This window comes from Methylophilus glucosoxydans, assembly GCF_042676145.1.
GTDB lineage: Bacteria > Pseudomonadota > Gammaproteobacteria > Burkholderiales > Methylophilaceae > Methylophilus > Methylophilus glucosoxydans.
Genome location: NZ_JBHTJW010000002.1, coordinates 576716 through 1030391, shown reverse-complemented (window position 1 = coordinate 1030391; position 453676 = coordinate 576716). Strand labels below are relative to the sequence as shown.

General features: G+C 51.9%; 459 protein-coding genes, 10 tRNA genes and 3 pseudogenes (1 of these 472 only partly in view). 180 read left to right on the top strand and 292 right to left on the bottom strand.

Going from position 1 to position 453676, the window contains the following annotated elements; translation table 11 throughout:
- Positions 1-144, top strand: the 3' portion of a protein-coding gene (locus ACFQ1T_RS07575) for a VF530 family protein (protein ID WP_379075361.1). The gene continues 78 nt to the left of window position 1, outside the view; 144 of the gene's 222 nt are visible here — the last part of the coding sequence; its start codon lies off the left edge, out of view; its stop codon occupies positions 142-144.
- Between the two features lie 121 nt (positions 145-265).
- Here ACFQ1T_RS07575 and ACFQ1T_RS07570 read toward each other — a convergent pair whose 3' ends face one another.
- The 5 genes from ACFQ1T_RS07570 to ACFQ1T_RS07550 all read right to left on the bottom strand — a co-directional run bounded on the left by ACFQ1T_RS07570 (position 266) and on the right by ACFQ1T_RS07550 (position 3247).
- Positions 266-709, bottom strand: a complete 444-nt coding sequence (locus ACFQ1T_RS07570; protein ID WP_313986456.1) for a copper chaperone PCu(A)C — start codon at positions 707-709, stop codon at positions 266-268.
- A gap of 19 nt (positions 710-728) precedes the next feature.
- On the bottom strand, positions 729-920 hold the full coding sequence (locus ACFQ1T_RS07565) for a DNA gyrase inhibitor YacG (RefSeq protein ID WP_194748258.1): 192 nt from the start codon (positions 918-920) through the stop codon (positions 729-731).
- Positions 917-1690, bottom strand: coding sequence for a cell division protein ZapD (zapD, locus tag ACFQ1T_RS07560; protein WP_275355925.1), 774 nt, complete (start codon positions 1688-1690; stop codon positions 917-919). The genes ACFQ1T_RS07565 and zapD overlap by 4 nt, the downstream gene beginning before the upstream one ends.
- Before the next feature lie 69 nt (positions 1691-1759).
- Entirely contained in the window at positions 1760-2362 is a 603-nt protein-coding gene (gene coaE / locus ACFQ1T_RS07555) for a dephospho-CoA kinase (protein WP_379075356.1), read from the bottom strand.
- Between the two features lie 12 nt (positions 2363-2374).
- Positions 2375-3247, bottom strand: a complete 873-nt coding sequence (locus ACFQ1T_RS07550) for a prepilin peptidase (protein ID WP_379075353.1) — start codon at positions 3245-3247, stop codon at positions 2375-2377.
- A 214-nt stretch (positions 3248-3461) separates the two neighbouring features.
- On the opposite strand from ACFQ1T_RS07550, the gene ACFQ1T_RS07545 reads away from it, so the two are divergent.
- Positions 3462-3860: a hypothetical protein gene (locus tag ACFQ1T_RS07545; RefSeq protein WP_194748262.1), complete on the top strand. Its 399-nt coding sequence runs from the start codon at positions 3462-3464 to the stop codon at positions 3858-3860.
- A 63-nt stretch (positions 3861-3923) separates the two neighbouring features.
- Here ACFQ1T_RS07545 and ACFQ1T_RS07540 read toward each other — a convergent pair whose 3' ends face one another.
- The 7 genes from ACFQ1T_RS07540 to recA form a co-directional block, all read right to left on the bottom strand.
- Positions 3924-4853, bottom strand: coding sequence for a polyprenyl synthetase family protein (locus ACFQ1T_RS07540; protein WP_379076890.1), 930 nt, complete (start codon positions 4851-4853; stop codon positions 3924-3926).
- Positions 4854-5068: 215 nt separating this feature from the next.
- Positions 5069-5145, bottom strand: a tRNA-Arg gene (locus tag ACFQ1T_RS07535).
- 120 nt (positions 5146-5265) lie between these two features.
- Positions 5266-5359: transfer RNA gene (locus ACFQ1T_RS07530), tRNA-Ser, on the bottom strand.
- Between the two features lie 157 nt (positions 5360-5516).
- Positions 5517-6746 carry an aspartate kinase gene (locus tag ACFQ1T_RS07525; protein ID WP_194748263.1) on the bottom strand — a complete coding sequence of 410 codons (1230 nt, stop codon included), beginning with the start codon at positions 6744-6746 and terminating at the stop codon, positions 5517-5519.
- Positions 6747-6771: 25 nt separating this feature from the next.
- On the bottom strand, positions 6772-9408 hold the full coding sequence (gene alaS / locus ACFQ1T_RS07520; protein ID WP_379075350.1) for an alanine--tRNA ligase: 2637 nt from the start codon (positions 9406-9408) through the stop codon (positions 6772-6774).
- Complete coding sequence (gene recX / locus ACFQ1T_RS07515) at positions 9398-9853, bottom strand: recombination regulator RecX (protein WP_379075347.1); 456 nt, start codon at positions 9851-9853, stop codon at positions 9398-9400. Before recX ends, alaS begins: the two co-directional genes overlap by 11 nt.
- Before the next feature lie 83 nt (positions 9854-9936).
- Complete coding sequence (gene recA / locus ACFQ1T_RS07510; protein ID WP_275355935.1) at positions 9937-10965, bottom strand: recombinase RecA; 1029 nt, start codon at positions 10963-10965, stop codon at positions 9937-9939.
- 245 nt (positions 10966-11210) lie between these two features.
- Between recA and ACFQ1T_RS07505 the strand changes: the two genes are divergently transcribed.
- Positions 11211-11573 carry a hypothetical protein gene (locus tag ACFQ1T_RS07505; protein WP_194748267.1) on the top strand — a complete coding sequence of 121 codons (363 nt, stop codon included), beginning with the start codon at positions 11211-11213 and terminating at the stop codon, positions 11571-11573.
- Positions 11574-11577: 4 nt separating this feature from the next.
- Here the strand turns inward: ACFQ1T_RS07505 and ACFQ1T_RS07500 are convergent, their stop codons facing one another.
- From ACFQ1T_RS07500 to mog, 5 genes are read right to left on the bottom strand one after another with little or no spacing between them, the layout of a single operon-like run.
- On the bottom strand, positions 11578-12078 hold the full coding sequence (locus ACFQ1T_RS07500; protein WP_379075343.1) for a CinA family protein: 501 nt from the start codon (positions 12076-12078) through the stop codon (positions 11578-11580).
- Positions 12078-12581 carry a phosphatidylglycerophosphatase A family protein gene (locus ACFQ1T_RS07495; RefSeq protein WP_379076887.1) on the bottom strand — a complete coding sequence of 168 codons (504 nt, stop codon included), beginning with the start codon at positions 12579-12581 and terminating at the stop codon, positions 12078-12080. The genes ACFQ1T_RS07500 and ACFQ1T_RS07495 overlap by 1 nt, the downstream gene beginning before the upstream one ends.
- Positions 12565-13509, bottom strand: coding sequence for a thiamine-phosphate kinase (gene thiL / locus ACFQ1T_RS07490; protein WP_379075340.1), 945 nt, complete (start codon positions 13507-13509; stop codon positions 12565-12567). Before thiL ends, ACFQ1T_RS07495 begins: the two co-directional genes overlap by 17 nt.
- The gene (locus ACFQ1T_RS07485; RefSeq protein ID WP_379075337.1) at positions 13502-13858 is read right to left on the bottom strand and encodes a hypothetical protein; all 357 of its coding nucleotides are present in this window, start codon (positions 13856-13858) and stop codon (positions 13502-13504) included. The genes thiL and ACFQ1T_RS07485 overlap by 8 nt, the downstream gene beginning before the upstream one ends.
- A 26-nt stretch (positions 13859-13884) precedes the next feature.
- Positions 13885-14490 (bottom strand): molybdopterin adenylyltransferase, encoded by a 606-nt coding sequence (gene mog / locus ACFQ1T_RS07480; RefSeq protein ID WP_379075334.1) that lies wholly within the window; start codon positions 14488-14490, stop codon positions 13885-13887.
- A 150-nt stretch (positions 14491-14640) separates the two neighbouring features.
- On the opposite strand from mog, the gene ACFQ1T_RS07475 reads away from it, so the two are divergent.
- Complete coding sequence (locus ACFQ1T_RS07475) at positions 14641-15366, top strand: PDZ domain-containing protein (protein ID WP_379075331.1); 726 nt, start codon at positions 14641-14643, stop codon at positions 15364-15366.
- A 51-nt stretch (positions 15367-15417) separates the two neighbouring features.
- On the top strand, positions 15418-17397 hold the full coding sequence (locus ACFQ1T_RS07470) for a site-specific recombinase (RefSeq protein ID WP_379075328.1): 1980 nt from the start codon (positions 15418-15420) through the stop codon (positions 17395-17397).
- A gap of 72 nt (positions 17398-17469) precedes the next feature.
- Here ACFQ1T_RS07470 and ACFQ1T_RS07465 read toward each other — a convergent pair whose 3' ends face one another.
- Together ACFQ1T_RS07465 and yjgA are read right to left on the bottom strand one after the other, a co-directional pair.
- Positions 17470-17724: a sulfurtransferase TusA family protein gene (locus ACFQ1T_RS07465; protein WP_194748274.1), complete on the bottom strand. Its 255-nt coding sequence runs from the start codon at positions 17722-17724 to the stop codon at positions 17470-17472.
- Between the two features lie 69 nt (positions 17725-17793).
- A complete protein-coding gene (yjgA, locus tag ACFQ1T_RS07460; protein ID WP_275355949.1) occupies positions 17794-18354 on the bottom strand; it encodes a ribosome biogenesis factor YjgA in 561 nt (186 codons plus the stop codon).
- 73 nt (positions 18355-18427) lie between these two features.
- On the opposite strand from yjgA, the gene pmbA reads away from it, so the two are divergent.
- Positions 18428-19750 carry a metalloprotease PmbA gene (gene pmbA / locus ACFQ1T_RS07455; RefSeq protein ID WP_379076884.1) on the top strand — a complete coding sequence of 441 codons (1323 nt, stop codon included), beginning with the start codon at positions 18428-18430 and terminating at the stop codon, positions 19748-19750.
- Between the two features lie 96 nt (positions 19751-19846).
- Here pmbA and ACFQ1T_RS07450 read toward each other — a convergent pair whose 3' ends face one another.
- The 6 genes from ACFQ1T_RS07450 to panC all read right to left on the bottom strand — a co-directional run bounded on the left by ACFQ1T_RS07450 (position 19847) and on the right by panC (position 24816).
- The gene (locus ACFQ1T_RS07450; protein ID WP_379075323.1) at positions 19847-20908 is read right to left on the bottom strand and encodes an MlaA family lipoprotein; all 1062 of its coding nucleotides are present in this window, start codon (positions 20906-20908) and stop codon (positions 19847-19849) included.
- Between the two features lie 245 nt (positions 20909-21153).
- Positions 21154-22587 carry a cryptochrome/photolyase family protein gene (locus ACFQ1T_RS07445; RefSeq protein WP_379075320.1) on the bottom strand — a complete coding sequence of 478 codons (1434 nt, stop codon included), beginning with the start codon at positions 22585-22587 and terminating at the stop codon, positions 21154-21156.
- 2 nt (positions 22588-22589) lie between these two features.
- Positions 22590-23057 carry a 23S rRNA (pseudouridine(1915)-N(3))-methyltransferase RlmH gene (gene rlmH / locus ACFQ1T_RS07440; protein ID WP_379075317.1) on the bottom strand — a complete coding sequence of 156 codons (468 nt, stop codon included), beginning with the start codon at positions 23055-23057 and terminating at the stop codon, positions 22590-22592.
- 31 nt (positions 23058-23088) lie between these two features.
- Positions 23089-23460 (bottom strand): ribosome silencing factor, encoded by a 372-nt coding sequence (rsfS, locus tag ACFQ1T_RS07435; protein ID WP_275355952.1) that lies wholly within the window; start codon positions 23458-23460, stop codon positions 23089-23091.
- A 14-nt stretch (positions 23461-23474) separates the two neighbouring features.
- Positions 23475-23855, bottom strand: a complete 381-nt coding sequence (gene panD / locus ACFQ1T_RS07430; protein WP_194748281.1) for an aspartate 1-decarboxylase — start codon at positions 23853-23855, stop codon at positions 23475-23477.
- A gap of 106 nt (positions 23856-23961) precedes the next feature.
- Entirely contained in the window at positions 23962-24816 is an 855-nt protein-coding gene (gene panC, locus ACFQ1T_RS07425) for a pantoate--beta-alanine ligase (protein WP_379075312.1), read from the bottom strand.
- Between the two features lie 344 nt (positions 24817-25160).
- Here panC and mscL point away from each other — a divergent pair, with 344 nt between their 5' ends.
- Complete coding sequence (gene mscL, locus ACFQ1T_RS07420; protein ID WP_379075309.1) at positions 25161-25580, top strand: large conductance mechanosensitive channel protein MscL; 420 nt, start codon at positions 25161-25163, stop codon at positions 25578-25580.
- A gap of 78 nt (positions 25581-25658) precedes the next feature.
- Here the strand turns inward: mscL and ACFQ1T_RS07415 are convergent, their stop codons facing one another.
- Both ACFQ1T_RS07415 and ACFQ1T_RS07410 read right to left on the bottom strand, forming a co-directional pair.
- A complete protein-coding gene (locus ACFQ1T_RS07415) occupies positions 25659-26072 on the bottom strand; it encodes a hypothetical protein (protein ID WP_275355956.1) in 414 nt (137 codons plus the stop codon).
- 92 nt (positions 26073-26164) lie between these two features.
- Positions 26165-27025 (bottom strand): HlyC/CorC family transporter, encoded by an 861-nt coding sequence (locus ACFQ1T_RS07410; RefSeq protein ID WP_379075305.1) that lies wholly within the window; start codon positions 27023-27025, stop codon positions 26165-26167.
- Between the two features lie 165 nt (positions 27026-27190).
- On the opposite strand from ACFQ1T_RS07410, the gene ACFQ1T_RS07405 reads away from it, so the two are divergent.
- A complete protein-coding gene (locus ACFQ1T_RS07405) occupies positions 27191-30859 on the top strand; it encodes a DUF748 domain-containing protein (protein WP_379075302.1) in 3669 nt (1222 codons plus the stop codon).
- A gap of 192 nt (positions 30860-31051) precedes the next feature.
- On the opposite strand, the gene ACFQ1T_RS07400 is transcribed toward ACFQ1T_RS07405, so the two are convergent.
- The 3 genes from ACFQ1T_RS07400 to ACFQ1T_RS07390 are packed head-to-tail and all read right to left on the bottom strand — an operon-like array spanning position 31052 to position 33184.
- The gene (locus ACFQ1T_RS07400) at positions 31052-31693 is read right to left on the bottom strand and encodes a site-2 protease family protein (protein WP_194748286.1); all 642 of its coding nucleotides are present in this window, start codon (positions 31691-31693) and stop codon (positions 31052-31054) included.
- A 21-nt stretch (positions 31694-31714) separates the two neighbouring features.
- Entirely contained in the window at positions 31715-32326 is a 612-nt protein-coding gene (locus tag ACFQ1T_RS07395) for an L-threonylcarbamoyladenylate synthase (protein ID WP_275355962.1), read from the bottom strand.
- A gap of 6 nt (positions 32327-32332) precedes the next feature.
- Positions 32333-33184, bottom strand: coding sequence for a 3',5'-nucleoside bisphosphate phosphatase (locus ACFQ1T_RS07390; protein ID WP_379075298.1), 852 nt, complete (start codon positions 33182-33184; stop codon positions 32333-32335).
- 129 nt (positions 33185-33313) lie between these two features.
- Here ACFQ1T_RS07390 and ACFQ1T_RS07385 point away from each other — a divergent pair, with 129 nt between their 5' ends.
- The 14 genes from ACFQ1T_RS07385 (at position 33314) to ACFQ1T_RS07320 (ending at position 47332) form a co-directional block, all read left to right on the top strand.
- Positions 33314-33859 carry a septation protein A gene (locus tag ACFQ1T_RS07385; protein WP_194748289.1) on the top strand — a complete coding sequence of 182 codons (546 nt, stop codon included), beginning with the start codon at positions 33314-33316 and terminating at the stop codon, positions 33857-33859.
- Positions 33860-33909: 50 nt separating this feature from the next.
- Positions 33910-34209 carry a YciI family protein gene (locus ACFQ1T_RS07380; RefSeq protein ID WP_194748290.1) on the top strand — a complete coding sequence of 100 codons (300 nt, stop codon included), beginning with the start codon at positions 33910-33912 and terminating at the stop codon, positions 34207-34209.
- Complete coding sequence (locus ACFQ1T_RS07375; protein WP_194748291.1) at positions 34209-34472, top strand: BolA family protein; 264 nt, start codon at positions 34209-34211, stop codon at positions 34470-34472. The genes ACFQ1T_RS07380 and ACFQ1T_RS07375 overlap by 1 nt, the downstream gene beginning before the upstream one ends.
- 57 nt (positions 34473-34529) lie before the next feature.
- Positions 34530-35339: a peptidylprolyl isomerase gene (locus ACFQ1T_RS07370; RefSeq protein ID WP_194748292.1), complete on the top strand. Its 810-nt coding sequence runs from the start codon at positions 34530-34532 to the stop codon at positions 35337-35339.
- A gap of 165 nt (positions 35340-35504) precedes the next feature.
- Positions 35505-35753: a FeoA family protein gene (locus tag ACFQ1T_RS07365; protein ID WP_194748293.1), complete on the top strand. Its 249-nt coding sequence runs from the start codon at positions 35505-35507 to the stop codon at positions 35751-35753.
- Positions 35750-37540, top strand: a complete 1791-nt coding sequence (feoB, locus tag ACFQ1T_RS07360; RefSeq protein ID WP_379075292.1) for a ferrous iron transport protein B — start codon at positions 35750-35752, stop codon at positions 37538-37540. The genes ACFQ1T_RS07365 and feoB overlap by 4 nt, the downstream gene beginning before the upstream one ends.
- 83 nt (positions 37541-37623) lie before the next feature.
- Positions 37624-38133 (top strand): PepSY domain-containing protein, encoded by a 510-nt coding sequence (locus ACFQ1T_RS07355; protein WP_379075289.1) that lies wholly within the window; start codon positions 37624-37626, stop codon positions 38131-38133.
- Positions 38134-38276: 143 nt separating this feature from the next.
- Complete coding sequence (purL, locus tag ACFQ1T_RS07350) at positions 38277-42188, top strand: phosphoribosylformylglycinamidine synthase (protein ID WP_379075286.1); 3912 nt, start codon at positions 38277-38279, stop codon at positions 42186-42188.
- A gap of 88 nt (positions 42189-42276) precedes the next feature.
- Complete coding sequence (locus ACFQ1T_RS07345; protein ID WP_194748297.1) at positions 42277-42762, top strand: ankyrin repeat domain-containing protein; 486 nt, start codon at positions 42277-42279, stop codon at positions 42760-42762.
- Positions 42763-42944: 182 nt separating this feature from the next.
- Complete coding sequence (locus tag ACFQ1T_RS07340) at positions 42945-43295, top strand: c-type cytochrome (RefSeq protein WP_194748298.1); 351 nt, start codon at positions 42945-42947, stop codon at positions 43293-43295.
- Positions 43295-44587 carry an FCSD flavin-binding domain-containing protein gene (locus ACFQ1T_RS07335; protein ID WP_379075282.1) on the top strand — a complete coding sequence of 431 codons (1293 nt, stop codon included), beginning with the start codon at positions 43295-43297 and terminating at the stop codon, positions 44585-44587. The genes ACFQ1T_RS07340 and ACFQ1T_RS07335 overlap by 1 nt, the downstream gene beginning before the upstream one ends.
- On the top strand, positions 44584-45795 hold the full coding sequence (locus ACFQ1T_RS07330) for a PQQ-dependent sugar dehydrogenase (RefSeq protein WP_379075279.1): 1212 nt from the start codon (positions 44584-44586) through the stop codon (positions 45793-45795). Before ACFQ1T_RS07335 ends, ACFQ1T_RS07330 begins: the two co-directional genes overlap by 4 nt.
- A 58-nt stretch (positions 45796-45853) precedes the next feature.
- Positions 45854-46438: a hypothetical protein gene (locus ACFQ1T_RS07325; protein WP_194748300.1), complete on the top strand. Its 585-nt coding sequence runs from the start codon at positions 45854-45856 to the stop codon at positions 46436-46438.
- Positions 46439-46447: 9 nt separating this feature from the next.
- Positions 46448-47332 carry an SMP-30/gluconolactonase/LRE family protein gene (locus ACFQ1T_RS07320; protein WP_313986521.1) on the top strand — a complete coding sequence of 295 codons (885 nt, stop codon included), beginning with the start codon at positions 46448-46450 and terminating at the stop codon, positions 47330-47332.
- A 156-nt stretch (positions 47333-47488) separates the two neighbouring features.
- On the opposite strand, the gene ACFQ1T_RS07315 is transcribed toward ACFQ1T_RS07320, so the two are convergent.
- Entirely contained in the window at positions 47489-47683 is a 195-nt protein-coding gene (locus tag ACFQ1T_RS07315) for a hypothetical protein (RefSeq protein WP_379075274.1), read from the bottom strand.
- A gap of 199 nt (positions 47684-47882) precedes the next feature.
- On the opposite strand from ACFQ1T_RS07315, the gene ACFQ1T_RS07310 reads away from it, so the two are divergent.
- The 4 genes from ACFQ1T_RS07310 (at position 47883) to ACFQ1T_RS07295 (ending at position 51762) form a co-directional block, all read left to right on the top strand.
- A complete protein-coding gene (locus ACFQ1T_RS07310) occupies positions 47883-48563 on the top strand; it encodes a response regulator (RefSeq protein ID WP_194748303.1) in 681 nt (226 codons plus the stop codon).
- Positions 48564-48577: 14 nt separating this feature from the next.
- Entirely contained in the window at positions 48578-50044 is a 1467-nt protein-coding gene (locus ACFQ1T_RS07305; RefSeq protein WP_379075271.1) for a sensor histidine kinase, read from the top strand.
- Positions 49971-50786 (top strand): ferritin-like domain-containing protein, encoded by an 816-nt coding sequence (locus ACFQ1T_RS07300; protein WP_194748304.1) that lies wholly within the window; start codon positions 49971-49973, stop codon positions 50784-50786. The genes ACFQ1T_RS07305 and ACFQ1T_RS07300 overlap by 74 nt, the downstream gene beginning before the upstream one ends.
- Before the next feature lie 262 nt (positions 50787-51048).
- Positions 51049-51762: an EAL domain-containing protein gene (locus tag ACFQ1T_RS07295; RefSeq protein WP_379075268.1), complete on the top strand. Its 714-nt coding sequence runs from the start codon at positions 51049-51051 to the stop codon at positions 51760-51762.
- Between the two features lie 89 nt (positions 51763-51851).
- On the opposite strand, the gene ACFQ1T_RS07290 is transcribed toward ACFQ1T_RS07295, so the two are convergent.
- The 3 genes from ACFQ1T_RS07290 to ACFQ1T_RS07280 all read right to left on the bottom strand — a co-directional run bounded on the left by ACFQ1T_RS07290 (position 51852) and on the right by ACFQ1T_RS07280 (position 56266).
- Positions 51852-54404 carry a YbcC family protein gene (locus ACFQ1T_RS07290; protein ID WP_379075265.1) on the bottom strand — a complete coding sequence of 851 codons (2553 nt, stop codon included), beginning with the start codon at positions 54402-54404 and terminating at the stop codon, positions 51852-51854.
- Positions 54405-54440: 36 nt separating this feature from the next.
- Positions 54441-55976, bottom strand: coding sequence for an NADH-quinone oxidoreductase subunit L (locus tag ACFQ1T_RS07285; RefSeq protein WP_379075262.1), 1536 nt, complete (start codon positions 55974-55976; stop codon positions 54441-54443).
- 74 nt (positions 55977-56050) lie between these two features.
- The gene (locus ACFQ1T_RS07280) at positions 56051-56266 is read right to left on the bottom strand and encodes a hypothetical protein (RefSeq protein WP_194748308.1); all 216 of its coding nucleotides are present in this window, start codon (positions 56264-56266) and stop codon (positions 56051-56053) included.
- Between the two features lie 120 nt (positions 56267-56386).
- Between ACFQ1T_RS07280 and ACFQ1T_RS07275 the strand changes: the two genes are divergently transcribed.
- From ACFQ1T_RS07275 to groL (ACFQ1T_RS07265), 3 genes are all read left to right on the top strand, one after another.
- Entirely contained in the window at positions 56387-57280 is an 894-nt protein-coding gene (locus tag ACFQ1T_RS07275) for a LysR family transcriptional regulator (protein WP_194748309.1), read from the top strand.
- Positions 57281-57431: 151 nt separating this feature from the next.
- Positions 57432-57749, top strand: a complete 318-nt coding sequence (locus tag ACFQ1T_RS07270) for a co-chaperone GroES (RefSeq protein ID WP_313986538.1) — start codon at positions 57432-57434, stop codon at positions 57747-57749.
- A 36-nt stretch (positions 57750-57785) separates the two neighbouring features.
- Positions 57786-59405 carry a chaperonin GroEL gene (gene groL / locus ACFQ1T_RS07265; protein WP_275355999.1) on the top strand — a complete coding sequence of 540 codons (1620 nt, stop codon included), beginning with the start codon at positions 57786-57788 and terminating at the stop codon, positions 59403-59405.
- A gap of 100 nt (positions 59406-59505) precedes the next feature.
- Here the strand turns inward: groL (ACFQ1T_RS07265) and infA (ACFQ1T_RS07260) are convergent, their stop codons facing one another.
- The 3 genes from infA (ACFQ1T_RS07260) to serB all read right to left on the bottom strand — a co-directional run bounded on the left by infA (ACFQ1T_RS07260) (position 59506) and on the right by serB (position 61248).
- Positions 59506-59742 carry a translation initiation factor IF-1 gene (gene infA, locus ACFQ1T_RS07260; RefSeq protein WP_018985872.1) on the bottom strand — a complete coding sequence of 79 codons (237 nt, stop codon included), beginning with the start codon at positions 59740-59742 and terminating at the stop codon, positions 59506-59508.
- A gap of 70 nt (positions 59743-59812) precedes the next feature.
- The gene (locus tag ACFQ1T_RS07255) at positions 59813-60019 is read right to left on the bottom strand and encodes a cold-shock protein (protein WP_194748312.1); all 207 of its coding nucleotides are present in this window, start codon (positions 60017-60019) and stop codon (positions 59813-59815) included.
- A 389-nt stretch (positions 60020-60408) separates the two neighbouring features.
- Entirely contained in the window at positions 60409-61248 is an 840-nt protein-coding gene (serB, locus tag ACFQ1T_RS07250) for a phosphoserine phosphatase SerB (protein ID WP_379075255.1), read from the bottom strand.
- Positions 61249-61408: 160 nt separating this feature from the next.
- Here serB and ACFQ1T_RS07245 point away from each other — a divergent pair, with 160 nt between their 5' ends.
- The 7 genes from ACFQ1T_RS07245 (at position 61409) to ACFQ1T_RS07215 (ending at position 67879) form a co-directional block, all read left to right on the top strand.
- A complete protein-coding gene (locus tag ACFQ1T_RS07245) occupies positions 61409-62179 on the top strand; it encodes an elongation factor-1 alpha (RefSeq protein ID WP_194748314.1) in 771 nt (256 codons plus the stop codon).
- A gap of 140 nt (positions 62180-62319) precedes the next feature.
- Positions 62320-63489 carry an ADP-forming succinate--CoA ligase subunit beta gene (gene sucC / locus ACFQ1T_RS07240; RefSeq protein ID WP_194748315.1) on the top strand — a complete coding sequence of 390 codons (1170 nt, stop codon included), beginning with the start codon at positions 62320-62322 and terminating at the stop codon, positions 63487-63489.
- A gap of 2 nt (positions 63490-63491) precedes the next feature.
- On the top strand, positions 63492-64373 hold the full coding sequence (gene sucD / locus ACFQ1T_RS07235) for a succinate--CoA ligase subunit alpha (RefSeq protein WP_379075251.1): 882 nt from the start codon (positions 63492-63494) through the stop codon (positions 64371-64373).
- 10 nt (positions 64374-64383) lie between these two features.
- Positions 64384-65406: an ankyrin repeat domain-containing protein gene (locus ACFQ1T_RS07230; RefSeq protein ID WP_379075248.1), complete on the top strand. Its 1023-nt coding sequence runs from the start codon at positions 64384-64386 to the stop codon at positions 65404-65406.
- Positions 65407-65436: 30 nt separating this feature from the next.
- The gene (locus ACFQ1T_RS07225; RefSeq protein ID WP_379075245.1) at positions 65437-67038 is read left to right on the top strand and encodes an NAD+ synthase; all 1602 of its coding nucleotides are present in this window, start codon (positions 65437-65439) and stop codon (positions 67036-67038) included.
- 100 nt (positions 67039-67138) lie between these two features.
- The gene (locus ACFQ1T_RS07220; protein ID WP_194748319.1) at positions 67139-67477 is read left to right on the top strand and encodes a P-II family nitrogen regulator; all 339 of its coding nucleotides are present in this window, start codon (positions 67139-67141) and stop codon (positions 67475-67477) included.
- Positions 67478-67534: 57 nt separating this feature from the next.
- Positions 67535-67879 carry a DMT family protein gene (locus ACFQ1T_RS07215; protein ID WP_379075242.1) on the top strand — a complete coding sequence of 115 codons (345 nt, stop codon included), beginning with the start codon at positions 67535-67537 and terminating at the stop codon, positions 67877-67879.
- Positions 67880-67958: 79 nt separating this feature from the next.
- On the opposite strand, the gene kdsB is transcribed toward ACFQ1T_RS07215, so the two are convergent.
- The 9 genes from kdsB to ACFQ1T_RS07170 all read right to left on the bottom strand — a co-directional run bounded on the left by kdsB (position 67959) and on the right by ACFQ1T_RS07170 (position 77361).
- Positions 67959-68705, bottom strand: a complete 747-nt coding sequence (gene kdsB, locus ACFQ1T_RS07210; RefSeq protein WP_379075239.1) for a 3-deoxy-manno-octulosonate cytidylyltransferase — start codon at positions 68703-68705, stop codon at positions 67959-67961.
- A gap of 2 nt (positions 68706-68707) precedes the next feature.
- The gene (locus ACFQ1T_RS07205) at positions 68708-68890 is read right to left on the bottom strand and encodes a Trm112 family protein (RefSeq protein WP_194748322.1); all 183 of its coding nucleotides are present in this window, start codon (positions 68888-68890) and stop codon (positions 68708-68710) included.
- Complete coding sequence (gene lpxK / locus ACFQ1T_RS07200) at positions 68880-69905, bottom strand: tetraacyldisaccharide 4'-kinase (protein ID WP_379075236.1); 1026 nt, start codon at positions 69903-69905, stop codon at positions 68880-68882. The genes ACFQ1T_RS07205 and lpxK overlap by 11 nt, the downstream gene beginning before the upstream one ends.
- A complete protein-coding gene (gene msbA / locus ACFQ1T_RS07195) occupies positions 69905-71659 on the bottom strand; it encodes a lipid A export permease/ATP-binding protein MsbA (protein ID WP_379075233.1) in 1755 nt (584 codons plus the stop codon). The genes lpxK and msbA overlap by 1 nt, the downstream gene beginning before the upstream one ends.
- 95 nt (positions 71660-71754) lie before the next feature.
- On the bottom strand, positions 71755-72183 hold the full coding sequence (locus ACFQ1T_RS07190; protein ID WP_194748325.1) for an ExbD/TolR family protein: 429 nt from the start codon (positions 72181-72183) through the stop codon (positions 71755-71757).
- Positions 72184-72216: 33 nt separating this feature from the next.
- Positions 72217-72822 (bottom strand): MotA/TolQ/ExbB proton channel family protein, encoded by a 606-nt coding sequence (locus ACFQ1T_RS07185; RefSeq protein WP_194748326.1) that lies wholly within the window; start codon positions 72820-72822, stop codon positions 72217-72219.
- Positions 72823-72951: 129 nt separating this feature from the next.
- On the bottom strand, positions 72952-75360 hold the full coding sequence (locus tag ACFQ1T_RS07180; RefSeq protein WP_379075229.1) for a DNA internalization-related competence protein ComEC/Rec2: 2409 nt from the start codon (positions 75358-75360) through the stop codon (positions 72952-72954).
- A gap of 5 nt (positions 75361-75365) precedes the next feature.
- Positions 75366-76070, bottom strand: a complete 705-nt coding sequence (lolD, locus tag ACFQ1T_RS07175) for a lipoprotein-releasing ABC transporter ATP-binding protein LolD (protein WP_379075226.1) — start codon at positions 76068-76070, stop codon at positions 75366-75368.
- Positions 76063-77361 carry a lipoprotein-releasing ABC transporter permease subunit gene (locus ACFQ1T_RS07170; RefSeq protein WP_338654932.1) on the bottom strand — a complete coding sequence of 433 codons (1299 nt, stop codon included), beginning with the start codon at positions 77359-77361 and terminating at the stop codon, positions 76063-76065. The genes lolD and ACFQ1T_RS07170 overlap by 8 nt, the downstream gene beginning before the upstream one ends.
- A 226-nt stretch (positions 77362-77587) precedes the next feature.
- Here ACFQ1T_RS07170 and ACFQ1T_RS07165 point away from each other — a divergent pair, with 226 nt between their 5' ends.
- On the top strand, positions 77588-77791 hold the full coding sequence (locus ACFQ1T_RS07165) for a CsbD family protein (RefSeq protein WP_194748330.1): 204 nt from the start codon (positions 77588-77590) through the stop codon (positions 77789-77791).
- 119 nt (positions 77792-77910) lie between these two features.
- Here ACFQ1T_RS07165 and ppc read toward each other — a convergent pair whose 3' ends face one another.
- Positions 77911-80691: a phosphoenolpyruvate carboxylase gene (ppc, locus tag ACFQ1T_RS07160; RefSeq protein WP_275356027.1), complete on the bottom strand. Its 2781-nt coding sequence runs from the start codon at positions 80689-80691 to the stop codon at positions 77911-77913.
- A 323-nt stretch (positions 80692-81014) separates the two neighbouring features.
- Between ppc and ACFQ1T_RS07155 the strand changes: the two genes are divergently transcribed.
- Positions 81015-81236 carry a hypothetical protein gene (locus tag ACFQ1T_RS07155; protein ID WP_379075221.1) on the top strand — a complete coding sequence of 74 codons (222 nt, stop codon included), beginning with the start codon at positions 81015-81017 and terminating at the stop codon, positions 81234-81236.
- 7 nt (positions 81237-81243) lie between these two features.
- On the opposite strand, the gene ACFQ1T_RS07150 is transcribed toward ACFQ1T_RS07155, so the two are convergent.
- Genes ACFQ1T_RS07150 through rsmD form a run of 5 tightly spaced genes read right to left on the bottom strand, consistent with a single transcriptional unit; the run spans position 81244 to position 83353 of the window.
- Positions 81244-81498, bottom strand: a complete 255-nt coding sequence (locus ACFQ1T_RS07150) for a hypothetical protein (protein ID WP_379075218.1) — start codon at positions 81496-81498, stop codon at positions 81244-81246.
- Positions 81491-81898 carry a lactoylglutathione lyase gene (gloA, locus tag ACFQ1T_RS07145; protein WP_313986571.1) on the bottom strand — a complete coding sequence of 136 codons (408 nt, stop codon included), beginning with the start codon at positions 81896-81898 and terminating at the stop codon, positions 81491-81493. Before gloA ends, ACFQ1T_RS07150 begins: the two co-directional genes overlap by 8 nt.
- 60 nt (positions 81899-81958) lie before the next feature.
- On the bottom strand, positions 81959-82213 hold the full coding sequence (locus tag ACFQ1T_RS07140) for a YfhL family 4Fe-4S dicluster ferredoxin (RefSeq protein WP_275356035.1): 255 nt from the start codon (positions 82211-82213) through the stop codon (positions 81959-81961).
- 34 nt (positions 82214-82247) lie between these two features.
- Positions 82248-82736, bottom strand: a complete 489-nt coding sequence (gene coaD, locus ACFQ1T_RS07135) for a pantetheine-phosphate adenylyltransferase (protein ID WP_275356037.1) — start codon at positions 82734-82736, stop codon at positions 82248-82250.
- 56 nt (positions 82737-82792) lie between these two features.
- Positions 82793-83353, bottom strand: coding sequence for a 16S rRNA (guanine(966)-N(2))-methyltransferase RsmD (gene rsmD / locus ACFQ1T_RS07130; RefSeq protein ID WP_313986578.1), 561 nt, complete (start codon positions 83351-83353; stop codon positions 82793-82795).
- A gap of 136 nt (positions 83354-83489) precedes the next feature.
- Between rsmD and ACFQ1T_RS07125 the strand changes: the two genes are divergently transcribed.
- Positions 83490-83687 carry a PLDc N-terminal domain-containing protein gene (locus tag ACFQ1T_RS07125; RefSeq protein ID WP_194748338.1) on the top strand — a complete coding sequence of 66 codons (198 nt, stop codon included), beginning with the start codon at positions 83490-83492 and terminating at the stop codon, positions 83685-83687.
- Between the two features lie 61 nt (positions 83688-83748).
- Here the strand turns inward: ACFQ1T_RS07125 and ACFQ1T_RS07120 are convergent, their stop codons facing one another.
- Both ACFQ1T_RS07120 and ACFQ1T_RS07115 read right to left on the bottom strand, forming a co-directional pair.
- A complete protein-coding gene (locus ACFQ1T_RS07120) occupies positions 83749-85074 on the bottom strand; it encodes a M16 family metallopeptidase (protein WP_379075212.1) in 1326 nt (441 codons plus the stop codon).
- A 32-nt stretch (positions 85075-85106) separates the two neighbouring features.
- Positions 85107-86507 (bottom strand): M16 family metallopeptidase, encoded by a 1401-nt coding sequence (locus tag ACFQ1T_RS07115; RefSeq protein WP_379075209.1) that lies wholly within the window; start codon positions 86505-86507, stop codon positions 85107-85109.
- A gap of 174 nt (positions 86508-86681) precedes the next feature.
- Between ACFQ1T_RS07115 and ftsY the strand changes: the two genes are divergently transcribed.
- The 3 genes from ftsY to ftsX are packed head-to-tail and all read left to right on the top strand — an operon-like array spanning position 86682 to position 89249.
- Positions 86682-87668 carry a signal recognition particle-docking protein FtsY gene (ftsY, locus tag ACFQ1T_RS07110; RefSeq protein ID WP_379075206.1) on the top strand — a complete coding sequence of 329 codons (987 nt, stop codon included), beginning with the start codon at positions 86682-86684 and terminating at the stop codon, positions 87666-87668.
- A gap of 2 nt (positions 87669-87670) precedes the next feature.
- The gene (gene ftsE, locus ACFQ1T_RS07105) at positions 87671-88348 is read left to right on the top strand and encodes a cell division ATP-binding protein FtsE (protein WP_194748342.1); all 678 of its coding nucleotides are present in this window, start codon (positions 87671-87673) and stop codon (positions 88346-88348) included.
- A 10-nt stretch (positions 88349-88358) separates the two neighbouring features.
- Positions 88359-89249 (top strand): permease-like cell division protein FtsX, encoded by an 891-nt coding sequence (gene ftsX / locus ACFQ1T_RS07100; protein ID WP_379075202.1) that lies wholly within the window; start codon positions 88359-88361, stop codon positions 89247-89249.
- Between the two features lie 857 nt (positions 89250-90106).
- Here ftsX and ACFQ1T_RS07095 read toward each other — a convergent pair.
- Together ACFQ1T_RS07095 and ACFQ1T_RS07090 are read right to left on the bottom strand one after the other, a co-directional pair.
- Positions 90107-91753 (bottom strand): electron transfer flavoprotein-ubiquinone oxidoreductase, encoded by a 1647-nt coding sequence (locus tag ACFQ1T_RS07095; protein ID WP_379075199.1) that lies wholly within the window; start codon positions 91751-91753, stop codon positions 90107-90109.
- Positions 91754-91766: 13 nt separating this feature from the next.
- The gene (locus tag ACFQ1T_RS07090; protein ID WP_194748345.1) at positions 91767-92705 is read right to left on the bottom strand and encodes a LysR family transcriptional regulator; all 939 of its coding nucleotides are present in this window, start codon (positions 92703-92705) and stop codon (positions 91767-91769) included.
- A 149-nt stretch (positions 92706-92854) separates the two neighbouring features.
- Here ACFQ1T_RS07090 and ACFQ1T_RS07085 point away from each other — a divergent pair, with 149 nt between their 5' ends.
- The 4 genes from ACFQ1T_RS07085 to ACFQ1T_RS07070 are packed head-to-tail and all read left to right on the top strand — an operon-like array spanning position 92855 to position 95869.
- Positions 92855-93607, top strand: coding sequence for an electron transfer flavoprotein subunit beta/FixA family protein (locus ACFQ1T_RS07085; protein WP_194748346.1), 753 nt, complete (start codon positions 92855-92857; stop codon positions 93605-93607).
- On the top strand, positions 93604-94533 hold the full coding sequence (locus tag ACFQ1T_RS07080; RefSeq protein ID WP_275356052.1) for an FAD-binding protein: 930 nt from the start codon (positions 93604-93606) through the stop codon (positions 94531-94533). The genes ACFQ1T_RS07085 and ACFQ1T_RS07080 overlap by 4 nt, the downstream gene beginning before the upstream one ends.
- A 48-nt stretch (positions 94534-94581) precedes the next feature.
- Positions 94582-95361, top strand: a complete 780-nt coding sequence (locus ACFQ1T_RS07075; RefSeq protein ID WP_313986601.1) for a ferredoxin--NADP reductase — start codon at positions 94582-94584, stop codon at positions 95359-95361.
- Positions 95362-95407: 46 nt separating this feature from the next.
- Positions 95408-95869 carry a GNAT family N-acetyltransferase gene (locus ACFQ1T_RS07070; protein ID WP_379075194.1) on the top strand — a complete coding sequence of 154 codons (462 nt, stop codon included), beginning with the start codon at positions 95408-95410 and terminating at the stop codon, positions 95867-95869.
- Between the two features lie 12 nt (positions 95870-95881).
- Here the strand turns inward: ACFQ1T_RS07070 and ACFQ1T_RS07065 are convergent, their stop codons facing one another.
- Positions 95882-97300, bottom strand: a complete 1419-nt coding sequence (locus tag ACFQ1T_RS07065; protein WP_379075191.1) for a DHA2 family efflux MFS transporter permease subunit — start codon at positions 97298-97300, stop codon at positions 95882-95884.
- 253 nt (positions 97301-97553) lie between these two features.
- Here ACFQ1T_RS07065 and ACFQ1T_RS07060 point away from each other — a divergent pair, with 253 nt between their 5' ends.
- Positions 97554-98204 carry a hypothetical protein gene (locus tag ACFQ1T_RS07060; protein ID WP_379075188.1) on the top strand — a complete coding sequence of 217 codons (651 nt, stop codon included), beginning with the start codon at positions 97554-97556 and terminating at the stop codon, positions 98202-98204.
- 35 nt (positions 98205-98239) lie between these two features.
- Positions 98240-98794 carry an outer membrane protein gene (locus tag ACFQ1T_RS07055; protein ID WP_379075185.1) on the top strand — a complete coding sequence of 185 codons (555 nt, stop codon included), beginning with the start codon at positions 98240-98242 and terminating at the stop codon, positions 98792-98794.
- Between the two features lie 47 nt (positions 98795-98841).
- Here the strand turns inward: ACFQ1T_RS07055 and ACFQ1T_RS07050 are convergent, their stop codons facing one another.
- Together ACFQ1T_RS07050 and ACFQ1T_RS07045 are read right to left on the bottom strand one after the other, a co-directional pair.
- The gene (locus ACFQ1T_RS07050) at positions 98842-99774 is read right to left on the bottom strand and encodes a response regulator (protein WP_379075182.1); all 933 of its coding nucleotides are present in this window, start codon (positions 99772-99774) and stop codon (positions 98842-98844) included.
- The gene (locus ACFQ1T_RS07045; RefSeq protein ID WP_379075179.1) at positions 99771-103238 is read right to left on the bottom strand and encodes a hybrid sensor histidine kinase/response regulator; all 3468 of its coding nucleotides are present in this window, start codon (positions 103236-103238) and stop codon (positions 99771-99773) included. Before ACFQ1T_RS07045 ends, ACFQ1T_RS07050 begins: the two co-directional genes overlap by 4 nt.
- Positions 103239-103489: 251 nt before the next feature.
- On the opposite strand from ACFQ1T_RS07045, the pseudogene ACFQ1T_RS07040 reads away from it, so the two are divergent.
- The 3 genes and pseudogenes from ACFQ1T_RS07040 to vapC all read left to right on the top strand — a co-directional run.
- Positions 103490-103711: pseudogene (locus ACFQ1T_RS07040) on the top strand (hypothetical protein); the annotation flags it as partial.
- 218 nt (positions 103712-103929) lie between these two features.
- A complete protein-coding gene (vapB, locus tag ACFQ1T_RS07035; RefSeq protein WP_379075176.1) occupies positions 103930-104160 on the top strand; it encodes a type II toxin-antitoxin system antitoxin VapB in 231 nt (76 codons plus the stop codon).
- A complete protein-coding gene (gene vapC, locus ACFQ1T_RS07030) occupies positions 104160-104564 on the top strand; it encodes a type II toxin-antitoxin system tRNA(fMet)-specific endonuclease VapC (protein ID WP_379075173.1) in 405 nt (134 codons plus the stop codon). The genes vapB and vapC overlap by 1 nt, the downstream gene beginning before the upstream one ends.
- A 9-nt stretch (positions 104565-104573) precedes the next feature.
- Here the strand turns inward: vapC and ACFQ1T_RS07025 are convergent, their stop codons facing one another.
- From ACFQ1T_RS07025 to ACFQ1T_RS07015, 3 genes are all read right to left on the bottom strand, one after another.
- Entirely contained in the window at positions 104574-104816 is a 243-nt protein-coding gene (locus ACFQ1T_RS07025) for a type II toxin-antitoxin system ParD family antitoxin (RefSeq protein ID WP_194748356.1), read from the bottom strand.
- Positions 104817-104841: 25 nt separating this feature from the next.
- Complete coding sequence (locus ACFQ1T_RS07020; protein WP_194748357.1) at positions 104842-105144, bottom strand: HigA family addiction module antitoxin; 303 nt, start codon at positions 105142-105144, stop codon at positions 104842-104844.
- A 113-nt stretch (positions 105145-105257) separates the two neighbouring features.
- Complete coding sequence (locus ACFQ1T_RS07015; protein WP_379075169.1) at positions 105258-106499, bottom strand: leucine-rich repeat-containing protein kinase family protein; 1242 nt, start codon at positions 106497-106499, stop codon at positions 105258-105260.
- Positions 106500-106689: 190 nt separating this feature from the next.
- Between ACFQ1T_RS07015 and ACFQ1T_RS07010 the strand changes: the two genes are divergently transcribed.
- Positions 106690-106911, top strand: coding sequence for an antitoxin (locus tag ACFQ1T_RS07010; RefSeq protein WP_275356071.1), 222 nt, complete (start codon positions 106690-106692; stop codon positions 106909-106911).
- Between the two features lie 10 nt (positions 106912-106921).
- Here the strand turns inward: ACFQ1T_RS07010 and ACFQ1T_RS07005 are convergent, their stop codons facing one another.
- From ACFQ1T_RS07005 to ACFQ1T_RS06930, 16 genes are all read right to left on the bottom strand, one after another.
- Positions 106922-107485 (bottom strand): HupE/UreJ family protein, encoded by a 564-nt coding sequence (locus ACFQ1T_RS07005; protein WP_379075165.1) that lies wholly within the window; start codon positions 107483-107485, stop codon positions 106922-106924.
- 169 nt (positions 107486-107654) lie between these two features.
- On the bottom strand, positions 107655-108308 hold the full coding sequence (ureG, locus tag ACFQ1T_RS07000) for an urease accessory protein UreG (RefSeq protein ID WP_194748484.1): 654 nt from the start codon (positions 108306-108308) through the stop codon (positions 107655-107657).
- A gap of 29 nt (positions 108309-108337) precedes the next feature.
- Positions 108338-109036: an urease accessory protein UreF gene (locus ACFQ1T_RS06995; protein WP_275356074.1), complete on the bottom strand. Its 699-nt coding sequence runs from the start codon at positions 109034-109036 to the stop codon at positions 108338-108340.
- Positions 109033-109533 carry an urease accessory protein UreE gene (gene ureE, locus ACFQ1T_RS06990; protein ID WP_275356076.1) on the bottom strand — a complete coding sequence of 167 codons (501 nt, stop codon included), beginning with the start codon at positions 109531-109533 and terminating at the stop codon, positions 109033-109035. The genes ACFQ1T_RS06995 and ureE overlap by 4 nt, the downstream gene beginning before the upstream one ends.
- A 174-nt stretch (positions 109534-109707) precedes the next feature.
- A complete protein-coding gene (gene ureC, locus ACFQ1T_RS06985; protein ID WP_379075161.1) occupies positions 109708-111411 on the bottom strand; it encodes an urease subunit alpha in 1704 nt (567 codons plus the stop codon).
- Between the two features lie 9 nt (positions 111412-111420).
- On the bottom strand, positions 111421-111729 hold the full coding sequence (locus tag ACFQ1T_RS06980) for an urease subunit beta (protein ID WP_275356077.1): 309 nt from the start codon (positions 111727-111729) through the stop codon (positions 111421-111423).
- Between the two features lie 201 nt (positions 111730-111930).
- Positions 111931-112233 (bottom strand): urease subunit gamma, encoded by a 303-nt coding sequence (gene ureA / locus ACFQ1T_RS06975; protein ID WP_018985924.1) that lies wholly within the window; start codon positions 112231-112233, stop codon positions 111931-111933.
- 36 nt (positions 112234-112269) lie between these two features.
- Positions 112270-113136, bottom strand: a complete 867-nt coding sequence (locus ACFQ1T_RS06970; RefSeq protein WP_379075156.1) for an urease accessory protein UreD — start codon at positions 113134-113136, stop codon at positions 112270-112272.
- Positions 113137-113266: 130 nt separating this feature from the next.
- Positions 113267-113956 (bottom strand): urea ABC transporter ATP-binding subunit UrtE, encoded by a 690-nt coding sequence (gene urtE / locus ACFQ1T_RS06965; RefSeq protein ID WP_194748366.1) that lies wholly within the window; start codon positions 113954-113956, stop codon positions 113267-113269.
- Between the two features lie 28 nt (positions 113957-113984).
- Complete coding sequence (gene urtD, locus ACFQ1T_RS06960; RefSeq protein WP_194748367.1) at positions 113985-114728, bottom strand: urea ABC transporter ATP-binding protein UrtD; 744 nt, start codon at positions 114726-114728, stop codon at positions 113985-113987.
- Complete coding sequence (urtC, locus tag ACFQ1T_RS06955) at positions 114725-116014, bottom strand: urea ABC transporter permease subunit UrtC (RefSeq protein WP_194748368.1); 1290 nt, start codon at positions 116012-116014, stop codon at positions 114725-114727. The genes urtD and urtC overlap by 4 nt, the downstream gene beginning before the upstream one ends.
- Before the next feature lie 112 nt (positions 116015-116126).
- Complete coding sequence (gene urtB / locus ACFQ1T_RS06950) at positions 116127-117044, bottom strand: urea ABC transporter permease subunit UrtB (RefSeq protein ID WP_194748369.1); 918 nt, start codon at positions 117042-117044, stop codon at positions 116127-116129.
- Between the two features lie 130 nt (positions 117045-117174).
- A complete protein-coding gene (gene urtA / locus ACFQ1T_RS06945; RefSeq protein ID WP_194748370.1) occupies positions 117175-118413 on the bottom strand; it encodes an urea ABC transporter substrate-binding protein in 1239 nt (412 codons plus the stop codon).
- 61 nt (positions 118414-118474) lie between these two features.
- Positions 118475-118813: an FmdB family zinc ribbon protein gene (locus ACFQ1T_RS06940; protein WP_275356083.1), complete on the bottom strand. Its 339-nt coding sequence runs from the start codon at positions 118811-118813 to the stop codon at positions 118475-118477.
- 54 nt (positions 118814-118867) lie between these two features.
- Positions 118868-120091 carry a formamidase gene (gene fmdA, locus ACFQ1T_RS06935; RefSeq protein WP_194748372.1) on the bottom strand — a complete coding sequence of 408 codons (1224 nt, stop codon included), beginning with the start codon at positions 120089-120091 and terminating at the stop codon, positions 118868-118870.
- 41 nt (positions 120092-120132) lie between these two features.
- Positions 120133-121317 (bottom strand): porin, encoded by a 1185-nt coding sequence (locus tag ACFQ1T_RS06930; RefSeq protein WP_194748373.1) that lies wholly within the window; start codon positions 121315-121317, stop codon positions 120133-120135.
- A 158-nt stretch (positions 121318-121475) separates the two neighbouring features.
- Here ACFQ1T_RS06930 and ACFQ1T_RS06925 point away from each other — a divergent pair, with 158 nt between their 5' ends.
- From ACFQ1T_RS06925 to rpoH, 3 genes are all read left to right on the top strand, one after another.
- A complete protein-coding gene (locus ACFQ1T_RS06925; RefSeq protein WP_379075149.1) occupies positions 121476-122102 on the top strand; it encodes a hypothetical protein in 627 nt (208 codons plus the stop codon).
- A gap of 357 nt (positions 122103-122459) precedes the next feature.
- Positions 122460-122909 carry a hypothetical protein gene (locus ACFQ1T_RS06920; protein WP_194748375.1) on the top strand — a complete coding sequence of 150 codons (450 nt, stop codon included), beginning with the start codon at positions 122460-122462 and terminating at the stop codon, positions 122907-122909.
- 545 nt (positions 122910-123454) lie between these two features.
- On the top strand, positions 123455-124309 hold the full coding sequence (gene rpoH / locus ACFQ1T_RS06915; RefSeq protein ID WP_379076880.1) for an RNA polymerase sigma factor RpoH: 855 nt from the start codon (positions 123455-123457) through the stop codon (positions 124307-124309).
- A gap of 88 nt (positions 124310-124397) precedes the next feature.
- On the opposite strand, the pseudogene ACFQ1T_RS06910 reads toward rpoH, so the two are convergent.
- Positions 124398-126354, bottom strand: a pseudogene (locus tag ACFQ1T_RS06910) (dynamin family protein).
- A gap of 230 nt (positions 126355-126584) precedes the next feature.
- Here ACFQ1T_RS06910 and ACFQ1T_RS06905 point away from each other — a divergent pair.
- From ACFQ1T_RS06905 to ACFQ1T_RS06875, 7 genes are all read left to right on the top strand, one after another.
- On the top strand, positions 126585-126980 hold the full coding sequence (locus tag ACFQ1T_RS06905; protein WP_194748377.1) for a gamma-butyrobetaine hydroxylase-like domain-containing protein: 396 nt from the start codon (positions 126585-126587) through the stop codon (positions 126978-126980).
- Positions 126964-127731 (top strand): bifunctional demethylmenaquinone methyltransferase/2-methoxy-6-polyprenyl-1,4-benzoquinol methylase UbiE, encoded by a 768-nt coding sequence (ubiE, locus tag ACFQ1T_RS06900; RefSeq protein ID WP_194748378.1) that lies wholly within the window; start codon positions 126964-126966, stop codon positions 127729-127731. The genes ACFQ1T_RS06905 and ubiE overlap by 17 nt, the downstream gene beginning before the upstream one ends.
- A 4-nt stretch (positions 127732-127735) precedes the next feature.
- Positions 127736-128332 carry a ubiquinone biosynthesis accessory factor UbiJ gene (locus ACFQ1T_RS06895; RefSeq protein WP_379075144.1) on the top strand — a complete coding sequence of 199 codons (597 nt, stop codon included), beginning with the start codon at positions 127736-127738 and terminating at the stop codon, positions 128330-128332.
- Positions 128332-129879 carry a ubiquinone biosynthesis regulatory protein kinase UbiB gene (ubiB, locus tag ACFQ1T_RS06890; RefSeq protein WP_194748380.1) on the top strand — a complete coding sequence of 516 codons (1548 nt, stop codon included), beginning with the start codon at positions 128332-128334 and terminating at the stop codon, positions 129877-129879. The genes ACFQ1T_RS06895 and ubiB overlap by 1 nt, the downstream gene beginning before the upstream one ends.
- An 11-nt stretch (positions 129880-129890) precedes the next feature.
- A complete protein-coding gene (locus ACFQ1T_RS06885) occupies positions 129891-130334 on the top strand; it encodes a DUF2147 domain-containing protein (RefSeq protein WP_194748381.1) in 444 nt (147 codons plus the stop codon).
- 137 nt (positions 130335-130471) lie between these two features.
- Positions 130472-131938 carry a sodium:solute symporter family protein gene (locus ACFQ1T_RS06880; RefSeq protein WP_194748382.1) on the top strand — a complete coding sequence of 489 codons (1467 nt, stop codon included), beginning with the start codon at positions 130472-130474 and terminating at the stop codon, positions 131936-131938.
- A gap of 155 nt (positions 131939-132093) precedes the next feature.
- Positions 132094-133545, top strand: a complete 1452-nt coding sequence (locus ACFQ1T_RS06875; protein ID WP_194748383.1) for a sensor domain-containing diguanylate cyclase — start codon at positions 132094-132096, stop codon at positions 133543-133545.
- 10 nt (positions 133546-133555) lie between these two features.
- Here ACFQ1T_RS06875 and mutM read toward each other — a convergent pair whose 3' ends face one another.
- The 5 genes from mutM to ACFQ1T_RS06850 are packed head-to-tail and all read right to left on the bottom strand — an operon-like array spanning position 133556 to position 138474.
- Positions 133556-134410: a bifunctional DNA-formamidopyrimidine glycosylase/DNA-(apurinic or apyrimidinic site) lyase gene (gene mutM, locus ACFQ1T_RS06870; RefSeq protein WP_275356094.1), complete on the bottom strand. Its 855-nt coding sequence runs from the start codon at positions 134408-134410 to the stop codon at positions 133556-133558.
- Between the two features lies 1 nt (position 134411).
- Positions 134412-135308, bottom strand: a complete 897-nt coding sequence (locus ACFQ1T_RS06865; protein WP_194748385.1) for a DUF4340 domain-containing protein — start codon at positions 135306-135308, stop codon at positions 134412-134414.
- A 33-nt stretch (positions 135309-135341) separates the two neighbouring features.
- A complete protein-coding gene (locus ACFQ1T_RS06860) occupies positions 135342-136736 on the bottom strand; it encodes a GldG family protein (RefSeq protein ID WP_194748386.1) in 1395 nt (464 codons plus the stop codon).
- 30 nt (positions 136737-136766) lie between these two features.
- Positions 136767-137510 (bottom strand): ABC transporter permease, encoded by a 744-nt coding sequence (locus ACFQ1T_RS06855; RefSeq protein WP_194748387.1) that lies wholly within the window; start codon positions 137508-137510, stop codon positions 136767-136769.
- Positions 137511-137532: 22 nt separating this feature from the next.
- On the bottom strand, positions 137533-138474 hold the full coding sequence (locus tag ACFQ1T_RS06850; RefSeq protein WP_313986673.1) for an ABC transporter ATP-binding protein: 942 nt from the start codon (positions 138472-138474) through the stop codon (positions 137533-137535).
- A gap of 284 nt (positions 138475-138758) precedes the next feature.
- Between ACFQ1T_RS06850 and ACFQ1T_RS06845 the strand changes: the two genes are divergently transcribed.
- From ACFQ1T_RS06845 to pth, 8 genes are all read left to right on the top strand, one after another.
- Positions 138759-140465 carry a tetratricopeptide repeat protein gene (locus ACFQ1T_RS06845; RefSeq protein ID WP_379075135.1) on the top strand — a complete coding sequence of 569 codons (1707 nt, stop codon included), beginning with the start codon at positions 138759-138761 and terminating at the stop codon, positions 140463-140465.
- A 7-nt stretch (positions 140466-140472) separates the two neighbouring features.
- Entirely contained in the window at positions 140473-141099 is a 627-nt protein-coding gene (gene lolB / locus ACFQ1T_RS06840; RefSeq protein ID WP_313986679.1) for a lipoprotein insertase outer membrane protein LolB, read from the top strand.
- Between the two features lie 116 nt (positions 141100-141215).
- The gene (locus tag ACFQ1T_RS06835) at positions 141216-142649 is read left to right on the top strand and encodes a carbonic anhydrase (protein WP_379075132.1); all 1434 of its coding nucleotides are present in this window, start codon (positions 141216-141218) and stop codon (positions 142647-142649) included.
- Between the two features lie 38 nt (positions 142650-142687).
- Entirely contained in the window at positions 142688-143590 is a 903-nt protein-coding gene (ispE, locus tag ACFQ1T_RS06830; RefSeq protein WP_379075129.1) for a 4-(cytidine 5'-diphospho)-2-C-methyl-D-erythritol kinase, read from the top strand.
- A 12-nt stretch (positions 143591-143602) separates the two neighbouring features.
- A tRNA-Gln gene (locus ACFQ1T_RS06825) sits at positions 143603-143679 on the top strand.
- A 124-nt stretch (positions 143680-143803) separates the two neighbouring features.
- The gene (locus tag ACFQ1T_RS06820; protein ID WP_194748486.1) at positions 143804-144739 is read left to right on the top strand and encodes a ribose-phosphate pyrophosphokinase; all 936 of its coding nucleotides are present in this window, start codon (positions 143804-143806) and stop codon (positions 144737-144739) included.
- A 112-nt stretch (positions 144740-144851) separates the two neighbouring features.
- The gene (locus ACFQ1T_RS06815; RefSeq protein ID WP_194748393.1) at positions 144852-145460 is read left to right on the top strand and encodes a 50S ribosomal protein L25/general stress protein Ctc; all 609 of its coding nucleotides are present in this window, start codon (positions 144852-144854) and stop codon (positions 145458-145460) included.
- A 96-nt stretch (positions 145461-145556) separates the two neighbouring features.
- The gene (gene pth / locus ACFQ1T_RS06810; protein ID WP_379075125.1) at positions 145557-146129 is read left to right on the top strand and encodes an aminoacyl-tRNA hydrolase; all 573 of its coding nucleotides are present in this window, start codon (positions 145557-145559) and stop codon (positions 146127-146129) included.
- Positions 146130-146142: 13 nt separating this feature from the next.
- Here pth and ACFQ1T_RS06805 read toward each other — a convergent pair whose 3' ends face one another.
- On the bottom strand, positions 146143-148917 hold the full coding sequence (locus ACFQ1T_RS06805; RefSeq protein WP_379075122.1) for a bifunctional diguanylate cyclase/phosphodiesterase: 2775 nt from the start codon (positions 148915-148917) through the stop codon (positions 146143-146145).
- 217 nt (positions 148918-149134) lie between these two features.
- On the opposite strand from ACFQ1T_RS06805, the gene ychF reads away from it, so the two are divergent.
- Positions 149135-150220 (top strand): redox-regulated ATPase YchF, encoded by a 1086-nt coding sequence (gene ychF / locus ACFQ1T_RS06800; protein ID WP_194748399.1) that lies wholly within the window; start codon positions 149135-149137, stop codon positions 150218-150220.
- 54 nt (positions 150221-150274) lie between these two features.
- Here ychF and ACFQ1T_RS06795 read toward each other — a convergent pair whose 3' ends face one another.
- A complete protein-coding gene (locus tag ACFQ1T_RS06795; RefSeq protein ID WP_228518773.1) occupies positions 150275-150925 on the bottom strand; it encodes an HD-GYP domain-containing protein in 651 nt (216 codons plus the stop codon).
- A 124-nt stretch (positions 150926-151049) separates the two neighbouring features.
- Between ACFQ1T_RS06795 and ACFQ1T_RS06790 the strand changes: the two genes are divergently transcribed.
- The 3 genes from ACFQ1T_RS06790 to ACFQ1T_RS06780 all read left to right on the top strand — a co-directional run bounded on the left by ACFQ1T_RS06790 (position 151050) and on the right by ACFQ1T_RS06780 (position 153699).
- A tRNA-Met gene (locus ACFQ1T_RS06790) sits at positions 151050-151126 on the top strand.
- A 152-nt stretch (positions 151127-151278) separates the two neighbouring features.
- Entirely contained in the window at positions 151279-151713 is a 435-nt protein-coding gene (locus tag ACFQ1T_RS06785) for a GlcG/HbpS family heme-binding protein (RefSeq protein ID WP_275356106.1), read from the top strand.
- Between the two features lie 228 nt (positions 151714-151941).
- The gene (locus ACFQ1T_RS06780) at positions 151942-153699 is read left to right on the top strand and encodes an AIPR family protein (RefSeq protein ID WP_379075117.1); all 1758 of its coding nucleotides are present in this window, start codon (positions 151942-151944) and stop codon (positions 153697-153699) included.
- Positions 153700-153799: 100 nt separating this feature from the next.
- Here the strand turns inward: ACFQ1T_RS06780 and ACFQ1T_RS06775 are convergent, their stop codons facing one another.
- On the bottom strand, positions 153800-154702 hold the full coding sequence (locus ACFQ1T_RS06775; protein WP_379075115.1) for a LysR family transcriptional regulator: 903 nt from the start codon (positions 154700-154702) through the stop codon (positions 153800-153802).
- Between the two features lie 91 nt (positions 154703-154793).
- Here ACFQ1T_RS06775 and ACFQ1T_RS06770 point away from each other — a divergent pair, with 91 nt between their 5' ends.
- Positions 154794-155807 carry an MBL fold metallo-hydrolase gene (locus tag ACFQ1T_RS06770; protein ID WP_379075113.1) on the top strand — a complete coding sequence of 338 codons (1014 nt, stop codon included), beginning with the start codon at positions 154794-154796 and terminating at the stop codon, positions 155805-155807.
- Between the two features lie 60 nt (positions 155808-155867).
- Here ACFQ1T_RS06770 and ACFQ1T_RS06765 read toward each other — a convergent pair whose 3' ends face one another.
- The 7 genes from ACFQ1T_RS06765 to pqqA (ACFQ1T_RS06735) form a co-directional block, all read right to left on the bottom strand.
- A complete protein-coding gene (locus ACFQ1T_RS06765) occupies positions 155868-156017 on the bottom strand; it encodes an SDR family oxidoreductase (protein ID WP_379076877.1) in 150 nt (49 codons plus the stop codon).
- Positions 156018-156040: 23 nt separating this feature from the next.
- A complete protein-coding gene (locus ACFQ1T_RS06760) occupies positions 156041-156346 on the bottom strand; it encodes a hypothetical protein (RefSeq protein WP_379075111.1) in 306 nt (101 codons plus the stop codon).
- The gene (locus ACFQ1T_RS06755) at positions 156325-157050 is read right to left on the bottom strand and encodes a hypothetical protein (RefSeq protein ID WP_379075109.1); all 726 of its coding nucleotides are present in this window, start codon (positions 157048-157050) and stop codon (positions 156325-156327) included. The genes ACFQ1T_RS06760 and ACFQ1T_RS06755 overlap by 22 nt, the downstream gene beginning before the upstream one ends.
- A 271-nt stretch (positions 157051-157321) precedes the next feature.
- Positions 157322-157393: a pyrroloquinoline quinone precursor peptide PqqA gene (gene pqqA, locus ACFQ1T_RS06750; RefSeq protein WP_081624291.1), complete on the bottom strand. Its 72-nt coding sequence runs from the start codon at positions 157391-157393 to the stop codon at positions 157322-157324.
- Between the two features lie 129 nt (positions 157394-157522).
- A complete protein-coding gene (locus tag ACFQ1T_RS06745; RefSeq protein ID WP_379075107.1) occupies positions 157523-157876 on the bottom strand; it encodes an HVO_A0114 family putative DNA-binding protein in 354 nt (117 codons plus the stop codon).
- The gene (locus tag ACFQ1T_RS06740; RefSeq protein ID WP_379075104.1) at positions 157873-158232 is read right to left on the bottom strand and encodes a toxin-antitoxin system TumE family protein; all 360 of its coding nucleotides are present in this window, start codon (positions 158230-158232) and stop codon (positions 157873-157875) included. Before ACFQ1T_RS06740 ends, ACFQ1T_RS06745 begins: the two co-directional genes overlap by 4 nt.
- A gap of 156 nt (positions 158233-158388) precedes the next feature.
- Positions 158389-158460: a pyrroloquinoline quinone precursor peptide PqqA gene (gene pqqA / locus ACFQ1T_RS06735; RefSeq protein ID WP_081624291.1), complete on the bottom strand. Its 72-nt coding sequence runs from the start codon at positions 158458-158460 to the stop codon at positions 158389-158391.
- Between the two features lie 257 nt (positions 158461-158717).
- Between pqqA (ACFQ1T_RS06735) and ACFQ1T_RS06730 the strand changes: the two genes are divergently transcribed.
- On the top strand, positions 158718-160853 hold the full coding sequence (locus ACFQ1T_RS06730) for a TonB-dependent receptor (protein WP_379075101.1): 2136 nt from the start codon (positions 158718-158720) through the stop codon (positions 160851-160853).
- 65 nt (positions 160854-160918) lie between these two features.
- On the opposite strand, the gene pqqA (ACFQ1T_RS06725) is transcribed toward ACFQ1T_RS06730, so the two are convergent.
- The 3 genes from pqqA (ACFQ1T_RS06725) to ACFQ1T_RS06715 all read right to left on the bottom strand — a co-directional run bounded on the left by pqqA (ACFQ1T_RS06725) (position 160919) and on the right by ACFQ1T_RS06715 (position 163200).
- Entirely contained in the window at positions 160919-160990 is a 72-nt protein-coding gene (pqqA, locus tag ACFQ1T_RS06725) for a pyrroloquinoline quinone precursor peptide PqqA (protein ID WP_081624291.1), read from the bottom strand.
- A gap of 133 nt (positions 160991-161123) precedes the next feature.
- A complete protein-coding gene (locus ACFQ1T_RS06720) occupies positions 161124-161990 on the bottom strand; it encodes a mechanosensitive ion channel family protein (RefSeq protein WP_379075098.1) in 867 nt (288 codons plus the stop codon).
- A 418-nt stretch (positions 161991-162408) separates the two neighbouring features.
- Positions 162409-163200, bottom strand: coding sequence for an alpha/beta fold hydrolase (locus ACFQ1T_RS06715; RefSeq protein ID WP_379075095.1), 792 nt, complete (start codon positions 163198-163200; stop codon positions 162409-162411).
- Positions 163201-163361: 161 nt separating this feature from the next.
- On the opposite strand from ACFQ1T_RS06715, the gene ACFQ1T_RS06710 reads away from it, so the two are divergent.
- Positions 163362-163670 carry a BON domain-containing protein gene (locus tag ACFQ1T_RS06710; RefSeq protein WP_194748498.1) on the top strand — a complete coding sequence of 103 codons (309 nt, stop codon included), beginning with the start codon at positions 163362-163364 and terminating at the stop codon, positions 163668-163670.
- 159 nt (positions 163671-163829) lie between these two features.
- Here the strand turns inward: ACFQ1T_RS06710 and ACFQ1T_RS06705 are convergent, their stop codons facing one another.
- Together ACFQ1T_RS06705 and ACFQ1T_RS06700 are read right to left on the bottom strand one after the other, a co-directional pair.
- Positions 163830-164132, bottom strand: coding sequence for a hypothetical protein (locus tag ACFQ1T_RS06705; RefSeq protein ID WP_313986739.1), 303 nt, complete (start codon positions 164130-164132; stop codon positions 163830-163832).
- A gap of 116 nt (positions 164133-164248) precedes the next feature.
- On the bottom strand, positions 164249-164833 hold the full coding sequence (locus ACFQ1T_RS06700) for a c-type cytochrome (protein WP_379076874.1): 585 nt from the start codon (positions 164831-164833) through the stop codon (positions 164249-164251).
- Between the two features lie 456 nt (positions 164834-165289).
- Between ACFQ1T_RS06700 and ACFQ1T_RS06695 the strand changes: the two genes are divergently transcribed.
- From ACFQ1T_RS06695 to ACFQ1T_RS06685, 3 genes are all read left to right on the top strand, one after another.
- Positions 165290-166567: a class I SAM-dependent methyltransferase gene (locus ACFQ1T_RS06695; protein WP_379075090.1), complete on the top strand. Its 1278-nt coding sequence runs from the start codon at positions 165290-165292 to the stop codon at positions 166565-166567.
- A 74-nt stretch (positions 166568-166641) separates the two neighbouring features.
- A complete protein-coding gene (locus ACFQ1T_RS06690; protein ID WP_194748501.1) occupies positions 166642-168054 on the top strand; it encodes a PQQ-dependent sugar dehydrogenase in 1413 nt (470 codons plus the stop codon).
- A 92-nt stretch (positions 168055-168146) separates the two neighbouring features.
- Positions 168147-168854 carry a LuxR C-terminal-related transcriptional regulator gene (locus ACFQ1T_RS06685; protein ID WP_379075086.1) on the top strand — a complete coding sequence of 236 codons (708 nt, stop codon included), beginning with the start codon at positions 168147-168149 and terminating at the stop codon, positions 168852-168854.
- On the opposite strand, the gene ACFQ1T_RS06680 is transcribed toward ACFQ1T_RS06685, so the two are convergent.
- The gene (locus tag ACFQ1T_RS06680; RefSeq protein ID WP_379075083.1) at positions 168841-169446 is read right to left on the bottom strand and encodes a Yip1 family protein; all 606 of its coding nucleotides are present in this window, start codon (positions 169444-169446) and stop codon (positions 168841-168843) included. The genes ACFQ1T_RS06685 and ACFQ1T_RS06680 overlap by 14 nt on opposite strands.
- A 282-nt stretch (positions 169447-169728) precedes the next feature.
- On the opposite strand from ACFQ1T_RS06680, the gene ACFQ1T_RS06675 reads away from it, so the two are divergent.
- Positions 169729-170196 (top strand): PA2169 family four-helix-bundle protein, encoded by a 468-nt coding sequence (locus ACFQ1T_RS06675; protein WP_194748504.1) that lies wholly within the window; start codon positions 169729-169731, stop codon positions 170194-170196.
- Positions 170197-170397: 201 nt separating this feature from the next.
- Here the strand turns inward: ACFQ1T_RS06675 and ACFQ1T_RS06670 are convergent, their stop codons facing one another.
- A complete protein-coding gene (locus tag ACFQ1T_RS06670; protein ID WP_194748505.1) occupies positions 170398-170634 on the bottom strand; it encodes a DUF2171 domain-containing protein in 237 nt (78 codons plus the stop codon).
- A 297-nt stretch (positions 170635-170931) separates the two neighbouring features.
- Between ACFQ1T_RS06670 and ACFQ1T_RS06665 the strand changes: the two genes are divergently transcribed.
- On the top strand, positions 170932-171135 hold the full coding sequence (locus tag ACFQ1T_RS06665; protein WP_194748506.1) for a hypothetical protein: 204 nt from the start codon (positions 170932-170934) through the stop codon (positions 171133-171135).
- A 117-nt stretch (positions 171136-171252) separates the two neighbouring features.
- On the opposite strand, the gene pqqA (ACFQ1T_RS06660) is transcribed toward ACFQ1T_RS06665, so the two are convergent.
- The 5 genes from pqqA (ACFQ1T_RS06660) to ACFQ1T_RS06640 form a co-directional block, all read right to left on the bottom strand.
- Complete coding sequence (pqqA, locus tag ACFQ1T_RS06660) at positions 171253-171324, bottom strand: pyrroloquinoline quinone precursor peptide PqqA (RefSeq protein ID WP_081624291.1); 72 nt, start codon at positions 171322-171324, stop codon at positions 171253-171255.
- 138 nt (positions 171325-171462) lie between these two features.
- On the bottom strand, positions 171463-172620 hold the full coding sequence (nhaA, locus tag ACFQ1T_RS06655; RefSeq protein WP_379075078.1) for a Na+/H+ antiporter NhaA: 1158 nt from the start codon (positions 172618-172620) through the stop codon (positions 171463-171465).
- Between the two features lie 43 nt (positions 172621-172663).
- The gene (locus ACFQ1T_RS06650; RefSeq protein WP_194748508.1) at positions 172664-173779 is read right to left on the bottom strand and encodes a phospholipase A; all 1116 of its coding nucleotides are present in this window, start codon (positions 173777-173779) and stop codon (positions 172664-172666) included.
- Positions 173780-173805: 26 nt separating this feature from the next.
- On the bottom strand, positions 173806-174864 hold the full coding sequence (locus ACFQ1T_RS06645; RefSeq protein ID WP_379075074.1) for an aldo/keto reductase: 1059 nt from the start codon (positions 174862-174864) through the stop codon (positions 173806-173808).
- Positions 174864-175421, bottom strand: coding sequence for a hypothetical protein (locus ACFQ1T_RS06640; protein WP_194748510.1), 558 nt, complete (start codon positions 175419-175421; stop codon positions 174864-174866). Before ACFQ1T_RS06640 ends, ACFQ1T_RS06645 begins: the two co-directional genes overlap by 1 nt.
- 297 nt (positions 175422-175718) lie before the next feature.
- Between ACFQ1T_RS06640 and ACFQ1T_RS06635 the strand changes: the two genes are divergently transcribed.
- The 4 genes from ACFQ1T_RS06635 to ACFQ1T_RS06620 all read left to right on the top strand — a co-directional run bounded on the left by ACFQ1T_RS06635 (position 175719) and on the right by ACFQ1T_RS06620 (position 179267).
- A complete protein-coding gene (locus ACFQ1T_RS06635; RefSeq protein WP_379075071.1) occupies positions 175719-177155 on the top strand; it encodes a sensor domain-containing diguanylate cyclase in 1437 nt (478 codons plus the stop codon).
- A 116-nt stretch (positions 177156-177271) separates the two neighbouring features.
- Positions 177272-177709 carry a hypothetical protein gene (locus ACFQ1T_RS06630; protein WP_379075068.1) on the top strand — a complete coding sequence of 146 codons (438 nt, stop codon included), beginning with the start codon at positions 177272-177274 and terminating at the stop codon, positions 177707-177709.
- Positions 177710-177718: 9 nt separating this feature from the next.
- Positions 177719-178246: a YMGG-like glycine zipper-containing protein gene (locus tag ACFQ1T_RS06625; protein WP_275356129.1), complete on the top strand. Its 528-nt coding sequence runs from the start codon at positions 177719-177721 to the stop codon at positions 178244-178246.
- A gap of 163 nt (positions 178247-178409) precedes the next feature.
- Positions 178410-179267 (top strand): DUF6279 family lipoprotein, encoded by an 858-nt coding sequence (locus tag ACFQ1T_RS06620; protein WP_379075065.1) that lies wholly within the window; start codon positions 178410-178412, stop codon positions 179265-179267.
- A 199-nt stretch (positions 179268-179466) separates the two neighbouring features.
- Here the strand turns inward: ACFQ1T_RS06620 and ACFQ1T_RS06615 are convergent, their stop codons facing one another.
- From ACFQ1T_RS06615 to ACFQ1T_RS06460, 32 genes are all read right to left on the bottom strand, one after another.
- Positions 179467-183231: a TonB-dependent receptor domain-containing protein gene (locus tag ACFQ1T_RS06615; protein ID WP_379075063.1), complete on the bottom strand. Its 3765-nt coding sequence runs from the start codon at positions 183229-183231 to the stop codon at positions 179467-179469.
- A gap of 90 nt (positions 183232-183321) precedes the next feature.
- Positions 183322-184302: a FecR family protein gene (locus tag ACFQ1T_RS06610; protein WP_379075060.1), complete on the bottom strand. Its 981-nt coding sequence runs from the start codon at positions 184300-184302 to the stop codon at positions 183322-183324.
- The gene (locus tag ACFQ1T_RS06605; RefSeq protein WP_379075057.1) at positions 184302-184823 is read right to left on the bottom strand and encodes an RNA polymerase sigma factor; all 522 of its coding nucleotides are present in this window, start codon (positions 184821-184823) and stop codon (positions 184302-184304) included. The genes ACFQ1T_RS06610 and ACFQ1T_RS06605 overlap by 1 nt, the downstream gene beginning before the upstream one ends.
- A 122-nt stretch (positions 184824-184945) precedes the next feature.
- The gene (locus tag ACFQ1T_RS06600) at positions 184946-185542 is read right to left on the bottom strand and encodes a hypothetical protein (protein ID WP_379075054.1); all 597 of its coding nucleotides are present in this window, start codon (positions 185540-185542) and stop codon (positions 184946-184948) included.
- Between the two features lie 9 nt (positions 185543-185551).
- Entirely contained in the window at positions 185552-186145 is a 594-nt protein-coding gene (locus tag ACFQ1T_RS06595) for a hypothetical protein (protein WP_379075051.1), read from the bottom strand.
- A gap of 212 nt (positions 186146-186357) precedes the next feature.
- Positions 186358-187176, bottom strand: coding sequence for an energy transducer TonB (locus tag ACFQ1T_RS06590; protein WP_379075048.1), 819 nt, complete (start codon positions 187174-187176; stop codon positions 186358-186360).
- A gap of 6 nt (positions 187177-187182) precedes the next feature.
- Positions 187183-187596, bottom strand: a complete 414-nt coding sequence (locus ACFQ1T_RS06585; RefSeq protein WP_194748521.1) for an ExbD/TolR family protein — start codon at positions 187594-187596, stop codon at positions 187183-187185.
- 4 nt (positions 187597-187600) lie between these two features.
- Positions 187601-188239: a MotA/TolQ/ExbB proton channel family protein gene (locus ACFQ1T_RS06580; protein ID WP_313986782.1), complete on the bottom strand. Its 639-nt coding sequence runs from the start codon at positions 188237-188239 to the stop codon at positions 187601-187603.
- A 235-nt stretch (positions 188240-188474) separates the two neighbouring features.
- On the bottom strand, positions 188475-191987 hold the full coding sequence (locus ACFQ1T_RS06575; protein WP_379075044.1) for a TonB-dependent receptor domain-containing protein: 3513 nt from the start codon (positions 191985-191987) through the stop codon (positions 188475-188477).
- A 159-nt stretch (positions 191988-192146) separates the two neighbouring features.
- The gene (locus ACFQ1T_RS06570; RefSeq protein WP_379075041.1) at positions 192147-193124 is read right to left on the bottom strand and encodes a FecR domain-containing protein; all 978 of its coding nucleotides are present in this window, start codon (positions 193122-193124) and stop codon (positions 192147-192149) included.
- Positions 193114-193638 (bottom strand): sigma-70 family RNA polymerase sigma factor, encoded by a 525-nt coding sequence (locus ACFQ1T_RS06565; protein WP_379075038.1) that lies wholly within the window; start codon positions 193636-193638, stop codon positions 193114-193116. Before ACFQ1T_RS06565 ends, ACFQ1T_RS06570 begins: the two co-directional genes overlap by 11 nt.
- A 169-nt stretch (positions 193639-193807) precedes the next feature.
- Entirely contained in the window at positions 193808-194296 is a 489-nt protein-coding gene (locus tag ACFQ1T_RS06560; protein ID WP_379075036.1) for a type II secretion system protein, read from the bottom strand.
- Complete coding sequence (locus tag ACFQ1T_RS06555) at positions 194283-194654, bottom strand: type II secretion system protein (RefSeq protein WP_379075034.1); 372 nt, start codon at positions 194652-194654, stop codon at positions 194283-194285. Before ACFQ1T_RS06555 ends, ACFQ1T_RS06560 begins: the two co-directional genes overlap by 14 nt.
- A 3-nt stretch (positions 194655-194657) precedes the next feature.
- Positions 194658-195164, bottom strand: coding sequence for a prepilin-type N-terminal cleavage/methylation domain-containing protein (locus tag ACFQ1T_RS06550; protein ID WP_313986796.1), 507 nt, complete (start codon positions 195162-195164; stop codon positions 194658-194660).
- A gap of 21 nt (positions 195165-195185) precedes the next feature.
- Positions 195186-197138 (bottom strand): tetratricopeptide repeat protein, encoded by a 1953-nt coding sequence (locus tag ACFQ1T_RS06545; protein WP_379075030.1) that lies wholly within the window; start codon positions 197136-197138, stop codon positions 195186-195188.
- Positions 197139-197146: 8 nt separating this feature from the next.
- Positions 197147-197716, bottom strand: coding sequence for a hypothetical protein (locus tag ACFQ1T_RS06540; protein WP_379075027.1), 570 nt, complete (start codon positions 197714-197716; stop codon positions 197147-197149).
- Positions 197713-198315, bottom strand: coding sequence for a hypothetical protein (locus ACFQ1T_RS06535; RefSeq protein WP_379075024.1), 603 nt, complete (start codon positions 198313-198315; stop codon positions 197713-197715). The genes ACFQ1T_RS06540 and ACFQ1T_RS06535 overlap by 4 nt, the downstream gene beginning before the upstream one ends.
- Entirely contained in the window at positions 198303-198815 is a 513-nt protein-coding gene (locus ACFQ1T_RS06530; protein ID WP_379075022.1) for a hypothetical protein, read from the bottom strand. Before ACFQ1T_RS06530 ends, ACFQ1T_RS06535 begins: the two co-directional genes overlap by 13 nt.
- A gap of 11 nt (positions 198816-198826) precedes the next feature.
- On the bottom strand, positions 198827-199735 hold the full coding sequence (locus tag ACFQ1T_RS06525; RefSeq protein ID WP_379075019.1) for a hypothetical protein: 909 nt from the start codon (positions 199733-199735) through the stop codon (positions 198827-198829).
- Positions 199716-201425, bottom strand: coding sequence for a GspE/PulE family protein (locus ACFQ1T_RS06520; RefSeq protein WP_379075016.1), 1710 nt, complete (start codon positions 201423-201425; stop codon positions 199716-199718). The genes ACFQ1T_RS06525 and ACFQ1T_RS06520 overlap by 20 nt, the downstream gene beginning before the upstream one ends.
- Before the next feature lie 109 nt (positions 201426-201534).
- Positions 201535-202728: a type II secretion system F family protein gene (locus ACFQ1T_RS06515; RefSeq protein ID WP_379075013.1), complete on the bottom strand. Its 1194-nt coding sequence runs from the start codon at positions 202726-202728 to the stop codon at positions 201535-201537.
- A 15-nt stretch (positions 202729-202743) separates the two neighbouring features.
- The gene (gspG, locus tag ACFQ1T_RS06510) at positions 202744-203199 is read right to left on the bottom strand and encodes a type II secretion system major pseudopilin GspG (protein WP_379075010.1); all 456 of its coding nucleotides are present in this window, start codon (positions 203197-203199) and stop codon (positions 202744-202746) included.
- A gap of 13 nt (positions 203200-203212) precedes the next feature.
- Positions 203213-204505 (bottom strand): TolC family outer membrane protein, encoded by a 1293-nt coding sequence (locus ACFQ1T_RS06505; protein ID WP_379075007.1) that lies wholly within the window; start codon positions 204503-204505, stop codon positions 203213-203215.
- A gap of 233 nt (positions 204506-204738) precedes the next feature.
- On the bottom strand, positions 204739-206088 hold the full coding sequence (locus ACFQ1T_RS06500) for an HlyD family type I secretion periplasmic adaptor subunit (protein WP_313986822.1): 1350 nt from the start codon (positions 206086-206088) through the stop codon (positions 204739-204741).
- 2 nt (positions 206089-206090) lie between these two features.
- The gene (locus ACFQ1T_RS06495; protein WP_379075004.1) at positions 206091-207827 is read right to left on the bottom strand and encodes a type I secretion system permease/ATPase; all 1737 of its coding nucleotides are present in this window, start codon (positions 207825-207827) and stop codon (positions 206091-206093) included.
- Positions 207824-209539 (bottom strand): type I secretion system permease/ATPase, encoded by a 1716-nt coding sequence (locus ACFQ1T_RS06490; protein WP_379075001.1) that lies wholly within the window; start codon positions 209537-209539, stop codon positions 207824-207826. The genes ACFQ1T_RS06495 and ACFQ1T_RS06490 overlap by 4 nt, the downstream gene beginning before the upstream one ends.
- A 66-nt stretch (positions 209540-209605) precedes the next feature.
- Positions 209606-211828 (bottom strand): calcium-binding protein, encoded by a 2223-nt coding sequence (locus tag ACFQ1T_RS06485; RefSeq protein ID WP_379074997.1) that lies wholly within the window; start codon positions 211826-211828, stop codon positions 209606-209608.
- A gap of 77 nt (positions 211829-211905) precedes the next feature.
- Positions 211906-212826, bottom strand: a complete 921-nt coding sequence (locus ACFQ1T_RS06480) for a hypothetical protein (RefSeq protein ID WP_379074994.1) — start codon at positions 212824-212826, stop codon at positions 211906-211908.
- 241 nt (positions 212827-213067) lie between these two features.
- On the bottom strand, positions 213068-215065 hold the full coding sequence (locus ACFQ1T_RS06475; protein ID WP_379074991.1) for a TonB-dependent receptor domain-containing protein: 1998 nt from the start codon (positions 215063-215065) through the stop codon (positions 213068-213070).
- Positions 214992-216620 (bottom strand): TonB-dependent receptor plug domain-containing protein, encoded by a 1629-nt coding sequence (locus ACFQ1T_RS06470; RefSeq protein WP_379074988.1) that lies wholly within the window; start codon positions 216618-216620, stop codon positions 214992-214994. The genes ACFQ1T_RS06475 and ACFQ1T_RS06470 overlap by 74 nt, the downstream gene beginning before the upstream one ends.
- 346 nt (positions 216621-216966) lie before the next feature.
- Complete coding sequence (locus ACFQ1T_RS06465; protein WP_379074985.1) at positions 216967-218019, bottom strand: FecR family protein; 1053 nt, start codon at positions 218017-218019, stop codon at positions 216967-216969.
- A 25-nt stretch (positions 218020-218044) separates the two neighbouring features.
- Complete coding sequence (locus tag ACFQ1T_RS06460) at positions 218045-218548, bottom strand: RNA polymerase sigma factor (protein WP_379074982.1); 504 nt, start codon at positions 218546-218548, stop codon at positions 218045-218047.
- Between the two features lie 575 nt (positions 218549-219123).
- On the opposite strand from ACFQ1T_RS06460, the gene ACFQ1T_RS06455 reads away from it, so the two are divergent.
- Both ACFQ1T_RS06455 and ACFQ1T_RS06450 read left to right on the top strand, forming a co-directional pair.
- Entirely contained in the window at positions 219124-220266 is a 1143-nt protein-coding gene (locus tag ACFQ1T_RS06455; protein WP_379074979.1) for a GGDEF domain-containing protein, read from the top strand.
- Positions 220267-220592: 326 nt separating this feature from the next.
- Positions 220593-221774: an EAL domain-containing response regulator gene (locus ACFQ1T_RS06450; protein ID WP_379074976.1), complete on the top strand. Its 1182-nt coding sequence runs from the start codon at positions 220593-220595 to the stop codon at positions 221772-221774.
- Between the two features lie 53 nt (positions 221775-221827).
- On the opposite strand, the gene ACFQ1T_RS06445 is transcribed toward ACFQ1T_RS06450, so the two are convergent.
- The gene (locus tag ACFQ1T_RS06445; RefSeq protein WP_379074973.1) at positions 221828-223735 is read right to left on the bottom strand and encodes a putative bifunctional diguanylate cyclase/phosphodiesterase; all 1908 of its coding nucleotides are present in this window, start codon (positions 223733-223735) and stop codon (positions 221828-221830) included.
- Between the two features lie 498 nt (positions 223736-224233).
- Between ACFQ1T_RS06445 and ACFQ1T_RS06440 the strand changes: the two genes are divergently transcribed.
- The 8 genes and pseudogenes from ACFQ1T_RS06440 to ACFQ1T_RS06405 all read left to right on the top strand — a co-directional run bounded on the left by ACFQ1T_RS06440 (position 224234) and on the right by ACFQ1T_RS06405 (position 231161).
- A complete protein-coding gene (locus ACFQ1T_RS06440; protein ID WP_313986852.1) occupies positions 224234-224932 on the top strand; it encodes a GntR family transcriptional regulator in 699 nt (232 codons plus the stop codon).
- Between the two features lie 66 nt (positions 224933-224998).
- On the top strand, positions 224999-225247 hold the full coding sequence (locus ACFQ1T_RS06435) for a hypothetical protein (protein ID WP_379074970.1): 249 nt from the start codon (positions 224999-225001) through the stop codon (positions 225245-225247).
- 5 nt (positions 225248-225252) lie between these two features.
- The gene (locus ACFQ1T_RS06430) at positions 225253-226602 is read left to right on the top strand and encodes an AtzE family amidohydrolase (RefSeq protein ID WP_379074967.1); all 1350 of its coding nucleotides are present in this window, start codon (positions 225253-225255) and stop codon (positions 226600-226602) included.
- Between the two features lie 14 nt (positions 226603-226616).
- A complete protein-coding gene (gene hpxZ, locus ACFQ1T_RS06425) occupies positions 226617-226985 on the top strand; it encodes an oxalurate catabolism protein HpxZ (RefSeq protein WP_313986860.1) in 369 nt (122 codons plus the stop codon).
- A 161-nt stretch (positions 226986-227146) separates the two neighbouring features.
- The gene (locus tag ACFQ1T_RS06420; RefSeq protein ID WP_379074964.1) at positions 227147-227854 is read left to right on the top strand and encodes a cysteine hydrolase family protein; all 708 of its coding nucleotides are present in this window, start codon (positions 227147-227149) and stop codon (positions 227852-227854) included.
- A gap of 34 nt (positions 227855-227888) precedes the next feature.
- Entirely contained in the window at positions 227889-229451 is a 1563-nt protein-coding gene (locus ACFQ1T_RS06415) for a hypothetical protein (RefSeq protein WP_379074961.1), read from the top strand.
- The gene (atzF, locus tag ACFQ1T_RS06410; RefSeq protein WP_379074958.1) at positions 229405-230823 is read left to right on the top strand and encodes an allophanate hydrolase; all 1419 of its coding nucleotides are present in this window, start codon (positions 229405-229407) and stop codon (positions 230821-230823) included. Before ACFQ1T_RS06415 ends, atzF begins: the two co-directional genes overlap by 47 nt.
- 28 nt (positions 230824-230851) lie before the next feature.
- Positions 230852-231161, top strand: a pseudogene (locus ACFQ1T_RS06405) (allophanate hydrolase-related protein).
- A 107-nt stretch (positions 231162-231268) separates the two neighbouring features.
- On the opposite strand, the gene ACFQ1T_RS06400 reads toward ACFQ1T_RS06405, so the two are convergent.
- From ACFQ1T_RS06400 to ACFQ1T_RS06345, 12 genes are all read right to left on the bottom strand, one after another.
- Entirely contained in the window at positions 231269-231487 is a 219-nt protein-coding gene (locus tag ACFQ1T_RS06400; protein ID WP_194748551.1) for a hypothetical protein, read from the bottom strand.
- Positions 231488-231625: 138 nt separating this feature from the next.
- Positions 231626-231829: a hypothetical protein gene (locus ACFQ1T_RS06395; protein ID WP_194748552.1), complete on the bottom strand. Its 204-nt coding sequence runs from the start codon at positions 231827-231829 to the stop codon at positions 231626-231628.
- A 116-nt stretch (positions 231830-231945) separates the two neighbouring features.
- Complete coding sequence (locus tag ACFQ1T_RS06390) at positions 231946-232110, bottom strand: hypothetical protein (protein WP_379074954.1); 165 nt, start codon at positions 232108-232110, stop codon at positions 231946-231948.
- Between the two features lie 364 nt (positions 232111-232474).
- Positions 232475-232645 carry a hypothetical protein gene (locus ACFQ1T_RS06385; protein ID WP_379074951.1) on the bottom strand — a complete coding sequence of 57 codons (171 nt, stop codon included), beginning with the start codon at positions 232643-232645 and terminating at the stop codon, positions 232475-232477.
- Between the two features lie 52 nt (positions 232646-232697).
- On the bottom strand, positions 232698-232883 hold the full coding sequence (locus ACFQ1T_RS06380; protein WP_379074948.1) for a hypothetical protein: 186 nt from the start codon (positions 232881-232883) through the stop codon (positions 232698-232700).
- A gap of 3 nt (positions 232884-232886) precedes the next feature.
- Positions 232887-233588, bottom strand: a complete 702-nt coding sequence (locus ACFQ1T_RS06375) for a helix-turn-helix transcriptional regulator (protein ID WP_379074945.1) — start codon at positions 233586-233588, stop codon at positions 232887-232889.
- Positions 233589-233590: 2 nt separating this feature from the next.
- Complete coding sequence (locus ACFQ1T_RS06370; RefSeq protein ID WP_379074942.1) at positions 233591-234523, bottom strand: NAD(P)-dependent alcohol dehydrogenase; 933 nt, start codon at positions 234521-234523, stop codon at positions 233591-233593.
- Between the two features lie 201 nt (positions 234524-234724).
- Positions 234725-235600 (bottom strand): alpha/beta fold hydrolase, encoded by an 876-nt coding sequence (locus tag ACFQ1T_RS06365; protein ID WP_379074939.1) that lies wholly within the window; start codon positions 235598-235600, stop codon positions 234725-234727.
- Between the two features lie 89 nt (positions 235601-235689).
- The gene (gene fabF, locus ACFQ1T_RS06360; protein ID WP_379074936.1) at positions 235690-236964 is read right to left on the bottom strand and encodes a beta-ketoacyl-ACP synthase II; all 1275 of its coding nucleotides are present in this window, start codon (positions 236962-236964) and stop codon (positions 235690-235692) included.
- A gap of 16 nt (positions 236965-236980) precedes the next feature.
- Entirely contained in the window at positions 236981-238396 is a 1416-nt protein-coding gene (locus tag ACFQ1T_RS06355; protein ID WP_379074933.1) for a DHA2 family efflux MFS transporter permease subunit, read from the bottom strand.
- A gap of 75 nt (positions 238397-238471) precedes the next feature.
- Positions 238472-239377 (bottom strand): alpha/beta fold hydrolase, encoded by a 906-nt coding sequence (locus ACFQ1T_RS06350; protein ID WP_194748558.1) that lies wholly within the window; start codon positions 239375-239377, stop codon positions 238472-238474.
- 48 nt (positions 239378-239425) lie between these two features.
- Positions 239426-240223 carry an SDR family NAD(P)-dependent oxidoreductase gene (locus tag ACFQ1T_RS06345; protein WP_313986945.1) on the bottom strand — a complete coding sequence of 266 codons (798 nt, stop codon included), beginning with the start codon at positions 240221-240223 and terminating at the stop codon, positions 239426-239428.
- A gap of 141 nt (positions 240224-240364) precedes the next feature.
- Between ACFQ1T_RS06345 and ACFQ1T_RS06340 the strand changes: the two genes are divergently transcribed.
- The 6 genes from ACFQ1T_RS06340 (at position 240365) to ACFQ1T_RS06315 (ending at position 245876) form a co-directional block, all read left to right on the top strand.
- Positions 240365-240973 (top strand): TetR/AcrR family transcriptional regulator, encoded by a 609-nt coding sequence (locus tag ACFQ1T_RS06340; protein ID WP_379074929.1) that lies wholly within the window; start codon positions 240365-240367, stop codon positions 240971-240973.
- A gap of 458 nt (positions 240974-241431) precedes the next feature.
- Positions 241432-242061: a hypothetical protein gene (locus ACFQ1T_RS06335; protein WP_275356175.1), complete on the top strand. Its 630-nt coding sequence runs from the start codon at positions 241432-241434 to the stop codon at positions 242059-242061.
- Between the two features lie 348 nt (positions 242062-242409).
- Entirely contained in the window at positions 242410-242697 is a 288-nt protein-coding gene (locus tag ACFQ1T_RS06330; protein WP_194748562.1) for a co-chaperone GroES, read from the top strand.
- A 46-nt stretch (positions 242698-242743) separates the two neighbouring features.
- Positions 242744-244384: a chaperonin GroEL gene (gene groL, locus ACFQ1T_RS06325; RefSeq protein WP_194748563.1), complete on the top strand. Its 1641-nt coding sequence runs from the start codon at positions 242744-242746 to the stop codon at positions 244382-244384.
- Between the two features lie 309 nt (positions 244385-244693).
- Entirely contained in the window at positions 244694-245305 is a 612-nt protein-coding gene (locus tag ACFQ1T_RS06320) for an FKBP-type peptidyl-prolyl cis-trans isomerase (protein ID WP_275356176.1), read from the top strand.
- A gap of 148 nt (positions 245306-245453) precedes the next feature.
- On the top strand, positions 245454-245876 hold the full coding sequence (locus ACFQ1T_RS06315) for a cupin domain-containing protein (RefSeq protein WP_379074926.1): 423 nt from the start codon (positions 245454-245456) through the stop codon (positions 245874-245876).
- A gap of 20 nt (positions 245877-245896) precedes the next feature.
- Here ACFQ1T_RS06315 and ACFQ1T_RS06310 read toward each other — a convergent pair whose 3' ends face one another.
- The 4 genes from ACFQ1T_RS06310 to ACFQ1T_RS06295 all read right to left on the bottom strand — a co-directional run bounded on the left by ACFQ1T_RS06310 (position 245897) and on the right by ACFQ1T_RS06295 (position 248211).
- Positions 245897-246889 carry an NAD(P)H-dependent glycerol-3-phosphate dehydrogenase gene (locus ACFQ1T_RS06310; RefSeq protein ID WP_379074924.1) on the bottom strand — a complete coding sequence of 331 codons (993 nt, stop codon included), beginning with the start codon at positions 246887-246889 and terminating at the stop codon, positions 245897-245899.
- A gap of 61 nt (positions 246890-246950) precedes the next feature.
- On the bottom strand, positions 246951-247427 hold the full coding sequence (gene secB, locus ACFQ1T_RS06305) for a protein-export chaperone SecB (protein ID WP_194748568.1): 477 nt from the start codon (positions 247425-247427) through the stop codon (positions 246951-246953).
- 95 nt (positions 247428-247522) lie between these two features.
- Complete coding sequence (grxC, locus tag ACFQ1T_RS06300; protein WP_194748569.1) at positions 247523-247780, bottom strand: glutaredoxin 3; 258 nt, start codon at positions 247778-247780, stop codon at positions 247523-247525.
- A gap of 11 nt (positions 247781-247791) precedes the next feature.
- The gene (locus ACFQ1T_RS06295; RefSeq protein WP_194748570.1) at positions 247792-248211 is read right to left on the bottom strand and encodes a rhodanese-like domain-containing protein; all 420 of its coding nucleotides are present in this window, start codon (positions 248209-248211) and stop codon (positions 247792-247794) included.
- A gap of 146 nt (positions 248212-248357) precedes the next feature.
- Between ACFQ1T_RS06295 and gpmI the strand changes: the two genes are divergently transcribed.
- Together gpmI and ACFQ1T_RS06285 are read left to right on the top strand one after the other, a co-directional pair.
- On the top strand, positions 248358-249908 hold the full coding sequence (gene gpmI, locus ACFQ1T_RS06290) for a 2,3-bisphosphoglycerate-independent phosphoglycerate mutase (protein ID WP_379074920.1): 1551 nt from the start codon (positions 248358-248360) through the stop codon (positions 249906-249908).
- A 16-nt stretch (positions 249909-249924) separates the two neighbouring features.
- A complete protein-coding gene (locus tag ACFQ1T_RS06285; RefSeq protein WP_379074918.1) occupies positions 249925-251304 on the top strand; it encodes a murein hydrolase activator EnvC family protein in 1380 nt (459 codons plus the stop codon).
- Positions 251305-251351: 47 nt separating this feature from the next.
- Here ACFQ1T_RS06285 and ACFQ1T_RS06280 read toward each other — a convergent pair whose 3' ends face one another.
- From ACFQ1T_RS06280 to ACFQ1T_RS06260, 5 genes are all read right to left on the bottom strand, one after another.
- Entirely contained in the window at positions 251352-251651 is a 300-nt protein-coding gene (locus ACFQ1T_RS06280) for a hypothetical protein (RefSeq protein WP_379074916.1), read from the bottom strand.
- A 35-nt stretch (positions 251652-251686) separates the two neighbouring features.
- Entirely contained in the window at positions 251687-252106 is a 420-nt protein-coding gene (locus tag ACFQ1T_RS06275; protein ID WP_194740530.1) for a secondary thiamine-phosphate synthase enzyme YjbQ, read from the bottom strand.
- Between the two features lie 30 nt (positions 252107-252136).
- The gene (locus tag ACFQ1T_RS06270) at positions 252137-252673 is read right to left on the bottom strand and encodes a hypothetical protein (RefSeq protein ID WP_194748574.1); all 537 of its coding nucleotides are present in this window, start codon (positions 252671-252673) and stop codon (positions 252137-252139) included.
- Between the two features lie 122 nt (positions 252674-252795).
- Positions 252796-255378: an ATP-dependent chaperone ClpB gene (clpB, locus tag ACFQ1T_RS06265; protein WP_338655148.1), complete on the bottom strand. Its 2583-nt coding sequence runs from the start codon at positions 255376-255378 to the stop codon at positions 252796-252798.
- A 117-nt stretch (positions 255379-255495) separates the two neighbouring features.
- On the bottom strand, positions 255496-256653 hold the full coding sequence (locus ACFQ1T_RS06260; protein WP_379074912.1) for an exo-alpha-sialidase: 1158 nt from the start codon (positions 256651-256653) through the stop codon (positions 255496-255498).
- 170 nt (positions 256654-256823) lie between these two features.
- Here ACFQ1T_RS06260 and ACFQ1T_RS06255 point away from each other — a divergent pair, with 170 nt between their 5' ends.
- Together ACFQ1T_RS06255 and ACFQ1T_RS06250 are read left to right on the top strand one after the other, a co-directional pair.
- Entirely contained in the window at positions 256824-259763 is a 2940-nt protein-coding gene (locus ACFQ1T_RS06255; RefSeq protein ID WP_379074909.1) for an EAL domain-containing protein, read from the top strand.
- On the top strand, positions 259756-261033 hold the full coding sequence (locus tag ACFQ1T_RS06250; protein WP_313987350.1) for an HD-GYP domain-containing protein: 1278 nt from the start codon (positions 259756-259758) through the stop codon (positions 261031-261033). The genes ACFQ1T_RS06255 and ACFQ1T_RS06250 overlap by 8 nt, the downstream gene beginning before the upstream one ends.
- Positions 261034-261071: 38 nt before the next feature.
- On the opposite strand, the gene ACFQ1T_RS06245 is transcribed toward ACFQ1T_RS06250, so the two are convergent.
- The 6 genes from ACFQ1T_RS06245 to ACFQ1T_RS06220 form a co-directional block, all read right to left on the bottom strand.
- Positions 261072-263423: a TonB-dependent receptor gene (locus ACFQ1T_RS06245; protein WP_379074906.1), complete on the bottom strand. Its 2352-nt coding sequence runs from the start codon at positions 263421-263423 to the stop codon at positions 261072-261074.
- Positions 263424-263453: 30 nt separating this feature from the next.
- A complete protein-coding gene (locus ACFQ1T_RS06240; RefSeq protein WP_379074903.1) occupies positions 263454-265718 on the bottom strand; it encodes a TonB-dependent receptor in 2265 nt (754 codons plus the stop codon).
- A gap of 62 nt (positions 265719-265780) precedes the next feature.
- Positions 265781-266500 carry a PEP-CTERM sorting domain-containing protein gene (locus ACFQ1T_RS06235; RefSeq protein ID WP_379074900.1) on the bottom strand — a complete coding sequence of 240 codons (720 nt, stop codon included), beginning with the start codon at positions 266498-266500 and terminating at the stop codon, positions 265781-265783.
- Between the two features lie 63 nt (positions 266501-266563).
- The gene (locus ACFQ1T_RS06230) at positions 266564-267313 is read right to left on the bottom strand and encodes an FxDxF family PEP-CTERM protein (protein WP_379074897.1); all 750 of its coding nucleotides are present in this window, start codon (positions 267311-267313) and stop codon (positions 266564-266566) included.
- 77 nt (positions 267314-267390) lie between these two features.
- The gene (locus ACFQ1T_RS06225) at positions 267391-267639 is read right to left on the bottom strand and encodes a helix-turn-helix domain-containing protein (protein ID WP_194748582.1); all 249 of its coding nucleotides are present in this window, start codon (positions 267637-267639) and stop codon (positions 267391-267393) included.
- A 64-nt stretch (positions 267640-267703) separates the two neighbouring features.
- Positions 267704-268141, bottom strand: coding sequence for a DUF2946 domain-containing protein (locus ACFQ1T_RS06220; RefSeq protein ID WP_379074894.1), 438 nt, complete (start codon positions 268139-268141; stop codon positions 267704-267706).
- Between the two features lie 64 nt (positions 268142-268205).
- Between ACFQ1T_RS06220 and ACFQ1T_RS06215 the strand changes: the two genes are divergently transcribed.
- Entirely contained in the window at positions 268206-269102 is an 897-nt protein-coding gene (locus tag ACFQ1T_RS06215) for a DUF808 domain-containing protein (RefSeq protein WP_379074892.1), read from the top strand.
- A gap of 132 nt (positions 269103-269234) precedes the next feature.
- The gene (locus ACFQ1T_RS06210) at positions 269235-271448 is read left to right on the top strand and encodes a putative bifunctional diguanylate cyclase/phosphodiesterase (protein WP_313987373.1); all 2214 of its coding nucleotides are present in this window, start codon (positions 269235-269237) and stop codon (positions 271446-271448) included.
- A 24-nt stretch (positions 271449-271472) separates the two neighbouring features.
- Here the strand turns inward: ACFQ1T_RS06210 and ACFQ1T_RS06205 are convergent, their stop codons facing one another.
- The 5 genes from ACFQ1T_RS06205 to murJ all read right to left on the bottom strand — a co-directional run bounded on the left by ACFQ1T_RS06205 (position 271473) and on the right by murJ (position 277749).
- Entirely contained in the window at positions 271473-271832 is a 360-nt protein-coding gene (locus ACFQ1T_RS06205) for a DUF1905 domain-containing protein (protein WP_379074888.1), read from the bottom strand.
- Between the two features lie 45 nt (positions 271833-271877).
- Complete coding sequence (gene lspA / locus ACFQ1T_RS06200; protein ID WP_379074885.1) at positions 271878-272357, bottom strand: signal peptidase II; 480 nt, start codon at positions 272355-272357, stop codon at positions 271878-271880.
- The gene (gene ileS, locus ACFQ1T_RS06195) at positions 272350-275208 is read right to left on the bottom strand and encodes an isoleucine--tRNA ligase (protein WP_379074882.1); all 2859 of its coding nucleotides are present in this window, start codon (positions 275206-275208) and stop codon (positions 272350-272352) included. The genes lspA and ileS overlap by 8 nt, the downstream gene beginning before the upstream one ends.
- Before the next feature lie 94 nt (positions 275209-275302).
- Positions 275303-276205 (bottom strand): bifunctional riboflavin kinase/FAD synthetase, encoded by a 903-nt coding sequence (locus ACFQ1T_RS06190; protein ID WP_379074879.1) that lies wholly within the window; start codon positions 276203-276205, stop codon positions 275303-275305.
- Positions 276205-277749 (bottom strand): murein biosynthesis integral membrane protein MurJ, encoded by a 1545-nt coding sequence (gene murJ / locus ACFQ1T_RS06185; RefSeq protein WP_379074876.1) that lies wholly within the window; start codon positions 277747-277749, stop codon positions 276205-276207. The genes ACFQ1T_RS06190 and murJ overlap by 1 nt, the downstream gene beginning before the upstream one ends.
- Positions 277750-277957: 208 nt before the next feature.
- Here murJ and rpsT point away from each other — a divergent pair, with 208 nt between their 5' ends.
- Together rpsT and ACFQ1T_RS06175 are read left to right on the top strand one after the other, a co-directional pair.
- Complete coding sequence (rpsT, locus tag ACFQ1T_RS06180; protein ID WP_194748589.1) at positions 277958-278329, top strand: 30S ribosomal protein S20; 372 nt, start codon at positions 277958-277960, stop codon at positions 278327-278329.
- A 151-nt stretch (positions 278330-278480) separates the two neighbouring features.
- On the top strand, positions 278481-278945 hold the full coding sequence (locus tag ACFQ1T_RS06175; protein WP_379074872.1) for a PH domain-containing protein: 465 nt from the start codon (positions 278481-278483) through the stop codon (positions 278943-278945).
- 65 nt (positions 278946-279010) lie between these two features.
- On the opposite strand, the gene ACFQ1T_RS06170 is transcribed toward ACFQ1T_RS06175, so the two are convergent.
- The 7 genes from ACFQ1T_RS06170 to ACFQ1T_RS06140 all read right to left on the bottom strand — a co-directional run bounded on the left by ACFQ1T_RS06170 (position 279011) and on the right by ACFQ1T_RS06140 (position 284208).
- On the bottom strand, positions 279011-280159 hold the full coding sequence (locus tag ACFQ1T_RS06170) for a 5-(carboxyamino)imidazole ribonucleotide synthase (RefSeq protein ID WP_379074866.1): 1149 nt from the start codon (positions 280157-280159) through the stop codon (positions 279011-279013).
- A complete protein-coding gene (gene purE / locus ACFQ1T_RS06165; protein WP_379074863.1) occupies positions 280156-280650 on the bottom strand; it encodes a 5-(carboxyamino)imidazole ribonucleotide mutase in 495 nt (164 codons plus the stop codon). The genes ACFQ1T_RS06170 and purE overlap by 4 nt, the downstream gene beginning before the upstream one ends.
- 68 nt (positions 280651-280718) lie before the next feature.
- Entirely contained in the window at positions 280719-281840 is a 1122-nt protein-coding gene (proB, locus tag ACFQ1T_RS06160) for a glutamate 5-kinase (protein WP_379074860.1), read from the bottom strand.
- A 4-nt stretch (positions 281841-281844) separates the two neighbouring features.
- Positions 281845-282897, bottom strand: a complete 1053-nt coding sequence (cgtA, locus tag ACFQ1T_RS06155) for an Obg family GTPase CgtA (protein ID WP_379074857.1) — start codon at positions 282895-282897, stop codon at positions 281845-281847.
- Positions 282898-283109: 212 nt separating this feature from the next.
- Entirely contained in the window at positions 283110-283367 is a 258-nt protein-coding gene (gene rpmA / locus ACFQ1T_RS06150) for a 50S ribosomal protein L27 (protein WP_049637894.1), read from the bottom strand.
- A 47-nt stretch (positions 283368-283414) separates the two neighbouring features.
- Positions 283415-283729, bottom strand: a complete 315-nt coding sequence (gene rplU / locus ACFQ1T_RS06145; RefSeq protein ID WP_018986099.1) for a 50S ribosomal protein L21 — start codon at positions 283727-283729, stop codon at positions 283415-283417.
- A gap of 134 nt (positions 283730-283863) precedes the next feature.
- The gene (locus ACFQ1T_RS06140; RefSeq protein ID WP_379074853.1) at positions 283864-284208 is read right to left on the bottom strand and encodes a hypothetical protein; all 345 of its coding nucleotides are present in this window, start codon (positions 284206-284208) and stop codon (positions 283864-283866) included.
- Positions 284209-284320: 112 nt separating this feature from the next.
- Between ACFQ1T_RS06140 and ACFQ1T_RS06135 the strand changes: the two genes are divergently transcribed.
- Together ACFQ1T_RS06135 and ccoG are read left to right on the top strand one after the other, a co-directional pair.
- The gene (locus ACFQ1T_RS06135) at positions 284321-285724 is read left to right on the top strand and encodes an aminotransferase-like domain-containing protein (RefSeq protein ID WP_275356204.1); all 1404 of its coding nucleotides are present in this window, start codon (positions 284321-284323) and stop codon (positions 285722-285724) included.
- A 112-nt stretch (positions 285725-285836) separates the two neighbouring features.
- Positions 285837-287246 carry a cytochrome c oxidase accessory protein CcoG gene (gene ccoG, locus ACFQ1T_RS06130; RefSeq protein WP_379074849.1) on the top strand — a complete coding sequence of 470 codons (1410 nt, stop codon included), beginning with the start codon at positions 285837-285839 and terminating at the stop codon, positions 287244-287246.
- A 45-nt stretch (positions 287247-287291) separates the two neighbouring features.
- Here the strand turns inward: ccoG and ACFQ1T_RS06125 are convergent, their stop codons facing one another.
- Positions 287292-288683 (bottom strand): 3'-5' exonuclease family protein, encoded by a 1392-nt coding sequence (locus ACFQ1T_RS06125; protein ID WP_338655201.1) that lies wholly within the window; start codon positions 288681-288683, stop codon positions 287292-287294.
- A gap of 306 nt (positions 288684-288989) precedes the next feature.
- Here ACFQ1T_RS06125 and ACFQ1T_RS06120 point away from each other — a divergent pair, with 306 nt between their 5' ends.
- Complete coding sequence (locus tag ACFQ1T_RS06120; protein WP_228518828.1) at positions 288990-289364, top strand: MarR family winged helix-turn-helix transcriptional regulator; 375 nt, start codon at positions 288990-288992, stop codon at positions 289362-289364.
- Positions 289365-289445: 81 nt separating this feature from the next.
- Here the strand turns inward: ACFQ1T_RS06120 and ACFQ1T_RS06115 are convergent, their stop codons facing one another.
- From ACFQ1T_RS06115 to ACFQ1T_RS06100, 4 genes are all read right to left on the bottom strand, one after another.
- Entirely contained in the window at positions 289446-289673 is a 228-nt protein-coding gene (locus ACFQ1T_RS06115; protein WP_194748600.1) for a hypothetical protein, read from the bottom strand.
- Between the two features lie 60 nt (positions 289674-289733).
- The gene (locus ACFQ1T_RS06110) at positions 289734-290006 is read right to left on the bottom strand and encodes a hypothetical protein (protein WP_275356208.1); all 273 of its coding nucleotides are present in this window, start codon (positions 290004-290006) and stop codon (positions 289734-289736) included.
- 15 nt (positions 290007-290021) lie between these two features.
- Positions 290022-290231, bottom strand: a complete 210-nt coding sequence (locus tag ACFQ1T_RS06105) for a hypothetical protein (protein ID WP_194748602.1) — start codon at positions 290229-290231, stop codon at positions 290022-290024.
- A gap of 121 nt (positions 290232-290352) precedes the next feature.
- Positions 290353-292791, bottom strand: coding sequence for an EAL domain-containing protein (locus ACFQ1T_RS06100; protein ID WP_379074843.1), 2439 nt, complete (start codon positions 292789-292791; stop codon positions 290353-290355).
- A 399-nt stretch (positions 292792-293190) separates the two neighbouring features.
- Here ACFQ1T_RS06100 and ACFQ1T_RS06095 point away from each other — a divergent pair, with 399 nt between their 5' ends.
- On the top strand, positions 293191-293427 hold the full coding sequence (locus ACFQ1T_RS06095; RefSeq protein ID WP_313987427.1) for a hypothetical protein: 237 nt from the start codon (positions 293191-293193) through the stop codon (positions 293425-293427).
- A gap of 72 nt (positions 293428-293499) precedes the next feature.
- On the opposite strand, the gene ACFQ1T_RS06090 is transcribed toward ACFQ1T_RS06095, so the two are convergent.
- The 3 genes from ACFQ1T_RS06090 to ACFQ1T_RS06080 all read right to left on the bottom strand — a co-directional run bounded on the left by ACFQ1T_RS06090 (position 293500) and on the right by ACFQ1T_RS06080 (position 295176).
- Positions 293500-293841 (bottom strand): PilZ domain-containing protein, encoded by a 342-nt coding sequence (locus ACFQ1T_RS06090; RefSeq protein ID WP_379074840.1) that lies wholly within the window; start codon positions 293839-293841, stop codon positions 293500-293502.
- 153 nt (positions 293842-293994) lie between these two features.
- Positions 293995-294225, bottom strand: a complete 231-nt coding sequence (locus tag ACFQ1T_RS06085; RefSeq protein WP_379074837.1) for a hypothetical protein — start codon at positions 294223-294225, stop codon at positions 293995-293997.
- 213 nt (positions 294226-294438) lie between these two features.
- Positions 294439-295176 (bottom strand): hypothetical protein, encoded by a 738-nt coding sequence (locus ACFQ1T_RS06080; RefSeq protein ID WP_379074834.1) that lies wholly within the window; start codon positions 295174-295176, stop codon positions 294439-294441.
- Positions 295177-295642: 466 nt separating this feature from the next.
- Here ACFQ1T_RS06080 and ACFQ1T_RS06075 point away from each other — a divergent pair, with 466 nt between their 5' ends.
- Together ACFQ1T_RS06075 and ACFQ1T_RS06070 are read left to right on the top strand one after the other, a co-directional pair.
- Positions 295643-296173 (top strand): hypothetical protein, encoded by a 531-nt coding sequence (locus tag ACFQ1T_RS06075; protein ID WP_379074831.1) that lies wholly within the window; start codon positions 295643-295645, stop codon positions 296171-296173.
- A gap of 361 nt (positions 296174-296534) precedes the next feature.
- Positions 296535-297587: a hypothetical protein gene (locus tag ACFQ1T_RS06070; protein WP_379074828.1), complete on the top strand. Its 1053-nt coding sequence runs from the start codon at positions 296535-296537 to the stop codon at positions 297585-297587.
- A gap of 77 nt (positions 297588-297664) precedes the next feature.
- On the opposite strand, the gene ACFQ1T_RS06065 is transcribed toward ACFQ1T_RS06070, so the two are convergent.
- Both ACFQ1T_RS06065 and ffh read right to left on the bottom strand, forming a co-directional pair.
- Positions 297665-297740, bottom strand: a tRNA-Lys gene (locus ACFQ1T_RS06065).
- Between the two features lie 139 nt (positions 297741-297879).
- Positions 297880-299241, bottom strand: coding sequence for a signal recognition particle protein (gene ffh, locus ACFQ1T_RS06060; protein WP_379076868.1), 1362 nt, complete (start codon positions 299239-299241; stop codon positions 297880-297882).
- Between the two features lie 138 nt (positions 299242-299379).
- Between ffh and ACFQ1T_RS06055 the strand changes: the two genes are divergently transcribed.
- Positions 299380-300213: a cytochrome C assembly family protein gene (locus tag ACFQ1T_RS06055; protein WP_313985825.1), complete on the top strand. Its 834-nt coding sequence runs from the start codon at positions 299380-299382 to the stop codon at positions 300211-300213.
- A 33-nt stretch (positions 300214-300246) separates the two neighbouring features.
- Here ACFQ1T_RS06055 and ACFQ1T_RS06050 read toward each other — a convergent pair whose 3' ends face one another.
- The 4 genes from ACFQ1T_RS06050 to pssA all read right to left on the bottom strand — a co-directional run bounded on the left by ACFQ1T_RS06050 (position 300247) and on the right by pssA (position 304367).
- Positions 300247-300918, bottom strand: coding sequence for a histidinol-phosphatase (locus tag ACFQ1T_RS06050; protein ID WP_379074826.1), 672 nt, complete (start codon positions 300916-300918; stop codon positions 300247-300249).
- A gap of 24 nt (positions 300919-300942) precedes the next feature.
- Positions 300943-301836 carry a drug/metabolite exporter YedA gene (yedA, locus tag ACFQ1T_RS06045; RefSeq protein ID WP_379074823.1) on the bottom strand — a complete coding sequence of 298 codons (894 nt, stop codon included), beginning with the start codon at positions 301834-301836 and terminating at the stop codon, positions 300943-300945.
- 84 nt (positions 301837-301920) lie between these two features.
- Positions 301921-303453: a 2-isopropylmalate synthase gene (locus tag ACFQ1T_RS06040; RefSeq protein WP_379074820.1), complete on the bottom strand. Its 1533-nt coding sequence runs from the start codon at positions 303451-303453 to the stop codon at positions 301921-301923.
- Positions 303454-303578: 125 nt separating this feature from the next.
- Positions 303579-304367, bottom strand: coding sequence for a CDP-diacylglycerol--serine O-phosphatidyltransferase (pssA, locus tag ACFQ1T_RS06035; RefSeq protein WP_313985745.1), 789 nt, complete (start codon positions 304365-304367; stop codon positions 303579-303581).
- 156 nt (positions 304368-304523) lie between these two features.
- On the opposite strand from pssA, the gene ACFQ1T_RS06030 reads away from it, so the two are divergent.
- From ACFQ1T_RS06030 to ACFQ1T_RS05975, 12 genes are all read left to right on the top strand, one after another.
- Entirely contained in the window at positions 304524-305714 is a 1191-nt protein-coding gene (locus tag ACFQ1T_RS06030) for a tRNA guanosine(34) transglycosylase Tgt (RefSeq protein WP_379074817.1), read from the top strand.
- 445 nt (positions 305715-306159) lie between these two features.
- A complete protein-coding gene (gene yajC / locus ACFQ1T_RS06025; protein WP_194748613.1) occupies positions 306160-306474 on the top strand; it encodes a preprotein translocase subunit YajC in 315 nt (104 codons plus the stop codon).
- Between the two features lie 60 nt (positions 306475-306534).
- Positions 306535-308364: a protein translocase subunit SecD gene (gene secD / locus ACFQ1T_RS06020; protein ID WP_194748614.1), complete on the top strand. Its 1830-nt coding sequence runs from the start codon at positions 306535-306537 to the stop codon at positions 308362-308364.
- A 44-nt stretch (positions 308365-308408) separates the two neighbouring features.
- Entirely contained in the window at positions 308409-309353 is a 945-nt protein-coding gene (gene secF, locus ACFQ1T_RS06015; RefSeq protein ID WP_194748615.1) for a protein translocase subunit SecF, read from the top strand.
- An 81-nt stretch (positions 309354-309434) separates the two neighbouring features.
- The gene (locus ACFQ1T_RS06010; RefSeq protein ID WP_313985737.1) at positions 309435-310706 is read left to right on the top strand and encodes an HlyC/CorC family transporter; all 1272 of its coding nucleotides are present in this window, start codon (positions 309435-309437) and stop codon (positions 310704-310706) included.
- Positions 310707-310787: 81 nt separating this feature from the next.
- Positions 310788-311099 carry an ATP-dependent Clp protease adapter ClpS gene (clpS, locus tag ACFQ1T_RS06005; RefSeq protein ID WP_194748617.1) on the top strand — a complete coding sequence of 104 codons (312 nt, stop codon included), beginning with the start codon at positions 310788-310790 and terminating at the stop codon, positions 311097-311099.
- A 274-nt stretch (positions 311100-311373) separates the two neighbouring features.
- On the top strand, positions 311374-313629 hold the full coding sequence (gene clpA, locus ACFQ1T_RS06000) for an ATP-dependent Clp protease ATP-binding subunit ClpA (RefSeq protein ID WP_379074812.1): 2256 nt from the start codon (positions 311374-311376) through the stop codon (positions 313627-313629).
- A gap of 220 nt (positions 313630-313849) precedes the next feature.
- Positions 313850-314203, top strand: coding sequence for a hypothetical protein (locus tag ACFQ1T_RS05995; protein WP_194748619.1), 354 nt, complete (start codon positions 313850-313852; stop codon positions 314201-314203).
- 93 nt (positions 314204-314296) lie between these two features.
- On the top strand, positions 314297-315541 hold the full coding sequence (locus tag ACFQ1T_RS05990; protein ID WP_194748620.1) for a TolC family protein: 1245 nt from the start codon (positions 314297-314299) through the stop codon (positions 315539-315541).
- A 10-nt stretch (positions 315542-315551) separates the two neighbouring features.
- On the top strand, positions 315552-316703 hold the full coding sequence (locus ACFQ1T_RS05985; RefSeq protein WP_275356277.1) for an efflux RND transporter periplasmic adaptor subunit: 1152 nt from the start codon (positions 315552-315554) through the stop codon (positions 316701-316703).
- A gap of 3 nt (positions 316704-316706) precedes the next feature.
- Complete coding sequence (locus tag ACFQ1T_RS05980; protein WP_194748622.1) at positions 316707-319808, top strand: efflux RND transporter permease subunit; 3102 nt, start codon at positions 316707-316709, stop codon at positions 319806-319808.
- A gap of 45 nt (positions 319809-319853) precedes the next feature.
- Positions 319854-320186, top strand: a complete 333-nt coding sequence (locus ACFQ1T_RS05975) for a P-II family nitrogen regulator (RefSeq protein WP_275356279.1) — start codon at positions 319854-319856, stop codon at positions 320184-320186.
- A gap of 43 nt (positions 320187-320229) precedes the next feature.
- On the opposite strand, the gene ACFQ1T_RS05970 is transcribed toward ACFQ1T_RS05975, so the two are convergent.
- The 3 genes from ACFQ1T_RS05970 to dapA are packed head-to-tail and all read right to left on the bottom strand — an operon-like array spanning position 320230 to position 323187.
- Positions 320230-320997 (bottom strand): MBL fold metallo-hydrolase, encoded by a 768-nt coding sequence (locus tag ACFQ1T_RS05970; RefSeq protein ID WP_379074806.1) that lies wholly within the window; start codon positions 320995-320997, stop codon positions 320230-320232.
- A gap of 12 nt (positions 320998-321009) precedes the next feature.
- Positions 321010-322266 carry an outer membrane protein assembly factor BamC gene (bamC, locus tag ACFQ1T_RS05965; protein WP_194748625.1) on the bottom strand — a complete coding sequence of 419 codons (1257 nt, stop codon included), beginning with the start codon at positions 322264-322266 and terminating at the stop codon, positions 321010-321012.
- 39 nt (positions 322267-322305) lie between these two features.
- On the bottom strand, positions 322306-323187 hold the full coding sequence (gene dapA, locus ACFQ1T_RS05960; RefSeq protein WP_194748626.1) for a 4-hydroxy-tetrahydrodipicolinate synthase: 882 nt from the start codon (positions 323185-323187) through the stop codon (positions 322306-322308).
- Between the two features lie 200 nt (positions 323188-323387).
- On the opposite strand from dapA, the gene rsxB reads away from it, so the two are divergent.
- From rsxB to ACFQ1T_RS05910, 10 genes are all read left to right on the top strand, one after another.
- Positions 323388-324107, top strand: a complete 720-nt coding sequence (gene rsxB, locus ACFQ1T_RS05955; RefSeq protein ID WP_379074802.1) for an electron transport complex subunit RsxB — start codon at positions 323388-323390, stop codon at positions 324105-324107.
- A gap of 27 nt (positions 324108-324134) precedes the next feature.
- Positions 324135-324794 (top strand): endonuclease III, encoded by a 660-nt coding sequence (gene nth, locus ACFQ1T_RS05950; RefSeq protein WP_379074799.1) that lies wholly within the window; start codon positions 324135-324137, stop codon positions 324792-324794.
- 2 nt (positions 324795-324796) lie between these two features.
- Positions 324797-325246, top strand: coding sequence for a DUF1841 family protein (locus ACFQ1T_RS05945; RefSeq protein WP_275356285.1), 450 nt, complete (start codon positions 324797-324799; stop codon positions 325244-325246).
- A gap of 105 nt (positions 325247-325351) precedes the next feature.
- Entirely contained in the window at positions 325352-325999 is a 648-nt protein-coding gene (locus tag ACFQ1T_RS05940; RefSeq protein ID WP_379074796.1) for an MOSC domain-containing protein, read from the top strand.
- Between the two features lie 83 nt (positions 326000-326082).
- A complete protein-coding gene (locus tag ACFQ1T_RS05935) occupies positions 326083-326625 on the top strand; it encodes a sigma-70 family RNA polymerase sigma factor (protein ID WP_379074793.1) in 543 nt (180 codons plus the stop codon).
- Positions 326626-326647: 22 nt separating this feature from the next.
- On the top strand, positions 326648-326896 hold the full coding sequence (locus ACFQ1T_RS05930; RefSeq protein ID WP_194748632.1) for a zf-HC2 domain-containing protein: 249 nt from the start codon (positions 326648-326650) through the stop codon (positions 326894-326896).
- 36 nt (positions 326897-326932) lie between these two features.
- Positions 326933-327280, top strand: coding sequence for a hypothetical protein (locus ACFQ1T_RS05925; protein WP_379074790.1), 348 nt, complete (start codon positions 326933-326935; stop codon positions 327278-327280).
- Positions 327281-327294: 14 nt separating this feature from the next.
- Complete coding sequence (locus tag ACFQ1T_RS05920; RefSeq protein WP_379074787.1) at positions 327295-328173, top strand: HvfB family MNIO-type RiPP peptide maturase; 879 nt, start codon at positions 327295-327297, stop codon at positions 328171-328173.
- Positions 328173-328925, top strand: a complete 753-nt coding sequence (locus tag ACFQ1T_RS05915; RefSeq protein WP_379074784.1) for an HvfC family RiPP maturation protein — start codon at positions 328173-328175, stop codon at positions 328923-328925. The genes ACFQ1T_RS05920 and ACFQ1T_RS05915 overlap by 1 nt, the downstream gene beginning before the upstream one ends.
- A 196-nt stretch (positions 328926-329121) precedes the next feature.
- Positions 329122-329589, top strand: a complete 468-nt coding sequence (locus ACFQ1T_RS05910) for a MarR family winged helix-turn-helix transcriptional regulator (protein WP_379074781.1) — start codon at positions 329122-329124, stop codon at positions 329587-329589.
- A gap of 163 nt (positions 329590-329752) precedes the next feature.
- Here ACFQ1T_RS05910 and ACFQ1T_RS05905 read toward each other — a convergent pair whose 3' ends face one another.
- The 3 genes from ACFQ1T_RS05905 to ACFQ1T_RS05895 all read right to left on the bottom strand — a co-directional run bounded on the left by ACFQ1T_RS05905 (position 329753) and on the right by ACFQ1T_RS05895 (position 333698).
- Positions 329753-329938 (bottom strand): DUF1289 domain-containing protein, encoded by a 186-nt coding sequence (locus tag ACFQ1T_RS05905; protein WP_194748637.1) that lies wholly within the window; start codon positions 329936-329938, stop codon positions 329753-329755.
- A gap of 23 nt (positions 329939-329961) precedes the next feature.
- Entirely contained in the window at positions 329962-332694 is a 2733-nt protein-coding gene (gene secA, locus ACFQ1T_RS05900) for a preprotein translocase subunit SecA (RefSeq protein WP_379074776.1), read from the bottom strand.
- Positions 332695-332795: 101 nt separating this feature from the next.
- Positions 332796-333698 carry a M23 family metallopeptidase gene (locus ACFQ1T_RS05895; RefSeq protein ID WP_194748639.1) on the bottom strand — a complete coding sequence of 301 codons (903 nt, stop codon included), beginning with the start codon at positions 333696-333698 and terminating at the stop codon, positions 332796-332798.
- Positions 333699-333740: 42 nt separating this feature from the next.
- Between ACFQ1T_RS05895 and ACFQ1T_RS05890 the strand changes: the two genes are divergently transcribed.
- Both ACFQ1T_RS05890 and ACFQ1T_RS05885 read left to right on the top strand, forming a co-directional pair.
- Positions 333741-334241: a DUF721 domain-containing protein gene (locus tag ACFQ1T_RS05890; protein WP_228518830.1), complete on the top strand. Its 501-nt coding sequence runs from the start codon at positions 333741-333743 to the stop codon at positions 334239-334241.
- Positions 334242-334437: 196 nt separating this feature from the next.
- Positions 334438-336468: a sodium-translocating pyrophosphatase gene (locus ACFQ1T_RS05885; protein ID WP_379074773.1), complete on the top strand. Its 2031-nt coding sequence runs from the start codon at positions 334438-334440 to the stop codon at positions 336466-336468.
- Between the two features lie 92 nt (positions 336469-336560).
- Here the strand turns inward: ACFQ1T_RS05885 and ppa are convergent, their stop codons facing one another.
- The 4 genes from ppa to gap (ACFQ1T_RS05865) form a co-directional block, all read right to left on the bottom strand.
- Positions 336561-337109, bottom strand: coding sequence for an inorganic diphosphatase (ppa, locus tag ACFQ1T_RS05880; protein WP_194748641.1), 549 nt, complete (start codon positions 337107-337109; stop codon positions 336561-336563).
- Positions 337110-337181: 72 nt separating this feature from the next.
- Positions 337182-337478: a YkvA family protein gene (locus ACFQ1T_RS05875; RefSeq protein WP_194748642.1), complete on the bottom strand. Its 297-nt coding sequence runs from the start codon at positions 337476-337478 to the stop codon at positions 337182-337184.
- Positions 337479-337499: 21 nt separating this feature from the next.
- A complete protein-coding gene (locus ACFQ1T_RS05870; RefSeq protein ID WP_275356295.1) occupies positions 337500-338399 on the bottom strand; it encodes a phosphoribosylaminoimidazolesuccinocarboxamide synthase in 900 nt (299 codons plus the stop codon).
- Positions 338400-338503: 104 nt separating this feature from the next.
- The gene (gene gap, locus ACFQ1T_RS05865) at positions 338504-339565 is read right to left on the bottom strand and encodes a type I glyceraldehyde-3-phosphate dehydrogenase (RefSeq protein WP_379074768.1); all 1062 of its coding nucleotides are present in this window, start codon (positions 339563-339565) and stop codon (positions 338504-338506) included.
- 155 nt (positions 339566-339720) lie between these two features.
- Here gap (ACFQ1T_RS05865) and ACFQ1T_RS05860 point away from each other — a divergent pair, with 155 nt between their 5' ends.
- Positions 339721-340713, top strand: a complete 993-nt coding sequence (locus tag ACFQ1T_RS05860; protein ID WP_379074765.1) for a sensor domain-containing diguanylate cyclase — start codon at positions 339721-339723, stop codon at positions 340711-340713.
- Positions 340714-340761: 48 nt separating this feature from the next.
- Here ACFQ1T_RS05860 and ACFQ1T_RS05855 read toward each other — a convergent pair whose 3' ends face one another.
- Together ACFQ1T_RS05855 and gap (ACFQ1T_RS05850) are read right to left on the bottom strand one after the other, a co-directional pair.
- Entirely contained in the window at positions 340762-341955 is a 1194-nt protein-coding gene (locus ACFQ1T_RS05855; protein WP_313985672.1) for a phosphoglycerate kinase, read from the bottom strand.
- A 99-nt stretch (positions 341956-342054) separates the two neighbouring features.
- Positions 342055-343056, bottom strand: coding sequence for a type I glyceraldehyde-3-phosphate dehydrogenase (gene gap / locus ACFQ1T_RS05850; RefSeq protein ID WP_379074761.1), 1002 nt, complete (start codon positions 343054-343056; stop codon positions 342055-342057).
- Positions 343057-343219: 163 nt separating this feature from the next.
- Between gap (ACFQ1T_RS05850) and msrA the strand changes: the two genes are divergently transcribed.
- Complete coding sequence (gene msrA, locus ACFQ1T_RS05845; protein ID WP_194748648.1) at positions 343220-343735, top strand: peptide-methionine (S)-S-oxide reductase MsrA; 516 nt, start codon at positions 343220-343222, stop codon at positions 343733-343735.
- A gap of 14 nt (positions 343736-343749) precedes the next feature.
- Here msrA and ACFQ1T_RS05840 read toward each other — a convergent pair whose 3' ends face one another.
- Positions 343750-344298 carry an RNA pyrophosphohydrolase gene (locus tag ACFQ1T_RS05840; protein ID WP_379074757.1) on the bottom strand — a complete coding sequence of 183 codons (549 nt, stop codon included), beginning with the start codon at positions 344296-344298 and terminating at the stop codon, positions 343750-343752.
- A 147-nt stretch (positions 344299-344445) separates the two neighbouring features.
- Here ACFQ1T_RS05840 and ACFQ1T_RS05835 point away from each other — a divergent pair, with 147 nt between their 5' ends.
- The 9 genes from ACFQ1T_RS05835 (at position 344446) to folE2 (ending at position 352151) form a co-directional block, all read left to right on the top strand.
- Positions 344446-345495: a YVTN family beta-propeller repeat protein gene (locus ACFQ1T_RS05835; protein WP_379074754.1), complete on the top strand. Its 1050-nt coding sequence runs from the start codon at positions 344446-344448 to the stop codon at positions 345493-345495.
- A 198-nt stretch (positions 345496-345693) separates the two neighbouring features.
- Positions 345694-346239 carry an SRPBCC family protein gene (locus ACFQ1T_RS05830; RefSeq protein WP_379074751.1) on the top strand — a complete coding sequence of 182 codons (546 nt, stop codon included), beginning with the start codon at positions 345694-345696 and terminating at the stop codon, positions 346237-346239.
- Between the two features lie 448 nt (positions 346240-346687).
- Positions 346688-347035, top strand: a complete 348-nt coding sequence (locus ACFQ1T_RS05825; protein ID WP_379076864.1) for a pilin — start codon at positions 346688-346690, stop codon at positions 347033-347035.
- A gap of 67 nt (positions 347036-347102) precedes the next feature.
- Positions 347103-347462: a pilin gene (locus tag ACFQ1T_RS05820; RefSeq protein WP_379074748.1), complete on the top strand. Its 360-nt coding sequence runs from the start codon at positions 347103-347105 to the stop codon at positions 347460-347462.
- 95 nt (positions 347463-347557) lie between these two features.
- Positions 347558-348211 carry an alpha/beta hydrolase gene (locus ACFQ1T_RS05815; RefSeq protein WP_379074745.1) on the top strand — a complete coding sequence of 218 codons (654 nt, stop codon included), beginning with the start codon at positions 347558-347560 and terminating at the stop codon, positions 348209-348211.
- A gap of 74 nt (positions 348212-348285) precedes the next feature.
- The gene (locus ACFQ1T_RS05810) at positions 348286-348531 is read left to right on the top strand and encodes an exodeoxyribonuclease VII small subunit (RefSeq protein ID WP_194748651.1); all 246 of its coding nucleotides are present in this window, start codon (positions 348286-348288) and stop codon (positions 348529-348531) included.
- Between the two features lie 26 nt (positions 348532-348557).
- Positions 348558-349448, top strand: a complete 891-nt coding sequence (locus ACFQ1T_RS05805; protein ID WP_379074742.1) for a polyprenyl synthetase family protein — start codon at positions 348558-348560, stop codon at positions 349446-349448.
- A gap of 2 nt (positions 349449-349450) precedes the next feature.
- On the top strand, positions 349451-351295 hold the full coding sequence (gene dxs, locus ACFQ1T_RS05800) for a 1-deoxy-D-xylulose-5-phosphate synthase (RefSeq protein ID WP_379074739.1): 1845 nt from the start codon (positions 349451-349453) through the stop codon (positions 351293-351295).
- Positions 351296-351344: 49 nt separating this feature from the next.
- A complete protein-coding gene (gene folE2 / locus ACFQ1T_RS05795; RefSeq protein WP_194748654.1) occupies positions 351345-352151 on the top strand; it encodes a GTP cyclohydrolase FolE2 in 807 nt (268 codons plus the stop codon).
- Between the two features lie 199 nt (positions 352152-352350).
- Here folE2 and ACFQ1T_RS05790 read toward each other — a convergent pair whose 3' ends face one another.
- Both ACFQ1T_RS05790 and aroC read right to left on the bottom strand, forming a co-directional pair.
- On the bottom strand, positions 352351-353523 hold the full coding sequence (locus ACFQ1T_RS05790) for an MFS transporter (protein WP_379074735.1): 1173 nt from the start codon (positions 353521-353523) through the stop codon (positions 352351-352353).
- A gap of 55 nt (positions 353524-353578) precedes the next feature.
- Positions 353579-354670: a chorismate synthase gene (gene aroC, locus ACFQ1T_RS05785; RefSeq protein WP_313985634.1), complete on the bottom strand. Its 1092-nt coding sequence runs from the start codon at positions 354668-354670 to the stop codon at positions 353579-353581.
- 119 nt (positions 354671-354789) lie between these two features.
- Between aroC and corA the strand changes: the two genes are divergently transcribed.
- Positions 354790-355878 (top strand): magnesium/cobalt transporter CorA, encoded by a 1089-nt coding sequence (corA, locus tag ACFQ1T_RS05780; protein ID WP_313985819.1) that lies wholly within the window; start codon positions 354790-354792, stop codon positions 355876-355878.
- A 6-nt stretch (positions 355879-355884) separates the two neighbouring features.
- Here corA and ACFQ1T_RS05775 read toward each other — a convergent pair whose 3' ends face one another.
- The 4 genes from ACFQ1T_RS05775 to grpE form a co-directional block, all read right to left on the bottom strand.
- Positions 355885-356679, bottom strand: coding sequence for a ParA family protein (locus ACFQ1T_RS05775; RefSeq protein WP_379074732.1), 795 nt, complete (start codon positions 356677-356679; stop codon positions 355885-355887).
- Between the two features lie 496 nt (positions 356680-357175).
- On the bottom strand, positions 357176-358306 hold the full coding sequence (dnaJ, locus tag ACFQ1T_RS05770; RefSeq protein ID WP_194748658.1) for a molecular chaperone DnaJ: 1131 nt from the start codon (positions 358304-358306) through the stop codon (positions 357176-357178).
- A gap of 94 nt (positions 358307-358400) precedes the next feature.
- Positions 358401-360317 carry a molecular chaperone DnaK gene (gene dnaK / locus ACFQ1T_RS05765; RefSeq protein ID WP_379074729.1) on the bottom strand — a complete coding sequence of 639 codons (1917 nt, stop codon included), beginning with the start codon at positions 360315-360317 and terminating at the stop codon, positions 358401-358403.
- Between the two features lie 100 nt (positions 360318-360417).
- Entirely contained in the window at positions 360418-360954 is a 537-nt protein-coding gene (grpE, locus tag ACFQ1T_RS05760; protein ID WP_275356311.1) for a nucleotide exchange factor GrpE, read from the bottom strand.
- Positions 360955-361204: 250 nt separating this feature from the next.
- Here grpE and ACFQ1T_RS05755 point away from each other — a divergent pair, with 250 nt between their 5' ends.
- A complete protein-coding gene (locus ACFQ1T_RS05755; protein WP_313985624.1) occupies positions 361205-361711 on the top strand; it encodes a type II secretion system protein in 507 nt (168 codons plus the stop codon).
- A 39-nt stretch (positions 361712-361750) separates the two neighbouring features.
- Here the strand turns inward: ACFQ1T_RS05755 and waaC are convergent, their stop codons facing one another.
- A complete protein-coding gene (gene waaC, locus ACFQ1T_RS05750; protein WP_338655294.1) occupies positions 361751-362701 on the bottom strand; it encodes a lipopolysaccharide heptosyltransferase I in 951 nt (316 codons plus the stop codon).
- Positions 362702-362731: 30 nt separating this feature from the next.
- On the opposite strand from waaC, the gene ACFQ1T_RS05745 reads away from it, so the two are divergent.
- The gene (locus ACFQ1T_RS05745) at positions 362732-363862 is read left to right on the top strand and encodes a glycosyltransferase family 4 protein (RefSeq protein WP_379074725.1); all 1131 of its coding nucleotides are present in this window, start codon (positions 362732-362734) and stop codon (positions 363860-363862) included.
- A 4-nt stretch (positions 363863-363866) separates the two neighbouring features.
- Here ACFQ1T_RS05745 and ACFQ1T_RS05740 read toward each other — a convergent pair whose 3' ends face one another.
- The 6 genes from ACFQ1T_RS05740 to bioB are packed head-to-tail and all read right to left on the bottom strand — an operon-like array spanning position 363867 to position 369447.
- The gene (locus tag ACFQ1T_RS05740; RefSeq protein WP_379074723.1) at positions 363867-364919 is read right to left on the bottom strand and encodes a rhomboid family intramembrane serine protease; all 1053 of its coding nucleotides are present in this window, start codon (positions 364917-364919) and stop codon (positions 363867-363869) included.
- A complete protein-coding gene (gene bioD / locus ACFQ1T_RS05735) occupies positions 364920-365564 on the bottom strand; it encodes a dethiobiotin synthase (RefSeq protein ID WP_313985816.1) in 645 nt (214 codons plus the stop codon). It lies immediately after the preceding gene.
- Positions 365564-366442 carry a malonyl-ACP O-methyltransferase BioC gene (gene bioC / locus ACFQ1T_RS05730; protein WP_379074721.1) on the bottom strand — a complete coding sequence of 293 codons (879 nt, stop codon included), beginning with the start codon at positions 366440-366442 and terminating at the stop codon, positions 365564-365566. Before bioC ends, bioD begins: the two co-directional genes overlap by 1 nt.
- A complete protein-coding gene (bioH, locus tag ACFQ1T_RS05725; protein WP_379074718.1) occupies positions 366443-367234 on the bottom strand; it encodes a pimeloyl-ACP methyl ester esterase BioH in 792 nt (263 codons plus the stop codon).
- Positions 367231-368415, bottom strand: coding sequence for an 8-amino-7-oxononanoate synthase (gene bioF, locus ACFQ1T_RS05720; protein ID WP_379074715.1), 1185 nt, complete (start codon positions 368413-368415; stop codon positions 367231-367233). The genes bioH and bioF overlap by 4 nt, the downstream gene beginning before the upstream one ends.
- The gene (bioB, locus tag ACFQ1T_RS05715; protein WP_379074712.1) at positions 368416-369447 is read right to left on the bottom strand and encodes a biotin synthase BioB; all 1032 of its coding nucleotides are present in this window, start codon (positions 369445-369447) and stop codon (positions 368416-368418) included. It abuts the gene before it with no gap.
- Between the two features lie 64 nt (positions 369448-369511).
- Between bioB and ACFQ1T_RS05710 the strand changes: the two genes are divergently transcribed.
- Positions 369512-370291 (top strand): ComF family protein, encoded by a 780-nt coding sequence (locus ACFQ1T_RS05710; RefSeq protein ID WP_379074710.1) that lies wholly within the window; start codon positions 369512-369514, stop codon positions 370289-370291.
- A 10-nt stretch (positions 370292-370301) separates the two neighbouring features.
- Here ACFQ1T_RS05710 and ACFQ1T_RS05705 read toward each other — a convergent pair whose 3' ends face one another.
- The 15 genes from ACFQ1T_RS05705 to ACFQ1T_RS05635 form a co-directional block, all read right to left on the bottom strand.
- Positions 370302-371486, bottom strand: coding sequence for a tetratricopeptide repeat protein (locus ACFQ1T_RS05705; protein WP_379074707.1), 1185 nt, complete (start codon positions 371484-371486; stop codon positions 370302-370304).
- Between the two features lie 19 nt (positions 371487-371505).
- Positions 371506-372396 (bottom strand): ExeA family protein, encoded by an 891-nt coding sequence (locus tag ACFQ1T_RS05700; protein ID WP_194748670.1) that lies wholly within the window; start codon positions 372394-372396, stop codon positions 371506-371508.
- Between the two features lie 8 nt (positions 372397-372404).
- Positions 372405-374183, bottom strand: a complete 1779-nt coding sequence (gene mshL / locus ACFQ1T_RS05695; protein ID WP_379074704.1) for a pilus (MSHA type) biogenesis protein MshL — start codon at positions 374181-374183, stop codon at positions 372405-372407.
- 61 nt (positions 374184-374244) lie between these two features.
- On the bottom strand, positions 374245-374616 hold the full coding sequence (locus tag ACFQ1T_RS05690; protein WP_379074701.1) for a hypothetical protein: 372 nt from the start codon (positions 374614-374616) through the stop codon (positions 374245-374247).
- 13 nt (positions 374617-374629) lie between these two features.
- Entirely contained in the window at positions 374630-375343 is a 714-nt protein-coding gene (gene gspM / locus ACFQ1T_RS05685) for a type II secretion system protein GspM (RefSeq protein ID WP_275356322.1), read from the bottom strand.
- A gap of 3 nt (positions 375344-375346) precedes the next feature.
- Positions 375347-376231 (bottom strand): PilN domain-containing protein, encoded by an 885-nt coding sequence (locus ACFQ1T_RS05680; RefSeq protein ID WP_379074698.1) that lies wholly within the window; start codon positions 376229-376231, stop codon positions 375347-375349.
- Positions 376228-377166, bottom strand: a complete 939-nt coding sequence (locus ACFQ1T_RS05675; RefSeq protein WP_194748675.1) for a hypothetical protein — start codon at positions 377164-377166, stop codon at positions 376228-376230. The genes ACFQ1T_RS05680 and ACFQ1T_RS05675 overlap by 4 nt, the downstream gene beginning before the upstream one ends.
- A gap of 277 nt (positions 377167-377443) precedes the next feature.
- Positions 377444-380503, bottom strand: coding sequence for a DUF6701 domain-containing protein (locus ACFQ1T_RS05670; RefSeq protein WP_379074695.1), 3060 nt, complete (start codon positions 380501-380503; stop codon positions 377444-377446).
- Between the two features lie 6 nt (positions 380504-380509).
- Positions 380510-380926, bottom strand: coding sequence for a hypothetical protein (locus tag ACFQ1T_RS05665; protein ID WP_194749102.1), 417 nt, complete (start codon positions 380924-380926; stop codon positions 380510-380512).
- Positions 380927-380955: 29 nt separating this feature from the next.
- Positions 380956-381747 carry a prepilin-type N-terminal cleavage/methylation domain-containing protein gene (locus tag ACFQ1T_RS05660; protein WP_194748676.1) on the bottom strand — a complete coding sequence of 264 codons (792 nt, stop codon included), beginning with the start codon at positions 381745-381747 and terminating at the stop codon, positions 380956-380958.
- Positions 381731-382306: a type IV pilus modification PilV family protein gene (locus ACFQ1T_RS05655; RefSeq protein WP_379074691.1), complete on the bottom strand. Its 576-nt coding sequence runs from the start codon at positions 382304-382306 to the stop codon at positions 381731-381733. Before ACFQ1T_RS05655 ends, ACFQ1T_RS05660 begins: the two co-directional genes overlap by 17 nt.
- A gap of 80 nt (positions 382307-382386) precedes the next feature.
- Complete coding sequence (locus ACFQ1T_RS05650) at positions 382387-382845, bottom strand: pilus assembly FimT family protein (protein WP_379074688.1); 459 nt, start codon at positions 382843-382845, stop codon at positions 382387-382389.
- Between the two features lie 12 nt (positions 382846-382857).
- Positions 382858-383301, bottom strand: coding sequence for a type II secretion system protein (locus ACFQ1T_RS05645; protein ID WP_194748678.1), 444 nt, complete (start codon positions 383299-383301; stop codon positions 382858-382860).
- Between the two features lie 122 nt (positions 383302-383423).
- Positions 383424-384638, bottom strand: coding sequence for a type II secretion system F family protein (locus ACFQ1T_RS05640; protein WP_379074685.1), 1215 nt, complete (start codon positions 384636-384638; stop codon positions 383424-383426).
- Positions 384639-384643: 5 nt separating this feature from the next.
- Positions 384644-386296: a GspE/PulE family protein gene (locus tag ACFQ1T_RS05635; protein WP_338655325.1), complete on the bottom strand. Its 1653-nt coding sequence runs from the start codon at positions 386294-386296 to the stop codon at positions 384644-384646.
- Positions 386297-386437: 141 nt separating this feature from the next.
- Between ACFQ1T_RS05635 and trmL the strand changes: the two genes are divergently transcribed.
- From trmL to ACFQ1T_RS05620, 3 genes are all read left to right on the top strand, one after another.
- Entirely contained in the window at positions 386438-386902 is a 465-nt protein-coding gene (gene trmL / locus ACFQ1T_RS05630) for a tRNA (uridine(34)/cytosine(34)/5-carboxymethylaminomethyluridine(34)-2'-O)-methyltransferase TrmL (RefSeq protein ID WP_194748681.1), read from the top strand.
- A gap of 245 nt (positions 386903-387147) precedes the next feature.
- The gene (gene uvrD / locus ACFQ1T_RS05625) at positions 387148-389328 is read left to right on the top strand and encodes a DNA helicase II (RefSeq protein WP_194748682.1); all 2181 of its coding nucleotides are present in this window, start codon (positions 387148-387150) and stop codon (positions 389326-389328) included.
- A 206-nt stretch (positions 389329-389534) separates the two neighbouring features.
- Complete coding sequence (locus ACFQ1T_RS05620; RefSeq protein ID WP_194748683.1) at positions 389535-391304, top strand: GGDEF domain-containing protein; 1770 nt, start codon at positions 389535-389537, stop codon at positions 391302-391304.
- A gap of 19 nt (positions 391305-391323) precedes the next feature.
- Here the strand turns inward: ACFQ1T_RS05620 and ACFQ1T_RS05615 are convergent, their stop codons facing one another.
- The 4 genes from ACFQ1T_RS05615 to ACFQ1T_RS05600 all read right to left on the bottom strand — a co-directional run bounded on the left by ACFQ1T_RS05615 (position 391324) and on the right by ACFQ1T_RS05600 (position 394285).
- On the bottom strand, positions 391324-392121 hold the full coding sequence (locus ACFQ1T_RS05615; RefSeq protein ID WP_379074680.1) for a BPSS1780 family membrane protein: 798 nt from the start codon (positions 392119-392121) through the stop codon (positions 391324-391326).
- 22 nt (positions 392122-392143) lie between these two features.
- A complete protein-coding gene (locus ACFQ1T_RS05610; RefSeq protein ID WP_379074677.1) occupies positions 392144-393070 on the bottom strand; it encodes a homoserine kinase in 927 nt (308 codons plus the stop codon).
- A 40-nt stretch (positions 393071-393110) separates the two neighbouring features.
- Complete coding sequence (locus tag ACFQ1T_RS05605) at positions 393111-393455, bottom strand: DUF2782 domain-containing protein (protein ID WP_194748686.1); 345 nt, start codon at positions 393453-393455, stop codon at positions 393111-393113.
- Between the two features lie 104 nt (positions 393456-393559).
- Positions 393560-394285 (bottom strand): LOG family protein, encoded by a 726-nt coding sequence (locus ACFQ1T_RS05600; protein ID WP_194749104.1) that lies wholly within the window; start codon positions 394283-394285, stop codon positions 393560-393562.
- A 96-nt stretch (positions 394286-394381) separates the two neighbouring features.
- Between ACFQ1T_RS05600 and polA the strand changes: the two genes are divergently transcribed.
- From polA to ACFQ1T_RS05585, 3 genes are all read left to right on the top strand, one after another.
- Positions 394382-397147 carry a DNA polymerase I gene (gene polA, locus ACFQ1T_RS05595; protein ID WP_379074674.1) on the top strand — a complete coding sequence of 922 codons (2766 nt, stop codon included), beginning with the start codon at positions 394382-394384 and terminating at the stop codon, positions 397145-397147.
- A 58-nt stretch (positions 397148-397205) separates the two neighbouring features.
- Positions 397206-397424: a hypothetical protein gene (locus ACFQ1T_RS05590; protein ID WP_228518837.1), complete on the top strand. Its 219-nt coding sequence runs from the start codon at positions 397206-397208 to the stop codon at positions 397422-397424.
- A gap of 151 nt (positions 397425-397575) precedes the next feature.
- Positions 397576-397815: a GlsB/YeaQ/YmgE family stress response membrane protein gene (locus tag ACFQ1T_RS05585; RefSeq protein WP_194748688.1), complete on the top strand. Its 240-nt coding sequence runs from the start codon at positions 397576-397578 to the stop codon at positions 397813-397815.
- Positions 397816-397844: 29 nt separating this feature from the next.
- Here ACFQ1T_RS05585 and ACFQ1T_RS05580 read toward each other — a convergent pair whose 3' ends face one another.
- Positions 397845-399518 carry an MHYT domain-containing protein gene (locus tag ACFQ1T_RS05580; RefSeq protein WP_379074670.1) on the bottom strand — a complete coding sequence of 558 codons (1674 nt, stop codon included), beginning with the start codon at positions 399516-399518 and terminating at the stop codon, positions 397845-397847.
- Positions 399519-399730: 212 nt separating this feature from the next.
- Between ACFQ1T_RS05580 and ACFQ1T_RS05575 the strand changes: the two genes are divergently transcribed.
- Both ACFQ1T_RS05575 and ACFQ1T_RS05570 read left to right on the top strand, forming a co-directional pair.
- Entirely contained in the window at positions 399731-400471 is a 741-nt protein-coding gene (locus ACFQ1T_RS05575) for a competence/damage-inducible protein A (RefSeq protein ID WP_379074667.1), read from the top strand.
- A 6-nt stretch (positions 400472-400477) separates the two neighbouring features.
- Positions 400478-400750: a YkgJ family cysteine cluster protein gene (locus ACFQ1T_RS05570; RefSeq protein WP_379074664.1), complete on the top strand. Its 273-nt coding sequence runs from the start codon at positions 400478-400480 to the stop codon at positions 400748-400750.
- Positions 400751-400763: 13 nt separating this feature from the next.
- Here the strand turns inward: ACFQ1T_RS05570 and lgt are convergent, their stop codons facing one another.
- The 5 genes from lgt to ACFQ1T_RS05545 all read right to left on the bottom strand — a co-directional run bounded on the left by lgt (position 400764) and on the right by ACFQ1T_RS05545 (position 408887).
- Positions 400764-401555, bottom strand: a complete 792-nt coding sequence (gene lgt / locus ACFQ1T_RS05565; RefSeq protein WP_379074661.1) for a prolipoprotein diacylglyceryl transferase — start codon at positions 401553-401555, stop codon at positions 400764-400766.
- 99 nt (positions 401556-401654) lie between these two features.
- Positions 401655-402920 (bottom strand): MFS transporter, encoded by a 1266-nt coding sequence (locus tag ACFQ1T_RS05560; RefSeq protein WP_379074658.1) that lies wholly within the window; start codon positions 402918-402920, stop codon positions 401655-401657.
- A 111-nt stretch (positions 402921-403031) separates the two neighbouring features.
- On the bottom strand, positions 403032-404492 hold the full coding sequence (locus tag ACFQ1T_RS05555; RefSeq protein WP_275356342.1) for an efflux transporter outer membrane subunit: 1461 nt from the start codon (positions 404490-404492) through the stop codon (positions 403032-403034).
- On the bottom strand, positions 404489-407626 hold the full coding sequence (locus tag ACFQ1T_RS05550) for an efflux RND transporter permease subunit (protein ID WP_379074654.1): 3138 nt from the start codon (positions 407624-407626) through the stop codon (positions 404489-404491). The genes ACFQ1T_RS05555 and ACFQ1T_RS05550 overlap by 4 nt, the downstream gene beginning before the upstream one ends.
- A gap of 82 nt (positions 407627-407708) precedes the next feature.
- On the bottom strand, positions 407709-408887 hold the full coding sequence (locus ACFQ1T_RS05545; protein WP_275356344.1) for an efflux RND transporter periplasmic adaptor subunit: 1179 nt from the start codon (positions 408885-408887) through the stop codon (positions 407709-407711).
- 198 nt (positions 408888-409085) lie between these two features.
- On the opposite strand from ACFQ1T_RS05545, the gene ACFQ1T_RS05540 reads away from it, so the two are divergent.
- The 8 genes from ACFQ1T_RS05540 to ACFQ1T_RS05505 all read left to right on the top strand — a co-directional run bounded on the left by ACFQ1T_RS05540 (position 409086) and on the right by ACFQ1T_RS05505 (position 417837).
- Positions 409086-409712 (top strand): TetR family transcriptional regulator, encoded by a 627-nt coding sequence (locus tag ACFQ1T_RS05540; protein ID WP_194748696.1) that lies wholly within the window; start codon positions 409086-409088, stop codon positions 409710-409712.
- 79 nt (positions 409713-409791) lie between these two features.
- Positions 409792-410835: a tRNA dihydrouridine synthase DusB gene (gene dusB / locus ACFQ1T_RS05535; RefSeq protein WP_275356345.1), complete on the top strand. Its 1044-nt coding sequence runs from the start codon at positions 409792-409794 to the stop codon at positions 410833-410835.
- Positions 410835-411071 (top strand): helix-turn-helix domain-containing protein, encoded by a 237-nt coding sequence (locus ACFQ1T_RS05530; RefSeq protein ID WP_194748698.1) that lies wholly within the window; start codon positions 410835-410837, stop codon positions 411069-411071. The genes dusB and ACFQ1T_RS05530 overlap by 1 nt, the downstream gene beginning before the upstream one ends.
- A 92-nt stretch (positions 411072-411163) precedes the next feature.
- Positions 411164-412768: a bifunctional phosphoribosylaminoimidazolecarboxamide formyltransferase/IMP cyclohydrolase gene (gene purH / locus ACFQ1T_RS05525; protein ID WP_194748699.1), complete on the top strand. Its 1605-nt coding sequence runs from the start codon at positions 411164-411166 to the stop codon at positions 412766-412768.
- A gap of 110 nt (positions 412769-412878) precedes the next feature.
- Positions 412879-414147 (top strand): phosphoribosylamine--glycine ligase, encoded by a 1269-nt coding sequence (gene purD, locus ACFQ1T_RS05520; protein ID WP_194748700.1) that lies wholly within the window; start codon positions 412879-412881, stop codon positions 414145-414147.
- Between the two features lie 6 nt (positions 414148-414153).
- Positions 414154-415068: an oxygen-dependent coproporphyrinogen oxidase gene (hemF, locus tag ACFQ1T_RS05515; RefSeq protein ID WP_194748701.1), complete on the top strand. Its 915-nt coding sequence runs from the start codon at positions 414154-414156 to the stop codon at positions 415066-415068.
- Position 415069: 1 nt separating this feature from the next.
- On the top strand, positions 415070-416374 hold the full coding sequence (locus ACFQ1T_RS05510) for a M18 family aminopeptidase (RefSeq protein WP_379074646.1): 1305 nt from the start codon (positions 415070-415072) through the stop codon (positions 416372-416374).
- Positions 416375-416442: 68 nt separating this feature from the next.
- Positions 416443-417837: an amino acid permease gene (locus ACFQ1T_RS05505; protein WP_275356348.1), complete on the top strand. Its 1395-nt coding sequence runs from the start codon at positions 416443-416445 to the stop codon at positions 417835-417837.
- Between the two features lie 75 nt (positions 417838-417912).
- On the opposite strand, the gene ACFQ1T_RS05500 is transcribed toward ACFQ1T_RS05505, so the two are convergent.
- The 6 genes from ACFQ1T_RS05500 to ACFQ1T_RS05475 all read right to left on the bottom strand — a co-directional run bounded on the left by ACFQ1T_RS05500 (position 417913) and on the right by ACFQ1T_RS05475 (position 423848).
- Positions 417913-418236, bottom strand: a complete 324-nt coding sequence (locus ACFQ1T_RS05500; RefSeq protein WP_194748704.1) for a c-type cytochrome — start codon at positions 418234-418236, stop codon at positions 417913-417915.
- A 204-nt stretch (positions 418237-418440) separates the two neighbouring features.
- The gene (locus ACFQ1T_RS05495; protein ID WP_194748705.1) at positions 418441-419376 is read right to left on the bottom strand and encodes a D-hexose-6-phosphate mutarotase; all 936 of its coding nucleotides are present in this window, start codon (positions 419374-419376) and stop codon (positions 418441-418443) included.
- Positions 419376-421232 (bottom strand): dihydroxy-acid dehydratase, encoded by a 1857-nt coding sequence (ilvD, locus tag ACFQ1T_RS05490; protein WP_194748706.1) that lies wholly within the window; start codon positions 421230-421232, stop codon positions 419376-419378. Before ilvD ends, ACFQ1T_RS05495 begins: the two co-directional genes overlap by 1 nt.
- Positions 421233-421335: 103 nt before the next feature.
- On the bottom strand, positions 421336-421620 hold the full coding sequence (locus tag ACFQ1T_RS05485) for a TIGR03643 family protein (protein ID WP_228518839.1): 285 nt from the start codon (positions 421618-421620) through the stop codon (positions 421336-421338).
- A complete protein-coding gene (locus ACFQ1T_RS05480; RefSeq protein WP_379074640.1) occupies positions 421593-421781 on the bottom strand; it encodes a YbdD/YjiX family protein in 189 nt (62 codons plus the stop codon). The genes ACFQ1T_RS05485 and ACFQ1T_RS05480 overlap by 28 nt, the downstream gene beginning before the upstream one ends.
- Before the next feature lie 12 nt (positions 421782-421793).
- On the bottom strand, positions 421794-423848 hold the full coding sequence (locus tag ACFQ1T_RS05475; protein ID WP_379074637.1) for a carbon starvation CstA family protein: 2055 nt from the start codon (positions 423846-423848) through the stop codon (positions 421794-421796).
- Positions 423849-424134: 286 nt separating this feature from the next.
- Here ACFQ1T_RS05475 and ACFQ1T_RS05470 point away from each other — a divergent pair, with 286 nt between their 5' ends.
- Positions 424135-424335, top strand: coding sequence for an ANTAR domain-containing protein (locus ACFQ1T_RS05470; protein ID WP_228518840.1), 201 nt, complete (start codon positions 424135-424137; stop codon positions 424333-424335).
- A gap of 147 nt (positions 424336-424482) precedes the next feature.
- Positions 424483-424558: transfer RNA gene (locus ACFQ1T_RS05465), tRNA-Val, on the top strand.
- Positions 424559-424582: 24 nt separating this feature from the next.
- Here ACFQ1T_RS05465 and radC read toward each other — a convergent pair.
- The gene (gene radC / locus ACFQ1T_RS05460) at positions 424583-425257 is read right to left on the bottom strand and encodes a RadC family protein (protein WP_275356352.1); all 675 of its coding nucleotides are present in this window, start codon (positions 425255-425257) and stop codon (positions 424583-424585) included.
- Between the two features lie 18 nt (positions 425258-425275).
- A complete protein-coding gene (locus tag ACFQ1T_RS05455; protein WP_275356353.1) occupies positions 425276-426043 on the bottom strand; it encodes a hypothetical protein in 768 nt (255 codons plus the stop codon).
- A 100-nt stretch (positions 426044-426143) separates the two neighbouring features.
- On the opposite strand from ACFQ1T_RS05455, the gene coaBC reads away from it, so the two are divergent.
- From coaBC to rpmG, 5 genes are all read left to right on the top strand, one after another.
- A complete protein-coding gene (gene coaBC, locus ACFQ1T_RS05450) occupies positions 426144-427340 on the top strand; it encodes a bifunctional phosphopantothenoylcysteine decarboxylase/phosphopantothenate--cysteine ligase CoaBC (protein ID WP_379074633.1) in 1197 nt (398 codons plus the stop codon).
- A 102-nt stretch (positions 427341-427442) separates the two neighbouring features.
- On the top strand, positions 427443-429515 hold the full coding sequence (locus ACFQ1T_RS05445) for a TonB-dependent receptor family protein (RefSeq protein WP_379074630.1): 2073 nt from the start codon (positions 427443-427445) through the stop codon (positions 429513-429515).
- A gap of 122 nt (positions 429516-429637) precedes the next feature.
- Complete coding sequence (dut, locus tag ACFQ1T_RS05440; protein WP_194748713.1) at positions 429638-430090, top strand: dUTP diphosphatase; 453 nt, start codon at positions 429638-429640, stop codon at positions 430088-430090.
- A gap of 95 nt (positions 430091-430185) precedes the next feature.
- The gene (gene rpmB / locus ACFQ1T_RS05435; protein ID WP_018986249.1) at positions 430186-430422 is read left to right on the top strand and encodes a 50S ribosomal protein L28; all 237 of its coding nucleotides are present in this window, start codon (positions 430186-430188) and stop codon (positions 430420-430422) included.
- 31 nt (positions 430423-430453) lie between these two features.
- The gene (gene rpmG / locus ACFQ1T_RS05430) at positions 430454-430609 is read left to right on the top strand and encodes a 50S ribosomal protein L33 (RefSeq protein WP_013441158.1); all 156 of its coding nucleotides are present in this window, start codon (positions 430454-430456) and stop codon (positions 430607-430609) included.
- Between the two features lie 68 nt (positions 430610-430677).
- On the opposite strand, the gene ACFQ1T_RS05425 is transcribed toward rpmG, so the two are convergent.
- Together ACFQ1T_RS05425 and mgtE are read right to left on the bottom strand one after the other, a co-directional pair.
- Positions 430678-431970 (bottom strand): mechanosensitive ion channel family protein, encoded by a 1293-nt coding sequence (locus ACFQ1T_RS05425; protein ID WP_379074625.1) that lies wholly within the window; start codon positions 431968-431970, stop codon positions 430678-430680.
- Between the two features lie 10 nt (positions 431971-431980).
- Positions 431981-433438, bottom strand: coding sequence for a magnesium transporter (gene mgtE, locus ACFQ1T_RS05420; protein WP_194748715.1), 1458 nt, complete (start codon positions 433436-433438; stop codon positions 431981-431983).
- Positions 433439-433516: 78 nt separating this feature from the next.
- Here mgtE and ACFQ1T_RS05415 point away from each other — a divergent pair, with 78 nt between their 5' ends.
- Positions 433517-433765, top strand: coding sequence for a glutaredoxin family protein (locus ACFQ1T_RS05415; RefSeq protein WP_194748716.1), 249 nt, complete (start codon positions 433517-433519; stop codon positions 433763-433765).
- Positions 433766-433807: 42 nt separating this feature from the next.
- Here the strand turns inward: ACFQ1T_RS05415 and rplQ are convergent, their stop codons facing one another.
- From rplQ to petA, 39 genes are all read right to left on the bottom strand, one after another.
- On the bottom strand, positions 433808-434194 hold the full coding sequence (gene rplQ, locus ACFQ1T_RS05410) for a 50S ribosomal protein L17 (RefSeq protein ID WP_194748717.1): 387 nt from the start codon (positions 434192-434194) through the stop codon (positions 433808-433810).
- Positions 434195-434227: 33 nt separating this feature from the next.
- Complete coding sequence (locus tag ACFQ1T_RS05405) at positions 434228-435214, bottom strand: DNA-directed RNA polymerase subunit alpha (RefSeq protein ID WP_194748718.1); 987 nt, start codon at positions 435212-435214, stop codon at positions 434228-434230.
- 56 nt (positions 435215-435270) lie between these two features.
- Complete coding sequence (gene rpsD / locus ACFQ1T_RS05400) at positions 435271-435900, bottom strand: 30S ribosomal protein S4 (RefSeq protein WP_194748719.1); 630 nt, start codon at positions 435898-435900, stop codon at positions 435271-435273.
- Positions 435901-435947: 47 nt separating this feature from the next.
- Positions 435948-436337 (bottom strand): 30S ribosomal protein S11, encoded by a 390-nt coding sequence (rpsK, locus tag ACFQ1T_RS05395; RefSeq protein ID WP_018986256.1) that lies wholly within the window; start codon positions 436335-436337, stop codon positions 435948-435950.
- 39 nt (positions 436338-436376) lie between these two features.
- Positions 436377-436739, bottom strand: coding sequence for a 30S ribosomal protein S13 (gene rpsM / locus ACFQ1T_RS05390; RefSeq protein WP_194748720.1), 363 nt, complete (start codon positions 436737-436739; stop codon positions 436377-436379).
- 108 nt (positions 436740-436847) lie between these two features.
- The gene (gene rpmJ, locus ACFQ1T_RS05385) at positions 436848-436961 is read right to left on the bottom strand and encodes a 50S ribosomal protein L36 (protein WP_081620790.1); all 114 of its coding nucleotides are present in this window, start codon (positions 436959-436961) and stop codon (positions 436848-436850) included.
- Positions 436962-436985: 24 nt separating this feature from the next.
- Positions 436986-437204, bottom strand: a complete 219-nt coding sequence (gene infA / locus ACFQ1T_RS05380; RefSeq protein ID WP_194748721.1) for a translation initiation factor IF-1 — start codon at positions 437202-437204, stop codon at positions 436986-436988.
- A 3-nt stretch (positions 437205-437207) separates the two neighbouring features.
- Entirely contained in the window at positions 437208-438521 is a 1314-nt protein-coding gene (gene secY / locus ACFQ1T_RS05375) for a preprotein translocase subunit SecY (protein ID WP_018986259.1), read from the bottom strand.
- Between the two features lie 24 nt (positions 438522-438545).
- The gene (gene rplO, locus ACFQ1T_RS05370; protein ID WP_275356358.1) at positions 438546-438983 is read right to left on the bottom strand and encodes a 50S ribosomal protein L15; all 438 of its coding nucleotides are present in this window, start codon (positions 438981-438983) and stop codon (positions 438546-438548) included.
- Positions 438984-438985: 2 nt separating this feature from the next.
- Positions 438986-439180 (bottom strand): 50S ribosomal protein L30, encoded by a 195-nt coding sequence (rpmD, locus tag ACFQ1T_RS05365; protein ID WP_019881237.1) that lies wholly within the window; start codon positions 439178-439180, stop codon positions 438986-438988.
- 2 nt (positions 439181-439182) lie between these two features.
- Positions 439183-439692 carry a 30S ribosomal protein S5 gene (rpsE, locus tag ACFQ1T_RS05360; protein WP_018986262.1) on the bottom strand — a complete coding sequence of 170 codons (510 nt, stop codon included), beginning with the start codon at positions 439690-439692 and terminating at the stop codon, positions 439183-439185.
- 14 nt (positions 439693-439706) lie between these two features.
- On the bottom strand, positions 439707-440060 hold the full coding sequence (gene rplR / locus ACFQ1T_RS05355; protein WP_194748723.1) for a 50S ribosomal protein L18: 354 nt from the start codon (positions 440058-440060) through the stop codon (positions 439707-439709).
- A gap of 74 nt (positions 440061-440134) precedes the next feature.
- Positions 440135-440668, bottom strand: a complete 534-nt coding sequence (gene rplF, locus ACFQ1T_RS05350) for a 50S ribosomal protein L6 (protein ID WP_379074613.1) — start codon at positions 440666-440668, stop codon at positions 440135-440137.
- Positions 440669-440679: 11 nt separating this feature from the next.
- Positions 440680-441075: a 30S ribosomal protein S8 gene (gene rpsH, locus ACFQ1T_RS05345; RefSeq protein ID WP_194748725.1), complete on the bottom strand. Its 396-nt coding sequence runs from the start codon at positions 441073-441075 to the stop codon at positions 440680-440682.
- 14 nt (positions 441076-441089) lie between these two features.
- A complete protein-coding gene (rpsN, locus tag ACFQ1T_RS05340) occupies positions 441090-441395 on the bottom strand; it encodes a 30S ribosomal protein S14 (protein WP_379074610.1) in 306 nt (101 codons plus the stop codon).
- 3 nt (positions 441396-441398) lie between these two features.
- The gene (rplE, locus tag ACFQ1T_RS05335) at positions 441399-441938 is read right to left on the bottom strand and encodes a 50S ribosomal protein L5 (protein WP_194748727.1); all 540 of its coding nucleotides are present in this window, start codon (positions 441936-441938) and stop codon (positions 441399-441401) included.
- A gap of 8 nt (positions 441939-441946) precedes the next feature.
- Positions 441947-442264, bottom strand: a complete 318-nt coding sequence (rplX, locus tag ACFQ1T_RS05330) for a 50S ribosomal protein L24 (protein ID WP_194748728.1) — start codon at positions 442262-442264, stop codon at positions 441947-441949.
- A 17-nt stretch (positions 442265-442281) separates the two neighbouring features.
- Entirely contained in the window at positions 442282-442650 is a 369-nt protein-coding gene (gene rplN, locus ACFQ1T_RS05325) for a 50S ribosomal protein L14 (protein ID WP_018986269.1), read from the bottom strand.
- Between the two features lie 211 nt (positions 442651-442861).
- Complete coding sequence (gene rpsQ, locus ACFQ1T_RS05320) at positions 442862-443119, bottom strand: 30S ribosomal protein S17 (RefSeq protein WP_275356359.1); 258 nt, start codon at positions 443117-443119, stop codon at positions 442862-442864.
- The gene (rpmC, locus tag ACFQ1T_RS05315) at positions 443116-443310 is read right to left on the bottom strand and encodes a 50S ribosomal protein L29 (RefSeq protein ID WP_194748729.1); all 195 of its coding nucleotides are present in this window, start codon (positions 443308-443310) and stop codon (positions 443116-443118) included. The genes rpsQ and rpmC overlap by 4 nt, the downstream gene beginning before the upstream one ends.
- Before the next feature lie 11 nt (positions 443311-443321).
- Entirely contained in the window at positions 443322-443738 is a 417-nt protein-coding gene (gene rplP / locus ACFQ1T_RS05310) for a 50S ribosomal protein L16 (protein WP_055827127.1), read from the bottom strand.
- On the bottom strand, positions 443722-444438 hold the full coding sequence (gene rpsC / locus ACFQ1T_RS05305; RefSeq protein WP_194748730.1) for a 30S ribosomal protein S3: 717 nt from the start codon (positions 444436-444438) through the stop codon (positions 443722-443724). The genes rplP and rpsC overlap by 17 nt, the downstream gene beginning before the upstream one ends.
- Position 444439: 1 nt before the next feature.
- Entirely contained in the window at positions 444440-444778 is a 339-nt protein-coding gene (rplV, locus tag ACFQ1T_RS05300) for a 50S ribosomal protein L22 (protein WP_194748731.1), read from the bottom strand.
- 10 nt (positions 444779-444788) lie between these two features.
- On the bottom strand, positions 444789-445064 hold the full coding sequence (gene rpsS, locus ACFQ1T_RS05295) for a 30S ribosomal protein S19 (RefSeq protein WP_018986275.1): 276 nt from the start codon (positions 445062-445064) through the stop codon (positions 444789-444791).
- Positions 445065-445069: 5 nt separating this feature from the next.
- Positions 445070-445903, bottom strand: a complete 834-nt coding sequence (gene rplB, locus ACFQ1T_RS05290) for a 50S ribosomal protein L2 (protein WP_194748732.1) — start codon at positions 445901-445903, stop codon at positions 445070-445072.
- 11 nt (positions 445904-445914) lie between these two features.
- Entirely contained in the window at positions 445915-446229 is a 315-nt protein-coding gene (gene rplW / locus ACFQ1T_RS05285; protein ID WP_018986277.1) for a 50S ribosomal protein L23, read from the bottom strand.
- Positions 446226-446852, bottom strand: coding sequence for a 50S ribosomal protein L4 (gene rplD, locus ACFQ1T_RS05280; RefSeq protein WP_194748733.1), 627 nt, complete (start codon positions 446850-446852; stop codon positions 446226-446228). The genes rplW and rplD overlap by 4 nt, the downstream gene beginning before the upstream one ends.
- Complete coding sequence (gene rplC, locus ACFQ1T_RS05275) at positions 446852-447502, bottom strand: 50S ribosomal protein L3 (protein ID WP_049637763.1); 651 nt, start codon at positions 447500-447502, stop codon at positions 446852-446854. Before rplC ends, rplD begins: the two co-directional genes overlap by 1 nt.
- Positions 447503-447639: 137 nt before the next feature.
- Positions 447640-447948 (bottom strand): 30S ribosomal protein S10, encoded by a 309-nt coding sequence (gene rpsJ, locus ACFQ1T_RS05270; protein ID WP_018986280.1) that lies wholly within the window; start codon positions 447946-447948, stop codon positions 447640-447642.
- A gap of 58 nt (positions 447949-448006) precedes the next feature.
- A complete protein-coding gene (gene tuf, locus ACFQ1T_RS05265) occupies positions 448007-449197 on the bottom strand; it encodes an elongation factor Tu (protein WP_194748734.1) in 1191 nt (396 codons plus the stop codon).
- Positions 449198-449319: 122 nt separating this feature from the next.
- Positions 449320-449394 (bottom strand) — tRNA-Thr (locus ACFQ1T_RS05260).
- Positions 449395-449414: 20 nt separating this feature from the next.
- Positions 449415-449490, bottom strand: a tRNA-Gly gene (locus ACFQ1T_RS05255).
- 70 nt (positions 449491-449560) lie between these two features.
- Positions 449561-449645 (bottom strand) — tRNA-Tyr (locus tag ACFQ1T_RS05250).
- Positions 449646-449707: 62 nt separating this feature from the next.
- Positions 449708-449783 (bottom strand) — tRNA-Thr (locus tag ACFQ1T_RS05245).
- Positions 449784-449911: 128 nt separating this feature from the next.
- Entirely contained in the window at positions 449912-450319 is a 408-nt protein-coding gene (locus tag ACFQ1T_RS05240; RefSeq protein WP_194748745.1) for a ClpXP protease specificity-enhancing factor, read from the bottom strand.
- 61 nt (positions 450320-450380) lie between these two features.
- Entirely contained in the window at positions 450381-450980 is a 600-nt protein-coding gene (locus ACFQ1T_RS05235) for a glutathione S-transferase N-terminal domain-containing protein (protein ID WP_194748746.1), read from the bottom strand.
- Between the two features lie 65 nt (positions 450981-451045).
- A complete protein-coding gene (locus ACFQ1T_RS05230) occupies positions 451046-451756 on the bottom strand; it encodes a cytochrome c1 (RefSeq protein WP_313985429.1) in 711 nt (236 codons plus the stop codon).
- A complete protein-coding gene (locus ACFQ1T_RS05225; RefSeq protein WP_275357632.1) occupies positions 451756-453042 on the bottom strand; it encodes a cytochrome b in 1287 nt (428 codons plus the stop codon). Before ACFQ1T_RS05225 ends, ACFQ1T_RS05230 begins: the two co-directional genes overlap by 1 nt.
- Positions 453043-453047: 5 nt before the next feature.
- On the bottom strand, positions 453048-453668 hold the full coding sequence (petA, locus tag ACFQ1T_RS05220) for a ubiquinol-cytochrome c reductase iron-sulfur subunit (protein WP_194748749.1): 621 nt from the start codon (positions 453666-453668) through the stop codon (positions 453048-453050).
- Between the last annotated feature and the right edge of the window lie 8 nt (positions 453669-453676).

Below are 453676 nucleotides of genomic sequence, written 5' to 3'. Positions count from 1 at the left end.
GGCTGGGAGGCGCTGGCGACAAGGGTTAATATCAACTGTTTTAAAAATGACCCTTCCATCAAGTCTAGCTTGAAGTTTTTGCGCAGAACGCCTTGGGCAAGGGCTGAGGTGGAGGCGTTGTTTTTGCGGACGTTTTCAAACTAAATCTGGCACTGCTCTGCCGAGATATTTGCAATTTGCGCGCGCCCATCTTCCTATCGTATAAAACAAAACAGCCAGCAGATGCTGACTGTTGCGGGTAGTTCAATGATCGACAAGAAAGTGATTATGGGACGGCCTTGACCGGCATGGTAATAAATTGATCAGTGATTTTTCCCTGCTTATCTTTAAAGCACAGTCTGAATTTCACCTGCTCGCCAGCTTTAAATGGCGTGGGCAATTCAAACAGCATCAAATGCAATCCACCTGGCGCCAGCTTGACGGGCTTGCCCGCAGGGACAGGCAACGCTTCCATACTGCGCATTTTCATGACACCGTTTTGCATGGTCATGCTGTGCATTTCTACGCTCTCTGCACGCTCGGTTTCAATATAAACCAGAGTGACGTCTTGCGGGCTGGTGAGCGTGAGGTAGGCGGCTCCGACGGACTGGCCTGGATTGGAGGCACGTACCCAGGCATCGGTGAGTTTGACTTCTGCATGTGCAAAGGCCGTGGAGGCTAACAGGCACAAGCTCGCGAGCAGTTTCAGGCAGAGGTATTTTGTTTGCATACTTAAATCCAGTCTCAGATTATTCTGGCTCGTATAAGTCTGGCGGCGTGCTATCGGGGATGCGAAACTTTTCCGAAGCCCAGTCGCCCAGGTCCATCAGTTTGCAGCGTTCGCTACAAAAAGGCCGGAATGGATTTTTAGGGGAATACTCGGTGGTTTCTCCGCAGGCGGGACAGGCCACCTTGCGCGGTTTGACTACTGCTTGCGTCAATTGTGACTGGCTCCGGTAAAGTTGCAGACGATCATCTTGAATGGGATATCCTGTTCACAGCCTTTGGGGCGTTGCACAAAGTCCAGCTTTTGAAAGCGGATGTTGATCGCATATTTGTTGGCACTGACTTCCGGGAAGCATTCTTCATGGTCAATTTCAATGCGCAATAACTGGGCAGGTTTGTGTCCGGAAAGCTGTTGCTGATAGGCGCCATGGTGGGCAACCAGGGATAACACCTGGCCACTGCCACGCAACAACTGCATAATCAGGCTGATGGCTTCGTACATCGGCATCAAGCGGGATAACCACTGCGTAAAATCTTGTTTGCGGCGCTCTACACTCAGGTAGAGCCAGTGGCGGTATGAGGGCAAGTCAAACTCGCAGACCCCGCCTGGAATACTGGTCCGCTGCTTGACGCTCATGAGCCAGTCATTGTCGCGCAAGGTTTGGCCGAGCTTTTGATGATCGGCTCGCAGGGTGGTGGCGCAACGGTCCAGATTGTTTACGGTGCTTTCGAGCGCCTCTTGGTCGATATTGGGATTATGTTGCAGCAGGGAAAGCTGGACTTTATGACGGTCCAGCTCTTGCAGCAAATCGACCTTGAGATCACCACGATCAATGACATCCAACACTTGCAGCATGGAAATCAGCGCCACATGATGACTGACCTCGTGACCAATGGCAATGTGATGCAGCATCTTGTTGAACAGGTCTTCAAGACGAAGATAGGTTCTGATGCGCTCGTTAAATGGAAATTCGTAGCTCGACACGGCAGCCTTTTCTGTCAGCTGATACTTGAAAAGTATGCAATAAAAGTTTGATTATGAAACCCTTTTAACTCAGAGGCAAGTTTTAGAGAAATTTTTGTGAAATTGCAGCACTTTTTGCTGTAAATCGGCGAGTGTCAGCTGGTTTTCTATCACGGTATCCGCAATCGCCAGCCGCGCCTCTCGCGGACTTTGCGACGCCATGATGGCTTGTGCCATTTCGGCAGAGAGCTGACTGCGTTGCATGACCCGCTGCAATTGCGTCTCCTCATCGCAATCGATCACCAGCACATGATCTATCATGGACCAATCCTCGCGGCTCTCGACCAGTAATGGGATCGCCAGAATCACATACGGATGACTGGCATACTGGGCAATTTGCTGTACGGCCTCAGCACGGATCGCCGGGTGCATGATCTGATTCAGTTGTTCGAGGGCTTCTGGGTGCTCAAACACGTGCGCGCGCAGTGTTGCCCGGCTGAGACGTCCATCTGCCTCAAACATGTGGTCACCAAAAGCCGCCCGCACCGCTAGCATGGCCGGACTACCGGGTTCACTCATTGCGTGCGCAATGTGGTCCAGATCCACCACAGGCACGCCTAAGGCAGAAAATGCTGCACACGCCTCGCTTTTACCACTGCCGATACCGCCGGTCACGGCCACCACTTTTGCCATGTGCTGCTCCCGTTAAGGCACCAAATAATAAGCGGCCAGAGTTTGCCCATAAAACAGGGCGGCGATGCCGCCCAGGGCTAAAAAGGGACCAAAAGGAATCGCGGTTTGGCGGGTTTTGCCTTTGAGCAGAATCAAGCCGATGCCGATCACACTGCCAACCACCGAGCTCAATAAAATGACCGCTGGCAGCAGTTGCCAGCCGAACCAGGCACCGATCGCAGCCAGCAGCTTGAAATCACCGTACCCCATGCCCTCCTTGCCTGTCACCAGTTTAAACAGCCAGTAGACCGCCCACAACACCAGATAACCGGCCATGGCACCGATCACGGCTGACGAGAGATCGGTAAACCCATCTTTAAGGTTAAGCAACAGCCCCAGCCACAACAGCGGCAAGGTAATGTCATCAGGCAACAGTTGTGTATCAAAATCAATAAAGGTCAATGCGACCAGCGCAAATACAAATGCCAGTGCAAACAAGGTCAAATGGCTATAGCCATATTGCACAGCCACCGCAACCGACAGGCCGCCGGTCAGCAATTCAACCAATGGATAACGCATTGAAATCGGCGCATGACAGCCTTTACACCGTCCGCGTAAGAACAGATAGCTGATCACAGGAATATTCTCGAGTGCCGTAATCTGGTGTCCGCAATGCGGGCAGGCCGAACGCGGCACCACAAGATTGTATTTGGGTTGATCAGGCACCTCTTGCCCTTGTAAATCCAGGCAACTGGCCTGCCATTCACGCTCCATCATTTTGGGCAGCCGATGAATCACTACATTGAGAAAGCTGCCAACCAGCAAACCAAAGACCAGACAGGCGGCTTGCAGGGCATGAGGCTGCGTGCGCAGCAGACTTAAAACAGGTTCAAGGATTTCGTGCATGATGCCGATAACAAAGATAAGGTTGCTGCATCATCTCATCGTTGATGCCCATAGGCAAGGCTGACAAAGTGCAAAACTGCTTTAAAAGCGCATTCTTCTGGCTTGAAAACTGTTTGCAAGTCACCATTTATGTGTAAGATGGTCATGACACAGCAACTTTAGTGGTTTGCGTCTGTGTGAAGTGGCATCTGTTATCTATAGAAGGAAGTTGCCTATGTCTGATCAAATCAAATTTACATCGCCAACCGAAGTTGAGTTGAACGAGGTTGAGCATCCTGCCTGGGATGAGCCAGTGATTTGTCGAGTAGAAGTCGATTTACCTGGATGGCTCACCAAACTGACCGGACAATCACACTGGGAAGTCTACAGTGAAGAAGAAGAGGAAAACTGCGTAAGCTTTGCGATGCGCTCTTCGAATCATCATCGTTTGCAAAAAGCGATGGCGTCAGCAGAGAGCGACCTGCAGGCAGAGGTGACCTTGTATCACAACGGCTATGCCGTCGTCGATGTCAATGGAAAATCCTTGTTTGATGGTGCATTGACCCATGCGACCAACGACTGCGCGCGACTCAGCTACTACCACATGAGTGGCGAGCCTATCGCCCTGAATTAACCCGGTGTTTGGTTCAGCCGGTATCTTTTAGGTGTTGTCGCCTGCGTACAAGCAGGCGACACCTTAATGTTGCCGGTTGACCGAAAACTGGGCCAAATCCAGCAAAGCCTGTTTGGCGGGCGTCAGTGCAAAAATGGCCAGTGCTTCACAGGCCTGTTCTGCTTCTTTTTGCGCCACGGCGCGTACATAATCAAATGCCTTCACGGCATGCAAAATCTCCAGCACGGCATCTAGCTGGGTGACCTGCCCTTCTAACAAGGCCTGCTTGACCAAGTCCGCTTGCGCGGTTGGCGCTTGCTGGATGGCATACAACATTGGTAAGGTCACTTTTCCCTCGGCCAGGTCATTGCCCAGGGTTTTGCCAATTTTTTCGCTGTCACCGGTTAAATCCAGCACATCATCTATGAGCTGAAAGGCCGTACCCAAGTGCATGCCATACTTGGCCAGTCCCTCTTCTTGCGCGACGCTGGCCTGACACTGCACCGCTCCCAGGCGGGTCGCCGCTTCAAACAGCTTGGCGGTTTTAAAATGAATGACCTGCAAGTAATCCTGCTCGCTAACACCAATATTGCGCACATTGAGCAACTGTAGCACTTCGCCTTCGGAAATCACATTGGTGGCATCTGCCAGGATTTCCATCACACGCATGTTTTGCAGCCTGACCATCATCTGAAAGGAACGTGAATACAGAAAATCGCCGACCAGCACGCTGGCAGGATTGCCATACACATGATTGGCGGTAGATTTGCCTCGACGCAGTTCAGAAGCATCAACCACATCATCATGCAATAAAGTGGCTGTATGAATAAATTCGACAATGGCTGCCAGAGCATGGTGGTCCGGTGTTACACGCCCGGCCAGATCAGCTGCCATCAACACCAATGTCGGACGCAAGCGTTTGCCACCACTATGAATGATGTATTCCGAAATTTGATTAATCAGCGGAACTTGGGATGACAAAGACTGGCGAATAACGGCATCCACCTGCTGCATATCGCCTGTAATCCGCGCCAAACAAGCCTGAAGAGACACTGAAACACCAATTAAATGAAAAGCTGAAGCATATCATACCGCCAACATCATCGCTATGTTCAGCGCGTATCAGCGATGTATCAACGCACTGATGAGCTTTAAGAAATGTAATGTTGGACGGGGATCACTAAAAGAAAAAAGCCCTGTTTCTCGGAAAGAAACAAGGCTTTTATTTTTGGCGCGCCCGGAGCGATTCGAACGCCCGACCCTTTGGTTCGTAGCCAAATACTCTATCCAACTGAGCTACGGGCGCCAAGGTTTGTTGCTTTGCAACAAAAACAGCATTATAACATAAGTTTCAGCTTTGTGGAGGGGTCCAAGTAACGATGACACCCTAATTTACCAAACCCTTGAATCGTTAAACCCAGGTATTTGGCGGTGAGCGAGGGATTCGAACCCTCGATACAGGTTTAAGCCCGTATGCTTCCTTAGCAGGGAAGTGCCTTCGACCACTCGGCCAGCTCACCTTATTAAAACAATGACGCCTTAATAATACCAACACAGCTGATGCTGTTTTCTTTGCAGTATTGCTACTGCATTGAAGGGCGCCATACTACGTGAAAACCCTTCAAAAATCAACGCAAAAAAGAAGAATGTTTTATTTCTTTATTCGTGCGTTTGCGATTATGCGTTTTCCAGGCCAAACGCCTTATGTAACACGCGCACAGCCAGTTCCATATACTTCTCTTCGATCACCACTGCGATCTTGATTTCACTGGTAGAGATCATTTGAATATTGATGCCCTCTTCGGCCAATGTGCGGAACATCTGGCTGGCGATACCCACATGCGAACGCATGCCCACACCGACTACAGACACTTTTGCAATCTTGTCATCGCCAGTCACTTCACGTGCCTGGATATGGCCTTGAACCTTATCGCGCAGAATTGTCAGCGCCTTGTTCATTTCGTTTTTGTGTACGGTAAACGTGAAGTCTGTCGTGCCGTCTGCGCCCACGTTCTGGATAATCATATCCACATCAATGTTGGCATCGGCGACAGGACCAAGAATCTGATAAGCAATCCCTGGCTTGTCAGGCACGCCTGCTACGGTAATTTTCGCCTCATCGCGGTTAAAAGCGATGCCGGAGATAATTGGATCTTCCATGTTTTCCTCATTTTCTTCGAATGTAATCAGCGTGCCGTCACCCTCTTCTTCAAAGCTGGAGAGCACACGTAACTTAACCTTGTATTTGCCAGCAAACTCAACCGAGCGGATTTGCAGTACTTTGGAGCCTTGCGAGGCCAGTTCGAGCATTTCTTCAAAGGTGATTTTTTCCAGCCGGCGCGCTTCTGGCACCACACGCGGGTCAGTGGTATACACACCATCCACATCGGTATAAATCTGGCATTCATCGGCCTTGAGCGCTGCTGCCAACGCTACACCTGTCGTATCGGAGCCGCCACGGCCCAGCGTGGTGATATTGCCATGGGCATCCACGCCCTGAAAACCGGCGACCACACAGACATAGCCGTCATCGAGGTCTTGTTTCAGGTTATGCTGGTCAATGTCCAGAATACGCGCTTTGGTAAACGCATCATCCGTGAGGATTTTCACCTGGGTGCCGGTATAGCTCTTGGCCTTGATGCCAAGCTCCATCAGTGCCAGAGCGGTCATACCTATGGTGACCTGCTCACCGGTAGACACCATCACATCCAGCTCACGCGGATCTGGATCCGGCATGATTTCCTTGGCCAGTGAAATCAGGCGATTGGTTTCACCTGACATGGCTGACACCACGACCACCACTTGATGGCCCATGGCCTTGTAACGTGCCACACGACGCGCCACATTGCGGATACGCTCGGGATTGGCGACTGAGGTGCCACCATATTTTTGTACGATTAATGCCATTATTTTGCTCTGTTAATCAATTGAGTTAATTTAGTTTAGCTTCTGCCCAGGCTTGGACACTCGCCAGTGCCTGCGGCAGATTTGCGGGTTCAGTGCCGCCAGCCATCGCCATATCTGGCTTGCCACCACCCTTGCCACCCACCTGGCCTGCAACATGATTCACCAGCTCGCCCGCCTTGACTTTGCCAGTCAAGTCAGCAGTCACGCCCGCAGCCAGACTGACCTTGCTCTCTGCCACGCTCGCCAAAACAATGACGGCAGATTTGAGTTTATCCTTGAGTTTATCCATGGTCTCGCGCAAGGCATTGGCATCTGCACCGTCCAAGGCAGCAGCCAATACTTTAACGCCATTGACTTCCAGGGCTTGCGTCGCCAGATCGTCGCCTTGTGAAGAGGCGAGTTTGGATTTCAAACGCGCCAACTCTTTTTCGAGTGACTTAACGTGATCCATCACTTGCGCAATTTTGGCTGGGACTTCATGTGCAGGGGCTTTGAGCTCGCCTGCCACCTGGTTAATCAGCGATTGCTGGGATTGCACCAGCTTCAACGCGCCCTCGCCCGTGGTGGCTTCGACACGGCGTACGCCTGCCGCCACGCCACTCTCGGAGGTAATTTTAAACAGACCAATATCGCCAGTGCGGCTGACATGGGTACCGCCACACAACTCGCGCGAAGATCCGACATCCAGCACGCGCACTTCATCGCCATATTTCTCGCCAAACAGCATCATGGCGCCCGTTTTTTGCGCAGACTCAATATCCATCAAGCGTGCTTCTGTCGCCGCATTGGCCAAAATCTCAGCATTGACCAACGCTTCTACCCTGGCAATCTCGGCATCAGTCATCGGCGCATTATGCACAAAGTCAAAACGGGTTTTTTCCGTATCGACCAGGCTGCCTTTTTGCTGCACATGCTCACCCAGCACTTCACGCAAGGCCTTATGCATCAGATGCGTTGCCGAGTGATTACGCATGGTGCTGGCGCGCGCCTGCAGATTGACTTTAGCCGCCAACGCATCTCCCACAGACAAAGACCCGGTTTTGAGTACGCCATGATGGCCGAACACGGCTGCCTGAATTTTTTGTGTATCTTCTACGGCAAAAATACCGTTGGCAGACTTGAGCTCTCCGCTATCGCCAATCTGGCCACCGGATTCAGCATAGAACGGTGTATGGTCCAGCACGACCACACCCAAATCGCCTTCATTCAGCGTTTGTACAGCACTGCCGTCTTTATATAACGCCAGGACTTTGGCAGCGGTTTCCAGCTTGTCATAACCGTGGAATGTGGTCGCAGCGCCATCATATTCAAGATTGAGCGCCATTTTGAACTTGCCCGCCGCGCGCGCTTGTTCTTTTTGGCGCGCCATGGCCGCATCAAAGCCAGCGGTATCCACCGTCACGCCACGTTCGCGGCAGATGTCGGCGGTGAGGTCCAGCGGGAAACCAAAGGTATCGTGCAGTTTGAAGGCGAGATCGCCGTTGAACACGGCAGGCTTGGTCGCCAGTTCGGCTTCCAGAATCTGCATGCCGTTCTCTATCGTTTCGAAGAAACGGTCTTCCTCCTGCTTGAGCACCTCGGCCACTCGCGCCTGGTTGCTGGTCAACTCCGGGTAAGCCTCACCCATTTCAGCCACCAAATCTGGCACCAGCCTATGGAAGAAAGCAGCACGACAACCCAGTTTGTATCCATGACGAATCGCGCGGCGAATAATGCGGCGCAACACATAGCCACGGCCTTCATTGCCTGGGATCACGCCATCGGCGATCAGGAAGCTACAGGCGCGGATATGGTCCGCCAGCACCTTGAGTGATGGGCTCTCCAGATCAGCTGTATTGGTTTCGCGCGCGGCGGCTTTAATCAACGCCTGGAATAGATCAATTTCGTAGTTGGCATGCACGCCTTGCAGTACCGCAGAAATACGCTCCAAGCCCATGCCGGTATCGACCGATGGCTTAGGCAACGGATGCATCACCCCCGCTTCGTCGCGGTTGAACTGCATGAACACGTTATTCCAGATTTCAATAAAGCGGTCACCATCTTCATCCGGGGAGCCTGGCGGCCCGCCAGGAATATGCGCACCGTGGTCATAGAAAATCTCGGTACAGGGGCCACAAGGACCGGTATCGCCCATCATCCAGAAGTTATCTGAGGCATAACGCGCGCCCTTGTTGTCCCCAATACGAACAATCTTGTCAGCAGGGACGCCCACTTCTTTGTTCCAGATATCGTAGGCTTCATCATCCTCAGCATACACGGTGACCATCAAGCGTTCTTTGGGTAAAGCGTAGACTTCAGTCAACAGTTCCCAGGCAAAGGTAATGGCATCGCGCTTGAAGTAATCCCCAAAACTGAAGTTACCCAGCATCTCGAAGAAGGTATGGTGACGCGCGGTATAGCCCACATTCTCAAGATCGTTGTGCTTACCACCGGCGCGCACACATTTTTGTGCGGTCGCCGCACGCGTATAGGCACGCTTGTCAAAGCCGAGGAACACATCTTTAAACTGGTTCATGCCTGCGTTGGTAAACAGCAAGGTGGGGTCACCATGCGGCACCAGTGAACTAGAAGCTACCACTTGGTGGCCTTTTGAAGCAAAGAAATCCAGGAAGGCCTGGCGGATTTGTTTGCTGGAAGGTTTTTGCCCGTACTTAACTGTCATCTTCTGCGTGTCTATTCAAAATGTGTTTAATTACATCAAACGTAAAACCCCGACTCTGTAAGAAGCGGGCCTGTTTTGCCCACTCCTCGCGTGTTATCGGGGCCGCTTTAAATTTTTTGCGCCAGACTTCGCTGGCGCGTGCAACTTCATTGTCCTGCAGGCCTGCAACGGCTTCTGCTATCAAGGTATCGTCTACCCCTTTTTCACGTAGCTCGTTGGCGACATGCGCACTGCCAAATTTGGCTTTACGGGCATGGACCAATTGCTCGGTGAATCTGGCGTCACTCAACCAGCCGCGCTGTTTAAAATCATCCAACAAAGCCGGGAGGTCGTCCGCTTCTTCGGCATAGGCCTTTAGCTTTTGCCCCAACTCCGTGTATGAATACTCACGCTTGGCCAAGTATTCTAAAGCGCGTTGGCGTAAGGTTTTTTCCAGATTAGCCATTGAATTTTAGGCCACAGTGCGTACAGCGCTCAAAGAGAAAAACCAAACGTCAAAAGCGCGCCTCACTCAGGCTCGCAAAAACCTTAATCATCCTCGCCGCGCGCTGAAGGCAGAATATCTGCCAGCACTTTGGCATTGGCGCGAATTTTCGCTTCAATTTCCGCTGCGATTTCTGGATGCTCACGCAAGAACTCTTTGGCGTTTTCTTTGCCTTGGCCGATTTTTTCGCCGTTATAGCTAAACCATGCACCGGCTTTTTCCACCATTTTCAGGTTCACGCCCAACTCAATAATCTCACCCAACCGCGAGATGCCTTCGCCATACATAATGTCAAACTCGGCTTGTTTAAATGGTGGCGCGACTTTGTTTTTAATCACTTTGACTTTGGTTTCGGAGCCAATGACTTCGTCACCTTTCTTGATCGCGCCTGTGCGGCGGATATCCAGTCGCACAGAAGCGTAGAATTTAAGCGCGTTACCGCCGGTGGTCGTTTCCGGGTTGCCAAACATGACACCAATTTTCATCCGAATCTGGTTAATGAAGATGACCAGCGTATTGGTACGTTTGATATTGCCGGTGAGTTTACGCAAGGCTTGTGACATCAAGCGCGCCTGCAAACCCATGTGGCTGTCGCCCATTTCCCCTTCAATCTCAGCGCGTGGCGTCAACGCTGCAACCGAGTCGACCACCACAATATCCACTGAGCCGGAACGCACCAGCATGTCGGCAATTTCCAAGGCTTGTTCGCCAGTATCGGGTTGCGAAATCAACAAATCAGGGACATTCACGCCTAATTTAGAGGCGTATTGCGGGTCTAGCGCATGCTCCGCATCAATAAAAGCAGCGGTGCCACCTAATTTTTGCATTTCGGCAATCACTTGCAGGGTCAAGGTGGTTTTACCGGAAGACTCCGGGCCATAAATCTCCACAATTCGGCCGCGTGGCAATCCACCTACGCCGAGTGCGATATCCAGACCCAATGAACCGGTGGAAACGACTTGCAGGTCTTCGCCGATATCAGCATCGCCCATGCGCATAATGGAGCCTTTGCCGAACTGCTTTTCAATTTGAGAGAGTGCGGCGGCGAGCGCTTTGCTTTTGTTGTCATCCATGCTGATTACCTTCTTTTAGCGATAAAATGCGTTGCTTGCACAAACGCGATATAATCCAAACAATAACCTCTAATTATTTCATAAATCGACCATCAGTGAAATGGCGTTGCCATGAATAAATGCCCAGCCATTCTGGCCTGAGGCAATTGCGTAGCTGCATGCGTGAATGGTGCTGTCAACCGCGGCCCGGCAACTGCGTTAATAGATCAGGGAGCATGCATTTGTTTTCCGCTAGAGGAGCATTTATGAAAGTCTTTAAACTGATTCTGACGTTGGCGCTGGCAAGTATCGCGGCAGTCAGCGCGCAAGCACAAGATAACTGGTCGGTGGGCGTGGTGGTAGGCAACCCTTACCCACCCGCTTACTACGCGCCGCCTGCCGTGGTTTATGCACCGCCGCCAGTGGTCATTTACCCACATCCACAAAGCCGTTACTACTATAGCCCCCCTGCAGTGACCTATTCTGCACCAGTACCGCCACCAGGTCCTGGGTTTATTCAGTTCTCTTATGGCAATGGTGGCTACGGCGGTTACAACTATGGCCCGCGCAACTACTATGGTGGCGGATGGGGACGTGGTCACCACCACCATCACCACCACGACGATTAATTGATCACACTTCTGACGTCACACTACGTAACAGGGCCGTCAATAAATAACTGGCGGCCTGTTCACGTATCTGCTGGCGATCGCCGGTAAAATATTGGGTGTGCACCAGCACATGAGGCGGCCCCGGCTGCCGGATAGCCCAGGCAAAACACACCATCCCCACCGGCTTGTAAGCAGACCCACCGCCCGGCCCGGCAATGCCAGTTACCGCACCACTGATATTGGCCAAACTGTGTTCTAACGCACCGACGGCCATGGCCTGTGCCACCGCTTCGCTGACAGCACCATGTTCGTCTATCAATTCAGCCGGGACGCCCAACATGTCGGTTTTGGCAGCGTTGCTGTAGGTAACAAAACCGCGGTCAAACCAGGCTGAGCTTCCGGCAATTGCCGTTATCGATTGTGCAATCAGGCCACCAGTACAAGACTCGGCCAGCGCCAATTGCCACCCTCTGGCCTGCAAGGCAGGCCCCAGGCTTGCGCTGAGTTCCAGCAGGGATGGCATTACATTATCCCTTTTAACCATTGCAGTACCACTATTGCCATGAACGCGGCCAGCACATCATCCAGCATGACCCCCAGGCCGCCTTTCACGCGCTGATCCACCCAGCTGATCGGAAACGGCTTCCAGATATCAAACAGTCGAAACAGTGCAAATGCAGCCGCTCCCCAGCCGAACCCCGAGGGGACTGTGACCAAAACCGCAGCCATAGCCACAACTTCATCCCAGACAATCGCACCGTGGTCACTGACCCCGAGCGCACGTCCGGTAAACGCGCAGCACCAGACGCCCAGCAAGAAAAGTGCGGCCAAAGCAAGCCATTGCTGGGTTAAAGGTAAATGCATCAACAGCCAGTACAAGGGAAAGCCCAGCAGCGTGCCCACGGTACCAGGTGCTTTGGGTGACAAACCCGTGCCCAGACCCAAACTCAGACAATGCAGCGGGTGTGACCACAGCAGCCGCCAACTCGGTAACGATGACTGACTATGCTTAGCCAAAATGCTGATATCCTTTCTTTGCAATATCCAGAGCCACGTTGCCGTTCATCACGGTTAAACCAGGGCTCGCAGTGGTTTTACCAATGCGACTCAGCGGCAGATTCAATTGCTGCGACAGGGCCAGCAGCGCCTCCCGGTGCTGGGGAGCGGCAGTAAAACATAATTCATAATCATCCCCGCCTGCCAGCACGGCTTTCTGCATTGTCTCTTCTTCTATTGGCGTTTGCAGTCGTGGCAACGGCAACGCGCGCCAATCCAGTTCAGCGCCAACCCTGGAGGCCTGCAAAATATGGTCCAAATCGGCCAGCAAACCATCCGAAATATCGAGTGCAGCGCTTGCCATGCCACGCAAGGCCAAGCCCAGACGCACTCTTGGCTGCGGATGATGCATGGCAGTGGCGAGCATCGCAATATCATCGGCATGCAGAGGCAGATGCCCTAAACGGTTTTGTAGCCATAGTGCCGCCTGCCCTAAACAACCACTGACCCAGATATCCTCCCCCGCCCTGGCGCCATTACGTTGCAAGGCCTGGCCACGAGGCACTTCACCCAGGATGTTAATGGCGATATTGAGTGGGCCGCGGGTGGTATCGCCGCCGATCAAGGCAACCTCAAAGGCATCCGCACAGGCAAACAGGCCGTCACTGAATTGGCGTAACCACGGATGATCCACCCCGGGCAATGCGATGGACAGCGTGGCCCATTTAGGCTCAGCCCCCATCGCCGCCATATCACTGATATTCACTGCCATCGACTTCCAGCCAATGGCAAAGGGCTGTGCCTCGGCAAAAAAATGTGTGCCTGAAACCGACATATCGGCAGAAACCGCCAATTGATAGCCTGGACGCACGCTAACCAGCGCAGCGTCATCCCCTACTCCCAGATCAACCGCTGCTTGCCTGGTGAAATATTGGGCAATCAGATCAAATTCAGCCACGGCGATGCTGCCACCAGCGCAGACACAAGATGACAACGCCCCATGCCAGCAAGATACCCACGCTATCAGCCAGCCAGTCATAGACGCTGGGCTGACGGGTCACGGTGAGCAGACCCTGTAGCACCTCCATGAGACCGCCATAAATCAACAAGCCGAGCATCAGCCATTGTTGCCGGGCGGGATAGGCCAATCCTGCCCAAAAAGTGACACCGCCAAACGCGACGATGTGCTGTAACTTGTCCAGATAAGGAAAGCGCTGCTCGGCAGGCGCCATTTCTATCAGCAACAGGTAAGTCAGTAGTGCCAAGCAGGCAATAAAGATAATTTTGGCAATCAGAGAAAAACGCATGAGTATCCTGAATGAAGATGAAGAGATCAAGCCTGGGGCTTGAGCGCCGACTTGGGCCGGAACGCCTGAACCACGCGTGCATCTGTTTCCAGATAAGGCATGGGTGCATCAGGGGTCGCCAGCAAGTCCAGGCAATATGGCACCGCCGCAAAGATGCCTGGCACTATTGTTTTACCTTCGCCATCCTTGAGGCCTTCCAGCGTTTCCTGAATAGACTTTGGTTGCCCGGGCAAATTGATAATCAGGCATTGCTTACGGATCACTGCCACTTGCCGCGACAAAATCGCCGTAGGCACAAACCTCAGACTGATCTGGCGCATTTGTTCGCCAAAGCCCGGCATCTCACGATCAGCGACCGATAAGGTCGCTTCAGGTGTGACATCTCGCATGGCCGGACCCGTGCCACCGGTAGTCAAAATCAGGTGGCAGGCTTCTTCATCCACCAATTGCCTGAGCGTCTCGACAATGGTGGCCTGCTCATCGGCAATCAGCCTGGGGATGACGTGGTAAGGCGAAGTCAGCGCCTGTTGCAACCACGCGGTCAGCGATGGAATGCCCTTATCCTCATAAATGCCCTGTGAAGCGCGATCACTGATGGAAACAAGTCCAACACGCGTGAATTGTTGTTGCATAACGTGGTCTATCAGAAGTTGGTCTGTGTTAATGTACCAATACATCATAACATTACAATGTGACAATCGATCATGGAGAACGAGATGAACCAAGCGCATGCAAGCAGGCATTCCCCCCCCTTAAAACGTCCGCTCATCCTAGGCGGACTCATGTGGTTGTCCATGTGTTTGGCCCTCGCCTGTATGCTCACGAGTCAACGCGTCTCTGCCGAAGAAAACCCCTACGTCACACATTACCAGGCACAAAACCAGGGGAACCTGCACTCCTTGCAAGCCAATCCTGAGCCGCAGTTGCTCAGTGGCGTGCGCCGGGATGACGACAACATCAGAATGCTCGAAGATGGTTATGACTTGATGGGCTTTAGCAGTTTTGAAGCTGGGGAAGTCCCGCCAGAACTGGCACTAGACCATGGCCGCAGCCTCCAAGCCGATAGCATTCTGGTCTATGTGAAAAAAGCGGGCAACACTTCGCCAGCCTCCAAGATGGAGATGATCAAGGAAGCCGTGAAAAAAGGTCAGTCTCTGACGGAAAAAGACATGGCTGCCAGCCCGGGCAAATATCGTTATTACGCAAGTTTCTGGGCAAAACTGCCGCCTCCTTTACTAGGCATCCATGTGATCAAACTGGTGCAAAAACAATCTGGTGGTGAGAGTGAACGCATGCCTACCCCCGGCGTGCGCGTGATTGCCGTGATTCATGGCTCGTCTGCCGAAAAAGCAGGCCTGCAACGTGGCGATCAGCTACTCAGCATCAACCAGGAAAAAGTAGAAGATGCAGCCACGCTCTCCACCCTCGTGCGCAAATACCGCGGCAAAGCGGTTAAGTTAGAGATGGAACGTCAAAGTGAACCCCTCTCGCTAGAGGCGCAGCTCTAAACGTTTGGCGTGTTATCCTTGCCAAATCAAGCATCCAAGAAAGCGCTTTACATGTTTCAACCGATTTTTGACCACCAGGCCGCCCGCGAAGCGGCCGGTGATATTGACGATATTCAGTTTATTCGAGCGTTGTTCGACAATATCCGGCCCAAGGACTCCTCGGATATTGAAAGTGCGAGCAATGCCTTGCAGGCCTTGTGCTTCCTGCTGCAACAGCATCCACAGTTTGCCTTGTTATTGCGCAACAGCGTGCTGAGACTGCTCAACGAAAAGAGCGTGATATCGCTGTATTCAGACCACGGCATTCAATCAGACCTCGGCTTTTTTACCGAAACTTATCGTCGGCTTTCGCATAAAATCCTGCCAGACGTACCGGACCCTAAATATCTCAAGGATATCTTTGGCCAGATTTTTCATCAAAACGATGATGCTGACTGGGTCACCGGCATGCCCGACCAGGTCTGGCGTGACTTTATGCAGACATTGGACATCAGCCGAGGCGACTGGCAATTGCAGCAAAACAGCATCCAGGAGCTCAAGGATGCCCTGCAAGTGCTGTCTTTCAGGCTCTCGGCATCTGGCTTGGATCCCGAGCTGATTTTGCAGCATGAAGATCTCGAATCAAACAGCTCGCCCTTTATCACGCAAAATATTGAAATTCAAAAGTTTTTGGCGCTGGGCAGCATCCAGGCTGAAGATGTGCAACATCTCTACAGTGTGCTCAAGCGTTGCGAGCAACTGACCTATGAAATCCGCAAGGCGAATGCCAAAACCGGCACCAGCATCTCGCTGACGGCGCTGATGCAAAGAATTTTGCAACAGATTCAGCGCATGCAACTGGTGGTAGACATTCTGCATGGGCTCATTCTCAAGCATGATGTGAGCCAGGCAATCACCAGCTTGCTGAAACAGCTGGTGGATGCCGAATGCAAGAAAAATAACCTGTCGGATTACTGGCGCCAAAATACGGAATTGCTGGCCTTGCGCGTCACTGAAAATGCCAGCCATACCGGCGAGCATTACATTGCGCAACATCGCGGTGAATATTTCAAGCTCATGGGCTCAGCCATGGGCGCGGGCCTCATCATTGCCTTTATGGCGATGTTTAAAATCATGATTGCCAGCTATCACCTGCCACCGCTGACCGAGGCCATTTTGTTTAGCCTCAATTATGGCCTGGGCTTTGTCATCATTCACCTGTTGCACTTCACGGTGGCCACCAAGCAGCCGGCGATGACCGCTGCGACCATTGCTTCAACCATAGATGACCATGGCCATGACAGCAAAAACATCCACAATCTGATCAATATCGTGGCACAAACCACGAGCAGCCAGACGATTGCGATTTTAGGCAACGTGGTGGTGGTGATTCCGGTGGCCATACTGATTGACTGGCTGTTTATGCAAAGCACTGGCCATCACTTTATTGGCAGCGAAAAAGCACATAGCCTGCTGGACAACAACAACCCGCTGATCAGCCTGACCGCACTTTATGCGGCAGTCGCCGGGGTATGTTTGTTTTTGTCAGGCCTGATTGCCGGCTACCACGACAACCTGGCCGCCTACAACCGGATTCCAGAACGCCTGCAACATTTGGGCTGGTTGCAGTCCTTGCTGGGCAAAGAACGTCTGGGGCGCATTACCGACTATATTCGTCATAACCTGGGCGCACTGGCGGGGAATTTTTACTTTGGTTGCCTGTTGGGATTTGCCTCAGGGCTGGGGGTCATGCTGGGATTGCCGCTCGACATCCGTCACGTGACCTTTGTTGCGGCTTTTGCCGGTTACTCGTTCCCGGCGCTTGATTTTCAGGTCAGCCAATACATTGTGGGCACCACCATTTTGGGCATTGCCCTGGTCGGCACCATCAACCTCATTACCAGTTTCGGCCTGGCAATCTACGTTGCAATGAAGTCACGAAAAGTGCGCTATCGCCACTGGAAGGCTTTTTGGCTGGAATTGTTAAGTGCACTGTATCGCCAGCCAGGCAAGTTCTTGTTACCCCCTAAGAAAACCAATACAGATCATTAAACACACGGCGCGCGCCGTGTGTTGGAGCGGGTCAGCCGAAGCCCGGAGCCCAAGGCCACACCCGCTCAGTGACTAGTCAGCCGCCAGAGTGGTTTCTTTCTGGATCAAAAAGTGAAAGACACCGCCTTCTTTGTGCACAGACAACAACTTGACCGGGTGATGATTAATCACGTTGCGGATATTCTGTTCGCTGCCCGCAGAGGTCGTTTTCACGGACAACACCTGACCAGGCAACAACTCCTCCAGTTTTTCGATGGTTTTCAGCATGGGCAATGGACTGTCCAGGCCCATCAGGTCGAGTTCTATATCTATTGGTGTGGTGTGCATACTTGTCCCCCTTTTCAAAAGCTGCTGATGTCAGCATGATCAAGCTGTGTTGGCGACCGCCAATCACGTTCAATCTTCATCCAACTCGTCTTCCTCAGTACCCGCTATCGCCTGCAAGTCATCCTCTACCGCTACACCTTCCATCAATTCGCGGATTATTTTAAATAATTCGCGGCTGCTTTTAGGCGGCTTGCCGGCAGCATGCTCCTTATTCGCATTACGGATCAAGGTACGCATTTGCTGCACAGGGGTCTGCGGATATTCAGCAATAAATAATTCGATGGCCTTGCTGTCTTCGAGCAAGCGTGACCGCCACCGTTCCATTTGGTGAAAGCGGGCATTTTCTTCCTGATGCTTGCCTTCCCACTTTTGCAACTGCTCAACAATCGGGGCCAAATCTGTTTCACGCATCAGGCGCCCGATATATTGCATTTGACGACGGATGGCACCATTCGAGGTAATACGCTTGGCTTCGGCAATCGCATCCATCAGGGATTCTTCCAGCGCCAGTTTTTTCAATTTATCCTTGGGGAGCGCCACCAGTTGTCGGCCAATGTCCTGCGCGGCATCCGCCTCAGCCTTGAGGCGGGTTTTACTGGGTTGGGAATCATCAAAGGTTTCAGATGTCATGTTAAAAGCAATCTCTGCCAAATCACGGTATGATAACAGCTTTAATCGCCAAGCTAAAAACAAGCAAGCCAGCATGCAAGCAGACCAACTACAACAAATCGCCCAAGACATTATTCGTTTGACGCAAACAGCCGGTGCCAGCAGCGCCGAAACCGAAGTCAGTTTTGGCATGGGTCAGAGTGTGTCTGTGCGCCAGGGCGAGACTGAGAATATTGAGTACAACCGCGATAAGGGCTGCTCGGTCACGGTCTATTTTGGTCAGCAAAAAGGCTATGCCAGCACCTCAGACCTGAGTCCGCAAGCCTTGCGTGATACGGTCGAAGCGGCCTGCAATATCGCCAAGTATACGGCGCAGGACCCCTTCTGTGGCCTGGCTGACGCTGACTTGATGGCAACCTCGTTTCCTGACCTGTCTCTGCATCATCCCTGGCAAGTCGATGTCGATGCAGCGCTGGCGCTGGCCAAACGTTGCGAAAGCGCGGCACTGGCAGTAGATCACAGAATCAGTAACAGCGAGGGAGCCAGTGTCTATACGCAAAGCGGCGCCTTCGCCTATGCCAACAGTCACGGGTTTATCGGGGGCTATGCCAGTTCACGTCATAGTATCAGTTGCTCGGTGATTGCCGAGGCCGATGGCCTGATGCAACGCGACTACTGGTATAGCAGTGCCCGCGATGCACTAGACTTGGCCAGCCCTGAACAGGTGGGCCAGATCGCTGGTGAACGCACCGCCAGGCGACTGGGTGCGCGCCCGATCAAAACCGGGCAATACCCGGTACTGTTTGAAGCACCGCTGGCCAGTGGCCTGATTGGTACACTCATGAGTGCGATTTCTGGTGGCAACCTGTATCGAAAATCCTCTTTCCTGCTTGATAGCCTGGGCCAAACCATCGCCAGCCCGTTGTTACAGATTGAAGATCATCCATTTCTGCTCAAAGGGGCGGCCAGCAGTGCCTTTGATAGCGAAGGTGTCGCTTGCCAAACCAGAACACTGGTTGAAAATGGCGTCCTGCAAGGCTATTTATTGGGCAGCTACTCCGCCCGCAAGCTGGGGCTCAAAACGACAGGCAATGCCGGTGGCGCGCACAATATTCTGGTCCGATCCACTGGTCAGTCCTTTGAACAGCTGCTGCAAACACTGGGCACGGGGCTGCTGGTGACGGAGTTACTGGGGCATGGCCTGAATATGGTCACTGGCGACTACTCACGCGGTGCGTCTGGCTATTGGGTTGAGAACGGCGTCATTGTGCACCCGGTCGAAGAAATCACCATCGCCAGCAACATGAAAGACATGCTGAAAAGTATCGTCGCCATTGGTAATGACGTGATTCCCAACAGTTCAAAACTGACGGGTTCTATTTTGATAGAGCGCATGACCGTCGCCTCATCCGAATAAACTTGTTCGCTCATCCCAATTACCATCAGTAAACAAGTTGTCACCAATAAAAAAGGCTTTGCAAATGCAAAGCCTTTTTTATATTTCCAGACAGGATTACTGTGGTGCAGTCTCAGCCGGTAATGCCATCAGCGTTTCATCTATGGCAGCCACGACCTCTGCCGCCTCTTTTTCAACCACAGGCATTTCGTCGCCAGTTTCGCTCGTTTGCTCGAGTAATGGCGGCAAAACATCTTCAGGTTGCGCAGTCGCCTCAAAGGCTAAGGCGTCGACCTCATCCAATGTCGGTGCAGCGATTGATTCTACGGCTTGACTCTCAGACACGACGACCGCAGCCATATTGCCGGGCTCAGCCTTATCCACAGAGGTAACTGACTGCAGCAATACGGTTTCACCATTGTTAGAGGAAGACGCCGCTGGTTTGGCCGGCACATCTTCGTCAGCGGGCTCAAACTCGTCTTGCAGCAATTCCTGAGGCACCAAGCCATCCTGAATCAAGCTGGCACGGCGCTGCAAATAAGCATCACGCATGAAGGCATAAGGATCAATCGACGCATTATCGACGAGATCAGTCGCATCAAGCAATTGTGTACGCTTATCCAGCAACTGCACCGCACGCACCTGATAATAAGTACGAACCTGGCCAATATTGTGCAAATATTGAATCGGGTCAGAAGTCACGGTATCAATCGCCAACCCGCTGGCATCCCGCACCGTACTTGGCCCCAAAATTGGCAGCACCAGATAGGCACCCGACCCCATGCCCCAATAGCCCAGGGTTTGACCAAAATCTTCCTGGTGTTTGGGAATATTGTCCATACTGGCCACATCAATCAAGCCAACCACCCCAAAGGTGGTATTGATCACAAAGCGACCTGCATCACTGAATGCCTGGGCAAACTTCAATTGCAACAGATCATTGACCACCGTGGTCAAGGTGCCCAGGTTACTGAAGAAGTTGCTGATGCCAGTACGTACCGGCGAAGGGGCGATGGCTTTGTAGGCTTTCGCCACCGGCTTCATCGCATAGCGATCCGCAACATCATTAAATTTGTAGATGCCACGGTTGAGGCCTTCAAGCGGATCTTTATTGGTTGTTGCACAGCCAGACACACTTGCCAGTGTTGCAATCAGTACTATCGCTCTTAATTTTTTCATATTCGTCATTATTTCAGAAGCTGTTCAGGCGTATTAAATTTTTTGTATCCCCAACACTGCATGTTTTTTATCTTGCAATAGCATTTAATCACCAAGCAATGCTTATTCTTAACGGAATCACTTTTTAAAAACTAAAGCGCGTTTGACAAAGATATCTGAGATACAGCCACCACTTGGCTGTGTTTTGCCTTGATCCAGACTCCGCCCCAATCCCGATTAAAATGTTCTTCATTCTACCTCAAATGTCATTTGGGCTTCACATTATTTTTGTATAGGCGCAACGCCTGTTCCCACTGTATTGCGTGATCTACAACAGGCCGAGGATAATTCAATGCAACGCCTTGATTAAATAAGCTTTGCTTGTGATATTTCGCTGCCCATGGCGCATGAATTTGATCATCATTCAGGTGTGCCAATTCTGGCACATATTTGCGGATAAATTTGCCTTGCGGATCAAACTTTTCAGATTGCGACTGTGGATTGAAGATCCTGAAATACGGTTGCGCATCGCAACCGGTGGAGGCCGCCCACTGCCAGCCACCGTTGTTGGCCGCAAAATCAAAATCGATCAGCTTTTGTGCGAAATATTGCTCACCCCATCGCCAGTCGATGAGCAAATCCTTGACCAGAAAACTGGCGACAATCATACGTAACCGGTTATGCATATAGCCGGTCTGGTTCAACTGCCGCATGGCCGCATCCACGATCGGGAAACCGGTTTGGCCAGCGCACCAGGCCTCAAACCAGGGCTGGTGATTGAGGAAAGCCAACCCCTCATATTCAGCCTTGAAAGCCGTGCCCTGCTGCAAGTCTGGCCGATGATACAAAACCTGGAAATAAAAATCGCGCCAGATGAGCTCATTGAGCCAGATGGCCGCGCCTTCATTGCCGGTCTGCGTCAATTGCCAGGCCGCATGCGCCAATTGGCGGATTGAAATGGTGCCAAAACGCAAATGTACCGACAGGTAAGACACGCCCTTGATGGCAGGAAAATTGCGCGCATCGTGATACTGGCTGATCCGCTGCAGAAAGTCATTAAACAGCTGCTGCGCACCAGCCATCCCGGTCGGCAAACGCATGGCTTTCAGATTAGTCTCCTCAAACCCCAGTGAGGTCAAAGCGGGCATTGCTTGCGGCGGCAGTGGCGCCAGTTGACCGAGATACTTTTCAGTTGGATACGCTTGCAAATAAAAAGGGCTGAGTTTTGCCAGGTGGGCATTCTTGTAGGGTGTAAAGACGCCATAAGGCTTACCAGCCTGTGTCAGGATCTCGTCTTGTTCAAACAAGACCTGATCTTTAAACAAAAACAGTGACTGACCTAAAGCCGCCAGGGATTGTCTGACGGCCTCATCACGCGCAATCGCGGTGGGCTCATAATCACGATTTGCATAGACGGCAGAGACTTTCAGGCGTGTTGCCAAGGCAGGAATCTCTTCCCTGGCAGCGCCATGCAACACAATCAGATCCGCACCTCTTGCTTGCAGCGCCTGCTTGAGTTCACGTGCGCTTTCCCAGATAAACTCGACCCGGCGGTCGGCTTTATCGGTCAGGGCATCCAGGATTTCAGTATCAAAAACAAATGCGAGATAGACTTGCGCATGTTGTTTGAGTGCGTGGTAGAGGGCAGCATGATCATGGTCGCGCAAATCGCGACGCAGCCAGACCAGGGCATTGGACATTCTTATTCTCGGTGGTAAGGATGATTGCTTAGAACCGTATGCGCACGATAAAGTTGCTCGGTCAGCATCACTCTGACCATGCCATGCGGCATCGTGAGCTTGGATAGACTAAATAACCATTGCGCCTGAGTTTTCAATTGCGGATGCAAACCGTCAGCACCGCCTATGACCAAAGCCACATCGCGCCCCATTTCCTGCCAGGATTTGAGTTTATCGGCCAGTTGCAAGGTGGTGACAGCCTGCCCACGCTCATCCAGTGCCACCAGATAGTCTTTACCGACTACGTCGAGAATGCGCTTGGCTTCAGCTTCTTGGACCGCTTCACTGTTTTTACCCGAAGCGCGCTTGTCAGGCTTAATTTCAATGATGCGCGTCTCAAGTTCGCGCGGCATGCGCTTAAGGTATTCCGCGCAGGCAGACTCCACCCAGTCGGGCATTTTGTGGCCGACCGAGATGATATTGAGTTTCATGCGGGATAAAAAGAATGACCTTGCGTCAGAATCAGGCGGCCGAGGCGGCGCGGCGAGACTGTGACTCGCTCCACAGCTGCTCGATATTGTAATAGGCACGTGTAGCAGGCACCATCACATGCACGACAATGTCGCCCAAGTCGACCAGCACCCATTCACCTTCTTTTTCGCCTTCAATGCCACGCGCATCCATGCCTTTTTCTTTGAGCTTTTCGCGCACATTGTCCGCAATGGCTTTGCATTGGCGGGTGGAATTACCGCTGGCGACGATCATGTAACTGGTCATGGCGGTCATGTCGCGCACGTCCATCACCGTGATATCAAAGGCTTTGATGTCTTCCAGCGCGTCAACAACGGCCAGTTTCATGTCTTCAAGAGACATTAATGAAGTATTTGGTTGCATAGAGGGTTTCAAATTCAGGCAGCTTGCGCTGGAATATGGTTTTTCTGTTGGACGATGCGGTTCTGCGCATCGACATAAACCAGTTGTGGATGGTAATTTGCCAATTCAGCTTCTGTATATTGCGAGTAGCTGGCAATAATAATCAAGTCGTCAGGATCGGCTTTGTGGGCCGCCGCGCCATTGACAGAGATCACGCCGGAATGGCGCTCGGCACGAATCGCATAGGTAGTAAAACGCTCACCATTGTTGATGTTGTAAATCTGGATTTGCTCATACTCATGAATATTGGCCGCTTCCAGCAAGGCCTCATCAATCGCACAGCTGCCTTCATAGTGCAACTCGCTATGCGTCACACGTACCCGATGCAGCTTTGATTTCAACATGGTTCTTTGCATTGCGTTCCTTAACTCGAACACCCGCTCGCGCGGAAAAGGACGTAATTATAAAGTTATCAAGGGCTTAGCGCAAAATAAATTTATGGTTAGAAGCAGCGCATTTGGTCTACAGACTCACTTCGCAATTATCAATCAGGCGCGTACCACCAAGCCTGGCAGCCGCCAGAACCACCCAGGCCTGGTCATTCGCATCGGGCAAGGTCAGGTCTGTTTGCCTGCGAATGTCTACATAATCGACCTGCCAGCCTTGCTGGTTTAACCCAGCCACCGCCTGTTTACACAAGCTTGCATAATCCCGCTGGCCTGCCAGCAACGCCTGTTTAATGCGCTGCAGTTGCTGATAAAGTTGCGCTGCCTGTGTTTTTTCTGTGGCAGAAAGATAGCCATTGCGAGAACTCATGGCCAGGCCAGAAGGCTCGCGCACAGTCTCGCCCGCCAAAATCTCGACGTTAAAATTGAGTTGCCGCACCAGCGCGCGGATCACCATCAATTGCTGGTAATCTTTTTTGCCGAACACGGCCACCTGCGGCTGCACCATATTAAACAGCTTGGCGACCACCGTTGCCACGCCGACAAAATGCCCGGGCCGGCTGGCCCCGCATAATTCATTGGCCAGTGCGGGCGGTTGTATCACAACGGCTTGCCGCAAATCCTGCCCATCAAAATCCGGGTACATTTCAGTGACGGTAGGCGCAAATACCACGTCCGCCCCTACCGCTTCCAACTGTTCACAGTCTGCCGCCAAGGTGCGTGGATAGCTGCCAAAATCTTCGTTCACCCCAAACTGCAAGGGATTGACAAAGATACTCACCACCACAATCTCCGCGAGCTGCTTGGCCTGCGTCACTAATTGGCAATGTCCTGCATGCAAATTACCCATCGTCGGGACAAAGCCCACCTTTGCTTGCGGATGATGGGCTAAAAAAGCGCGTAACTCGCGCACACTGTGACACACTTGCATCAATCATTCATCCAACAAAAACACAATTCCGGCAATATATCACAGGCCTCTCGCACCAGCGGCCCATCACCTGGCGTTTAACCCAAGCATTGACAAGCACATCCCTCATTGCCTATAGTCGCTTTAGGGCACTTCTATAAATTCAATTAGCGAGCCTGCGTTTCACGCGGGGCCTCTTGAAACCACTAACATCTTCATATGGTGTTGTTTATAAAAAAATATCCTGCCCTCGCAACCAGAGACTGCATCTCCTTTTTTAATCGCACCTCGTCTTGCTTTGCGACTTGAATTTATAAAAGTGCCCTTTACAATCTTAATCTTTAATAACAATGGTGGGAGAAGTCATGAGCGTCATTTCAGAATTCAAGCAGTTCGCCCTTAAAGGCAATGTCATGGACCTGGCAGTCGGTGTCATTATTGGTGGGGCCTTTGGCAAAATTGTGGCCTCGCTGGTAGATGATGTCATCATGCCCGTGGTCGGCAAGATTTTTGGCGGCTTTGATTTCAGCAATTTATATGTGCCCCTTAACGGCCAATCGGCTGACCTGGCATTGGCAGAAGCCAAAAAACTGGGTGCAGTGCTGGCCTACGGCAACTTTCTGACCATCGTGCTCAACTTTATTATCCTGGCATTTATTATTTTCCAGATGGTGAAATTCATGAACCACCTGAAAACTGCGGATGAACCGGCACCTGCCGCACCTGCGCCGACCCCGGAAGATATTGTGCTACTGCGCGAAATCCGTGATAGCCTGAAAAAATAATCAATTAAATCAGGGGTATCGGGGTTAAAAAACAAAGGGCGCCTGAGCGCCCTTTGTGTTTGATCCCGCAATAAAGAATTAAATGCCTGCCGGATTGGGATTGGGCACTTCGTAGGTTTGACCACTGCTGGCGTCAGACCCATCATTATTCAAAAACACCACCACGCTGACCTGGTCTTCCACAATATCCAGCTCGGTCGTTGGGTAGTAAGCCCCCTTCGCATCCTTGTTGATGTTGTGATAATGCCAGATAGAGGCAACCACCCGTCCACTATCCTTGAGCTTCACATCTTCTGCGCGGGCAGGTTCGCCCAGCAATGCAATCAATTCGGCCCGGCTCATCTTGCCGACTTTATCCACAAAGGCCTGCTCGTCTTCTGGAATCGCTCCAGTTGTAGCGGTCCCTGGCGTCGCCCCTGCCCATAATGCACTGCTCACTGATAACAATCCAACTGCCAACACCCCGTGCAACCAAGTTTGTGCTCTCATCATCACTCTCCTTATGTTCAAACACTCAGGCAATCAAAACGATCATTAGGTTCCATTTGCAGCCGCTACGCATAGGCTGGCGGCGGCGCTGTGGTCTAGACCGACTCAATAGGATAGGCTTCTTCTGGCAATAGCTCTACCAATAACACATGGACACGACGGCTGTCAGCATGCACCACGGTCACACTCAGGTTTTGAATGCGGATATGCTCGCCGCGCTTGGGCAAATGACCAAAATGGTTGACCACCAGCCCACCCACGGTTGAAAACTCTTCGTCACTAAACGTGGTGCCAATGGCTTCATTAAACTCAGGGATTTCAGTCAAGGCTTTGACACGGTATTTACCCGGCGCCTGCTGGATAATATTGCCCTCGCCTTCGTCATCATCATATTCGTCTTCAATATCCCCAACAATCTGCTCCAGCACGTCTTCAATGGTCACCATGCCCGCCACACCGCCGTATTCATCCACCACAATGGCAATATGATTGCGATTGCTGCGAAACTCCTTGAGCAATACATTCAGGCGCTTGGATTCGGGGATAAACACGGCCGGACGCAACATGTCGCGCAGTTCAAACGACTCGTTTGCATAGTAACGAAGCAGGTCTTTGGCCAGCAGGATGCCGATCACATCATTCTTGTTGTCTTCAATCACGGGGAAGCGGGAGTGTGCCGTTTCAATCACAAACGGCAGGAAACTGTCTGGCGGTTGAGCGATATCAATCACATCCATTTGCGAACGCGGAATCATGATGTCGCGCACTTGCATTTCACTGACTTGCAAAACACCTTCGATCATGGCCAGTGAATCGCCATCCATCAGGTGGTTTTCATAAGCGCCATGCAGCAATTCAACAAGCTGCTCTCGATCTTCTGGCTCACGCAGCAGAAAATGACTTAATCGTTCTAAAAGAGAGGGTTTATGAGATAACTTATCCGGCTCCGAAGCCATATTTACTGCTGAAAACAGCATCCTGTATAACGAGATGACTTAAGCATACATGAAAACAGATGACCATGTCACCTTCACCTCACCAGCCCTCTGATTTGGCGCAAGATTTGCCCAGGCCAGTCGCGATCACGCTATAAACATTTAAATTCTGCTAAATTATCGCCTATGCTCAATCGCTTGCGTTCCTATTCTTCTCGTTTTCGCCTGTCTCATTCGGGCCGACTGGCGCAAATCGCATTATCAGTACCGTTGAGGATCGTCGCCGGACTGGTGGTTTTTTACCTGCTGTTTGCCTGGCTGGCTGTGAACCCGCTGGCCAAATGGCTGTTGCCCTGGGTTGCCGAAACACAGCTGGCCAGCAAAGCTAGCGTCGACAAGGTCACGTTTGACCCCTTCAGCCTGACCACCACCATCGAAAAACTCTCACTGACTGATCAGCAAGGCGCGCCCCTGGCTGCGTTTGACCGACTGGTAGTCGATCTTGACGCCAGCGGGCTGTTTAAATGGGCATGGAAGCTCAAGCAGATCCAGTTGACAGGCCCGCATGTGAATGTGATGGTCTCCAAACAAGGTAAACTCAACTGGGCAGACCTGATCGCCAAACTCAATGAAAATCCCTCGCCGCCAGATCAGGACCTGCCCCGAGTCATCATTGAAAAAATCATCCTGAGCCAGGGCAATATTGAATACCTGGATGCACAGCACGACCAGCCTTTGCGCGCCTCCCTCAAGCCGCTGGATTTTGAACTGGAAGGCTTTTCTACCCTGCCCCAAGACCGCGGCGACTACCTGATCGCGGCAAAACTGCCCTATCAGGGCGGCACCGTGAAGTGGAAAGGTAATTTCGGCGTCAATCCCCTCGCATCGCAAGGGCAACTGGCGATTGAGGCGTTACAAATTGCCAAGGTGATGCAGTGGGTCAACACAGCGGCGCTGCCCGTTAAAGTTGAGACCGGCGCTTTTTCTGGTCAGTTGAACTATGCATTTTCCATGCATCAGCAACAACCAAAACTGCAGCTCAGTGATGTCCAGCTACGCATTGAGGACTTGGGGGCGACAATGGCGCCAGCGGACAAACTTACCTGGGCCTCATTCACGGTTACCACCAAACAGCTGACGCTACTCCCTGCTGCGCAACTCAGCCTGCAGGGTCATGGTATCGACATGACCCTGAATCAGCTCAAGCTACAAAAGCCGCAAGCGGTCGTCTCAATGGCCAGCAGCCAGCTGTCACTGCCCAGTCTCAGTTTCACGCTGGATAAACAAGCACAGCTTCAGTTTGAAAATCTGGATGTTCATCTGCAACAGGCGCAGGTACAGCATGGCCAGCAAACCTTGCTCAGCCTGCCCGAACTGGCACTGGAACACGCCAGTTTCAACCTGGCTGACCGTCGTGCGAAGATCGGGCTCGTCCATCTCAATCAGGGACAATTATCTGCCACGCAACTTGCCTCTGGCTTGCTGGATTGGCAACAGAGCTTCGAACCAGCCGTCGCAAAAAATACGTCAACCACCCAACACACAGCCGAGCAAACAGCTCAAACAACTGAAAGCAAGCCGTTCCATTTGAGCATTGACGAAATAGCTCTCGCGCACTGGCACCTGACCTATACCAACCACCAATTTGCCAAACCGCTGCAGGCAACGGTAGGCGACATGAATCTGCAATTGGCCTTGGATCATGCTGAAGACCTGACGCTCAGCAACATGCAACTGGATGCCAGCCAACTCGCGCTGCAATCGGATAAACAAACGCTGGCACAACTCGGCAAGCTATCGGTAGGCAAAGTACATCTGGCGCTGGCGCAACAAAAAGCTGAGGTCGCGGCGATCCAGTTAAGCGGTCTGAAAACCTCGGTGATTCGCCAGGCCGACCAGCGCTTGAACTGGCAAACACTGCTTGCAATACCCTCGGCAGAAGCCCCCAAGAATACGGCGACTTCACATACCGCGACAACGCAGAAAACTGTATGGACCTATAGTCTCAAACAGCTAGCCTTGCAGCAGGCTGAGGTGCATATTGAGGATCAATCGACCTCAAGCCCCATGATCCTGGATGTGACCGATGGTCAACTCTCGCTGACTGACTTGACCCAGAATCTGACACGCTGGCTCCCGGTCAAGGCTGGCTTCAAGGTCAAACAAGGCGGCCAATTGAATCTGCAAGGCAAGATCGCGGCGGCCCCGTTTAAAGCAGACCTGCAAACACAGCTCGGTCAGTTATCTTTAAAACCCTTTGCGCCCTACCTAGCACAAGTCGCCTTACTCAAACTGGAAGATGGCGCAGTCGGTTTAGAAGGCAGGTTACAACAATCCACGCAAGGCTCAACCCGCTTTGATGGCGGCTTCACCGTCAACCAGCTCTCGATTATTGAGGAAGAAAGCCAGCAACCATTCTTGCGCTGGCAAACCTTACAGGCAGACGGTGTATCGCTATCAGTGGCACCGAACAAATTGCAAATCGACACCTTGAGTGTGAACCAACCGCAGACCAAGTTTATGATTGCTGCCGATCGCAGCCTGAACGTAAGCAAGCTCATGCGTACTGCGCCCGCTTCTGACCATCCGCCTGCAAGCAATGCAACAACATCGACCAGTACAAGCGCAGCACCCACGGTGGCAAACGCAAGTAAACAGAGTGATTTTCCGGTCAATATAGACAGTGTGCGAATCAACAATGCCGAACTGGACTTTGCCGATTTGTCATTGCCGCAACCGTTTGGCACGCATATTAACAATCTGAGCGGAGTGATTAACGGCATTTCGAGCAATCCTTCCTCTACAGCTCAGGTGGAGATGGATGGCAAGGTGGATGACTATGGCGCTGCCCGCATCCGTGGCAGCTTGCAGCCATTTAACACCGGCGAATTTACCGACCTTAAACTGGCGTTCACCAATCTAGAAATGAACCGGCTAACCCCCTATTCCGGCAAATTTGCCGGGCGCAAGATCACCTCAGGCAAGCTGTCTGTCGATCTCGAATACAAGATCAAGCAGCGCAAGCTGGCCGGAGAAAACAAATTCGTTATTCACAAACTGACCTTGGGCGAGCGCGTAGACAGCAAGGATGCCGCCAACCTGCCCCTGGATCTGGCGATTGCCATTCTTGAAGACAGCAATGGCGTCATTGACCTCGACCTGCCAGTCAGTGGCAGCCTGGATGACCCCAAGTTCAGCATAGGCGGGATTGTCTGGAAAGCCTTTACCAATATCCTGACCAAAATCGTAACAGCGCCATTTAGCGCCTTGGGCAAGCTGTTTGGCAGCAGTGAAAAGCTGGAGGCCATTGTGTTTGATCCCGGAACGGCGGCTTTATCCCCGCCTGAGCAGGAAAAACTGCAGGCAGTGAGCAGCGCACTTAACAAACGCCAGCAATTGAAGCTGGGGGTGGTGCCTGCTTACGATATCGCTGCAGATACGCGCGCCCTGCAGGAAAGCAGCCTGCGTAAGCAAGTGGCTGCGGAAATGGGCATCGTACTGAAGGCAGACCAGACACCCGGACCGATAGACCTCAACAACCCCAAAGTGCAATCTGCGCTCAAGGCCTTGCATGACCGCTTAACCAACAAAGGCCTGCTAAAGCGGCTTGCTTCAAAGCTGGAAAAAACACCGGCCGGATTTTATGAACAGGCACAAGAGACCTTGACGACCAGTATCCCGGTTTCAGAAGCGGACTTACAGGCCTTAGCCAAATCACGGGCAAACGCAATTCAGCAGCAATTGCTGGCCGCAGGCCTAAGCCAGGATCGCATCGCCCTCGCACCGCCAGTGGCCGCAAAAGCAGAGCGCGCTTTGGTACCAACCAAGCTAACGCTGGACGCGATCAAGCATTAATGTGAGCGGTGTCATGACGGCTGAAACGTTGAATTTACTCCCAAAGCGAGTCGATTTGGCTATTGTGCCCTCTGAGTCCAATGTGGCTTAAAAATATAGCCAAGATTAATGATCAATACCTGATTTAACTCAGGCTTGAAAGGCAGAGGCAGCGACTCAAGCCGCAACGAATCAACCAAGTTGGGCTCGCTGTTAGAACACCAACACAGTGAGCAAATGCTGAAAAAAGCGCAGTACCGGCGACAGCACTATCCCCAAAATACCGGTAAACAGGAGTGCAATCAGTATCAGCATGCCGTAACGCTCGAGCTGGGCAAATTTGATGGCCGCGGACATGGGCAATAAGCTCACTGCAATGCGGCCACCGTCCAGCGGTGGCAGTGGAAACAGGTTAAGCACCAGCAACACCAGATTGATTTGTACGCCCGCAAGACTCATTTGCGACACGTATGCCTGGGCTGCGTCTGGAAATTGTCCCACTCTCGCCAACACCAAGCCCCAAAGCAATGCCATGACAAAATTGGACGCGGGGCCGGCTAGGGCCACCCATAGCATATCCTGCTTGGGACGGCGTAACTGGCCAAAATTCACGGGCACCGGTTTTGCCCAGCCAAACAGGATACCGCCAAATATAATGCTGATGGCGGGCAATAAAATGGTGCCGATAGGGTCAATATGTTTGAAGGGATTAAGCGTAATCCTGCCCATGCGCTCGGCGGTCAAGTCGCCAAAATATTTGGCGGCGTAACCATGGGCAGCTTCATGCACGGTAATCGCAAACAGGATAGGCAGTGCGTAGGCAGCAATTTTTTGTACGACGGTCAGTTCTTCCATGCAAATAGCTTTCAGACAACATTAAGGCCAGGGCGCGACACCTGCCCGGACCAGTGACGGCGGATCTTCGGTCAAATCCAGCACCGTGGTGGGACCCACGTGCACGATATCACTGTCAATCACCGCATCAATCTGGTGTTCCAGCGCTTCCCGAATCTCCCATCCGACCGAGAGGGGCGCCTCGTCACCGGGTAATTGCAAGGTCATGCTCAGCATGGGGCAATCCAGCGCGTCCAGCAAGGTTTGCGTCACAACATGCTTGGGCACGCGCAAACCGATGGTGCTGCGTTTGGGGTGATGCAGGCGGCGCGGCACTTCTCTGCTAGCCTCAAGCAAAAAGGTATAAGCGCCAGGGGTCAAGGCTTTCAGTAGCCGAAACTGGCTATTGTTCACTTTGGCATAGGTGCCAATCTCGGCTAGATCACGGCAGATCAGCGTAAAGGGGTGATCATCATCCACACCACGCAACCGGCGGATGCGTGTTTGCGCGTCCTTGAACTCCATCAGGCACACCAAGGCATAACTGGAGTCAGTCGGACAAGCCAGAATACCGCCCTGCTTCAACAGCTGTACCGCTTGTTGAATCAACCGCGCCTGCGGGTTTTGCGCATGAATAATAAAGTACTGGGCCATAAAGCACTACTGCAGCAGACTGGCCTCTGGCCAATCCTGCCAGAGGGGGACACAATTGGCCGGTAAGGCGGGCAAGCGGCCCATTTCCATGAACGAAAGTCCTGGGCCATGATAGTCAGAGCCTTGAGATGCCTTCAAGTCAAAGCGATGGGCCAGTTTTGCGAACTGATCGAACTGCGGCGGCTGATGGCTACCAGTCACGACTTCTATGGCCTGTCCGCCGTAGCCCCTGAACTCGTGCAATAGCAAATGCATATTGACGAAGCCCAGGTCATAACGGCCAGGGTGTGCCAGCACGGCGACACCGCCAGCCTGCCGAATCAAGGTCACTGCTTGTTCCAGACTCATCCACTCATGGTTGACGAACCCTGGCTTGCCTTTGACCATATATTTTTTAAAGACAGACTTGATGTTTTTAGCATGCCCTTGTTTGACGATAAACTGGGCAAAATGACTGCGCGTCATTACACTATTGCCCGCAATCTGCTTCGCACCTTCGTAGGCGCCAGCAATACCAGCCTTGGCCAGGCCTTCGGCCATTTGCCGGGCACGCGTATCGCGCGCCGCATGTACTTGCTGAAAGGTGGTGATTAATTGCGGGTCGCTCGCATCAATGCGCAAGCCAACGATATGCAAGGTCCGCTTTTTCCAGGTCACCGAGATTTCGACGCCATTGACTAGGGTAATGCCATGCTGTTCAGCGGCAGTCCGTGCGCGCGCCAGGCCGCCGACTTCGTCATGGTCCGTCAGCGCCAGCACTCGCACACCTTTGCTTGCGGCGTGTGCAACCAACTCCTCAGGCGAGAGCAGGCCATCTGAGAGCGTGGAGTGGCAATGCAAATCTATCGGAACGGACATATTGACAGAGAGAGACTACGCTGTTGTGCGGGGACAGGATTGTCTACATATAAACTTTACTTTATGACAAGAATCATAGCAAAATAGTGCCCTCACAGATAGCAAGAATTCAGTGTACTGAAGCCAAGCATGCAAATCATCACCGATTTACTCCCCGTCATCCTGTTCTTTATCGCTTATAAAAAAGCAGGCATCTTTGCAGCCACTGCGGTCGCCATGATTAGTACGCTCTTGCTGATCGGCGTGATCTGGCTCAAACGCGGCAAAATAGACAAGATGCTGGCCATCAATGGTGCGGTGATTACCGTTCTCGGCGGCATTACCTTGTTGTTACATGACAAAACCTACATCATGTGGAAGCCGACTGCCATCTATTGGATTGGGGCACTGGCCCTGCTTTTCAGCCGCTATGCCTTCAAACGCAACCTGATTGAGCGCATGCTGGGCAAAATGATGACGCCGCCTGCCGCCACCTGGGACAAGCTAAACCTCTACTGGATTGCCTTTTTAATCGGCATGGGCATATTGAACCTCTACGTTGCCTTTCACTACAGCGAAGACGACTGGGTCAACTTCAAGTTGTTTGGGGCCACCAGCCTTATGTTTATCTTTATGATCGTGCAAGTCTTTGCGCTAAGAGCGCATTGGGTTGAACAAAATCAGCCGCCCGCCTGACTAAACGTTTAGCCAGACTTTATCGACTGCCGCAGCGAAAGAACGCCACCATGCTTTACATGATTTACGCACAGGACACCACGAACAGCTTGCCATTGCGGCTGCAGCATCGCCCGCCGCATCTGGCCAGATTGCAACAATTGCAAAACGAGGGCCGCCTGGTTTTAGCAGGCCCGTTGCCAGCCATAGACAGCGTAGACCCTGGTGAAGCAGGCTTTAGTGGCAGCCTGATTGTCGCTGAATTTGACTCATTGCAGGCGGCCACAGACTGGGCCAATGACGATCCGTTTGTGCATGCAGGCGTCTATGGCCAAGTGACCGTCAAACCGTTTAGAAAGACTTTGCCGTGATGCTGCGCGCTGAAATAGAGCAGCGCCTGCAGAGCCTGACACCGGAACACATCGAGATTCAGGATGACAGTGATTTGCACCGCGGACATGCAGGAAATACTGGCGGCGGACACTTTACCATCACGGTAAAAAGCTCGCTATTTTCAGGAAAATCACAGATAATGCGCCATCGCATGGTATATCAATGTTTGCAAGATTTAATGCCTCATCGCATCCACGCGCTCAGTATTACGGCCTTATCGACCGATGAGTCATTTATTTGAAACAATCCTGTTTTTTAATATCGCACCTAATTCAAAACGTTATTTTAAGGATATTGCATGAAATTTTTGAAAGTATTGTTGGCAATTGCTTGCTTAAGCGCAATGCCACATGTGTATGCGGCGGATGCCGACGCGGTAGCCACCGTCAATGGCAAACCGATCAAGAAATCCTGGGTAGAGTTTATCCTCAAGGATGCTGAAGCGCGTACAGGCCAAAAAGCCAACGATGGCATGAAAGCAGCCGTGGTGAATGAACTGGTTGGCTCTGAGTTGGCCTATCAGGAAGCGCAAAAAGCCGGTATTGATAAATTGCCTGACTTTGTGGTCAGTGAAGAATTGGCTCGTCGCAAGTTACTAGTGAATGCTTTCCTGGGAGATTTCATCAAGAAAAATCCTGTGACCGATGCCGAGAAAAAAGAAGCTTACGAGCAATACAAAAAAGAACTGGGTGACAAAGAGTACAACGCCCGCCACATCTTGGTGAAAACAGAAGCCGAAGCCAAAGCCATTATTGCTGACCTGAAAAAAGGGACTGACTTTGCCAAAGTGGCCAAGGAAAAATCTTTGGACCCAGGCTCCAAAGACAAAGGGGGCGATCTGGGCTGGTTCTCACCAGCTGGCATGGTCAAGCCTTTTGCTGAAGCCTTGGTTGCCCTGAAAAAAGGTGAAACCACACCTGAGCCAGTGCAGTCACAGTTTGGCTGGCATGTGATCAAGCTGGTAGACACCCGTGCACTGCAAGCACCGGCCTATGATAAAGTTCAGGAAGGTATTGAGCGTACCATTCAACAACGTAAGCTCGAAAAATACATGTTGAGCCTCAAAGACAAAGCCAAAATTGACGTGAGCGGCCTTGAGAAAAAATAAGCCGGATTCGTTTTGAGCCTGCAAAAAGCCAGCCGTTGCTGGCTTTTTTGTTGGCTGTGATGGATACCGCGATTGAACGCGCAACTTGAGAAAAGATCGAATGAACAATTTCTTTCATTGTCATTCTAAGCTACAATCAAGAATTATTCTCATTTGAACGCAACCATGCATCTAGACGCACTGAAACCAGGGCAGACTGCCATCGTAGACCGCATTCATGCAGAGCAAGCACTGGCCCAACGCCTGAATGCCCTTGGATTTCGTAGCGGTAAGCGCATAGAGGTGATCAGACAGGCCTCGTTTAATGGGCCGTTACATGTCCGTATCGGCTCCACGGATGTGATCATTCGTCTGCACGATGCCAGTGCCATTCATTTACACCCCGTTGACCTGTTAGACTCCCCTGCCGTATGAAACGTGTCGCCTTACTTGGGATGCCGAATACCGGCAAATCCACCCTGTTTAACCGCCTGAGTGGTGCGTCTGCGCGCGTCGGCAACTGGCCTGGCATCACGGTCGACCTGATGAGTGCCAAGCTGCTGCTGGGGGGACATATTGCCGAGCTCATCGATTTACCCGGCCTGTATGATTTGCACGGCTTTTCTGATGATGAACACGTGGTCAGGCATTTCCTGAGCCATCACCAGATTGACCTGGTGCTGATTATCCTCAACAGTGCGCAAATCGACCGACAGCTTTCACTCGCCTTGCAAATCCGCGCCTTGGGCTTGCCTGCAGTCCTGTTGCTCAATATGGAGGATGAGGCCAAACGGGCCGGCATCACCATCAACACCCAGGCCATGAGCAAACAGTTAGGCATGCCGGTGCGTACCATTAGCGCCAAGTACGGGCAAGGCTGCCCAGAAGCGCTACAGCTGGCGGCAGAGACCATGCTGCAGCACCCTAATCTGACCTCGCCTGACAGTATTGCCCGCAAGCTCGAACTCGAAAATGCCATTGAGCAGGAAATGCACCAGATTATCGATCAGAGCGTGCAGTTTCCTATTCAACTGAACCACACACTCACCGACCGCCTGGATAAGATATTGCTCCATCCCTGGTTTGGGCTGCCGCTGTTTTTGCTGTCCGTATTTTTGCTGTTCCAGTTTATTTTCAGCGTAGGCGCACCCTTGCAAGAAGGCATGGGCTGGCTGTTTGACACGCTGCGTAGCCAGGCGCTGGAACCAGCTTTGGCCTTCTTGCCGGGCTGGCTCAACGGGCTGTTGCTGGACGGCTTGTATACCGGGTTTAGTACGGTGGCCGCTTTTGTACCCATCATTGTGCTATTTTTCCTGGTCATGAGCATGGTGGAAGACAGCGGCTATCTCTCACGCGCGGCTTTTCTGATGGATACGCTGATGGCCAAAATGGGACTGGATGGCCGTGGCTTTGTCATGATGCTGATGGGGTTTGGCTGCAATGTGCCCGCACTCATGGGCACTCGCGTCATGCGCAGCCGCCCCATGCGTTTACTGACCATGCTGACGATACCGCTGTCACTGTGCTCAGCCAGATTACAGGTATTTTTATTTATCATCGCCATTCTGTTCCCGCCGTCACAAGCCGCGTTGGTCCTGTTTTCGCTGTATCTGGTCAGTTTTGCCACCATTTTTATCACGGCGGTCCTGTTCAAACGCAGCTTTCAAAGCCGCGAGCCCTTTGTGCTTGAGCTGCCGCCTTATCGCTTCCCTACCCCACAACAAATCTGGATGCGTGGCTGGCAAGAGGTGAAACACTTTTTGGCACGCGCCACCAAGTTTATTGTGATTGGGGTGGTGCTGGTCTGGCTACTCACGCATTTACCTTTTTCTGCCACGCCAGCCAGCCCTGAAACCTGGGCCGGGAGCATAGGCCGCTTTTTCGCGCCCGTGCTGGACCCCATTGGCATTGACACCCAACTGGCGATTGCCCTGATTTTTGGTTTTGTTGCCAAAGAAATCGTGGTCGGCTCGCTGGCCGTGATTTATGGCCTGCAAGGGGATGCGCTCAGCCAACAAATTGCCAGCAATATCGACTGGGTACAAGGCATGAGCTTTATGCTGTTTACACTGATTTATACGCCCTGCCTGTCGACCATCGCCACACTTAAATCCGAAAGTAAAAGCAGCGGTTTTATGTGGCTGTCTTTGGCTTGGTCCCTGATGCTGGCCTGGCTGGTCAGCTTTGCGTTTTACCAAACGGCTCGTGCACTCGGCTATTGAAATTTCTTGATTTCAAACAGAAACAGGAAAATATAATCTATGTTAAAGTGAATCTTCCACTTAAAAATAAGGAGACTCCATCCATGAACAAGTCTTTAGTGATTGCAGCCGTTGCCACTTTATTCAGCTTGTCTGCACAGGCTAACAACCACAGCCATAATGGCCCGATGGAAAAATGCATGAAAGCCGCATTGGCCAAACATCCGGGCAAAGTCGTCTCACTGGAAGCCGAGATTGAAAAAGGCCGTGGTGCCATTTATGAGTTCGACATTGTCGGCACAGATGGCAAAGAATGGGAAGTAGAATGTGAAGCCAAAACTGGCAAGGTATTTGAAGAAGAAGTGGATGTTGACCCTAACAGCGACGAATTCAAATCCAAAGCCAAAGTGACGATGGAACAAGCCAAAAAAACTGCGCTGGACAAATATCCAGGTGACGTGGAAAGCATCGAATATGAGCTGGAAAACGGCAATCCTGTCTACGAATTTGATATCAAGCAAGCCAACGGCAAGGAAATCGAAGTCGAAGTCGATGCAGTGACCGGCAAAATTGGGGAAACCGAAGAAGAAGTCTACGAAATCGGCAAAGACTAATTTTTTATCGTCCCCGCAGTCAGTCAAACAGCAACCGCATGGTTGCTGTTTTTATTTGGGCAGGCGCTTTGGCGCATTCGATATCAGACGCGCTTTCTGTTAAAATGGCGGTTTGAATTTTCATTGAAAAATCCAACCGCCTCATGTCTAGTCAAGCGCAATTCCTTAGCCTGCGCGGCAGCGCCGCCCTCTCTCAATTCCGTCTCGATAAACTGTATCGCGCCCTCAAAGCCAGCGCACCGAATATCGCCCATATTTACACCGAATTCGTGCACTTTGCGTTTAGCGAGTCCGCCTTGAGCGTGAGCGAGCAAGACACCCTGCGCCAGATTCTGACTTACGGTCCGCACACGGATATCGAGTCCCCGACAGGCGAGTTGCTGCTGGTGATTCCGAGGATAGGCACGATTTCGCCCTGGGCCTCACGCGCGACGGATATTGCACATAACTGTGGCCTTGGTCATCTGCTGCGTCTGGAGCGCGGCATTGCCTATTACGTGACAACTGCGAACGGCCAAGCCTTGACCGAAGCCGAGAAGCAAGCCTTGCGCACCGCCATCCAGGACCGCATGACAGAAACGGTGGTCTACCAGCTGGCGGATGCAGAAAAACTCTACCACCATGCCGATCCTAAACCTTTATCCAGTGTGGATATTTTAGCTGGCGGCAAAGCGGCGCTTGAGGCGGCCAACAGCGAGATGGGCTTAGCCCTGTCGCCAGATGAGGTGGACTACCTGCTGGAAAACTACCGCAAAATGGGCCGCAACCCGACCGATGTCGAACTCATGATGTTTGCCCAAGCCAACTCCGAGCATTGTCGCCACAAGATTTTCAATGCCGACTGGGTGATTGATGGCGTACAGCAAGAGCTGTCGCTGTTCAACATGATCCGCAACACGCACAAACTCAATCCTGGCAACACCGTGGTTGCCTACTCTGACAACAGCTCAATTGTACAAGGCCAGAAAACCAAGCGTTTTTATCCGGCAGCCGATCACAGCTACCAGTTTGTCGAAGACGACATGCATTATCTGATGAAGGTGGAAACGCATAACCACCCCACTGCCATTTCACCCTTTGCCGGGGCTGCGACTGGGGCAGGCGGTGAAATCCGTGATGAAGGTGCCACCGGCATAGGCTCTAAGCCGAAAGCAGGCTTGACCGGCTTCTCGGTCTCTAACTTGAACCTGCCTGACTTTAAACAGCCTTGGGAAACCAATTACGGCAAACCTGGCCGTATCGCTAGCCCGTTGCAAATCATGATAGACGGTCCTTTAGGCGGGGCCGCTTATAACAACGAATTTGGCCGCCCCAATATTGCCGGTTACTTCCGTACCTTTGAACTCGAAACGCCTACTGCCGATGGCAAGCGCGAAATGCGTGGCTATCACAAACCGATCATGCTGGCGGGTGGGGTCGGCAATATCTCTGACAGCCACAGCCATAAAAACAGCATTCCCCCTGGCTCAGCCCTGATTCAGCTGGGCGGCCCGGCCATGTTGATTGGCCTTGGCGGCGGCGCGGCCTCTAGTATGGATACTGGCGCCAACACGGAAAATCTGGACTTTGACTCTGTGCAACGCGGCAACCCGGAGTTGCAACGCCGTGCGCAAGAGGTGATTGATCGTTGCTGGCAAATGGGCGATAACAACCCGATTTTGAGCATACACGACGTGGGTGCCGGTGGTATTTCCAACGCCTTCCCTGAGTTGGTCAATGATGCCAAAGTCGGCGCCGTGTTCCAGTTGCGTGATGTACATAATGAAGAGCCTGGCATGAGTCCGCGCGAACTGTGGAGCAACGAAGCGCAAGAGCGCTATGTTCTCGCCGTTACGCAAGACCAGTTGCCCTTATTTGAAGCAATTTGTGAACGCGAACGTTGTCCGTTTGCCGTCGTCGGCGTCACCACGGAAGAACGTCATCTGACGGTGGAAGACCGTCATTTTGACAACAAGCCGGTGGATATGGATCTGTCTGTTCTGCTGGGCAAACCCCCAAAAATGCTGCGTGATGTCAAATCCGTGAATAAGACGCTGCCAGCGTTTGATACCGGCAACGTGGTATTGCATGATGCCGTGTCACGTGTACTGCGCTTACCAGGTGTGGCAGATAAAACCTTCCTGATTACCATTGGTGACCGTAGCGTGACCGGCCTCATCGCCCGCGACCAAATGGTCGGCCCGTGGCAAGTGCCCGTCAGCAACGTGGCGGTGACCTGTGCCGGGTTTGAAACCAATATCGGCGAAGCATTTGCCATCGGTGAAAAGGCGCCCTTAGCGCTGATCGACGCACCGGCTTCCGGCCGCATGGCCATTGGTGAAGCCATCACCAACATTGCCGCCGCCGCAATCAGTGACATTGGCAACCTCAAACTGTCCGCTAACTGGATGGCACCTGCCGGTCATGCCGGTGAAGATGCCGCGCTGTATGCCACCGTGAAAACCGTGGGCATGGAATTATGTCCGGCGCTCGGCATCAGCATCCCGGTCGGCAAAGACTCCATGAGTATGAAAACGGTCTGGCAAGATCAAGGTGAAAACAAAGCAGTCACAGCCCCCATCTCACTGGTAATCTCTGCCTTTGCCAACACGCCAGATGTGCGTAAAACCCTGACGCCGCAACTGCGCACTGATCTCGGCGACAGTCAGCTGATCCTGATCGACCTGGGCAATGGCAAAAACCGCATGGGCGGCTCGGCTTTGGCTCAAGTCTATCAACAGTTAGGCAACAGCGTGCCCGATGTCGACCAACCAGCACAACTGAAAGCATTTTTTGCCGCGATCCAGCAACTGAATCACGAAGGCAAACTACTGGCTTATCATGACCGCTCAGATGGTGGCCTGTTTGTCACACTGGCAGAAATGGCGTTTGCCGGTCATTGTGGCCTCAATCTTGACCTCAGCGCCCTGGCTGGCGACAACATTGCCCTGCTGTTTAACGAAGAATTGGGGGCAGTACTGCAAGTGCGTGCCAGCGATACGGCAACCATCGTCCAGCAATTGCAACAGCAGTTGGGTGACTGTGTGCACGCCATCGGCCACGTCACTGCCGGCCAGGACATTGTCATCGCGCTTAAACAGGCACGCTACCAGGCATCACGCATCGACCTGCACCGCATGTGGTCTGAAACCACTTACCGCATGCAGAGCCTGCGTGATAACCCGGTCTGTGCCCAGCAGGAATATGACCGCATCCTGAATGCCGACGATGCCGGCTTGCATGCGCAGCTGACTTTTGACCTCAATGACAATATTGCAGCACCGTATATCAACACCGGCAAACGCCCCAACATGGCGATTTTGCGTGAGCAAGGTGTCAACGGCCAAACCGAAATGGCGGCTGCGTTTGACCGCGCAGGTTTTAACAGCGTCGATGTGCATATGAGCGACATCATCAGCGGCCGTGTGGCACTCAAGGATTTCGCAGGCTTGGTGGCTTGCGGCGGCTTCTCTTATGGGGACGTACTTGGTGCAGGCGAAGGCTGGGCCAAGTCCATCCTGTTCAACGCGCGTGCACGCGATGAATTTAGCGCCTTCTTTAACCGTGCAGACACCTTTGCACTGGGCGTCTGTAATGGTTGCCAGATGATGAGTAACCTGCACAGCATTATTCCAGGCGCCGCGCACTGGCCGCACTTTGTGCGCAACAAGTCCGAACAGTTTGAAGCACGCGTTGCCCTGGTCGAGATTCTGGCCTCGCCGTCTATCTTCTTTGACGGCATGGCAGGCAGCCGCATGCCGATTGCTGTGGCACATGGCGAAGGGTTTACGGAATTTACTGATGCGGGCGCGGTCACAAGTGTGCTACAACAGCAACTGGCAACCGTGCGTTATGTGGACCATGCTGCGCAAGCGACCGAAGTTTACCCGTTTAACCCGAATGGTTCGCCTCAGGGCTTGACCGGGTTTACTACGCAAGATGGTCGTTTCAGCATCATGATGCCACATCCTGAACGTGTGTTTAGAGCGGTACAGCATTCCTGGCGGCCAGATGGCTGGCAGGAAGATGGTCCCTGGATGCGCATGTTCAGAAACGCACGCAAGTTTGTAGGTTAAGCGGAGTCGACCGGCCCTTACCGGCGACTTCACGAGGCCCAAAAAGTGGTTATTTTTAAAAAATGAAAATCAGGTGTTTGGAGAGATTATGAAATCAATTAAGTTTTTACTGGCCTTGTGTTCACTGTCATTTGCCTTGCAAGCGTTTGCATTGACCGATGATGAATATATGGAGTTTACCGAGGCGCTGACGGGTGGCAATATCAAAGTCGTGAAAAAGTTTGTCGAAGCTGACCCTTCATTGGTCAACCAGAAGTTCTTTGCCTGGGAACCCCTGCAAATGTCCGCATCCAAAGGCAAGCTGGATGTGGTGAAATACCTGGTTTCCAAAGGGGCGGATCTGAACTATGTGCATCCGGCCAGCCGCAATACCGCGTTTCATATGGCCGCATTTATTGGCGATACTGAAACCATGAAATATCTGGCCTCTGCAGGCGCAGATGTAAACAAGAAACTCAAAGGCGATGTTTCGTTGATTCGTTACTTCAGAGAAGAAAATAACCAGAAAATGGTAGATTTACTGACCCAGTTAGGCACCAAAGATGATGGCTGCCAGGAAGAAAAATGCTTCTAATCCTCGAACTGGCGAGGGGGTGTTGATAAAAACGGTCATGAGTTTCATGGCCGTTTTTTTGTTTGCGGGTCAGGTGCCAGTATGGGTGATCGTTGCATCCACTGTGTAACCGCAGTCACTCACATCACCATGCCCATTCAGAATAATGTGAGCTCAAATTCATCATGTGTGACGGGGGTAGCATGAAGTCATTATTCAGCAGTGTGTTTTTCATTTATCTTGCCTGCGCCGGCCTCTGCGCGCATGCGCAAGACCCGCAGGCGATTCGAACGCTGGCAGCATCTTGTGCCGCCTGCCATGGCCCGGCCGGCAACAGCCTGGGCGGCACAGCGACACTGGCTGCGCTCAATCAAGCCTATTTTATCCAGCGCATGCAGGGCTTTAAAGACGGCTCTGTCAGCGCGACGGTGATGCACCATCATGCCAAAGGACTCACAACAGAAGAGATTGCGGACTTGGCGGCCTATTTTGCACAACAACCCAGACAGACGCCTCCCGCCTTGCCCAAGCAATCTTTTTTGGGGAGACAGTGATGACCGCCGCATTTGAACACCCCCCCCTGACGCCCAATGGCCGCAGACAATTTGTACGTTCCATCGTCTATGGCGGTCTGGCCTTTTATGGTCTGCCTGCGTTTGCACGCGCGAGCAAACCACCGCTTGGCCATGTCGTCGTGGTTGGTGCAGGCTTTGCAGGGCTCACGGCCGCCAAATATTTACGCGACTGGAGCATGGGCAATCTTAAAGTCACTGTGATCGAACCGAATCCACAGTTCATTTCTTGCCCGCAAAGCAATCTGGTCTTGGGCGGCAGCCGCACACTGGACGACTTGAGTTTTAGCTATGCGTTGTCACGCAAACAGCATGGCATCGACTGGGTACAAGACACGGTCACCAGTGTTGATCTAACCAACAAACAAGTACAGCTGACGCGCGGTCATCTGCATTATGACCGCCTGGTTCTGGCCCCCGGCGTTGACTTCAATTACGCAAGCATCACCGGCATGACCACGCCAGTGACCGACATCCCTCATGCCTGGAAAGCTGGCCTGCAAACTTTGCAATTACGGCAGCAACTGGAGCAGATGCCGGATGGCGGCGTATTTGTGATGACCATCCCGCCCGGCCCTTATCGCTGCCCGCCCGGCCCCTATGAGCGCGCTTGCCAGGTGGCGCATTACTTCAAACAACAAAAACCGCGTAGCAAAGTCGTTATTCTGGATGCCAATGCCGATATCGTGTCGAAAAAAGGCTTGTTTTTGCAGAGTTTTCAGGGCGCATACAAAGACCTGATTGAATACCACAACAACAGTACCATTCTGCAGCTGGATCCGGTGAGCAAAACAGTCAAAACTGACTTTGAATCGGTCAAGGCCGATGTCCTGAATGTCATCCCGCCGCAGCTGGCAGGCAAGGTTACGCAAGTGGCTGGGCTGGTCAATGTGGATCAGCGCTGGTGTGAGGTGGACTTTGTCACCTATGCCTCTACGCTGCAACCGGACGTGCATATTATCGGTGACAGTATTTCTGCTGGCTTGCCCAAATCCGCCCATATGGCGACCTCACATGCAAAGGTGTGTGCCGCAGCCATCATCGCCATGCAAACCGGTCACGCGCCCAATCCACTGCCGGTGTTTGCCAATACCTGCTACAGCTTTGTCGATGACCAGCAGGCCATGCATGTCGCCAATGTTTATCGTTATGACCCTGTTAAGAAAAGCATGGTGTCTGCAGAGGGCGGCGGCGTTTCAGCCAAGGCCAGCGTTCAGGAAGGGGAATATGCCCAGGCCTGGGCGCAGAATATCTGGGCAGATACGTTGACATGATGACTGCCGTGCTCAGTGCTGTCAGAGAACAGCAGTCACTATTGGCTGGCCTGATGCTGATCGGCCTGGGCATGGCAACCGGTTTGCATACTGCCACCGCGCAACCTCTGGCGACAGACGCCCTGCGCAATCTCAAGGCGCCTGCCGGACTGCAAATTGAGCGCTTTAGTGATGTGAGCGCCTGGGGCATGCCTCGCATGCTGGCGCTGGATCCGCAAGGTCAGTTACTGGTGAGTCTGGCGGACACTGGCCGTATTCTGAGGCTAGACCAAACGGGTCATGCCGAGGTGATTGCACAAGGACTCAATGCTCCGCAAGGCCTCACCCTGCTAGGAAAAGACCTGCTGGTTGCGGAGCAAACCGGCGTGGTGAAATTGCCCTGGCAAGACAGCCATTGGGGGCCGCCACAGCCGTTTATCCGCCACTTGCCCAGTGGCGGCCACCCCCTCAAAACGGTCAAGGTGTCGCCAGATGGCTATGTCTTTGTCAACGTGGGCTCCAGCTGTAATGTCTGTGTGGAAGACAACCCGCTACGCGCAACATTACTGCGCTTTACCGCAGATGGCCGCCCTGCCGGCACGCTGGTCACGCTGGGCTGGCATGCCCAAAGCGCGGTCTGGGCGACGGGACTGCGTAACACACAGGGGTTCACCTGGCATCCACAAACAGGTGCGCTGTTTGCCACCAACAATGGTGCCGACAATCGCAGCAGCCAGGCTCATGGCGCCGTTGATGATGACCTGCCACCTGAGCACTTGAACCAGATTGAAGGCGGAAAATCCTATGGCTGGCCCTATTGCTGGGGCGATCCGGCACAACCAGGCAAGCTGTTTGCAGACCCAAATATGCCAGGCGCCGCAGGAACCTGCCAACAATCGCAGGCGCCCGCCCTGCTACTCCCCGCCCACAGCACACCGATAGGCATCACTTTTTTGCAGCACAGCCAGCTTCCCGCAGAAATGCGTGAGGATGCCATTGTCGCGCTGCACGGTTCATGGAACCGCAAACAGCCCAGCGGCTACGCCTTGCTGCGTGTACAATTCAGGAACCAACAACCTGTCGCAACCGTCCCATTCATTGAGGGTTGGCTACAAGACAATCAGGCCTGGGGCCGACCGGTAGACGTGATCGTCGGCACGGATGGCTGGCTCTATGTGAGTGATGACCTGACCGGCTGGATTTACCGTATCCGTGAGAAAACGCTGTAATAAAAGATTTATGCCACAGACCCGTTCTGGTCTGGGTGAATTGTTTGAGGAGATTGAAATGAAACGTCTTTTAACGTACTTAAGCGGCGCCCTGTGCCTGGCTTTGACGCCTGTTACCCAGGCAGGTGCCCAGCCTTCATTGGTCATTCAGGTGCCAGAGTCTTTTTACCAGCATCCGGTGCGTTTGCTCAACCCCTATTTAGTTTACTGGCACAATCGCGCTGAAATTGCAGAGTCGGTTGGCTTGAACAGCTTTCAGGCACAACATTACACCACATCCAGCTGCCAAGCCGAAGCACAAGGCCAGGCATTGGTCGTGATCGAACCGAATATGTTTTACAACCCGCAAACTGGGGTGTTTTATAGCGAGATTACGGCCAGAGTTTATAACACCCCGGCTGCGGATAGCGCGCTAGGCAAACCACTGATGACGGTGAAAGGCGAAGGCCAGTCGCGTGGCTGGCTGACCTACAATGTAGAGAATTTTGCCCGACAGTCCTACCAGCAGGCATTTGAGCAAGTGATCCAGAAAATCCAGCAAAACCCGGCTTATGAGCCCTCTGTCGTAGCCGCGCCCGTTCAAACCTACCAAGCCTTGTGCAACAGCATTGATACGCTGTCACAACCTAAGGCGCTGTTCTAGAAAGAAAATATGCAATCATTCATCTCGAACACACCGTCATGGATACAATGGCTGTTGGCCAGCAGCCTAACCCTGACCAGCCTGGCCAGCCATGCGCACCCCCTGGAGCCGGTCAAAGGTCTGCTGACGCCCGAGTCCGTCGTACAAGCGGCCGATGGCAAAATTTATGTGTCAGAAATCAATGGCTTTGGCCAGGATGGCGACGGGCAAATCCGTGTACTGGACCATGGTCAGTCCTCCGTCCTGGTGCAAGGGCTGGATGACCCCAAAGGCCTGGTGATCATTGCCAATGACTTGTATATTGCGGACAAAACGCGGGTACTGCGCGTCGCGCTCAATCAGCCAGGCGCGGTTGCAGAAGTGTTTTTATCTGCCAACGAGTTCACCAAACCGCCACAATTCCTCAACGATCTGGCGGCAGATGCCAATGGCAATCTGTATATCAGCGATAGCGGCGACATTTTGGGCACAGGAAAAGGTGGTGCCGTTTACAAAGTGACCCCGCAACGCCAGGTGACTCTGCTGCTGGATGGCAAGATCGATGAGCGCATTTTGGCGCCAAATGGTTTGCTGGCCGATGCCAAGGGCGAACACCTGCTGTTGGTCGACTTTACCTCTGGGGTGCTATACAGCTACGATCTGGCAGGCAAATCACTGCAAGAGATGGCACGCGGATTTGGCGGCGGCGATGGCCTGGTCAGGCAAGCCAATGGTACGATTTATGTCAGCGACTGGAAATCCGGCAAGATTTTCAAGGTGGATGCACAACATAAAGTCACCTTGATCAAACAAGGTTACCAATCTGCAGCCGACATCGCGCTTAGCCAGGATGACCATCATCTGCTAGTGCCGGATATGAAAGCAGGCGAACTGGATATTCTGCCTTTGCGCTAATCAGCACGGATGCCAGGCCGTGGCCTGGCATATTTGTGGCTTGTAACAGGCAAAAAAAACCACGCAGAGCGTGGTTAAAGTGAGAGGATACACACGAAACCGCTGATTGCCTAAACGACGCTGCAGGGAATTCAGCGCGCTTAGGCAACTTCACAGTTACTTGGTTTGCGCAGTTTTTTTGTCAATCTCCTTTTGGGAACTGACCGCTGGCTGCGCACCAGCGTGTTTGGCGACTTTCAGATGCCTTTGCATTTCTACCTGATCATGTGGTGAGGGATTTGTCCCCGCCCACACGGGCATCGAAAGTAAATATCCTGTCATTCCTATGATCAGCAACACGCGTTTTTTCATGATCACTCCTTATCAGGTTCCAACCCGTTGATCCTTAGTGTTTCTTGGTCAGCGTCTTTACTTCTGCGCTGTCAACGATTCACACGATACGCCTCGGGCCTTACAGCTAACTTACGCGCGCCTTGCACCAAGCTTACAACCCGTCAATCCGGCTTGCATTGAGGTAAACTGAGCGTATTCAAACCAGCAGGTGAAAGCGATGCGTCTATTAATAGTGGAAGATGATTTGGTGATTGCAAACGGTCTGGTACGTGCATTGACGCAAGCGGAATATGCCGTGGACCATGTGACAGACGGCAAGCAAGCCTTACGGGCAATTAATGATGATGTATATGATTTGGTGATTCTGGATTTAGGCTTGCCCACCATGGACGGGATGACGATATTGTCGCACCTGCGCCAGCAAGCCAACCCGATTGCCGTCCTCATTTTAACCGCGCGAGAAGATGTCGCGACACGCGTACAAGCGCTCGATATCGGCGCCGATGATTTTCTCACCAAGCCGTTCCACCTTGAAGAACTCGAAGCGCGGGTGCGTGCCCTGATCCGCCGCAGCAAGCTGGGCAATAACCTGCCACTGCAATGCGGTAACTTGAAACTGGATGTCGCCAACAAACTGGCGACCATCAATGACCAACCAGTCACCCTGTCTGCACGCGAACTGCATTTGCTAGAAACGTTGATGATGCGCATGGGTAAGATCATTGCCAAAGAGCAGATCATGGAATCGTTATGCAACTGGGATGAGACACTGGGCGATAATGCCATTGAAGTGTATATCCATCGCCTGCGCAAAAAAATTGAGCCCAGTGGCGCCAATATTCGCACAGTGCGCGGCTTGGGCTATATGCTGGAAGCCGAACAACATGCGCAGTCCTAAAGGGTGAGCAGACCATGATGCCCCCGCTTTCGCTCAAAAGCCAGCTGCGCTTGTGGCTGTTGCTGCCCATGCTGGTTGTGCTGGGCGTTTCTGCCGCCTTGTCTTACTCACGCGCCCTGCTCTATGCCACACAGGCCTACGACCAGGCCTTGTTGCGGACCGTGCTCGCGCTGGCAGATGAGGTGATTATTGATAGCCACAATCAAGTCAAAATTGAGATCCCCGAGGTCGCCAGCCATTTGCTCAGCTATAACGAAGGCGATCACATTTACATCAAAATCAGCGACCCCAAGGGTAAACTGGTGTTTGGCGAAGCGCATTTACCCTTACCCAAGCAACTGCCTGCGGGCAACCAGCAGGTTTACTATAACAGCCACTACAAGGGCGAAGCGATCCGCGCCGTGACCTTTGGCCTGCCAGAGAGCGAGGCGGCCAATGCGCGCAACATTCTGATCAGCATGGCCGAGACCACGGGCAAACGGGATGCCATGGTCGCCGAAATGGTCGAAGAAATGCTGTTGCCGCAAGTGCTCATGATGTTATTGGCCGCCATTGTGATTGAATTGGGTATTTATTTTGCCCTCAAACCCTTGCAAGACCTCAGGGAATCTTTGCACCAACGCTCTTACCGCGACTTGAGCGCGCTGGATACGCAAGCGACGCCAAACGAACTGCAACCCTTGCTGCAAGCGATGAATGCGCTACTCGCACGGGTCAAGGCAGGCTTGCAACAGCAGCAGCAATTTATTGCCGATGCCTCACACCAGCTGCGCACACCGATTGCCGGGCTGCAAACCCAGGCTGAACTCGCCTTGCGCAGCCAGCCGCCAGAAGCCATTCAAGAGCCGCTCAATTACATGCTGCGCAGTACCACCCGCTTGTCACACCTGATACAGCGGCTGTTGACCATGGCCAGAACCGATGCCGCTGTTTCGCAACTGCAATTTCAGCCGGTGTCACTCACCAAAATCATTTCAGATGAATGCGCGCGCTGGATTGGGCCAGCCAGCAACAAACAGTTAGAGCTCGATGTCATGATTGAAACCCAGCAGGATCAAGTGCTAGGCGATGCGCTCATGCTCTCTGAACTCTTAAACAATCTGCTGGAAAACGCCATTCAATACACCCCCCAACAAGGCCTGTTGCAGATCCGATTATCGCAAGCGGGCAAATTCCTGGTGCTGGAAGTGGCAGACAGTGGCATTGGCATTCCTGCCGATCAAACCACCCTGGTTTTTGAGCGCTTTCACCGGCTTGACCCGAATCAGGGCAATGGCTGCGGCCTGGGGCTCGCTATCGTGGCCGAAATTGCCGAACATCATAACGCCAGCATCACAGTCACTCCGGGGCTGGCACATCCTGTCAGTGGTCACATTGGCAGCCAATTCACGGTAAAATTCGAACGCTATGACGAACGACTGCCTGAGAACCCGCGCCCTGCAAACCCTGACCCTAAGGGACCCGCAACAAAAATGTCTTGAGGTCGCTGCCCTGTGGCAAGCCTGCCTCACTGGCGCGCTGAAAATCCGGCCACAGCAGGCATTATCCGCAGACGACCAGAGTATTCCCGGCCGGCCTGAGCGCCCGGCCTTAGTGGCACCGGCCAAAGTGCAGCGCCGAGCCATGAACACGGCCGAAGGCCGCGCCGCCTTGATTCATGCATTGGCGCATATCGAATTTAATGCCATCAACCTGGCGCTGGATGCGGTCTGGCGCTTTGCCGACATGCCTGAAGCGTATTACCGCGACTGGCTGCAAGTGGCCAAAGAAGAGGCTTATCATTTTTCGCTACTGCGCCAACATCTGCAGCAGCTGGGCTTTGATTATGGCAATTTTGATGGTCACAACAGCCTGTGGGAGATGGTCGAAAAAACCCAGGCCGATGTCCTGGCCCGCATGGCGCTCGTCCCACGCACCATGGAAGCCCGTGGCCTGGATGCCACCCCACCCCTCAAGCAAAAACTGTTACAAGCTGGCGACCAGGCCGCCGCCGCCATCCTCGATATTATCCTGCGCGATGAAATCGGCCATGTCGCGATTGGCAACCGCTGGTTTGGCTATTTGTGTGATCAACGCCAGCTCGACCTGGTGGATACCTTTGAACAATTGCGCCAACAATATCATGCGCCCAAACTGCGCCCACCCTTCAATCTTGCAGCACGCAAGCTTGCCGGCTTCACCGATATTGAGCTCGCCTATTTGAATGGGGATTGCAGTGCGTAGGAATTATCGTGAGTGGATCAACACAGCATACATGAACATGCTTTGTTGAATTATATGAGCATCAAATATAATGCTTTTCAACTGATCAAGCTGCAACGGTGCGTATTACTATCCCTAAAGTATTAAATTTATTTTTGAGTTTCATCGCCTAGCTGGCATGACCGCATCCCATAAGGTAGCAAGAAGCTGGTGACTGCGTACAGGAGAACCCTAAATGCAATGTGGAAAATGTAATCCTCAACACCTGGGGATAGACTTTTCAATGGCGTTTCAACCCATTATTGCCTTCGAGCACAAACAGATTTGGGGATATGAAACACTGGTACGTGGCCTGGAAAACCAGCCAGCGGCGTTCATTCTGGATCAAATTGACGCCTCCAGTATTCATCGCTTTGATCAAACCATCCGCTCAAAAGCCATCAGGCTCGCCAATCAGTTACATTTTGACCAGATTCTGTCCATCAATTTTTTACCAAACGCAGTCTACAACCCTGAAAACTGTATTCAATCCACGCTCGCCGTGTGTGATGAACTCGGTTTTGATAAAAAGCGCATCATGTTTGAGGTGACCGAGGCAGAGAAAATCACCGATCATGCGCATTTAAAAAACATTTTTACCGAATACAAAAAACATCAATTTCTGACCGCGATTGATGATTTTGGCGCGGGTTATTCTGGCCTGAACTTACTGGCTGAATGGCAGCCAGACATTATCAAGCTGGACATGAACCTGATCCGCGACATAGACCAGAATAAAACCAAACAACTGATTGTGAAAAGCATCCTGGATGTGTGTCGCGGACTCAATATCGAGGTGATTTCAGAGGGCGTCGAGACCCGCGCTGAACTCACGGTACTGGTCGATTTTGGCATCGACCTGTTTCAAGGCTATTATTTTGCCAAGCCCTTGTTTGAAGGACTGCCAACCGTGGCTGAAGACTGTTTTAGCCTGGCTAGCTCACCTGACCCAAGATAGCTAAAAAGCCACTCACTTGCCAGCATGCATCCATGACCGGTCTTTAGTAAACGACCTCAGGCATGCACACTGACAAGATGATGACAGACTCAAACGGGCTGCGTCATTTCAGCAAAATCCAGTGCCTGCCATTGCCCTGCAACATACCGCCAACGTTGCCCATCCTCTTCACACCACAGGTGTAACCAGCCATGGTTGACCAGATGGCTGATGACCGCATGCCTGTCGATAATCTGGTCAATCTGTCTGCGGCTTGCCACAATGACCACCGTCAAGCGGAGCGGTTCATGCATCCACTGCTGGCCATCATGCAATGACTGTTTGGAGAGACCGATTCTGAGGTCACCGCCGTTGCCCTCAAACACGCCGATGCGGCCACCAACAACGTTGTGTAACAGCTTGTTTCCGCTCCCAAGCTTGACTGGCTCACAGGTCGAGGCATGGTACTGCCAGTTAATCCAGTGCGTCACCAGCATGGGGGCCGTCATCAGTTGCTCCAATAACGCCCCTTCAATATCCGCCGCCGCATCATACTCATGCAAAAATGCCCGCCCGGCCAAATTCAAATGTCTGGTACGCGCCCGGGGGGCCAGAATAAATGCCGCATTGTTGGCCAAGCCCCATTCCGGCCGGGTCTGCGCAGCGTCATTGGCACGCTGGCGAAAAGCTTTGAACAAACGGCCGGCATCGATGGCTTTTGTTGACTGCATTGAGGTAGAGGCTAACTGTGCCCGCACAACTTCACCAGCAGCGGTAAACAGCTCAGCCGCCTGCTGCCAGCGAGTGTGCGTTGCGGCTGGCAGCAGATCAAGATCAAAGCCTTGCAACGCTTGTGTGGTAGTGTTGTGCAAGGCGGCAACAAACCAGGTTTCGGCGGGGATCGCCATGCCCATACTTGCCAGCTGCGCCCTCACCTCGACATCATTGAGCACGGCAGCCAAGGCACGCGTGTTTACCTCACCAGACTGTCCGCAACATGCGCCGCAATCGAGGCTGGAGGCATGCGCATTGTTTTTGCTCTGGCTGGCATGCCCCACCAGTATTACCAGCGGCGCCAATCCGCTGGTCAGGCCTAAACTGTTGAGTACCCGCGCGGCAAGCTCGGCTTTTTCGACCACGCTCACCGCTTGTAACTGAGGCCGGGTCAATGCGCGGTATTTTTTCGGCAAGCCATGTTGATCAAGCGAACTGCGGGCATGCAATTGCGGCTTGATCATGGCTAACAAGGGTTTCAAAAACAGGGGGCCCGCGCTCTCTACCAGCGAAAAGGCCGCTCCAGGATATTTGCTCAGTCGGCTGACCTGGCCAGACAGCATAAAATTGCTGAGCCGCTTTTGGCCGACTTTTAGCTGTAGCGCTTTGCTACCGGCCTGTGCCACTTCGCTTATCGCCTCTGAACCAGCAAGGACTTGATCACGGACAGTTAAGCTAGGGGCCAGCAGACCTGGCAACTGTGGACGCTGATAGTCGGAAGCAAAAGGCTGATAGGCAATCGGCAAGCCAAAAAAGCCCGCCGCGCCCAGCGTTTGTATATTGGGTGACAATGATTCTATTGCCCGCCGGATCGGTTCACTGCGCACATCAATACAAAATGCGGCCTGAATCAGTGGCGTGGGTGTCGGTGTTGCAGCCTCCGGCATCTGGCTCAGTTGTTGCGCCAGCTGGCGCTGATAACCGATTTCCAGTGCCAGTTGCCAGACCTCATCCACTTGCAATGCCTGTTCTGCAGCTTGAATTTTTTCAGCCACATGCTGCCATTTTTGCTGGATGACCCTAATGGCGCTGTTGGTTGCATTGAGGCCTTTGCATTGCATTAAAATCACGCCCCATGCCAACCGAATCGCCAGCAAATCACGCAAGCTGTCATCACTCTTGCCTTGTAATCTGGCTTGCCAATCCAGATAAGCACACCAGGATGCCCAGCCATTCACCGTGAGCAATACCGCCTCAAAATAATCGGCCAGCACGGCTTCATCCAGGCCCAGCGCCTCGACCACCCAGCGTTCAGCCTGTTGGCGATTGCGTGGCAAATAATCCAGAAACTGGTGGATGTTGGGCAAGCCCATCAACACGCCAATGCCATGGTCATGCACGATCATGTCACGCCAGAACTGGTACAAGCCACCTGCACGCTCAGGCTGCCAGTCTGACTGGTCCCGGTCAAAATACGCGGCACAAGTCTGGCTGACCTGATGCGTAATGGCATCGCGCCAGGTCAAGCGCTGAAACCGCTGGGCATCGTCATCGAGCACATCTATCAGTAGCGGTAATTGGGTAATGGCAAGCGGCGTCGATAACTGGGCGACTGCCTCTGCAATAGTGGTCTGCCTGAGCCCGAGTTGTGTCATGGCCTGGGTTAAGTCCTGTGCAGACATGCGTCCTTGCTGCCAGGCATGTAACAGATGACTTCTGGCCGGAAATACTTGCAGATCGCCTAGCACAGCCATGCGTGCCGCTACAGTTCTCACTGGCAAGTGGACTCTTTTCCAATGCGGGTTGACTGCAATCGACTGATCCAGCGGCCAGGTAGGCGCAATACTGTCGCACGCACGCTGGCAGGCCTGGTCTATCACCTGCTCACGGATAGACTGTGTTTGCCCATGGTGACGCCCTGGGAATACTTGGTCTTCAATAAAAAACATCTTTTGGTTCCTTATCCATTCATTTCAGAAGTGCGCCTAGTCATTGGCATGCGTGCTTTTGCCCCAACTAACCGGCCACAAACGCAAGACCCATCGCGTGTAAAACTCATCCAGATAAAACCCGGCATACACCGAGCGATGCAGCACAGCCAACCGCGCGGGCATCTGCTGGATCATGGTCGTGGCAAGGTACAGCATGAGCATGGCCAGCACACTTAACCATCCGCCCGTGGGGGAAGGCTGATCGTGTATCCCGAGGGGAAGCAGGTGAAACACCACACTAACGGCGGTCAACCCCATGGCAAGCACACTGCCGAACAGCAACGCTTGCAGTTGCAGGCGCAGAGTCAGTGCCTGCCCGACCTGCTGCCACAATACAGGGGCCCAGGCCAGCGCCAGTATCAGGCTCCACCAGGCTGGCCACAGCTGGGTCCCCAAGACCGCCTGTACCCCGAACACAATCACCATGGTCAACACCGGGGCAAGCAACATGCTCAACTTGGCAAAGGCCGCTTTACCCGCCATCTGCTGCAAGCGCGTGTGTGTGACAATGTCGGCGGCGGACAAAAAGGCATAAGCCTTGTAAATCGAGTGTCCGATCAGGTGCAGCGCCGCAAAGGTGTATAGCCCCAGCGCGCATTCCACTATCATGAAGCCCATTTGTGCCACGGTGGACCATGCCAGCCTGACCTTGATACTGACCCGGGTAAACATGACCAGCGAGGCAAACAGGCATGTCACCAGCCCAACCGCTAACAATACATGTCTGGCCAGTGTTGCCTGTTCGAACAAGGGGGCAAAGCGGATCAAAACATAACCAGACAGGTTCACCACACCGGCATGTAACAAGGCAGAAACAGGCGTCGGTGCTTCCATCACCTGGATTAACCAGCCATGCACCGGCAGTAATGCCGTTTTTAAAATGACCACCGCCACCAGCAGCATGGCACACCAGCTACTCAGCTGCGACAAGCCATGCACGCTAACATGTGAAAGAAAGACTGAAATCTGTGCGCTTCCGGTTTCGACATAGGCGATCAAGGCCGTCAACATCAACAGACTATCCGCCAACACATCCGCCACGGTCTTTTTGTGCGAAGCCAACAGTGCAAACGGCCGGTCTGCATAAAAACACAGCAAGTGCTTTAAACACACGCCAATGGCTGACCATGCCGCGACAAACAACAACCAGTGATCAGCAATCAGCAGCACATGCACACTGGCAAGGACCAGGCTTAAAGCGGTGACAAAGCTTTTCTGATTGGCCTCACCTTCGAGGTATCTGGCAGAAAAATGTCCGATCACCCACCCCAGCAATTGCACCAAACAAGCCATCAGCGCCTGCAGAGGGGAAGCAGCAATGCCAAACGCACTGAAAAAATTGCCAGGCAACGACTGGACATGCAGACACACGGCTGCGGCGGATATACCTGCCGCCACAAGCGCCACGCTGAGCAGACGCTTAAACAGTTGCCAGCCACGGTCATGTTGCCAGGGTAGTACTCCACTCAGCAGCCCAGCCAGCCACATGATGGCTCCGGGTACCAGTGCAAAATAAATGACAACGTCCATTAACACGGCCTTTCATGACCAAAAAATACATTGATAAAACAGAACATAAAACACACTTTAATAGAAGATAAAGATTAACCGGAGGTGGGCCCATCAATTGCCTCAGATTGTTGGGTGACCATCTCTTGCACCGACGCGCTTGTCGCCGTCTCACCCTCTATTGGCGCCCAGACTTCAGGCAGTAATTCAATTAGAATTTCGCCCTGGGTGACCACCTCCTCACCATTTATTTCTACGTTCTTGGGATAAACCGTCACTGTTCGACCATCAATTTCAAGCCGCTTCATCATCACCATTTCACCTATCTAACTATATTAAAAAACCAAATAGCGGGTGATGCAGATTTTGACGGATGATTTTAATTAGGTAAAATATATAAATATTAATTTTATGTTCTATTTTATTTATATATGGCGAGACTCAATTATCATCACTTGCAATATTTTTGGCATATCGTGAAAGTGGGTAGCTTGACCAAGGCAGCAGAAAAATTGCATATCTCGCAATCCGCGCTGTCTTCACAGATCAGACAACTGGAAGAAAGCCTGGACTGCGCATTGTTTTTACGACAAGGGCGTAAACTGGTGTTGACGGAGTTCGGTAATTTGGCGTTTTCCTATGCCGATTCGATTTTTACCAAAGGCATAGAACTCGAAAACTTGCTGAGAAAAGGCATTGCGTCTGAGAGTCAAACGTTGCGGATTGGTGTGCTCTCTACCATGTCCAGAAACTTCATCGAGAGCTTTGTGGAGCCGTTACTGAATCACTCGGAGATCAAACTCGAAATTTCTGCCAGCGGACAAACCAACTTGCTCAATGCGCTTTCGAATCACCAGATAGACCTGGCACTTACCAATATCGAAGTGAGAGGCAATACTGACCAGTTATGGGAGTGTATTCTGCTAGACCGGCAACCCATCAGTGTGATCGGCCCGGCAGAGATTGAGATCAAACACGGATTTTCGGCCAAATATGCGGAGTACAACTGGATTTTGCCCAATCAGGACAGCCCGATTCGGGCGGCCTTTGATGGCTTGTGCGCCTTGCATCACCTGGAACCTCACATCGTGGCCGAAGCGAATGACATGGCGATGTTGCGGCTGTTAGCGCGTGACAGCCGGGCACTCACCGTCATGCCGGAGGTGGTGGTTAAAGACGAGTTAAAAAACGGTGTGCTCAAATCCTTCACGCAACTGGAAGGGATTTTTGAGAATTTCTATGCAGTCACGATCAAAAAACATTTCCGCAAGTTTGAAATCAGCCAATTGGTGAATCAGTTTCTAGTCAAAAAAAGAGCGCTCTAGCCCTCTTGAAATTTTTTTGCGCATCCCTATTTTCACGGTATCAGCAACTCTGCTGATACCTTTTCGCCACTGGAGGCATGATTGCCAGTTGCGTCTGCAAACGTCTCCAGTGGTGGTTTTTGTTGAACTTATTCGCTAAGGAGAATTGAACATGAATATTCGTCCCCTGTATGACCGCGTCATAGTCAAGCGAGTCGAACAACAACGTACGACCGCTTCCGGCATTGTGATCCCAGACACGGCTGCAGAAAAACCCGAGCAAGGCGAAGTCATCGCTGTCGGGAGCGGCAAGTCCCTTCAAGATGGCAGCCTGAGAGCCCTGGCAGTGAAGGTCGGTGACCATGTCTTATTTGGCAAATATGCCGGACAAACAGTCAAACTCAATGGCGAAGAGGTATTAGTCATGCGCGAAGAAGACATTCTCGGTGTGATTGAACCCGCCTCTGCCGATCTCAAAAAAGTCGCTTAATCACTTTGTTGCTAAGAGAGAAAGGAGAATTGAACCATGGCAGCAAAAGATGTGAAGTTTCATGACCACGCCCGTCAAAAAATTGTAAAAGGCGTGAATATCCTGGCCGATGCGGTCAAGGTCACCCTGGGCCCCAAAGGCCGCAATGTGGTGCTGGAACGCAGTTTTGGCGCCCCGGTGATTACCAAAGATGGTGTTTCGGTCGCCAAAGAAATCGAGTTGCAAGACAAGTTGGAGAATATGGGCGCGCAAATGGTGAAACAAGTCGCGTCTAAAACCGCGGATGTCGCAGGTGACGGTACGACTACCGCCACCGTACTGGCGCAGGCGATAGTGCAAGAAGGCATGAAGTCGGTCGCCTCAGGCATGAACCCGATGGACCTCAAACGCGGCATAGATAAAGCAGTGGCTGCGTTGGTGGATGAGCTCAAAGTCATGTCTAAAGCCATCACCACCAATAGAGAGATTGCCCAGGTAGGCTCTATTTCTGCCAACTCGGATACCGCCATTGGTCAGATCATCGCCGATGCTATGGAAAAAGTTGGCAAGGAGGGCGTGATTACGGTAGAAGAAGGCAAGTCACTGCAAAATGAGTTGGATGTGGTGGAAGGCATGCAATTTGACCGCGGCTACATCAGCCCCTATTTTGTGAACAATCCGGACAAACAGGTGGCGGCGCTGGATGAGCCGATGATTTTGTTGTATGACAAGAAAATCAGCAATATCCGCGACTTGTTGCCGACGCTGGAAAACGTAGCCAAAACCAACAAGCCTTTGCTGATCATTGCCGAGGACGTGGAAGGCGAAGCGCTGGCGACACTGGTCGTCAACAGCATGCGTGGCATCCTCAAAGTAGCTGCCGTCAAAGCGCCAGGCTTTGGTGATCGTCGCAAAGCCATGCTAGAAGACATTGCCATCCTGACCGGGGCCACCGTCGTCTCAGAAGAAACCGGCATGCAACTGGAGAAAGTCAGCATCGAGCATTTGGGCCGTGCAAAACGGGTTGAAATACACAAAGAAAACACCGTGATCATTGATGGCGCTGGCGACCAAGCCAAGATTAAAGCCCGTGTGCAGTCTATTCAAACCCAAATTCAGGAGACCACTTCTGACTACGACAAGGAAAAACTGCAAGAGCGCGTGGCCAAACTGGCTGGTGGTGTCGCCGTGATTAAAATCGGTGCGGCCACCGAGGTCGAAATGAAAGAGAAAAAAGACCGTGTCGATGACGCCCTGCATGCAACCCGCGCTGCGGTGGAAGAAGGCATCGTCCCTGGCGGCGGTGTGGCTTTACTGCGGGCTCGCAGCCGTATCGGTGCCCTCAAGGGGGATAATGATGATCAGGATGCTGGCATCCGCATCGTGTTGCGCGCAATCGAAGAACCCTTGCGCGCGATTGTGAAAAATGCCGGAGAAGAGCCTTCTGTGGTCATCACCAAAGTGCTTGAGGCAACGGGTAACACCGGCTACAACGCCGCGACAGGTGAATATGTGGATATGGTGGAAACCGGTGTGGTCGACCCCACCAAAGTGACTCGCACCGCGCTGCAAAATGCCGCCTCGATTGCCGGGCTGATTTTGACCACCGATGCGACCGTGGCCGAATTGCCCAAAGAGGACAAAAAAACGCCTGCGATGCCTGAGATGGACTACTAAGCGCGATCAGCGTGATGCCATCAACGATAAAAGCCCCGCAAGGGGCTTTTTTTCTAGCTGAGCAAGATCAACTGCACGCCGAAAAGAGCGGCAGGTGGACTCAAGCAGGTCTTCTGGGCGGCAGATGCCTGAACGTAATACGTCCTTTGCCCATGTCGTAAGGCGACATTTCGATGGTGATTTTATCGCCCGCCAAAATACGTATTTTGTGCTTGCGCATTTTGCCGCCGGTGTAGGCAGTCAACTGATGCCCATTGTCCAGCGTCACGCGATAGCGCGCATCCGGCAACACTTCAGTCACTGCGCCCTGCATTTCAATCAATTCTTCTTTAGCCATGCGATTCCTTTTTCAATAATGAAAAAAGCCCGAAACCGGGCTTTTTACTGCGCCACTTAGTCAGGCGTGACTATGCAATCACCTGAATCGCAGAAGCTTGTTTGCCTTTAGGGCCAGTCGTTTCGTTGTATGAAACGCGCTGGTTATCCGCCAGGCTTTTAAAACCTGCTGATTGAATCTCGGAAAAGTGAGCGAACAAATCATCGCCACCCTGATCTGGAGTAATAAAACCAAACCCTTTTGCATCGTTAAACCATTTGACAATACCTGTAGCCATATCTAAATCCTTTGTAAAAAATGAAAGGGAAACCCCTTGGAGGGCGAGGCACAAGTAAGCGGGATTAACGAGAGAACCAGAAGATACCACCAGAGAAAACAACAATGCTTGAACGTCGCGTGCAATCACTATGCGCTTTATGCACCACAATAGCAAATGTTATTTTCAAAAAAACCAAAATAAATCAAATATTTATTTAAGCATCTACCCCGAAAAGCATTCAATACGCGACAAATCGAATCATCAAAAAACTCAAGGAATCGCCTGTGGGCGAGCGCAGGCCTCATTCTGCTAAATAAAAAGCGCCCAAGCCACCCTTGAACGCTTTATGTAGGTGGCGATGACTCGATAGCAGAATTCTGGAATCATGGAGCAACCGTGCAGATGAATTAGACCGATAGCAAGCTCGCTACGCCATCCAGCCCCACCACATTGAGCGCATACATGGCTTGCTGTTGCACCACTGGTTTGGCGTGATAAGCCACGCCCACCGCGGCAACCGCCATCATTTTGAGGTCGTTGGCACCGTCACCAATGGCAATCGTTTGTGCGGCCGACAGGCCCAACTGATCACGCAGTTTAGTGAGCTCATCAGCTTTGCGCTGGGCATCGACGATCTCACCCAGGACTTGGCCGGTGAGTTTGCCGTCTATGATTTCCAGCGTGTTGGAGACCGCGTAATCCAGCCCCAAGGTCTGTTGGACGTGGTTGGCAAAAAAGGTAAAGCCGCCAGAGACGACCATGGTTTTGATGCCGTGTTGCTTGCAGGTATTGATCCAGGCTTGCGCGCCGGTATTAAAACGAAGGCGCTCATCAATCACGCGTTGCAATGCGGTCGCTGGCAGGCCTTTGAGCAAGGCCACACGTTTACGCAGGCTGGCAGAAAAATCCAGCTCGCCACGCATGGCGGCTTCGGTGATCTCGGCGACCTGCGGTTTGAGGTTCATCATGTCGGCAATTTCATCAATGCATTCAATGGAGATCAGGGTGGAGTCCATATCCATGACGCACAAGCCCATGTGTTGCAGCCTATGGCCATCTTGCACCAGCGCGCAGTCTATCTGCTGACTGGCGCAAAAAGCCTTCACTCCCAGATAATCCGCTTCTGGCACCGGCAAATAGTAGGCATGTTCGCCCACTTGCATAAACTGCGCATGCCCGCCCACCAGGCCATGAAGATGGGAAAGATGAGCCATGGTGATGGCCGGCCCTTGAACCACTAAACGCATGATCACTACCGTCGATTAAAAGACTGGATTATAGCAGTTGCCCGTGCATCGCATTGATAAGCGTGCTTTTTTGGGAGTATTTCTGTTTTTGGATTGCCCCCGGCAATGATATGCTTGGCAAAAATTAAAACTGGTTAAACTCAACACCCTAGGGATTACAATGAAACAAGACGCACAAACGCTGCCATGGCTGAACCTGCCTAACCTGCCCTTACCGCTTAAAGCCCTGTTTATTGGTTATCTGCTCGTGATTGGCGTCGGCCTGTGTATGGCTGGCCTGCAAATAATGCTCACTCACGGCATGGCCGATGGCAAATTCGGCTTGTCCGTGAACGATATTGTTTACAGTTATTACGGTGACCGCAGTGGCACCAAACTGGCGAGCAAACTTAATGGCTCCATGTCTGACAAGGCACCCCTAGAGGTCCGCCAGGACATTATCAAATGGGCGCAACAAGGCGCGCCACAAGACCAATGGGAATCACACTTCAAGCAGGTGTTTGCGCAGCATTGCGTCATGTGCCACAGCAACATCCCCGGCATCCCCAACTTTAACAACTATGATGAAGTTAAGGCGCGCGCAGAGGTGAATGAGGGCGCAACGATCAGCGGCCTGACGCGGGTGTCGCATATACACCTGTTTGGCATCAGTTTCATTTTCTTTTTTATCGGCCTGATTTTCAGTTTTGCCGTGAATGTGCCCAAACCTGCCAAAATCATTGCCATCGCCTTCCCGTTTGCTTTTCTGATTATGGACGTGATGTCGTGGTGGCTGACCAAGTTGTCACCACACTTTGCCTGGTTGACGATTATCGGTGGCATTGGCTACAGCCTGGCCTCCAGTTACATGTGGGTGATCAGCATGTATCAAATGCTGGTACTGTCCCGCAATGGCAAAGTCTACGGCAATGCCTGGGCGCAGGACTTATAAGCGACGACGCATTCGTTAACGCTATCGCGTTAAATACGTTTAAAAACCGCACAGTTGTGCGGTTTTTTTATTTGCAGTCTAGCCTTGATAGGGTATTTGCGCGAAAATAGATGCTTAACTATCAAAACCTCTGAATTTTCATGAATCTGCACGAATACCAAGCCAAACAACTCCTGCAAAAATATGGTTTGGCCACACCGGCTGGCCTGGTCGTTCAATCCGAAGAAGCCGCTGCGGCAGCCACCAAAGAACTGGGCGGTGAAGCCTGGGTGGTCAAAGCCCAGGTGCATGCCGGCGGTCGCGGCAAAGCGGGTGGCGTCAAAGTGGTTAAATCTGCATTAGAAGCGCAAACCGTGGCAGGTAGCCTGCTTGGCAAGCATTTGGTGACTTACCAGAATGCGCCGGATGGCCAACCCGTGCATCAGGTGCTGGTGGAGCAAACCCTGCCGATTGCACGTGAGCTTTATCTTTCGATGCTGGTAGACCGCACGCTGGAACGCGTGGTTATGGTCGCTTCCAGCGCAGGCGGCATGGATATTGAAGAGATTGCGGCCACCCAGCCAGAAAAAATCCTGCAGGAAGTCTGTGACCCGCTCAATGGACTGGTGGACTTTCAGGCGCGCAACCTGGCGTTTGGCTTGGGCCTGAGTGGTGACCAGATTGGAGCGTTTACCAAGCTGGCCAAAGGCCTGTACAAATTGTTTAAAGACAATGACTTGTCACTGCTCGAAATTAACCCGCTGATTGTAACCGCTGAAGGAAAACTGGTGGCGCTGGATTGCAAAATGACGGTAGATGACAACGCACTTTACCGTCAAAAACCGTTTGCAGAGATCCGTGACTGGTCACAAGACGATGCCAAAGAAGCGGAGGCCCATCATAGCGGCCTCAATTACATTGCCTTAAATGGCAACATTGGTTGCATGGTGAACGGCGCTGGCCTGGCCATGGCGACCATGGACTTGATCAAGCTGCATGGCGGCATGCCTGCCAATTTTCTGGATGTCGGCGGCGGCGCAACGGCTGAGACCGTGACCAAGGCCTTCAAAATCATCCTGGCTGACGCTAATGTGAAAGCGATTCTGGTCAATATTTTTGGCGGCATCATGCGTTGCGACATCATTGCCACCGGCATTATCACCGCAGTCAGAGAGGTGGGCATGACCATTCCGGTCGTGGTGCGGCTGGAAGGGACCAATGTCGAATTGGGCAAGCAGATGCTGCGTGAGAGTGGCCTGAATATTATTTCTGCAGAAGGGCTGACCGATGCCGCCCAGCAAGCAGTCAACGCAGTGAACAAGGGTGTGTAGTCATGGCGATTTTAGTCAATAAAGATACCAAAGTGTTGTGCCAGGGCTTTACCGGCAAACAAGGGACGTTTCATTCCGAACAAGCGCTGGCTTATGGCACCAAAATGGTGGGTGGCGTGACGCCAGGCAAAGGGGGCCAGCGCCATCTGGAGCTGCCCGTATTCAATACCATGCGCGAAGCCGTGAAGGAAACCGAAGCCAATGCCAGCGTGATTTACGTGCCGCCGCCATTTGCCGCTGACTCCATTCTGGAAGCCGCAGATGCAGGCATTGAGCTCATTGTCTGTATCACCGAAGGCATTCCGGCTCTGGACATGCTCAATGTCAAAGCGGCGCTGCGCGCTAATGGCACCAAACTGATCGGCCCAAACTGCCCAGGCGTGATCACACCGGACGAATGCAAAATCGGCATTATGCCGGGCAGCATCCACAAACGTGGCAAGGTCGGCGTCGTGTCACGCTCTGGCACCCTGACTTACGAGGCTGTCCATCAGACCACGGCCCTGGGCCTAGGCCAGACCACCTGTGTCGGCATTGGTGGCGACCCGATCAAAGGCTTGAACTTTATTGAATGCCTGGAACTCTTTCAGAAAGACGTGGAAACCGAGGCGATCATCATGGTTGGTGAAATCGGTGGCAGTGATGAAGAGGCTGCGGCTGACTACATCAAACACCATGTCACCAAACCGGTCGCTGCTTATATTGCCGGCTTAACCGCCCCCAAAGGCAAACGTATGGGCCATGCCGGGGCGATTATTTCCGGTGGTTCTGGCCGTGCAGAAGACAAGATTGCCGCCCTGGAATCCGCTGGCTGTGTTGTTGCAGCCTCCCCTGCTGGTCTGGGTGAGGCCGTCCTCGCGGCCATTCAACGCGCAAACGCATAAAGGAACTGGCATGTATCGTTGCTTACAGGCTCACCATCGCTGGACAGGCATCATTGTTAGCAGCGTACTGCTGATTGGCCTCACCTGGCCTGGCCTGTCTGCGGCGGCCGCCAGCAAAAAACCGATGGCCGAGGACAGCGCGCCTTTTCGCGATGATGAAGTGTCTTACCTGCTCATTGCCGCCGCCAAAGGCGACCTGGCCACGGTCAAAGCCTTGTTAAAAAGCGGCGCCAACCCGAATGTCACCGATGGCGACAAACTGACGCCCATCATGTATGCCGCCCGTAAAAACCAGGCGGAAGTGATCCGCGAGTTGTTAGCCGGTGGCGCCGACATTAATGCCAAAGATCAGGGTGGCTGGACAGCACTCATGTTTGCGGCCAAGAAAAATAATCTGGATGCCGCCAGAATGCTGATGGAAAAAGGTGCCGATGTTAAAGCCCGTGACCCGGCCGGCTGGAGCGCCCTCGGCCTGGCGGCCACCTCCGGCTACAGCGAACTGGTGGGCCTGATTATCGCGCGTGGTTTTGATGCTAATGTGCGGTCTTCGGATGGGAAAACTGTGCTCATGTATGCGGCCAAAAGTGGTGATGTACCCACCATTACCACGGTATTAACCAAAGGCGCTGACGCCAATCTCAAAGACAAGCTGGGCACCACTGCGCTCATGATTGCCGCCCGAGAGGGCCATGCCGCCGCCGTGAGCTATTTGGCAGAACATGGTGCAAAAGTGGATGAGGAAGATGAACATGGCTGGACAGCCCTGACTTGGGCGGTGAAGAAAAATCAGCTTGAAGCAGCCAAAACACTGCTTGAGCATGAAGCAGATGCCAACCAGAAAGACAGCGAAGGCACGCCCTTGCTGCACCTGGCAGTGAGCAACAATGCGCCGGAAATGGCGCGATTGCTGCTTGAACATGAGGCCAATGTCAAAACACGTGATCAATACGGTTTGACCGCTTATGTCTATGCCCTCAAAGGCCAAAACCCGGCCATGGTAGAACTGATCAAGGCTGCGGGTGGCAAGTATTAAGCCCTGCAGCCCATCCTGAATGAAAAGCAGATGAAACTTGCAATTGCTCAAATGAACTGCATGGTCGGTGCCATGCAGCAAAATGCGGAACACATTCTGGCGCAAGCCGAAGAGGCTTATCGAGCGGGCGCACGCCTCTTACTGACACCAGAACTGGCGTTATGTGGCTACCCTCCAGAAGATTTGCTGTTCAGACAGGATTTTTATCACGCCAACACGCAGGCACTCAATTGGCTAGTGCAGCGTCTGCCTCACGACATGGCAGTCATTGTTGGACATCCTGATGAAGTGGCAGGCAAACGCTACAACGCTGCTTCGGTAATCCATACTGGCAGGATACAGGCGACCTATCATAAACATCACTTGCCCAACTACAGCGTCTTTGATGAAGAGCGCTATTTTGAGGCGGGTCAATTGCCCGTGGTGTTTGAATGGCATGGCGTACGCTATGGCGTGCTGATCTGTGCGGATAGCTGGGAGTCAGGCCCTGCCCTGCAGGCCCTGCAAGCTTCGGCACAAGTGCTGCTGACGATCAATGCCTCACCTTACCATTTGCACAAACAGCAGACACGTTACCAGGTATTGCGCGACCGCATCCGCGAAACCGGGCTACCCATGGTCTATGCCAACATGGTCGGCGGCCAGGACGAACTGGTGTTTGATGGCGCGTCTTTTAGCATGAACCGGTTGGGAGAACTGGTGCAAGAGCTGCCCATGTTTGAAGCCGGGCTGGCTTACCTGACCATAGACGGCACGACCCCCTTGGCCACCGACATTACGGCGCCGTTGAGCACCGAATCCGCCGTATATAAAGCGCTGGTACTGGGTCTGCGTGACTATGTCAATAAAAACAAATTCCCCGGGGTGGTGCTAGGCCTGTCTGGTGGCATAGATTCCGCCCTGACACTCGCCATCGCCGTGGATGCACTGGGTAAAACGCGCGTCAAAGCAGTGATGATGCCCTCTGAATTTACCGCCGGCATCAGCGTGGCAGATGCCGCTGAAATGGCACAACTGGTTGAGGTTGAGTACAGCGTATTACCCATCAAACCGCTATTTGAAGGATTTTGTGCGACCTTGTCTGAGGAGTTTTCCGGCAAGTCTTTTGATACCACCGAAGAAAACCTGCAGGCCCGCATCCGTGGCATGCTACTGATGGCCATCAGTAACAAGTTTGGCAGCCTGGTGCTCACCACCGGCAACAAGTCAGAAACCGCTGTCGGCTACAGCACCTTATACGGTGATATGGCGGGTGGCTTTGCCTTGATCAAGGATGTACCCAAAACCCTGGTTTACAAGCTGGCAACCTACCGCAATGGCCTGAGCCGGGTGATCCCTGAGCGGATTATCACACGTGCCCCTAGTGCCGAGCTCAGAGAAAACCAGACCGACCAGGACAGCTTACCGCCCTATGAGGTCTTGGATGCCATCATGGAAGCCTACGTCGAAAAAGACCTGAGCATCGCGCGTATCATCGAAATGGGGTATACCGCCAGTGATGTGCAGCGCGTGACCCGCCTGATTGATCGCAATGAATACAAGCGGCGGCAAGCGGCAGTGGGTGTCAGGATTACAGAGCGCGGCTTTGGCAAGGACCGTCGCTACCCGATCACCTGTAACCTGTCATTTTAAGTGCGCGACACGCGAGGCCTTGTGAGGCATGCACAGGACATTTGTATAAAAAGCACTGCTTGCGTAAAATGCCATTGAGAGATTTATCCACGGAGCACATATGAAAAAAGTAGAAGCCGTTATTAAGCCTTTTAAACTGGACGAAGTGCGTGAGGCGTTATCTGCGATTGGCGTCAATGGACTGACAGTCACCGAAGTCAAGGGATTTGGTCGCCAGAAAGGTCACACCGAGTTATATCGTGGCGCAGAATATGTCGTCGACTTTCTGCCAAAAATCAAAATTGAAGTGATTCTAGGATCAGACATGGTAGAAAGTGCGATCGAAGCCATTATCAAGGCCGCCCATACCGGTAAAATCGGTGATGGCAAGATTTTTGTCTCTTCCGTCGAACAAGTGATCCGTATCCGTACTGGTGAAACTGGCGAAGCCGCCATTTAAGCTTTTTTCAATGATCCGGTGACTTTTCCCAAGTCACCCTTTCTTGCCTGATGTTGCATGTCTTTCACACTGATTAAAACCATCCTGCTTCTTTCCACAGCCAACTTGTTCATGTTGTTTGCCTGGTATGGTCACCTGAAAGACTTGCATCAAAAACCGCTTTGGATCGCCATTCTCATCAGTTGGGGCATCGCCCTGATTGAATATTGTTTTCAGGTACCCGCCAACCGGATTGGCTTTACCCAACTCAATCTGGCGCAACTCAAAATTCTGCAAGAAGTCATCACACTGGTGATATTCGTCCCGTTTGCCGTCATGTACATGCAGCAGCCACTCAAGTGGGATTACCTGTGGGCAGGCTTATGTATGATGGGGGCAGTCTACTTTATTTTCCGCACTTGATTCAAACTGTCAGAGAAATGATGGTTAAGAAACAGCGCATACGCAATAAAAAGCCTCACTTAAGTGAGGCTTTTTATTTTTAGTCGTTACTAGCAAAAATCTGCCTGACAGCCGCCAGGTCTTCGGGTGTATCCACGCCGCTGGCAGGCGCGTGATCAGTCACGCTAACGGCGATCTGGTAGCCATGATACAGCACGCGCAATTGTTCCAGGCTTTCAATGCTTTCCAGCGTGGTGACTGGCAAGCTGGCATATTGCTTCAAAAAGCTGACACGATAGGCATAAATGCCAATGTGACGATATGCGGTGAGGGGCTGCTGGCGATCTGCCGTGTCCCGTGCAAATGGAATCGCCGCGCGACTAAAGTACAGCGCGCGCTGCTTGGCATTGAATACCACCTTGACCACATTCGGATTTGTGAAAACCGTCTCGTCATGAATGGCATGGCAAGCGGTAGACATCACCGCCTGTTCATCATTGGCCAAGGTTTGGGCCACCTCGTTGATCAGCACCGGATCAATCAAAGGTTCATCGCCCTGCACATTGACGACGATGGTGTCGTCCGGCCATTGCATGGTTTGTACTACTTCAGCAATGCGGTCTGTGCCAGAAATATGATCGGCCCGCGTCATCACTGCAGTGATCTGGTGCTGCGCGACAGCTTGCAGAATTTGCGCATGATCGGTGGCCACGACCACCTGATTTGCCAGGCTTTTGGCTGCCTGCTCAGCCACGCGGACCACCATGGGTTTACCGGCAAGATCAAGCAAGGGTTTGCCCGGCAGCCGGGTACTGGCAAAACGGGCTGGAACAACAACTTTAAACATGGTTATTCAGCGTATTCATGCTCTTCCAGGCGACGCGCTTCGTCTTCGAGCATGACCGGGATGCCATCGCGTACCGGATAAGCCAGGCGGGCCCCTTTGGACACCAGCTCCTGCTTTTGTTTGTCATACACCAGCGGTCCTTTGGTCACCGGACACACCAGAATTTCCAAGAGTTTAGGATTCATGCCTATTTCCTTTGCATTGTTGCAAACGTCTGATGACGTTTTCCGTCAGGGAAGGATGATCACCAAGCGGCGTGATTTGCGCACTGACTGGCAAATACCAGGCGTTGGTTAATCCCAGATGCTGACATTTTACGGCATCTTTTTCTGTCATCAGTATGGTTTTTTGTTTAAACGGCAGGAAGTCTTCCTTGCGGTAAGCATGGTGGTCGGCAAAGGCGACGGTTTCACAGGTAATGCCCAGATTGGAGACGGTATTAAAAAACCGTTGTGGGTGACCGATGCCGGCAATTGCAACCAATGCCCGCTGCTGCAACTCGGCATTCGACAGATGCGTATTCAGGTCTGTGACTGAGGTCCAGCGGCCCACTTCCAGGCCAACGACATAATGCGCCACAGGCCAGGGGCCGGCAGGGACCTGACCACTTTCTACGATGATATCCACGGTTTGCAAACGGCGCAATCGCTCACGCAATGGCCCGGCAGGGAGTAAGTGACCATTGCCGATACTGAGTGGCCGCTGCACAACGGCAATTTCGATATCCCGCTGAAGCGCATAGTGCTGCAAGCCATCATCACACAGAATCACATTGACTTCAGGATGCGCCTGCAGCAAGGCTAGACCGCCTGCCACACGGTTGGCATCGACCCAGATCGGACAGCCAGTACGCCCGGCAATCAACACCGGCTCATCGCCCAGTGACTGCGGCAAGCTATCAGGCGTCACCTCGCCGGTGTGTTGTCCGCCATAGCCGCGGCTCAAAATCCCGGGATGGTAGCCAGCGGCAAGCAGCTGCTGCGCCAAATAAATCACCACCGGCGTTTTACCGACCCCACCTACAGAGAGGTTGCCGACCACCACCACCGGCACAGGCAAGGCCTGGCTGCTCAACAACCCCACCTGGTAACACAGGCGCCGCAAGCCAGACAATACCGCAAACAGCATGGACAACGGCAGCAGCAAGGCTTGCGCCCATCCCATCCCCTGCCACTGTTTTTCAAACCAATGCCGCAACATCAGTCGTCTTGAAACTGCTTGTGATACAGCCGGCTGTAATACCCGCTTTGTGCCAGCAGGCTGGTATGCGATCCAGTTTCGATGATTCTGCCCTGATCCATGACCAGAATCCGGTCTGCGTTCTCTACGGTACTCAAGCGGTGCGCAATCACGATCGTCGTGCGGTTTTGCATTAAGCGATCCAGCGCCATCTGTACATGTAGCTCGGACTCACTGTCCAAGGCAGACGTCGCCTCATCCAGCAGTAACACCGGCGCATCCTTTAAAATGGCACGTGCAATCGCCAGGCGCTGGCGCTGCCCGCCGGACAAACGGACACCCCGGTCACCGATTTCGCTTTGCAGGCCTTGCGGCATGTGCTCGATAAACTCCCAGGCATTAGCCGCTTTGGCAGCGGCAATGACCTCTTCCTCAGTCGCCTCGCGCAAGGCACCATAGGCAATATTGTTGTAAATGGTGTCGTTAAACAAGACGATATCCTGGCTGACCAGTGAAAACTGTTCGCGCAAGTTCTCCAGGCCATACTCGCGGATATCCACGCCATCCAGCAAAATACTGCCTTCTTGCAGCCCATAGAAGCGTGGTAGCAAATTGACCAGTGTGGTTTTGCCACTGCCGGAACGACCAACCAGCGCCACCTTCTCGCCAGCGCGTATCGTGGCGTTAATGTGGTCCAGTGCGTTGTGTTTGGCCTGCGGATAACGCAAGGTCACGTCTTTAAACACCAGATAGCCCTGCGCGCGGCCAATCCGATGGTGGCCATGATCCTCTTCGGATGCCAAATCCAGCACCTCAAAAATACTCTGCGCCGCCGCCAGGCCCACTTGCAAGTCCTCGTTAGCCGAAGTGATGTGTTTGATCGGTGCAATCAGCATCATCAATGCGCCGATAAACGCGGCAAACTCGCCTACCGTAAATTGTCCCAGGGCATAATAGACCACCAGCCCTAAAGCCAGCGCCGACAACACCTCAATCACAAAGCTGTTCAGCCCCGAGATACGCGCACTGCGCAATTCGAGCTGGCGGTTTTTACCGACCACATCGCCAAAGCGCGTGTTCTCAAAATTTTGCGCGCCAAAAATTTTCACAATACGCTGCGCGGCAATCGCCTCTTCCGCCGTTTTGGTAATCTCGCCAACGGCTTGCTGTACCCGTTTGGCATTTGCGCGTAGCTTGGGCGTAGTCTTGGATAAATACAGCCCCATCAGCGGCGTCACCAATGCAAATACCAGGGTCAGTTTCCAGTCCAGATACAGCATGTAAGCAATCAGGCCTATCACGGTCAGGATATCCCGTACTACGTTATGGGCCGAACGCGTGACGACAATCGATAGCCGCTCGGCATCATAGGTCATCTTGGACACCAGCGAGCCATTGGAATGCATGTCAAAAAAACTCACTGGCAACAACATCAGCTTGGCAAACACCTGTTTACGCATCACTTCGACCACCAGCCTGGTCACAGCGCGCAAGCAGTAAATCGAGAAGAATGAAGCCACAGCGCGAACGACCATCAAGCCAACCAGCATCAGCGGCAAAGTAAATGCTTCCTGCACCGAATGCTGGACAAAGCCTTCATCGGTGACTTTTTTAATCAGGGCCAGAAAAGCGGTGTTACTGAGCGACAACACGGTGGTTGCCACCATGGAGACCAGAAAATAAAACTTGTAACGCCAGGCATATAAAAACAGGCGCTTATATAACAGTTTGGGATTGACGATTTTAGGTAAATCGACTTTTTGTTTGCGGGCCATGCGGGTTCTCTGATTACTTAAAAACAAGCAAGCCCGTCGGTCACAACGGGCTTGCCTGGCACTAAACGGGACAGCTCACAAACAGCCACCACACATTAGTGGCTGTTTACCTGTGTGGCAAAGGTGATATGTGTGTAATTCGCCATCCGGGAGGCTTCCATAATATTCACCACAGACTGGTGCGAGGCCTTGCCATCGGCATTAATGATAATGGTCGGCTCTTTGTCTGCCGGACCGGCCTTGCCTGCTTCGATCAAGGCGGCTGACAAATCAGACACCACGGCGCCATTCGCTTCTTTGCCATTCACCAGGCAACGGCCGCTGGCATCGACCTCCACGGTAATGGTCAATGGTTTTTCTTGAGGGGCATTGGCATCCGCGGTCGGCAAGTTAATCTGCAACTCACTGGTACGTGAAAAGGTTGCACTCACGATCAGGAAAATAATAATCACCAGCAACACGTCAATCAACGGAATAAAGTTGATTTCGAGCTCTTCGTCGCGGCTACCACGTTTAAAGTTCATGAGACTGCCTTTTTTTATCCTGTCGCAAAATGCTTATCCGCGGTCGCCGTGGATGATTTCTACCAGTTTAACGGCTTGCTGCTCCATATCCACCAGAAAACCGTCCACTTTGCTCTTGAAATAACGATAGGCAATCATCGAAGGCACCGCCACCACAATCCCGGCCGCCGTGTTGTACAAGGCCACCGAAATGCCTCGCGCAAACTGTGCCACATCGTGACCACTGTTCGTGAATGAGCCAAACAGCTCGACCATCCCGATCACCGTCCCCAGTAGCCCCAGCAAAGGTGCTACAGTGGCAATGGTCCCCAGGGTGGGCAGGTATTGTTCCAGCTTGTGTGCAACCGCACGGCCGGTTTCTTCAATCGCTTCTTTGGTAACCTCACGTGAGTGCCCCATATTCGCCAACGCACTGGCAAAAACGCGACCAAGTAAAGAGTGTGCTTCGAGGCGGCTTAAGGTTTCACGCGTGACGCCGCCCTGCTTTAACCAGTTTTGCACTTCAGGCAATAACTGGTCCGGGGTGACAACTGAAGCTCTCAAGGCCCAGAATCGCTCGACAATAATGGCAAACGAGATCACAGAAGCGATAACCAGAGGCCAGATTGGCCAACCGGCCGCTAAAATAATTTCCCACACAGTGATGACTCCAATGGTTTTTTTAAACTTCCGCTACTTTAGCGTTAACCTGCCCTGAGGGCAAGTTTTGTGCGGTATCTAAGCGGTTACAAAAGCGCTTTTGCACAATGTGGGCGATCGCAGAGGCAGTCAATCCCAATAATGCGGCTCAACCTGGCGCCAGGTCAAGACCGTTGGGTGATTGCCCTGTGTAAAATCCAGCATCACCGCGCCATGCTGATCTGAGCGATAGCGTTGACTGTCTATCGCTTCGTAGCGTGATAACACCGCCTGCTTGGGGTGGCCGAACCGGTTAAGATAGCCCACCGTGGCAATCGCGATGCTGGGTTTTACCGCCTGGACAAACGCAGGACTGGAGGAGGTTTTGCTGCCATGATGCGGCATGGTCATCACCGTAGAAGCCAGATTTTTCCCAGACTGCTCCAGCAACCGTTGCTCACCATATTGTTCGATATCCCCTGTCAATAACAGACTGCCATGGGCAGAGATCACCTGAATCACACAGCTTTTATCGTTATCTTTAAGGGGAGTTTCTGGTTGCGCCAAAGGATAAAGCACCTTGAAACTGACCTGGTCCCATTGCCAATGCTGTCCGGCCTGGCAAGCAAGATGTGGCATGCTTGCCGCCTGCGGAATCGCCTGCAGTTGCTCAAAAAAAGCCGCGTCTGTGCCGAGTGAGCTTAACAAGTGTGTGGCTGGCACGCCAGCCAGCACCGAGGCCATGCCACCGACATGATCATTATCGTCATGCGAGACCACCGCCAAATCCAGCCGGGACAGGCCCAAGTGGCGCAAATAAGGCAGCACAATCCGTTGACCGGCATCACTGTCTTCATGATAGACCGGCCCCGCATCGTAGAGCATGGCATGGCTAGCCGTTTGCACCAGCACACTCAAGCCCTGGCCGATATCCAGCACAGTGACGCGCATGTCCCCTGGCTTGAGCACTGACGGGGCAGGCAAGCATAAAGGCAACCAGAGTAGCAGCCCAAACCAGCGTAATGGCCAGCCTTTGGGTAACAGTAACACCAGCATGCCTAACATTGCCAGCAGCCAGGCAGACAGTGACGGTGTAGGCAGATACCAGACTGCCCAGGATAATTGGCTGAACCAATGTAATAGCCAGGCCAGTCCCTGCCACAGCTGTGCTGCCAGCATTAACAAGGCATCCACCGGCAACATAGCGCCGGCAATCGCCAGTGGCACCACGCCCAGGCTAACCAGTGGAATCGCCAGAGCATTGGCAAACGGGGACACCAGAGACACCTGGTTAAACAATAGGATCAGGATAGGCACAAAGGCCAGCGTAATCATGCTCTGTGTATGCACCGCGGCCCGCCAGGCACTCGGTGGACGCAAGCGTCCGCCCATGCCAAAGGCGAGCAAGGCCACTGCGCCAAAAGACAACCAGAAACCCGGCGCCAGCACCGCCCAGGGATCCAGCACGACGACCACCCAGAGTGCCACACTGAGTATCCAGGAAAAAGGGAGTTGGCGGCGCAGACTGAGCATGCCTAGCATGGTCAGCAACATCCATAAGGTACGCTGTGTCGGAATGGAAAATCCGGCCAGGGCGGAATAAACCACCGCCACTAACGCCCCACCCACCCGGGCCGCCAGTGTGGAGGGCACATATAGCGCCCAGCGCGGTTGCTTTCGCCACACCCAGCCCGTCAATAAATAACCGAGGCCAGCCAGCATCGTAATATGCAGGCCAGAAATACTGATTAAATGATTAATCCCGGTATCGACAAACAATTGCCAGTCCGCACGCGAGATCTGGCTATCATCACCGATAACCAAAGCGCGCAGGACGCCACTGGCCGGGCTGGGTCCCAGCACCTGCTGGATTCGCTCCCCCACCAGCGCTCGCCAGTGCGCAACCATGGCAGCGGGTTGCCAGACCATGGCTTGCAGCTTGCGCATCGGTGCTTTGGAGACTATAGAGCCTGCCGCGCCGACTTGGTTGGCCAGGCACCAGGCAGCATAATCAAAACCATGCGGATTGCGCGTGGCATGGGGTCGTTTGAGCTTGACGGTGAATTGCCAGCGCTCTCCTGCTTGTAATAACGGTAAAGCATTGCGCGACGTGGCCGGGGCATGACGATATGACTGCTCGTAGAGATGCAAGCGCAGCCTGGGGGGCAACGGGCAATGTGCGTTGAAGGTGCGCTCAACGGCAACATCCACATGCTGGCCTCGTGCATCGCGCGCTGGCACGCTCACAATCACAGCTTGAATCTTGAGTGGCTGTTGTTCACACGCCTGAGACAGAGCCGTTTGCAAGCGCCAGGCCGCGCGCGCCTGCGCCCAGGCAAAGCCGATGGCAGCCACCAGCAAAATACAGCCAAGCCGACGGCAAAAAAGGCGAACCGCTGAGGTTAGCCTGACACCCCCGATATGGCGACTGTTCGCCAGTAGCGCGACCAGTCCCAAGGCTGCTAGCCAGCCCAGCCAAACCGGGAGCGACCATAATTGCGCTTGTTGCTGAAACAGCCAGACACCGAATAATAATCCCAGTGTGGCGCCCGGCAACATGACGGCTACTCGTCAGCCAGTCCTTGTGCGTCCGGCAACAGGGGTTGCAAGCGCCCATCCTGCAAACGATATTGCTGATGCATGCGTGCCGCCAGCGACAGATCATGAGTCACGACCACCAGCGCAGTGCCCTGTTGCGCCTGGATCTGCAACAGTAACTCAAACACTTGTTGTGCCGTTTGCCGGTCCAGGTTGCCGGTTGGTTCATCGGCCAATATGCAGCGTGGCTGAGTGACTAATGCACGGGCCAGGGCCGCGCGCTGACGCTCACCGCCTGACAACTCACCAGGGGTATGTTGCAGACGATGCGCCAGACCGACCTGCGTCAAGTAATGTGCAGCCTTTTCCAGCGCCTGCGCCCGTGGCATGCGACGAATCAGTAGCGGCATGGCCACATTTTCCAGCGCACTGAACTCTGGCAGCAAGTGATGAAACTGATAGACAAAGCCCAGATACTGGTTACGCATGGCACTTTTTTCAACTTCGGAGAGCCTGGTTAACGGCTTGCCCAGCCACTGCACCTCGCCATGCGTAGGCGCGTCCAGACCGCCCAGCAAATGCAACAAGGTACTTTTACCACTGCCCGAAGCGCCAACAATCGCCACATGATCACCTGCCGCCAGTTGCAAGTCGACCCCGGTCAGCACCGAGGTATCCAGCGCTTCATACCGCTTGGCCAAGCCCTGGCACTGCAATACCCAATTACTCATAACGCAAGGCCTCCGCCGGATTCATACTCGCCGCACGGGCACTGGGATACAAGGTCGCGACCAGACTGAGCAGGATAGACAGGCCCACAATCGCCGACACATCCGACCACATCAGCTTGGAAGGCAAATCACTGATGTAATACACGTCTTTGGACAAAAACTGCACATTAAAAGTATGTTCAATCCAGGGCACCACAGTCTCGATATTGAGGGCCAACAACACGCCAAGCACCGCCCCCGACAAGGTGCCGATAATGCCTATCATCGCGCCTTGCACCACAAACATTTTGCGTATGCTTTGCGGGGTTGCGCCCATGGTGCGCAGGATGGCAATATCCGCACGTTTGTCAGTTACCGCCATCACCAGTGTAGAGACAATATTAAATGCTGCCACCGCCACGATCAGCGCCAAAATAATAAACATCACTCGTTTTTCGAGCTGGATCGCCTTAAAGAAATTGGCATGTTGCTGGGTCCAGTCAGTGACGTAATAATTGGGTCCCAGCGCCTGCACCAGCTCGCGGCTGACGCGGTCGGCCATAAACAAGTCATCCAGCTTGAGTCGCAAACCAGAAACCTGATCACCCAGCCGGTAGAGCTTGGCCGCATCGTCCAAATGAATCAAGGCCAGGCCCGCATCATACTCATACATGCCAACCTGAAAAATCCCGGCCACGGTAAATTGCTTAATGCGTGGCACCAATCCCGCCGGAGTCACCTGCCCTTGCGGCGCCATCAACACCACCTTGTCGCCAACACGCACGCCCAGCGCCAGCGCCAGGTCTGCCCCCAATACAATATTGAATTGGCCTGGCTGCAAATCGGTCAGCTTGCCAATTTTCATCTGGGTTGCCAGGTCAGAAACTTTGCCTTCCTGTGAAGGTAACACGCCACGAATCAGCAAGCCCTGCACCGCTTCGTCATGCGTCAACATGCCTTGCGCCATGATGTAAGGCGCCACACCGGTGATGGGGCTGGCAACCGCCTTGGCCGGAATCTGTTCTATCTGCTGCTGCAAATGCTGCCAGTCCGGCAACCCGGCTTCAAAGCTACGCACTTCAATATGCGAAGCCACGCCTAAAATGCGCTTTCTGAGCTCATCCTGAAAGCCGTTCATGACCGACAACACGACAATCAGGGCCATCACACCGAGGGCAATGCCTATCATGCTGGTGAGGGAGATAAACGAAATAAAGTGATTGTTGCGTTTGGCGCGTGTATAGCGCCAGCCTATCCAAAACTCATAAGGCAGGCGCCGCGCGAGCGCGCTGAAAAAGGTGTCATTCTTCATGGCCGCATCTTAACAGCTTTTAATGGCATCGCGATACCTGCCCACATTGAAAGCGCAACTCAACCCAGGCGCCCCTCAACAGTTTGTCAGCCAAATCCGACCCAAAAATGCGGGCATGGCCGACTGAACCCGGGCAAGCTTGCCTTTAAGATGCACTCAGGTCGATGGCATGTACATCGACTGACACAACGATCTAAATCAAGAATGTAATCATAGGAGACTCGAGATGAACAAAGACATTTTCGAAGGCAACTGGAAGCAGCTTAAAGGCAAAGTCAAAGAACAATGGGGAAAACTGACCAATGATGACTTGGATGTGATCGAAGGCAAACGCGACCAGGTCGCAGGCAAAATCCAGGAACGCTATGGCATCACCAAGGATGAAGCCGAGAAACAGCTCAAAGCCTGGGAAGACAAACACCGCCACTAAGGCCTGTGCCATACCCACTTAGCATGATGCAACGCTTGGCGTTTTAGCATCATTGTCTAAGCAGAGGCGCCCCGCAGGACAAGCCCAGCTTGTCCTGCGTTGTATCTGCCTATCAGGCCTTAACCTGTATTGCGCAAACTGGTAGCAATGCCATTAATGGTCAGCGGAATGGCCCACTTGAGTTTTTCATCGGTTTCTCCATTGCGGTAACGCTGTATCATTTCCACCTGCAAGTGATTGAGCGGATCCAGATAGGGCAAGCGGTCGCGAATGGACTTGGCGATGACCGGCTGAGTGGCCAGACGTTGCGTGGTGCCCAGCAGCAGATTGACCGCGTCGGTGGTCAGCTTGTGTTCATGCGCAATGCGGCTGAAAATTTCTTCGCGCAAGGCCTTGTCAGCCAGCAAATGGGCATAATGGCGGGCCACGATCAGGTCGGTTTTGGCCAGCACCATATCGACGTTGTTGATCAGGGTATTAAACAGCGGCCAGTGTGCCTGCATCTCCAGCAACATTTCCAGACGCGCCTGCTTCAAGGCTGGGTCGTGCGCTAAAAACTGGTGAATGGCGCTGCCCAGACCATACCAGCCTGGCAGCAGCAAGCGGCACTGCCCCCATGAGAATCCCCACGGAATCGCCCTTAAATCCTCAATCCGTCGCGTCGATTTGCGCGCGGCGGGCCGGCTACCCAGATTGAGTCCGGCAATTTCCTCAATCGGCGTGGTATTGAAAAAGTAATCGGCAAAGCCCGGGGTTTCATAAACCAGGCTACGGTAGCTGGTCATCGCCGTGGCTGAGAGGGCTTCCATCACGCTTTCAAACGCACGCCGTTTGGCGGGCTCCAGCTGGTCGGCCGGGAACAAGGTGGCATCCAGCGTCGCCGCAATCAGGGTTTCCAGATGCTGGCGGCCGACCACCGGGTCTGCATAACGCGTGGAGATGATTTCGCCCTGTTCGGTCAGGCGAATCTGGCCATCGACGGTGCCGATGGGTTGCGCCATGATGGCCTGATAGGTTGGGCCACCGCCGCGGCCAACCGTGCCGCCACGGCCATGGAACAGGCGCAACTTGACGTTGGCCTGGTTAAACAGTTCCACCAGCGAAATTTCCGCTTTATACAACTCCCAGTTCGAGGTCAAAAAACCGCCATCCTTGTTGCTGTCCGAATAGCCCAGCATGACTTCCTGCTCATTGCCCTGGAAACGGATCACATGCCGGATGCCGATCAGGCTCAGCCATTTGCCCATGATCATGGGCGCGTCGCGCAAGTCGGCAATGGTTTCAAACAGTGGCACGATATTCAGATCAACCTGAATATTGGCCGAGCCCCACACGCCGCGCAACAAGCCAGCCTCACGTTGCAGCAAGGCCACTTCCAGCAGGTCAGACAAGGTTTCAGTGTGCGAAATAATATACTGGCGTACCGCATGCTCACCAAAGCGCTGGCGCACCTCGCGTACGGCTTCCAGCACGCCGATTTCCTTGTGCACCAGCTCGGAATATTGCTGAAAAGGCGAAAACAGCAGGCGCGGTTGCTTCAGTTCTTCGAGCAAAAGGCCGATTTTCTCTTCCTCGTTAAAACTGGCGTAGTCAAAATCGTAGCCCGCCTTATGTAACAGCTCGCTAATCACCGCTTCATGCACGTCAGAGGACTGGCGGATATCCACGGTGGCCAAATGAAACCCAAACGTGACGATGGCTTTAATCAACTTGCCCAGCCGCGGATAAATCAAGGCCTCGCCATGGTGACGGCGCAAAGAATCGGCAATGGTCTGCAAGGGGTGCAGCAAGGCCTCAGGATCTTCGTAAGGCTCGTTGCCGACTTCTTCCGGCAAACTCCAGCTGGCATCGGGTAGCAAATGGCTGGCGGTCACCAGCAAACGGTCATGCACGCCATTAAGCGCGAGCCGGTAGGGTTCATCCAGCCGATGCGATGACTGGTCGCGCGAAGCTTTCGCCAAGGCCAACACTGCGTCATCCACACCAACCACGCGCGTGGACACAGCCAGCTCGCGCTTGAGCGCGGCCAGCTCTTGCAGATAGAACTTGAACAAGGTGGTGGCCTGCAGGCGCACACTGTCGCGCAAGGTGGTGCCATTCACAAACGGATTGCCGTCACGGTCGCCACCAATCCAGCTACCCATGCGCAAAATACCTGGCAAGTCCATGCCGGGCAGCCAATCTGCCAGGTCGCGCTCGATATCCTGCAGGATTTCAGGGATCACATGTAAGAAGGTACTTTCGTAATAGGTCAGTGCGTTTTCAATCTCATTGAGCACACTGAGCTTGGAGTAGCGCATCATGCGGGTTTGCCACAAGGCCGACACCGCACCTTGCAACAATAGCTTGTTGCGTGCCAGTTGGCGCTCAGACACCATGTGCCCACGCTGCCCCAGCAACTCCGCAATCAGCTGCTCAATGTCCAGCACACTTTTACGCTGCACCTCGGTCGGATGCGCAGTCAGCACCGGTGAGATCAGTGCGTCCTGAAGCAGTTGCTGGATTTTTTGCGGCGCGATGCCAGAGGCCTTGATTTGTGCCAGCGTGTGCGACAACATGCCAGGCGCAGGTGTATTTTGCTGGCAATGGCCGAGTTCCTGCCCGTAAAGATCTTCGGCCAGATTCACCAGATGTTTGAAATAAGCCAGTGCACGCACCACGCGCACCGTATGCTCCAGACTCAGGTCAGCGAGCAACTGCTCAAGATCTAACGAAGCCTGCTGGTCATGATTCTGGTGAAAACGCAATGCGGCTTGCCGGATGGCGGCAATTTTCTGCGCAACCGCTTCGCCCTCCACCTCCAGAATGGCCTGATCAAGTAAATCACCTAACAACTGAATATTGTTGGACAGCCGCATTTCCGCCGTTAGCATGGCGTCGGCTGCAAGTTTTTTTATCATGATGCCTCTCCTCTAGCTTAGGTTATCCCTAGCAACAAGCAGGCCATCTAAAAAAAAGATTTTTTTACTTTAAAATCAGCGTATTGGAAGAAATGAAACTCAAGCCGCTCAGACGATGCGGTTCCCATGCACTGCCAACAGGCAAACCGGTGCACCGATTTGGGCCTCGAATCATATCGGCAACAGTCGCGTTGAACGCAGACTTTCCATTAGGCCCTGAAACGGCAAGGCCGCAGAGTTTGATGGATGTTTTGCGGAAATTTGCACAAGCAAAGACGCCGCAGCGATGCATCACATGGCGTTTCCTGAGGCATAATAGACAGATGAAATGCATCAACCTCGATCATTGGATGGCACAAATCCTGACCGTCTGGCAATCGTTGGCCGCGCAGAGCGTTTGGCTGCAGGATGGCTTTTTGCTGCTGATGTGCCTGATCATCGGCTTGCTGCTATTCCTGTTTGGGACCGTGATCGGGCTGTTTACGCAATCACTGTGGGGTATTTTTACAACGGGTCGCCAGGGCAGCGACGAAGAGCACAAGTAAATAAGCGCTATTCTGGCGTCAGCCAGCGGGCGATCGCGTCGAGCTCTGCCGCACTGTCGCTGTCAAAATCTGCATACTGATGACCGCCGGTTCTGGCATACCAGTATTCACTATTCCAACGGTCACCTTCTATTTTATGCAATACCGCATGTATCCAGTTGGCAGTGGGGTCACTATACGCCTGCGCAATCTGATGTGCGGCATGCCAATCTCCGGCTTGCGCCAGCCTCACTGCCTGCAATAACAATGTCCGGTTAGACATGCTTGGGATATTCAATCGTCCCTTTCTGGATGAATTCGATTTTATAGCCGTCCGGGTCTTCGATAAAAGCAATGACGATGGTGCCGTGTTTCATGGGCCCCGCCTCGCGCACCACTTTACCGCCCTTGGCCTTGACCAGCTCACACGCTTGATAGGCGTCATCCACTTCAATCGCCATATGACCATAGGCGGTGCCCATGTCATAATTAGTTTTGCCGTAGTTGTAGGTGAGCTCCAGCACGGTGTGGTCGTACTCGTTACCATAGCCGACAAACGCCAGTGTAAACTCGCCGTCAGGATAATCCTGGGTACGGATTAATTTCATGCCCAGTACGCCGGTATAAAAGTCGATGGAACGTTGCATATCGCCCACGCGCAACATGGTATGTAAAATCCGCATTGATATCTCCTTGATCTCTGATTTTTTTAATCTGTTGTGGACGTAACCGGTCCACTCGGCTTAACCCCGCGTGGCAACAATGCGCTGATATTTCTCCAGCAACTGTTCCTTAGTTTCGCGCCGCTCAGGGTCTAGCGGAATGCAGCTGATCGGGCAGACCTGCTGACATTGCGGTTTATCGTAATGGCCGACGCACTCGGTACACAAGTCGGGGTTGATTTCATAAATTTCTGCGCCTTGCGAGATGGCTTCATTCGGGCACACGGGCTCGCACACATCGCAGTTAATACATTCATCGGTAATAAATAAAGCCATGATTTTCTTTACATCGCTACAGAGGCGCCATCACTCAGGCGATCGCCAGTTTTTGCTTGATTGCCCGTTCGACGCCAGGTGAAACAAACTGGTTCACATCGCCTCCCAGGCGCGCCACTTCACGCACCAGGCTGGAGGAAATAAACATGAACTCTTCCGCCGGGGTCATGAACAGGGTTTCCAGTTTGGGATAGAGCTTGCGGTTCATGCCCGCCAACTGAAACTCATATTCAAAATCACTGGCCGCACGCAGGCCACGGATCACCATCTGCCCGCCCTGCGCCTGCACAAACTGCATGAGCAAACCGTCAAAGCCGACCACACGGATGTTATCACCTGCAAACACCGACTCTGCCAGCGCAACCCGCTCTTGCAGGCTGAACAAGGTTTGTTTGCTGGTGCTGCCAGCCACCGCCACAATCACTTGGTCAAACAGCTTGGCCGCCCTGCGCACAATATCCTCATGCCCCAGGGTGATGGGATCAAAGGTGCCTGGATAGACGGCAATTCTGGTTTTACTCATCGCTTGCTTCCGTAATCATCGTTGTGTCGTTGCTGGCTGCCGCTGACTTGATTGCCTTAATCCGTGCCAGCAGCCGCATCGGCTGACGCGGGTTGCAGCAGGTGAAAATAGACCTGACCCGCTTTGCCCGATTTGACCACCTGCCAGCATGCATCGGATTTTAACGCATATTCGGCCTCAACATATAGCCAGCCTTCAGGCGCCAAATGCCTGGGCAGCACAGGCAACAATTGCGCCAGCCAGTCCTGGCGATACGGCGGGTCACAAAAAATCACGTCAAACGGCTGTTGATTGCTGCTCAGAAAAGTTCTGGCATCCATTTGCTGGATGCGGGCCTGGGTCGCCTCCAGCAAACGCTGGTTCTGGCACAAAGCCGCATAAGGCGCTTTGGCCAATTCGAGCATGGTGACCGCTTTGGCATTGCGAGACAGCGCTTCAAACCCCAGGGCACCGGTCCCCGCAAACAAATCCAGGCAGGTTTTGCCTGTCAAGTCCTGGCCCAGCCAGTTAAAGACGGTTTGCCGCACGCGGTCTGGCGTAGGGCGTAGCCCTTCGGCATCGGGAAACTTGAGCACACGGCTACGCCATTTCCCGGCATTCAATCGTACCTGATTCATGAGCGGTGGTTGATTCGAATAAATAAAGCAGCATTATCCCAGATTTTGCACCCCGACTACCCATGGCCTGCGCTAAACCGAGGGTGCACCCAAGTCATCGTGTTATGATTTCGTTAATTCATCAAGGAATATTGCTATGGAGTTCTTATTTGGCTTTGGTCTGCTGGGCGGCGTGATCGCGCTGGCGCTGTCACTGTTTTGGGTATGGATGCTGATTGATTGCCTGGCCAATCAAAGTGAAGACAAGCTGGTGTGGTTTCTGGTGATTTTCTTTTTAAACCTGCTGGGGGCCTTTTTATACTACTGGCTGGCGAGAAAAAAGCGCATGGCTTAATCTGACCCCGCTCACCGCAACAGACACAAAAGCAAAAGCCGGCAAACTGCCGGCTTTTTTGTTATTCCGCACCAACGATCACGGTGGCAAAATGCTCAGGATGGATGCGGCGCTTGAACGCATCATTCACCTGTTGCACAGTGACGGCTGCGACCTTGTCATTAAAACTATCCAGGTAATCCAGCGGCAACTTGTAAAAGCCGATCATGTTCAGGTACTCCAGAATCTTGCTATTACTGTCTATACGCATGGGAAAACCACCAATCAGGTTATCCTTGGCCGCAGCCAGCTCCTTTTCTGTCACGCCTTGATCGACAAATTTCTGTACAGTGGCCATCACCAGTTTGAGCGCTTCTTCACTTTGCTCTTTTTTGGTTTGCAGCCCGATCTGGAACGGTCCCAACTGACTCATGGGCATAAAGTAGCTATACACGCTATACGCCAGACCGCGCTTTTCACGGACTTCCTCGGTCAGACGTGACACAAAGCCACCGCCGCCCAAAATATAGTTACCCACATACAGCGCAAAGAAATCTGCATCGCCGCGCTTATTGCCAGGCTGACCAACCAGGATGTGTGCCTGCATGGCCGGATGCGGCACTTTTTTCAGTTTAGGCGCAGACAACGCTGGCACGGCTGGGATATCGGCCACCGCAGGTCCTGCTGGCAAGCCGGCGCTCAGACGCTGCGCAATTTGCCGGGCCTGATCCGGGGTCAGATCCCCCATCAGGGCGATCACGGCAGACTTTGCCGTATAGTGGCTTTGATAAAACTGCCGCAACTGGCTCACCGTCAGCGATGGCACCGTACCCACTTCACCGTTTTGATCCAGGCTGTAAGGATGCATGCCGTACACCGCCTGCATAAAGGCTTTTTGCGCAATGCTATCCGGCTCCGTTTCGGCCTCTTGCAACGCGGCCACAATACGGGCTTGCTCACGGCTCACGACGGCTTCAGGAAAATCCGGCTGGTGTAACACCAGCGTAAACGCGTCCAGTGCGGCCTGCTGTTCGCTGGTCAAAGTACGTAACTTGAAGCTGGCGCGGTCTGCATCAAAACTGCCCCCCAACACCGCGCCCACATCGGCAAAGCGGTTAGTCAGCGTTTCCTCTGCCAACCCGCCCGCGGCCATACCCATCACATGATGGGTTAACGCGGCGGCGCCACTGCTGTCTGGCTGGTCATAAGCGCTGCCTGCACGAAAATTGATGCTGACATCCATCATGGGCAAGGCATGATTTTCAACAAAATAGACTTCGCTGCCCTCCGCGGTGGTCCAGTGCTGAATATTCAGTGCGGCGCATGCCAGGCTGGCATAGCCTTGTAGCAGGCTGATCAACAAGACGGTGTTGAATACCCGGTGTTTAAATAAAGTAACGACTTTCATGAAATTCCCAAATCAAACGTTCAAAGAACGGATTAATGTTGATGCGGCCGACCGGCGGACTTCTGGTTAGGATCCATCGGTTGTGGGTCCAGGCTGACCAGCGTCATTTGGTCTGCGACCAGATATTTTTTAGCCACGGCCTGCACTTGTTCAGAGGTGACCGCCTGCACGCGTGACGCATTGGTTTGTAGCAAGGATAAAGGGTAATGCATGGTTTCCAGCTGGCCGATCTGCATGGCCTGATAAAACATGGAGTCACGTTTGTAGACATCGGCGGCAATGACCGCGGCTTTCACTCGATGCAGCTCAGCCGGCGTGACGCCGTTGTTTTTGACTTCTTCAATTTGTGCCCAGATCGCCTTGATCAGCGCCTCTTGCGAGACGCCTTCACTTGGCGAGGCCGCCACCTCAAATGTCGAGGTTTGACCGCGGTTGGTACTGTCATACCCCGTGTCAATTTCAAGCGCAATCGCCTGCTCACGCACCAGTTTCTGGTTGAGGCGTGACGCATCATTGCCACTCAGAATGCTGGACAACACTTCAAGCGCATAAGGCTCCCAGTCCTGCTCGCTGTAAGCCGCCGCATTTTTGAGCGCGGGCGCGTGAAACCCCATCACAAAAAAGGGCAACTTGGCTGGCGCCTTCACAATGGCCCGGCGCTCACCAATCTGGGCGGGCTCCACCTGCGGCTTACGCACAGGTAAAGGCTTGGCAGCCAGTTTGCCAAAGTTTTTTTCAGCCAGCGCAAACACCTCCTGCGCCTTGACGTCACCGACCACCACCACTGTGGCATTATTCGGCGCATACCAGGTGCGGTACCACTCACGGGCATCATCAGCAGTCATATTTTCAAGATCATTCATAAAGCCGACCACCGGGCGGCCATAAGGATGGGCACGATAGACCGAAGATTCAAATTGTTCGTTGACACGTGATTGCGGCTTGTCTTCAGTACGCCAGCGGCGTTCCTCTTTCACCACCTCAATCTCTTTGGCAAACTCGGCATCGGTAATCTGCAAATGGGCCATGCGGTCTGCTTCCAGCGTAAAGGCCAGCGGCAAGCGTGATTTTTCCAGCTGCTGGAAATAACAGGTGTAATCTTTGCTGGTAAAGGCATTTTCTTTACCGCCCGCAGCCGCAATCTGGCGGGAAAACTGCCCGGCCGGAACTTTTTGCGTGCCTTTAAACATCATGTGTTCCAGCACATGGGCGACGCCAGTTTTGCCATTGACTTCATCCAGCGAACCGGCGCGATACCAGACTTGCGAGACAACGACGGGCGCTCGATGGTCTTCCTGCACAATGACTTTGAGTCCGTTTTTAAGGGTTTTCTGCGCAATCTCTGCCTGTGCTTGCGCGGCATGAGCGCTCATCAACAGGGCCAGGCACAGCCCCAATCGTGGCAAGCGCGCAAAAGAATAAGATTTTTTCATATCTGACTTTATGAATGATGAATAGATTGTTTTTAGCTTGATGTGTATCGCCATGCATGTGACCGACACAGCGCGGACTAAGTTCGGAGGCCTGGCGACTCAAGTGCTCAGCTTGACGTGGCGGGAAACGTCGATTCGGCTTAAAATAGTCATATTACAGAGTTTTAGATTGCCATGTTTAATCCTTTCGCCAAAAAATCCGAACCAGCGACGCCTGCCCAACCTGAACCGACCAGCCTCAGCTGGGCGCAGCGTCTCAAAAACGGGCTGGCCAAAACCCGTCAGCAGCTGGGCGGGCAGTTAAGCGCCTTGTTTGGCGGTGGCAAGATTGATGAAGACATTTACGAAGAACTCGAAACCATCCTGCTAACTTCGGATGTCGGCGTCAGTGCCACCCAGCACCTGCTCGAACAACTGCGCAGCCGTGTCAAAAAGCATGATCTGCAAGACACCATTGCACTGAAACAGGCGTTGAAAGACACGCTGCTTGACCTGCTGACGCCCTTGCAAGTGCCGCTAGAGGTCAAGGATCACCAGCCATTTGTGATGATGATGGTCGGCGTGAATGGCGCTGGCAAAACCACCACTATTGGCAAACTGGCCAAGTATTTGCAGGCCCAGGGCAAAAGCGTGCTGATTGCCGCAGGGGATACGTTTAGGGCCGCTGCCCGTGAGCAGTTGCAGGTGTGGGGCGAGCGCAACGATGTGCACGTCATTGCCTCAGAGAGTGGCGACCCGGCGGCAGTGATTTACGATGCGGTGAACTCGGCCATGGCCAGAAAAATCGACGTGGTCATCGCCGATACCGCAGGCCGCTTGCCCACGCAATTGCACCTGATGGATGAGATTAAAAAAGTGCAGCGTGTCATCGACAAAGCCTTGCCCGGTGCGCCACACGAAATTTTGCTGGTGCTGGATGCCAACACCGGCCAAAACGCGGTCAACCAGTTAAAAGCCTTTAACGAGGCGCTCGGTGTCACCGGACTGGCCTTAACCAAGCTGGATGGCACCGCCAAAGGCGGCGTCATTGCCGCGATTGCGCACCTGAACCAGCAATCGGCAAGCAAGATTCCGGTGCGTTTTATTGGCGTGGGGGAAAGTATTGATGACCTGCGCCCGTTTGACGCCCATGACTTTATCGACGCCTTGATTGATGACTAGCCATGATTGTGTTTAAAAACGTCAGCATGCGCTACCCCAATAGCGCACACCTGTTCCGCCAGGTCAGCTTCAATATAGACAAAGGCGATTTCGTGCTCGTCACCGGCCACTCTGGCGCAGGCAAAAGCACCCTGCTTAAATTGATGGCGGGCATTGAAGCGCCGTCTAGCGGCCAAATTCTGATTAATCAGCAGGATATCGGCAAACTGCATCCCAATGCCGTGCCCTATTTGCGTCGCCGCTTTGGCCTGGTGTTTCAGGACCACAAACTGCTCTACGACCGCAACAGCTTTGACAACGTGGCCTTGCCGCTCAGCATCCAGGGCATCACCGGCGAAGAGGCTGCTCGCCGCGTACGCGCAGCGCTGGATAAAGTCGGCCTGCTCAATAAAGAAAAAGCCATGCCGATCACCTTGTCCGGCGGCGAGCAACAGCGGCTCGCCATTGCGCGCGCTGTGGTCAGCCGCCCCTCTATTGTGATTGCCGATGAGCCGACCGGCGGCCTTGATCAGACGGCCTCGCTTGAAATCATGCAATTACTCAAAGCCTTTAATGAAGTGGGCGTGACCGTGGTCATTGCCATGCACGATGTCGCCCAAGTCAGCAGCATTGCTTACCGTACACTGCATATCGACCACCAAACCATTAGCACCCTGCCTGCACAGACGGCCATGTTATGAGAATGAGTGCATGAAAAACTGGCTTAACCAACACACGCTGGCCTTAGACCTGGTCTTGCAGCGTTTAAAAAATCACTGGCTCAATACCCTGATTATCTGCATGGTGATTGGCATTACCGTCACCCTGCCCGGCCTGCTGTTTGTCGCGCTGGATAACTTGCAGGACATGTCTGGCGCCATCAAGCAGGATGCGCAAATCAGCGTCTTTTTCAAACCGGCGACCTCCAGCAACCTGATTCAACGATTGATCAACGATACACAAGGCCTGCCACAGGTCAAAGAGGTGCGTTATGTCTCCAAAGAAGATGCTATTGAGCAACTGTCCCAGCAGTTTTCGCAAAAAAACTTGCTAGTCGATTTGCCGCAAAACCCGCTGCCAGATGCCGTGTTCATTACCTTGACGGATACACAGCCTGCCACCGTCAAACCGGTACAAACCCTGCTGCAAACCCGGCCAGAAGTCGATGAAATCGTCATTGATAGCGTGTGGATAGAACGCCTGCATTCTATGCTGTTGCTAGGCAAACGTATTGCCTTCATTTTTGCAAGCCTGCTCGGCATTGCCATGATTACCGTCATCAGCAATACCGTGCGCATGCAAGTGCTCACCCATGAAGCCGAGATTGAAGTCAGCCGACTGATTGGTGCCACGCACAGTTTTATCCGCCGCCCGTTTTTATACATGGGCGGCGCTTATGGCTTAGGCGGTGGGCTGATTGCCGTCGTGTTGTTGTTTGCCATTGTCTGGAACTTGCGCCAACCAGTGCAATTGCTGGCCAATAACTATCAAAGCCACTTCCAGTTGGCTTTCCATCTGGTTCACGTGGGTGGGCTGATCTTGTTGTGTACTACTGCGATTGGGTGGATTGCCGCATTTATTGCGCTGACGCAGAAGAAATAGCAATATCACTCACTCGGTTAATAGCTCCACACCCTGACACAGCCCTTTCCGTGAATAATTAAATTTTCTCTTGGGCTCAGTTGCGTTTGATTAGTTACGATTTAGTGTCGCTCTTGAGTACAGCCGAGATGGATGAGTCATTCATTTCGCCTGTAGGCGAGTTACTTTTCTTTGCTTGCACAAAGATAAAGTAACCAAAAGAAAGTGCACCCCAGCTTCCGCTTATTCCCTGCGCTACTCGGCTTGCCGGGCGGCCATCGAAACTCGCCCTGGCGGCTTGCACAAGACGCAAGCCACTGCGGAACTCGGACAGCCGATGGCCGAAGACTCCCGCCAATCCTGCGTTGCTCGGCGCGGCAGATGGGGACCCCGAAAAACATGCGAGCGCAGCTATCAATTGTTTCAACAAAAGAATTGGAGTTTCAAACCGTCCGAATTTCAACGATGCAACTTTGGCGAGATAAATCCCATTCCATCGCGCTGAGTAGCGGAAACAAAGTAAGGAAGAAGGGAGCGACTGTCTGAGTCCCGCAGCAGCTCACGTTTTATGTGAGCTGCCAGGTCGAGTTTCGTGACCGCTTACTTTGTTGAGCAACGCAAGGAAGTCGAAGGCCGTGATGGCTGGGTGTCGTCCTCTTTGGCTACGGCCGCCACTTTGTGGCTTAACCTAAAGGTTAGCCTACGCCGCAACACTCCGTTAGTTGTGGTTACTTTCTGGGGGACAAGCACCAGAAAGTAACTCGCCGAGAGGCGAAAAAAACGTTACTAGATGAGTTTACCTATCCTATCCGACCCTAGCCCACTTGATGTCGTATAAGCCATCCAAGGATCCATTCAGGTAAGGTAGCTTCGCTTAATTACTGCGAAACATAATTCGGCCCACTGCCACCTTCCGGCGGTACCCAATTAATATTCTGCGTTGGGTCTTTAATGTCACAGGTTTTGCAATGGATGCAATTCTGCGCGTTGATCTGCAAGGCCTGTTCTCCGGCCTGCTCCACAAACTCATACACCCCCGCCGGGCAATAGCGCTGCTCTGGGCCGGCATATTTCGGCAGATTCACGCGCACTGCCCTATCCGCAACGCCCAGTTTCAAATGGCACGGTTGCTGGTGATCGTGCGAAATATTGCATAAGCTGACTGAACTCAGTTTATCAAAGGTCAACACGCCATCCGGTTTGGCATACACGGGCGGACGGCTATTGGCAGCCTCGGCCAAAGTCGCATGGTCTGCGCTGCTATGCTTGAGCGTCCATGGCAAGTTCACGCCCCAACTGGACAGCCACATTTCGGCGCCACCCAATACGGTGCCGCCCCAGGTGCCAAAGCGGGACAAATAAGGCTTGACGTTGCGCACCGCAGACAATTCTTGCCAGACCCAGGAGGCGCGCAGTTTTTGCGGATAAACACTCAACACTTCTGGACTGCCTTGTGCGATGGCATCAAACACGGCTTCCGCCGCCAGCATGCCGGACTTCATGGCGTAATGCGTACCCTTGATTTTGGGCACATTGACCAGCCCTGCACTGCAGCCCAGCAAGGCCCCGCCGGGGAAGGCCATTTCCGGCAAGGACTGTATCCCGCCCTCTGAAATGGCACGCGCCCCATAGCTCAAGCGTTTACCGTCTTGCAGCAAGGCCTTGAGCTTGGGATGGGTTTTATAGGTCTGAAACACGTCAAAGGGGGACAAATACGGATTGCGGTAATCCAGATGCACCACATAGCCCACGGACACCAGGTTTTCGCCATGGTGATAAATAAAGCCACCGCCACCGGTGCTGGCATCCAGTGGCCAGCCCAAGGTATGCTCGATCAGGCCTTTTTGATGCAACTCGGGTTTGACACGCCAAACCTCTTTAAAGCCGATGCCGTATTTGGCCGGGCTGGACGTTGCCCGCAAGCCATAACGGGCTTCAAGCTGCTTGGTCAGTGAGCCACGTGTCCCCTCGGCCACCAGCGTGTATTTGGCGCGGATTTCGATGCCTGGGGTGTAGTTGGCGGTGGGATTGCCTTGCTTGTCCAGGCCCATATCGCCGGTAATCACGCCAGTCATGCGGCCTTGATCGTCATAACTGGGCGCTTGTGCAGAGAACCCGGTATAGATTTCTACGCCCAGTGCTTCTGCCTGCGTCGCCAGCCAGCGGCAGACTTCGCCCAGACTGATGATGTAATTGCCATGGTTGCGCATCAAGGGCGGCAGTGACCACTCGGGCATGGCCCAGGCATTTTCTTCACCCAGCACCACAAAGGTATCTTTATCGACGGCGGTATTGAGCGGCGCGCCCAAGGCCTGCCAGTCAGGGAACAACTCCTGCAGGGCTTTCGGGTCCAGCACGGCACCAGAGAAAATATGGCTACCGACTTCGGCGCCTTTTTCCAGGACACACACGCCCAGCTCCTGGCCTTGCGCCTGCGCCAGTTGTTTGAGACGGATGGCTGCGGACAAGCCCGCCGGGCCTGCCCCCACAATCAGCACATCGTACTCCATGACATCTCTTTCCATCTTTGCTCCTTCGTCAGGCAATGGCCGGGATATCGATCAGGTCGCTACGCGTCGCCCCTTGGGTAAACGCCTGGCAGAACGCCAGAAACTGTCGAATGCCACCGGTCTGGTATTTTTGCCTGTGCCATAAAAAATAAAAATTGCGGTGAAATTGCAAGCCGTGGTTCTCAATCGGCACCAGGCTGCCGCGCCTGAATGCATCCTTGAGGGCCAGCCGCGAAATACAGCCAATGCCAAGGCCCGATTCTACCGCGCGCTTGATCGCCTCGGTATGTTCCAGCTCCAGCGTAATATTGAGTTTTGAATAATCCTGTTTAAAGGCGCGGTCAAAGGTCTCGCGCGTGCCTGAGCCCTTCTCGCGCACGATCCAGGGCTGTAGCAGTAAATCCGCTTTGTGGATGGGTTTGCCGCTTTGTGCCCACAATGCCAACGGATGCGTGGGCGCGGCAAAAATGACCAGCTCATCGGCAATCCAGGGCGCCACCGCAATATCGGGATGATTGCACTCGCCTTCTATCATACCCAAATCCAGGGTGTGGTTGGCAATCTGCTCGACGATGGTCCGTGTGTTCTGCACCTGCAACTGGATGTGGCTTTGCGGATACTGCTGCAAGAACTTGGCCACCAGCAAGGTGACCAGATAATTGCCCACGGTCAGCGTCGCGCCAATCTTGAGATGACCGTAGCCCTGCTGCCCCTGCAGCATGCGCTCAATTTCACGCGCGCGGTCCAGCAATTCGACCGCCTTGGGTAACAGCTGCTGGCCCGCTTCATTGATGCGCAAAGACTTGCCGACCCGGTCAAACAACTGGATATCAAACTGCTTTTCCAGCTCGATCAGGGCGGTGCTGGCGGCTGATTGCGACAAGGCCAACTGGTCGCAGGCACGGGAGACACTGCCGGTGCGGCTAATCGCGACAAAGATTTCCAGTTGCCTGAGGGTGTATTTCATGGAGGGGGCTGCGTGGCCGGGAGTTGCGCCGCATCAAAATCAATCTACAGAATAGATATATAATATTATAATAATCAATTTAATAAATATTACAAGCTGGCTTAAAATGCCCGGTTACGAGTAAATACCCCAACAAAGGCAAACGTTTTATGAAAGCATTGGTAGCGATCAAACGGGTCGTTGATTATAACATTCAAGTCCGCGTCAAAGCGGACGGTTCGGATGTGGATATCGAGGGCGTCAAAATGGGAGTCAATCCCTTTGATGAAAACGCCATCGAAGAAGCCATCCGCCTCAAAGAAAAAGGCATTGTCACAGAAATCGTCGCCGTCACCATTGGTGCCGCGACGCATCAGGATATCTTGCGCCATGCCCTGGCCATGGGCGTGGACCGTGTGACACTGGTTGAAACAGCAAACAGCCTGGCCCCGCTGGCCGTCGCCAAGGTGCTCAAAGCCGTGGTCGAGCGTGAACAGCCTGCATTGATCCTGCTGGGCAAGCAAGCCATTGATGATGATGCCGGCCAGACCGGCCAAATGCTGGCGGCCCTGCTCAACCTGCCACAAGCTACGTATGCCTCTCAGATCACCATTGCCGAAAATCAGGCGACCGTGGTGCGCGAGATTGATGGCGGCACGCAAACCTTGTCCGTGAGCCTGCCAGCTGTGATTACTGCTGACCTGCGCCTGAACGAGCCACGCTACGTCAAACTGCCCAACCTCATGATGGCCAGAAAAAAACCCATTGAGACCCTCCCGCTTGATTCGCTCAATCTGTCACTCACTCATAGTGTGCAACAACTGAAGGTTGCCGCCCCACCAGAGCGCCCAGCCGGCGTGATGGTGAAAGACGTGAATGAATTATTGAGCAAACTGCGTACGCACGAGGGACTGCTGCCATGAGAACATTGATTATTGCCGAACACGACGGTCAACATTTAAACGAACAAGTGGCACGCGCCGTGACTGCGGCCCAACACTGGCAGCAACCAGTGGATGTATTGATTGCTGCTGCACAAGCTGACGGCCTGGCAGCACAAGCCGCCGCTTTGCAAGGCGTCAGCACCGTGCTGGTGGCGACCGATGCCGCACTGCAACACCCGACCGCTGAACACCTGGCTGCGCTGGTTGTGCCGCTGGCGGCCAATTACAGCGTGGTGCTGGCTGCGCACAGCGCTTTCAGCAAAAACGTCATGCCACGTATCGCCGCCCTGCTCGATGTCAACATGCTGTCTGACGTGCTCGAGATCGTGAATAGCAACACCTATGTGCGTGGCATTTACGCCGGTAACGTGCTGGCAACGGTACAAAGCAGTGATGCCAAACAAGTACTCACCGTGCGTGGCAGCAAGTTCTCTGCCGCTGCGACTGGCGCCAATGCTGCCATTCAATCGGTGACTGTGCCAGCTGCACCAGAAGGCAGCCGCTGGTTGGCAGAAGCCTTTAACAAATCCGAGCGCCCCCCATTGGCCGCCGCTAAAGTAGTGGTCTCTGGTGGCCGTGCGCTGGGCAGTGCGGATGCATTTAAAGACGTGCTGGCCCCGCTAGCAGATAAACTGCATGCCGCCATTGGTGCCAGCCGTGCCGCGGTCGATTCCGGCTACGCCCCCAACGACCTGCAAGTCGGCCAAACCGGTGTAGTGGTCGCCCCAGAGCTGTACATCGCCGTTGGTATTTCCGGCGCCATCCAGCATGCCTATGGCATGAAAGACAGTAAAGTGGTGGTCGCCATCAATCAGGATCCAGAAGCGCAAATCTTCAAGATTGCCGACTACGGCCTGGTGGCAGATTTGTTTGAAGCCGTGCCGCAATTGACGGCTGCGTTATAATCTAACGTTTACCAATTAACCTTTTGAATTCAGAAACCTGTTCATCTCATGAGTAAAAAATATTCCACCGAAACGGTGTTGAGCGTGCATCACTGGAACGACACCCTGTTCAGCTTCAAAACCACGCGAGACCCTGGCCTGCGCTTTGAAAACGGCCAGTTTGTGATGATAGGCCTGGAAGTCGATGGCCTGCCATTGACCCGTGCTTACAGTATCGCCAGCCCCAACTACGAAGAGCATCTGGAGTTTTTCAGTATCAAGGTGCCGAACGGCCCCCTGACCTCACGCCTGCAACACCTGAAAGTGGGCGACCCTTTGCTGGTGAGCCGCAAACCGACCGGCACACTGATTACCTCAGACCTCAAGCCTGGTAAAAATCTGTATTTCTTCTCTACCGGCACCGGCCTGGCGCCGTTCATGAGCCTGATCCAGGACATCGAAGTGTATGATCGCTTTGAAAAAGTCATCCTGATTCACGGCGTGCGTTACGTGAACGAACTGGCCTACGAAGACTTCATCACCAAAGAACTGCCGAATAACGAGTTTTTTGGCGAAGAAGTGCGTAACAAGCTGATCTACTACCCCACTGTCACACGCGAGCCATTTAAAAACATGGGCCGCCTGACAGACCTGGTGGAAAATGGCAAACTGTTTACCGATATTGGCTTGCCGCCATTGAATCCGGAAACGGACCGCGCCATGATCTGCGGTAGCCCGGCCATGCTGGTCGACACGGCCGCCATGCTGGACAAACGTGGTTTCAAAGTCTCGCCGCGCATCGGCGAACTGGGTGACTACGTGATTGAAAAAGCCTTTGTTGAAAAATAAGGGTTAAGCCACATTGCATGTTCGGCTGTCATGAAAGCACACGCGCATGACAGCCCATGCCACCCTTCAGTTTGAACCTGCCACCCTGGCTGACCTGCCCGCCTTATGCGCGCTGCTCGCGCAACTGTTTGCCCAGGAACACGAATTCTCCCCTGACCACACGGCCCAGCAGCAAGGCTTGAGCCACATTCTGCAACACCCTGACATCGGCCATATTTTAGTAGCACGGCAACAAGGGCAAGTGATTGCGATGGTAAGTCTGCTGTTTACGATTTCGACCGCATTAGGCGGCCGCGTGGCATTGCTTGAAGATATGGTGGTCGATCAGACCTGTCGAGGCTTAGGCATTGGCTCGCAATTGCTGACTTTTGCGATTGCGCACGCGCGCCAGCAGGCGATCCAGCGCTTGACCCTGCTCACCGACCAGGATAATCAGGCTGGCCAGCACCTTTATAGAAAACATGGTTTTCAACCGTCAGGCATGCAAGTCTGGCGACTGATCCTGTAAAGGTTTATGTCGTTAGCGCTTGCGGTCCTGCATGCCCAGCGCCACCATGATCGCCAACACAATCACGGCAGATAGCAGCAAGAAGCCTTGGGCATAGGCCTCGAAAATACCCGGCGGCAGCTGTCCATAAATACGCTCGCGCCACTCCATAAATACCGCCATCATGGCCACCCCCACCACGCCGCCTAACTGGCGTGCATAACTGACCACCACCGAAGACTGGCCCAAATGCTGCGGCTCCATTTCATGCAAGGTCGCCAGGTTTAATGCCGGCAAAATCAGGCCAAGACCGATGCGGCCCACAATGGTCGCCGCAACAATTTCCCAGTAGCGCACCTGATCGGCGGCCACGGCAAATACGATAAAAGATGCGCCGAAAATGACCAGGCCAGCCAGTGTAATGCGCCGTGGAGACAGTTGATCAGCCATCCGGCCAGCGATCGGGATGGTCAACACCAGGGCCATGCCTGAAGGCAACAGCAACACCCCAGCCTCTGTGGCCGAAAAAGCCATGGCATTTTGTAAAAATACCGGGATCAGATAAGTGGAGGCATACAGGCCAAAGCCATAGGCAAAGGCCACCAAGGTGCCGCGGCTAAAGGTGGGCCGCTGGAACAGATGCAATTGTATGATGGCATGCGGTAGTTGCCGGGCATGACGCATATAACAAAGCAGCGACCCTACCGTGAGCAAGGCCTGCCCCCAGGTCCACGGCGCAAACAGCCCACTGTGATGCAAGCTGGAGACAAACTCAATCAAGCCGATGGTCGCCGCCGACAACCATCCCAGGCCCGCCCAGTCAAACGCATTGACCGGCTGCTGCCTGGGCGCAGGCAACCACCGCCACGCACACAGCAGGGCGATCAGCGCAAACGGCACGCCAAGCAGAAAAATCGCCTGCCAGCCAAACTGATCCAGCAACCAGCCACTGATGGAGGGCGCGATGGCAGGCGTAAACGCAATGCCGACAATCAATATCCCCGACGCACGTCCCTGAATGTCTGGCGGAAACAGACGCATGAGCGCCATCACCCCCAGCGGCTGCAACACGCCTGCAGCCAGCCCTTGCAGCAGCCGCGCAATCACCACCTGCACAAAGCTGTGCGCATAAAAGCCCGCTACGCTGGCCGCCACCAACAGCCACAGCGTCCACATAAACACGCGCCGCAAGCCAAAGCGCTGCAACCACCAGGCGGCAGGCAACATGCCTATGGTCATCGCCGCCAAAAATGCCGTCATGGCCCACTGCACATGATCCTGCCCCAAATGAAACGTGCGCGTCAACGCCGGCACTGCCACGTTAAAGCTGGACGTGCATAACACCCCCGCCATCGTGCCGACGCCAATGATCAATAAGACCATCCATTTGTAGCGCTCCCCATACCGCAGGGACAAGGCTTCAAAAGAATGTGGCAACAGGTGCAGGGACATGGGGTGGATGGCTTGAGTGGGCTAACAAGAAAGAGGACCTTAGCATGCATTTTTTGCAGTGTCACGCTGTCCGACCCTGCAAAAAAAGCAGAGTTCGCGCACCCTAGCTTACAGCCAGCTTTCAAGCGCGCGAGGACAAAACAGCAACTGTTTGATTTTTATACCTATTCAATCAGCGGCGCAGACTGGCATCGTTTTTGCAAAAATGGGATGACTCAACTGCATTTAATTCAATAATTTACGAGGAGTGATTGTGAAACGCTGGATGATCTATACCTGCCTGGCATTGCTGACCAGTGCTGCTTTTGCCGATGAAATGTTAGACAACGAACTGGCCACGCTGCAGCATGCCTGGGCCAAAGCGACCTATCAAACTAGCAAAGACCAGCAAGAACCCGCCTTCAAAGCCCTGACCGAGCAAGCCCATCAACTCACAACCCAGCATCCTGACGCCAATGAAGCGATGATCTGGGAAGCGATCGTGTTAAGCGGTTACGCGAAGAGCATGGGGCCACTGCATCCGATGAATGCCTTGAAAGCAGCTGAACAAGCCCGCGACCTGTTGCTGGCCAGCATCAAAACCAACCCGCAAGCGCTGCATGGCTCCGCATATACCACACTGGGCTCGCTCTACTTCCGCGTCCCTGGCTGGCCGATTGGCTTTGGTGACAAGAAAAAAGGCCGCGAGTATCTGGAGAAAGCCCTGCAACTGAACCCGACCGGCATAGACAGCAACTATTTCTATGCAGACTTTTTACGTGCCCAAGGCGACTACAGCCAGGCCGTGACCTACTACCAGAAAGCGCTGCAAGCCCCTGCCCGCCCCGGCCGTGAAGACGCCGATGCTGGCCGCAAGCAGGAGATTGAAGAAGGCCTGCGCCTGGCACAAAGCAAACTGAAATAACCGTATTTGAAATAACGTCACTTGGAGAAGCACTGATGCGTCAATCTGTTTTCAATCTGTTGGTCAGCAGCCTATTGCTGGCAGCCCCTCTGCTTGGGCATGCCGAAGGCTTTTATGGCGGCTTTAATGTCGGTGTAGCCAACAACAACCTCAGTACGCCAAATGGCGTGGACAAGGAGAACCAGGCGATTGCTGGCGCCGTCGGCGGCTATCGATTCAATCAGTATATTGCCGTCGAAGGCCAATATACCGGGATAGGTAAGGTGACGGATAACGTCAGTGGCAGCGCCAAGGCCGATGCCCTCAGCTTGACGGCTGTGGGCAGCATACCCCTCAATGAATCCTTTGATTTTTATGGCAAACTCGGTGTCGCCGCCACCAAAAGCAAGGTCTCCTCTGGCTTGAGCGCCTATAACGATGCCACACACACCGGGGCCACCTATGGCCTGGGTGCGGAATATCACTACGATAAAACCTTGTCCATGCGCGTAGGCTGGGATCACTACCGAGCAGAAGTGGATGTGACTGGTGGCGGCAGTAAAGGCTTTGATACCAACGTCGGCACGGTGGGTCTCATCTACAACTTCTAACATTGAACCGACATGCGGCTGGCAACGATGACTCGCCTGCCAGCTCGCTAAAATTTGATTTTTGAGGCGACCAGCGAAGCAGCTGCAGTTCTGGTTTCAACCCCCAGCTTCTGAAACACATGCTCAAGATGTTTGTTGATCATGCGCGGGCTGGTGCCTAAAATCTCGCCCACATCCTTGTTGGTTTTGCCTTTCACCGTCCAGTACAACACCTCGGATTCACGCTTGGTGAGTTGAAACAGCTTGCCCAAGGATTCGATCTGTGCCTCGTCCGAATACTCACGCAACACCACCACCCATTGCTCTTCACTGGTATTGGCCACCGTCAGACTCAGGCGGGCATTGCCCTGATTCACATTCAGCGTCTGCATGGACTGGCCTTCGGAGAACTGTTGCACACAGTTTTCCAGCCATTGGTAAATCATGGGCGGCAAAGTTTGCACCGTATGATAGGCTTCTTTGGCAGCCCATTCGGCAAAGTAGTGCTCCAGATATTGTTTGGCCAGCGGGGTTTGCCATATCAGGCGTTTGTCGCCGGGCAAGATGGCAATGGTCGCCTGACCAAAGGCATCCAGCGCCGAGGTGGCCTGATGCATTCTGGTGGCATTTTGCACATGCGCCTTGAGGCGGGCCAACACTTCTGCCGGCCTGACCGGCTTAGTGACATAATCCACACCACCGGCATCAAACGCCATGGTCACATGCTCCACTTCGGTCAAGCCAGTCATAAAGATGACCGGGATATGCTGGGTTTCTGCTGCGGCTTTAATCCGACGGCAGGTGGCAAAGCCGTCCATTCCGGGCATCATGGCATCCATAAAAATCACTTGCGGCTGCATCAGGTGTGCAATTTGCAAGGCCATCTCGCCAGAATTGGCCACCAGCACTTGATAACCTGACTCATCCAGCGCGTCGTGCAGATAGGCCAGATTCTCTGGCACATCATCCACAATTAGCACGGTATGGCTGGGACTGGTCATTTGGCATACTCCTCAATCAAGCGCAGCAGTTTAGCAAAATCAAAGCGTTCCATGGCCTGTTGCAGTGCGTAAATAAATGTTTGATGTTGCGGATGCTCGCGGCTCAGTGTGGCCAGCACCTCGCGCACGCCTTTGACATAGCCCATGCGGGCAAACTGCACCAGGTTATCCAGCAACACCTGCGGAATCGCTTCCGCAGGCGTGGCCGTAATCTCATCTCCCGCTTGCGGCGCCAGCACAGGGGCGGCTAACGCCGGTGCGGGGCCCTCGCTATCCTCATAACGCCAGGTCAGGTTTAACTGATGACCTATCCAGTCCAGCACCTCTTCGAGGTTCACCGGCTTCACAAAAAAGTCGCGCGCCGGAATCTTGGCCTGATTATCCAGGTTACGATCATAGGCATTGGCCGACACAATCGCAATCGGCAGCTGTGCGTGATGCACCTGACGAATGATATAGGCAGCCTCCCAGCCATCCATGACCGGCATCGCCAAGTCCATTAAGATGGCATCCGCCTTAAGCATCTGGTATTGATTGACGCAGGCCTGACCATTGGCGGCTTCATGCACAATAAAACCCAGTGGTTGCAAGGTGTGTCGCAATAACTGGCGGTCGACTTCTTCATTATCGACCACCAGTATGGTTCTGGCCGGGCCTTCGTAGCCCAGCCGCTGGCGTACAGCCTTTTTAGAGAGATGTGCGGTTTCACGGATCTGCGGCAAAAACAGCCGGATTTCAAAACGCGTCCCCTGCCCGAGCACACTGTCGAACTGCATTTCGCCGCCCATCAACTGCGTCAACAATTTGCTGATGGTCAGGCCCAGGCCGGTGCCACCAATGCCAACCACATCGGCCGCACTACCGCGCTCAAACGGCTCAAAGATTTTTTCCACCTCATTGGGCGCGATGCCAGGCCCGGTATCTTGAATATCAATTTGTGCAATCTCACGCGCATAACTGACCCGGAACGTGACGCTGCCCTGCCTGGTGAACTTGACAGCATTACCGACGATATTGACCAAAATCTGCATCAGGCGCTTGTGGTCTGCCCGCACGTACTCGGGCAAATTACCCTGCTTTTCAAAAATAAACGCCAAGCCTTTGTTCTGGGCCTGAATTTCAAACATGCTGACAATCTGGTCGATAAACTCGGGGAAATGCAGCGGTTTGACATCAAAGGTCATTTTGCCGCTTTCAATGCGGGCAATATCCAGCGTGCTCTCAATCAATGACAGCAAATGCTCGCCGCCGCGGCTGATGGTTTTAATCGCCTGCTTGCGGTGCTCAGGGATGCTGGCATCGTTAGTGAGCAACTGTGCATAGCCCAGAATACTGTTCAACGGTGTGCGCAACTCATGGCTAATACCGGTAATGTAGCGGCTCTTGGCCTGGTTGGCTTCTTCCGCCAGTCGGCGCGCCTTTTGTAACTGGGCATCGGTTTTTTTGTGCGACTCGATCTCTTCAAGCAACAAACCGGTTTGCCGGTTGGACTCTTCCTGTGCCACCCGGCGGCTGGCCGAGGTCAGCACCAGCCACCAAGCGACAATGCCGCCCAAAAACAGCAAGGCAACAAAAATCTTCAAATAGCCCAACCTGAAGTGACGCATCAGCTCGGGATATTCGCGGCCGATGGTCAAGGCATCATGCAGGTAAATCAACCCGATGGTGGCACCAAACAGCACCACCGCAATCACCATCAACAACAGAAAATGCGCCACGCCGCCATTCAGGTGTGGCCACAAGCGCTGCGGCAAAAAGCGTTTATTTAACGCCTCCCACTGCGCACTGAGCCGCGCTTGCGGCTTGCATGCGTCATGACAGCGCGCATCGAGGCAGCAGCATAACGAGCAAATTGCGCCGCCATACGCCGGACAATGCGCCATGTCATTCATTTCATATTCACGCTCGCAAATCACGCAGCGCTGGGTCTTGGTTGGCTGCAAATACTTAGGCCGTGGTCTGGCCAGGTAATACTTGCCCTGGGTCCACCAGGCAATCAGCGGTGACATCACCAGCGCAGTGATCAACGAAATAAACGTAGAGAATGACTGCGCCACCACGCCCATCGCCCCAGTGTACGCCGCAATCGACACCGCCGAGGCAATAAACATGGCGCCCACGCCCACCGGGTTAATGTCATACAAATAAGCGCGTCTAAACTCGATGCCCTTGGGGCTCAACCCCAGCGGTTTATTGATCACCAGATCCGCCACCACCGCCGCAATCCAGGCAATCGCCACATTGGCATACAGGCCTAGAATCTCTTCCAGCGCCTGAAACACATTGAGCTCCATCAGCACAATGGCAATCATCACGTTAAACGCCACCCACACAATGCGGCCAGGGTGGCTATGCGTCAGCCGGGCAAAAAAGTTAGACCACGCCAGCGAGCCGGCATAGGCATTGGTCATATTCACCTTAAGCTGCGACACACAGACAAATAGCGCCGTCACCGCCAGCGCCACATGGTGATTGCTGAACACATGCTCAAAGCCAATCCAGTACATATGCGTTGGATTCACCGCCGAACTTAAAGGCATATCGCGGTTAAACACCAGGTAAGCCAGCAAGGCCCCCGCCAGCATTTTGAGCATGCCCAGCACCACCCAGCCCGGCCCCGCCATCAGCACACCCAGATTCCAGCGCCAGTAGTTTTCTTTATTGCGCATCGGCATAAAGCGCAAAAAGTCCACCTGCTCGCCAATCTGCGGGATCAACGCCACGCCCACCGCCGTCGCCGCACCAAACATCACCCAGTTAAAATGCCCGCCCTCAGGCGAGATCCCGGCAAAATGACTCAACCGGTCAATCACGCCCGGATCCATCTTGAAAATCGCAAAAAAAGGCAGCAGCATCAGCGCAATCCACAGCGGCTGCGTGATCATCTGAATGCGGCTGATCAGCGTCACCCCATGCGTGACCAACGGAATCACAATCAGCGCACTGACCAGATACCCCAGATAAAGCGGCAAATGAAAATACAATTCGAGCGCATAGCCCATAATCGCCGCTTCCAGCGAAAACAGGATAAAGGTGAACGAGGCATAAATAAACGACGAGATGGTCGAGCCAATATAGCCAAAGCCCGCCCCGCGCGTCAGCAGGTCCATATCCAGGCCATACTTGGCCGCGTAATAACTGATCGGCAACCCGGTTAAAAAGATAATCAGGCCCACCGCCATAATCGCCCACAAGGCGTTCTGAAAGCCATAGTTGATGGTAATGGTGCCGCCAATCGCCTCCAGCACCAAAAACGAAATCGCCCCCAGCGCCGTATTAGAGACACGCAGAATAGACCACTTACGAAACGCCCGCGGCGTATAGCGCAAGGCATAATCCTCAATGGTTTCATTCGCGACCCAACTGTTATAGTCGCGACGAATTTTCACGATCCGCTGAATCGGCTCAGCGCGTGTAGCGGTCTCTGGTTCGGTGGTAAATCCGGTTACGGACGGGTTAGACAATCAACAATCCTTAGTATCAATAGCCAAGCGGGGAACAAGGCCAGCTTTTCCCGAGCATATACTAGGAGAGTTCGCTCATGCAATCACTACGTTAATTGACGTAGGAATCAAAATGCAAACCCACAGATGCCTGCGTCACCATCCATTAAAACTGCCCGGTCGCTTTACACTAAGGCATGAAACCCCATACATTAGCCCTCAATCACCTTTAATTTTGCTAAGATGCAAAAAAATCAAGCAAGGGGGATAAGGTGAGTCAAAAGCTGTCTGAGCGCGACATTTGTACCAAATTCATCACCCCTGCTATTCAACAAGCCGGCTGGGATATTCAAACGCAAGTACGTGAAGAAGTCAGTTTTACTAATGGTCGCATCATTGTGCGCGGTAAATTGCACAGCCGAGGTGAGCGCAAGCGTGCGGATTACATCCTCTACTACAAAAGCAATATTCCTATTGCAATGGTGTCTCGAAGAAGATTGCATTGATACTTTGTAATGTCTTCTTGCATGCCTGAAATACAGCGTAATGCCGGACAAAACTGTGTATGCCTCAGTTGCTGGTTAAACCGATGGGATCGGTTTTGATTGATGGCAAAGATGTATCGGAAATGTACTCGATATATGGCGGTGTGGCCGTTGATTTTGATCCATTTTAATATATACTTAAAATATATACTTCAAAGGTGGCAATGATGAAAACAGCTAAACTTTTTCAAAATGGTCAAAGCCAGGCGGTACGTTTGCCCAAAGAGTTTAGGTTTGACGGCGATGAGGTGTTTATCAAGCGATCGGGCAATGCGGTAGTATTGATTCCCGCCAACCATTCTTGGGATGCCTTATTTAGTAGCTTAGACAAATTTAGCGATGATTTTATGTCTGAGCGTGCCCAGCCAGAACAGCAAAGCCGCGAGGATTTGTTTTAATGAAGTTGATGCTGGATACCAATATCTGTATTGCAATTATCAAGCAGAAGCCGCCTGCTGTTTTGCTGCAGTTTGAGGCGTATCAAATTGGCGATATTGGCATCTCGACTGTCACTTTGGCTGAGTTGCGTTATGGTGTGGCGAAAAGCCAACAGCGAGAAGCGAACCAAGCAGCGCTAGATGCGTTTGTACTGCCGCTGGAAATAGCCGATTTTGACGAAGCGGCTACACTGTATTATGGGTCTTTACGTGCCAGCTTGGAAAAACAAGGCACACCCATTGGACCGCTGGACACCATGATTGCGGCACATGCTTTGAGCTTGGATGTGACGCTGGTGACTAATAACACTAAAGAGTTTGCGCGGGTGGATAGGCTGAAATTAGCAGATTGGCTCAATCAATAAACCATTTAGTTAGCCATTGGTGAACATGCGTTGTTTAAATGCCGCGGCATCAAACGGTTGTGGCTCACCACTGTTTTCGCCTTCAATCAATGCTTTTCTGAGGTCTTCAACTTGGACTGTGCGCTCTTGCTCTTTGCGGATCAGGTCCCGGATATATTCGCTGTCGTTGGTATACTGACCGCTTTCAATTTGCGCTTTAATCCAGCTATTTTTCTGGGCGGTCAAGGTGATGGTTTTGCGAACGAGTGCCATAACTAAACCTTTTCACTTTTCAAGCTCACGCCGCTTGTAACTGCGGCACTTCAAGATTAATTTTTTCGCTTAACGTGTTTTCAGCAATTTTTAAATCGTAGGCGGTTTGCAGGTTTAACCAAAACTGCGGGGTGGTATTAAAAAACCTTGCCAGCCTGAGGGCGGTATCCGCCGTGATGCCTCTTTTTTCGCGCACAATATCGTTGATGCGTGGCGCGGGTACTCGCAACTGCATTGCCAGCGCGTGCGGGGTCATGCCCAGGGGAGCCAAAAACTCTTCGCGAAGAATCTCACCTGCATGGATGGGCCTTAATTTACTTGGTGTCATCATTGCTCCTATTTGCGGTAATCCACAATTTCAACATCCGTTACCCCTGAACGAATGCAGTCTTCTATCTCTGTAGCATAGCATTTTACGGATATGCGCAAAATGGATTATCCCTAGATTACCCCTCCACCGCTATTACTCACAACCGCTGCCAACTCTTCCGCAAACACCGCTAATGCCCTAGCCTCCAGTTGCAGTATTTTTTGCGTAAGTGCCGGGTTATCTACAGGTAAAAAAGAAGCACCGCCCAAATCGCTCAACACGACCTTTTCAGGCCCCCACAAAATATTATGCGCGTATAAATCGCCGTGCATGAGGCCATGGGCATGTAGATGCTCTGCGGCTTGCGTGATGCCTTTTAAAATAAATTCGGCTTGTTGTGGCGTGAGTGTTAAGTCATCCGCGTAGACATCGCGTGTGCAGCTTTCATAGCTGGGGGGCTTTGCCAGCACTTTTAAATGGGCGTCGAGTAGCGGCATGACCAAGCCATCAATGCCTTGCGGGTGATTGTGTATCACGCCTTTAACGCCGACTAAATTGGGGTGCTCGCCGGCCAGCATATTGGCATGCATTTCACAGCGTGGCAGGCCGTCGCTGGTGAGGCCACTCTTGAAGAGTTTTACTGCCACAGACTCTTGCACGTTTTTATTTTGCATTACCGCCTGGTAGGTAACGCCAGAGGCGCCTTCACCTAAGACCTGTTGTAGCGTGAGGGTTTGCCAATCGATATGCTGTATATGATGTTGGCTGATTAACGCTTGCTCGATGGCGTTACAAAAGGGATTGCCAGCATAGGCCAGCCAGGTGAGTTTGGGTAGGTCGAATAAAAATTCGGGCAAGGCCTCAAACTGGTTGGCAGAAATCCGCAATAACTCTAAGGCGTGGCAATTTGCCAGGCTGGCGGGCAAGCTGATGAGCTGGTTACCTGCCAGCATGAGTTTTTGCAGTTTGCTGCACTCACCCAAGGCATGAGGCACCCTACTTAATGCGTTATCGGTGACGATAAACCAGCGTAAGGTGTGGGTGGGGATGGCGGCTTCCGGGATGTGTTTGATCTGGTTGGCTTTAAAACCAATCATGCTTAGGTTTTCGCATTGGCCCAGCACTTCTGGCAGGTGCGTAAACTGGTTGTTTGAGCAAAACAGAATGCGCAGTTTTTTCAGGCTGCTTAAATCACTAGGCAAGTCAGTGAGCGCATTGCCGGACAAGTCCAGGATTTCCAGGCTATCGGCTACGTCAAAAATCTCAGCGGGGAACTGCGTTAACTGCGCACTTAATTTGAGCTGTTTAGCCCCTTGAAGTTTGCCTGCCTTGAGTTGAGCGAGAGTGTCGTCGGGCGCTGGGGTGGGTGTCATCACAATGCATGTATTTTATGGATGCGCTATGTTACTTCAATTACTTTGCAGATTTTCATCTCGGCCAGGAGATTCAGCGGCGACAAAAAACCTAGACTAGTCTCTTACAACCAGAGGTTGCATTATCTCCACCCGCTTTTAAAATACATACAATCTCTTGTACACAGTTAAATTAACGAGGGGAACGTTTATGCAAACCTTAAAAACGCGTGTTTTTAATAATGGGAATAGCCAGGCCGTGCACATTCCACGAGCTTTCCAATTAGATGTTCAACAAGTTGAAATAAGCCGTGCAGACAATGGTGATCTGGTGATACACCCCATCAAACCTAACAGAGGGGATAGGCTGATGGAAGCGCTAAATCAATTTGACGACGACTTTATTCGTGCGCTTGCAGATATTAGCGCGTAATCAACCTGTTTTAAGCCAACATCCACACAGCGCCAAAGCCCAGCATCAAGCCGCCCAGTAATTGCGTGGCGCTTTGAAATTGTGGATGGGTCTGGCGGCCCAATACCCAGCCTAAGCCATGCAGCACAGCGGTTGCCAGCACCATGCCCGCCAGGCCTGACCACTGGTTGCCGATTTCCATGCCATGCAAATAGCCATGCGCCGCGGCAGCGATGCTGACGACGCCTATTTGTACGGCGCGGTTCAGTTTAAAATTGCTTACCAACAATAAGCCCATCACCACCACACTGGCCGTCACCAGAGTTTCAGCCAATGCAACCGGCAGCCAGGCCATGGCGAATGACGCAGAGATGGCCATCACAGTCACAAACAGCACAGGCAACTGCCAGCCTTGCGCGGCCGGACGGCGTGCGGCCCAGATCCCCAATGCGAACATGACCAAGAGATGATCCCAGCCACTGAATGGATGCATGAAGCCAGCGGCAAAGCCAGATTCCAGGCCGTGGCCGGGATGGGCAACGGCGCTGGTTGAAGCTGCGAGCGCACCTAAAAATAAAAGAATACTTTTTTTCATTGAATCTTCTCCAGCTGAATATATGGTTTTGTTATTAACCCTGTTTGATCGTAAATGAGCGAGCGGGATAAAGTGCAAGGCGCCCGGAACACAGAAACCGGAATGTACATGAAGTACATGAGGATTTCGCGTACCGCGCAACGCCGCAATTTGCCCGCGCAGCCATTTACTACAACATCAGGCCTTGTTTTTCGATGAACCTGACAATTTCTTCTAATCCCTGCCCCGTCTTCAAATTACTGAAAATAAACGGTTTCTCGCCGCGCATCTTCTTGGCGTCGCGGTCCATCACTTCGAGCGAGGCGCCCACCATAGGGGCCAGGTCTATTTTGTTAATCACGAGCAAATCAGATTTGGTAATACCGGGGCCACCTTTGCGCGGGATTTTCTCCCCGGCGGCGACATCAATCACATAAATGGTGAGGTCGGACAATTCGGGGCTGAAGGTGGCGGCCAGGTTATCGCCACCACTTTCGACAAACACAATATCCAGCGTCTGAAAACGTTTGCTCAGTTGCATCACCGCTTCGAGGTTCATGGAAGCGTCTTCGCGGATGGCGGTATGCGGACAGCCGCCGGTTTCCACACCGATGATGCGTTCTGGCACCAGCGCTTCGTTGCGGGTTAAAAATTCGGCATCTTCTTTGGTGTAAATATCGTTGGTGACCACGGCAATGTTATATACCTCGCGCAAACGCTGGCACAGCGCCAGGGTCAGGGCGGTTTTGCCGGAGCCCACCGGGCCACCAATGCCCACGCGCAGCGGCTCTTTGAACTCGGTGACTTCAGGCATGGGGCTATCAAATTGGGTATGTATTTTCATCATGGGTTAAACGCTCTTTAACAAACAGGTTATGACCTGAACAAACGGCTGTACTGGGTCTCGTGCAAACAGCCCGCGATACTCAGCAATGGATTAAAGTTACTCATCTCTTCATCTGGCAGGGCCATGGCGCTGGCGACCACTTGCGGCAGTTGTTCACCTAGCGCCAGTAAAATGGTCTGCCCGGCCACTTGGCCCAGCGGCACGGTTTTCATGGCGGCGCTGGCCTGATTTTCACACCAGCCCCAGGCGTAGCCATGCAACATGTGCTCTGGCGCAATCTGCCAGTGTTGGGCGATGGCGGCATACATGGTGGGGAATGCCGGGCTCGTCAGGGTGTTGAGTTTTGCCACTAACGCAGGTGGCGTGTCTTTGAGTTCGGACAGCAGGCGACGTAGTGAATAGCCCATTTGCCGGGTTTCAGCATAGCCTTCGGCGGTATCGCGGCCTGCCTGGTAAAAATCATCCCACGCCTGCACTTGCGCCAGGTCATCGGCTTGCCAGGCTTGATACAAGCGGTAGAGCACCGGCAACTCGAAACGCGCCTGATACACCTGCAAGCTATCGCCTATCCAGGCTTGTGCGCTCGGCACATCCTTGACCTGACCGGATTCAATCGCCCACTCCAGCCCTTGCGAGTAACAATAAGCCCCCACAGGCAGCAGCGGGCTGGCCAGCTGCAGCAAGCGACTGAGGGCCAGACTCGCGTTTAACGGGCTGACACTCATTCGCTGCCCTGCCCGCTTTTCACGCGTGGGCGCAACGCTTGCAAACTATCCTCATCATGCCCATGCCGGTGACCGCCGCCATAGGCCCCGGCCTCCGGCTCAAACGGCGCCTGGACTTCACTCACTTGCATGCCCAGGCCAAGCAGCATGTCACGCAACACGTAATCTTGCTCCAGCCGTAGCCAGCCATCGCCAATTTGCAGTGGCACATGGCGGTTGCCCAGATGATAGGCGGCGCGCATCAAGTCACGTGGCGTCGGTGCAATGACGTTATACACCGGCTCCTGCGCCGCCACGATCTGCACCACCACACTGCCGTCTTCAGACTGGATCAAATCGCCGCCACGCAGAATCAGGCCGCGCGATAAAAACAGCGCAGCTTCGCGGCCAGAAGCCAAGGTCACGCGCAAACGGCTTTTCTGGCGCTGGTCAAACGGCAGCTCCAGCGTGTCGTCAATATGCCCACTGAGGGCGATGCGTTCGGTTAAATGGATCATGTTTAAATACTTTATCGTTGCCGCAAATCAGCAAAAAAGTCATTCTTGCTTATCCGCCGATGAACGCAGATAAACGCCGATGTTACTTCAAAGCCAGAATGATTTTTTAGCTTTTATCGGCGTGCACCTGCGTTCATCGGCGGTTAAAGTGCCTTGTTCTATATTCACCTGAAACTAGAACAGGAAATAGCGTTGTGCCATCGGCAGCACCTCTGCCGGTTCACACACCAGCGGCATCCCGTCTGCCAGCACTTCATAGGTTTCCGGGTCCACGTCTATCTTGGGCATCCAGGTGTTATGCACCATGTCAGACTTTTTAACGTCGCGCGTGCCTTTGACCGCTACCAATGGCTTTTGCAGACCGAGCGCTTTAATTTCAGGATTTTCGAGCGCGGCTTGCGAGACAAAGGTCAGGGCGGTTTTGAGACCGCCGCCATAGGCACCAAACATAGGGCGATAATGCACGGGCTGTGGCGTCGGGATAGAGGCGTTAGGATCCCCCATCGCTGCCGCGGCAATCATGCCCCCCTTGATAATGGTAAATGGCTTCACGCCAAAGAAGGCGGGTTTCCACACCACCAGGTCAGCCAGCTTGCCGACCTCGATCGAGCCGACCACATGACTGATACCATGTGTCAGCGCCGGGTTGATGGTGTATTTGGCGATATAGCGTTTGACGCGGAAGTTGTCGTTGCCCGCCGCATCTTCAGCCAATGGCCCGCGCTGGATTTTCATTTTGTGCGCAGTTTGCCAGGTGCGGATAATCACTTCACCGACACGGCCCATGGCTTGGGAGTCGGATGACATCATGGAAAATGCGCCCAGGTCATGAAAAATATCTTCGGCAGCGATGGTCTCACGACGGATACGACTTTCGGCAAAGGCAATATCCTCGGCAATCGCCGGGTCCAGATGGTGACACACCATGAGCATATCCAGATGCTCATCTATAGTGTTGACGGTAAATGGCCGCGTCGGGTTTGTAGAGGATGGCAGCACATTGGGTTGGCTGGCCGCCTTGATAATATCTGGCGCATGGCCACCGCCCGCGCCTTCGGTATGGAAGGTATGGATGGTGCGGCCCTTGAACGCGCCTATGGTGGTCTCAACAAAGCCGGACTCATTCAGGGTATCGGAGTGGATCGCAACCTGGATATCCATTTCATCCGCCACACTCAGGCAGTTATCAATCGCGGCGGGCGTGGTGCCCCAGTCTTCATGCAACTTGAGGCCGATGACCCCGGCGCGTACTTGCTCTCTGAGCGGTTCAGGCAGGCTGGCATTGCCCTTGCCTAAAAAGCCCAGGTTCATGGGGAAAGCATCGGCTGACTGCAACATACGGTGAATGTGCCAGGGGCCGGGCGTACAGGTAGTCGCAAAGGTGCCGGTCGCAGGCCCGGTGCCGCCGCCTATCATGGTGGTGACGCCAGACATCAGGGCTTCTTCAATCTGTTGCGGGCAAATAAAGTGGATATGGGTATCAATGCCGCCGGCCGTGATGATCATGCCTTCGCCGGCAATCACCTCGGTGCCCGCGCCTATGGCAATGGTCACGCCGGGCTGGATATCCGGGTTGCCGGCTTTGCCGATGGCAGAAATATAACCGCCCTTGATGCCGATGTCGGCCTTGACGATGCCCCAGTGGTCGATAATCAGCGCGTTGGTGATAACGGTATCCGCCACTTCGGCGGCCAGCCCCTGGCCTTGGCCCATGCCGTCACGAATGACTTTGCCGCCACCAAACTTGACCTCTTCACCATAAATGGTGAAATCCTGTTCGACTTCTACCCACAACTCGGTGTCGGCTAGCCTGACCTTGTCCCCCACGGTGGGGCCAAACATTTCCGCGTATGCGCGTTTATCCATTTTCACTGTCATTGCTACTCCCTACTTTAAGGCGCCCATTACGCGGCCAGCAAAGCCATACACTTTGCGCGCACCCGCCAGTTTGACCAATTGCACGGTACGGGTCTGCCCCGGCTCAAACCGCACCGCAGTACCCGCCGCAATATTCAGGCGATAACCATAAGCCAGCGCCCGATCAAACGACAAGGCATCGTTGGTCTCATAAAAATGGTAATGCGACCCGACCTGAATCGGCCGGTCACCGGTATTGGCCACATCCAGCGTGACCGTTTCACGCCCAACATTTAATTCGATGTCGCCTGCTGCGACCTGCATTTCGCCGGGAATCATATGCTTTCCTCGTTTTTAATATGCATTCTTAATACCTTTTTTTACCGCCGATATACGCAGATAAACGCCGATATTTTGTGCATCCGGTTTCGACAGGGTGTTTACACAAACCCACCACTCCAAAACCAGTGCTGGCCAAAGATGATATTGATTTTATCGGCGTGCATCGGCGTTTATCGGCGGTTTAATTTTTTGTATCTATTAGGGAATCGGATGATGCACCGTCACCAGCTTGGTACCGTCTGGGAAGGTGGCTTCGATTTGTATATCCGGGATCATTTCCGGCACGCCTTCCATCACCTCATCGCGGTTCAATAGCGTGGTGCCATAGCTCATCAGCTCGGCCACGGTTTTACCGTCACGCGCACCTTCCATAATGGCGGCGGAAATAAATGCCACCGCCTCAGGATAATTCAGTTTCAAGCCACGCGCCTTGCGCCGTTCAGCCAGCAAGGCCGCGGTAAATATCAATAACTTGTCTTTTTCTCTGGGAGTTAATTCCATAGGATTGTTCTCTGACTATATTTTTATGCACGCAGCTTATGTATTCCAAATCCGCGGTCTGACTGCGTCTTTTTGATAATACCATGGCCGCAGTAACTGCCAGCACTGCTCAAAATACTGCCTAGCCTGCTGTGAGGCCTGGCCAACATAACGGATACATAACACCTCTGGCAAAGCGGTCACGCCAGTGTTGGCATCAGGCAAAGTAATCTCGCGACAAGCTTGCAGCACCTCTGCGGGCACGGCCCCGGCACACACCAGAAAAGTACCGAACACCACCGACCCAGCCAGGCCAACAGGGCTGCTTTTTAAGAAGTCGTTAGCGTGCATGCAGGCGCGTTCATTCCAGATCAAGCGGCCAGCGCGACGGATGCGCTGATTGAGCTGATAGGCGCCGGTCTGCCAGCTTTCCTGCTGCGCCTGACGGCCCAAACAGACGATGTCCCACGCCGCAAGGGTGGCATCGCCCGCCAGATCAATCTCGGCATGAAAACCAACTTCAGCGGCATCAAACAGGATATTTTCTTGCGGCAGCCACTCGAGGCCACTGCCGGACGCCAGCTGAAAATGCAGCGTTTGTGTAGCCATCGTGCCATTGGCCTTATACCACTTGCCAGCGCCGGGGGTGGTCAGCAAGGCGTTTGCGCCCTCCCCCACGTGCACTTGCAAATGCAGCGCATCGCCCCCCGCCACCCCGCCAGGCGGATGCACAATGACGGCATGGCAAATGGCTTCGCCTTCAGGATGCAGGCTTTTTTGCACCACCAACGGGCCTTTATGTAAGCGGTGTGCCAGGTAAGAACGTGCTTCACGCTTGGCAAAGCCAAGCTCTAATCGGGCTTGCCAGTGTTTTGTTGCGATCGTTTGCGCTAGCGATGGTGGCGTATGCTTTAAATCATCCATAACGGCATCATGCCACAGTCAAATCAGGAATATTACTTTTTAATGCTTGCCACAGAGGACACAGCACACAGAGGAACGGCAAATTCGTTTTGCTCTGTGCTCTCCGTGTCCTCTGTGGCTAAAAAAGCACTTATACAGACAAATAACTTTTTACTTTAGCTGCATCCACGTTGTCGCGGGTATCTTCATGGATAAAGCGGCCTTTATCAATGACGATAATGCGGTCTGCCACTTCCATGGTGAAGCTCAACACCTGCTCGGAGACGATGATGGTGATTTCACGCATTTTGCGGATTTCGTTGAGCACCTTGGCGATGTCCTTGATGATGGACGGTTGAATCCCTTCGGTCGGCTCATCCAGCAGTAATACTTTTGGATTGGTCACCAGCGCGCGGGCAATCGCCAATTGCTGCTGCTGACCACCGGACAGGTTACCGCCCTTGCGTTTACGCATTTCATGCAACACCGGGAACAACGCAAAAATATCATCCGGGATCTCGCCTGAAGCTGACTTCTCGAGACCAGTTTCAATGTTTTCCTGCACGGTCATGTTCGGAAAAATCCAGCGGCCTTGTGGCACATAGGCCAGCCCCTTCATGACGCGTTCATGGGTGGCTGAGCCTTGCAGATCGACCCCATCGACGGTGGCTTTACTGGCTTTGCTTGGCAAAATGCCCATCAGCGATTTGAACAGCGTGGTTTTACCCATGCCGTTGCGGCCCATGATGGCCAGTGTTTCGTTTTTGTTGGCTTTGAAATTCAGGCCATGAATGACCTGACTTTGGCCATAACTCACCTGCAAATTTTCAATTTCAAACATGCTGTGCTCCTTGAATGGCCTAATCCAATTAATGTCCTAAATACACTTCGATGACTTTTTCGTCTGCCTGGACTTTCTCCATCGGCCCCTCAGCGAGGATTTTTCCCTGATGCAGTACTGTCACCTTGTGCGCAATTTTCTTCACAAACTCCATATCGTGCTCGATCACAATCACCGAGCGGTTCTGGCAGATGCGGTTGAGCAAATCGGCGGTCTGGTCGCGCTCCTTGGCGCTCATGCCTGCCACAGGTTCATCCAGCATCAACAGCTCAGGCTCTTGCATGAGCAACATGCCGATTTCCAGCCATTGTTTCTGGCCGTGACTGAGCAAGGCAGATTCCATCTCAAGAAACTCGGTCAACATGATGTCTGCCGCCACTTTGCGTACACGGTCTTCCACCTCTTGTGTCCGTTTGAAGGTCAGGCTGCCAAACACGCCGCGGCCTTTCGGGTAAGACACTTCCAGGTTTTGGTAAACCGTGAGGTTTTCATAAATGGACGGGTTCTGAAACTTGCGGCCGACGCCGGAACGCACAATTTCGTGCTCGGACAGCTTGGTCAATTCAGTGTTTTTAAACTTGATTGAACCGGCTGTGGATTTGGTTTTACCGCAAATCAGGTCGAGCACCGTGGTCTTGCCGGCGCCGTTAGGCCCCACCAGCACACGCAGTTCGTTTTTGTCGATATACATGGTGAGGCTATCCACCGCTTTAAAGCCATCGAAGGAGACGGTCAGGTCTTCTACTGCCAAGACGAAGTCGGTATTACTCATGCTTCTGCTCCTCTCATTTTGTTGCTTTCGATCGCGGACGGCTGATCAGTGCTGGCCGCCGCTTTCTTACGTGATGTTTTCTTGACGCCCGCTTCGGTAGAGGTTACGGCGCCCGTGGTTGAAGATTCGGTAAGTACTGCTTGTGCTTCTACCTCAGAAGTACTTACCTCAGGCTTTTTTGCGTCAGCCTTGTCTTTGAACCAGCCATATTTGGTCGCCAGGTTGTCCCAGATACCAGCCAGGCCATTCGGGAAGAACATCACCACAGAGATAAACAGGCCACCCATGAGGAACAACCACAACTCTGGATAGGTTTCTGAAAACACGGTTTTACCGTAGTTAACCAGCAAGGTGCCATATACGGCGCCAATCAGCGAGGCACGCCCACCCACGGCACAGAAAATCACCATTTCAATCGAAGGCACAATGCCGACAAAGGACGGTGACATAAAGCCCACTTGCAAGGTAAACATTGCACCACCAACGGCAGACATCATCGCCGCCAGGCAGAAGATAAAGATTTTAAAGTTGGAAACGTCGTAACCAGAGAAGCGTACCCGCTCTTCTTTGTCGCGCATGGCTAGCAACAACATACCGAACTTGCTGCTCATGATGTATTTGGACAGGAAGATCGCCCCGAACAGCAACAAACCGTTCACGTAGTACAGGATATATTTCGCAGAATCGGTGCGAATATCCCAGCCCAACATGGTACGCAGGTCTGTCATCCCGTTCACACCACCGGTATAGCCTTGCTGACCAACAATCAGGATACTCAGGATCAGGGCAATCGCTTGCGTGATGATGGAGAAATACACCCCACCCACACGACGCTTGAACATGGCATAACCGATGATGTAGGCAAAGATGGCTGGCACGGTGAGTACGGCAATCAGCGTGAAGGGTAGGCTTTTGAACGGCTCCCAGAACCATGGCAAGGCGGTGAGCTGGTTCCAGTCCATAAAGTCAGGAATGCCTGGCGTAGACTGGATTTTAGTGGTTTCTGGATCGGACGCTTCCAGCTTGAGGAACATCGCCATCGCATAGCCCCCCAGACCGAAGAAGATGCCCTGGCCCAGACTCAAAATACCGCCATGCCCCCATAACATCACCAGGCCGACGGCGACAAAGGCGTAGGTCAGGTATTTACCAATCAGGTTGAGGCGGAAAATATCTACCCCCAGTGGCAACACGACGAAGATCAGGGCGGCCAGCGCAGCCAGGCCGATCACGCCTTCCTTACCACCCAGCACAGGACTGGCTTTCATTTTTTCCCATAATGTCATCAAAAATCTCCTCTATTGATGCGTTGATTCTAGTGCGACAGATACAAAGTACTAATACGTCTATTTACTTATGGCAACGCGTGAGAAGCATGCTCACACGTTGCCGTATCTGTTATTTACGCAGTTTGGAGGCAAACAAACCTTCAGGTTTCATCATCAAGATTGTGACGATGGCAAGCAGCGTGGACACTTTACCCATGGAGCTGGTCATAAAGAACTGCAGGATAGATTGCGCCTGGGCGATGCCGAAGGCTGAGGCTATCGTCCCCACAATGCTGGCTGCACCGCCAAACACCACCACCATAAAGCTGTCTACGATGTAGAGCGTACCTGTGGTTGGGCCGGTAGAAGCAATCGTGGTAAACGCAGCGCCCGCGATCCCGGCAATGCCGCACCCCAGGGCAAAGGTAACACGGTCGACTTTTGCAGTGTTAATGCCCACTGCACCCGCCATGGTACGGTTCTGCACGGTGGCACGCACACGTAGGCCCCAGCGTGATTTATACATAAACATATAGACACCGAGGGTCACCAGCGCAGCCAGGGCCATCACAAAAACACCGTTGATCGGGATATCAATGTCTGGCGTCGGCTTGAAAGAGCCCAACATCCACTCAGGCAACTCGGCACTCACCTCTTTGGCGCCAAAGGTAGAGCGGAAAATCTGCTGCATGACCAGGCTTAGCCCCCAGGTCGCCAGCAAGGTATCCAGTGGCCGCTTGTACAGGTGCCGGATCATGCCGTATTCAACAACATAGCCGACCGCGAATGCCAGCCCGAACGCAATGAGGATGGCAAACAAAAAATAGTAATTGGTGAAGCCGTAAGTGGCAGCCACCTTGGATAGCATGACTGTGGTATAGGCACCGATGGTCATAAACTCACCATGCGCCATGTTAATCACACCCATCTGCCCGAAAATAATCGCGAGACCCAGTGCCATGAGTAGCAACACTGTAAACATGCTCAGGCCGGAAAAGCCTTGCATCACCACAATATTGCCTATATCTGCCATCGAATAACCAAACATATCGGTCTCCTTAAAATGCAACTTCTCAAAATTGCTGACTGCTTGAAATTGTTTACAACTTGAATGCTGTTTGAGCCAAACGGTAGCCGGAGTAACCGGCTACCGCTTAAGCATTTACGACAGGACTAGCTTATTGATAGCCTTTTGGAAATGGATCAGGTTTGATGTAATCAGAGGTGTATACCACTTTGGCCTGGCCATCTTTACCCCACTGACCAATACGCAGCTTGGTGGTCAGGTGGTGGTTGGCTTCCACAGTGACAGGGCCTTCTGGTGCATCTTTGAAGGTGTAGCCTGGCAATGCTGCTTGCACTTTGTCTACATCGAAGCTACCTGCACGCTCAACGGCTGCCTTGTACAACCATGGACCCAGGTAAGCAGCTTGTGTCACGTCGCCGATCACAGACTTCTCACCCCAGCGTTTTTTGAATGCTTCTACAAATTTCTTGTTAGCCTCATTGTCTTGAGACTGGAAGTATTTCATCGCAGAGTAGAAACCAGCCAGGTTTTCACCACCGATACCCAACACTTCGTCTTCGGTCACGGAGATGGTCAACATGGTTTGTTTGCTGGAGTTCAAACCGGCAGCGTTCAATTGTTTGAACCAGGCCACGTTACTACCGCCCACCACCGCTGCGTAGATCACGTCAGGTTTTTTCAGTTTGATTTTGTTGATCACAGAACCGAACTGGGTATCGCCCAAGGCAATGTACTCTTCACCCACCACTGTGCCATGCAAGTGTTGCTCGATGTGCTTACGGGCAATTTTCATCGATGTACGTGGCCAGATGTAGTCAGAACCAATCAGGTAGAAAGTCTTGGCTTTTTTCTCTTTAGCGATCCAGTCCAACCCTGCCAGAATTTGTTGTGTCGCTTCTTGACCGGTGTAGAACACGTTTTTGGATTGCTCCAGACCTTCGTAGAAGGTTGGGTAGAACAACAAGCCATTGTCTTTTTCAAACACTGGCAAAGCCGCTTTACGTGAAGCAGACGTCCAGCAGCCCATCACAGCAGCCACTTTGTCTTTTTCCAGCAATTTCTTCGCTTTTTCTGCGAAAGTTGGCCAGTCAGATGCACCGTCTTCCTGGATAATTTCAATCTTGCGACCCAGAATACCGCCCATGGCGTTGATCTGTTCGATCGCCAGCTTTTCAGCCTGGATAGAACCGGTTTCACTAATCGCCATCGTGCCGGTGGCAGAGTGCAGAATACCTACTTTTACTGTGGAGTCAGTCACTGCCAAGCCAGTCGTATTCACTTTTGCAGTCGGATAATCCGCTGCAAATGCATGACCGCTGATAAGGCCTGCGGCCATCATGGCACCGACCAATGCGCCCTTCATAAAACCGCGTCTGTTTGAGGTACTCATTACTTCTTCTCCTTTATGGATAAATCAATAAAATCAATAATTAAGGGATTGATGTCGCTGATTAATGCCCGACCATCCACGGCCGTGCCGTTTTCTTGGTCTGCATTTGCAAGCCCGGCTTACCTGTATCCTGGTTGACCGGCGGCTTGGTTTTACACGTGTGTGATCCGGTACAGCCACAGCTGGAACGTCTGGCTGTACGCGGCTCGTTGGCAGATTTCTCGTTACGTTCATGCGCAGACCGTTGCATTTTGTCCATGATGGCCAGTTTGGGCACAGATAAAATCCGTGGACTCTCTGCCCCGCAACAATCGCAGTAGGCAGGCAAACTCGACTCACTCATTTTGCGTAGCGCAGTAAATACGCCACAACTGTCACATTCATATTCGTAAAGAGGCATCTTGGTTTCCTATCAAGTCTGATCAAATAAACTGCACGCGATCAACACTCATTGTTATGTGCAAGTGGACACATCTATGCCTGGCGGCACCATGATCTTCGGTCCATCCGCGTTAGGTCGGATATCAAACTCAAAGATCTCGGTCGGGACCCACAAGGTGGCACAAGCGTTAGGGATATCGACGATGCCACTGATATGCCCCTCTACCGGCGCAGTCCCCAGGATGGATACCGCTTGTTCGCCGCTGTAACCAAATTTTTTCAGGTACTCAATCGCGTTGAGGCAAGCCTGGCGGTAGGCAATATGCACATCCAGGTAATGTTGCTTGCCGGCTTCGTCAACCGAAATGCCTTCAAAAATCATGTAATCACGGTAAGTCGGTGTGATCGGGCTGGGCTGGAACACAGGGTTTTTAATCCCGTATTTCTTCACACCATCCTTGATCAGGCCAACCTTGATATCGAGGTAACCGGCCATTTCAATCGCACCGCAGAAAGTGATTTCACCGTCGCCTTGTGAGAAGTGCAGGTCACCCATGGAGAGACCGCCATCCTTCACATAGACCGGGAAGTACACCCTTGAGCCTTTGGTCAGGTTCTTGATATCGCAGTTACCGCCGTGATCACGTGGTGGCACGGTACGCGCGCCTTCGGCTGCTGCTTTTTTGGCAGCGTCGCCACTCAAACGGCCCATGACGGCAGATTGTGAAGTCGGAGGGCAAGCCAGTGGCGGGACACGATCTGGATCCGTTGCAATCAGGTCGCCTTCACGCTTGTTCCAGGTTTCGAGCAGTTCTTTGGATGGCAGGCAACCAATCAGACCCGGGTGCATAATGCCGGCATAACGCACCTTAGGCACATGACGGGAAGTGGTATACACGCCGTGGAAATCCCAGATGGTTTTGCTCGCTTCAGGGAAGTGGTCGGTCAGAAAGCCCCCACCATTTTCCTTGGCAAACAAGCCGTTAAAGCCCCATTGATATTCATCAAAAGTACCCACATCCAGAATATCCACCACCATCAAGTCACCCGGCTCAGCACCTTCCACGCCAATCGGGCCACTCAGGTAGTGCACCTGTGTCAGATCAACGTCACGCACATCATTGGCGCTATCGTTATTACCGATCTGACCACCGGTCCAGTCCATACACTCAACACGGAACTCATCCCCTGGCTTGACCATGGCAATCATCGGCAGGTCGGGGTGCCAGCGGTTATGAATCTGGCCGTCCTGCTCCCATGGTTTTTTATCCAAATCCAACTTCACTATTGTTTTCATTACGCTCATCTCCTTTGTGGAAAAGGGTTATAAGGTGTTGATTAGAACTGCATCTGCAGGGCGACTCGGACGAAATCTTTATTAGAAGCCGTCGCGGTATCTTCTTTGCCGTAGGTGGCTGTCAAAGTCGCGTTGTAAGGTGCAATCACGTAATTGGTGCCCACTTCAAAGCGTTTGCTTGCGCCACCGCCGGTGGTATTGGTAAAAGCTGTCGTTGTCGAGTTGTAGCTTGTCACACCATCGGCGTTAAATTTCTGGTAACGAATGATAGGCATGAATTTGCCCCAGCCTACTTGTTCCTGGAACAGGTAGCCTAAGCCAGCGGAGTATGCATGACCTTGCTCACCTTTAAACACACCATCGGTGCCGTAGTAGTAGTAAGCAGCTTCAGCAGAAAAGGTACCAGGACCCACATCTTTTTTCTCTAACAGGAAGTCCACGCTGTAAGCTTTGTAATCACCCACCACATTGGTAGGGCTGACAACACCATCTTTTTTGTAACGTCCAGCAACCCCGATGGCAAGAATGTCTTTAGCACCAAAGTAGTTGCCTGTACCGTAGTAGCCTGGTTCTGCATCCCAGAAATCGTATTGCACACGACCGGCATACATCAGGTTATCTTTATGTGTTGAAGATTGTGACTGCGCGCCAACCCCACTAAAACGGAAAATCTGGTTACCTTCAAAGGCACCGAATGAAACATTAAGATGATCCTCAAGAAAGCTGGTAACCATAGCCACACCGTCATCACGACCAATCACACCACCGTTCCAGCCATAACGTGAAGCAATGTTGGCCCAGTAGCCACCACCCATGGAGTAGTAAGGACCTGCCATGTTGGCACGGTCACTCGGAGACAGGAAACGACCTGCCCAGATGGCCACTTCAGGGGTTAACTGAAATTGCACGTTGGCATCAATCACTTCAACATTAGAGCCTGCAGAGCCGCCACCTGATTTTTCAGTGTTCAGCATGCCTTTGATATACTTGTTAAAAGAACCAGAGATATAAATACGAGCACTATCCAGAGCGAAGTCGTTTGAACGATCGCTGCCTTGATTCACAGCGTCCTCTTTTGAGTTATAGCTGCTGATAAAGCCAAACCCAAGGCCAATATATTTATCTTCGCCAAAGTTGATTGTTGCACCCGCATTTGCCAGTTGTGCACCCAGGCCACAAGCCATTGCTACCGCAGTATGCAAGGCACATTTTTTCAAGTTCATCATCTAAGTTCCCTTTCTCGTTAAATTCAAATCACAGTTGATCAAAACTTGCGCTCAGCTTAACGAGAGGGGGTTGTAGGACAAATACGTCAATTTGCGTAGTGGCGAGGGCGTGAAAAGCCCGCTAGACTGCGCATAACAAATCACGAACAGGACTCGCAATGCGTCTTTTAACTTACCTATTAACAACCGCCTTATTGGCAGGGTGTGGCCAGATTTCTTACAAGCAAGGCGGCAACCAGCAGGACATCGAAAGGGCGCATCAAGCCTGCCGTGGTAGCGGCGATCAGCTCTCGGCATGCCTGGCAGAGCATGGTTGGAAAAAACCCAAGCTAGATGCGTTTGACCCTTTATTTGCAACTATAGAGGCTTCGGATAACCGCGGTGGCATGCAAAGCAAGCCCAGTCCTTTTATAGACTTATCCAAAGAGAATGCAGCGAAAGTGCAAGCTGCAGCTGTTGCAAAAAAACCACAAGCAAGCCCGGCAGCAACCAGTGCCGCCTCCGACCCAGCCACTTCGGCACCGTTAACGCCAGCGAACGACGTACCTGAACCAGCCCCAGCGGCACCACACAGCACCGTGAATGACGGTCCTGATGTAGCGTATTCGATTAATTCATGGTGGAAAATGGGGGCTTTCCCCAACCAGCTATCTCGTGACCAAGCCAGCTGCGAGAAAAAGCTGGGAGAAAACTACCTGCCTGATTACAAGACACAGACTTTTAAACGTGCGTTTGTCTCCTGTATGCATGACTTGGGCTGGATGGCCGTACGCAATGTGAAGTAAAAAATTGCTTGCCAGTCGCCGTCCGTCAATCGGATGGTGCCATTGGCAGGCACGCGAGGCTGTCAATAGAGACCACTTTACACTCGCGCCAAGACAGAAGCATCACAAGCCAGAAATTAACAAGCTATTGATTTAACCATCTCATCCTACCCAGGTGCCCTGACCTGAGCCTGTTGATCCGCCCCATGCCATTAGTTCTCTCAAAAATCATTCATCATAAAACCCAGGCAATGACTGTCAGCACCCTCTGACAACGCTATCAGAATAATCAGACTGCTCTGCGGGGCATAGCCTTTCTAAAATCCGCCTATGCAAATCAATCTGCATTTTTCTGAAACAGATAGAAAGAAGGTAACCATGCTCAGAATACTCATGGCAGGTGCATTATGTTGGACAATTGCCCTGGCCACGACCGCAGAAGCCGGTGTCGCGGTCAGCGTGGGGCAACCCGGCTTTTACGGCCAGATAGTCCTCGGTGATGCTTATCCAGTGCCGCAAGTGGTCTACCCGCAACCCGTGATTATCCAGCCACCACCGGTGGCCGTGGTGCAGCCCCCCATGTATCTGCATGTACCGCCCGGCCATATGAAGCGCTGGGCACGCTATTGCGGCGGCTATGGCGCTTGTGGTCGTCAGGTCTATTTTGTCCAGGATGGCTGGTATCAGAATGTTTATGTGCCACATTACCGGGCACATCCTGGTCCACCTGGGCCTGGTCCCGGTTGGGATCACTGGCATGATGGCCCACCAGGGCCAGGAGGCAGACCTGGCGGCCCGGGACGTGGCCATGGTCACGGCAGGGATTAATCTGAAACCATTCAATACCGTGAGCCTGATGACAGACCGGATACTGTAAGCACAATGTCAGCCAAACCGATTATGATGCTTTATCCTTTATCAGGCTCAGCACATTGCTGTGCCGCGATGAAGGATAAAGCACGCATGCGTAACAAGCGGCGCTGCCCCACCCAACATCACAACGGATTGCAGTGACTGGCTTCAAGCGGTAACTATTAAGGTTCAGCTTCATGCAACCGGTTCTGCGCCTTGTGTTGCATAGGATCCAATAAGTTGCACAACATATTTACCCCACTGCCCCATGCCCTTGCTAACGTCAGTATTGCCTGCCCGCCATATGAATATCCCCCCATTATCCCGATCTCCCTGCCAACGCCTTCCGGCAGTGATTGATCCTCCAAAATTGAGGTTGAATTCCGGGTTTTATTCTGCTTTTCGAGCCGGATTTAGTTTATAAAATGCGATAGCCAGTTGGAACTTTGCCAGAGACTAGCACTCTCATACATTGAGTGCTAAAATTGTTTTAAATCTCTTTTGATACCAAGGAGTTTGTTATCAACGCTTTTACATTACCTGTCGTTGCATCGGCAGACAGCCTGGATAAATACCTGCAGACCATCAAGCAGTTTCCGGTGCTGACCGCTGAAGAAGAATACGGTTATGCGACCCGCCTGAAACAAAGCGGGGACCTTGAGGCTGCGCGTGCGCTGATTGTGTCGCACTTGCGTCTGGTCGCCAGCATTGCCCGTGGTTACAGCGGTTATGGCCTGCCCCAATCAGACCTGATCCAAGAGGGTAATATTGGCTTGATGAAAGCAGTTAAACGCTTTGATCCCGATCGCGGTGTGCGTCTGGTTTCTTTTGCCATGCACTGGATCAAGGCTGAAATTCATGAGTATATTGTGCGGAACTGGCGCTTGGTCAAGACCGCCACCACCAAAGCGCAACGCAAGCTGTTCTTTAACTTGCGCAGCATGAAAAATGGGTTTGAGACCTTAAGTCAGGAAGATGTTCAACGCATTGCGACTGAACTCAATGTGAAACCAGAAGACGTGACCGAGATGGAATACCGCCTCAATGGTCAGGAAATCTCTCTGGATGCGCAAGTGGACGAGGATGGCGAAGAAGTGTACAGCCCAATCGCGTTTCTGGAGGATGAAGGTCCTGAACCTTCTACCTTGCTGGAAAACCTGCAGACTGAGCACATGCAGACAGAAGGCCTGAGCATGGCTTTGCAGCAGCTGGATGAGCGTAGTCGTCGTGTACTGCAAGCCCGCTGGCTGACCGAGGGCAATACGGCGACCTTGCATGATCTGGCCGCAGAATTTAGTGTTTCGGCTGAACGTATCCGCCAGATTGAGCAAAAGGCGATGCAAAAGATCAAAACCTATATGCTGGAAAACAAATAAAAAAACGGGTGCCAGTCACCCGTTTTTTTATGTTCGTGCTTCAAGAGGTCTTACCTCTTCACACGAAAATCTTGTCCTCAATCACCGCTTAGGCAGCTTTCACGACGACCTCTTCATGCATCAACGCCGTCATGGCTTTGGCATGCAAATGATCCAGATCAGCCAACTGCTGGCGAATAGAGAGTTCCACCTGCTCCAGGTCCGCAATACGCTCTTCCAGGGTATCGGTGGCCTGATAAATACGTTTGATACTTTCGACCCGGCGCTTGAGTTGCACATGATGCTCACGCATCTGGCTTTCCATCGGCGCCATCACGGCTTTAAGCCAGCTTTCCGTATCGCGGTTAGCGGCTTCATACTCGATAATGACATGGCTGGCCAGGGTCTCAAAGAATTTACTGGTCAGCGTCAGCTTTTCATGCGCAATCATGTTAAAGGTGGTATTGAACTGATCGCGGTAAATCGCTTCGAGTTTATTCAGGGCCTTGAGGTAACGTGAAGTGGAAAATGGGGGGGGGCGACTTTTGCAACAGGCCATGTTCTTTGGAGAATTTTTCATACATGGCTTCCATCATTTTCTTGATCTCAAGCACATGCACGTCTGCATCCATCATCCGGCGCTTGAGGTCACTGAAAAAGTCATCCATGGCCTGACGCATGGTTTTGGTAAATGCGGCTTTCATCATGGTCTCACGCGTTTCACGCACCTTGTTCTTGAGTGCTGGCATGCCGAGATGGTGAAATAACTGGTTGGATTGCACGGAAAACACACTACGCAAAGCCTGGTAGCGTTGCAAGCCGACTTCAAAATTGACCTTATCCTGTTTGACCTTGCGCATCATCTGCGCAATAACGTCTTCATTTTTACCTTGCAGGCAACGCAACTCGTCCGACTGGTCTAGCACGCTTTGCAGTCGGGTTTCCAGGGTCACCCGCGTTTGCTGCATCATGTCGTCAATCTCACCCTGCAGGCTCTCGCGCACAATTTCCTGTTTGGCCGGGATCAACTCATCCGAGAGATTTTTCTCCAGCTGCAACAAGCGGCTCTTTTGCAGCAAGGCCACATCACCTTTGACCTTGGCCAGCAAGCCTTTTTGGGCAGAGGTTGGCAAGATCTGGTCGCGTGACAAGCCAAGTAACTCAGCAGTATGTTGCAATTGACGATAAAGCTCTGCCTCCACCTCATCATCTGTCTTGAGCGGATCCCACAAGCCATCAATCTTGTTGAGCACCGCCATGCGGCCTTTTTGCTTCCAGCGGGCGCCACTAATATAACGGCGCCAGACTTCCATCTCGGATTTGGTAACCCCGGTATCCGCGCCGAGAATAAACAGCACGGCATGCGCATTCGGCAGCATGCTCATAGTTAACTCAGGCTCGGCACCGATGGCATTGAGGCCGGGCGTATCAAGGATTACCAAGCCCTGCTTGAGCAAGGGATGCGGGAAATTAATCATGGCATAGCGCCAGCATGGAATCTCCATCAGGCCATCTGCGCCGATCAACATGGCATCGTCAGAATTGTCAGGATGATACAAGCCTAGCGACTGCGCCTCTTGCACTGTCACGCGACGGGTACGACTAACCTCCTTGAAGGCTTCAACCATACTGTCGCGCGAATGGGCATCGAACTCCACCACAGACCAGGCTTGCGGCATGCGGCGATATTCAGTAATGGAAATCTGGTGGGTGTTGGTTTCAATCGGTAGCAGTGACAGGCTAACGGGTTTGCCCGTGTCATAACGCAGCTCGGTGGGACACATGGTGGTACGGCCTGCACCGGATGGCAACAACCGGTGACCATACCCTGAAAAGAAAATGGCATTGATAAGTTCTGACTTGCCGCGCGAGAACTCGGCAACAAAAGCGACATTCAGCTTGTCTTCACGCAAGCGGTTGAGTTGCTGCTGTATGCGCTCATCTAACTGCACATCACTGAGCTGCTTGTCCGCAATCCAGCGTCGATACTCTCCCAGTACATCAGCAATCGATTGACGCCAGCGTGTGTACAAATCAAATTGTTGTGCCAGTCGGTTATTTTCCATAGGACCTGCTGCAATTTTATTAAGGTGACCTACTTGTTGTTATTTTTCTATAATCTAACATGAATTGTTAAAAGATCAAATAAATCATGCAAGTACAGCTATTAATTCACAAATAAAATGAATTATCAACCCTAACATGAAACATTTGCTTGCCATGCGGTAGATGCGTGCATCTGCTATCATGCGCAATATTCAAGTTAACGGCCCCAAACACGGTTTTCTTCAATCATATGAGCGGTCTACATCCTGATTGCCCCATCCCTACCCTGATCCAACTGCATCAGGGCTCGCGCTTGCTGGAAATTCATTTCGATAACCAGACGGAATGCATGCTGTCATGCGAGTTTTTACGTGTGTACTCGCCCTCTGCCGAGGTCCGCGGGCATGGCGCAGGCCAGGAAGTGCTGCAACTGGACAAGCAGGATGTGAATATCAGCGCCATTGAACCGGTTGGCCGCTATGCAATCAAACTGATCTTTGATGATGGTCATGATACCGGGCTGTATTCATGGGATTATCTGTATTATCTGGCACAACATTATGAAAGCCTGTGGCAAGACTACATCGCCAAACTCACCATGGCAGGCCATACGCGCAAGGAACCCAAGCATGCAATCCAACACTGAGCAGCAAAAAACCACCCACTTTGGCTTTGAAACCGTCGATGAACGGGAAAAACAGAAAAAAGTGGGCGAAGTCTTTCATTCGGTGGCGCAAAAATACGACATCATGAATGATGTCATGTCTGCGGGCATGCATCGGCTGTGGAAACGCTTTGCCGTGGATGTCAGCGGCGTTGGGCAGGGTGACAAAGTACTCGATATTGCCGGCGGCAGTGGCGACCTGTCGCGCCTGTTTGCCAAAAAAGTGGCGACCCAGTCTCCCAGCAATCCCGGCACGGTCATTTTGACCGACATTAACGCCTCCATGCTGGGCGTGGGCCGAGACCGCATGATTGATGCCGGCCTGACCATTCCGGCCACCCAATGTAATGCCGAAGGACTGCCGTTTGCTGATGAAACCTTTGACTGTGTCATTGTGGCGTTTGGCCTGCGCAACATGACACATAAAGACGTTGCGCTCAAAGAAATGCAACGTGTGCTCAAGCGTGGCGGACGCCTGCTGGTACTTGAGTTTTCCAAGGTTTGGCAACCACTGGAGAAACTTTACGACACCTACTCTTTCAAACTGCTGCCTAAGTTTGGTAAATGGATCGCCAACGATGAGCCCAGCTATCGCTATCTGGCCGAAAGCATCCGCATGCACCCTGACCAGGAAACCTTGAAACAGATGATGCATGCAGCAGGCTTTGAAAAAGTCGATTACTACAACCTGACTGCAGGCGTGGTCGCGCTGCACAAAGGCATCAAACTCTAAACCCATGTTCAAGCCCTTGATTCAATTCGTGCTGCAGCACCTGATGCAGCAAAACCGCTGGACCGCTCCCAGGTTACAGCCGTATGCGCACAGTCATCTTTGTCTAGACTTTAAAGTGGCCCGCGTCATGCTGACAGTGTTAAGCAATGGTGAGCTGGCAGTTGCAGGCGATACCGCCATGGCAGATGCCACCATTCACTTGCCGCCCAGCCTGGCCATGCGGCTACTGAGGCAAGATCCGCAGGCGCATAGCCTGATTAAAATTGATGGCGACAGTGCGCTCGGCATGGAAGTCGGCAAGATTCTGGCGGCCATCCGCTGGGATGTCGAAGAAGACTTGAGTAAAGTGGTCGGCGATGTGGCGGCTTTTGAAGTCGTCCAACTCGGTCAGCAAACCATGCAACGCTTGCAAGGCCAGGCCAAAAACCTGGGAGAAATGCTGGTGGAATACTGGCAAGAAGAGCAGCCGTTGCTTGCAAAAAAAACCCGCATCACGCAATTTAACCAGGCCGTCGACCAACTCAGGGAAGACACAGACCGCTTGCAGCAACGCGTAGAAAAACTGTTGGCCGCTAACGCCCCCGCAGAAAGTCAGCCCTGATGCACTGGATACGCTTTTTTCACATTATCGGCATGCTGATCTGGTATCGGCTGGATATTTTCTTTGTCCGTGACAATCAACCAGGTCTGGGCTCGCGACTGCTCAACGGGTTGTTATTCTGGCGCCATGCGCCGGAGAAACGGGCCGTCCGCTTGCGCTTGGCCCTTGAAAAACTCGGCCCGATTTTCGTCAAGTTTGGCCAGATGCTGTCTACACGCCGCGACTTGCTGCCACCGGATGTGGCCGATGAACTGACCAAACTGCAGGACCAGGTACCGCCATTTGCCTACGCTGAAGTGGAGCGTATTATTGAGCAGGCCTTTGACGCCCCGCTGACGACGGTCTACGCCGAGTTTAACGCGGTTCCGGTCGCAAGCGCTTCGGTGGCCCAGGTGCATTTTGCCAAACTGCATAGTGGCGAACAGGTAGCTGTTAAAGTGTTGCGTCCCAATATTGCCGCCATTATTCATAGAGATATCGCCTTACTCCGCACGCTGGCCTGGTGGGTCAAAAAACTCTCCCGTGAAGGGCGCCGTCTCAAGCCGGATGAAATGGTGGATGAATTTGCCCGCCACACCGAGCACGAACTGGACCTGACCCTGGAAGCTGCACAGTGCGCACAGCTTGGCCGCAACTTCAGTGACCGTCGCCTGCTGGTGCCTACGGTTTACTGGGACTATTCACGCAAGCAAGTGATGACCATGCAGCGTATGTTTGGCACGCCTGTCCGCGAAACCGCCACGTTGCAGGCCTATGGCATCAACCTGACCCAATTGGCTCACGAAGGCGTAGAGGTATTTTTTACGCAGGTATTCCGTGATGGTTTTTTTCATGCCGACATGCATCCGGGCAATATCCAGGTGGTGACAGAGGGGCCGGATAAAGGCAAATTCATTGCCCTGGATTTTGGCATCATGGGTAGCCTCACGCCTACCGACCAGTATTATCTGGCGCGGAACTTCCTCGCTTTTTTCAACCGTGACTACCGGGATGTGGCAGTGGCGCATATTGAGTCTGGCTGGGTGCCGGCAGATACCAATGTAGAAGCCCTGGAAACAGCCGTGCGCGCCATTTGTGAGCCGATCTTTGAAAAGCCACTCAAGGAAATTTCATTTGGCCGCACCCTGCTCAGCCTGTTTCAGATGTCACGCCGCTTTGGCGTGAATATTCAGCCGCAACTGATTATGTTGCAAAAAACCCTGCTCAATATTGAAGGCCTGGGCCGTGAACTGGACCCGAATATCGACTTGTGGCAAAGCGCCAAACCATTTCTCAAGCGCTGGATGAGCGAGCAGATCGGCTGGCGCAGCCTGCTTAAATCTGCAAAACGCGAGCTCCCCTATGTACTTGCCCATGCTGCAGAAATGCCGCGCCTGCTGGAGCAATATCTGCGCAATCAAAGCGAGCTGGCAAAACAGCAAACCCATATTGATACCTTGCTAAACAGCCAGCACAAGCAGGCCACCTGGCAAAAATGGGCGACGATGGCCATTCTCGTGCTGGTATTGCTTCAATTTGCCAGCTTGTTTTTACTGTTCACTCACTAAAGGAGTACATGATGGCATCCCCCAAGAAGCTACTTGTTGCAGTATTGATGATGTTACCCATGGCCTTGCAGGCGGCCGACTTGAGCGGTCTATGGCAAACGACGGACGATAAAACCGGCAAACCTCGCTCACTGGTACGCATTGCCGAATCCGGCGGGGAATACCATGCCGTTGTCGAAAAAGGCTTGCTAGCCACAGACACCGGCGATGCGGTGTGTGACAAATGTACCGACGAGCGTAGAGGGCAAAAAATCATAGGCATGACCATCGCCAAACACCTCAAAGCCGGTAGCAAGCCCCATGTGTATGAAAATGGCGAGATTCTGGACCCGGAAAACGGCAAAACCTACCAATGTAAAATGACATTGAGCCCTAATGGCAACGAACTGGAGGTGCGTGGCTTTATCGGGATTTCACTGATTGGCCGTTCGCAAACCTGGAAACGGGTGGAGTAGTGGCTATCAAACGTGCAGATTTGTAAAAAAGGCCTGATTTTCGGGCCTTTTTTACTACAGCCAGATTGAGAACCCCTGTGTAGGCCAGGTTTTGTTTTAAAATCGGCGTTTTGCAACTGACTCAAGGGAAACGGACTGTGCTGATCTGGTTTGTGGTGGCGTACTTACTTGTCTCTATCGGGATAGGCCTGTTCGCTGCCAGGAATGTACATAGCACCAAGGATTATGCAGTCGCTGGCCGCCACTTACCCTTGCCGGTGGTGACCGCCACCGTATTTGCCACCTGGTTTGGCGCAGAAGCGGTCTTTGGCGTGTCCGCCACCTTTGTGCGTGAGGGCTTGACCGGGGTGGCCGCAGACCCGTTTGGCTCCAGCATGTGCCTGATTCTGGCCGGGATTTTTTTCTCCAGCCGCCTGTATAAACTCAACATTCTGACCTTGGGCGACTTTTACCGCATGCGCTACAACCGTAGCGTAGAGGTGCTGACCACCCTGGCCATCGTCGTCTCCTACATGGGCTGGGTAGCGGCACAGATCAAAGCCCTGGGCCTGATCTTTAACCTGATCAGTCATGGCGCCATTTCAGAGCAGGCAGGCATGATGCTGGGGACGGCCATTGTCCTCACCTACACCACACTCGGCGGGATGTTGTCTGTGGCTATCCTCGATTTTGTGCAGATGATCGTGGTCATTGGCGGCCTGCTGTTTATCGCTTATCTGGTTTCCGGCCAGACCGGCGGCATCGCGCCAGTCATTGCCCATGCGCGCGACGCAGGCAAGCTGCATTTTTTCCCGCAAAGTACAGACTGGAGCGTATGGCTGACCTTTATGGGGGGCTGGCTGACCATGATGCTGGGCTCTATCCCGCAACAAGATGTGTTTCAACGCATCACCTCGGCAAAAACCGGGAAAATCGCCTTGTGGGGCTCGCTACTGGGTGCCAGCATTTATTTCTGCTTTACCTTCGTGCCCATGTTTATTGCCTATGCCGCAACACTGATAGACCCGGCGACTTTTGGCACCTTGGTCGCCACTGACTCGCAACGCGTGCTGCCGACGCTGGTGTTAACGCATACCCCCCTGCTGGCGCAGGCCATCTTCTTTGGGGCAGTGCTGTCTGCCATCATGAGCTGCTCGTCTGCCACCTTGCTCGCCCCCTCAGTCAGCTTTGCCGAAAACGTGGTCAAGGGCTTTATGCCACAGATGAGCGATCATCACTTCTTGCGCGTGATGCGCTTGTGCCTGGTCGGCTTTGCGGCCATGGTGCTGTTTTATGCCCTTAACTCTGAACTGTCTATTTTTGGCATGGTAGAAAGCGCTTACAAGGTAACGCTGGCCGGGGCCTTTGTGCCGCTGCTGTTTGGTGCGTTTTGGAAGCGTGCCACCAGCCAGGGGGCGCTGGCTGCCATTTTACTGGGCATTACCAGCTGGATCCTGATAGAGGTGATGGTCAAGGACAGCCTGATTCCGGCACAATTGATCGGTCTCATGGTCAGTACCGTCGCCATGGTCATCGGCTCCCTGTTGCCACAAAAACTGGGCGGCACGCCTGCCCCTGCCGCTGGCTACTTACATGAACATGCTGCCAGATCCCATCCGCACTAGCCTCGCCATACACCATGGTGAATCATTCATGCCAATTGTATGAATACGGCATTAAAAAGCGGACTATTCAGCCGAACAGTAGAATGGGGATTTTGTGATAATCCACAGTTATCTCAGCCTTTGGCTGTTCAAGCATCTTCAGGTCATTGGTCGTTATGGTCGTAAACAAGCGTTTCTATACCGTTATTCTCAGCGCGATTGTGCTGGCGGGGTTTGTGGCGACCAGTCTGATCGGCTATTTCGTGGCCAAGGACTCGCTGACCGAGCGCTTGGAGCAGGAAATGCTGCCGCTGACCAGCGACAACATCTACTCTGAAATCCAGCGCGACCTGCTGCAACCCTTGCTGATCTCTTCGCTGATGGCGAATGACGTATTTGTGTTTGACTGGGTCAATGATGGTGAGCAGGATGCCAGCAAAATGACCAGTTACCTGGCACAAATCCAGAAAAAATATAACACCATCACGGCATTCTTTGTCTCTGACAGTTCGCTGAACTACTACCACCCCACCGGCGTGATCAAGCGGGTTTCAAGAAGTAATCCGGACGACAGCTGGTATTTCACGGCCAAAGATTCACCGCATCCTTATGTCATCAATATTGACCGCGATACCGCTGACCACAAACGCCTCAGCATTTTCGTCAATTACCGTATCGAAGATAAATCCGGCAAATTTATTGGCGTGATCGGTGTCGGCCTGTCGTTGCAGACGGTGGTCGAACTGATAGAAAACTACCAGAAACGCTATGGGCGCGAAATTTATTTCGTCAATCGCCAGGGCGAGGTAATGCTGCAAAGCAGCCATTACCACTCCGAGTTACACTTGCAAAACAAGTCTGGCCTGGACAAAGCGTTTTTGAAAGTGCTGACCTCTCCCAGCGCATCATTCTCATTCAAAGCCAACAATGGCAGCATGCTTTATCTGAATAGCCGTCTGGTGCCGGAGTTTGACTGGTATCTGATTGTGGAGCAAGTGAACGACCCAAGCTCGGAGCGTATTGAAACCGCGTTTATGATTAACCTGGCCGTGGCACTGGTGATTAGTGCCATTGTGTTGTTCCTCGCGCATGTCGCAGTACGCGGTTACCACGACAAACTGGAGACCATGGCCACGCAGGATAAACTGACCGGGGTCACCAGTCGCCAGGTGTTTGAGTTTTACTTCAAGCAGGCCGTGGCCCGCCGCAAGCGCCGCGATGAAGCCTTGTCGCTGGTTCTGATTGATATTGACCTGTTCAAGCAGGTGAATGACACCTATGGCCACGAAGCGGGTGACCGTGTGCTGTCTCGCGTGGCACAACTGATCAAATCGCATGTGCGCGAAGAGGATGTGGTGTGCCGTTGGGGCGGTGAGGAATTTTTACTGTTGCTGTCGGGATGCAATATGCAGCATGCGCGCGACATCACCGAGTTGATCCGTTCCGCGGTAGCCGGATTGCAATTTCACTTTAGCAACCAGGTGGTACATATCACGGTGAGTGCTGGCGTGGCCGAGATGCACAATGATGAAACGCTGGGACAAGTGGTTGAACGGGCTGACCATCATTTGTATGCCGCCAAACGCGCCGGGCGCAACTGCATCCGGCCAGATACGGATGAAGCCTAAGGCTGCTTGATCAAGGCTTTATCAAGCCCAGCTCCGCTGGTCTGGGCTGACAATGCGCACAATAGAACGTTGAACGTTGCCCAAGGCGGATATTCTGAATCGGGCGGGCGCATATACGGCAGGGCTCTCCGGTGCGTCCATAGACCGTATAGGTCTGCTGGAAATAGCCTGGATTGCCGTCTGCGCCAAAAAAATCGCGCAAACTACTGCCCCCCGCCGCGAGTGCCGACTGCAACGTCGCCTTGATTTCTTGTACCAGCAAGGCACACTGCGCCTCGGTCAACGCCTTGGCAGGCGTTTCGGGATGAATCCGGGCTCGGAAGAGTGATTCACTCGCATAAATATTGCCGACCCCCACCACCAGATGTCCATCCATGATAGTGGTCTTGATCGGCGCATTGCGCGTGTGTAATTGCTGGTAGAGATATTGGGCGTTAAATCCAGCCTCAAGCGGCTCCGGTCCGAGACGATTCAGCAGCGCATGTTGCAGTGGATCCTGCCCCAGCCACAACACGGCACCAAATCGGCGCGGATCACGCAAACGGATCACCCGGCCATCGGTAAAACGGATATCAAAGTGATCATGTTTTTCTGCGGGGAAATCGCGCTCAAGCAAGCACAGGCGGCCAGACATGCCCAAGTGTAATAACAACACGCCCGCGGTCGCATCGGTGCCGATCTCGGCCAGAATATATTTTGCCCGGCGGGTCAGCTTGAGCAAGCGCTGCCCTTGCAGGTGCTGCGGCAAGTCGGCAGGAATCGGCCAGCGCAAGCCATGATGCCGTATGGTGACCTGTTCAATCAACGCGCCCTCTACCGGCAACAAGCCGCGGCGCGTGACCTCAACCTCGGGTAATTCAGGCATGCTACTTCTGGAGATTGATGGGCGGGTTCACCATGGTAAAGCCCGTGTCGTTACTAAAGTGATAAATAATGCCTTCATCTGGACGTGCCAGTTGGTACTCCGGCGATTCCTGCAATTTTTCAAAGTGGATTTTCTTGCCATCCCGCAGCAACACCTCAAAAGAAGGATAAGTTTGCTTGCGGTCTGGGGTGTAAAACTCTACCGAGACCGCCTGCGCCTGCACCCAGCTAAAATCCATCCACTCATTCAACTCATTTTGCGTAGGTTTAGCCTTGGGGTCATTCACCGCCCATTTGCCGTCAGTCGCCAACTGCACTTTCAAGGCATTTGCTTCCCACTGCTCCAGATGCGCCAGGTCAAAGCCAGCCAACTGTTTGCGCTCAGCGGGTGCCAAAGGCATTTTATCGACCATCTCAATCGGTTGGGTAGACGCGGCCTCGCTGTACTGGCCAGCCAGCAAATATACCTGTCCGGCATAGCCCACATACTGTTCCTCGGTTACCGGATTATAGGTGCCAAAACTAAAAACTTGGTCGCCTTTGGCGCCGGACAGCGTCAGCTTCAACACGGGCTGATCCAGACCATATTTAGACGCATCCTGTAGTGGCAATCTGGTGGCCGTGGTAGCGGCGATAATCGAAATGATGCGCTGCACCGAGGCCTGGTCGGCACGCGCCGCATAGGGTTTACGCATCATCCAGTAGCCATTCTGCTTTTCAAAGACCGTGGGCGCTTTGGCCGGAAACTCAGCTTTGACGGCATCAAAGTCTGCCATCTTGAGCGTGGAGACTTCAAACTTGGCCGCGGGCGCCTGCGCTTGCGGTTGCAAATGCAAAAACACCGCAATGCCCACTACCACCGCCAGTAACAACAGATTCAATAACCATCTTTTTTTCATGACTGACCTACTCCACCCTCAGCTCACCAGGCATTAAGCCTTGCGGCGTCTCCACCACAAGAACAAACCTGCCACAAACAACCCGACCGGAATGAAATACTGGAAGGCATGAAAGACGCTCCAGGCCACCAGCCGTCCCTGATCAGTGGCGGGAATCGTGACGTTGATATCCTTGAGCGGCATCGGCTGAATGGTGATCAAACGGTCATCGCCTGCCAGCCAGTTGATAATATTGATGCCCAAATCGAGATTGCCGCCGTTGGTGATAAAGGTATTGGCCAGGAAGTTGGCATTGCCTATCACCACGACGCGCTGGCCTTTTTTGCCATATTGGCGCTCTAACGCCACGCCCACATTGATCGGACCGGCTTTATCCTTGCCTTGATCAAAGCGCACCTTGAGGTTCTGTGCTCCGGCAGGAATCTTGTCTGACTCCAGCCAGCCATTCGGTGCCACATCAATCAGGCGCCCGACTTTCCAGCCCAGATCATCCGAGGCCTGGCCATCGACTTCATGCGCTTCCGGGAACACGGTGCGCAGCATAAAGTTGCGGGTGATCGGATGATCGCCATACAGACTGGCAAACGCCATTTTCGGATCGGCACCATACTGCTCGGCAGCGCGGTCAACCACAATACCCGCAGACACTTTGATGCCCAGATAGTCAGCCACTTCTTGCAAGCCATGCAGATTATCGTCATCCAGCAGCCACAACACGTTACCGCCTGCCTCAATATACGCCTTGATTTTTTTGGCCTCTACCGCAGAAATATCCACTTGCGGTGCCGCAATCACCAGCATGGCGCCATTTGCGGGCACGTCCTGGGCAATAGTCAGATCCGGGTTGGCAAACTTGAAGCCCTTGCTTTCCAGTTGCTTGCCAAACTCGCCCAGATCATGATTCTTGACGCCTTGCAACAGGCGCTCACCATGACCATCCAGATACATGACCGGCTGGTTGTTGGTACGCGACAGGCGCACCAGCAAATTGGTCATTTCCTGCTCGGCAAACGGTGGCGTGATATGTTCACTGCGCTTGTTGTATTCGACGATGGTTTCACCGTCAACTTTTACCCCGGCCTCCTGCGCCATCTTGGGCTCTTCAGACGGGTTGATAAACTTAATGAATACATTTTTCTTTTCGCGCTGGTAGCGTGCAACAAAATCCAGCATGCCTTTACGGAAAGTGTCGCCGTTGTTGGCGTCATCATTGGTGGCAAACACGGTGATATTGATGTCGCCATCCATCTGCTTGAGCACATTGACACTGCCCTGGGTCAGGATGTTGCGGTTGGCCTGGGTAATATCCTTGGCCCAGCGGTATTGGCTGGACAAGTAGCCCAACATCACCACCAGCGCCAGAAACACCAGCACAAACATCCAGTTTTGTGCCAGCAGCTGCCATCTAAACTTACTGTTAATTTTCATAGTGCTTTCAAACTCGACAACAACGCGGGCTTAGCCGCGTAAACGATCTGCATCCAGACGACGAATCGTCAGGGTAATAAAGGTAAGAATAAACAAGCCAAAATAGGCCAGGTCAGCCGTATCAATCAAGCCACCGGCAAATGACTGAAAGTGACGCATCAACGAAAACTTGAGCATGGTGCTGGTCGGGTCGCCGGCAAAAAAGCGGTCCAGAATCATGAGCACAAACAAGGCAATAAAACTCAAAATGCCGGCAATGATCGGCTGTGCCGTCAAGCTGGAGAAATACAGGCCCAGCGCGGCAAAGCTGGAGACCAGCAGCAACAGCCCCAGCGAATTGGCAAAAATATAGCCAAAATCAATATCTGACCAGATATTCAAGGTTGTCAGCATCACGCCGATGTAAACCACCAGAATGCTCAGGAACACCACCAGGCCTAAAAACTTGCCCATCACAATTTCGCTGATGGACAACGGCGCACTGAACAAAAATGGCAGTGTCTGGCTGCGGCGCTCCTCTGAAATCAGGCGCATGGAAAGCAAAGGCACGGCAAATAACATAATGAAGGAGGCCAGGCCGTAGACAGTTTGCCCGACAAACTGCGTGACCCCAATCCGCTCGGCCGGTCGGATGGAGCCGGACATGACTTCAAAGTAATTATTCACGCCATTGAGGTAGTAAGTGCCAAACGAAAACGTTAGCAGGGCCAGAATAATCCACCCCATGGGCGAGGCGAACATACTCTTGAGTTCTTTTCTTGCAATATTCAACATAGTTTATGCTCTCTAAATCGACTTAAGCTGCTTTTGCAACGTCTGCCTCGTGATAAGTCAATTGTACAAACACATCCTCAAGGCTGGTTTGATCGGGCGCAATGTGGAACAGGCCCCAGCCTTGCTGCACAGCCGCCTGCACAATCGCTTCGTGCGGCTGGCTGCCTTCATGAAAACGGATCCGCCACATGCCCTCGGCAGGCTCAACTTCAGCCACGCCTGCAATTGCAGCCAATTGTGCTACTGGCGGCGGGTTACGCAGGCCAACCAGTAATTTGTTACCAATACGCTGCTGCTTGAGCACATCAATGCCGCCATTAAACACCAGCTTGCCCTTGTCAATAATTTGCACGTGGTCACAGACCATTTCCACTTCGGGCAAAATATGGGTAGAGACGATGACGCTGTGTGCCTGGCCGATTTCCTTGATCAAGGCGCGGATATCACGAATCTGGATCGGATCCAGGCCCACGGTCGGCTCGTCCAGAATCACTACCATGGGGTTATGAATAATGGCCTGGGCAATGCCTACGCGTTGCTGATAGCCGTTGGACAGGTTTTCGATCAAGCGTTTGCTCATGTGGGTCAGGCCACAACGCTCTTTGGCATGTTCCACCGCTTTTTTAATGTGTTTGCCAGAGACGTTGTGCAGTCTGGCCGCAATGGTCAGGTACTCGTCTACCGTAAACTCTTTATATAAAGGGCGCATTTCCGGCAAGTATCCGATCAAGGCTTTTGCCTCTTTGGGCTGCTCTATCATGTCGATGCCGCAGATTTTGACGCTGCCTGCACTCGGCGCGAGGTTGCCCGTCAACATTTTCATCGTGGTGGACTTGCCAGCGCCATTTGGCCCCAAAAAGCCCAGCACCTGGCCTTGCTGCAGGCTGAACGTCACATCACTGACGGCGGCACGTCCGCCATACAAACGGGTCAATTCAATTGCTTCAACTGTCAAATTTGCCATGATTTCTTCACATACCTCGCGACTGGGAAAGATGCTTTCAAGCCTGACTTTACAACGCCAGACCGCAAATCCCTAGACAAATATTTCACCAAAAAGTTATAGTGCTGTAGACGACGCTTTCACCTGTGTTTAAACGCCAATTACAATTTAGTTACAAATCGCACATTATGGATGAACTTGCAGCAACTGTCACGGACTAAACTAAAATTCCAGACGGATTAAGCGCCCCTTCTGCCCCAGTGACGACATCATTCATGCAACCTCTTTTTAAACAGGAATCCAGTATGCCTCTTACCCGCCGCCTCAACTTGAAAACCCCGTCATTACGCCGTCCGAAACTGGCATTATGGCTGGCGTTGATGAGCAGCCCGGCCTGGTCTGCCAGCGGCACCCCCACCATTACTACCCCCACCGCAGAGTTTGTCTACAAATACCTGCTCGGTGAAGTGGCCGCGCAGCGTGGCGAATTTGTACTGGCCGGGCAGCTATTTCTGGATTTGGCCAAGCAAACGCGTGACCCTTTGCTCGCCGAGCGCGCCACACAGGCGGCAACCATTGCCCGCACACCGCAGTTGGCATTGCCCTCTGCCGAATTATGGTCTGAGCTGGCCCCGGATTCTATTCCGGCAGCCCAAACCGCCAGCCAGTTGCTGATTGCCAATGGCAACCTCGAAAAAGCGATTCCACAGATCCAGAAAGTGCTGGCCAATGAAAACATTCGTGCCAATGCCTTTATGGAACTCAATAGCCTGATGGTGCGCATCACCGACAAAACCAGCGTGCTCAAAACCATACAACAGCTGGCCAAGCCTTATCCCAAGCTGGCTGAAGCCCACTTTGCCATTTCGCAAGCCGCTTACTTTGCGCACGACGAGAGCCTCATGAAAGCGGAGCTCAAACAAGCGTCCAAGCTGCGCCCAGGCTGGGAACCGCCCGCGCAGATTTACGGGCAAATGCTGATGGAAAAAGATGTCCAGAAAGGCATGGCATTTTACCGCGACTTTTTAAAGACCTATCCTGAGTCCGATCAGATTCGCTTATCGTTAGCGCGCGCCTTGCTCTTGCAAAAAAATACCACCGAAGCCAAGGTAGAGTTCACCAAGCTGCTCGAACGCCACCAGAACAATCCTGACATGAACGTGATTGTGGGCCTGCTGGCACTGGACGCCAAAGAATACACTTTCGCCGATCGTTATCTGGAACACGCGCTCGAAGTCGGCTTCAAGGAGCCGAACAAGGTCTACTTCAACCTGGGCCGCTCAGCCATCGAGCAAAAAGACGATGCACGCGCTTTGCAATGGTTTGACAAAATCACCGATGGCGAACAATACCTGGCCGCTCGGATGGCCGCCGCCGGCATTATTGCCCGCCGAGACGGCGTCGATGCTGCGATTACCATGCTGGACAATGTGGATGGCCTGACGCCTGAACAACAGGCGCTGGTGATTCAAAACCAGGCACTCATGCTGAGCCAGGCCAAACGCGGCGATGAAGCCTACACCCTGCTTGAAAAAGCCGCCAAAACCTTCCCGGAAAGCCCCGAGTTGCAGTACGACTACGCCCTAAGCGCCGAGCGCAAGGGTAAATATGACATCATGGAAGACACGCTGACCCGGGTCATTAAAATGAAGCCAGACTTTGCCGCGGCCTACAATGCGCTAGGCTATTCCTATGCAGACCGCAATATCAAGCTGATTGAAGCGAAGAGCCTGATTGAAACCGCCACCAAGCTCTCCCCGGAGGATCATTACATCATGGACAGTCTGGGCTGGGTCTATTTCCGTTTGGGCGACTTGTCGCGTGCCACCGAAGAGCTACGCCGCGCCTATGCGATTCAGCAAGATCCTGAAATTGCGGCCCACCTGGCCGAAGTCCTTTGGAAACAAGGCCAGCGTGAAGAAGCACAACGCATTCTGGATCAGGCCTTGTCGGCCAACCCCGGCAACGAGATTCTGGTCGCAGTCGCGCAAAAACTGAAATCCGCCCTGTAGTGTTTGTATGCCGTCCACATCTGCGCTAGCGAGGCTGGCCCAAGCTTTTGCCATCTGGTTAGTACTAAGTCTGCTGGCAGGCTGTGCCAGCCAGGCCGTCGCCCCTACTCAAACCAGCGTGCCACCCGCCGCCCAGCACAGGTTTGCCACACTGCAAGCCGTGCAATCCTTTGACGTGGAGGCGAAGCTGGCCGTGCAATATGCGGGCAAGGGCTACACTGCCAGGCTGGAATGGCAACACAGCCCGGCACTGGATACCCTGCGTATTTTTAGCCCGCTCGGCCAGCAAGTAGCCCTCATCGAGCGCAGTGCGCACAGCGTCACCCTCACCGACCAAAGTGGCAACACGCACCAGGCGGCAGATGTTTCCAGCCTGACAGCGCAGTTGTTAGGCTGGCGCCTGCCTTTGACCGGGTTAAGCCAATGGATTTTGGGGGCTCCGCACATCAATAGTCCGTTCCAGGCCAGCTATCTTGCGCAGGGTGAACCTGCCCGCCTCATGCAGGACCAATGGCAAATCGATTACGACGATTACCGTGAGGTTCAATTGCAAGGCGTGCAGTCATCCCTACCGCACATCACACGCTTGCAGCAGCAAGATGTCCGGCTAAAGCTGGTCATTCAACACTGGTAAGCTACCCCACGCAGCAATGACGGCGCGGATCCGCGCCGTCATTAACACGCAAAGCATACGGGCCCCTTAACAGCTTTCGCGTTAAAGATTCAGGCCATGCCGTCGATAATGCCAGTATGCGCTGCAATCTGTTTACCCCTCTCTCGTTTCGAATTTGGCTGCTGGCCTGCCTGTGGCTGGGCCTGAGTTTGCCTGGGTACAGCGTGGCCGCACAATGGCTGTCGATCAAAAAAACGGACGATAGCCAACTCATGATAGACAAACAGTCCCTGCTCGAAGAAAAACCCTATGTCAAAGCCTGGATCAAGGTCGATTACCGCCAACCTCAAAAAAACATAGAGTCTGTAGACCGCGTTTACACCCATGCAAAAGCGCTCTGGTACTTTGATTGCGACAAGCGCAAGGCAGCGACCATCCAGGTGTTCCAGTACGAAGGGGAAGAGCTGGTCTACTCTGCGGGCATTACTGCCAAGCAGGCAGATTTTATTGAGCCCTTGCCGGATTCCGAGGTAGAGATCACACAGCAGTACGTCTGCAAGTGGCAGAACAAAGAGAAGCAGCGCGCTGAAGCCGCAGCCAAACGTGCCGCCAACCTGGTCATGCCTGCCGTTGCCAGCAGCAAAGACAAGCCCGCTGCACCAGATAGCGTCGCCGAGCCTGCCCCTGCACCAGATGCAGCACCTGCCAAACCGGCCGACAAAAAGGCTGACGGCAAGCCAGCTAAAGACGCAACGGCTACAGAAGCCAATGCGACTAAATCCAAGGAAACCACTGCCAAGTCCAAAGAAGACGCTGCGAAAACGGGCAAGCCTGAAAAAGCAGAAGCAGCAGCTGATCATCAGAAACCTAAAGACAAGAACAAAACCGGTGCCGCGGATGATAAGTCCTGGGCCTACAGTGGTGAGCACGGTCCAGACAAATGGGGCAGTCTGAATCCTGAATTTGCCGTCTGTAATGCAGGTAGCCAGCAATCGCCTATCCACGTGGATAATACGATCACAGCCGCCCTCAAACCGATCAAGCGACTGCAAAAATTCCCGATCAAGAATATTGCACTCAAGGACCACAGCCTAGTATTGGATGCGGGCAGCGGCAACATGATGGTGCTAGACCAGAAACCCTACCAGCTCAAATACATTAGTGTGCATATGCCCGGCGAACACCAGGTCAAACAGAAGTCCTATGCCGCCGAGATGCAAATGGTGCATGAAGACAAAGCCGGACACCGTGTGATTATTGCCATCATGATAGAAGAAGGGAACGCCCATGCTGGTATAGAGAAGCTGTTAGGCAGCCTGCCCAAAGATAAAGAGCAAAGCAAACCGCTGACCATCCGTGTGACACCGGCCGACCTGATGCCCGTCAAGCCTGCCTACTACCGCTACAGTGGCTCGCTGACAGCCCCGCCCTGTACTGAAGGCGTGCAATGGGTGATCATGAAAGAAGCGCTCAAGGTTTCCAAGTTCCAGTTGGCCAGCCTGCAACAAGCCATCGGTGCGCCCAACCAGCGCCCGCTGCAGGACAGCCAAGGCCGCATGGTCCTTGAATAAGCCTCCAAAGCAGGCGGGCATGCTTTACAATAGCGGCCATGCATACCTTGAGCTACCCTGCCCCCTGCAAAATCAACCTGTTTTTGCACATTACTGGTCGCCTCAGCAATGGCTACCATACCCTGCAAAGCCTGTTTTTACTGCTAGACCACGGCGACACCTTGCACATCCGCCCGCGTCAGGACGGGCAAATTCTCCACATGAATCCCATGGCTGGCGTCCCGGCCGAACAAGACCTTAGCATCCGTGCTGCCCGCCATTTACAGCAAGTCAGCGGCTGCACTCTGGGCGCCGACATTGGCTGTGATAAACGTACGCCCATGGGTGGTGGATTAGGCGGCGGCAGCTCGGATGCGGCCACCGTCCTCATGGCACTCAACCAGCAATGGCAGTTGGGCTACACCCGGCAGCAGTTGATGCAGATTGGCGTTAGCCTGGGTGCAGACGTGCCCGTGTTTATCTTTGGCCAACCCGCCTGGGCAGAGGGCATCGGTGAGCAATTATCAGCGGTTTCACTGCCACCCCCACTACTCGACCAATATTACGTGGTACTCACGCCGCAGGTGGCCGTGCCCACCGCACAAATTTTTGCACATCAAGCATTGACAAGAGACTCGAAACCATTGAGAATATCGGACTTTTCAAACGGCGCTAATTCCAGCGCGTTCTGGCAGCAAGCCAGAAACGATATGGAAGCGATTGTTTGTATGCTTTATCCTCAAGTTGGCGAAACGCTGGCCTGGTTAAAACAATACGGCGATGCCCGTATGAGTGGTTCCGGCGCTTCAGTGTTTGTAGCCGTGGATAGTGCAGAAAAAGCGGAGCAGTTAATTGCAAATAGACCAGAAAACACTTCTGGTTTTTGGGCAAAAGGGTTAGAATACCATCCGCTTTTTGCTTCGGTCACTGACGGTGACCAAGCCACACAACAAGTGTGTTAAAGACAAGTTTTTTGGGGAGTCGCCAAGCTGGTTAAGGCACCGGATTTTGATTCCGGCATGCGAAGGTTCGAATCCTTCCTCCTCAGCCAAACATAAGCGTGTAGATTTTACGATTTACACGCTTAAATTTTTTATAGCGCCCAGCCAAGCGCATGGGCGCAGGTTTCAAGACATCGTCATCGCAAAAAGGGTACAACGTTGAGTAACGCCAACATGATGGTATTTACCGGCAACGCCAATCCGGTACTGGCACAAGAAGTGGCTCAGCATTTGGGCATTGAATTGGGGCGTGCCGATGTCGGCCGTTTTTCTGACGGTGAAATCATGCTGGAACTGCTGGAAAACGTGCGTGGCCGCGATGTGTTTGTGCTGCAATCGACGAGCTACCCGACCAATGACAGCCTGATGGAAGTCATGGTCATGGTGGATGCACTGCGCCGCTCATCCGCTGGCCGCATTACCGCTGCCATTCCTTATTTGGGTTATTCACGCCAGGACAGACGCCCACGCTCTGCTCGTGTTGCCATTACGGCCAAAGTAGTGGCCAACATGCTGACCAGTGTCGGTGTGAACCGTTTGCTGACGATGGATTTGCACTCTGATCAGATTCAGGGCTTCTTTGATATCCCGGTCGACAATATTTATGCTACGCCGATTTTGCTCGATGACCTGGTCACGCTGAATCACGAAAACCTGGTCGTGGTTTCACCAGACGTGGGTGGTGTGGTGCGTGCGCGCGCCGCGGCCAAACAGCTGAATGCGGATTTGGCAATTATCGACAAACGCCGCCCGAAGGCCAATGTGGCCAAGGTTATGAACATTATCGGCGAGGTTGAAGGCCGCACCTGCGTCATCATGGACGACATGGTGGACACTGCTAACACCTTGTGTGAAGCTGCCGCTGCATTGAAAGATCGCGGGGCGACCAAGGTGGTGGCTTATGCCACCCATCCGGTCTTGTCCGGGGGCGCGGGTCAGCGCATTTCTGCTTCAGCACTGGATGAGCTGGTCGTTACCAACACCATCGCTCTGAATGCAGAGGCGCAAGCCTGCAGCAAAATCCGCCAACTGAGTGCGGCGCCATTGCTGGCAGAAACCATCAAACGGATTAGCCAGGAAGAATCTGTGTCTTCCCTGTTTATGGATTAACCGTCTATAAATTATTTTCCTTGATACATGAATTAAGTTTTTGTGCTGCAAGCTGGTCGCGGCTTGCAGTTTTTAGTGCAGTACCGCCTTCGGGCGTTTTTAGGAGTCTCATATGAGTATCGAAATTAAAGCCGTCAAACGTGACGTTAAAGGTACGGGTGCGAGCCGCCGCCTGCGTCGCGCTGGCAACGTGCCTGGTGTTGTTTATGGTGGCGATCAAGCTGCTGTGTCTATCGAGTTGGACCACAAAGAATTGTTCATGCAATTCCGTCACGAAGCGTTCCACGCTTCCATCCTGAGCCTGGTGCTGGATGGCAAAGCTGAAAGCGTTTTGTTGCGTGACTACCAACTGCACCCAGTACGCAATACCATTCAGCACATCGATTTCCAGCGCGTGTCCGCGACTGAGAAAATCCACGTGAAAGTGCCATTCCACTTTGTGAACGAAGAAGTGGCTCCTGGCGTTAAAACAGGCGGCGGCAGCATTTCACACATCCAGACTGAAGCTGACGTTAGCTGCCTGGCTAAAGATTTGCCAGAGTTTATCGAAGTGGACCTGGGCAACCTGGAAGCGGGTCACGCCATCCATCTGTCAGAAATCAAACTGCCAAAAGGCATTGAGTTTGTACAACTGGCTCATGGTGATGACGCGGCGGTGGTTTCCATTGCCAAACCACGCGGTGGTAGCGACGAAGCAGCAGAAGAAACCCCTGCTGCGTAAGTGGCTCAGGCGTTTATCCGCTACAATGAACGCGCACAGTCATGTGCGCGTTTTTTTTGGTGCGTATCGCACCCTACATTTGCTTAGCGTGTGAATATGAGTGGAATAAAACTGATTGCAGGCCTTGGTAACCCTGGCGATAAATACACCATGACCCGCCACAATGCGGGCTTCTGGTTTGTAGACCTGCTGGCACAACAATCCGGTAGCCGCCTGACGGCCGAGGCCAAACTGTTTGGTATCGCCGGCAAATGGCAACCGCATGGCGACAAATGGTTACTGAAACCAACCACGTTTATGAACGCCAGCGGCAAAGCTGTCGCCGCCATCGCCCATTACTACAAGATTTCTCCGGCCGAAATTCTGATCGTGCATGACGAACTGGATTTGCCGCCTGGCCAGGCCAAACTCAAATTTGGCGGCGGTCATGGCGGTCACAATGGCTTGCGCGATATTCATGCTGCGCTAGGCACGCCGGATTACTGGCGTTTACGTCTGGGGATCGGCCACCCAGGCAACAAGGCAGAAGTCGTCAATTTTGTATTAAAAGCCGCCGGCAAGGATGAGCAGCAAGCCATCGATGACAGCCTGATTAAAGCCAGTGGCATCAGCGAATTGTTGGCGCAAGGCCAGTTTGAAAAAGCCATGCTGCAGTTGCACAGCAAATAACTCTGACGCAAATCTATGGATGGCGTGTAGAAATGACGGTTTGGCGTTGCCATGCCTGATACCAGGCCACAAAATCCTCAGTGCGCAACGGCGGTGAGAAATAATAGCCCTGACCAAAATCACAGCCCATCTCCTGCAAGATGCGTAACTGGCGCAGGTTTTCGATGCCCTCGGCAATCACCTGCATGCCCAGGCTGTGGGCCATGACGATAATGGCCTGACACAAGGCACCATCTTGACTGGAAACCCCCAATTCACGCACAAAGGAACGGTCAATCTTGACGTAATCAATCGAGAATTTTTTCAGGTAGGACAACGCAGAATAGCCGGTACCAAAATCATCGAGAGCCACTTGCACCCCCGCTTGCCGGTATTGCGCCAACCGCTCACTGACGTGCGTGTTGGCATCCAACAGCAAGCGCTCGGTAATCTCAATCACCACCATGCCATTGAATTCAGGGTGCTGCCCCATCTCTGACAACCAGTCCTCCTGCTTGCGATGATCCGGCGCAAATTGCACAGGCGACTTGTTAATCGCCATCTGAAACTGCGGATGCAAGGACAGTCGCCAGGATTTGCATTGCGCAATGGCGGTTTTAAATACCCACTCCCCAATCGGCGCAATCAGCAGGTTATCTTCGGCAATGCCAATAAACTCCATGGGCGGAATCAGTCCCTTGACCGGATGCTGCCAGCGCAACAACGCCTCGGCCTTGACCACCTGGTTGGTTTGCAAATTCACCACAGGCTGGTACTCAAGAAAAAACTCCTGGTTGGTGATCGCCTGGCGCAAGTCGTGCGACAAGCGCATGCGGTTTTCAGCGTGCTGCTGCATGCGTGGCGTAAAGTAGGTAAAGCAGTTGCCGCCTTTTTGCTTGGACGCATACATGGCCTGATCCACCCGCTTCATCAGGTCTTCTTTATTGCTGGCATCATCCGGGAAAATGGCAATACCCAGACTGGAAGACACATAAGCCAGCGTATCATCCAGCTGAAACGGTTGCGACAAGGTCTGCAATACACGCTGCGCCAGGGCCTCAACATAGCCCGCAGTAGCATCGCCGAGCATGAGCACAAACTCATCGCCGCCCAGGCGAGCAACCAGATCCTTGTTGCCGACGCAGGCCGACAAGCGTTTACCCGCCTGCATCAGCAAACGGTCGCCCTGGTCATGCCCCTGTGTATCATTGACCTCTTTGAACCGGTCCAAATCGAGAAAGATAATGGCCAACTTCTGGCTGCTGCTTTTAATCGTTAACAGCGCCTGCTCCAGGCGCTCGAAAAACATGCGCCGATTAGGCAAGCCAGTCAGCGTATCCACATTGGCAAACTGCCAGACCACCTCTTCTGATTGCTTGATCTTGGAGATATCGGCCAGCGTGCCCAGAATCCGTGTCGGCTTGCCCGCCTCGTCACGCATTAATACCATGCCCCGGTCAAATACCCACTTCCAACTGCCATCCTTGCAGAGCATGCGGTATTCGATCGCAAACTGCTCACGTTCGCCATCCAGCACCTGCTGTTGCAAGGCTTGCACTGACTCGATATCTTCCGGATGAATCCGCTGTTGCCAGGTGGCCGGGGTATGCGCCAGTTCATGCGGCGCAAAACCAAACATTCTTTTCCAGTGATCAGAAAACACGACACGGGAGTCAGTCACATTCCAGTCCCAGACACCATCGCCGGTGCTTTCCATGGCAAACTTCCAGCGCTGCTCACTACTGGTCAAGGCCTGGCTATATTTTTCAACGGTTTCACGTGCACGGCTGCGCACCATGGATAAATAGGCGAGCCCCGCCAGCAACACGCTGGTCAACACGCCCATCACGGCGACCTGATTGGCCTCGCGCAAATCAGTGACCGCCTCAAAGGCCGGGGTAGACCGCGCGCGCATACTCCACAAATGGCCATGCATATTCATGGTTTGTGCGGCGCTAAAGCGGGCGGCATGCTCATGGGGGTGTGCCTCCTCCCCGCTCGGACTATGGTAAAGCGGTGTCTGCCCCTCTTTGCCATTCAAATCAAACACATCAAAATGCACTTGCCGCAGCTCGACCACCTGCAAGGCCTCAGCCAAAAAGGCATGAACATCAAAGCGCAAAAACACCCAGCCGTTCAACATGCGACGGCGATCCGTCTCAGAAATCTCATCCGGCCGCCCGTGGTACACCGGCGCATGCAAGAAATACGGATGCCCCATCTGCGGACTACCCGTAGACTGGCCCGACATCACGATTTGCTGGGTTTCGCTGGCTTGCAGCAAATCAGCACGCAGCCGCGCATCCAGAAAAGTATTCTTAAGCAAAATTTCCTGATTCTGGTCATTCCGCGGCTCAATATACAGCACCGGCGCCAGCTCATCATCGCCCTGCACAAACTCAAGCCTGGCGAGCAGGCTTTTCACTGGCGTTTCCAGATCTTTAAACGTCTCTGGATAATTGAGGTGGATGTACTTGATAAAGCCTATTGCATTCAAGCTGCCGTACTGGTCACTTTGCGTGTAATCATTGACATACTCGCGGAATTCTTTGGAAGAAACAAACTGCGAAGAAAGATAAAGATGCTCAACCCCGGTCAACACCTCGCGGTAAGCGTCCATACGGTGCTGGACAGCCTCGGTCGCTGACAACACCGCCTGCCGGAACTTAACCGCCTGCAAGGCTTCCGCATGTTCACGAGCATTCATCCACAGCAAAACAGTCAGCTGCAAGCCGCAGGCCAAAATCACCAGGGCCAGCCAGCGCGAGGTCAGCAGTTGCTGCCATGATGCAATTCGAATACGAAACATCTATCCTCCTTCGTCAGGAAGTCGCATGACACACCCCAGCATCCCCCGGTCATGCGATGAATTTATTTTTGAGTTTAAAAGTTAATCCTGTTCAGGATTTAAGTCAAATCAAGATTGTTTCTAGCTCTATCTTGTGACTAACGGTAAAATATTGGTTTTATTGACTCTTTGCCGCAACTTCACACTGCGGCAATTCTCACGCTAAGGTTCATCCATTATGAAATGCGGTATTGTCGGCCTGCCTAATGTAGGCAAATCCACCCTGTTTAACGCCATCACCAAAGCGGGCATCGCCGCAGAGAACTACCCCTTCTGCACGATTGAGCCGAATGTAGGCATCGTAGAAGTCCCCGACCAGCGCATGCAACCGCTCATCGACATCGTCAAACCACAAAAAACTCAACCAGCCATTGTAGAGTTCGTTGACATTGCCGGCCTGGTCGCAGGTGCCTCCAAAGGCGAAGGTCTGGGCAACAAGTTCCTCGCCAATATTCGTGAAACCGACGCCATTGCCCACGTGGTGCGTTGCTTTGAAGACGGCAACGTGATTCACGTCGCAGGCAAGGTAGACCCACTCGCCGACATTGAAGTGATCAACACCGAGCTGGCGCTGGCCGACATGGAAACCGTTGAAAAAACCATGCAGCGCGAAGGCAAAAAAGCCAAGAGCGGCGACAAAGACGCCATTGCCCTGATCAAAGTGCTGGATAAAGTGCTGCCCTGCCTCAACGAAGCCAAAGCTGTGCGCACCCTCAACCTGGATGCCGAAGAACTCAATTTGCTCAAACCGCTGTGTCTGATTACCGTCAAGCCGGTGATGTACATCACCAACGTGACCGAAGACGGCTTTGAAAACAACCCGCATTTAGACAAAGTGCTTGCCTTGGCCAAAACCGAAAAAGCCCCCGTCGTCACCATCTGCGCCAAGATTGAAGGCGAAATCGCTGAGCTGGACGATGCCGATAAACTCGAATTCTTACAAGAGCTCGGCCAGGAAGAGCCCGGCCTCAACCGCGTCATTCGCGCCGCCTATGACCTGCTGGGCCTGCAAACCTACTTCACCGCCGGCGTACAAGAAGTGCGCGCCTGGACTGTGAAAAAAGGCGCGACCGCACCACAAGCCGCTGGGGTCATCCACACCGATTTTGAACGTGGCTTTATCCGTGCCGAAGTGATTGCCTACAACGATTACGTGCAATACAAAGGCGAAAAAGGCGCGCAAGAAGCCGGTAAAATGCGCCTCGAAGGCAAAGAGTACATTGTGCAAGACGGCGACGTCATGCACTTCAGATTCAACGTCTAACCACGTATCAAGTTAAAAAATCAAAGGCTGGAGATTTCCAGCCTTTTTTATGCCTCACGACGCCTTGAACTCGGCATAGCGTGGATCATGAATCACCTTAACAAACCGCTGGAACAACTCGGGATCCAGCTTGCTGCCAGACTCACTCTCCATAATGCGCAAAATTTCATCGTGTGGCCGCGCCTCCTGATACACGCGCCGCACCGCCATCGCATCATAGTTATCCACCACCGTCACAATGCGTGACAACAACGGGATCGCTTCGCCAACCAAATGGCCAGGATAGCCACTGCCATCAAACCACTCATGATGATAACGCACGATGTCCGCAATGCGCTGTGCATCCTTATGCTCATACACCTCAATCAAATTCGCCCCCACCGACGGGTGCGTCTGCATGATGGCAAACTCTTCCGCATTCAACTTGCTCGGCTTCATTAATACAGCATCCGGCACCACAATTTTGCCAATGTCATGCAAACAAGCGCCCAACTCCAAGGCATCCAGCTCATGGCGGCTCAAACCAATATCCAGCCCAATCCCATGAGAAAGCGCCATCACACGGTCGCTATGCAAGCGCGTATACGCATCCCGCATCCGCAAAGCATCGGCAAAAACCTTGCCCAAATGCAATACCCCGCTGTGATTGCTGACAGCCTCGCTCATCGCATCCCCGAGTTTTAATTGATTTATACGGTTTAGCATACTCCCAAAATGAATCCCCTGAAAACCCTCTCCACAAAATTCAAGAAAATGCGTAGTAAAAAAGGTCACAAAGGGTTGTTGTCGTGCCCTGATACAACTGCTATAATCGCGGTCTTTCAAATCTGGTGATGTAGCTCAGCTGGTTAGAGCACAGGATTCATAATCCTGGGGTCGAGGGTTCAAGTCCCTCTTTCACCACCAAATACAAAAACGGCTTCCAGCAATGGGAGCCGTTTTTATTTATCGCTACCTTCTGCAAAGTACCCTATTTCAAGCGCATGCAAAGTTAAATGAATTTAAACCTGTGGGCATAGTCACATTGATACCAATCAATTAGACAATAAGGAAAACACATGCACGTAAGCTTTGAAGTCGCACAAGAAATCATTGAAAAAGCAGTAGAGAAATCCAAGCAAATCGGCGTCAAGATGTGTATCGCCGTACTGGACTCTGGTGGCAACCTGAAAAGTTTCACTCGAATGGATGATGCCTGGGTCGGCAGTATTGATATCGCCATTAAAAAAGCAAAAACCGCCTGTTACTTCGCCATGCCATCTGGCGAAATCGGCAAACTTTCAGTGCCTGGCTCGCCTTTATACGGCATTGAACACTCCAACGATGGCTTGATTACTTTTCCTGGTGGCTTACCGATTGTGGATGAAGAAGGGATGTTGATCGGCGCCATCGGCGTCAGTGGTGATACGGTGGAGAATGATCATTTGGTAGCACAGGCTGGTGTGAATGTGGCTGGTGTTTGTGATGTGCCTAAACATCCTTGGCGGACGTAGGTTCACATCACTCGTAAGTATTTTTAAGTGCCAATAATTTTGGCACAGAGGGTTCAAGTCTCTCTTTCACCACCAAATAAAAAAGCGGCTTCCAGACAGTGAAGCCAAATTCTTTTATTCACTTTCCTGTATTAGTAGCCACACCACGCTCTTAGCCTATATTATTCATGTAGTATATTTATTACTTTCTTACACAATAACTATTTCAACGAAAGGAGTATGAGTACTATGGCGGACGCATGGCAAACCACTTACGAAAGTAGAGATGATTTGAAGGTCTTTGGTGATAATGCTTTAGGTCTTTTTGCTCTGGGTCTGAAGTTTGGTATTGAAGATCTGGTTACAGTGGGCACTGAATCTATAACTGATGGCTCAGATGATAAAAAGTGCGACATAGTATATGTTGATAAAGATGACGGCATTGCTGTTGTTGCACAGTGCTATTTCTCAACAAAAGCGAAACAAGAAGCGCCCTCAAATAAAGCAGCAGATCTCAACACAGCAATATCATGGCTCATACAGCGCCCTCTTAATGAACTCCCTGAAAGAATAGTATCTGCGGCTCAACAACTTCGAGATGGCATCACAAATAATGAAATTAAAGAAATTCATATTTGGTATATCCATAATCTACCAGAATCCAATAACGTTTTAAAAGAACTGAAAGCGGTGGAAGATAGTGCAAAAGCTGCTGTCACGCATCAATATCCTGATTCAAGAATATCCATTCATGCCTTAGAAGTGGGGAAAGCCAAGATTAACGAATGGTATGATGAAACACTTTCACCCATTCTGGTTAATGATGAATTTGAAATTGACACTAAAATAGGCTTTGAAATAGATGGTCCTGAATGGCGGGCTTACGTTACAACCGTAGAAGCAAGATTCTTATACCGTCAATACAAAAAATATAAAACTCAACTATTTTCAGCGAATGTGAGGGATTACTTAGGTTCAAGAATCAGCGACTCAAACATTAATAATGGCATTAAAAAAACTGCTGAGAACGAACCGGATAATTTCTGGGTTTTTAACAATGGTTTAACTGTCTTAGTAAATGACTTTAACGTCATGAGTGATAACAAATCAAAAAATAATAAAATCGTCATCAAGGGAATGTCTATTGTCAATGGAGCTCAAACTACTGGTGCCATCGGTGCTCTCAACAAAACACCAGCAAGCTCAGTTAGAGTTCCTGTCAGGTTCATAAAAACTAAAAACCCAAATATTGTTTTGGATATTATTCAATTCAATAACAGCCAAAACAAGGTCACGGCATCAGACTTTAGAAGCACAGATAAAATTCAAAAAAGAATAAAAGATGAAGTTTCAAAAATACCTTCAGCGGAATATGAAGGTGGTAGGCGCGGAGGATTTGGAGACTTAATTAGAAGAAGACCTAATCTTCTACCGTCATACACAGTTGGTCAAAGCTTGGCTTCTTTCCATGGAGATCCTGTTATTGCCTACAACCAAAAGCAAAACATTTGGATCGAAGACTCTCTGTATTCAAAATATTTTAATGAAAATACAACAGGCTCACATATTGTATTTGCCTACTCGCTTGTTAGGGCTGTTGAACAACGAAAAGTCGAACTTATTGAAAAAGAAAAAAAGTCACCCCAGACTTTAACCACAGATGAGGAAAACCAAATCAAATTCTTTAGGAAAAGAGGTTCTAATTTTTTACTCGTTTCCGCCATTTCATCCTGTCTTGAGACTTTCACCAACAGAAAAATATCAAACCTTTTTAGAATTTCTTTTGGTGAAAAAAAATCACCTAAAGAAGCACAAAAGCTCTGGTCTGATTTAATTGATGTAACTATTCCATTGTGCAATCAACTTGATGAGGCACTAAACGATGGCTTGAAAAATACAAAATTAGTTGAAAATGTGATTTCTAAATTTAGAGGTTTAATTTCTGTTACAGCAAAATCCAATGCAGCCATTTTTAAGAGCTTTAGTAAAAATATTGTTATTAAATAAATTATTCTTCTAATTCTCTTAGTTGAGATCTTCCCGCTAGGAGATCGCGCAAACGAAGTTTTGTTCGTTTCAACACCCAATCACATGGTTGGGTGATCTCCTAGAATTCAGTTTGTGTAAACTGCTGCCTTAACCAAATCATCGCTTCGTCCTCTTGAGATTTTGTATGCCATGCCATGCCTAGCTCAAAGGGTGGGATAGCAAATGGCAGTTCAATCAAATCCAACGTGTCTTGATACTTTTCGAGTAACTGCTTAGGCAACGTGGCGACGCAATCGCTATTGGTGAGCACCAATGCAATTTGGTTGTAGCTGGGCACAGAAGCCACAATATTTCGGGTTTGTGACTGCTCGGATAACATGTGATCAATTGAGCTGGATAAGTCACCTTTTGCAGATACGATGACATGGGATAACTGGCAATACTCATTGAGCGTTGGTTTTTTTGTGCCTCTCGCATGCCCTTTTTTCTGCGCCATGATAAAGCTGTCTTTCATTAAATACCTGACCTTGAGGCTGTCTGGCATTTTGTTGATATCGCCTATGTATAGATCAATATGGCCTTGCTCTAAGTCTTCTTTCACATTCACGCCAAACACTGACACGAATGAAATTTGCAGCCCTGGATTATTAAAGGAAAGCACTTTTTTTAGGACTGGCAGGCCGAGAATCGTGAACACACTATCGTTGGTGGCGATGGTGAATTTGCGGCGGGAGGTTAGCGGATCAAAGGTGGATTTGAAATTGACGGCAAATTTAAGCTCGTTAATCGATGACCGTAATTTATGCTGAAGGTTTAAAGCCCTTTCAGTCAGCACCATACCACGCCCCACTTCAGCCGGCACAAGCAATGGATCCTCAAACAACACCCGCAGCCTGGCTAATTGCGTAGAGAGCGCTGGTTGGCTGATATTCAGCCTCTGCGCCGCCTTGGTGACGTTTTTTTCCTCAAGAAGAATATCCAGCGAAATCAATAAAGGTAGGTCGGCTCTTTTTATATCCATAATATTTATACATCAAATACAAATATTCAATTTTAAATAATCATTAATTATACGTATTCTGATGGCAATTTAAATGAACCGGAGAATATGGATGAGCAATGTGCAAGGCAGAAAAAGAATGGGATTCAAGAAAACGGTTTTAGCCATTGGCTTATTGTTACAGTGCCTGGCTTATGCCAACACTTCTGTTGCCGGAGCTGAATTACCCACGGCTTCTGTGGCTAAATACCATGCTGAAACTGGTTACTACACCTTCAAATTGGGTACGTATGAAATCACGGTGATTTCGGATGGCACGGTGCCGCAAGACTTACATGTATTGTTAAAAGGCGCGCCCCAGCAAACGGTGGATGGCTTGTTAAACCAAGTGCATTTACATAACCCGGTTGAGGCATCCATCAATGTGTTTTTAATCAACACCGGCAATAAATTAATACTGGTGGATACAGGTGCAGGCGATTTTTTTGGCAAGGGGTTTGGTGGCAAGTTTAGTGAGCGTTTAAACAAGTTGGGCGTTAAGCTTGAAGATATTTCTGACATATTGATTACCCATATCCATACCGATCATACAGGCGGCCTGGTGCATGAGGGCAAAGCGGTTTTCCCCAATGCGAATATTTATGTGGGTAAAGCCGATATAGATTTTTTTCTGGATGCTAAAAATCAAAACGGGGTGAATGGCTATGACAAAGCCTATTTCCAGCAGGCGCAAACTGCGATGCAGCCATATGTAGCTCTGGACCACGTAAAACCGCTTGGAGGCGAACAAAAGATCCTTGCTGATTTTACTGCTTACCCGACACCGGGGCATACGCCTGGGCATTACTACTACCGGTTGGAAAGCCAGGGCCAGTCGATTACATTCATCGGCGATTCGGTGCATGTGGAAGCGGTGCAGTTTCCTCACCCTGACATCACCATTACTTACGATGTTGACCAGCCCCGCGCCGCAAAACAGCGCCAGGCTCAATTCGCGCAGCTAGCTGAAAGTAGCGCCATGATTGCTGCACCACACTTGCCTTATCCTGGGATAGGCTACATCAATACCCAAAAGTCAGGATTTACATTTGTTCGTGCCGAATACCATGATAGACAGGGGCTGTGATTAAACATATTTAGACGGTGAAAGGCCCTCTAAACAGAGGGCCTTTACTTCTGGTCAAACTTAAATCTGCGCCTGACTACCATCCACAAAGAACTCAATGCCATTAATGAAACTGGTATCTGGTGATAATAAAAATGCCACGGCGTTCGTCACTTCATCTGGGTCACCCACTCTGTGCATAGGTACTTGAGCACCTAAATAATCGAGCAGGCCTTGTTTGGGCAGGTCAAATCCTATTTACCATTCCCTTGTATTTTTTTATCAATCACTTGATGAGTTTCTTCATCTTCTAACCATACTGATGATGCGCCTGCACCCAACTCACCTTTTACAATATATTTTTTACCCTTTTCAGGCGTGAATGTGATTTCTCCCTTCACCTGATACACCTTGCCAAATAGCTCCTGAATGGGTGCACCATATTGTGTTTTTGCAGCCAGGCTAAGCTTAACCGGTTTATTAGCGGGCACTTGTCTGTCAATTAAATATGGGTTGAGGCGAAAGCCTTTTCCGCGATTTAATTCAACAGAACGCTGCAAACTGTTTTTGACATATTTCCCATCGATACTTTCAACATAAAAAAGTCAGACTTTTCTGCATCATAGGCTTGATATGAGTCTTTAATCGTGACTTTTGAAAAGTCGGTTTCTAATGGTAGTAACTGACCTGCTGTGATGTGGAGCTTTCCTGCTGGCGCTAATGGCAATACATATTCAGTACCATTCTCAGAGTACACATAGATATTCTCGGAATGTGTTGGTGCCGCGTACACGACCAGATAGGCTGCGTTTGCTTGCAATGGCAGGTCAGCGTAGTAAGTCATGCCCGTAAAGAAATTCGAATCACTTTCAATACGGTAGTTTTCGATCTTCCCTATCTGTTGTTTATCTTTATCCAAAACCAATAAATTTGGTACCAGAATTGAAGCTGACGGCAAATAACTGGCGCTTAGGTAAGTTTTAACTGTGACCAGCCTGGGCTGACCTGTTTCTGTTAATTCAAAAGCAGCATAGTAGCCTTTGCCATGTGGAAACTGGAATGTCGGTGTTTTGCCACCAAACAAAATAGATTGTTCTACACCCGTTTTCAACGGCGTATAGGCCATATCATTAATGCTTGAAGCTTGAGGTGCTTTGGATTGCGATAACTGTTGATGCATTTGATCTACAGACGCACAACTGGTCAGTATAGAGGCTGCCAGTACAACGATAAAATAGTTAAATTGGGAGATGAGGCCAGACATTATTGTTATCCTTATTATTAAATTTGTTATCAAATCACTAAGTGATCTAACGATTTTTATCACCAAAGAATACAACTAGTTTAACGTACAATCAATCGTGCCCTCTCTGTTTGAGGGGCTACTGCTTTGGCTTACCACCTGGTGGTGAACTCTGTTATCGATCTTAAAACCATGATGGAGAACTCTCATGTCTTATAGTAAAACAGGCACCTCCTTCAAACAAAAAACCCGACACTTGGTCGGGTTTTTGTCATTTTAGCCTCAGCTAAAATTATTTGTTCATTACGTACATGGTTACTTCAAAGCCAAAACGCATTTCAGTCGCTGCTGGTTTAGTCCACATGATGTTTCTCCTGAGTTTGTTGGGGGTAATCTGTACAACGTGTGCACAGTATGCGCTGCGTTTTGATGTTTGTTCAGGGCTGTTTTACTTGAACCTGGCTCATGATTTTCACCAGCGCAGGGTAAAATTTCAGGCAGCTAATATTTGAAATTCTGTTGCTTTTACAACAGGTTTTACCTGACGGTTTTCGCGTAACATTTCCACCAGTCCATAACGGGACATGGTTTTTAAAGTGCGCGATAAATTACTTTGTTTTCGGCCCGTAATGATGGCGAGCTCGGTAATGGATGCGGGCTGTGACTCTTGGATGACTCTCAATAATGCACGGTTCTCGTCACTCAATACTTCAGCCAGCGACTTCATGGATGAAAACCAGATTTTGGGTTCATCTGCGGCGGGCTGGTATTCACCACGCGCTATCGCTAGCATGCGCTCACGAAACTGCACTTCAGACATGATACCAATGGTGATGCGATGATTCATTTCAGTTCCTTTAACAGGCGCTCAACTTCTGCAAAAAAATCAGTGAGCAATTGCCCGGCATCTTTGAATGCATAGGGCACACCTTGATCAGTGGCGTGTCTGTGCTGATGGTCATAAGGCAGGCGTTGCCCCGCATATTTAAACTTTTTGGGCGGTTTGACGGCATGACTATTGTCATAACCCATGAGCCGCTTTCCGTGCTTATCATGCAATGTGAGTGAATAGCGGATGCCGTGGGGAATGGCATCAGATACACGCACTTGCCATACTTCAAAGTTGAGCCAGTACCCCCCTTCTAAGACATAGAGGGTGTCATGCATTTCCAGCAATGTATTTAATGTATGATCGTCTTGCATTTATATATCATCAGATGATAAATGTAAAGTTACCCAACTGTCACTCCCTAATGTTTCAGGCAAATCAGCCATACAAAATTAACATAAGTTATCAAACTAGAATACAAAAAAGCCCGACATCGAGTCGGGCTTTTGTCATTTTAGCCTCAGCTAAAATTATTTGTTCATTACGTACATTGTTACTTCAAAGCCAAAACGCATTTCAGTCGCTGCTGGTTTAGTCCACATGGTAGATCTCCTAGATAAAGTTAACAATCAATCAAACGTGTAGCCAGTATGCCTGCCCGCCAGCCTTTTGTTGAGCGCGCTTTTACGCGAATGCAACTCATGATTTTCACCAGCCTGATGTTAACAGAAGCAAATTCTCTGCTGCATCCTTCAAATTATTAATGAAAATCGTTATCATTACTATTAACAGAAGTTGAGCCTAGACTCAACCGCACGCCTCTCTGCCTGGCAGAGCCTTTTATTCTATGGGAGTTTTCATGTATTACCACTCATCGACGTTACGGCCGATTGCGCTGGCTTTGCTTTTGGCCAGTGCAACCCAGGCGACATATGCGCAAGCAGCCGACGCTGCAAAAAATGATACCGAGTCTGACACTTTGCCCGAGGTCACGGTCAAGGAAAAGAAAAGCAGCCTCACGGACTATCAACCGCTGGTGAATAGCACGGCAACCAAGATTGCTGCACCACTGCGAGATATTCCGCAAACGGTGGATGTGGTCCCTGCGCAAATCATTCAGGACCAGGCCGCGCACTCTTTACAGGATGTATTGAAGAACGTGCCTGGCGTCTCGCTGAATCTGGGTGACGGCCAGCGCGACCAGTTTGTGATTCGTGGTTTTGATGCGATGGGTGACATGTATATTGATGGTATGCGTGATGACGCGCTGTATTACCGTGACCTGTCGAATATTGAGCGCGTGGAAGTGCTCAAGGGGCCAGCCGCGGTATTGTATGGACGTGGCTCTTCTGGCGGCTTGATTAACCGGATCACCAAAAAACCTGGCGAGACCATCCGCACCATTAAACTCAACGGCGGCTCTTACAAACAGCGCCGCGGCGAGTTTGATGTCGGCGACAAACTGGGGGATTCAGCGGCCTTCAGGATTAACGGCGCCGTAGAGGATTCCGGCAGCTTTAGAAACCAGGGCTTTCTGGAGCGGCAAAACCTTGCCCCTTCGTTGCACTTGCAACTGGGTGAAGATACCAGCTTGTTGTTGCAGGTAGAAAAACTGCATGACCGCCGAGTGACCGACTTCGGGATCCCGGCTTATCGGGGCAAGCCGCTCAACATTGATCCAGACACCTACTATGGCTCACGCAATGCCCGCGATGATGATTACACCGACTCAGATGTGTTGTCTGGCCGCGCAGTGTTGAAACACCAGATTAACGACCAATGGTCGGTGCGCAATATGGTTGGCGCCTATCATTACGAAATGGATCGCAACAACACACTGGTTTCGGCAGTGAATGATAACTTGCGCACGGCGACCCTGACGCACAACCAGTTATGGCGCCAGGACGATGGCTGGTTCAACCAGTTTGAAGTACTGCAAAAAGCCGAATGGGCTGGCATGCAGCATCAATTACTCTACGGTCTGGAAGTAGGCGAGCAACGCAAAACGATGAAGCGCTGGGCCTGGAGCAACCCGACGGTGACCGTCTCCCTGTTTGATCCGGTATTACCCAGCCTGTCGCAATTCGGTGTGCGCGGCAGCAACCCCAACCTGAGTAACCAGACCATCTTGCAAGTGACTGGCGTCTATGTGCAGGACATGATTACGCTTTCCGAGCACTGGAAAGCCCTGGTCGGCAGCCGGCATGACCGCTTCGCGCAAAAGGTTGAAGACCGCTTGTCTTCTGTGAACCCCGAGCGCACAGATCATACCTGGAGCCCGCGTGCTGGCCTGGTCTACCAACCCACGGATTGGCAGTCTTACTATATTTCATTGAGTCGCTCTTTCCAGCCCTCTGGCGAAACCTTGAGCTTCTCGCAGCAGCAAAGCCAGCTAGCCCCGGAAGAGACAAATAATATTGAAATCGGCAGCAAAACCGATTTTTTCAATGGCAAATTGTCTACCACCGCCGCCCTGTTTCATCTTGAGCGCGAAAACATCAAAGGGACTAATCCAGTCAACAATGCTTTGATAGGCGTGGGGACACAATTAACAGAAGGGCTGGAGTTGACCATGACGGGTGAACTTGCGCCACGCTGGCAAGTGTTTGCTGGCTACGCCTATTTGGATGCGCGCATTACTGACTCAGTAGCGATACAAAACGGCGTGGCCTTGCAAGGCAAACGGGCAGCCCTGACACCGAGAAACAGCGTCAACTTGTGGGTGATGCATCAACTCAATGAAGGCTGGAGTGTGGGCGGCGGCCTGAATTATGTCGGTAATCGCTATGCGTCGAATGACAATCTGGTGGCCCTCGGTAGTTATATGACGGCAGATGCAGCAGCTATTTATCATAGCTCACGTTACGACCTTGCGTTCAATCTGAAAAACCTGACCGATAAGCGTTACTATGCTTCTGGCCACGGTACCAGCAATAACCTCAATGGCCCTGGCGCGCCGCGCCGCGCAGAAGTCACACTGACCATGCATTTCTAATGCCTGTGCCCCAAACAAAAAGCCCGACATCGAGTCGGGCTTTTGTCATTTTAGCCTAGCTAAAATTATTTGTTCATTACGTACATAGTCACTTCAAAGCCAAAACGCATTTCAGTCGCTGCTGGTTTAGTCCACATGGTAGATCTCCTAAAAAGTTAACACTCAAACGTGTGACTAGTATGAGCGCCTGCTTGAAAATTGTTGAGCGCAGTTTTACGCGAATTCGGCTCATGATTTTCATCAGGATTGCGCTCTTAAGCGGTATGCAGTTTAAGTCGACTGGGGTTCTGGCAGCGTGGCCAAATGCAGCGTTTGAGTTGGAAAAGCCACTTCAGCCCCAAGCGCCGAAATGACTTCCCCCACTTTGAGCAACACGTCCTGTTTTACATGGTGATACTCTTCCCAAACCCTGGTGCGGGTAAAAGCATAGATCATGATATCCAATGAAGACTTGTTGAAAGTGACAAAATTCACGATCAGGGTTTGAGACTGATCAATCTCTGGGTGATGTTGCAACATGTCTCGAATTGCACTGACAATCCCAGCCATTTTATCAAGGTCAGCATATCGAATCCCTATGGTTTCACGGATACGGCGGTGACTCATGCGCGATGGGTTCTCAACCGCAATGGTCGTAAATAACATATTGGGGATATAAATCGGGTTTTTATTGAAGCGGCGAATCCGTGTATGTCGCCAGCTGATCATTTCAACGGTGCCTTCAATGTCCTTGTCAGGCGAGCGTATCCAGTCTCCGACACTAAACGGACGGTCAAGATAAATGGTCAATCCGCCAAAAAAGTTCGCCAAAATATCTTTTGCTGCAAAACCAATGGCGATGCCGCCGATACCCCCGGCAGCCAATAATCCAGAAATACTTATCCCTATGGTCTGCAAAAAGGTGATCAGTGTAATCACCACGACCAGCAGATAACCTAGCTTACAAAGTGCATCGATGGTCGTTTGATCAACCTGACTGTCACTGCGCGTGTCGCGGGTCATGAACTGCTGACGAAACTCACTGATCGTACGCCAGAAAAACCAACTCACAACCAGCAAAAAGCCAATATCCCGCACCAGCGAAATCATCTCCAGCCACTCTTCAGGATGATGGGCTTTGGCATATAGCTTAGCCATGTAGGCCAACCCTAATAACCAGATGAGCGCTGGTAACGGGCGGCTCGCACCATAAACAAGTGCATCATCCAGATAACTGCGGCTGTATTCGGCAACGCGTTTCAGTCTATGCAGTAGTAGGCTAGAAACGCCATGAAGCACTGCTGTGATCGCAAATATGACCAGAAGCCGTATGTATAACGGCTCACGTAACATCGAAGCAACCCATACCTCATGCCACCACTGCACTACTCAACCCCCAATACATTAATGCCAATGCATTTTAGAGCAATTTTCATAAATGCCCAATTGATTACTGACTACATAGATTAAATGTCATTGGAGGCGCAAAAGCGGAGACGGCGTCGCTTCTGGCGGTTAATCGTCCCCAGCATCGCAAGCGGCACGCCGTTTTTACCGATGCACAATCATACGCATACTAGGCTAAAAATGCGTCGACAGCCTGGATAAATAATTGCGGCTGTTCTGCATGCACCCAATGATCGGTGGGCAGGCTGACAAAGCGGGCTTGAGTGAAGTGCTGGCTAATTGTATGCATGTCTTGCGCATTGACATAATCACTTCTCTCCCCGCGAATAAACAGACTAGGCATCGTCAGGCCAGTGGCCACTGGCGGCAAAAGTGCTGACTGCAGTTGCCCATAATTGGCTTTGAGGGCCGCGAGATTGAGCCGCCACTGCAATCGATCATCCACCTTATGCAGATTGGTGAGCAAAAACTGGCGCACCATCAGGTTGGGGATAGCGGGAGCGAGCGCTTTATCCACGTCACCGCGGGACGCGCACTGGTGCAAGTCTACCGCCAGCATGGCGTCTATGAGCGGCGTGTGCACGTCGGCATAAGCGCGCATGGCCATATCCACCACCATCAGCTTGCTCACGCGTTGCGGCCATTGCATGGCAAACTGCATGGCCACCTTGCCGCCCAGTGAATGGCCAAGCACATACACTTTTGCCAGGTTCAAATGGTCGCACACCGCCAGCACATCCGCTGCCATTTCGGCATAGGTTTGCGACTCATGGTGAGGTGAGCGGCCATGGTTACGTAAATCGACACTGATCACCGAGCGCTTCTGGGCGAAATACCTGGCAATACCGCCCCAATTGTCGGCGGAGCCAAACAGACCATGGAGCAATAACAAAGGCGTGCCTGAGGGTTCAGTGGACGCGTTCAAGAGTTGATGATGTAGCAACGGAAAAGTGGTGGTCATGGTAAAAAAGATTTCAACGGTGAGTGAAGCGCTAAAGCGCTATCTTATCGTACTTACAAACTTCGTCAGTCAACTCCTACGGCAGGATCAGAATCCGGTGTATGGCTGGCCCTGCGCGTTTTTTGAATAATGAGAACTCGATGATTTTGAAAGGACTGCACATGAAAACGACATTGAAATCCATTTTGCTGGTAAGTGCTTTATTGTTGCCGATGGCAAGTTTTGCCGCGGATGGCGACTCCATTGGTACCAAGGTAGAAGACACCGTGATCACGGCCAAAGTAAAGGCGGCCTTGGCCAAGGACAAAGCCGTGAGTGCCACCGATATCAAAGTTGAAACCGACAGCAATGGTCTGGTGCAATTATCTGGCGTGGCTAAAACTAAGGCCGAAGCAGATAAAGCAGTGCAATTGGCTAAAAATGTCAAAGGTGTGACTGCTGTGAAAGACGATATTGTGGTCGCACAATAAGTCCCCACGCTACGATCTTCTCTCCGTTGCCCCTGTGCCAGCCATGGCCAGGGGCATTTTTTTATGCCGCGTAACCCATGGATGAAGATAGGTTCGGGGCCGCACGGGTCTGTTGCTACCGCCACTCAGTATGCAGCAAGGGGCTTAAGCTCGTGATCGTTACTTGACGTCGGTGCCACCCTGTTTCGGATCCTGCTGAAAGCGTTTGCTTTTTTCCATATTGCCAGGCTTGGAAGACTGAGCATTTTGCGGCTGGCTGGCGGTGTCTTTGGTGTTGGGCGGCAGATTATTATTATCTTGCTGCGGCTCCAGATAGTTACCGTTTTTGGTGGTATCCGGCACCTGGTTTTTTTGTTTTTGCGCCGGAGGCACGGCATCGGGAGAGACATGATCCGCAGCCAGGCTGGGCACACTGCTAGCCACCAACAGGGCTGCGATCAGAAAAGAAAGGGGGTTGTTCATAGGGGCATCCTTATCAAAGAAGAAGAAAACCTGTCTGGTCAGACAGGCATGCTTCTATGCTAAGGATGCACGGGCAGGCTGTATGTCAGCCTAGCGACCTCAAATTTGTAGGATTATCACGAAGCGGCGTCTTCATTGCCGGTCAGTTGGCCGTGGCTACGGATCCAGGCAATGACTTTGAGTAACTCATCCGGGGTGATGCCGTTATTCGGGTCTGAAGGGTCCATCAAGCCTTTGCCTTTGGCCCCCATGCCGCCATTGGTGCCATGCCACACGGTTTCAAACATGCCTTTATTGGTGGCGTCTTTGGCGTAGTTATAGTTGGGGCCGGTGAGCGCAGGGCCCACTTGCCCACCAGCTTCCGGGCCATGGCATTGGGTGCAAGAATATAGTTGGAAGATTTTTTTACCTGCTGCAATCGCATCTTCTTTACCGACATAAGGGTTTTTACCCGTGACTAAAAATTCTTTGGCGGCTGGTGTATCAAACAATTCAGGCTTGATTTCCAATGGCGAGCCATCCTGGGTGGTGACAAACTTGATCGTTTCAGTGCTGGCAGCCGCCTCGGTTTTAGCAGAAGACTCGCCGGAAGCCGTGGTTTGCTTGTCACAGGCAGCCAGGCCGGTGACTAACACCAGCAAGGCCAGACTTGTTTTAGCACGCAATGTTGCATTCGGGCTTGCTTGAGGCAAGGTAGCCATTGGACGATTTTCCAGGCCAGTTTTTAATCTCATGATGGTCTCCTCAATGGTAAGGGTGATTGGAAAAATGAATGTGTAAACGATTATGGAGAAAAGCGAAACCAGTGCCCATGTCACAACGGCGCAATTTATTGTAGGAGTTGTCGGACAGGGAAACGGGCAACATTCATGGGTGTCACGGTCTTGAGACAAGCATGACGGGACGAGGCATTCCGCCCGCAAAAGACACCCCGCCTACACTGTCAGACAGGTCTGACATGACAATCAGTCATGTGCCTATATTGGCTGCTTGGGCGCTTTTCTTACACTTCAGGCCTGAAGACACATTCAAACCACCTGCTTTTTTACTGCGGCGGCGACGCGAAAGTTCATCGACATCTTCATTTGACGCAACGCAGCAGTCAAAGCGGGGCTTTATTTTTTGACGGAAACACGGACAACTGTGAGGAGTCACCCATGTACAACCGCCCTATTAATGTGCTGCCTCTGGAAGCACGCCCACTGGATGCCCTGACGCTGGAGCAGTTCTGGCATTGGCATCAGGCCAAACAACAAGAAGAACAACAGGCCTTGACCCAGGCCCAATTACTGCTGAATCAGCTATTTGAAGACTATACAAATGCGTTTGCCCTGCGTTTATGGAATGACCAGTTGATTTATGTGGGCGAGCAATCACCGGTATTTACGCTGTCACTGTCTGCAGAACTGGTACGTAATCCTCACTTGTTGACCACACCCGTCCCCTGGATGACTGCGTATATAGACGGTCACATCCAGGACGTGGGCGACTTTCATGCCGCACTGCAATGCCTGGAATACTTCCAGTCTCTGCCTATCCCCTTGGCCACCACACTTGCACGTGCATTACGTGCGCTGGCACCATTACCACCTCGCCACGGCGCTGTACCAAAGTCTGGTCTGTTGCCACTCAACTACGATGTGCCGGCTGAGTTTTATCGCCATTGGCTGGATGAACGTATGCTGCATTCCTGCGCCTATTTTTGTGGCCAAACGCGTGAGCTCGGGCAGGCGCAACAAAACCAGCTGGAACTGATTTGCCTCAAGCTGCGTTTGCAACACGGTGACCATTTGCTCGACCTTAGTGGCGGCTGGGGCGGACTGGCCTGCTGGGCCGCCAAGCATTACGGGGTCTTTGTGCATGCTTATATCCAGAACCCTGCCCAATATGCCTATGCCAGCCAGCTGATCCAAAGCGAACAGCTCACCCATCTGGTGACACTGATCCCTGGCGACTATCGCGCTGTGGCGGCACAAGGCCAGTACGACAAAGCCGTGTGTATCGGGGTCGCCGAACACGTAGGTGAACCGCATTTGCCGGCGTTCTTGAATACAGTCCATGCCGCGCTGACACCAGGCGGCTTGTTTTTGAGCCATGGCATGACCAACGAGCGCGCAGCCTGGCAGCCTGAGGACCCAGCCCATACGCTGGTGAATCAGCAGTTGTTCCCGCAAGGCAAGCTGGCCACCTTTCCACAGCTGCTGCAGTGTATGGATGCCGCCCAGTTTGAGGTGTTTAACATTGAGGGGCTGCGCCAGCATTTTGTTCAGACCCTGCGCCACTGGCTGAGTGGACTGACGTCGCAACACCAGGACATCACCCGCACCCTGGGCGAACGCAGTTACCGTGCCTGGCGACTGTATCTGACCGCCAGCCTGATCCAGTTTGAACAGGGACTCACCGGCATTCACCAGATTGTGGCGACCCGGCGCTAGCTGCCATCTGGCAGGCCATGCCATGAAAACCAGTCTGGCAAAGACCAGAAACAGATGATAGAGAGGAGTACACGATGCATACCGCCACAGACCGTCCGCCCCGTTTTCAACTGTCCCTGATCAGCGGTTGCCTGCTGGGACTGAGTGCCTGTTCGCCACCGGCCCAACTCCCTGAGTCGGCCAGCTATGGGCCAGCACCAGACCTGTCCTCCTATCATGCCAGCTGGCTTCCCACCGTCCATGTGGCAAAAGCGGTTGGCTGGCCGCAAGGTGAAAAACCAGCCTCTGCGCCAGGCACCCATGTGGTCGCGTTTGCCAGCGACCTGCATCACCCGCGCTGGCTGTATGAGTTGCCTAATGGCGATATTCTGGTGGCAGAAACCAATCACCCACCTAACAAAGAAGGGTTCAGCCTCAAAAGCTGGATTGCCAGCCTGTTTATGAAAGACGGCGGCGCAGGGGCTGAGAGCATGAACCGCATCATGCTGCTGCGTGACAATGACGGCGATGGCGTGGCAGAAGAACGACATGTCTTTATCAAAGACCTGCATTCGCCGTTTGGCATGGCCCTGATTGGGGACACCTTTTATGTGGCCAACGCCGATGCCTTGATCAAATTCCCTTATCAGCCAGGCCAGACTGAAATTACCGCCGCCCCCACCAAAGTCACCGACCTGCCCGCAGAACGCAATCATCATTGGACCAAAAATATTTTACCCACCCCCGATGGCAGCAAACTGTATGTCACGGTCGGCTCCAACAGCAATGTCGGTGAAAACGGCATGGATGAAGAAAAAGAGCGGGCGGCTATTTGGGAGGTCGATGCAGTCTCTGGCCAGCATCACATCTATGCTTCCGGCTTGCGCAATCCGAATGGCATGGTCTGGGAACCGCATACTGGCGACTTATGGGTCGTGGTCAATGAGCGAGACGAACTCGGCAGTGACCTGGTGCCGGATTACATGACCTCGGTCAAACAGAATGGCTTTTATGGCTGGCCCTACAGCTACTACGGCCAACATGTAGATGAGCGGGCACAACCGCCCCGCCCTGAGCTGGTTGCCACAGCGATCCCTCCTGATTATGCACTGGGCACACACACGGCTTCACTGGGCCTATTCCCGGCCAAAGGCAATCAGCTGCCCGAGCAATTTCAAAACGGCATGTTTGTCGGCCAGCATGGCTCCTGGAACCGTCAGCCTTACAACGGCTATAAAGTCATTTTTGTGCCGTTTGAAGCAGGCAAGCCCGCAGGGCAACCCATTGACGTACTGACCGAGTTTTTGAATGCAGACGGGCAGGCACGTGGGCGTCCCGTCGGTGTGATTGTTGATAAAAAAGGGCAGTTGCTGGTGGCAGATGATGTCGGCAATGTGATCTGGAATGTCAAAGGCAGCCATAAAACTGCCCGACATACCGACTCGAACGCCTCTGAGAATAGGGAAGCAACCAGCGGTGTGCATGCGACCGTAGCCGCACACGATTAAAAATTAAAAACATTAAAAAAAATAGCTGGAAGGCGTTTTAAGCCCCGGTATTCGCGTGCCGGTTTTGATCACAGAAACGAGACGAGACCGCCATGAAAAAATTATTACTGCTTTATGGTCATGCCCTGAGCCACCACGCATTACACACCCTGTTACAAAATGACCTGCGCCTGCAGCTGCTTTACGAAGTGCCAACGGTGCGCGAAGCGATTCGCCTGATCCATCAGCAACCGCTGGATGCGGTTATTCTGGACATTTCGGCCCCCAACCAAAATGGTCTTGAAATTTTGTGTGATCTCAAACATGCCGCACCAGGGCTGCCGATTCTGGTGATCAATGGCAGTGAGCGGCCTGACCGCATGATTCATTTTATCCGTTTGGGCTGTCAGGGCTATCTGCCTTACACCACGCAAAGTTCGCAGGTGATTCCAGCCATCCGCAGCATTGCGCGCGGAAAATCCTGCCTGATGCCGCGCCACCACCAACTGTTGACGGAGTCACAACCCATGCGGCATGAGCAGTTATCGTTGCGGGAGTTACAGGTCTTGTTCAAACTGATCAAAGGCCAACCGGTCAATGCCGTGGCAGACGAGCTTGCCATCGCGCCGGGCTCTGTCAGTGTCTTCCGCGCCAAAATCTTGCGCAAAATGGGGGTGACCAATAATGCGGCGTTGATCCGCTATGCGCTGACGCATGGCCTGATCCCGGCCCCGACCACGTTGAGCCGCCAAACCTGTCGGCACCCTGACCAAGGGAGGAAAATGATAGCCGCTGCCGACCGCTTGTCTACAGTTTTTTGACGGAAAATTGCAGTTGTTCAATGGTTTCCCACGAAATCAACGAGCCGATCAGAATCACGCCAAAACCCAGCCCGGCGGTGCAGACGATGGCCAAGGTGAGCGAGAACATTGCCCCGCGTTCACGGATGCCAAACACATAGCGCACACCGCGGTACACCAGCGCAATGGCAATCAGTGCCGCCACCCCATGCACCAGCACATTAACGCTCAGGCTGGGGACCAGGTAAAACAACGAAGTGAGCCACAGCGGTATTGTCGCCAGCGTGATTAACAACAGCGCATCCCGGAAGCCCGGCTTCACACCCATCATCTGCGCCAGATGCTGTGTAATCCATGCCATCACCAGCACCAGCACCAATTGCAGAAACAACAACTCGATGCTCACCATCAGCAAGCGGTTACCTGGTAATTGGTCAAAAAACAATTTGGGCACCTGATGATCCAGCCGCAAGTACATCGTGATACAAGGGATCAAGGACAGTGGCAATATATAAAATATCAGCAACTGCGTGACACCGGGTTTGGGCATCGCGAGCACCTTGGGCTGCTCACTACGCGGTGTCACATAGTCGAATAAACGGATGGGATTCATCATCATCTCCTGTAAAGAACGATGCGCCATTATGCAAGCAGGACAGCCGCATCCATACCCGCAACAGGCTGATCTGACTGTCAGAATTTACGTTGGCCGACGGAAACATAAGCAGCCCCTTGGCGTGGCCAGGTGGGAGAAAGGGGCCTATCTGCCCAGATAAGCGGGCCTATAGATAGCCATTCTTACACCAGCTTGCGCATTCATCCGATGGGGGGCCAGGCTGTGCTGTCGCATACTCAGATCTTCTCACCATCAACAACCGCTTTTGGAGACTGAGACATGACAGACAGAGACGATTTCATTGCTACCCTGAACGATTTGATTGAGGTATCCCGCGATGGCGAAGAAGGGTTTCGCGCATCGGCTGAGAATGTAGATCATCCCCAACTCAAGGCTTTTTTCATGCGGCGCTCGCAAGAGGTGGCGGCCAGCGTACAAGAGTTGCAAGGGCTGGTGCGCTCGCAGGGGGGCGAACCCGCCGCCTCAACCAGCTTGGGCGGCGCGCTGCACAGACACTGGATAGATCTTAAAACAGCCCTCACCAGCAACAATACGCTGTCGGTGCTTAATGAAACCGAACGTGGCGAGGATGTGGCGCTGAAGGCTTACCAAGAAGCCGCTGAAATGGATTTGCCAACCCATATCCGTACTGTGGTTGTTCGTCAGCTCGAAGGCGCAAAACGCAATCATGACGAGGTGAAGAAATTGCGGGATGCCGCGCAGGCAGAGGCCGATGCGCATTCTTAAACCAGGCCAGAAAGTCACACCCTGCACTGGCGCACCCTGATAGCGAAGACCTGCTTACCGCAGGTCTTTGTTTTGGCTGTGTGCGCGGCTTAGAAGCGGATGTTTAGCGATGTTTCACGTCCAACACATTGAGCTCACGGGCAAGTCCAGGCAAGCGCCGTCCACGTGTGCACATCGCCTAAGCCTTGATGCAGGGCAAACTCAGGATGATGCCTCAGTGGCCCAGTCTGTGGTCACCTGCGCCAGCGTCCGGTTAATTTTCACGATACCGCCCTCAGTCGAAATCACCCAGCTCACCGGGATAAAGTGATGCACGCCAGACGTGTCTTGTTTAAGTTTGATCAGGTCGTCGCTGACCATATGATCAACCACAGCGACATGCTCGGACTGGGCGGTGGTGACGGGCATATCGGGTTTAATTTCACGGGCATCTATCATGTCTGTCTCCTCTCAACGGTGATGGTTCATGCAGTGACCTTAAGCGGAGAGTGTGGCTGGCGAGGGTTCCCCTCACTATCGCGGCAAGACTGAGTTTGCTGTAAGAATTGTGAGCCCCGATAACGCTGGTCAGCGGGCATGGGCCAGGGGACATCACAGCGAAAGTCACAGGTAAAATCGCACGAGCGTCTGACCGGGCAGCGCGATACTTTGCTGATATTCTTACTGACACGTTCTATGTGTCTCAACCGCATGCAGACGGCCTGTGGTCTGTGGCATGTTAATCAAGGAGTGAGTATGGCCATTTTTTATATCAGCGCCTGGCAAGGCGCACCCGATGCCAGTGAGCGCGTCTGGGAAACCAATGTATTGGCGCTGAGTGTAGAAGAAGCCTACCGTCTTGGCCGTAGCCGCCTGGCAGCAGAACAGCCTGACTGGGACTTGACGAAACTGACCCTTCTGGCTGAAGGCGATAGCGTCACAAAATCTATAGAGATTTAACCGCCGCGATAACGGTGGTATTGCGCGTTGCTTTTTAGCCTGACCACAACAAAACGTCGGCCCAAAACAAAACACCCGGTTAACACCGGGTGTTTTGCAATAAAACCTTGGTCAGAATTATTTGTTCATCACATACATGGTGACTTCAAAGCCAAAACGCATTTCAGTCGCTGCTGGTTTAGTCCACATAATAAATCTCCTTGGATGATTAAGAGAGGCAACGGGCATCTCGTTAAGAATCACTATACGCCGCAGGGCAAGAAAGCACTTGCGTAGCTGGCTTAAAAACAGCTCATGATTTTACTGAGAACCACCTGCTGCCAAAAATCAGTGCGGGCTGCGACCCAGCGTCCACTTCAGCCATCCCCAGCCAAGGAGTCCAGACAGCAGCGAACCGGTCAAAATCGCCATTTTTGAAAGATTGATTGCCTCGTCCATGCCAGCAAAAGCCAGGTTGGTAATAAAAATGGACATGGTAAAACCGATACCACCCAACATGCCAGCGCCCAGAATGTGCGCCCAGCGCAAAGGCGGATGTAACTTGCACAGCCCGAAAACCACTGAAAGCCACACTGCCAGCATAATGCCCACCGGCTTTCCCACAATCAAGCCAGCCATAATGCCCAGGCTGTTGCTGTGCGTAAACACCGATTGCACACTGTCCGCTGCCAAATGAACACCGGTATTGGCAAAGGCAAAAACCGGCAGAATGAAGAACGCAACGGGCAAGTGCAAGGCATGTTCCAGCCGTTGCGAAAGCGAATCCTCGTCTTCGGCCAGCTGCTGAAAGGGAATGGCAAACGCCAGCGCGATCCCCGCCAGCGTCGCATGCACGCCTGATTTGAGGGTCAGCCACCACATAAAGGCCCCGCCGAGCAGGTATGGCAGCATAGACAGCACGCGCAAGCGATTGAGCGCAAACAGCAAGGCAAGCACAGTGAGCGCGGCCAGCAAGTGCGGCAGCGAGATTGAGGCGGTGTAAAACACGGCGATCATGATGGCTGCGCCAAGATCGTCAATGACGGCAAAAGCGACTAAAAAGACTTTCAAAGGCGCCGGCACACGGTTGCCTAAAATGGAGAGCACACCCAGGGCAAATGCAATATCGGTGGCCATCGGGATACCAACGCCGGACTGGTAAGCCGTGCCATGATTCATCTGCCAAAAGATCAAGGCAGGGGCAATCATACCGCCCAGGGCGGCAATCGTCGGTAACAGCGCGTTGTTGACGCTGGAAAGCTCGCCTACATATAACTCGCGCTTGAGCTCCAAGCCAATTAGCAGGAAGAACACGGCCATCAAACCATCATTCACCCACTCTTCCAGGCTGAGCCCCAAGCCGTGCAGATGCCAGAACGCATGATAGTGGCTGGCAAACACACTATTGGCGATCAGCAGTGCCAGCACGGTAGCCAGCATCAGCAAGACACTGCTGGCCTGCTCCGAGTCTAAAAAGCGTTGAAAGGTTTTGGTGATCAGTAACATAATTCAATAACCCTAATTGGACTTGGCCGTCAGCTGCGGCGAGCTATTCGCCAATGGCAAAGCCGATGCCAAACATGTTTTGTGCCTGGTTGTAGTCCAGGAGCGAGACGCCATAGCCACTGGCCAGCATGGCATAAAACTTCACGCTCTCGTTTTTAAACGGCTTGTATTGCACATCGGTGCGGATATAGCCCTTGTTGTCACTGCGCATGTTGTTACGCAAGGTCACGCTGGCGGCCAGGGTGTGGGGTTCATTATCCCAGTGCAAGGTCACATCGCCATAGCCCATATACTTGCTGATATCCGGGTTGTCATCGTCTGACTTGTTCTCGGGGATGCGCCACCATGGCCTGACCAGCAGGCTATATTGTTCATTCAATTGCCAGCCCCCTTGCAGGTAGAAGCGGTTCCAGCTGCGCGACAACGGTTGTGAGCGGCCATTCGACTCATGCACCAGGCCCAGATTGAGCATATTAGGCATGGCGGTCCACAGCCCTCCCTCTGCTGGCTTGTTGAGCCCCAGCGACAAAATCAGCTCGGGCGAATAGTTATGATCGCGCATGGGCCGAGATTGTGCCTCGTTGTAAACCTGCCAGAACGATTGCTGGGTATAAGCGCCCCATAAGCGCGCGCTCTGCACCCACTGATTTTTGGGCAGCCAGTCTGACATATTCATCAGCTGGGTTTTCAGGCTGATCTGAAAATGCAGGTCGTTGTGTCCGAGGTCACGGTTTTGCGTGTTGGGGCGTGACGGCGAAACCGGGACCTCGTTAGGGTTGCTCGAATAGCTGGTGACAATGTAATTGAGCTGGTGCGTTTCAAGGTCGGTAAAATGCAACTCATCCTGGCTATTCAAATGCCATTTGCGTGACAGGTAGCCGGTGTCAGCACTCACGCTTTTGACCAGTGCTTCCTGGCTGGGGGCCAAGATAGGCGCCACCACATGGCTGGGCGCGAATTGCTCGGCCACTTTATCAAAGCACACCAGTCGCCGGCCAGCATCGTCTGCAAACTCGGTTTGGCAAGTACGCAAAGCGGATTGCATGTCGTTCACCAGGGCTGCCTGTGCTTGACCTGCCAGCAGCAGGCCACTCACCAGTAGCGCATTCAACAGCCGCTCATGTCGCCACTGGCTGCGCAGTCTGCGAAAAAATAGCATATGGATTCCCTTCTATTGCGCCCAACTTAAGGGGCTGGATTCATCATGACGAGATGTTGTTGCTCGATGGCCGCCAGCACCTCTGCGCTCAGGTGGACCTGATAAGCCGCCACATTTTCTTGTAACTGTGCCAGGCTGGTCGCGCCGATAATGGTGGTGCCAACAAACCAGCGGTGATAGACAAAACTCAAGGCCAGCTGTACCGGCGTCAGGCCATGGCTACGGGCCAACTCGGCATAGGCTTTGGCCGCCGCCGGCACCGCGGGCTTTTTATAGCGCTTGGCATAGCCCTCAAACAAAGTCACGCGGCCGGGCGTGGCCGGATCATCGACATACTTGGCCGTGAGGTGCCCAAAGGCCAAGGGCGAGTAGGCCGCCAGCGTGACCCCTTCCCGGTAAAGCACTTCGGTCATGCCAAACTCCATACCGCGGTTCATGAGGTTATAACAGTTTTGCAGCACGGCAATGCGCGGCAAGCCCTGCTCGCGCGCAATACGCAAAAACTCCATCAACCCCCAGGGTTGCTCGTTACTGAGGCCGATTGCACGGATTTTGCCTTCCTTCACCAACTCATCCAGCACTTCAAGCTGGGTCTGGATAGGTACCCAGTTGATCGCCTGACCTTCTGCATCCAGTTCCGCATGCGGGTCAAATTGATATTGGCCAAACATGGGCACATTGCGCTCGGGCCAGTGCAGATAGAGGACATCCAGGTAATCGGTTTGCAAGCGCTGCAAACTGTCATGCACCGCCTGGCGGATATTGGCACGGTCCATACCACTCGGGCCACCGCGGATCCAATGCATGCCGCGGCGGGGTCCGGCCACCTTGCTAGCCAGCACAAACCGGTCGCGAGACTGCTTCTTGATCCAGTGCCCCAGCATGGTTTCGGTACGCGTCACCGTTTCTGCACGGGGCGGCACCGGGTACATTTCTGCCGTATCAATAAAATTAATGCCATTTGCCAGCGCATAATCCAGCTGGTGTTCTGCATCCTGTTGGGTGTTCTGGTCACCATAAGTCATGGTGCCCAAGGTGATTCTGGAGACGCGAATACCGCTGTCTCCCAGCGTAATTTGATCCATCAATGTAATACCTGTTTTTCTACCGGGATGTCCATTACGATACTCGAAACGGACTGAGGTTCCTTGGCTGGCGCGGATGGCAGTGTCCAGCCTGCCTCTTTGCTGGCCAACAGCAACATGCGGCTGATCGCCAGCACCAGCTCATGGTTCACATTGATATTCACGTTAATGCCATTGGCGCACACCAGTTGCACATGATTAAGTTGGTCGTTGACCGAGACAAAACGCGTTTCCACCGCCAGCAGGGTTTGCTCGGTGACCACACTTTTGGGCGCCTGATAGGCCGTCTCAAAGTCAAGATCATCCAGGGCCTCTACTGCTTCCGCCTCTTGTACAAACTGCTGGGTGGCTTCCGGCAGGCTTTGCTCAGACAAGGGCAGCGGACCAGACACCGGCAAATGCGCCTCCTGATTAAATACCTTGAAAATCTGCCTTGCCACGCGGTAGGTAATCCAGACCTGGATTTCCTGCTCGTCACTCACCGCCGCACGCATGAGCAGGCGGTCTTGATGCTGGTCATAAGAAAGATTGATTTGCTGTATGGATTGCGGTTGCATGCGGATTTAACCTATCACGGGACAGGTATTAGCATACCGTGTTGACCCGCAACTGCCTACCTCTAAGCATGCAGAGTTTACCCTAGCGGCATTTAATGACATGAATCTGACGGCTTTTCATCACAAACAAGCCTCTCCAACAACGATAAATTATCGAGATAACATTTACTAAACAAAATAAAAAAGGTTAAGCTTATCACCAAATCTATTAAGATTAATTAGCGTATGATTGCTTTTAGAACCAACTTACCAAGCGTGTGACCAACTTAATGTCTGCTTTGATGGAGTACCGTTCACTTGTTAAACCATAATAAAGAGCTAGAACGTCTGGCGGCAGTTGAAAGCTATCATATCCTTGACACTGCGCCCGAAGCTGATTTTGATCAGTTAGTCGCCCTGGCCTCGACCTTCTTCTCAACACCAATTGCAAGCGTGACAGTGATGGCAGAGGACCGCTTATGGTTCAAATCTGCCAAAGGACTAGATCTCTGCGAAGCCCCGCGTGAGGATGTCTTTTGCCAACTGACGGTGGAACAAAAAACACGGCTGGTGATTGAAGACACACTGCAGGATGCATTGTTCAAGAATAATCCGCTTGTCATTCAGGCGCCGTATATTCGTGCCTATGCCGGAATACCGCTGATTAATGATCAAGGCTATGCCATCGGCACTTTTTGCGTGATGGACCATGTACCTCGCCACTTTAGCGAGGCCGAACTCACTTTGTTGACCATCCTGGCGAACCAGGCCATGAAACTGATGGAGTTGCGCAGAGAGATCGTTCAGCGTACGGAACTGAGCAAGCAGTTACAAGTATTTTATGAACAGCAAGCCAAAAGTCAGGAGCTGTGGAAACAAGCCATGGATGCCGTCGGCGATGGGGTGTGGGATTATGACCTCATCACTGGGCATTACTTTTTTGGCCCCAACTGGCGCAAAATGCTGGGCTACCAAAGTGAGCCGCTGCTCCCGCAACTAGAGACACTACGTGCGTTGATTCACGAAGAAGATCAGGAACGCTTCACAAACTCTCTCAATGCCTACCTCTATGGCCAACAGCCGGGGTACAAAATCGAATATCGGATTCGCTGCAAAAATGGCGATTACAAATGGGTACTCTCTCGCGGCATGGTGGTGGAACGCACCGCCGAAGACACCCCCAAGCGCATGATAGGCACGCATACCGATATCTCGCAATCTAAACTGCTTGAACAATCCATCTGGCAGCAGGCACACACCGATAACCTGACCGGTCTGCCCAACCGCCGATTGTTTCTGGATCGCTTACAACAGGCCATTTACAGCAGTCAGCGTGAACAGAAAAAATTTGCGCTGTTTTTTATGGATCTGGATGGTTTCAAAGCAGTGAATGACCTCCATGGCCACCTGGCAGGCGACCAGCTACTGATTGAGATTGCCAGTCGTATCCAGAAAATGTCGCGACAAGCGGATACCTTCGCCCGTTTCGCCGGGGATGAGTTCGCCATTCTAGCGATCAATATCAGCAATAGCGAAGACATGCTGTTGCACGCCAACAAAATCCTGCAAGTGGTGAAAGAACCCATCCCGCTCAATGGCTATGCTGCGTCTGTCTCCATCAGTATCGGTATCGCCATCTTCCCTGATCACGGTTGCACAGTCGATACGTTGATTCGTCACGCAGATCAGGCCATGTACGAAGCCAAGGAGTCCGGCAAAAATACCTGCGTTGTGTACCATCCGCACCGTCAATAGCCCCGCTCAGTTGTTTTAAAGATACACTCCGTTACAAAACCAAGCCCGCTCATCGGGAGAGTTTTGCAAGTCCTTCTGTCAGAATTGTTATGTACATAACGTTTTCTGGAGGGCTTATGCTACCGCTCACATCCACACTCAAAAAGATGATTTACCTTAGCCTGGGCATCTGCTGCGCCCTCGCTAGCCAACTCGCATACGCACATCCACCTGGCCGCGGCTGGCATGGCGGCGTTGGTCTGTATTTTGGCGCCCCTTACCCGTTTTTTCCTTATGCCTACGCACCCTACGCCTACCCTTACCCCTATGTGTACAGTCCACCGCCCGTGGTGATTACCCAGCCGCAGTCACAGGTGTATATCGAGCAGGACAGTAACAATGCCACAAATGCAGCCCCAGGCAACAGCACAGCGCCAGCCACCAGCGCCAGCAACAATAATGCCTACTGGTATTACTGCGAGGCTGCTAACGGCTATTACCCCTATGTTAAAGAGTGTCCCGCCGGCTGGAAACAAGTCACACCCACGCCGCCAACAAACACACCAGCCAAATAGGAGACTGTCATGCATCTCAATAGGCACATGACCTTGCTACTTATGCTGAGCCTGACTGCCTGCGCGACTAACCCCACAGGCCCCAGCAGCATGGCCCTGCCAGGTACCGGCAAAGACTTCAACGCCTTCAGGGCAGATGACCTGTCTTGCCGGGATTTTGCACTGACGCAAATTGGCGGCAAGACCGTTAACCAGCAATATAACGCCAGTCTCGCTACCACGACCGCTGTAGGTACTGCCATAGGGGCAGCCATTGGCGCTGCAACTGGTGGCGGCGAAGGCGCAGCGATTGGTGCTGGCATGGGTGCGCTGTCTGGTGGAGCCATCGGCGCCAATACAGCGACCGTCAGTGGCATGAACGCCCAAGACAAATACGACAATGCCTACTATCAATGCATGTATGCGGCTGGACATAAAATCCCGGTGCCTGCCAGCATGGCAAGGACCTATTCACAAGGCAGCCAGCGCGCCTCATCAGCAAGTGTTCCAACCTATTATCCACCGCCCCCACCTCCTCCTCCGGGCTATCAACGTTAGTCCAGCCATCAGGCAGTGGCGTGCTGCCTGATGCGCCTCATTCCCTTGCCAGACCGCGCCCGAGAGAGGCAGGCCGAAAGCGCCTTTGTATTAGCACTGAAAACAGTGCTAATACAAGTAGCCAGTATCGCAAACTTAGTCCGGCAATCCTGGTCGTAGAAACATGCGAATCATCAAAAAAATTTTAATCCTCACCCTCGCTTTTTCACTCATGAGTTGTAGCCTGGTCAAGACCGCCTACAACAACGCACCTGCACTCATCGCATGGCGGCTGGATGATTATTTTGATTTTAGTGCAGCGCAAAAAGCCAAACTCAAACCCGTCCTGCGGGACTTGCATGCCTGGCATCGTAAAAATGAGTTACCGCGGTATGTGTCATTACTGGATGAAATACATAATGACCTCAGCCATGATGTGAGCGCACAAACGGCCTGCCAGCGCATTGAATCCATCAAATCAAATGTGCAGATGCTTCAAACAAAAATCATCCCTATCATCGTCGAAGTCGCCGACACGCTGAGTGAAAAACAACTACAGCATTTCGAGAAAAAACTGGAAAAACGTAACCAGGAATGGAAAGAGGAATGGTGGCAGGAAACGTTAGAAGAACAGCGAGAAGTGAGGTTAGAGAAATCCCAGGATTTTGCTGAGAAAGTCTATGGCGATTTAAACGAAAAACAAATAACCCTTTTAAAACAGGCCATTGCCAAGAGTGACATTGATCCCGCCATCATCTACGCCGAGATTTTGCGGCGCGACGAAGATACGCTCTCTATCCTCAAGGCATTACGCAATCCAGCCTCGTCAAACGAAGAGAAATCGCAACTGGTCCGCGCAGGCTTTGAACGTATGCAAAACAGCCCGAATCCGGCTTACCAGGCTTATATTGATAAGCTTACACAGCAAACCTGTGAAACCATCGCGAGCCTACATGCCAGTACAACCGCCAAACAACGCCATCATGCGCAGCAATGGGTGGATGATTACAAGACACAATTTACACAGTTGCAAATCCAATGATCTTGAAGCGATTGACTTGACACTTAAAAGTCATGTCGATGGGGTCAGGGTAAAAGTGAGATTTCTTTACTTTTTACTCTGGCCCAAGTATCCCATCCATTTTCCCCACCGTCGCAATCTCTCTAAACGAGTGAGGATTTTTATGGAGTAGTTGACTGATGTCATTCAAAACCAGATGTTAGCCTCTCTCAAGCTAAGATTAAAAGTCATAGCGAATATTTAGCCACGCTGCTCTGGGCGCTCCAGGGGCCAAGAATGTAGATGCTAACCAGTCATTACTATTGTAATTGAACCCACCAGGCCCTATTGCACCATTGATTGAGGGAGAAAAAGGATTGATCCCTAATCTACCAGCCGTGTAGTAATCTCTGTCAAAAAGATTATTAATCAATAACGTAGCTGAAAGTTGATCGCTAAACTTATAAGTGGAACTAAAGTTAAACACCGCGTAGCCTGGGATCATGCCAGGATAACGATAATTAGGGCGTACAGCTCTGGGTGTACCACAACTGCTGTTGCCATAAGCGATTCCGTCAATCACCGTAGGAACGCCTCCCTGATTTGCCTGACATCCATACTCCACGCTGGGCGCCCCTGCACGATGTTTGTTGTTTTCGTTGCCTCTGAGGTAACTCTCCGAGTGCATGACAGCAGTAAGCCCAACTGTCCATTTGGGCGTGATGTCGTATGTCACAGTCGCATTCAAGTTATGTAATGGAATGCCTGGAATGCGATTACCAGGTTTAACGGCAATATTCTGATAGCCGTTGCTTACAAATGTACCAGTCGCCCTGAATCCCTGTATCACGTTCCCCGCACTGCTATTGTTTGGGCTGGCCATTTGAAAGTGGTCCTGAAACGTAGCGTCGGTCAGTGAGTAATTGAGTTTAAAGCCAGTGTTACCCCACTTGCCTTGCAAACCCATTTCCAAACCCCGACGGCGGGTATCTCCAATATTCTGGAAAAAACTACGCTCGGGTCTATACGCTACAAAATAGATGTCATCGGTCAATTCGGTCTGGTAAATGCTGGCATTCCATTGAATATCTGGCGTCAGATATCCGCGCGCACCAACCTCAAATGTTTCAGACCGTACCTGTTTTAAATAAGGGTCGCCAGACAATGTAGTAGGCAAACTACAGAAACGGTTTTCTATCAGTGATCGCGGGCCGTAGGTTGGATTGCCTTGCAAATCTACGCCAACACGTACGGGTGTATCGTCGTAAGCGCAGCCCAACTCAATCACAGTAGGCGTTCTGGCGCCCTTGCTCCAGTTTGCATATAGATTTAAATTTTCATTCGCTTGCCAGGTTGCCCCTAAAGAAGGATTGAATGAGTAATAGCTGAATTTTTCAGTTTCCCCCGGGCCAATCGCGCCAGCATTCTGCGCCAGCTCAAATGAAAAAGGGCGGTATCCAGTTGCACACTCGTCCGTTTCATACTCAATTGTCCCATTGCCATTGAGATCATGACAAACCACCAGGGGATCATAAAAGTTCTTGAATTGAGTTGCACCAGCCAATCCCAAAATATTGCTGATGGCCAATTCGTTTTTTACTTTCGTCTGGTTATAACGTCCCGAAGCACTAAATGCCCATTCTTTCGTCGGCGTCCAGGTCTCACTGAAGTAAATACTTTTGGTGATGCTGGTACCCCCGAAGTCATTTAAACCTAACTTTTGTGTGGAGGCTGCAAATTCATAACCCACTTTATTGGGGTCAAGAATGACTTTTCTGTTGTTATCAAAAACGCCTAACAACTGACCACTGTTGTAATCGGCACTGGCTGAATCCATAGACATGCCTATCATGAATTTATGCTTATCCGTGTTCCAGTTAAACTGAAGCGAGCCACCATCGGTAAGCTGGTTAATTTCAGTTTCTGTCACCAAAGCCACGGGAGTCCCCTCCACGTAACCTTTGTTGCAATCAGGGAACCATTGTAGGACGACTGCTTCGCAGTCGGCTCCGTTTCGCATGTATGGAATGCCTGAGACTGGGTCTCTCACTAACAACCCTAATGGAGAGCCTAAACCTTTGCTGACCCCTGAGAAACTTGTCAGGATAAAGTTACCATTGGCGTCCAAATTCTTATCTAGCACCAAAAATGAGCCACTGCCGGTAAAGCCACCTGCATCTACAAAAATGGCCCCTTGGTCAGAAAAGCTAAAACTCAGCCCTCTCTCACTCAGTTTGGCTTCCAACTCTTGTTGGTTCAATGATCCTGGTACAGCTTTAGCGATCTCAAGAGCTGCCTCGTAGAACTCTTGACTGTAGATAGGCTGTGCTGACAGCTGCTCATTAAAAGTCCAATTAGGCACTGTACTAGTTGATCCATCAGGATTGGTTACCGTGACGGTAGACTGTGTGATATTCGGATTGGTAAATACATAAGCGGTATTGGCTTGAGTACCAATCGCTGGACGGCTGGCATCATAAGCTGGATTGATGCTGACAGGGCTGTCAAAAATTGGATTACCATCCTGATCTGTGCCAGTTTGCGTGATAGGCCCATAAATATATTGTGCATCCCCATCTGCATCTGCTGCCATCTGTACCGTATTACCAAATGGGTCCACCACATCAACGGTTGCAATATTGTTAATGCTTGTCCTGGAAAGGTCCAAATCTGGCAGGCCATCATTATTCAAATCTTGTGCAAAATAACCAGGCTTTTCACCGGGGTTAGGTCTGCGCGTCGCACTACCGCCAAAGTCTTGGTTAACATCACCAGTACTGGAGAAACGTCGACTTTTACGGTGATAAACTTGGGCTGTGATGTTAAACGTATCTGAAACATCCCAAAGCGCATTAAGCTGAAATTGCTGCAAGCGATTACTGGTTTGGTCAGGACTGGTGAAAATACTAGACCTATCCTTCTCAACCATTTCTGTAGGTAGTAACCCATTCCCAGTCAGCTTATTACTCGCCAGCAACATATTCAAGCCCAGTTGCAACGACTCGCCACGCCACTCCAGTTTACTGAATACCTGATTCACTTTACTTGGTGAATTATCGCGCCAGCCATCCTCTTTGAACAAATTAGCGGCAACAAACCCAGCGACCACGCCATTATTGCCACCCACCGAACCTTGAAATTGGTTGCGTTTAAAAGAACCGCCTAGATATTCAATCGATCCCTCTTTTGAGTCAAACCCACTTTTGGTCTTCATGCTCAATGCACCGCCTAAAGTCCCTAAGCCAAATAAAGGATTTGAACCTGGAAATATATCCAAACTACCCAGCGCATTCAGAGGAATCATGTCCCAGTTGACCACATCACCAAAAGGTTCATTAACCCGAATACCATCCAGAAAAACTGATAGTCCTTGAGCGGTACCTAGTTGCGGTGAAGCAGTAAAGCCACGATAGGTCACATCCATCTGAAACGGATTGCCCTGATAATCATTGACATTGACTGATTGCAGTTTGGTGTTCAACAAATCAGCAATACTTACCGCATGAGCCTCTTTAATTTCTTTAGCTGTCAGTGACTGGATATTCCCCGGCATTTCTTCTTTAGTGAGTGCCAGCCCTTTCATTGGGCCTACCTCATACATGCGTTGCGCTCTGACGGGAATCGCATCTAACTTTAGAGTGTCTGCACTAGTGGTTATTGCTTTCTTTTCAATCAATAAATGCTCATCCATTACTCGCCCTTGCAAACCGCTACCATCCAGTAACCTTTTGATGGCTTCTTTGCGCGTCATACGGCCTTTGACTGCTGGGGCTTTTTTGTCGACGATGAGGGCGCTATCTACCGTGAGCGATAGGTTGGACTGTATGGCGAACTGCCGTAACGATGCCGCGAGCGGTTGTGCGGGTAAATCGAGGTTGAGCGGCAAGGCAAAACTTTCATCTTGCTCGACGGGCAGTTGGGTGTTGAGTTCTGCGTGGCTGGCAAAGGGCAACGCGGCCGCGATGAGCGCGGCGATAATGGCGGCTGTGATTTTATGATTTTGCATAGTGCATCCGTCAGTTACAGGGGTTGATAGAGAGGTAACTGACGAGCAGGCAAAATGCCTGATATGCGGGATTAAAAATACTTGTAAAGATTATTTAGGTGCGATGACTAGTGCATCCTCTTTGGGTTTGACGCTGACGGGCACCGATTGCGGCAAGGTGCTGATAAAACGCTCCAGCTCACTGATTTTGAGCACGGCATTCACTTTGGGCGTCTCTGCTGCAAACGCCGCATGCACTGGCGGGTTGCGGTAGCGTGATAGCGTATCGGCGACTTCAAACATATCGGCACGGTCAAACACGATACGGCCACTGATAAAGCTGAAGCTGTCTGCCGCCTGGCGATTGACTTTGTGCGGCGTGCTATTTGGCTCGATCTCGGCCACTTCACCGTTGTGCAGAATCAAAGTAGGGGCGCTGCCATCACTGCGCCCGACTTGCACGCGGCCATGATCCACACTGATGCGCACTTTTTTGCTGAGCTGATTGACGGCAAAGCGTGTGCCTAATACGGTGACTTTGGCTTGCGGGGTTTCGACAACAAATGGACGTTCAGCATCTTTGGTCACCTCGAAGATGGCTTCACCACGGCTGAGTTTGATCAGGCGCTGATGGCGATAGTAGACAATTTCCATGGTCGTGTTGGCATTCGCGGTGATCACCGAGCCGTCAGCCAGGGTTTGTTTGGAGAGCTGTGCCACACTGGTGGTGTGCACCTGCGTCGACAAAGGCAGCGCCTGCCACTGCACATATTGGCTGCGACCGAAAAAGCCCAAGCCTACGCATAGCAGCATGAGTGCCAGGCCTGAGCCCAGCTTGCTGAGTTTTTTGCGGCGCGCGCTTTGTTCAAAGTATTGCTTTTGCGACATGGCACTAGACAGCGCCTTGAGCCGCTCGGTCGAGCTAAAGTCTTCCATGGTGGATTCCACCATCTGGTAAGCGGCCTGATGCCTGCGGTCCGTCATCAACCACACTTCAAATGTCGTGCGCTCAGGCGCATCTGGGGCGGCCTCTCGCATGCGCATATACCAGCGCACGGCAGCCTGTCTGATCGCCTCGTCGTGCTTGTGCATCACATTTCAACCAACATGAGCTCACGCGCACTGGTGAGGTCCAGAATCGCACGCATCACATGGCGCTCGACCATGTTTTTGCTGATGCCAAGATTGGCAGCAATTTCAGGTTGGGTATACCCTTCAACGCGATACATCCAAAACACCTGGCGGCAGCGCGGTGGCAACTGCTCAAGAATCTGCTGAATCATCTCCAGCCGCTGTTTGATGTCGTTGAGATGTTCCACCGACAAGGCTGGCGCTTCCAGCCACTCGCGGTTAAGCCCCACCTCGGCTTCAAGCGAAATAAAACGCTGCTGGTGGTGATAGCTATCCACGATGAGGTTTTTGGCGATGCTACGCATGTAAGCATGCGGCTCTTGGTCTTTGTTGAGGCTGGTGGAGACGGTATAGCGGATAAATGCATCGTGCAGAATATCTTTGGCCACATGCGGGCAAGCCACCTTAAAGCGGATATAACCGAGCAAGTCGGTATACGCCCACTGCAGATTAATGCCGCACCAATGCATTGTTTTTTCCATGCAAGGATTTCGCAAAATTTGTGCCATGCTATTTGAGCGTTAAAAATGGCCGATTTGGGCCTAATCTCACAAAATAGAGTGATTTCAGCCACCACTTTGGCTATAAACAACCAAACACTGGCTTATGCGCTACGTTTGTTTAACCGCATACCACCGATCAATAACAAGCCACAAGCAAACAGCCATGAGGCAGGTGGGGCGGGCACTGCAGCCACACTATCAGGCGTATAAATAACCCAATCGATGGTGAATGAAACATAGTCATCTTTAGAAATATAGCCTTTGAGTGTACCCGTCTCACCATAAAGCACCTCATATGAGCCATCCGGTAAGTCTTTCAGGTCCTGCAAGTTGAAAGTACCTATGATGGGTAAAGGATCCGCGTACGGGTCAACGGGGACCGTGGGATCATATAAATTCAGACTAAAGTCAAAAGTCCCGGAGACGGTCGGATGCCCGCCACTTCTGGTGTAGCTACCAAACACGATATATAAAGCGTTTTCGGGATCAGACACCAGCTTTAACGCCTCATAGTTAAGTGAGAGTGTATTTCCTGCATTACTAAAACTCGTGGCATCGACGTAATAATCCGCAGCCATCATGTTATTCATCGCCAAATAACCAGCATAACTTTGCTGGTAGGTTTCAACCTTTGCCTGTGCTTGCAGACTCCCAAGCAATGTACACAGCAATAATCCCTGTTTGATGATTTTTATCATATTGAATCCTTATTTGATTATTGTTTGAGACCGCTTAAAACACAGCGTGACTAGGCCGAGTAAAAACAACCAGGCCATCTGCGGCTCTGGCACTGGGATGAAAATGTCAGGGGTTCGGATCTGCCAGTGAATGTTTAAAGTCATATCCCTCTGACCTGTGGAGTTCTCTCCACCACTTGCATAGGCCCCTGCCTCTCCAAATGCCAATGCATATTTGTAAGTGCCCGTGTTGGGCAACGTTGAATCTCGGTCCTGATCAAAAAAACCCGAGAGTGATACTTCCTGATTATTTGAAGATAAATAATCAGGAAGGGACAAGTAAAAAAGAAAATTCCCAGAAAATGCACCTAAAGCATCCGTCCTCGTAAATATCCCAGCAAGAGAATTTAAGGGAGCGTCTGATACCACCTGATAGTACAAGGTCAATGTCGCATCCTTACTCAACAGCGTAGTCACCTCGTCATAAAAACCAAACTCCGAGCTTTTAACCGAAGGCAAAGTCCCCTTAAAAACCTCTTCAAATGTTTGTAGCTTGGCTTGGGCATGCGGGCTGATCAATAGCGCCATCACCAGCAACGTTGTTTTAATTGTGTTTGATATCACTATGCTTCTCCCAAAGCTTATGTTTATTTCATTAAACGGTCACCAGCGCTACCACGATTGATCACCACTGACGCCGCTCAGTATTCTCTTAAAAAAAGACCCTGTACCCACCGGAGGAAAGTGGCAGGTACAGGGGTTGGAGAGCAGACATACCTGTTAGCGAAAGTGAGGGATAAACTTTCTGAGCATGCCTGACTTCATGAAACCGCGCGTTATTCCAGCTTGAAAGAGACCGGTATTGTTATTTTGAAGCTCTTCTTTTTCAGGCTGTCTTTGACACCGAGTTGCGCAATGGCCTTTTTCACCATGCGCATGGCTTCTTCATCGAGGGGGACATGTTTACTGCTATCAGCAACCGTCACATTGACCAACTCACCGCGCACAAACTGCGCGACCACCGTGGCCTCGCCTTCGAGGTGACGGCGGATGGCAATAGCCGGATATTGTTTGCTTTTATTCACCAGTGAGCGCAGTTGTTCGCCATAATCCCCCCAGGCATCGCTATCACTCGCACTGAGCTCATCAGACTCGGTTGATGCAGGAGCGGTGGTGACAGCGGCAGCGCTGGGCTTGGCATCTTTAGCGGTGTTTTCATTGCTTGAGTTTGTCGCATGCGGCGCACTCTCGGCCGTATTGCTGGGCGCAGGCGGCGCCGGGCTTGGCTCAACCTTGGCGGGCGGCTGTACAGGCTGCTCTTGCACACGGTAATCTGCGTCATGGCTGTTGGGCGCTGCCAATACCGGCTTGGGTGTCTCTACAGGCGTCACAGGCTTTACCATCGGCTTGGGTTCAGCCTTGGGTGGCTCAGCAGGTTTGGGCGTCTCCACGGTTGGTGACATCTGTTGCACAGCTGGGGCTGGCGCTTTGGTCGAAAAAAACTCAATTTCCATGCGCTCGGGGATGGCAGGCAACTGAATCTTGCTCAATGTTGGATACAGCAACACCACGACCAGATGCAACCCCAGCGACAGCACAACGGCCCGCCAAAGCAGTGAGTCATGCTGAGCTTGAGGATAAATCAGGGTGGTCATGGCGCGTTACTTTCGTGACTCAGGCGACATCACAAAACTGAACTTGCTGATACCCGCGCGCTGAATCGCGGCCAGCACTTTGGCCACCACGCCATACTGCGCATGCTCATCGGCATAAATCTCCACCGCCGGGTCATGCTTCTGCTTGAGTACGCCCAGCTCTTTGGTCAAGGTGTCTAGCGGCATGTTTTGCTGGTCCAGAAACACCTCCCCGGCATCGGTCACGCTAATGTGGGCGGTTTTAGGCACAGTCACCGCCACCTCGGCACTGGCCTGCGGCAATTTGACCTTCACCGCGTTCATCAGCAATGGCGCCGTCACAATAAACACCGTCAGCAACACCAGCATCACATCGACCAGCGGCGTCACATTGATTTCGCTGACCAAATCTTCGCTCTCACCATCACTAAACATCGCCATGGCATTAACCCTCTACGCCAGATTGTGTCAGCAAGGACTGAAAACGGCTCGCCACTTGCTCCATATCGGCCCTGTGCACTTTTTGCTTGCGCATAAAATAGTTGTAGGCCAACACCGCAGGCACCGCCGTCGCAATGCCAATTGCCGTCGCAATCAACGCCTCACCAATCGGCCCGGCCACCACATCCAACCCGGCAGAGCCCGTCGCTGTGATCGTCTTGAGCGCATTCATAATGCCCCACACCGTGCCAAACAAGCCGATAAACGGGGCAGTAGAGCCAATGCTCGCCAACACCGCCACGCCGCCATCCATGCGCTTTTGCTCCAGATAAGCCTGTTGCTTGAGCGAGAGCAAAATCACCTCCTGGCGCTCGTTGCGGCGCAACACCGAATTCGCCATCACCTCATTCATCGCCCGCATCCCCGCATCACACAAACGTGCAAAGCTGCTGTTACTGTGCGAAATAATGCGCGGCAACTCATAAATGGTTTTCACCTGCTGCCACTCAGACAAAAAACTGTTGGACTCACTGCGCAACTTGAACCACACCCAGCTTTTGACGATGATGATGGACCACACCAGCACCGAGAGCGCACCCAGCAAATACAACACGAGATCAACAATATCAGGCACCAAATCCACAGCTCGCTCCAAAAATAGACTTATCAATAAAAACTGCTCAAATGCAAATTACCGGATCAAGGCCAAGCGCAACCAAAAATTACTACCGCAAAAACCAATCGGGAAAATTCCATGCACACAACGGGAATTTTTCACATTTACACCCTCTTACTTGTTTAATCGCTGGCGACGCAAAAAGCCTGACGTCGTTAACATAACTTTACCTAAAGGCCGTTAAATCTATTAAGTTGAGGGGTTAATCGGGGACGAAATGCCAGTTGAGACTAAACCAAACACCACGAGGCGCTCCCGGAGAAATGAAGTTTGTGCTTAGCCAGTCATTAGAATTATGGTTGTAGCCATCAGGGCCAATTGCGCCATTTATACTTGGTGAAAAAGGATTACGCCCTAAGCGACCAGCAGTGAAATACTCCCTGTCAAAAAGATTGTTTACAATCATGGTCGCCGTCCACTCTTTACTGAGCTTATAGCTGGTTTGAAAATTGAATACGGCAAAACCGGGGACAGTTCCTGGGTTACTTGTTGGACGTAACAATGCGTTACCTGCCGCACCCATCCCCCGATCTTGAATCACCCCTACTTTATGCTCGTTGTTTTCATTGCCACGAACATAACTATCAGAATGGGCAACCGCAGATAAACCAACTGTCCATCTATTACTGACTGCATAGTTAACACTTGCATTAAGGTTATGTAGAGATACACCAGGAATACGACTACCGGGTTTCACATCAATGGCTTGTCCGTAACCATCATTCTTATCTGTAGAGCTGCTATTGTCAGGGCTAATCATACGAAAGCTGTCTTCAAACGTAGCATCTGTCAGCGCATAATTCACGTTGAAGCTCCATTTGTCTTTTTGACCGGCAAGCCCCATTTCAATGCCACGACGCCTTGTGTCGCCAATCGTATTAAAAAAGCCTCGCCCATTACCTACGGCAACAAAATAGATGTCATCTCGAAGATCAGTCTGAAACGCGCCAAGATTCCAGCGCACACCTTCACCCCAGTTACCTCTTAATCCTAAGTCATAACTAGTTGATCGAATTTGTGGCAAGAAAGGATCACCGGAAAGCGCCGTTGGCAATGTACATTGTCGATTTTCGGCCAGACTTTTAGGGATGCTTCTACCAGCGACCAGAACTGGCGTATTATCAAAAGCACAGCCTAACTCAATCACACTGGGCACCCGAGTGCCCTGCGCTACATTTGCAAATATATTTATCTGGTCAGTCGCCTGCCAGGTCGCACCGAGTGAAGGGTTAAAAGAGTAAAAGCTAAATTTCTCTGTTTCTGCGGGATCAAGTGCATTAAAGAGATTTATAGGGCGATAATAGGTAGGTGGTTTGTTAGTTGTGCAATCACCATCACATACACCGACTCTATCTGGATAACCGATTAAATCGGTAATTTCATAGGTACTGTATCCGTATCTTGCTGCAATCTTATTTTTTGTGAAGGTTTGGTTATAGCGTCCAGAGACATTAAAGTGCAATGTCTCAACAGGCGTCCAGGTTTCACTGAAATAAATACTCTGCGTTGTATTAGTGCCACTAAAGTTATTATTAGGAATCTGTTGATAGGCTCCAATAAATTGTGGGTGTGCTTGCGCTGGGTCAATATATGCATTTCTTTCCGCATCAAAGAATCCAAGTTGCGTGTAATTGCTGTAATCAGCGCTCGCGCTATCAATTGAAGCGCCAACCATAAATTTGTGATGTTCTAAATTCCAGTTGAGTTGGATTGATCCACCATCGACTATTTGATTAATGGTATTGTCATTAATAATGGCGGTTGGTGTACCCTCAACAACACCAGGCCTATTACCATTTGCACCATCAATAGGCTCAAACGGGTATGCATCTTCAGCAGCCTTTGCTGCAGCACATTTATCATTGTTGGTTGGGGCTAGCAAAACAACATTAAACCTATAAAGGGTGTCTACGCCATTCACATTCACATACTTGTAAAAATAAACATCATCCAAATTAGGATAGTAAACAGTGTCCCCTGAGCCAAGTGGCTGAAAATCACCTATCAAGCTACTCCCAATATAATAACTTGGTAAGGGTTGACCGTTGCCGTCCGTTATTTGATTGCTATTACTGTCGAGAAAAGCCGGACCTGAATATCTAGGCGTAGGTTGATTTTGGTTATAAAGTATTCTTTCCTCTTTATTTTTCCAGAAATCAAAAGTGTCTCGCAGCGCCTGAGCCATATCCTCGGGAATACCAGTGTTTTTAAGATTGGCAAACTGAGCTGCGTCCACCGTATATAAGCCGGTATTTCCAACATTATCTGAAAGGTTTTGATAAAAATCAGTGGATGTAATGTCTGTTGAACCATTCGAAGGATCGGCTGGACTAGGTATAACATACATATCTGGAATGCCCTTCTGCGACCCCGTACTTGCTAGCAAGCATGTAAACTCTTCACCAGCAGCAGGAGTTCTTTTCCCCCGGAAGTTATCGTTCCACTCCCTAACCACGTCCGAGCCCACTTGGTGACGTTTACTATTTCTGCGATAAACCTGACCTGTGACTGTAAATGTGTCATTCACAAAGTAACTGCCAGACAATTGAAACTGTGCTAATTGATTTTTGGTTTTATCAGGAGAGGTAAAAACACTATTCCGGTCTTGCTCATACATTTGTGACGGTAATAATCCATTTCCTACCAAGTCTGTTTGCACTAGCAAAGTGCTTAAATTAAGGTCGACTTTATCTCCGCGGAAGCTAGCCTTAGTAAATAACTGATTTACCTTACTAGGTGAGTTTTGTCGCCACCCATCCTCGAGAAAAAAGTTGCCCGCTGCGAAAAGCCCTACTGTTCCATTATTCCATCCACCCTCAGCTTGCAATTGTTTACGTCCAAATGAACCGGTCAGAACATCTGCATCAACACCAGCATGATTGAATCCATCCTTGGTTTTAAGAGTAAAAGCGCCACCTAATGTATTCAATCCGAAGATGGGATTAGAACCTGGAAATACATCGAGATTTGCAATAGCGTTCATGGGTATCATGTCCCAGTTCACCACATCGCCAAATGGCTCATTGACCCGTATCCCATCAAAAAAGACGCTTAAGCCTTGTGGTGTACCAATCTGAGGACCTGCCGTGAAACCGCGGTATTGCACATCCATCTGAAATGGATTGCCTTGATAGTCATTGACTGTGACTGACTGTAACTTGCGACTCATGAGATCCGCCAGACTCAAGGAGTGGGCTTCCTTAATTTCCTTGGCGGAAATACTTTGTACGTTGCCAGGAATTTCTTCTTTGGTGAGACCTAAACCAGGTAAGGGGCCTACTTCGTAAAAGCGTTTAGCCCGAACCTCAATGCCTTCCAGCTTGAGTGCTTTATCTTCTTTTTCTGGTGCACCTGGGATGGGTTTGGCTTTTGGTGCAGCGCGGCGGAGTTGGTAGCGGCCGGATTTGTCTTGCACGACTTCTAGGCCGCTGTCTTTGAGCAAAGCCTCAAAGCCTTCTTGCACGCCGTATTGGCCTTTAAGCGCGGGGCTGCGTTTGCCTTGGGTGAGGATAGGGTCAAAGCCGAGCAGGATGCCGGATTCGGCGGCGTAGTCGGGCAAGGTGTCGCTTAAGTCTCCGGCCGGGATTTGATAGCTCTTTTTAGGCAGGCTGACATTGAGTGTTTCTGCCTGTGCCTGCCAGGCAGAGAGCGCCAGGCTCAGGCCTAGCGCTAGCCAATGGGGTGTTGTGTATCCTGATAGGGTTTTATTTTTCATGTGGGTAAGCACTTTCTGCATACGCATAATCTGTGTGATTACTGCTATGCCGAACGAGAAATAAAAACCGGAAGATAAAATTGCGTTTTTTTAAAAAAATCTGCAAAGATCGCTTGAGAAAACACGTTGTGAAGCGGTCCTCCACGACGGCATTGCGGGCTAGGCAGGACTGAGGGTGGTCCAGAAGCGTGTGAAACGCTCGACTTTGACGGGCAGGGTTTGCTCCAGGGTTTGCAAAATGGCGGGGATATCGTTGAGCGGGAACGAGCCGGAGATTTGCAAATTGGCCACGGCCGGGTTGCAGCGCAACACGCCGGACTGGTAGCGTGAAAGTTCTGCGGCAAAGTCTTGCAGGCGCATGGCGTAGACGACGATGAGGCCATTGACCCAAGCTATTTCGGTGGCTTTGAGTTTGGTTTTGGCATAGACCTGATTGGCGGAGAAGACCACAGACTCACGGGCGTTGACGCGCACCGGGGATTGTTTGCGGCCAAGCGCACGCACATCGACCATGCCGTCAAAGACACTCACTTTGGTGTAGTCGCGTTGCTGCTGTTGCCACTCGCGCACGCTAAAGCGTGTGCCCAGCGCAGTAGCCATGCCTTGCTTGGTCACCACGCTGAATGGGCGGTAAATGCGCAGGTTTTCGTGGGCGGTTTCAACCAGAATTTCGCCACGCACCAGCTCAACAATCCGGTCAGTATTGCTATAGACCACATTAATGGCAGAGTCGGTATTGAGGTGTACCAGCGTGCCATCTTCGAGCGTTAACTGGCGGCGTTCGCCGACCTCGGTGCTGATGTCGGCCAGCATGCCGCGCCAGGGTTGTTCGCGGTAGGCATAATAGCCACTGCCGCTGACCATGAGCAGCAGAATCAGCTGCTTGAGCAGGCGTCTGCGCTCAGCCGAAGGCGGTGCCTGCAGCGTGGCAAGTGCCAGCGCACCGGGCACTTTGCCAAAGTAAAGCTGCACGCGTTCAATTTGTTGCCAGGCACGGCTGTGTTCTTCATCGGCTTCCAGCCAGGTTTGCCAGGCACGTTTGGCTTTTTCATCCATCTCGCCTGAGAGCCAACGCGCATACCAGTCGCTGGCTTGCTGCATGGCCGGGGTGACTTGTTGTGCGAGTTCAGGCCGCATGCGGGGGCTCTTGCAACAGCGTCATGCATTGCAGCATGGCGGTAGAAACATAACTGCCAACGGTGCGCACGGAGACGCCCAGACGCTCGGAAATTTGCGGATAGCTGGCTCCTTCAAGCTGGGCCAGCAAAAACGCGGTGCGGGTTTTATGCGGCAAGCCATCGAGCATGATATCGAGCCGTACCAGCAGCTCGAGCATGATGGCGCGTGTTTCTGGCGAGCCGACTTCAGCCGGGGCCATGTAGGCCAGTGCTTCGAGGTAGGCACGCTCAAGATCCCGGCGGCGCACATGGTCTACCATCAGGCCATGCGCAACCCGGCTCAGGTAGGCACGTGGCTCGTTTAATAAAGGCAGATCGTGTTTGAGCAACAGATTGACAAAGGTGTCTTGCGTGAGGTCTGCCGCCCAGTTGGGGCAACCCAGACGCTTTTGTATCCAGGCGCGCAACCAGGCATGGTGCTCAAGGTAGAGCCCTCGAATCAAGCCTTGCGGGTTGGATAACTGACTGGACATGGCAACTCTCTTATCGGTGTTTAGGTCTATGAGTGGCAATATTAATGCCAGCCAGCTAACAAATTGAATTGATTGGTTTTTTCAATAATTCCCGGTTGTAAAACTGGCTGCATGCAACCAAACAAAATCGTTTACAACCACCAGTTAAGTCAACTTCAGTACTAAAAGCTTAAAGCGCATTACGGCCACTGATGGGTTGTGGCAGATAGACAAAATACCATTCGCCGTAATAGCGCTTGTCATTGAGATGCTGCAGCTCGCCGCGATAGCCTTTGCTTTTAAAAGGCACTTTGTCCGACAGGCTGTATATGCCCATAATGCCGCCACTCGGCGCTTCGACAATGCCCCAGCCTTCACGCTGCGTAATCGGGTCCTGATAGGGTTTGCGCAGATGCCGGCGCGGCGACGGGAAGCGCTCATCGTTGTACAAAGCCTCCAGCGTCGGTGGAAAAGTTTTAATCACACCCGGCGTCTGGTTGTAATAACGGCCGATGGCATCGCGGTAAGCCAGGCCGACTTTGATCAACTCCTGCTCACGCTCGCGCAGTACCTGCGTTTGCCAGCGCGTGGCAGCCTCCGACAAGATCAGGCCGCTCAGCATGATCAGCATAAACATGCCGATCAGGATAAAGCCCTGCGCTCGCCTACCACAAGGCATACGGGGTCCCATCCTCTGCCAGCAGTGCCGAGCCGCTATGCACATCAAACACACTGCCCTGCTCGTCGATATTGGGCGGCAGTGTAATCACCCAGGTATCGGCACGCTCGGTGATCGGGTCGGGTGGCACAGACTTGAGGTATTGGCGCTCGACCAGCTCGTCCAGCGTTTCCGGGTAACGGTTTTTGTCGTTATAAAACTTGTCGATGGCGTCACGCATGGTGACCAGGTCATGACGCAAAGTGGTCTCTTTGGCGCGCTGCAACATGTGCATAAAGCGTGGCGACACGATGGTCAGCAACAGGGCCAGAATCGCCAACACCACCAACATCTCGATCAAGGTAAATCCACGTTTCATTGCCTACCACTCACTGTAAGGTTGCTGGTTGATGCCAATGGCTGTTGAACGTGACGAAACGTCGTAGACATCTTTGGCCATGTCGTCGATGGCACCATCATAGGCACGGATACGCCAGGTATCGGCATTACTGAGCTGTTGGTCGGTGGCAAACGGGTCGCGCGGGATGCGGCGTAAAAAAAACATTTTTTTCTTTTTGGTATCCTGGGCATTTTCGACGCCGGTGACGAGGATCGCCAGGTTCGGCGGATAGCCACTGCTCTCTGCGGTTTTTTTAATCAGCCCCTGGTCCACTGCATCTTTATAGGCATCAATGGCGTCGCGTATTTGCCACAAGGCGCGCTTGAGTTCGCGCTCTTTTTCGCGCTTGCCGTTGAGTTGCACCACCGGACTGGCCGCCGTCACCAGCAGCGCCAGTAATACCAGTGTCACCAGCAGCTCGACCAGGGTGAAGCCCTTGCTGCGTTTGGCGTGGGCGGGGTTGGCAGAAAACAGTCGCAACGCAAACATGGTCAACCTATCTCAACGCCATCAGGGCTGTACCGCGCCACCATCGGTGCTGTTCATCATCTGGTTGGCAAAGCCGCTGTCATTACGCACATTGCTGCTTTGCGTACTTTGTGGTGTCACCACGGGCGCAGCGGGCGGAGTGGTGTCTACCGCTTGCACCGTACGTGCGCCGCCTGCCCCGACCGGATTCGCCGTCGCCGCCACCCCGGATGGAATCAGGCTGTACACCGCATTGGCCGGGCTCAGGTTGTGCATGATGCGCGGCGTGATGAGCAGCACAATCTCGTTTTTACGCTTGTCCTGATTGTTGTTGCTGAACAGCCTGCCGATCAAGGGCAAATTGGCCAGGCCAGGCACTTTACGCTGGGTGCGCTGCTCGTCATCGCGGAACAGGCCCGCCAGGATTTGGGTTTCGTTATTGCGCAATTGCAGGGTGGTATTGGCGTTGCGGCTACCAATGGTGTAAGCCAGCACGCCGGAACTGGTGGTGACCTGGTCAGTAATATTGCTGACCTCCATGCCGACCTTGATGCTGACCTGGTCCTGCATCTGGATCACGGGCTCCACATCGAGCTTGATGCCGACCTCGATATAATTCACGTTCTGGCTGACAAAGCCTTGCGCACTGGCGACACTGGTCAGCACCGGGATCTTGTCACCGACATGAATCTTGGCACGGTCACGGTTCTTGACGCGGATTTTGGGACTGGCCAACAAATTGGTGTCGGTATCCTGATGCAACAAATTCAGCACCACGGCCGGATCGTTGATGGAAAACACGCCCAGCTTGCCGTTAAAGTTGCGCAATTCGGTCAGCGTTAATTTGCCTGCCTGTGGTTGCGTGCCACTCGTGCTGCCTGCAGCATTGCCCTGCACACCCACCCCAATCTGGCTGGGATACTGGATGCCCAGGTTTTCCAGGTTACGGCGGTTGATCTCCATCACTTCTACCTCCAGCATGACTTCTGGCTCATTGAGGTCTTGCGAGGCAATCAGTTTTTCGGCCACCTTGATGCGGTCCAGGGTGTCACGGATCACCAGCGTATTGAGCTTTTCATCCATATACACATCGCTGGCGCGCAGCACGGTTTTCATCATATTGAGCGCGCGCTTGGCATCCATGTGCGTCAAGTAAAAACTGCGCACAAACAGCTCTTCATATTGCGCCGCACGCGATTGCGGGTAAATCAGCAAGGTATTGCTGTTGAGGATTTTTTTGCCTAGCTGGTGGCTGGTCAGGATCACCTCCAGCGCCTGTTCAATCGGTGTATCCCGCAGCAGCACATTGACGCGGATGCCATCACTGAGCTCCTGGTCAAACGAGAAATTCAAATCACCGGCCTTGCCCAGATATTCAAACGCCTGCTTGATCGGGGCGTTTTTAAGCTCCAGTGTCACTTTCTTTTTGAGCGATGACTGTAACGGCCGCACCACACTGCTACGCTCGTTTTTCTTTTGTTCCAGCTGTTCAAATAACTGACGCGCTTCCGGCTGCGCGGGTTGCTCGGCCAACACGGTGCGCAAGCCAAACTCGGCGCCGGCCCAATCCTCGGCCGCAATCGCGCTTTTAACCTGGATTAATTGCTGGTCGTGCTGGCGGGCTTGCGTGACTTTTTGCAAGCCATCACTGGCCGCGCGATTATTCGGTGCTGCTTGCAACACCTGTTCATAACCCGTCATGGCGGCATCGTATTGTTTGGCCTGCAACAAGTTATCGGCTTCCTGCAATTGCTTTTGCAGCTTTTTCTCCAGCAGCAAACTGAGCCAGTTTTTATATTGCGGCTGGCGTGGGTTTGCCTCTACCAGTGGCTGCAACAGCCGGATCGCTTCGTCATCCTGGCCGCGCGCTGCGTAGAGCCGTGCTTGCTCCAAGGCCGCATCGCCATTTTTTTCAGCCGCTTGCCAGTGACTGCAACTGAGCAATAATAGCGGGCTGCCGAGTAGCCACATCCAACGCCAGCCTGTTTGTTTCATCTGTTTGCTCAAAGCATTCCCCCATTTTCCAGCATCATTTCAAAGCGCTCTCCGGCATGTTGCAGCACCAGCCTGTGCTGATCCAGCCGCGTGACCCGCCACCCCTCGGCAAACCGGTCACCTTCACGCACCACATATTGTTGTTGTCCATCACTTAAAAACACCTGCCAGCGGCCTTCTTGCAGCAGGCGGCCGGCATAGGTATATGGGTTGACCGGCCCAGCTGCGGCTAACGCTTCTGCAGGCACTGCTGGCGGCGGGAGTGCCGCAAACAGATTGACTACCGGTTCATCCATTTTTGCTTCATCGCTAGTCGGCGCATCCATCTTTGCCTTATCTCGCCCCGGGATGTCTGCATTCAACGCAGGCGGGGTACCCGTGGCGGGTAGCGCGTCGGTCAACGCGGCATGTAATGCAGGCAGCGCCTGCGACAAAGGTTTGCGCTGCTTGGCCGCCCCAACTGGCATGGCAGTCGCAGTGACCGGCGTGGGCGCGGTCTCGGTGTCAGACTGGCTCACCCACCAGCAGGCAACCAAGGTCATGGCAAGCGCGGCCACTAAGCCGATTTGCCGGTTCATGCTGGCCTCCGTTTGCGCGTATACAAGTTGAACTCAATATAGGCCTCCAGCCCGGCTTGCTGCACATCGGTGCGTTGCAGCTTGCATTGCGCCAGCGCCAGGCTGGGGTAGCGCTGCAAAACCAGCGCCAGAAAATGCCGCAGTTGCACATAGTCGCCGCTCAAAGGCAGCTTGATGCGCTGCACATATAAATCACTTTGCGCAGTCGCGCCGGATTGAAACTCGGCGCGCTCAAACACCATGCCCATGGCATCGGCCAGGGCCAGAATCTCGGCACTGACGCGGTCGGCGTCTTCTTCACTCGGCCATTGCGCCAACACTGGCATAGGCTGCGGTAAGGCCTGATTGGCTGAGGACGTGGACGGCCTGGCCGTTTGCGTCTGGGGGCCATGCCCGGCGGCTGGTGGACGCAATCGCTGTTGCCAATCTTGCTGCAGCCACCAGGCTTGTGCCAGCATGATCGCCACTATCAGCGTCAATGCCAGCAGGCCGAGCAACCAGGGTTGACGCCAGGGGCTGTGTTGCCAGGCAAACTGCAGGCGTGCCCACACGCGGCTCAGAACCTCGCTACCATTACGCCGGGAATTTAAAACTGCCATGCGGCCTCCAGTTGCAAGCTGGTCATGCGCTCGCCATTGACCTCGGTGCTTTCGCTGCTATTGAGTTTGACGGCCGCCAGCGAGGCTTGCTGACGCAAACGCTCAACCAGGGCCCAGCCCTGCTGGCGTTTGTGTGCGAGCACCGTCATCCTGACCAGTTTGCGCTTGGCATCGGGTGCCAGCTGCATCCAGTAAAGTTCAGCTTGTTGCGCGCGTTCGAGGTCATGCAGCAAAGGCAACCAAGGCGTGGCAATCTGCGCCTGCGCCTGCGTCAACTCGGCCTGCAAGGCCGGGCTGATAGGCGCAAGCTGCACCACCGGGGCTGAGCGGCTGGCAGACTGCCTGGCCAGCCACTGCTGCTGCAAGACCTGATTTTGCTGGTTAAGGTGCTGATAAAGCGGTACCAGCACCAGCAATAGCAACAGCAAGATCAGGCCGAGCGCACAAGCGACCGGGCCAGGCAGCCGACCGGCGGCATGATTAAAGTCCAAAACTGGCATGGCAGCACGCATCAGGCCAGACTCCACATCGGCTGTCCCGCTGGCTCAGTCGTGGGTAAAACAATGACTTTAAATGGCGAGAAATCTTCTGGGCGCAGACCTGCGAGTGCGGTCTGGGCCAGATAAACCGGCAACTGCGCCCGCTCAGGATGCAGGGCCTGCTCGCGCAACAACACCTGGCGCAAGGTATGCCGCCAATCGCTGTCAGGGGAATGGCGGTCTACCGGGAACGTGCGGATCTGCTGCCAGGCACCGTGTTGCAGGCAAGCCAGTGTCAGGCTGGTTGACTCACGGCAGACGATCCAGCCAGCCGCTTCACGGCCCTGCTTTCGCATCCACGCCAGGCTTTGGTTAGCCGAAAGTTGCCAGGCTGGCAGCAGTTGGCCGATAGGCAATCCTGCCGCATCAAACTCGCGATGTAACTGCGTCAGCAAGTCCTCGGCAATCGCATTGATCAAAAATGGCTTGCCATAGCCCGGGCACTGGCTGCGTAGCTGCGATGGCTGCGTCTGAGACCCAAACGCCTGCTGCAAACCATGGGCAAAATAGGCTTGCTGATCCGCACGGCTACGGATCTGATCTTGCCAGGGCAAGGCCAGCCAGCGCACAAATTGATTAGAGAGCACGACCACCACATGCCAGCGTTGCCCGGCATAGGTTGATAACACCAGGCGCAAGGTCTCCCACAATGGCGCAGATGGGGATGCAGCATGGGCATCACTGTGATCATCCACCATATGCGCCGCGTGTTGCAGGCATTGCGCAGCGCCACCCAATCGTCCGCGCCGAGAGCACTCAAAGGCGACAATGCGGTCATGCGTGATCACTATGCGCAACTCTGGCGCAGTGTAGGCTTGCCACCAGCGGCGGCTGGCGGCGGCATGGCAATCGACGCCGGGCTCAGGCCAATGATGTAACACGGTTAATCTCCTGCAAGGTGGTTTCGCCCGCGGCCACCAGGGCCAGCCCGGATTCACGCATGGAACGGGTGCCGGTGGTGGCTGCCAGTGCCTTGATCTGGCTGATGGGGGCTTTGGATACGATGAGCTCGCGCATGCGGTCATCAAACAACAATAATTCAGCAATGCCCTTGCGGCCCTTGTAGCCGCTGCCATGACACTGGCCACAGCCCTGGCCTTTTTTAAACTGGTAATGGCTGGCGGTCGCCGGTGTGAGGCCAGATTTAGTCAGCAAGGCGGCATCAGGGTGGTCGTCCACCTTGCAATACGGGCAAATCACACGGATCAGGCGTTGCGCCAGAATCACATTGACCGCCGAGACAAAGCTGTAGGCATCGACGCCCATATTGGTAAAACGGCCAATGACATCAAACACATTATTGGCATGCACCGTGGTCAGTACCAAATGCCCGGTCAGCGCCGATTGCACGGCAATTTGGGCGGTTTCGCCATCGCGGATCTCGCCCACCATGATTTTGTCCGGGTCATGCCGCAAAATGGAGCGCAAGCCACGGGCAAAGGTCAGGCCTTTTTTCTCATTGACCGGAATTTGCAAGACACCGGGCAGCTGGTATTCCACCGGGTCTTCAATGGTGATGATCTTGTCCTGGCCCTGATTGATCTCGGAGATCATGCCATACAGCGTAGTGGTTTTACCGCTGCCGGTGGGGCCGGTCACCAGTAACATGCCATACGGCGCCTCGGCCTGGGCGCGGATTTGCGCCAGCAAGGTCGGGGCAAATCCAAGGACTTCCAGGCTGATGCCCTGTGCCTCGCTGAGGGCTTTGCGGTCGAGCACGCGCAACACCGCATCCTCGCCCAGCACACTGGGCATGATGGACACGCGCAGGTCAATGTCGCGGCCCAGCGCATGCACCTTGCAGCGTCCATCTTGCGGAATACGGCGCTCGGCAATATCGAGCTCGGACATGACCTTGATGCGCGAAATGGCCTGCTCGGCCTGCATCACGCCATTCAAACCGCCGACTTCGGTGAGCACACCGTCAATGCGGTATTTGACACGCAAACCTTGCAGCGTTGATTCGAGATGGATATCACTGGCCCCGGCCTTGAGCGCGTCGTACAAGGTAGAGCGTACAAAACGCACCACCGGGCTGCTGTCTTCGCTGATGGATTTGAGCGAGAGCTCTTCCACCGGCGCCTCTTCTTCATGGCTGGTAGCATCACCCGCATGCACCTGATCCATCGCCCGCATTTGCGCCTCGTGAAACTGCAAACAGGCCGCAATATCATTGCGATGCGCCAGTGACCACTGCACCGGTTGCCGCACCAGATGCTGCAAGCGTACCTGCAAGGCCTCATCAAACGGGTCGGCCATCAGCATGTGCAAAGACTGATCCTCCGCTTGCATCAGGATCACGTGCCAGGCATTGGCGTCATTGAGGCCCAAGGTGTCAAACTTGGGCTGCATGGCATGCATGGCCAGCGCGGTCTTGACCGGATAGTGCAGCCAGCGGCCCAAGGCCTCGACAAAGGCATCGGCGGCCAAGCCACTCAGTGATTCCAGCACCTCGACCAGCGGCCGGCCGCTTTGCGCGGCCAATAGTCGCGCCTGCTGCAGCAAGTCGCCGGACAACACGGGGGCCTCGCCCAGGGGCTGCTCCAACATGGATAAATCCTGCATATTCATTTTAAGCTTGCATCCCGTCTACAACCTCTATCCTCTGACACGCCTACTAAACCGCACCTCTTTTTTGGGGGCTCATTATTCAATCGAAATTTTTCATTTATGGTGCTGATTATTCAATCGCGCCGGCCAACTCAAAAATCGGCATATACATCAACACCACCACCAGCCCGACAATGAGGCCGATGATGACCATCAGTGCTGGTTCCAGCAGCTTGCTCAACCACTCGACGCGGCGCGCGGTATCCTCGTCATAAAACACCCCAATCCGCCCCAGCATCTCGTCCAGCTGGCCGCTACGCTCACCCACGCGCAACATGCGGTTGGCGATAGAAGTGGTCAAACCATGCACCTCCATGGCACCAGACAGCGGCTTGCCCTCACGCACATCAGCGATCACCTGCTGCAAGGCGCGTTGCATCTCTAGCGGTAACAGAGACTGCACCATGCCCAGGGCAGTCAACAAGGGAATTCCTCCCTGTAACAACATCCCCAGCGTGCGGTAAAAGCGGGCCAGTTGATAAATGCGCAAGGCCTCACCCAAACTCGGGATCTGCCAGATTTTTTTCATGATCCAGGCCTGGCAAGCCGGACGCGAAAACAGCAGCCACAGCATGGCGATACCACTGATGGTGCTTAATAACACCAGCTCGCCATGCCCTTGCAGCAACTGCCCCCAGCGCAGCAGCATCTGGCTGGCCCAGGGCAGCTTGTCGCCACCACTTTCATAAATCGTGCTAAAGCGCGGCACCACATAGCCCAGCAGAAATAGCACCACCAGCCCACCGACCACGATGAGCAACACCGGATAAATCGACGCTGAGATGATTTTTTTACGGATGGCATCGACCTGGGCCTGATAAGCAACATGGCGTTTGAGCGCCTGTGCCATGTCGCCGGTGCGCTCGCTGGCACGAATCAAGGCGACATACAAAGGGCTGAAGACCGCGGGTTGCAAAGCCAGCGCCTGTGACAGCGGCAAGCCCTCGTACAAGGCCTTACGTAGGTCGGTCAGCACCGCTCTTGAGGTTTCTTGCTGCTCTTTCTCGGCCAGTCCCTCAATCGCCTCAATCAAACTCAGGCCAGACTCCAGCAGCGCCAGCAACTCCTGGCTAAACAAGCTGAGCTGAAAGCTGTTTTTCTTGATCGGCCATTGCGGAAGCGCCCATGCCCGACGCGGCTGGCGCACCTGCAAGACGCCATATCCACGCGCCTGCGCCTGCTGACGTGCCGCCTGCGGGTCGGCTGCCTCCAGCGACAACCAGCTGACCTCGCTGCCCTGCAATACCTTGAGCTCAAACTTCATGGCTAGATGGCTGCTTTACCAGTTACCCACATCGCTATCGGCATCCTGGCCGCCCGCCGCACCATCACTGCCCAAAGTCCAGACATCGTAGTCGCCATGCTCACCAGGCGCGCGGTATAGATAAGGCCGCCCCCAAGGATCAGCGGGCACGCCTTTGGCCAGATAAGGCCCCTGCCACTTGGTCTCGCCACTGGGGGCCTGATTCAGCGCCGCCAGCCCTTGCTCAGTGCTGGGGTAATGGCCAGTGTCCAGCCGATAGGTGTCCAGCGCGCGCGACAAGGCCTCAATTTGTGCTTTGGCGGTTTTGGTTTCAGACTTGCCGATCTGTGCAAAGTACTTGGGGCCGACATAGCCAGCCAGCAGACCGATAATCACCATCACCACCAGCAGTTCCAGCAAGGTAAACCCCCGGTGTGTGTTTGGCGCAAGTGTGGCCACTGGACGGATTGCAGATTGATTTTTTTTGGACATGATTTACCCCCGACTACTTGGTCATAAACAATTGGCTCACGCGATTAAGCGTGTCCAGTGACAACAAACCACTGCTGAACTGCAAGTTCACCCAGTCACTAATCAGGCTGTAATAGGCCTTGGTCAGTGCCAGCTGGTTGTTAAACAGCTTTTGTTGGGCTTCCAGCACCTCGTGGTTGGTTTTAAATCCGGCCAAAAATCCTTTTTGCGTGCCATCCAGGGCCACCCTGGCCGACTGCACCGCCTGCTGGTAGGCAGTGACGGATTGTTGTTGTGCGTGCAGACTCTGGTAGTACTTGCGCACATTGAACTCCACCTCGCGCAACTTGGCGGTCATGGTTTCTTCACTGGCAGTCAGGCGGCTGGCACTCTGTCGCACATTGGCACTCACATACCCACCCGCAAATAAGGGCACATTCATCTGCAATGCCAGCGTTGTGGTGTCAAAACGCGAGCCCAAGGTGTTATTACTGTCGTTCTGGCTGTAAGAGCGCACACCGACCAAATCCAGCGTCGGATAATGCCCGGCCTGTTTTTTCTCGACATCCTTTTTGGCAACCTCAATATTCTGGTAGGCCGCCGCCAGCTCAGGGTGGTGTTGCCGGGCCAGCGCCAGCCAGGTTTCCAGCGGGTGCTCGGCCGGGCTGAGCTGATTCAAGCCATCGACCAGCAGCTCGGCAGACAAGACATGCGTGCTGCCTGTCAGAATCTGCAGGCTTTGCTGACTGGCCTGCAAGTCATTATTGGCTTGCAAGTGCTCCACTTTAGCCACATCCAGATTGGACTGCGCCTCACTCACCTCGACCACGGTGCCACTGCCGCGCGTATAGCGCTGTTCCGCCTGTTGCAATTGCTGGCTGACCGCCTCCAGCTTGCGTGCCTGCACCGTTACGCGGTCTTGCGCGTAGAGCGTCTCCAGATAAACCGACACCAGCTTGAGGATCAGTTTTGCGGTTTCCTGCTCCAGCAATGACTCCTGCGCACTCACATAAGATTTGGCGCCGCCATACATGGCGAGCGTCTCTTTGTTGTACAGCGGTTGCCTGACCGAGAGGCTGTAATTTTCGAGCGAATAATCGAGCTCACTATTGACGGCCCCCAGCGTGGTTTGCGTCGTGCGGTCCGTATTGCCGCGCCCCTTGAGCAAGCCCAGTTGTACCTTGGGATAAAACATTGCGCGCGCCTTGGTCAACTCTTCACGCTCAGCCTCGGTATTGGCCAGCGCAGCCCGGTAGTCTGCATTATGGGTCGCCGCCAGTTGATACAGACTGTTGAGGTCGGCCTCGGCGATGACTATCCCTGGCAACGATAAGCCTGCAAGGAGGCAGACCAGTCTTAAAATCCGGAATAGACGCAAAAATATAAATAGAGAGACATATAAAGCAACCGCCATTGGAAAATACGTTATCAGTGAGTGAGCAGGATAAAGTGCAAGGCGCACGGAGCGGACGAGCCGAGACAGTACAAATAGTACGGCGAGGTTAGGAGTACCGCGTAACGCATCAATTTGCCTGCGCAGCCACTGAGAACGTGTTTCCATTATTCTTCTTTCATTGAAGCGGCCAACCGCTTGCTCAGCGGATGCATCAGGTAATTCCACAGCGTGCGCTCCCCGGTCTTGATCACGACCTGTACTGGCATGCCCGGCTGTAACTGGCGGCCTTGCAAGGCTTGCACGCCTTTGTCCGTCAGCTTGACGCGGGCCAGGTAATAACTCTGGCTGCCTTCAGGCGTTGCGGCCGGTTTGCTCAGCAGGTCTTTGGAAACCGATTTGAGCTGGCCCTCTGCCAGCAGTTGCGGGCTGTTGGCAAAGGTAGAGAAGCGGATATCGGCCGCCTGGCCGACATGAATTTTGTCGATCAGGTGTGGCGGAATCTGTGCGTCCACAATCAGCGCTTCACCCGAGGGCACAATATCCATGAGTTTTTGCCCAGGCTGGATCACGGCACCCACGGTGTGTACCTGCAAGCCCACCACCTGGCCTGAGGCTGGCGCGCGGATTTCAGTCCGCCCCAGTTCTTCGCGCAACGCGCGGACTTTTTCGGCATCGGCCTCGACTTGCAATTTGACTTGCGCCATTTCTGCATCAATGTCTTTTTTCTCCAGCTGTTTGCGCTGATAAATTTGCTGTTGCAGCTCGAGAATGGCCCGCTGTGCACGCAACAGATTGGCTTGCGTATTGGCCCGGTCACCATACAGGGCCGCCACACGTTGCTCCAGGTCATTTTGCTGGTTGCGGGGCGCATAGCCCTCGGCCGCCAGGGCGCGCACACCCTGCAGTTGTTCTTCGAGCAGGCGCAGTTGCGATTCATGACTGGTCAACACGCCGCGATAGCCTTCTATCAGCGCCTGATAGCCGGCAATGGCCTCTTGCTTGGCCGCAATATCCGCCGCCAGCGCTGACACTTTGGCCAGCAGCAACTGGCTCTGGTTACGCATCTGTTGCTGAATCAGCGGGTCGGTCTGCTGGCTGATCAAATCCGGGTGAAAATCAATCAGCGTGCGCTGCGTCTGCTCGGCACGCAAGCGGTCTTCCTGTGCGCGCAACCCGGCATAACGGTGACGCACCTCTTCATAGCGTGCCTTGCTGGCCTGGGCATCCAGCTTAAACAACAGGTCACCGGCGTGCACCTCCTGCCCTTCGTGCACAAATAACTCGCTGACCATGCCGCCAGACAAATGCTGCACCACCTTGTGATTGCTTTCCACGCTGATCACGCCTTCGGTCGGCACGCCCTCATCCAGTGGCGCCAGGGCAGCCCACAGCACAAACCCGGCCAGGCCCGCCAGCAAAATCAGGGCACCTTTGCGTGCAGGCCTCGCGTTATGCGCATAGTCTTCAATGGCATGGACATTGTCAGGGACAGGGCTGGTCGACATCAGCGACATGTTTACTCCGTAGTAGCCAGAGGACTGGCTGCTTGTAACTGGTTTAAATAGACGATGCCGGCATCACGCGGCCCGTGGTGCAATACTTCGCCGCGCTTGAGCACCAGCAGGTCGTCGGTGATCTTGAGGATGCCGGAACGGTGAGAAATGACGACGATGGTCGTGTTGAGGGTTTTCAGCGCCTGCAATAGCTGCAGCAGCCTGGCTTCGCCAAACTCGTCCAGGCTGGCATTGGGCTCATCCAGCACCAGCAAGGCGGGCTCTTTGTAAATGGCGCGGGCCAGACCGAGCAGCTGTCGCTGGCCTCCTGACAAGGGCAAGCCTTGCGCATCCAGCCGAGTATCGTAGCCTTGTGGCAAGCGCAAAATGGCCTCGTGCAAGCCCACGCGCTGGCAAGCCTGCAAGATATGCGGCGTCTCGAGTGGCCCAAAACGTGCCACATTCTCGGCAATGGTGCCTTCGAGCAAAGACACTTGCTGCGGCAGATAACCAACGCTGGTGAGTGACTGCCGCACATTGGCAGGCGTCAGCAAGGTCTGGTTGACTTCATAGCGCCCGCGCTCGGCAAATACCGCCCCGACCAGCAATCGGGCCAAGGTACTTTTGCCTGCCCCGGAGGGGCCCATCACGCATAACAGGCGGCCCGGCAGAATGCTGACATCCACCGCCTGCAGCAACGGGCGGGCCCCATGACTGACCCCGACCTGCGTCAACTGCAAGGTATAGGGCCGCAACAGGGGGGCAGCGGCGACGGTTTCCATTGTTTGCGCCTCAGCCCCCGCCTTCACCGGCACATCCGTCATCATTTGCTGAAGCTCACCGGCGGCCGTCTTGGCTTGCAACCACTGGCGCCAGCTTTGCACCATGACATCAAACGGTTGCAGCGCACGCGCAATCAGCACATTGGAAGCCACCATAGAACCGACACTGATCTCGCCTTCAATGGTCAACCACGCAGCGACAGCCAGCATGAGCGATTGCAGGCAATAACGCACCGATTTGTTGAGAAACTGGCTGCGATCGCTCTGGCGTTGCCAGTGGTCTTCGGACTCGGCTTGCTGTGCCAGCAACTGTTGCCAGTGCTGGCGCAAGGTCTGCATCATGCCCAGCACATGACTGGTCTGTGCATGCTGAATTTTCTGTTGCAAAAAATGCTCGGTACGCTGGCGGGCGGCGTGGGTTTCCTGACCAGGCTGCGCCAAGACATGCTGATGCCACCAGGCCACCAGGCACTGCACCAGGCAGAATGCAATTGCGGTCATGCCCAGCAGCGGATGCAGGGCAAACAGGACGGCGATGTAAATCAGGCTCCAGGGAATATCCAGCAAGGCAAACAAGCCCTGCCCAGTAAGCCACTGCCTGACCGCCGTCAATTGCTGCAAGGCCTGTTGCGGCACACTGGACGCCGGGCGACCAGGATCAAAGGTGGCGGCAAACACCTGTTTGCCAAAGCGCAAGTCAAACTGCACTCCGGTCTTCACCGCATACAAGCTGCGCAACCAGTCGGCCCCCGCCATGAACACAAGCAAGCCGGCTGTCAGCAGCGTCATCGCCACCAGCGTCAGCGTATTACGGCTGAGCATAACCCGGTCATACAGTTGCAGCATGTACAGCGTGGGCACCAGCATCAGCACATTGGTTAAAAAACTCAGCCAGAACATCTGTAAAAATGCACCCTGAAAAGGCTGCATAAATGCCCACATCGGCGACTGCCGCCATCCGCCCGCTAAAGCCATCATAAACTCGCCACCTTGCCGGACTCCGGCTGAAAACTGGCCAGCACCTCGGCCGGTTTGCCGAAGCGGATCATCTGGCCCTGGCACATCACCAGCATGCAGTCGGCGATGCTTAAAATGTGTTGCAAATGGCTGATGATGACAAAGGTAGTGCCCTGTTGCTTCATGCGCGCAATCGCCTGCTGTAACAATCGCTCACTGGTGGTGTCGAGATTGGCATTGGGCTCATCGAGCACCACAAAACGCGGCTTGCCATAAAAAGCGCGGGCCAGGCCAATCAACTGCCGTTCGCCGCCAGACAGGTGCATGCCAGATGCGCCAATCACGGTATTGAGCCCTTCTGGTAACTGCTGCACCCACTCGTTGAGGCCCAGCAGATCGAGTACCTCAGCCAGCGCGGCAGGATCAGGTGTTTGAAAACGGCAAATATTATCCACGAGGCGGCCATCAAACACATCGACCTCTTGCGCTAGATATCCCAGCGAAGGGCCGAGCTGGTTTTTATCCCAACGGTAAATATCCACCCCATCCAAGCGTACCCGGCCGGTGGTGGGTGCCAGCAAGCCGACCAGCAATTTGGCCAGTGTGGTTTTACCTGACGCCGAGGCGCCAGCGACAATCAGCACCTGCCCCGGCGCAAGCTTAAACTGCACCTGGCGGATAAACGCCTCTGCAGGCGTTTTGCCTGCTTGCGGCATGGCATAACCCAGCTGGTCTACGCTCAACTCGCCGACTGGCGGCGGCAAGACCATGCCGGGCGCAGTGGCTGGCGCCCCCGCCAGCAAACTGTCTATGCGTTGATACGCGGTCCAGGCTTGCTCATAGGTTTTCCAATGACCCACACATTGCACCAGCGGTGCGAGCACGCGGGCAGCCAGAATCGAGGCCACAATCATCATGGCGCCGCCGTTGTACAGATCACCTGCAATAAACAAGTAACAGGCCAGGCCCAGAATCAAGCTGGTTTGCAGGGTTTGCAGCCAGCGGGCAGCAGCGGCGCTTTTGCCCGCCAATGCCGAGGCTTGCGCCTGCTGCCACAAAAAACCGTGCTGGTGTTGCAGCCAACGCTGCTGCATGGGCGCCAGCATGGCCATGGCATGCATGGCATCGCCATGACGGCTGATGCTGGCAAAATAACGGTGTGACTCGATTGCATGCTGGTTGGCCTGCGCCATCAGCGGGGCGACGCGAGACTGGTTATGCCAGGTCAAAATCAATTGTATGGTGAGCCCAGCCAGGGTAAGCAAGCCCAGTGCCGGATGAATCCAGAACACGGCCGCTAAAAAAATCAGGCAGAACGGGGCATCAATCAGGCTCAAACAGGCAGAAGAATGTAGCGCTTGCTTGAGGGTAGAGAAATCAGAAAATACCTGGCTGGCAGGGAATTCAGGCATGGACAACCTGCTCGCAAATACGCGTTCAAATACGCGTTGTTGCAACAGGGATTCAAACTTTTTGGCCGCCGACTGCAACAAGTTGCGGCGCTGCCACTCGAGCGCTTCCATCACCAGATAGGCAAAAGCCGCCATCATTGTGAGCATCAGCAAGGTCGAAACATTACGGCTATTAATGACGCGGTCGTACACCTCCAGCATATACCAGGAGGGCACCAGAATCAGCAAATTGGTCACCACCCCAAACAACCATACGCGGCGCCACAACGGCCACAGGGCGGGCAATGCTTGCTTGATGGTTTCAGCTTGCGACAACTTCATCACGACTAAGGACTTTGATAGAGCGTATCGGCAGGCAGGTTTCCCTGCCCGCCTATCCGCCGCTACTTAAACGACAACAAAGTCCGACACAGACACTGTGCTGACACCTGTCAACACTGCAATGTCTACCTTGGCACCGCTACCATTACCATCTGCGTCATAGCTGAGGGTTTTAGTGGTGGTGTTGTAAATCAGGTAATCATTGGCGTCTTGCGCAGTGCCGGTGCTGTTCACACGCAACATGCTGCTGTTAAACCCTGCCAACTGGCTGTACTGATCCAGGTGCAACTCGATTTTGTCGGTGCCACGGGTGAAATCAGTGATGGTGTCTACCCCGGTCAGGTTAAACGCCGTGTTGGTATAGGTTTGCACGCTAGTAGAAGAGCCAGTCACGACTTGCTCGTAGACTTTGCCGAACACAAACGTATCCGCGCCGCCATTCCCTGTCAGCGTATCGTTCCCGCCATTGCCAACAAATACGTCAGCTTTGCTGGTGCCGATAAAGGTTTGCTGGTTAGCATTACCTTCAAAACGCAGGCCATTGGTGGTCAAGCCAGAAGCATCTACGACCACATTGTTGATGGTGCCGCCGTTGTTACCCAGGGTGTTGGAGAGATCAGATACCGTGCCGTTGGCTTTGAAGTAGTAATGATCGTTGAGCAATTGCAGGTCAGTGTTTTCAACATTCAAACGGCCAACCGTACCTCCGACTTGTACCACCTCCATAGACTGGAAGTTGTCGTTGTTGAGTACCACAGTACCATTGGCTTTAGTGTTAGCGCCGATACCGGTCGTAATGCGCAATGTGTCCACGCCATCACCACCCACGATCACATCGTGTTTAGCGCCAGTCGCAATCCACTCTTTGTTACCGTCATCCGCCTTAGAAGTTGTGCCTTGCACACCACTACCAAAACCGCCGATCACAAAAATGTCATTGCCTTCGCCACCATCCAGGTAGTCAGCACCGCCATGACCGATCAACAAATCATTGCCGCCGTTACCGTAAACCGTGTCATCACCCAAACGCATGGTCGCGTAGTCAACACCTTCGCTACCCAGTACGATCTCGTGTGCGTCGCTACCTTCGTTAGCACCGTCAATGCGGGTGAAGCTACCAGCTTCGCCTTCTGAAGCGTCGTACGTCACATCCACATTGTAGTAAAGGTGAGCAACAGAGAAGTCATCTACCTCAAACGCAGCCTTGTCGTATGTGACTGGTGTAGCACCCACAATGGTAGAAGCTGGCTCAAAAGTGGCTTCTTCAAACTCAAGTTCAACAGTGACGTTTTCGACTGGACCACCAGCAACACCGTGGATTTGGTAGCCGGGATTAATCTCTCCCAAGCTGAGTGACTCACCATTTTCTTCTAGTTGCTCAGCTTCCAAAGTGATTTCCACACCACTAGCCAGCTCAATACGCTCAATGCCAGAAAATTGAATGCCTTCAAATTCACCGGACTTGGTGAACTCAAGAGTATCCACAGCGTTATAACCAGCGATTGTTGTGGCAAAGGTGCTGATGGCAGAAGATCCAGGACGAGTGACGATATTGAGACGAACGTCTGTTTCCGCCTCTAATGACATGTCCTCATCTTCAATAGGCACAATATTCCCAGTTGTAGTGTCAATAGCAACTAAACCAGCATCTTCATCTGTTTCGTCGGCTTCAGACAATTCAATATACCGTGCCTCGTTGCCTGCATTATCAAGACCTGACACCCCACCTTCGATAATGAGACCTTCTGCATCCTCCTCATTACCGATACGGAAGGTATCGTTGCCATCGCCACCGATCATTGCGTCATAAGATGTTGCCAAGAAGAGATTACCAACAACAGTTTCATCTCCAGCAGAACTATCATCCCCTTGTAGGTAATCGTTACCTTCTCCGCCACTTAGAACATCATCACCCTCGCCACCATAGATAACATCGTTTCCAGCCCCGCCAAACAAGGCATCGTCGCCATCGCCCCCATAGATGTTGTCGACACCATCACCACCATCGGCATAGTTATCGCCACTCCCAACATCAATAATGTCATCACCTGCGCCGCCGATGATGGCATCGTCACCGTCACCACCTAACAAAATGTCGTCACCGTCACCGCCAAAAAGAATGTCATCACCTGCGCCGCCATCTACAAAGTCATTACCAGCTTGCGCAAGGATGATATCCCCTCCTCCATCACCAGCAATATTGTTATCTAATCCATTACCAATAATTAAATCTGGATTCGATGTACCCGTATAGTCAGTCTCTGTACCATTAAAAATCTTAATTGCCATTTTAAAACTCCTCACGTCTCGGTACTGGAGCAGCATCGCTGCTACTCCAGTTGATTAATTAAAAAGCACTAAACTCATTAAGGTACAGTTGCTCCGGGAGGTGCATAACCGTCAATGCTAATCTCCTGCATGGTGGTAGCCTCTTGACCAGTTTGACGTAAGCGAATCGCTCCAGTTTTTACCCATCCAGAAACGGCAGAGGAATTACAAGCCGCCTCAACATAAGTCATTGCAGAAACGACGTTGGATCCTCCATCATCGTCGACATAACCTACGTCCATCGTGAAATCAATCCAATTACTATTCACTACTGCATCTTGAGTGGCTGCGGTAGTTGATGCCGCAGTTGATGGCCCTATACCTGTTACCTCACCTGTGTAGGCAGCATTAACACTGTTAGCAGTTGGTAAGTCTAAGTAATTAGTACCGAGCAACAACTTATTTGCTGCTGTGTCATATTTATAGGCACGATGCTGTACTGAAGTAAACGTACGGCCGATACGGTAAATGGGGGATGCATTAGTGGCTTGAACGAAATACCCCGCATTTACTGATGCACTTCCAAATCCGCCACGCGCAATATCATTCACTTCAAAGTATTGGGTTCCAGCTGTGTTTGGGTCCCAATCCGCATTTAATGCAGTAAATCGTGCCCCAAATATGCATGACGTACCAGCAGAATTACGCCATACGCGATCAGACACATTACCAATCGTAGTTCCATTGATCACAGCATTTCTTGTGGTTGACGCGATTAATGTATATCCGGCGACAGGAGACGTGGCTTCATTTGTTGGAAAAGTGGCACAAGTGTTATTTGCGCTCGTCGTTGGTTGTGTTGGAGTGCTAGAACCAAAATTACCCGTCGTATTGCATAACGTATAAGCAGAGCCACTAAAGCCCGTTGCTGGGATCGCTACAAGCCCAGTCGCAAAAACAGATGTTGTATTAAACGCATACAGCCCAGCAACAGCCATCGCCAAAATCACTTTTTTCATTTTTAACTCCTTGTAAAAAGGTACAATGAGCAGGCATTTGTGGCTGCCCGCATCACCAATTCACGACAACTCACTTAGTCCCGCTTAAGTTCTAAATATGTTGCTGTTGAATTTTGCAAAGCATTTGCTTCGTAGTCACAAATGCCCTTTTAACTTTTGTCTTAGATCTTTCCTGCTGTCACAATCTACCCAAGGTTGAGTCTTACGTCATTGGGACATTCTCCTAAAAAGTACTTAATCATCAATCTGGCTGAAAATGCCAGTTCAAGCTGAACCATATTCCACGCGGTGCGCTTGGTGCAATATAGTTAGTACTGCGCCAATCATTTGAATTATGGTTATATCCATCAGGCCCAATATTGCCTAAAACACTAGGTGAAAAAGGGTTTCTACCTAATCGACCAGCAGTGAAATACTCTTTATCAAATAAGTTGGTGACCAGCACTGTGGCCGTCCACTCTTTATTGAAACGATAACTGCTTTGCAAGTTAAAGGTCGCATAGCCTGGCGCCTTACCTGGGTTCGTGGTAGGCGCTAAGGTGCGGGTATACACCTCAGCCTTAGTTGTGCCGTTTCCACTCCCATCATCTACCTGTCGAATCGCAGTGAAAGTTCGCGAAACACCCACTTGATGCTCATTATTCTCGTTGCCACGCAAAAAGCTGTCAGAGTGTGCGACCATGGTCAGCCCAACATTCCAGTTATCGGTGAGATCGTAACTTAGCGTCCCGTTCAGGTTATGTAGCGAAACACCAGGCATGCGATCCCCTGGCTTCACATTGATCACCCCCTCACCTAGCGTACTGATAGTTTTGGAACTACTGTTATCAGCACTAAACATAAGGAAATCATCCTGAAACGTGGCATCAGTGAGTCCATAGTTCAAGCCAAAATGCAAGCGATCCATATTCCCTTTAAAGCCAGCTTCAATCCCGCGTCGACGGGTTTTACCTATAGTGTCGAAGAAGCCACGCCCATTACCAATCGCTACAAAATAGATGTCATCTTTGAGATCGGTTTGATACGCGTTGATATTCCATTGCGTGCTTTCACTCCATATACCTCTCATACCGACTTCATAACTGGTTGCTTTAATTTGTGGTAGATAAGGATCTCCTGAAAGCGTAGTAGGTAAGGTACATTGGCGATTCTCGGCAATACTTTTGGGTATTTGGTATACATTGCCATTTCCATCTGTTTGAAAAACGCCTGAGGGACTGCGATCTAAAGCACAACCTAACTCAATCACACTCGGCACGCGCGTACCTTGCGCCACGTTGGCATAAATATTTAAATCCGGCCTGGCTTGCCAACTGGCACCCAATTGTGGGTTGAAAGAATTAAACTTGAATTTCTCTGTTTCAGCACTATCCAGTGCATTCACAATTCTCGGAGTGGTGTATTGAGTAGAAACGCCAGTACAGGCAGGGTCAGTACAAATATTGTAAGTATCTGGATAACCAATAACATCGCCAATTTCATACGCTCCAATGCCACGGCGCGCAGCAATTTTGTTTTTAGTCTGAGTGTCGTTATAGCGGCCTGACATACTAAAGTGCCAGTTATCGACCGGACTCCAAGTTTCACTAAAATAAATACTCTTGGTGGTTTGTGTCCCAGAAAAATCATTATTGCTTACCCATTGATCCGCACCAGCATACATCGGGTGTATATCATCAGGCGCAAGATATGCGTTGCGGCTAGCATCCAACAAACCAAGACGCTGCTTATTGGCATAAGTCGCATCTGCGGCATCAATAGAAGCACCTATCATCACTTTATGATGATCTAGATGCCAGTTGAACTGTACCGAGGCACCATTGGTAATCTGGTCTATGTTGTTATCAGTAAATATCGCAGTTGGTGTGTAATATTTTTTTCCAGTATCAGGGTCCACTTCGTAAACCACACCACCTGTTCCACTACCAGCACCATCAACTGTGGCTATCGTATTAGTGTTGGGGGCAATGTAAGTGAAAGCACCCTTCCCATCCGCCCTTGTCGCATCAGCAATCTTTGTAGCCGAGCAAGCATCGTTGTTAGTAGGTGCTGTTAGAATCAGCCAATTTTTATAATTGACGCCATTGACTGTGGAATAATAAAAATTGTCTAAGTTGAAATAAACGGTTGCACCTGATGCAGTTGGGAATGTGCCCACCCGAAAGTCAGCTAGACGATAAGAATCCTCCCCCCCCCTCAGTTGTACCGCCAAACTCCGGCGAACTGCCAGCAAACGCAACAGACTCCTCGTCTCTGTTATAAACCCTTGTTTCCCACAGATTTCTAAAATAAGTGTATTGATATTTCAAAACATTGGCATAGTATTCAGGCACTTCGGCATTAAATACAGCATCTGAATAGTTTGTTAATGTACGGCCGGTTGAATCAGTGCTTAAATCTGCAAATCCACCTAGCGCATCTAATATAAACGTATTACTGAAGGAGTCATAAGTTCCAGAGCCCGGGCTATCTTCTGCAATTGAAACAACTACGTAATCTGGTACTCCATACAAGTTATTTGCACTGCTTTTAAACAAACAGGTATATTGCTCAGTAGCCGAAGGAATGCGGCGCGCGTAGGCATCATCTTCAATCCCCATAAATACATCAGCTCCCACCTGATGGCGGCGACTATTACGGCGATACACCTGACCAGTCACACTAAAGGTCTCAGTCACTTGAAATGCACCTGAAAGCTGGAATTGAGCGAGGTTATTCGTAGTTTTATCGGGGCCAGTAAAGATACTGGTAGGATCTTGCGCATACATTTCGCTCGGTAGCAACCCATTGCCCACCAATTTGTTTTGTACCAACAGTGTGCTTAAGCTTAAATCAAGTTTATCTCCACGATAGCTTGCTTTACCAAAAGCCTGATTCACCCGGCTAGGTGAGTTTTGACGCCAACCATCCTCCAGAAAAAAATTTCCTGCACCAAACAAGGCAACCGTACCATTATTCCAACCTCCTTCAACTTGAAGCTGCTTACGACCAAATGAACCAGTCAAAATATCAACATCTGCCCCAGCATTATTGAAGCCGTCTTTAGTTTTAAGGGAGAAGGCACCTCCCAAGGTGTTCAATCCAAAAATAGGGTTTGAACCAGGGAATACATCCACACTCGCCAGTGCGTTCATAGGCAACATGTCCCAGTTCACCACATCACCAAACGGTTCATTGACGCGAATACCATCAATAAAGACACTCAGACCTTGCGGCGTGCCAATTTGCGGTCCTGCCGTAAAACCACGATATTGCACATCCATCTGGAACGGGTTACCTTGGTAGTCATTTACCGTCACTGACTGAAGCTTGCGGTTCATGAGGTCGGTGATACTTAGAGAATGCGCCTCTTTAATTTCCTTGGCGGAAATACTTTGTACGTTGCCGGGAATTTCCTCTTTCGTCAGACCAAGGCCAGGCAAAGGCCCAACTTCGTAAAAGCGCTTGGCTCGAACCTCTACTTTATCGAGCTGAACATCTTTCTTTGCGTCCTTTGTGGCCTTTTGAATAAAAATGTTATTACCTTCCACCTTAGGGACAAGACCGCTTTCATTCAACATCCTCCGCAGGGCTTCCGCGCTCGTCATACGGCCACGTACCTCTGGCGCAGTTTTTCCAGAAACGATGTCGTTCGGGAATGAGATATTCATCCCGGTGGCTTTGCCCAGGTCGTGCAAAGAGTTCGCCAAAGGCTGTCTTGGAATATCCACATTCACTGGCACGCTAAAAGTCTCCTCTTGCTGTGTTGGCAATTGGGTGTTCAGTGCTTCTGCCCAAGTGGGCTGTGTTGCCATCACGCTCAATGCAGTGAGCGCTGTGTGTAGTCCTCTTTTGTGTATTTTTGTATTTCTAATCACAGATTCTTCTCCTGTCCTATTGACTCATCTGTGAGCGCGGCAAAACCCTGACGTTGTTAACTTAACTTTACATAATGGGTTTGGTTATGTTTTTTTGAGGGCTAGAAAATCGCTTTAATAAAAGCCGATGAGAGGAAAAATATGGCGAGATTGAGGATCAGGAATTGGCGAGAAGGCTTAATCGTATGCGTATTTACAAAGACTAATTTGCTTAGAGAAAAGGCTGAAGCAACTTAATTGATAACGACCTGACTCAGCGCAAGGTCATTCACGCATCAAGTGATTAGTGCGCGCTATTCAGCAAGGTATATTGGGGCGTTTCTTGCAGTTTGACCGGGGCGATATTGGGCAGGCCGCGCAGGAAATGGTCGATATCCTGGATATTGATATCTGCAGAAATATTGCGCACCTGCTTGCCCTGTGCTTGCACGGGTTTAACGCGGTAGCGCGAAACGGTGTAAGCTATTTCGTCGATATCGGCGCGGTCAAATACCAGGCGGCCTTTCATGAAGGCAAAGGCGTCCGAGGCGGGGCGATTGACCAGTGCCATGGCGTGATTGGGGTAGACCTCGAGCACCTGGCCGTTGGTGATCTCCCTGGCGATGGCGGGCTGGCCTTCAGCGGTTGAGGTGGCTTGTTCAGCTTTAGAGTCGAGATTTGGTTCGACCTTGACTCGGCCATGATCCACGCTGATACGCACCAGTTGTTGCAGACGGTTGACGGCAAAGCGTGTGCCTAACACAGTAACTTTGGCGGTATCAGTTTCGACAATAAAGGGGCGCTCTGGGTCTTTGGTCACTTCAAAAATGGCTTCGCCTTCTTTAAGCAGCACATGGCGCTCGTGGCGATAGTAAGTGACTTCCATATCACTCTTGGCACTGAGGGTGACTTTACTGCCATCATCCAGCGTTTTGGTGACGATTTGACCTACCGGGTTTTGCGCGGCCATTTGCATGACGGGCTGAGCCTGCCAAACCTGGTATTGCTGATGTGAGAAATATCCCATGATACTGATCATGCCTATCATGAGCAGTTGGCCAAGCCGGCGCTGCCGGGTTTTGCGTTTGGCCTCGTTGGCTAAAAACATTCGCTGCTCGGCGGCATCGGCCAAGCTAGAGAGGCTCTCGGCTGAATCCAGTTGCCGCATGGCGCGGGCAATACTGTCGTATTCCGCCGCATGGCGCGGATCATCGGCCAGCCACGCCTCAAACGCTTGCTGCTCGCTACCACGTGCATTTTTCTCCTGCTCACGCAACCGTAAATACCAGCGCGCCGCCATCTCGCTCAAGGTGAGCGATTTGGCATTGAGTGGCTTGGACTGGGCGGGTTTTGACATGGCAGCAGTTGAGGTCAATAAGCCTTTAATGGTTGAGGGTTTGCTGAAAGGCACGGATGTCCAGCATGGCACGAATCAGGTGTTTTTCTACCATGCTGGTACTGATATCCAGATGCAAGGCGATTTCGCGTTGCTTCATTTCATCGACGTGATAGAGCCAGAATACCTGGCGGCATTTTTCTGGCAATAAATCCACAATACGCTGCAAGTGATGCAGTTTTTGCCGGGTTTCATACAGCTGCTCTGGCGTGCAGTCGAGGATCAGGGCGGTTTCGTCCATCTGCTCCTCATCGACAAAGCGGGTGCGGTATCTGAACTCATCGACCAGCAGATGATTCACGATGCCGTTTAAATAGGCCTGTGGCGACTCTTCACGTGCCGGATGGCTGGAGACGGCAAAAAACACCAACGCATCATGCAAAATATCTTTGGCCCGCTGTACACAAGCTGTTCGCCGACCAATGCGACGCAACACATCCGTGTAAGCCCATTTTAAATCGATCCCGCACCATGCCAGTGTCTCGCTCATATCCTGCCACCCTACTTTTAGATTTATATTCATAGAGTGCAAAACGCATGCCACATGACACAACCACGTATAAGAGACTGATTCTCAATTATAAAAAAAATGAATAGGGAAAATTTCCTGACATAAAACAGGTTTAAAACAACCATATTTAATAAAAATGGCTGATAAAAACCAATTTGGTTATGGCACATCCAGCGACCGCTCCGCTGGATCGTGAGGCCTGCAACGCTAACCTTTGTTTATCCGTCAAGAATAGGCATCGAATCATGCTGGCATCACAGCGTTAAGCGCCAAACCACCAAAATATTCAGGCACCATCACAGCCCAAGTTCACAATGAATTGCAAAAATTAGCGATAAATTGAATCTGTGCTCTCCCCCTAAAAGCTCAAAGTTTTCGATAATAGCGCCAACTAACTGGCATCCATCGCCTGAACAATGGATGCGGGTTCGGACATGGCTGCTTTCATCTGAATTAAAACGCTTAATAAAGAATAAAACAAAGCGATATTTTGATGATCAAGCCGGTTGCCTCTTGCATAAGATAAGCTATTCCTGAAACCTGTACCGATTTTAATGTCACTGCTCCAGAAACCTGATGCTAACTTATTGCGCGCCCGCTACCACAGCCTGGTAAACGACGTGCCCGTGGTCATTTTTACCGCGATTAGCGCATTGACGATCCAAATGGTGGCGCTTCAGGGTGAGATTGATTGGAAATTTGCCATTTTGCCGCCCATGTTGCGCTTGGCGATAGGCGTGATTTTGCTGTGGTTTTGGTACAAGCACAGGCATGACCAGCCACCGATCGAGAATATCCGCAAACGCCTGGATACCGCCTCTACCTTGCTGATACTGGCAGGCCTGTTTACCTTCTGGCGCAGTTTGTACCTGTTTCCAATCACGGGCAGTTTTTCGCATTACTTTTTAATCGTGCACAACACGCTGTATGGCTTGTGCTTTGCCTTTATCCTGAGCAAATTGGGGGCGGCGGCTTACGCCTACAATGTGTTGCTGATTGGGGCGGCGGTGACCTGCGTGTTTCGTGGCGACATTGAACATCCCTATTTGGTCGCCATGCTGATTCTGGTGTTTGAAGTGGGCATGCTGTTAACCATGCGCGCCAGCAACAAGACCTTTGACCAATGGGTGAATGCAACCTTTGAAACGCAAAGCCTGCTTAAGGAAAATCAGCGGCTGGCACAACAGGATGTGTTAACTGCGCTGCCTAACCGGCGTCAGTTCTTTCTGCAAGCGGCACAACAACAAGCCGAATCCAGCCTGGGTGAGCATTGTTTTGTTGTTGGCATTCTGGATCTTGACCACTTCAAACCGATCAACGATCAATACGGTCACCATATTGGCGACCTGGTGTTAAGCGAGGTGGGCAAGCGGCTGGCTGCGATTCACACAGCTGACGTGCAGTTTTACCGACTGGGTGGCGATGAGTTTGCATTTCATTTATTGTCTGATTGCGAGCATCTGCGCCTCAAGCAAGTGTGTGCAGAAATCAGCCATGCACTGTCTCAAACCATGCATATCGACGAACGGGTACTGACGGTGAGCGCATCTATCGGCGCCTGCTCCACCTGCGACGCCAAACTCTCTGCGCAAACCATGTATGAACACGCAGACCAGGCGCTGTATCAGGTCAAGCGTGCCGGCCGCGGTCACTTGCAGATTTACAGCGAGCCCCTGGACCTTAAAAAAATGGCATAACTTATACTAGCCCTGCCCTTTTGTCTCAATGCACTTTCTAATCTTGCTAATGCATCATTATTGACCGATCATCGCCGCATGCGGTGGCGTTACTAACACTTTTCCCGCCTCAAAATTTGGCTGTTTATAACCAAACCAGCACATTTCCGTTTGTTTTCAGCCAAAACCATGTTCATTTTTTAAGCAAATTACATTACCATAAAACTTTACTCAGTCTAAACAGCCCAATGTGTTGAGGTTTATTCTCAGCGAACCCATTTAGTTTCACCCCTGCAACACAGCAACAACAAGAACGGCAATGAATGCCAATAAAAGGAGGTGGTGCAATGAGTACAAATACGCTATTGATTCTGGATGATGATGTCACGCTGACGACACTGATGACTGCCGTCGCAAAAGATCTGGGATTTGAGGTCAAACACTGTGAAGATGGCAGACAATTTATTGATGCCATCCTGGCCTGGAAGCCATCGCACCTGGCCATTGATTTGGTCATGCCGAGTATTGATGGCATTGAGATTCTGAAAACGCTGGCGCGTATGGACTGCCAAAGCAGCATTATCCTGACCAGCGGCATCGGTTCAGTGCTACTGCCGCTGGCGCAGCTGACGGCCTTGGAACATCAATTGAATATCCGCGGCATTTTGCATCACCCGGTCTTACCGCATCTGCTGCAAAAACTGCTGGCGGACCATCCTTCCGTCGATTTGCATGCCACGGATCATACACAAGTCGTCAAACCACTCAGCATCGACCACGAGAGCATAGACGCGGCGATCCGCCAGCAGCAATTCGTCGTCTATTATCAACCACAAATTGAGTTATTTACTGGCGAGGTGATAGGCTTTGAGGCCTTGCTGCGCTGGCAACACCCACAGCATGGCATCCAGTTACCCGAATTATTTATTCATGTGGCAGAAGACACTGGGCAAATAGAAGCCCTGACTGAATACGTGGTTGTGACTGGTATCCAGTTTATCCAATCCATCAGTTCAACCCTATGCTTGTCGGTCAACATTTCAGCCAAAAGCCTGCACAATGACCGTTTGATCATGATGCTGGAACAAGTCTGCCAACGGTTTGCCTTCGATCCCGCGCGCATGATTCTGGAATTGACCGAAACTGCCACCATGCTGGATACGCAACAGGCGGAAAGAATCCTGACTCACTTACGTGAACAAGGCTTTAAGCTCAGTATTGATGATTTTGGCACGGGCTATTCTTCGATGTCGCAATTAGCGGCGCTGCCATTTACCGAGCTCAAAATTGACAAATCATTTGTCACTACCATGGAGGCCTCTTCCAAATCACGCAAGGTGATCGCCTCAACGCTCAAACTGGCAGAAAGCCTGGGGCTAGAGACGATTGCCGAAGGCATAGAAAACAGTATGGCCGCCATCGGTTTACGGGAGCTGGGCTGCCGCTTCGGGCAAGGCTATTTTTTTGCCAGACCCATGGATGCGGCCGCCAGCAAAGTCTGGCTCAGCCACTGGAACGGACAACGCTGACCGCAGCAGCTGGCCCCGGCATATGGCCAAGGCATCGCCTGACCCGATGCCGGTCAGGTACGCAGGTAACTGACGATCTCGGGTTCAACCATCGGGCTGGCGTAGTAAAAGCCCTGGATAATCTTGCAACCCATGGAGGATAGCAAGTCGACTTGCTGCTGTGTCTCGGCGCCTTCCACCACGCAATCAACGCCAATGCCATGAGACAGGGCCAGAATGGAACGCACGATCATTTTGCTCTTCGGATTGGTTTCCATATCATGTACAAAGCTGCGATCCACCTTGATCTTGTTGAGCGGCAAACCTTGCACGTGACTCAGGCTGGAGTAACCGGTCCCAAAATCATCCAGCGCCAGGGAAACACCAGTTTGCCGTAACAACTCGATATTGTTTCTGCTCACAATAAAATCCTGAAGCAAGGCAGTCTCAGTCAACTCAAAGGTAATCCGTGCAGGATCGACACCACTGGCGGCGAGCATCGCCACCAGATCCTGCACCACCTTATCACTGATAATATCAAACGCCGACAGATTAAAAGACAAGCCAATCTGGGCAGGCCAGGCCTGCACGGCCTGCAAGGCCTGAGAAAACAAAGTCAGCGTCAGACTGGAGATCATGCCTATACTTTCAGCCACCGGGATAAATACACACGGGCTGACCATCCCCAGTGCCGGACTGTTCCAGCGCGCCAGACATTCAAAGGCGATGGTACGACCAGAGGGGATATCCACCATCGGTTGAAAGACCAGGAAAAATTCTTGAACCAGATCCGCAGAACGTAACGCCCGTTCGATTTGCAGGCGGCTTTGCAGCCGTTCAAGATGACGGGCCGAAAACAGCTCGGTATGGCTGCGCCCCGTGTTCTTTGCATGGTAGAGCGCATAATCCGCATACTCATAAAGTTTCTCTGACGTATCATCCACCTCAGGAAACACCGCAATACCGATAGAGGCGCTCAAATTGAATAACATCCCCTCTACGGCTACCGGCTCTTCAATCAGCGCAATCAAAGACTGACCAAGCTGCTTGAGCGCCGCTTCATCGCCAACAAAATGCTTGTGAAAGGCAAATTCGTCGCCGCCCAAGCGGTAGAAGTGAATAGGATGCTGACATCGCGGGTAATGCTTGAGACGCCGACCGATTTCCACCAGCACAAGGTCACCAATGCGGTGCCCATGCGCATCATTCACCTGCTTGAACTTGTCGAGATCAATGATGCCAATCGCAAATTTTTTGCCTTCGTTTTTCAAATGCTCCAGCGATTGCGCTTTAATCGTGGCAAAAAACTGGCGGCGGTTTGGCAGTTCAGTCAGCATGTCCACATTGGCCAGGCGCGCATTTTCGGCGGCCAGATTTTGAGCGTGTAACGAACTGTAGACCAGGGAATCAAAGCTCTTGTTGCGGCGGTACATGGCAATCAACATGCCAATCTCAAAAATCAGGATCATGAATGCAAATGAATGGCTATACTCAATATCGGCATACAGCACGTAAGCAAGCGTGGTGACGATCAGCATCAGATTGTAAAGGTAGGCCGGCCGGCCAAGGCTGACCAGCAGAAACGGAAAACAGATGCCATATAGCGTCATCTGCACGACCAAAAAGTAGCGGCTGTAGCCAGATGAGTCTTGCAGCAGATGCAGGTCGCAAATCACAGTGGTGATGCCCGCCACAAGCAGCAAACTGGCGAAAAACTGCAAGCGTTTGCGAACCACATCGGTGTGCGGTTTTTCCTTGCGGTGAATAAACCAGTAGACAAACACTGCGGCCGAAACCAGCGTGAGCATGGCAGGCACGACAAAAGACCAGACAAAGGGCTCATTACGGTGAAACACCGAGATTTGTGTCAGCATCGCCACCACTGCAGCCACAATCACTACAGGCACATAAGGCAGCAACGAAAAGTATCTGGCGTAAAGGATGTTTTCGTCAAAATGACGGTAATATCGTAGGTCAATCATGGGTAACACATCAAAATCTCAAAATTCGGCCCTGCCGGAACAGCCGCAAACACGCCCTATTTGCAGCAGGTGAGTATATTGGCAAATAGGCCGGGGGGTTTGTTAAATAATGCAAAAATAGAGAGGATCAACCGCGGTTGATCTGGATGCATCCTGCGCGGCAACTGCTTTTGCCATGCTGGACACGACTTGCTATGTTTATTTACCGAAGATTTCGTATCACGAATGTCCGGTTTTTTTGAGAATCAGGCAACAAGCGATGCAACCCTGGCCATCGAAGCCGTTGCAATCAGCCCTGTTCCCTTGATGAATGACCAAACCCGAATTAACGCCTGTCATTATAAAAGCGATGCCCGCAATTACTCATAGCCCAATCGGACTATTCAAGCCAGGTGCACGTAAAATGCAGGCGTAGTGACCACGCATACGTAGTGTAACGGTTGCCGAAAGGCCATTATCCAAGTATCTTTAATCGCATCCCCAGTCAGATTCAAGGTCATGATCAAAAAAGAAAAACCTGCAAAAAGCTCTACTGTCGACGCTTTGTATAGCCAGCTCAAGCAAAAAATTATTTCTTTTGAGCTCTATCCGGGCACGCGCATTACCGAACTGGCGCTGGCAGAGATGTTTGGTGTCAGCCGCACGCCGATCCGGCAGGCGTTGCAACGGCTGGAAATAGAGGGTTTTTTGAGCATACGTCCCAAGCAGGGTTGCTTTATCCGTGAGCTGGATGTGAACGAACTGATGGAGTATTACGAGGCACGCATCGCTCTGGAGTTGCTCATCGTCGAATCTGCGGTCAACGCCATGAGTGACAAGCAAGTGGAGCAGATGATGGCACTGTGGCAGCCGGAGAAGCATGATGCGGAATTACAGATGGGTATAGACCTTGGTGAAAAAGATGAGTCTTTTCATGTCGGGCTGGCGCTAGCCAGTGACAAACCGGTGCTGGCCTCGATTTTAAAAAACATTAACCACCGCATCCGCGTCATTCGTCGCCTGGACCTGAACGCTGACAATCGCAGCCAGCGCACCTATAAAGAGCATTATGAGATACTGCAGCTCATTAAAGAGCGCGACACGACCAAGGCCAAACAAGCCATGAAGCGACATATCCAGCGCAGTCGAGAATTCGCCAAAACCCTGACGCTGACTGCCTTGGCGCGGCAAAAGTTCTTATCCACCCCCTCTGCCTGACCGCCTGAAACCCACCCAGTCCGCCGCACTGGTACGGCACTTGCTTGGCTTTTGTTGTATACAATATTGCATATCAAAAAAAACCTCACCAAGGAGTTTGCTTTGTCACACGCCATGCTACAAGACACCGAAATCACACCGGCATTTGTTGCCAGCCAATTGCAATTACAGGGTATCACGCTTGACGAACAGGACCTGCTGCAAACCACGCAACATTACCGCCTGCTATTCAGCCATGCCGAACGCGTCATGAGTTGGCCGCTGGACGAGCACATTGAGCCCGCACCAGAGTTTCGCCCACAGGCAGCGAGCTAAGCGCCATGGATGGAAGTCAGAATGCAATCGAGATTGCCAACGCAATCCGCCTGGGAACCGTCTCAGCCCTGCGCGTGACCGAGGCGGCGCTGGCCGACATTGCGCGCCATGATGGCCGCTACAACAGCTTTACCACCGTAACTGCGGGGCGTGCGTTGCAAGAGGCCGCGGCCGTGGATGCGGCACGTGACCGTGGCGAGCGCTTGCCACCGTTGGCGGGTGTGCCGTATGCGGTGAAAAACCTGTTTGATATTGCCGGGTTGCCTACCCTGGCCGGGGCCAAAATCAACCAAAGTCATGCCCCCGCCAGCACTGATGCGCAGCTGGTGCAGGCCATGCAAAGAGCGGGAGCCATCTTGCTCGGCGCGCTCAATATGGATGAGTATGCCTATGGCTTCACTACTGAAAACCACCATTTTGGCCCCACCCGCAATCCGCATGATCCGACGCGTAGCGCTGGTGGCTCGTCCGGCGGCTCAGCCGCCGCCGTCGCTGCCGGGCTGGTGCCACTGACGCTAGGCTCAGACACCAATGGCTCCGTACGGGTGCCCTCGTCAATGTGCGGTTTGTTTGGCTTGAAACCAACCTATGGCGCCCTCTCCTTACAAGGCATGTTTCCGTTTGTGCACAGTTTTGATCATGCCGGGATTTTTGCGCGCTCCGCGCAAGACTTATCGCTTTGCTTTGACGTGCTGCAAGGCAACACCAGCGCGGACTCAACGCCACGATTAGTCTCAGACACGCCACGCCTCGCCCGACTGGGTGGCTATTTTGAGCAAGGCGATGCGCAAGCACAGGCCGCCGTCGCCACCGTGTGCAAGGCCTTGCAGGTGACGCAAGTGGTCGAGTTACCCGAAGTGGCGCGCGCCCGCTCAGCCGCCTATCTGATTACCGCTAGCGAAGGCGGCAACCGCCACCTGACCCGCTTGCGAATGCAGGCCGCTGACTTTGACCCGCTGACCCGCCCCAGGCTGGCGGCAGGCACCACGCTACCAGCCGCCTGGTATCTGCAGGCACAACGCCTGCGGCGCTGGTTTTTTGAGCAGGCCATGCAAGTGTTTGCGAGCACGGATGTGCTGATTGCACCGGCCACCCCTTGCTGTGCACAACCGCTAGGGCAAGAAGACATGGTGATCAACGGCAACCGTATGCCGTTGCGACCCAACATGGGCATGTTTACCCAGCCGATTTCGTTTATTGGCTTGCCTGTCGTCGCGGTGCCTGTGCATTTGCCCGGCCAGCTGCCGATTGCGGTACAACTGATAGGTGCGCCCGGCAAGGAGGCGCAGCTGCTGCAACTGGCACACCATTTACAGTCGTTGTCAGTCTGCCAGTCTCCCGTGGTTAGAAACTGATACAGAGGTGACCCATGCTGATTAATCATCCCCCTGTCCTCGCCGAAGTCACCGCGGTATTTGCTGACTACGAACGTGCCCTGGTCAACAATGACGTACAAGCCCTGATCCATTTCTTTTGGCAAAGCCCCCTCGCCGTGCGCTATGGCGCTGCCGAAAACCTGTATGGCTGGGAGCAGATTGTCGCCTTCAGAAAACAACGCACGCCCCCGCCGCCACGCACCCTGTTTAATACAGTCATCACCACCTATGGCCATGACTATGCCAACACCAGCACCGAGTTCAGGCGCGACAATGGCACTGGCCGGCAAAGCCAGAGTTGGATACGCACTGAACAAGGCTGGAAAATCGCAGCGGCGCATGTGTCCCTGATGCCGGACTAATGCGCTCGCTTGGTGCGAGCCGCACTCTTTTGGCGAGCACTGGCTGATTTTCCGCATCCTCGCCGAGCAGATTAAACAAGAATTCCCTTGTTTTAAAAGCCTTTTTTCCAACCAGGCATAAACGCAACTCAGGCATGTGATTTGCTTTGTTGTATACATTGATGCATTTTATAAAGTCATTCCAGATGATCTCCACCCTGCAAACAGTCACCGTCCCAGCCACGCCCGAAGCTTTTGTCTTTGATCCCGCACGCACTGCACTCATGCTCATCGATATGCAACGCGACTTCATTGAAGAAGGGGGCTTTGGGCAAAGTCTGGGCAATGATGTGCGTTTGCTCAAAGTGGCAATTGCCCCCTGCCAGGCCGTGTTGGCGGCAGCCAGGGCGCAGGGCATGTTGGTAATCCATACCCGTGAAGGCCACCGACCAGACATGTCAGACGCCTTTCCAGCCAAAGTGGACCGGGGCGCGCCAAAATTGCGCATCGGCGATCAGGGGCCGATGGGGCGTATCCTGATCCGTGGCGAACCGGGGCACGAGATTATCCCGGCGCTCTCACCCATCGCTGGCGAACCCATTATCGACAAGCCTGGCAAAGGCGCCTTTTATGCCACCGACCTCGAACTGCTATTACGCAAGCGCAACATTGAAGCGCTGATTGTCTGTGGCGTGACGACCGAAGTCTGCGTGCATACCACGGTGCGCGAAGCCAATGACCGCGGTTTCCGTTGCCTGATTCCTGGCGATTGTTGCGCCTCATACCACCCCGAATTTCACGCCGTCAGCCTGCGCATGTTTGCCGCCCAAGGCGCGATTTTTGGCTGGGTCACCGATAGCCAGCCACTGGTCAACGCATTGCAAAAATAATCAGGCATCCCGCCATTTGAGGAGAATCCCCATCATGAAAACCGCTTCAGGCATCAAACTCTGGTCACCGGGCGACTGGAACGCGCTCTTTGGTTTTGGCACCAATATTCTGGTCAATCTGCTGGTGCTCACCGGCCTGCTCAGGTTTGTGCTCAAAATGCCGGATGAGATGGTGTTCGGCCGCATCTTGCCGGCCACCGGGCTCATGCTGTTTCTGAGCACCATGTATTATGCCTGGCTCGCCTATCAACTCGCTAGGCAGACCGGTCGCAATGATGTGTGTGCGCTGCCTTCAGGCGTCAGCGTACCGCACATGTTTGTGGTGGTGTTTGTGATCATGTTGCCCATCTCGCTGGCCAGTGGCGACCCGGTCAAAGGCTGGGAGGCCGGACTGGCCTGGGTATTTATCCAGAGCTTTGTGCTGATGCTGGGCGGCTTTATTGCGCCGGTGATCCGCAAAATCACCCCACGTGCCGCATTATTGGGCACGCTGGCAGGCGTCTCCGTCGCGTTTATCAGTTTGCGCCCGGCGCTGGAGATGTTCATGACGCCCATGGTCGGCGTGGTCTGCTTCGCCATTATTCTGGCCAGCTGGTTTGGCGGCGTGCGCTATTTCAAAGGCATCCCGGCCGGGCTGGTGGCGATTGCCGCCGGGACGCTCATCGCCTGGGGTTCTCACCTGTTCGGGCTCGATTATGCCCACATGAGCCTGAATAACGTCAGCGCCGCCCTTGCCAACTTTGGCTTTTCCATCCCGCTACCCGCCCTCAACCATGTGTTTTCAGGCTTTGAATTTTTAGGTGTGATTCTGGTGACCGCCATCCCGTTTGGTATTTATGACCTGGTTGAGGCAATGGACAATGTTGAGAGCGCAGCGGCAGGGGGCGACAGCTTTCCGACAACAAGGGTGTTGACGGCCGACGGCGTGATCAGCCTGATTGGCTGCCTGATGGGCAACCCATTTATCAATGCGGTCTACATTGGGCATCCCGGCTGGAAGGCCATGGGCGGCCGCATCGGCTACTCAGCCGCGACCGGCGTCATTGTTTTGCTGCTTTCCTGGCTGGGCATCATCGCCCTCATGGCCTCATTGATTCCGGTGGTCGCCATTTCGCCTATCTTGCTCTATATCGGCATGCTGATTGGCGCACAAGCGTTTCAAGAAACGCCCAAGAGCCACGCGCCTGCCATTATTCTGGCCTTTTTGCCACATGTTGCGGCCTGGGGAAAATTGCAAATTGACAACGTCCTCGCCGTCGCTGGCACCAATGCCGCCACTTTGGGGCTGGATAAACTCGGCCAGGTGGGCGTGCTCTACCATGGGCTGGAGGTGCTGGGTGGTGGCGCCATTTTAGGCGGATTGATGCTGGGTGCGATTGCCGCCCTGGTCATAGACCGCAAACTGGCAAAAGCTGCTGGCTTTGCACTGGCAGCGGCGCTGTTTACTTTTTTCGGCCTCATGCATGGCGAGGCGATCGGCATTGGCCAATCGCTGCCGATTGCCGCCAGTTACCTGGTGGTGGCGATCATGCTGTGGCTAAGCAGTAAATATGCGCGCATTGAGGCCTTGCCCACCGGCCTCAGCAGCCAGCACTAACCCCGTGCCAGCCACCCTGACCCACACCGGAGCCCTGCCCCACATGAATTTGAACATTTCGCATCTGAGCGCCGCTTATCGCGCTGGCAGCCTGAAACCCAGCCAGCTGGTCCGGCAGCTGGCAGAAAAAATCCATGCCGAGGATACGCACCATGTCTGGATTGACCGGGTCAACCTGGAAGAGATGCTGATCTACGCCTGCCAACTGGAGGCGATGGACCCAACCAGCCTGCCTTTGTACGGCATCCCGTTTGCCATCAAAGATAATATCGACCTGGCCGGATATCCGACCACGGCCGCTTGCCCGGACTATGCCTACACGGCCGACCAACATGCCACGGTGGTCAAAAAACTGATTGCCGCGGGGGCGATCCCGGTCGGTAAAACCAACCTTGATCAATTTGCCACCGGCCTGGTCGGCGTACGCTCGCCGTATGGCGCCTGCAAAAACAGCATTGACCCTGACTACATTTCCGGCGGCTCCAGTTCGGGTTCTGCCGTGGCAGTTGCGCTGGGCATGGCCAGTTTTAGTCTGGGCACAGACACGGCAGGTTCTGGACGGATCCCGGCCGCGTTTAACAATCTGGTTGGCATCAAACCGACCTGCGGCCTGCTTAGCACGCATGGGGTGGTGCCGGCCTGCCGTTCACTCGATTGCGTCTCTATTTTTGCCGGTACCGCCGAAGAGGCACACGCCGTGTTGCAAGTCGCGCAAGGAGAAGACCACGAGGATGCCTATTCACGGCGGGCACCCGCGCAAGCAGTACATTCTTTTCCACCCCGCTTTCGCTTTGGCGTGCCCCGGACTGAGCAACTGAATTTTTTTGGCAACCCCGAGACGCCCGCGTTGTTTGCCCACGCCGTACAAGCACTGACTGCGATAGGCGGGCAAGCCGTCGAAATAGATTTTTCGGTGTTTCTCAACACGGCGCGCTTGCTTTATGAGGGCGCCATCGTCGCCGAGCGCTATGCCGCCATCCGGCCCTTTATTGAATCACACGCAGAGGCCATGCACCCGGTAACGCGTAGCATCATTCAGGGGGCCAGCAAATTCAGTGCAGCCGACGCCTATGCCACGCTATACCAGCTCAAAGCCAACCAGGCGCAGGCCCAGCAATGCTGGGATGAGGTTGACCTGCTGGTCACGCCGACGGCAGGCACGATTTACACCATAGAAGAAGTGGAACAGGACCCGATCCAGACCAATAGCAACCTGGGCTATTACACCAACTTTATGAACCTGCTGGATTTGTCTGCTATCGCCCTCCCGGCCGGATTCCAGCACAACGGCCTGCCGTTTGGCATTACGCTCTGCGCACCGGCTTTTCATGACCTTGCGCTGCTTGAACTGGCGCAACGGCTAGGCCGCTAACCGCGCTAAAAAATACAAGGAAACCCGCATGTCCATGATAGAAGTTGCCGTCTGCGGCGCGCATATGCAAGGCCTGCCACTCAACCCGCAACTGCTGGCATTGCAAGCCATTTTTGTGCGCGCCACCCATACCTCGGCCGACTACAAACTCTACCACCTGGCCGGCTTTCACCCACCGCGCCCCGGCCCCGCTCGGCTTTGGCACCCTTACGCTGCAAGATGGCCAACAAGTGGCCGGTTTTTTGTGTGAAGCCTACGCCAGCGCAACCGCCACGGATATCTCGTGCTTTGGCGGTTGGCGGGCTTATCTGCATGCACAAAGCCAGGGGCAGCAATGAATAGCGTCCGCCTCCAGGCCGCATGAAAAACCAATTCATTTTTCATCTGGTCGTAACCACCGATCAATGCAGATCAAGCCATTGATTTAACCGGGAGATTGGCACACTCAATGTTCTTTTGCCATTGACTGATGGCATTCGTCGGGCGCTGCCCGAGCAGTCCGTGCCTGTGGCTCTATCCAGGTAATGTGCGCGCCGCTGGTGTGCGCAATCTGATCCAGTTGTGCGATCTCGTGTGCGGAGCGTTGCCGGCGGTTAAGCTTGAAGCCCAATCCGGCCTTCAAGATGCGGATTAACTGTGTGGTGGGCTGATGATCAAAGCGCATGGCATGGGCCTTTCACAAGCGCGTGCATAAACATAAGCAGTATCCGTCGTATCGCCAGTTGGCCGCATACGGAGACACCAGCGTCAGCAATCCCGCCTAAGCGGGATTGTTGCGGTCAGCATTGCATAAATGCCTGACTCATTTTTCATGGCAATTGCAGGCAGACTGCGTTTTCTGCTGGGCCGAGTTGCAGGCTTCCATCGCTTTTTTTGCACTTTCTTTGGCTTCTGAAACATTATTTTTATGATAGCTCTCTGATGCATTCAGATGATGTTTGGCGGCCGCTTCATGATCAGTCGCTGCTTGTTGATGTAATCCACTGGCTTGATTGGAAATTGACATGGCGTAAATCCTTTATGGGGTCGATCTGTGTCTGGCCATTGGAAATTCAACAGCCAGTCTTTGCAGTCTACCGGGCACGCTAGGGGCTGTTTGTTCGCTAGCTAACACGGTCTGGCTTATTCAGTCGTGCCCCCGTCAAAGGGCAGCTTCGAGACATCTGCATACACGCGCAGAGGACAGACGGTGCCCTCTTGATGACTGGGTGGCGAGTAGCGGCTGTGTAGTTTCAAGTCCAGTTTGCCCGTATTGATCAGGTGATGATGGCCCCCGGCTGGCACCATGATCGCGTATCCTTGTTCAACTTCTGCGGTGAAGCCATGGATGATGATGTGCCCCCTTTTACACGCGTAAAAACTGGTCTTGCATCTATCCTTCAAAGCCGGTTTCCTCGCCCGGTTTGAGTGAGACGAGAAGCAACTGGCCATACTGTCCTGTGTATACCACCCGCCTGCAGTCTGTATTCATCCTGAAATCCGTATTCATCAAAGTGACTTGATAAAAATTCTGGATATATCCATGCATCACGGCTTCCTAAGCGCGGCGTCATGCCACAGAGGGTGCGGAAGCGGTCGCCGAACTGGCCCACTTCAGGAGGCAGATCACGAACAGGTGGCCTTTACCAGTTGAAAGACCAGGGCATGCGGTTCAATGGTGCTTGATCTCCTGTACCGACTGGGCAAACGCATTGATTTGCTGATTGGCCTCTTGCTTGTTGATGCCGTAAATTTGCTGCAGCTTTTCCAGGAGAATCTCGCGCTTGCCCGCAATGTCATAAATATTGTCCTGGGTCAGGCGCCCCCATTTGCCGAGAATCACCGTTTCCAGCGCCTTCTAGTCCGCTTGTATCTCGCTCCATTCCATACTCGCTCTAGACTTTATCCAGCATGAATAGGCGATACACCTCGATTTGAGACTTCAGAATGGGGCGCTGAGCGATGGAGCTCGCAATAAACAAGGTTGACATACTGCGCGAGGAGATAATGTCCCGGCAGTAATCAACCACCATTGACACAACACTCAAGGCGCGCTCGATGCGCACACTTAAGCCAAGCATGTGTTATTCAATATACTGATTTTTGTCGGTACTTTGGCAGACGCTATTACGCCACTCTTTTGACAAGTGGCGTCGATTGCCAGGATAGTGATCTTCAAGCTCACTGATCTCCACAATACGATCCACGAGAAAGATTCTAAATGCCTGATGTAACTCGCACCACGCGGCAATGGACCAACGCGAATCGACGAACCCTAAAATAAGCGGCCAGATCACATACGCCAAAGTGTCACCCGTTTTGTTGATATAGGCCACTTTGAGTTTTTTTTGCTCGCGCATGGCATAACGCACTACACCTGAATCAAAATCTACGACAAATGGTCTTTCGCCGACATAAAGCATGTCATCCTCCATGAATAGTTTCATGTCTGCAGGAATGACTGCTCCAATCTTTGCCAGTGCATTTTGAGCCCCAAGCGCGAGCGCTTGATCTGTTTGTTGACTCACCCATTGCGCGCCTGCGACCAAAGCTTGCAATTCGTCTTCATTGAATGTCATCGGTGGCAGCAAAAATCCAGGCTTTAACATGTACCCTACGCCTGCTGCGCCATCAATTTTGGCACCCATGGCCTGCAACGTTGCAATATCACGGCGAATCGTTCGCAACGAGACATTGGTTTCTTGCGCCAGCATTGCGCCGGAAACACTGCCGCGATGTCGACGCAACACTTGCATCAGTTCGTTGAGGCGATGGCTACGAGACATTGTTACTCCATGGCGATAACACCTTTGCCCCCTATTTTGAGTCCACCCTCAATTTCACTCATCAGATTTGCACCATCGATGAGCGATACGATTCTGCCAATCGGTAATTGGAGCTTTCCGAGTGCCGCCGCTTGTGCGACCTTGCCCAAAGTATACTCGCTCGGACTGCCTATCAGCACCTGATAGTTTTTAGAGAAAATCGCCCGCAGGAATTTCATTGGTTTCGGGTCAAGGTCAAGAAATACACCATTTTTCTTGAGCAGCTTCATCCCTGTGCTTGCGGAAATGGTTGTTGAGGTATCGTAGACAATATCGAATTTTTGCGTCAGGGCATGCAAATCCACTTTTCGATAGTCGTAGACATGGGCTAATCCCATTTTTTGCATTTTTGCCATGTCTTCACGGCGGCAGCTGCCAGAGACGATGGCCCCTAGCATCTGCGCGATCTGAATCGTTGCTATCCCAACAGCCCCGGCACAACCGTTCACAAATACATGTTGACCAGCCCTCAGGCGGGATTTTTCCACCAACCCTCTCCACGCCATAATGCCAGGCGTCGCCAAACAGGCTGCATCCTCAAACGAGACTGTATCCGGTTTGTGTGTCACAAAGGACTCATTGGTGACTAGCATCTCGCCGAACGCGCCGGCCTGTTTCAGCCGTGCCATGCCAAACACATGGTCGCCTGGAGCAAAGCGTGTCACCCCTCTACCAGTTGAAATCACCGTCCCCGAGAAGTCCAAACCCATTGCCCGAGGGAAGGTGTTTCCGGTCAGGATCTTCATGCTGCCATTGCGTAACTTCCAGTCGATGGGGTTGATTGCAGCATATTTCACCTTCACAAGTAGCTGGCCCTTGCCGGGAGCTTCCACTTCAAACTCCTCCAGGCGCATCATACTTGCCCCGCCATATTGATGGTACTGAATGCGCTTCATGCGAACACGCTTTGTTTCTGGATAGTTGCACACTTGTTCATATTCATTTCGATGGAGTATTGAAATGCTTACTATAAACAGTGCGCATGCCAGATTTTGTCACCATCTTCAACATATTTAGCCAATAAATAAAGCCCATTGTTTAGGCAATGGGCTTTATGCCTGTAAATGTAATGTCACATTTTCAGGCTGAGGTTTCACTTAATTTGCCTGCAAGTATTGGGATATGGTCTTTTTTAAATCCTCTGGATTATCCACGCTGAGGAAATGCCCAGAACCCGTGATAGTCTCAAGCGTTGCGTTTGGTACTTTCTTCCAAGTCAAATATCTTTCGGCTTGTCTTGACCAGTCATTTTCTCCGTATATCAGCATTACAGGGCTTTTGATCTTATGATATTGATCAGTGGCCTGCGCCCAACTGCGCCAGTTTTTTAATATGTTCCTGCCAAGAAAACTGTAGCCCGGCCGATGTCCTGTTTTATCAAACATTTTCATTAACCAGGTTGGGATTTTTTTGATTCTTGTGACGCCGCCATTCATCACCAGGCTCAAGAAAAATCGAGTCTCAAGCGCAGCAAAAATCGCCCCATTGATGGGAATTGAGTAATTCCACATCATAAAGTTGGCAATAACGTTGCCACGCCGGATGCCATCTGCGTAACGCGTTTCATAATCGTATGTATTGACCGCAATCACCTGCTTAATCTTATCTGGGATTTGTGCAGCGACCGTGAGAGACAGTGTCGCGCCAATAGACTCACCAATTAAGGTGAGATTGGTCAAATTCAGCTGATCAATTAAATCAAGCACAGAGGCTCTCAAATAGGGCTCGTCGTAGTTGATTTTCTTATTGATGGACGATTGACCGTGGCCAGGCAAATCGATGGCATAGACGGTAAATTTGCTCGCATAAAATGGAATCATCTCGCTAAACAACTCAATTTGCGTTCTGATCGTATGCATTAAAAGCAGCGGTTCTCCACTCCCTGTTTTAATGACTCGAACCGTTTCTCCATCTTTAAGCGTGACAAAAAATTCCTCTCCGTTAAATTTAAGATCTGTTGGTGCATCACTCATTTCATTCTCCCTTATCAAATTAATTAGTACTTATCATTTCGAGTGAAGTGATATTTAAGTGATCACCCCCCAGGTTTGATCCATCATGCTCAACCGTTAAAACGTTTAAAAATGACAGATGCATTAACCCCGCCAAATCCAAACCCATTCGAAAGGGCATATTCAAGATGTCGATGAATGGGAGCTTGTGTCGTAATCGCCAGCCCAGTTGCCCGCGCATCTGGCGCATCCAAATTGATTGTGGGTGGGCAACACTGCGCTTCAATTGCTTTAATGGTAAAAATGGCTTCTAGACCGCCCGCTGCGCCCAGCAAATGTCCAGTGGAAGACTTTGTGGCACTGATCACAGGTTGGGCATGACGCTGACCAAACACAGTTCTGATGGCTGCCAGTTCACTTGCATCTCCCATGGGGGTAGACGTGGCATGCGCATTGATATGGTCAACGGCCTCGGGAGATATGTGTGCTTGATTAAGGGCAATCATCATGGCCCTGGCAGCACCGGAACCCTCCTCGGGGCTGGAGGTGATATGGTAGGCGTCAGAAGTGGTTCCATATCCCACTAATTCAGCAAGCGGTTTTGCACCTCTCGCCATGGCGTGTTCATAGGACTCAATCACCAAAATACCAGCCCCCTCTGCCATCACAAACCCATCACGATGTGTGTCAAACGGTCTTGAGGCTAACTCAGGGCTTGCCGCGTATCTTGTACTCAGTGCTTTTGCGGCTGCAAACCCGCCGAGGCTGACTTTATCAATACAAGCTTCTGTCCCCCCACAGATTGCGATATCGGCTTCATTGGCATGAATCATCCTGGCTGCATCGCCAATCGCTTGTACGCCTGCTGCACAGGCGGTAACCGGAGCACCGAGTGGTCCTTGGAATTGGTGTTTAAGTGCTATCTGCGCAGCCGCCAAATTGACCAAAAATGATGGAATCGTAAATGGCGAGAGCTTACCCACACCCACTGCTTCGCCTGTGCGGACTGCATGTGCAATGGCTGGGAAACCACCCACCCCTGAAGCGACAATGGTGGCAGTGCGTTGTTTTTGAATCTCAGTCATCGGTAGCCACTGGGCTTGCTGAATGGCCTCGTTAGCGGCAATCAGAGCAAATTGAATAAATCTGTCAGAGCGTCTTAACTCTTTTGCATCGAGATATTCAGACAAATTGAGCCCCATGCTCGGATCAAGTTCTGATGGCTTAACCCAACCGGCGATGTTGACTGGACTGCCTTCTGCCAACGCATCAGGGAGCGCAGAGATCCCAGACTTTCCCTCCAACAAATGTTTCCATGCCAAGTCAACGCCTGTTCCAAGCGGACTGACTGCGCCCATCCCAGTAATCACAATACGTTTCATCATAAATTTCCCTAAAGGCCTATTGAGTTAAATTGGCAAGTTGTTTTGGGTGGGTATTGATCGGGATACATAACATGGCCGTGATGAGCGCCAATGCAATATGTATGCTGTACGTTGGGATAAAGTCACCCGGCTTGAGCAGTGCTTTACCAAGGAATAACACGGTGATGGACACACCTATCACCGTGCCAATTTGGCGGGCAGCGTGATTGATGGCAGAACCAACGGCATAGTCTTTTTGCGGCAAACCAAACATGGCGGCAGCGGATAAAGAGGGCATGACCAAGCCGACAGAGATGCCGCTTAATAGTAAACCCGGTAGCCATGTAGCCAGATAATTAGGGGTGGTATCGGGGACCATTAAAAACCACAGTCCACTGAGGGCGTAGGTCATGGTCCCTGTGATAAGCAAAGGACGATGTCCCACTTTGGAGGCTATTTTCCCTGCAACCAATGCGGTAGGAACAACCATCAGTGGCCCTGGCATGACAGACGCACCGGCTAAGGACTGGCTTAAATGCCATATATTCTTCATCCAAAAAAAGAATGAAAAAAACATGATGGAAAACGCAATCCCGAAGGTGATGCCTGCCAGGTTTGCAAATAAAAAGGTTTTGTTTTTAAACAGGCTGAGGTCAAACAATGGTTCTGGGTAAAACTTCGCCCAAGGAATATAACTTGCCAGCAACACCCAACCTAATATCAGAATGGCTGTTAACTCATAGGGATTCCAACTAGGCGACTTCATCTCAACAATCGCAAACGCAATTGCTCCCACACCGACGACCAACTGCAACATGCCGACGAGATCAAGCCGCATATGCGCTCTTGGCTGAACCGACTCATGCAATACAGCTAAGCTTTGCCATATGCAAAATAATCCAATCGGGATGTTGATAAAAAATGCCCACTGCCAGCCGCCTACATCAATAATCCAGGAACCAATCCCCGGACCTAATGCCGCGGCCAAAGCACCAACAGCGCCCCAAGCACCCATGATGACTGACCGCCTCTCGCGAGGAAACGCCTCCAATACCAGCGCCAATGCAGAGGGGGTCAGCAGACAAGCACCGATAGATTGAAAAACTCTGGCGACAATAAGCCATGAGACACTAGGGGCGGCACCGCATGCAAATGAGGCACTGATAAATAACAAGGTGCCTAATGTGAATATTTTTTTACGCCCAAATTTATCTGCAATACCACCCGCCGGGATCAGCATGGCAGCATAGACAATAGAGTAGCCGCTCATCGCCCAGGATAGATCAGCGGCAGTAGAGTCCGGAAAGCTACTGAGAATATTATTGAACCCAGCATACAGAATCGTCGTATCCAGGGAGGACATAAAAATCGCAATACTGGCGATTGCGAATACCCGCCAAGCTGCCGGGATTGCTTTATTTGCAGACACTAACTGCTGTATGTTTGAGTTCATGACATTCTCTGATTTGACTTAGGCGTATTAGTAATACTGGCCACAACGCCTTGATTCGTTGCGGCCAGTGTTCGCTTAGTGACTCAGAAAGAACTCAGCTGTGTTTACAAACGAATCATGGTACTGAAAAATCGAACCGTGATTGGAGTCTGGATATAACAGCAATTGCGCATTTTTAAGCTGCTTATATAGGGTAATCGAACCCTCGGTTGGTAACATGGTGTCATTGCTCCCCGTCACCACCAAAACCGGTTGTTGAATGGCTTTTAACGTTTTGAATTCAGGATCAGGTGTGCTCGTCCATACAATTAAGGCCTTGCCATGTGCATCTGCAATCTCCTTACCACTTTCAGGGTCACGCCCTTCTTTTCTGGCATACACGCGAGACAAAAATGCAGCGGCGGCTTGCTTCCCTGCTTCACTTTGCGAGAAGAACAAATAGTCGCGTGGATCTGGTGCATTGGCTCTAGAAAAAGCCTCACCCAACACTTTCATCAGATGATTGCCACCGCCTTGATGGGTAGTCCCGGCGAGAATCACTTTTCGAACCAGTTCTGGATGTTGCGCAGCAAGTTCTTGAGCAACAAACCCACCCATCGAAAACCCCAACACATCCACTTGCTTATAGCCCAGAGCTTGAATAAACGCATAAGCATCTGTGGTCATTTGTGCGATGTTGTCGGCAACCACTCCATTCGTAGCACCAACGCCTCTGTTATTGAATACAACCACTGGACGATTCTTGGCCAAGGCATTCACTACTGCCGGATCCCAGGCATCCATATTGCCAGTGAAGTGCTGAAGGAGCACTAATGGAGTACCTGATTGAGGGCCTAAAATGCGGTAAGAGAATTTAATGCCATTCGATTCGACAAATTTTGTGGCCGCTGTCTCCAGTTTATCCGCAGCCAAGGCCGTGCCTGACTCTATGATGGATAAGGTAGTGGCGATGAGTAACAATGATCTTAAAATTTTATTCACGAATATCTCCTGTTCAGTCAAATGGATGATTGGGTTCTTAGGTGGTGATTAGCTCAGGTAACGATTCGCTGGTTTAGCTAATGACAAATGCGGCCCCAATGCTTTTCTTGCCGCATCAAATGCTTGCCAATCCTCAATATTTGGCAAAGATGGAATAGTGATCACCTCGCCCAAATCAAATCCTCTTAGCGCGGCATCTACCAAATCATCAGTTTTCATCACCATTTCAGGCGGCAAGTGACTTGCTGGCATATTCACTTTGTCCAGGAACGGCGTATCGGTCGCACCTGGCAACACCACCTGAATGCGCACCCCTTTGTCACCAAGTTCATGCTGCATGGATTGGCTAAACATCACCACATAAGACTTAGTTGCGTTGTAAACGCCATTGAACATTTCAGGAATATAGGCAAGCACTGAGGCAACATTGATGATGGCACCTTTGCCTTCAGCAAAAAATCGTTTGGCAGCTGCGCCGGAGAGTCGTGTGAGCGCGGTGATGTTCAATTGAATCATGGTCTCCATCGCATCCATATCAGACTCAACCAACGTCGTAGACGCACCACCACCTGCGTTATTCACCAGCAGGGTAATACTGCTATCTTCCCGTAAGCGTGTTTCGACTTTTAATAAATCAGCCTTGAGGGTCAGGTCGGCCGGCATGATTTCTACCTGACTTCCAGATGCACTCTTAATACCATCTGCTACTTTTTGCAGCTTTGCTTGATCACGTGCCACCAAAATCAAGTCATAACCTCGCTTTGCTAGTCGGTCTGCATACACAGCCCCAATCCCAGTTGATGCACCTGTGATCAATGCTGTCCCAAGTTTATTCACTGCATTCATTTTTCTACCTCTTTACGGTTTAACAGTTACGTATATATATATAAAATACCAATCGGTACATAAATACTATGCAACAAAATTTGCTCTGTCAACATTTTTTTGTAACAATTGGTATAAATTACTTAAGTGAAGAAAATTGAGATGACTGAAGAGTTAAAAAAGACACGAGGTCGCCCCAAAATGTTTGATAACGAGGTGATCCTGGACAAGGCTTTGAAAGTGTTTTGGGAAAGGGGCTATGAAGGCGCCTCAATGGCCGAGTTAACCTCCACGCTCGGTGTGAATAAGCCAAGTTTGTATGCTGCGTTTGGCAATAAGGAAGAATTGTTTAGGCAAGCGCTTTCTAAGTATGTCTCCGGTCCAGCTTCATTTGTGAGGATGGTGATGAAAGAGCCAACAGCGCGCAAAGTCGCAGAAAAGTTTTTATTAAGTAGCGCAGAGTTTCTAACGAGTGAAGCACATCCCAAGGGATGCATGATCGTGCAAGGTGCCCTTTCATGCGGTGAAGGCGCAGAAATCATCAAAGAGCAGCTTATTCAGTATAGAAAACATTATGAAGGCTTGTTGACTGAGCGATTTGAGTTGGCACAACTGGAAGGTGATTTATCGCCTGACGTAAATGCCGTTGATTTATCTAAATATTTAGCTACTCTACATCAAGGAATGTCAGTGCAAGCGGTCAATGGCGCCACTCAAGAAGAACTCAAAAGGATGGTTAATGTAGCGATGTTGAGTTGGCCGAGCAAATAAGGGGTATCTATCACTGTGGCAGGCGAAAAGCACAGCCCAATCTTATAAGGGCTTTCATCGGTCATTGCTTTAGAACACTTAGTTGATTGTTCAGATTTGATACTTACCACAACATAAGTTGAAAGTTTGATCGTTTAGACTACAATCGGTAAAACGCTAGTGCTCTGTCTCTACATTAATAATCTAATAAGGAGACGCATGAACAACAAAACCAAGAAGGAGCAAAGGATTCCAGCCATGTATATCGAATATTCAATTCATAATATAGAGACCCATGTGACTCTATAATTACTATTAGAACTCGGAATCTTGTTATGTGCAATTTCATAAAAAAATTGTCGGGAGCAAATGTATTCCCAACACTCTGTTATCTATTAGCAGCGTACTTTTTGTACGCTTTTTGTATGTTCGTTGGAGTGCCTCCTAGCAAACCTCTTGATAGTTCGAGCGGAAGTTACTTGGCACTTGCACTATTTCTATTTATGCTCCCCGAAGCCAAAAAGCTGAAATTCGGGCAGCTATTTGAGTACGAGGCTCGGGTCAAAGAAATCAAAGAAGAAGTAAAACAGTTCAAAGATGAAACCCGCTCCACGCTCGCTGCATACACAAGCCTTGTCTCCGCTATTAGCAATACTGTCAGCCAAACCATCAATGTCAATCTTCCAAGCCGCAGTGAGACAACTCAGGCGAAGGAGGACCTCGACACAACTTTAAAAACAAAAACAGGCAAGTCGGAGATTGAGGAACAAATCGAACAATTTCTAGCCTCTGAAGGAAACGATCTCAATTACGCACTTGCTAAGCTCCGTATGCAACTTGAGAAAGAGCTACGCCGTATCCTAGACAAGGAGCCCTCTGCCCCCCTCACGCCAGAGCGAAACACCAAGTTTCTTTCGACGCGTTCATTGTTCCTTCAGTTTGTTGGGCAATTTCCCAACTATCAAGGAATCGAGGGTTCCTTTGATTACGTGCTCAAAATTTGCAATGCAGCAATACATGGCCAATACATCCCCGAAGGCTACGCCCATGAGGCACTATCTATGGGGTTCCGAATGCTAGCAGAGCTCAAGAGCATCAATGAAACCTAGTTCTAACCCATCATTCAAGCGTGACGCCTAACGGCGCCCCTTAATTCAAACGTTAATCTAAATCTCAAATTTAGAAAAAAGTGCCGTTTATTGAATCCTGTAGGTTAAGAAGTTCGTTAACTATCTGATTTTATTGAAATGACACTCTCTTCTTGAATTGCAAAAATCTCAAGTTGAATTACAAACGACAAAAACCCATAAAATTTTTATGTATTAGCCCTTGAAATCAAAAAATCCCGCCCCAAATTAGCAATCAAGGTGCGCGAGTGCTAAAATGCGTACCGCTTTGATTGTTTTAGTTTTAACGTTATCCCTATAACACTTTAGGAAAACTCCAAGGAGAATCTCATGAACATTCGTCCGTTGCACGACCGTGTAATTGTTAAACGCGCTGCTGAAGAGCGCACTACTGCTTCTGGCATTGTGATCCCTGACAGTGCAACAGAGAAACCAGACCAAGGTGTGGTTCAGGCAGTTGGCAATGGCAAAAAAGATGACAACGGCAAGGCTATCGCTTTGGACGTGAAAGTCGGCGACAAAGTATTGTTCGGCAAATACTCCGGCCAAACAGTGAAAGTCAACGGCGAAGAGCTGTTGGTGATGCGCGAAGAAGACATTATGGCGATTGTTGAGTAATCACTCGCAACTCAATCCCACACATTTGTAATTTAGGAGAATTTAAATGGCAGCTAAAGACGTAAGATTTGGTGATGACGTTCGCCAAAAAATGGTAAATGGCGTTAACGTATTGGCTAACGCTGTTCGTGTAACTTTGGGCCCTAAAGGCCGTAACGTGGTATTGGAGCGTTCTTTTGGCGCGCCAACCATCACTAAAGATGGTGTGTCTGTGGCTAAAGAAATCGAACTGAAAGACAAGTTCGAAAACATGGGCGCACAGATGGTGAAAGAGGTTGCTTCTAAAACCAATGATATCGCTGGTGACGGTACAACGACTGCGACTGTGTTGGCACAAGCCATTATCCGTGAAGGCATGAAGTCTGTCGCTGCGGGCATGAACCCAATGGACCTGAAGCGCGGTATCGACAAAGCAGTTGAAGCTGCTGTAGCTGACCTGAAAGCACAATCCAAACCCTGTACTACCAGCAAAGAAATCGCCCAAGTTGGCGCGATCTCTGCTAACTCTGACGCCTCTGTTGGCCAGATCATTGCGGATGCAATGGACAAAGTGGGTAAAGAAGGCGTGATCACTGTTGAAGACGGTTCAGGCCTGAGCAACGAGTTGGATGTGGTTGAAGGTATGCAGTTTGACCGTGGTTACCTGTCTCCATACTTCATCAACAACCCAGAGCGCCAAATCGCGTTGCTGGACAACCCATTCGTGTTGTTGCACGACAAAAAAATCTCCAACATCCGTGACTTGCTGCCAACCTTGGAGCAAGTAGCGAAAGCTGGCCGTCCATTGCTGATCATCGCTGAAGATGTCGATGGCGAAGCACTGGCAACCCTGGTAGTGAACAACATCCGCGGTATCCTGAAAACGACTGCAGTTAAAGCCCCAGGCTTTGGTGACCGTCGTAAAGCCATGTTGGAAGACATCGCGATTCTGACTGGTGGTACTGTGATCTCTGAAGAAGTGGGCCTGAAACTGGAAGCCGTACAACTGCACGATCTGGGTCAAGCAAAACGTATCGAAGTGGGCAAAGAAAATACCATCATCATTGACGGTGCTGGCAACGAAGAAGCGATCAAGGCCCGTATCACTCAAATCAAAACACAAATCGAAGAAGCTTCTAGCGACTACGACCGTGAAAAACTGCAAGAACGCGTGGCCAAACTGGCTGGCGGTGTTGCCGTGATCAAGGTTGGCGCGACGACTGAAATCGAAATGAAAGAGAAAAAAGCCCGCGTGGAAGATGCATTGCACGCGACCCGTGCTGCGGTTGAAGAAGGCATTGTGGCAGGCGGTGGCGTGGCATTGATTCGTGCCCGCGAAGCGATTGCCAAAGTGAAAGGTGACAACCTGGATCAAGAAGCCGGTATCAAGATCGTTCTGCGTGCGGTTGAAGAGCCACTGCGTCAGATCACACAGAACGCTGGCGTTGAACCATCAGTCGTGGTGAACAACGTGGCTGCCGGTAAAGGCAACTACGGTTACAACGCAGCCAACGAAACCTATGGCGACATGGTTGAGATGGGCGTACTGGATCCAACTAAAGTGACCCGCTCTGCCTTGCAACACGCGGCTTCTGTGGCTGGCCTGATGCTGACCACTGACTGCATGGTGGCTGAACTGCCTAAAGAAGATGCACCAGCAATGGGTGGTGATATGGGCGGTATGGGTGGCATGGGCGGCATGATGTAGCCTTTGCTTGGATGACATCATTGCCGACCATACAAAACAGTGGCGCGGCATGATGTCATTTCAATCTTCCCTGCATCGGTGATGCGTCGTTAGTTTTGACATTTAGTCCTTGCCGTACTTCATGTACTGTCTGCGTCGTAAATGTTTCAACGCCTAGCCTCACCTTGGCATTGAAGTTGAAATGCCCTAACAAGCATTCACACAAACAAAACCCGCTTCTGCGGGTTTTGTTTTATCTGTCATTCTCCGCCATAATGGCGAATGGCGCGGCGCACATGCGCGGCATACTCATCTCACGAAAGAATTCATATGACTACTCTAAACACCCTCACTCAACGCCTGAGCTATATCGTCGGCGAAAATATGGCTCACCAATTGCAAAATGACGGCCTGGAGCTGGATGCTGCGGCCGTGGCGCTGGCAGTGAGCGATGTGATGGCCGGCAATGCTTCACGCATGACCGACGACGAAAAACGCAGCACAGTGGAACAAGTGCAACAAGAGAGCCAGGCCAGACAGATGGCTGCTCACGCGAAAAACAAGGCGGCGGGCGAAGCCTATCTGGCAGACAATGCGAAAAAAGAAGGCGTAACCACGACAGCGAGTGGCTTGCAGTATAAACAACTGGTCGCAGGCAATGGCGCGAAGCCTACCACCAGCGACCGTGTCAAAGTCCACTACCACGGCACACTGACCGACGGCACGGTGTTTGATAGCTCTTATCAGCGCGGCGAACCGATTGTGTTCCCGGTGACTGGCGTGATTGCAGGCTGGGTAGAAGGCTTGCAGTTGATGAACGTAGGTAGCAAGTTTGAGCTGACAATTCCATCGCACCTGGCGTATGGCGCAAACGGCAGCGGCCCGGTGATTGGCCCAGATGCGACGCTGGTATTTCAGGTTGAGTTGTTGGCTATCGAATAAGCCGGTCCTAGTAATACAAATTCAAGGCAATACAGATTCAGGGCACCCGTCGGGTGCCCTTTTTCACGGGGCCGCCGATTCCCGGCTTGCCTCCATGCCTGCGCTATTGTTAGACTTTGTGAATCTTTCACATTGTCGAGCGCCACAGATGCAAGATCCTCAATTAAACTTAACCGGTGAAATCGTGACTGTGCGCCCTGAACACAGCATAGATACCATTCAGCACCTGCCCAATTATGTGGGCATCTCTCAAATGACGGCGGGGGCCAGGGGCATTTCGATGAATATCGTGGTGATCCCGCCAGCGGCCAAAGCGCAACCGCATTACCATCAAGGCTTTGAAACGGCGATTTACCTGCTAAAGGGTGAAGTGCAAACGTTTTATGGTGAAAATTTGAGCAAGTCCTGCACCAATCAAGCGGGCGACTTTATTTTCATCCCGGCAGGGGTGCCGCATCAGCCTGTCAATTTGAGCCCTGATACCGAAGCGATTGCGCTCGTGGCACGTAACGATGCCAATGAGCAGGAAAGTGTGCGGGTCTATGCGGCTCAGGCCACTGTGCTTGCCTGATCAAGCCGCTGGTAAAAAACCTAGACTGACTCTTGTCGCTGACCGCGACCCAACAAGGCGCTGACCGCTTCTTGCGCCGTTTTCTGGTTAGTGAGTAGTTGATTGACTTCAAAAGTGATGGGCATTTCGACGTCTATGGTTTCGGCACGACGCATGACTTCACGCGCAGTGTTGACGCCTTCTGCCACGTGGCCCAATCCCGCCAGAATGCTTTCAAGTGATTTGCCCGAAGCCAGCTGCAAGCCGACTTCACGGTTACGCGAGTATTGGCCGGTACAGGTCAGGATCAAGTCGCCCGCTCCCGCCAAGCCCATAAAGGTCTCGGCCTTGGCACCCAGCGCCATGCCAAAGCGGGTGATTTCAGCTAAGCCCCGCGTGATCATGGCAGCGCGCGCATTGTTACCAAAGCCCATGCCGTCAGAGATACCGGCGGCAATCGCCATCACGTTTTTAACCGCCCCACCCACCGAAGCGCCGACCACGTCGACGCTATCGTAGACGCGCAAGCAGCCGCCATGAATCAGCTGTGCCGATTGCTGCGCCAGCTCGCGGTGATTGGCGGCGAGTGTAATTGCCGTTGGCAGGCCTCGCACCAGTTCGGCGGCAAAGCTGGGGCCGCTTAACACGCCCCACGGATACTCTGCGCCCAACTCCTCTTGCGCCACTTCAAAAGGCAGTTTTGCCGTTTGCGGCTCCAGGCCTTTGTTGGCCCAGATCAAGGGCTGTTGTATGCCCAGACTTTTGAGTTGCTGCAAAATCGGCCGGAAACCCGCCGTAGGCACCACGGATAAAATCAAATCGGCGCCATCAATCGCTGCAGCCAGATCATCCTCTACCGAGAGTTTTTCAGGGAAAGCAAAGTCGCCCAGATACAGCGGATTGGCACGCGCCTTGCGCATGCCAGAAACGTGCCCGCTATTACGCGCCCACAACACCACCTCGTGTTGCAAGGCAATATGCATGGCAAGTGCAGTACCCCAGGCACCTGCACCAAGAACGGCAACTTTACTCATTTGGATGGATCCTGATCAGTCACCGCGAGCTATCTGCGGTGACTGACAAAGTGAGACGAAATTAGTTAGGGGCGCCTGCCGCTTGCGCAGCTTGTTGCTGCTGTTGCAGGTACAAGGCTTCGAAGTTGATCGGGTTCAACAACACGGGCATAAAGCCAGCGCGGGTAACCATATCGGAGATGGCTTCGCGTGCATAAGGGAACAAGATGTTAGGGCAAGCCACCGCCAGGATAGGCTCCATGTTTTCTTGTGGCACGTTGCGGATGGCAAAAATACCGGATTGGTTCACTTCTACCAGGAATGCGGTTTTATCTTCGATTTTCGCGGTCACAGTCACTTTGATGGAGACGTTGAAAATACCATCTTCAACCTGTTGTGCCGTATTACCCAGTTCTACATTGATCTGTGGCGTCGTACGCTCGGTGAAAATCGCTGGTGCATTAGGCACTTCGATAGAAGCATCATGCACATACAATTTTTCGATGCTGAAAATCGGTGCTGCGTTTTGGTCCGCTTGGTTTTGTGGTTCCTGAGCCATGAATCGTCCTTAAAGTTATCAATACACAAAGGCGCTATTCTAACCGGACATCCCTGGCCTGACTATGGGTTTTTTATGACAGCGGACAGGTCACTTCAAGCGGCCAGCAACGGGTCCAGACCGCCCTGCACATCCAGGGCATGCAAGTCATCAAAGCCGCCAACATGGTGCTCGCCAATAAAAATCTGTGGCACCGTACGGCGGCCGGTTTTTTCCATCATTTCGGCCCGTAACTCTGGCTGCAAATCGACACGAATTTTTTCAATTTCGGTCACGCCCTTGTTTTTCAATAACCGTTCGGCATTGATGCAATAAGGGCAGACTGCCGAGGTATACATCACTACTTTTGCCATCATGATTCCTTTCAAGTGGATGACTTAGTGGCTGGCATCTTGGCCTCCACCCAGGCGGCCATGCCACCTTTGAGCACATTCAACGTGGTAAAGCCCTGTGCCTTGAGCAATTTGGCGGCGGCGTTGGCGCGGCTGCCGCGCTGGCAAACCAGCAACACCGGCTTTTCCTTGAATTTTTGAATTTCATTTATGCGGTCAGCCAGTTGCGCAAGCGGAATATGGCGCGCACCCTGCAAATGCCCCTGGGCAAATTCGTCCGCCTCGCGCACATCCAGTACCAAAGCAGATTTTCTATTCATCAGCATCACGGCTTCAGTGACTGAGAGCACAGTTGCCCCCGCCGCAGAACGGCTCAGCATGGGCAGGATCAGCGCCAGGCCAGAGCCGACCGCCAGTCCGATTAACAACACATTATGTTTTAAAAATTCCACAGCGTTACTCACTTTGTTGGGTTATGACGACCGGTGTGCGGTCTTCAGGATACTGGCCGCTTGGGTAGGCGTGACCAGCGGTTGCGATTATAATAGACGAATTCATCAATCCGACATTTCGTCACCACTTTTAAAGATTGTTAGCCATGTCTATCAAACCTGTCATATTGCTGATCCTCGATGGTTTTGGCCACAGCGAGACCCGCGAACACAATGCTGTTTTACAGGCAACCACGCCCAACCTCGACCGGCTCAAAGCCACTTACCCCCACAGCCTGATCAACGCCTCCGAACACTATGTCGGCCTGCCAGACGGCCAAATGGGCAATTCTGAAGTGGGCCACCTGAATATTGGGGCGGGACGCATTGTCTTTCAAGACTTTGAGCGCATTAATAACAGCATCAGCAGTGGTGAGTTTTTCAAGTTACCCGCCCTGGTCAATGCCATGCAGGCCCTCAAAGCCAGTGACAAAGCGCTGCATATCCTGGGCCTGCTGTCTGATGGCGGCGTGCATAGCTACCAGCCGCATATTCACGCCCTGCTCGAAATGGCCAAGCAACAGGGCCTGAGCAAGGTGTATGTGCATGCCTTTCTCGATGGCCGCGACACCCCGCCAAAAAGCGCGCAGCCTTACCTGCAAGCGCTCGAAGACCATCTCCAGCAGCTGGGCGTTGGCCGGGTGGCCTCTGTGGGCGGCCGCTTTTATGGCATGGACCGCGACAAGCGCTGGGAGCGGGTCTCGGTGGCATATGAGTTGCTGGTCAATGGCACGGCCGAATATGTGGCGGCAGATAGCCTGACCGCCTTGCAGCAAGCGTACGCCCGCGATGAAAGCGACGAGTTTGTGAAGTGCACGGCGATTCGCGCTGCTGACGAAGCCCCCGTGCGTATGGAAGACGGTGACTGCCTGGTGTTCATGAACTTCAGGAGTGACCGCGCCCGCCAGCTGACCGATGCCCTGCTCAACCAGCAGTTTGCAGGCTTTGAGCGCAGCCGGGTGCCACGCTTTAGCCACTATTTTACGCTGACCCAGTACGACAAAAACCAGACACTGGCAGAACCGATTTTCGCGCCCTACACCGTGCCCAATACCTTTGGCGAATACGTCTCCAAACTCGGGCTCAAGCAATTGCGCATTGCCGAAACTGAAAAATATCCGCACGTGACGTTCTTCTTCAACGGCGGTGAAGAAACCGTTTTTGCTGGTGAAGACCGCATTCTGGTGCCTTCACCCAAAGTTGCGACCTATGACTTGCAACCAGAAATGAGTGCGCCAGAAGTCACCGACAAACTGGTCGCCGCCATTGAATCACAGCAATATCAGGCCGTGATCTGCAACTATGCCAATGGCGATATGGTGGGCCATACCGGCAACTTGCAAGCGGCCATTAAAGCGGTAGAAACGCTGGACACCTGTGTCGGCCGGATTGTGGCGGCTGCCCAAAAAACCGGCGCTGAAGTGATTATTACCGCCGACCATGGCAATGCCGAGAGCATGTTTGACCACACCAGTGCGCAGGCACACACCCAGCACACCACCAATCTGGTGCCCTTTATTTACGTTGGGCGCCAGGCGGTGATTCGTAGCGGCGGCGCACTGTCAGACATTGCACCGACCTTGTTATCGCTGATGGGGGTCGCACAACCTGCAGAAATGACCGGCCAGTCGCTGATCCAATTGAATGCTGCGGCCTGAGTGGCCGCTCAGGTGCATGACTCCGATCATCGTTAAGCAGCTGGCAAAGCCAGCGATCAAGTGCTTTAGCCTGTTGGCAGGCCTCTGGCTCTGTGGCGCCGTGAGCCTGCAAGCGCAGGCCGCGCCTGCGGACAAAACAGAAACAACCAAAGGCGATCTCGAACAGGTCAAAGAGAAAATCCAGCAACTGGCCAATGCGCTCAAAGCTTCGCGCGTGGCCAAACAGGATGCACATGAAGCGCTCAAGGCTTCGGAAACGGCCATCAGCGCATCCCGCAAAAAATTGCGCGAGATTCAGGATGCGCAGCTGGAAAACCGCAGCAAATTACAAGACTTGCAAAAACAACTCAACGGCCTGCAACGTCAGGTCAACCAGCAAAAACAATCGCTCAACGAGCAGCTAAACCAGCAATATCGGCATGGCAACCATAGCCCGCTGCAAATGTTGTTGCAACAACAGGACCCCAACAACACGGCACGCAATCTCAAATACCTGGGCTATCTGACGGCGGCGCACCAGCAGCAGATTCAGTCGCTGCAAACCAACCAGGAAGCCATAGACCGCGTCCGCACGCAAACCACCGAACAATTGCACGAAACCGAACGTCTGGCCAGCCAATACAGCGACACCACGCAAAAACTGGAAAACGAAAAATCACTGCGTAGCGAGGCGTTAAAAGAGCTGTCCAAACAGATCGAAACGCAAGAACAGCAGATGGTCCGGCTGAAAAAAGACGAAGAAGCGCTGTCACAGTTGTTCCAGCGCTTGCTGGCCGAGGCCAAGAAACGTGAGCAGGAAGCGCTGGCGAAAGCCAAGCGCGAGAAAGAAGCGGCGGCTAAAAAAGCCGCTGAACTGGCGGCGCGTAAAAAGAAATCCGGCGGCCGCACGTTTGAGCATACGCCGCAAGCAACAGTCGATGACTCAGGCAGCGACACGCAAAGCAGCACCGTGATTGCCAAAAACGAAACGCTACCTGAATACAATGCCAACAAGGAAAACTTTGCCCAGTTACGGGGACGCTTGCGCCTGCCGGTACGCGGCGATGTGATCAACCGTTTTGGCACGGCCCGGGCAGAGACCGGGGTAAGCTGGAAAGGCATCTTCATCCGCGCCAGGGAGGGCAGCGAGGTGAAATCGGTCGCGGGCGGGCAAGTGGTGTTTGCCGACTGGATGCGTGGCTTTGGCAACCTGATTGTGATTGACCACGGCAACGGCTACATGAGCCTGTACGGTAACAACGAGGCCTTGTACAAATCGTCAGGGCAAAGTGTTAAAGCGGGCGATACGATTGCCGCGGTGGGCAATAGCGGTGGCAATGCTGAAAATGGGGTTTATTACGAACTGCGCCGCAACAGTGTGCCGTTTGATCCGCTGCAATGGAGTAGTGTGCGTTAGGCGTTGGCCCGCCTTGCGCACCCCGGTGTCCTGGTCGGCGCGCGGTCCTAGTACCGTTCTTCTGTTGGTGAATCCACGGCCTCGCGCACATGCTGCCTGGCTTCCAGATACAACTTGTCCAGCTCAGCTTGCGACATGGTAAGCGTGGTGTTAGAGACCTGCATGAGTTGCACGGGGCGTGTGCCCCCCGCTGCTGGCATGGCATCCGCTGGCGGCACCAGATCATTGGACGACACATCACTGGGTGGCAGGGGAAGCGCTGTAGACACTTGGCTGGGCGCATCTTCGCTACAAGCCACCACCAAGAAACTACAGGTCAGAGATAAAAACAGTTCAGAATAACGCACGGCAATACGACACTTCTATCAAATACTCAAAAATCTTATTCACCCATCACATGCATGAGGACGCGTCTGCGGGCAGGCAGGTGCCGATGCTCAAACAAAAAAATGCCCTGCCACTGGCCCAGGGCAACCCTGCCTTGTAGCACAGGAATCGACAAACTGGTTTGTGTCAGCGCGGTACGCACATGTGCAGGCATGTCATCCGGGCCCTCAACGGTATGAATGAACAGGTCATCGCCATCCGGTACCAGCCGGTTAAAAAAGGCTTCCAGGTCCACCAGCACATCGCGGTCATAATTTTCATTGATCAGCAGGCTGGCTGAAGTGTGCTGGATATATAGCGTCAACAAGCCGGACTGAATGCCGGATTGCTGCACCCATTGCAATACCTGCGGCGTGATGTCATACAAACGCCGACCTTGGGCATTAATAGAGAGGGTTTCGTGCTGTTGTCGCATCCATCAATCTATCCGTAAATCAGCGTCAGTTTACCAGTAACGCCAGCCGCCGCCCCAATAGGGCCGGGGTCCCCAAGGGCCACCATAAAAACCGGGGCCGCCGTAAAAACCTGGCCCGTAAAACCAGGGATCCATACTGCGCAACCGGGCATAATCCCGCTCACGCTTTAACTTGGCTTCTGCCTCGGCGCGCGCTTTTTCACGCTTGTTAATCTCATCGGCGATGGCGTTTTGCTGCGCCAGCGCATTCGCCTGCTGCATATAATCAAGCACGCCTTTGGAAATACCTTTTTGATGCCATGACAGCACCTCAGAAGGGGTCAATGCATAACGCGATTGCGACTGCTTGATTGCGTCAATAATCTCGGCATCCGTCTTGCCCTGCTTGCTCATGGTCACAATCTCATCCAAACTCAACGTCGACTGCGGCGGTGGCACCAGCGCAGCGAGTTGCTCGGGAGAAATACGGTCAATCTGCACCGGTTGCGGTGGTTGTGTCGCGCATCCGCTCATCAAACCGAGCAAAAAAATGATCAAGGACAAACGCCAAGCTTGTGAGTCTCGCATAGTTGCTCCATTTTACACCCGCACAATAAAAAAGGGTCATACGAATATGACCCTTTGCTTGTACCACAGGTTCAGCCTGCAGGCAGATGACCACGCTGCGCCCAAGATGCGCGCGCTGACACTCAGGCTTTGCGGAACTGCATTTTCCCACCCTGAAAATCCACCTGTATCGTGTCTTTGGCCGCAAACTGCCCAGCCAGGATTTCACGTGCCAGCGGATTCTCAATTTCACTTTGAATGGCGCGTTTGAGCGGACGTGCGCCATAAACGGGATCAAAGCCTGCATTGGCAATTTCGGCCAGCGCCGCATCGGTGACGTCGAGTTGCATCTCCATGGCCGCCAGCCGTTTGGCCAGCAATTGCAACTGGATATTGGCAATCGACTTCACATGCGCTTCTCCCAGTGAATGGAACACGACCACCTCATCAATCCGGTTGATGAACTCTGGCCTGAAGTGCGTCTTCACCTCACCCATCACCGCCAGTTTAACCACCTGATAATCCTGGTCACTCATGCTCTGGATCATCTGGCTACCCAGGTTAGAGGTCATGATAATGACGGTATTCTTAAAGTCTACCGTCCGCCCCTGGCCATCGGTCAGGCGACCATCGTCCAGCACTTGCAGCAACACGTTAAACACATCCGGATGCGCTTTTTCCACCTCGTCCAGCAATACGACTGAATAAGGCTTGCGGCGCACGGCTTCGGTCAGCGTGCCGCCTTCTTCATAGCCAACATAGCCGGGGGGCGCACCAATCAAACGCGAGACCGAGTGTTTTTCCATAAACTCACTCATGTCTATGCGCACCAGATGGTCTTCACTGTCGAACAGAAAGTTGGCCAGCGCCTTGCACAACTCGGTTTTACCCACGCCAGTCGGCCCCAGGAACAAAAAGCTGCCATATGGTCGGTTAGGGTCACTCAAGCCACTGCGTGAACGGCGGATCGCATCCGAGACCAGCCGAACCGCTTCGTCCTGCCCCACCACGCGCGCATGCAGGCTATTTTCCATATTGAGCAGTTTTTCGCGCTCGCCGGTCATCATTTTACTGACCGGGATGCCGGTAGCCCGGCTGACCACTTCAGCAATTTCATCGGCACCGACTTCGGTACGCAACATTTTATGTTTGACCGTGCCACTCGCTTCAGCGCTTGACGCGTGCTTCAACTGGGCTTCGAGTTGCGGCAATTTGCCATACTGCAACTCTGAGACTTTTTGCCAGTCGCCTTTGCGTTTGGCAGCTTCCATCTCCAGTTTAATTTTTTCAATCGCCTCTTTCACGCCTGCCGAGCCTTGTACGGCAGCTTTCTCCGCTTTCCAGATTTCTTCGAGGTCGGCATACTCTTTTTCGAGCTTGCTGATTTCTTCTTCAATCAGGCCAAAGCGTTTCTGGCTGGCTTCATCTTTCTCGCGGCGCACGGCTTCACGCTCAATCTTAAGCTGAATCAGTCGGCGATCCAGCTTATCCATCACTTCCGGCTTGGAGTCGATCTCCATCTTGATACGCGAAGCCGCCTCGTCGATCAGATCGATGGCCTTATCCGGCAAAAAACGGTCCGTAATATAGCGGTTAGACAGTTCTGCCGCCGCGACAATGGCCGGGTCGGTAATTTCCACACCATGGTGTAATTCGTACTTTTCCTGCAAACCGCGCAAGATGGCAATGGTCGCCTCGACGCTAGGTTCATCCACCAGTACCTTCTGGAAGCGACGCTCCAAGGCCGCATCTTTCTCGATATATTTACGGTATTCATCGAGCGTGGTCGCGCCCACGCAATGCAGCTCACCCCGGGCCAATGCAGGCTTGAGCATATTGCCGGCATCCATCGCGCCTTCAGATTTACCGGCACCGACCATGGTATGAATCTCGTCAATAAAGACGATGGTCTGGCCTTCGTCTTGCGCCAGCTCCTTGAGCACCGCTTTCAAACGTTCTTCAAATTCGCCGCGGTATTTGGCCCCGGCCAACAGGGCAGCCATGTCCAGGCTCAATACTTTTTTGTTTTTAAGCGAATCAGGCACTTCGCCATTGACGATACGCTGCGCCAGGCCTTCTACAATCGCGGTTTTACCCACGCCGGGCTCACCGATCAATACCGGATTATTTTTGGTGCGGCGCTGCAAGACCTGAATGGCGCGCCGAATCTCGTCATCGCGGCCAATCACCGGATCCAGCTTGCCAGCACGGGCGCGCTCGGTCAGGTCCAGCGTGTATTTTTTCAACGCTTCACGCTGGCCTTCGGCTTCCTGGCTGTTGACAGAATCATTGCCGCGCACGGCTTTAATCGCCTGTTCAAGTGCGGTTTTACTCAAGCCATGTTGCTTGAGCAGTTGCCCGGTGGGGCCTTTATCTTCGGCCAGCGCCAGCAAGAACATTTCGCTGGCAATATAGCTGTCGCCGCTCTTTTGCGCGAGCTTGTCGGTGACATTGAGCAGATTATTGAGGTCGCGCGACACGCTGACATCGCCGCTGTTTTCGCTGACTTTAGGCAGGTTGTCTATGGCTTGCTGCAACCCGGTTTTAAGTGCACTGACTTGCGCACCTGCGCGTGACAACAGCGCCGCCACCCCACTGTCGTCCTGGTTGAGCATGGCCAGCAACAAGTGAGGCGCTTCTATGGTGGGATGATCCGCCCCGACGGCCATGCTCTGCGCATCGGCCAGGGCCTGTTGAAATTTAGTCGTGAGTTTATCAAAACGCATGGCAAACCCTTTCTTGATTAAAGTATCGCCGCACGCTTGCGGCTGGATACCCATATAATGCGGCGGGTTTTTGCGTTTTCAATAGCGCCAGATCAAATGACAGCGTTTTTGAGTAGGCTATTTTGCGAATGGCAGGACTTTCAAGCCTTGATCACTGGTATTCACGGCCAGCGACACCTGGCCTTGCAAATTGAGCCATTGCGGGTAATCCAGCTTGGTCATGCTATGCAGCATGACACTGGGCGCGCCCCAGGTACGGCCACCATCCACAGAGACCATGGCCACAATATCAAAACCGCTGCTATCCCGCTCTTGCCAGGCCAGCCAGACTTTATCGGCCACGCTCAACAAGGCAGGGTGGCTGGCATTGCGTTTGAGGTCACCAATCCGTTTCGGCGGTGAGCTCACCCAGGCCTGGCCATCCATGCGCGCCAGCCGCAAGCCGGGCTTGTCCCCTGCCCCATCAAAATAGGCCAGGTGATAGCCAAAGCCTTCACCAACCGCAATCGCAGCACCATGATGCGGACAACCATCCAGTTTCCAGTGACCATAACTGGCACGCACCAGCACCGGTTTGCCGGTGCCACCAATTTCGGCCATGGCATGGTCGCGCTCACTGCCCTCAAAGACATGCCGCCACAAGACCGCTACCGTGCCATCCGGCTTGCTGGTCATGGCAATCCGGCAACACTCGCAGCTGCTATCCGCCAATTTTTGTTCTGGGGCAAAACTTTTGCCTTGATCGCTTGAAACCGCATAGTAAATGGCAGCCCCATCATACGGTTTACCCGTAGCCTTGGCGGCCAGCAAATCGCGCTTATCCACCCAGGCCACGGTGATGATGCCATTGGCGGCCACGTGCAAACTGTCAAAACGGTGGGTGATTTCATCGCGGTGCTGGTGCACGATATAAGGGGCCTCAAAGCTTTTGCCGCCATCGGTAGAGCGTGCAAACCAGATATACCCGGCATAAGGTTTTTTCAGCGACTCGGTCCAGGTGACATACAGATGGCCATTGGGGCCAACCGCAATCTTGGGCCTGGCTTCGCCGTCGGCGGCCACTTTCATCGGCAACGGATTGACCACGGTTTCCCGACCAAGGGGTTTGCCCGTGGCATCCAGCAAAGACACCCAGACCTGACCCTGCCTGGCCTGAGCCAGCCAGATGCGGCCGGCGCCCTCGGGCGCGACACTGACGGCCAGCGCGTTGGGCGCCTGCTCGGCATGGCCCTCATGACCTTCGTGCGCTTGCGCACAATCCACCCAGCTTGTCATCAGGACAAATAGCCCTAAAACCACGCTTAACCCGTGCCTGAGCAGATTGATTTTATGTATAAAATTGACGTTCATTAACACAAGTGAAACTCGCTAAAGTTTAGCGCCAACTGCGCCGTTAACCCACTTAATCGTCCCAGATAGACGCCTGGAATCAAGCAGACTGAATTATGTTACCCACCGTTTTTGATCATCATAGCACAGCATGGTTGCAGCCATTTGCCGTCACCATGCCTGATATGGCTATGCTGGCCATCAATCGCCGTGCAGTGAGCCTGGCGGCAAACGAACAGGCATTGTCTCTGCTCGCCCCCGTGGGTGAGGAATTACCCAAAGAGTCACGTCAGGTGCTCATCGAAGCCATGCGCGAAGGCAAAACCGAGCTAAACATCACGCTTACCCTCAAAGGCCTCAAGCGCGATTTCAAATGCAGACTATTCTATCCGCAACACACCCGTCGCGCCGTGGGCCTCATGCTGGAGGAAGAAGAAAAGACCTTGACCGCCCAGTTGCTGCATATGCAATCCATCGTGCATTCACTGATCGAAATGAGCCCTGACCTGATTTGCATCAAGGATAGCGACAACCGCTGGATGATGGCCAACGAGCAAATGCTCAACACCTTCCAGATCAACCATTTTGACTTTGAGTTTTTGAATAACCGTCAAATTGCGCAAACCTTGCACCCGGTATTCCGCAACAGTTTTGAACATCACGAAAAATCAGACCAACAAGTCTGGCAAACGCGCCAGCCCTACCACAATGAAGAGTTGGTGCATTTGCCACAAGGCGGTCATAAAACGCTGGAGGTGCATAAAGTCGCCTACTACGACCGCGAAGACCTTCCAAGCCACCTGATCACGGTCGCCCGCGATGTGAGCGAGCAAAAGTTTATTCAAACCCAACTCAACAACCGCAGTGCCGTGCTGGATACCCTGATCTCATGCGACTGGATGCTGCACTCGACTGAACGCTGGCAAACGGTGGCAGAAAACGTGCTGCAACAATGCTGCCTGTCCTTCAGATTCAGTCGCGCCACCCTGCTGCAGCATGAGAATATCCATATGCGCAACAAGACAGAAATGCGCTCCAAGGCCCTGTTTCATTGGGCCATGAACGGCTTTCATGCCACGTATGAGCACTGGGAAAAAGTGTCTTTCCTCACGCCAGAACTACAACGCTGGCATGCCCTGCTGGCGCAGGGCCAGCCTGTCATGTGCGATGCACTGAGCCTGCCAGAGGCCGAGCGCGCCCTGCTCAAGTCGCACGACACGGTCAACCTGGTCATTGTGCCGCTGATGCTGGACGATGACTGGTGGGGATCCATGGTCATTGAACGCTGTTTTGATGCAGAGCCGACCAGCTCACAAGAACTGGGCTCACTGATGGCCATCGGCCGCACCTTGAGCGTGGCCATCAACCGCGAACAAACCGGCAAACATCTCAAGCTGGCAAAAATCGCCTTTGACAGCACCACTGAAGGCATCATGATTGTGAACCCGGCCGGGGAGCTGGTGGGGATCAACCAGGGCTACACTTTGATTACCGGCTACGCAGAAGAAGAGGTGCTGGGCAGCAAACCGCAAATCTTCAAACAGCGTCCGCGCGGCTTGTTTGGTGCACTCAAACGTCATGGCAAATGGTCAGGCGAAATTGAGAATGTCCGCAAAAACGGCGAGAGCTACACCGAGTGGATGACCATCACGGCGGTGCGTAACCACGCCAATGCCATCACCAACTATGTGGGCGTGTTTGCGGATATTTCGGAAATGAAACGTTCGCAACGCCAGTTGAACTCTCTGGTCAATCACGATCCGCTGACCGGCCTGCCTAACCGCCGCCTGATTAATCACCTGTTCGCGCATGCGATTCAGCGCTCCGGCCGCAATGAGCAGCAAGCGGCCATTCTGTTTATCGACCTCGACCGCTTTAAAAATATCAACGACAGCCTGGGGCATTATGCAGGCGACCAGTTATTATTGAGCGTAACCGAACGTCTGCGTCAGGCCGTCCGTGAGTCTGACATCGTTGGCCGCCTTGGTGGTGACGAATTCATCATCATGCTGGAAAACCTGCGCAGCAAGGCTGATGCGTCACAAAAAGCGCATGATATTCTGGAAGCCCTGCGTGTTGAATTCAACATTGACCACCACCAGATTTTTGTCAGTGGCAGCATAGGCATCTCGATGTACCCGCAGGATGGGCAGGATGTCGAGAGCCTGATCAAAGCCGCCGACCTCGCCATGTATCAGGTCAAAAACAACGGTAAAAACCATGTCGCGTTTTACGATGCTGCACTGAGCCGCGACGCCGTTGAGCACTTCCAGCTGGAAACCGAGTTGCGGCAGGCGCTCAATAAAAACCAGCTGAATATGTTCTATCAGGCCCAGATTGACCTCAAGACAGGCATGATTATTGGCGCGGAAGCGCTCATCCGCTGGATGCATCCGACACAGGGCATTATCTCGCCAGCCAAATTCATCCCGCTGGCAGAAGAAACCGGCCTGATTCTGAGCATAGGGGAATGGGCCCTCGCTCAGTCGGTCCGGCAAGCGCATGCCTGGCATCAACAGCATCCGGAATTCAAGAAAATTGCGATTAATGTCTCTGCTGTGCAGATCATGAAAAGCAAGTTTGCCGACACGGTCTACGGCATCCTGATGGAAAGCGAATGTGACCCATCCATCATTGAGCTTGAAATCACCGAAAGCACCTTGATGCAGCATACGCAACATGTGGTCGACACCTTCAATCAACTCAAGCTGTTGGGAATCAGCATTGCGATTGATGATTTTGGCACCGGCTACTCTTCACTCTCACACTTGAAACGGTTGCCGCTGGACCAGATCAAGATAGACCGCAGCTTTGTCAAAGACCTGCCAAACGACAAGGACGATGCTGCGATTACCAGTGCGATTTACGCCATGGCAACTCAGCTGGGATTTACCGTGGTGGCTGAAGGCGTAGAGACAGAAGAGCAGGAAAAATTTTTACAGCGACTGGGGTGCCAGACAGCCCAAGGCTATCTGTACGCCTACCCGGTCAATGCGGACGATTTTGTAAAACTGTTAACATTAAACAATCAAAGAAAAATAAAACGCCATGCATAATCAAGCCTCCGACACTTATTACATTAGCCCAGACCAACTGCAAGTGGGGTTATATATCCACCTTGATCTCGGTTGGATGGATCATCCATTCTCGGTCAGCAACTTCAAGATCACTGAAGATGCGCAAATTGACACGATCAAATCGCTGGGGCTCAAGCAGCTACGCTATGACCCGCGACGGAGTACCAGTCACCCGCTGAAAAAAAATGCCAATGTTGTGGAGTTTCTGGTGAAAAAAGCGTTGTTCCCAGAGCCGGAACCCGCCAAAGAAACCACGCCGCTCAATGCTGCTCAGCAGAAACGACAGGTGCTCAAGCAAGTCATCAACGAGAGTGAGCAAAAGTTTATGCGCACCAGTGCCGAGGTCAAAAACATTCAGAAGCTCTCAACCGAGCATCCTGACCAGGCCTATGGACTAGCTCAGACCCTGGTACAAGACCTGGTCAGCAGCACTCTGACTGAAGGTGATATTGCGATCCACGCCATGAGCGGACACCGTGTCGGCGATCAGCATTACCAGCATGAGCTGAATACCCTGGTGGCCAGCCTGATCCTGGCCAAGAACCTGAATATCAGCGATGAGGATGCGGTGATACTGGGCATGGCGGCCATTTTGCATGATATTGGCAAGCGGCAGATTAGTGACAAAATCCTGTTGAAAAAGGACCCCCTTAACCTGCGCGAAGTCGCGATTTATCAAACCCACGTCGCCTTAGGCCTGAATATGCTCAAAGAGGTCGCCGTACCCAAAAAAATCATGACGCTGATTGCCCAGCATCATGAATTTGCCGATGGCAGCGGTTACCCGCAAGGCCTGCGTGCAGAACAGATTGACCCGTTGGCGCATATCCTGATCATCGCCAATGTGTATGACAACCTATGCAACCCTTCTAACCCGGCCTTGGCAAAAACGCCCTACGAAGCGCTCAGCATGATGTTTGCGCAGCAACGTCACCAGTTTGACCAGACCATTTTGCGCCGCTTTATCAAATGCCTGGGCATTTATCCGCCAGGCAGTGTGGTGCGCCTTTCAGATCAGCAACTGGCAACGGTGATCTCCACCAACCCGCAGCAACCCTTAAGGCCTTTCGTGCAGATCCTCAACGATGATCCTGAGGAAGAGGGTGAAACTTTTGACCTCAGGGAAGCGCTGGACATCAACATCATCCAGTGTCTGAAACCAGAGCAGCTGCCCGATATCCTGCAAAAACGTATGCGGCTCAAACAGCGCACCAGCTACTTTCTGGATAAGGTGTACGCGACCGTTTGACCCGGTTGAAAGATGACCCGCGGTAAAGATGGCGCGGGTCAATAATCAAACTTGACTTGCACATATCCCGTGCGTTGCGGGTAGGGGTGGCGGACATAGGCCTGATCGTTGTTCAGGTTATCGATCCCCACACTGGCGGTCCAGCGCTTGCTCATGTGATAGTTGGCCTTCACATCCACGAAAAAGAACTTGCTCGCAGCGATGTAGGTGTCATCATTGACATCGCTGTTATCCAGCAAGTTGTATTGACGGCCGCTATACCGGGCACTCACACTGTAGGTAATCTGACTGCCCTGATGATAGGTCGTCACCAGCTTGAACATTTCGCGTGGAATCCGCGGGGCCTTATTGCCCTCAATACTTCGGTCCACCCGGTTACGGAGTATTTCTGCATCGGTAAACGTAGCACTGCCCAAAATATCCAGGCCATGAATCCATACATCCTGCCATTCTGTGGACAACTCTATCCCCCGGGTCCTGACGTGGTCCAAATTCTGGATAAAGGAACAGCCACCCGCCCCGGCTGTACACACCCCTGTGCCATAGGGAATCGCGCGGCCATTGGCAATGGTCTGTGAGATCAAGGCATCATATTTTTCTTCGTTAAACACGCTGGCGCGAATCAGGCCGTTAGCAAACCGCCTTTCGGCGGTGATTTCAGCTGATAGCACCTCCTCCGGTTTGAGATTCGGGTTGTTCTGGACAATCTGGCTGCTCTGCGTAACCTGTTGATAGAGCTCACTCACCGTCGGAAAACGGAATGCCTGTCCAAATGAAGCACGGAATCCCCATTCTGGCATGGGTTCAAAACTCAATGAAACCTTGGGCGAAAACCGATTAGCCTCTGCCGTCGCATAATTGGCAGTAGACAACACGCCGCCAGTCACGGCCTGGTTACGGCCATCCATAGCCTGCCAGCGCTCTGCACGTCCGCCTAACGTGAGCGACCATTGCGGGTGCAATTGCCATTTATCCTGAATAAACAATGCTTGCGTACGCGTGCTGCCACGTGAGCTGCTATTCAAGTTGCCTTTGTTTCCCACTTGCCAGTCTGCCGTATCAAAGGTGGTGCTGCCAAGATCGTACTCATCAATATGGTAGCCCACATCCACAACATGCCGCCCCCAGCCAGCCTCTGCTGGCCTGAAGGTTGCACGCGCATCAAAGGTGGTCCAGCCCGTGCCTGACATGTCTGTCACGCGCCCGGCACGATTGATGTAGGGATTCCCCGCAGCAAGTGTCGTTGTCGAGGTAGCAATATTTGACTGGCTATTTTTGTCCTGCTGGTAGTCATAGTCTGAAAAAGTCAGTTGCCAGTCAAAAAAGCCTTTGCTGTCCGACTTGAGGTCAATGGCCTGCATGACATGCGTCGCGTCGGCTTTTGACGGATTAAATCCGCTCAAATCATAGCGCAGGCCATTGAGCTGTACGCGGTTGTTATACACCGTGTTTCCATTAGCGTCCTTGAGATACGACGTCACATCCGTATGACTGTTCAAATGCCATAACCCCAGGGTATAGGTGGCTTTCACGGTATCCGTTACATCGTATGCGGCCTTGAACCGCAGATTCGTTTGCTCCGGCCGCTCCATGCTCACTGCCCCAAACACATTACGCGGCAAGTTTCTATCGTTTTTGTCGACAGAGGCACCGGTAACGGCGACCCCGCCCGCTGTACGGCTCCCAGCACTCAAATCGCGGACGACAAAATCCATGGGCTGGCCTTCATTATTCAGATAATCAGCGCTGAGCAGCAGGCTCAGGTCATTCCATTTGTCACCAAGCGAAGCAGAAAGGTGCTGGCCTTCAAGATTGAGTTTTGAATGGTATAAATCAAAATTTTGGCGGAAATACTGCACATTGGTATGCGCCTCCAGCTTGGTCGGCATCCTGGTTTTTACACTGACCACACCGCCAAACGAGTTACCGGCGAACATGGCAGAAAAAGGTCCATACATCATGCTAATCTGCTCAATCTCATCCGGACTAATCATGCCCCAGCGTGGCGGGAAGGCAAACGAGTTTCCCAGCAAATTGGAGAGCAATACGCCATCTGCGTACAGCATGGTTTGCGCACTTGAAAGTGTCCCCACGGTCCGCCCGGCAATAATGCCGTTTCTATCGCCAATATAGCGCTCCCGGATTTGCAAACTGGGCAAAAACTTCATCGCCTGCGCGGCCGTGGTGGCATTCACACTCTCCTGAATCTGTTTTTTGTTAAAGCTTTCTACGGTGGCCGGATAATCGACAATCCGGCTATCCACCGTACCCGATACCTCGACATCATCCAACTCAACCTGATTATGATCGGCATGCACTGGCATGGATGCCAACCCCAACACCAGGCTGGCACCCCAGTATAGGCTGCCTGGTAAACGAAACTGCTTCATGACTTCTTCCCTGAGCATTTAAGTAGATGGTTAATAAAATAGATTAAAAGCCACATTGACCGACCGCCCCATGCCGGGCACATTCATCCCGTAATAGGCTGCCCCCCCCGTCGTCATGGAGTTACCTTCTGCCACATATGCCCCGCCCAGGGGCAATAAATAAAATTTGTTGAACAAGTTTTCGACAGAAAAATCGAGGCGTGCATGCTGCCACTCATAGCTGCTGCGCAAATGAAAAATCGTGTAACCAGGCGTATTTACTTCGTTTCGCACCTCTGAAACGCGCACTTTTTCTGCCACACTTTGCAGCTCAAGACGGTTGGTCCACTTGCCCAATTGATGCTGAAAGCCAGCTTTTAGATTGAGTGGCATCATGTGATAAAGATGTCCGCCAGTGGTTTCATTATTCCCGCGTACGTAGCTAATTACCCCTGTGGCTGAAAAGTTGCCTACACTTGCCAATCGCCCAAACTGATAGCTGCCGGACAAATCCGCCCCATATAGCAGCGCATCCACATTCTCATATTGCAACAAGACGTAGCAATTTGTGGTCGTGACGTTAGTACCATTACAGCCACTTCCTGCAGAGGTATTTCGTTGCAGGCGTCTTGCATCAATATAATTGTCAACATAAGTGGCATATGCCGTCGTTTTCACCGCCCATTTTTCATGGTTGGCATCATGCCAATCCGCGACCACACTCATGGTATAGGCGACCTCAGGCTTTAGGTCTGGATTACCCACATAACCATTGCCATCCCCAACAAAGTTATTCATCAAGGCGGCCATGCTATTGGTAGACCATGCGAAGCGTTCGTATAAATTGGGGGAGCGATTTTTGCGGGCGAATCCGATCTCATAAGCCTGATTGGCGTCAGCACGATATTTCACCAGCGCGGTCAAATCATACTGCTGAGTCTGGGTGTTACGATCGCCACGATTCAGTTTGGCAGCATCCACACTATAGGTAGTGTTGTAGCCTTGAACAGGGTCAACAGATGAACGGACACTGTCTGTACGCAGGCCTAATAATGTCATCCATTCTGCATCCCATACAGACTCCCACTCGCCATAAACACCCAGACGGTCTCTTTTACCATTCCGTATGTTCTGAAACGTGTTTGGCCCCATATTAAAACCATCAATAGGTGTCCACCAATCGTCGAGACGATAGTTTTGGAAATCCACCCCAAGGCGCAGCGTGTCACGCGCATTAAGTAGCAAAGTGGTTTTGATGCTGCCGCCATCAGTGCTTGCATCGCTCAGCATAGGCATATACATACCAAAGGCCCGGCTACGCAACATATCCATGGCGTGTCGGGTGTCTTGATGAAAATAGCGAACCTCCAGTTCACCCCAATCGTATGCTCCCAGATAATGCATGTTGACGGTTTTATTTACGTTTGCAGGCTTGTGCGTTAACAGGCTGGAACCATTATTCGGATCAAACTCGCTGGAGACCATGTCCATACGCTGATTGGGAAACCCCTCCCAATCTATGCTTTGCTCACCCCACTTCAATTCAAACAGGTGTTTGTCATCCACATTCCACGCCAACCCCAGCTCCTGATTACGCGATCGACGGAAAGCAGAGCTGGCCACCTCTTTTTCGCCAACCCGATCTTCAGTCGGAGTCGTTTGCAGAATTGGTTTTTTGAAATTGCCTGCTGCCTGATAATTATTAGCATCGGCATAAGTCTCTGTATATGCCAGGCTAAACTGACGGGTTGCTGCACCCAAAGCCACATTGGCTCCTCTGGCCGCCCCATTGCTCCGGTAAAACGTCCCCAACTGCCCAAAGCTGACATAGACCTGATCGTCATTCGCAAAGCGCGGACGCGCTGAATCCACTTGTATGGTGCTGCCGATACTATCGCCGCCCACGCTAACTGGGGCAACGCCCGCATAGACCTGAATGCTGCGCACTTGCACCGGATTGATAAATGACAACGCCGGGTTCATATGATTTGGGCAAGCACTCATCAAATCCATGCCATCCACTTGCGTACGGTTACGGTCATCTGCAAACCCATGAATGGTCGGCAGACTTGAAATGCCGCCAGCACTGAAGCTACTGACACCAGGGATCTCTTCCAGCAACTTAGCGGTATCTGTCGTGTTAATCCCCTTTTGCCGAATGGCTTTCAAAGGGATGACCTCCCCTTTAAAACGGCTTTCCTGGTCAACTTGCACGGGAGGCAATTGCAAGCTTTTCTCGCTTTCCTCAGCATTAGGGCCAGCGTAACCAAGCATGGGCGAGACGAGCAACGCCATCAACAATCTCAATAATTTCATGATTTTTTCAGTCAAGCATGGCAAATGCGCATGCATTTGCCATGTCTCAACGCTCGTCCTGGTTATGCTTGCTCACGGCGGCGGCGCGCTATCATGCCGGTCATGACCAAGCCTAAACTCAACAGCGTATAGGTGCTTGCCTCAGGAACAGGCACAGCCACCATGCTGATCACCTGACTAACGGGATACCCACTCATGGTTCCCACCGAGCCATACCCAGCCGCGGAGGTCCCTGTCATACAAACGGCGCCCATCATGCCGCCAGGCGCACAGTCGGCATAAGCCAGTTTGTTAATTTGAGTCTGTGTCAACGCAGTCAATGGATTATCAGGGACAAAAATCAATGCGTAAGCGTTACCAGGGTTATTTGCCGGACGCGGATAGCCGTAATAAACACCGCCGATATCCACACCAGCCTGTGGGCTCCAGCCATCCCCGCCAGCCAGGGTTGAGAAGGTATTCGTGTTGCTGTTTTTAAAGGTGGCAGCAAATGTGCCGCCTAAAGCAGCGTCATACCAAGAAACCAACTGGTAATTCAGGTTTAACCAAGTCATATTGGAAGCATCTGTACCAGTCATAGACTCACTCAGTTTACCCGCCAGGCCGGTAATTACTTTTGTTGCTGAGTCATAACTAAATGACCCTTCAAAAATAGAGTTTTTTGGCTGGGTGTCTGGCTCAAACCAGGTGGTGGTCACGTTGTAAGTAGATACCGCAGCAAATGCTGGGCTGGTTGCCAAGGTCATGGCAGCGATTGCCAATGTTTTTTTCAATACGTTCATTATCTTCTCCTATCATGTTGGTGAGGGCGTTAAGCACACTCTCCAACGATTCATGTCATGGAATTATTTGCTACGACGGCGCACCTGCCAGCCGACCAAGGCCAGACCTGCCAGCAACAAGGCCATGTTTTCCGGCTCTGGGACTGCACTGACATTCAGTGAGGCGGTGTAGCCAAAACTAGTCGCCAGCTGGTTTGCGGCGTTGTTACCGCCAATCATGATGGTGTAATCCCCTGCCCCCAGCAGAAACTTGCCGGTGACCACATCGGTCGCTGTGGTCGCAGAGCCCTTGTAGATAAAACTGCTCAGTTCGCTGTCGATGCCAATCACATCGCCGTCACCGCCCATTTTCCAGTTGCCCAGTGCGTTCCAGCTGCCATCGGTGTCGGTATACGACTTGTTGGAGCCCAGGTTGGCTTGCGCCCAGCTGTAGCGCCAGACGATAGAAGCGTTGGCACTATCGTAATCGGCACTGGTTTGCGTGCCAGGGAAAACACCGCCAGTTCTGATGGCCGCCAGTCCACCGTAAATAGAGAAAGCAGGTAACAGATCGGCAGAGGTTGCATCGACGCTGAAATCCACCCAGGCATTGTTTTGCAGGGTGAAGCGGAAAGCGCGGCCGATATGGCTATCGCCCAGATTGCCGTCAGCGGCGCCGGCCCAGCCATAGTTGGTATTGACGGTGGTGGTAATACTATTGCTGGCATTCACCAGGCCAGAGAATGTGCCAAAGTCACGCCCGGTATAACTTAAATGCGCCCAGGCAGGTTGAGTGAGTCCCAGCAAGGCCAGGGCCAAAAAGGTTTTTTTCATATACTTTTCCTCAGAAATATTTTTTGTAAACGGCATGCCCCCTACTGGTCAGCTACCAGCAGGGTGAGCATCACACATCAGGCGGCGAAGACTTGCCTGGCATCCCGATCGGGTTGCCAGCGGATAAGCGCGCTGATGTCACAAGCGAAATAAGAGCAAAGTTTACCCAGATGCTCAGTGCATGCGTTGTAAGAAGGATTTTTGACCATGCGATGCAAGGTCATGCGGCTGATGCCGGTAGACTCAGCGATTTCTTTGAGGGTGATGTGGCGTTTCCACTCCACCTGTTTGGCAAATATCATTGCCTGAAGGTTGATGACGATCATGTCATGACTCCATATGTGCCTGGATTACAGGCATACCCATAAACCGTCTACATGACAGACGGCACTAGATTGAGTAATGTGGAGTCAGTGGGGGTGCGCGCGTGGGGTGCGCGGTGGAGTAAACACTTGCGACAACCGGGGCCTGATAGCTGCTTAAAGCAATCTCGGCCTGGGCTTGTTGAAACAGAATGTAAGCTGGATTGGGCTGGGGCAATACCACATCATCCATCGCCATATGGCAGAACGGACAATGATTGAGATGATGTCCCAGTGAAACCGGTTTTTGTGAAGGCTGATAGTCAATCAGGGTAGCGCGCAGTTTTCCTTGCGTGGTGATCACCTGAATGACCAGTTTGCTGCCCTGCGAGGAACACACTTCCTGAATAAAGCTTTTGCCTGCTTGCATGGGAAACGCGAGGCTCAACGTCGGCACGAGCGCAGCCAGCATGATTGCCATCAAGGCCATGCGTGCCATCCAACGTTGAAATTTGCGCGTCACCATGCCGCCATTTTAACGGCAATCCTTTAAAATAAACAATAGCCTCTTCATTGACACAGGACAAACCATGGCCACTCCCAGCCTGCTGGCACTATTAGATGACATTACCACCATGCTGGATGACGTTTCCGTCATGAGCCAGCTCGCGGCCAAAAAAACAGCGGGGGTACTGGGCGATGACCTGGCACTCAATGCCCAGCAAGTCACAGGGATTGCCGCCAAGAGAGAGCTGCCAGTGGTGTGGGCGGTGGCGCGAGGATCGCTGCTGAACAAACTGATTCTGGTGCCTGCAGCGCTGTTGATCAGTGCGTTTTTACCTTGGCTGATCACCCCCTTGCTGATGCTGGGAGGGGCCTTTCTGTGCTTTGAAGGCTTTGAGAAAGTCTGGCACAAACTGCGCCATGACAAGCACTCGGACACCAGTGAACAAGCGATCCACGCCGCCATGCAGCAACCTGAGACAGACCTGGTCGCCCTGGAGCAGGAAAAAATCAAAGGCGCTGTACGGACGGACTTCATTCTGTCCGCCGAAATTATTGTGATTGCCCTGGGCGTTGTCGCCGATGCAGCGATCACGCAGCGTATTCTGGTGCTCTCCCTCATTGCCGTCGTCATGACACTGGGGGTGTATGGCCTGGTCGCTTTGATCGTCAAAATGGATGATATCGGCTTATGGCTGATGCAACGAAGCGGTTATCATCTTCTGGCCTCTGCCGCACGCAAAACAGGTTGGGGCATGGTGCAAACGGTCCCCTACCTGATGCGCTTGCTCAGCATCGTCGGCACCGCGGCCATGTTTCTGGTCGGCGGCGGCATTCTCGCCCATGGCACCCCCCCCTTGCATGCGCTGATTGAGCAATCTCCACAGTGGACGCTGTTGTGGAACGCCTTGATCGGCATATTGGCGGGCGCTATCTGCTTCGTCTTAATCCATATCGCGATGATATTTAGAAAGAAACACTAGTTTTTTTTCTAAGCCCTTGTTAGAATTACCTAAAAAGGGGGCTTCATGATACTTTCGCGCAAAGTAATAGTGGTTGCTTTATCGGTTTCCGTTGCTTGCTTGCTCGGTTCTTTGCAAGCAACACCCGCTCAAATGTTATGGCTGGATAATGTGCACTGGTTTGTCACCAATGCGGCCTGCCTGATTCTGGCGCTACTGGGTTATTACCGCAGCCATCTCTCACACCGCCCCTGTAAACGCTGGTTTGTGTTTGGTACCTTGGCCTATTTTACCGGCGGCGTGCTCTGGATATTTGAAGTCCTCACCAAACAAACCAATTTCCCCGCCCAGTCCGATATTTTTTACCCCCTCATGGGCGTATGCCTCATCATCGGCTTTATCACCGCCTTACGCAGCCAGCTTTCTGCGGCCAAAACCTGGGCATTCTCGATTGACACTATTTCATTCAGCATTGCTGTTCTCAGCTACATCCTAATTTTATATTTGCCACAATCGTCCGAAGTCAGCCCACTACAGCTGGCCGTGCTCAGTGCCTACCCTGCCAGTTTACTCAGTGCTGCGCTGGTTTCCCTGCTATTGATCCCATACCTGCGACCGGCATGGATGATGCCCTGGCTTATGCTCAGCGCGGGGTTGACCTTGCTGGGCGCATGCTGGATGCAATGGAACCTCAACGCACTCAACCACGTGCCTCAAACTAGCCTCTGGACCAATTACGGTTTTTCAGCGGCAGACCTGTTGATCGGCAGCGGGCTGTATGGCTGGCAAGTCCGCATTGCCAAGCGCGTGTCTTATCACAGGCAATGCAGACGCGTTCGCGGCTTGATTCCAGCCATTACCTTTATTTTTAGCATGTGTACACTGGCGCTCATCTGGTGGCAAAGCGGCCCGCACCCCTATGCCTATTACATTGCCATCGGCTCAGTCATGATGATCCTGGTGTTCTCGGCCCTGCGGCAAAGTATCTTGCTGCGTGAGAGTGAAAAACTGCTACTCGCCGAAAATCTGCTGGCCGAAAAAGAACGCCAGTTCCAGCAGTTGTCGCGCAACGACCCGCTCACGCGGCTTCCCAACCGGCTGGCCATACACACCCTGCTAGAACACGCCATCATCACGGCAGCCGATGCCAGCGACACCGTCGCCCTGCTCATGATTGATTTAAAGCATTTTCAAAGCATTAACGACAGCTTCGGCCACCATACCGGCGACTTGTATTTACTGGAGATCGCACAGCGCCTGCAATATATCACGCACGAATCTGGCGAGTTAGGCCGTGTGCATGGCGACAAATTTGCCCTGATTACCTCGCGGAAAACCGATGCCGAACTGGTTCATCTGGCAAACAATTTATGCAGAATTGTGCATAAGCCCGTGCTGATTGAAGGACATGAATTGATTCTGGATGCTTATATCGGCATCAGCCTGTTTCCGCGTGATGCAGAAGATGCAGAACAGCTGGCACGCAATGCCAACACTGCACTCGCACATGCCAAGCACGGCACCCAACATCCGTATTTATTCTATTGCAAAGAACATACCCGACTGGCCCAAAACCGCTTCAAGCTCGACGTGCAGCTGCGCAAAGCCATCAAAAAACAAGAATTCTTTTTGCAGTTTCAGCCGATTTTCAGCCTGGGCAAACAACAACCGGTCATCTGCAATATTGAGGCGCTCATCCGCTGGAAAACCAACAAGGGAGAGGTGGTCTCCCCGGCTGAATTTATTCCCTACGCCGAACAGTCTGGCCTGATTTTACCCATGGGCGAATGGATTATTGCAGAAGCATTCAAGCACTGGGCCAAGCTGGTTAAAGACAGTGGTCATGAGGTGGGCCTTTCAATTAACATCTCCCCGCGGCAATTTCGTGACCATAGCTTGCCACTGCGCATTGCCGGGCAACTGCAACGCTATCACCTGCCGGCCCGCTTGCTGACCCTGGAAATCACCGAAAGTGCCGTCTTTGAACATGAAGAACAAGCGCTGGAAACCTTAAAACAATTCAAGGCTATTGGCGTGCGCCTGTCGCTCGATGATTTTGGTGTAGGCAACTCATCGCTGTTTAAACTCAAACACCTGCCCCTGGATGAACTCAAAATTGACCGTGCCTTTATGATTGATGTACCGGAAAGCAGCGCCGACAGCGAAATTGTCAGCACCATTATCAAAACAGCCGGCATCCTGGGCTTGTCCGTTGTGGTAGAAGGCATTGAAACCGAAGCGCAGCTTGAGTTTCTACGCAAGATCGGCTGCGATTGCATCCAGGGCTTTCTGCTGGGCCGCCCGATGGATATCCAAGGCATTCCGCCCCTGTTAGTCGCGGCCAAGACACAAACGCTGAGCGCTTAATCTTTGACGCTTTCAGCCTACGGCTTAAAACTGCAGTTTGAGCTGTATAGTCACGGCATCACCTTCCAGCACACTCGCCTGCTTGCGAATTTCTGCCTTTAAAAACAAGGCATAGCGCTTGTGATCAAATACCGGAAAAATCGAGGTTTGCCACGTCAAGGCTGAGGCTGGAATAGATGGGGCGCGGTTGGAAGTGATACTCGCAGTGACCTTGACCGCCCCCCAGCCGCGGCGTTTGGTTTGATGGTATTGGCTAAGGGTATGAATTTCGTCAGAGATGTCTGGCGGCAAGCTGACGTAATGCCAGGTGCTTTTGCTGCCTTGCCAAAGCCTGATCACATCAGTAAACGTATATTCCAGTCCATCCATCACCACCTCACTCATCGCAAGTCACCAAGACCCGCGCTCACCTGACTGCATAACGCGGTTTCAGGAGGCCGTGGGTTGTTTAAAACTATCCAGCATCAACATACCCACACCGACGCAAATGGCACTGTCTGCCACATTAAACGCAGGCCAGGCCCATTGCTGATAATAAAACAGCAAAAAGTCCACCACATAGCCGAGCGTGAGGCGATCATAGAGATTGCCCAAGGCGCCACCCAACACCAGCGCCAGCCCCAAACAGAATAACTTTTTCTGCGGATGTTTGACCAGCAAATACACCATCACGGCAGAAGCTAGCGTCGAGACCGCCGTAAAAAAGCCATGCTGCCAGCCGCCGGCATTGGCCAAAAAGCTAAAGGCCGCGCCGGTGTTGTGGTAACGCACCAGATCAAAAAAACCGGTCACTGGCACGTGCTCGCCATAGACAAACATGCGCTGGATCAGGTGCTTGGTGTAGAGATCAAGCGCGATGACAATGGCGCTTAACACCAGCCATGGCAGAGCCGAGCGAACATTAGGCATAGTTGCGCACTTCACCTTTGCCAAACAGGTTGCTTACACAGCGGCCGCACAGGGTCGGGTGTGCGAGATCAATGCCGACATCCGCACGGTAATGCCAGCAACGGTCGCACTTCTGGTGTGCGCTCGGCTTCACCAGGATTTTCTGCGCTGACGCATCGGCCACTTTATAGGTGATCGCGCTGGAGGTGATCATGACAAAGCGCAAGTCATCCTGCAGGCTGCTCAGGGCTTCAAACGCCTCGCTGGTAACATGAAACTCGAGCTCGGCTTGCAATGAAGACCCCACCTTGCCTTCGCCACGCAACACTTCAATCTCTTTGGCAGCTTGCGCGCGCAAGGCAATAACAGTTTGCCAGTGCTGTAATTGCGTGTCACTCAAGCCATGGGCAGGCAATGCATACCAGTCTTCTTCAAACACGGTCGCCACAGCATCCAGTCCCAAGGTCTGCCAGATTTCATCTGCCGTAAAACTCAAAATCGGCGCCATCAAACGCATCATGGCATGCGTGATGTGATGCAAAGCACTCTGTGCCGCACGGCGTGCATGCGAGGTTTCACCGCTGGTGTACAAACGGTCTTTGAGGATATCAAGGTAAAAACCACCCAAGTCTTCAGAACAGAAACTCACAAATTTCTGTACGGCCAGATGGAATTCGTATTTGTCGTAATCGGCCAGAATACCCGCTTGCAATTGATGGGTCAGATGCAGCGCGTAACGGTCAATTTCCAGCCACTGATCAACGGGCAACAAGTCTTTGCTGGCATCAAAGTCAGCCAGGTTAGAGAGCAAGAAGCGCAAGGTATTGCGGATACGGCGATAGCCATCGGCCACGCGCTTGAGGATCTCGTCACTGATGGTCAACTCACCAGAATAGTCTGTCGAGGCCACCCACAAGCGCAAGATATCTGCGCCATAGGTGTCCATGACCTTTTGCGGCGCAACCACGTTGCCCTTGGACTTGCTCATTTTGTGACCAGCACCATCCACCACAAAACCATGCGTGAGCAAAGCCTTGTAAGGCGCGTTGCCATCGATGGCACAGCCCGTCAGCAAGCTGGACTGGAACCAGCCGCGGTGCTGGTCTGAGCCTTCCAGGTACAAGTCAGCCACGGGCTGGTGTTCAGCTTCACGCAGGTTAGCTGCCGCTGACAGGCTAGCATGATGCGCTGAACGCACCACCGCGTAATGCGTGGCACCAGAGTCAAACCATACGTCTAACGTATCAGTGACTTTTTTATATTGCTCGGCATGTTCAGGCGCATGCTGCGCAAGGAAAGCGTCGCCATCCAGGCTGAACCAGGCCTCGATGCCCTGCTGCTCCACCTGTTTGCACACAGTTTCCAGCAACTGCATGGTCTGTGGATGTGGCTCTCCGGTTTCTTTGTGCACAAAGAACGGCATAGGCACGCCCCAGTTACGCTGGCGGGAGACACACCAGTCCGGGCGGTTTTTGATCATCGCCTCTAAACGGGCACGGCCCCAGCTCGGGAAGAATTGTGTCGCATCTACGGCTGTGTTCGCATGTTCACGCAAGGCTTTGCCATCTTTACCAACAGAGTTCATGCCGATAAACCACTGATGCGTTGCCAATTGCATCAATGGCGTTTTATGCCGCCAGCAATGCGGGAAGCTGTGGTTCAAACGGGCAGAGGCAAACAGCACGCCGTTTTCCTGCAATTTCGCCAGAATAACTTTATTCGCATCCTGGCGGCTCAGGCCACGGATCTCAGCCAGCTCAACCAGTTCGCTGCTAAAGAATTTGCCATCGCCACCAATCAAGACACGCGGTTTCTCGTTAGGGAAATTAGCGCGCATCACCAGCCAGTCATCGTTACCGTGCGCAGCGGCCGTATGCACTAGACCTGTACCTGCATCAGTCGTCACGTGGTCACCGGTGATCACTGGCACCTGACGGTTATCGAATGGATGCTGTAGCAACAACCCACGCAAAGCTTCACCTTTGCAACTGGCTAACACAGAACTATTTTCCTCTGCATACCTAGCCAAGGTCTTTTCAGCCAAGTCACGAACCAGGATCAACAATCCTTTGCTGGTGTGGATTAAATCGTACTCGAGTTCAGCATTGACACTCACCGCCTGGTTGGCAGGTAAGGTCCATGGCGTCGTGGTCCAGATCACGGCATAAGCATCACCATTCACTGTTGTACCAAATGCTTTGCTTAACGCAGCGTTGTCCACCACTTTGAAACCCACATCAATCGCAGGTGAGTTAACGTCCTCATACTCCACCTCGGCTTCAGCCAGCGCAGAACCGCAGTCCACGCACCAGTGCACGGGCTTGGAACCCTGGTACAAATAGCCATTCTGGTAGATTTCGCCCAAGGCACGCATGATATCGGCCTCGGTATTAAACGCCATGGTCAGGTATGGGTGATCCCAATCGCCCAGCACCCCCAGGCGAATAAAGTCTTTTTTCTGCTTCTCGACCTGCTCGGCGGCATAGGCGCGGCACAGCTCGCGGAACTTGGCCGGGTCTATATTTTTGCCATGGTTTTTCTCGACCACCAACTCAATGGGTAGGCCGTGGCAATCCCAGCCTGGCACATAAGGCGCGTCAAAACCACTCATGGTTTTGGCCTTGATGATGATGTCTTTCAGGATTTTATTGACGGCGTGACCAATGTGAATATCGCCGTTGGCATAGGGAGGGCCATCATGCAGGATGAACGCTGGCGCACCTTTGCGCTTGGCGCGGATACGCTCGTAGACCTTGCGCTCCTGCCAGCTTTTTAACCAGGCGGGTTCGCGCTTGGACAAATCACCACGCATGGGAAAGCTGGTTTCAGGTAAATTCAGTTTATATTTTGAATCTTTGCTTTGGTCAGTCATTTAAAATTCTCAAATCGTTTTAACCACAGATAAACACAAAGGCACACAGATATTCTGCGTCGGCTCCCAGCAATTGCTTGGTTTTTATCTGCGTTTATCTGTGTGTATCTGTGGCAAAATAGCTTTTTGCTGCTGCAGTATCCAGCGCAATTTGCGCTTTCAGCGCATCCAGTCCGGCAAACTTTTGCTCGTCGCGCAGTTTGTGAAAAAACTGCACATGCACATGTTGACCGTAAAGATCACCATTAAAATCAAACACATGCACTTCGAGTTTAAGCTTGGGGATGCCTTCCAGCGTCGGGCGATTGCCCAAATTGGCCACAGCCGGTAAATTGTTCAATTTTACCGCATAAACCCCTGTCAGTGCAGGCCGTTCGTGGCGCATATGGACATTGGCAGTGGGGAACCCCAGTTGCCGGCCCAGCTTGGCGCCATGGACGACCTTGCCACTGATGCTGTAAGGCCGCCCCAGCAAGGCCTGCGCTTTGAGCAACTCACCAGCCGCCAGCGCATCGCGCACCAAGGTGCTCGACACACGCTCACCTTGCAGCTGCACTTCTGGTAAGGGAATCACATTAAACCCGTGCTCAATCAGGGTTTGCACACTGCCCGCCCGCCTGGAACCAAAACAGAAGTCCTCGCCCACCATCACCACATTGGCGTTGAGTTGCTCGCGCAGCACTTGCATAAAAGCGGCTGGACTCTGCCCGGCAAACGCCTGGTTAAAGCGCTGCACATAGACATGCTGCACACCACACTCGGCAAAATACTCCAGCTTTTCGCGCATGGAGGCCAAACGCGCGGGGGCATTTTGTGGTGTAAAAAATTCACGTGGATGCGGCTCAAAGGTCATGACCGCTGGCGTAATCTTGTAGGTTTGCGTGTAGGCAATCAGCTGCCTGAGCAAGGCCTGATGCCCTAAATGCATGCCATCAAAATTACCGATGGCAATCGCCTGCGGCGTTTGAGCCGCTGGAAAATGACGAAATATTTGCATTATTTGGCCACCCGCTTCATAAAATGTTGAGGCCTAAAGCCTAGTAAACCTAAGGCTGAAAAGTAAACTGCCATACCCAAGACCACCACGCCCGCCAGATGCAGCATGCGCGTCAAGGCTGGCATGGCTAACCAATCCCCCACCCAACGATCTGTGGCGTGCAATGCCAAGGCCATCAGGGTGACCGCAACGAGCAGCTTAAACAGAAAGCGGCCCCACCCTGGCTGCGGCTCGAACGCACCACTTTTTTGCAACATAACCCACAGCATGGTTGCATTCAGGCAAGCGCCCAAGCCCACAGCCAGCGCCAGCCCGGCATGCTGCAATGAAGTAAACAGCAAAAAGCCCACATTGAGAATTTGGGTCATCACCAAGGTAAAAATCGCAATTTTGACCGGCGTTTTGACATTTTGGCGTGCATAAAAGCCAGGGGCCAGCACCTTGACCATAATCAGGCCCAGCAGGCTCAGGCTATACGCAATCAGGGCGCGCTCGGTTTGCGCCACATCGACCGGTGTGAATTTGCCGTAATAAAATAGACTCGCCACCAATGGTTTGGACAGCACGGCCATCGCCACAGCCGCCGGAATGGCCAGCATAAAGGTGAGGCGCAGGCCCCAGTCCAGCAATTGCGAAAACTCGGCGCTGGATTTATCCACATGCGCCTTGGATAAGCTGGGCAACAAAATCGTGCCCAATGCCACGCCCAGCACCCCGGTCGGGAACTCCATGAGACGGTCAGCGTAATACAGCCAGGACACACTGCCTGTGGGCATGAATGAGGCAAAAATGTTATTCAACACAATCGAAATTTGCGCGACAGAAACGCCAAAAATCGCGGGCCCCATGAGCTTAAGGATGCGGCGCACGCCTTCATCTTGCAAATTCAGTTCGTAGCGCGGCAACATGCCTATCTGTTGTAAGTAAGGCAGTTGATACAGCAACTGAATAATCCCGCCGACAAACACGGCCCAAGCCAGTACATACACCGAGTTGTGAAAATGCGGGGCAATAAAAATCGCAGCGGTGATAAAACTCAAATTGAGCCACACGGGCGTAAATGCGGGCACCTGAAACTTGCTGAAGGCATTCAACACGCCCCCCGCCATCGAAACCAGCGAGATAAACAGGATATAAGGAAAGGTAATGCGCAACAGCTCCGTGGTGAGTGCGAATTTGGCCGGGTCGCTCACAAACCCAGGCGAGGTCAGCCGCACGATCAGCGGTGCTGCCAGCATGCCCACAATGGTGATTCCGACCAGAAACAGGCCCAGCAAACTGGCAACATGGTTGATCAAGGCCCGGGTCGCTTCTGGCGTGCGTTGCTTGCGATATTCGGAAAGGATAGGCACGAAGGCCTGACTAAACGCCCCTTCGCCCGAGATCCGGCGTAATAGATTAGGAATCTTGAAAGCGACAAAAAAAGCATCGGTGGCCATCCCCGCGCCAAAAATACGGGCAATCAAGGTGTCACGCACAAATCCCAGCAGACGCGAAATAAAGGTCATGCCACCCACGGTGGCCAATGCTTTGAGCAAATTCATAAATGGTGGAAAATACAGGCCCTGGTTTATTTTTTAACCGTGAGCCGCTCCCAACGAACGGCTGACTGATTAAAAATTTGGCCGATTTTACCATGCAGGCATCCGCAGTCGAGGAAAATGCGTTTTTATCTTGCAAAAACAAAGCGAAAACAGTATGATGCACGGTTTCGTATCACACCCCTTTTGAAAGTTACAGGATAAAACGAATATGGCAAATACCGCACAAGCTCGCAAACGCGCGCGCCAATCCGTCAAAGTTAACGCGCACAACGCTGCGTTACGTTCAACTTTGCGTACTGCGATCAAAAAAGTAATCAAAGCGATTCAATCTGGTGACAAAGCTGCTGCTGTGGCTTCTTACCAAGAAAATGTCAGCGTGATCGACCGTATCGCTGACAAAAAAATCATTCACAAAAACAAAGCTGCTCGTCACAAGAGCCGTTTGACTGCAGCAATCAAAGCATTGTCCGGTGACGCACCTGCAACTTTGGTTTCTGTGAAAAAAGCAGCAGCCCCTAAAGCCGAAGCTGCACCAGCTAAAAAAGCTGCCAAGCCTCGCGCGAAAAAAGCCGCTGAATAATTTCAGTAGGGGTGCATACTAAAAAAGCCGGACAGATGTCCGGCTTTTTTATTGCCTTGATCTATTGATTACGATGATCTAGCGCATTATCGAAACCGCTGTTGCTGTTATGATCACAGCTGAAAATGCAATCTTTGCCCAGGAGAGCCCTTTGAGTTTTATTGACAAAAACTTGCTTGAGAATGAAGTGGTGATTTACCGCGCGCAGATGCACTGGATTATTTTCCTGAATACCTTCATCTACTTGTTGTTGAGCGTATTGGCATGCGCATTTAATCTGCGCTTGGCACAATCCAACCAGCTATTATGGGCGATCAGCCTGCTCGGCCTGTTGCTGGCCTTAATCAGTGGCATCAGCAGCTATATCCGCTACAAGACCTCTGAATTTGCCATTACCAACAAACGCGTTCTGATCAAGATTGGCTTTATCAGACGCCACTCGCTGGAAGTATTGCTCCATAAGGTGGAGGGCATAGGCGTCAATCAAAGCATCCTCGGCAGAGTGTTAGGCTTTGGGACGATTACCGTCACAGGCACAGGCGGCACCAAAGAAACATTTGACCTGATTGCTGCACCGCTTGAATTTAGAAAGCAGGTACAGGCAAACCTCTCCTAGCCTGCCTGCTTCAGAGCGAAAAAAAGCCCGGATGACCGGGCTTTTTTGATGGCGCTGGCAAACAGTTATTCACCAATATGTAACTCGCTACGCGCCACTTTAGCGGCATTCAACACAGCCTGCGCATCATCGCCAATCACCGTGAAATGGCCCATTTTGCGGCCTTTGCGCGGTTCATGCTTGCCATACAAATGCATTTTGAGGTTGCCGTGGGCAAAGGCTTTATCCCAAGCCGGCTCTACCTGTTTACCACTGTACAGCCAGCTATCGCCCAGGATATTCACCATGACCGCATCGCTATGCAAGCGCGGACTGCCCAAGGCTTGGCCGGTGATCACGCGCACTTGCTGTTCAAACTGATTGGTGACACAGGCATCGATAGTGTAATGGCCAGAATTGTGAGGGCGTGGCGCAATCTCGTTCACCAGCAACTGGTTGCCCACCACAAAAAACTCAACGCCCAATACGCCGACATAATTGAGCTTGGTCGCCAGTTTTTTGGCCAGCTCTTGCGCATTGGCTTTGATCACTTCAGAACAGCGCGCCGGGGCGATACTGACATCCAGAATGCCATTCAAATGGCTGTTTTCTGCCGTGGGGAAAGCGGCAATGTGGCCGTGCGCATCGCGCGCCAGCACGACAGACACTTCCAGGTCCAAAGGCAGCATTTTCTCCAGCACGCAGACTTCTTGCTTAAAGTCCTGAAAGGCAGCGACCGCTTGCTCACGGCTAGCAACACGCGCCTGACCTTTACCATCGTAACCGAAGCGCGCCACTTTGAGCACGGCAGGATACATCTCACCATCGGCGGGCAAGTCGCTCTCCGTCATCACCGGCACAAACGGACCCACCGGCAAGCCAGCTTCTTTAAAGAACGTTTTTTCTTTCACACGATGCTGGGCAATCGCCACCGCATCCGCGCTCGGATGCACGACGGTAGACTTAGCCAAGGTAGCCAGCGTCTCGGCCGGTACATTCTCAAATTCGGTAGAGATGGCCTGACAGGTTTCCGCCATGGTTTTCAGCGCGGCCGCATCGTCATAGGCTGCACATAAATGCACATCGGCAATCATGCCTGCCGGACTGTTCTGGTCAGGGTCCAGCACAGTGACTTTATAGCCCATCTCGTGCGCTGCGATCACAAAAAAGCGACCCAGCTGGCCGCCGCCTAACATGCCCAACATGGCAGGAGGTTGAATCACGGATGATGTCATGGTTTTTCGCTCAACTCCATTGCATGCACTTTTTCAGCTTGTTTTTTGCGGAAGGTAGTTAATTTTTCTGCTAACACCGGATCTTGATTGGCCAGCATCGCCACCGCAAACAAACCAGCATTGGCCGCACCGGCATCGCCAATGGCAAAGGTCGCCACCGGGATGCCCTTGGGCATTTGCACGATGGACAACAGGGAGTCTTGCCCTTGCAGATGTTTGGAAGGCACAGGCACACCCAACACTGGCAAGGTGGTTTTTGCTGCAACCATGCCAGGCAAATGTGCGGCGCCCCCCGCCCCGGCAATAATCACCTGAAAGCCATTGCCTGCGGCAGACTCAGCAAACTCAAACATCAGGTCTGGCGTACGATGGGCAGAGACCACGCGCGCTTCATAAGCGACACCAAAGTCTGCCAGCATTTGTGCAGCATTTTTCATCACCGGCCAGTCACTGTCCGACCCCATAATAATGGCTACCAAAGGTTTACTCATCCCGTTACCTTTTAATCAATGTGTTCACTTGTCATGCATAGATCGCTTCTGCAGCCATCTACGTTTGCTTATAACAACACCAGATTGTCCCGGTGTATCAATTCTTTTTCTTCCACATACCCCAGCACGCTTTCTATTTCACTACTGGGCTTACGTTTAATCCGTCGTACTTCATTGGCATTGTAATTGACGATGCCTCGTGCCCATTCCTTACCCGCGGCATCGACGCAAGCCACCACATCGCCGCGCTCAAACTGGCCTAGCACATCCACCACGCCAATCGGCAGCAGGCTTTTACCCTCTTTGGTCAGGACGTTCACTGCGCCGTCATCCAGCACCAATTTACCACCCACGCGCAGATGATCCGCCAGCCATTGCTTTTTAGCCAGCGTTTTCATTCTCACGGCTTGCAGGTGCGTCCCAATCGCCTCGCCCTGACTCAAACGCACCAGCACTTCCGGCTCGCGCCCTGAAGCAATCACGGTATGTGCGCCACTGTTGGCGGCACGCTTGGCGGCCAATATCTTGGTTAACATGCCGCCAGTACCCACTGAGCTGCCTGCGCCGCCTGCCATGCTTTCGAGCGCAGGATTGCCTGCGGTTTCAAAATTGATAAACACGGCATTCGGGTCTTTACGCGGATCGGCGGAATACAGGCCTTTTTGATCAGTCAGGATGATCAGCGCATCTGCTTCAATCAGATTCGCCACCAGCGCACCCAGGGTGTCGTTATCGCCGAAACGGATTTCTTCAGTCACCACCGTATCGTTTTCATTGATAATCGGGATGACATTGAGGTCTAGCAGTGTGCGCAAGGTGGAGCGCGCATTGAGGTAGCGCTTGCGGTCGGCCAGATCTTCGTGGGTGAGCAGCAATTGCGCCGTGTGCAACCCGTGTTGCGCAAAGCATTGTTCATACATTTGCACCAGGCCCATTTGGCCAACGGCCGCAGCGGCCTGCAGCTCATTGATCTCTACCGGGCGCTTTTTCCAGCCCAGTCGCTGCATGCCTTCGGCAACCGCACCACTGGAGACCAGCACAACTTGTTTGCCTTGCTTGACCAAGGCACTGATTTGCTGTGCCCAAGCGGCAATCGCCGTCTTATCCAGGCCCTGACCATTGTTAGTCACCAGGCTGGAACCCACCTTGACGATCAGGGTTTTACTGTCTTGTATGAGTGAAACGCTCATAAAACTATTCTGTGATCGGTTGGACGGGGGTCTCTTCAAGGTCACGTTGCGCACGCATCTGGTCTATATGATCCATGATGGCATAGGTCAAGGCCTGGCAACCAACACCGCTAATGGCGGAGATAGGAAATACCGGTCCATCCCAGCCATAGGCTTTAATAAAGTCAGCCACTTTTTGCGCACTGTCTTCCAGCATATCAATCTTATTCAGCACCAGCCAGCGGGGTTTGTCGTAAAGTTCTTGATCGTATTTTTTCAGCTCGTTGACGATGGCCTTGGCTTCTTGCACCGGATCGACACTCTCATCAAACGGCGCAATGTCAACCAAATGCAACAGCAAGGAGGTGCGTTGCAAATGACGCAGGAACTGATGTCCCAGTCCAGCCCCCTCCGCCGCGCCCTCAATCAGGCCAGGCACATCGGCAATCACAAAGCTGCGATTGCTATCGACCCGCACCACGCCGAGGTTAGGGTGCAATGTGGTAAAAGGATAATCGGCGACCTTGGGCTTGGCGGCAGACACCGAGCGGATAAACGTCGACTTACCGGCATTAGGCATCCCCAGCAAGCCCACATCGGCCAATACTTTCAGTTCGAAATATAACTCAAAAGCTTCACCAGGCTCACCCTTGGTACATTGACGTGGAGAACGGTTGGTACTGGTTTTAAAATGGATATTCCCCAGACCGCCGTTGCCACCTTTGGCAATCAGGACCTTCTGGCCATCAGTATTCAAATCCACCATCATTTGGCCGGTCGCCTTATCGCTGATGGTCGTGCCGACAGGCACACGCAGTATCATGTCGTCGCCCCCCTTGCCATAGCAATCCGAACCGCTGCCGTTTTCGCCACGCTCGGCTTTGAAGGTCCGTGTGTAACGGTAATCGACCAGGGTATTAATATTGCGGTCTGCAATGACAAAGATGGAACCACCACGGCCACCGTCGCCGCCATTAGGGCCGCCCATAGGCTCGTATTTCTCACGGCGGAACGTGGCAACACCGTTGCCGCCGTCACCGGCGTAGACTTTGATGGTCGCTTCGTCAATAAACTTCATGATTCAATTTGCCTTTAAGCGCATTACTGCGTAACTCGGTGCTCAAAACCTGTGTGTATTGCAAGCTTGGGCCTACCGTGCGCCTTGCACTGCATCTTAAAATTTCTCACTGCGCGCGGACAATCCAGCGCACAACCATACAAGGCTACAATCTGATAACTATAAAGTAAAAAGCCCCGTCAAGCGACAGGGCTTTTTTCATAAAAGTGCGATTAGACCGCTTCGATGCTCACGGTATGACGCTTCAATGCGCCTTTTACAGCAAATTTAACTTTGCCTTCTACCAGTGCATACAGGGTGTGATCTTTGCCCATGCCAACGTTTTCACCAGCGTGCATTTTAGTCCCGCGCTGACGCACGATGATGCTACCCGCGTTGACAACTGTTTCACCGAAGGCTTTAACGCCCAGGCGTTTGGCTTGTGAGTCGCGACCGTTACGTGAACTACCGCCTGCTTTTTTGTGTGCCATGTTTGATTCCTTATTCTAGCAATCTGCTCTACTCAAGCAGAACGTGCTTATTTTGCTGAAATAGTGTCGATTTGAATTTCTGTGTAGCTCTGACGATGACCTTGCGTCTTGCGGTAGTGCTTACGACGACGCATTTTGAAGATCATCACTTTGTCACCACGGCCATGTGAAACCACTGTGGCATTCACTTTTGCACCAGCTACCAACGGTGCACCAATCGTAGTTGTCTCGCCGTCTGCAATCAACAACACTTTGTCGATCACTACTGTGGAGCCAACGTCGCCAGTCAATTTCTCAACTTTTACTTTGTCACCAGCGGCTACTTTGTACTGTTTGCCACCTGTTTTAATCACTGCGTACATAATAATGCCTTAAACATCGCCTTTTAAAGAACCCGCAATTATACGCAATTTATTCGGGAATGCAAATATATTTATGCATCATTTCAATCGCGTGCAGGAACGGTGGATGGCAGCCAGCGCTGGCACCAAAGCGGCTAGTTTACCCTAGATCGCCAGTGACGAATACTGCCACGTGTGTAATAGCGGTAGACTGCAAACACGCACATGAGCAACTCCTCTTCCAGCACGGGATCTATCTGCTTGCCCATTTGCATGTCCGCCACCCGATACACCGGTTGCATTTCCAGATTATTCAGCGAGCTCAAAGGCTGAAATCGCACATTGAGCAGAACCCGGCTGTGTTGTATTAATTGCACGGTAAACATATCTTGCACGGCAAGCTGTAACGACCGACCATCTCGCAATGTGACACCGTACAGCTTTTTGTTGTGCTGAGTCATTTGCTCAACCCCCGTATTAATTTCCCCTGTGTCAGTCATTGGTCCTGCCGCCTGCTGAAAAGGTCAAGCTTAACGCCTACGCTGGTTGCATCACAGAGGCAGTTTGCTTTAAATTGACCATATCAGATAACCTCCCTGTCAGGACCATGGCTTGAAAAAATACGAAATGATTGCCGAAGAGATCGCCAGTGCAATTCAGCAAGGCTTGCTCAAGCGGGGAGACAAACTGCCTTCTATCCGGCACATCCAGGCCAGCAAACAGGTGAATGCTTCGACCGTGTTTCAGGCATATTATCTGCTGGAGGCCCGCGGCCTGATTGTGACGCGCCCGCGCTCTGGTTACTATGTGGCGGGGCCGTTACGCAGCGAGCGCCTGCTGCCACAAGCAGCTCACAATGCCAGCCACCCGACCAAACTGCAAGTCAGCGATCTGGTGTTCACGTTGCTGGAGCGTATCAAAGACCCGCAACAAATCCCGTTTGGCTCGGCGTTCCCAAGCCCGTCCCTGTTCCCGCTTGCCAGACTGGCCGACCATATGGCCAGCACGGTGCGGCGCATGCAGCCCCAACTGACCGTCAGTGATATCGGCCAGGGCGATGTCGAGCTGCGGCGGCAGATCGCCTTACGCTACCAGCTGGACGGCAAGCCGACGGATCCGCATGAGATCGTGGTGACCAATGGCGCCATGGAAGCACTGAACTTATGCCTGGCCGCGGTCACGCAACCGGGCGATAGCGTGATCATCGAATCGCCCAGTTTTTATGCCGCGTTGCAAGCCATCGAGCGCATGGGGCTGAAAGCCATCGAGGTGCCTAGTGACCCTGAGCTGGGCATAGACCTGGTGGCACTTGAGCAAGCAATCCTTCAGCATCACCCCAAAGCGTGCTGGCTCATGACCAATTTTCAGAACCCGACCGGCAGCCTGATGCCGGAGCCGAAAAAACAGGCGCTGGTGGCCCTGATTACCCGTCACCGGTTACCGCTGATTGAGGATGACGTCTACCGCGAATTGTATTTTGGCAAACAGCGGCCTTTACCGGCCAAGACTTGGGACAACGACGGCTGGGTCATGCATTGCAGTTCATTTTCAAAATCGCTCGCGCCCGGATACCGCGTCGGCTGGGTTTCCGCCGGGCGCTTCAGCGAAACCATCACGCGCCTCAAACTCTCCACGACCCTGGCGACCTCGATTCCGGCACAGCTGGCCCTGGCCAGCTATCTGGCGAAAGGCGGTTACGACAAACACTTGCGCCAACTGCGTCACCAGCTCATGTTGCAACAGTTGCAGTTCACCCAAGCCATCCATCAATCCTTTCCTGCTGAGGTGCGCTACACCCTGCCGCAAGGCGGCTATTTCTTATGGCTGCAACTGCCCGGCCATCAGGATAGCCTCGGGTTGTTTCAGCAAGCCATCCAGCACAATATCAGCCTCGCCCCTGGACACTTGTTTTCCTCGCAACAGCAATATGCCGGATATGTGCGCCTGAACTATGGCCACCCACTCAATGCAGAGCACAGGCAGGCGATAGAGACTCTGGGGCAGTGGATGCAATAGCCAACGAACAACCCAGCCCATCTGATATGGTTTTTTATTTAAAAACTGAATCTGTTTAAAATAACCTCCAGCCTCTACACTGCACACGTCTTCATCAAGATTGAGTGCCTGTATGACCGTCTCTCGTAGCAAACCCGTGATCCCGATTGTGGCTGCCCCTGCCAGCGAACAAACGATTTCGCTGTATCAGAAAACCAGCAAAGTCTACCCGCGCAGTGTCAGCGGCTATTTTAAAAACTGGCGCTGGTTCATGATCTGGGCCACACAACTGGTGTTTTACGGTTTGCCCTGGCTGCAATATGGCGGCCGCCAGGCGTTCTTGCTCGATATTGATACGCATCGCTTTTATCTGTTTGGCCTGGTGATCTTTCCACAGGACCTGTTTTATCTGGCCATGCTACTGATCATTTGTGCGGTCGGATTATTTTTGTTTACAGCGGTGGCAGGCCGGCTCTGGTGTGGCTTTTCTTGCCCGCAGTCGGTGTATACCGAAATTTTCTTATGGATGGAACGCCGCATAGAAGGCGACCGCCTGGCCAGGCAAAAGCTGGATGCCCAACCCTGGGGGCTACGCAAAACTGGCCTCAAATTAAGTAAACACTCGGTCTGGCTCGGCTTTTCACTGATCACCGGCTTGAGTTTTGTCGGCTACTTTACGCCCATCCGCGAGCTTGTCACTGACCTCACGCAATGGCAGTTGGGTGGCTGGTCCTGCTTCTGGCTTGGCTTTTACAGCCTGGCGACCTATGGCAATGCTGGCTTCTTGCGCGAACAGGTATGCAAACATATGTGCCCCTATGCGCGCTTTCAGAGTGCGATGTTTGATAACCACACTCTGATCGTCGCCTATGACAGTGCGCGTGGCGAACCGCGCGGTCACCGCGCCAAGGGTCAGGACTACCAATCACAAGGACTGGGCGCTTGCATCGATTGCAGCATCTGCGTACAGGTGTGCCCGGTAGGCATTGATATCCGCAATGGACTGCAATATGAATGCATTAGTTGCGGCCTGTGTATTGATGCCTGCAATGACGTGATGGACAAAATGCACTATCCGCGTGACCTGATTCGTTTTTCTGCGGCCGGCGCCACAGACCAGCACGCGCTCAGTTCCCATTTATTGCGTCCACGCGTACTGATTTACAGCAGTTTATTTGTCTTGATGATCGCCTGGCTGGGATACGGCTTGCTACACAAACCGGATTTCAAGGTCGATATCATGCGTGACCGCAACATCCTATACCGAGAAACCAGCCAGGGCATCGAAAACGCTTACCAGCTGCACCTGACCAATGCCACCGAGCACCGCGAAAGCTATCAATTACGTGCAATTGGTCTGGATGGCTTGCAGATCGAAAGTGAGCAAACACTGACTGCGCAACCGACGGAGGAAGTCCTGGTGCCGATGAGCCTGCTGGCCCCTGCCGGCAACCAACGTGGCAGCCAACGCATCCAGATAGAGGTGACTGCCTTATCCAGCGGCGAAAAAGTCAGCACGGATAGCACCTTCTACCAGCCCTGACCTGACAGCACCCCTTGCCCGCGTACCATGGCTGACCTACCCTCTTTAGTCAGCCAAATCGAGTACGCGGGTCTTTTTATGCGCCAGCATTTTCAGTAGCAGTTTGTAACTATCCAGATCAAACTTGAGCGCTGTGGTTTGCGCACGCAAGGCATTTAAACTTTCATCGTCTTCTGCCACGCCCAGATAGACCCAGTGCTCAAACACATGAATCTGACGCAGATCATGCTCCAGGTCATATTCCTCAATGCCAATCTTGCCACGATAGGGCCAGACTTTCAGCTTGTGTGCCATCAGCGCCTGTTGTACGCGCAGAGCATGCATTTCTGGCGACTCCTGTCCACAGCATACGCCTTTGCAGCGCCTGAGCTGAAAGGCAAAACAAGGCCCGCTGCGGCCGGGTTCCAGCCCCAGGGCCTTGACACATAAATGACTGAGTTCAGCAATCTTGCGCAAGGTTTCTACAGCCTGGCGCTTGCTTCTAAAAGTGCCAAACAAATGGGACATCTGGCTAGGATCAATCTCATCCTCATGCACCAGCCTGACTAAAGGTTGCGCGGCCGGATCAATCTGCCAGCTGCATAAAGAGCGTTCTCGGCGAAGCTGACGGTTATAAATGGGCTGCCGCTCCTTGACCAGCCGCGACTCCAGCAACAAGGCACTGAACTCACCGGCGGTCGCGATCCATTCAAAACGCTTCATCTCCTGCGTCATGCGCATCTCCTTGGTGGAGGCATGATCGCTGCTAAAATGCGACAGCACGCGTGCGCGCAGATTGACACTTTTACCGATATACAGGGGCAAGTCATTCTCGCCATAAAACAGGTAGACACCCGGCGCCTCAGGCAACTCGCCCACCAGGCTGGCATCAATATGCGGTGGCAGGGTTGGGGCTGACATGAGTTTAAGCGCGGCAGCTTTCACTGCCTCTTCGCCAAGCTCTCGACGCGCATCGTTGAGCATGACCAGTATCGCCTCCACATCGCCCATGGCGCGGTGTCTGGCCAGGCCAGTGATCTGGTGGCGTGCCACAATCGCATCTATGCCATGACTATAATGTTGCGGATAAAGCAATCGTGACAGCTTGACCGTACACAATACTTTTTGCCGCAAGGTGATGCCTATGCGCTTGAATTCGGTCTTTAAAAACCCATGATCAAAGCGTACATTGTGTGCCGCCAACACCGTGCCCTCGAGAAAAGCAAGCAAGGTGTCTGCGACCTCGGCAAACGTTGGCGCCTCTGCCACCATGCCGTCATTGATGCCTGTCAGCGATTGAATAAACGGCGGGATAGGCTGTTGCGGATTGACCAGTGTTTGCCAGCGTGCCGTTTCGACGCCGTGGTCAAAACGCACCAGCGCAATTTCGGTAATCCGGTCTTTGAGTGGTGTGGCCCCGGTGGTTTCGAGGTCAAGAAAAGTGACAGAGGGCAACATCAGGCAGGCAAGCAATCACAAATGCAACATAAGAAATTTCATGGCCTTTATTTTAGCCCAGAAAGAGTGTTTTAGCGGCCTTCAATTGAGACGCATTGCAAGGCTGCTGTAAGCTCACTACGATAAGATTTAACGATTATTATGTAACATTAGTTACATACTCCTACACGACAACTATGGACACCCTCGATAAATGGTGCTGTAATTGTCTTTATACATATTAATGACAATATAATTTTAACTATGCCAAATTTATACTTAGAAAATCAATTATGTTTTTCGTTGTATTCCGCTACTCATGCTTTATTGCGGTCTTATAAGCCTGACCTTGATAAGTTAAATCTGACTTATCCGCAATATCTGGTTCTGGTCGCCTTGTGGCAATACAAACAGCTCTCAATTAAAGAAATTGCAGAGAAGTTATTACTGGAGCCTGCTACGATTACGCCTGTGGTCAAACGACTGGAAGTCAAAAAACTGACCAAGCGTACCCGCCAGAAAGATGATGAGCGCGTAGTAATTGTCAGCCTAACTGAAGAAGGTCAAGCCTTGCGTAGCAAACTGTCAACCGTGCAAAAGCGCGTGGCCTGCGATACCGGCCTGTCTAATGATGACTTTGATGGGCTCAACAAAACATTGAGCAATTTGACTAAAAACGTTTCTGCCAAAATCCCTGGCTAAGCACACACGGGACTCTCGCCCAAACAAAAAAGCTGTGATGACATTCATCACAGCTTTTTTATTGCCGCCAGGAATAACCGCCTAGTCAGGCATATTGAGCTGGCGCATAAAGGCGCGAAATGATCCTTGAGACGCTTGTAACGCCTGTAGTTTGCTGAGTGACTCAGAGAGCGCATCACTCATCACCGCCAGCGCGTCTTCATCAAGCCGCAAACTCATGGCACCTATTTCCAGTTCAACCGTACGGTGGGTTTCACAATAGTGCACGCGAAACCCGCTTTGGCCGGACAATAATATTCTTTTACACATCATGTTTTCTTTCTACCATTCGTCGATCAGGGTTCATCCATCAGCACCAAAAGCGCGCGCTTAGCTGGTCGCCAGTGCCGGGCTGGCCTGCTCATGTTCATTGACTAGCAGGGTCCAGTGCACGCACATGCGGCGCGACACGTGACAAATGAGGTCGGAATCCGCGTATTCTGGCGCAGCCAATGTTTCAGCTAGCCGCAACGCCTGCTTGGCCAAGTCATAGGTGGGTTTTTTGATATATAACGTCGCCACATATAGCAGCGAGGCCATCACAGACTCGGCATCGGGCAAGCTGGGGTCATAACGCATGGCAGGCATAGTCATGGTTTGCATAGTGTGTTCTCCTCTCTAAACCGTCATCGCAATCTCGGTCTGCATCACAATCCGTGCCGCCGCCTTGCGCAACATTTCATTAATCACAATAAAGCTGTCTGCTTCAAACTTGAGCGTAGTCCCGCCCACTTCGAGCTCCACCATGTCTGATGACTGGTGATAAAGTACTTTGCATGCGGTGTTGCCGGCCAGCATGGTTTTACCCACAACAGTTTGACGTTTCATCACAAGCCTCCTTTAGCTGATTGAAATTAAATGATAATGATTATCATTTATAAAGTCAACCAAAATGACAGCAGGCGTGATAGCGGTGGTAAATAAGGGCCAGAGATCGTGCGATTAGCGATTAGTGATGGTGCGGGTAGGCCAGCAAGAATGCGGTGGCATCCTCGACTTGCATGGGTTTGCTTAACAGGTAGCCTTGCATTTCATCACAGCCTTGCGCCTGCAAAAAGGCTTGTTGTTCAGGCGTTTCCACCCCTTCGGCAATGGTTTTCAGGCCCAGGCTGCGCGCCAGTTGAATGATGGCAATGACAATGGCCTTGTCTTCATCATCGGTGGTGAGGTCGCGCACAAAAGACTGATCGACCTTGAGCTTATAGACCTTGAATTTTTTGAGATAACTTAAAGACGAATAGCCAGTCCCGAAGTCGTCAATCGACAGCCGTACGCCTAGCGCGTTGAGCGCATCCATCATGGTCACCGCCCCCATGGGGTTCTCTAGGGCTACACCTTCGGTCAGTTCAAGCTCTAGGCAATCTGGTGCCACGTCATAGCGCTCAAGCGTGCTTTTCACCAGCGCAGGTAATTTGGGATCACGGAACTGAATACTGGAGAGATTGACCGAGACCGTCATCTTGTCTAATCCCAGCTGCTGCCAACGCTGAATTTGCTGCGTCGCCTGTTCCAGTACCCAGCTACCAATGGCAATAATCAGCCCGTTAGACTCCGCCAGTGGAATAAACTCTGCAGGCGAGATAAAGCCCAACTGTGGATGCTGCCATCGCAACAACGCCTCCACGCCAACCAACTGCCCATTCTCCAGTGCAATTTGTGGCTGGTAATACACTGCCAATTGCCCCAGGGCAATGGCGTGACGCAGGCCATTCACCAATTGCAAATTGCGCGCCGTTTGCAATTGCATATGATTGCTAAAGAAACGGAAACTGTTACGACTCTCCTGCTTGGCGCGATACATGGCGACATCCGCATTGCGTTGCAGGCTTTCCATATCCAACCCGTCATCAGGATAAATCGCCACGCCAATTGAGGCCGTGATCGTTAACTCATACTGGTCAATAATCACAGGCAGCTCAACCACCTTGAGCAGGCGCTCGACCATGTCCTTGGCCATCGCCTGATCGGCCTCAGTCAGCAGAAAGACAAACTCGTCACCGCCCAGGCGGCAAATCGTATCTTGCGGGCGCACCATGGCCTGAAAGCGCTTGGTGAGTGCCACCAGCAGATTATCGCCATAGCGATGGCCCAGACTATCATTCACGTCCTTAAAGTGGTCCAGGTCGAGAAACATCAACGCAAACTGCCCATCCTGATCCCAGGCTTTTTCGATTTCAGCCATCACGCGCTCGGTGAGCAGGTTGCGATTCGGCAGCCCGGTCAAGGCGTCATAATTAGCCAGAAATCGAATGCGTTCCTCAGCCTGTTTTCGCGTGGTAATGTCGCGGATAAACGCGCTGTAATAACGATCGTCGTCGCGCTCGATTTCAACAATCGTCAGCTCGATCGGAAACTCCTGACCATCGCGCCGGATCGCCGTGATCTCAATCAACTTACCCAGCAGCGTAGATTGGCCGGTTTGCTGCAAGCGCAGCATGCCCTGATGATGCGCCTCCCTGTAAGCGGAAGGGACAATGACCTCGCCCAGATCGCGTCCCATGACATCAGCTCGCGCATAGCCAAACAGTTGGCTGGCCGCCCGATTCCACTCTACAATCCGCCCGGCCTGATCAATATTCACAATCGCATCCAGCGCGTTTTCAAGCACAAGCTGCGCGCGCTGCTCACTGATCTGCAAATCCCGCCTAAAAGCCGTGCGCTGCGCCTCTACCGCAAAGCGGTCCAGCGCAAAATCAATATTGGCCGCCATGTCCTTGAGTAAATGCTGGATATTTTCATGAAACGCCTGCGGCTGCTGGGCATACAATGCCAGGCAACCTATCACCCGGCCTTCTGTATGCAACGGTAAAAAAGCGGCTGAATGCCAATTGAACTCCTTGGCTTTGTCATGCCAGGGCGCGGTGACCGGATGCGTTTGGAAATGCTGCACCCAGTAAGGATGGTCTGACACAATCGCCAACCCACAAGGTCCTCTGCCACTGACCTGTGAAGGATCTGCCGTAATGGTCAGCTGATCGAGATACTCAAGCCCTGAACCATAAGCACTCGCCACCCGAACCTGCTTGGTATCATGATCCAGCTCACCGACCCAGACCAGATTCGCGTGGCCCAGATGTACAATAATGCGACAAATCTGGTCGAACAGCGCCTGTTGATTCTGGCTTTGAATAATTAACTGATTACACTGACTTAAAGCCATGTAGAGCTGATTCAGCTGCCTATGCTGCGCGCTGGCTTCAGCCTGCTGTGCCTCCACACGTCGCTTGAAGAGCACTTGCTGGCGCCAGGCCAACCAGCCGCCCACACTCCACACCACTAGGCCGATCACCAGAAGCAAACTGACAGAACCCGCCTCGGCAGAAAAATCATCGCCCGTCGCCAAATATAGGCAACACAATAGAACACACAAGCCTATCAGCCATATCATTCTGATAAGCGCGCCCTGCCCTGCGAATATGTTTTTTTGTGCAGTCATGGATGTCCAGCTTAAGCCCCCGCACATTAATTTAAGGGAAGTGACTAAAATCAATTCGCCAATTACACAGATAAACATCCGACAAATTGATTGATACAGATGAATCAGTGATACAGACCGGCCAGACATCAACACGACCAGACAAGTTTAAGACAGGGGTATGGCGCGAAATACAAACATCACCAGACCAACAATTACCCCAGCAAAGATGCTAATACAAGCGTTTAAAAATAACCAGCCCATCCCCTGCATGCAACACATGTCACCACTAGACCTCAAGCGCGGGAATCATCCCCAAACCGCATTAAACCAGATATATTTATAATCATAAAAACAACTCGGGGGCACACAATGGACTTTAAAGTATTCTCGGCATTCTATTTAGTACCACTCATTATCTCCGCCATCGGCTCGCTGATTGAATTCAGAAACTGCGAATTCAACACTCCCAGGCACGCCCTGGGCAAAGCCTTCTTCCTCACCTTCAGAAGTATGGTGCCCGTCCTCAATATCTTCTCCGCCATCCTCTACTTAATGACCTGCGGCGCCTACACCTGGAAAAAGTGCACCCTGAGCAAAAAACAGTGAGCCAAAAACAAAAAGACCCAAGGCACACACCCTGGGTCTTTTATCTCTCGTGGCGACCATCCGCCCACACGCTTATCTGGACATCACTGACTGAATCAAGTGTTTATTTTCTGACGGCACATCCAGAAACTCCAAATTGGTCCTGAATCCCCGCATCCCGCACAAGGATGAAAAAACCACTCGACAGTTAAACCTGTATTTGCGCAAGCCAGACTCAGCCGCCACCGGAATCTCCACATCACACACCTGCCCCGGCTTGTAATACTTATCCGCAAACAGGCTCATGCCGCTCATGGAAATATCGTGGGTAACTGCAGTATAAGCGCGTCCAGTACTATCAATTAACTGAGACTTTTTGCGCCACAAACGACGGTTTACGTCAGATGAATTGTTGTACAAACTACTGAGAGACATAATGCGAAAAACGTCAAAAACATTTACTTAATTGACCAATATTTTATTAAGGATTTTTGATCTGAGCAAGAGAAGTCACTCAAATCAAATCCTATTCATTTGGCTTTGAAATTACATCAAAAAACCCCCTTGAGACGCTGCTTACTTATTACATTAACTCGCCAAGTTTTTATTCCACTCCTCTAACCAACGCAAAGTCTCAACCTCATCCATTGGATCGGCAAAATAATGTCCTTGACCAATTTTACAACCTAGCTCTCGCAAACCAATCGCTGCAATATCACTTTCTATGCCTTCTGCAATAGTCACTACAACCGAACAAGACCCAGTTCTAATTTCACCATCTACGCTATCTGAGTCTCTCGTTGTGAGTGGCTCACTCAATTTTCAAGCCTCTTATTAGAGCCAGCCACTCCCCCTGGACAAATACCACCCCCCCCGCCAAGCCAGCATAACGGCCAACGATTGCCGCCGGGATTACCGTCGTATCAGTCAGCCCCTGATTGTCAGGCTATGGCTCAAGACGTGAGACTATGGGCAGGGTTTGGGGCTGCGAGTAGGTGAGTTTTGTTAAGAAGTTGAGATGAGACTCAAGCCCTAATGGCCAAGTGCCTTAAGAAGGAACTGAAAATCTGCGCGCTGATACTCTCGGTAGCTGGGATCAGAAGCGTCATTAGGTCGCCAATGAACGATTTGTTCGCTCACATAGCCGCAACTGAGATATTCTGCGTCCTGTCCTCCGCCCAACCCACGAAGATACATACCAATTACCCCTCCGCCAAACACAATATCTTTGGTAGAAGCGATAACTGCACGATCCGAAATACGCTCGACTTTATGTGTTATATGGAAAATTGGTCGCCAAGACTTCTTTTCTATGGTGGTAACCAAAGAATACTTACTTAGAATTATTTTTGAATTTTCGGAACTACTGACAAAACGACGGGTGACATTATTCGATCCTTGCCAACCATCAGGTTCCTCATAATAACGAATGCCATGCGCCATGAGATCGCTCAACGGGACATTAATAAACTTTTGTAGCGACAGGGTACTCAATCTATCGCCTGCCAACAAAAATCCCTCTTGAGGCCCCACCCACTGAGGGATGTAAGCTTGCATTGGCGGTGTACAAGAGTGACGAAATTCTACTACTGACAATCCGACCCAAGCGATAGGCAACGCAATTAGTACTGCAGCAGTTCCAAAGCCTAGAGCTGTGCTATGAGTCCGTTTTCTGACGATAATTCCCGCATTTCGTGCAAAGAAAAAAATTGCCACAGGAAGAGATAACAAAAACGCAAAGTACAGGAGCAAAGAGATAAGAGAAAACATACTTTATTTTGAGGGCCAAAGCCCTATCCTCTATTATTCATTATTAGTTTACCTCACCACAAAACAAAAAAGACCCAAGGCGTTATCCTCAAGCCTCTCATAATGACCTGCCCACCTAACAATCGAATCTGAATATCAACGGTAAGCCGCTCCCGCTTGGACAAATCCCAACTCCCACGCCAAGCCAACTTAACGGCCAACGATTACCACCGGGATCACCGTCGTATCAGCCAGCCCCTGATTGCATGGCTATGGCTCGAGACGTGCGACTATGCGCAAGGTTTGAGGTTGCAAGTGGGTAAGTTTCGGGGTGTAAACTGAAAGTGCGACTCGACGACCTGACCAGTCCGATACTGCCCACTTAGCCGACCCAGATGAGATTAAACTCTTTTTCTTCTCTCGTTATTTTGTAGACAATGGTATTGTTATTTTCTTTACCAACTGCCAGAAGCATACTATCTGCTATATGAATATTCATTCGAAATATGTACATTTGATTGTGCTCAATATTATGGTTGTTATGCTTCCAAGCTGCGCAATTAAAGCGCGACCATACACACCAACAGATACCGGTGATGTGTCTTACCTTCGAATCGTCAGTCCACCTGGATATGAATTACCAGAAACTACTTATGTTTATACATATAAAAGCCCGGACTCTTGTAAAGGACGCTACTATCTACAGGGGTTTAAGTGGATTGATAAATCTTCTTTTAGCTATATAAAAATCAATAGCGGTGAAGTATTTGCTCTTTCGTTGCAGCCTTTTTGGCTTGGAACTAATTATGGCAGTCGTGGCTGTCATGTTGGGGTGTCTTTTACACCTCAGAGAAACCGATATTACACAGCAATATTGAAAGCAAAGCGGGAAGATGATTATTGTTATGTAGCTATAAGATCTTCTGAGTATCCTAATAGTGAGCTAATCGATGTTCCCACAGAAAGAAAAGAAATGGGCGGCTCCCCAATGGATGAAGACAGCAGCTTTTGTAAGTGAAGTATACATACGTCAGTAATAATCCAGCACTAATGACCCGCCCCCAGTTTACCTCTCCCTGCAAAAAAGACCCAAGGCGTTAACGTTGAGTCTCCAATATAACCAGTACTGACCACTTTACAATCGAAGCTGAGTATCAACGCTAGTCACTTCCGTCAGTACAAATCCGACTTTCCACACTAAGCCAACATAACGGCCAGCGATAGCCACATGGACTAACGTGTCGTATCAGCCAGCCCTTGATTGCATGGCTAAGGCTCAAGACGTGCGACTATCGGCAGTTAACAAGGATATGAAGTAAGTTGCAAAAAACCTTTCCAAACTGTAAAACAGAGTTTTGATAACCGACTGCAGCCCAACTATGAATATTCAAGAACTATTTGAATTAACTCATGCTGCCAAATTACGTATTCACTCAATTACAAGTACGGTAGCTTATGCGATTGCAGCCTTAGAACGTGACCCAGCTCCGATCTTTCAACTTGGCACTGTTGTACGCATGGGCTTGTCGGATGAGGAAGTGAGTGATCCAGCTACCATCGAGATTATGAGATGGGAATACAGAGTATGGATTATAGGTCATGCTCTGGCAGACATTTCTGAATCTATTGCAACATTACTCAATGAAATTGTTAAGCTTGAAAGTGCACTGCTCGGTTACGAAGATCAATTTATTCGTTTTGAGCGTTTAGGACTAGATCGAAAGCTACATGCTCTTCCAAAGTTAATTTTGGATGAAGACTATGTAGCAGCAATAGACTCAATTACTAAAGCACGGAATTGTTTAATACACCGACACGGGATCATCGGATCTAGTGATTGCAATGGAAATCAGGAGCTAATACTAACTTGGCGCGGGATAATAGTTTCTAAGACTGGACCTCATGGCGAAGATGAGATCGAATTTGAACCATCATATCGCGGTCCTGCTGCTGCTTCACCTAATGGATTGGTAAAACTTTTAATATCAAGTGTTACAAGAAAATTTCCATTAGGATCAAGACTGAATTTCGAACCAAATGATTTATGTACATTGGCTTGGTGTTTGGGCGGAATAATTTTACAGATAGAAACCGAAGTTAAAAGGCTAATTGAAGAAGGTGGAGCTACAGAACAGACAGTTCAAGTAGCTGGCGAACCATTTGCGATTGTTAAATGGCAAAAGACTAAAGACAACGAAAACTCTCTTATCATTGAGAATATTGGTGATTCAGATGCTTTGGGTAGCATTGATAATTTTAATAATACTCAGTTTGAATTCAATCTTAGAACACCTGTGACACTCATACTTAAAGAACCATCTGGCAATCCATTCAGGGTGTTTTACAAATCAAAAGCAGGCAATGGGAAAATATTCTTCGTGTTAATAAATTATGAAGATAAGACGACTATTACAGAAATAGTGAAAAACTGAAATCTGAAACTCTGAGTCCCGTTCGGCATTGAGAAAAGAAAAACGGCTCACATTTCTGCGAGCCGTCTTTTATATTTTGGTAGGGTGTGCGGGGATCGAACCCACGACAAACGGATTAAAAGTCCGCTGCTCTACCAGCTGAGCTAACACCCCATCTGTTTCTTGTCTGCCGCTTTGTTTTGCGTCAAATTTGAAAGAACGCGATTATGGGGGATGAATTAAATTTGGTCAATGCTGTTTTGGCTTTTTTTGTATAAAAAGTTTATTTTTTTATTCATCCCGATTTTTTGCTTTACATTCCGGGGAATTTTCCGCCCATCATGCCGCCCATGCCCCGCATCAGCTTGGCCATGCCACCTTTGCTGAACATCTTCATCATCTTTTGCGTTTCTTCAAATTGATTGAGTAGGCGATTGACGTCTTGCACTTGCACACCGCTCCCGGCGGCGATCCGTTTTTTGCGTGTGGCTTTAATCAGCTCGGGTTTTCGGCGCTCTTCTGCCGTCATGCTATTAATGATGCCTTCGATGCGGCGCATGGATTTATCCACGTCGTCGGTGTTGATCTTTTGCGCCATGCCGGAAATCTGGCTGGGCATTTTGTCCATGAGTGACGCCATGCCGCCCATTTTGCGCATTTGCAGCATTTGCGCTTTAAAGTCTTCGAGGTCAAACTTGGCGCCAGACTTGATTTTGTCGGCGACTTTTTGCGCCTCGGCCATGTCGACCTTTTTATGCGCTTCTTCAATCAGGCTTAAGACATCGCCCATGCCCAAGATACGGCCCGCCATGCGGTCTGGGTGGAATGGCTCCAGGCCATCCACTTTTTCACTCACACCGATAAACTTGATCGGCTTGCCGGTGACGTGACGCACCGAGAGCGCAGCACCGCCGCGTGCATCGCCGTCCAGCTTGGTGACGATGACGCCGGTAAGCGGCAAGGTTTCGCCAAACGCTTTGGCGGTGTTGACGGCATCCTGGCCTTGCATGGCGTCGACCACAAACAAGGTCTCAGTGGGCTTGAGGTAGGCATGCAGGTCTTTGATTTCGGCCATCATGGCTTCATCAATGGCTAAACGACCGGCCGTATCAAAAATCACCACATCGTAGTAATTCTTTTTGGCTTGATCCATGACCTGCGCAGCAATGTCCAGCGGCTTTTGCTGCGGGTTGGAATCAAAGCAGTCGATCTCGAGCTGTTTGGCCAGCGTTTGCAGCTGGGTAATCGCCGCAGGGCGGTAGACGTCGGCACTGGCCAGCAGGACTTTTTTCTTTTGCTCTTTGAGCAGCTTGGCCAACTTGCCTGAGGTAGTGGTTTTACCTGCCCCCTGCAAACCTGCCATCAAAATCACCACAGGCGGCACGGCGGCCAGGTTAAGGCCGACGTTGGCTTTACCCATGAGCTCTGTCAGCTCGTCGTTGACCACTTCAATCACGGCTTGGCCTGGCGTCAGGCTTTGCAGCACTTCGCGGCCATTGGCGCGTTCTTTGACGCGGGCAATAAAGTCTTTAACTACTGGCAGGGCCACGTCGGCCTCCAGCAGGGCCATGCGGACTTCGCGCATGGCATCGGCAATATTGTCTTCAGTCAAACGGGCTTGGCCGCGCAGGTTTTTAATCACGCCCTGCAAACGGCCGGTCAGGTTTTCCAGCATGGAAGGCCTTTCTTTCATCATTCATGAAAATTGAATAAAGTGATTTTACATCATGGCGGGGCAACCCTTGCAATAAAGCGCATGCATCCGGCGTTTGCGCGGCAGTAACCCTAGGCGAATGCAATGAGTTTTGCCATAATGCCAAGCATGACTCAACACCTGCTCCCTTACCTGATTGTCGCGTTTGTCTATATGGCGGTGGCGCTCGATTACTGGCGCATTGCCAAACAGGGCAAACCGGTCGACGAAAATGCTTTTCCGTTTCAACTGCACGGCGCGATGGTGGCGCTGGGGCTGGTCATGCATGGCGGCCTGCTCTATCGGGATATGTTTGCTATCGGCTCAGTCAATTTGGGGGTGTATTACGCGCTGTCGGCGATTTTATGGCTGACGGTGTTGATTTACTGGGTGGCCGATTTAAAACATTCATTACACAGCTTGCAGGCCTTCGTCTTGCCGCCTGCCGCGCTTTGCGTGCTGATGCCAGGCTTTGCGGTGACAGACTATTATGTGGATACCCACGGCTTCACTCTGTTTAACCTGCATATCCTGATCGCCATACTGGCTTACAGCCTGTTTACCTTTGCGGCGCTGCATGCGTGCCTGATGCGCATGGCCGAGCGCGCCTTGCATCAAAAAAACAGCTGGCTGGCGCTACAAGGATTTCCACCGTTACTGGTGCTGGATGCGCTGCTGTTTAAAGTGTTGCACGTGGGCTTTGTCTTGCTGACGATTACCTTGATCAGCGGCATGCTGTTTAGTGAAGAAATTTTCGGCAAACCCTTGCAGTTCAACCACAAAACCGTGTTTTCGATTGCCTCATGGATGATCTACGCCTGGCTGCTGTTTGGGCGCTTTAAATATGGCTGGCGGGGCAAAGTGGCCACCCGCTGGACGCTGGTGGGCTTTGTCTTGCTGCTGCTGGCGTATATAGGTAGCCGTTTTGTGTTACACGTGGTGCTGGGGCGCTAACTATTAAGCGCCTGCCAGCATACACGGCTCTTATTAGTTTCGCAGACTGATGATAGGCCAGCCTTGGTCTTGCGCGTAGGCGGTAAGCGTAGGGTCCGAATCCACAGCGACCGGATTGGTCACCAGTTTCATGAGTGGCAAATCGTTGTGTGAGTCACTGTAAAAATAACTTTTCTCAAAATCGGCCAGTGATTGGCCACGTGCCGCCAGCCATTCGTTCAGACGGGTCACCTTGCCCTGCTGAAAACTGGGCGTGCCACTGACACCGCCGGTATATTGCCCGTCCACCATCTCAGGGTCGGTGCCGATCAGGTGTTCAATGCCATAAGCGGTGGCAATTGGCTTGGTGACAAAGCTGTTAGTCGCGGTAATGATCATGCACAAATCACCGTTGGCTTTGTGCTGGTTGACCAGGTTTTGTGCTTTTTGCGTCATCATCGGGCGGATAACGTTGGTCATATATTTTTTGTGCAGCTCATCCAGAAACGCTTTGGGATGTTGCGACAAAGGCTGCAACTGGAACTTGAGAAAAGCATAAATATCCAGACAGCCGTTTTTATAGTCTTCGTAAAACTGCTCGTTGCGCGCCTTGTGCTGCGCGCCATCCAGCAGGCCTTCGCCAATTAAAAACACGCTCCAGTTATAGTCACTATCCCCTGCCAGCAGGGTGTTGTCCAAGTCAAATAAGGCCAGGTTTTGTTTCATCACGCTTCATTTCTTTAATCAACATTAAACAATCTGTTCATCGGGCACGGCTTCTTTGGTTGCCGTCAGCACTAAAAAGACGCCGACCAGAATCACGGCCAGCGAAATATATTCCATGAGGTATATCTGTTCGTCGGCAAACCAGACGCCAACGACAAAGGCGACCACCGGATTGACAAAGGTGTTGCTACTGGCGACCAGGGGACGCACATGATGCAATAACCAATGGTAGGCAGAAAAAGCAATAATAGACCCAGGCACGATCATAAAGCCCAGGGCCACCCATGCCCGGGGCGACACCTGCGCAGGCATATGCTCGCCAAAGGCGATACTGAATAAAAACGCAATGAGCCCGCCACACAACATCTGGCTAGCGGCACCCATGAGCCCGGAAGGCATAGACAAATGTTTGCCCCAGACCGATCCCAATGACCAGCATGCGGCTGCAAACATCAGCAAGCAGGCACTGACCCAGTCGCCTTGCAGGCTGCCGCGGGTATTCAGCAACAAAATCCCAATCAGACCAATCGCAATGCCCAACCATTCGCGGCGGCTGATTTTGTGCCCCCACAGGCTGGAGAAAATCGCCATCCAGATGGGCGCAGTCGCAATCGCCAGCGCAGCCACGCTGGAGGACACATGCAGTTGCACATGTGACACCGTCCCATTGCCCAGCACAGGCAACAGCAGGCCAACCAAGGCCGCTCCACGCCACTGCACGCGTGTCGGCGGCGCATGCCCGAGCAAGCGCAAACTGACATATACCAGGCTACCGGCAATGGTAAAACGCAGCCCCACCATCACAAAGGGCGGAAAGCTCTCAATCGCATACTTAATCGCGAGGTAAGTTGAGCCCCAGATAAAGTAGGTACAAGCCAGCGCAATGGTCACCAACAACCAATGATTTCTTTGCGTCATTGCAGCTTGCCTTTCCAGGGTGTCATGGTTGAAAAAAGAAAACGCTTGTTACCCGCAGGCAACAAGCGTTGGTTCAGAGCCTGCTTACACTTGCGGGTTCAATTTTTCTGCTTTTGCATACAGCTTGTTGAGGCCATTCAGATAAGCTTTAGCGGAGGCGACGACAATATCGGTATCGGCGCCCTGACCATTCACGATGCGCCCACCCTTGGATAAACGCACGGTCACCTCCCCTTGCGCATCGGTACCACTGGTGATGTTGTTGACGGAATACAGCAGCAACTCGGAATCACTTTGCACCACGTTTTCAATCGCCTTGAAGGTCGCATCAACCGGACCACCACCATTGGCTTCGGTACGCTGCTCGCTACCATCCACACTCAGGGTCAAAATCGCGTGCGGGATCTCGCCGGTTTGCGAGGCCACTTGCAAGTAGCTCAGCTTGAACATTTCACGACTTTCCTGCACCACTTCATCACTCACTAGCGCGTGCAAGTCTTCGTCAAAGATTTCCGATTTTTTGTCAGCCAGCTCTTTAAAGCGCGCAAACGCCGCATTGAGCGCGTCTTCACTTTCGAGCTCAATGCCCAACTCTTTCAACCGGGTTCTAAACGCATTGCGGCCAGACAGTTTGCCCAGCGTCAATTTATTGGCACCCCAGCCCACATCTTCGGCGCGCATGATTTCATAGGTCTCGCGGTGCTTGAGCACGCCATCCTGGTGGATGCCAGATTCATGCGCAAACGCGTTGGCACCGACAATGGCTTTATTCGGCTGCACAGGATAGCCGGTGATGGTTGACACCAACTTGGAAGACGGCACGATTTGCGTGGTATCAATGCGCGTGTTCAGGTTAAAAATATCGCTACGGGTTTTAATTGCCATGACAACTTCTTCTAGGCTGGCATTCCCGGCGCGTTCGCCCAGGCCGTTGATAGTACACTCGACCTGACGTGCACCATTCATGACTGCTGACAGCGAGTTGGCGACCGCCATGCCGAGGTCGTTATGGCAATGGGTAGACCAGACCACTTTTTCCGCGCCCTTGACGCGCTGGATCAAGGTGGCAAAGCGCTCGCCCCACACCGCAGGCAGGCTGTAACCCACCGTATCCGGGACGTTAATGGTTTTGGCGCCCGCTTCAATCACGGCCTCAAACACGCGCACCAGAAAATCAATCTCTGAGCGTACCGCATCTTCCGCAGAAAACTCGACATCCTCAGTATACTCACGCGCCCATTTGACGGCTTGCACAGCACGCTCAACCACCTGGTCTTCCGTCATGCGCAGCTTGTTTTCCATATGGATTTTGCTGGTGGCAATAAAGGTATGGATACGGCCACGGACGGCATGCTTGATCGCCTCGCCGGCACGGCGCACATCGTTTTCACTGGCTCGTGCCAGCGAGCAAACGGTAGAGGTTTTAATCACCTTGGCGATCTCGGAAATCGCGTCAAAATCACCGGGGCTGGCGGCAGCAAACCCGGCTTCAATCACATCCACACCCAATTTCTCCAACTGGCGGGCAATGCGGATTTTTTCTTCTTTAGTCATCGCTGCGCCGGGGCTTTGTTCTCCGTCACGCAACGTGGTATCAAAAATAATAATTTGTTCCATGAATATTCCTAATCTGACAGCCGGATTTTACCCGCTTGTCCTTTAAATGACTATAACCGCGCCCACACCGCAGGCGTCAAATAAAAAACGCGCTTAGCCAAGCGCGTTTTAGAGAAGACTCTGCACTAGGCAGTATTTTTGGATTGCAGCCGCTCGCGTGCCCACATGTAATAGCCAGACAAGGCATACACAAACACCACGCTAAACAACACTTCTGGCGGGCTGTATGAAATCAGCACAAAGGCCATCACCACCGCCAAAATGGCTACGAACGGCACCGAATGTCTGAGGTTGATATCCTTGCCGCTGTAGAACTTGAGGTCAGAGACCATAGAGCCTGCGGCAAAAATAGTGATAAACCAGGCAATCCATTTCACCTGCAAGGCGCCAAAGAAAATCTCGCGGCCATCGATATTGTATTCATAAGACACCCAGACAAAGCCGGCAATCAAGGCTGCTGCGGCCGGGCTAGGCAAGCCCTGAAAGTAGCGCTTGTCCTGAAAGGGATCATCCAGCTTGGTATTGAAGCGGGCCAGGCGCAAGGCGGCACAGGCGGCATAAATAAACGCTGCAATCCAGCCCAGCTTGTTCATGGGCTGCAAGGCCCACACATACATGATGAGCGCCGGGGCGACCCCGAATGACACCATGTCCGCCAGGCTGTCATATTCAGCGCCAAACGCACTTTGGGTATTGGTCATGCGTGCCACACGGCCATCCAGGCCATCCATCACCATGGCAATAAAAATCGCAATCGCTGACTGCTCAAAGTGCTGGTTCATCGCCTGCACAATCGCGTAAAAACCGCCAAATAGCGAAGCTGAGGTAAACAGGTTGGGTAGCAGGTAAATCCCGCGCTGCCGCAGGCTGGTGTGTTGTTCGCGTCTAGACTGGCGGTTTTGTGATTCAACCATAAGGAACTTTTCAGAATTGCAGAATACCTGCATTGTTGCGGGCAATCACAAAAAATGCAAGCGTGCCCCCTGCATGCAAGCGGGTTTTCTCCGCAAGAAGCAAGTATCCCGGCTGTGCTAAAATAGCGCTTTATTTAAGCCAGTTATCGCGCGTTCATGCAGTTTTCCTTACACAATACCGACGGCCTAGCTCGCCGCGGCACCGTCAGCCTGCCCCATGGTGAAGTCCAAACCCCGGCCTTTATGCCTGTGGGCACCTACGGCACGGTTAAAGCCATGTCTCCACAGGAGCTCAATGAGATTCAAGCCCACATTGTGCTCGGCAATACCTTTCATTTGTGGTTGCGGCCAGGCCTAGAAGTAATTGCAGCGCATGATGGTCTGCACAAGTTTATGGGTTGGGAAAAGCCTATCCTCACAGACTCAGGCGGTTTCCAGGTGTGGAGCCTGGGCGAACTGCGCAAAATTACCGAAGAAGGTGTCAAGTTTCAGTCCCCCATCAACGGCGACCGCTGCTTTCTGACACCTGAAGAGTCCATGCGCATCCAGCGTGTACTCAACAGTGACATCGTCATGATTTTTGACGAGTGCACACCCTACCCGGCCAGCCATGATCAGGCGCGCAAGTCGATGGAACTCAGCCTGCGCTGGGCACAACGCAGTCGCGATGCTTTTAATGTTTACCAGACACACACCATCGCGCATACCCTGACCCTGCAGGGTGGCCAGGAACAAATCGCCCAACTAGGCGCAGACAACACACCCAGCAATGGCAACGCACTTTTCGGCATTATTCAGGGTGGCATGTACGAAGACCTGCGCGATATTTCGCGCCAGGGCTTGGAAGCCATTGGCTTCGATGGCTATGCCATTGGCGGCCTCTCGGTCGGCGAACCCAAAGAAGACATGTTACGCATCCTGGCACATACTGCGCCACAAATGCCTAAAGACAAACCTCGCTACCTGATGGGCGTCGGCACCCCTGAAGACCTGGTGGATGCCGTCAGCTATGGCATTGATATGTTTGACTGTGTGATGCCCACCCGTAACGCCCGTAATGGCTGGCTGTTCACGCAATACGGCGATGTGAAGATCAAGAACGCCAGTTACAAAACGGATACACGCCCACTGGATGATGAGTGTGACTGCTATACCTGTCAGCACTTCAGCCGCGCTTATTTGCATCATTTGCACCGCATCGGCGAGATTTTAGGGGCACGTTTGAACACCATCCATAACCTGCATTATTACCAGGTGTTGATGCAAGGCATGCGGGCGGCGATTGAAGAGAACCGTTTTGAGGCGTTTAAGGCCGAATTTGCCCGGAAACGGGCAGAGAAGCGTTAAGAACAACTCCATGCTTGTAGAAGTGAATGAAACACTGAGGCATAAGCTGAATCGATGATCGATTTACTTCGCCTTTAGGCGACTGCTCTTTCTTATGCTTGTCCATCAAAAAGAAGGCAAAGAACACAACACCCTAGCTTCCGCTTATCCCCTACGTTGCTCGCCAAAACAAGCGGTCACGAAACTCGACCTGGCAGCTCACAAAATGCGTGAGCCGCTGCGTGACTCGAACAGTCGCTCCCTTTACTAACGCTCATGCTTCAATCATAACCAAGCTAATATTACCCTCGTCTAGATTCCGGCCTCTGCCAGAACGACAACGCTCATAAAACGCATTTCAGCAAATAACGCCCTTTCATCCTCGAATCACACCCCGCCATTTATTCTTCTCTTGCCTGTGCTAGAATCGCGAGTTACTTATTAGATTCATTCAGGAACAAGTATTATGTTTATCAGCAATGCCTATGCCGCTGGCGCGCCAGCCACCGACTTTATGAGCTTTTTGCCTATGGTGGTCATTTTTGTGTTGTTTTATTTCATGCTGATCCGCCCACAAGTCAAGCAGGCCAAGCAGCATAAATCCATGCTCGAAACACTGAAGGCAGGCGATGAAGTGGCGACCAACGGCGGGATTGTCGGCAAAGTGACTAAAGTCAGTGAAAATTTTGTCAGCATCGAAATCGCGGCCAATACCGTGGTGCATGTACAGAAACATACTGTGCAGACCTTGCTGCCTGCTGGCACTTTAAAATCGATTTAACTGTTATCCATTTAGTGCAAGCGCAAAGCGCTTGCCTTTCATTCTGAACAAGAGTTTGTTATGAACCGTTATCCGTTATGGAAATTCGTGCTGATTGGCACCGTGATTGTGATTGGGCTGCTGTACACGATCCCCAACTTTTTTGGGGAGTCGCCTGCGGTACAAATCAGTCCGGCCAAAACTTCGCTCAAGCTGGATGAGGGCTTGCTGCGCAAAGTGGAGGATACGCTCAAGCTCGCGGATATTCCGTTTGATGGCGTGTTTATGGATGCGAGCGGCGTGAAGGTACGTTTTGCCAATACCGATACGCAACTGCTGGCAAAAGACAAATTGGTCGCCAACCTGGGCAAAGACTATACCGTCGCGCTCAATCTGGTGCCACAAACGCCAAACTGGCTGCAAAGCATAGGCGCCAAGCCGATGTATCTGGGTTTGGACTTGCGTGGCGGCGTGCACTTTCTGCTGCAAGTAGACATGAAAGCCGCGCTGGATAAAGCCGCAGAAAGCACCATGGGCGATTTCCGCATGGCCTTGCGTAAAGAAAAAGTCAATTATTTCGGCATTGAGCGCCAGGGCCAAGTGGTGGTAGTGAAATTTGAATCCGAAGCAGAAGCCACCAAAGCACGCAACCTGCTGGCAAAGGACTATTCTGACCTGACTTATAAAATTACGGGCAGCGACAAGGACTTCAACCTGACAGCCAGCATGAGTGTGATGGCGCAAAAACGCATTCAGGAATTCGCACTCAAGCAAAACCTGCAAACGCTGCACAACCGGATTAACGAGCTGGGCGTCGCTGAGCCTATCGTGCAACAGCAAGGCATGGACCGCATTGTGGTGCAATTGCCTGGTGTGCAAGATACCGCCAAGGCGAAGGAAATCCTGGGCCGGACCGCGACTCTGGAAATCCGCATGGTAGACGAAGAGAAGTCTGACATGGCTACTTTGCAAAAAGCGCAAAGCGGACAGGTGCCGTTTGGCGATGAGATGTTCACTGACCGTGAAGGTCGCCCCGTACTGGTGAAAAAGAATGTGGTGCTGACCGGTGACCGGATTACCGATGCAGGGCCTGGTGTGAATGGCCAAAATGGCGCTTCAGTCGTGAATGTCACGCTGGATGGCCGTGGTGCGGGAATCTTTAAAAATGTCACCCGAGAAAACGTTGGCAAACGCATGGCGATTTTGCTGATTGAAAAAGGTAGCACCGAAGTGATTACAGCGCCGGTGATCAATGAAGAAATTGGCGGTGGCCGCGTACAGATTTCCGGCATGGCCAACGCGCAGGAAGCCACAGACATTTCATTGCTGTTACGTGCCGGGGCATTGGCCGCACCGATGGAAATCATTGAAGAGCGTACTGTGGGCCCAAGCATGGGTGAAGAAAACATCAAACGTGGTGTGCACTCTACACTGTGGGGCTTTGCCGCGATTGCGGTCATGATGATTGTGTACTACATGGTGTTTGGGGGCGTCTCGGTGATGGCTTTGGGCGTGAACCTGCTATTGCTGGTTGCCATCCTGTCCATGTTGCAAGCCACACTCACCCTGCCTGGCTTGGCCGCGATTGCACTGGCCCTGGGGATGGCAATTGACGCCAACGTACTGATCAACGAGCGTATCCGTGAAGAGTTGCGTAACGGCAATACGCCGCAAGCCAGTATCCATGCCGGTTACGATCGCGCGTTTGATACGATTCTCGACTCCAACGTGACGACCTTGATTGCAGGTCTGGCACTGTTCATGTTCGGGACCGGCCCGATCAAAGGCTTTGCTGTGGTTCACGTGCTGGGCATTATGACCTCTATGTTTAGTGCCGTGCTGGTTTCTCGTGCACTGGTGAATCTCTTGTATGGCTATCGCCGCAAGATTGAGCACCTGCGGATCGGCTAATCCGTGACCTGCCACGACTAGAAACGCATTTAAGAGAACACATTATGGAATTATTCAGAATTAAAAAAGACATCCCGTTCATGAGTTACGGGCGTCTGACCACCTCAATCTCGCTGATCACGTTTGTGCTGGCAATTTTCTTCCTGTTTCACCGTGGCCTCAATTATGGGGTGGACTTTACCGGCGGGACCGTGATGGAAGTACATTACCCGGCCGCTGCCAATATCGAGCAAATTCGCCAGGTCATGGATGCGGTTGGCTTGAAAGATGTCACGGTGCAGAACTTCGGCTCCAGCCAGGATGTGCTGATCCGCCTGCCCGTTAAAAAAGAATTATCGATTGCCCAACTCTCTGAAAAAATCTCGACTGCCCTGAAAGGCGCGGATGCTGGTGCTGAAATCCGTCGCGTGGAGTCTGTCGGCTCGCAAGTGGGTGAAGAGTTGTATGAAAATGGGGCGTTGGCCTTGCTGCTGGTCTGCGCAGGCATCATGGGTTACCTGGCCTTGCGTTTTGAATGGCGTTTTGCGGTAGCTGCCATCATCGCCAACATGCACGACGTGATTATTATCTTGGGTTTCTTTGCGTTCTTCCAGTGGGAGTTCAACCTGACGGTGCTCGCCGCGATTCTTGCCGTGCTGGGTTATTCGGTGAACGAATCTGTGGTGGTCTTTGACCGTGTGCGTGAAAACTTCAAGAAAATGCGTAAAGCCAGCGCAGTGCAAGTGATTGACAATGCGATTACGCGTACCATGTCCCGCACCATCATCACCCACATCATGACGCAGACCATGGTCTGTTCCATGCTGTTTTTTGGTGGCGAAACCTTGCACAACTTCTCACTGGCCTTGACCATTGGCATTCTGTTCGGCATTTACTCATCCGTATTGGTTGCCTGCCCGATTGCCATGTGGCTGGGCGTCAACCGTGCCAACCTGATTGGTGACAGCGAGAAAAAACCGAAAGAAGACGAAGCCGCCCTCGCCCCCTAAGCCGCGACCTAGTCCCGGTTTCCCTTGATTTTTAGCCACTGGTGAGTACACTAGTGGCTTCTTGTTTTTATCGTCGCTCCCTTGGACAATATCCCCTTAAGCTGGCAGATTTGCCTGCTACTGCTGTTGCTGGCTTTTACGGCCTTTTTCTCTATTGCCGAAACCAGTTTGATGTCGCTGAACCGTTACCGCATGCGACATCTGGCCAAAGAAGGTCACCGCGGGGCTAAACTGGCAAGCCGCTTGATTGCGCAAACCGACAAAACTCTGGGTGCCATCCTGCTGGGTAACACGTTTTGTATTGTGGGCTCCTCGACGCTGGAAGTGATTATTTCCGAGCGCCTGTTTGGTGAAGGCGACTATGTGCTGATGTTTGGCTCGCTGGCCATCACTTTTGCCATTCTGGTGTTCAGTGAGATTTCGCCAAAAGTGATTGCCGCTGCCCATGCAGAAAAACTGGGCTTTGCCAGCAGTTACCTGCTCTACCCGCTATTATGGTTATTCACGCCCGTGGTCTGGTTTGTCAATCTGTTTGTCAAAGCCTTCCTCAAAATACTCAGGGTACGCGTTAACTTTGACGAGCAGGCCCAAGCGGTAACCTCTGAAGAACTACGCAGCATTGTCAGCGATGCCGGGCAATATATCCCGTCACAAAGCCGGACCATTTTGCTCAACTTGCTTGATCTGGAAGACATTATTGTCGACGATGCAATGACGGCGCACACCATGGTGGAATTCATAGACCTCGATGATCCGATTGAGCAAATCATGGAACAACTGGTGCGTAGCCACCACTCTCGGCTGCCAGTGCGCCAGGGCGATCATGAAGACATTGTTGGCATTTTACATGTGCGCAAAGTACTGCCGCTCCTGCGCGACTTCCATACCGGCCAGGCGCCCACCAAAGCGTTGCTGCAGGCAGCCATGAGTCTGCCCTACTACATCCCTTCTGGCACGCCGCTGTATACCCAGTTACAGCAGTTTCAGAAGCACCATGAACGCATTGCGCTGGTGGTAGATGAATATGGCGAATTCAAAGGCCTGCTGACACTGGAGGACATTCTGGAAGAAGTGGTCGGTGAGTTCACCACTCAAACGCCAGAACATGAACGCCAGTTTCATCAACATGAAGATGGCAGCTGGCTGGTGGATGGCAGCAGTCTGTTGCGCGATCTCAACCGCAAATTGAAACTCTCGTTGCCTACCGATGGTCCACGTACATTGAATGGACTGATTCTGGAGCACTTTGAGGATATTCCCGAGCAGAATACCAGCTTCAAGATCGGTGATCACCGGCTCGAAATCCTGGAAGCGCAGGACCGTATCGTCAAGCGCGTCAAAATTTATCTTTAAAACACGGCTAACTTCCGTATCCAGCACTTGAATTTTTTAATACAAGGCGCAAAATAAGTCCTAAGACAGGTATACGAAACTATGGCAAGACCCAAGCGTGATAGTGATTTGGCGGTAGCCCCTCAAGTTGCCAAACCCAAACCTCCCGAACTGTTCAAGGTGTTGTTACTCAATGATGACTACACCCCGATGGAGTTTGTGGTGGCAGTGATTGAGCGTTTTTTTAGCAAGACCCGCGAACAAGCGACGCAAATCATGCTCAAAGTACATACCGAGGGTGTGGGCGTATGCGGTGTATACCCACAAGACATAGCTGAAACCAAAATGCACCAGGTGCTGGAGTCGGCCAGAGAAGCGCAACATCCCTTGCAATGCGTCATTGAAGCGGCGTAACACAGGGTTGAAGCCGGGAATAGGCATCGCAAGAATATCGGGCAAATACGCTGACATTCTTGCGCTTCAAAGCATCAGCAGCAGTGGTAGCATGTGAATACATGGTTTCATTCAGTTTGACTCATTTAAACTTGAGCAAATAGTACGATTGGGGCATTGAATTTTTTTGAAAAAAGCACGATAACAAGAAAACAAATCGTTTTTGCCAGTTAGCGAAGGGTTGCTGTTGTGAATCCGGCGTTTTTTGTAGTGTAGTGTATTAAGGAAAGTCATCATGATTGCTCAAGAACTTGAAGTTAGCCTGCACATGGCTTTTATGGACGCGAGACAAAAGCGTCACGAATTGATTACGGTTGAGCATCTGTTATTGGCTATGTTAGATAACCCGACAGCCGCTGAAGTCCTGCGTGCTTGCGGTGCCAAATTTGATACCCTGCGTAGCGAGCTCAGCCAATATATTGAAGAACACACGCCGACAGTGGCTGGCAGCGATGAGGTTGACACGCAGCCGACCCTGGGCTTTCAACGCGTCATCCAGCGCGCAATGCTGCATGTGCAGTCCTCCGGCAAAAAAGAAGTGACAGGCGCCAATGTGCTGGTCGCAATCTATGGCGAAAAAGATTCGCATGCCGTGTTCTTCCTGCATCAGCAAGGCGTGACTCGCTTGGATGTGGTCAACTTCATTTCACATGGCGTAGCCAAAATCCAGGAAAACGAGCAAAAATCCAGCAACAGCGAACAGGAAACTGAAGGTGAAAGTGTCAGCACAGGCGCACTCGAAAACTTCACCCTGAACCTAAACGCACAAGTTGTTGCGGGCAAAATTGACCCGCTGATTGGGCGTGGCCTGGAACTTGAGCGCGTGATTCAGACACTGTGCCGTCGCCGCAAAAACAACCCGCTGCTGGTGGGTGAGGCAGGCGTAGGTAAAACTGCGATTGCAGAAGGCTTGGCTTCACGCATCGTCAACAAAGAAATTCCAGAAGTGCTGGAAAATGCCACCGTGTACTCGCTCGACATGGGCGCGCTGTTGGCAGGCACCAAATACCGTGGTGATTTCGAGCAACGCTTGAAAGCAGTCATGAAACAATTGTCCGAGAAACCGGATGCGATTTTGTTTATTGATGAAATCCACACGCTGATTGGCGCCGGCTCTGCCAGTGGTGGCACGCTGGATGCCAGCAACCTGCTCAAGCCAGCGCTCTCCAACGGTTCACTCAAGTGCATAGGTGCGACCACTTATCAGGAATACCGTGGCATCTTCGAGAAAGACCACGCCTTGTCTCGTCGCTTCCAGAAAATCGACGTGCAAGAGCCTAGCGTGGCTGAGACCATTGAAATTCTCAAAGGCCTTAAGACCCGCTTTGAAGAGCATCACAGCGTAAAATATAGTGCCAGCGCCCTGACTGTGGCCGCTGAATTGTCTGCCAAATATATCAATGACCGTCATTTGCCAGACAAGGCGATTGACGTGATTGACGAAGCAGGAGCAGCCCAGCGCATTCTGCCCAAGAGCAAGCAGAAAAAAATTATTGGTAATAAAGAGATTGAAGAGATTATTGCCAAGATTGCGCGCATTCCGCCCAAAAATATTTCCAGTGATGACCGCAATGCGCTCAAAACGCTGGAACGCGATCTCAAAGCCGTGGTGTTTGGTCAGGACAAGGCAATCGAAGTATTGTCTTCTGCCGTCAAAATGGCTCGCAGCGGTTTGGGCAATGGCAACAAGCCGATTGGCAGCTTCCTGTTTGCGGGTCCCACCGGGGTCGGTAAAACCGAGGTGGCCAAACAATTGGCTTACATCCTGGGCATTGAGTTGCTGCGCTTTGATATGTCCGAGTATATGGAGCGTCACGCCGTCTCCCGCCTGATTGGTGCGCCTCCGGGCTATGTCGGCTTTGACCAGGGCGGTTTGTTGACTGAGGCGGTCACCAAGCAACCATACTGCGTATTGCTGTTGGATGAAATTGAAAAAGCTCATCCTGACATCTTCAACATTCTGTTGCAGGTGATGGATCATGGCACGCTAACAGATAACAATGGCCGCAAGGCGGATTTCCGCAACGTCACCATTATCATGACGACTAACGCGGGTGCAGAAAGCATGTCAAAAGCCAGCATAGGCTTTACCAACAGCAAGGACAGCACTGATGAAGCCGCTGACCTCAAGCGTTTGTTCAGCCCTGAGTTCCGTAACCGTCTCGATGCGACTGTGTCGTTCAGCGCCCTGAACCAGGAAGTCATACTGCGCGTGGTAGACAAGTTCTTGATGCAGCTTGAAGATCAGTTGCATGAGAAAAAAGTGGATGTCACCTTCAGTGATGAGCTTAAGGCTTATCTGGGCAGAAAAGGCTTCGATCCACTCATGGGTGCGCGTCCGATGGCACGCCTCATCCAGGATACGATCCGCAAAGCCCTGGCCGATGAATTGCTGTTTGGTAAGCTAAATGATGGTGGTCAGGTCCATATTGATATTGATGAACATGACCAGATTCAGTTGAACTTTAAAGAGGAAACTGTTTCAGCCTGATTTGGATTGAACTTTCATCGCACAAAGGCCACTCTAAACGGTGGCTTTTGTGTTTCTTGCACTGCTTTAGTGCAAAAAAACCATGGACACGAGTCATGCGATTGCTGCCTGGCTCCCGTGTTTTGTTTCAGCCAGGCTTAAAATCAATACGTTAGGGATATGCAAATTGCTGGTATAGTTATTGCTATCAATGAATTGCCTGACAGAACTGATTTTGTACATGCAAAAGATTTTTTATTTTCTACATGTGTTGTGTTTGCTGTTTGCACTGCAAACAACGGCCGCCGAACCGGCGGCCACCACTACCCTGCTCGAGACCGGCTTGCTTGACAACGCCGTCACTACAGTCGCGAGCCTGGCTAACGCGTCTGATGACGCCTTGTCTGCGGACTTTGGAGAGGTGAGCAACTCGGTTGACATGCTTGAGATTGCCGAAATCGACATTGATAAAATCCTGCTCCCCGGATTCAGTTACCCATTACATAAAACCCAGTTCCATCCTCCCGAACATCAATCCTCTTCCTATCACTTGCTCTTATCCTTCTGGCTAGACCGGCCTCCGCAATCCGTTTAAAGACGTCGTTACTGCGCGCATCCTCAGGATGTGACGCAGGTGTCATATGTATTCACAGAGTGCTGTCAACAGCACTCTGTCATGAGGATCATTATGTTGTCTTGTATTCGTTGGCGAACCTTATACTGGCTGGGATGGCTGTGTAGCCTGCCCGCCCTCGCACTGGCCGAAGGCCAAACTTTTGACTTGCAAATGCTGCTGGACAAAGCAGTGGCTGAGAATCCCACCATTGCAGTGAGTAAAGCTCAAACGGCAGCTGCTGCCGCTGGCGTCACCGTATCGCGTTCTTACTATAATCCGGACCTGGAAATCATGGCGGGACCCGCCAGATATCGTAATGCCCCAGGTACGACCAACCAGAACTATGGCGTGACCATTTCCCAGCCACTGGACTTTCTTAGCACGCGCGCCTCCCGTCGTGAATATGCTGAGCAGCAGTTTAATTACGCCGAGAAAGGCATCCACACTACCAGCTTTGACTTGCGTAACCAGATTAAAGCGGCTTATTTGAATGTCTTACTCCGCCAGCAGATTATGGAAATGCTGGGCGCAAACCTGGCGTTACTGCAGCAAGTACAAAGCCGCGTCAAACGCAAGGTTGAAATAGGCGAAGCGGCCAGATATGAATTGATCAAGGCGGATACTGAATTACTGGCTACTGAACGTGACTATGCCAGTGCACAAACCAGAATTGACGAAGCCAAAGCCATGTTGCATGGCATGATCGGCAATATGCCTGACGCGTTTGAGATCAAGCGGCAGTTACCTACCATCTCGAACCTACCCGACATCACCGAATTGAGACGTTCGGCAGAGAACAATCCTTACCTGCAACAGCTGCAGAGTGCCAGGGACAGTGCTGAAGCCAAACTCAAACTGGAGCAGGCGCTTCGTTTCCCCGGGGTGACCGTGAAGTCAGACTTCACGCAAGACCCTGACCTGAATACCTTAAGAGTAGGCGTGGTGGTGCCTTTACCGGTCTGGAACCGGCGCGAAGGCCAGATAGCACAAGCAGTGGCGGGGATTGAGGAAGCCAATGCCAACATCAAGCAGCAGCAACTGTTGCTGCGTAAGGAGATAGACAGCGCCTATCAACGGACCGTGATTGCCAGCAACCAGCTAAAAGCGTTTGAAAACGGCTTGTTGCAACAATCGCAGGCAACCTTGAGTCGCGCTGAAGCGGCTTATAAATTCGGAGAACGCGGCATTCTGGAGTATCTGGATGCACAACGCGTCAATCGTGAAGTCAAACGGGACTACCTGATTGCCAAATTCGATTATTTTTTCAGTGTCTTGCAAATCGAACGTTTCATCGGTTCCGATTTGGTACAACCTTAAGGGGATGGTCATGTCTCGTGTGTTATTTTCAACTTTACTGGTCGCCGCGCTGGCTGTGGTGTCTACCGCGTGCTCAGAAAAACCTGCCCCGGTTGCAGAAAAAAAAGAAGTCGTCGACCCTAGCCTGGTCACCTTGACCAAAGAATTACAAGCCAACGTCAAGGCCGGTCCGGTCACCGAAGTACAGTTCGTCGATACTTTGCGCATCCCTGGCCGTATCCAGGTGGATGAACAATATGAATCGCGTGCAGGGGCGTCGATTACCGGTCGTATCAGTACACTCGATGTCAATCTGGGCGACGAAGTTAAAGCAGGCCAGCGTCTGGCCACCATCAAAAGTACAGAGCTGGCGCAGTATCAACTAAGTTATATTAAAGCCAGCCAGCAGATGCAATTGCATAGAAAGGCCGTTGACCGCGCCAAGCAATTGCTTGAAGCCGACGTGATCAGCCCGGCCGAATTGCAGCGCCGTGAAGGTGAGCTCAATGCCGCCAATGCAGAGGTCAATGCTGCCCGCGACCAGTTACAGGTCCTTGGCATGGCGCCTAATGCCATCGCACAGCTGGGTCTGGCCAATAGCGGCATGTCTACCAGCCAGGTCAATTCAAAAATCACCGGCACGGTCATCGCGCGCAATGCCAGACTGGGGCAAGTCGTCGCCCCGGCCGAAGAACTGTTTGTGATTGCAGACTTATCGCATGTCTGGGCAGTCGCCGAGATCCCTGAACAGCAAATTGCACATATCAGCGAAGGACAGACCATCAATATTGAGGTGCCGGCACTGGACGATGCCGAATTGACTGGCAAGCTGGCATTTGTGGGCGATATTGTTAACCCGGCCACGCGGACCGTGATGGCGCGTGCCAATATCGATAATAGCAAAATGCTGTTAAAGCCAGACATGCTGATCACCATCCTGCTCGAGGCTAAACCGGAAAAAGTTGTGGCTGTACCCGCGACGGCTGTGGTGCGTGAAAACAATGCAGACCATGTTTTTGTGCAAACCATGAAACCAACGCAATACAAACTGATGCCTGTCACCCTCGGTAGAACCTATCAGGGTTACCGGGAAGTATTACAGGGCTTGCAAGCTGGTGATCAAATCGTGCTGGATGGCGCTTTTCACGTCAATAACGAGCGTAAGCGCAAAGAAATGGAGTAAGGCATGATTGAGTCTTTAATTCGCAGCGCGCTCAAGCAGCGCCTGATTGTGTTGGTGCTTGCCATCGCCCTGATTGGCGCCGGTTTATTTGCCGTTAAAAAACTGTCTGTCGACGCATTCCCTGATGTGACCAACGTTCAGGTCATGATTGCGACACAGGCCACCGGGAAATCTCCGGAAGAAGTTGAGCGGTTTATCACCGTACCGCTGGAAATCGCCATGACTGGCCTTCCCGGCCTCACTGAAATGCGATCGGTGAACAAAAACGCCCTGTCACTGATTACGCTGGTTTTCACTGACAGCACCGATGTGTATTTCGCCCGCCAACTGGTGATGGAACGCCTGATGGAAGTCATGGAGCGTATGCCTCAAGGCGTGACGCCTATTCTTGGGCCTGTCTCCACTGGCTTGGGAGAGGTGTATCAATTCACGCTGGACAAACCCAGTGATGGCAAAAAAGAACTGACGCGTGAAGACCTGACCGAAAGACGCGCCATCCAGGATTGGGTCGTGCGCCCATTGCTGCGCGGTATTCCCGGTGTGGCCGAGATTAACTCTCAAGGCGGTTACGTTAAACAATATCAGGTCCTGGTCAATCCTGACCGCATGACGCATTTTTCGATCAAGCTCAAAGATGTGTATGAAGCGTTAGCGCGTAATAATGCCAACAGTGGCGGCGGCATTCTGCCCCACTATGCCGAGCAATACCTGATCCGCGGTGTGGGCCTGGTGCAAAACCTCGACGATATCCGCAACATGGTGCTCAAGGAAGAAAACGGCATCCCGGTCTACATCCGTGATGTCGCAGAAGTCACCATAGGCCATGAAGTGCGCGTCGGCGTGGTGCTGAAAAATGGTGATACCGAATCCGTGGGTGGCATTGTCATCATGATGCGTGGCGGCAACGCCAAGGAAGTAGTCAGCCGTATCAAAGCGCGGGTAGAAGAAATCAACAGCAAAGGCATGCTGCCGCATGGCTTGCAGATCGTGCCTTATTATGATCGTAGCGAACTGGTGGATGCGGCACTACACACTGTTACCAAAGTGCTGATTGAAGGCATTATTCTAGTGATTGTGATTCTGTTCCTGTTCCTGGGCGACGTGCGTTCCAGCCTGATTGTGGTCGGCACGCTGGTGCTGACGCCACTAATTACCTTTATGGTGATGAACCATTACGGGATTTCTGCCAACCTGATGTCATTGGGCGGACTGGCGATTGCCATTGGCTTGATGGTCGATGGATCAGTCGTGGTGGTTGAAAATACGTTTCACCACCTGGGGCACCGTAAAGACGAAAGCCGGATTCGCGTGGCACTGGAAGCTGCCACGGAAGTGGCGACACCCGTTTTGTTTGGCGTAGGCATTATTATCCTGGTGTTCTTGCCATTGATGACACTGGAAGGCATGGAAGGCAAAATGTTCGCGCCTCTGGCCTACACCATTGCCATTGCCCTGTTTGTGTCGCTGATCTTGTCGCTGACCCTGACGCCAGCGCTGTGCTCCTATGTGTTAAAGGGCGGGAGCGGTGAAGACACCAAGCTGATACAGACGATCAAGCAACCCTATTTATCCGCTCTGAACTGGGTACTCAATAACGAGAAAAAAACCATTACTTTCTCGGCGCTTTTATTTATTGGCACCATTGCGCTATTCCCGTTTTTGGGGACTTCTTTTATCCCAGAAATGAAAGAAGGCTCGATTGTGCCGGGCATTAACCGTGTCCCTAATATTTCGCTCGAAGAATCCATGAAAATGGAAAACAAGGCGATGAAGCTGATCATGGAGCAAGTGCCGGGCGTCAAGTCTGCCATCTCCGGCCTCGGCCGTGGTGAAAGTCCGGCCGATGCGCAGGCACAAAACGAGTCCACCCCCATTATCAGCCTGAAACCGCGTGATGAATGGCCGGAAGGCTGGACACAGGATGATATTGCGGAAAAAATGCGTCAAGTGCTTGAGAAGTACATCCCGGGCGTGCAAATCATCATGGCGCAGCCTATTTCTGACCGCGTGGATGAGTTGCTGACTGGGGTGCGTGCCGATGTCGCCGTCAAGATCTTCGGTGAAGATCTGGATATGCTGAAACAAAAAGCGGACGAAATTGCCAAGATTGCCGGCACGGTCAAAGGCGCGACAGAAATCAAGGTAGAAAAAGTCTCCGGGCAACAATACCTGAATATTACGATTGACCGTCAGGCGATTGCCCGACATGGCATCAACACTGCCGATGTGCATGACATCGTTGAAACAGCCATAGGCGGCAAAATCGCCACCGAGATTTTTGAGGGACAACGCAGATTTTCAGCCGCAGTGCGCTATCCAGAATCTTTCCGTAATAACGAAGAAGCCATCCGCAACATTATGTTGACCTCCCCTAACGGCTCGCGTGTGGCGCTGGACGATGTGGCCGATATTGAAGTGAAGGATGGGCCGGCGCAGATCAGCCGCGAGCTGGCCAAACGCCGCATTGTCATCGGGGTGAACGTGAAAGACCGCGACCTGGGTGGTTTTGTGGCGGAGCTGCAACAAGTGCTGGATCAGCGCCTGCAATTGCCCGATGGTTACTACCTTGAGTATGGTGGCCAGTTCCAGAACATGGAGCGGGCCATGGGGCACCTGATGATTATTATCCCAGTCACCATTGCGGCGATTTTCTTCTTGCTGTTCTTGCTGTTCCAGTCGATACGCTTTGCCACCATGATTATTCTGGTGCTGCCATTTGCCTCGATTGGCGGCGTGATTGCCTTGTTTGTCACCGGCGAATATTTATCAGTCCCGGCCTCTGTCGGCTTTATTGCCCTGTGGGGGATTGCAGTACTTAATGCCGTGGTGCTGGTGTCTTATATCCGCACCTTGCGTGATGAAGGCCTGAGTCAACTGGAGGCGATTCGCAAGGGCTGCGCGCAGCGGTTCCGACCAGTCATGATGACGGCCACGGTGGCCATGCTAGGCTTGGTGCCGTTTCTGTTTGCCACAGGCCCAGGCTCAGAAGTACAGCGGCCATTGGCGATCGTGGTCATTGGTGGCTTGATCACTTCAACCTTGTTGACACTGATTGTGGTGCCAACCTTGTACCGTAAGTTTGAAGAAAGCAAAATAGAGGCATAATCCATGCCTAAACAAGCGACGTAAAAATATTCAGGGTGACTGTTTATGAAAGAAATCAAAGCGGTTGTACAACCAGCGAGATTACCTAAAATCCGCTCGGCCTTGCGCAACATCAAAGGCTTCCCCGGCATGTCCGTCCACAAGATGGAAGGCTGCGGTCCACACCTGCAAAAACCAAGTGCAGGGGTACGAGAGGAGCTCACCGATTACAGCCCTAAAGTCTATCTGTACATGGTGGTGCCGGATGACCTGGTAGAGGGTATCTTGCAAACCATCGTCGAGGTGGCCCATACCGGCAATGTGGGAGATGGCATAGTCTGGGTGACGCCCGTGGAACGCATGATCAGGCTGTCAGAGCAAATCATGGTGCTAGACTAGCGATCATGTGGCACTAAGTTAGGCGGAGGCATACTGGCGTGCCTTACAAGTCTCGCCAGTCCAGACCCTCAGCCTGATGGGCAATGCCTATCCAGTCACTGTCACAATGCAAGACTTCACTCAACGCCTGCCTGGCCAAGGCAGGCGTATTATTTTTCTCGCTTAAATGCGCAGCAACCAGATGCTTGAGGCGGCGGTTATCCAGCTGACTCAGTAGCTGGGCACTGGATTGATTGTCCAGATGCCCTAACCAGCCACCTACCCGTTTTTTTAGCGAGTGTGCATAAGGTCCAGTGCGCAACATCTCCAGATCATGATTGCACTCAAGCAGCAAGCCATCACACGCCTGTAGCATGGCCACGATGTGCGGGGTCACACTGCCAACATCTGTAAGCACACCCAGCTTGTGCGCACCATCCGTAAACACAAATTGTGCGGGTTCGCGGGCATCATGTGGCACAGGATAGGGATGGACCTCTATGTCTTGCAGGGCAAATGACGTATGAGCATCAATCAGCTTTACCGTCACCGCCTGGCTAGGCAAATAGCGCTCGCACATGCGGTAGGTACCATGCGTGAGCCAGACTGGGATCTGGTAGCGTGCAGCCAGTTTAAACGCGCCTCGCGCATGATCGTCGTGCTCATGCGTCACCAAGATGCCTGTCAGTTGCTCAGGGGCCAACTGCAAGCGCGCCAGACGCTGCACGGTATCCTTGACGCTAAAGCCACAGTCAAGCAAAAGCCGGGTTTCCCCGGCTTCTACCAGCGTGGCATTGCCTGCGCTGCCACTGCCTAATGATGCAAATCGCACACGCGGACCCGATTATTTCAATTGATCATACAACAGCGAAATAATGCGGTTTGCCGTAGTGGAGGTATTGCGTTTGTTGTCAGGCGTCAGCACATACACATCAGTGGTGTCATCGGCATTTTCCAGCACCTGGATATGGTATTGCTTGCTCGACTTGTCACCATCGGACGTGCCTTTCCAGAATTTGCTTTTATCGCCGGATTTAACCTCGGCCGGTGCATTACTCTTCTCGTCATCGTCACTGCTCCAGAATTTCAAGCGCTCCAGCAACCCTTTTTTCTGCTTGATCGGGTCCTCAGCATCCGTATCCGCATAACGCACATAGAAAATACCTTCAGAGCGGTTTTTATCCTCGGTCACAAAACCAATACGGTCCAGCGCCAGGCCCACACGGCGCCATGCACGGTCAAACGGCTCATTAAGTTTGAGCGTCACGCTCTGGTCCGGCTCTTTTACCACATCGGCGCGCTTGTCCGAAACCGCCTGCGTCATGACCTGATCGGCTTTCTGCTCATCCAGACCAAGCTTGACCATCATCCGGCGCAACAACTCCGCATCCAGATCAGCATCAAACTCTTTCCCTGCATTATTTTTGTTATCCGCCGCATTCGGACGATAGCCGGTATCAATCACCCCTAACTGAGTGGTGACGTAGTTTTTGCCATCATCTGGCGCACCGGCAACGGTACGGTGCGTCATATAAATTTCAGTGGTACCCTCTTTTTCGCCGCGCTCCAAACGGGTACGGAACTTACGTCTGTCAGCAAAGCCGGAGAGCTTATCCAGCCAGGCATCAAACTTTTCGCCATACCCACGGTTGTCTTCTTTGGGCTTGATGGCATCCGACTGCAACCACTCTGTCTCGATCACCCCAAGTTCAGGATTCTCGACACGGACGGCAAAGCCTTGATCCAGCCAGAAATCACGCACCAGCGGCCAGATTTTTTCCGGTGGCGCATTCACCACCAGCCAGCGCTGGGAACCCGCTTTGACCATACGCACATTTTTCATGTCAGCCAGCACGGGCTGCGGACCATTCTGCTCTTGCGCTTCCTGGTTTTGGCTATAAGCCGAATAGCTGGTGGCGCCTGGCACATTGTAGGTGCTGCTGGTGCGGACCGACGTCAGGTCAGGCGGCACTTCAAGTGGCTTGGAACGACTGGCCCCCTTGTAGTCCGAACTGTTGTTCATAAACGGGATAGAATCGCAGGCGGCCAACACAGTCACCAGACTGAACAGCACTGCGCGTTGTAACCATACATGACTCATGTGTTTCACTAGCCTTATCCTAAATTAGTCTTTGCACGCTCAAACAGCGGCGATTTCTGCCTGCTGCATGGCGTGACGCAATACTTCATGATACTGGCCCGACAAATTGACCAGCGGCAGACGGATCCCGGTACCGATCAAGCCCATTTGTTGCAATACCCATTTCACGGGGATGGGGTTGGCCTCAACAAACAGTTTCTGGTGCAGGGCAAACAGTTTGGCATTGGCCGCCTTGGCGGCAACCAGGTTGCCACTCAAGGCCTGCACGCACATTTCGTGCATCAGTTTCGGTGCCACATTCGCCGTCACGGAAATAACCCCTTTGCCACCCAGCAACATCAGCGCCAGTGCTGAGGCATCATCGCCACTGTAGACCGCAAAATCTGATGGCGCGCGCAGCAGCAAATCGGTGCCCCGCTCAATGCCTCCTGTCGCATCTTTGATGCCGACGATGTTGCGTAGCTGCGCCAGGCGCAACACAGTGTCATTGCTCAGGTCGCACCCGGTGCGGCCAGGCACATTGTATAAAATTTGCGGGATATCGACGGCTTCAGCCACTGCTTTAAAGTGCTGATACAAGCCCTCTTGTGAAGGTTTGTTGTAATAAGGCGCGACCAGCAGGCAGGCATCCGCACCCAAACTTTTGGCTTTGGCAGTTAAAGCAATGGCTTCAGCGGTAGAGTTAGCACCAGTACCGGCAATCACCGGCACCCGCTTGGCGACATAATCCACCGTGGTTTTAATCAGCAGGCAATGCTCGTCTACGTCTACGGTGGGCGACTCACCGGTCGTCCCGACAATCACAATACCGTCCGTACCGGCATCGACATGAAAGTCGATCAGCTTTTTGAGTGCGTCCAGATCCAAACGACCATCTTCAAACATCGGGGTCACAATTGCGACCAAACTGCCCGTCAACATACCTAACGCCATTCAATAATAAAGCCAATATTTTAACTGATTATACGCATGAACGCCAAAGAACCACTTGCAAGGCGTCTGTGACTCCATAATCCTGCCAGCAGCATAGATTTAAACAGTGGGGATACGGCATAAACTCCTGAGTAACGCACCCTTTCAGTTATAATCAATGCATTCGGATTAACGCTCGTCCAAGCTCCATGCCGCCTTCCGCACAGCCCCCAGCAGACCTCACGCAGACAGGCGTAACCGCGCCAGAAAACCCTGCCAGACTTGAGCCATTGATCAGTCAAATTGACGCCCTGCTGCCACAAACCCAGTGCGGCCAATGTGGATATAACGGCTGCCGACCCTATGCTGGCGCCATTGCTCGCGGCGAGGCAAACATCAACCAGTGCCCGCCGGGCGGCGACGCTGGCATATACGCACTGGCCGCCTTGCTCAACCAACCCTATCAAGCGCTCAATCCCGCACATGGCGTGACCAAAGGCAAACTGGTGGCCGTGATTGATGAAGACGCCTGCATTGGCTGTACGCTGTGTATCAAGGCCTGCCCGGTTGATGCCATCGTCGGTGCCTCCAAGCAAATGCATACGGTGATCGTGCAGGAATGCACCGGCTGTGAATTATGCCTGCCGCCCTGTCCGGTCGACTGCATCAGCCTGCAAGCCGTGCCGGGGCGGCAGATGGCAATGTCTCCCGCAGAATCCGACCTGGCAAGACGCCGCCATCAGCAGCGGCAAAAACGCTTGGCGCTTGAAAATCACGCAACAGCCCACACCTATGCCAAAGACCAGACACGGATGGAGACGAGGCCAGCCAGCGACACCGCGCAGCCAACCCCGGCCGCTAGCGAGGCGCTCAAACAGGCAGCGATTGCAACCGCACTGGCGCGTATCAAAGCCAGGCAGGCAGGCTAAGCCATTCCAATACATTGAAATCTTGTGATGAATGCTCAAAAAAGACAGGCCATTTTTGAAAGACTGGCGCAGGCCATTCCCAACCCCACCACAGAACTCGAGCATAGCTCCACCTTCGAGTTGCTCATTGCGGTGATTTTGTCTGCACAAGCGACAGACAAAGGCGTGAACATCGCCACGCGCAAGCTGTTCAAGGTCGCCAATACGCCGGCAACCATCCTGGCACTTGGGGTCGAAGGCCTGGAAAGTTATATCAAAACCATAGGCTTATATCACGCCAAAGCCCAAAACGTGCTCAAATGTTGCGAGCAATTGCTTAACTTGCATGACGGTAAAGTTCCAGATACCCGAGAAGCGCTCGAAGCCCTGGCCGGAGTTGGCCGAAAAACAGCCAATGTGATCCTGAATACCGCCTTTGGCCAACCCACCATTGCGGTCGATACCCATTTATTCCGCGTCGGCAACCGCACCAAACTGGCCCAGGGTAAGAATGTACTCGAGGTCGAACAGCGTTTTTTGAACTCGACACCTAAAGCCTTTTTAAAAGATGCGCATCATTTGCTGATTCTGCATGGCCGCTATACCTGCACAGCCCGCAACCCTAAATGTGGTGAATGTTGCATCGCCGATTTATGTGAATTTCACGACAAACAGATACAGCCGGTTGCCCCACCGGCAGGAGTTTAGCCATGGCCTTGTTTAATCCCAGCCGCGATGAAGTGAGGCAGTTTTTCTTTGATGCCTGGGCAAAATTCAAACAGCAACAAGCCTTGACCGAGCTGGAGAAAATGGCCGTGGGCATCATGCATATGCATCCCGAATACCACGACATCCTGGACCAGCCAGCCCATTACCTGCAACAGGCTTACTATCCTGAAATGGGAGAAACCAATCCGTTTTTGCATATGAGTTTGCACCTGTCCATCCAGGAACAAATCAGCATCAACCAGCCGATCGGCATTACGCAAGCCTACGGCAAACTGTGTACCCGCTTTCAGGAAGAGCACGCCGCCCAACATGCCTTGCTCGAATGCCTGGCAGAAACCATCTGGCTGGCGCAGCGCAATCAAACCGGTCTCGATGCCGCGCATTATTTGCAATTGATAGAACAACGCGCAGACATGCCCCCCAGTCAATAAGGCCTGGTATGTGCGTATGCTGGAAGATAAGTTGAATCACTTATTAAAGCACAAGGCGATTTATGCGAGCATGACAAGATCACCGACTCCCCTCTCTAGCTTGCTATGAAACTACTTTCAGTCAATGCGGCCATGCCGCAAACCGTTCACATCAACGGCAAACCCGTCCTCACTGGCATTTATAAAACACCCCTGACAGGCCAGGTTGCCGTGCAAGCGCTGGGCCTGGCGGGCGATGGTCAGGCCGATTTGACCGTGCATGGCGGCGAACACCAGGCCTTGTATGCCTACCCGGTTGAGCATTATGCGCATTGGCAAAACCGCTGGCAAAAAAGTACACTCGCGTATGGCACTTTTGGCGAAAACCTCACCGTACAAGGATTGCTCGAAAGTGACGTCTGTGTCGGCGATATCCTGCAAATCGGCGATGTGGTGCAGGTACAAGTGACCATGCCGCGCATTCCGTGCTTTAAATTCGGCCACAAAGTGGGCAAGCCCGACATGCTCGATGAGTTCTTGCGTAGCGGCTACAGCGGTTTTTACTTGCGTGTGCTGCAAGTCGGCCTCATTCAAGCCGGTGACGACATCCAGATTTTGCAGCGCGACGTGCACGGCATCAGCATACGCACCGCATTAGGACTGCAAAAACTCGGGGAAGGAGACCAGAAGCTGCTGCAAAAAGCCTTGCAGGTCAGTACGCTGGTGCCATTGCTACGCAAAGTCTATTCTGAACGACTGTCGCAACTGGGATAGTTTGTGTCACACCCATGGGAGCTTACGTCACTCTCCTGCAAACGCTATTCCACCGCCCTTGAATCTATGATTCAATAGCCGCCATGAAACCGAATCCGCATGACTGGCTCAATGAACATGGCGACTATCTTTACCGTTTTGCCCTCGCCCGCTTGCGCGACAGTCATCAAGCTGAAGATGTCGTGCAGGAAACCTTGCTTGCAGCCATCAAAAATCCAAACTTTGCCGAACACTCCAGCCCACGCACCTGGCTGACCGGCATCCTCAAGCATAAAATCATAGACTGTCTGCGCAAACAACTGCGTGAAGTGCCCGCCTCGGAACTCATGCGCGAAGAAGATGCCAATATGGATGAGTTTTTTGATGAAACAGGGCACTGGGCAGAAAAGCCGCAGGCGTGGGATATGCCACAGCAAGCCTTGCAACAAAGCCAGTTCCTGACCATATTGCAACAATGCATGGAGCGGCTGCCACAAAAACTGGCGGCGATTTTCACCATGCGCGAAGTCGATGACATGGAGAATGAAGAAATTTGTAAGGTACTCGAGATCAGCGCGACCAATGCTTGGGTCATGCTATACCGCGCCCGCATGAGTCTGCGAAAATGTCTTGAGATGAACTGGTAACCATAGGTAGCACAGAAAATAAATGTTGAGTTGCAAACAAACCAGCCTGCTGGTCTCGCAATCACTGGACCGTCCACTCAACTGGCGTGAGCGGTGGGCGGTGAGAGTGCATTTGCTCATTTGCGTCTATTGCAGGCGTTTTAAACAGCAACTGCTGTGGATGCGCCGTCACCTCGCCAGTTGGCAGCAACAGGCGGCGGACGATCAGTCACTGACGCTCTCTGCAACAGCCAAGGAACGAATCACACAACAACTGGACAAGTTTTACTGATGTCCGCTTTTCAATCTGAGCAAGAAGGAAAAAATCATGAAAAAGCAAAATGTGGCATTAATGACAGGTGCAGTGGCCTTGTCAATTGCAGCGGTCAGCGCGCATGCCGCCAGCAATCCGTTTGAAATCAAAGCGCTCGCGCAAGGATACCAGGTGGCAGAAGCCACAGACAGCAAAGCCAAGGAAGGCAAATGTGCGAGCGGCCAATGTGGGGCACACAAGAAAAAGATGAAAGAAGGCAGCTGCTCTGCCGAGAAAATGAAAGAGGGTTCTTGCCACCACCATAAAAGCAAAGAGGGCAGCTGTTCAGCAGAAAAAATGAAGGAGGGTGGCTGCTCTGCCGAGAAAATGAAAGAAGGTGCCTGTCACGCCAGCAAATCCTGAGGGACCCTAGCGCCATGGCGTTACGCTCAGAGATTCAGGGTGCGGGCTTGGGGCTCAAGCGTGAGCTGATTCCCCAACTGATGCGTCAACATGGGGAGCCACAGCTCAGCGCGCTGCAGTTTTTGGAGATTGCCCCGGAAAACTGGTTACAGGCTGGCGGCAAATACGCGGCGGAGCTGGACTGGTTTGCACAACGCTACCCGATGGTTTGCCATGGCTTGTGTTTATCGTTGGGCGGTCCAGACCCGCTGAACATCGCTTTTCTCAAACAGCTTAAGCAGTTTCTGAAAGACTTCGAGATTCCGCTCTATACCGAGCACCTGAGTTATTGCAGCGACCTGAGCAATGGCTATATTTATGATTTACTGCCTATCCCCTTCACGCATGAAGCGGTGAAATACGTGGCGCAACGCATCCGGCAAACGCAGGATATTCTGGAGCAGCGCATCGCCGTTGAAAATACCTCGTTTTACGTGGCGGCACCAATGTCAGACATGGATGAAATCAGCTTTATCAATGTCGTATTGACCGAGGCGGATTGCGACCTGCATCTGGATATCAACAATGTGTATGTCAACAGCGTCAACTTTCAGTTTGATCCTTATGCCTTTTTGGACCAGATCCCAGCAGAGCGTGTGGTGTACGGGCACTTGGCCGGGCATTGGCAAGCGCAACCTGACTTACTGGTAGACACGCATGGCGAAGCGGTCATTGAGCCGGTCTGGCAATTGCTCAACCATGCCTATCGCAACTTGGCAATCTTCCCGACGCTGCTGGAGCGGGATAGCAATATTCCGGCACTCAACGAAGTCATGCTTGAAGTGAAGCGGATTGCGCAATCACAGCAATCGCAATTGCTGACCGACGCAAACATGCTGCCAGAGGTGGCCTGATGCCTGCCTTTCAGGATTACCAGGCCGACTTTACCGCCCATTTGCGTCAGCCAGCGGAGCATGCCCCTCCGCATGGGGTAGACCGCAAACGCATGCGCATTTACACGGAGATCGTCTTTAACCAGTTTTTGACTAGCCTGCAAGCCTGTTTTCCTGTGCTCAGATCCATCCTCGGCAAGCGCATCTTTCAACGCCTGGCGCGGCAGTGCTTCTCCAGGCAAACATTTGCCAATCCCTTGTTTCAGGATATTCCCGCCAGATTTGTCGATTTTTTAAGCATCCATCAAGCCGCTGACCTGCCACCATACACGGCTGCATTGGCCCATTATGAATGGATAGAACTGGCGCTTAGTCGCGAGCTGGCAGAAGCACCATTGCCAGCGGCCGCGCAAACAGCGTTGGCGCCTGGACTCGCCCATCGCGTCAGCCTGACCGCCGTGCATCGCCTGCTGCATTATGCTTTTCCGGTACATCAACTGTCGCGCAAGCAACGACATCTCCCTGCCGCTGACACTTACCTGCTCGTGTATCGCACGCCAGATTTCCAGATACGCTTTATCCAACTCAACGTGATCACCTACCAATTGTTACAACAGATACGTCTGCATCCGGCCACTACCGAACAACATTTGCTAGAATTGTCCCAACATCTGCCAGATCTGCCGCGCGAGACTTTGCTTCAATTTGGAATAGAGACCTTGCAGACCCTGGCCGCAGCGCAAGCGATCGACGTTACCCCAGCACAGGACTAATACGCACCGGACTCATTAATCCACGTAAATAATTACCTCTAAAGTATAAATATCATTAATATTTATCGTGAAAAGGACTTTTTTGTCTAAAATAAATCCAGTTCGGGATTTTTTCCCGACATTCGCCACCTCATAACAGGTGGACATTCAGGGAAGCTGATACAATAAAAAAATAAATATTTACATTAAATTAACCATGCAAAATACTCTTGCCAAAGAAGCTTTAAAACAATTTCGAATTATTTTTGGAACCGTGAGGCAACCCTTCAGGGAGATTGAAGTGTCGTGTGGCATTTCAGGCTCGCAATTGTGGTTATTACACGAAATCGCCACGCACCCAGAATTAGGTGTTTCTCGTCTGGCTGAAAATCTGGCCATCCATCAATCGACCTGTAGCTTGCTCGTCGAAAAACTGGTCAAAAAACAATTGGTGCAAAAACAGCGTCAAAGCGAAGACCAACGCAAAGTCGGCCTGATTGTGACTGATGCTGGGCACGCGGTGCTCGCCAAGGCACCGAAACCAGTAGATGGCATTCTGCCGCAAGTCCTGCACACACTGGATATCGAAGCTTTAAAAGAGTTAAATGCCTCGTTGAACATGGTCATTACCAAGTTGGACGCACAATCCAAAGCGCTCGCCGATCAGCCACTGGGTGATATGTAAAATAATCACTTGATTTGAGATTAAGAATCACTGTTTGCGTCACAAATCATTCACCAGGCTTCAGCTAAACTCAGCCCTCAAGCAGCTCAAAACAACTTACACAAATAAAAAAGTCGGCAACTGCCGACTTTTTTATTTGTATCTTGAATCCTGCAAAAGCGAGCTATTCGCCAAACACTGCCGCCTCACGTGCCGCTGCCGTTTTGATGACTTCGGCTTTGGCCGCATTATCCAGATCCCACCATTGGCGGATTTCCTCTAGCGTTCTAAAGCAGCCCTGGCAAAAACCACTCACTTCGTCCATGCTGCACACCCCGACACATGGTGAGGCAATTTCCTGTTCTGACATGCTGATTTCCTTTCAAACTTACCCTAGCTCAAAGCACCGTGGCAATTTTTATATTTTTTGCCAGAACCACATGGGCAAGGGTCATTACGCCCGACACGTACGCCTTCAGGCACATTCAAAGATTCCGCGGCGCTTGCATCTGTAGTCGCCAATGCAGAGTCGTAATCCGTGTGTTGATACTGCACATTTGCCACCTCGGCGGCGCGCATGGCTTCTTCTGCGCGGCGCTCTTCGGCTTCAAGCTCTTCGCGGGAACGAATCTGGACCTGCATGGTGATCTTGGTAACTTCACTTTTCACCGTATTCAACAGCGACTCAAACAGCTCAAACGCTTCACGCTTGTATTCCTGTTTGGGGTTCTTTTGCGCATAAGAACGCAAATGAATACCTTGGCGCAAATGATCCAGTGCCGCCAAATGCTCGCGCCAGTGGTTATCCAGGCTTTGCAACATGACGGATCGCTCGAAATTACGCATGTTGTCATTGCCTGCGAGTGCCTCCTTGGCACCATACAGTTCGTTGGCAGCATTGAGGATACGCTCACGCAAGGTTTCCTCATGCAGGTCAGGGTTGGTTTCCAGCCATTCCGCCACTGGCAAGGTCAAACCAAGCTCAGCCTGCAAAGCCTGCTCGAGCGCTGGGACTTCCCATTGCTCTTCCACGCTGCCTGGAGGAACGTAAGTATTAAACAAGCTGTTGATGACGTCTTCGCGCATGGCATGAATCGTTTGACCGACATCAATAGACTCTAGCAACTCATTGCGCTGTTCGTATATCACCTTGCGCTGGTCATTGGAGACATCATCGTATTCCAGCAATTGCTTGCGGATGTCAAAGTTACGACCTTCAACCTTGCGTTGCGCGTTTTCAATGGCGCGCGTCACCATGGCATGTTCAATCGCTTCACCTTCAGGCATGTTGAGGCGGGTCATAATCGCCGCCACGCGCTCACCGGAGAAAATACGCAACAATGGATCTTCAAGCGACAGATAGAAGCGGCTAGAGCCTGGATCGCCCTGACGGCCTGCACGGCCACGAAGCTGGTTATCTACACGGCGAGATTCGTGACGCTCGGTACCGATGATATGCAAACCGCCCGCTGCCAGCACGGCATCATGGCGCTGCTGCCACTCGGCTTTGAGCTGGGCAATTTTGCCGGCTTTTTCTGCCTCAGACAGTTTTTCATCCTGCTGGATAGCATGAATTTCATTTTCCGAATTACCGCCGAGCACAATATCGGTACCGCGGCCAGCCATGTTAGTGGCAATGGTAATCACGCCTGGGCGACCGGCCTCTGCCACGATGCTTGCTTCGCGCTCATGCTGTTTAGCATTCAATACCTGATGTTCAAGCTTGGCCTGAGTCAGGAGCTTGGAAATCAGTTCGGAGTTTTCAATCGAGGTAGTGCCGACCAGCACAGGCTGGCCTTTGGCCTGACACTGTTTGATATCCTCAATGACGGCTTTGTATTTTTCCATCGCCGTGCGGTAGACCTTGTCCATCGCGTCCAGGCGCTGTACCGGTCTGTGGGTTGGAATCACCACGGTTTCCAAGCCATAAATCTGGTTAAACTCATAGGCCTCGGTATCAGCCGTCCCGGTCATGCCGCTCAGCTTTTGATACATGCGGAAATAGTTCTGGAACGTGATCGAAGCCAGGGTCTGGTTTTCTTTCTGGATGGTCACGCCTTCTTTGGCTTCGACTGCCTGATGCAGGCCATCAGACCAGCGGCGGCCCGGCATCATGCGGCCAGAAAACTCATCGACGATGACGATCTCGCCGTTACGCACGACATAATGCTGATCCCGATGATAGAGATTTTGTGCGCGCAAGGAGGCATACAAATGATGCACCAGCGTAATATTCGCCGGTTCATACAGGCTTGAACCCGCCGTCAGCAAGCCGGTTTGTTCCAGCAATTGCTCGGCATGCTCATGCCCGGCTTCACTCATGGTCACACTCTGGGCTTTTTCATCTACCCAGAAGTCGCCTTCACCCTCTTCGGCTTGCTGACGCACCAATTGCTTGGCCACTTCATTGATGGCGCCATACAAATCCACGCTGTGTTCCGCCTGGCCGGAAATAATCAAGGGCGTACGCGCTTCATCGATCAGGATAGAGTCCACCTCATCCACCAGCGCATAATGCAAAGGACGCTGTACGCGCTCCTCTTTGCTAAACACCATGTTGTCGCGCAGGTAATCAAAGCCGAACTCGTTATTGGTCCCGTAGGTAATGTCTGCCGCATAGGCCAGCTGCTTGGCATCATGCGTCATTTGAGACAGGTTAATGCCTACGCTCAGACCCAGGAAGTTATACAGCTTGCCCATCCATTCGGCGTCACGCTTGGCCAGATAGTCGTTAACCGTCACCACATGTACGCCTTTACCGGTCAAGGCATTCAAATAAGTTGGTAAAGTCGCCACCAGGGTTTTACCTTCACCGGTACGCATTTCGGCAATTTTGCCTGCGTTGAGCACCATACCACCGATCAGCTGTACATCGAAGTGACGCATCCCCAACACGCGCTTGCCGCCCTCACGCACAACCGCAAAAGCTTCTGGCAACAGCTTTTCCAGGCTCTCGCCGCCGGCATAACGCTGCTTGAACTCCTCAGTTTTAGCCCGCAACTGCTCATCCGAGAGTGCGGCGATTTCTGACTCTAATGCATTGATTTGTTTGACGATTTGCTGGTACTGCTTGACGAGCCGATCATTGCGGCTACCAAATACTTTTTTAAACAACGAGGCTAACATGAGTCACACCGATTTCCGCTGACGCGGTGTTAATTGAAATAAACAGAGATTGTATAAGATATAGAGGGCGATTGTCTCAATTATTGTATTGCCTGACTGGGTCAGGAATGATTTTTGAGATACTCACGCGGGTCCAGCGGGTTGCCATTGAGACGAATTTCATAATGCAAATGCGGCCCGGTTGAGCGTCCGGTACTGCCAATTAAGGCAATCTTTTGACCCTTGGTAACACGGTCTCCCGGGTTCACCAATAACTTCGAATTGTGGGCATAGCGCGTTTCAAGACCCGCGCCATGGTCAATCTTGAGCAAATTGCCATAGTCTGCGGTTTGTACCGCGGTGGTCACAATACCGTCTGCGGCAGCATAAACCGGCGTCCCCACCGAGGCTGGGAAATCCAGGCCTTCGTGGAAAGCGCGATGGCCACTCATGGGATCAATCCGCCAGCCATAACTGGACGAACTATACGCGGCTTCCACCGGACTACTATTAGGCAGCATTTCGCGCAATACGCTCTTTTGCAACAACTTGGCCTCAAGCTTGCCCTGATACTCATCACGCAAATCGAGGTCTGCAGACATTTGCTCGATGGTTGCTTTCAGGTCTTCCTCACTCAGCGGAGAATCTTTTACCAGCGGCCCCCCGCGGCCCATCATGTCGTTGACCGGCGTTCTTTCATTAATCGGCTCGGCAGTCGATTTGACGCCTGCCAATTTGGACAAGCGCTGATTTTGCGCATCCAGCCGCAAAATACGCGCCTGCAATTCGCCAATTTGCTTGGCATAAGCATCGAGGTGATTTTGGGTAGACAACATGGCACCACGCAAGTGAGGCGGCAGCATAGCTTTAACGCCTTGTGATTTAATGACCTGCTGCGGTGTGATAAACAACAGCGTCAACACGATAGGCACCAAAATCAGCGCCAGCACCAAGCCGACACTTTCAAACACGCCCAATGTTTTGGGCTTGGCCATTTTTTCTGAAACAATAATGATATTAATCATGCTACGAACTCTCGCGATGCACCCGCCGCATGCCGACTAAACATGCATGACAGCGATGTGGTGTACAATATTCAAGCATTCTGTGGACAACCGGCCATGTTCAAAATCAACCAGATTTTCAAACATCATCAAGCGCTCAAACCGCTACTACAAGAAGCGGATGACCGTCAGCAATTACAACAATGCTGGTCTGCAGTTGCCCCGGAATTTTCCAGGCTTTCGCATGTGCTAGCCCTACAAGAGGGGGCGCTAACGATTGCAGTGCAATCAGGCGCTGTGGCCAGCAGAATCAGGCTAATGGAAGCCCAATTACTGCGAAAAATCCAGGAATTTAGTCAAAACTCCCGGAAAATCAAGGCTTTAAACCTTAACGCAATTAAGGTCAAAGTGCAAGTAAAATCTCGCCCGCCTAGCAAAACCAAACGCATCAAATCCCCGTCCAAGCACGCCTTAACGGCACTCGAACGTTGCGCCAAACAAATCGACAATCCTGCGCTGGAAGCGGCCCTGCTTGAGTTTGTCGATCACCAGCGTCAAGACTGAGCCAACCTCACCTGTTAGCCGGGAACCCGGCCATCTCTGCAATCAGAGTACGTATGCTCCGCTATTACACGCTATTGTAGGTGCACACTAATAGTGCAATAATGCCCCAACCTGTTACATTCCATTAACAAATCTGGCAACAGGGTGGTGAGCAGTCATTATCTTCAACGTAGTTTCATCAGGAACAGGAGAAGTCATGTCAGTTGCACTAATGTTAGCGCTTGGTGCCGCCGTTCTGGCGGTAGTGTATGGCGTCGTAATGAGTCAATGGATTTCAGGGTTGCCCGCGGGGAACGCCCGCATGCAAGAAATTGCCGGCGCCATTCAACAAGGGGCGGCTGCCTATCTCTCCCGACAATACAAAACGATTGCCCTGGTTGGGGTTGTTTTGACGATCTTGATCGGTATTTTTCTAAACCCGCAAACTGCCATCGGATTTGTGATTGGCGCGGTTCTCTCCGGGGCCTGCGGATTTATAGGCATGAACGTCTCGGTGAAAGCAAACGTACGGACCGCTCAAGCCGCGACGCATGGCATAGGGGCGGCTCTGGATGTCGCATTTAAAGGCGGCGCAATCACTGGCATGCTCGTCGTTGGCCTGGGGCTGTTAGGGGTGGCAGGGTTTTATATCTACCTGGGTGCTGAGCAGGCGACTGATCTGAACCCACTGATTGGCCTGGCTTTTGGTTCCTCGTTGATCTCTATCTTTGCGCGCTTGGGCGGTGGCATTTTCACCAAGGGCGCCGATGTCGGGGCCGACCTGGTAGGTAAGGTAGAAGCGGGTATTCCTGAAGATGATCCCCGCAACCCGGCTGTGATTGCGGACAATGTCGGCGACAATGTGGGTGACTGCGCAGGCATGGCGGCTGACCTGTTTGAAACTTACGCGGTGACCCTGATTGCCACCATGGTACTGGGGGGACTGATGGCAACAGAAGCAGGTGCCAATGGCATCATTTACCCCTTGTTGCTAGGTGCGGTTTCCATCGTCGCCTCAACTATTGGCTGCTTTTTTGTCAAAGCCTCGCCCGGTATGAAGAATGTGATGCCCGCGCTATATAAAGGCCTGGCGGTCGCTGGCGTCCTCTCGCTAATTGCGTTTTACTTTGTCACGCAATATGTATTCCCGCAAGGCTATACCCATGGTGAAGTCACGGTGTCCAGCCTGGCCCTGTTTGGCGCCTGTGCGGTAGGGCTGGGACTGACCGCGGCACTGGTATGGATTACCGAATACTACACCGGCACTGATTACGCGCCGGTCAAACACGTGGCGCAAGCCTCTACCACCGGCCATGCCACCAATATTATTGCCGGGATAGGCGTCTCGATGAAGTCCACCGCCCTGCCTGTACTCTCGGTGTGTCTTGCGATTTATGTCGCTTTTCACCTGGCAGGACTGTATGGGGTAGCCATTGCCGCCATGGCCATGCTCAGTATGGCAGGCATTGTCGTGGCTTTGGATGCTTACGGCCCGATCACCGATAACGCAGGCGGGATTGCCGAAATGGCTGAATTGCCTAGTAGTGTCCGCGAGGTGACTGACCCGCTGGATGCTGTAGGCAACACCACCAAAGCGGTCACCAAAGGCTATGCTATTGGCTCCGCAGGCCTGGCAGCGTTGGTCCTGTTTGCAGACTACACACACAAGCTTGAAAGCGCCGGTATCACTGCCAGCTTTGATTTGAGCGACCCCAAAGTCATCATAGGCTTGTTTATCGGCGGCTTGATTCCATATCTGTTTGCCGCCATGGCCATGGAAGCGGTAGGTCGTGCCGCAGGCAGTGTGGTTGAAGAAGTCCGCCGCCAGTTTCGCGAAATCAAAGGCATTATGGAGGGCACAGCCAAACCTGAATACGGCAAAGCCGTGGATATGCTGACCAGCGCTGCCATCAAGGAAATGATGTTGCCCTCCCTGCTGCCGGTGGCCGCACCGATTGTGGTCGGACTGGTTCTGGGGCCGGTCGCACTGGGTGGTTTGTTGATGGGCACCATCGTGACCGGCTTATTTGTCGCTATCTCGATGTGTACTGGTGGTGGCGCCTGGGATAACGCCAAGAAATACATTGAGGATGGCCATTATGGCGGCAAAGGGTCTGATGCGCACAAGGCGGCCGTGACAGGCGATACCGTTGGTGACCCTTACAAGGATACGGCGGGCCCAGCTGTGAACCCGCTGATCAAGATCATCAATATTGTGGCGCTGCTGATCGTGCCCTTATTACATTGACCTTGGATTTTAAGCGTTCATAAAGCAAAAAGCCGGGCGAACGACCCGGCTTTGTTGTGCGCGTTGCAACAAATTAGAACGCTGGCTTCACTTTAAAACGCTGGCTTCACTTCGGCCTTGTTGTAACGGGCAACCCCATCCACGATTTCCTTGTGGGCATCTTCAATCCCCACCCAACCTTCAATTTTCACCCACTTACCCTTGTCCAGATCTTTGTAGTGCTCAAAGAAGTGCGCAATCATATCCAGGCGCCAAGGCGATACATCGGTCAATGTTTTTTGATAAGCATAGAGGCCGCAGACTTTCTCAACCGGCACCGCCAGCACTTTGGCATCACCACCCGCTTCGTCCGTCATTTTCAGCATGCCCAATGCACGGCAACGCACGACCACACCTGGCAACAAAGGCACTGGCGTAATCACCAGCACATCCACCGGGTCTCCATCATCGCCCAGGGTATGTGGAATGTAACCATAGTTACATGGATACTGCATGGAGGTGCCCATAAAGCGATCGACGAACAGTGCGCCGCTTTCTTTATCTACTTCATATTTCACTGGATCACCATTGGCTGGGATCTCGATAATGACGTTAAAGTCGTGGGGCAAATCTTTGCCGCTAGGCACCAAATTCAAAGACATGTTTTTAAACCTATCCCTATAAAAAAATCGCCATTATAGGCGATTAATATGAACATTTGCTGGCAAACAACACTATTTTTGATCCTGCTCAGCCGCGACCGCATCGCGGCATGCCTGCCTGATCGTCACAGGAATCAGCTTGAGCGCGAGATACAGCAACAGCGGAATAATCACCAATTCATCAAGCTGGCCAATCAGCGGAATAAAGTCGGGAATCAGATCAAACGGCAACACCAGATACGCCAAGGCTAGCCATAATAACGCTTTGGCTAACCAGGGCGTTTGCGGATGTGCAAGCAATGCGCGATAAAACAAGACCTCTTGTTTAAAGCGTTGGCCCAGCGTCACCAGTTGTGCACGAAACCCCATCGCCCTTGACCGATTCAGCAGTCAATCCACCTGCAACGTGCGACCGGTGAGTTTGGCAAATGCCTCCATGTACTTGTCCGAGGTGCGTTGAGCCACGTCAGCTGGTAGTTCCGGGCCGGGCGGCGTCTTGTCCCAACCGCAACTTTCCAGCCAGTCACGCACATACTGTTTATCGTAGCTGGGCGGGTTGCTGCCCACCTGATACTGGTCTGCAGGCCAGAAGCGTGAAGAATCAGGCGTCAATACCTCGTCCATCACATGCAATACCCCTTGCGCATCCACACCAAATTCAAACTTAGTGTCGGCAATGATGATGCCTTTGGTACGCGCATACTCGGCCGCACGCGTATATAGCGCAATTGCCGCCTGCTCGACCTGGGCGGTGAGCGCTTTACCAATCAGGGCTTCCACCTGGGCAATGCTGATATTTTCATCATGCTCGCCTACCGCCGCCTTGCTCGAAGGGGTAAACAAAGGTTGTGGCAACTGCTGCGCCAGTTGCAGGCCTGCTGGCAGGGGAATATCACATACCGTGCCCTTGGCCTGATACTCTTTCCAGCCGCTGCCTACCAAATACCCGCGCACAATCGCTTCCAATGGCAAGGCTTTGAGTTTTTTGACCACCACGGCACGGCCTTTGACCTGAGCCACTTCATCCGGCGCGACTACAGATTCCGGCGCGATCCCGGTCAAGTGGTTAGGCACCACATTCTGCAATTGCTCAAACCAGAAGTTAGCCATTTGCGTCAGCATCGCGCCCTTGTGTTGAATCCCCGTGGGCAAAATCACATCAAAAGCACTCAAGCGATCTGTACTGACCAGCAGCATGGTCTGCGCGTCGATATCGTAGATATCACGCACCTTCCCCTGGTGCAGTTTTTTCAGACTCTTGATAGAAGTTTCGAGCAATGGCGCTGACATAATCGTGATCACAAAAGTAAAAACCGCATTATAAATGCGCCACGCCCTTGCAGGCGAATAAATTGTCCGGTAACGACATCAGCCCGCAAATGGAGGCCGTCTCGCTAAGCAGCCACCTCTTCAATCTGGACCGGATCAGGCAAATTGGTCATGCACAGCTTGGCATAGCCCACATAGCGCGTCAGACGCAGCAAATTGCAGGTATAACCATACTCATTGTCGTACCAGGCCACCAGCTTCACAAAAGAGGGGTCCAGCATAATGCCAGCCGATGCATCAAACACGCTGGCAGCTGGGTAGCCTCTGAAATCACTGGAAACCACGGCCTCATCGGTATAGCCCAGCACCCCCTTCAAATCTCGCTCTGCGGCGTACTTCATCACGGCGCAGATGTCTTCATAAGTGGTTTTTTGCTGCAACTCGACCGTCAGGTCAACCACCGACACATCTGCCGACGGAATACGCATGGCCATGCCGGTTAACTTCTTGTTGAGGGCCGGAATCACTTTACCGACGGCCTTGGCCGCCCCGGTACTTGAAGGAATAATGTTATCAAAGACGCCACGACCTCCCCGCCAATCCTTGTTCGACGTCCCATCCACCGTTTTTTGAGTCGCCGTGGCCGCATGAATAGTGGTCATCAATCCACGTTTGATGCCAAAATGGTCATGCAACACCTTGGCCATAGGCGCCAGGCCATTGGTGGTGCAAGAGGCGGCAGAGACAATTTCTTCACCGCGATAATGGTAATGATTGACGCCATAGACATACATAGGCGTGTCGTCCTTCCCTGGCGCTGATTGGACGACAATGCGCGCGCCCCCATTGATGTGTGCAGCACAGGTTTCCTTGGTCAGAAAGACACCAGTACACTCCACCACCACATCCACGTTTGCACTGGCCCAGTCAATCTGCGCCGGATCACGATGTGCCGTCAACCGGATGGGCTTGCCATTCACCACCAGCGATTCGCCCTCTAACTGTGCATCGTATGCGAGACGACCGTGCACCGAATCGTACTTGAGCATATACAACATCTGCTCAGGCGCCTCGATGCCGTTGATCGCCACTACCTCCACATCTTTGAACTCTGCCTGATTTAAAGCGGCTCTGAGCACCATGCGCCCAATTCTGCCAAACCCGTTTATGCCGATCCGAACAGTCATTTTTTGGACTCCTTTTGTCGTGGATATCCTAAAACAAGCAATTTTGATGCTCATTTTGAGCAGTTAGCGTTAGACAGTCATCGTGGCCTTGAATAGAATAGAGTTGAAAACTAAAAACTTTAAATCATTCAAGCCCCCCGCCCATCGGATATTTTGTGAACGTTGCAGAGCAATTACTGAGTGGTATTCTGGATACATTATCATTGCAAGTGGCAGTGATTGATGAAGCAAGCAGCATTCTCTATGTGAATCAGGCTTGGCGCAGCTTTGGCCTGTTTTACGGCCTGCAACTTGACACAGACTGGTTTGGCATCGCCTATCTCGATATTTGCAAGGCCAATGAAGACACCAACCAGCCAGCCTTGCTGGAGGGCGTTCAACAGGTATTAAGTGGGGCACGTGACCATTTCAGTATTGATTACCTCTGCCACACCCCAACCCAGGAGCCGACCTGGCTGACCTTGAATTTGCAGCCGATGCAAAGCAGCCTCGCAGAGCAGGGCCCGTGCTTTTTGCTGACCCTCACCAATATCACGCATCACAAGCAGGTCGAAGACCGGATTTCTGCCCTCACACTGACAGACCCGCTCACCGGCCTCGCCAACCGCCGTCGACTGGAGCAATTCATGCGGGATGAGTGGTCACGCGCGATCCGCCATCAATCCAGTCTGAGTGTGATGATGGTCGATGCGGATCACTTCAAGCAACTCAATGACAGCATGGGGCATGCCGCTGGCGATGACTGTTTGCGCCAAGTCGCCACCATTCTGCAAGGCTTTAGTAACCGGCCAGGAGATCTGGCTGCACGCTACGGTGGAGAAGAGTTTGTATTGGTACTGGGCCAGACCACGCAGGCGGAAGCCGTCAAAATTGCCGAGCGCATCCGGCAAAAAATCATGGCGCTGGATATCCGTTTTGCCGGACACCGCTTGATGACAGTGAGTATAGGCATTGCCTCACTGGGCGCCCATCATGCGCAATCCACAAAGGAGCAACCCGCACGCACCCAGTGGCTCAATTTTAGTGAAGACGGTAATTTATTGCTGGAACAAGCGGACAAGGCCCTGTATGTGGCAAAAAAACAGGGCCGTAATCGCGTTGAAGTGTACGACAAACACCACAGACTGACGGTGCCGCTCTCGGTGTAGCCCAAATGCGGGCTAAGTCCGCGAGCAGCTCACCGCGGTGAACAAAAACTAGGCAGCACGCGCTTCCAGCATAGCCACCGCAGGCAAGGTCTTGCCTTCCAGAAACTCCAAAAACGCGCCGCCGGCCGTTGAGATGTAAGACACTTTGTCATAGATGTCGTATTTTTGAATGGCGGCAATGGTGTCACCGCCCCCAGCCAGCGTAAACGCCTTGGTTTCGGCAATCGCCTTGGCAATGGTTTTGGTGCCTTCGCCAAACTGGTCAAACTCAAACACACCAACCGGGCCATTCCAGACCACGGTACCGGCTTTCATGATGATATCAACCAACTCAGCCGCGGATTGCGCGCCGATATCAAAAATCATGTCATCGGCAGCGACCTCAGTTGCGGCTTTTTTCACGGCAGGCTCATTCGCATCAAACTGCTTACCCACCACCACATCTTTGGCAATCGGCACACAAGCGCCACGGGCAGCCATTTTCCCCATCAGGCCTTTGGCCGTTTCCACCAGGTCGTCTTCGCACAGAGATTTGCCTATTTCATGACCCGCCGCCTTGAGGAAGGTATTGGCAATGCCGCCGCCTACCACCAGTTGATCCACTTTGTCAGACAAACTTTCCAGCACGGTGAGCTTGGTAGAGACTTTAGACCCGCCAACAATCGCCACCAGCGGACGTGCCGGGGCCAGCAAGGCCTGGCTCAAGGCGTCCAGCTCTTCGGTCAGCAAAATACCGGCACAGGCGACAGGCGCAAATTTGGCAATGCCGTGGGTGGAGGCTTCGGCGCGGTGTGCGGTGCCAAAGGCATCCATGACAAATACATCGCAGAGCGCGGCGTACTTTTTGGCCAGCTCATCATTGTTTTTTTTCTCGCCCACATTAAAACGGCAGTTTTCGAGCAAAATCAACTGACCGTCCTCGGTGGTCAAACTGTCTTCAGGCGCATTCGGTGCCAGCCAGTTTTTCACCAGGCGGACCGGCTGACCCAATAGCTTGCTCATGACATCGGCCACGGGCTTCAGGGAGTTTTCTTCGGTATACACGCCCTCTTCAGGACGGCCCAGGTGTGAGGTCACCATCACTTTGGCGCCGGCTTTCAATGCATATTCTATGGTGGGCATGCTGGCCACAATTCTGGCATCACTGGTCACTACGCCATCTTTTACCGGCACATTGAGATCCGCACGGATGAAAACGCGCTTGCCACGTAAATCGAGGTCGGTCATTTTGATGAATTTCATGAAGGTCTCCCTTGAGCGGTCGGCGCCGCTTGAATATAAACTGGTAAGGATAAAAAGCTGTTTGGCAAAAGCAAACGGGGCATAAAGCCCCGTGCATGATTAAGCAATGTGTTGAACCAGACGCAGCAGGTTACAGGTATATCCGTATTCATTGTCATACCAGCCGACCACTTTAACAAAGGTCGGATCCAGCATAATGCCGGCATCGGCATCAAACACACTGGCGGCTGGGCTGCTACGGAAGTCACTGGAAACCACCTTCTCGTTAGTGTATTCCAGTACGCCTTTCAGCGCGCCGTCAGCAGCTTGTTGCATGGCTGCACAAATGGCCTCATAAGTCGTTTCGCTATTGAGCTCCACGGTCAGGTCAACGACAGACACATCGGCAGAAGGCACGCGCATGGACATGCCGGTGAGTTTTTTGTTGAGGGAAGGAATCACCTTGCCCACCGCCTTGGCCGCGCCTGTACTCGAAGGAATAATGTTTTCAAACACACTGCGACCGCCGCGCCAGTCTTTTTTGGAGGTGCCATCAACCGTGAGTTGTGATGCAGTGGCGGCATGAATGGTGGTCATCAGGCCACGCTTGATACCAAAGCTATCGTGCAAGACTTTGGCTAAAGGCGCCAAGCCGTTGGTGGTACACGAAGCCGCTGAAATAATGGCCTGACCAGCATACTCATGGTGATTCACGCCAAATACAAACATGGGAGTATCATCTTTACCCGGCGCAGATTGCACTACTTTTTTGGCACCGCCTTGAATATGCGGCTGGCAGGTTTCCTGAGTCAAAAAGGCGCCGGTGGACTCCACCACAATCTCTGCACCGCCTTTGCGCCAGTCAATATTGTTCGGGTCACGCTCAGCCGTCAAATGGATACGCTTACCATTCACGACCAACGCGCCATTGTCAGCTTCTACTTTGGCATTAAACCGACCATGGACTGAGTCATACTTGAGCAAATACATCATGTATTCAACATCATATGAGCTGTTAATCGCGACCACTTCAATATTGCTGAACTCTGGCTGCTCAATTGCCGCACGCAACGCCATGCGACCTATCCGTCCAAACCCGTTAATGCCTACCTTGACTGACATATGCTCCCCAACATTGTTAGAACTAAAATGAAGTATTTTAACCTAAACACACTATACTGGACAGACAGTAAGTGTTTGATTTGATACACGACTCAAGCATTCCCATATTTAAAACCCGGTCATTTTGACCACGCAGGGCTGCTTGTGATGAAAGAGGAAGGTTATGCAAGACAACATTATTCTGGCGGGTGGCTGCTTTTGGGGCATGCAGGATTTAATCAGAAGACTGCCTGGCATCATTAGCACACGGGTAGGTTATACCGGCGGTGAGGTGCCCCATGCCACTTACAAAAATCATGGCAACCATGCCGAGGCGATTGAGATTGTATTTGATCCCGCGCAGATCAGCCTGCGGCAATTACTGGTGTTTTTCTTTCAGATTCACGACCCGACCACGCCTAACCGCCAGGGGAACGATTTGGGTCCCTCTTACAGATCAGCCATTTTTTATGCATCAGCAGAACAGAAAGCTGTTGCCGAACAATTGATCACTGAAATGAACGCCTCAGGCATCTGGCCCGGCAAAATTGTCACCGAGCTTACGCCCGCAACAGATTTCTGGCTGGCAGAACCGGAGCATCAGGATTATCTGCTGCGTTACCCCAACGGCTACACCTGCCACGGCCTGAGACCGCAGTGGATATTACCGCAAGATCGCGCAACAGCAAGCTGGTTATAAACCAGGCATGAACATTATTCTGGCGTTACGGTGGGCGGCTGCTTGGTCACGGCCGAGTGTTTGCGCGCTTTAGGATAATGGCGCCTGGCAGGATGATGCAGAAAAGTCGCCAACTCATTCAAGGCCAATTGATAGACCTCGCGCTTGAATTCGATGACATCCTCCAGCGGCACCCAATATTCACTCCAGCGCCAGGCATCAAACTCGGGATGCTCGGTCGCACGCAATGACACATCACTGTCACGCCCGATCAGGCGCAACAAAAACCAGATCTGTTTTTGTCCTTTGTAGCTTCCGCGCCACTCGCGCTTGACCCAGCTGGTAGGCACGTCATAGCGCAGCCAGTCACGTGTACGGCCCAGAATTTTAACGTGCTCAGGCTTGAGGCCAACCTCTTCCATCAATTCACGATACATGGCTTGCTCAGGCGTTTCACCATATTTGATGCCGCCTTGCGGAAACTGCCATGCATGTTCCCTGATACGCTTGCCCCAAAACACCTGATTGTGCGTATTGCAAAGCACAATTCCGACGTTTGGACGGTATCCATCACGATCTAACATAAAAAACTGCCTTCAATATTTCATGCAATTTTTTCACACTTTAGCCTTTAATGAAAGGACAACCGTCAAAAGCATGCGCAAGCCCGGCAAGGTGTATAAAATTGAAAAGCAGACTCGCCAATTTATTTAAAATCCATCATGCGACCCATGAAAACACTGTCAACCAGAGACAAGACCATGCGTTGTTTGCCCATGCTCAAGCGATTTTCAACCAGATTTATGACCGGGCTCTCGATCCGTCTCCCGTTGGCAAGTATGAAGTTTTTTGCCCCCCTATTGCTTGGTGTCCCCGTTTTCGCGTTAGCGGGCAACCTCGCTTACATCACCAATCAAGGCAGTGACAGCGTATCCGTGCTGGACATCGCCAGCAAGCAAGTCACGCGTACCATTGCGGTGGGCAAAGCCCCGGTCGGGGTGGCTATCGCCCCTAAAAAGCAGCGCGTGTATATCAGCAACGCTAATAGCCAAACCGTGTCAGTCATCAATAGCGCCACCCAACAAACGCTGCAAGAAATTCCGGTCAACGCCCAAGCCGTTGGCATTGCTTTAAGCCGCGACGAGAAAACCTTGTACGTGGCCGATTGGGGCGGCGAGCAAGTGATTGCAGTGGATACTGCGCATCCTGAAAAACAGCAAACCTTCAAAGCGGGCAAAACCCCTTCCGGCTTGCTGGTCAGTGCAGATAACAAAAAGCTGTTTATCGCCAACCGCGACAGTAACGATGTCACCGTGGTCGATACGAAAACCTTGAAAACCATCGCGCAAGTGCCCGTTGGCCTGCATCCCTTTGCACTAAGCTTGAGCCCGGATGGTAAAACCGTGTTTGTCGTTAATGTGGTCAGCAACACGCTGACCTTGCTGAATGTAGAGACCTATCAGGCCAGCACCGTCAAAACCGGGCAGCATCCTTATGGCGTGGCGATCAGTCCAGATGGCCGTCGTGCTTACGTGAGCAACAATCACGCTGAAAGCGTATCGGTAATTGATTTGACCAATGGCAACACCATCAAAACCATCGCTGTGGGCGAATATCCCGAGGGCATTGAATACGACAAGGCCAGCAATCAGGTACTGGTCGTCAACTGGGGTACTGACAATGTCTCCATGATTGATGCACTCACTAATACCGTGACGCAAACGATCAGCAGCCCCAAGTTATGCCGCTCTTTCGGGCAATTTATTCTCGAAGTGAAATAGCAAGAAAAGGGCTGTGCAGAGCCAAAGCAATCTATTTTTTGATTTTTTCACAGGATGACCAATGAATTAGTCGCAAAGAAGTTTATTTTTGGGTAAAGTCTCGGATTGTTTTTTAAAACACTTTGACCGCTTACCGATCCACGCCGAGCTTTAGTTTTAAAAGCGTTTTAAAAGTCTGTAAATTTCAGGAGATATGTAATGAAAAAATTTCTAGGCATGATTGCTGTTTCTTTATTGCCGTTGATCCCACTCACCGCTGGTGCACACGGTGCAGCAGCCTTACGCTTTGAAAAAAGCGTCACCATCAAAGCGCCTGCTGCAAAAGTATGGGCATTGGTCAAAGATTTTGGTAACGAACAAGCCTGGCACGCAGGTGTTGTGTCTACCACCGTAGAGCAGAAAAAAGATGAAAATGGCGACGATGCCACCTACCGCACCGTCAAACTGAAAAACGGCGGCGTCATGTACGAAAAACTGCGTTTCATTGACGACGCTGGCATGCGTGTTAAATATGAATATGTGTATGAAAAAAGTACATTACAGTTTTCTAACTTTTACCCAATGATCACAGTGACTGCCAACGGCAATGACACCGTCGTTTCAGTCAAAGGCAGCTACACTCGCGCCGATTCCTCCAACATTCCAAAGCCTGAGCAAAACGATGATGCCGCGACCAAGGCGCTCGACGACTTTTTTGATCCAGGTCTCGAAAGCCTGAAAAAGGTTGCCGAATCGGGAAAGTAATTAGCCAGGGTTCTGGAAAAAAATCGCAAGGCAACAGTAAACCCTGGTGGAAATTCTGGTAAGTCTTACGTTGTAAACAACACTGTTTTTGCAAATCAGTCACTGCCAAAAGCAAGCGACTGGCACCAAGTAAAGGGATTGTGTACCACACAATCCCTTTTTTGCATTTAGCCAAACCACCTGCCCAAAACCATCACCTATCCTGTCAAAGATGGGCAAAGCCTGTCACTTTCTGTCAGCTTGGCTAACCACAACCACGCTCGCACTTTTTAAATTCAATTCGAAGAAATGAAGCATAAAAACCCTTTAATTCATATTTTTCAATCAGTTACATTCAGTAAAAGCAGACTGGCACGCCTGTTGCTTTATGGTTAGCCAACACTGTTGAAAAAGCAGTGACTTAAACAAAGAAGTAACTGACTTTAAACTTGACTTGAAGGAAAACATGATGAAAAAACACGCACAACAAGGTTTTACCCTGATTGAATTAATGATCGTAGTGGCCATTATTGGTATTTTGGCTTCTGTGGCGATTCCTGCATATTCAGACTACACAAAAGAGGCTTCTGATGGCGCTTGTTTGGCAGAAGCTAGTGCATACTCAACAATAGTCTACTCAGCAATTGCATTATCCAAAGATATTCCAGATCACAATGCTAAAGCTTGCAAGGCAATCACTAAACCACTAGCGACAGATAAATCCTTCTCAGCAGAGCCGGCAAAAGAGGGCACTGGCGCAACCATTTCTTGTGATTTGGTGAAGGGCGGAACTTGCACCAAGACCCCTAAAGCTTAATATCTAATCTACTTGAGCAAATAAGAAAAAGCCCTGTTCAAACAGGGCTTTTTACTAAGGCTTAATGATGAAAATACATAATACGGGCTTCTCACTGATTGAACTAATGATCGTGATCTCTATTATAGGCATTTTATCGGCCGTGGCCGTGCCCGCTTTTCAAGCTTACAGAATAGAGGCTGCAAATGGTGCATGTCTGAAAGAAGCTAACATTTATGCAAGAAGAGTTTACGCAGACATACAACTGAACAAATCCATAGCGAATATCCCAGCTCCGGTTGCAAAAGCCTGTAGCGACATTAACAATGGTGTTAAAGTAGTTACAATAACAACGTTCACATCTAGAACTCACTCACCTGGCAACGCCATTATTTCTTGTAATTTAAGCGCTGGTACTCCTTGTCTTATTACAACAAACTCTCCTTGAGAATTTATAACTTAACAGACTTGAATAAATGCATTTTAAGCAAATCTTAAACAAGATAGCAGCGCTTCAACGGAACTGATTTGAATTTAAAAACAATGTTAGAACAGCTTGCTGTAAATAAAAATTGTAGCTCAACCGTACTCTGGTTACACGGCCTAGGTGCCGACGGCCACGACTTTGAGCCTGTGGTACAAATGCTCAACCTGCCACACATCAAATTTATCCTACCTCATGCCCCTTACCGTCCCGTCACTCTCAACAATGGCTACGAAATGCGTGCCTGGTATGACATTTTTGGGCTACAGCCGGATAGCCCGCAAGATGAAGTCGGGATTAAAAGCATGCAAGCGACATTAAATGCGATGATAGAAGCCGAAATTGCGCAGGGGATTCCGGCGCACCGCATTTTACTGGCAGGATTCTCGCAAGGCGGCGCGATGGCTTTGCATACGGCAACGCGTTTTCCACAAACTTTGGCAGGCGTACTGGCGCTTTCCACATACTTACCCTTAAAGAGTCAACTCTCCCAAGAAAAACACCCAGCCAACCAGCAGTGCCCGATCTGGATGGCGCATGGCCGTTTTGATAGCGTAATTACCATGGCAACCGCGCAAGCTTCGCGGCAAACACTGGAGGCCACAGGCTATGCGGTGGAATGGCATGAATACGATATGCCGCATAGTGTTTGCGACGAAGAGATCAACGATATCCGCCAATTTTTGCTCAAGGTGCTTCCGCCAGCGCAATAACCCTATCTTGAGAATAATCCCGCAAGCAGGGGGAGTTTTGTTAAAATAGCCAGCGTTTTCATAGGCCTATTTTCATGAGTGCTCCCAAAAAAACACCGTCTGCGGTGAGTGATCAACCAAGTTTTGCCGAACGCCTAGCGGCGCTAGAAACCATCGTCAAGCGCATGGAGTCAGGCGAACTGCCGCTAGAGGCCTCACTGGCAGCCTATACTGAGGGCGTGCAATTGTTACAAGCTTGCCAGACCTCTTTAGAGCAAGCAGAACAAACCGTGATGCTGCTTAACCAACAACAGCAACTGACGCCCTTCGAAGCGAATTAACCCGCCAGCCACTTTCCTGTTTATTCATGACCACTTCTGCTTTTGTCTTTGATCATTGGGCACGCGCACATCAACAACATGTGGAGCAGGTGCTGGCTCGCCTTTTGCCTGGTGAGCAAATATTGCCTGAACGCCTGCACGAAGCCATGCGTTACGCGGTGCTCGGTGGAGGTAAACGGGTGCGTGCGTTATTGAGTTATGCCGCAGCAGAACTGGCAGGCACCTCCAGAATGACGGCTGATGCCAGTGCGGCAGCTGTCGAGTTGATTCACGCATTTTCATTGGTGCATGACGATATGCCATGCATGGATGACGACGATTTGCGTCGTGGCAAGCCGAGTTGCCATAAGCAATATGATGATGCCACCGCACTGCTGGTCGGTGATGCCTTGCAAAGTCTGGCATTTGAATGCATCGCCGAGACTCAGGCACCACAAGCGCTCAAGCAAGTGCAGGTATTGGCACAAGCGACCGGCTCACGTGGCATGTGTGGCGGCCAAAGCATCGATTTGCAGAGTACGGGCAAACGGTTGACGCGTGCTGAGTTAGAGACCATGCATCAATATAAAACTGGCGCGCTGATCCGAGCCGCGACATTGCTTGGCGCTTATGCGGCGCCAGACACCGCACCGGCATTAATTCAGTGTTTGGAGCAATACAGCCAAAAGATGGGGCTAGCATTTCAGGTTGTCGATGACATTCTCGATGCAACAGCAGATACGCAAACCCTGGGCAAAACGGCTGGCAAAGATGCGCTGCAAGACAAGTCTACCTACGTCAGCCTGCTGGGGCTGGAGGAGGCAAAAACGCTGGTAGAAGCACTTTATGCTGAAGCCCTGCAATTATTGGCAGGCTATGGTGCCCAGGCGGATCCGCTGCGCGGGATTGCCAAATTTATTTGTGAGCGTCCTTTTTAATCATGACTTCACTGTTGTCCCGTATTCAATCCCCCACTGAGTTACGCGCACTCGAGCGCACACAACTCAAAGTGCTGGCCGCAGAACTGCGAGCATTTCTGATTCAAAGCGTCTCGCAAACAGGGGGGCATTTGGCCTCCAACCTTGGTGTCGTCGAGCTGACCATTGCGCTGCATTACATTTACAACACGCCGGATGACCGTCTGGTCTGGGACGTCGGCCATCAAACCTATCCGCACAAAATCCTGACCGGTAGACGCGAAGCCATGGCTAGCCTGCGCAAGGCGGGCGGGATTGCCGGTTTTCCCAAGCGCGACGAGAGTGAGTACGACACCTTTGGCACGGGGCATTCCAGCACCTCAATTTCAGCGGCGCTAGGCATGGCGGTGGCCGCCAAAGCACAAGGACTGGATCGCCGCAGTGTTGCCATTATCGGTGATGGTGCCATGACCGCGGGGATGGCGTTTGAGGCGCTCAATAATGCGGGCGATATGGATACCAATATCCTGGTGATCCTCAATGACAACGACATGAGCATTTCCAACAATGTGGGAGCGCTCAACAATTACCTTGCTCGCCTGATGTCGGGCAAACTGTATGACAGCGTGCGCCGCAGCGGCAAAAAAGTGCTGGATATCATGCCGCCCGTCAAAGAGTTTGCCAAACGCGCAGAAGAGCACGCCAAAGGCATGGTCACGCCCGGCACCCTGTTTGAAGAGTTCGGGTTTAATTACATCGGCCCGATTGATGGCCACGACATAGACACACTGGTGGATACGCTGGGCAATATCCGTCAATTGCAAGGGCCGCAGTTTTTGCATGTGGTGACGCAAAAGGGCAAAGGCTACAGCCCGGCCGAAGATAACCCAAACAAATACCACGGTGTGAGCAAGTTTGACCCGGAAAATGGTCACAGCCTGAGCCACAGCGACCGTCCGACCTATACGCAAGTGTTTGGTGATTGGCTGGTAGACATGGCCGCGGCAGATGACAAACTGATAGGCATCACGCCTGCCATGTGTGACGGTTCCGGACTCAATCGTTTTGCAGAGACGTATCCGGCACGCTATTTTGATGTCGGCATTGCTGAACAACACGCATTGACCTTTGCTGCTGGCATGGCGTGCGATGGCCTTAAGCCCGTAGTGGCGATCTACTCGACCTTTTTACAGCGCGCTTACGACCAATTGATCCACGATATTGCGCTGCAAAAACTGGATGTGTTACTGGCGATTGACCGTGCCGGGCTGGTCGGTGCCGATGGCCCCACCCATGCGGGCAGCTTTGATTTAAGCTTTTTGCGCTGCATCCCGGAGATCGTCATCATGGCACCCAGCGATGAAAACGAGTGCCGGCTGATGTTGTCTACCGGCTACCACTACCCTGGGACTGCGGCTGTCCGTTATCCGCGCGGCAGTGGCATCGGTGCCACCGTGTCGCCCACGTTAGCGACGCTAGCAATTGGCAAAGCCAGCCAAGTCAGACAGGGCGTAAAAGTGGCAATTCTGGCGTTTGGCAGCATGCTGCAGCCTGCGTTACAAGCTGCAGATGCTTTGAATGCCAGCGTGGTGAATATGCGCTTTATCAAGCCGCTGGATGAAGCGATGGTGTTGCACATGGCGCAAACCCACGACTACCTGGTCACGGTGGAAGAAAACGCTGTACAGGGTGGAGCTGGCGCTGCCGTCATGGAGTGCTTGCAGTCGCATGGCGTGGTGAAAGCCATCCGCTGCCTGGGACTTCCTGACCGTTTTATTGATCACGGCAAACATGAAACTATGCTTGCGGATTGTGGTCTAGACGAGACCGGTATACGCTTGGCTATTGAGAAATTAATTTCCGAGTAGTAAACTCAACTATTAACTAACAGGCGGGCATCCCCGCTATGGAACCCTAATGAATCAACCCGTGATCCCCACAACGATTGAAGACGTACAAAATACGCCTGACGTGCGTCGTCTGGACATCAACAAAGTCGGCATCAAATCTATCCGTCACCCTGTGATTGTCAAAGACAAAACGGGCGGCGAACAACATACCGTAGCGATGTTTGATATGTTTGTGCACTTGCCGCACAATTTTAAAGGCACGCATATGTCTCGCTTTGTCGAGATATTGAACATGAACGAGCGTGCCATCTCGATTGATTCATTTGAAACCATCTTGCGCCAAATGGTTGAGCGCCTGGAGGCTGAATCAGGCTATGTGGAAATGCGTTTCCCTTACTTCATCAACAAAGCGGCGCCAGTATCTGGTGTGAAAAGCCTGCTTGATTATGAAGTAACGTTTATCGGTGAAATCAAAAACGGCCAGTTCGAGATTACCGTCAAGGTTATGGTACCAGTGACCAGCCTGTGCCCATGCAGCAAGAAAATTTCAGACTACGGCGCACATAATCAGCGCTCACATGTGACTGTGACTGCATTATTGAGCGAGTTTATGTGGCTGGAAGACCTGGTAACCTTGATTGAAGAACAAGCCTCTTGCCAGTTGTATGGCCTACTCAAGCGTCCAGATGAAAAATTCGTTACCGAGCGCGCCTATGACAATCCAAAATTTGTCGAAGACATGGTGCGTGACGTCGCAGCACAACTCAATGATGAAAAACGTATCATCAAATACGTCGTTGAATCTGAAAACTTTGAGAGTATTCACAACCATAGTGCATATGCCTTGATCGAGAGAGACAAACGCGTTCAGTAATCTGTTTTGACAAAGTTTCAGTGTAGGCTAACATCGATTTCGATGTTAAGCGAAGCGGCCAAAACTAAAATTTCGAGTCTATCCACAATCACTCGGCTTATGCATTAATTGAGAAAGACAAACGTCTTTCATAACCGCACATGCAAATAAAAACGGCCATCAGGCCGTTTTTTTATACCTGCTGATGCGCCCTGCTTCGCTAATGACTAAACATGCCATTGCGCGCATAAGGTTGGTGCAGATGCAGGCCCACCGCCACGATGATCGCCCCCAGGAGCGGAAACAGCGCCGCTAGCGTAAACGTTAATTGGCCGCCTAAATACTGCAAAGCAAAGCCCCCGAGTAAGCCACCCAGCGCGCCACCTACCCCGTACGCCACACTGTTATATATGGCCTGCCCTTTGGCCTGGTGACGGCCATTAAAATATTGCGTCACCACCTCGACCGAGGCCGCATGAAAACTGCCAAAAGTAAACGCATGCAGGGTTTGTGCCAGTAACAACAACCACAGTTGATCTGGCACCAGACCCATCATGGTAAAGCGCACCACGCCAATGAGCAGGCTGACCAGCAAAATGGTTTTGAGTTTAAAGCGTGCCATGATCCAGGGCATTTTCATGAAAATGCCAATTTCGCAAATCACGCCTAGCGACCATAACCAGCCGATCATGCCTTTGCTATAGCCATGCTCGGCCAGATAAATCGAATAAAAGTTATACATGAGCCCATGCGCGGTCACCATCATGGCGCAGCCAATCAGCAGCGACATCACGGCAGGCTGCTTCAGAATTTGCCACACTGAAAAATCATCCTGCGCATGCGGTGGAACATGCGCCTCAGGTAATAACCAGGTCAGGCCAAACAAGCTGCATTGCACCAGCAGAATAAACCAGAGCAGGCTGCCTATGCCAAACCAGTCGGTCAGGTAACCGAGTAAGACTGAGGCCACAATAAAGCCCCAGGAGCCCCACAAACGGATTTTGCTGTAGTGACCATTGGTGCTGGCCAAATGCGCCAGTACCAGCGACTCCGACAGCGGCAAGGTGGAGCTGGTAAATAAACTTAAGGCGACCATGACAATAAACATGGTCTTGAAATCATGGGCCCAAAAGATGGCGACAAAGCCCAGCAAGCCGAGAAACGCGGTCAGGCGTATCCAGCGTACACGTTGCCGGGTATGGTCAGCCAGCCAGCCCCACAGATTGGGCGCGACGATGCGGCTCAACTGAAACAGCGACATGAGGATGCCAATATCCGCAGGACTGAAGGATTCGGCCGTCAGATAAAGCCCCCAGTAGGGAACGAACGCACCGACGAAAAAGTAGTAGATGAAATAAAAGCGCGACAGATTAAAGTGTAAGGCGTGGCTCATGACAGTTGTGCGCTTTAAAGGTCACCGCCCAGGCGCAGGCCATGGGCGGGTGAAATTACAGACGAGGCGTGTTTGAATGCACGTCCGCATTCTGGCCGCGATGACGCAGGGCATGATCCATCAGCACCAATGCCAGCATCGCCTCAACGATAGGCGTGGCCCGGATGCCGACACAAGGGTCATGACGGCCCGTGGTTTGCATCATAATCGCCTCGCCAGCCTGATTAATTGAACGACGCGCTTGCGGGATACTGGACGTGGGCTTGAACGCCACATTGACCACAATGTCCTGACCGCTGGAAATACCGCCCAAAATCCCCCCGGCATGGTTGGTGGCAAATCCTTCTGGCGTCAACTCATCACAATGCTCGCTGCCGCGCTGGGCAATCGAATCAAACCCGGCACCGATTTCCACGCCTTTAACGGCATTAATGCCCATCATCGCATGCGCAATATCGGCATCCAGACGGTCGAAAATCGGTTCGCCCAGACCAACCGGCACGCGTTCGGCCACCACAGTAATCTGAGCACCGACAGAATCGCGCTCGCTACGGATCTGGTCCATATAAGCTTCAAGTTGCGGCAACATCTCGACATTGGGGGCAAAGAAAGCATTGCCCTCATGTGCCAGCGCTTCCCAGCCCACAAACGGCACCTTGATTTCACCGAGTTGGCTCAAATAGCCGCGGATTTCTACGCCGTATTGTTGCTTGAGCCATTTTTTGGCAATGGCGCCGGCGGCTACACGCACCGCTGTTTCACGCGCACTGGAACGGCCACCGCCACGGTAATCGCGAATGCCGTATTTCTGGGCATAGGTATAATCTGCATGCCCAGGACGGAAAGTGTCCATGATTTTGCTGTAATCCTGCGAGCGCTGATCTGTATTGCGAATCAGCAAACCAATCGGTGTACCAGTCGTTTTGCCTTCAAACACACCAGACAAGATCTCCACCTCATCGGCTTCTGCCCGTTGCGTCACATGGCGTGACGTTCCAGGCTTGCGACGGTCAAGATCCACTTGCAGGTCGGCAGCACTCAACTCCAGCCCTGGCGGACAGCCATCCACAATCCCGCCAATGGCCGGACCATGCGATTCGCCGAATGAGGTCAGGGTAAACAGGGTGCCGATGGTATTGCCAGACATGTGAACTCTCACTGAATAATTTTGTTTATTTTATCATAGACTGCCTGCGACCCCGCCCACGGGTTGATTTCCGGGCCTTGAACGCTTATGCTGAAACGGCTTATTGATCTGGGACCATGATGGCTAAACGCAAGCACCCGCACCGCAAACATCGACTGTTAGGCAAGCCGCAAACCGGCACCGACACGACCGCGCAAACAGAGTCAACCGCCGCCTGCATTCATAAAATTTGCTACAACACGCAAGCGCTAGTCGCGCAGCAACTGACCATGCAGGAGATCACTGATTGGCAAGCGCCTGGCGGGCATGTGGCCTGGATTAATGTGCACGGCGTACTGGATATTCCCCTTTTACAAGCGGTCGCCCGTCGCTTCAAGCTGCATCCGTTGGTACTGGACGATATTTTAAACACCGAACAGCGTCCCAAACTGGATACCTACCCCGACTACCTGTTTCTGGAAACGCGCCTGTTTTACTATGATGCTGAAAGCATGAGTGTGAGCTCCGAGCAAATCAGCATGGCCTTGGGTCGTGAGTGGCTGCTGACTTTTCAGGAAAGGCCCTCTGGCAGTTTTGAGCCCGTGCGCGAGCGCTTGCGCCAGGGCCAGGCCTTGCTGCGTCAAAGTGGCCCGGACTACTTGTGCTATACCCTGCTAGATAGCCTGATGGAACGTTACTTTCAGGTGCTGGAGGCCATCAATGAGGATGCCGAACAACTCGAAGCCCATTTGCTTAACCAGCCCACGCCGGAAGACCTGCAGAATATCCACCGCCTCAAACATGTGTCCATCCAGCTCAGACGGGCAGTATGGCCCTTGCGAGAAGTGCTCAATAGCCTGATCCGCAATGAACACGGATTCTTTAGTCCGCAAACCGTGCCTTACCTGCGCGACCTGTATGATCACACCGTGCATTTTACCGAGTCGCTGGAAGCGATCCGCGACACCTTGAGTGGACTCATGGATATTTACATGACCAGCTTGAGTCAGCGCGTCAACCTGGAAGTACGGGCATTGACCGTGGTCGCCATGCTGTTTATGCCAGCGACACTGATTGCGGGGATTTTTGGCATGAACTTCAATGAAATGCCATGGCTCAAGGAGCCAAACGGCTTTTGGTGGGCGATGTTGATGATGCTGGGCATTGCCTTGGCCATGCTGCTAGTTTTCTGGCGGCGGCAGTGGTTAAGCAGCCGCCGTGAAGCTTAGTGGCACTCAGACAAGCGTCGCCATCGGTTGCCGGTTCAATTGCCTGAACACATCCTGCAGCTCGAAGTAAAGCGCCAGATAGTCATGGGCGGCGGCACTTTGTGCGTCATACTCAAACACATGCTGCCCCATACGCAGACTTTCGCTCAAGGCAGCATGCTCACCAATTTTGGTCATGAGCAGCTCCTGACCAAACAGGCGGCGCATTTCCTGCTCCACCTCAGTGGTCATGCTCTTGCGTGACTCCGCACGCGTGAGCAGGTAGCGGCGTGCGATCTTGCGCTTGAGCACGGGCTGCAAGGCATTGAGCGCCTTGTCCATTCTGACCGCAGAATGAATCGATAAATAATCCGTGGTCACAGGGACCACGACCAGGTCACTGGCAAACACGGCACTTAATGAAATCACCCCCATGTATGGGCAGCAATCCATCACCACCGTTAACGCCGGCTGCTGTTGTGCCAGGGTGCCCAAGCCCGCATTTAACTTGCTCAATGTCGCCGGTCCACGGCCAAATTGCGAATCGAGTTTGCTCAACGCATGATTGGCCGTAATCACTTGCAAACCATTACGTAGCGGTTGAACCAGGTTGGCGACAGCAGTGCCACGCTCATAAAAATCGAGCAGGCTGGACTGAACATTCAACCCTGTATGCTTATAGATCTCGGTCAATCTTGCCTGCGGATCCATATCCAGCAACAACGCTGGACGTTGTTTGCGCTGGTAGGCGGCGGCCAGATTTAGCGCAGTCGTCGTCGCCCCAACTCCGGCTTTCTGATTAAGAATGGCAATTTTTAACATGAGGGTATGAATGCAAAGTCGCGCTTGAGGAAATCATTTCAGACCTGGATATTTCAGACCTAGATGCGCACTATCATAAACGATGTTGCCAGTAGAGACCACCCCGCACCGCCTGTGCAAGCAACAAAGCCGGGCGCACAAAGCAAACAGTACAAAAAAAGAAACCCGCAAAAGCGGGTTAAAAGGGGGTTTGGATCAGGAGGAAATCAATGCTAGTCGTTGAAAATCAACTAAACCTAGCCATCAAACAAAACATTTTGTGTTTCGTTTAAAGATGTGTTCAGTATAGGGAGGAGTTATTGCAGTTATTTGACCAAGCTGTAACTGAATTGTAAAAGACAAAATTCAATTGTTATTAAATTGTAACTTTAATAAAAACAACAACTTGCAAGAATCGCTTGAAAAACTGTTTTAAAAAAAACAGTCAAAAAGGGAATAGCCGTTAGTCTAGCAGAAGGCGACTCGCCAGACTAACGGCTTTGATCAGACACGGGAATTAGCTAAAAAAATCGCGTGCTTTATCGACCCAACTTTTGTTCTTAGGGCTATGTTTGCCCGCATCCGCCTGGGTGCTGTTCTCAAACTCGCGCAACAACTCTTTTTGCTTCTCGGTCAGGCGCACCGGTGTTTCAACCACCACATGCACCATGAGATCGCCATGCTCGCTAGAGCGCAAAGGCTTGATGCCCTTGCCACGCAAACGGAACACGCTGCCGGTCTGTGTTTCTGCTGGAATCTTCATTTTGGCAGCGCCATCCAGAGTCGGCACTTCGATTTCGCCGCCCAGCGCAGCGGTACTGAAGCTGATCGGCATCTCGCAATGCAGGTTTGCACCATCGCGCTGGAAGATCGGATGTTCCTTGAGGTGGACCACCACGTACAAATCACCAGTTGGCCCCCCGTTGACGCCAGCCTCCCCTTCACCGCTTAAACGAATACGGTCGCCTTCATCCACACCGGCCGGAATTTTCACGTTCAGTGTCTTGTTCTGTTTGACGCGTCCATTGCCATGGCAAGTGGGGCAAGGGTCTTTCACCATCTTGCCGGTGCCGTGACACTTGGGACATGTCTGCTGCACAGAGAAAAAGCCCTGCTGCATGCGCACCTGACCATGTCCGTTACAAGTGGTACAAGTGACCGGAGAGGTACCAGGCCGTGCGCCAGAGCCATGACAGGTTTCACAGGTGGCTTGCACCGGAATACGGATTTTGGTTTCGGTGCCGCGCGCCGCCTCTTCAAGCGAAATTTCGAGGTTATACCGCAAATCTGCGCCACGGTAGACGTTGGAACGCTGATTGCGTCCACCGCCGAAAATATCGCCGAAAATATCGCCAAAAGCATCACTGAATCCACCACCACCGAAGCCGCCAAAGCCAGCGCCGCCGCCCATGCTCGGGTCTACCCCGGCGTGACCATATTGGTCGTAAGCGGCGCGTTTTTGCTCATCGCTGAGCACTTCATAGGCTTCTTTTGCTTCCTTAAAGCTCTCTTCGGCTTTAGGGTTATCCGGGTTACGGTCCGGGTGAAACTTCATCGCCAGCTTTTTAAAGGCTTTTTTAATTTCCTCATCGCTGGCGTCCCGGTTCACACCGAGTACTTCATAATAGTCTTTTTTTGCAGCTGCCATTGCTTGCCTTTTTCATGTCCAGTTAACAGCGTCTAGAAATGCGAAAGTCGTTAGCCTGCAAGAGGACTAACGACTATTCGCCTGCCGTGTCGAATTAGTCCTTTTTCACTTCTTCGAACTCTGCATCGACCACATCGCCTTCCACGGTTTTTTCACCTTGGGGCTGTGCGCTCTCAGTATTGGCTTGAGCCTGTTGCTCAGCGTATACCTTCTCGCCCAGTTTTTGCGAAGCTTCCATTAATGCATTGGTTTTGGCTTCAATGTCTGCCTTGTCATCGCCTTTAGCCACGTCTTCCAGCGCTTTGATGGCGTCTTCAATCTTGGCTTTTTCATCGGCCTCCATCTTGTCGCCATGCTCACCCAGCGATTTTTTCACGCTGTGCAATACACTGTCAGCCTGGTTACGGGCATCGACCAGTTCACGCAGTTTCTTGTCTTCGTCCGCATATTTGGCCGCATCTTCTTCCATGCGCTGAATTTCTTCTTCAGACAATCCAGAGTTTGCCTTAATAGTGATCTTGTTCTCTTTACCAGTCGCCTTGTCTTTGGCAGACACATGCAAAATACCGTTGGCATCGATGTCAAACGTCACTTCAATTTGTGGCATGCCACGTGGTGCAGGTGGAATGTCACTCAGATTAAACTGGCCCAGGCTCTTGTTACCCGAGGCCATTTCACGCTCACCTTGCAGCACGTGAATCGTCACGGCATTCTGGTTGTCTTCGGCGGTCGAGAACACTTGTGACGCCTTGGTCGGGATGGTGGTATTTTTCTTGATCAGCTTGGTCATGACGCTGCCCAGGGTTTCAATACCCAGAGACAGAGGCGTCACATCCAGCAGCAAGACGTCTTTGACATCCCCCTTCAACACGCCACCCTGAATCGCAGCACCAACAGCCACAGCTTCGTCCGGGTTGACGTCTTTACGTGGCTCCTTGCCAAAAATCTCTTTCACTTTCTCTTGCACTTTAGGCATACGGCTCTGACCACCGACCAAAATCACGTCGGAGATGTCAGCAGGCGATACGCCTGCGTCTTTCAATGCCATTTTGCAAGGCGCCATGGTGCGCTCGATCAGGTCTTCTACCAGCGATTCCAGTTTGGCGCGGGTGATTTTCACCACCAGGTGTTTAGGGCCTGTGGCATCTGCCGTGATATATGGCAGGTTTACCTCGGTTTGTTGTGCGCCAGACAGCTCAATCTTGGCTTTTTCGGCGGCTTCTTTCAGACGCTGTTTGGCCAGCAAGTCGTTACGCAGGTCCAGACCGTTTTCTTTTTTGAACTCATCGGCCAAAAAGTCGATGATGCGGTTGTCAAAGTCTTCACCACCCAAGAAGGTGTCACCGTTGGTGGACAGCACTTCAAACTGATGCTCGCCATCGATTTCGGTAATTTCAATGATGGAAATATCAAAGGTACCACCGCCCAGGTCATACACCGCAATCTTGCGGTCGCCTTCCTGTTTGTCCAAGCCAAATGCCAGCGCAGCAGCAGTCGGCTCGTTGATGATGCGCTTCACTTCCAGACCGGCAATCCGGCCAGCATCTTTGGTGGCCTGACGCTGACTGTCGTTAAAGTAGGCAGGCACAGTAATCACTGCTTCGGTCACTTCTTCGCCCAGATAGTCTTCGGCGGTTTTCTTCATCTTGCGCAGGACTTCGGCGGAGATTTGTGGCGGCGCCTGTTTTTTGCCGCGCACTTCTACCCATGCGTCACCATTGTCCGCTTTGGCAATGGTGTAAGGCATGAGGTCGATGTCTTTTTGTACTTCTTTTTCGTCAAAGCGACGGCCAATCAGACGCTTCACCGCAAACAGGGTGTTTTTCGGGTTGGTCACAGCCTGACGTTTAGCAGGCGCACCGACCAGAATCTCGCCATCTTCCTGATAAGCGATGATAGAAGGTGTGGTACGCGCACCTTCAGCGTTTTCAATCACACGAGGTTTCCCGCCTTCCATCACTGCCACGCAGGAGTTGGTGGTCCCCAAGTCAATCCCGATAATCTTTGCCATAGTCGTTATCCTTATCCTTTAAATTTGGTTAATCTCAATCTCTGATGCACTGAACATTGGGACATCTCTACAGATTTCAAGTCCCTGTTCACAATATGGATTATTTTGCCTGAATCACGGTCACCAGCGCCGGACGCAACACGCGCTCATTCAGGCTGTAACCCTTTTGTAATACGCTCAATACCGTGTTGGGTTCACCCTCTGCTGGCACCATGCTGATGGCTTGATGCTTGTTCGGGTCAAACTTCTCACCCACCGGGTTGATTTCAGCAATATTGAATTTTTCAAATACGCTCAATAATTGTTTTGCCGTCAGTTCTACGCCATTTTTGTAGCTATCCACATCTGCATTCTCTACCGCCAATGCGGCATCGAGGCTGTCCTTCACTGCCAGCAACTCACCACTGAATTTTTCGAGCGCAAATTTACGCGCCTTATCAATATCGTCAGCAGCGCGGCGACGAATATTCTCGCCTTCGGCTTTCACATACAGCACCTGCGCCTTGGCTTCTTCCAGCGCTGATTCGAGTTCGGCAATGCGGGCATCTTGAGTATCGTTCGTGAGATCTGGTGTGGTTTGGCCATCAGGCTGGCTGTTGATTGGCTCAGCCGCTGATGCGTTATTTTCTTCTTGCATATTGCTCCCCTAAGATTTATTACGGTATTTTTTGCAAATGGGGAGCAGTCGCAGAGATTTCAAGGGCCATCAGATAAAATTTAGGGCGCTATCTTGGGTTGATGTGCTTGAAACGTCATCCTTGCCCAAAAGAAAAATCGAGATTTGACTCAAGCCAAGAAGTAGCAATATATCTTGCATCTTCTTGGCTGATTGCTTGGCGGCTTCCAAGATAGAATCAAACGTGTATTTGATATGAGATGCTGCCACCATGTCATCGATATTTAAACATCGAGGATTTACTCTGGTCGAGCTTGTTTGCACCATTACCATTTTGGGTATTCTTGCTGCATCTGCGCTTCCACGCTTTGCGAATGTTGCAAGCAGTGCCCGAATTTCGACTTTATATGCTTTTAAGGGCACAATTATACAGGCGGCTACAATGGGTAGAAGCATGTGTTTTTTGGATCCTGAATGCAATATGAACGCAGATGGTGGGCAATTTCCGACCACGGTGATAGAAGGCAAGACGATTTATTTTCATTATGGATATCCGACGGGATGGGGTCGTTTTTTTGTAGACGATGGTGTCGGTAGTCTTAGAGATTTAATGGATATCACGGGCTTCAGTTACACACAGCATCAAGGCGGTTCTTTCCAGACTGTATATACCAAAGATGGTGCAACAGACCCACAAAATTGCAAAGTGATTTATCAATTGAGCCCAGATGGCCAGCCACCATTGATGTCCGTCAGCTTAGTCACCAGCGGCTGTTGATAGCCCGGCCATCGGTGTTGATAATGCGTCCGGCACGAATCACGCAATTGGAGCCAGCATGGCTATCACATCGTTCACTAACGGCATTAACCCAGCCCCACCGAGATTCATCGCAGGTGAAACTCGCCCTGCTGCCACTCCCGTGTAAGCTGGCTCAGTATCCGTATACAGGGCCACAACAGGCACATTTAATGCCGCGGCCAGGTGAGAAAGCCCGGTATCAACACCAACAGCGAACCGCACATGAACCATGCGACGAGCGAGTGTTTGCAGATCCATTTGGGGCAGTACCAGCGCATCTGGCACTTGCCCTGCAATGCGTAATGCACGTTGATGCTCCATGTCGTTGCCCCAAGGCAGCCACATTTGCAATCCTTGCCGCGCATAATACTGCCCCAAGGCAACCCAATGAGTTTCTGGCCATAGTTTGCTATCGCGGCTGGTAGCATGGAGAGCGAGAAATGCCATGCTATTAGCATCTGGACATTGCGCAGACAGTCCGTAATTGGGTTTTTCCAATGGCATCGCATAATGAAGTGCGCTGGCCGCCAGGGTGCGCATCCGAATCACGGCATGCTGCCGGTAGGGAATCGCATAGGTGTGCTGATAAAAGCGGCTGGCCAGGGGCTCACGAATGGAATGTCGATCATAGCCATGGCGCGGACCACGCGCCCAGGTGGCCATCACCGCACTTTTGAGCAGGCCTTGCAAATCCAGCACGGCATCATAAGGTTGAGCCGCGACAGCCTGTTTGACTACCGAAATTTCACGCCAGGTCTGCCAACGCCACCACTGCTTGCGCCAGCGGCGCACCGCGACGGTAAACACCTGCTTTACCTGCGGATGCAATCTTGGAATATCGGCAAAACTTTCTTCTACCAGCCAGTCAATCTGCGCATCGGGATGATGCTGCAAGAGATCTTCCACCACCGGCAAAGCGTGGATAACATCCCCCATAGAGGTGGTTTTGACGATCAAGATGCGTTTCATGGCCGCTATTTTCGCATACAATGCCAGCGCATGAAGTTTGCGTTTCTCATATTCAAATACTTTCCCTACGGCGGTGTGCAGCGTGACATGCTGCGCATTGCCCGCGACTGTGTGGCATTAGGGCACGAAGTCACCATTTTTACCGGCGAATGGCGTGGCGAACAACCATCAGGCATACACATCCGCTTGCTCAAGGCCCGCGGCTGGCTCAATCATCACCGACACACCTCGCTGATCCGCCAGATGCAGCAGGCGATTGTGCAAGGCCAGTTTGACCGTATTGTCGGCTTTAACCGCATGCCGGGGCTGGATGTCTATTTCGCCGCCGATCCCTGCTATGCCGAACGCATGTCACGCGAACCCTGGTATAAAAAACTGTCTGGCCGCTACCGCTTTTTTTCTGCCATGGAGCAGGCCGTGTTTGGCCCCCGGGCAGGCACACAGATTTTGCTGCTTAACCAGCATGACCAGGCGATTTTTCAGCGTTGGTATGGTACCGACCAGGCACGCTTTCATCTGATCCCGCCCAATATCCCGCTGCAGCGATTTGCTGACTTACCCGCCCGGGATCAACGCGCCTACGTGCGCCAGGCATTTGCGTTACCAGAAGACGCCATCATCTTGCTCACCGTCGGCTCGGCTTTTTTGCGCAAAGGCGTGGACCGTGCAATCAACGCCTTGAGCAGCCTGCCAGAGACACTCAAGCAACGTTGCTGGCTAATCGCCGTCGGAGAGTTTGAATCCAGCAGCAATATGCAGGCCTATGCCGCCGAGCGTGGTGTCGCCGACCGTTGTATTGAAGCTGGGGGCCGCCCGGATATCCCGGCGCTGATGCTAGGCTGCGATGTACTCATACACGCCGCGCGCTCAGAGCTGGCCGGCATCGTCATCATTGAAGCGATGACGGCCGGTTTGCCGCAATTGGTGACCAGTGTGTGCGGCTATGCGAGCTATGTTGCCGCCGCCGGGGCAGGAGAAGTATTGCCTGAACCGTTTGATCAGGCCGTGATGAACCGCACTTTGCAGACCATGCTCACCAGCTTGCCGCAACAACGCTGGGGCCAACAGGCCCGCGCATACGTCGCCCAACTGGCCGCCAAACAGGTCTCAGCGCCTGAAGCCCGTATCATTGAGGCTGCTTCAACCCGCCGCCCGCTTTAACCGATTAAGGCGCAGCGGGTCGCCCGGCCTTAAACGGCAGATGCCGCAGCTGGTCCGCCGCCGCCTTGCTGGCTTCACTGCGTTTCAAGGCATAGGCTTTGGCCTGCTCAAGTAAGGCCGCAGAAGGCAGCTTGGGGTCCTCAGACAAGCGGGACAGTTTTTCAAAGCTTTCTTCATAAGGCGTGGCGACCTGTGCGTCAATCTGTGCTGCCATTTCATCAAAACTGACACTGCCCTCACGCCCTTCAAGCATGATCTGCTGCCATTTGTGCTGAGCCTGCTGGTCAACCTGATTCAGCTTTTGCAATTGCTTTTGAATCGCCACCTCTTGCCGCCAGCGATATTTGGGTGCCGGCAAATGCGTCAGCAAACCCAGCACGACCAGCGCCCAGGCCAGCCCTGCCAAAGCTTGCGATATAGTGATAGCGGGCGAGCCACGTAAAAAAGCGGGCAACATGAGCAAGCCCAGCACGCCGCCGGTCAAAAACCCGCCAATATGCGCAGAGTTATCAATGCCGGGGATCACATAGCCCATGCCTATGGTCAACGCTGAAAAGAGCATGCCTCCCCAGAACAACCAGCGAAATTCAACTTGCTGCATCTGGTGTCTGGCAACCCAGAGATAGACCAGCAACGCGCCATAGATGCCAAAAATCGCCCCGGAGGCCCCACCTGACACCGCCTGATTGCCCTGAACCACCAGCGACAACAGATTACCGCCTATGCCGCTGACCAGGTAAATCAACAGAAAGCGTGCAGAGCCGAACATGCGTTCGACCAGCTTGCCGCCATCCCACAAGGCCAGCATATTCATGCCCAGATGCACGGCGCCAAAGTGTAAAAACATGGCGCTGCCCAAGCGCCACCACTGACCATCGGCCGTGGCTGGGGCAAAATTGGCGCCCCAGGTCAGCTGTACTGTATTGGGCGAGTGCCAAAACCCGGCGCCACCAAACAGCATGAGCACGAACACCAGCACATTGAGCGCAATCAAGGTGCGCGTCATCGGCGGCACAGGTGCGCGCAGCTCAATGCGAGGGGTGGGTGAAGCGTGCATCTAGGCGAGTGACTCCTGAAAAGGCACCTGCAACAAGGGCGGCTGTTGCAAGCTGTCAATTAAGGTTTGCAGGTTTTCTTCTGGCATAGACATCTGCGGATCAATCCTGTTCGCGACCCAGCCACAACACGCTATCTGCCGCGACTTGAGCCCCTCTGCCGTCAGCAGCGCATGATTGATACAGCCCAGGCGCATGCCGACCACCATCAGCGCAGGCAATTGCAGGGCCTGAATCAAATCGGCCATGCTGTGCGTCTGGTTTAAAGGCACCAGCAAGCCCCCTGCGCCTTCCACAATCACCACATCGGCCAGCGTGGTCAGTTGTGCATAGGCGGCTTGAATGACCTCAAGCTGAATTTCCACGCCGGCTTGCGCAGCGGCGATATGGGGCGCAATAGCCGGTGTAAAGCGGTAGGGATTAATCAGTTCAGCAGGTGCTGTCACGTTGGAGGCGGCAGTCAGTAAACGCACATCTTCATTTTGCCAGCGGCCATCCAGCCACTCGCAACCGGAAGCTATTGGCTTCATGCCGATCACCGTCTTGCCTTGTGCAATCAACTGCTGCATCAAGCGAACGGTGACTGTGGTTTTACCGACACCGGTATCGGTGCCAGTGACAAAAAAACGTGAAGGCAGCGGCTGCATCATGCCCCCTGCGTGGCGGGTTTGCTCGACATGAATTGCACCGGACTGGTCCCAGGTGCCGTGTAGGGCTGGCTCCCGGTCCAGGCATGTACGAACACCACTTCATAGGTGGCGGGCAATTTACCCTGGTGGCGAAAAGCCTCATAGCCCTGGCGCAATTGCTGCAAAAACCCCCTGCCACTCAAGCCCTTGGCACGCCCCGCCGTCGCATTATGTGCGCCAATCGCTTTGAGGTCGCGCATCACAGATTCCACCGTATCGTAGGTCAGGGTGTAATGCATCACATCCAGCACCGGCGCGCTAAAGCCAGCCCGCGTCAGTGCATCGCCGATATCATGCATGTCAATAAAACGGCTGACATGGGTATGCCCATGACCAGAGGCTGCGCGCAGTTCTTTCAGCGTATCCGGGCCCAAGGTGGCAAACATGAGCAGCCCGTTGGGTTTCAGCACACGCCTGAATTCTTGCAATACGGTGTCCATATCGTTACACCACTGCACGGCCAGGTTGGACCACACCATATCAACACTGGCGGTCGCCAACGGCATGGCTTCAATGTCGGCACACACCATTTGTGGTTTGGCCTGCCAGAAGCGATACCAGGGAAACAGCGTTTTCGTGCGGGCCAGCATACCTTCGGCAATATCCAGCGCCACCCCTCTTGCCTGCTTAAAGTGTTTGAGCAAGGCATGCAAGCCATGACCGGTGCCGCAACCTGCATCCAGAATCACCGCAGGCGCCAGCTTGACCACGTCCAGACGGCTCAACATCTCCTCACGTACCTGGCGCTGCAAAATGGCGGCGGCATCATACTGTTTGGCCGCACGGTGAAACGACTGGCGCATGCGCGTCTTGTCGATCTGATAAACATCCTGCATTTAATGCTCCCCGGCGCGTGCAGCTGGCTCATCTGCCATAAAGGCTTCCACCGCTTCGCAAAAAGCTTCCGCATGTGACAAAAAGGGCGCATGTGCCGCCCCGGCGATCACGCGCAAATGGGCACGCTGCAAATGCATGGCCAGCCAGTGCGCTGCCGAGACCGGCGCCAGCGTGTCTCTATCCCCGTGAATGATCAGCGCGGGCTGGAACAAGCGCCCGACCTCTTCGCGCAGATCCGTCTGCATCAAGATATCCAGGGCCTGATTCAAGCTATCTTGGGTAGGCGTGGGTTTGGCGCCAAACGCAATACGCAATTGGCGTACCGTGCTGCGCGCATCTTTGGCATGCATGCATTGCAGGGTCAAGAAATTGAGCAAGGTGGCATTAAAGTCTTGCGCAAACCGCTCGTTGAACTGCTCAAAATGGCGGGCTGCAATTCCATGTGCCCAGTCTGGTTTACTCACAAAACAGGGGTTGGTCCCCACCAGAATCAGCTTCTCTACCCGGTCCGGTTGATTGAGGGCAATTTGCTGCGCAACCAAGCCGCCCAGCGACCAGCCTAAAAGGGTGGACACGCCGGGGATTTCCTCAGCCACCGCTTCGGCCAGGCTATGCAAGTGATATGGATAAACCGGACGGCTCTGGCCCATGCCGGGCAAATCCACCAGAAACAGTCGAAAATGGGTGGACAGCCGCTTGGTGACCCGTTCCCATACCGCACTGTTCATGCCCCAACCATGGAGCATTACCAGCGGTTTGCCTTGCCCCATGATTTCGATAAAACAACTCATGCCACCGCCCCGATAGCTAACTCACGTTCGGCATCGTGCAAGGCTTGAATCAGCGCCCTGACGTCGGACTCACGATGGGCAGCCGACAGGGAAATCCGCAGGCGGGAAGTGTTCACCGGCACGGTAGGGGGGCGGATTGCAGGCACCAGAATGCCACGCGCCTGCAAATACTGGCTCAATGCCAGCGCCTCATGGTTATCGCCCACCACCAGTGGCTGGATAGCGGTTTCTGACGGCAGCAAGTGCCAACGGGTGAGTGAGAGCTCACTCTTGAGCAGCGCAATCATGTCAAACAATTGCTTTCTGCGCGCATCGCCCTGCTCTATCTCTTTCACTGAAGCCAGCAAGGCGGCGGACAGCGGTGGTGGCGCAGGCGTGGTGTAGATATAACTGTTGGCGTGCTGAATCAGGTAATCAATCACGATTTGTTGGCCTGCTACAAAAGCACCCGCCACACCCGCGGCTTTGCCTAGTGTACCCATCATGATCAGGCGTGGTGACTGCAGCCCCAGATGCTTGAGCGAGCCACGCCCTTGCGGACCGAGCACACCAAAACCGTGCGCATCATCCACATACAAATAGGCATCATAGCGTTCGCAGAGCGCAAGATACTCAGCCAGCGGCGCAATATCGCCATCCATACTGAACACCGCATCAGCGGTGACCAATTTGTGACGGGCCGTGCTGGCTTGCAATAATTTTTCCAAGGCGGCCACGTCATTGTGCGGAAAGCGATGATGCGTGGCACGTGACAAAAATGCGCCATCATTCAGACAGGCGTGATTCAGCTTGTCCGAGAAAACGGCATCTTCACGCCCCATCAAGGCACTGACGACGCCAATATTCGCCATGTAGCCGGTGGAAAACAGCAAGGCTGCCGGTTGCCCGACAAAAGCCGCCAGCGCCTGCTCTAGCTGATCATGATAGCGGTGGTGACCGGTAATCAGATTGGAAGCACCGCTGCCCACACCCGCTTCAGCAGCGGCTTGTTGCAAAGCGACCACCAGCGCAGCATCGTTGGCAAGACCCAGATAATCATTGCTGCAAAACGACAAAAATGGCTGGCCATTGGCGGTGATATGCTCGGCCTGTGGTGAATCCAGCAAGCGGCGCTGCCGTATCAGGCCCAGTGTTTGCCGTTTTTCCAGATCGGCCCGTAAAGACTCCAGCAGATCACTCATTTAGATTTTCTTCAAGCCTAATTTGGCAAACAGGGCATTGTCAGACTCAACCTCAGGGTTGCCGGTCGTCAGTAATTTTTCACCGTAGAAAATACTGTTGGCCCCGGCATGGAAGCACAAGGTCTGCACGGCTTCGCCCATGCTCTGGCGGCCAGCAGACAAGCGGACAAAGCTGGTCGGCATGGTGATGCGGGCGATGGCGATGGTACGCACAAACTCCAGCGGATCCAATGGGTCGGTGCCGTGCAAAGGCGTGCCTTCCACTTGGGTTAACAAGTTGATGGGCACGCTTTCCGGCGGTTGCTCCATATTGGCCAACTGGGCAATCAGGCCCGCGCGCTGCGCACGGGTTTCACCCATGCCAATAATGCCGCCGCTGCACACATTGATATTCATGCTGCGCACGCGGTCCAGGGTGTCCAGACGGTCCTGATACGTCCGCGTGGTAATCACATCGCCATAGAACTCGGGCGCGGTATCCAGGTTATGGTTGTAATAATCCAGCCCAGCCTCTTTCAGTTGCTCGGCTTGCCCATCCTTGAGCATGCCCAGCGTGGCACAGGTTTGCAGCCCCATCGCCTTCACTTCAGAGATCATTTTGAGTACAGGCTCCAGGTCGCGCTGCTTGGGTCCGCGCCAGGCGGCTCCCATACAGAAACGGCTGGCACCGCTTTCTTTGGCCGCTTTGGCTGCGGCCAGCACATCGTCCAACTGCATCAAGGGCTCGTTTTCAACCTCGGTATGATAACGCGCAGCTTGCGGGCAATAGCCGCAGTCTTCGGAACAGCCGCCCGTTTTAATCGACAGCAGTGTGCTGACCTGCACGGCGTTTGGATCAAAATGCTCCCTATGCACAGTGTGCGCTCTGTGCAGCAAATCATTGAACGGCAATTCAAACAGTGCCATGATATCTGCAACGCGCCAGCGCTCAACCGTTGGATGACAGGAAGCTGCAGGCTTCAAGCCATCCAGATTAATGACGGAGGTTTGCATTTCGGTGCCACAAGCAGTAGCAGAGGTGTGTTGTTCCATAAGTCCCACGCATTAAAAAATAGATGAATAATCCGGCCGAATTATATGTTGTTTAAAATCATACGTGAAAAAATTTTACAACAGCTTAAAATTTAAACAAATCAACACCACTCACTGGTTGTCGCAGTGGCTGGCAACGACGCTGCCCTGCCCGCTGTGCCATCAAGCCCCAGGCGCTCGCCAACCTTCAGCGACTGACGAGCCAATCTCGCCTCCAAACGGACTTTGTTTAGACTGCCAGGCCAGCCTGCCCTGGTACGAATCGCCGCGTTGCCCACAATGCGCATTACCAAATACGCGAGGTGAGTTGTGCGGCATCTGCTTACAGCACGCCCCCGCTTTTGACCAGACGCTGACCGTTTTTCGCTATGCCTATCCGCTAGATCGACTCTTGCATCAATTTAAATACCACCAGCAATTGCCATGGGGGGCGCTATTGGCACAGGCCTGGCTATCCCGCCTGCCAGTGTTACCCGCGAGCCAGCAGCCACCCGTCCTGGTGGCGATGCCCATGCACCTGAACCGCATCAAACAGCGTGGGTTTAATCATGCGCTTGAATTAGCCAGGCACTTGCAAAAGCAGTGGCAAATTCCGTTAAGGATAGACGGCTGTGAGCGATTGATAGACACGCCAGCGCAAGCAGCGATGGACATGAAAACAAGAACCCGCAATCTACGCGGTGCCTTTGCGACCTCGCAGCGATGGCAAGATCAGCATGTGATGATCGTGGATGATGTGATGACGACAGGAGCCAGCATGCATGCGCTGGCAAAAGTTTTTAAACAGGCAGGAGCTGCACAGGTGACGGCGCTCGTGCTGGCACGCACCCTCAAACAGGACTAGCTAGCACAGATTATTCGGCATTGGCTTGTACGCTGCCGCCCAGTTGACGGATGCGCTGCGTAACAAACTCGAGCAAGCGCTCGCTTAACGGCAGGCTTTGCGCCTGTTGCAAGTGCTGCAAGGCTTGCGCATTCTGGCCCACGGCTTGTAATGAAATGGCGTACGCCACCATCCATTGTGCATGCCCCGGCCGCAACAGCGTCGCGCGTTCAAAATGTGGCAAGGCGGCGGCATGCTGGCCGGTTTGCTGATAAGCCATGGCCAGCATCCATTGCGATTCGGCATCTTGCGCTAGCGCACTGGCCACCGGTTTTAATGTTTGTAACACCGCCTCTGCCTGACCATGTGCCAACTGCCATCTGGCGAGTGATTTGGGCAAACCCACTTGAGCCGGAAACTGCTTGATGCCGGCCTGCAAGACCGAGACAGCCTCAGCCTCTTGCCGAGACTCAAACAAATAGGCGGCCAACAGCTGGCGTGCATCTTCAGACTGCGGATAAATCGTCAGCGCTTGCCTGAGCATTGCCAACGCCTCGTTCAAACGACCTTTTTGCTCATGATCGACAGCACGCTGGATCAAGACATTCACTTCCTGCTCAGGTCTGACATGTTTATTGACCATGCCTTTTTCGGCTGACTTTTCATCACTTTTGCCCTGGTTCTGGTCCGCGTGCGTCTCCAGTGTAGGCGCGATGGTGGCAACCGTGATTGCCGCCGTATCCGCGGACTTTATGCTGTACTCACCCTCAACTTGTGGTGCAGCAGCATTAGCCACTGGCTTCACTTGAGCAACGACAGCGCGCGCACTGGGCTTTGCAGAAGCAGATTCGGACTGCCAGGCACTGAACAATGACCTGGTCAACTGCGGCGGCGCCCAAGTCGCCACCGTGCCTGCCTCTGCGGCTGCCGGGGCTAAAACAGTCTGTATGCGTGGTTTTGGGCCTTGAGCCTGCGGCGCGGCATGGGGTATCGCAGTCACATGCTGCGGATAAAAATACGCCATCAACATGGGCGTATTCATCCACACCCATCCGGCTGTCGCAAGCAGCAGCCCGCCACCTATCAGGCGATTCAACCAACGGCCAGCTGGGGCTGGCTGTGCAGACAACACTGGCTTGACCTGCCCGGCCCAACCATCAGTGGTGTTGCCCTGACGGGCCTCTACGTTTTGTAACACCTGATTAATCAAGCTCATTTGATTCCTCCGTCGCCTGCTAACGACCAAACCCGGCCAGGGTGGCATGCAACGTCAACCACCATTTAAACCCATGCTCCAGCCAACGATGCTGTGCTTTGACACTGGCTTGTGTATCAAGAATCGCCGCTTTCACATCCTCGGTTGTAACCCTGTGCTGGCCACGGCCAAACGCAGACAATAATGCTTTATGCGCCAGAATATTCAACAAGCGCGGAATGCCGTTGGCATACCGGTATAGCAATCGCATGCTGGCCGGACTAAACACCATGCCGCCCTGATACCCGGCCACATGCATGCGATGATTCAAATAAAACGCTAATTCTTCCCATTGCAGGCCTTTGAGGTGATATTCAAAGCCAATGCGCTGCCGCAGTTGGCGAATAGACGAATGGTTGAGACGTTCTTCCAGCTCAGGCTGGCCAAAAATGACCACTTGTAACAACTTGCGCTTTTCGGTTTCGAGGTTACTCAGCAAGCGCAAGGCTTCCAGCGTTTCCAGCGGCATGGCTTGCACTTCATCCAGACAGACCACCACATGCGTGCCTTTTTCAGCAAAGGTCAGCAATGTGCGATGCAGCGCATCTATCATGTCATGGTGGGTAAACTCAGGCTTGAAGGCGACGCCAAACTCGGTGGCCAGCGTCATCAGTAAGGCGTGCGGGTCAAGATAGGGGTTGGGAAGGTAAGCAATCTGGCAACCGGGTTCCAAGGCTTTGAGCAGGCGCCGGCAGAGCAATGTTTTACCGGTGCCAACTTCACCCGTGATTTTGACAAAGCCTTCACCCGACTCAATCGCAATCAATAGCGTATTCAGCGCTTCTTGCAACGTGCGTGTGGCGTAATAAAAGCTCGTATCCGGCGTGATCGAAAATGGAAACTCTTTTAAGCCAAAATGCTGCAGGTACATGCCCGCTCCTAAAATGCGTTGTCTGACTTGAGTTTTTCTACCCGGTCCTGGCTGTCGAGCATATCTTGCGCCCAGTTATCGCCACTGCGGACCACGGTGGATTTGAGCAGAATGACCAGTTCTGTTTTGGTGGAGCTTTGGTCTTTCTGGCGGAACAGGTTACCCAAAAATTTGACATCGCCCAAACCAGGTACTTTTGTCCGTGTATTATCCACGGACTCTGACATCAGCCCGCCGATCGCAATCACACTGCCATCGCGGGTACGCACGATGCTATCGGTTTCATTGATGTTGGAGGAGGCCGTTGGAATCGTGTAGGTGCCACCGTTGGCACTGGACAAACTCACAGTACGGTTGACCTGGGTGACTTCACTGATAAACGGATGGACGTGCAGAATAATGTTGTCGTCCTTGTCAATTTGCGGTGTCACATCCAGTGAAATACCAGAAAAATACGGTTGCAGCTGAATATCTGGCGTCACTACGGCGCCACCCGTGGTAGTGGTAACATTGGTACGCACATTGGTCACGTAGAACGCATCATTCCCCACCTTGAGTACCGCTTTCTGATTGTTGATGGTGGCAATGCGCGGACTGGACAGGACTTCTACATTGCCCTGTGTTTCGAGAAAGTTAAGCAGCGCAGAAAAGTTTTTGCCTTGTACTGCTAACGCAAACATTGAGCCGCCTATCGACACCGGGTCAGTGTTACTCAAAGCGCCAGGTACGGTGCTGGTCAGCGTGCCGTTGGTCAGGGCACCGGTTTCTCCCAGTGTGGTATTGCCGTTGACGTTACCAAAGGTGTAATCGCGGCCGCGAATATTTCTGACCGCCGCCCAGTTAATCCCTTGTTGCGAGTTTCTATTCAGTTGCACCTTGATAATCTTGGCTTCCAGAATCACCTGACGATCCACGGTCACCTGCATCAGACTCAGAAATTTCTCCACCTGGCGGATTTCCTTGGGCATGGCTTTGACCATGATCAGGCCAGACTGCGCGTTAATGACTACCTTGCGCCCGTTTTCTTCGCCAATCAGGCTACTCAATGAGCCTGCAATCTCGTCCCAAAAGTCATTATTGGTACGCATACTCACATCTGAAGCATACACTTGCAGGTTGGAGGCGCCCGAGGCCGCCTGGTTGCCTGTGCCTGTCCCGGTTGAGCCAGAGCCAACGCCCATGGCGCCGTTCATGGCGGCGGCCTGCCCGGCCACGCCTGCGGCACCGCCCGCACCCGAACCGCTGGCCGTCCCGGACGTGACACGGGTGGCAGAAGACCCTCTGCGAGCGCCTGTAATGTAATTAACCTGGAAAACCCGGGTTTGCAGGGTTTGTGGCTCGACAAAAATCTGTTTGCCGTTCATTTTGTACTCATAACCATACAAGTCACGCAAGGCATTGAGCGCTTCAAACAGCGTGACATCGCGCAGGTTAATCGTAATCTCGCCTTTCAGCTCCGGGCTTAAGGCAATGCTGTAAGGACTGCCAGAGACGATGCCCATCAGCACCTGGCTAGCCGGGGCTTTGTTAACCACGAGGTCAAAACGCGGCTCGACACGTTTGGCCAGCGCTTTGGGTGGCTCAATTTTAAGTGGCTCAAACAACTCATCCGTCACTTCTTTAGGCGGCGGCACCACTTGTGCTTGCGCCTTGGCCGCAGAGGTCGCCAATTCGTTTTGTATTTTTGGCTGAATTGATGGATTGGTCGGCGTGAACGGGTTACTGGTGCATCCAGCCAACCCGGCGCCTATCATCATCACACCCAAGGTATTCACAAAAGTTTTCATAGCAGTCTCTCTATTGATATTCACCTGGCGGCCACTTCAGCCAATCGCAGGCATTTTCACTTTATTTTTTAACCGTTTTTGCCTGTTTGGCTTTTTTTACCTGCGCAGGCGGCGGTGCCTGCATCACAACACTGGTCAACCCCAAACCCAACAGTTTTTTCTCACCGTTTTGATTGATAAACACCGCTTGCTGGTGCTTGACCGAAACCAGTTTAAAGCCTTGATAACGCTCACCCAAGTTGACGAGCTCGCCATTGACCACAGCAAACCCATGCTTGCCGTTGTCCTGAATGGCCGTGACTTGCCAAGCCTGCGCAGTCTCCGTTTGCGCCTCTGGCAGATAAGGCAATACGGCAGCTGGCGGCTTCGTAGGATCTATCATTTGCTCGGCGGCCTGGCTATGTGCCACGCTGACCAATACCATCCAAATCATGAATATGCGCATGCTATATCCCCAACCAGGCGTTTTCCCCACTCAGGGTATACACTTGAAAAATCAATTCGCTTTCTGGGTAACCGCCTTTAAGCTCGGCATTGTCCCATGCCAGCTGACGGCCGATCGCTTTCAGGGACTTGCTATACGCCATCAACGCAAAATACTGCCCTTTTAAATGGACTTTTACGGCGTGCTGGTAAACATGTGGCATGTTTTTCCAAGCCTCTTCCGAGGTTGATGATGCTTCAGCGCCTGGCGCGGCTTGCGCCTGCAATAACTTTCTTCGTGTTTCAATAAAATCCACCACCGGCAAGGATTGCATTTCAATCACTTGCACATCGGTATGCTTTTGCAACAGTTTTTTCAGCATCTCCACCATGGCTTGCGGTGGGACCATAAAGGCAGAAACCTTAAGTAACTCATCTGCCTGGCTAGCCATTTTTTGTCTGGTTTCTGCAATCTCCTGCTGAAACGCCTGCGTAGCTGGCTGTGGCGCCGCCTGGGCAGCAATCTTGGTCAGTTGCTCGGTCAGGGTGGTCGTATCGTTTTGTATCTTGAGGATTTCTTGCTGGGTATTAGCCAGTTGCACCCGCTGTGGCTCCAGCAAAAAGGTATCCATCAGGCCCACCACGGCAAACAAGCCGGTGCCAAACAACATCCAGCGCTCGCGCATGGAGAACGCTTGCCATTTGTCGCTGATTGCCTGTAGTTTTTCAGATCGCATGACTTACTGCCTCCCGCTCTGGTTGCCGGGCTGAGGTGGCACCGTCTGGCGCACAAATTCGTCCCAACTCATGCCATTCACCAATTTGTTTGTGGCTTGCGTATCACGCCCTTTGACTTCAAAGGTATACACTTTGAGCACAGGCAATGCTGTGTTCGCCTGATTCGAAGGGCTATTTCCGCCTTGTGGATTAACAGGCGCGGCTGAGGCCGGCGTCACTGGCGGAGCACCCCCGTCTTTGCCTGCAGGCGAGGTTGTGGCAACCTCTGGCGCAGGCGCAAGCGATGGACTCACTGCAGAGGCTCCAGCATTTCCGCCTGAACGCGACTGCGGCTGTTGCAACTCCAGTTGTTTGAACTGAATACCTGAGAACTCAGTCCCGGCAAATACAGACTGGTGAGAGAGCAAATCCAGATAGGCTGGAATATCTTCTGACTGCAACGCTTGCCCGGCAAGCGTCAAATGTTGGACGGCAGGCTCAACTTTAAAACCGGTTAACCAGACGCCAGGTTGCTGTTGCCCGGTAAATGCACGCATGTAGTCGATCAGGTGTGCCGATTGTTCTGAAAGGGACTGCTGGAAAATAGCCAGAATTTGGGTCTGCATCTCCAGTTGCGCTTTTAATGCTTTTAACTCAGCCTCAAGCTTGGTGTTATCGATAGGCATCGCCTTTTTCGAAAAGGCTTCCACTTTTTTCTGCATGGTTTCATACTGCGCAAGGGCTTGGTTACGCTGCACTTGCAATTGCTCGTTTTCGGCAGCGAGCCCGGTATAAAAGTAATACATCACCACTGCAGCCAGCACATAGACGGCCGCCACCATCGGCAGGCTAAACCACTCTCTGGCTTTGACACCACCGCCTTCATACAGGTTAATCTGCTGACTCATACGGCCGCCTCCTGACGCAAAGCAGCACCCAGGGCAGGCATCAACATGGCCTGTTTTTCAAGGCTGGAAAAATCCTGGTTGGCAGGCAGCTCAACAACATCTTCCAGGTTAAAAACGTTGACCGGCACATAGAGGCTGGAACTCAGGCCGCTCACCAGATAATCGCGATGCACGACCGGCGCCACCACCATACGGTTCAAGCTCAGGAAAGGAAACTGACGGTCAAAGCTGTCCAGCGAGCGTTGCAGCTCAAGCACCAATTTATCAAAATTGATTCTGAAGATTTCGTCCCTATCGTTCAAAAAGTCGCGATCCAGCTCAATCAGACGTGTATGGTAAAGCTCACCTTTTGCCGTAAACGTGATCAGGCAGCCGCGTGGCAGGATGCTCACCATCACCAGCGCGCGATCTTCGTGTTCAAGCAAATGGGCAATATTGCGTTGTGCCAGCGCGTGCACATCAATCGAACGCAGGTTAAATCCGGCATCAACCAAATGATTACCCGCCCCGGTTACCGTAGCTTTTTTGGCGCAAATCGCCAGCATCAGCGCTTGGCGATTTGCCACAGAGGGATCAGAAGGCAGATCAATCCCATCAACCACCGCTTGTTCTACCGCATAATCAAGCAATCCCTTGAGTTTCCAGCGTAACGCCGGTTTTACTTCATCCTCTGGCAAATTGGGCTTGTCAATTTGCACAATGTTGTACTGGTCGACATTGAGTACCAGATTGCAGGGTAAAGACTTGAGGTCATTTTTGGTCACAAAGTGACGTAATGTGGAAGTAGCATCCAGCGGTATTTGCTCAACCGCCGCAAACGAAACCACCGGCTTGGTCCCTTCTGCAGGCGGCGTCAAGGCAACAGTACTCACATGCATGTCGGTAAAACTCACCCCTACCTGCTGCTTGTTTTTTTGTCTTTTAAACCATTGCATAGAGAGTCGCCAGTCTTTCAGAGTCACTTTATCATTTAAAATCAAAGAATAATAATACTTACTTCAAGCACAATCGCAAATTAGTATACACAAAAAAGTCGCACATCAAATCATCTTCTTATGCGCAAAATGACTTAAGTGGCCATGCGCCATCGTGGCACCAGACAATCACGCTATCCGGCCACACCTCATATATGCGAGCAACTTTAGTGCCTGAAACGGGAGATCAAATGCAGGAATAAGACGACAAAACCACCTGATTTAGGTGGTTTTGTCTTTATTGGAAGCTTTCACGCATGTAGATGATGGGCGCTTTGTAGATGCCAAAGGAGGCGCGCCCCACCGGGTCCGAGGTACCAAACCAATCTGATTTGCCGCCACCAATAGCACTGACCGTACCGGCATTGCTTTGACAAGTGACCTCCCCAGGAACAGCGTTGTCCAGATTTATTTCAAGATCAACACTCCCGACATTGGGCCGCCCATCAGACCCCACTTTGGGCGCTGACAGAATGGCTTTCACCAAGCCGTTATTCGCAGTATAAGTACCATTCATAAAGGTCTCGCATGCCGCCAGGTTACCCTTATAGTTTTTCATAACGATGCTTTTGCTATCAATGGTGGTACATGCATCACCCTGACTACGCACATAAAAGCCATCTTTATAATATTGCGCTTCAATCGGCACTGGCAAAGCCAACAGCTCAGAACCATGAGCCGGGATGACTGCCAGACGTCCATAACGGAAAGCGATCCCACCACTCGTCAATGCAGTTTGTGTAGAAGTCACATTGTCACTGTCTTGCGGCTGTGCCGAGATCACCACACTTTGCTGATTGATGGCAGAAGACGGTCGGGATAATTTATGTCTGACACGAACACTGGTAGTCCCATTTCCCCAAATCGGCGCTGTGTTGTCTGTTGTTTTGCTAATCGCTGGGTTTGCAGCACTCGCACTTAGGGTTGCACCATTGGACGGCGAAGCGCTAAATCGGTACAAACTATAATTTGTCAAATCCAGCCGTGCATAATTACCTGTGTAGTTTTGTGTGGTGTTGCCAGCAGCGTTCAAGGCCGTAATGCTGAAGGGTGTAATAAATCCAGGTGCTGCACTGCTTGCAGTGGTATCTTGACCATAATACACAAAGTTGCCACACGCCAGCGTCACCGGACTAGAAGCATCCACCCGAAAACTGTTGGGGATAAAACGACCAAAATAATTTGTGTCTGTGGTATTGCCGAAACGGCAGCCGTATTTTGGCGGCGTCCCTGCGCCGCCATTATCAAACGGACTCCCACTGTTATCACAATCGCCTTTGGATTGATCAACCGCAGTGAAAGTATCGTCGTACAAACCTTGCGGTGAAATTTTAAAATGCCCAACTTCGGAGTAAGTAAAGTTGGTTCCGGTGCTGGCCCCAGAACTGGCTGCAGCAAATGACCCGGCCACCTGCCCCACGACGGGTGCGCCTGGGTGAGCAGCCAGCAAGGCATTGGATATTTTTGGGGTGCCGTTATAGCCCTGTTCGCCACTAGAAACAGTCAGACTGAAATTATCAGCCCCCGCCTTGAACACAGGGCTCACTGTACTGCTTGGTGAGCTTGAGCTTGCTGTATTGGTATTGGTCACAGCCAAGGATTGTGGCCGAATGGCAAAATTATCAGACGAACACCCCGATTTGTTCTGACCTGGGTCGCGTACCTGACAGCGCAAGTTAGGATAAGCCCTGGGGACATCTGTTGCACTGAAAGTCACCTTTTTACGTCCACCATCTGAGGCTGCAAAACTAACATCTTTAGTGACGACAATATTTGTACTGCATGAGCCATTGCTATCTGTCACCAAATCAACTTTTAAGCCTGAAGAATTATAGCCACTCGACTGGGCGCCACTTGAGAGCAGCGCAACCACATCCAGATCAAAAGACTGTGCTAGGATTTTTGTGTAAATCGGATTACGTGCCGATGAATTGCTATTCAAATTATTATAAGTCATCCCGCTTTCCATACACTCATAGGTACTCACGCATGGCGTATTTGTCATTGTAAAGCTACAACTTTGCGAGTTATTTGCGGTGTTCCAGCACTTGATACCATTCATCGGGCCTTTGGTGAGACCGCTTGCTCCCAAGGTATAAGTAGCTGCAGCGCTACCTTGTAAGGTAAGGGTGTCAATGGTGCGGGCATTCCCGACCTCAAACTGGGCGTCCGGCGTCACTGTGACGGTTGGAGAACTGGGAGAGATGGTCAGCGTACCAGTAAGGCTTCCTGAATTGATGAGCTGATCATCCGGACAAGGCATGGTAGAAACCAAACAAGCCATGACCTGAATATCGACCGGACATAAAGAGGAACTGCCAGGGTGGCGGATTTCCAAATGATCATAATCAGGCACTAAGGTTGACCCAACCACAAAGTCATAGCTGAATGTGTATGTTCCAGGTAAAGTAAAATCGTACTCGATCGCAGCGCCGGTATCAGTCAAGGTTGTATTGACGGTATTCGATAATTGGTCTGATTTACCAATCGCACATGCACTGGAATTACTACTTGACCAGAAAGTTTGCCAGTTGCCTACGCAATAACGACTAAACTTTCCATCACGCTCTCTAAAACTTTCAACGACATCCAGGTTTGCAGGCAAACTTGTACTAGAAGGGCACTGCACATTCGTATTTCCGCTCCCAGATGAGCAACTACCGGCATAAGGATAAGTCCCAGCGACTTGTTTACCGTTTGTATCCACGTAACGGACACCACAGCCACAGTCAGAGCCGCCCAAATAGGTATCAACTGCATGATAATACCTTACCGGGTTTGTTGAGCTGACTGGATATAAAGGGGGGATATAAATGCTCACTTTGGCTGTGACAAAGTCATAAGGATAGGTGTAACTCCAATCAATAGTGATTTGAGGCCCGCCGCCGATATTGTTCGCAGGAACAGTGAACTGCGAACGAGTTGTCTGCGCATTTCCAGCGGATGCGTTGGCCGGCGTCACCGCTGTCATTGCTTGCGTTGTATAGTTTCCTGGTGCGTTGTAGGCAAAGTGATCAGGGCCATAAATAGTATTATTGCCACGAATATAAATCCCGTTATCTAACCTGTTATTGGCTGGTGTTCGGTCAGGTTGATAAAGCTGGCCACTACTATTGAGCCTTTGCACTTGAATTTGAGAGTTATCATTGATAAAGATTTTTAACCCATTTGAAGAGTCAGAACCGCCGTTGGCGTTTAAAGTAACCGTTGCCGCTTTTGTCGCTTCAGCAGAAAACAAGCTGACCAGACACAAAAGCCATATCACTACTGTTGCATGCTTCCATCTAAACACGGTCATTTTCCTCTAACTACACTCTTCTGTACCCATCAGGCAACGACTCAAGCTCACTGTGACTTTGCGCTCAATATAATCAAGCGCGCCAGCCGCTCCTTTTGAGGCGGTAGCGGTAATGGTATACATGCCGATATTCTGTGTCCCTGCCCGGTCTTGTGGCATCGGGTTTGTTTGATTACATGTCAATGCAATGTTAAAGCCATTAATCGTAAACGGATTAGGCGGTGTTGGGCAGGATTGCATTGATGTCGTCCCTGGCGCAATCACCTGATAAGCCGCCCACTCGACGCCAGCCTTGGCAGCCAGGTAAGCTTGTGCACCTTGCACATCCTGTATCGAGCCTTGATTGGCCAACAATGACAGCCGCATGGAATAACCCACGAGCGACGCCAATATCACCATTAAGAAGATTGCCACAGGCAACATAAATCCTTTTATGCGATGAAGCGTATTTTTCATGGCGAATTCACCACATTAATCAGGTTAACCAGGCGCACAACGCCACCATTTTTACTGAGCTCTAGCTGTGCTGTTACCACGCCGCTATGCTGCATGACGCCTTCTGTATAAGTAAAACTGCAGCCCGTGACATCTTGCGCAACGATACTAGGGGTGAGTCCGGCAAAGTTTGACGGATGGGCAGATGGAATTGCGTAGTTTGAATACATCAACAGACGGCGGTTGGCTAAATCACAGACATAAAATACGGCCCCGTTCACCACATAAAAACGGCTACCCGGGGAGGGTAGTGGAAAGGCTGAACCGCTAAATGAGAGCGTGCTGAGATTAGTGCCAGTGCTGGTTAAGGAACGAATCGTATCCCCCGCATACACATCTGCTCCTTGAATACCAAGGTTATAAATCACTAACTGGTCGCCAGAATCTACAGAAGGCACAGGGTCGCCGAGTACGTTAAAAGTGTCATTCGCACTTACAAAATCCAGCGTATCCTGCTGGTAGCGGCCGCCAGCTTTGATCGGCACAAACTCTACATAGGAATTATCAGCAGCCACCCAGACACTATTGGGCAAGGCGTTGCGGATATCTCGTGACATGCGGCGCAATGAGATATCGGCGCGATCGGCGAGCTCATAATAAGCCTCGGAATTCACATAAGCCAAAATGGAATTTTTGATAAAGGTGACGGAAATACCGCCGAGAATTGCCATCACCACAATGACGATGACCAACTCCACCAAGGTGAAGCCTGAAATAGCAGATTTGGGTTGGTTAAATTCTCGGCGCATAACGAACCCTGTATCCAGTCAGCCGGATGGTAGTGTCTGCGGGACCTGTCACCGTAATCACAATCTGTAACACCGCATCTGCTGGCAGCGCTGCAAAAGCACCACTCCCGCCCGCCTGAGTAATTGCAACGGATGCCGCGTAAGGATTTAAGCCCGGTAACGCCGTCGCGTTACCAATGCGGCAAATCCCGGCACAGCCACTGCCAGGCATCGCAAAACCGCCATAATCGGCCACATTATCAAATGGATCGGTGGCACTGTAACGGCTCTCCGTAGAGGGTGTAGGGCCATTTAAGGTCGCATTTTGTGGATTGGTACAATCGCCATAACTTGTCGCCGTAGACGCATTCGGGTCATCGGGATCACAATAAGTAAAAGGCATTTGCTGGACTTCTTGCATCAGCGACTCAGCAATCGCGATTGCTTGCTTGCGCGCCAGTGGATCTGCAGAATGACGTCCCATAAATGAGAGCGCACCGATAACACCGGCGATGGCGGTGGTGACAATCACCATAAACACCACCATCTCCACCAATGAAAAACCTGCTTGCAAGCGCATGCACAATTTGCCTGGTTGTCTGTAAGAGTGATGTTTGTTGTGATGCATTGTTATTATCCAGCCTGTAACTGGTGGACTGATCAGTGTATGTATCCGGTATCCGCCTCAACAGTCACGGTCACAGATTGCGCATTATTTTTCTTGTTGGTCGCTTTATAGTTAACCGTAGAATTAGGCACCACCCGCCCGAGTGCGTCAAAGCCCACGCTGGCATTATCTGAGGTGATATCCACATTCTTGCTACTGGTAAATACATATGCAGCAGTCGTCTCAGGATTGATCACTGCCTGATTGCACGCGGTATCGAAACATAAGCTAACCGTATCTGGCACCGCATTATTGAGAATCACATACACATTCCGACGCTGGGCAATCGCTGTTTTTTGCGCATAGCGTAATGTAGATGAAAGTAAACCCGCGTCACCGCGGGTTTCGAAGATATCGCCGTTTGCGAATCTGGGCATTGCCACAGCCACCATAACGCCTGTCAAAGCAATTACCACAACCAACTCGACAAGCGTAAAGCCATCAGATTTCATAAGTACTTTTTGTTAGCCTCCACAGTTACCAGCACTTAAATTTGCAGTACTAACAACACCCGTCGCGGCAGTATAAGTAACTGTACATGTGTTGAAAGTACCCACTTGAAAAGTTGATACTCCGTTATTGTGACTCGCTGTAAATTGAGCATCTAAACTCTGCAATGCAGCAACAATGCCTGCAGCATCAGCGGTAGGATATCCGGAGTTATTTACTGTGACCGCTTGACCATCCATCGTTACTTGCAATGCAGCGGCATTACTACCAGCCGCAACCCAGGAAGCTCTAGCCAAATTAGCAGCAGATCGTAAAGATGCCGCCAGCCCATTTCCAGCAGCAACCCTTGCGTTTGATTGCACATTCACAAATCTTGGCAACGCCGTAGCCGCCAAAATACCAAGCACTGCAATCACAACAACCAATTCAACCAATGTAAAACCAGCTTGTTTTTTCATTACTAAAACTCCTAATCAAAATGCCCTGTCGTTCTTATCCCAGTGGCAGGTTAACACTGCGTTAAATTGTCATTAGCAAATACTATGCCAGACAATTTTGGTCCATTCCACTACACCCAAAACTAGCTACCTTTTAGCATCACAGAACTCATGTCCCAGATTGGTAAAAATACCCCCAATGCAAGCACTAGGACGAGGGCTCCCAAAAAGATAATCAAAATAGGCTCAATCTGCGCACCCAATGTTTTGACGTCATACTCCACATCTGCCTGATACATATCGGCAATTTCCTGCATTAATGTATCCAGCGAGCCTGACTCTTCGCCAACGGCGATCATTTGTAAAACGAGTGAGTTGAACACGCCGGTTTGCGTAGCGGTTCTTAGTATGGTTTCGCCGCGCTCAATGCCTGCAGACATGCTTAAGATTTTTGCTGAAATATAGTCGTTTTCGACGGTTTGTGACACTAGCCTTAACGCTGACAGAATGGGCAAACCACTGCGTGTAGACAACGCAAAGCTACGTGCAAAACGGGCCATGGTGCCTTTAAAAATAATTTTACCGGCAATCGGGATACGCATTTTGATACGGTCCCAATTTGACCGACCACTTGCCGTTTTAACATAAGCTTTAAAAGACCAACCTGCCACGGCTATCATGCCAATCAGCACAAACCAGTAGTTGCGCATAAAGCTTGAAAACGCAATCAGAACTTTAGTGATGAACGGCAAATCAGCATGCATGCTGGCAAACACTTTTTCAAACTGCGGAATCACCATAACGTTAATCACCACAATGGCGATCGCCATCGCAGTAATCACGAACATGGGATACTGCAAGGCCGACTTGATTTGTCCACGCATAAAGCGGTCAAACTCGATATGCTCGGACAGACGCAGAAAAATATTGTCCAGGTTACCTGTGGTCTCCCCCACGCGGATCATGCTGATATAAAAGCCATTGAATACCTTGGGGTGCTCAGTCATGGCAACCGACAATTCACGGCCTGAGTCCAGGCTCACTCGCAGTTGACCCACCACTTGCGCCAACTTAGGGTTGCCTACTGAGCTTTGAATGCCTGAGAGGGCGCGCATAATCGGGATACCGGCTTTAAGCAGCGTATACATCTGCTTGCTGAAAATCATCACCTCAAGACTGGTGATTTTTTCTTCAAACAGATTAATCGCAACAGCACCCGTTTTCTTGGGCTTAATTTCAACTGGCGTAATTCGGGTACCAATTAACGCGGCGCCCAAGGCATCGGCATCGGCGGCTTCTTGTACCCCAGTCACCATCATGCCATCTTCGGTGCGCCCTTTGTATTCAAATAATGGCATAGGCGTTATTCTTCAAACTGGTTATCGACACGCATGATTTCTTCCAGCGTGGTTTTACCTTCAATCGCCAATTGCAGCGATTGGTCGCGCAGGGTTTTACCTTTGAGACGTTCACGCGCTTTTTTGATAAAGATATTGGTATCCGGCATGTTGGCTGCCATTGCCAGCTCATCGGTCATTTCAAGAAACTCATACAAGCCCACCCGCCCCAGATAACCGGTGCGGTTGCAATGCTGACAGCCTTTGCCATGGCGGAAGTTGGTCGGTAAGGTTGCATCCGGCAACACCTGATTGAGCCACACCGTTTCACTCTCTGTAGGCGCATGCTCTTCAGCACAGTGCGGGCAAATCAGCCTTACCAGACGTTGCGCCATGACACCGAGCAAGGACATGGCCACCATGAAACGCGGCACGCCCATGTCGATCAAACGCACCGGAGCAGTTGAGGCATCGTTGGTATGCAACGTGGAGAGTACAAGGTGACCAGTCATGGAAGCGCGCAGACCCGTTTGTGCAGTTTCTTCATCTCGCATCTCGCCCACCAGCACAATATCTGGATCTTGACGCAAAATGGCACGTAGCAACTTAGGGAAATCCAGCTCAATTTTTTCATTCACCTGCGTCTGAATAATGCCTGGTAAACGGTACTCCACCGGATCTTCCACCGTAATAACTTTGGTTTCGGGGGTATTAAGCTCACTCAATGCTGAGTACAAGGTCGTCGTTTTACCACTCCCGGTAGGCCCGGTGACCAACACCATGCCACTGGGCCGGTTAATCATTTTTCTAAAGCGTGCGAGTAAGGCAGGCGGCATGCCCAATTTGTCCAGCTGAAAGTGCGCAGTATTTTGAATCAGCAGACGCATGACCACCGTTTCGCCATACTGTGTTGGCATGGTCGAAATACGCATATCGACCGCCTTACCTTTGACCGAGAAGCCAAAACGACCATCTTGTGGCAGGCGCTTTTCAGAGATATCCAAGCCAGCCATGATCTTGAGACGCATGACCAACGCAGTGGCAATTTTGATGTCTGCCTGGGTTTGAAAGTGCATGACACCATCAATCCGAAAGCGGATCAGCAGCTTGTTGTCTTGCGGCTCAATGTGCACGTCAGACGCTCGCACTTGCACCGCGTCCTCAAAAATCGTCTGCAACAGCTTGACCACAGGCGCATCGTCTACGCCCAGGTCTACGCCCATCATGCTTGAGAGATCGGCATTGCTGTCTGCCAGGTCCTCTTGCAACTCAAGCGCCAGTGAAGAAATCTGCTCAGTCTGGCGATAGGAACGATCAATGGTCTGCATGAGCAGACTCTCTTGCACCACGACGATATCAATATCACGCCTGAGCAGCCTGACCAATTCGTCATAGGCATAGACATCCGAAGGGTCAACCATCGCCACCAGAATGCTGTCTGGACGCTCTTCGAGCAAAATGGCACGGAAACGACGTGCCTGCACTTCAGGGAGTTTTTGAACCTGCTTGGGATCCAGCTCATACTGGCCAAGATCCAGGAAAGGGATATTGAGCTGATGTGCAACGGCTTCAGCAATTTGCCGCTCGTTGGCATAGCCTTTTTCAGCAATCACCCGTCCAAGGCGGCGGCCTGTCTTGCGCTGCTCTTCCAGCGCCTGATCCAGTTCAGCTTGCGTCATGAAATTCTGTCTGACCAGAATTTCACCTAATCTAATTTTCTCGGGACGAGCCATGGCGTTGTAATTATTTATCTTGAGATACTTTCTCGACTATCATATCACCGTCATACTATCCTTGCGTAAGCAAACAAGCAGCCAAACATGTTTCATATCGTGCTTTTCGAACCCGAAATCCCGCCCAATACAGGCAACATTATCCGTCTCTGTGCCAATGCAGGTGCCAGGCTGCATCTGGTCAAACCACTGGGTTTTGAACTTTCAGATAAACAGTTAAAGCGGGCTGGACTGGACTACCATGAATATGCAGCGTTGACCGTGTATGAAAACTGGGCGGAATGCCAGCAAGCGCTGCATGGAAAACGCATGTTTGCCTTGACCACCAAAGGCAGCACGCGCCACAGCGATTTGCAGTTTAAAGACGAGGATGTATTTGTGTTTGGACCAGAGTCACGTGGCTTGCCAGAAGAAATTCGCGCCCAATTTGCAGCAGAGCATCGTGTCAGATTGCCAATGTTGCCGCATAGCCGTAGCCTGAATTTATCCAACTCAGCCGCAATTTTGCTGTATGAAGCCTGGCGACAAGTCGGGTTTACCGGTGGTGTTTAAAATCACCTTCTAAAACCTATAGACAAAAAAAGCCCCGATTAAGGGGTAAATCGGGGCAATAGGCCTCATCGTAAAGGCTTCCGCTCAGGGAGGAAAGAAGCGGAAAGATGATTCATCATCATCGTGCAAGTATGAGTGTGAGAGGTTTTAAAAAGTTCCAGAAAAATGTTGAGTGCAACGATTTGCCGACTACAAGCGCATGCTTAGACTGCGCCTGAAACGCTGCATCATGCGATAATAACGGCATGTATTCTGAAAATAATCTGTTACAGGGCCTGAATGATAAACAACTGCAAGCGGTCACCCTGCCGCATGTCTCGGCACTCATTCTAGCCGGGGCCGGCAGTGGCAAAACCCGCGTGCTCACCACGCGGATTGCCTGGTTGATCCAAACCGGGCAAACCTCCCCCATGGGCCTGATGGCAGTGACGTTTACCAACAAAGCTGCCAAGGAAATGCTGACCCGCCTCACCAGCATGTTGCCGATCAATACACGCGGCATGTGGGCAGGCACCTTTCACGGCTTGTGTAACCGTATGTTGCGCGCGCATTACCGTGAAGCGGGCTTACCCAATACCTTTCAAATTTTAGATACCGCCGACCAGCTTTCTGCCATCAAGCGCGTGATGAAACTGATGAATGTGGATGATGAAAAATATCCACCCAAGCAGGTGATGGGCTATATCAATAGCTGCAAAGAGGAAGGCCTGCGTGCGGATAGCGTCGATGCTTACGACGGCCATAGCCAGAAACTGCGCGAAATTTATGCGGCCTATGATCAGCAATGTAACCGCGAAGGCGTGGCCGATTTTGCCGAGTTATTATTGCGTTGCTACGAGCTGCTTGAGCGCGAACCGCACATCCGTGCGCATTATCAGCAACGCTTTCAATATATCCTGGTCGATGAGTTTCAGGACACCAACCGGCTGCAATACCTGTGGCTAAAACTGTTAGGCGGCGCACATAACAGTATTTTTGCCGTCGGGGATGACGACCAGAGCATTTACGCATTCCGTGGCGCACGCGTCGGCAATATGAATGACTTCCAGCGCGACTTCAACGTGCAGAATATCGTCAAGCTCGAAGAAAACTACCGTTCGCACAGCAACATCCTCGATGCCGCCAACGCCATCATTGCCAACAACCGCAACCGTTTGGGTAAAAACCTGTGGACCTCGGCCGGCAAGGGCGAGCCGATTCGCATTTATGAGGCTTACAACGATACCGACGAAGCGCAGTTTATTGTCGATGAAGTGAATATGCTGCAAAAAGAAGGCGTGCCCTTGGGCGAGATGGCCCTGCTCTACCGCAGCAATGCGCAGTCCCGCATCCTCGAACATACCCTGTTTTCGGCCAACATCCCTTACCGCGTGTATGGCGGCCTGCGCTTTTTCGAGCGGGCTGAAATCAAACACGCTTTGGCCTACATGCGGCTGATTGCCAACGCCAACGACGACACGGCCTTGTTGCGTATTATTAACTTCCCGCCCCGCGGCATCGGCGCACGTGGCCTAGAACAACTGCAAGAAGCTGCGCGCCAAAATGAATGCAGCTTATGGCAAGCCGCCACCAACAAAGTGGGTGAAGGCAAGCTAGGCAGCAAAGGCTTAGATGGCTTTGTGGCCCTGATCCGGCAAATTGTTGACCAAGGCTACGGCATCACGCTGGGTGAAATGGCAGAAATGGTCATCAACCTGAGTGGCCTGATGGCGCACTACCAAAACGACAAAGAAGGCGAAGACCGCATTGAAAACTTGCAAGAGCTGGTGACGGCTGCGGTCGCCTTTAGCAAGCAGGACTTGGGTAACCATCACAACATGGAGGAAGATGCCGACCTGCTGACCCAGTTTTTGAACCATGCCAGCCTAGAAGCAGGCGACCATCAGGCCGACGTTGGTCATGAGGCCCTGCAACTGATGACCGTGCATGCCGCCAAAGGCCTGGAGTTTCAGAGTGTGTTTATCAGCGGCGTCGAAGAAGGCCTGTTCCCACACGAGCAAGCTGCCTATGAAAATGGTGGCCTTGAGGAAGAGCGGCGGCTCATGTACGTCGCCGTCACGCGCGCGCGCCAGCGCTTGTATATGACATATGCGCAAAGCCGCATGCTGCATGGACAAGTTCGCTACGGCATCCCTTCACGCTTTGTCGATGAAATCCCTGCCGAACTCACCAAACGCCTGAATAGCAAACCGGCTGCCAAACCTTATGCGGCAGGCGGTCAATACACCATGCCAGCTGCACAACCGGCAAGCACCCAGTCCAACTATCCGTTCAAGATTGGTCAAAGTGTGCGCCACAGCAAATTTGGCGAAGGGGTTGTGGTTAGCTATGAGGGGAACGCCAGCGATCTGGCGGTGAAAGTGAATTTTGGCAGCGCCGGATTAAAAACGCTGATGCTGGAATACGCCAAGCTGGAAAAAATCTGAGGTCGTTTACGCCTGTTATCTAGGCCTCGGGGCAGTAACCTCACGGACCGTCTGTTGATACGCCTCAAGTTGAGGTTTCATTCGTCTCAGTTGTTACGTTCAACCATTTCAAGCTAGCTTGCAGCACAAGATATTGTCATAAATATTTCATCCAATCTTGACATTTCCTTGATCAAGAATCTTCACGCTTCGTCGATACTGCTAGCATGATTTATGCTGCCCCCAATACCGAAATTGAAGCCATCCTGGCACAGAGAAACCTGTTGCCCTTGTTTCAGCCCATTATTGATATCAAGCAAGCGCAGGTGTTTGCGCATGAGGCACTGATTCGCGGACCACTGGAGTCCAAACTACATGCGCCGATTGCCTTGCTCAATGCAGCCAAGTTATGTGGGCGGGATATCGAGATGGAGTCTATCGCGCGCGATGTGATTTTTGAAGAATATCGCCGGGCGAACCATGCCATGCCACTGTTTGTAAACTTTAGCCCGGATGCCTTGCTGCACAGCGAAAGTGACTGGTCATTAAGCTTGGCGCAGCTGGAGAACTATCAGCTTGCAGCCAGCGATATTGTTATCGAAATCACCGAGAGTTCCACCATACGCGATTACGCCGAACTCAAAGAGGCGGTCACCAAACTCAAGGCACTCGGGTTTAAAATCGCGCTCGATGATCTGGGTGAAGGGACTTCAAGTTTGCGTTTGTGGTCTGAGCTGTCACCGCACTATGTCAAAATCGACAAGCATTTTATTGCCAACATCCACAACGATCCGATCAAGCTGGAATTTGTCCGCGGCATTCAGAAAATTGCGCTGGAGTCTAACACGCTGACGATAGCCGAAGGCATAGAAACCAAAGAAGAACTGGCGGTCATCAAAGACTTGAAAATAGACTATGCCCAGGGCTACCTGCTGGGCCGTCCGTTCCCCAAATTTCAGGCGACTTTGTCCGAAGAAGTGAGCACCCTGCTCAACAAAAACATTATTCGTTTATTTGCGGACCAGCAAACCATGGTCTCCAAACAAGCGACCGTGTCCGGGCTCACCAGCTATCAAGTGGCGGCGCTGCCTGAAATGACCAATGAAGAAGTCTACGACTGGTTTCATCATGACAACAATCTCAACTCTATCCCGGTCACCGACCATAAAGGCAAGCCGCTGGGGCTGATCAGCCGTTATGACACCATAGACCGCTTTGCGCGGCGTTACCAAAAAGAATTACATGGCAAGAAATCCTGCACCACATTTATGGATACGCAATGCCTCATCATCCAAAAGGACATGCACATCCTGGCCTTGAGCGAGCTGATCCTGCAAGCCGATCCCAAGTATTTACTGAACGGCTTTATTATTGTCGACGGCGAGCGTTATGTGGGCATGGGCAGTGGTCACGCGCTATTGCGCGAAGTGACCAACATGCAGATTCATGCCGCACGTTATGCCAACCCACTCACCCTGCTCCCGGGCAATGTGCCGATTAATGCTCATATCGACAAGCTGCTGGAACGGCGCATAGCGTTTGTCGCCTGTTATTGTGACCTTGATCATTTCAAGCCATTTAACGATGCCTATGGTTATCGCCGCGGCGACGAGGTGATCCAGTTTGTCGGACGCATGCTGAGCAGCATGGTGAACCATGAGCATGACTTTGTCGGCCATATCGGCGGTGACGACTTTGTGATTGTGTTTCAGAGTGAAGACTGGGAACGGATATGCCGCGACATTCTGGACACGGTGGCGAAGGTCATGCCAGACTTTTATGACCTCAAGGATGTGCAGTCAGGTGGCATTCATATTGAAGACCGCTTGGGCAATGAACACTTTTTCCCGTTTGGCAGTTTGTCTATCGGCGCAGTGAGAGTTAGCGCCGAGTTTTTTGCCAGCCATCATGAAGTGGCTGGCGCCATGAGTCATGCCAAAAAGCAAGCCAAAAAGATTGTCGGTAACAGCCTGTTTACCGAGCGCCGCAAGCGATAACGTTGCAAGCAGCAAGCCATTAAACGCTGGCCTCGACTTGTGGTGCGGCCCTGAAGGCATCTTTGTAGCTGATGTATTGAAAGGCAAACATCAGCGCATTAATGACCAGCAAGGCAATAAACACCAGCAGCGGCATCAACAATTGCGTGACCGTTGGAATCAGCACGCCTAAAATGCCAATCACCAGCCCCAGTCCCAGCATTACCACCAGCATGCCCAGCATCATGACTAGCCAGGCTACGCCCATGGGCACGGTATATTGCAGCATGCCGGCGATACTGGATTTGATCGCTTTCACCAGTGGATAGCCATTGAGGGCAATCAGCATGGGGGAAAACCAGGTGGCAATAAACAAAGGCAAGAGCAATAACAACAACTTCACAATAAATGACAACGCATTTTCAAGAAACTTGGTCATATGTGAATCACTCATGCCGGCTTTGGTCGGCGCATGCGAAATGAGCGAAGCAAGTTCGCTGCTGAGCAGATAGGTCGCCAACACAGCATAAATCAGGCAGCTAGCGCCCAACAGCAACAAAGGCTTAAGATGCAGCTTGAGATGTTGCCAGGCGTCACCGGGCGACATTTCGCCGTGCATATCCACCTGGCGGTAGAGCATCACAATCCAGGCCATGCAGACGGGCCAGATCACCACACTCACCATGCCCAAAAATCCCAGCAATGGCAAGGATGGCAACACCATAAAAATGAAGATGTAGGCCAGCGAGCACAACATCCAGATATGTGGTTGCGTTTTAAATAAAGCCAGGCTTTCTTTTACCCAGCGCATACCACGCTGGCTGTTTGTTTCTGTCATGTGACTCCCTTTTATAGCGCGACTAAGTAAGCGCTTGACGATTCAGCAATACCCGCTCGAAATGAGCCGGGTCTTTGGCATGGGTCAATTCCCCTACCACAGGATAGTAAAAATCATACAGGCGCGATAGCCAAAAGCGCAAGGCAGCGCGGCGCAACAAGGCCGGCCAGAAGGATTTTTCTTCTGCAGTGAACGGGCGAACCGCGTGATAGGCATTCATGAACACGGCCAGCTTGTCATCGACAAACACACCGTTGGCATCCACGCACCACTCATTCACCGCGATGGCCACATCGTAGGCCAGTACATCATGGCAGGCATAGTAAAAATCAATAAAGCCGCCCAACACATTGCCGTCAAACAACACGTTATCGCGGAACAAATCGCCGTGTATCACACCATGTGGCAGCCCAGACAAATCCAGGCCATGCTGAAACTGCAATTCCTCTTGCAACAAATGCTGCTGTACTGGTGCAAGCTTGGGCATCACCTGCTGCGCTGTCATCACGCGCCAGCCCTGACCGCGCTGATTGTGTGATTGCTCATGAAACGCCATACCCGCCAGATGCATACGCGCCAGCGTCTGCGCCACGGCTTCAATCTGGGTCAGGTTAGGCTGACTGACATCACTGCCACGCAAGCAGCTCACCATCAGGGCAGGTTTGCCATGAATCCGGTGCAAGGCCACGCCTTCTTTATCGACAATCGGGCTTGGGCATTGAATGCCGTGCTGCGATAAATGCGTCATTAAGTGCACAAAATAAGGCAGCTCGTCAAAATCGTTTTTCTCGAACACAGTCAGCACAAAGCGTGACTCGCTGGTTTCGACAAAATAATTGGTATTGGTAATGCCAGCCGCAATGCCGCGCAAAGTTTGCAGCTCGCCAACATTAAAAGGCGCCAACCATAGGCGCACTTCATCCAGACTCAGAGTGGTAAAAACAGACATGTGGGTGACAACCCTACCCTTACGGGCAGGTCAAAAACATTTAGAAGCGGAAAAGAATCCATTTGGGCACGGACACCGGGCGAGAAGGACCATCATGCACCCACTCGCCATTACGGTCTTCCCGGTGCAGGTAGTAAGACTTGCCGCTCGGTGGTGTCACTTTCACCATATAGACCTCACCATTCAGGCTGTATTCCTCAACCTCGTTATCACCATCCTTGCGCTTGGAGATGGTCGGCTGGTCTATGGGTTGTCCTTCAATGACCTTGGGCGGAGAGGGAATGTCATCCAGCAACTCGGCATCTTTGGGGGCCGCAGCACTAGCCAGCATGGAAAAACTCGCAAGGCACAGTGTGGCCAGCATAAAACGGGAAACATTACGCATGGAAGACTCCTTAGTCAGTGATCGCTATTCTAGCAAAAAGCCGTGCCGTGGCGGACATCCAGCGCTGAATAAACTTGTAAATATCCTGGCTTTGCGCGCAGCGATTACAGGTACAACTGCATCTTGCGCTCCGCCGGCGTCAATTCGAAGCCAGTGGTTTCATAATGTTTGAAAATCGCGTCCACGATCTGTTGCGGCTCATCAATCACTTGCACCAGGTGCATATCGGTCGGCGAGGCCATACCTTCTGCCACCAGCGTATTGCGCAACCAGTCTATCAAGCCTGCCCAAAACTGGCTGCCGACCAGAATAATCGGAATCTTGCGGCTTTTGCCCGTTTGCACCAGCGTGATCGCCTCCATCAGTTCATCCAGCGTGCCAAAGCCGCCCGGCATGACGACAAATGCGCTGGCATATTTAACAAACATCACCTTGCGCATAAAAAAGTATTTGAAACTGATGCCGATATCCTGGTAGGGATTGCCGTGCTGCTCGAAAGGCAACTTGATATTCAGCCCGACACTGGCGCCACGGCCTGGGAACGCACCTTTATTGGCCGCCTCCATAATGCCTGGCCCGCCGCCAGAAATCACACTAAAGCCGGAGTCTGATAATAGACGGGCAATTTCTTCAGTACGTTGATAATACGGATGGTCAGGCTTGGTACGAGCACTGCCAAAAATCGACACCGCGGGCGTAATCGCCTTGAGGTTTTCAGTGGCGCCGACAAACTCGGCCATGATTTCAAAGGCATGCCAGGATTCATGGCTGGCACTATCGCCATTGAGCAGCTCAGGCTCGACCATGGTAGGCAGCTTGGGGGTGGTCATCATTCAGTCCTTCAACAATCAAAACCAAATTAGTGTACATGAAGTGGCTTTGAAATGCGTAAAATACGCCATTGATTTGACTCTTGAGAACACACGATGAAAACCCTGCTGCTGGTCGATGGCTCCAGTTATTTATACCGCGCGTTTCACGCCATGCCGGATTTACGCAACTCGGCCAACGAACCGGTCGGGGCGATTCAAGGCGTGCTGAATATGTTGCGGCGCCTGCATAAGGACTATCCTTCTGACTATAGCGCCTGTGTGTTTGACGCCAAGGGCAAAACCTTCCGCGACGATCTCTATCCCGAATACAAGGCCAACCGCGCCAGCATGCCGGACGATTTGCGCGTGCAGATTGAACCGCTATACGAAACCATCCGCGCGATGGGCTGGCCGCTGATTATTGAAGAAGGCGTTGAAGCCGACGATGTGATTGGCGCACTGGCCAAGCAGGCCGAAAAAGAAGGTATCCGCACCATTATCTCGACTGGCGATAAAGACATCACGCAACTGGTAAATGAAAATATTACCGTGGTCAACACCATGCGTGATGCCTTCCGTAAAACCGATGATGTATTGGATATTGCCGGCGTAGAAAATAAATTTGGCATCCCGCCCAGCAAAATTATCGACTACCTGACATTGGTCGGTGACAGTGTAGACAATGTGCCTGGGGTCGAAAAAGTCGGCCCAAAAACGGCGGTCAAATGGCTGACAGAATATGGATCTCTCGACAATATCATTGCCAATGCCGACAACATCAAAGGCGTGGTCGGCGAGAACTTGCGCAAAGCCCTACCCTGGTTACCCACGGCACGCGAATTGATCACCATCCGCTGTGATATCGGTATCCGTGAGCATTTTGATGAACTGATCCCCAAAGCCCCGGACAAGCCTGCACTACTCGCGCTGTTTGACCATTTTGAGTTCAGAGGCTGGAAGCGTGACTTAGACAAATTGCCAGACGGTGCCACAGCACCATTGATTGAAAATTCAGTCCTACCGACCGTCGAGGAGCTTAGCGGGCAAGCCGGTGGCGATTACTCGCCGGATACGCGACGGCTTTACCAGACCATTTTATCGGACAGTGAACTGGAACCGTGGCTCACCAAACTGGAACAAGCCGCCCTGCTTTGCTTTGACACTGAGACGACCTCACTGGACCCCATGCAAGCCAAAATTGTCGGCGTCTCGTTCAGCGTCACGCCGGGGGAAGCGGCTTACATCCCGCTCACCCATGATTACTTTGATGCGCCTCCACAACTGGCTTTGACGGCGACCCTGGCCAAACTCAAACCCATCCTTGAAAACCCGGACATTAAAAAAGTCGGCCAGAACCTTAAATACGATATGCATGTGCTGGCCAATCATGGCATCACGCTGCAAGGCATTGCGCACGACACCCTGTTGCAATCGTATGTGTTTGAGAGCCACAAAGGGCATGGCATGGATGAGCTCAGCGAGCGCCATCTGGGCATTGCCCCCATCAGCTACGAAAGCGTGGCGGGCAAAGGCGCAAAACAAGTGTCGTTCAGCCAGGTCACCGTCGAGGTGGCTGCCGAATATGCCGCGGAAGACGCCGACATCACGCTGCAACTGCATCAGGCCCTGTACCCGCAAGTGACAGTCTCGGACAAACTGCGCTTTATTTATGAGCAGGTGGAAATGCCCAGCATGCAAGTGTTGCAACGCATGGAGCGCAACGGCGTGTTGATCGACAGCCACATGCTCAACCGCCAGAGCAATGAAATTGGCCTGCGTTTGATGGAGATTGAAAAACAGGCGTATGAGCTGGCCGGACAACCGTTTAACCTGGGTTCGCCCAAGCAGTTGCAAGAAATCCTGTTTGGCAAACTGGGCATCAAACCCTTGAAAAAAACGCCTTCTGGCGCCCCCAGTACCGACGAAGATGTATTGCATGAACTGGCGCTGGATTACCCGTTGCCCAAGGTAATCTTGGAGCACCGCAGCTTGGCCAAGCTGAAATCCACCTACACCGACAAGTTGCCGAAAATGATCAACGCGCAAACCGGGCGCGTGCATACCAACTACAACCAGGCAGTGGCAATTACCGGACGGCTGGCCAGCTCGGACCCCAACCTGCAAAATATTCCGGTGCGCACCGCCGAAGGCCGTCGCATCCGCGAAGCCTTTATCGCCCCGCCCGGTAGCCAGATCATCTCAGCGGACTATTCGCAGATTGAGCTGCGCATCATGGCGCATCTCTCACAAGATGCCGGAATGCTGACGGCCTTTGCCAATAACGAAGACATCCATCGCGCCACGGCCGCAGAAATTTTTGGCGTGGACAAAGCGGCCGTAGATAACGAGCAGCGACGCTATGCCAAAGTGATTAACTTTGGCCTCATCTATGGCATGAGCGCGTTTGGCCTGGCGCAAAACCTCAATATTGAGCGCGGCGCGGCGGCCAATTACATTGAACGCTATTTTGCGCGTTACCCCGGTGTCAAAGCCTATATGGAAAACACGCGCGCACTGGCCAAGCAACAAGGCTATGTCGAAACCTATTTCGGCAGACGCTTATGGGTGCCTGAAATCAACAGCGCTAACGTACAAAGAAGAAACGGCGCCGAACGCGCCGCCATTAATGCCCCCATGCAAGGCACGGCGGCCGACCTGATCAAACTGGCAATGATCGCCGTCGACCAATGGCTGACCGAGCAAAAACTGCAGACCAAACTCATCATGCAGGTGCACGATGAACTGGTGCTGGAAGTGCCTGAACATGAACTGGCATTAGTCAAACAGACCTTGCCCGTGCTCATGCAAGAAGTGGCAACCTTATCAGTGCCGTTACTAGCCGAGGTCGGCGTGGGCAACAACTGGGAGAGCGCCCACTAGACAGTCGCCTGACTTACGGTCAATATGAGCCTATCTTTTTTAACTGTGGAGCTTGGGCATGAAATCATTAGCGATGGTAGGCATTATATTGATTGCAGTCGGCGCAGCTGGTCTGATTTTCAAAGGGTTTAGTTACGAGAGCAAAGAGACCGTAGCAAAAATCGGCTCTTTAGAGGCCAATGCAGAGATCACCAAAGAGGTGGAAGTCCCGCAAGCGCTTAGCCTGATTGTGATTGCGGCGGGGGCTGCCTTGTTGATCATCGGTTTGAAAAAGTAAATCCTCAAGCCAGGGTAGGCGTGGCGCTATCTGGACGTTTGCAGCAAGCGAGTCAGCTGAATCTGACAGGTTTTTCCTAGATGGGCTGACAGATGACAGGCGCAACTGTGCTTAGCATAGAGCTTCATCATAACAACAGGGGAGTACACACATGCTTTGGACAATTGTTGTAGGGATTATCGCGGGTTGGTTGGCAGGCTTGATCATGAAAGGCGATGGCTTTGGCCTGATTTGGGATTTGGTGCTTGGTATTGCCGGTGCAGTGGTTGGCGGCTGGCTGTTTGGCCTGCTGGGCTTGAGTGCCAGTGGCGGCATGATAGGCAGCATTATCGTCGCCACCATCGGTGCCGTCTTCCTGATTTTTATTTCCCGTCTGCTCAGGTCGGCATAAAGCAGCATTCACCCTTACTGCAGTACAGCCTAGCTGGAAAAAATGACTTTTCCAGCTTCGCCTTTTTTGGCCTGATACATCGCATTATCCGCCTTCTGCAGTAAGGCTTCGATGTCGTCGGCCGTTTTAGGCCAGTCATAGGCGATACCGATACTACAGCCTACCGCGATCTCCTGACCCGATTGCAACTTGATGGGCTGACTGATGCTTTCGACCAGCTTGCCTGCAACCATGCGGGCCAGCTCTTCCGGCTGGGAGGCAAAGGTCAGCAGAATCACGAACTCATCCCCGCCAAAACGACACACCATATCTTCTTCGCGCAACACATCAGGTAATCGTTGTGCGATGGCCATCAACACTTCATCGCCCACAGGATGACCATGGGTATCGTTGACAGCTTTAAACCCATCAAGATCTACAAATAATAAAATAATGCCCCGTTGCGGCTGACTGCTTTGAAGCTGGCTGACAATGCCATGCATCATACTGAGCATGCCGCGCCGGTTGAACAAGCCGGTCAGCGGATCTTCGGTCAACAGTTTCTCTAGGGCGTTTTGCTGCTGGCGAAATACGGTTAAATCCATCAAAAAACTGATACAAAAATCCAGCTCATCTTCAATCACACGGGTCAGTGCAATCCGCAATGGAATTTCGCGCCCATCCGCATGTATCCCGTGACGCTCAGCGACCACTTTTCCAGCCTGGTCATGTTGCCTGCGTTTGCGCGAGAGCGTGCTGAGCTGCTTCCAGTCGGGGATCATTTTGCCAAGCGAACGGCCCACGATTGCCTGCGACTGAACGCCAAACATCGCCTCAAAAGCGCGGTTCACCATCTGGATATGCCCCTTGGCATCCGTAATCACAATTGCGTCTATCGCGTGCTGAAAGATCACGCGCATTTGATGCTCCCTGAACTGTAACTCGCGGGCCAATTGCCGCTGCCGACTAATCATGGTTTGCGCCAGAATAGCGCCTAGCAAGGTCACCAAGCCCATGGTGACCAGCAAGGACAAATACAGCCGGTCTACGGTGGGCACAGGCTCATCAAACTGTATGGGGCCACTAAAGCTGGCCGCAGCCATGCCCAGATAGTGCATGCTGGTAATGGCAGCCGCCATGACCAGACCACTGAACAAATGGCGCCAGGGCCGCAGTCGCCGCAAACGGTTACAGCGTTGATGAAACCATAACGCCAGAATGGCGAGCATCACTGCCGAGCACACAGACACCAGTACCAGCCATGGATTAAACGCCATGACAGCAGCCGTTTGCATGGCCAGCATGCCGGTGTAATGCATCACCCCGATGCCCAGGCCGATCAAGGCGCCGCTAATGGTTAAATCGTAAGGAGATTTTTTTGCTTGCGCCACCCATTGCATGGATGCCCAGGAGGCAACAAATGCCGGCAACAAGGAGAGCAAGGTGATGACCAGCTCGTAACGCACCGTGGCACACAGCTCGAAAGCTAGCATGCCAATAAAATGCATGCCCCACACTGCCGATCCCATCGCCAGGCCACCGCCGAGCATGGTCAAGTGGCGGTCGCGCTTAAGTTTGAATTGCTGGGAGACCTCGGCCAGATGGATGGCAATCACAGAGGCCGTGAGTGCGATCAGGTAGGACAAGGCGACCATCGAGGGTTCATAGCGAGATGAAAGGATGGTGTCTGCTGGACTCACAAAATCAAAGAGAAAACTGTTCAATGGATTTCTTTCGATAATGTACTGATCACTGACTGAAAAGCTGGCTAGGCCAGCACGCAATGGGTCAAAACCACATCAAAGCACTTGCACACTGACGCGCTCACCAGACCGCAAAAGTGCTGCTGTAACGGCTATGCTGTGAATTTTCAGCAATTGCTTGGTATTATGCTGCTGTTAAAACGCTCACTCAAAAGTAATTTACTCAATATAACATGCGCCAATTTGGGATTTATATCATCGGTGACGAGATCCTGTCCGGCAAGCGCCAGGATGCCCATCTCAGCAAGGTCATTGCGCTTCTGTCTGCACGCGGCTTGCAACTGAGCTGGGCGCATTTTATCGGCGATATCCCCGAGCAAATCACGCAGTTACTCAAGGCCAGTATGGCGCGCGGCGAGATTGTGTTTAGCTTTGGTGGCATCGGCGCCACCCCGGATGACTACACCCGCCAATGTGCAGCCGCGGCTGCCGGGGTACCGATTGAGCGACATGCAGGCGCCGTTGCCAATATTGAAGCGCAATATGGGGAAGCGGCTTACCCTAAACGCGTACTCATGGCTGATTTTCCGCAAGGCTGTGAGCTCATCCCCAACCCGATTAACCGCGTCGCCGGATTCAGCATTCACGAGCATTACTTTGTGCCCGGCTTTCCAGAAATGGCGCACCCGATGGTGGAATGGGTGCTGGACACCTATTACAGTCACCTGTTTCATGGCCAAGACTATCTGGAGCAAGCCATTGTCGTCACTGAGGCAGGCGAAAGCGACTTGATTGACTTGATGAACAGCATACTGAGCCGTTATCCCATGCTCAAGTTGTTCAGCTTGCCGCGCACCAACCAGCGCCGCACCACAGAAGTTGGTCTCAAAGGCGAAAGTGCGTATGTGCTTGCAGCCATGCTGGAGCTGAAGGCTGGCGTGTCTGCATTAGGCTACCCCTGGGTGGATGTTTAACCTCGAATGGAATGCCGCCAACACTGCGGAGCCTGCTGCATTGCCCCGTCCATCAATAGTCCGATCCCCGGCATGCCACATGGCAAGCCCGCGGGTGTGCCATGCATACAACTAGATGAGGCCTATCGCTGCAAATTGTTTGGGCAGCCACAACGCCCAGCGTTTTGTGGCGGATTAAGCCCTAGCCTGGAGATGTGTGGCGAAGAACAGCAAGGACGTGAATATGCCATCCAGTGGCTGAGTGCCCTCGAACGTGCCACTCAGCCAGGCAACGCCTAATGGAAATCTGGCTTTACGACTGACGATACGCTCTGCGCATGAGCCAGAGCCCTGCCAGAATCATAGGCACGCAGAGCCATTGTCCCATGCTGAGCCCCAGCGATAGCAAGCCTAAAAAGCTGTCTGGTTCACGCGTAAACTCAACCAGAAAACGGAAGCTGCCGTAACAGAGCAAGAACATGGCGGACACTGCACCGATGGGTCGTTTTTTGCCCGCAAAACACCAGAGAATCACAAACAGCGCGATCCCCTCTAGTGCAAACTCGTAGAGCTGCGAAGGATGCCGTGCAACCTGATCCACGGCTGGGAACACCATGCCCCAATCCGCATTGGTTGGCCGCCCCCATAACTCGCCATTGATAAAATTACCCAGTCTGCCTGCCCCCAGGCCAATCGGCACGAGCGGCGCCACAAAGTCCATCAATTGCAACCAAATCACGCCGCGCTTGCGGGCAAACAAGGCCATGGCCACCATGACGCCAATAAAGCCACCATGAAACGACATGCCCCCTTGCCACAGGGCAAAGATTTCCAACGGATGTTGCAGGAAATAACTGGGCTGGTAAAACACCACATAGCCCAACCGGCCGCCCAGCACGACACCGAGCGCGATGTAAAACAGCATGTCGTCCGGGTCACGCGCCTGCCAGGGCGAGTTGGGGTCCAGTTTACGCAACCGGTTGACCTGGTACTGCCCCAACCACAGGCCACCAAAAAAACCGATCAGGTACATCAAACCATACCAGTGGATACCAAAACTGCCGATTTGTAATGCGATGGGGTTAAAGCCCGGATGGGTAAACATGCCGTATCACCGTGAAAAAAACTGCATTATAACTGCTGACCCGACCAGCGCAGGCAAACAGAGACTAAAAGCCACTCAATCACTGCATGCACTTATTATTCAATCCGGGTTGGATGCGCTTGGCGACATGCGCCAGACGGCCAGAAAACTGATCAAGGCCATGCTGGAGAGATAGGCCCCTACCCAGGTCAAGCCGCCCTGATTGACCAGGTATTGGGCAATGGCAGGCGCGAAAGAGGCACCCAAGATGCCACCCAGCTGATAACTAAGCCCTGCCCCGCTGTACCGCACAGCGACCGGGAACTGCTGTGGCAGAAAAGCGCCCATGGGGGCAAAAGTGACGCCCATTAAAAACAGCGCGGCAAACAGAAAAACCAGGATCAGCCCGCTATCCGCACTGCCTAGTAACGGCGCCAGGGCAAATCCCAGTAATACGGCCAGACCTTGTCCGAGCATCAGCACGGGTCGCTGGCCAACCTTGTCTGACCACCAGGCAGCCAGTGGCGTCGCGGTGGCCATGCCTAGCACAGCGATACACAGCATCCCCAGAAAAACCGGGCGAGCAATGTGCAAGGTTTGCGTGCCATAACTCAGGCAAAACACCGTCGCCGTATAAAACAGGTGATAACACACCCCCATGGCCAGCGCACCAAGCACAATGGCACGTCCATGCGTGACCAACAACGCCTTAAGCGGCCAGCGATGCAACTCTTTTGAAGACTGTGCCTGCGCAAATGCGGGCGTCTCAGCCAGCTTGAAGCGGACATATAGCCCGACCATGACCAGCGCCGCACTGACGATAAACGGCACGCGCCAGCCCCATTGCTCAAATTGTGTCTCCGTTAGCCCCAGAGTTAAGGCCAAAAAGGTCAAGGTTGCGAGTAAAAAGCCGATCGAAGGCCCCAGTTGCGGAAACATGCCAAACCAGCTGCGACGATGTACGGGCGCATATTCGGTTGCCAGCAAGGCAGCTCCTGCCCATTCACCGCCCAAGCCGATGCCTTGACCAAACCGCAACAGACAAAGCAGCACCGGCGCCCACAGCCCCCATTGATCGTAGCCTGGCAAGACGCCAATCAGAAACGTCGAGCAGCCCATGACCAGCAATGACGCGGCCAGGGTGGATTTGCGGCCGAGACGGTCACCAAAATGACCAAACAGCAAAGCCCCCAGTGGCCGTGCAATAAACGCCAGACCAAAGGTCAGCAAGGCATTTAACGATTGCACCGCTGGCGCGCTGGCGGGGAAAAAGACCTGGCCAATGACCAGCGCTGCCGCCATGGCATAAATATAAAAATCGTAAAATTCGATGGCTGTACCGATGAAACTGGCAAAGGCAATGTGCTTGAGTGAGGGGCTAGACATCGCAGCATCTTAGCTGGCAGACCGTAAATCTCCAAGCCTCACCAGCATGGGGCCTGCCAAATAAAAACGCCGGGAGATAACTACTCCCGGCGCGTTGAATAAAGCCATGGCTTACTTGGAAGCCTCGGCTTTTTTCTTCAGTGGCTCTGGATCCCAACCCGCGCCCAGGGCTTTAAACAGTGACACGGTGGCTGTCAGCGTGTTTTGTCGGCTCTGAACCAAGGCTTGTGTCGCCTCATTGTGGTTACGTTGCGCATCCAGCACTTCAAGATAGCTGGAGTAACCCGCCTGATACCGATTTTGCGAAATACGCAAAATGTTGGCAGTGGTTTTTTGCTTGGACTCCGCCACCGCTTCTTGCTCACGGTATTGGCGCGCATTCACCAGCGCATCATTCACTTCGCTAAATGCAGTCCGCAAGGCGGCCTGGTAGTTAATCACGGCCTGCTTCTGCAAGGCAGAGGCCTGATCGACCCTGGCGTTCAAGCGTCCACCATTGAATATTGGCAAGCTTGCTGCAAAGCCCAGTGTCCAGATTTTGGCTGGCGCCGTAAACAGGTCACTCAGGATTTTACTCTCGCCACCATAAGCCCCGGTCAGTGACAAGGTCGGATACAGGGCTGCTTTTGCCAATTTCACATTCGCATGTGCAGCGATCAAATCCTGCTCAGTCTGGCGGATATCCGGACGTGATTCCAGCAAGGTGGATGGCAAGCCTGCGGGTGGCATCGGCGGTATCGGCATGGACATTAAACCACCGACCGGAATCTTGACGCTTAGGTCTGCAGTCAACACCCCGAGCTGATGCTCACTGATTGAGCGTTGGCGCTGCAACTCCAGCGATTGCGCACGTAAATTGGTCACCACCAGCTCAGCCTGATTAACATCCAGTGCGGTATTGACGCCTGCATCCAGCTGCCGCTGTGTCATGGCCAGGCTTTCTTGCGCCGTTTTGATGTTTTCGGCGTTGACTGCCAGCTGTCCATCCAGACTACGGATTATCAGGTATTGATTGGTCACGAGCCCTACCAATGACCAGCGTACTGCCTCACGGGCATACTCGGTCGACAGCAGATTGGCCCGTGCCGCGACATTGGCCGTTCTCAACTTGCCCCACACATCCAGCTCAATACTGCCGTTTAACGCCAGTTTATTGTCATTACGCGGGTTGACCCCGAAAACCGGGTTAGGCCCTGCCCCGGTAATTCTGGTACGGGTATTGTTGTTGTCCAGCGTGATGGTCGGCAGCACATTGCCAGAGGTTTCACGCGCCACGGCATCGTATTGTTCAATGCGTGCCACGGCGAGCTGCACATCACTGTTGTTGACCAGCGCAGTATCAATCAGCCTGGTTAACACTGGATCATTAAACAAGGACCACCATTGCTGCATTTGTGCCGCAGGCACCGCCGTCGACGTCGCCGCTTGGGGCTCAACATACCCCTGTGGCAGCGGACTGTCAGGGCGGCTATATAACGGGCCCAGTAACTGGCAACCTGCCAACGACAAGGCTGCCAGCGCGATGATGAGCGGGCGTTGTGCCCACACCAGTTGTTTTACTGTCGGTTTCATACCGCTTCCTCTTCTTCAACATGACCATGGTGACGCACTTTTTTCTCACTGGTCAGCCAGGTAAAGAACAATGGGATAAAGATGGTGGCAATAAAGGTTGCCAGCAACATGCCGCCGAAGACGCCCGTACCCATGGATTGGCGCGCTGCAGCACCTGCACCGGTCGCAAATACCAGTGGAATAATCCCCAGCACAAACGCCATGGACGTCATCACAATCGGTCTGAAGCGCAAGCGGGCGGCTTCAAGCGCAGCTTCAGCCAACGGCATGCCCTCTTCCATTTTTTGCGAGGCAAATTCCACAATCAGGATGGCGTTTTTAGCCGCCAGACCAATCAGCGTAATCAGGCCAATCTGGAAGTAGATGTCGTTGTTCATGCCTCGCGTCAACACCGCCAGCAAGGCGCCTGTCATTGCAAATGGAATCGCCATGATCACTGCCAGCGGCAAGGACCAGGTTTCAAACTGTGCCGCCAGGATCAGGAACACCATGATGGTGGCGAAGCCAAAGGCCACCAGCGCAGCAGAACCGGTCCGTTTTTCCTGGTAAGCCTGACCGGTCCAGGCAATCTGGTAACCATCCGGCAAGTTTTCCTTGGCGATTTTTTCCACCAGTTTGATCGCATCGCCAGAGCTCACGCCGGGCGCACCGCTACCGAACACTTTGGCAGACAGCAGGCCATTGTAGCGCTCCAGCTGTTCAGCACCGACGATGTTGCTGACTTTTGCCAATGCAGACATCGGCACCATATTGCCATTCGGATTATCATCCGTCGGCTGGCTACGTACATACACCTTGCCCAGGTCTTCAGGCTTCATGCGGTAACCCGCCTCGGCTTGCAACTGCACGCGGTAAGTCCGGCCATTACGGTTAAAGTCGTTGACATAGAGCGAGCCCATGGTGCTCTGCAAAGTCGCGTAAATATCCGCAATTTTCACATTCTGTGACAAGGCTTTGGCTTCATCTACCTCAATGTACAACTGCGGTACGGTCGGCCGGAAGAAACTATTAATCTGTGTCAGTTGCGGATTGGCACGCATCGCATCCATAAAGTTGTTCATGACTTGCGCCAGCTTGATGGGATCCGTATCCCCATGACTCTGCACATAAACCTCAAAACCACCCGCAGAACCCAAGCCACGAATCGCTGGCGGGTTCACGGCAAAGCCCATGCCATCCGGCTGACTCATTCCTATGCCGATCAACTTTCCAACCATCTGGTCGGCATTGGTCGTACGCTTTTCCCAATCCGTCATACGGACAAACATGGTCGCCGCATTAGTTTTGTTGGCACCGGTGAGCAATTCAAACCCATTCACCGCAAACTCATGCGCAGTGGCAGGATCTTTCGCTACCGCTGACCGGATGTTTTCCATGGTCTGGGAAGTCCGCTTCAAGGTGGCACCATCTGGCATCACCACAATGCTAATGACATAGCCCTGATCTTCTGGCGGCACAAATCCACCCGGCACGGTACGGAACAGGAAGATCATCACCACCAGCATGGCACCAAACACGACGGCACCAATCAATTTGTGACGAAGGGTCAAGCGGACGGTGCCCGTGTACAAGCTGGTCAACCGGCCAAAGCCCTGGTTAAACTTCCTGAAAAAAGCATTTTCGTGATGACCGCCACTCTTCAGAATCATGGCACATAAAGCAGGGGTCAGCGTTAACGCCACCACGCCTGAAATGACCACAGCAATGGCCACAGTGACCGCGAACTGACGATAGAGCTGCCCGGCAATGCCGCCCTGGAATGCCACAGGAACAAACACTGCGCACAGGACCAGTACAATCGCCACCACCGCCGCTTGCACTTGTGCGATAGACTTAATCGCCGCATGCAGCGGGTTCAAGCCTTCCTCTTTCATCAAACGCTCGGTATTCTCCAGCACCACGATCGCATCATCCACCACAATGCCGATGGCCAGAATCATGGCAAACAGAGTCAGCAGGTTGATCGAGAAGCCGAACACATACAAGCCGGCAAACGTACCAACAATCGAAATCGGCACTGCAATCATCGGAATCAGGGTTGCGCGCCAGCTTTGCAGGAACAGGAACACCACGATCACGACCAGTACCAGCGCCTCACCAAAGGTATGGAACACTTCTTTGATGGTGGCTTTCACAAAGTCACTGGTGTCATAAGGAATGTTGTATTCCATGCCTTGCGGGAATTTGGCTTTTAACTCTTCCACCTTGGCCTTGATGGCATTGGCGGTATCCAGTGCATTGGCACCGGTCTGTAAAAAGACCGGCATTGCCACACCGGCCTGGCCATCGAGTGCAGAGGTCACGTTATAGCTTTGTGCACCCAACTCGATGCGTGCCACATCTTTCAGGTGCAAGACACCGTTCGGGCCTTGCGCACGCAAAATAATGTTGCCGAACTCTTCAGGGTCAATCAACCGTCCTTTAGCTGTCACGGTAAATGACAATTGCTGATCAGGCAAAGCGGGCTCTGCACCGATCTTGCCGGCGGCATACTGCGCGTTTTGTGCGCTGATGGCCGCAGAAATATCGCTGGTAGACACCCCCAGTTGCGCCATGCGGTCAGGACGCAACCAGACACGCATGGAGTAATCTTGCCCACCAAAAATGGTGACATCGCCCACGCCCTTGATGCGCTTGAATTCATCCAGCAAATTCAAGGTGGCGTAGTTACTCAGGAACAAACGATTATGGTCTTTGTTTTTCGAGGTGAGCATCACGACCAGCAGGATGTCATTCGAACGTTTTTGAACCACAACCCCGGTCCGGCGTACATCTTCGGGCAAACGCGGCAACGCAATGTTCACACGGTTACTGACGTTAAAGGTCGCCTGGTTGACATCGGTACCGACATCAAATGTGGCGGTAATGGTTAAGGTACCACTGCTGTCAGAGCTAGAGTTAAAGTAAAGCAGGTTTTCCACACCACTTAGCTGCTCCTCAATCGGGGCAGCCACGGTTTTTGACAGTGTTTCTGCGCTGGCACCAGGATAGCTGGCCGTAATCAGCACCGTAGGGGGTGCAATTTGCGGATATTGGGCAATCGGCAACTGGAATGCCGCTGCGAGACCTGCCAACACGATGATGATAGACAGCACGCTGGCAAAAATCGGGCGTGTGATAAAAAATCGGGTCATATCGTTTTCCCTGAGACGGGCCTGGTACATGCCCAGGCCCTTGGTAACATAATGGGCTTATTCAACAAAGACGGTGAATGCGTTAAGACTTGGCTGGTGCCGGTGCCGCTTGGGCTGGCGCAGCGTCTGGTGCATGTGGTGCCACCGGTGCACCAGGTCTCACCTTGATCAGATTGTCGACAATGACCTGATCGCCGGCTTTCAAGCCATCCAACACCGTCCAGCGGTTGTCAAACCAGCCGCCCGCGACAATCGGCCTGACCGCGGCCACCGTTTTGCCTTCTTTATCTTTTTCGGCCACAAAGACAAACTTGCCTTGCTGACCAGTCAGTACGGCCGTTTGCGGAATCAGGAAGACGCCATCACGCTTGCCAGTGGTCAGGCGCACACGGACAAACTGACCTGGCAACAAGGCACTGTCCGCATTCTGGAACTCGGCCCGCAGTTGCTGCGTCCCCAATGCCGGGTCAATCTGACTGGCAGAGAAGTTAATCTTGCCTGAATAACGATATTCAGTATTGTCTGCCAGGATCAATCGTACATCCTGCACGCGGCCTGGGCGCAAATGCCCGCCCAACGCTGTGAGCTCGGACTCGGACAGGCTGAAGCGGACCCAAATCGGCGACAATTGTACGATGGTGCTCAACAAGGTAGTGTTGGCACTGACCAACGCCCCTTCTGACAACACAAAGCGACCGGCAATCCCACTCTCTGGCGCTTTAACATGCGTATAAGACAGATTCAGCTCTGCTTCACGCAGTTGCGCCTGATATTGCAACAAAGTCGCTGCGGCAACAGAGTTATCAGAGGCCGCATTATCATATTCACGCTGACTGATAGAGTGGCTCTCCAGCAAACCCTTAAGACGTTGCGCCTCACGTGCCGTTTGCTCAATGCGGGCTTTTTGCTGTGCAATCAGCGCCTTGGACTGATCTACCTGCAACTGGTACGGAACAGGATCAATCAAGAACATATCCTGCCCGGCCTTGACCGCATCGCCTTCTTGATACAGGCGTTTAAGCACAATGCCACCAACGCGGGGACGCACTTCAATTTGCTTGGCGCCCTCGGTTTGCGCAACCACCTCAGTCTGCACCGGGATAGTTTCAGCGGCGACGGTTTGCACGGTGACTGGCATCGCAGGCATGCCGCCTGCGGCTGGATTTTGCTGCTGTGAAGATTTTCCGCAAGCACTCAATCCCAGGCTTAAAGCAAGCACGAGCAAGGCATGACGAGGCTGGATAGTCTGTGAAATCAACATGTTATCCTCTGTTTAGTTTTAAAATAGACTTGATTACATACATCATTGGATGTATATTATATACAAACACGAATGTATGTAAATGGGTTTTGCAAAAAATTTGCCCATCTCGAGCCGTCACAAGTTGCCAGTGACCGCTGATAAAATACGACATTCAAATGAAACATTCATGAATTTATGAAAGAGCGATAAATACTTATGGTACGTAAAACCAAAGAAGATGCCGCCATCACGCGCCAACACATTATTGATGCTGCGCGACAGATGTTTCTGCAAAAAGGGGTTAGCCGCACCAGCCTGGAACAGATTGCCTCCCATGCCAATGTTACGCGCGGCGCCGTCTATTGGCATTTCCAGAACAAGGCAGATTTGTTTCATGCCATGCGCGAAGAAGTGTATTTGCCACTGATAGACCGCATGGATGACACCCTACTCGGGAACGCGGAAGAGTCCAATATTGACCCGCTGGGCCGCATTCGCAAACACCTCGAAAACACCGTACAGATTCTTAATGACGACACCACCACGCGCGCAACTTATGAAGTCATGATGACCAAGTGTGAATACGTGGATGAGTTTGCCGATGTACTGAAATCTATTTTAGGTAACTGTAGCGGACTCGTGCACAAAATGGAACAGGCCTACGCCAAAGCACAGGAAATCGGCCAGGTCGGCACCCAGCTTAGTCCGCAAGAACTCGCCTGGGACACCCACCTGTTTTTCTCAGGCCTAATGCACATGTGGGTCAAAGACACCGAAGGAACGTTATTCCGCGACCGCGCCATGCAACTAATCAACACACACATTAATCTGCGTAAAAAATAAGCAAAAATGCTACTTTAAACATTCCCTCGTCTGCGATTTGCAGTTAAAATAGTCAGTCTTTTCACTGACTTATCCAAGCATGCAAATCGGACCGCATCAACTTAAGAACAACCTGGTGGTTGCCCCTATGGCGGGCGTGACCGACCGTCCTTTCCGCATGTTGTGCAAAAAAATGGGGGCAGGGCTGGCCGTCTCCGAAATGGTCACCTCCAATTCCTTATTGTATGGCAGTGAAAAAACCAAGCGCCGCGCCAACCATGAAGGCGAAGTCAGCCCGATCTCGGTACAAATTGCCGGCGCAGAACCGGCCATGATGGCCGAGGCCGCCAAACATAACGTCGACAATGGTGCACAAATCATCGACATCAACATGGGTTGCCCGGCCAAAAAAATCTGTAACGTCATGGCTGGGTCTGCCCTGCTGCGAGACGAACCGCTGGTGTCCCAAATCCTCAAGGCGGTGGTCAATGCGGTGGATGTGCCAGTCACCCTGAAAATCCGTACCGGCTGGGATAGACAAAACAAAAATGCCATCCAGATTGCCAGAATGGCAGAAGACATCGGCATCCAGGCGCTGACGATTCATGGCCGCACGCGCAATGATCTTTACCATGGCGACGCCGAATATGACACGATTGCCGCCGTCAAGCAGCAAATCAAGATTCCGCTGATTGCCAATGGCGATATCACCACGCCAGAAAAAGCCAAATTTGTCCTTGATTACACCCAAGCCGACGCCGTCATGATCGGCCGTGCAGCCCAAGGCCGCCCCTGGATCTTCCGCGAAACCGAGCACTTTCTGAAGACTGGCGAGCACATGCTGCCGCCGACCGTAGATGAAATTCACCAGGTGATGCTGGAGCACTTGCATGACTTGTATGCTTTTTATGGTGACCTCACTGGCATGCGCGTCGCACGCAAGCATATTTCCTGGTATACCAAGGGCTTATCTGGCTCTGCTGCCTTCCGTCACAATATGAATACCTTGCAAACCATAGAATTACAATTACAAGCCATCAATGACTTCTTTACCGAGCTCCGTGCGAAAAACGACCGTCTGGTCTACGCCGAGGAGACTGAACTGGATCAAGAGCACCCAGGCACCCAGGAGCTCGCAGCCTAATGCAAACTGATAGTAAATTAAGTCTCGCGGTACGCGAGTCTCTGGACGACTATTTCATGCATCTGGATGGGCAACCGCCGCATGCGATTTACGAAATGGTGCTTGGCTGCGTGGAAAAGCCCATGCTGGAATACGTACTGAACAAAGTGGGCGGCAACCAGAGCAAAGCCGCCGACATGCTGGGCATTAACCGCAATACCCTAAGAAAAAAAATGGCCGCCTACGGCCTCGAATAAGCATGACCCCGGTCTGATGACATCCCAACATCAGACCTTTTCATTTTTTAAGCCTTTTCATTTTTTATTTTGCAACTCCATTCAAACTCATTATGACGATTAAACGCGCGCTTATCAGTGTTTCCGATAAAACCGGTGTGCTGGAACTGGCACAATCCCTGCACCAACTGGGTGTAGAAATCCTTTCCACGGGGGGCACTGCAAAACTGTTCCGTGACAACCACATTCCCGTCAAAGAAGTGAGCGACTTTACCGGTTTTCCAGAAATGCTGGATGGCCGGGTCAAAACGCTGCACCCCAAGGTGCACGGTGGCCTGCTGGGACGCCGCGACCTGCCTGAACATGTGGCGGCCATGCAGCAATATGGCATTGAGAATATCGACTTGCTCGCCGTCAATCTCTATCCGTTTGAAGCGACGGTGGCCAAGCCCAACTGCACGCTTGAAGATGCGATTGAAAACATTGATATCGGCGGTCCGGCCATGGTGCGTTCCGCAGCCAAAAACTGGAACGATGTCGCCGTACTGACAGACGCTGCCCAGTACACTGAAGTGGTCAACGAGTTGAAAGCCAATCAGGGCGCCGTGTCCAAAGCAACACGTTTCAAATTGTCTGTGGCCGCATTTAACCGCATTGCCCAATACGATGCCGCCATCAGCAACTACTTGTCCGCCATTGACTTCACCGAAACCGAAGCGGCAGGCAAGCCAGTCCTGAGCCAGTTCCCAGGCCAGATGAACAGCAATTTTGTCAAAGTACAAGACCTGCGTTATGGTGAAAACAGCCATCAGCAAGCCGCCTTCTACCGTGACCTCTACCCTGCCCCAGGCAGCCTGGCCACCGCGCAACAATTGCAGGGCAAAGAACTGAGCTACAACAACATCGCCGATGCAGATGCGGCCTGGGAAGCAGTAAAATCTTTCACCGGCCCGGCCTGCGTAATTGTCAAACACGCCAACCCTTGCGGTGTAGCCCTGGGCGTGAACGCACTGGAAGCCTACAGCAAAGCCTTCAAAACCGATCCGACCTCGGCTTTTGGTGGCATCATTGCCTTCAACTGCACGCTTGATGGCGCAGCTGCCGAAGCCGTTTCCAAACAATTTGTCGAAGTGCTGATTGCCCCCGATTTTACGCCAGAAGCCCTGGCCATTTTTACCGCCAAAGCCAACGTACGCGTACTGAAAATCGCCTTGCCCCAAGGCGGCAATAACGCTTGGGAACAAGGCCGCAATGCCGTCGATTCCAAGCGCGTAGGCTCAGGTATTTTGCTGCAATCTGCCGACAACCATGAGATGCATATGGCTGACCTGAAAGTGGTCACCAAACTGCAACCAACTCCACAACAAATGCAAGACCTGCTGTTTGCCTGGAACGTGGCTAAATACGTCAAGTCCAATGCCATCGTGTTCTGTGGCAATGGCATGACCTTAGGCGTGGGTGCAGGCCAGATGAGCCGTGTCGACAGTACCAAAATCGCCGCCATCAAAGCGCAAAATGCCGGCTTGAGCCTGCAAGGCTCAGTGGTCGCTTCTGACGCATTTTTCCCGTTCCGGGACGGCGTAGACGTACTGGCCGATGCAGGCGCGAGTTGCGTGATCCATCCCGGTGGTAGCATGCGCGATGAGGAAGTGATTGCGGCGGCTGATGAACGTGGCCTGGCCATGGTCGTGACCGGCATTCGTCACTTTAGACATTAATTCTTTTTGCCAAAGAGAACACAAAAAACATCTTAAAAGCATTCCGCCTTTGAGTGCTACTCTGTGTCTTCTGAGTTCTCTGTGGCTCAAACTTAATCAGGTAATAAAAGATGAAAATTTTAGTGATTGGTTCTGGCGGTCGTGAGCACGCACTGGCCTGGAAAGCCGCACAAAACAAAGCAGTGAGCCGCGTTTATGTTGCTCCCGGTAATGCAGGCACCGCGACAAATCCTGACATGATCAATGTGCCGATAACCAAAATCGATGAGTTGGTGAAATTTGCCGAAGATGAGCAGATTGCGCTGACCATTGTCGGCCCGGAAGCCCCGTTATCGCAAGGCGTGGTCGATGCATTCCGCGCCGCTGACCTGAAGATTTTTGGCCCGACTAAAGCGGCGGCACAATTGGAAAGCTCCAAGGATTTTGCCAAAGCATTTATGGTCCGCCACAACATCCCTACCGCCAAATACCAGACCTTCAGCGAGGTCGCGCCAGCGCATGCCTACATTGATGCCAATGGCGCGCCCATCGTTATCAAGGCAGATGGCCTGGCGGCCGGTAAAGGCGTGGTGGTTGCCATGACATTGGAAGAGGCCCACGCCGCAGTCGATGCGATGCTGGCTGACAATAAGCTCGGCGATGCCGGTGCACGCGTGGTGATTGAAGAGTTTTTGACTGGCGAAGAAGCCAGCTTCATGGTCATGGTCGATGGCAAAAACATCTTGCCACTCGCCACCAGCCAGGACCACAAACGCCTGCTTGATGCCGACCAAGGCCCCAACACCGGCGGCATGGGCGCTTACTCGCCTGCGCCAGTGGTGACGCCAGAGATCCACGCCAAAGCCATGCGCGAGATTATTGTGCCTACCGTTGAAGGCATGGCCAAAGATGGCATCCCGTATACCGGCTTTCTGTACGCCGGGTTGATGATTACACCGGCAGGCGATGTGAAAACACTGGAGTTCAATTGCCGCATGGGTGACCCCGAAACGCAGCCCATCATGATGCGCCTGAAATCAGACCTGGTCGAACTGGCTGAACACGCAGTCAATGGCACGCTGGACCAGGCACAAGCAGAATGGGACAGACGTTTTGCCTTGGGTGTGGTGATGGCAAGCGCCAATTACCCGGATACCCCCAGATTGGGCGATGAAATTCATGGCTTGCCGAAAGACGTACAGGATGGTCATGTGTTCCACGCTGGCACCACCCTCAAGGACGGCAAGGTAGTCACCAGTGGCGGTCGCGTCTTGTGTGTGACGGCCTTGGGCGAAACGGTCAAGTTTGCGCAACAGCAAGCTTATAAAGTACTGGAACAAATCCAGTTCGACGGTGCTCAGTACCGTAAAGATATCGGTTACCGCGCCATCAAAAACTAAGCTGTCATGACAAACCAGATCCAACCCCAGGCCGTCTTTGATTACCTGCAAGGCTTGCAGGCCCGTATTGTCGAAGCCATTGAACTCGTCGATGGCAAAACCTTTTTGCAGGATAGCTGGCAGCGCCCTGAAGGTGGGGGCGGGAACTCTTGCCTGCTCGAAGGCGGAAACGTGTTTGAGCGAGCTGGGGTTGGCTTTTCACATGTGCTCGGCAACAAGCTACCGCCTGCGGCCAGCGTCGCACATCCCGAAGCAGCGGGCCGCCCCTGGGAGGCCATGGGCGTCTCCCTGGTGTTTCACCCGCACAACCCCTATGTGCCGACCGTACACATGAATGTGCGTTTTTTTGTCGCCCGGGCGCAACAGGCGGGTGAAGAGGATATCTGGTGGTTTGGCGGCGGCATGGATCTGACGCCTTACTATGGCTTTGAAGACGATTGCATCCACTTTCACCGCGTTAATAAAGAAGCGCTGGCTGCCTTTGGTGCCGATTACTACCCAAAATTCAAAAAAGACTGTGATGCTTACTTTTTCCTCAAGCATCGCAAGGAGCCGCGCGGAATCGGCGGTGTCTTTTTTGATGACTTTAGTGAATTGGGCTTTGAAAAAAGCTTTGCCTTGCAACGTGCAGTGGGTGATGCCTTTATCAACGCCTACTTGCCTATTGTGCAACGGCGTAAAGAGACGCCTTATGGCGAACGCGAACGCGATTTCCAGGCTTATCGCAGAGGCCGTTATGTCGAGTTCAACCTGATTTTTGATCGCGGCACGATCTTTGGGTTACAGTCCAATGGCCGTACAGAGTCCATCTTGCTCTCTATGCCACCCATCGTTAAATGGCGCTATGACTGGAAACCTGAAGCCCGTAGCGCAGAGGCCAAACTGTATACTGACTTTTTGATTGAAAAGGACTGGGTTTAATATGCAAGTTTCAGTAGAAGCCAGACAACACGCGCAAGCCCTGCTGGATTTTATTGATCAAAGCCCCAGCCCTTGGCACGCGGTAGACACGGTCGCAAGCCGACTCAAGGCGCATGGCTTTAAAAACCTGCGTGAAAACGAACCTTGGCAATTCAAGGCAGGGGGTAAATATTTCGTAGTGCGTGATGGCGGCTCCATCATTGCCTTTGTACTTGGTCAACAAGCCCTTGCCGACAGCGGTCTGCGCATTGTCGGCGCGCATACCGACTCACCCGGCCTGCGCCTGAAACCGCATGCAGCTTACAGCACAGAAGGTCTGGCGCAACTAGGGGTAGAAGTCTATGGCGGCCCCATTCTGGCGACTTTTACCGACCGCGACTTGAGTCTGGCCGGTCGTGTGGTGCTCCGCACCCCTGAGGGCCTGCAAACGCGCCTGGTCAAATTGGAGCAGCCGATGGCGCGCCTGCCCAATCTGGCCATACACATGAACCGCGAAGTGAATGAAAAAGGCCTGGTACTCAACAAGCAAACCGGTCTGCCCCTGATTTTTGGTCACGCAGCCAACAGCTCCGAAGCCAAACAATTGCTGATTGATACACTCGCCGGCAAACTGGCCGTGCCCGCAGACGTCATTGCTGGCTGGGACCTCACGTTTTATGACACCCAGCGCGGCAGTTTCTGGGGCATGGAACAAGAATTCATTGCCAACAGCCAACTGGACAACCTGGCTTCGTGCCATGCCGCGTTGGAAGCCCTGTTAGGCACCGAAACGCCGCAGACGACCTCTATTTGTGCACTGTTTGACCACGAAGAGGTGGGCTCTGAAAGCGCCACGGGGGCGGGTGGCAGCTTTTTGCTGGATGTGATTGAGCGGATTTGTCATAGCACTCATCTCACGCCAGAAGACAAACTGCGCAGCTTTGCCAACAGTTTTTTTATCAGTGCCGATATGGCACATGCCTTTCACCCCAATCATGCCGGCAGCTATGAACCGTGTCACCATGTGCAAGTCAACCGGGGCCCGGTCATTAAAACCAATGCCAACCAGCGCTACAGCACCAATGCCGTCACGGCTGCGCGCTTTATCCACTTGTGTGAACAAGCGGAGGTCCCCTATCAACAATATGCGCACCGCACCGATTTAGGCTGCGGCAGCACCATAGGGCCCATCATGGCAGCGCAATTAGGCATCGCCACCGTCGATGTCGGTAACCCGATGTGGGCCATGCACAGCCTGCGCGAAAGTGCGGGTGTGCTCGATCATGGCTACATGATTGCCACACTCAGCCGGCATTACGCGAGCTAATCCATCAGCAGCATTGACGCTGGTACAACGATTGCTTTACCCTAGGCAGACATGGGGAGAAACAATCAATGCTAGAACAATTATTGCGCAAAAAACCTATCCAACCACATGCGCATACCGGCCTGAAAAAATGTTTAACCGCCTTTGACCTGGCCTTGCTAGGCATCGGTGGCGCCATCGGTACCGGCATTTTTGTCCTGACCGGTATCGCGGCCGCGACCCAATCTGGCCCTGCCGTCGTCCTTTCATTTATTATTGCGGCCATCGCTGCAGGATTTGCGGCGTTATCTTATGCCGAACTCTCGTCTTCAGTTGGCGGCTCTGGCAGCGCCTATGGTTACAGCTATGTCGCGTTTGGCGAGTTTGCTGCATGGATGATGGGATGGATGCTATTACTGGAGTATGGCGTTGGCGCTGCAGCGGTTGCCAATGGCTGGGCAGGTTACTTTGTAAACACCTTGAGCAACCTCGGGCTACACTTGCCAGCGCACCTGACCAAGGCACCGGTGTTAGGCGGCACCATCAACCTGCCAGCCTTTGCCATTATCTGGGTACTGACCCTGCTACTCATGGTCGGCGTCAAGGAAAGTGCGCGAGCCAATAACCTGATGGTGATTATCAAACTGTCCACGATTGCGATTTTTCTCGCCTTGTCCGTGGGTCATATTCACACCGAAAACTGGCTGCCATTTATGCCGTTTGGCTGGTTTGAAACGCTGGACAATGGCAAAAATATTGGCGTACTGGCTGGCGCCTCGCTGGTCTTTTTTGCCTATTTTGGCTTTGATGCTGTGTCAACCGCGGCCGAAGAATGCAAACTGCCACAACGCGACTTACCGATTGGGCTGATCGCTTCACTATCATTTTGTACCATTATTTATATCATCGTCTCTGGCACGCTGACCGGTGTGATTCCTTATCACGAGCTGAATACCTCGTCACCCGTGGCTTATGCATTGACCAAACTGGGTTATACCTGGTCATCCACACTGGTGGCGACTGGCGTGCTGGCTGGCTTGATTACTGTGCTGCTGGTGCTGCTCTACGGCCTGACACGTATTTTATTTGCCATGAGCCGCGACGGCCTGATTTCCCCGGTATTTTCAGCAGTGAATCCTGACCGCCAAACACCCAGTAAAATTATCTTGCTTTGCGGAACGGTGGTTTCCATCGTGGCCGGTTTTATCCCGCTCGGCGAATTGGCAGAAACGGTCAATATCGGGACGCTAGCCAGTTTCATTATGGTCTGCATTGGCGTGATCCGCTTGCGTCAGACCCATCCAGACTTACCGCGGCCGTTCAAAAATCCTTTTAATCCGCTGATCCCACTCGGAGGTGTCATCACCTGCGGTGCGCTGATGTCGTTTTTACCCGCCTCAACCTGGCATCGCTTTGGCTTGTGGGCGGTGGTGGGCGTGGTGTTCTATTTTGTTTACTCACTCAGACACAGCCGCTTGCGCTAATCATTTAGCCCGCGCGAGCAGCAATAAAAAAGCCGACGTTTGAGTCGGCTTTTTTGATTCACAGCAACGCTGGAATTACAGAGACAATACCCATTCAACAATGGTTTTGATGTCTTCGTCTTTCACTTGTGGGCTGTTTGCTGGCATTGGAATATTGCCCCAAACACCGCTACCACCCGCTTTAACTTTAGCGATCAATTTAGCTTCAGCACCTTTGTCGCCTTTGTATTTAGCAGCAACATCTTTGTAAGCTGGGCCCAATACTTTAGCATCCACACTGTGGCAAGCCAAACAGCCGCTTTTTTGTGCCAATGCTTTAGCAGCGGCAGCGTCAACAGCGTGAGCAGAACCAGCCATCAACATGGTCGCTGCTGCGATTGCGGATAATAAAACTTTCATGCGATCTCCTTGAATATCCTCTAAATAAATAGAACCCCGAAATGCAATTTTCGTGCATGTGGCATCTTACCTGACCAGCCAAAATCTACAATAGTAAAACCGCTAAAATACGAGGCCGTATTGATAATTTGAACCAGTTTGGCGTTTTGCCAACACCCTAAAAACGCACGTGAAACAAGATGGTTGACACGTGTCACAACAAGGTTACAGGGTCTCGATCGAATACTCGGCGCTCAGGACATGTTTGCGGCCAGGATTAATCACCACCATATTATCCAGCGCGTTGGTTGTTTCCACACAAATGGTCTTGCGCCACTCTTCGCCCACGCCCATATCGCCCATGGTCGCAGCCTTATCGGCACCAGGATTCCAGACAACCGTGGTATCACTGCCGGATTTGGACACATGGATGATGCGATTATAGCCGCTGTCATGGATAGAACAATCAGAGCTGTGATCGACATAAACACGGTCATATTCGTGGCCGTCAAAGCTCAATGGGTTGTGCTCGACGTTGCGCTCGTATTTGAGTAGCTTATCCAGATAAACCAAATCTTGCATGCCGGTGATTTTGATATTGGATAAATCACTGACATTAAAATAGGTGTGAAAGGCTTCACTAATCACAAACGGATGCTCAGCCAGATTGGTGGTCGCCAGATCAATCCGCAAGCGGCGGCCAATGGTAATGGTCAGCGTCAGCTCATAAGGATAGGACAACTGACGTTGTGCTTCTGGCGTTTGCTGCATTTCGAGAATGATGCGGGTGGCACCGGTCGGCGTCGCGTCAATATCCATGACTCGCCATGGAATCACGCGCGCAAAGCCATGCGGACACAAAGTGCTGTCGGTAGGGTGTGCGCCAAACCACGGCCAGCAAATGGGGACGCCACCGCGGATAGAACGCCCTTTGACATAACGCGCATTGCTGGACAACCATAAAACCGGGTGTGAAAGGAACTTGGGTTGCCAGTGCATGACATGTGCGCCCTGCAAGGCAATCTTGCCGGTCGCCAGCGGATTATCAATTTCGAGATATTGCAGACCGTTTTCGTCTTGCCATTGATTGACATGCGCATGCAACTTCATGCGCTTGGTCATTTCCATGCTTTTGGCGAGGATGCTACATTCGTCGTTCATTATCTTCCCCTTTCGATCTGGGTCACATCACGCACGGCGCCTTTGGCGGCACTGGTGCTCATGGCGGCATAAGCGCGCAAGGCAGGTGAGACCAGACGCTCACGGTTCAGCGGTTTCCATGCCTGGGCGCCTTTGGCCTCCATATTGGCTCGGCGGTGCGCCATTTCTTCATCAGTCACCGCCAGGTGTATGGTGCGATTCGGAATATCAATTTCTATGGTGTCGCCTTCCTGCACCAGGCCGATCGCACCGCCTTCAGCAGCTTCTGGCGAGGCATGCCCAATACTCAGGCCGGATGTACCGCCTGAGAAACGGCCATCAGTCAGCAAGGCACAAGCTTTACCCAATCCTTTGGACTTGAGGTAAGAGGTCGGATAAAGCATTTCTTGCATGCCCGGCCCGCCACGTGGCCCTTCATAGCGAATCACCACGACATCCCCGGCCACAATCTTGTCGTTAAGAATGGCTTCCACGGCAGAGTCCTGGCTTTCAAATACACGGGCGCGCCCGGTGAATTTAAGAATACTGTCATCCACGCCTGCTGTTTTCACGATACAGCCATCTTGCGCAATATTGCCATAGAGCACGGCCAGCCCTCCATCCAGCGAGTAGGCATGCGCCTTGTCGCGGATACAGCCATTTTCACGGTCATTATCCAGCTCTGGCCACAGCATGCTCTGGCTAAACGCGATGGTGGTTGAAATGCCACCAGGCGCAGCACGATAAAACTTTTTCACGTCCTCATCCTGCGTGGTCATAATGTCCCATTTGGCCAGTGCTTCGCCCATGGTTGCACTATGAACGGTTGGCACGCCCGTATGGATGACACCGGCACGATTCAGTTCGGCCAGGATGCCCATCACGCCACCGGCACGATGCACATCTTCCATGTGATATTTGCTGGTTGCAGGTGCCACTTTGGAAACGCACGGTACCTGACGTGAGATGCGGTCGATGTCTTTCATGGTGAAATCGACACCGGCTTCATGCGCAGCCGCCAGCAAATGCAAGACGGTATTGGTAGAGCCGCCCATGGCCACATCCAGACTCATGGCGTTCTCAAACGCTTGCATGGTCGCGATATTGCGTGGCAACACACTGTAATCATCCTGCTCGTAGTGGCGTTTTGCCAGCTCAACAATCAGTCGACCCGCTTGCAGGAACAACTGCTTGCGCGCAGCATGGGTGGCGAGTGTAGAACCATTGCCTGGCAAACTTAAACCCAAGGCTTCAGTCAGACAGTTCATCGAGTTGGCGGTAAACATGCCCGAACAGGAACCGCAGGTTGGGCACGCAGAACGTTCTACCTCTGCCACCTCTTCATCACTGACATGACTATCCGCGGCTTCGACCATGGCATCGACCAAATCCAGCTTGCGTATCTGGCCTTGCCAGTTCACTTTACCGGCTTCCATAGGGCCACCAGATACAAATACGACAGGGATATTCAAGCGTAATGCCGCCATCAACATGCCCGGCGTGATCTTGTCACAGTTGGAGATACACACCAGCGCATCCGCACAGTGCGCATTCACCATATACTCAACACTGTCAGCAATCAAATCACGGCTAGGCAGGCTGTAGAGCATGCCTCCATGCCCCATGGCGATACCGTCATCGACAGCAATTGTGTTAAATTCTTTGGCTACGCCACCCGCTTTTTCAATTTCACGGGCAACCAGTTGGCCTAGATCTTTTAAATGCACATGGCCAGGAACAAACTGCGTAAACGAGTTAGCCACCGCGATAATCGGTTTGGAAAAATCTTCATCTTTCATACCAGTGGCACGCCACAAGGCGCGGGCACCAGCCATGTTACGACCTTGAGTAGTCGTGTGAGAACGGTATTTAGGCATGGGAAACACTAGGATTGACGTTAAAATCCTATTTTAACTGAATCCGTAGCCGCATGTGCGGCTGAAACAGCTTTGTTACATTCGCGGCGCGCGATAAAAAATGCTAAGGTCGGTATTGCTTGTGTTGATAGGACGAGCAATGCCGGCTCACCGCCGGGCTGCGTAGCGCCTGGTGCTTGGTATGTTGGCCACGCGTACGTTTACGCCAGGCAATAAATGCAGCCGAACTTAGTTGCTGCCGCATGAGGATAATCACGTCTGCCTGCCTGAGCCCAAACTGGCTGGCAATCGCCTCAAACGGCGTACGATCCTCCCACGCCATCTCAATAATGCGCGAAATATCGCCTGGATCCATTTCAGCTAGCAACACCGTTTGACGCCTGTCCATTTCTGATCCTGCCATTGTTTGAAAAATGCTGCCCGCCCTAGCGGAGGCGGCGCATCAGGCAAATACGCATGATGCTCGGCATAATGTGCCAGATAGCGTTCATAGGCATCATCGCCAGAAAGCTGTCTGACACGCTGCCATATTTGCTTGAGCAATCGCATGATGTTCCTCCTCTAGCCCAGTTTAGTCGCCACGTACGCCGCTTCATGACTTGCACTCACGGGCAAACCGGCCAGGCTACGTCTACTCATCCTGACCATATCCACTACCACCACCCACAGCATGGTCACAAAAAACAAGGTGAGCCAGGCATCTAACTGCTGGTTAAAAATCAGTTGCGGCGCAACAGCCGCCTTTTCTGGCGGCAATACCCCTGTAGACAGCTTCTGCGCCAAATCATTCGCAGCCGCAAAAAAACCGACCCGGATATCCTGACTAAAAATCTTCTCGTAAGCCGCACTGGTGGTCACCACCAGCAACCAGACCAAGGGCAACGCAGTGATCCAGGCTTTGTTCGCGCGGCCAGACTTGATCAAGATCCCGGTGGCAACCGACAAGGCAATCGCGGCCAGCATCTGGTTGGCTATCCCAAACAGCGGCCATAAAATATTGACCCCGCCATTCGGGTCAATCACCCCGATATAGAGGAAATAACCCCAGCCAGAGACGATCAACGCGCTGGTTAACACCACTGACGGCGTATAGGAGGTTTCCCCTAACTTGGGATGCAAGTTACCCAACACATCTTGCAGCATAAAGCGACCCACGCGTGTGCCTGCATCGAGCGTGGTGAGAATGAAGATCGCCTCAAACATGATGGCGAAGTGATACCACAAGGCCAGCAAATGCTCCCCGAATACCGTGCCCAGAATACTGGCCATGCCCACCGCTAGGCTAGGTGCGCCCCCGGTGCGGGCAAACAAGGTCGTTTCCCCCATCGCACTTGCCAGATGCTGCATCTGTTCCACCGTGACTGGATAGCCCCAACTGCTGATGGTATTCACAGCATCCAGCGCCTCTTTACCGACCACGCCTGCCGGGCTGTTAATCGCAAAATAGACGCCAGGCTCCAACACCGTTGCCGCGATCATGGCCATGATGGCAACAAAACTCTCGAGCAACATGGCGCCATAACCGATCATGCGGATATCGCCCTCACTGGAAATCAGCTTGGGCGTGGTACCGCTGGCAATCAAGGCATGAAAGCCAGAAATCGCGCCGCAGGCAATCGTAATAAACACAAACGGAAACAACTTGCCGCCAAAAATCGGTCCCGTACCATCAATAAACGGTGTGATCGCGGGCATGTGTATCTCGGGCCGTAACCATAAAATCGCCACAGCCAGCATCATGACCGTGCCCAGCTTCATATAAGTCGATAAATAATCGCGGGGGGCCAGCAACAACCACACCGGCAACACAGCCGCGGCAAAGCCATAGGCAATCACGCTAAACGCCAATGGCAAGCCTTCATGGTCAAACAGCGCCGCCAGGGTCGGATGATGATCAACCCAGCCACCCAACACCACTGAACCAAGCAGCAAAGCGACGCCCAACAACGACGCCTCAAGCACACGACCCGGACGCAGATAACGCATATAGACACCGACGACCATGGCAATAGGAATGGTCGCGGCAACCGTCGACGTGCCCCAGGGGCTGTGTTTCATGGCGTTGACCACGACCAGACCCAGCACTGCGATCAAAATAATCATGATGACCAACGTTGCAATCATGGCGGCGGTTCCACCAATAGCGCCGATTTCATCTCGCGCCATTTGCCCCAGACTGCGGCCATCGCGGCGGGTAGATAAAAACAGCGTGACCATATCCTGCACTGCGCCGCCCAGCACAGCCCCGATCAGTATCCATAAGGTGCCTGGCAAAAATCCGAATTGTGCAGCCAGGGTAGGCCCAACCAAAGGACCTGGCCCGGCAATGGCCGCAAAGTGATGACCGAAGACCACCCAGCGATGCGTGGGCACATAATCGCGGCCATTATTCAACCGCTCGGCCGGCGTGGCCCGGGTGGCATCAATACTCAGCACTTTGACCGCAATCCAGGCCGCATAAAAACGATAGGCAATCAGGTAAACACACACTGCCGCCGTGATCAGCCACAGTGCATTCAATGTTTCTCCACGCCACCAGGCAATTTGTGCAAAAGCGGTAGCCCCCAAGAGTGCCAGCAATCCCCAAAACACCTGCCCCAACAACCCTTTTAACATGCCATTTCTTCCCTTTTTTAATCTCTGCACTGTAACAAAAAGCGCTCATCTGCGCAAAACTCTACACAGGCCCACTCCTCCTAGCGAACTGGTGCAACTGCACTGTGGTGGTGCAGACTAGTTAGAACAGCGCCGCCATCAAAAAAGAAAGGTCCCGCCTGTTTCCTGATTAGAATCATATTGTTATCAAAGCTTATCCAGCTGGCATACAGTTTGCTAAAACTCTAGCAGTAATAATCTGATTAAACGATCAATGAGACCACCCAATTCTGTTATGGCTTCTGGCATGCCTCCCGTTCCACGCGACATTCTGAGTCTTGAAGACCAGAAGTTGGTGGATAGCGCGCGTGACATTCTCATGCATCAGCGCGATCTCAGCGAAGACCAGGCTTATTCACTCCTGGCTGAAATGGCTTTTAAGCGTAAAACCGGCATCGCCGATATTTCGCTACAGTTAGTTAACATCACCAAACGACTCACCACCTAAAGCCACCATTCTGGCACCGGAATCGTCCTTGACGGTTTCTGGCGATCCATCAGCCGCGTTAACATCTGCAGTCTTTCACATTTATTCCGGGCAACTGCTTGCACTAAAAAAGAGTTTCGGTATAATGCGCGCTTCGTTGCAAGGCACGGGTGCTTAGCTCAGTTGGTAGAGCGTCGCCCTTACAAGGCGAATGTCAGCGGTTCGACCCCGTTAGCACCCACCACTCCCAGCCTTCAGCAGATCAGCTTCAAATCATCCCCTGCTCGCTAAAAGAAAACGTCTCCTGCTTGGCGACGATAATGTGATCCAGCACTTTCACATCCACCAGCATCAACGCTTCTTTCAAACTGAGGGTTAATTGCTCATCGGCTCGACTCGGACTGGCGACCCCACCGGGATGATTATGGCTCAGGATCACCGCGGCCGCATTGAGCGCCAGCGCGCGTTTAACCACCTCACGCGGATAAACATTGGTTTGCATCAAGCTGCCTTCGAATAAGGTTTCATAGGCGATCAGCCGATTTTGCGCATCTAAAAACAAAATACCAAACACTTCGCGCTGCAAGGCCGACAGTTGTAACTGCAAATAATCCTTCACCTGGCGTGGCGAGCGAAAACTGTCATTTTGCTGCAAGGTTTCGCCCAAGGCCCGCTTGCTCATTTCCAGCACCGCCTGCAACTGGCAATATTTACTCACCCCCATGCCAGACACCCGTGACATCTGTTTAAGATCTGCTGAAAACACGCCATTCAGGCTATGAAAATGTTGCAACAACTCTCTCGCCAAATCCACAGCGGTTTTACCAGCCACCCCAACACGCAAGAAAATCGCCAATAACTCTGCGTCAGATAATGACACTGCGCCGGTGCGCAGCAACTTTTCGCGTGGACGTTCCTGTTCCGGCCAATCTGTAATTGCCATGTTGCCCCCTTTTATCGCCTAATGCAGCCAACCGATCTCACGTGCTGTTGGTCGGCCAATCACCACTTCATCCAAACTTTTTGCCATGCGCGAGGTTTGCGCAGATTGAGGGATCTGGCCCGCCATCAGCTCGGCCATGGATTGCGGATATAGCGGCTGGGCATAGGGCTCTGCGTATCCTTGCGGAAACTGGGGCTGATGGGTGTTGAGGTCGTATTTATCTGTGGCACTCAGGGTATGCAGCAGCTCATGCGCCACGATGACAGCATTCACAGAGTGCTGGCTGTTTTCGGCAAACAAATTGACACGGCCGATGCGGCCTTTGTGCAAGGCGGTGGAGTGCCGTAAATGGCGCTGCCGGGCCGGATCGTGGTAGAGCAGGTACAACTTGATGTCTAGCGGGACGCCAACCTCCGGCTGATGCCGCCAGCCAAACCAGCGAAATTGCAGACTCCACAAAATAATCTCATGCAACGGCGCACTCACTGCGGGTGGCGCAGGCGGCACCTGATGAATTTCCGGGCCAAGATAAAACGTGATTGGCCGCCTCAAGGGCAATTGATATTTGGCAGCCTCCCGCGAGAAAAAGGCGGCCAACTGTTCAAAATCCTCAGCACGCAAACTGGCAATATACGCGGCTGAAGTTGCAGAGCCATCGGCATTGACCGGATATAAAGCCACCTTGAGCGGATGCCGCCATTGCAGGACTTCGTACTCTTGCCAAAGCTGCAATAAAGCCGCACTCACCACTACTACCCAGAAGAAAATTCGGACTGTCTTTATCATGCCTGCCACCCAAAGGATGGATAGATGTTAACATGTTTAAAGACAGCCGGCGGCGCTCAAAAATGCTTCAATGCGCGCTTTTGCAGTTAAAATACTTGCCATGAATGCGATCTACGCAAAACCTTTAAATATTCTGCTGGGCGTCACTGGCGGCATCGCTGCTTACAAAACAGCAGAATTGGTACGCTTGCTGATTAAACAAGGCCACCGTGTACAAGTGGTGATGACTGAAGCAGCCACCCACTTTATCACCCCAACCACCTTGCAAGCCTTGTCCGGGCAACCTGTGTTTATAGATAGCTGGGATCAGCGTATCGCCAATGGCATGCCGCACATTGAGCTCAGCCGTCAGGCAGATGCCATCCTGGTTGCACCAGCCAGTGCCGATTTTATGGCCAAACTGGCGCATGGCTTTGCCAACGACCTGCTCTCCACCTTATGCCTTGCACGTGAGTGCCCACTTCTGGTTGCACCCGCCATGAACAGACAAATGTGGGAGAATGCGGCGACCCAGCGCAACGTGCAACAACTCAGGCAAGATGGCGTCACCGTCCTGGGGCCGGATAGCGGTGAGCAGGCATGTGGCGAAGTCGGACAAGGCAGAATGCTGGAGCCGGATCACCTGCTGGAGGCCCTCACCCGTTTTTTCACACCCAAGTTATTGGCTGGAAAAAACATCCTGATAACCGCAGGTGCGACCATGGAAATGCTGGATCCGGTACGTGGCATCACCAACCTGAGCAGTGGCAAAATGGGCTTTGCTCTGGCGCAAGCCGCCACCCGCATGGGCGCAACGGTCACGCTAGTCTATGGTCACCATCAAGTCACGCCTCCCGAAGTCAGCCAAGCCTGCTTCGCGGGCAGCGCCGGTGAGATGTATCAAACCGTGATGCAGCATATAGCCAACCAAGATGTATTTATTGCCGTCGCCGCCGTGGCCGACTACCGGCCACAACAAATATCAGAACAGAAACTGAAAAAGAGTGAGTCTACACTCACCTTAGCGCTGATCAAAAACAAAGACATTCTGGCAGATATCGCGTCCTTGCCTAATCCGCCTTATTGTGTCGGTTTTGCAGCAGAGTCAGAACAAATACTCGAACACGCCCGACAAAAACGGCTGGCGAAGCGGATTCCCATGATTGTGGCGAATCATGCCAATTCGGCCATGGGCAGCGACCACAACACGGTGACCATCATAGATGATCAAGCTGAAACACCCCTGCAAGCTGATGAAAAAATCAATATCGCGTTCGAGATTCTCTGCCACCTGCATGCGAGACTTGATCCACATTAAATATCTTCAGGCCTCCTCAGTATTTTCATGAAAATACTGAGGAGGGAAAGCTTACGCACAGCTTACAATCGCGCGATTCGATTTTAAGTAGAAAGTTTGAACATGCGCGTATTCCGCTTCACGCCTTTATCGATGGCCATCGCAACCGCCTTCACCGCCCCAACCAGTGGATTGGCAGATGAAGAAAAAGCCGTCACCCTGTCTCCGATTGTGGTCACAGCCACCCGACAAGCACAAAACAGCTTTGACCTCCCGGTCGCGATTGACGTCGTAGAGCAAAAAAACATCAAAGATGGCCAACTGCAAATCAACCTCTCGGAAAGTCTGATTCGCGTACCCGGCATTACCGCGCAAAACCGCACGCAGCAGGCACAAGATCCACAAATTTCCAGCCGGGGTTTTGGTGCACGTTCATCGTTTGGGGTGCGTGGCATTCGTATTTATGTCGACGGCATCCCGCTGACCATGCCAGATGGCCAAGGCCAACCCGGCGTAGTTGACCTGTCAGCAATTAAAAGTATAGAAGTCATGCGCGGGCCATTCTCTTCGCTTTACGGCAACTCGTCCGGTGGCGTAATTCAAATGTTCACCCAAGATGCCCCTGCAACGCCAACACTAGGTGCAACCGCAATGTTTGGCAGCTATGACACCAAACGCAACATCTTGGAAGCCTCCGGCCAGCTTGAAGGGATGGAATACATGCTGAATGTTTCTAACTTTGAGTCTGATGGTTACCGTGACCATAGTAGAAGCAACAAGCAGATGGCCACTGCCAAATTCAAATTCAACCTCACAGAAGATACCAAAGTCACCACTTTAGTTAACTGGTTTGATCAAGATGCCCAGGATCCTGGTGGATTGACGAAAGCTGATGTTGCAAGTGATCGAAAAGGGGTCGTTCCAGCTACTCTGAACGCGAACACAAGAGTATCTCGCAGCCACACGCAAGTTGGTTTTAATTTTGAACATACAATCAACCCAAACAATACAATCAACTTGATTACTTATGTTGGCACGCGCGAAAACAACCAGATTTTGGCAACAAATGCGACAGGCTCGAATGCTAGATCAAGTCAAATTTCCAGAGAGTTCTATGGTTCAGACTTACGCTGGGACAATAGAGGTGAGGTAGCAGGAAAACAATACAATATCAGCCTTGGACTGAATTATGGAAAATCGACTGATGCGCGCAAAGACACCAATATTCAGGGAACAGGCTTAGGCCCTAATAGAATCGAAGATAATATTGTCGATAACTTCGACCAATACATTCAAGGAAAACTTGCGTTAACCGATAATTTTGACGTGCATGCTGGTGTTCGTCATACAAAAGTCACTCTAAAAGTAAATGACCAGTTAACTCCACCTGATAATAGCGGCTCAGTTGACTACCAAAAGACTAACCCTGTTTTGGGAGCCACCTGGAAAGTTACACCAGCGCTCAATCTTTATGCAAATTTTGGCAAAGGATTTGAGACACCCACTTTTATTGAAGCTGCTTACAATAGTACGGCCGCCTCTGCGACACCAAATTTAACGCTCAAACCGAGTCAAAGTAACAATTATGAAGTAGGTGCCAAAGCATATATTACTGACTCCTCCTTACTTACACTAACTGCATTCAGGATTAACACCCAAGATGAACTCGTTGTTTCTGCAAACAGTAATGGGCGATCAGTTTACGCGAATGCGAACAATACTAAACGTTACGGTACCGAGATATCCCTTGATACCCGTTATGAAAACAATATCACCACTTACTTTTCATACTCATTTCTCAATGCGAAATATAGCTCGTCCTATGTTGGAAATAACGGACTGATTGAATCGGGTAATTACATCCCTGGTACATATCGAAATCAACTTTACGGCGAGGTGGCTTGGAAATATCAGCCTTTGGGATTTTATACAGCGTTAGAGGGAAGATATAACAGCAAAGTTTATGTTGATGATATTAACTCGCAAAGCGCACCTTCTTATACAATTTTTAACCTGCGCGCAGGCCTCGAACAAAATCTCAGTCATTGGAATTTTAAAGAATATATTAGATTAGAAAATATGTTTGATCGCGAGTACATAGGTGCTGTTCGCGTCAATGATACCAATGCACGTTTTTATGAGCCTGCTGCAGGTCGCAATTACCTCGTTGGAATAAATGCACAATACAAGTTCTAAAGAAGAATCTCATCTTAAAAGCCAGCATCCGCTGGCTTTTTTATTGAATAGCCTTGCCGCGATTAGTGATTTTCGACGCCATTTCGTGTTTAATAGCGCAATCAGTTTCTGGAGCCAGTCGCATGTCAATTACCGTAGACCTTAAAATCCTTGATCCTCGTTTGCATCATATGATGCCAAGTTACGCGACACCTGGGTCTGCAGGGCTGGATTTAAGAGCGTGTATTGAACATACGCAAACCATACAAGCGGGGGAGACCATCATGATCCCAACTGGTATGGCGATTCATATCGATAACACTTATTACGCTGCCATGATTCTGCCGCGCTCTGGCTTGGGCCATAAACATGGCATCGTATTGGGCAACTTAGTAGGCCTGATTGACTCTGACTACCAGGGGCAGCTGCTGGTCTCGTGCTGGAACCGCAGTAAAGAACCGTTTATTTTGAACCCGATGGAACGGATCGCGCAGATGGTGATTGTGCCGGTAGTGCAGGCAGATTTTCATATCGTGGATGAATTTACCAGCAGTGAGCGCGGTGAAGGCGGCTTTGGCAGCACAGGCAAGCACTAATTATTTGAAAAGTTGCAATAATTGCTTGATTTGATCATAGATTTCAATCTATAATCTCGCTCTTTCTGAAAAGATAAAAGTATTTGGAGACAACCATGGCACGTGTATGTCAGGTAACCGGTAAAAAACCAATGGTGGGTAACAACGTTTCCCACGCACAAAACAAAACAAGACGTCGTTTCTTGCCTAACTTGCAAAACCGTAAGTTTTGGGTTGAGAGCGAAAACCGCTGGGTAAGCCTGCGCATTACTAACGCCGCTTTGCGTACCATCGACAAAAATGGTATCGATGCAGTATTGGCTGATTTGCGCGCTGCTGGCGAAAAAATCTAACTCGCAGCACTAGTGAGCAAAGGACAATATCATGCGTGAAAAAATCAAATTGGAATCCAGTGCTGGTACAGGTCATTTCTATACCACCACTAAAAACAAACGTACCATGCCAGAGAAAATGGAGATCAAAAAATTTGATCCAGTTGCTCGCAAGCATGTCATGTACAAAGAAACTAAATTAAAATAATTTTAGTTTCAAATGTTTAATAAAAAAGCCTGCATATGCAGGCTTTTTTATTGGCCGTGATTCATAGTTTATTCATCGCCATTAACAGCGTTTGAAGAGGAAATAATACGGACCTCCTGCTGTGGATATGGAATCCGAATATTATTGGCTTTAAAGCGCCGCCAAATCTCATAATAAATGTCACTTTGTAATTTGGCTGTCCCTTCCTCAGGATTTGGAACCCAAACCGCCAATACTAAATCAATGCCGTTCTGACCAAATGACTTGATTGTCACATCTACCGCCGTATCATGCTGTATGGTGCGCTCATGTGTTCTGCCGATTTCTTTTAATAACTGTATTGCCAGATCAAGATCGCTTTCATAGGAGATCTGAATAGGAATAGGCACCTTGGCTGTATGTACTGCAGAGGTATGATTGATTACCACATCCGTAATCATCTTCTCGTTAGGAATGATGATTTCTGTCGAATCGGGCTTCTGCAGGATCATGTAACGAGAGCGCAACTCTTGCACAACACCATGATGGTCGCCAATGGTAATCAGGTCACCCATGTGCAGAGACTTATCCATCAAAATGATAAAGCCGCTCACGTAGTTACTGGCGATCTTTTGTAAGCCAAACCCCAACCCAACACCGAGCGCGCCGCCAAAGACGGACAACATGGTGACATCTATGCCCACCGCCGCCATGGACATCAGCAAGGCAATCACAATCGCCACCATGCGCACCAGCTTGACCATAATCACGCGCCAGTTGCCATTGATATTGGTAGCAGCCATCAAGCGCATCTCAATAATGCGGCTCAGCCACAATGCCACCAGCATGGTAATGACGATGGTCAGACTGCCTTGAAGCAGCAACAACAGGTTCAGCTTTTGCCTGCCGACAGTGAATTTCACGTCTTCGAGAATCTGCAATGCCGGATCGAGAAAACCGCTGATATGCAAAGCAACAATGACCCAGACACACCAGGCGATCACGCGCTCAAACGAATGCAGCCAGGCGCCAGGTGAAAAGACATAACGCAATACATAAACAAAACTGCGAATCACCACCATCGCCAGCAGCATGCGCACTGACAGCTTGATCAACCCCACATGCATCCAATGCTCCAGGCTGAGCCGGGTAATCAGTAACATTAAAAATGCGACCAGAGGAAAAAACAGCCGCTCAATTCCGCCCAGCAGTATTTTGTACACGATGTTTACGCGCCCTGCCGCAATTTGCTTGCGTAAGTGCAGATTTAACAGCCCGCTGACAGCGAGCACGGCACCAATGATGAATAATTGCCATAACGCCGACACCGAGCTCAGGTCGTGCGCAATTTCTTTCCAGAGAATATCAATATCGCTATCCATGTATTACCGCTTATAACAAGAAGATGGTGGCCAGGCCGAGAAAAATCATAAAGCCGCCGCTGTCGGTGATTGCCGTAATGAGGACGCTGGATCCCACGGCGGGGTCACGATCCAGTTTATTCATCACCAAAGGAATGGTGACGCCAATAATGGCCGCCAACAACAAATTAAGTGTCATCGCTGACATCATGACCAGCCCCAAGGCCGCGCTATGATAGAGCCAAAAAGCGATCAGGCCGAGCACACTGCCCCAGATTAAGCCATTCAGCAAAGCCACGCCCATCTCTTTTTGCAACAGAGACTTCATGTGATAGCCAGAAATCTGCCCCAAAGCCAGACCGCGTACAATCATGGTGGTGGTTTGGTTGCCGGAATTGCCGCCTATGCCGGCAACAATCGGCATCAGTGCAGCCAAAGCAACAATTCGCTCAATACTGCCCTCAAACAAGCCAATGACTCGGGAAGCAACCAGCGCCGTCACCAAGTTAATTGCCAACCACGCCCAACGGTTTTGCACCGACTTCCAGATGGAAGCAAAGAAGTCTTCTTCTTCGCGCAAACCAGCCAAAGACAGCATATCCGCCTCGGCCTCTTCACGGATGATATCCATCACCGTATCCACGGTAATCCTGCCGACCAGCTTGCGATTATTATCTACCACCGGGGCAGTCACCAGGTCATAACGTTCAAACGCCATCGCCGCCTGGTCCGCCATATCCTCAGGGTGAAACACCACAGCATCGGTAGACATGATATCGCCGACTTTGGTCTCCGGATCATTCAGAATAATACGCTTGAGTGGCAAAACCCCTTGCAGGATGTCATCGCGATTAATGACAAACAACTTGTCGGTATGGTCGGGAAACTTAGGCAATCTGCGCAGATAGCGCAAGACCACTTCCAGCGTGATATCGTCCCGAATGGTCACAATATCAAAGTCCATAATCGAACCGACCGTATCATCGGGATAAGACAGCGCTGATTGCAAACGCTCACGATGCTGTGTATCCAGGCTATACAGCAAGTCCTGCAATACATCTTTAGGTAAATCAGGCGCAAGATCAGCCAGCTCATCGGTATCAAGCTGCTCGGCGGCGGCGAGCAACTCTTCGCTATCCATGTCAGCAATCAGTGTCTGGCGCACCGCATCCGATACTTCGAGCAAAATCTCGCCATCACGTTCTGCTTTTACCAGATCCCAAACCATTAAACGATCGTCTAATGGCAGCGATTCCAAGATATAGGCAACGTCGGCCGGATGTAGCTGATCCAATTTGTGCTGCAGCACATTCAAATTCTGCTTGTGTACAAGCGTCTCAACCAGATCATGATTCGGCATATCCTGCCTATGCACGACATGCTCAACCAGCTTGTGTTTACCCAATAAATGGATCACTTGCTGCAAAGTCTCACTGAGGCTTTCTTTGCCTTCAATTACTTTTTCATCATGTTCGTGAATTTCTGTCATGCAGGATCCAATATTGAGCAGCCGTTATTTTTTGCAGGTATTATTGTACAAAGCGTTGATGACACTACCTAGACTTTTATGCAAAAGCCATTGATATTATTTGGCACCCTTGGGTGCCATCTCTGTGAGGATGCAGAGCGTATTTTGCAGGCCTTAAAACTACCTTATCAATACGTAGACATTATTGAAGATGAAAAATTGCTAGAACGCTATCAAATCAGCATTCCAGTATTGTTAGAAAACTCGTCAGATCAGGAGAATATACTGGCTTGGCCTTTTAATAGCGAACAAGTCAGTCAATGGCTGTTATCGCATCGTACCAAATAAAAAAGCCAGCGATTGCTGGCTTTTTTATTGATGCGTCAGAACTTACTCTGCAGCTGGTGCTTCTGCAACTTCTGGACGGTCTACCAACTCAACAAACGCCATAGGCGCATTGTCACCGTTGCGGAAACCACATTTCAGAATACGCAGGTAACCACCATTGCGTGCATTGTAACGTGGACCTAGTTCACCGAACAGTTTACCAACGATGTCACGGTCACGCAGACGGCTGAACGCCAAACGACGGTTTGCCAGTGTAGGTGTTTTACCCAAAGTGATCAGAGGCTCAGCGTACTTACGCAGCTCTTTTGCTTTTGGCAAAGTTGTTTTGATCACTTCGTGACGCAGCAAAGAGGTCACCATGTTGCGGAACATGGCAGCACGGTGGCTGCTGGTTCTGTTCAATTTACGATTGCTATTACCGTGACGCATAGTAATTTCCTTAAGTATTTATCTTATTAGAAATTAAGCTTTTTCCAAGCCAACAGGTGGCCAGTTTTCCAGCTTCATTCCCAGTGTTAAGCCTTTGGAGGCCAACACATCTTTAATTTCATTCAATGATTTTCTACCCAGGTTAGGCGCCTTCAGCAATTCGTTTTCAGTACGCTGAATCAGATCACCAATGTAGAAAATGTTTTCTGCTTTGAGGCAGTTGGCAGAACGTACTGTCAATTCCAGATCATCTACTGGACGCAACAGGATAGGATCTACCTGTGGAGCTGCTTTCACTTCAACGTCAGCAGAAGCACCTTCCAGGTTCGCAAATACAGACAACTGACCAATCAGGATACGTGCAGCATCACGAATCGCCTGCTCAGGCTCGATGATACCGTTGGTTTCCACATCCATAATCAGCTTGTCGAGGTCAGTACGCTGCTCAACACGGGCACTTTCAACATGATAGCTGACTTTGTTGATCGGGCTGAAAGACGCATCCACCATCATGAAGCCCAACACACGGTCTTCATCGTTGGCTTTTTGGCGCGCTGGAACAGGTTGATAACCACGACCCATTTCAACTTTCACTTCTAGGTTCAACTTACCGCCTTTAGTGATGTTAGCAAGGATATGATTTGGGTTCACAATCTCAGCATCATGACCCACTTCAAAATCACCCGCTGTCACAATCCCTTCACCGCTTTTGCTCAAAACCAGAATGGTTTCAGTTTTGTTGTGCAGTTTTAAAGCAACACCTTTGAGGTTGAGCAAGATATCAACAACATCTTCTTGCACACCTTCGATAGTGGAGTACTCATGTACGACACCATCAATTTTTACTTCAGTAATGGCAAAACCCGGAATGGAAGAGAGCAAGACTCTTCTTAACGCATTACCCAAGGTATAGCCAAAGCCACGTTCCATTGGCTCCAAAGTCACACGTGCGCGGAGTGGCGTTATCACTTCAACGTCAACAACACGTGGCTTCAAATAATCTGTAGGGTTATTTTGCATACAATTCCTTGAAGTAATTGGGTATTAAAAAATAAACCTTAGCCTAGACTAAGCGATTACTTAGAATACAATTCAACGATCAATGATTCATTGATGGTAGCAGGCAACTCATCACGCTGAGGTTTAGCCTTAAACTTACCAGACAATGCTTTGACGTCGACTTCCAACCACTCAGGGAAACCACGCTGTTCAGCTGCTTCAACAGCTGCTTTAATACGCAATTGTGTTTTTGCTTTATCAGCCACAGAAATCACGTCACCAGCCTTCACTTGATAGGAAGGAACGTTTACGCGCTTGCCGTTAACCAAAATAGCGTTATGACGGACCACTTGACGTGCTTCTGAGCGAGAACCAGCCAAACCCATACGGTATGCAACGTTGTCCAAACGGGACTCCAGCAACTGCAACAGGCTCTCACCAGTAATGCCTTTTTGACGGTCAGCTTCCGCGTAGTAAGTACGGAATTGACCTTCCAATACGCCGTAGATACGACGTACTTTTTGTTTCTCACGCAGTTGGACACCATAGTCTGACAAACGTGAGTTACGGCGTTGACCATGCTGACCTGGTGCGAAGTTGCGCTTTTCGATCGCGCATTTGTCTGTAAAGCATTTTTCTGCTTTCAGAAACAGCTTTTCACCTTCACGACGGCATTGACGGCATTTAGGGTCTAAATTTCTAGCCAAAATAGTTCTCCAGTAATCGATTCGCTAATCTGTGACAGCGAAATGAATTAAATTCTGCGTTTTTTCGGTGGACGGCAACCGTTATGAGGTACCGGGGTCACATCCGTAATGCTAGTGATTTTGAAACCAGCAGCATTCAACGCACGCACAGCAGATTCACGACCTGGACCTGGCCCTTTAATACGCACTTCCAGATTCTTCACACCAGACTCCTGAGCGGCTTTACCAGCCACCTCAGAAGCTACCTGAGCAGCAAATGGAGTACTCTTACGTGAACCTTTAAAACCTTGACCACCGGAAGTAGCCCATGACAATGCATTGCCTTGACGATCGGTAATCGTGATAATCGTGTTGTTAAAAGAAGCGTGCACGTGGGCAATACCCTCGGCAATATTCTTTTTAACTTTTTTTCTAACGCGTACATTAGCTTTTGCCATGTTGTACTGTCCTTAATATTTACTTTTGTTCAATAAAGATTATTTAGCTTGTTTGATCGCTTTAACCGGACCTTTGCGTGTACGCGCATTGGTTTTGGTACGCTGACCGCGCACTGGCAAACCACGACGATGGCGAATACCGCGGTAGCAACCCAAGTCCATCAAACGTTTGATATTCATGGTCACTTCACGACGCAAATCACCTTCTACAGTGTATTTAGCCACTTCGTCACGCAGCTTCTCTACTTCTGCATCGCTCAAGTCTTTAACCTTTACAGTAGTTAAAACACCAGCTGCAGCACAGATCTTCTGCGCAGTATCGCGACCAATACCATAAATAGAGGTCAACGCAATTTCTGCATGTTTGTGGTTTGGGATATTTACCCCGGCAATACGAGCCATACTTAAACTCCAATAATCAATCGTTTTTCACGATCAAACTTGTGCGTAGAAAAGAAAAGCCGCATATTATATCAGCTTCACTATGCTCTCACAAGCAATTGTTTACCATTAACCTTGACGTTGTTTATGACGTGGGTCAGTACAAATAATGCGAACAACACCGCGACGTCTTACGACTTTACAGTTACGGCATAATGTTTTAACTGATGCGCGAACTCTCATCTTACTTTCCTTTAATTAATTCACTTACTTTGCGCGGAATGTAATTCGCGCACGGGTTAAATCATAAGGGGTCATCTCAACCGTGACTTTGTCACCTGGCAGAATACGGATGTAATGCATACGCATTTTGCCTGAAATGTAACCAAGTACTGTATGACCATTTTCCAGTTTCACTTTAAAAGTTGCATTCGGGAGATTTTCAACAATCTCCCCCTGCATCTCAATGCGATCCTCTTTTGCCATCTTCTACTTACCCGTCCCCTTAAAGTTTGCCTTTTTCAGCAAGCCTTCATACTGTTGCGACATCAGATGAGATTGCACCTGCGTCATAAAGTCCATCGTCACAACAACGATAATCAACAATGAAGTTCCACCAAAATAGAACGGGGTATTAAATTTCAACACTAAAAACTCTGGCAATAAACAAACCAGCGTAATGTACAGCGCACCAATCAATGTCAAACGACCCATGATGCGGTCAATATATTTTGCGGTTTGCTCACCTGGGCGAATACCTGGCACAAATGCGCCACTCTTCTTCAGGTTATCTGCAGTTTCCTTGGGATTGAACACCAATGCCGTGTAGAAAAAAGCAAAAAACAAAATCGCTGCAGCAAACAACAAGATATATAAGGGCTGACCAGGCGACAGTTTTGCACTGACGTCCTTGAGCCAATACATGTGCTCACTGCTACCAAACCAACCAGCTAAAGTAGCCGGGAATAAAATAATACTTGAAGCAAAAATCGGTGGAATCACACCAGACATATTTAGCTTCAAAGGCAAATGCGTCGATTGACCGCCGTAAATGCGGTTACCAACCTGACGCTTTGCGTAATTCACTGTGATTTTGCGTTGACCGCGCTCAACAAAAACCACCAGCGCTGTCACTAAAATCACTGCCACAAACAGGAACATCACTAATGGAATAGAGAATGCGCCTGTTTTAGCCAAATCCAAGGTGCTACCAATTGCATGCGGCAAGCCCGCTACAATCCCGGCAAAAATAATGATAGAAATACCATTACCAATGCCACGCTCGGTAATCTGCTCACCCAACCACATCAGGAACATCGTCCCGGCCACCAGTGTGGTAACTGCAGTGATGCGGAAAGCAAAGCCAGGATCCAATACCAGACCAGCCTGACCTTCAAGTGCGATCGCAATACCCAGCGCCTGGAAAGTCGCTAACAATACCGTGCCGTAACGCGTGTACTTCGTGATCTGGCGTCTACCAGCTTCACCTTCTTTTTTCAGCTGCTCCAACTGTGGTGAAACCACCGTGAGCAACTGCATAATAATCGACGCAGAAATGTAGGGCATGATCCCCAGGGCAAATACGGTAAAACGCGACAGCGCCCCACCGGAGAACATGTTAAACATGCCCAAAATGCCATCTTTCTGCGTGTCGAACAACTGCTTCAACACTGTAGGATCAATGCCTGGCACTGGAATATGTGCACCGAGGCGGTAAACCACCAATGCACCCAACAAGAACCACAAACGGCTTTTTAATTCGCCAAGTTTGCCAACGGAACTTAAGATATTATCCTGTGCCAAGCTGATACTCTCTTTTGACTACGTTTATACTTCCAGCACTTTGCCGCCAGCTGCTTCAATGGCTGCCTTAGCACCTTTGGTCAACAACAACCCTTGCACTTGAACCTTGGCTGAAACTTCACCAGACAGATAGACTTTCACTGCCTTCACAGCAGCTGGAACCAATTTCGCTGCTTTCAATGCCAAGATATCAACCACCTCAGCATCAACCAAAGCCAACTCGCTAGTACGAATACGTGCGGTGTCTGCATGAGTCAGGGAGTTAAAACCACGTTTAGGCAAGCGACGTTGCAAAGGCATTTGACCGCCTTCAAAACCTACTTTATGGAAACCGCCAGCACGGGATTTTTGACCTTTGTGACCACGGCCACCAGTTTTACCCAAGCCAGAACCAATCCCACGACCTAAACGACGAGGTGCTTTTTTTGCGCCTGCAGCAGGCTTAATCGTGTTTAATTGCATGATTATTCAACCTTCAAAAGATAACTCACAGCGTTGATCATGCCGCGAATTTCAGGAGTGTCCTGCACTTCTACAGTGTGGTGCATACGACGCAAACCCAAGCCACGAACAGTAGCTTTGTGTGCTTCAATACGACCAATCAAACTTCTTACCAGCGTCACTTTCAAAGTAGCGCTTTCTTTTTTTGCTTTAGCCATGATTAACCTCTGATTTCTTCTACGGTCTTACCACGTTTAGCGGCGATTTCAGCCGGTGTATTCATGGATGCCAGACCATTCAAGGTCGCGCGAACCAGGTTGTAAGGATTGGTTGAACCAATACTCTTTGCAACGACGTTAGTCACACCCATTACTTCGAAGATCGCACGCATTGCGCCACCAGCAATAATACCGGTACCTTCAGAAGCTGGCTGAATCAGCACTTTAGCGGCACCGTGAACACCGGTCACTGCATGGTGCAATGTGCCATTGTTCAGGTTCACTTTAACCATACTGCGACGGGCTTCGTCCATGGCTTTTTGTACAGCCACAGGCACTTCACGTGCTTTACCTTTACCCATACCAACGGCGCCATCACCATCACCAACCACGGTCAGCGCAGCGAAGCTCATGATACGACCACCTTTAACCGTTTTACTTACACGGTTAACGGTAATCATCTTTTCGCGCAAACCGTCAGTTTGCTGCTGTTGTTCAATATCTTTAGCCATTCTTTATCTCACCCTTAGAATTTGAGACCAGATTCACGGGCAGCGTCAGCCAAAGCCTTGATACGACCGTGATACTTGTAGCCTGAACGATCAAATGCAACAGTGGTAATACCTGCTTTTGCTGCTTTTTCAGCAATACGCTTACCAATCAGGGTTGCAGCTTCGATGTTGCCGCCATTTTTCAGTTGTTGACGCACTTCAGCCTCAACGGTGGATGCACTCGCCAACACGCGATCGCCAGTTTCAGCAATAATCTGTGCGTAGATATTGGTGTTGGTGCGATGTACACTCAAACGTGTCACTTTCAACTCGGCGATTTTGGCACGGGTTTTACGTGCTCTGCGCAAGCGGTTATTTACGTTTTTCATTGAATTTACCTTTAATGTTGAATCACTGTTCAGGCGAGCTTCTAATTAGGAGCTGTAACCTACAAGTGTCTTACTTATTTTTTCTTGGTCTCTTTGATGACCACCACTTCGTCCGCATAACGAACACCTTTACCTTTATAAGGCTCTGGTGCACGGTAAGCACGAATTTGAGCAGCCACTTGACCAACCACTTGCTTGTTGGCGCCTGTCAACACTACTTCAGTAGGAGTAGGTGTCTGTACAGTCACGCCTTCAGGCATTTTATGGTTGATTGGGTGGGAATAGCCCAACTCCAGGTTCAAGGTAGAACCCTGAGCATTGGCTTTGTAACCCACTCCGATCAGTGATAGCTTACGGGTAAACCCGGCAGAAACACCTTGCACCATATTGGCCAGCAATGCGCGGGTTGTACCTGACATCGCTCTTGCATGCTGTGTTTCACTATTCGTTTGAACCAACAACTGCTCACCTTCGCGAACCACTGAAATATCAGCAGACAACGCTTGAGTCAACTTACCCAAAGGGCCGCTCACCGCGACTTCTGAGGCTGAGATTACAACTTCTACTTTCGCAGGAATTGCAATCGGATTTTTAGCAACACGTGACATATTGATTCTCCTTAGGCCACGATGCACAGAACTTCGCCACCAATACCGGCAGCTTGTGCTTTACGATCGGTCATCACGCCTTTGGATGTTGAAACAATCGTCACACCCAAACCGTTCATTACTTTAGGCAGATTTTCGCTACCTTTATAAACACGCAAACCTGGCTTGGATACGCGCTCGATCTTCTCAATCACTGGACGACCTGCGTAATATTTCAGGCTAATGTTCAAAACTGGCTTACCGTCATTGTTTTGAACGTTGAAATCGTCGATATAACCTTCATCTTTCAACACATTTGCAATTGCACCCTTCAACTTGGAAGCAGGCATTGAAACGGTTGTTTTATTCGTACGTTGCGCGTTACGAATACGGGTCAACATATCGGCAATCGGATCACTCATACTCATGTTCTATTCCTCCGTTACCAGCTGGCCTTGGTGACACCTGGTACGTGACCAGCCATCATCAATTTACGCAACTCGTTACGTGCGATACCAAATTTACTAAACACACCACGTGGACGACCAGTCAAAGCACAACGATTACGTGTGCGAACAGGACTGGAATTACGTGGCAAACTTTGCAATTTCAAACGTGCAGCCATGCGATTTTCAACACTGGCAGACTGGTCATTCACAGTAGCAACCAATTCAGCTCGTTTAGCTGCAAATTTTTTAACGGTTTCGCGACGCTTTTGCTCGCGCTCTGTCATACATACTTTTGCCATGACTTAACCTCTGAAAGGGAAACTAAACGCAGCCAAAAGAGCTTTCGCTTCTTCGTCTGTTTTTGCTGTTGTGGTAATTGTGATATTCATCCCGCGCAGCGCATCGATCTTGTCGTATTCGATTTCCGGGAAAATGATCTGCTCTTTTACACCCATGTTGTAGTTACCACGACCATCAAATGATTTGCCGGAAATACCACGGAAGTCACGGATACGTGGAATAGCCACAGTGATCAGACGATCCAGAAACTCATACATGCGCTCACGACGCAGAGTTACTTTACAACCAACAGGATAGTCATCACGGATTTTAAATGCAGCCACAGACTTTTTAGCCTTGGTCACAATAGGTTTCTGACCGGCAATTTTCTGCATATCAGACACCGCATTTTCCATGACTTTCTTGTCAGCAACGGCTTCGCCCACACCCATGTTCAGGGTAATTTTTTCGATACGAGGCACCTGCATTGGAGAGGTATAACCAAATTGTTCTGTCAATTTGGCCACTACTGTATCGTTATAATACTGTTTTAAACGTGCCATATTTATTCCTATGCGTCGATAGACTCGCCGCTAGATTTGAATACACGAATCTTGCGACCATCTTCCAGTACCTTAAAACCAACACGATCAGCTTTTTGTGTTGCAGCGTTGTAAATCGCCACATTGGAGCCGTCAACCGGCATTTCCTTGCTGATGATGCCACCAGTGATACCACGCATGGGGTTAGGACGAGTGTGTTTTTTCACTACATTCAAACCTTCAACCACTACATGGCCGCTTGGCAAGACGCTCAAAACAGTGCCTGTTTTGCCTGCATCTTTACCTGTATTCAGAATGACCTGGTCACCTTTGCGAATTTTGCTCATTTGATTGTCTCCAAGCCTTACAACACTTCAGGCGCCAGTGAAACAATCTTCATGAAGCGCTCACTACGCAATTCACGTGTCACAGGGCCAAAAATACGTGTACCAATCGGCTCCAGCTTGTTGTTCAACAACACTGCAGCATTGGCATCAAATTTAACTAACGAACCATCTGGACGGCGAACACCTTTAGCAGTGCGCACAACCACAGCGTTGTAGATTTCACCTTTCTTGACGCGACCACGCGGAGCAGCATCTTTCACGCTGACCTTAATGATGTCGCCAATGCTGGCGTAACGACGCTTGGAACCACCCAAGACCTTGATACACTGAACGGAACGCGCACCAGTGTTGTCGGCCACTTCCAGCCGAGATTGCATTTGAATCATGAGAAATAATCTCCAACTTAATCCGTTATAACCACTACCAGCCGCCCGCTTTTTGAACTTGCGCCCAAAAAACACGTTAAGGCCAATAGACCACGGTCAGTATTGGGGTGCCAGCTACATGCCAACTAAGGCGGGCACCGAAAAGTCCAACATTATACAACCAAAAAAACGCTTATGACAAGCGTTTTTCCGGTTTTATATATTTGAAGCCTTATTTAGCTTCGATTTTGCTTACGATCCAAGTTTTGGTCTTGGAGTATGGGCGGGTTTCTGTGATCGTCACAACATCGCCTTCGTTACATGCATTGTTTTCATCATGTGCATGGAACTTGTTCGATTTCACAACCACTTTACCAATCAAAGGGTGTTTCACTTTACGCTCGACAAGCACAGTCACGGTTTTATCCATCTTGTTGCTTACGACGCGGCCAGTCAAACTGCGTACAACTTTCGCTTTTTCAGTCATCATGCCTGTTTCGCCTTCTCAGCCAGCACGGTCTTGACGCGAGCAACATCTTTGCGCACTTTAGCCAGCTGATCCACTTTGTTCAATTGTTGAGTCGCCAATTGCATACGCAATGAAAACTGCGCACGACGCAACTCTACCAACTCGTTATTGAGCTCATCTGCCGATTTTGCTCTGAATTCTGAAGCTTTCATTTAACTACTCCTTAACTGCCAATTTGACGGGTCATGAATGTAGTTTCAATTGGCAACTTAGCAGCAGCCAATTTGAAAGCTTCGCGAGCCAACTCTTCGCTCACGCCATCCATCTCGTACAACATTTTGCCTGGCTGAATTTGAGCGATGTAGTAATCAACACTACCTTTACCATTACCCATACGCACTTCAGCTGGTTTTTTAGAGATTGGTTGGTCAGGAAACACACGGATCCAAACTCGACCACCACGTTTAATGTGACGAGTCATCACACGACGGGCAGCTTCAATCTGGCGTGCGGTCAAACGACCACGACCAATCGCTTTTAAACCAAATTCACCAAAGCTTACCTTGTTACCAGTAGTCGCAATGCCTTTATTACGACCCTTTTGCATCTTGCGGTATTTCTGTCTAGCTGGTTGCAGCATCTTTAGCCCTCGGCTTTCTTACTTTTTTCTCTGGCTCAGCATCGGCAACCGCAGCATTAGCAGCAGCGTTGTCACCGAAAATCTCGCCTTTGAATACCCAAACTTTAATCCCGATAATACCGTAGGTGGTAGAAGCTTCTGCCACACCATAGTCGATATCAGCACGCAGTGTATGGAGAGGCACACGACCTTCGCGATACCACTCTGTACGTGCAATTTCGATACCGTTCAAACGACCGGAACTCATAATCTTGATGCCTTGTGCACCCAAACGCATTGCATTTTGCATGGCGCGTTTCATGGCACGACGGAACATCACACGCTTTTCCAATTGCTGAGCAATCGACTGTGCGATCAATGTTGCATCTAACTCTGGCTTACGCACTTCTTCAATGTTCAGGTGAACAGGCACGCCCATCAACCCTTGCAGAGTAGAACGTAAAGACTCGATGTCTTCACCTTTTTTACCAATCACAACACCTGGACGGGCACTGTGAATTGTAATTTTTGCGTTTTTAGCCGGACGCTCGATAATAATTTTGCTTACAGCAGCGCTTGCCAGTTTCTTGTTCAAGAACTCACGCACTTTGATGTCGCCTTGCAACATCGCAGGGAAGTTCTGGCTGTTAGAGTACCAACGTGAGGCCCAGTTTTTCTGAACGCTCAAACGGAACCCAATTGGATGAATTTTCTGTCCCATATTATTCCTTTGAGTCACCGACTGTCACATGAATATGACAGGTTGGCTTCGTAATACGACCAGCGCGACCTTTTGCACGTGCACGGATACGCTTCATCACCAAGCCTTTATCGACATAAATTGAAGTCACCTTCAACGTATCGATATCAGCACCATTGTTATGTTCAGCGTTAGCAATGGCTGACTCAACCACTTTTTTGATGATCTCAGCACCACGCTTGGGCGTGAATGCCAGGATATTCAGTGCTTGATCAACTTTTTTGCCACGCACAAGGTCAGCCACCAAACGCGCTTTTTGCGGAGAAAGGTGTACGCCTTTTAAAACTGCAGTCACTTGCATTATCAGCCCCTTACTTCTTCGCTTTTTTATCAGCCGCGTGACCCTTGAATGTGCGTGTCAACGCAAATTCACCGAGCTTGTGACCAACCATGTTTTCAGAAATCAACACAGGCACATGCTGTCTGCCGTTGTGCACTGCGATGGTTAAACCAATGAAATTTGGCAAAACTGTCGAGCGACGCGACCAAGTTTTGATTGGTTTGCGATCGCGACCCGCAACAGCGGTTTCGACTTTCTTCGCCAAATGTGCATCCACAAATGGACCTTTTTTAATAGAACGTGCCATAGCGATTACCTTACATTTCTCGGACGACGACTTACGCGCATGTTATCGGTACGCTTGTTCTTACGAGTACGATAACCCTTAGTTTTCTGACCCCATGGTGACACAGGGTTCATACCGGCAGCAGTACGGCCTTCACCACCACCGTGCGGGTGATCAACCGGGTTCATCACCACACCACGTACGGTTGGACGGATACCGCGCCAGCGCATCGCACCAGCTTTACCGATAGAACGCAATGAATGCTCTTCGTTACCCACTTCACCCAGGGTTGCCTTGCAATCCACGTGCACACGGCGAACTTCACCAGAGCGCAAACGTAACTGAGCATAAGAACCTTCACGTGCCAACAGCTGGACAGAAGTACCGGCTGAACGGGCGATTTGGGCACCTTTACCTGGCTGAATCTCGATGCAGTGAATGGTGCTACCAACTGGAATATTGCGCAGTGGCAAAGCATTACCAGCACGGATAGGCGCTTCAGAGCCGCTCAACAGTTGCGCACCGGCAGCGATGCCACGTGGCGCAATGATGTAACGACGCTCACCATCCGCGTAGCACAACAAAGCAATGTTTGCTGTACGGTTTGGATCGTATTCGATACGCTCAACAGTTGCAGGAATACCATCTTTGTTGCGACGGAAGTCGACAATACGGTAATGCTGCTTATGACCACCACCTTGATGACGAGTGGTAATACGGCCGTTATTGTTACGACCTGCGTTCTTGCTTTGACTTTCCAACAGCGGCGCGTAAGGCTTGCCTTTATGCAAATCTGGTGTAATGACTTTCAATACACCGCGACGACCGGGGGAAGTTGGTTTGACTTTAACTAATGCCATGTCTTCTCTCCTTATTCGCCAGCTGCGAAGTTAATTTCTTGACCTGGCTTCAAGCTCACATAAGCTTTTTTCCAGTCACTACGTTTACCCATGCGACGACCAGCGCGCTTCACTTTACCTGCGACATTAATCACAGACACAGAAGCGACTTCGACCTTGAACACCAATTCAACAGCAGCCTTAATTTCTGGCTTGGTCGCATCAGTACGCACTTTAAAAGCAATTTGCTGATGCTTGTCAGCAATGAATGTTGCTTTTTCAGTAATTTGTGGAGCCAAAATCACTTGCAACAAACGATCTTGTGTTTTTGTAGCTGCGGTAATCATGCCAAGATCTCCTCAAGTTTCTTCACAGCACCGGCTGTGACCAAAACGTTAGGGAAACGCACCAGACTTACTGGGTCAGCATATTGCGCTTCAACCACCAATACGTTTGGCAGGTTACGGGAAGACAAGTACAAATTCTCATCAAAACCATCAGTCAACAGCAAAACACCGCCATCGATGCCCAGAGCATTGATTTTCTGTACAAATTGTTTCGTTTTTGGCGTATCAACAGTGAAACTGTCTACCACCTTCAAACGGTCCTGACGCACCAGTTCAGACAAAATCGTCTGCATACCAGCACGGTAAGCCTTACGGTTCACCTTATGGCTATAGTTTTCGTTAGGGCTATTTGGGAATGCACGACCGCCTCCGCGCCAAATCGGGCTGGATGCCATACCGGCACGGGCGTTACCAGTACCTTTTTGTGCATACGGCTTGTGTGTCGTGTGGGCAACAGTAGCACGTGTTTTTTGAGCACGGGTTGCAGTACGAGCGTTTGCCATGTAGGCAACAACCACTTCATGCACCAATGACTCATTAAATTCACGACCGAACGTCACATCAGAGGCATCTACGCCTTTTTTAGCAACCTTGCCGTTTTGATCGATAAGTTTCAATTCCATTATTTAGCCCCTTTCGCTTTGATGGCTGGACGTACAACGACATTGCCACCTTTGGAGCCAGGCACGGAACCTTTAATCAACAACAGGTTACGCTCCACATCTACACGGACGATTTCCAGGTTTTGGGTTGTGACTTTAGCATCACCCAAATGACCAGGCATGCGCTTACCAGGGAATACTCGACCTGGATCCTGCGCCATACCGATAGAACCCGGTACATTGTGCGAACGTGAGTTACCGTGAGATGCACGGTTAGAGGAGAAGTTGTGACGCTTGATCGCACCGGCAAAACCTTTACCGATGGAAGTACCCGTCACATCAACCAACTGACCAACGGAGAAAATGTCTACAGTGACATTGCCACCCACTTGGAAGTTAGCCAATACATCTTCAGCCACATTGAATTCTTTAATACCAGCACCGGCAGCAACGCCAGCCTTGGCATAATGGCCAGTCAACGCTTTGTTGATACGGCTAGCACGACGCTCACCATAAGCAACCTGAAGGCCAGTATAACCATCAGTTGCGACTGTCTTTACTTGTGTCACGCGGTTAGGAATCACTTCCAGCACTGTTACAGGAACGCTTGCGCCTTCTTCTGTAAAAATGCGGGTCATGCCCACCTTGCGACCAATAAGCCCTAAGCTCATGATCAGTTCCTTATAATAGTTAAAGTGAACGATTACAATTGACCGTCCACCGAAGAGCGCGGATTATACCGAACTATTCTTGATTTGACAATAACCTTTTCTTTCGAAAAGGTTATTTCTAATGACAACTTTAAAAATTAAAGCTTGATTTCTACATCTACGCCAGCTGGCAAATCCAATTTCATCAATGCATCTACAGTCTTGTCTGTAGGATCAACGATATCCATCAAACGCTGATGGGTACGGATTTCAAACTGGTCACGGGAGGTTTTGTTCACGTGTGGTGAACGCAGAATGTCAAAGCGTTCGATACGTGTTGGCAATGGCACTGGACCTTTTACAACTGCACCAGTACGTTTCGCAGTATCCACAATTTCCAAAGCAGATTGGTCGATCAAACGATAGTCAAATGCTTTCAGACGGATACGAATTTTTTGAGCTGCCATGTTTTTTCCTTAAAAAGAGCAAAAAGCGGCAGGATACTCCTGCCGCTCATAAAAAGAATTACTCGATGATTTTGGCAACGACGCCAGCACCAACGGTACGACCACCTTCACGAATCGCGAAGCGCAGACCATCTTCCATCGCGATAGGCGCGATCAATGTCACAGTGATAGAGACGTTATCACCTGGCATCACCATTTCGGTACCTGCTGGCAATTCAACTGCACCAGTCACGTCAGTGGTACGGAAGTAGAACTGTGGACGGTAGCCGTTGAAGAATGGTGTATGACGACCACCTTCATCTTTACCCAACACGTAGATCTCAGCGGTGAACTTGGTGTGTGGTTTGATAGAACCGGATTTAGCCAGCACTTGACCACGCTCAACTTCTTCACGCTTGGTACCGCGCAGCAGTACGCCTACGTTGTCACCTGCTTGACCTTGGTCCAGCAGTTTACGGAACATTTCAACACCAGTACAGGTGGTTTTCAAGGTTGGCTTCAGGCCAACGATTTCGATTTCGTCACCGACTTTAACGATACCACGCTCAACACGGCCTGTTACTACAGTACCACGACCAGAGATAGAGAATACGTCTTCTACTGGCATCAGGAAGGTACCGTCGATGGCACGCTCTGGGGTTGGGATGTAGCTGTCCAATGCGTCAGCCAATGCGAAGATCGCTGGTTCGCCGATTTCTGATTGGTCGCCTTCAAGGGCCAATTTAGCAGAACCTTTGATGATTGGGGTGTCATCACCTGGGAAGTCATACTTGCTCAGCAAGTCACGCACTTCCATTTCAACCAGTTCCAACAACTCAGCGTCGTCAACCATGTCGGCTTTGTTCAGGAACACAACGATGTATGGTACGCCAACTTGACGTGCCAACAGGATGTGCTCACGTGTTTGTGGCATAGGGCCGTCAGCAGCGGAACATACCAGGATCGCGCCGTCCATCTGGGCAGCACCGGTAATCATGTTTTTAACGTAGTCGGCGTGGCCTGGGCAGTCAACGTGTGCGTAGTGACGGCTTGCAGTCTCGTACTCAACGTGTGCTGTGTTGATGGTAATACCACGTGCTTTTTCTTCTGGTGCCGCGTCAATTTGGTCGTAAGCTTTTGCTTCGCCACCAAATTTCTTGGTCAACACTGTGGTGATCGCCGCTGTCAATGTTGTCTTACCGTGGTCAACGTGACCAATCGTACCAACGTTCACGTGTGGCTTGGTACGTTCAAATTTGCCTTTTGCCATGATGTTTTTCCTTTATTAGTACTAAATAAAGCCAATAATATTGTTTTCACAAATTATGCGACGCGGATGACAGCACCCTTGCGCGACTACTTACCAAGCCCCATATCACTACAGAGCGCATCTGGTGCCCATGGCGGGAATCGGACCCGCGACCTCTCCCTTACCAAGGGAGTGCTCTACCACTGAGCCACATGGGCGTTTTGCCTCTTGTTATTGTTGGAGCGGGCGACGAGGTTCGAACTCGCGACATCTTGCTTGGAAGGCAAGTGCTCTACCAACTGAGCTACACCCGCACTATGCAGAACACCCAAGGAAGGCTCTCACCAACCCGCTTTACAGCAACACCTACAGGCAATCATTTTTTGGTGGAGGGGGCTGGATTCGAACCAGCGTACTCAGAGAGAACGGATTTACAGTCCGTCGCCTTTAACCACTCGGCCACCCCTCCAAAAAATCGACCGCGATTATCGCGGTTTATGTCATCAACGTCAATGTCTACTGACATAAATTTGGTGCCGGGTATCGGAATCGAACTGATGACCTTCGCATTACAAGTGCGCTGCTCTACCAACTGAGCTAACCCGGCATTTCAGGAAGGCGCAACTATATCACTTTTTTTGGGATGTGATCTAGTGCTTTTATGAATTTTTTTATTTTTTGTTGAAAAAATTGCATTCAAAATGAAGCATCGGCTAAACACCGAGCACAGCAGCCTTACTTCACTACTTTAAGGTGTGACTTTTTCGCTTGCGCATCCACCGCAGACGCTACCGGGGACACCATTTTTTCAGGCGCTGGCGGCACACCATCCACAACTTCAAAAAACATACCTTGCCCATTCTCCCTGGCAAATACGCCTCCGATCCGGTTTATCGGGACATAAATATGTTGCGCAACGCCATTAAAGCGTGCAGAGAATACAACCGCATCATTATCAATATGCAAATCTTTAACAGCGGTGTAGTTCACATTCAGCACAATCTCGCCATTTTTGACATAAGCCATCGGCACACGCGTCTGCGCATCCACTTTGACCAGCAAATGCGGCGTCAGATTATTATCCAGACACCATTCATGTATGGCGCGAATCAAATAAGCCGTGGTCGGAATCAATGTACTCATGTTGGACTTCCTTAAAAAAACAGCGCGAATATGGATTCGCGCTGTTTATGCATGACTGATGTTATTTACGCATCGCCTTTTCAGAGGGCGTCATAGCCTCTGCATACATTGGGCGCGAGAACAAACGCTCGGCATACTTGAGCAATGGCGAAGCCTGGTTTGGCAACTCAATGCCATAATGCCCTAAACGCCATAACAATGGCGTGATCGCCACATCCAGCATGGAGTACTCGTCGCCCATCAGGTAGTTTTGCTTGCCAAAAATCGGCACCAACTGCGTCAGGTTATCGCGAATGACCTTGCGTGCACGATCCGCGGTTTCCTGATTATCAGATTCAACATCCTTGATATGACTGAACAAGTCTTTTTCAAAGTTATACAAGAACAGTCTTGCACGTGCGCGCATGACCGGGTCAGCTGGCATAAGCTGAGGATGCGGAAAACGCTCATCGATATACTCATTGATGATATTGGCTTCTGACAAGACCAGGTCACGCTCGACCAACACCGGCACTTCACCATACGGATTCAAAATGGCCAGATCTTCAGTTTTATTGGTCAAGTCCACATCAATGACTTCAAAGTCCATGCCCTTCTCGAACAGCACGATACGGCAACGGTGACTGTAAGGATCAACGGTACCCGAATACAATCTCATCATAATTTATTTTCCCTATAAAAAAAGACACCAAGGCCTCACGCCTTGGTGTCAGACTTGGTTGGCAATTAGCGAATATCTTTCCAGTATTCGGCTTTGATTTTTTTCACCAAGAAGAACAATCCTGACAGGAACAGCAACACTGCCACCCCAATCCACAAACGGGATTGTTTGGCTGGCTCTGCCATAAATGCGAGGAAGTTAGTCAGATCACCGACAAACTGGTCATACTCTTGCGGATTGAGCTTACCGGCTTTGTCCAGTTTAAGGGCGTGTGTTTCGTGATCGAGCACTTGCACGCCTTGCAACTCATATAGCACATGCGGCATGGCTACCTTGTCAAACACCAGGTTATTCCAGCCAGTGGGACGTGACTCATCCTTGTAAAAGCTGCGCAGATAGGCATACACCCAATCCGCACCACGCGCACGCACTTCAACGCTCAAATCAGGCGGTGCAGCACCAAACCATTTTTTCGCATCTTTAGGATTCATGCTAATGCGCATGGTTTCGCCCACCTTCTCACCGGCAAACAACAGATTGTCTTTAATCTCTTTGTCGGTCAGGCCAATGTCCTGCAAGCGGTTGTAACGCATGTAGTTGGCGCTGTGGCAATTCAGACAGTAATTTACAAAGATCTTGGCACCACGCTGCAATGACGCTTTATCCGTCATCTTGATTGGCGCCTTGACATCAATATGCACCTCATTTGCAAACGCCATCACTGACGCCAAGAGGGCCAGACCTGCAAAGGCCTGCAAAAACAATTTTTTCATCATTAGTATGTCACCCTTTCTGGCACAGGCTTGGTTTGATCTTTTTTGGTATACCAAGGCATCAAGACAAAGAATGCAAAGTACACCACTGAACAAATACGAGCCAACACAGTCGCGCGGTCTGCACGACCCATCCATGGTCCAAATTGACCCCAGACATCACCTGGCACGGTTCCCAGATAACCCAGGATCACGAAGCTGATCACAAAAGCAGCCAACCAGCGTTTGTACAACTTGCCACGGTAACGAATAGACTTCACCGGACTCTTGTCCAACCACGGCAAGAACGCAAAGGCCACGACTGACAAGCCCATGGCTACCACACCAGGGAATTGCGAGATACCGATAGGCGGCACTGCACGCAAAATGGAGTAGTAAGGCGTGAAATACCAGACTGGCGCAATATGCGGCGGTGTTTTCAAAGGATCTGCCGGAATAAAGTTATTCGCTTCGAGGAAGTAACCACCCATTTCAGGCATAAAGAACACAATCGCAAAAAACACCATCAGGAAGACAACTACACCCACCAGATCTTTCACAGAGTAGTAAGGGTGAAATGGAATGCCATCCAATGGAATACCGGTTGCCTTGTCTTTATAGGCCTTGATTTCAACGCCATCAGGGTTGTTAGAGCCCACTTCATGCAAAGCCACGATATGCACAGCAACCAGCCCCAGCAACACCAGCGGTAAGGCGATCACGTGGAAAGCAAAGAAACGGTTCAGGGTAGCATCGGAAACCAGATAGTCACCACGCAACCACTCAGACAAGTCAGGACCAATAAACGGCACAGTTGAGAACAGGTTCACAATCACCTGCGCACCCCAGTAAGACATTTGACCCCATGGCAGCAGGTAGCCAAAGAACGCTTCGCCCATCAGCACCAGGAAAATGCCCACACCAAACAACCAGATCAACTCACGCGGCGTGCGATAAGATCCGTAAATCAGGCCACGGAACATATGCAAATAGACCACCACAAAGAACATGGAGGCGCCGGTCGAGTGCATGTAACGGATAATGTTGCCGCCAAATACGTCCCGCATGATGTATTCCACCGAAGCAAAGGCCAACTCGGCATCCGGCTTGTAGTTCATGGTCAGAAAAATACCGGTGACAATTTGCAGCACCAGCACCAGCAAAGCCAATGATCCGAAGAAATACCAGAAGTTGAAATTTTTCGGTGCGTAATACTCGGTAAGGTGTCCCTTGATGGTACTGGTCAGCGGGAATCTGGCATCAAACCAGCCCAGTAAACCAGTGGCAGTTGTTTTTTTAGTCGTTGCCATGATAGTTAAGCCTCCGCCTTTTTGTCATCGCCAATCAGCAAGGTCGTGTCAGTCAGATATTGATGCGGCGGCACCAGCAGATTTTTTGGTGCCGGAGAGCCTTTGAACACACGGCCAGCCAAGTCAAATTTAGAGCCGTGGCAAGGACAGACAAAACCACCATCCCAGTCTGCTGTCATTGCAAAGTTGTCGTTTGGTGAACAACCCAGATGCGTACAGGTCCCCAACATGACCCCGAACTCTGGCTTGATAGAACGATCCTTGTTTTTACAATACTCAGGCTGTTGCGGCACCTCCAGATTCGGATCCGACAACTGGTCATCATGCTTGACCAACTTATCCAGCATTTCTGGCGTACGACGCACGATCCACACCGGTTGACCACGCCATTCAGCCGTCATTTTCTCGCCCGGCTTCAACTTGCTGATATCCACCTCGACAGGTGCGCCCGCCGCTTTGGCACGTTCACTTGGCAGCATGCTACCAACAAACGGTACCGCTACCGCAGCAACCCCAACAGCCCCGGTGGCGGCAGTCGCTTTCACCAAAAAATCGCGTTTTTGCAAATCCACCTCAGATGGCTGGCAAAACGACAAACAGTTGTTGTCAATTTTGTTTTCTGACATTGGCTTCC

Bases quoted from the DNA above. Each gene is read 5' to 3' on its own strand.
- ACFQ1T_RS07570 (WP_313986456.1), bottom strand. From the start codon at position 709: ATGCAAACAAAATACCTCTGCCTGAAACTGCTCGCGAGCTTGTGCCTG.
- coaE (WP_379075356.1), bottom strand. From the start codon at position 2,362: ATGGCAAAAGTGGTGGCCGTGACCGGCGGTATCGGCAGTGGTAAAAGC.
- ACFQ1T_RS07550 (WP_379075353.1), bottom strand. From the start codon at position 3,247: ATGCACGAAATCCTTGAACCTGTTTTAAGTCTGCTGCGCACGCAGCCT.
- ACFQ1T_RS07545 (WP_194748262.1), top strand. From the start codon at position 3,462: ATGTCTGATCAAATCAAATTTACATCGCCAACCGAAGTTGAGTTGAAC.
- ACFQ1T_RS07540 (WP_379076890.1), bottom strand. From the start codon at position 4,853: ATGCAGCAGGTGGATGCCGTTATTCGCCAGTCTTTGTCATCCCAAGTT.
- ACFQ1T_RS07525 (WP_194748263.1), bottom strand. From the start codon at position 6,746: ATGGCATTAATCGTACAAAAATATGGTGGCACCTCAGTCGCCAATCCC.
- alaS (WP_379075350.1), bottom strand. From the start codon at position 9,408: ATGACAGTTAAGTACGGGCAAAAACCTTCCAGCAAACAAATCCGCCAG.
- recX (WP_379075347.1), bottom strand. From the start codon at position 9,853: ATGGCTAATCTGGAAAAAACCTTACGCCAACGCGCTTTAGAATACTTG.
- recA (WP_275355935.1), bottom strand. From the start codon at position 10,965: ATGGATGACAACAAAAGCAAAGCGCTCGCCGCCGCACTCTCTCAAATT.
- ACFQ1T_RS07505 (WP_194748267.1), top strand. From the start codon at position 11,211: ATGAAAGTCTTTAAACTGATTCTGACGTTGGCGCTGGCAAGTATCGCG.
- ACFQ1T_RS07500 (WP_379075343.1), bottom strand. From the start codon at position 12,078: ATGCCATCCCTGCTGGAACTCAGCGCAAGCCTGGGGCCTGCCTTGCAG.
- ACFQ1T_RS07485 (WP_379075337.1), bottom strand. From the start codon at position 13,858: ATGCGTTTTTCTCTGATTGCCAAAATTATCTTTATTGCCTGCTTGGCA.
- mog (WP_379075334.1), bottom strand. From the start codon at position 14,490: ATGCAACAACAATTCACGCGTGTTGGACTTGTTTCCATCAGTGATCGC.
- ACFQ1T_RS07475 (WP_379075331.1), top strand. From the start codon at position 14,641: ATGTGGTTGTCCATGTGTTTGGCCCTCGCCTGTATGCTCACGAGTCAA.
- ACFQ1T_RS07470 (WP_379075328.1), top strand. From the start codon at position 15,418: ATGTTTCAACCGATTTTTGACCACCAGGCCGCCCGCGAAGCGGCCGGT.
- ACFQ1T_RS07465 (WP_194748274.1), bottom strand. From the start codon at position 17,724: ATGCACACCACACCAATAGATATAGAACTCGACCTGATGGGCCTGGAC.
- yjgA (WP_275355949.1), bottom strand. From the start codon at position 18,354: ATGACATCTGAAACCTTTGATGATTCCCAACCCAGTAAAACCCGCCTC.
- pmbA (WP_379076884.1), top strand. From the start codon at position 18,428: ATGCAAGCAGACCAACTACAACAAATCGCCCAAGACATTATTCGTTTG.
- ACFQ1T_RS07450 (WP_379075323.1), bottom strand. From the start codon at position 20,908: ATGAAAAAATTAAGAGCGATAGTACTGATTGCAACACTGGCAAGTGTG.
- ACFQ1T_RS07445 (WP_379075320.1), bottom strand. From the start codon at position 22,587: ATGTCCAATGCCCTGGTCTGGCTGCGTCGCGATTTGCGCGACCATGAT.
- rlmH (WP_379075317.1), bottom strand. From the start codon at position 23,057: ATGAAACTCAATATCATCTCGGTCGGCCACAAAATGCCCGACTGGGTG.
- rsfS (WP_275355952.1), bottom strand. From the start codon at position 23,460: ATGCAACCAAATACTTCATTAATGTCTCTTGAAGACATGAAACTGGCC.
- panD (WP_194748281.1), bottom strand. From the start codon at position 23,855: ATGCAAAGAACCATGTTGAAATCAAAGCTGCATCGGGTACGTGTGACG.
- panC (WP_379075312.1), bottom strand. From the start codon at position 24,816: ATGCAAGTGTGTCACAGTGTGCGCGAGTTACGCGCTTTTTTAGCCCAT.
- mscL (WP_379075309.1), top strand. From the start codon at position 25,161: ATGAGCGTCATTTCAGAATTCAAGCAGTTCGCCCTTAAAGGCAATGTC.
- ACFQ1T_RS07415 (WP_275355956.1), bottom strand. From the start codon at position 26,072: ATGATGAGAGCACAAACTTGGTTGCACGGGGTGTTGGCAGTTGGATTG.
- ACFQ1T_RS07410 (WP_379075305.1), bottom strand. From the start codon at position 27,025: ATGGCTTCGGAGCCGGATAAGTTATCTCATAAACCCTCTCTTTTAGAA.
- ACFQ1T_RS07405 (WP_379075302.1), top strand. From the start codon at position 27,191: ATGCTCAATCGCTTGCGTTCCTATTCTTCTCGTTTTCGCCTGTCTCAT.
- ACFQ1T_RS07400 (WP_194748286.1), bottom strand. From the start codon at position 31,693: ATGGAAGAACTGACCGTCGTACAAAAAATTGCTGCCTACGCACTGCCT.
- ACFQ1T_RS07395 (WP_275355962.1), bottom strand. From the start codon at position 32,326: ATGGCCCAGTACTTTATTATTCATGCGCAAAACCCGCAGGCGCGGTTG.
- ACFQ1T_RS07390 (WP_379075298.1), bottom strand. From the start codon at position 33,184: ATGTCCGTTCCGATAGATTTGCATTGCCACTCCACGCTCTCAGATGGC.
- ACFQ1T_RS07385 (WP_194748289.1), top strand. From the start codon at position 33,314: ATGCAAATCATCACCGATTTACTCCCCGTCATCCTGTTCTTTATCGCT.
- ACFQ1T_RS07380 (WP_194748290.1), top strand. From the start codon at position 33,910: ATGCTTTACATGATTTACGCACAGGACACCACGAACAGCTTGCCATTG.
- ACFQ1T_RS07375 (WP_194748291.1), top strand. From the start codon at position 34,209: ATGCTGCGCGCTGAAATAGAGCAGCGCCTGCAGAGCCTGACACCGGAA.
- ACFQ1T_RS07370 (WP_194748292.1), top strand. From the start codon at position 34,530: ATGAAATTTTTGAAAGTATTGTTGGCAATTGCTTGCTTAAGCGCAATG.
- ACFQ1T_RS07365 (WP_194748293.1), top strand. From the start codon at position 35,505: ATGCATCTAGACGCACTGAAACCAGGGCAGACTGCCATCGTAGACCGC.
- feoB (WP_379075292.1), top strand. From the start codon at position 35,750: ATGAAACGTGTCGCCTTACTTGGGATGCCGAATACCGGCAAATCCACC.
- ACFQ1T_RS07355 (WP_379075289.1), top strand. From the start codon at position 37,624: ATGAACAAGTCTTTAGTGATTGCAGCCGTTGCCACTTTATTCAGCTTG.
- purL (WP_379075286.1), top strand. From the start codon at position 38,277: ATGTCTAGTCAAGCGCAATTCCTTAGCCTGCGCGGCAGCGCCGCCCTC.
- ACFQ1T_RS07345 (WP_194748297.1), top strand. From the start codon at position 42,277: ATGAAATCAATTAAGTTTTTACTGGCCTTGTGTTCACTGTCATTTGCC.
- ACFQ1T_RS07340 (WP_194748298.1), top strand. From the start codon at position 42,945: ATGAAGTCATTATTCAGCAGTGTGTTTTTCATTTATCTTGCCTGCGCC.
- ACFQ1T_RS07335 (WP_379075282.1), top strand. From the start codon at position 43,295: ATGACCGCCGCATTTGAACACCCCCCCCTGACGCCCAATGGCCGCAGA.
- ACFQ1T_RS07330 (WP_379075279.1), top strand. From the start codon at position 44,584: ATGATGACTGCCGTGCTCAGTGCTGTCAGAGAACAGCAGTCACTATTG.
- ACFQ1T_RS07325 (WP_194748300.1), top strand. From the start codon at position 45,854: ATGAAACGTCTTTTAACGTACTTAAGCGGCGCCCTGTGCCTGGCTTTG.
- ACFQ1T_RS07320 (WP_313986521.1), top strand. From the start codon at position 46,448: ATGCAATCATTCATCTCGAACACACCGTCATGGATACAATGGCTGTTG.
- ACFQ1T_RS07315 (WP_379075274.1), bottom strand. From the start codon at position 47,683: ATGAAAAAACGCGTGTTGCTGATCATAGGAATGACAGGATATTTACTT.
- ACFQ1T_RS07310 (WP_194748303.1), top strand. From the start codon at position 47,883: ATGCGTCTATTAATAGTGGAAGATGATTTGGTGATTGCAAACGGTCTG.
- ACFQ1T_RS07305 (WP_379075271.1), top strand. From the start codon at position 48,578: ATGATGCCCCCGCTTTCGCTCAAAAGCCAGCTGCGCTTGTGGCTGTTG.
- ACFQ1T_RS07300 (WP_194748304.1), top strand. From the start codon at position 49,971: ATGACGAACGACTGCCTGAGAACCCGCGCCCTGCAAACCCTGACCCTA.
- ACFQ1T_RS07295 (WP_379075268.1), top strand. From the start codon at position 51,049: ATGGCGTTTCAACCCATTATTGCCTTCGAGCACAAACAGATTTGGGGA.
- ACFQ1T_RS07290 (WP_379075265.1), bottom strand. From the start codon at position 54,404: ATGTTTTTTATTGAAGACCAAGTATTCCCAGGGCGTCACCATGGGCAA.
- ACFQ1T_RS07285 (WP_379075262.1), bottom strand. From the start codon at position 55,976: ATGGACGTTGTCATTTATTTTGCACTGGTACCCGGAGCCATCATGTGG.
- ACFQ1T_RS07280 (WP_194748308.1), bottom strand. From the start codon at position 56,266: ATGATGAAGCGGCTTGAAATTGATGGTCGAACAGTGACGGTTTATCCC.
- ACFQ1T_RS07275 (WP_194748309.1), top strand. From the start codon at position 56,387: ATGGCGAGACTCAATTATCATCACTTGCAATATTTTTGGCATATCGTG.
- ACFQ1T_RS07270 (WP_313986538.1), top strand. From the start codon at position 57,432: ATGAATATTCGTCCCCTGTATGACCGCGTCATAGTCAAGCGAGTCGAA.
- groL (WP_275355999.1), top strand. From the start codon at position 57,786: ATGGCAGCAAAAGATGTGAAGTTTCATGACCACGCCCGTCAAAAAATT.
- infA (WP_018985872.1), bottom strand. From the start codon at position 59,742: ATGGCTAAAGAAGAATTGATTGAAATGCAGGGCGCAGTGACTGAAGTG.
- ACFQ1T_RS07255 (WP_194748312.1), bottom strand. From the start codon at position 60,019: ATGGCTACAGGTATTGTCAAATGGTTTAACGATGCAAAAGGGTTTGGT.
- serB (WP_379075255.1), bottom strand. From the start codon at position 61,248: ATGCGTTTAGTGGTTCAAGGGCCGGCCATCACCATGGCTCATCTTTCC.
- ACFQ1T_RS07245 (WP_194748314.1), top strand. From the start codon at position 61,409: ATGAAACAAGACGCACAAACGCTGCCATGGCTGAACCTGCCTAACCTG.
- sucC (WP_194748315.1), top strand. From the start codon at position 62,320: ATGAATCTGCACGAATACCAAGCCAAACAACTCCTGCAAAAATATGGT.
- sucD (WP_379075251.1), top strand. From the start codon at position 63,492: ATGGCGATTTTAGTCAATAAAGATACCAAAGTGTTGTGCCAGGGCTTT.
- ACFQ1T_RS07230 (WP_379075248.1), top strand. From the start codon at position 64,384: ATGTATCGTTGCTTACAGGCTCACCATCGCTGGACAGGCATCATTGTT.
- ACFQ1T_RS07225 (WP_379075245.1), top strand. From the start codon at position 65,437: ATGAAACTTGCAATTGCTCAAATGAACTGCATGGTCGGTGCCATGCAG.
- ACFQ1T_RS07220 (WP_194748319.1), top strand. From the start codon at position 67,139: ATGAAAAAAGTAGAAGCCGTTATTAAGCCTTTTAAACTGGACGAAGTG.
- ACFQ1T_RS07215 (WP_379075242.1), top strand. From the start codon at position 67,535: ATGTCTTTCACACTGATTAAAACCATCCTGCTTCTTTCCACAGCCAAC.
- kdsB (WP_379075239.1), bottom strand. From the start codon at position 68,705: ATGTTTAAAGTTGTTGTTCCAGCCCGTTTTGCCAGTACCCGGCTGCCG.
- ACFQ1T_RS07205 (WP_194748322.1), bottom strand. From the start codon at position 68,890: ATGAATCCTAAACTCTTGGAAATTCTGGTGTGTCCGGTGACCAAAGGA.
- lpxK (WP_379075236.1), bottom strand. From the start codon at position 69,905: ATGTTGCGGCATTGGTTTGAAAAACAGTGGCAGGGGATGGGATGGGCG.
- msbA (WP_379075233.1), bottom strand. From the start codon at position 71,659: ATGGCCCGCAAACAAAAAGTCGATTTACCTAAAATCGTCAATCCCAAA.
- ACFQ1T_RS07190 (WP_194748325.1), bottom strand. From the start codon at position 72,183: ATGAACTTTAAACGTGGTAGCCGCGACGAAGAGCTCGAAATCAACTTT.
- ACFQ1T_RS07180 (WP_379075229.1), bottom strand. From the start codon at position 75,360: ATGTTGCCGGGCGCCACACTGGGATTATTATTCGGTGTCTGGCTGTTT.
- lolD (WP_379075226.1), bottom strand. From the start codon at position 76,070: ATGAGTAATTGGGTATTGCAGTGCCAGGGCTTGGCCAAGCGGTATGAA.
- ACFQ1T_RS07170 (WP_338654932.1), bottom strand. From the start codon at position 77,361: ATGAAGAATGACACCTTTTTCAGCGCGCTCGCGCGGCGCCTGCCTTAT.
- ACFQ1T_RS07165 (WP_194748330.1), top strand. From the start codon at position 77,588: ATGAACAAAGACATTTTCGAAGGCAACTGGAAGCAGCTTAAAGGCAAA.
- ppc (WP_275356027.1), bottom strand. From the start codon at position 80,691: ATGATAAAAAAACTTGCAGCCGACGCCATGCTAACGGCGGAAATGCGG.
- ACFQ1T_RS07155 (WP_379075221.1), top strand. From the start codon at position 81,015: ATGAAATGCATCAACCTCGATCATTGGATGGCACAAATCCTGACCGTC.
- ACFQ1T_RS07150 (WP_379075218.1), bottom strand. From the start codon at position 81,498: ATGTCTAACCGGACATTGTTATTGCAGGCAGTGAGGCTGGCGCAAGCC.
- gloA (WP_313986571.1), bottom strand. From the start codon at position 81,898: ATGCGGATTTTACATACCATGTTGCGCGTGGGCGATATGCAACGTTCC.
- ACFQ1T_RS07140 (WP_275356035.1), bottom strand. From the start codon at position 82,213: ATGGCTTTATTTATTACCGATGAATGTATTAACTGCGATGTGTGCGAG.
- coaD (WP_275356037.1), bottom strand. From the start codon at position 82,736: ATGAGTAAAACCAGAATTGCCGTCTATCCAGGCACCTTTGATCCCATC.
- rsmD (WP_313986578.1), bottom strand. From the start codon at position 83,353: ATGAATCAGGTACGATTGAATGCCGGGAAATGGCGTAGCCGTGTGCTC.
- ACFQ1T_RS07125 (WP_194748338.1), top strand. From the start codon at position 83,490: ATGGAGTTCTTATTTGGCTTTGGTCTGCTGGGCGGCGTGATCGCGCTG.
- ACFQ1T_RS07120 (WP_379075212.1), bottom strand. From the start codon at position 85,074: ATGAAAGTCGTTACTTTATTTAAACACCGGGTATTCAACACCGTCTTG.
- ACFQ1T_RS07115 (WP_379075209.1), bottom strand. From the start codon at position 86,507: ATGAAAAAATCTTATTCTTTTGCGCGCTTGCCACGATTGGGGCTGTGC.
- ftsY (WP_379075206.1), top strand. From the start codon at position 86,682: ATGTTTAATCCTTTCGCCAAAAAATCCGAACCAGCGACGCCTGCCCAA.
- ftsE (WP_194748342.1), top strand. From the start codon at position 87,671: ATGATTGTGTTTAAAAACGTCAGCATGCGCTACCCCAATAGCGCACAC.
- ftsX (WP_379075202.1), top strand. From the start codon at position 88,359: ATGAAAAACTGGCTTAACCAACACACGCTGGCCTTAGACCTGGTCTTG.
- ACFQ1T_RS07095 (WP_379075199.1), bottom strand. From the start codon at position 91,753: ATGGAAAGAGATGTCATGGAGTACGATGTGCTGATTGTGGGGGCAGGC.
- ACFQ1T_RS07090 (WP_194748345.1), bottom strand. From the start codon at position 92,705: ATGAAATACACCCTCAGGCAACTGGAAATCTTTGTCGCGATTAGCCGC.
- ACFQ1T_RS07085 (WP_194748346.1), top strand. From the start codon at position 92,855: ATGAAAGCATTGGTAGCGATCAAACGGGTCGTTGATTATAACATTCAA.
- ACFQ1T_RS07080 (WP_275356052.1), top strand. From the start codon at position 93,604: ATGAGAACATTGATTATTGCCGAACACGACGGTCAACATTTAAACGAA.
- ACFQ1T_RS07075 (WP_313986601.1), top strand. From the start codon at position 94,582: ATGAGTAAAAAATATTCCACCGAAACGGTGTTGAGCGTGCATCACTGG.
- ACFQ1T_RS07070 (WP_379075194.1), top strand. From the start codon at position 95,408: ATGACAGCCCATGCCACCCTTCAGTTTGAACCTGCCACCCTGGCTGAC.
- ACFQ1T_RS07065 (WP_379075191.1), bottom strand. From the start codon at position 97,300: ATGTCCCTGCACCTGTTGCCACATTCTTTTGAAGCCTTGTCCCTGCGG.
- ACFQ1T_RS07055 (WP_379075185.1), top strand. From the start codon at position 98,240: ATGCGTCAATCTGTTTTCAATCTGTTGGTCAGCAGCCTATTGCTGGCA.
- ACFQ1T_RS07050 (WP_379075182.1), bottom strand. From the start codon at position 99,774: ATGACCAGTCCCAGCCATACCGTGCTAATTGTGGATGATGTGCCAGAG.
- vapB (WP_379075176.1), top strand. From the start codon at position 103,930: ATGAAAACAGCTAAACTTTTTCAAAATGGTCAAAGCCAGGCGGTACGT.
- vapC (WP_379075173.1), top strand. From the start codon at position 104,160: ATGAAGTTGATGCTGGATACCAATATCTGTATTGCAATTATCAAGCAG.
- ACFQ1T_RS07025 (WP_194748356.1), bottom strand. From the start codon at position 104,816: ATGGCACTCGTTCGCAAAACCATCACCTTGACCGCCCAGAAAAATAGC.
- ACFQ1T_RS07020 (WP_194748357.1), bottom strand. From the start codon at position 105,144: ATGACACCAAGTAAATTAAGGCCCATCCATGCAGGTGAGATTCTTCGC.
- ACFQ1T_RS07015 (WP_379075169.1), bottom strand. From the start codon at position 106,499: ATGACACCCACCCCAGCGCCCGACGACACTCTCGCTCAACTCAAGGCA.
- ACFQ1T_RS07010 (WP_275356071.1), top strand. From the start codon at position 106,690: ATGCAAACCTTAAAAACGCGTGTTTTTAATAATGGGAATAGCCAGGCC.
- ACFQ1T_RS07005 (WP_379075165.1), bottom strand. From the start codon at position 107,485: ATGAAAAAAAGTATTCTTTTATTTTTAGGTGCGCTCGCAGCTTCAACC.
- ureG (WP_194748484.1), bottom strand. From the start codon at position 108,308: ATGAAAATACATACCCAATTTGATAGCCCCATGCCTGAAGTCACCGAG.
- ACFQ1T_RS06995 (WP_275356074.1), bottom strand. From the start codon at position 109,036: ATGAGTGTCAGCCCGTTAAACGCGAGTCTGGCCCTCAGTCGCTTGCTG.
- ureE (WP_275356076.1), bottom strand. From the start codon at position 109,533: ATGATCCATTTAACCGAACGCATCGCCCTCAGTGGGCATATTGACGAC.
- ureC (WP_379075161.1), bottom strand. From the start codon at position 111,411: ATGACAGTGAAAATGGATAAACGCGCATACGCGGAAATGTTTGGCCCC.
- ACFQ1T_RS06980 (WP_275356077.1), bottom strand. From the start codon at position 111,729: ATGATTCCCGGCGAAATGCAGGTCGCAGCAGGCGACATCGAATTAAAT.
- ureA (WP_018985924.1), bottom strand. From the start codon at position 112,233: ATGGAATTAACTCCCAGAGAAAAAGACAAGTTATTGATATTTACCGCG.
- ACFQ1T_RS06970 (WP_379075156.1), bottom strand. From the start codon at position 113,136: ATGGATGATTTAAAGCATACGCCACCATCGCTAGCGCAAACGATCGCA.
- urtE (WP_194748366.1), bottom strand. From the start codon at position 113,956: ATGTTTGAAATTGAAAATTTGCAGGTGAGTTATGGCCAAAGTCAGGTC.
- urtD (WP_194748367.1), bottom strand. From the start codon at position 114,728: ATGAGTAATACCGACTTCGTCTTGGCAGTAGAAGACCTGACCGTCTCC.
- urtC (WP_194748368.1), bottom strand. From the start codon at position 116,014: ATGACATTATGGGAAAAAATGAAAGCCAGTCCTGTGCTGGGTGGTAAG.
- urtB (WP_194748369.1), bottom strand. From the start codon at position 117,044: ATGTTTGGTTATTCGATGGCAGATATAGGCAATATTGTGGTGATGCAA.
- urtA (WP_194748370.1), bottom strand. From the start codon at position 118,413: ATGAGTACCTCAAACAGACGCGGTTTTATGAAGGGCGCATTGGTCGGT.
- ACFQ1T_RS06940 (WP_275356083.1), bottom strand. From the start codon at position 118,813: ATGCCTCTTTACGAATATGAATGTGACAGTTGTGGCGTATTTACTGCG.
- fmdA (WP_194748372.1), bottom strand. From the start codon at position 120,091: ATGAAAACAATAGTGAAGTTGGATTTGGATAAAAAACCATGGGAGCAG.
- ACFQ1T_RS06930 (WP_194748373.1), bottom strand. From the start codon at position 121,317: ATGATGAACTTGAAAAAATGTGCCTTGCATACTGCGGTAGCAATGGCT.
- ACFQ1T_RS06925 (WP_379075149.1), top strand. From the start codon at position 121,476: ATGCGTCTTTTAACTTACCTATTAACAACCGCCTTATTGGCAGGGTGT.
- ACFQ1T_RS06920 (WP_194748375.1), top strand. From the start codon at position 122,460: ATGCTCAGAATACTCATGGCAGGTGCATTATGTTGGACAATTGCCCTG.
- ACFQ1T_RS06905 (WP_194748377.1), top strand. From the start codon at position 126,585: ATGAGCGGTCTACATCCTGATTGCCCCATCCCTACCCTGATCCAACTG.
- ubiE (WP_194748378.1), top strand. From the start codon at position 126,964: ATGCAATCCAACACTGAGCAGCAAAAAACCACCCACTTTGGCTTTGAA.
- ACFQ1T_RS06895 (WP_379075144.1), top strand. From the start codon at position 127,736: ATGTTCAAGCCCTTGATTCAATTCGTGCTGCAGCACCTGATGCAGCAA.
- ubiB (WP_194748380.1), top strand. From the start codon at position 128,332: ATGCACTGGATACGCTTTTTTCACATTATCGGCATGCTGATCTGGTAT.
- ACFQ1T_RS06885 (WP_194748381.1), top strand. From the start codon at position 129,891: ATGGCATCCCCCAAGAAGCTACTTGTTGCAGTATTGATGATGTTACCC.
- ACFQ1T_RS06875 (WP_194748383.1), top strand. From the start codon at position 132,094: ATGGTCGTAAACAAGCGTTTCTATACCGTTATTCTCAGCGCGATTGTG.
- mutM (WP_275356094.1), bottom strand. From the start codon at position 134,410: ATGCCTGAATTACCCGAGGTTGAGGTCACGCGCCGCGGCTTGTTGCCG.
- ACFQ1T_RS06865 (WP_194748385.1), bottom strand. From the start codon at position 135,308: ATGAAAAAAAGATGGTTATTGAATCTGTTGTTACTGGCGGTGGTAGTG.
- ACFQ1T_RS06860 (WP_194748386.1), bottom strand. From the start codon at position 136,736: ATGAAAATTAACAGTAAGTTTAGATGGCAGCTGCTGGCACAAAACTGG.
- ACFQ1T_RS06855 (WP_194748387.1), bottom strand. From the start codon at position 137,510: ATGTTGAATATTGCAAGAAAAGAACTCAAGAGTATGTTCGCCTCGCCC.
- ACFQ1T_RS06850 (WP_313986673.1), bottom strand. From the start codon at position 138,474: ATGGCAAATTTGACAGTTGAAGCAATTGAATTGACCCGTTTGTATGGC.
- ACFQ1T_RS06845 (WP_379075135.1), top strand. From the start codon at position 138,759: ATGCCTCTTACCCGCCGCCTCAACTTGAAAACCCCGTCATTACGCCGT.
- lolB (WP_313986679.1), top strand. From the start codon at position 140,473: ATGCCGTCCACATCTGCGCTAGCGAGGCTGGCCCAAGCTTTTGCCATC.
- ACFQ1T_RS06835 (WP_379075132.1), top strand. From the start codon at position 141,216: ATGCGCTGCAATCTGTTTACCCCTCTCTCGTTTCGAATTTGGCTGCTG.
- ispE (WP_379075129.1), top strand. From the start codon at position 142,688: ATGCATACCTTGAGCTACCCTGCCCCCTGCAAAATCAACCTGTTTTTG.
- ACFQ1T_RS06820 (WP_194748486.1), top strand. From the start codon at position 143,804: ATGATGGTATTTACCGGCAACGCCAATCCGGTACTGGCACAAGAAGTG.
- ACFQ1T_RS06815 (WP_194748393.1), top strand. From the start codon at position 144,852: ATGAGTATCGAAATTAAAGCCGTCAAACGTGACGTTAAAGGTACGGGT.
- pth (WP_379075125.1), top strand. From the start codon at position 145,557: ATGAGTGGAATAAAACTGATTGCAGGCCTTGGTAACCCTGGCGATAAA.
- ACFQ1T_RS06805 (WP_379075122.1), bottom strand. From the start codon at position 148,917: ATGTTTCGTATTCGAATTGCATCATGGCAGCAACTGCTGACCTCGCGC.
- ychF (WP_194748399.1), top strand. From the start codon at position 149,135: ATGAAATGCGGTATTGTCGGCCTGCCTAATGTAGGCAAATCCACCCTG.
- ACFQ1T_RS06795 (WP_228518773.1), bottom strand. From the start codon at position 150,925: ATGCTAAACCGTATAAATCAATTAAAACTCGGGGATGCGATGAGCGAG.
- ACFQ1T_RS06785 (WP_275356106.1), top strand. From the start codon at position 151,279: ATGCACGTAAGCTTTGAAGTCGCACAAGAAATCATTGAAAAAGCAGTA.
- ACFQ1T_RS06780 (WP_379075117.1), top strand. From the start codon at position 151,942: ATGGCGGACGCATGGCAAACCACTTACGAAAGTAGAGATGATTTGAAG.
- ACFQ1T_RS06775 (WP_379075115.1), bottom strand. From the start codon at position 154,702: ATGGATATAAAAAGAGCCGACCTACCTTTATTGATTTCGCTGGATATT.
- ACFQ1T_RS06770 (WP_379075113.1), top strand. From the start codon at position 154,794: ATGAGCAATGTGCAAGGCAGAAAAAGAATGGGATTCAAGAAAACGGTT.
- ACFQ1T_RS06755 (WP_379075109.1), bottom strand. From the start codon at position 157,050: ATGTCTGGCCTCATCTCCCAATTTAACTATTTTATCGTTGTACTGGCA.
- ACFQ1T_RS06745 (WP_379075107.1), bottom strand. From the start codon at position 157,876: ATGAATCATCGCATCACCATTGGTATCATGTCTGAAGTGCAGTTTCGT.
- ACFQ1T_RS06740 (WP_379075104.1), bottom strand. From the start codon at position 158,232: ATGCAAGACGATCATACATTAAATACATTGCTGGAAATGCATGACACC.
- ACFQ1T_RS06730 (WP_379075101.1), top strand. From the start codon at position 158,718: ATGTATTACCACTCATCGACGTTACGGCCGATTGCGCTGGCTTTGCTT.
- ACFQ1T_RS06720 (WP_379075098.1), bottom strand. From the start codon at position 161,990: ATGGCTAAGCTATATGCCAAAGCCCATCATCCTGAAGAGTGGCTGGAG.
- ACFQ1T_RS06715 (WP_379075095.1), bottom strand. From the start codon at position 163,200: ATGACCACCACTTTTCCGTTGCTACATCATCAACTCTTGAACGCGTCC.
- ACFQ1T_RS06710 (WP_194748498.1), top strand. From the start codon at position 163,362: ATGAAAACGACATTGAAATCCATTTTGCTGGTAAGTGCTTTATTGTTG.
- ACFQ1T_RS06705 (WP_313986739.1), bottom strand. From the start codon at position 164,132: ATGAACAACCCCCTTTCTTTTCTGATCGCAGCCCTGTTGGTGGCTAGC.
- ACFQ1T_RS06700 (WP_379076874.1), bottom strand. From the start codon at position 164,833: ATGGCTACCTTGCCTCAAGCAAGCCCGAATGCAACATTGCGTGCTAAA.
- ACFQ1T_RS06695 (WP_379075090.1), top strand. From the start codon at position 165,290: ATGTACAACCGCCCTATTAATGTGCTGCCTCTGGAAGCACGCCCACTG.
- ACFQ1T_RS06690 (WP_194748501.1), top strand. From the start codon at position 166,642: ATGCATACCGCCACAGACCGTCCGCCCCGTTTTCAACTGTCCCTGATC.
- ACFQ1T_RS06685 (WP_379075086.1), top strand. From the start codon at position 168,147: ATGAAAAAATTATTACTGCTTTATGGTCATGCCCTGAGCCACCACGCA.
- ACFQ1T_RS06680 (WP_379075083.1), bottom strand. From the start codon at position 169,446: ATGAATCCCATCCGTTTATTCGACTATGTGACACCGCGTAGTGAGCAG.
- ACFQ1T_RS06675 (WP_194748504.1), top strand. From the start codon at position 169,729: ATGACAGACAGAGACGATTTCATTGCTACCCTGAACGATTTGATTGAG.
- ACFQ1T_RS06670 (WP_194748505.1), bottom strand. From the start codon at position 170,634: ATGATAGATGCCCGTGAAATTAAACCCGATATGCCCGTCACCACCGCC.
- ACFQ1T_RS06665 (WP_194748506.1), top strand. From the start codon at position 170,932: ATGGCCATTTTTTATATCAGCGCCTGGCAAGGCGCACCCGATGCCAGT.
- nhaA (WP_379075078.1), bottom strand. From the start codon at position 172,620: ATGTTACTGATCACCAAAACCTTTCAACGCTTTTTAGACTCGGAGCAG.
- ACFQ1T_RS06650 (WP_194748508.1), bottom strand. From the start codon at position 173,779: ATGCTATTTTTTCGCAGACTGCGCAGCCAGTGGCGACATGAGCGGCTG.
- ACFQ1T_RS06645 (WP_379075074.1), bottom strand. From the start codon at position 174,864: ATGGATCAAATTACGCTGGGAGACAGCGGTATTCGCGTCTCCAGAATC.
- ACFQ1T_RS06640 (WP_194748510.1), bottom strand. From the start codon at position 175,421: ATGCAACCGCAATCCATACAGCAAATCAATCTTTCTTATGACCAGCAT.
- ACFQ1T_RS06630 (WP_379075068.1), top strand. From the start codon at position 177,272: ATGCTACCGCTCACATCCACACTCAAAAAGATGATTTACCTTAGCCTG.
- ACFQ1T_RS06625 (WP_275356129.1), top strand. From the start codon at position 177,719: ATGCATCTCAATAGGCACATGACCTTGCTACTTATGCTGAGCCTGACT.
- ACFQ1T_RS06620 (WP_379075065.1), top strand. From the start codon at position 178,410: ATGCGAATCATCAAAAAAATTTTAATCCTCACCCTCGCTTTTTCACTC.
- ACFQ1T_RS06615 (WP_379075063.1), bottom strand. From the start codon at position 183,231: ATGCAAAATCATAAAATCACAGCCGCCATTATCGCCGCGCTCATCGCG.
- ACFQ1T_RS06610 (WP_379075060.1), bottom strand. From the start codon at position 184,302: ATGCACAAGCACGACGAGGCGATCAGACAGGCTGCCGTGCGCTGGTAT.
- ACFQ1T_RS06605 (WP_379075057.1), bottom strand. From the start codon at position 184,823: ATGGAAAAAACAATGCATTGGTGCGGCATTAATCTGCAGTGGGCGTAT.
- ACFQ1T_RS06600 (WP_379075054.1), bottom strand. From the start codon at position 185,542: ATGATAAAAATCATCAAACAGGGATTATTGCTGTGTACATTGCTTGGG.
- ACFQ1T_RS06590 (WP_379075048.1), bottom strand. From the start codon at position 187,176: ATGACCACCCTGATTTATCCTCAAGCTCAGCATGACTCACTGCTTTGG.
- ACFQ1T_RS06585 (WP_194748521.1), bottom strand. From the start codon at position 187,596: ATGGCGATGTTTAGTGATGGTGAGAGCGAAGATTTGGTCAGCGAAATC.
- ACFQ1T_RS06575 (WP_379075044.1), bottom strand. From the start codon at position 191,987: ATGAAAAATAAAACCCTATCAGGATACACAACACCCCATTGGCTAGCG.
- ACFQ1T_RS06570 (WP_379075041.1), bottom strand. From the start codon at position 193,124: ATGCGGCCTGAACTCGCACAACAAGTCACCCCGGCCATGCAGCAAGCC.
- ACFQ1T_RS06565 (WP_379075038.1), bottom strand. From the start codon at position 193,638: ATGTCCAGTCAGTTATCCAACCCGCAAGGCTTGATTCGAGGGCTCTAC.
- ACFQ1T_RS06560 (WP_379075036.1), bottom strand. From the start codon at position 194,296: ATGCCTTGTGGTAGGCGAGCGCAGGGCTTTATCCTGATCGGCATGTTT.
- ACFQ1T_RS06555 (WP_379075034.1), bottom strand. From the start codon at position 194,654: ATGAAACGTGGATTTACCTTGATCGAGATGTTGGTGGTGTTGGCGATT.
- ACFQ1T_RS06550 (WP_313986796.1), bottom strand. From the start codon at position 195,164: ATGTTTGCGTTGCGACTGTTTTCTGCCAACCCCGCCCACGCCAAACGC.
- ACFQ1T_RS06545 (WP_379075030.1), bottom strand. From the start codon at position 197,138: ATGAAACAAACAGGCTGGCGTTGGATGTGGCTACTCGGCAGCCCGCTA.
- ACFQ1T_RS06540 (WP_379075027.1), bottom strand. From the start codon at position 197,716: ATGAACCGGCAAATCGGCTTAGTGGCCGCGCTTGCCATGACCTTGGTT.
- ACFQ1T_RS06535 (WP_379075024.1), bottom strand. From the start codon at position 198,315: ATGGCAGTTTTAAATTCCCGGCGTAATGGTAGCGAGGTTCTGAGCCGC.
- ACFQ1T_RS06530 (WP_379075022.1), bottom strand. From the start codon at position 198,815: ATGCCAGTTTTGGACTTTAATCATGCCGCCGGTCGGCTGCCTGGCCCG.
- ACFQ1T_RS06520 (WP_379075016.1), bottom strand. From the start codon at position 201,425: ATGAATATGCAGGATTTATCCATGTTGGAGCAGCCCCTGGGCGAGGCC.
- ACFQ1T_RS06515 (WP_379075013.1), bottom strand. From the start codon at position 202,728: ATGAAGTTTGAGCTCAAGGTATTGCAGGGCAGCGAGGTCAGCTGGTTG.
- gspG (WP_379075010.1), bottom strand. From the start codon at position 203,199: ATGTCCAAAAAAAATCAATCTGCAATCCGTCCAGTGGCCACACTTGCG.
- ACFQ1T_RS06500 (WP_313986822.1), bottom strand. From the start codon at position 206,088: ATGTCGCTGATGTCGACCAGCCCTGTCCCTGACAATGTCCATGCCATT.
- ACFQ1T_RS06495 (WP_379075004.1), bottom strand. From the start codon at position 207,827: ATGATGGCTTTAGCGGGCGGATGGCGGCAGTCGCCGATGTGGGCATTT.
- ACFQ1T_RS06490 (WP_379075001.1), bottom strand. From the start codon at position 209,539: ATGAAGTTGTCGCAAGCTGAAACCATCAAGCAAGCATTGCCCGCCCTG.
- ACFQ1T_RS06485 (WP_379074997.1), bottom strand. From the start codon at position 211,828: ATGGCAATTAAGATTTTTAATGGTACAGAGACTGACTATACGGGTACA.
- ACFQ1T_RS06480 (WP_379074994.1), bottom strand. From the start codon at position 212,826: ATGAAAAAAGTGATTTTGGCGATGGCTGTTGCTGGGCTGTATGCGTTT.
- ACFQ1T_RS06470 (WP_379074988.1), bottom strand. From the start codon at position 216,620: ATGGCAACACAGCCCACTTGGGCAGAAGCACTGAACACCCAATTGCCA.
- ACFQ1T_RS06465 (WP_379074985.1), bottom strand. From the start codon at position 218,019: ATGTCAAAACCCGCCCAGTCCAAGCCACTCAATGCCAAATCGCTCACC.
- ACFQ1T_RS06460 (WP_379074982.1), bottom strand. From the start codon at position 218,548: ATGAGCGAGACACTGGCATGGTGCGGGATCGATTTAAAATGGGCTTAC.
- ACFQ1T_RS06455 (WP_379074979.1), top strand. From the start codon at position 219,124: ATGTCACTGCTCCAGAAACCTGATGCTAACTTATTGCGCGCCCGCTAC.
- ACFQ1T_RS06450 (WP_379074976.1), top strand. From the start codon at position 220,593: ATGAGTACAAATACGCTATTGATTCTGGATGATGATGTCACGCTGACG.
- ACFQ1T_RS06445 (WP_379074973.1), bottom strand. From the start codon at position 223,735: ATGATTGACCTACGATATTACCGTCATTTTGACGAAAACATCCTTTAC.
- ACFQ1T_RS06440 (WP_313986852.1), top strand. From the start codon at position 224,234: ATGATCAAAAAAGAAAAACCTGCAAAAAGCTCTACTGTCGACGCTTTG.
- ACFQ1T_RS06430 (WP_379074967.1), top strand. From the start codon at position 225,253: ATGGATGGAAGTCAGAATGCAATCGAGATTGCCAACGCAATCCGCCTG.
- hpxZ (WP_313986860.1), top strand. From the start codon at position 226,617: ATGCTGATTAATCATCCCCCTGTCCTCGCCGAAGTCACCGCGGTATTT.
- ACFQ1T_RS06420 (WP_379074964.1), top strand. From the start codon at position 227,147: ATGCATTTTATAAAGTCATTCCAGATGATCTCCACCCTGCAAACAGTC.
- ACFQ1T_RS06415 (WP_379074961.1), top strand. From the start codon at position 227,889: ATGAAAACCGCTTCAGGCATCAAACTCTGGTCACCGGGCGACTGGAAC.
- atzF (WP_379074958.1), top strand. From the start codon at position 229,405: ATGCGCGCATTGAGGCCTTGCCCACCGGCCTCAGCAGCCAGCACTAAC.
- ACFQ1T_RS06400 (WP_194748551.1), bottom strand. From the start codon at position 231,487: ATGCGCTTTGATCATCAGCCCACCACACAGTTAATCCGCATCTTGAAG.
- ACFQ1T_RS06395 (WP_194748552.1), bottom strand. From the start codon at position 231,829: ATGTCAATTTCCAATCAAGCCAGTGGATTACATCAACAAGCAGCGACT.
- ACFQ1T_RS06390 (WP_379074954.1), bottom strand. From the start codon at position 232,110: ATGGTGCCAGCCGGGGGCCATCATCACCTGATCAATACGGGCAAACTG.
- ACFQ1T_RS06380 (WP_379074948.1), bottom strand. From the start codon at position 232,883: ATGCTTGGCTTAAGTGTGCGCATCGAGCGCGCCTTGAGTGTTGTGTCA.
- ACFQ1T_RS06375 (WP_379074945.1), bottom strand. From the start codon at position 233,588: ATGTCTCGTAGCCATCGCCTCAACGAACTGATGCAAGTGTTGCGTCGA.
- ACFQ1T_RS06370 (WP_379074942.1), bottom strand. From the start codon at position 234,523: ATGAAGCGCATTCAGTACCATCAATATGGCGGGGCAAGTATGATGCGC.
- ACFQ1T_RS06365 (WP_379074939.1), bottom strand. From the start codon at position 235,600: ATGAGTGATGCACCAACAGATCTTAAATTTAACGGAGAGGAATTTTTT.
- fabF (WP_379074936.1), bottom strand. From the start codon at position 236,964: ATGATGAAACGTATTGTGATTACTGGGATGGGCGCAGTCAGTCCGCTT.
- ACFQ1T_RS06355 (WP_379074933.1), bottom strand. From the start codon at position 238,396: ATGAACTCAAACATACAGCAGTTAGTGTCTGCAAATAAAGCAATCCCG.
- ACFQ1T_RS06345 (WP_313986945.1), bottom strand. From the start codon at position 240,223: ATGAATGCAGTGAATAAACTTGGGACAGCATTGATCACAGGTGCATCA.
- ACFQ1T_RS06340 (WP_379074929.1), top strand. From the start codon at position 240,365: ATGACTGAAGAGTTAAAAAAGACACGAGGTCGCCCCAAAATGTTTGAT.
- ACFQ1T_RS06330 (WP_194748562.1), top strand. From the start codon at position 242,410: ATGAACATTCGTCCGTTGCACGACCGTGTAATTGTTAAACGCGCTGCT.
- groL (WP_194748563.1), top strand. From the start codon at position 242,744: ATGGCAGCTAAAGACGTAAGATTTGGTGATGACGTTCGCCAAAAAATG.
- ACFQ1T_RS06320 (WP_275356176.1), top strand. From the start codon at position 244,694: ATGACTACTCTAAACACCCTCACTCAACGCCTGAGCTATATCGTCGGC.
- ACFQ1T_RS06315 (WP_379074926.1), top strand. From the start codon at position 245,454: ATGCAAGATCCTCAATTAAACTTAACCGGTGAAATCGTGACTGTGCGC.
- ACFQ1T_RS06310 (WP_379074924.1), bottom strand. From the start codon at position 246,889: ATGAGTAAAGTTGCCGTTCTTGGTGCAGGTGCCTGGGGTACTGCACTT.
- secB (WP_194748568.1), bottom strand. From the start codon at position 247,427: ATGGCTCAGGAACCACAAAACCAAGCGGACCAAAACGCAGCACCGATT.
- grxC (WP_194748569.1), bottom strand. From the start codon at position 247,780: ATGGCAAAAGTAGTGATGTATACCTCGGCAGTCTGCCCTTATTGCATC.
- gpmI (WP_379074920.1), top strand. From the start codon at position 248,358: ATGTCTATCAAACCTGTCATATTGCTGATCCTCGATGGTTTTGGCCAC.
- ACFQ1T_RS06285 (WP_379074918.1), top strand. From the start codon at position 249,925: ATGACTCCGATCATCGTTAAGCAGCTGGCAAAGCCAGCGATCAAGTGC.
- ACFQ1T_RS06275 (WP_194740530.1), bottom strand. From the start codon at position 252,106: ATGCGACAACAGCACGAAACCCTCTCTATTAATGCCCAAGGTCGGCGT.
- ACFQ1T_RS06270 (WP_194748574.1), bottom strand. From the start codon at position 252,673: ATGCGAGACTCACAAGCTTGGCGTTTGTCCTTGATCATTTTTTTGCTC.
- clpB (WP_338655148.1), bottom strand. From the start codon at position 255,378: ATGCGTTTTGATAAACTCACGACTAAATTTCAACAGGCCCTGGCCGAT.
- ACFQ1T_RS06260 (WP_379074912.1), bottom strand. From the start codon at position 256,653: ATGACAAGCTGGGTGGATTGTGCGCAAGCGCACGAAGGTCATGAGGGC.
- ACFQ1T_RS06255 (WP_379074909.1), top strand. From the start codon at position 256,824: ATGTTACCCACCGTTTTTGATCATCATAGCACAGCATGGTTGCAGCCA.
- ACFQ1T_RS06250 (WP_313987350.1), top strand. From the start codon at position 259,756: ATGCATAATCAAGCCTCCGACACTTATTACATTAGCCCAGACCAACTG.
- ACFQ1T_RS06245 (WP_379074906.1), bottom strand. From the start codon at position 263,423: ATGAAGCAGTTTCGTTTACCAGGCAGCCTATACTGGGGTGCCAGCCTG.
- ACFQ1T_RS06240 (WP_379074903.1), bottom strand. From the start codon at position 265,718: ATGAAATTATTGAGATTGTTGATGGCGTTGCTCGTCTCGCCCATGCTT.
- ACFQ1T_RS06235 (WP_379074900.1), bottom strand. From the start codon at position 266,500: ATGAACGTATTGAAAAAAACATTGGCAATCGCTGCCATGACCTTGGCA.
- ACFQ1T_RS06230 (WP_379074897.1), bottom strand. From the start codon at position 267,313: ATGAAAAAAACCTTTTTGGCCCTGGCCTTGCTGGGACTCACTCAACCT.
- ACFQ1T_RS06225 (WP_194748582.1), bottom strand. From the start codon at position 267,639: ATGATCGTCATCAACCTTCAGGCAATGATATTTGCCAAACAGGTGGAG.
- ACFQ1T_RS06220 (WP_379074894.1), bottom strand. From the start codon at position 268,141: ATGGTGACGCGCAAATTTCAACGTTGGATGGCACGCATGGCCTTGATG.
- ACFQ1T_RS06215 (WP_379074892.1), top strand. From the start codon at position 268,206: ATGGCCACTCCCAGCCTGCTGGCACTATTAGATGACATTACCACCATG.
- ACFQ1T_RS06210 (WP_313987373.1), top strand. From the start codon at position 269,235: ATGTTATGGCTGGATAATGTGCACTGGTTTGTCACCAATGCGGCCTGC.
- ACFQ1T_RS06205 (WP_379074888.1), bottom strand. From the start codon at position 271,832: ATGAGTGAGGTGGTGATGGATGGACTGGAATATACGTTTACTGATGTG.
- lspA (WP_379074885.1), bottom strand. From the start codon at position 272,357: ATGCCTAATGTTCGCTCGGCTCTGCCATGGCTGGTGTTAAGCGCCATT.
- ileS (WP_379074882.1), bottom strand. From the start codon at position 275,208: ATGACTGACCAAAGCAAAGATTCAAAATATAAACTGAATTTACCTGAA.
- ACFQ1T_RS06190 (WP_379074879.1), bottom strand. From the start codon at position 276,205: ATGCAAATATTTCGTCATTTTCCAGCGGCTCAAACGCCGCAGGCGATT.
- murJ (WP_379074876.1), bottom strand. From the start codon at position 277,749: ATGAATTTGCTCAAAGCATTGGCCACCGTGGGTGGCATGACCTTTATT.
- rpsT (WP_194748589.1), top strand. From the start codon at position 277,958: ATGGCAAATACCGCACAAGCTCGCAAACGCGCGCGCCAATCCGTCAAA.
- ACFQ1T_RS06170 (WP_379074866.1), bottom strand. From the start codon at position 280,159: ATGACATCATCCGTGATTCAACCTCCTGCCATGTTGGGCATGTTAGGC.
- purE (WP_379074863.1), bottom strand. From the start codon at position 280,650: ATGAGTAAACCTTTGGTAGCCATTATTATGGGGTCGGACAGTGACTGG.
- proB (WP_379074860.1), bottom strand. From the start codon at position 281,840: ATGAGCGTTTCACTCATACAAGACAGTAAAACCCTGATCGTCAAGGTG.
- cgtA (WP_379074857.1), bottom strand. From the start codon at position 282,897: ATGAAGTTTATTGACGAAGCGACCATCAAAGTCTACGCCGGTGACGGC.
- rpmA (WP_049637894.1), bottom strand. From the start codon at position 283,367: ATGGCACACAAAAAAGCAGGCGGTAGTTCACGTAACGGTCGCGACTCA.
- rplU (WP_018986099.1), bottom strand. From the start codon at position 283,729: ATGTACGCAGTGATTAAAACAGGTGGCAAACAGTACAAAGTAGCCGCT.
- ACFQ1T_RS06140 (WP_379074853.1), bottom strand. From the start codon at position 284,208: ATGACTGACACAGGGGAAATTAATACGGGGGTTGAGCAAATGACTCAG.
- ccoG (WP_379074849.1), top strand. From the start codon at position 285,837: ATGACCGTCTCTCGTAGCAAACCCGTGATCCCGATTGTGGCTGCCCCT.
- ACFQ1T_RS06125 (WP_338655201.1), bottom strand. From the start codon at position 288,683: ATGTTGCCCTCTGTCACTTTTCTTGACCTCGAAACCACCGGGGCCACA.
- ACFQ1T_RS06115 (WP_194748600.1), bottom strand. From the start codon at position 289,673: ATGTGTAAAAGAATATTATTGTCCGGCCAAAGCGGGTTTCGCGTGCAC.
- ACFQ1T_RS06110 (WP_275356208.1), bottom strand. From the start codon at position 290,006: ATGCAAACCATGACTATGCCTGCCATGCGTTATGACCCCAGCTTGCCC.
- ACFQ1T_RS06105 (WP_194748602.1), bottom strand. From the start codon at position 290,231: ATGAAACGTCAAACTGTTGTGGGTAAAACCATGCTGGCCGGCAACACC.
- ACFQ1T_RS06100 (WP_379074843.1), bottom strand. From the start codon at position 292,791: ATGATATGGCTGATAGGCTTGTGTGTTCTATTGTGTTGCCTATATTTG.
- ACFQ1T_RS06095 (WP_313987427.1), top strand. From the start codon at position 293,191: ATGGACTTTAAAGTATTCTCGGCATTCTATTTAGTACCACTCATTATC.
- ACFQ1T_RS06090 (WP_379074840.1), bottom strand. From the start codon at position 293,841: ATGTCTCTCAGTAGTTTGTACAACAATTCATCTGACGTAAACCGTCGT.
- ACFQ1T_RS06080 (WP_379074834.1), bottom strand. From the start codon at position 295,176: ATGTTTTCTCTTATCTCTTTGCTCCTGTACTTTGCGTTTTTGTTATCT.
- ACFQ1T_RS06075 (WP_379074831.1), top strand. From the start codon at position 295,643: ATGAATATTCATTCGAAATATGTACATTTGATTGTGCTCAATATTATG.
- ACFQ1T_RS06070 (WP_379074828.1), top strand. From the start codon at position 296,535: ATGAATATTCAAGAACTATTTGAATTAACTCATGCTGCCAAATTACGT.
- ffh (WP_379076868.1), bottom strand. From the start codon at position 299,241: ATGCTGGAAAACCTGACCGGCCGTTTGCAGGGCGTGATTAAAAACCTG.
- ACFQ1T_RS06055 (WP_313985825.1), top strand. From the start codon at position 299,380: ATGCCAAGCATGACTCAACACCTGCTCCCTTACCTGATTGTCGCGTTT.
- ACFQ1T_RS06050 (WP_379074826.1), bottom strand. From the start codon at position 300,918: ATGAAACAAAACCTGGCCTTATTTGACTTGGACAACACCCTGCTGGCA.
- yedA (WP_379074823.1), bottom strand. From the start codon at position 301,836: ATGACGCAAAGAAATCATTGGTTGTTGGTGACCATTGCGCTGGCTTGT.
- ACFQ1T_RS06040 (WP_379074820.1), bottom strand. From the start codon at position 303,453: ATGGAACAAATTATTATTTTTGATACCACGTTGCGTGACGGAGAACAA.
- pssA (WP_313985745.1), bottom strand. From the start codon at position 304,367: ATGGTTGAATCACAAAACCGCCAGTCTAGACGCGAACAACACACCAGC.
- ACFQ1T_RS06030 (WP_379074817.1), top strand. From the start codon at position 304,524: ATGCAGTTTTCCTTACACAATACCGACGGCCTAGCTCGCCGCGGCACC.
- yajC (WP_194748613.1), top strand. From the start codon at position 306,160: ATGTTTATCAGCAATGCCTATGCCGCTGGCGCGCCAGCCACCGACTTT.
- secD (WP_194748614.1), top strand. From the start codon at position 306,535: ATGAACCGTTATCCGTTATGGAAATTCGTGCTGATTGGCACCGTGATT.
- secF (WP_194748615.1), top strand. From the start codon at position 308,409: ATGGAATTATTCAGAATTAAAAAAGACATCCCGTTCATGAGTTACGGG.
- clpS (WP_194748617.1), top strand. From the start codon at position 310,788: ATGGCAAGACCCAAGCGTGATAGTGATTTGGCGGTAGCCCCTCAAGTT.
- clpA (WP_379074812.1), top strand. From the start codon at position 311,374: ATGATTGCTCAAGAACTTGAAGTTAGCCTGCACATGGCTTTTATGGAC.
- ACFQ1T_RS05995 (WP_194748619.1), top strand. From the start codon at position 313,850: ATGCAAAAGATTTTTTATTTTCTACATGTGTTGTGTTTGCTGTTTGCA.
- ACFQ1T_RS05990 (WP_194748620.1), top strand. From the start codon at position 314,297: ATGTTGTCTTGTATTCGTTGGCGAACCTTATACTGGCTGGGATGGCTG.
- ACFQ1T_RS05985 (WP_275356277.1), top strand. From the start codon at position 315,552: ATGTCTCGTGTGTTATTTTCAACTTTACTGGTCGCCGCGCTGGCTGTG.
- ACFQ1T_RS05980 (WP_194748622.1), top strand. From the start codon at position 316,707: ATGATTGAGTCTTTAATTCGCAGCGCGCTCAAGCAGCGCCTGATTGTG.
- ACFQ1T_RS05975 (WP_275356279.1), top strand. From the start codon at position 319,854: ATGAAAGAAATCAAAGCGGTTGTACAACCAGCGAGATTACCTAAAATC.
- bamC (WP_194748625.1), bottom strand. From the start codon at position 322,266: ATGAGTCATGTATGGTTACAACGCGCAGTGCTGTTCAGTCTGGTGACT.
- dapA (WP_194748626.1), bottom strand. From the start codon at position 323,187: ATGTTGACGGGCAGTTTGGTCGCAATTGTGACCCCGATGTTTGAAGAT.
- rsxB (WP_379074802.1), top strand. From the start codon at position 323,388: ATGCCGCCTTCCGCACAGCCCCCAGCAGACCTCACGCAGACAGGCGTA.
- nth (WP_379074799.1), top strand. From the start codon at position 324,135: ATGAATGCTCAAAAAAGACAGGCCATTTTTGAAAGACTGGCGCAGGCC.
- ACFQ1T_RS05945 (WP_275356285.1), top strand. From the start codon at position 324,797: ATGGCCTTGTTTAATCCCAGCCGCGATGAAGTGAGGCAGTTTTTCTTT.
- ACFQ1T_RS05940 (WP_379074796.1), top strand. From the start codon at position 325,352: ATGAAACTACTTTCAGTCAATGCGGCCATGCCGCAAACCGTTCACATC.
- ACFQ1T_RS05935 (WP_379074793.1), top strand. From the start codon at position 326,083: ATGAAACCGAATCCGCATGACTGGCTCAATGAACATGGCGACTATCTT.
- ACFQ1T_RS05930 (WP_194748632.1), top strand. From the start codon at position 326,648: ATGTTGAGTTGCAAACAAACCAGCCTGCTGGTCTCGCAATCACTGGAC.
- ACFQ1T_RS05925 (WP_379074790.1), top strand. From the start codon at position 326,933: ATGAAAAAGCAAAATGTGGCATTAATGACAGGTGCAGTGGCCTTGTCA.
- ACFQ1T_RS05920 (WP_379074787.1), top strand. From the start codon at position 327,295: ATGGCGTTACGCTCAGAGATTCAGGGTGCGGGCTTGGGGCTCAAGCGT.
- ACFQ1T_RS05915 (WP_379074784.1), top strand. From the start codon at position 328,173: ATGCCTGCCTTTCAGGATTACCAGGCCGACTTTACCGCCCATTTGCGT.
- ACFQ1T_RS05910 (WP_379074781.1), top strand. From the start codon at position 329,122: ATGCAAAATACTCTTGCCAAAGAAGCTTTAAAACAATTTCGAATTATT.
- ACFQ1T_RS05905 (WP_194748637.1), bottom strand. From the start codon at position 329,938: ATGTCAGAACAGGAAATTGCCTCACCATGTGTCGGGGTGTGCAGCATG.
- secA (WP_379074776.1), bottom strand. From the start codon at position 332,694: ATGTTAGCCTCGTTGTTTAAAAAAGTATTTGGTAGCCGCAATGATCGG.
- ACFQ1T_RS05895 (WP_194748639.1), bottom strand. From the start codon at position 333,698: ATGATTAATATCATTATTGTTTCAGAAAAAATGGCCAAGCCCAAAACA.
- ACFQ1T_RS05890 (WP_228518830.1), top strand. From the start codon at position 333,741: ATGCATGACAGCGATGTGGTGTACAATATTCAAGCATTCTGTGGACAA.
- ACFQ1T_RS05885 (WP_379074773.1), top strand. From the start codon at position 334,438: ATGTCAGTTGCACTAATGTTAGCGCTTGGTGCCGCCGTTCTGGCGGTA.
- ppa (WP_194748641.1), bottom strand. From the start codon at position 337,109: ATGTCTTTGAATTTGGTGCCTAGCGGCAAAGATTTGCCCCACGACTTT.
- ACFQ1T_RS05875 (WP_194748642.1), bottom strand. From the start codon at position 337,478: ATGGGGTTTCGTGCACAACTGGTGACGCTGGGCCAACGCTTTAAACAA.
- ACFQ1T_RS05870 (WP_275356295.1), bottom strand. From the start codon at position 338,399: ATGTCAGCGCCATTGCTCGAAACTTCTATCAAGAGTCTGAAAAAACTG.
- gap (WP_379074768.1), bottom strand. From the start codon at position 339,565: ATGACTGTTCGGATCGGCATAAACGGGTTTGGCAGAATTGGGCGCATG.
- ACFQ1T_RS05855 (WP_313985672.1), bottom strand. From the start codon at position 341,955: ATGAAATTCATCAAAATGACCGACCTCGATTTACGTGGCAAGCGCGTT.
- gap (WP_379074761.1), bottom strand. From the start codon at position 343,056: ATGTCAGTCAAGGTAGGCATTAACGGGTTTGGACGGATAGGTCGCATG.
- msrA (WP_194748648.1), top strand. From the start codon at position 343,220: ATGCAAGACAACATTATTCTGGCGGGTGGCTGCTTTTGGGGCATGCAG.
- ACFQ1T_RS05840 (WP_379074757.1), bottom strand. From the start codon at position 344,298: ATGTTAGATCGTGATGGATACCGTCCAAACGTCGGAATTGTGCTTTGC.
- ACFQ1T_RS05835 (WP_379074754.1), top strand. From the start codon at position 344,446: ATGAAAACACTGTCAACCAGAGACAAGACCATGCGTTGTTTGCCCATG.
- ACFQ1T_RS05830 (WP_379074751.1), top strand. From the start codon at position 345,694: ATGAAAAAATTTCTAGGCATGATTGCTGTTTCTTTATTGCCGTTGATC.
- ACFQ1T_RS05825 (WP_379076864.1), top strand. From the start codon at position 346,688: ATGAAAAAACACGCACAACAAGGTTTTACCCTGATTGAATTAATGATC.
- ACFQ1T_RS05820 (WP_379074748.1), top strand. From the start codon at position 347,103: ATGAAAATACATAATACGGGCTTCTCACTGATTGAACTAATGATCGTG.
- ACFQ1T_RS05815 (WP_379074745.1), top strand. From the start codon at position 347,558: ATGTTAGAACAGCTTGCTGTAAATAAAAATTGTAGCTCAACCGTACTC.
- ACFQ1T_RS05810 (WP_194748651.1), top strand. From the start codon at position 348,286: ATGAGTGCTCCCAAAAAAACACCGTCTGCGGTGAGTGATCAACCAAGT.
- ACFQ1T_RS05805 (WP_379074742.1), top strand. From the start codon at position 348,558: ATGACCACTTCTGCTTTTGTCTTTGATCATTGGGCACGCGCACATCAA.
- dxs (WP_379074739.1), top strand. From the start codon at position 349,451: ATGACTTCACTGTTGTCCCGTATTCAATCCCCCACTGAGTTACGCGCA.
- folE2 (WP_194748654.1), top strand. From the start codon at position 351,345: ATGAATCAACCCGTGATCCCCACAACGATTGAAGACGTACAAAATACG.
- ACFQ1T_RS05790 (WP_379074735.1), bottom strand. From the start codon at position 353,523: ATGAGCCACGCCTTACACTTTAATCTGTCGCGCTTTTATTTCATCTAC.
- aroC (WP_313985634.1), bottom strand. From the start codon at position 354,670: ATGTCTGGCAATACCATCGGCACCCTGTTTACCCTGACCTCATTCGGC.
- corA (WP_313985819.1), top strand. From the start codon at position 354,790: ATGGCTAAACGCAAGCACCCGCACCGCAAACATCGACTGTTAGGCAAG.
- ACFQ1T_RS05775 (WP_379074732.1), bottom strand. From the start codon at position 356,679: ATGTTAAAAATTGCCATTCTTAATCAGAAAGCCGGAGTTGGGGCGACG.
- dnaJ (WP_194748658.1), bottom strand. From the start codon at position 358,306: ATGGCAGCTGCAAAAAAAGACTATTATGAAGTACTCGGTGTGAACCGG.
- dnaK (WP_379074729.1), bottom strand. From the start codon at position 360,317: ATGGCAAAGATTATCGGGATTGACTTGGGGACCACCAACTCCTGCGTG.
- grpE (WP_275356311.1), bottom strand. From the start codon at position 360,954: ATGCAAGAAGAAAATAACGCATCAGCGGCTGAGCCAATCAACAGCCAG.
- ACFQ1T_RS05755 (WP_313985624.1), top strand. From the start codon at position 361,205: ATGTCATCGATATTTAAACATCGAGGATTTACTCTGGTCGAGCTTGTT.
- waaC (WP_338655294.1), bottom strand. From the start codon at position 362,701: ATGAAACGCATCTTGATCGTCAAAACCACCTCTATGGGGGATGTTATC.
- ACFQ1T_RS05745 (WP_379074725.1), top strand. From the start codon at position 362,732: ATGAAGTTTGCGTTTCTCATATTCAAATACTTTCCCTACGGCGGTGTG.
- ACFQ1T_RS05740 (WP_379074723.1), bottom strand. From the start codon at position 364,919: ATGCACGCTTCACCCACCCCTCGCATTGAGCTGCGCGCACCTGTGCCG.
- bioD (WP_313985816.1), bottom strand. From the start codon at position 365,564: ATGCAGCCGCTGCCTTCACGTTTTTTTGTCACTGGCACCGATACCGGT.
- bioC (WP_379074721.1), bottom strand. From the start codon at position 366,442: ATGCAGGATGTTTATCAGATCGACAAGACGCGCATGCGCCAGTCGTTT.
- bioH (WP_379074718.1), bottom strand. From the start codon at position 367,234: ATGAGTTGTTTTATCGAAATCATGGGGCAAGGCAAACCGCTGGTAATG.
- bioF (WP_379074715.1), bottom strand. From the start codon at position 368,415: ATGAGTGATCTGCTGGAGTCTTTACGGGCCGATCTGGAAAAACGGCAA.
- bioB (WP_379074712.1), bottom strand. From the start codon at position 369,447: ATGGAACAACACACCTCTGCTACTGCTTGTGGCACCGAAATGCAAACC.
- ACFQ1T_RS05705 (WP_379074707.1), bottom strand. From the start codon at position 371,486: ATGAGCTTGATTAATCAGGTGTTACAAAACGTAGAGGCCCGTCAGGGC.
- ACFQ1T_RS05700 (WP_194748670.1), bottom strand. From the start codon at position 372,396: ATGTACCTGCAGCATTTTGGCTTAAAAGAGTTTCCATTTTCGATCACG.
- mshL (WP_379074704.1), bottom strand. From the start codon at position 374,183: ATGAAAACTTTTGTGAATACCTTGGGTGTGATGATGATAGGCGCCGGG.
- ACFQ1T_RS05690 (WP_379074701.1), bottom strand. From the start codon at position 374,616: ATGATTTGGATGGTATTGGTCAGCGTGGCACATAGCCAGGCCGCCGAG.
- gspM (WP_275356322.1), bottom strand. From the start codon at position 375,343: ATGCGATCTGAAAAACTACAGGCAATCAGCGACAAATGGCAAGCGTTC.
- ACFQ1T_RS05680 (WP_379074698.1), bottom strand. From the start codon at position 376,231: ATGAGTCAGCAGATTAACCTGTATGAAGGCGGTGGTGTCAAAGCCAGA.
- ACFQ1T_RS05675 (WP_194748675.1), bottom strand. From the start codon at position 377,166: ATGCAATGGTTTAAAAGACAAAAAAACAAGCAGCAGGTAGGGGTGAGT.
- ACFQ1T_RS05670 (WP_379074695.1), bottom strand. From the start codon at position 380,503: ATGACCGTGTTTAGATGGAAGCATGCAACAGTAGTGATATGGCTTTTG.
- ACFQ1T_RS05665 (WP_194749102.1), bottom strand. From the start codon at position 380,926: ATGTTGCCTGTGGCAATCTTCTTAATGGTGATATTGGCGTCGCTCGTG.
- ACFQ1T_RS05660 (WP_194748676.1), bottom strand. From the start codon at position 381,747: ATGCGCCGAGAATTTAACCAACCCAAATCTGCTATTTCAGGCTTCACC.
- ACFQ1T_RS05655 (WP_379074691.1), bottom strand. From the start codon at position 382,306: ATGCGCTTGCAAGCAGGTTTTTCATTGGTGGAGATGGTGGTGTTTATG.
- ACFQ1T_RS05650 (WP_379074688.1), bottom strand. From the start codon at position 382,845: ATGAAATCTGATGGCTTTACGCTTGTCGAGTTGGTTGTGGTAATTGCT.
- ACFQ1T_RS05645 (WP_194748678.1), bottom strand. From the start codon at position 383,301: ATGAAAAAACAAGCTGGTTTTACATTGGTTGAATTGGTTGTTGTGATT.
- ACFQ1T_RS05640 (WP_379074685.1), bottom strand. From the start codon at position 384,638: ATGCCATTATTTGAATACAAAGGGCGCACCGAAGATGGCATGATGGTG.
- ACFQ1T_RS05635 (WP_338655325.1), bottom strand. From the start codon at position 386,296: ATGACGCAAGCTGAACTGGATCAGGCGCTGGAAGAGCAGCGCAAGACA.
- trmL (WP_194748681.1), top strand. From the start codon at position 386,438: ATGTTTCATATCGTGCTTTTCGAACCCGAAATCCCGCCCAATACAGGC.
- uvrD (WP_194748682.1), top strand. From the start codon at position 387,148: ATGTATTCTGAAAATAATCTGTTACAGGGCCTGAATGATAAACAACTG.
- ACFQ1T_RS05620 (WP_194748683.1), top strand. From the start codon at position 389,535: ATGATTTATGCTGCCCCCAATACCGAAATTGAAGCCATCCTGGCACAG.
- ACFQ1T_RS05615 (WP_379074680.1), bottom strand. From the start codon at position 392,121: ATGACAGAAACAAACAGCCAGCGTGGTATGCGCTGGGTAAAAGAAAGC.
- ACFQ1T_RS05610 (WP_379074677.1), bottom strand. From the start codon at position 393,070: ATGTCTGTTTTTACCACTCTGAGTCTGGATGAAGTGCGCCTATGGTTG.
- ACFQ1T_RS05605 (WP_194748686.1), bottom strand. From the start codon at position 393,455: ATGCGTAATGTTTCCCGTTTTATGCTGGCCACACTGTGCCTTGCGAGT.
- ACFQ1T_RS05600 (WP_194749104.1), bottom strand. From the start codon at position 394,285: ATGACCACCCCCAAGCTGCCTACCATGGTCGAGCCTGAGCTGCTCAAT.
- polA (WP_379074674.1), top strand. From the start codon at position 394,382: ATGAAAACCCTGCTGCTGGTCGATGGCTCCAGTTATTTATACCGCGCG.
- ACFQ1T_RS05590 (WP_228518837.1), top strand. From the start codon at position 397,206: ATGAAATCATTAGCGATGGTAGGCATTATATTGATTGCAGTCGGCGCA.
- ACFQ1T_RS05585 (WP_194748688.1), top strand. From the start codon at position 397,576: ATGCTTTGGACAATTGTTGTAGGGATTATCGCGGGTTGGTTGGCAGGC.
- ACFQ1T_RS05575 (WP_379074667.1), top strand. From the start codon at position 399,731: ATGCGCCAATTTGGGATTTATATCATCGGTGACGAGATCCTGTCCGGC.
- ACFQ1T_RS05570 (WP_379074664.1), top strand. From the start codon at position 400,478: ATGGAATGCCGCCAACACTGCGGAGCCTGCTGCATTGCCCCGTCCATC.
- lgt (WP_379074661.1), bottom strand. From the start codon at position 401,555: ATGTTTACCCATCCGGGCTTTAACCCCATCGCATTACAAATCGGCAGT.
- ACFQ1T_RS05560 (WP_379074658.1), bottom strand. From the start codon at position 402,920: ATGTCTAGCCCCTCACTCAAGCACATTGCCTTTGCCAGTTTCATCGGT.
- ACFQ1T_RS05555 (WP_275356342.1), bottom strand. From the start codon at position 404,492: ATGAAACCGACAGTAAAACAACTGGTGTGGGCACAACGCCCGCTCATC.
- ACFQ1T_RS05550 (WP_379074654.1), bottom strand. From the start codon at position 407,626: ATGACCCGATTTTTTATCACACGCCCGATTTTTGCCAGCGTGCTGTCT.
- ACFQ1T_RS05545 (WP_275356344.1), bottom strand. From the start codon at position 408,887: ATGTTGATTTCACAGACTATCCAGCCTCGTCATGCCTTGCTCGTGCTT.
- ACFQ1T_RS05540 (WP_194748696.1), top strand. From the start codon at position 409,086: ATGGTACGTAAAACCAAAGAAGATGCCGCCATCACGCGCCAACACATT.
- dusB (WP_275356345.1), top strand. From the start codon at position 409,792: ATGCAAATCGGACCGCATCAACTTAAGAACAACCTGGTGGTTGCCCCT.
- ACFQ1T_RS05530 (WP_194748698.1), top strand. From the start codon at position 410,835: ATGCAAACTGATAGTAAATTAAGTCTCGCGGTACGCGAGTCTCTGGAC.
- purH (WP_194748699.1), top strand. From the start codon at position 411,164: ATGACGATTAAACGCGCGCTTATCAGTGTTTCCGATAAAACCGGTGTG.
- purD (WP_194748700.1), top strand. From the start codon at position 412,879: ATGAAAATTTTAGTGATTGGTTCTGGCGGTCGTGAGCACGCACTGGCC.
- hemF (WP_194748701.1), top strand. From the start codon at position 414,154: ATGACAAACCAGATCCAACCCCAGGCCGTCTTTGATTACCTGCAAGGC.
- ACFQ1T_RS05510 (WP_379074646.1), top strand. From the start codon at position 415,070: ATGCAAGTTTCAGTAGAAGCCAGACAACACGCGCAAGCCCTGCTGGAT.
- ACFQ1T_RS05505 (WP_275356348.1), top strand. From the start codon at position 416,443: ATGCTAGAACAATTATTGCGCAAAAAACCTATCCAACCACATGCGCAT.
- ACFQ1T_RS05500 (WP_194748704.1), bottom strand. From the start codon at position 418,236: ATGAAAGTTTTATTATCCGCAATCGCAGCAGCGACCATGTTGATGGCT.
- ACFQ1T_RS05495 (WP_194748705.1), bottom strand. From the start codon at position 419,376: ATGAACGACGAATGTAGCATCCTCGCCAAAAGCATGGAAATGACCAAG.
- ilvD (WP_194748706.1), bottom strand. From the start codon at position 421,232: ATGCCTAAATACCGTTCTCACACGACTACTCAAGGTCGTAACATGGCT.
- ACFQ1T_RS05485 (WP_228518839.1), bottom strand. From the start codon at position 421,620: ATGGACAGGCGTCAAACGGTGTTGCTAGCTGAAATGGATCCAGGCGAT.
- ACFQ1T_RS05480 (WP_379074640.1), bottom strand. From the start codon at position 421,781: ATGCGATTGCTCAAGCAAATATGGCAGCGTGTCAGACAGCTTTCTGGC.
- ACFQ1T_RS05475 (WP_379074637.1), bottom strand. From the start codon at position 423,848: ATGTTAAAAGGGTTGTTGGGGCAGGTGTTTTGGGGATTGCTGGCACTC.
- ACFQ1T_RS05470 (WP_228518840.1), top strand. From the start codon at position 424,135: ATGCCTCCCGTTCCACGCGACATTCTGAGTCTTGAAGACCAGAAGTTG.
- radC (WP_275356352.1), bottom strand. From the start codon at position 425,257: ATGGCAATTACAGATTGGCCGGAACAGGAACGTCCACGCGAAAAGTTG.
- ACFQ1T_RS05455 (WP_275356353.1), bottom strand. From the start codon at position 426,043: ATGATAAAGACAGTCCGAATTTTCTTCTGGGTAGTAGTGGTGAGTGCG.
- coaBC (WP_379074633.1), top strand. From the start codon at position 426,144: ATGAATGCGATCTACGCAAAACCTTTAAATATTCTGCTGGGCGTCACT.
- ACFQ1T_RS05445 (WP_379074630.1), top strand. From the start codon at position 427,443: ATGCGCGTATTCCGCTTCACGCCTTTATCGATGGCCATCGCAACCGCC.
- dut (WP_194748713.1), top strand. From the start codon at position 429,638: ATGTCAATTACCGTAGACCTTAAAATCCTTGATCCTCGTTTGCATCAT.
- rpmB (WP_018986249.1), top strand. From the start codon at position 430,186: ATGGCACGTGTATGTCAGGTAACCGGTAAAAAACCAATGGTGGGTAAC.
- rpmG (WP_013441158.1), top strand. From the start codon at position 430,454: ATGCGTGAAAAAATCAAATTGGAATCCAGTGCTGGTACAGGTCATTTC.
- ACFQ1T_RS05425 (WP_379074625.1), bottom strand. From the start codon at position 431,970: ATGGATAGCGATATTGATATTCTCTGGAAAGAAATTGCGCACGACCTG.
- mgtE (WP_194748715.1), bottom strand. From the start codon at position 433,438: ATGACAGAAATTCACGAACATGATGAAAAAGTAATTGAAGGCAAAGAA.
- ACFQ1T_RS05415 (WP_194748716.1), top strand. From the start codon at position 433,517: ATGCAAAAGCCATTGATATTATTTGGCACCCTTGGGTGCCATCTCTGT.
- rplQ (WP_194748717.1), bottom strand. From the start codon at position 434,194: ATGCGTCACGGTAATAGCAATCGTAAATTGAACAGAACCAGCAGCCAC.
- ACFQ1T_RS05405 (WP_194748718.1), bottom strand. From the start codon at position 435,214: ATGCAAAATAACCCTACAGATTATTTGAAGCCACGTGTTGTTGACGTT.
- rpsK (WP_018986256.1), bottom strand. From the start codon at position 436,337: ATGGCAAAAGCTAATGTACGCGTTAGAAAAAAAGTTAAAAAGAATATT.
- rpsM (WP_194748720.1), bottom strand. From the start codon at position 436,739: ATGGCTCGTATTGCCGGGGTAAATATCCCAAACCACAAACATGCAGAA.
- rpmJ (WP_081620790.1), bottom strand. From the start codon at position 436,961: ATGAGAGTTCGCGCATCAGTTAAAACATTATGCCGTAACTGTAAAGTC.
- infA (WP_194748721.1), bottom strand. From the start codon at position 437,204: ATGGCAAAAGAGGATCGCATTGAGATGCAGGGGGAGATTGTTGAAAAT.
- rplO (WP_275356358.1), bottom strand. From the start codon at position 438,983: ATGCAATTAAACACGATTAAGCCTGCTGCAGGCGCAAAAAAAGCACCT.
- rpmD (WP_019881237.1), bottom strand. From the start codon at position 439,180: ATGGCTAAAGCAAAAAAAGAAAGCGCTACTTTGAAAGTGACGCTGGTA.
- rpsE (WP_018986262.1), bottom strand. From the start codon at position 439,692: ATGGCTAAAGATATTGAACAACAGCAGCAAACTGACGGTTTGCGCGAA.
- rplR (WP_194748723.1), bottom strand. From the start codon at position 440,060: ATGAAAAACGTAAATAACCGCTTGCGCAGAGCACGTAAAACCCGTGCC.
- rplF (WP_379074613.1), bottom strand. From the start codon at position 440,668: ATGTCACGTGTTGCTAAAAATCCGATTGCAATTCCTGCGAAAGTAGAA.
- rpsH (WP_194748725.1), bottom strand. From the start codon at position 441,075: ATGAGTATGAGTGATCCGATTGCCGATATGTTGACCCGTATTCGTAAC.
- rpsN (WP_379074610.1), bottom strand. From the start codon at position 441,395: ATGGCAAAAGTATGTATGACAGAGCGCGAGCAAAAGCGTCGCGAAACC.
- rplE (WP_194748727.1), bottom strand. From the start codon at position 441,938: ATGGCACGTTTAAAACAGTATTATAACGATACAGTAGTGGCCAAATTG.
- rplX (WP_194748728.1), bottom strand. From the start codon at position 442,264: ATGAGCAAAATTCGCAAAGGTGACCAGGTCATTCTGAATACAGGTAAA.
- rplN (WP_018986269.1), bottom strand. From the start codon at position 442,650: ATGATTCAAATGCAATCTCGGCTGGAAGTGGCCGACAACACTGGTGCG.
- rpsQ (WP_275356359.1), bottom strand. From the start codon at position 443,119: ATGATGACTGAAAAAGCGAAAGTTGTACGCAGTTTGACTGGCCGCGTC.
- rpmC (WP_194748729.1), bottom strand. From the start codon at position 443,310: ATGAAAGCTTCAGAATTCAGAGCAAAATCGGCAGATGAGCTCAATAAC.
- rplP (WP_055827127.1), bottom strand. From the start codon at position 443,738: ATGCTGCAACCAGCTAGACAGAAATACCGCAAGATGCAAAAGGGTCGT.
- rpsC (WP_194748730.1), bottom strand. From the start codon at position 444,438: ATGGGACAGAAAATTCATCCAATTGGGTTCCGTTTGAGCGTTCAGAAA.
- rplV (WP_194748731.1), bottom strand. From the start codon at position 444,778: ATGCAAGTGACTGCAGTTTTAAAAGGCGTACACCTTTCTCCGCAAAAA.
- rpsS (WP_018986275.1), bottom strand. From the start codon at position 445,064: ATGGCACGTTCTATTAAAAAAGGTCCATTTGTGGATGCACATTTGGCG.
- rplB (WP_194748732.1), bottom strand. From the start codon at position 445,903: ATGGCATTAGTTAAAGTCAAACCAACTTCCCCCGGTCGTCGCGGTGTA.
- rplW (WP_018986277.1), bottom strand. From the start codon at position 446,229: ATGATTACCGCAGCTACAAAAACACAAGATCGTTTGTTGCAAGTGATT.
- rplD (WP_194748733.1), bottom strand. From the start codon at position 446,852: ATGGAATTGAAACTTATCGATCAAAACGGCAAGGTTGCTAAAAAAGGC.
- rplC (WP_049637763.1), bottom strand. From the start codon at position 447,502: ATGAGCTTAGGGCTTATTGGTCGCAAGGTGGGCATGACCCGCATTTTT.
- rpsJ (WP_018986280.1), bottom strand. From the start codon at position 447,948: ATGGCAGCTCAAAAAATTCGTATCCGTCTGAAAGCATTTGACTATCGT.
- tuf (WP_194748734.1), bottom strand. From the start codon at position 449,197: ATGGCAAAAGGCAAATTTGAACGTACCAAGCCACACGTGAACGTTGGT.
- ACFQ1T_RS05240 (WP_194748745.1), bottom strand. From the start codon at position 450,319: ATGAGTACATTGATTCCGACCACGGCTTATTTGATTCGCGCCATACAT.
- ACFQ1T_RS05235 (WP_194748746.1), bottom strand. From the start codon at position 450,980: ATGATGAGATTGTATTCGGGTACCGTTGATCCTTACAGTCACCGTTGC.
- ACFQ1T_RS05230 (WP_313985429.1), bottom strand. From the start codon at position 451,756: ATGATGAAAAAATTGTTTTTGCAGGCCTTTGCAGGTCTGGCCCTCTTG.
- ACFQ1T_RS05225 (WP_275357632.1), bottom strand. From the start codon at position 453,042: ATGGCAACGACTAAAAAAACAACTGCCACTGGTTTACTGGGCTGGTTT.
- petA (WP_194748749.1), bottom strand. From the start codon at position 453,668: ATGTCAGAAAACAAAATTGACAACAACTGTTTGTCGTTTTGCCAGCCA.